Annotated in this window: 416 protein-coding genes, 3 tRNA genes, 3 rRNA genes, 1 other RNA gene, 4 pseudogenes, 5 CRISPR repeat arrays and 1 riboswitch (2 of these 433 cut by a window edge); of the genes and pseudogenes, 197 read left to right on the top strand and 230 right to left on the bottom strand. The window is 71.8% G+C overall.

Annotation, left to right across the window (positions count from 1 at the left end; all coding sequences use genetic code 11):
• Positions 1–558, top strand: the 3' portion of a protein-coding gene (locus tag ACVGV0_RS07255) for a hypothetical protein (RefSeq protein ID WP_459159091.1). It extends 126 nt beyond the left edge of the window; 558 of the gene's 684 nt are visible here — the last part of the coding sequence; the start codon falls outside the window, past its left edge; its stop codon occupies positions 556–558.
• Positions 559–1,399: 841 nt separating this feature from the next.
• Positions 1,400–1,741: a hypothetical protein gene (locus tag ACVGV0_RS07250; protein WP_459159090.1), complete on the top strand. Its 342-nt coding sequence runs from the start codon at positions 1,400–1,402 to the stop codon at positions 1,739–1,741.
• 73 nt (positions 1,742–1,814) lie between these two features.
• Here the strand turns inward: ACVGV0_RS07250 and ACVGV0_RS07245 are convergent, their stop codons facing one another.
• From ACVGV0_RS07245 to ACVGV0_RS07230, 4 genes are all read right to left on the bottom strand, one after another.
• The gene (locus tag ACVGV0_RS07245; RefSeq protein WP_459159089.1) at positions 1,815–2,879 is read right to left on the bottom strand and encodes a Gfo/Idh/MocA family protein; all 1,065 of its coding nucleotides are present in this window, start codon (positions 2,877–2,879) and stop codon (positions 1,815–1,817) included.
• Positions 2,880–2,925: 46 nt separating this feature from the next.
• Positions 2,926–3,555, bottom strand: a complete 630-nt coding sequence (locus ACVGV0_RS07240; RefSeq protein ID WP_459159088.1) for an MBL fold metallo-hydrolase — start codon at positions 3,553–3,555, stop codon at positions 2,926–2,928.
• Positions 3,555–4,637 (bottom strand): S-(hydroxymethyl)mycothiol dehydrogenase, encoded by a 1,083-nt coding sequence (locus ACVGV0_RS07235; protein WP_459159087.1) that lies wholly within the window; start codon positions 4,635–4,637, stop codon positions 3,555–3,557. Before ACVGV0_RS07235 ends, ACVGV0_RS07240 begins: the two co-directional genes overlap by 1 nt.
• Positions 4,638–4,818: 181 nt before the next feature.
• Positions 4,819–6,000 (bottom strand): MFS transporter, encoded by a 1,182-nt coding sequence (locus ACVGV0_RS07230; RefSeq protein WP_459159086.1) that lies wholly within the window; start codon positions 5,998–6,000, stop codon positions 4,819–4,821.
• Positions 6,001–6,260: 260 nt separating this feature from the next.
• Here ACVGV0_RS07230 and ACVGV0_RS07225 point away from each other — a divergent pair, with 260 nt between their 5' ends.
• On the top strand, positions 6,261–7,715 hold the full coding sequence (locus tag ACVGV0_RS07225; RefSeq protein ID WP_459159085.1) for an amidase: 1,455 nt from the start codon (positions 6,261–6,263) through the stop codon (positions 7,713–7,715).
• A gap of 169 nt (positions 7,716–7,884) precedes the next feature.
• Here ACVGV0_RS07225 and ACVGV0_RS07220 read toward each other — a convergent pair whose 3' ends face one another.
• The 8 genes from ACVGV0_RS07220 to ACVGV0_RS07185 all read right to left on the bottom strand — a co-directional run bounded on the left by ACVGV0_RS07220 (position 7,885) and on the right by ACVGV0_RS07185 (position 17,339).
• Positions 7,885–9,078 (bottom strand): acyl-CoA dehydrogenase family protein, encoded by a 1,194-nt coding sequence (locus ACVGV0_RS07220; RefSeq protein ID WP_459159084.1) that lies wholly within the window; start codon positions 9,076–9,078, stop codon positions 7,885–7,887.
• The gene (locus ACVGV0_RS07215; protein ID WP_459159083.1) at positions 9,075–10,298 is read right to left on the bottom strand and encodes a CaiB/BaiF CoA transferase family protein; all 1,224 of its coding nucleotides are present in this window, start codon (positions 10,296–10,298) and stop codon (positions 9,075–9,077) included. The genes ACVGV0_RS07220 and ACVGV0_RS07215 overlap by 4 nt, the downstream gene beginning before the upstream one ends.
• Before the next feature lie 464 nt (positions 10,299–10,762).
• Positions 10,763–11,617 (bottom strand): 3-hydroxybutyryl-CoA dehydrogenase, encoded by an 855-nt coding sequence (locus tag ACVGV0_RS07210; RefSeq protein WP_459159082.1) that lies wholly within the window; start codon positions 11,615–11,617, stop codon positions 10,763–10,765.
• 125 nt (positions 11,618–11,742) lie between these two features.
• Positions 11,743–12,579 carry an Fpg/Nei family DNA glycosylase gene (locus ACVGV0_RS07205; RefSeq protein ID WP_459159081.1) on the bottom strand — a complete coding sequence of 279 codons (837 nt, stop codon included), beginning with the start codon at positions 12,577–12,579 and terminating at the stop codon, positions 11,743–11,745.
• A gap of 103 nt (positions 12,580–12,682) precedes the next feature.
• A complete protein-coding gene (locus ACVGV0_RS07200; protein WP_459159080.1) occupies positions 12,683–13,588 on the bottom strand; it encodes a serine hydrolase in 906 nt (301 codons plus the stop codon).
• A gap of 174 nt (positions 13,589–13,762) precedes the next feature.
• Complete coding sequence (locus ACVGV0_RS07195) at positions 13,763–14,764, bottom strand: sugar ABC transporter substrate-binding protein (protein WP_459159079.1); 1,002 nt, start codon at positions 14,762–14,764, stop codon at positions 13,763–13,765.
• A gap of 57 nt (positions 14,765–14,821) precedes the next feature.
• Complete coding sequence (locus ACVGV0_RS07190) at positions 14,822–15,823, bottom strand: ABC transporter permease (protein ID WP_459159078.1); 1,002 nt, start codon at positions 15,821–15,823, stop codon at positions 14,822–14,824.
• A complete protein-coding gene (locus tag ACVGV0_RS07185) occupies positions 15,816–17,339 on the bottom strand; it encodes a sugar ABC transporter ATP-binding protein (RefSeq protein WP_459159077.1) in 1,524 nt (507 codons plus the stop codon). Before ACVGV0_RS07185 ends, ACVGV0_RS07190 begins: the two co-directional genes overlap by 8 nt.
• A gap of 217 nt (positions 17,340–17,556) precedes the next feature.
• Here ACVGV0_RS07185 and ACVGV0_RS07180 point away from each other — a divergent pair, with 217 nt between their 5' ends.
• Positions 17,557–19,209 (top strand): serine/threonine-protein kinase, encoded by a 1,653-nt coding sequence (locus ACVGV0_RS07180; protein ID WP_459159076.1) that lies wholly within the window; start codon positions 17,557–17,559, stop codon positions 19,207–19,209.
• Between the two features lie 130 nt (positions 19,210–19,339).
• Positions 19,340–20,566 (top strand): ornithine--oxo-acid transaminase, encoded by a 1,227-nt coding sequence (rocD, locus tag ACVGV0_RS07175; protein ID WP_459159075.1) that lies wholly within the window; start codon positions 19,340–19,342, stop codon positions 20,564–20,566.
• A 40-nt stretch (positions 20,567–20,606) separates the two neighbouring features.
• On the opposite strand, the gene zapE is transcribed toward rocD, so the two are convergent.
• Positions 20,607–21,623, bottom strand: coding sequence for a cell division protein ZapE (gene zapE, locus ACVGV0_RS07170; RefSeq protein WP_459159074.1), 1,017 nt, complete (start codon positions 21,621–21,623; stop codon positions 20,607–20,609).
• 107 nt (positions 21,624–21,730) lie between these two features.
• Here zapE and ACVGV0_RS07165 point away from each other — a divergent pair, with 107 nt between their 5' ends.
• The 9 genes from ACVGV0_RS07165 to ACVGV0_RS07125 all read left to right on the top strand — a co-directional run bounded on the left by ACVGV0_RS07165 (position 21,731) and on the right by ACVGV0_RS07125 (position 26,686).
• Positions 21,731–22,495: a pyrimidine reductase family protein gene (locus tag ACVGV0_RS07165; RefSeq protein WP_459159073.1), complete on the top strand. Its 765-nt coding sequence runs from the start codon at positions 21,731–21,733 to the stop codon at positions 22,493–22,495.
• A 78-nt stretch (positions 22,496–22,573) separates the two neighbouring features.
• On the top strand, positions 22,574–23,125 hold the full coding sequence (locus ACVGV0_RS07160; protein WP_459159072.1) for an Asp23/Gls24 family envelope stress response protein: 552 nt from the start codon (positions 22,574–22,576) through the stop codon (positions 23,123–23,125).
• Between the two features lie 102 nt (positions 23,126–23,227).
• Entirely contained in the window at positions 23,228–23,578 is a 351-nt protein-coding gene (locus ACVGV0_RS07155; RefSeq protein ID WP_459159071.1) for a hypothetical protein, read from the top strand.
• Positions 23,579–23,610: 32 nt separating this feature from the next.
• A complete protein-coding gene (locus ACVGV0_RS07150) occupies positions 23,611–23,856 on the top strand; it encodes a hypothetical protein (protein ID WP_459159070.1) in 246 nt (81 codons plus the stop codon).
• Positions 23,857–23,872: 16 nt separating this feature from the next.
• Positions 23,873–24,058, top strand: a complete 186-nt coding sequence (locus ACVGV0_RS07145; RefSeq protein ID WP_459159069.1) for a hypothetical protein — start codon at positions 23,873–23,875, stop codon at positions 24,056–24,058.
• Complete coding sequence (locus ACVGV0_RS07140; protein WP_459159068.1) at positions 24,055–24,462, top strand: Asp23/Gls24 family envelope stress response protein; 408 nt, start codon at positions 24,055–24,057, stop codon at positions 24,460–24,462. The genes ACVGV0_RS07145 and ACVGV0_RS07140 overlap by 4 nt, the downstream gene beginning before the upstream one ends.
• Before the next feature lie 2 nt (positions 24,463–24,464).
• Entirely contained in the window at positions 24,465–24,998 is a 534-nt protein-coding gene (locus tag ACVGV0_RS07135) for a DUF6286 domain-containing protein (RefSeq protein ID WP_459159067.1), read from the top strand.
• Entirely contained in the window at positions 24,995–25,657 is a 663-nt protein-coding gene (locus ACVGV0_RS07130; RefSeq protein ID WP_459159066.1) for an Asp23/Gls24 family envelope stress response protein, read from the top strand. Before ACVGV0_RS07135 ends, ACVGV0_RS07130 begins: the two co-directional genes overlap by 4 nt.
• A gap of 126 nt (positions 25,658–25,783) precedes the next feature.
• Positions 25,784–26,686, top strand: a complete 903-nt coding sequence (locus ACVGV0_RS07125) for a 2-dehydropantoate 2-reductase (protein ID WP_459159065.1) — start codon at positions 25,784–25,786, stop codon at positions 26,684–26,686.
• An 18-nt stretch (positions 26,687–26,704) separates the two neighbouring features.
• Here ACVGV0_RS07125 and ACVGV0_RS07120 read toward each other — a convergent pair whose 3' ends face one another.
• Positions 26,705–27,601, bottom strand: coding sequence for an EamA family transporter (locus tag ACVGV0_RS07120; RefSeq protein ID WP_459159064.1), 897 nt, complete (start codon positions 27,599–27,601; stop codon positions 26,705–26,707).
• Between the two features lie 106 nt (positions 27,602–27,707).
• Here ACVGV0_RS07120 and ACVGV0_RS07115 point away from each other — a divergent pair, with 106 nt between their 5' ends.
• The 3 genes from ACVGV0_RS07115 (at position 27,708) to msrB (ending at position 30,824) form a co-directional block, all read left to right on the top strand.
• The gene (locus ACVGV0_RS07115; RefSeq protein ID WP_459159063.1) at positions 27,708–29,279 is read left to right on the top strand and encodes an alpha/beta hydrolase; all 1,572 of its coding nucleotides are present in this window, start codon (positions 27,708–27,710) and stop codon (positions 29,277–29,279) included.
• A 621-nt stretch (positions 29,280–29,900) separates the two neighbouring features.
• Positions 29,901–30,194 carry a hypothetical protein gene (locus ACVGV0_RS07110; RefSeq protein ID WP_459159062.1) on the top strand — a complete coding sequence of 98 codons (294 nt, stop codon included), beginning with the start codon at positions 29,901–29,903 and terminating at the stop codon, positions 30,192–30,194.
• Between the two features lie 207 nt (positions 30,195–30,401).
• Complete coding sequence (msrB, locus tag ACVGV0_RS07105; protein ID WP_459159061.1) at positions 30,402–30,824, top strand: peptide-methionine (R)-S-oxide reductase MsrB; 423 nt, start codon at positions 30,402–30,404, stop codon at positions 30,822–30,824.
• An 87-nt stretch (positions 30,825–30,911) separates the two neighbouring features.
• Here the strand turns inward: msrB and hemQ are convergent, their stop codons facing one another.
• The 3 genes from hemQ to hemE all read right to left on the bottom strand — a co-directional run bounded on the left by hemQ (position 30,912) and on the right by hemE (position 34,213).
• Positions 30,912–31,607: a hydrogen peroxide-dependent heme synthase gene (gene hemQ / locus ACVGV0_RS07100; RefSeq protein WP_459159060.1), complete on the bottom strand. Its 696-nt coding sequence runs from the start codon at positions 31,605–31,607 to the stop codon at positions 30,912–30,914.
• A gap of 108 nt (positions 31,608–31,715) precedes the next feature.
• Positions 31,716–33,134, bottom strand: a complete 1,419-nt coding sequence (hemG, locus tag ACVGV0_RS07095) for a protoporphyrinogen oxidase (protein ID WP_459159059.1) — start codon at positions 33,132–33,134, stop codon at positions 31,716–31,718.
• The gene (gene hemE / locus ACVGV0_RS07090; protein WP_459159058.1) at positions 33,131–34,213 is read right to left on the bottom strand and encodes a uroporphyrinogen decarboxylase; all 1,083 of its coding nucleotides are present in this window, start codon (positions 34,211–34,213) and stop codon (positions 33,131–33,133) included. Before hemE ends, hemG begins: the two co-directional genes overlap by 4 nt.
• Before the next feature lie 196 nt (positions 34,214–34,409).
• Between hemE and ACVGV0_RS07085 the strand changes: the two genes are divergently transcribed.
• The 8 genes from ACVGV0_RS07085 (at position 34,410) to ACVGV0_RS07050 (ending at position 43,335) form a co-directional block, all read left to right on the top strand.
• Positions 34,410–34,973 (top strand): DUF3000 domain-containing protein, encoded by a 564-nt coding sequence (locus ACVGV0_RS07085; RefSeq protein WP_459159057.1) that lies wholly within the window; start codon positions 34,410–34,412, stop codon positions 34,971–34,973.
• Positions 34,974–35,496: 523 nt separating this feature from the next.
• On the top strand, positions 35,497–36,213 hold the full coding sequence (locus ACVGV0_RS07080) for a response regulator (RefSeq protein ID WP_459159056.1): 717 nt from the start codon (positions 35,497–35,499) through the stop codon (positions 36,211–36,213).
• Positions 36,214–36,289: 76 nt separating this feature from the next.
• Positions 36,290–37,534, top strand: coding sequence for a ribonuclease D (locus tag ACVGV0_RS07075; RefSeq protein WP_459159055.1), 1,245 nt, complete (start codon positions 36,290–36,292; stop codon positions 37,532–37,534).
• A 168-nt stretch (positions 37,535–37,702) separates the two neighbouring features.
• Positions 37,703–38,950 (top strand): thiolase family protein, encoded by a 1,248-nt coding sequence (locus tag ACVGV0_RS07070; RefSeq protein WP_459159054.1) that lies wholly within the window; start codon positions 37,703–37,705, stop codon positions 38,948–38,950.
• Positions 38,947–41,079 (top strand): 3-hydroxyacyl-CoA dehydrogenase NAD-binding domain-containing protein, encoded by a 2,133-nt coding sequence (locus tag ACVGV0_RS07065; RefSeq protein WP_459159053.1) that lies wholly within the window; start codon positions 38,947–38,949, stop codon positions 41,077–41,079. Before ACVGV0_RS07070 ends, ACVGV0_RS07065 begins: the two co-directional genes overlap by 4 nt.
• A gap of 380 nt (positions 41,080–41,459) precedes the next feature.
• Positions 41,460–42,329: an SPFH domain-containing protein gene (locus ACVGV0_RS07060; RefSeq protein ID WP_459159949.1), complete on the top strand. Its 870-nt coding sequence runs from the start codon at positions 41,460–41,462 to the stop codon at positions 42,327–42,329.
• A 2-nt stretch (positions 42,330–42,331) separates the two neighbouring features.
• Positions 42,332–42,574 carry a type II toxin-antitoxin system antitoxin gene (locus ACVGV0_RS07055; protein ID WP_459159052.1) on the top strand — a complete coding sequence of 81 codons (243 nt, stop codon included), beginning with the start codon at positions 42,332–42,334 and terminating at the stop codon, positions 42,572–42,574.
• A 179-nt stretch (positions 42,575–42,753) separates the two neighbouring features.
• Complete coding sequence (locus tag ACVGV0_RS07050) at positions 42,754–43,335, top strand: Uma2 family endonuclease (protein ID WP_459159051.1); 582 nt, start codon at positions 42,754–42,756, stop codon at positions 43,333–43,335.
• 238 nt (positions 43,336–43,573) lie between these two features.
• On the opposite strand, the gene dxs is transcribed toward ACVGV0_RS07050, so the two are convergent.
• The 6 genes from dxs to dut all read right to left on the bottom strand — a co-directional run bounded on the left by dxs (position 43,574) and on the right by dut (position 50,298).
• Positions 43,574–45,520, bottom strand: coding sequence for a 1-deoxy-D-xylulose-5-phosphate synthase (gene dxs, locus ACVGV0_RS07045; RefSeq protein ID WP_459159050.1), 1,947 nt, complete (start codon positions 45,518–45,520; stop codon positions 43,574–43,576).
• A 259-nt stretch (positions 45,521–45,779) separates the two neighbouring features.
• Entirely contained in the window at positions 45,780–47,027 is a 1,248-nt protein-coding gene (locus ACVGV0_RS07040; protein ID WP_459159948.1) for a class I SAM-dependent RNA methyltransferase, read from the bottom strand.
• A gap of 290 nt (positions 47,028–47,317) precedes the next feature.
• On the bottom strand, positions 47,318–48,061 hold the full coding sequence (locus ACVGV0_RS07035; protein WP_459159947.1) for a DUF3159 domain-containing protein: 744 nt from the start codon (positions 48,059–48,061) through the stop codon (positions 47,318–47,320).
• A gap of 249 nt (positions 48,062–48,310) precedes the next feature.
• Positions 48,311–48,949 (bottom strand): LysE family translocator, encoded by a 639-nt coding sequence (locus ACVGV0_RS07030; RefSeq protein ID WP_459159049.1) that lies wholly within the window; start codon positions 48,947–48,949, stop codon positions 48,311–48,313.
• A gap of 169 nt (positions 48,950–49,118) precedes the next feature.
• Positions 49,119–49,799 (bottom strand): DUF3710 domain-containing protein, encoded by a 681-nt coding sequence (locus ACVGV0_RS07025; RefSeq protein ID WP_459159048.1) that lies wholly within the window; start codon positions 49,797–49,799, stop codon positions 49,119–49,121.
• A 1-nt stretch (position 49,800) separates the two neighbouring features.
• The gene (gene dut / locus ACVGV0_RS07020) at positions 49,801–50,298 is read right to left on the bottom strand and encodes a dUTP diphosphatase (RefSeq protein ID WP_459159047.1); all 498 of its coding nucleotides are present in this window, start codon (positions 50,296–50,298) and stop codon (positions 49,801–49,803) included.
• Positions 50,299–50,382: 84 nt separating this feature from the next.
• Here dut and ACVGV0_RS07015 point away from each other — a divergent pair, with 84 nt between their 5' ends.
• Positions 50,383–50,862 (top strand): DUF3093 domain-containing protein, encoded by a 480-nt coding sequence (locus tag ACVGV0_RS07015; RefSeq protein WP_459159046.1) that lies wholly within the window; start codon positions 50,383–50,385, stop codon positions 50,860–50,862.
• Between the two features lie 200 nt (positions 50,863–51,062).
• On the opposite strand, the gene ACVGV0_RS07010 is transcribed toward ACVGV0_RS07015, so the two are convergent.
• Complete coding sequence (locus tag ACVGV0_RS07010; RefSeq protein ID WP_459159045.1) at positions 51,063–51,362, bottom strand: DUF4193 domain-containing protein; 300 nt, start codon at positions 51,360–51,362, stop codon at positions 51,063–51,065.
• A 572-nt stretch (positions 51,363–51,934) separates the two neighbouring features.
• On the opposite strand from ACVGV0_RS07010, the gene cei reads away from it, so the two are divergent.
• Complete coding sequence (cei, locus tag ACVGV0_RS07005) at positions 51,935–52,666, top strand: envelope integrity protein Cei (protein ID WP_459159044.1); 732 nt, start codon at positions 51,935–51,937, stop codon at positions 52,664–52,666.
• Between the two features lie 118 nt (positions 52,667–52,784).
• Here cei and ACVGV0_RS07000 read toward each other — a convergent pair whose 3' ends face one another.
• Entirely contained in the window at positions 52,785–53,615 is an 831-nt protein-coding gene (locus ACVGV0_RS07000; protein WP_459159043.1) for an inositol monophosphatase family protein, read from the bottom strand.
• A gap of 64 nt (positions 53,616–53,679) precedes the next feature.
• Here ACVGV0_RS07000 and ppgK point away from each other — a divergent pair, with 64 nt between their 5' ends.
• The 3 genes from ppgK to ACVGV0_RS06985 all read left to right on the top strand — a co-directional run bounded on the left by ppgK (position 53,680) and on the right by ACVGV0_RS06985 (position 56,967).
• Positions 53,680–54,435 carry a polyphosphate--glucose phosphotransferase gene (gene ppgK / locus ACVGV0_RS06995; RefSeq protein WP_459159042.1) on the top strand — a complete coding sequence of 252 codons (756 nt, stop codon included), beginning with the start codon at positions 53,680–53,682 and terminating at the stop codon, positions 54,433–54,435.
• 339 nt (positions 54,436–54,774) lie between these two features.
• The gene (locus ACVGV0_RS06990) at positions 54,775–56,187 is read left to right on the top strand and encodes an RNA polymerase sigma factor (protein ID WP_459159041.1); all 1,413 of its coding nucleotides are present in this window, start codon (positions 54,775–54,777) and stop codon (positions 56,185–56,187) included.
• 588 nt (positions 56,188–56,775) lie between these two features.
• Entirely contained in the window at positions 56,776–56,967 is a 192-nt protein-coding gene (locus ACVGV0_RS06985) for a DUF7455 domain-containing protein (RefSeq protein ID WP_459159040.1), read from the top strand.
• A 184-nt stretch (positions 56,968–57,151) separates the two neighbouring features.
• On the opposite strand, the gene ACVGV0_RS06980 is transcribed toward ACVGV0_RS06985, so the two are convergent.
• Positions 57,152–58,936, bottom strand: a complete 1,785-nt coding sequence (locus ACVGV0_RS06980; protein ID WP_459159039.1) for a DEAD/DEAH box helicase — start codon at positions 58,934–58,936, stop codon at positions 57,152–57,154.
• Between the two features lie 210 nt (positions 58,937–59,146).
• Here ACVGV0_RS06980 and ACVGV0_RS06975 point away from each other — a divergent pair, with 210 nt between their 5' ends.
• Complete coding sequence (locus tag ACVGV0_RS06975) at positions 59,147–60,433, top strand: YihY/virulence factor BrkB family protein (RefSeq protein ID WP_459159038.1); 1,287 nt, start codon at positions 59,147–59,149, stop codon at positions 60,431–60,433.
• Positions 60,434–60,520: 87 nt separating this feature from the next.
• Here ACVGV0_RS06975 and ACVGV0_RS06970 read toward each other — a convergent pair whose 3' ends face one another.
• Together ACVGV0_RS06970 and ACVGV0_RS06965 are read right to left on the bottom strand one after the other, a co-directional pair.
• On the bottom strand, positions 60,521–60,772 hold the full coding sequence (locus tag ACVGV0_RS06970) for a DUF3039 domain-containing protein (protein WP_459159037.1): 252 nt from the start codon (positions 60,770–60,772) through the stop codon (positions 60,521–60,523).
• 87 nt (positions 60,773–60,859) lie between these two features.
• Positions 60,860–61,186: a DUF3099 domain-containing protein gene (locus ACVGV0_RS06965; RefSeq protein ID WP_459159036.1), complete on the bottom strand. Its 327-nt coding sequence runs from the start codon at positions 61,184–61,186 to the stop codon at positions 60,860–60,862.
• 230 nt (positions 61,187–61,416) lie between these two features.
• Here ACVGV0_RS06965 and ACVGV0_RS06960 point away from each other — a divergent pair, with 230 nt between their 5' ends.
• Entirely contained in the window at positions 61,417–62,088 is a 672-nt protein-coding gene (locus tag ACVGV0_RS06960) for a lysophospholipid acyltransferase family protein (protein WP_459159035.1), read from the top strand.
• Positions 62,089–62,146: 58 nt separating this feature from the next.
• Here ACVGV0_RS06960 and ACVGV0_RS06955 read toward each other — a convergent pair whose 3' ends face one another.
• Positions 62,147–62,731 carry an HhH-GPD-type base excision DNA repair protein gene (locus tag ACVGV0_RS06955; RefSeq protein WP_459159034.1) on the bottom strand — a complete coding sequence of 195 codons (585 nt, stop codon included), beginning with the start codon at positions 62,729–62,731 and terminating at the stop codon, positions 62,147–62,149.
• Between the two features lie 164 nt (positions 62,732–62,895).
• On the opposite strand from ACVGV0_RS06955, the gene ACVGV0_RS06950 reads away from it, so the two are divergent.
• From ACVGV0_RS06950 to ACVGV0_RS06940, 3 genes are all read left to right on the top strand, one after another.
• Complete coding sequence (locus ACVGV0_RS06950; protein WP_459159033.1) at positions 62,896–64,413, top strand: DUF7782 domain-containing protein; 1,518 nt, start codon at positions 62,896–62,898, stop codon at positions 64,411–64,413.
• Positions 64,410–64,835 (top strand): D-aminoacyl-tRNA deacylase, encoded by a 426-nt coding sequence (gene dtd / locus ACVGV0_RS06945; protein WP_459159032.1) that lies wholly within the window; start codon positions 64,410–64,412, stop codon positions 64,833–64,835. The genes ACVGV0_RS06950 and dtd overlap by 4 nt, the downstream gene beginning before the upstream one ends.
• A gap of 293 nt (positions 64,836–65,128) precedes the next feature.
• Positions 65,129–66,106 carry a sigma-70 family RNA polymerase sigma factor gene (locus ACVGV0_RS06940; protein ID WP_459159031.1) on the top strand — a complete coding sequence of 326 codons (978 nt, stop codon included), beginning with the start codon at positions 65,129–65,131 and terminating at the stop codon, positions 66,104–66,106.
• A 145-nt stretch (positions 66,107–66,251) separates the two neighbouring features.
• Here the strand turns inward: ACVGV0_RS06940 and ACVGV0_RS06935 are convergent, their stop codons facing one another.
• Together ACVGV0_RS06935 and ACVGV0_RS06930 are read right to left on the bottom strand one after the other, a co-directional pair.
• Positions 66,252–66,992, bottom strand: a complete 741-nt coding sequence (locus ACVGV0_RS06935; RefSeq protein ID WP_459159030.1) for a tyrosine-protein phosphatase — start codon at positions 66,990–66,992, stop codon at positions 66,252–66,254.
• A gap of 207 nt (positions 66,993–67,199) precedes the next feature.
• Positions 67,200–67,670: a hypothetical protein gene (locus ACVGV0_RS06930; RefSeq protein ID WP_459159029.1), complete on the bottom strand. Its 471-nt coding sequence runs from the start codon at positions 67,668–67,670 to the stop codon at positions 67,200–67,202.
• A 135-nt stretch (positions 67,671–67,805) separates the two neighbouring features.
• Between ACVGV0_RS06930 and ACVGV0_RS06925 the strand changes: the two genes are divergently transcribed.
• Positions 67,806–69,062 carry a YeeE/YedE family protein gene (locus tag ACVGV0_RS06925; RefSeq protein ID WP_459159028.1) on the top strand — a complete coding sequence of 419 codons (1,257 nt, stop codon included), beginning with the start codon at positions 67,806–67,808 and terminating at the stop codon, positions 69,060–69,062.
• Here ACVGV0_RS06925 and ACVGV0_RS06920 read toward each other — a convergent pair.
• The 4 genes from ACVGV0_RS06920 to ACVGV0_RS06905 form a co-directional block, all read right to left on the bottom strand.
• Positions 69,051–69,944 carry an alpha/beta hydrolase family protein gene (locus tag ACVGV0_RS06920; RefSeq protein ID WP_459159027.1) on the bottom strand — a complete coding sequence of 298 codons (894 nt, stop codon included), beginning with the start codon at positions 69,942–69,944 and terminating at the stop codon, positions 69,051–69,053. The genes ACVGV0_RS06925 and ACVGV0_RS06920 overlap by 12 nt on opposite strands.
• A gap of 59 nt (positions 69,945–70,003) precedes the next feature.
• Positions 70,004–72,703, bottom strand: a complete 2,700-nt coding sequence (locus ACVGV0_RS06915) for a bifunctional acetate--CoA ligase family protein/GNAT family N-acetyltransferase (protein ID WP_459159026.1) — start codon at positions 72,701–72,703, stop codon at positions 70,004–70,006.
• Between the two features lie 11 nt (positions 72,704–72,714).
• A complete protein-coding gene (locus ACVGV0_RS06910) occupies positions 72,715–73,890 on the bottom strand; it encodes an acetoin utilization protein AcuC (RefSeq protein WP_459159025.1) in 1,176 nt (391 codons plus the stop codon).
• Positions 73,891–74,154: 264 nt separating this feature from the next.
• Positions 74,155–75,012, bottom strand: coding sequence for a sulfurtransferase (locus tag ACVGV0_RS06905; protein WP_459159024.1), 858 nt, complete (start codon positions 75,010–75,012; stop codon positions 74,155–74,157).
• Positions 75,013–75,129: 117 nt separating this feature from the next.
• Here ACVGV0_RS06905 and ACVGV0_RS06900 point away from each other — a divergent pair, with 117 nt between their 5' ends.
• From ACVGV0_RS06900 to galE, 3 genes are read left to right on the top strand one after another with little or no spacing between them, the layout of a single operon-like run.
• The gene (locus ACVGV0_RS06900; RefSeq protein ID WP_459159023.1) at positions 75,130–75,825 is read left to right on the top strand and encodes a metal-dependent transcriptional regulator; all 696 of its coding nucleotides are present in this window, start codon (positions 75,130–75,132) and stop codon (positions 75,823–75,825) included.
• Complete coding sequence (gene galK / locus ACVGV0_RS06895; protein ID WP_459159022.1) at positions 75,822–77,024, top strand: galactokinase; 1,203 nt, start codon at positions 75,822–75,824, stop codon at positions 77,022–77,024. Before ACVGV0_RS06900 ends, galK begins: the two co-directional genes overlap by 4 nt.
• Positions 77,025–77,081: 57 nt before the next feature.
• Complete coding sequence (galE, locus tag ACVGV0_RS06890) at positions 77,082–78,044, top strand: UDP-glucose 4-epimerase GalE (RefSeq protein ID WP_459159021.1); 963 nt, start codon at positions 77,082–77,084, stop codon at positions 78,042–78,044.
• A 41-nt stretch (positions 78,045–78,085) separates the two neighbouring features.
• Here the strand turns inward: galE and ACVGV0_RS06885 are convergent, their stop codons facing one another.
• Complete coding sequence (locus ACVGV0_RS06885) at positions 78,086–79,213, bottom strand: DUF4192 domain-containing protein (protein WP_459159020.1); 1,128 nt, start codon at positions 79,211–79,213, stop codon at positions 78,086–78,088.
• A 308-nt stretch (positions 79,214–79,521) separates the two neighbouring features.
• On the opposite strand from ACVGV0_RS06885, the gene ACVGV0_RS06880 reads away from it, so the two are divergent.
• Together ACVGV0_RS06880 and ACVGV0_RS06875 are read left to right on the top strand one after the other, a co-directional pair.
• A complete protein-coding gene (locus ACVGV0_RS06880; RefSeq protein ID WP_459159019.1) occupies positions 79,522–79,821 on the top strand; it encodes a hypothetical protein in 300 nt (99 codons plus the stop codon).
• A 146-nt stretch (positions 79,822–79,967) separates the two neighbouring features.
• On the top strand, positions 79,968–80,981 hold the full coding sequence (locus ACVGV0_RS06875) for an NAD-dependent epimerase/dehydratase family protein (protein ID WP_459159018.1): 1,014 nt from the start codon (positions 79,968–79,970) through the stop codon (positions 80,979–80,981).
• A 505-nt stretch (positions 80,982–81,486) separates the two neighbouring features.
• On the opposite strand, the gene ACVGV0_RS06870 is transcribed toward ACVGV0_RS06875, so the two are convergent.
• Positions 81,487–84,348 (bottom strand): vitamin B12-dependent ribonucleotide reductase, encoded by a 2,862-nt coding sequence (locus ACVGV0_RS06870; RefSeq protein ID WP_459159017.1) that lies wholly within the window; start codon positions 84,346–84,348, stop codon positions 81,487–81,489.
• A gap of 122 nt (positions 84,349–84,470) precedes the next feature.
• Entirely contained in the window at positions 84,471–84,962 is a 492-nt protein-coding gene (nrdR, locus tag ACVGV0_RS06865; protein ID WP_459159016.1) for a transcriptional regulator NrdR, read from the bottom strand.
• A gap of 972 nt (positions 84,963–85,934) precedes the next feature.
• Here nrdR and lexA point away from each other — a divergent pair.
• Positions 85,935–86,648 carry a transcriptional repressor LexA gene (gene lexA / locus ACVGV0_RS06860; protein WP_459159946.1) on the top strand — a complete coding sequence of 238 codons (714 nt, stop codon included), beginning with the start codon at positions 85,935–85,937 and terminating at the stop codon, positions 86,646–86,648.
• A 30-nt stretch (positions 86,649–86,678) separates the two neighbouring features.
• Here the strand turns inward: lexA and hflX are convergent, their stop codons facing one another.
• From hflX to ACVGV0_RS06840, 4 genes are all read right to left on the bottom strand, one after another.
• Positions 86,679–88,169: a GTPase HflX gene (gene hflX, locus ACVGV0_RS06855; protein ID WP_459159015.1), complete on the bottom strand. Its 1,491-nt coding sequence runs from the start codon at positions 88,167–88,169 to the stop codon at positions 86,679–86,681.
• A 36-nt stretch (positions 88,170–88,205) separates the two neighbouring features.
• Complete coding sequence (dapF, locus tag ACVGV0_RS06850) at positions 88,206–89,057, bottom strand: diaminopimelate epimerase (protein ID WP_459159014.1); 852 nt, start codon at positions 89,055–89,057, stop codon at positions 88,206–88,208.
• Positions 89,058–89,066: 9 nt separating this feature from the next.
• A complete protein-coding gene (miaA, locus tag ACVGV0_RS06845; protein ID WP_459159013.1) occupies positions 89,067–89,984 on the bottom strand; it encodes a tRNA (adenosine(37)-N6)-dimethylallyltransferase MiaA in 918 nt (305 codons plus the stop codon).
• Positions 89,985–90,106: 122 nt separating this feature from the next.
• The gene (locus ACVGV0_RS06840; protein ID WP_459159012.1) at positions 90,107–90,832 is read right to left on the bottom strand and encodes a class III extradiol ring-cleavage dioxygenase family protein; all 726 of its coding nucleotides are present in this window, start codon (positions 90,830–90,832) and stop codon (positions 90,107–90,109) included.
• 355 nt (positions 90,833–91,187) lie between these two features.
• Between ACVGV0_RS06840 and ACVGV0_RS06835 the strand changes: the two genes are divergently transcribed.
• Entirely contained in the window at positions 91,188–92,495 is a 1,308-nt protein-coding gene (locus ACVGV0_RS06835; RefSeq protein ID WP_459159011.1) for a DUF349 domain-containing protein, read from the top strand.
• A 168-nt stretch (positions 92,496–92,663) separates the two neighbouring features.
• Here the strand turns inward: ACVGV0_RS06835 and ACVGV0_RS06830 are convergent, their stop codons facing one another.
• Together ACVGV0_RS06830 and miaB are read right to left on the bottom strand one after the other, a co-directional pair.
• Complete coding sequence (locus tag ACVGV0_RS06830) at positions 92,664–93,176, bottom strand: Rv2732c family membrane protein (RefSeq protein WP_459159010.1); 513 nt, start codon at positions 93,174–93,176, stop codon at positions 92,664–92,666.
• A complete protein-coding gene (miaB, locus tag ACVGV0_RS06825; protein WP_459159009.1) occupies positions 93,173–94,663 on the bottom strand; it encodes a tRNA (N6-isopentenyl adenosine(37)-C2)-methylthiotransferase MiaB in 1,491 nt (496 codons plus the stop codon). The genes ACVGV0_RS06830 and miaB overlap by 4 nt, the downstream gene beginning before the upstream one ends.
• Positions 94,664–94,913: 250 nt before the next feature.
• On the opposite strand from miaB, the gene ACVGV0_RS06820 reads away from it, so the two are divergent.
• From ACVGV0_RS06820 to ACVGV0_RS06805, 4 genes are all read left to right on the top strand, one after another.
• A complete protein-coding gene (locus ACVGV0_RS06820; RefSeq protein ID WP_459159008.1) occupies positions 94,914–95,669 on the top strand; it encodes an amino acid ABC transporter ATP-binding protein in 756 nt (251 codons plus the stop codon).
• A gap of 17 nt (positions 95,670–95,686) precedes the next feature.
• Positions 95,687–96,625, top strand: coding sequence for a glutamate ABC transporter substrate-binding protein (locus tag ACVGV0_RS06815; RefSeq protein WP_459159007.1), 939 nt, complete (start codon positions 95,687–95,689; stop codon positions 96,623–96,625).
• A 67-nt stretch (positions 96,626–96,692) separates the two neighbouring features.
• Complete coding sequence (locus ACVGV0_RS06810) at positions 96,693–97,343, top strand: amino acid ABC transporter permease (RefSeq protein ID WP_459159006.1); 651 nt, start codon at positions 96,693–96,695, stop codon at positions 97,341–97,343.
• Entirely contained in the window at positions 97,340–98,203 is an 864-nt protein-coding gene (locus ACVGV0_RS06805) for an amino acid ABC transporter permease (protein ID WP_459159005.1), read from the top strand. Before ACVGV0_RS06810 ends, ACVGV0_RS06805 begins: the two co-directional genes overlap by 4 nt.
• A gap of 15 nt (positions 98,204–98,218) precedes the next feature.
• Here ACVGV0_RS06805 and ACVGV0_RS06800 read toward each other — a convergent pair whose 3' ends face one another.
• On the bottom strand, positions 98,219–98,857 hold the full coding sequence (locus tag ACVGV0_RS06800) for a transporter substrate-binding domain-containing protein (RefSeq protein WP_459159004.1): 639 nt from the start codon (positions 98,855–98,857) through the stop codon (positions 98,219–98,221).
• A gap of 293 nt (positions 98,858–99,150) precedes the next feature.
• Here ACVGV0_RS06800 and edd point away from each other — a divergent pair, with 293 nt between their 5' ends.
• Complete coding sequence (gene edd, locus ACVGV0_RS06795) at positions 99,151–100,989, top strand: phosphogluconate dehydratase (protein ID WP_459159003.1); 1,839 nt, start codon at positions 99,151–99,153, stop codon at positions 100,987–100,989.
• 23 nt (positions 100,990–101,012) lie between these two features.
• On the top strand, positions 101,013–101,633 hold the full coding sequence (gene eda, locus ACVGV0_RS06790; protein ID WP_459159002.1) for a bifunctional 4-hydroxy-2-oxoglutarate aldolase/2-dehydro-3-deoxy-phosphogluconate aldolase: 621 nt from the start codon (positions 101,013–101,015) through the stop codon (positions 101,631–101,633).
• Between the two features lie 318 nt (positions 101,634–101,951).
• Here the strand turns inward: eda and ACVGV0_RS06785 are convergent, their stop codons facing one another.
• The 6 genes and pseudogenes from ACVGV0_RS06785 to recA form a co-directional block, all read right to left on the bottom strand.
• Entirely contained in the window at positions 101,952–102,644 is a 693-nt protein-coding gene (locus ACVGV0_RS06785; RefSeq protein ID WP_459159001.1) for an HAD family hydrolase, read from the bottom strand.
• 46 nt (positions 102,645–102,690) lie between these two features.
• Entirely contained in the window at positions 102,691–103,308 is a 618-nt protein-coding gene (locus ACVGV0_RS06780) for a regulatory protein RecX (RefSeq protein ID WP_459159000.1), read from the bottom strand.
• Positions 103,309–103,479: 171 nt separating this feature from the next.
• Complete coding sequence (locus tag ACVGV0_RS06775; protein WP_459159945.1) at positions 103,480–105,111, bottom strand: LAGLIDADG family homing endonuclease; 1,632 nt, start codon at positions 105,109–105,111, stop codon at positions 103,480–103,482.
• A pseudogene (locus ACVGV0_RS06770) lies at positions 105,100–105,306 on the bottom strand (hypothetical protein); the annotation flags it as partial. The pseudogene ACVGV0_RS06770 and the gene ACVGV0_RS06775, both read right to left, overlap by 12 nt.
• Before the next feature lie 177 nt (positions 105,307–105,483).
• Positions 105,484–106,338, bottom strand: a pseudogene (locus ACVGV0_RS06765) (LAGLIDADG endonuclease); the annotation flags it as partial.
• Positions 106,330–106,959, bottom strand: a pseudogene (gene recA / locus ACVGV0_RS06760) (recombinase RecA); the annotation flags it as partial. The pseudogenes ACVGV0_RS06765 and recA, both read right to left, overlap by 9 nt.
• A 353-nt stretch (positions 106,960–107,312) precedes the next feature.
• Here recA and ACVGV0_RS06755 point away from each other — a divergent pair.
• The gene (locus tag ACVGV0_RS06755) at positions 107,313–108,017 is read left to right on the top strand and encodes a DUF4383 domain-containing protein (protein ID WP_459158999.1); all 705 of its coding nucleotides are present in this window, start codon (positions 107,313–107,315) and stop codon (positions 108,015–108,017) included.
• Between the two features lie 35 nt (positions 108,018–108,052).
• On the opposite strand, the gene ACVGV0_RS06750 is transcribed toward ACVGV0_RS06755, so the two are convergent.
• Positions 108,053–108,247, bottom strand: a complete 195-nt coding sequence (locus ACVGV0_RS06750) for a DUF3046 domain-containing protein (protein ID WP_459158998.1) — start codon at positions 108,245–108,247, stop codon at positions 108,053–108,055.
• Between the two features lie 37 nt (positions 108,248–108,284).
• Between ACVGV0_RS06750 and ACVGV0_RS06745 the strand changes: the two genes are divergently transcribed.
• Complete coding sequence (locus ACVGV0_RS06745; RefSeq protein WP_459158997.1) at positions 108,285–108,416, top strand: hypothetical protein; 132 nt, start codon at positions 108,285–108,287, stop codon at positions 108,414–108,416.
• A gap of 69 nt (positions 108,417–108,485) precedes the next feature.
• Complete coding sequence (locus tag ACVGV0_RS06740; RefSeq protein ID WP_459158996.1) at positions 108,486–113,090, top strand: ATP-dependent helicase; 4,605 nt, start codon at positions 108,486–108,488, stop codon at positions 113,088–113,090.
• Positions 113,091–113,187: 97 nt separating this feature from the next.
• On the opposite strand, the gene ACVGV0_RS06735 is transcribed toward ACVGV0_RS06740, so the two are convergent.
• Both ACVGV0_RS06735 and ACVGV0_RS06730 read right to left on the bottom strand, forming a co-directional pair.
• Positions 113,188–114,099, bottom strand: coding sequence for a maleylpyruvate isomerase N-terminal domain-containing protein (locus ACVGV0_RS06735; RefSeq protein WP_459158995.1), 912 nt, complete (start codon positions 114,097–114,099; stop codon positions 113,188–113,190).
• Complete coding sequence (locus tag ACVGV0_RS06730) at positions 114,096–114,554, bottom strand: SAV_6107 family HEPN domain-containing protein (RefSeq protein WP_459158994.1); 459 nt, start codon at positions 114,552–114,554, stop codon at positions 114,096–114,098. The genes ACVGV0_RS06735 and ACVGV0_RS06730 overlap by 4 nt, the downstream gene beginning before the upstream one ends.
• Before the next feature lie 300 nt (positions 114,555–114,854).
• Between ACVGV0_RS06730 and ACVGV0_RS06725 the strand changes: the two genes are divergently transcribed.
• A complete protein-coding gene (locus ACVGV0_RS06725) occupies positions 114,855–115,430 on the top strand; it encodes a GNAT family N-acetyltransferase (protein WP_459158993.1) in 576 nt (191 codons plus the stop codon).
• 165 nt (positions 115,431–115,595) lie between these two features.
• Here ACVGV0_RS06725 and ACVGV0_RS06720 read toward each other — a convergent pair whose 3' ends face one another.
• Positions 115,596–117,278, bottom strand: coding sequence for a DUF885 domain-containing protein (locus ACVGV0_RS06720; protein WP_459158992.1), 1,683 nt, complete (start codon positions 117,276–117,278; stop codon positions 115,596–115,598).
• A gap of 154 nt (positions 117,279–117,432) precedes the next feature.
• Here ACVGV0_RS06720 and ACVGV0_RS06715 point away from each other — a divergent pair, with 154 nt between their 5' ends.
• The 3 genes from ACVGV0_RS06715 to crtI all read left to right on the top strand — a co-directional run bounded on the left by ACVGV0_RS06715 (position 117,433) and on the right by crtI (position 120,848).
• Positions 117,433–118,146: a DUF3153 domain-containing protein gene (locus ACVGV0_RS06715; RefSeq protein WP_459158991.1), complete on the top strand. Its 714-nt coding sequence runs from the start codon at positions 117,433–117,435 to the stop codon at positions 118,144–118,146.
• 90 nt (positions 118,147–118,236) lie between these two features.
• Entirely contained in the window at positions 118,237–119,367 is a 1,131-nt protein-coding gene (locus ACVGV0_RS06710) for a polyprenyl synthetase family protein (RefSeq protein WP_459158990.1), read from the top strand.
• Positions 119,368–119,372: 5 nt separating this feature from the next.
• Positions 119,373–120,848, top strand: a complete 1,476-nt coding sequence (gene crtI / locus ACVGV0_RS06705; protein WP_459159944.1) for a phytoene desaturase family protein — start codon at positions 119,373–119,375, stop codon at positions 120,846–120,848.
• 150 nt (positions 120,849–120,998) lie between these two features.
• On the opposite strand, the gene ACVGV0_RS06700 is transcribed toward crtI, so the two are convergent.
• The gene (locus ACVGV0_RS06700) at positions 120,999–121,364 is read right to left on the bottom strand and encodes an Rv2175c family DNA-binding protein (RefSeq protein ID WP_459158989.1); all 366 of its coding nucleotides are present in this window, start codon (positions 121,362–121,364) and stop codon (positions 120,999–121,001) included.
• 237 nt (positions 121,365–121,601) lie between these two features.
• Between ACVGV0_RS06700 and pknB the strand changes: the two genes are divergently transcribed.
• A complete protein-coding gene (gene pknB, locus ACVGV0_RS06695; RefSeq protein WP_459158988.1) occupies positions 121,602–123,575 on the top strand; it encodes a Stk1 family PASTA domain-containing Ser/Thr kinase in 1,974 nt (657 codons plus the stop codon).
• Between the two features lie 187 nt (positions 123,576–123,762).
• Positions 123,763–125,388 carry a polyprenol phosphomannose-dependent alpha 1,6 mannosyltransferase MptB gene (mptB, locus tag ACVGV0_RS06690; protein WP_459158987.1) on the top strand — a complete coding sequence of 542 codons (1,626 nt, stop codon included), beginning with the start codon at positions 123,763–123,765 and terminating at the stop codon, positions 125,386–125,388.
• Between the two features lie 148 nt (positions 125,389–125,536).
• Here mptB and ACVGV0_RS06685 read toward each other — a convergent pair whose 3' ends face one another.
• The 4 genes from ACVGV0_RS06685 to ACVGV0_RS06670 all read right to left on the bottom strand — a co-directional run bounded on the left by ACVGV0_RS06685 (position 125,537) and on the right by ACVGV0_RS06670 (position 129,680).
• The gene (locus ACVGV0_RS06685) at positions 125,537–126,937 is read right to left on the bottom strand and encodes a class II 3-deoxy-7-phosphoheptulonate synthase (RefSeq protein ID WP_459159943.1); all 1,401 of its coding nucleotides are present in this window, start codon (positions 126,935–126,937) and stop codon (positions 125,537–125,539) included.
• Positions 126,938–126,991: 54 nt separating this feature from the next.
• Positions 126,992–128,017, bottom strand: a complete 1,026-nt coding sequence (locus tag ACVGV0_RS06680) for a 6-phosphofructokinase (RefSeq protein WP_459159942.1) — start codon at positions 128,015–128,017, stop codon at positions 126,992–126,994.
• Positions 128,018–128,133: 116 nt separating this feature from the next.
• Complete coding sequence (locus tag ACVGV0_RS06675; RefSeq protein WP_459158986.1) at positions 128,134–128,643, bottom strand: polyadenylate-specific 3'-exoribonuclease AS; 510 nt, start codon at positions 128,641–128,643, stop codon at positions 128,134–128,136.
• Positions 128,644–128,951: 308 nt separating this feature from the next.
• On the bottom strand, positions 128,952–129,680 hold the full coding sequence (locus ACVGV0_RS06670; RefSeq protein ID WP_459158985.1) for a lysophospholipid acyltransferase family protein: 729 nt from the start codon (positions 129,678–129,680) through the stop codon (positions 128,952–128,954).
• Between the two features lie 160 nt (positions 129,681–129,840).
• On the opposite strand from ACVGV0_RS06670, the gene ACVGV0_RS06665 reads away from it, so the two are divergent.
• On the top strand, positions 129,841–130,632 hold the full coding sequence (locus ACVGV0_RS06665; protein WP_459158984.1) for an alpha/beta hydrolase: 792 nt from the start codon (positions 129,841–129,843) through the stop codon (positions 130,630–130,632).
• A complete protein-coding gene (locus tag ACVGV0_RS06660) occupies positions 130,629–131,132 on the top strand; it encodes a DUF308 domain-containing protein (RefSeq protein ID WP_459158983.1) in 504 nt (167 codons plus the stop codon). The genes ACVGV0_RS06665 and ACVGV0_RS06660 overlap by 4 nt, the downstream gene beginning before the upstream one ends.
• A gap of 65 nt (positions 131,133–131,197) precedes the next feature.
• Here ACVGV0_RS06660 and ACVGV0_RS06655 read toward each other — a convergent pair whose 3' ends face one another.
• From ACVGV0_RS06655 to ACVGV0_RS06635, 5 genes are all read right to left on the bottom strand, one after another.
• A complete protein-coding gene (locus tag ACVGV0_RS06655) occupies positions 131,198–132,172 on the bottom strand; it encodes an ROK family protein (RefSeq protein ID WP_459158982.1) in 975 nt (324 codons plus the stop codon).
• Positions 132,153–132,704 (bottom strand): hypothetical protein, encoded by a 552-nt coding sequence (locus tag ACVGV0_RS06650; RefSeq protein WP_459158981.1) that lies wholly within the window; start codon positions 132,702–132,704, stop codon positions 132,153–132,155. Before ACVGV0_RS06650 ends, ACVGV0_RS06655 begins: the two co-directional genes overlap by 20 nt.
• A gap of 4 nt (positions 132,705–132,708) precedes the next feature.
• A complete protein-coding gene (locus ACVGV0_RS06645; protein ID WP_459158980.1) occupies positions 132,709–133,938 on the bottom strand; it encodes an ArsA family ATPase in 1,230 nt (409 codons plus the stop codon).
• A 52-nt stretch (positions 133,939–133,990) separates the two neighbouring features.
• Positions 133,991–134,431, bottom strand: coding sequence for an SRPBCC family protein (locus tag ACVGV0_RS06640; RefSeq protein WP_459158979.1), 441 nt, complete (start codon positions 134,429–134,431; stop codon positions 133,991–133,993).
• 101 nt (positions 134,432–134,532) lie between these two features.
• Positions 134,533–135,321, bottom strand: coding sequence for a metallophosphoesterase family protein (locus tag ACVGV0_RS06635; protein WP_459158978.1), 789 nt, complete (start codon positions 135,319–135,321; stop codon positions 134,533–134,535).
• A 357-nt stretch (positions 135,322–135,678) separates the two neighbouring features.
• On the opposite strand from ACVGV0_RS06635, the gene ACVGV0_RS06630 reads away from it, so the two are divergent.
• Positions 135,679–137,481: an AMP-dependent synthetase/ligase gene (locus tag ACVGV0_RS06630; RefSeq protein ID WP_459158977.1), complete on the top strand. Its 1,803-nt coding sequence runs from the start codon at positions 135,679–135,681 to the stop codon at positions 137,479–137,481.
• A 132-nt stretch (positions 137,482–137,613) separates the two neighbouring features.
• Here the strand turns inward: ACVGV0_RS06630 and ACVGV0_RS06625 are convergent, their stop codons facing one another.
• Positions 137,614–138,585 (bottom strand): C40 family peptidase, encoded by a 972-nt coding sequence (locus ACVGV0_RS06625; RefSeq protein WP_459158976.1) that lies wholly within the window; start codon positions 138,583–138,585, stop codon positions 137,614–137,616.
• 480 nt (positions 138,586–139,065) lie between these two features.
• On the bottom strand, positions 139,066–140,493 hold the full coding sequence (locus tag ACVGV0_RS06620; RefSeq protein WP_459158975.1) for an NYN domain-containing protein: 1,428 nt from the start codon (positions 140,491–140,493) through the stop codon (positions 139,066–139,068).
• 109 nt (positions 140,494–140,602) lie between these two features.
• Here ACVGV0_RS06620 and ACVGV0_RS06615 point away from each other — a divergent pair, with 109 nt between their 5' ends.
• Entirely contained in the window at positions 140,603–142,327 is a 1,725-nt protein-coding gene (locus tag ACVGV0_RS06615) for a DEDD exonuclease domain-containing protein (protein WP_459158974.1), read from the top strand.
• Positions 142,328–142,349: 22 nt separating this feature from the next.
• On the opposite strand, the gene ACVGV0_RS06610 is transcribed toward ACVGV0_RS06615, so the two are convergent.
• From ACVGV0_RS06610 to ctaE, 5 genes are all read right to left on the bottom strand, one after another.
• Positions 142,350–142,775, bottom strand: coding sequence for a PPOX class F420-dependent oxidoreductase (locus ACVGV0_RS06610; RefSeq protein WP_459158973.1), 426 nt, complete (start codon positions 142,773–142,775; stop codon positions 142,350–142,352).
• A 177-nt stretch (positions 142,776–142,952) separates the two neighbouring features.
• Entirely contained in the window at positions 142,953–144,626 is a 1,674-nt protein-coding gene (gene qcrB / locus ACVGV0_RS06605) for a cytochrome bc1 complex cytochrome b subunit (RefSeq protein WP_459158972.1), read from the bottom strand.
• Positions 144,623–145,750: a cytochrome bc1 complex Rieske iron-sulfur subunit gene (gene qcrA, locus ACVGV0_RS06600; RefSeq protein WP_459158971.1), complete on the bottom strand. Its 1,128-nt coding sequence runs from the start codon at positions 145,748–145,750 to the stop codon at positions 144,623–144,625. The genes qcrB and qcrA overlap by 4 nt, the downstream gene beginning before the upstream one ends.
• Positions 145,747–146,553, bottom strand: a complete 807-nt coding sequence (qcrC, locus tag ACVGV0_RS06595; RefSeq protein WP_459158970.1) for a cytochrome bc1 complex diheme cytochrome c subunit — start codon at positions 146,551–146,553, stop codon at positions 145,747–145,749. The genes qcrA and qcrC overlap by 4 nt, the downstream gene beginning before the upstream one ends.
• Positions 146,554–146,605: 52 nt before the next feature.
• Positions 146,606–147,217 carry an aa3-type cytochrome oxidase subunit III gene (ctaE, locus tag ACVGV0_RS06590; protein ID WP_459158969.1) on the bottom strand — a complete coding sequence of 204 codons (612 nt, stop codon included), beginning with the start codon at positions 147,215–147,217 and terminating at the stop codon, positions 146,606–146,608.
• A 373-nt stretch (positions 147,218–147,590) separates the two neighbouring features.
• Between ctaE and ACVGV0_RS06585 the strand changes: the two genes are divergently transcribed.
• The gene (locus ACVGV0_RS06585; protein WP_459158968.1) at positions 147,591–147,995 is read left to right on the top strand and encodes a hypothetical protein; all 405 of its coding nucleotides are present in this window, start codon (positions 147,591–147,593) and stop codon (positions 147,993–147,995) included.
• A 261-nt stretch (positions 147,996–148,256) separates the two neighbouring features.
• The gene (trpD, locus tag ACVGV0_RS06580; protein ID WP_459158967.1) at positions 148,257–149,318 is read left to right on the top strand and encodes an anthranilate phosphoribosyltransferase; all 1,062 of its coding nucleotides are present in this window, start codon (positions 148,257–148,259) and stop codon (positions 149,316–149,318) included.
• A gap of 133 nt (positions 149,319–149,451) precedes the next feature.
• Here the strand turns inward: trpD and ACVGV0_RS06575 are convergent, their stop codons facing one another.
• The 3 genes from ACVGV0_RS06575 to ctaC form a co-directional block, all read right to left on the bottom strand.
• Entirely contained in the window at positions 149,452–149,736 is a 285-nt protein-coding gene (locus tag ACVGV0_RS06575; protein WP_459158966.1) for an Lrp/AsnC family transcriptional regulator, read from the bottom strand.
• Between the two features lie 162 nt (positions 149,737–149,898).
• On the bottom strand, positions 149,899–150,297 hold the full coding sequence (locus ACVGV0_RS06570) for a cytochrome c oxidase subunit 4 (RefSeq protein ID WP_459158965.1): 399 nt from the start codon (positions 150,295–150,297) through the stop codon (positions 149,899–149,901).
• 51 nt (positions 150,298–150,348) lie between these two features.
• Positions 150,349–151,269, bottom strand: a complete 921-nt coding sequence (gene ctaC, locus ACVGV0_RS06565; protein WP_459158964.1) for an aa3-type cytochrome oxidase subunit II — start codon at positions 151,267–151,269, stop codon at positions 150,349–150,351.
• A 470-nt stretch (positions 151,270–151,739) separates the two neighbouring features.
• On the opposite strand from ctaC, the gene asnB reads away from it, so the two are divergent.
• From asnB to ACVGV0_RS06545, 4 genes are all read left to right on the top strand, one after another.
• Positions 151,740–153,668 carry an asparagine synthase (glutamine-hydrolyzing) gene (gene asnB, locus ACVGV0_RS06560; protein ID WP_459158963.1) on the top strand — a complete coding sequence of 643 codons (1,929 nt, stop codon included), beginning with the start codon at positions 151,740–151,742 and terminating at the stop codon, positions 153,666–153,668.
• A 145-nt stretch (positions 153,669–153,813) separates the two neighbouring features.
• Positions 153,814–154,749 carry a homocysteine S-methyltransferase gene (gene mmuM / locus ACVGV0_RS06555; RefSeq protein WP_459158962.1) on the top strand — a complete coding sequence of 312 codons (936 nt, stop codon included), beginning with the start codon at positions 153,814–153,816 and terminating at the stop codon, positions 154,747–154,749.
• 32 nt (positions 154,750–154,781) lie between these two features.
• Positions 154,782–155,522: a class I SAM-dependent methyltransferase gene (locus ACVGV0_RS06550; protein WP_459158961.1), complete on the top strand. Its 741-nt coding sequence runs from the start codon at positions 154,782–154,784 to the stop codon at positions 155,520–155,522.
• A gap of 155 nt (positions 155,523–155,677) precedes the next feature.
• A complete protein-coding gene (locus tag ACVGV0_RS06545) occupies positions 155,678–155,893 on the top strand; it encodes an RNA-binding S4 domain-containing protein (RefSeq protein ID WP_459158960.1) in 216 nt (71 codons plus the stop codon).
• A gap of 116 nt (positions 155,894–156,009) precedes the next feature.
• Here ACVGV0_RS06545 and ACVGV0_RS06540 read toward each other — a convergent pair whose 3' ends face one another.
• Complete coding sequence (locus ACVGV0_RS06540) at positions 156,010–156,369, bottom strand: HesB/IscA family protein (RefSeq protein WP_459158959.1); 360 nt, start codon at positions 156,367–156,369, stop codon at positions 156,010–156,012.
• A gap of 310 nt (positions 156,370–156,679) precedes the next feature.
• Between ACVGV0_RS06540 and ACVGV0_RS06535 the strand changes: the two genes are divergently transcribed.
• From ACVGV0_RS06535 to ACVGV0_RS06520, 4 genes are all read left to right on the top strand, one after another.
• Complete coding sequence (locus ACVGV0_RS06535; RefSeq protein WP_459158958.1) at positions 156,680–157,330, top strand: DUF3043 domain-containing protein; 651 nt, start codon at positions 156,680–156,682, stop codon at positions 157,328–157,330.
• 120 nt (positions 157,331–157,450) lie between these two features.
• Complete coding sequence (cobU, locus tag ACVGV0_RS06530; protein ID WP_459158957.1) at positions 157,451–157,996, top strand: bifunctional adenosylcobinamide kinase/adenosylcobinamide-phosphate guanylyltransferase; 546 nt, start codon at positions 157,451–157,453, stop codon at positions 157,994–157,996.
• Between the two features lie 35 nt (positions 157,997–158,031).
• A complete protein-coding gene (gene cobT / locus ACVGV0_RS06525; protein ID WP_459158956.1) occupies positions 158,032–159,147 on the top strand; it encodes a nicotinate-nucleotide--dimethylbenzimidazole phosphoribosyltransferase in 1,116 nt (371 codons plus the stop codon).
• Positions 159,144–159,893, top strand: a complete 750-nt coding sequence (locus tag ACVGV0_RS06520) for an adenosylcobinamide-GDP ribazoletransferase (RefSeq protein WP_459158955.1) — start codon at positions 159,144–159,146, stop codon at positions 159,891–159,893. Before cobT ends, ACVGV0_RS06520 begins: the two co-directional genes overlap by 4 nt.
• A gap of 606 nt (positions 159,894–160,499) precedes the next feature.
• Here the strand turns inward: ACVGV0_RS06520 and ACVGV0_RS06515 are convergent.
• The 3 genes from ACVGV0_RS06515 to ACVGV0_RS06505 all read right to left on the bottom strand — a co-directional run bounded on the left by ACVGV0_RS06515 (position 160,500) and on the right by ACVGV0_RS06505 (position 163,586).
• Positions 160,500–161,603 (bottom strand): branched-chain amino acid aminotransferase, encoded by a 1,104-nt coding sequence (locus ACVGV0_RS06515; RefSeq protein WP_459158954.1) that lies wholly within the window; start codon positions 161,601–161,603, stop codon positions 160,500–160,502.
• 136 nt (positions 161,604–161,739) lie between these two features.
• Positions 161,740–162,408: a DUF402 domain-containing protein gene (locus tag ACVGV0_RS06510; RefSeq protein ID WP_459158953.1), complete on the bottom strand. Its 669-nt coding sequence runs from the start codon at positions 162,406–162,408 to the stop codon at positions 161,740–161,742.
• Between the two features lie 5 nt (positions 162,409–162,413).
• The gene (locus ACVGV0_RS06505) at positions 162,414–163,586 is read right to left on the bottom strand and encodes an amino acid permease (RefSeq protein ID WP_459158952.1); all 1,173 of its coding nucleotides are present in this window, start codon (positions 163,584–163,586) and stop codon (positions 162,414–162,416) included.
• Positions 163,587–163,955: 369 nt separating this feature from the next.
• Between ACVGV0_RS06505 and ACVGV0_RS06500 the strand changes: the two genes are divergently transcribed.
• On the top strand, positions 163,956–165,443 hold the full coding sequence (locus tag ACVGV0_RS06500) for a leucyl aminopeptidase (protein ID WP_459158951.1): 1,488 nt from the start codon (positions 163,956–163,958) through the stop codon (positions 165,441–165,443).
• Between the two features lie 80 nt (positions 165,444–165,523).
• Here the strand turns inward: ACVGV0_RS06500 and ACVGV0_RS06495 are convergent, their stop codons facing one another.
• Positions 165,524–165,868, bottom strand: a complete 345-nt coding sequence (locus tag ACVGV0_RS06495; RefSeq protein ID WP_459158950.1) for an oxidoreductase — start codon at positions 165,866–165,868, stop codon at positions 165,524–165,526.
• A 389-nt stretch (positions 165,869–166,257) separates the two neighbouring features.
• On the opposite strand from ACVGV0_RS06495, the gene lpdA reads away from it, so the two are divergent.
• From lpdA to lipB, 4 genes are all read left to right on the top strand, one after another.
• Positions 166,258–167,628 carry a dihydrolipoyl dehydrogenase gene (gene lpdA, locus ACVGV0_RS06490; protein ID WP_459158949.1) on the top strand — a complete coding sequence of 457 codons (1,371 nt, stop codon included), beginning with the start codon at positions 166,258–166,260 and terminating at the stop codon, positions 167,626–167,628.
• Between the two features lie 54 nt (positions 167,629–167,682).
• Positions 167,683–169,539: a 2-oxoglutarate dehydrogenase, E2 component, dihydrolipoamide succinyltransferase gene (gene sucB / locus ACVGV0_RS06485; protein WP_459158948.1), complete on the top strand. Its 1,857-nt coding sequence runs from the start codon at positions 167,683–167,685 to the stop codon at positions 169,537–169,539.
• A gap of 115 nt (positions 169,540–169,654) precedes the next feature.
• Positions 169,655–170,566, top strand: a complete 912-nt coding sequence (locus ACVGV0_RS06480) for a TIGR01777 family oxidoreductase (protein WP_459158947.1) — start codon at positions 169,655–169,657, stop codon at positions 170,564–170,566.
• 58 nt (positions 170,567–170,624) lie between these two features.
• Entirely contained in the window at positions 170,625–171,371 is a 747-nt protein-coding gene (gene lipB / locus ACVGV0_RS06475; protein WP_459158946.1) for a lipoyl(octanoyl) transferase LipB, read from the top strand.
• Positions 171,372–171,542: 171 nt separating this feature from the next.
• Here the strand turns inward: lipB and ACVGV0_RS06470 are convergent, their stop codons facing one another.
• Together ACVGV0_RS06470 and ACVGV0_RS06465 are read right to left on the bottom strand one after the other, a co-directional pair.
• A complete protein-coding gene (locus ACVGV0_RS06470; RefSeq protein ID WP_459158945.1) occupies positions 171,543–174,380 on the bottom strand; it encodes an FAD-binding and (Fe-S)-binding domain-containing protein in 2,838 nt (945 codons plus the stop codon).
• Between the two features lie 37 nt (positions 174,381–174,417).
• Positions 174,418–175,362 carry an LLM class F420-dependent oxidoreductase gene (locus tag ACVGV0_RS06465; RefSeq protein ID WP_459158944.1) on the bottom strand — a complete coding sequence of 315 codons (945 nt, stop codon included), beginning with the start codon at positions 175,360–175,362 and terminating at the stop codon, positions 174,418–174,420.
• Between the two features lie 127 nt (positions 175,363–175,489).
• On the opposite strand from ACVGV0_RS06465, the gene ACVGV0_RS06460 reads away from it, so the two are divergent.
• The 3 genes from ACVGV0_RS06460 (at position 175,490) to ACVGV0_RS06450 (ending at position 178,396) form a co-directional block, all read left to right on the top strand.
• On the top strand, positions 175,490–176,419 hold the full coding sequence (locus tag ACVGV0_RS06460) for an oxidoreductase (RefSeq protein WP_459158943.1): 930 nt from the start codon (positions 175,490–175,492) through the stop codon (positions 176,417–176,419).
• A gap of 50 nt (positions 176,420–176,469) precedes the next feature.
• Positions 176,470–177,468 (top strand): lipoyl synthase, encoded by a 999-nt coding sequence (gene lipA, locus ACVGV0_RS06455; RefSeq protein WP_459158942.1) that lies wholly within the window; start codon positions 176,470–176,472, stop codon positions 177,466–177,468.
• A gap of 208 nt (positions 177,469–177,676) precedes the next feature.
• Positions 177,677–178,396 (top strand): DUF4191 domain-containing protein, encoded by a 720-nt coding sequence (locus ACVGV0_RS06450; protein WP_459158941.1) that lies wholly within the window; start codon positions 177,677–177,679, stop codon positions 178,394–178,396.
• 134 nt (positions 178,397–178,530) lie between these two features.
• Here ACVGV0_RS06450 and ACVGV0_RS06445 read toward each other — a convergent pair whose 3' ends face one another.
• Positions 178,531–179,001, bottom strand: a complete 471-nt coding sequence (locus ACVGV0_RS06445) for an RDD family protein (protein ID WP_459158940.1) — start codon at positions 178,999–179,001, stop codon at positions 178,531–178,533.
• Between the two features lie 360 nt (positions 179,002–179,361).
• On the opposite strand from ACVGV0_RS06445, the gene glnA (ACVGV0_RS06440) reads away from it, so the two are divergent.
• Complete coding sequence (glnA, locus tag ACVGV0_RS06440) at positions 179,362–180,786, top strand: type I glutamate--ammonia ligase (protein ID WP_459158939.1); 1,425 nt, start codon at positions 179,362–179,364, stop codon at positions 180,784–180,786.
• A 71-nt stretch (positions 180,787–180,857) separates the two neighbouring features.
• On the opposite strand, the gene ACVGV0_RS06435 is transcribed toward glnA (ACVGV0_RS06440), so the two are convergent.
• From ACVGV0_RS06435 to ACVGV0_RS06395, 9 genes are all read right to left on the bottom strand, one after another.
• On the bottom strand, positions 180,858–181,781 hold the full coding sequence (locus tag ACVGV0_RS06435; RefSeq protein ID WP_459158938.1) for an NADP-dependent oxidoreductase: 924 nt from the start codon (positions 181,779–181,781) through the stop codon (positions 180,858–180,860).
• 77 nt (positions 181,782–181,858) lie between these two features.
• Positions 181,859–184,876 (bottom strand): bifunctional [glutamine synthetase] adenylyltransferase/[glutamine synthetase]-adenylyl-L-tyrosine phosphorylase, encoded by a 3,018-nt coding sequence (locus tag ACVGV0_RS06430; RefSeq protein WP_459158937.1) that lies wholly within the window; start codon positions 184,874–184,876, stop codon positions 181,859–181,861.
• Positions 184,877–184,928: 52 nt separating this feature from the next.
• Complete coding sequence (locus tag ACVGV0_RS06425; RefSeq protein WP_459158936.1) at positions 184,929–185,678, bottom strand: type 1 glutamine amidotransferase; 750 nt, start codon at positions 185,676–185,678, stop codon at positions 184,929–184,931.
• Between the two features lie 274 nt (positions 185,679–185,952).
• Positions 185,953–186,069, bottom strand: a 5S ribosomal RNA gene (gene rrf / locus ACVGV0_RS06420).
• 106 nt (positions 186,070–186,175) lie between these two features.
• Positions 186,176–189,271: ribosomal RNA gene (locus ACVGV0_RS06415) — 23S ribosomal RNA — on the bottom strand.
• A gap of 250 nt (positions 189,272–189,521) precedes the next feature.
• Positions 189,522–191,062, bottom strand: a 16S ribosomal RNA gene (locus tag ACVGV0_RS06410).
• Together the 16S, 23S and 5S rRNA genes form the textbook arrangement of a ribosomal RNA operon.
• 532 nt (positions 191,063–191,594) lie before the next feature.
• Entirely contained in the window at positions 191,595–195,290 is a 3,696-nt protein-coding gene (locus tag ACVGV0_RS06405; protein WP_459158935.1) for an FkbM family methyltransferase, read from the bottom strand.
• 91 nt (positions 195,291–195,381) lie between these two features.
• On the bottom strand, positions 195,382–196,725 hold the full coding sequence (gene glnA / locus ACVGV0_RS06400) for a type I glutamate--ammonia ligase (protein WP_459158934.1): 1,344 nt from the start codon (positions 196,723–196,725) through the stop codon (positions 195,382–195,384).
• 144 nt (positions 196,726–196,869) lie between these two features.
• Positions 196,870–198,438: an alpha/beta hydrolase gene (locus ACVGV0_RS06395; protein WP_459158933.1), complete on the bottom strand. Its 1,569-nt coding sequence runs from the start codon at positions 198,436–198,438 to the stop codon at positions 196,870–196,872.
• Positions 198,439–198,532: 94 nt separating this feature from the next.
• Between ACVGV0_RS06395 and ACVGV0_RS06390 the strand changes: the two genes are divergently transcribed.
• Together ACVGV0_RS06390 and panB are read left to right on the top strand one after the other, a co-directional pair.
• A complete protein-coding gene (locus ACVGV0_RS06390; RefSeq protein ID WP_459158932.1) occupies positions 198,533–200,305 on the top strand; it encodes an NAD+ synthase in 1,773 nt (590 codons plus the stop codon).
• Between the two features lie 266 nt (positions 200,306–200,571).
• Positions 200,572–201,447 (top strand): 3-methyl-2-oxobutanoate hydroxymethyltransferase, encoded by an 876-nt coding sequence (gene panB, locus ACVGV0_RS06385; protein ID WP_459158931.1) that lies wholly within the window; start codon positions 200,572–200,574, stop codon positions 201,445–201,447.
• A gap of 121 nt (positions 201,448–201,568) precedes the next feature.
• Here the strand turns inward: panB and ACVGV0_RS06380 are convergent, their stop codons facing one another.
• Positions 201,569–202,564 carry a glutathione S-transferase family protein gene (locus tag ACVGV0_RS06380; protein ID WP_459158930.1) on the bottom strand — a complete coding sequence of 332 codons (996 nt, stop codon included), beginning with the start codon at positions 202,562–202,564 and terminating at the stop codon, positions 201,569–201,571.
• A 107-nt stretch (positions 202,565–202,671) separates the two neighbouring features.
• Here ACVGV0_RS06380 and ACVGV0_RS06375 point away from each other — a divergent pair, with 107 nt between their 5' ends.
• Positions 202,672–203,418 carry an SDR family oxidoreductase gene (locus tag ACVGV0_RS06375; protein ID WP_459158929.1) on the top strand — a complete coding sequence of 249 codons (747 nt, stop codon included), beginning with the start codon at positions 202,672–202,674 and terminating at the stop codon, positions 203,416–203,418.
• A gap of 4 nt (positions 203,419–203,422) precedes the next feature.
• Here the strand turns inward: ACVGV0_RS06375 and npdG are convergent, their stop codons facing one another.
• The 15 genes and pseudogenes from npdG to cobC all read right to left on the bottom strand — a co-directional run bounded on the left by npdG (position 203,423) and on the right by cobC (position 218,664).
• Positions 203,423–204,088 carry an NADPH-dependent F420 reductase gene (gene npdG / locus ACVGV0_RS06370; RefSeq protein ID WP_459158928.1) on the bottom strand — a complete coding sequence of 222 codons (666 nt, stop codon included), beginning with the start codon at positions 204,086–204,088 and terminating at the stop codon, positions 203,423–203,425.
• 163 nt (positions 204,089–204,251) lie between these two features.
• Entirely contained in the window at positions 204,252–205,739 is a 1,488-nt protein-coding gene (locus tag ACVGV0_RS06365) for an RNB domain-containing ribonuclease (RefSeq protein WP_459158927.1), read from the bottom strand.
• Between the two features lie 6 nt (positions 205,740–205,745).
• Positions 205,746–205,931, bottom strand: a complete 186-nt coding sequence (locus tag ACVGV0_RS06360; RefSeq protein WP_459158926.1) for a hypothetical protein — start codon at positions 205,929–205,931, stop codon at positions 205,746–205,748.
• A 72-nt stretch (positions 205,932–206,003) separates the two neighbouring features.
• On the bottom strand, positions 206,004–206,453 hold the full coding sequence (locus ACVGV0_RS06355) for a hypothetical protein (protein WP_459158925.1): 450 nt from the start codon (positions 206,451–206,453) through the stop codon (positions 206,004–206,006).
• A 60-nt stretch (positions 206,454–206,513) separates the two neighbouring features.
• A complete protein-coding gene (locus ACVGV0_RS06350; protein ID WP_459158924.1) occupies positions 206,514–207,539 on the bottom strand; it encodes a C40 family peptidase in 1,026 nt (341 codons plus the stop codon).
• Between the two features lies 1 nt (position 207,540).
• The gene (locus ACVGV0_RS06345; protein WP_459158923.1) at positions 207,541–208,125 is read right to left on the bottom strand and encodes a hypothetical protein; all 585 of its coding nucleotides are present in this window, start codon (positions 208,123–208,125) and stop codon (positions 207,541–207,543) included.
• The gene (locus ACVGV0_RS06340) at positions 208,125–210,050 is read right to left on the bottom strand and encodes a hypothetical protein (RefSeq protein WP_459158922.1); all 1,926 of its coding nucleotides are present in this window, start codon (positions 210,048–210,050) and stop codon (positions 208,125–208,127) included. Before ACVGV0_RS06340 ends, ACVGV0_RS06345 begins: the two co-directional genes overlap by 1 nt.
• A complete protein-coding gene (locus ACVGV0_RS06335) occupies positions 210,047–213,022 on the bottom strand; it encodes an ATP-binding protein (RefSeq protein WP_459158921.1) in 2,976 nt (991 codons plus the stop codon). The genes ACVGV0_RS06340 and ACVGV0_RS06335 overlap by 4 nt, the downstream gene beginning before the upstream one ends.
• Positions 213,023–213,232: 210 nt before the next feature.
• Positions 213,233–213,593 (bottom strand): annotated as a pseudogene (locus ACVGV0_RS06330) (hypothetical protein); the annotation flags it as partial.
• Between the two features lie 6 nt (positions 213,594–213,599).
• Entirely contained in the window at positions 213,600–213,884 is a 285-nt protein-coding gene (locus tag ACVGV0_RS06325) for a hypothetical protein (protein WP_459158920.1), read from the bottom strand.
• Between the two features lie 489 nt (positions 213,885–214,373).
• An RNA gene (gene rnpB, locus ACVGV0_RS06320) (RNase P RNA component class A) lies at positions 214,374–214,780 on the bottom strand.
• 62 nt (positions 214,781–214,842) lie between these two features.
• On the bottom strand, positions 214,843–216,012 hold the full coding sequence (locus ACVGV0_RS06315; RefSeq protein ID WP_459158919.1) for a bifunctional RNase H/acid phosphatase: 1,170 nt from the start codon (positions 216,010–216,012) through the stop codon (positions 214,843–214,845).
• Positions 216,012–216,740 carry a zinc ribbon domain-containing protein gene (locus ACVGV0_RS06310; RefSeq protein WP_459158918.1) on the bottom strand — a complete coding sequence of 243 codons (729 nt, stop codon included), beginning with the start codon at positions 216,738–216,740 and terminating at the stop codon, positions 216,012–216,014. The genes ACVGV0_RS06315 and ACVGV0_RS06310 overlap by 1 nt, the downstream gene beginning before the upstream one ends.
• A complete protein-coding gene (locus ACVGV0_RS06305; RefSeq protein WP_459158917.1) occupies positions 216,737–217,606 on the bottom strand; it encodes a Nif3-like dinuclear metal center hexameric protein in 870 nt (289 codons plus the stop codon). Before ACVGV0_RS06305 ends, ACVGV0_RS06310 begins: the two co-directional genes overlap by 4 nt.
• 11 nt (positions 217,607–217,617) lie before the next feature.
• Positions 217,618–218,664 carry an Rv2231c family pyridoxal phosphate-dependent protein CobC gene (gene cobC, locus ACVGV0_RS06300; RefSeq protein WP_459158916.1) on the bottom strand — a complete coding sequence of 349 codons (1,047 nt, stop codon included), beginning with the start codon at positions 218,662–218,664 and terminating at the stop codon, positions 217,618–217,620.
• A gap of 133 nt (positions 218,665–218,797) precedes the next feature.
• Between cobC and ACVGV0_RS06295 the strand changes: the two genes are divergently transcribed.
• The 3 genes from ACVGV0_RS06295 to ACVGV0_RS06285 are packed head-to-tail and all read left to right on the top strand — an operon-like array spanning position 218,798 to position 221,118.
• Complete coding sequence (locus ACVGV0_RS06295) at positions 218,798–219,205, top strand: low molecular weight protein-tyrosine-phosphatase (protein WP_459159941.1); 408 nt, start codon at positions 218,798–218,800, stop codon at positions 219,203–219,205.
• A 52-nt stretch (positions 219,206–219,257) separates the two neighbouring features.
• Entirely contained in the window at positions 219,258–220,121 is an 864-nt protein-coding gene (locus ACVGV0_RS06290; RefSeq protein WP_459158915.1) for a fructosamine kinase family protein, read from the top strand.
• A 49-nt stretch (positions 220,122–220,170) separates the two neighbouring features.
• Positions 220,171–221,118 carry an SURF1 family cytochrome oxidase biogenesis protein gene (locus ACVGV0_RS06285; protein ID WP_459158914.1) on the top strand — a complete coding sequence of 316 codons (948 nt, stop codon included), beginning with the start codon at positions 220,171–220,173 and terminating at the stop codon, positions 221,116–221,118.
• 168 nt (positions 221,119–221,286) lie between these two features.
• Here the strand turns inward: ACVGV0_RS06285 and ACVGV0_RS06280 are convergent, their stop codons facing one another.
• Complete coding sequence (locus ACVGV0_RS06280) at positions 221,287–221,946, bottom strand: TetR/AcrR family transcriptional regulator (RefSeq protein ID WP_459158913.1); 660 nt, start codon at positions 221,944–221,946, stop codon at positions 221,287–221,289.
• Positions 221,947–222,000: 54 nt separating this feature from the next.
• Here ACVGV0_RS06280 and ACVGV0_RS06275 point away from each other — a divergent pair, with 54 nt between their 5' ends.
• Together ACVGV0_RS06275 and ACVGV0_RS06270 are read left to right on the top strand one after the other, a co-directional pair.
• Entirely contained in the window at positions 222,001–222,534 is a 534-nt protein-coding gene (locus tag ACVGV0_RS06275) for a GNAT family N-acetyltransferase (RefSeq protein WP_459158912.1), read from the top strand.
• Positions 222,535–222,843: 309 nt separating this feature from the next.
• Complete coding sequence (locus ACVGV0_RS06270; protein WP_459158911.1) at positions 222,844–222,972, top strand: hypothetical protein; 129 nt, start codon at positions 222,844–222,846, stop codon at positions 222,970–222,972.
• A gap of 223 nt (positions 222,973–223,195) precedes the next feature.
• On the opposite strand, the gene ACVGV0_RS06265 is transcribed toward ACVGV0_RS06270, so the two are convergent.
• Positions 223,196–223,948, bottom strand: coding sequence for an erythromycin esterase family protein (locus ACVGV0_RS06265; RefSeq protein WP_459159940.1), 753 nt, complete (start codon positions 223,946–223,948; stop codon positions 223,196–223,198).
• 341 nt (positions 223,949–224,289) lie between these two features.
• Complete coding sequence (locus ACVGV0_RS06260; RefSeq protein ID WP_459158910.1) at positions 224,290–225,369, bottom strand: cobalamin biosynthesis protein; 1,080 nt, start codon at positions 225,367–225,369, stop codon at positions 224,290–224,292.
• A 141-nt stretch (positions 225,370–225,510) separates the two neighbouring features.
• Between ACVGV0_RS06260 and ACVGV0_RS06255 the strand changes: the two genes are divergently transcribed.
• The 4 genes from ACVGV0_RS06255 (at position 225,511) to ACVGV0_RS06240 (ending at position 233,941) form a co-directional block, all read left to right on the top strand.
• Complete coding sequence (locus ACVGV0_RS06255) at positions 225,511–227,166, top strand: TIGR02677 family protein (protein WP_459158909.1); 1,656 nt, start codon at positions 225,511–225,513, stop codon at positions 227,164–227,166.
• The gene (locus ACVGV0_RS06250; RefSeq protein WP_459158908.1) at positions 227,163–228,401 is read left to right on the top strand and encodes a TIGR02678 family protein; all 1,239 of its coding nucleotides are present in this window, start codon (positions 227,163–227,165) and stop codon (positions 228,399–228,401) included. Before ACVGV0_RS06255 ends, ACVGV0_RS06250 begins: the two co-directional genes overlap by 4 nt.
• Positions 228,398–232,588 (top strand): TIGR02680 family protein, encoded by a 4,191-nt coding sequence (locus tag ACVGV0_RS06245; protein ID WP_459158907.1) that lies wholly within the window; start codon positions 228,398–228,400, stop codon positions 232,586–232,588. The genes ACVGV0_RS06250 and ACVGV0_RS06245 overlap by 4 nt, the downstream gene beginning before the upstream one ends.
• A 105-nt stretch (positions 232,589–232,693) precedes the next feature.
• A complete protein-coding gene (locus ACVGV0_RS06240; protein WP_459158906.1) occupies positions 232,694–233,941 on the top strand; it encodes a DUF2399 domain-containing protein in 1,248 nt (415 codons plus the stop codon).
• A gap of 4 nt (positions 233,942–233,945) precedes the next feature.
• Here the strand turns inward: ACVGV0_RS06240 and ACVGV0_RS06235 are convergent, their stop codons facing one another.
• The 11 genes from ACVGV0_RS06235 to ACVGV0_RS06185 form a co-directional block, all read right to left on the bottom strand.
• A complete protein-coding gene (locus tag ACVGV0_RS06235; protein WP_459158905.1) occupies positions 233,946–234,182 on the bottom strand; it encodes a hypothetical protein in 237 nt (78 codons plus the stop codon).
• Positions 234,183–234,350: 168 nt separating this feature from the next.
• On the bottom strand, positions 234,351–235,412 hold the full coding sequence (locus tag ACVGV0_RS06230; protein ID WP_459158904.1) for a saccharopine dehydrogenase family protein: 1,062 nt from the start codon (positions 235,410–235,412) through the stop codon (positions 234,351–234,353).
• 86 nt (positions 235,413–235,498) lie between these two features.
• Positions 235,499–236,644, bottom strand: coding sequence for a galactonate dehydratase (dgoD, locus tag ACVGV0_RS06225; protein WP_459158903.1), 1,146 nt, complete (start codon positions 236,642–236,644; stop codon positions 235,499–235,501).
• Positions 236,645–236,694: 50 nt separating this feature from the next.
• Positions 236,695–237,441, bottom strand: a complete 747-nt coding sequence (locus ACVGV0_RS06220; RefSeq protein WP_459158902.1) for an IclR family transcriptional regulator — start codon at positions 237,439–237,441, stop codon at positions 236,695–236,697.
• Between the two features lie 142 nt (positions 237,442–237,583).
• Complete coding sequence (locus ACVGV0_RS06215) at positions 237,584–238,168, bottom strand: TMEM165/GDT1 family protein (protein ID WP_459158901.1); 585 nt, start codon at positions 238,166–238,168, stop codon at positions 237,584–237,586.
• A gap of 923 nt (positions 238,169–239,091) precedes the next feature.
• Complete coding sequence (locus ACVGV0_RS06210) at positions 239,092–240,708, bottom strand: alpha/beta hydrolase (protein WP_459158900.1); 1,617 nt, start codon at positions 240,706–240,708, stop codon at positions 239,092–239,094.
• A gap of 106 nt (positions 240,709–240,814) precedes the next feature.
• Complete coding sequence (locus ACVGV0_RS06205; protein ID WP_459159939.1) at positions 240,815–241,579, bottom strand: putative hydro-lyase; 765 nt, start codon at positions 241,577–241,579, stop codon at positions 240,815–240,817.
• Between the two features lie 14 nt (positions 241,580–241,593).
• The gene (locus ACVGV0_RS06200) at positions 241,594–242,496 is read right to left on the bottom strand and encodes a 5-oxoprolinase subunit C family protein (RefSeq protein WP_459158899.1); all 903 of its coding nucleotides are present in this window, start codon (positions 242,494–242,496) and stop codon (positions 241,594–241,596) included.
• Complete coding sequence (locus tag ACVGV0_RS06195) at positions 242,493–243,104, bottom strand: 5-oxoprolinase subunit B family protein (RefSeq protein WP_459158898.1); 612 nt, start codon at positions 243,102–243,104, stop codon at positions 242,493–242,495. Before ACVGV0_RS06195 ends, ACVGV0_RS06200 begins: the two co-directional genes overlap by 4 nt.
• A gap of 8 nt (positions 243,105–243,112) precedes the next feature.
• Positions 243,113–243,874, bottom strand: coding sequence for a LamB/YcsF family protein (locus ACVGV0_RS06190; protein ID WP_459158897.1), 762 nt, complete (start codon positions 243,872–243,874; stop codon positions 243,113–243,115).
• Position 243,875: 1 nt separating this feature from the next.
• Positions 243,876–245,096, bottom strand: a complete 1,221-nt coding sequence (locus ACVGV0_RS06185; protein WP_459158896.1) for an NRAMP family divalent metal transporter — start codon at positions 245,094–245,096, stop codon at positions 243,876–243,878.
• Between the two features lie 165 nt (positions 245,097–245,261).
• On the opposite strand from ACVGV0_RS06185, the gene ACVGV0_RS06180 reads away from it, so the two are divergent.
• Together ACVGV0_RS06180 and ACVGV0_RS06175 are read left to right on the top strand one after the other, a co-directional pair.
• The gene (locus ACVGV0_RS06180; protein ID WP_459158895.1) at positions 245,262–245,966 is read left to right on the top strand and encodes a GntR family transcriptional regulator; all 705 of its coding nucleotides are present in this window, start codon (positions 245,262–245,264) and stop codon (positions 245,964–245,966) included.
• A gap of 343 nt (positions 245,967–246,309) precedes the next feature.
• On the top strand, positions 246,310–247,854 hold the full coding sequence (locus ACVGV0_RS06175) for a UxaA family hydrolase (RefSeq protein WP_459158894.1): 1,545 nt from the start codon (positions 246,310–246,312) through the stop codon (positions 247,852–247,854).
• Between the two features lie 250 nt (positions 247,855–248,104).
• Here ACVGV0_RS06175 and ACVGV0_RS06170 read toward each other — a convergent pair whose 3' ends face one another.
• Together ACVGV0_RS06170 and ACVGV0_RS06165 are read right to left on the bottom strand one after the other, a co-directional pair.
• Entirely contained in the window at positions 248,105–248,293 is a 189-nt protein-coding gene (locus tag ACVGV0_RS06170; protein ID WP_459158893.1) for a DUF397 domain-containing protein, read from the bottom strand.
• Between the two features lies 1 nt (position 248,294).
• On the bottom strand, positions 248,295–249,137 hold the full coding sequence (locus ACVGV0_RS06165; protein WP_459158892.1) for a helix-turn-helix domain-containing protein: 843 nt from the start codon (positions 249,135–249,137) through the stop codon (positions 248,295–248,297).
• A gap of 245 nt (positions 249,138–249,382) precedes the next feature.
• Here ACVGV0_RS06165 and ACVGV0_RS06160 point away from each other — a divergent pair, with 245 nt between their 5' ends.
• The 3 genes from ACVGV0_RS06160 to ACVGV0_RS06150 all read left to right on the top strand — a co-directional run bounded on the left by ACVGV0_RS06160 (position 249,383) and on the right by ACVGV0_RS06150 (position 251,084).
• Complete coding sequence (locus ACVGV0_RS06160) at positions 249,383–249,613, top strand: hypothetical protein (protein ID WP_459158891.1); 231 nt, start codon at positions 249,383–249,385, stop codon at positions 249,611–249,613.
• A complete protein-coding gene (locus ACVGV0_RS06155; RefSeq protein WP_459158890.1) occupies positions 249,610–249,756 on the top strand; it encodes a hypothetical protein in 147 nt (48 codons plus the stop codon). The genes ACVGV0_RS06160 and ACVGV0_RS06155 overlap by 4 nt, the downstream gene beginning before the upstream one ends.
• A gap of 869 nt (positions 249,757–250,625) precedes the next feature.
• Positions 250,626–251,084 carry an Imm1 family immunity protein gene (locus tag ACVGV0_RS06150; RefSeq protein WP_459158889.1) on the top strand — a complete coding sequence of 153 codons (459 nt, stop codon included), beginning with the start codon at positions 250,626–250,628 and terminating at the stop codon, positions 251,082–251,084.
• A 148-nt stretch (positions 251,085–251,232) separates the two neighbouring features.
• On the opposite strand, the gene ACVGV0_RS06145 is transcribed toward ACVGV0_RS06150, so the two are convergent.
• Positions 251,233–252,360, bottom strand: a complete 1,128-nt coding sequence (locus ACVGV0_RS06145) for a PLP-dependent cysteine synthase family protein (protein WP_459158888.1) — start codon at positions 252,358–252,360, stop codon at positions 251,233–251,235.
• A 353-nt stretch (positions 252,361–252,713) separates the two neighbouring features.
• Between ACVGV0_RS06145 and ACVGV0_RS06140 the strand changes: the two genes are divergently transcribed.
• The 8 genes from ACVGV0_RS06140 to ACVGV0_RS06105 all read left to right on the top strand — a co-directional run bounded on the left by ACVGV0_RS06140 (position 252,714) and on the right by ACVGV0_RS06105 (position 264,246).
• Positions 252,714–254,753: an arabinofuranosyltransferase gene (locus ACVGV0_RS06140; protein WP_459158887.1), complete on the top strand. Its 2,040-nt coding sequence runs from the start codon at positions 252,714–252,716 to the stop codon at positions 254,751–254,753.
• 375 nt (positions 254,754–255,128) lie between these two features.
• Positions 255,129–256,457, top strand: coding sequence for an SLC13 family permease (locus ACVGV0_RS06135; protein ID WP_459158886.1), 1,329 nt, complete (start codon positions 255,129–255,131; stop codon positions 256,455–256,457).
• A 339-nt stretch (positions 256,458–256,796) separates the two neighbouring features.
• Positions 256,797–257,855 carry a fatty acid desaturase family protein gene (locus ACVGV0_RS06130; protein WP_459159938.1) on the top strand — a complete coding sequence of 353 codons (1,059 nt, stop codon included), beginning with the start codon at positions 256,797–256,799 and terminating at the stop codon, positions 257,853–257,855.
• A gap of 214 nt (positions 257,856–258,069) precedes the next feature.
• Complete coding sequence (locus tag ACVGV0_RS06125; RefSeq protein ID WP_459158885.1) at positions 258,070–260,133, top strand: putative bifunctional diguanylate cyclase/phosphodiesterase; 2,064 nt, start codon at positions 258,070–258,072, stop codon at positions 260,131–260,133.
• A gap of 97 nt (positions 260,134–260,230) precedes the next feature.
• The gene (locus ACVGV0_RS06120; RefSeq protein ID WP_459158884.1) at positions 260,231–260,905 is read left to right on the top strand and encodes a GAF domain-containing protein; all 675 of its coding nucleotides are present in this window, start codon (positions 260,231–260,233) and stop codon (positions 260,903–260,905) included.
• A 37-nt stretch (positions 260,906–260,942) separates the two neighbouring features.
• Positions 260,943–261,701: a GAF and ANTAR domain-containing protein gene (locus ACVGV0_RS06115; protein ID WP_459158883.1), complete on the top strand. Its 759-nt coding sequence runs from the start codon at positions 260,943–260,945 to the stop codon at positions 261,699–261,701.
• Positions 261,702–262,168: 467 nt separating this feature from the next.
• Complete coding sequence (locus ACVGV0_RS06110) at positions 262,169–263,008, top strand: SAM-dependent methyltransferase (protein WP_459158882.1); 840 nt, start codon at positions 262,169–262,171, stop codon at positions 263,006–263,008.
• 767 nt (positions 263,009–263,775) lie between these two features.
• On the top strand, positions 263,776–264,246 hold the full coding sequence (locus tag ACVGV0_RS06105) for a DUF6973 domain-containing protein (protein ID WP_459158881.1): 471 nt from the start codon (positions 263,776–263,778) through the stop codon (positions 264,244–264,246).
• Between the two features lie 619 nt (positions 264,247–264,865).
• Here the strand turns inward: ACVGV0_RS06105 and ACVGV0_RS06100 are convergent.
• Genes ACVGV0_RS06100 through ACVGV0_RS06090 form a run of 3 tightly spaced genes read right to left on the bottom strand, consistent with a single transcriptional unit; the run spans position 264,866 to position 268,709 of the window.
• Positions 264,866–266,839, bottom strand: coding sequence for a hypothetical protein (locus tag ACVGV0_RS06100; RefSeq protein ID WP_459158880.1), 1,974 nt, complete (start codon positions 266,837–266,839; stop codon positions 264,866–264,868).
• Positions 266,836–267,984, bottom strand: a complete 1,149-nt coding sequence (locus tag ACVGV0_RS06095) for a 5'-methylthioadenosine/S-adenosylhomocysteine nucleosidase family protein (RefSeq protein ID WP_459158879.1) — start codon at positions 267,982–267,984, stop codon at positions 266,836–266,838. The genes ACVGV0_RS06100 and ACVGV0_RS06095 overlap by 4 nt, the downstream gene beginning before the upstream one ends.
• On the bottom strand, positions 267,984–268,709 hold the full coding sequence (locus tag ACVGV0_RS06090; RefSeq protein WP_459158878.1) for an NUDIX hydrolase: 726 nt from the start codon (positions 268,707–268,709) through the stop codon (positions 267,984–267,986). The genes ACVGV0_RS06095 and ACVGV0_RS06090 overlap by 1 nt, the downstream gene beginning before the upstream one ends.
• Positions 268,710–269,270: 561 nt before the next feature.
• Between ACVGV0_RS06090 and ACVGV0_RS06085 the strand changes: the two genes are divergently transcribed.
• Both ACVGV0_RS06085 and ACVGV0_RS06080 read left to right on the top strand, forming a co-directional pair.
• Positions 269,271–269,693, top strand: a complete 423-nt coding sequence (locus ACVGV0_RS06085; RefSeq protein WP_459158877.1) for a hypothetical protein — start codon at positions 269,271–269,273, stop codon at positions 269,691–269,693.
• Positions 269,686–270,072 carry a hypothetical protein gene (locus ACVGV0_RS06080; protein ID WP_459158876.1) on the top strand — a complete coding sequence of 129 codons (387 nt, stop codon included), beginning with the start codon at positions 269,686–269,688 and terminating at the stop codon, positions 270,070–270,072. The genes ACVGV0_RS06085 and ACVGV0_RS06080 overlap by 8 nt, the downstream gene beginning before the upstream one ends.
• A gap of 287 nt (positions 270,073–270,359) precedes the next feature.
• Here the strand turns inward: ACVGV0_RS06080 and ACVGV0_RS06075 are convergent, their stop codons facing one another.
• On the bottom strand, positions 270,360–270,689 hold the full coding sequence (locus ACVGV0_RS06075; RefSeq protein ID WP_459158875.1) for a tyrosine-type recombinase/integrase: 330 nt from the start codon (positions 270,687–270,689) through the stop codon (positions 270,360–270,362).
• A gap of 69 nt (positions 270,690–270,758) precedes the next feature.
• Positions 270,759–271,658, bottom strand: a complete 900-nt coding sequence (locus tag ACVGV0_RS06070) for a tyrosine-type recombinase/integrase (protein ID WP_459158874.1) — start codon at positions 271,656–271,658, stop codon at positions 270,759–270,761.
• 658 nt (positions 271,659–272,316) lie between these two features.
• A CRISPR array of direct repeats spans positions 272,317–272,771; the repeat unit is 28 nt.
• 645 nt (positions 272,772–273,416) lie between these two features.
• Positions 273,417–273,872: a CRISPR direct-repeat array (repeat unit 28 nt; unit sequence GGATCACCCCCGCGTGCGCGGGGAGCAC).
• A gap of 295 nt (positions 273,873–274,167) precedes the next feature.
• Here ACVGV0_RS06070 and ACVGV0_RS06065 point away from each other — a divergent pair.
• The 5 genes from ACVGV0_RS06065 (at position 274,168) to ACVGV0_RS06045 (ending at position 277,812) form a co-directional block, all read left to right on the top strand.
• Positions 274,168–274,701, top strand: coding sequence for a hypothetical protein (locus ACVGV0_RS06065; protein WP_459158873.1), 534 nt, complete (start codon positions 274,168–274,170; stop codon positions 274,699–274,701).
• Entirely contained in the window at positions 274,671–275,774 is a 1,104-nt protein-coding gene (locus ACVGV0_RS06060) for a hypothetical protein (RefSeq protein WP_459158872.1), read from the top strand. Before ACVGV0_RS06065 ends, ACVGV0_RS06060 begins: the two co-directional genes overlap by 31 nt.
• 163 nt (positions 275,775–275,937) lie before the next feature.
• A CRISPR array of direct repeats spans positions 275,938–276,208; the repeat unit is 27 nt; unit sequence GCTCTCCACGCACGTGGAGGTGATCCG.
• A 324-nt stretch (positions 276,209–276,532) separates the two neighbouring features.
• On the top strand, positions 276,533–277,354 hold the full coding sequence (locus ACVGV0_RS06055) for an SAM-dependent methyltransferase (RefSeq protein WP_459158871.1): 822 nt from the start codon (positions 276,533–276,535) through the stop codon (positions 277,352–277,354).
• A 14-nt stretch (positions 277,355–277,368) separates the two neighbouring features.
• On the top strand, positions 277,369–277,632 hold the full coding sequence (locus ACVGV0_RS06050; RefSeq protein WP_459158870.1) for a hypothetical protein: 264 nt from the start codon (positions 277,369–277,371) through the stop codon (positions 277,630–277,632).
• 42 nt (positions 277,633–277,674) lie between these two features.
• Positions 277,675–277,812 (top strand): hypothetical protein, encoded by a 138-nt coding sequence (locus ACVGV0_RS06045; RefSeq protein WP_459158869.1) that lies wholly within the window; start codon positions 277,675–277,677, stop codon positions 277,810–277,812.
• A 66-nt stretch (positions 277,813–277,878) separates the two neighbouring features.
• Here the strand turns inward: ACVGV0_RS06045 and ACVGV0_RS06040 are convergent, their stop codons facing one another.
• A complete protein-coding gene (locus ACVGV0_RS06040) occupies positions 277,879–278,382 on the bottom strand; it encodes a P-loop NTPase family protein (protein ID WP_459158868.1) in 504 nt (167 codons plus the stop codon).
• 36 nt (positions 278,383–278,418) lie between these two features.
• Positions 278,419–278,790 carry a hypothetical protein gene (locus tag ACVGV0_RS06035; RefSeq protein WP_459158867.1) on the bottom strand — a complete coding sequence of 124 codons (372 nt, stop codon included), beginning with the start codon at positions 278,788–278,790 and terminating at the stop codon, positions 278,419–278,421.
• Positions 278,791–278,905: 115 nt separating this feature from the next.
• On the opposite strand from ACVGV0_RS06035, the gene ACVGV0_RS06030 reads away from it, so the two are divergent.
• Together ACVGV0_RS06030 and ACVGV0_RS06025 are read left to right on the top strand one after the other, a co-directional pair.
• A complete protein-coding gene (locus ACVGV0_RS06030; RefSeq protein WP_459158866.1) occupies positions 278,906–279,361 on the top strand; it encodes a phosphotransferase family protein in 456 nt (151 codons plus the stop codon).
• A 543-nt stretch (positions 279,362–279,904) separates the two neighbouring features.
• Positions 279,905–281,113 (top strand): YcaO-like family protein, encoded by a 1,209-nt coding sequence (locus ACVGV0_RS06025; protein WP_459158865.1) that lies wholly within the window; start codon positions 279,905–279,907, stop codon positions 281,111–281,113.
• 47 nt (positions 281,114–281,160) lie between these two features.
• On the opposite strand, the gene ACVGV0_RS06020 is transcribed toward ACVGV0_RS06025, so the two are convergent.
• Positions 281,161–281,301, bottom strand: coding sequence for a hypothetical protein (locus ACVGV0_RS06020; protein ID WP_459158864.1), 141 nt, complete (start codon positions 281,299–281,301; stop codon positions 281,161–281,163).
• A gap of 484 nt (positions 281,302–281,785) precedes the next feature.
• Between ACVGV0_RS06020 and ACVGV0_RS06015 the strand changes: the two genes are divergently transcribed.
• The 3 genes from ACVGV0_RS06015 to ACVGV0_RS06005 all read left to right on the top strand — a co-directional run bounded on the left by ACVGV0_RS06015 (position 281,786) and on the right by ACVGV0_RS06005 (position 283,857).
• A complete protein-coding gene (locus ACVGV0_RS06015) occupies positions 281,786–282,724 on the top strand; it encodes a tyrosine-type recombinase/integrase (protein WP_459158863.1) in 939 nt (312 codons plus the stop codon).
• Positions 282,725–282,827: 103 nt separating this feature from the next.
• Entirely contained in the window at positions 282,828–282,980 is a 153-nt protein-coding gene (locus ACVGV0_RS06010; protein WP_459158862.1) for a hypothetical protein, read from the top strand.
• A 601-nt stretch (positions 282,981–283,581) separates the two neighbouring features.
• Positions 283,582–283,857 carry a chorismate mutase gene (locus ACVGV0_RS06005; protein ID WP_459158861.1) on the top strand — a complete coding sequence of 92 codons (276 nt, stop codon included), beginning with the start codon at positions 283,582–283,584 and terminating at the stop codon, positions 283,855–283,857.
• A gap of 147 nt (positions 283,858–284,004) precedes the next feature.
• Here ACVGV0_RS06005 and ACVGV0_RS06000 read toward each other — a convergent pair whose 3' ends face one another.
• The 5 genes from ACVGV0_RS06000 to ACVGV0_RS05980 form a co-directional block, all read right to left on the bottom strand.
• Entirely contained in the window at positions 284,005–284,604 is a 600-nt protein-coding gene (locus ACVGV0_RS06000; RefSeq protein ID WP_459158860.1) for a hypothetical protein, read from the bottom strand.
• 212 nt (positions 284,605–284,816) lie between these two features.
• Positions 284,817–285,266, bottom strand: coding sequence for a hypothetical protein (locus ACVGV0_RS05995; protein ID WP_459158859.1), 450 nt, complete (start codon positions 285,264–285,266; stop codon positions 284,817–284,819).
• Positions 285,260–285,778, bottom strand: coding sequence for a hypothetical protein (locus tag ACVGV0_RS05990; RefSeq protein ID WP_459158858.1), 519 nt, complete (start codon positions 285,776–285,778; stop codon positions 285,260–285,262). Before ACVGV0_RS05990 ends, ACVGV0_RS05995 begins: the two co-directional genes overlap by 7 nt.
• Positions 285,779–285,967: 189 nt before the next feature.
• Entirely contained in the window at positions 285,968–286,273 is a 306-nt protein-coding gene (locus tag ACVGV0_RS05985; protein ID WP_459158857.1) for a hypothetical protein, read from the bottom strand.
• The gene (locus ACVGV0_RS05980) at positions 286,274–286,657 is read right to left on the bottom strand and encodes an SAV_915 family protein (RefSeq protein WP_459158856.1); all 384 of its coding nucleotides are present in this window, start codon (positions 286,655–286,657) and stop codon (positions 286,274–286,276) included. It abuts the gene before it with no gap.
• A 131-nt stretch (positions 286,658–286,788) separates the two neighbouring features.
• Here ACVGV0_RS05980 and ACVGV0_RS05975 point away from each other — a divergent pair, with 131 nt between their 5' ends.
• The 10 genes from ACVGV0_RS05975 (at position 286,789) to ACVGV0_RS05930 (ending at position 297,542) form a co-directional block, all read left to right on the top strand.
• On the top strand, positions 286,789–286,923 hold the full coding sequence (locus ACVGV0_RS05975; RefSeq protein ID WP_459158855.1) for a hypothetical protein: 135 nt from the start codon (positions 286,789–286,791) through the stop codon (positions 286,921–286,923).
• A gap of 826 nt (positions 286,924–287,749) precedes the next feature.
• The gene (locus tag ACVGV0_RS05970) at positions 287,750–288,046 is read left to right on the top strand and encodes a tyrosine-type recombinase/integrase (RefSeq protein WP_459158854.1); all 297 of its coding nucleotides are present in this window, start codon (positions 287,750–287,752) and stop codon (positions 288,044–288,046) included.
• Positions 288,047–288,218: 172 nt separating this feature from the next.
• Positions 288,219–288,612: direct repeats of the CRISPR family, unit length 28 nt; unit sequence GGATCACCCCCGCGTGCGCGGGGAGCAC.
• A 309-nt stretch (positions 288,613–288,921) separates the two neighbouring features.
• The gene (gene cas3 / locus ACVGV0_RS05965) at positions 288,922–291,417 is read left to right on the top strand and encodes a CRISPR-associated helicase Cas3' (RefSeq protein ID WP_459158853.1); all 2,496 of its coding nucleotides are present in this window, start codon (positions 288,922–288,924) and stop codon (positions 291,415–291,417) included.
• Positions 291,414–291,797 (top strand): hypothetical protein, encoded by a 384-nt coding sequence (locus ACVGV0_RS05960; RefSeq protein ID WP_459158852.1) that lies wholly within the window; start codon positions 291,414–291,416, stop codon positions 291,795–291,797. Before cas3 ends, ACVGV0_RS05960 begins: the two co-directional genes overlap by 4 nt.
• Positions 291,798–291,868: 71 nt before the next feature.
• Positions 291,869–293,530, top strand: a complete 1,662-nt coding sequence (gene casA, locus ACVGV0_RS05955) for a type I-E CRISPR-associated protein Cse1/CasA (RefSeq protein WP_459158851.1) — start codon at positions 291,869–291,871, stop codon at positions 293,528–293,530.
• On the top strand, positions 293,523–294,113 hold the full coding sequence (casB, locus tag ACVGV0_RS05950; protein ID WP_459158850.1) for a type I-E CRISPR-associated protein Cse2/CasB: 591 nt from the start codon (positions 293,523–293,525) through the stop codon (positions 294,111–294,113). The genes casA and casB overlap by 8 nt, the downstream gene beginning before the upstream one ends.
• Positions 294,110–295,249 (top strand): type I-E CRISPR-associated protein Cas7/Cse4/CasC, encoded by a 1,140-nt coding sequence (gene cas7e / locus ACVGV0_RS05945; protein WP_459158849.1) that lies wholly within the window; start codon positions 294,110–294,112, stop codon positions 295,247–295,249. Before casB ends, cas7e begins: the two co-directional genes overlap by 4 nt.
• 5 nt (positions 295,250–295,254) lie before the next feature.
• Complete coding sequence (cas5e, locus tag ACVGV0_RS05940; RefSeq protein WP_459158848.1) at positions 295,255–295,992, top strand: type I-E CRISPR-associated protein Cas5/CasD; 738 nt, start codon at positions 295,255–295,257, stop codon at positions 295,990–295,992.
• The gene (gene cas6e / locus ACVGV0_RS05935) at positions 295,979–296,713 is read left to right on the top strand and encodes a type I-E CRISPR-associated protein Cas6/Cse3/CasE (RefSeq protein ID WP_459158847.1); all 735 of its coding nucleotides are present in this window, start codon (positions 295,979–295,981) and stop codon (positions 296,711–296,713) included. Before cas5e ends, cas6e begins: the two co-directional genes overlap by 14 nt.
• Before the next feature lie 622 nt (positions 296,714–297,335).
• Positions 297,336–297,542, top strand: coding sequence for a hypothetical protein (locus ACVGV0_RS05930; protein WP_459158846.1), 207 nt, complete (start codon positions 297,336–297,338; stop codon positions 297,540–297,542).
• 313 nt (positions 297,543–297,855) lie between these two features.
• Positions 297,856–298,185: direct repeats of the CRISPR family, unit length 24 nt; unit sequence CACCCCCGCGTGCGCGGGGAGCAC.
• 471 nt (positions 298,186–298,656) lie between these two features.
• On the opposite strand, the gene ACVGV0_RS05925 is transcribed toward ACVGV0_RS05930, so the two are convergent.
• The 3 genes from ACVGV0_RS05925 to ACVGV0_RS05915 all read right to left on the bottom strand — a co-directional run bounded on the left by ACVGV0_RS05925 (position 298,657) and on the right by ACVGV0_RS05915 (position 299,845).
• Positions 298,657–298,728, bottom strand: a tRNA-Val gene (locus ACVGV0_RS05925).
• Positions 298,729–298,801: 73 nt separating this feature from the next.
• Complete coding sequence (locus ACVGV0_RS05920) at positions 298,802–299,266, bottom strand: peroxiredoxin (protein ID WP_459158845.1); 465 nt, start codon at positions 299,264–299,266, stop codon at positions 298,802–298,804.
• Positions 299,267–299,407: 141 nt separating this feature from the next.
• Positions 299,408–299,845 (bottom strand): DUF3052 domain-containing protein, encoded by a 438-nt coding sequence (locus ACVGV0_RS05915; protein WP_459158844.1) that lies wholly within the window; start codon positions 299,843–299,845, stop codon positions 299,408–299,410.
• Between the two features lie 342 nt (positions 299,846–300,187).
• Here ACVGV0_RS05915 and aceE point away from each other — a divergent pair, with 342 nt between their 5' ends.
• A complete protein-coding gene (gene aceE, locus ACVGV0_RS05910) occupies positions 300,188–302,959 on the top strand; it encodes a pyruvate dehydrogenase (acetyl-transferring), homodimeric type (protein ID WP_459158843.1) in 2,772 nt (923 codons plus the stop codon).
• A 4-nt stretch (positions 302,960–302,963) separates the two neighbouring features.
• Here the strand turns inward: aceE and ACVGV0_RS05905 are convergent, their stop codons facing one another.
• On the bottom strand, positions 302,964–304,244 hold the full coding sequence (locus ACVGV0_RS05905) for a M14 family zinc carboxypeptidase (RefSeq protein WP_459158842.1): 1,281 nt from the start codon (positions 304,242–304,244) through the stop codon (positions 302,964–302,966).
• Between the two features lie 173 nt (positions 304,245–304,417).
• Here ACVGV0_RS05905 and ACVGV0_RS05900 point away from each other — a divergent pair, with 173 nt between their 5' ends.
• The 7 genes from ACVGV0_RS05900 (at position 304,418) to ACVGV0_RS05870 (ending at position 311,338) form a co-directional block, all read left to right on the top strand.
• Positions 304,418–304,639, top strand: coding sequence for a DUF3263 domain-containing protein (locus ACVGV0_RS05900; protein ID WP_459158841.1), 222 nt, complete (start codon positions 304,418–304,420; stop codon positions 304,637–304,639).
• 62 nt (positions 304,640–304,701) lie between these two features.
• Positions 304,702–305,916: a PucR family transcriptional regulator gene (locus ACVGV0_RS05895; protein WP_459158840.1), complete on the top strand. Its 1,215-nt coding sequence runs from the start codon at positions 304,702–304,704 to the stop codon at positions 305,914–305,916.
• A gap of 409 nt (positions 305,917–306,325) precedes the next feature.
• A complete protein-coding gene (locus ACVGV0_RS05890) occupies positions 306,326–307,246 on the top strand; it encodes an ACP S-malonyltransferase (protein WP_459158839.1) in 921 nt (306 codons plus the stop codon).
• Complete coding sequence (locus tag ACVGV0_RS05885) at positions 307,243–308,226, top strand: beta-ketoacyl-ACP synthase III (RefSeq protein ID WP_459158838.1); 984 nt, start codon at positions 307,243–307,245, stop codon at positions 308,224–308,226. The genes ACVGV0_RS05890 and ACVGV0_RS05885 overlap by 4 nt, the downstream gene beginning before the upstream one ends.
• 64 nt (positions 308,227–308,290) lie before the next feature.
• On the top strand, positions 308,291–308,530 hold the full coding sequence (locus tag ACVGV0_RS05880; protein WP_459158837.1) for an acyl carrier protein: 240 nt from the start codon (positions 308,291–308,293) through the stop codon (positions 308,528–308,530).
• Positions 308,527–309,771, top strand: coding sequence for a beta-ketoacyl-[acyl-carrier-protein] synthase family protein (locus ACVGV0_RS05875; RefSeq protein ID WP_459158836.1), 1,245 nt, complete (start codon positions 308,527–308,529; stop codon positions 309,769–309,771). Before ACVGV0_RS05880 ends, ACVGV0_RS05875 begins: the two co-directional genes overlap by 4 nt.
• Before the next feature lie 130 nt (positions 309,772–309,901).
• Entirely contained in the window at positions 309,902–311,338 is a 1,437-nt protein-coding gene (locus ACVGV0_RS05870; protein WP_459158835.1) for an acyl-CoA carboxylase subunit beta, read from the top strand.
• A gap of 323 nt (positions 311,339–311,661) precedes the next feature.
• On the opposite strand, the gene ACVGV0_RS05865 is transcribed toward ACVGV0_RS05870, so the two are convergent.
• The 5 genes from ACVGV0_RS05865 to ACVGV0_RS05845 all read right to left on the bottom strand — a co-directional run bounded on the left by ACVGV0_RS05865 (position 311,662) and on the right by ACVGV0_RS05845 (position 315,606).
• Positions 311,662–312,165: a hypothetical protein gene (locus ACVGV0_RS05865; protein ID WP_459158834.1), complete on the bottom strand. Its 504-nt coding sequence runs from the start codon at positions 312,163–312,165 to the stop codon at positions 311,662–311,664.
• 172 nt (positions 312,166–312,337) lie between these two features.
• A complete protein-coding gene (locus tag ACVGV0_RS05860; RefSeq protein ID WP_459159937.1) occupies positions 312,338–312,814 on the bottom strand; it encodes a DUF3145 domain-containing protein in 477 nt (158 codons plus the stop codon).
• 409 nt (positions 312,815–313,223) lie between these two features.
• Positions 313,224–313,934: a hypothetical protein gene (locus tag ACVGV0_RS05855; protein WP_459158833.1), complete on the bottom strand. Its 711-nt coding sequence runs from the start codon at positions 313,932–313,934 to the stop codon at positions 313,224–313,226.
• A 98-nt stretch (positions 313,935–314,032) separates the two neighbouring features.
• Positions 314,033–315,067, bottom strand: coding sequence for a hypothetical protein (locus ACVGV0_RS05850; protein ID WP_459158832.1), 1,035 nt, complete (start codon positions 315,065–315,067; stop codon positions 314,033–314,035).
• Positions 315,064–315,606 (bottom strand): SigE family RNA polymerase sigma factor, encoded by a 543-nt coding sequence (locus ACVGV0_RS05845; RefSeq protein WP_459158831.1) that lies wholly within the window; start codon positions 315,604–315,606, stop codon positions 315,064–315,066. Before ACVGV0_RS05845 ends, ACVGV0_RS05850 begins: the two co-directional genes overlap by 4 nt.
• Before the next feature lie 161 nt (positions 315,607–315,767).
• Here ACVGV0_RS05845 and ACVGV0_RS05840 point away from each other — a divergent pair, with 161 nt between their 5' ends.
• Positions 315,768–316,601, top strand: coding sequence for an LLM class F420-dependent oxidoreductase (locus tag ACVGV0_RS05840; RefSeq protein WP_459158830.1), 834 nt, complete (start codon positions 315,768–315,770; stop codon positions 316,599–316,601).
• 92 nt (positions 316,602–316,693) lie between these two features.
• Here ACVGV0_RS05840 and ACVGV0_RS05835 read toward each other — a convergent pair whose 3' ends face one another.
• Complete coding sequence (locus tag ACVGV0_RS05835; protein ID WP_459158829.1) at positions 316,694–316,885, bottom strand: DUF397 domain-containing protein; 192 nt, start codon at positions 316,883–316,885, stop codon at positions 316,694–316,696.
• Positions 316,882–317,724 (bottom strand): helix-turn-helix domain-containing protein, encoded by an 843-nt coding sequence (locus tag ACVGV0_RS05830; RefSeq protein WP_459158828.1) that lies wholly within the window; start codon positions 317,722–317,724, stop codon positions 316,882–316,884. The genes ACVGV0_RS05835 and ACVGV0_RS05830 overlap by 4 nt, the downstream gene beginning before the upstream one ends.
• Positions 317,725–317,846: 122 nt before the next feature.
• Between ACVGV0_RS05830 and ACVGV0_RS05825 the strand changes: the two genes are divergently transcribed.
• Positions 317,847–318,203 carry a zinc finger protein gene (locus tag ACVGV0_RS05825; protein WP_459158827.1) on the top strand — a complete coding sequence of 119 codons (357 nt, stop codon included), beginning with the start codon at positions 317,847–317,849 and terminating at the stop codon, positions 318,201–318,203.
• Complete coding sequence (locus tag ACVGV0_RS05820; protein ID WP_459158826.1) at positions 318,200–318,370, top strand: hypothetical protein; 171 nt, start codon at positions 318,200–318,202, stop codon at positions 318,368–318,370. The genes ACVGV0_RS05825 and ACVGV0_RS05820 overlap by 4 nt, the downstream gene beginning before the upstream one ends.
• Positions 318,371–318,717: 347 nt before the next feature.
• Here the strand turns inward: ACVGV0_RS05820 and pobA are convergent, their stop codons facing one another.
• Complete coding sequence (gene pobA / locus ACVGV0_RS05815) at positions 318,718–319,890, bottom strand: 4-hydroxybenzoate 3-monooxygenase (RefSeq protein ID WP_459158825.1); 1,173 nt, start codon at positions 319,888–319,890, stop codon at positions 318,718–318,720.
• Positions 319,891–320,099: 209 nt separating this feature from the next.
• On the opposite strand from pobA, the gene ACVGV0_RS05810 reads away from it, so the two are divergent.
• From ACVGV0_RS05810 to ACVGV0_RS05800, 3 genes are all read left to right on the top strand, one after another.
• Positions 320,100–320,903, top strand: coding sequence for an SAM-dependent methyltransferase (locus tag ACVGV0_RS05810; RefSeq protein WP_459158824.1), 804 nt, complete (start codon positions 320,100–320,102; stop codon positions 320,901–320,903).
• A gap of 81 nt (positions 320,904–320,984) precedes the next feature.
• Positions 320,985–321,443 carry an RrF2 family transcriptional regulator gene (locus ACVGV0_RS05805; protein ID WP_459158823.1) on the top strand — a complete coding sequence of 153 codons (459 nt, stop codon included), beginning with the start codon at positions 320,985–320,987 and terminating at the stop codon, positions 321,441–321,443.
• A gap of 359 nt (positions 321,444–321,802) precedes the next feature.
• Positions 321,803–322,789, top strand: coding sequence for a sulfite exporter TauE/SafE family protein (locus ACVGV0_RS05800; RefSeq protein WP_459158822.1), 987 nt, complete (start codon positions 321,803–321,805; stop codon positions 322,787–322,789).
• A gap of 198 nt (positions 322,790–322,987) precedes the next feature.
• On the opposite strand, the gene ACVGV0_RS05795 is transcribed toward ACVGV0_RS05800, so the two are convergent.
• Positions 322,988–324,220, bottom strand: coding sequence for an NAD(P)/FAD-dependent oxidoreductase (locus tag ACVGV0_RS05795; RefSeq protein ID WP_459158821.1), 1,233 nt, complete (start codon positions 324,218–324,220; stop codon positions 322,988–322,990).
• A 226-nt stretch (positions 324,221–324,446) separates the two neighbouring features.
• On the opposite strand from ACVGV0_RS05795, the gene ACVGV0_RS05790 reads away from it, so the two are divergent.
• Positions 324,447–324,962 (top strand): hypothetical protein, encoded by a 516-nt coding sequence (locus tag ACVGV0_RS05790; RefSeq protein WP_459158820.1) that lies wholly within the window; start codon positions 324,447–324,449, stop codon positions 324,960–324,962.
• A 56-nt stretch (positions 324,963–325,018) separates the two neighbouring features.
• Here the strand turns inward: ACVGV0_RS05790 and ACVGV0_RS05785 are convergent, their stop codons facing one another.
• Both ACVGV0_RS05785 and ACVGV0_RS05780 read right to left on the bottom strand, forming a co-directional pair.
• Positions 325,019–325,975 carry a threonine/serine dehydratase gene (locus tag ACVGV0_RS05785; RefSeq protein ID WP_459158819.1) on the bottom strand — a complete coding sequence of 319 codons (957 nt, stop codon included), beginning with the start codon at positions 325,973–325,975 and terminating at the stop codon, positions 325,019–325,021.
• Between the two features lie 102 nt (positions 325,976–326,077).
• Positions 326,078–326,725 carry a cyclase family protein gene (locus ACVGV0_RS05780; RefSeq protein ID WP_459158818.1) on the bottom strand — a complete coding sequence of 216 codons (648 nt, stop codon included), beginning with the start codon at positions 326,723–326,725 and terminating at the stop codon, positions 326,078–326,080.
• Between the two features lie 151 nt (positions 326,726–326,876).
• Between ACVGV0_RS05780 and ACVGV0_RS05775 the strand changes: the two genes are divergently transcribed.
• Positions 326,877–327,302 (top strand): YciI family protein, encoded by a 426-nt coding sequence (locus ACVGV0_RS05775; RefSeq protein WP_459158817.1) that lies wholly within the window; start codon positions 326,877–326,879, stop codon positions 327,300–327,302.
• Positions 327,303–327,335: 33 nt separating this feature from the next.
• Entirely contained in the window at positions 327,336–328,622 is a 1,287-nt protein-coding gene (locus ACVGV0_RS05770) for an RNA polymerase sigma factor (RefSeq protein ID WP_459159936.1), read from the top strand.
• Between the two features lie 636 nt (positions 328,623–329,258).
• On the opposite strand, the gene ACVGV0_RS05765 is transcribed toward ACVGV0_RS05770, so the two are convergent.
• The 6 genes from ACVGV0_RS05765 to ACVGV0_RS05740 all read right to left on the bottom strand — a co-directional run bounded on the left by ACVGV0_RS05765 (position 329,259) and on the right by ACVGV0_RS05740 (position 335,469).
• Complete coding sequence (locus ACVGV0_RS05765; RefSeq protein ID WP_459158816.1) at positions 329,259–330,320, bottom strand: FUSC family protein; 1,062 nt, start codon at positions 330,318–330,320, stop codon at positions 329,259–329,261.
• A 324-nt stretch (positions 330,321–330,644) separates the two neighbouring features.
• Positions 330,645–330,956, bottom strand: a complete 312-nt coding sequence (locus ACVGV0_RS05760; protein ID WP_459158815.1) for a YrhK family protein — start codon at positions 330,954–330,956, stop codon at positions 330,645–330,647.
• A gap of 240 nt (positions 330,957–331,196) precedes the next feature.
• Entirely contained in the window at positions 331,197–332,471 is a 1,275-nt protein-coding gene (locus tag ACVGV0_RS05755; RefSeq protein WP_459158814.1) for an ATP-binding protein, read from the bottom strand.
• A gap of 181 nt (positions 332,472–332,652) precedes the next feature.
• Positions 332,653–332,865: a hypothetical protein gene (locus ACVGV0_RS05750; RefSeq protein WP_459158813.1), complete on the bottom strand. Its 213-nt coding sequence runs from the start codon at positions 332,863–332,865 to the stop codon at positions 332,653–332,655.
• A gap of 286 nt (positions 332,866–333,151) precedes the next feature.
• Positions 333,152–334,339: an NAD-dependent formate dehydrogenase gene (locus ACVGV0_RS05745; protein ID WP_459158812.1), complete on the bottom strand. Its 1,188-nt coding sequence runs from the start codon at positions 334,337–334,339 to the stop codon at positions 333,152–333,154.
• 119 nt (positions 334,340–334,458) lie between these two features.
• A complete protein-coding gene (locus ACVGV0_RS05740) occupies positions 334,459–335,469 on the bottom strand; it encodes a LysR family transcriptional regulator (protein ID WP_459158811.1) in 1,011 nt (336 codons plus the stop codon).
• A gap of 110 nt (positions 335,470–335,579) precedes the next feature.
• Between ACVGV0_RS05740 and ACVGV0_RS05735 the strand changes: the two genes are divergently transcribed.
• The 9 genes from ACVGV0_RS05735 (at position 335,580) to ACVGV0_RS05695 (ending at position 344,813) form a co-directional block, all read left to right on the top strand.
• Positions 335,580–335,981 carry a hypothetical protein gene (locus ACVGV0_RS05735; protein ID WP_459158810.1) on the top strand — a complete coding sequence of 134 codons (402 nt, stop codon included), beginning with the start codon at positions 335,580–335,582 and terminating at the stop codon, positions 335,979–335,981.
• An 813-nt stretch (positions 335,982–336,794) separates the two neighbouring features.
• Positions 336,795–337,415, top strand: a complete 621-nt coding sequence (locus ACVGV0_RS05730; protein WP_459158809.1) for a LysE family translocator — start codon at positions 336,795–336,797, stop codon at positions 337,413–337,415.
• A 442-nt stretch (positions 337,416–337,857) separates the two neighbouring features.
• On the top strand, positions 337,858–338,148 hold the full coding sequence (locus ACVGV0_RS05725) for a hypothetical protein (RefSeq protein WP_459158808.1): 291 nt from the start codon (positions 337,858–337,860) through the stop codon (positions 338,146–338,148).
• 34 nt (positions 338,149–338,182) lie between these two features.
• Positions 338,183–338,407 (top strand): hypothetical protein, encoded by a 225-nt coding sequence (locus ACVGV0_RS05720; protein WP_459158807.1) that lies wholly within the window; start codon positions 338,183–338,185, stop codon positions 338,405–338,407.
• Between the two features lie 274 nt (positions 338,408–338,681).
• Positions 338,682–338,840 (top strand): hypothetical protein, encoded by a 159-nt coding sequence (locus ACVGV0_RS05715; RefSeq protein ID WP_459158806.1) that lies wholly within the window; start codon positions 338,682–338,684, stop codon positions 338,838–338,840.
• A 1,585-nt stretch (positions 338,841–340,425) separates the two neighbouring features.
• Positions 340,426–341,058 carry a hypothetical protein gene (locus ACVGV0_RS05710; protein ID WP_459158805.1) on the top strand — a complete coding sequence of 211 codons (633 nt, stop codon included), beginning with the start codon at positions 340,426–340,428 and terminating at the stop codon, positions 341,056–341,058.
• Positions 341,058–341,654, top strand: coding sequence for a hypothetical protein (locus tag ACVGV0_RS05705; protein WP_459158804.1), 597 nt, complete (start codon positions 341,058–341,060; stop codon positions 341,652–341,654). The genes ACVGV0_RS05710 and ACVGV0_RS05705 overlap by 1 nt, the downstream gene beginning before the upstream one ends.
• A 164-nt stretch (positions 341,655–341,818) precedes the next feature.
• The gene (locus ACVGV0_RS05700; protein WP_459158803.1) at positions 341,819–343,438 is read left to right on the top strand and encodes a DUF6531 domain-containing protein; all 1,620 of its coding nucleotides are present in this window, start codon (positions 341,819–341,821) and stop codon (positions 343,436–343,438) included.
• The gene (locus ACVGV0_RS05695; protein WP_459158802.1) at positions 343,374–344,813 is read left to right on the top strand and encodes an RHS repeat-associated core domain-containing protein; all 1,440 of its coding nucleotides are present in this window, start codon (positions 343,374–343,376) and stop codon (positions 344,811–344,813) included. Before ACVGV0_RS05700 ends, ACVGV0_RS05695 begins: the two co-directional genes overlap by 65 nt.
• 503 nt (positions 344,814–345,316) lie before the next feature.
• Here ACVGV0_RS05695 and ACVGV0_RS05690 read toward each other — a convergent pair.
• Complete coding sequence (locus tag ACVGV0_RS05690; RefSeq protein WP_459158801.1) at positions 345,317–345,922, bottom strand: hypothetical protein; 606 nt, start codon at positions 345,920–345,922, stop codon at positions 345,317–345,319.
• 143 nt (positions 345,923–346,065) lie between these two features.
• Positions 346,066–346,266 carry a helix-turn-helix domain-containing protein gene (locus ACVGV0_RS05685; protein ID WP_459158800.1) on the bottom strand — a complete coding sequence of 67 codons (201 nt, stop codon included), beginning with the start codon at positions 346,264–346,266 and terminating at the stop codon, positions 346,066–346,068.
• A gap of 169 nt (positions 346,267–346,435) precedes the next feature.
• On the opposite strand from ACVGV0_RS05685, the gene ACVGV0_RS05680 reads away from it, so the two are divergent.
• Complete coding sequence (locus ACVGV0_RS05680; RefSeq protein ID WP_459158799.1) at positions 346,436–346,609, top strand: hypothetical protein; 174 nt, start codon at positions 346,436–346,438, stop codon at positions 346,607–346,609.
• A gap of 87 nt (positions 346,610–346,696) precedes the next feature.
• Positions 346,697–346,867, top strand: a complete 171-nt coding sequence (locus ACVGV0_RS05675; protein WP_459158798.1) for a hypothetical protein — start codon at positions 346,697–346,699, stop codon at positions 346,865–346,867.
• A 17-nt stretch (positions 346,868–346,884) separates the two neighbouring features.
• On the opposite strand, the gene ACVGV0_RS05670 is transcribed toward ACVGV0_RS05675, so the two are convergent.
• A complete protein-coding gene (locus tag ACVGV0_RS05670; RefSeq protein WP_459158797.1) occupies positions 346,885–347,502 on the bottom strand; it encodes a formylglycine-generating enzyme family protein in 618 nt (205 codons plus the stop codon).
• A 267-nt stretch (positions 347,503–347,769) separates the two neighbouring features.
• Between ACVGV0_RS05670 and ACVGV0_RS05665 the strand changes: the two genes are divergently transcribed.
• The gene (locus ACVGV0_RS05665; protein ID WP_459158796.1) at positions 347,770–348,822 is read left to right on the top strand and encodes a site-specific integrase; all 1,053 of its coding nucleotides are present in this window, start codon (positions 347,770–347,772) and stop codon (positions 348,820–348,822) included.
• Between the two features lie 66 nt (positions 348,823–348,888).
• On the opposite strand, the gene ACVGV0_RS05660 is transcribed toward ACVGV0_RS05665, so the two are convergent.
• The 8 genes from ACVGV0_RS05660 to dnaG form a co-directional block, all read right to left on the bottom strand.
• Positions 348,889–348,963, bottom strand: a tRNA-Ile gene (locus ACVGV0_RS05660).
• Positions 348,964–349,232: 269 nt separating this feature from the next.
• Positions 349,233–349,439, bottom strand: a complete 207-nt coding sequence (locus ACVGV0_RS05655; protein WP_459158795.1) for a hypothetical protein — start codon at positions 349,437–349,439, stop codon at positions 349,233–349,235.
• Positions 349,440–350,017: 578 nt separating this feature from the next.
• Positions 350,018–351,523, bottom strand: a complete 1,506-nt coding sequence (locus tag ACVGV0_RS05650) for a sodium:solute symporter family protein (RefSeq protein ID WP_459158794.1) — start codon at positions 351,521–351,523, stop codon at positions 350,018–350,020.
• On the bottom strand, positions 351,520–351,771 hold the full coding sequence (locus ACVGV0_RS05645; RefSeq protein WP_459158793.1) for a hypothetical protein: 252 nt from the start codon (positions 351,769–351,771) through the stop codon (positions 351,520–351,522). Before ACVGV0_RS05645 ends, ACVGV0_RS05650 begins: the two co-directional genes overlap by 4 nt.
• Before the next feature lie 184 nt (positions 351,772–351,955).
• Positions 351,956–352,027, bottom strand: a tRNA-Asn gene (locus ACVGV0_RS05640).
• 124 nt (positions 352,028–352,151) lie between these two features.
• On the bottom strand, positions 352,152–352,913 hold the full coding sequence (locus tag ACVGV0_RS05635) for a trans-aconitate 2-methyltransferase (RefSeq protein WP_459159935.1): 762 nt from the start codon (positions 352,911–352,913) through the stop codon (positions 352,152–352,154).
• A 66-nt stretch (positions 352,914–352,979) separates the two neighbouring features.
• A complete protein-coding gene (locus ACVGV0_RS05630; protein ID WP_459158792.1) occupies positions 352,980–353,567 on the bottom strand; it encodes a hypothetical protein in 588 nt (195 codons plus the stop codon).
• Complete coding sequence (dnaG, locus tag ACVGV0_RS05625) at positions 353,567–355,486, bottom strand: DNA primase (RefSeq protein WP_459158791.1); 1,920 nt, start codon at positions 355,484–355,486, stop codon at positions 353,567–353,569. Before dnaG ends, ACVGV0_RS05630 begins: the two co-directional genes overlap by 1 nt.
• A gap of 65 nt (positions 355,487–355,551) precedes the next feature.
• On the opposite strand from dnaG, the gene ACVGV0_RS05620 reads away from it, so the two are divergent.
• On the top strand, positions 355,552–356,436 hold the full coding sequence (locus ACVGV0_RS05620) for a sigma-70 family RNA polymerase sigma factor (protein ID WP_459158790.1): 885 nt from the start codon (positions 355,552–355,554) through the stop codon (positions 356,434–356,436).
• 100 nt (positions 356,437–356,536) lie between these two features.
• Here ACVGV0_RS05620 and ACVGV0_RS05615 read toward each other — a convergent pair whose 3' ends face one another.
• From ACVGV0_RS05615 to ACVGV0_RS05590, 6 genes are all read right to left on the bottom strand, one after another.
• Positions 356,537–357,145: a carboxymuconolactone decarboxylase family protein gene (locus ACVGV0_RS05615; RefSeq protein ID WP_459158789.1), complete on the bottom strand. Its 609-nt coding sequence runs from the start codon at positions 357,143–357,145 to the stop codon at positions 356,537–356,539.
• Positions 357,146–357,250: 105 nt separating this feature from the next.
• Positions 357,251–358,375, bottom strand: a complete 1,125-nt coding sequence (locus ACVGV0_RS05610; RefSeq protein ID WP_459158788.1) for a serpin family protein — start codon at positions 358,373–358,375, stop codon at positions 357,251–357,253.
• Positions 358,376–358,456: 81 nt separating this feature from the next.
• On the bottom strand, positions 358,457–358,642 hold the full coding sequence (locus tag ACVGV0_RS05605; RefSeq protein ID WP_459158787.1) for a hypothetical protein: 186 nt from the start codon (positions 358,640–358,642) through the stop codon (positions 358,457–358,459).
• 265 nt (positions 358,643–358,907) lie between these two features.
• On the bottom strand, positions 358,908–360,218 hold the full coding sequence (locus ACVGV0_RS05600; protein ID WP_459158786.1) for a deoxyguanosinetriphosphate triphosphohydrolase: 1,311 nt from the start codon (positions 360,216–360,218) through the stop codon (positions 358,908–358,910).
• Positions 360,219–360,328: 110 nt separating this feature from the next.
• Positions 360,329–360,994, bottom strand: coding sequence for a YdcF family protein (locus tag ACVGV0_RS05595; protein ID WP_459158785.1), 666 nt, complete (start codon positions 360,992–360,994; stop codon positions 360,329–360,331).
• Positions 360,995–361,063: 69 nt separating this feature from the next.
• Positions 361,064–362,449, bottom strand: coding sequence for a glycine--tRNA ligase (locus ACVGV0_RS05590; RefSeq protein ID WP_459158784.1), 1,386 nt, complete (start codon positions 362,447–362,449; stop codon positions 361,064–361,066).
• Between the two features lie 481 nt (positions 362,450–362,930).
• Between ACVGV0_RS05590 and ACVGV0_RS05585 the strand changes: the two genes are divergently transcribed.
• Both ACVGV0_RS05585 and ACVGV0_RS05580 read left to right on the top strand, forming a co-directional pair.
• Positions 362,931–363,365, top strand: a complete 435-nt coding sequence (locus tag ACVGV0_RS05585) for an ArsR/SmtB family transcription factor (protein ID WP_459159934.1) — start codon at positions 362,931–362,933, stop codon at positions 363,363–363,365.
• Positions 363,362–363,781 (top strand): Fur family transcriptional regulator, encoded by a 420-nt coding sequence (locus ACVGV0_RS05580; RefSeq protein WP_459158783.1) that lies wholly within the window; start codon positions 363,362–363,364, stop codon positions 363,779–363,781. The genes ACVGV0_RS05585 and ACVGV0_RS05580 overlap by 4 nt, the downstream gene beginning before the upstream one ends.
• A 137-nt stretch (positions 363,782–363,918) precedes the next feature.
• Here the strand turns inward: ACVGV0_RS05580 and ACVGV0_RS05575 are convergent, their stop codons facing one another.
• From ACVGV0_RS05575 to hemW, 18 genes are all read right to left on the bottom strand, one after another.
• Positions 363,919–364,344 (bottom strand): YbjN domain-containing protein, encoded by a 426-nt coding sequence (locus ACVGV0_RS05575; protein ID WP_459159933.1) that lies wholly within the window; start codon positions 364,342–364,344, stop codon positions 363,919–363,921.
• A 5-nt stretch (positions 364,345–364,349) separates the two neighbouring features.
• Positions 364,350–365,231: an isoprenyl transferase gene (locus ACVGV0_RS05570; RefSeq protein WP_459158782.1), complete on the bottom strand. Its 882-nt coding sequence runs from the start codon at positions 365,229–365,231 to the stop codon at positions 364,350–364,352.
• A 34-nt stretch (positions 365,232–365,265) separates the two neighbouring features.
• Positions 365,266–366,099, bottom strand: a complete 834-nt coding sequence (recO, locus tag ACVGV0_RS05565; RefSeq protein ID WP_459158781.1) for a DNA repair protein RecO — start codon at positions 366,097–366,099, stop codon at positions 365,266–365,268.
• A gap of 113 nt (positions 366,100–366,212) precedes the next feature.
• Complete coding sequence (locus tag ACVGV0_RS05560; RefSeq protein ID WP_459158780.1) at positions 366,213–366,623, bottom strand: DUF4190 domain-containing protein; 411 nt, start codon at positions 366,621–366,623, stop codon at positions 366,213–366,215.
• A 254-nt stretch (positions 366,624–366,877) separates the two neighbouring features.
• Complete coding sequence (locus ACVGV0_RS05555) at positions 366,878–367,333, bottom strand: DUF4190 domain-containing protein (protein ID WP_459158779.1); 456 nt, start codon at positions 367,331–367,333, stop codon at positions 366,878–366,880.
• A 129-nt stretch (positions 367,334–367,462) separates the two neighbouring features.
• Positions 367,463–367,876 (bottom strand): DUF2752 domain-containing protein, encoded by a 414-nt coding sequence (locus ACVGV0_RS05550; RefSeq protein ID WP_459158778.1) that lies wholly within the window; start codon positions 367,874–367,876, stop codon positions 367,463–367,465.
• Entirely contained in the window at positions 367,873–368,274 is a 402-nt protein-coding gene (locus ACVGV0_RS05545) for a DUF4190 domain-containing protein (protein ID WP_459158777.1), read from the bottom strand. The genes ACVGV0_RS05550 and ACVGV0_RS05545 overlap by 4 nt, the downstream gene beginning before the upstream one ends.
• Before the next feature lie 31 nt (positions 368,275–368,305).
• Positions 368,306–369,151, bottom strand: coding sequence for an RDD family protein (locus ACVGV0_RS05540; RefSeq protein WP_459158776.1), 846 nt, complete (start codon positions 369,149–369,151; stop codon positions 368,306–368,308).
• A gap of 185 nt (positions 369,152–369,336) precedes the next feature.
• Positions 369,337–370,266: a GTPase Era gene (gene era / locus ACVGV0_RS05535; protein WP_459158775.1), complete on the bottom strand. Its 930-nt coding sequence runs from the start codon at positions 370,264–370,266 to the stop codon at positions 369,337–369,339.
• 100 nt (positions 370,267–370,366) lie between these two features.
• On the bottom strand, positions 370,367–370,732 hold the full coding sequence (locus ACVGV0_RS05530; protein ID WP_459158774.1) for a cytidine deaminase: 366 nt from the start codon (positions 370,730–370,732) through the stop codon (positions 370,367–370,369).
• Positions 370,725–372,080 carry a hemolysin family protein gene (locus tag ACVGV0_RS05525; protein WP_459158773.1) on the bottom strand — a complete coding sequence of 452 codons (1,356 nt, stop codon included), beginning with the start codon at positions 372,078–372,080 and terminating at the stop codon, positions 370,725–370,727. Before ACVGV0_RS05525 ends, ACVGV0_RS05530 begins: the two co-directional genes overlap by 8 nt.
• 68 nt (positions 372,081–372,148) lie before the next feature.
• Positions 372,149–372,703 carry an rRNA maturation RNase YbeY gene (ybeY, locus tag ACVGV0_RS05520; protein ID WP_459158772.1) on the bottom strand — a complete coding sequence of 185 codons (555 nt, stop codon included), beginning with the start codon at positions 372,701–372,703 and terminating at the stop codon, positions 372,149–372,151.
• 5 nt (positions 372,704–372,708) lie between these two features.
• Positions 372,709–373,773, bottom strand: a complete 1,065-nt coding sequence (locus tag ACVGV0_RS05515) for a PhoH family protein (RefSeq protein WP_459158771.1) — start codon at positions 373,771–373,773, stop codon at positions 372,709–372,711.
• Positions 373,774–374,019: 246 nt separating this feature from the next.
• Complete coding sequence (locus ACVGV0_RS05510) at positions 374,020–374,385, bottom strand: histidine triad nucleotide-binding protein (protein WP_459158770.1); 366 nt, start codon at positions 374,383–374,385, stop codon at positions 374,020–374,022.
• A 515-nt stretch (positions 374,386–374,900) separates the two neighbouring features.
• Positions 374,901–375,641, bottom strand: coding sequence for a 16S rRNA (uracil(1498)-N(3))-methyltransferase (locus ACVGV0_RS05505; protein WP_459158769.1), 741 nt, complete (start codon positions 375,639–375,641; stop codon positions 374,901–374,903).
• A 3-nt stretch (positions 375,642–375,644) separates the two neighbouring features.
• On the bottom strand, positions 375,645–376,817 hold the full coding sequence (gene dnaJ / locus ACVGV0_RS05500) for a molecular chaperone DnaJ (protein ID WP_459158768.1): 1,173 nt from the start codon (positions 376,815–376,817) through the stop codon (positions 375,645–375,647).
• Positions 376,818–376,924: 107 nt separating this feature from the next.
• Complete coding sequence (gene hrcA / locus ACVGV0_RS05495; protein ID WP_459158767.1) at positions 376,925–377,947, bottom strand: heat-inducible transcriptional repressor HrcA; 1,023 nt, start codon at positions 377,945–377,947, stop codon at positions 376,925–376,927.
• Positions 377,948–378,319: 372 nt separating this feature from the next.
• Positions 378,320–379,549, bottom strand: coding sequence for a radical SAM family heme chaperone HemW (hemW, locus tag ACVGV0_RS05490; protein WP_459158766.1), 1,230 nt, complete (start codon positions 379,547–379,549; stop codon positions 378,320–378,322).
• A 66-nt stretch (positions 379,550–379,615) separates the two neighbouring features.
• On the opposite strand from hemW, the gene ACVGV0_RS05485 reads away from it, so the two are divergent.
• The 11 genes from ACVGV0_RS05485 (at position 379,616) to ACVGV0_RS05435 (ending at position 394,842) form a co-directional block, all read left to right on the top strand.
• On the top strand, positions 379,616–379,714 hold the full coding sequence (locus ACVGV0_RS05485; RefSeq protein WP_459158765.1) for a putative leader peptide: 99 nt from the start codon (positions 379,616–379,618) through the stop codon (positions 379,712–379,714).
• Between the two features lie 189 nt (positions 379,715–379,903).
• Positions 379,904–381,601: a nitrite/sulfite reductase gene (locus ACVGV0_RS05480; protein WP_459158764.1), complete on the top strand. Its 1,698-nt coding sequence runs from the start codon at positions 379,904–379,906 to the stop codon at positions 381,599–381,601.
• Positions 381,598–381,789 carry a hypothetical protein gene (locus ACVGV0_RS05475; protein WP_459158763.1) on the top strand — a complete coding sequence of 64 codons (192 nt, stop codon included), beginning with the start codon at positions 381,598–381,600 and terminating at the stop codon, positions 381,787–381,789. Before ACVGV0_RS05480 ends, ACVGV0_RS05475 begins: the two co-directional genes overlap by 4 nt.
• Complete coding sequence (locus tag ACVGV0_RS05470) at positions 381,786–382,517, top strand: phosphoadenylyl-sulfate reductase (protein WP_459158762.1); 732 nt, start codon at positions 381,786–381,788, stop codon at positions 382,515–382,517. The genes ACVGV0_RS05475 and ACVGV0_RS05470 overlap by 4 nt, the downstream gene beginning before the upstream one ends.
• A 41-nt stretch (positions 382,518–382,558) precedes the next feature.
• Positions 382,559–383,509, top strand: a complete 951-nt coding sequence (gene cysD, locus ACVGV0_RS05465) for a sulfate adenylyltransferase subunit CysD (protein ID WP_459158761.1) — start codon at positions 382,559–382,561, stop codon at positions 383,507–383,509.
• A gap of 37 nt (positions 383,510–383,546) precedes the next feature.
• Positions 383,547–384,932, top strand: a complete 1,386-nt coding sequence (locus ACVGV0_RS05460; protein ID WP_459158760.1) for a sulfate adenylyltransferase subunit 1 — start codon at positions 383,547–383,549, stop codon at positions 384,930–384,932.
• A 5-nt stretch (positions 384,933–384,937) separates the two neighbouring features.
• Entirely contained in the window at positions 384,938–385,708 is a 771-nt protein-coding gene (locus ACVGV0_RS05455; protein ID WP_459158759.1) for a sirohydrochlorin chelatase, read from the top strand.
• 213 nt (positions 385,709–385,921) lie between these two features.
• Positions 385,922–391,162 carry a type VII secretion system-associated protein gene (locus tag ACVGV0_RS05450; protein ID WP_459158758.1) on the top strand — a complete coding sequence of 1,747 codons (5,241 nt, stop codon included), beginning with the start codon at positions 385,922–385,924 and terminating at the stop codon, positions 391,160–391,162.
• A gap of 22 nt (positions 391,163–391,184) precedes the next feature.
• Positions 391,185–393,623, top strand: coding sequence for an ADP-ribosylglycohydrolase family protein (locus tag ACVGV0_RS05445; protein WP_459158757.1), 2,439 nt, complete (start codon positions 391,185–391,187; stop codon positions 393,621–393,623).
• Positions 393,624–393,715: 92 nt separating this feature from the next.
• On the top strand, positions 393,716–394,495 hold the full coding sequence (locus tag ACVGV0_RS05440) for an enoyl-CoA hydratase-related protein (RefSeq protein WP_459158756.1): 780 nt from the start codon (positions 393,716–393,718) through the stop codon (positions 394,493–394,495).
• Between the two features lie 161 nt (positions 394,496–394,656).
• Complete coding sequence (locus ACVGV0_RS05435) at positions 394,657–394,842, top strand: hypothetical protein (protein ID WP_459158755.1); 186 nt, start codon at positions 394,657–394,659, stop codon at positions 394,840–394,842.
• A gap of 51 nt (positions 394,843–394,893) precedes the next feature.
• Here ACVGV0_RS05435 and ACVGV0_RS05430 read toward each other — a convergent pair whose 3' ends face one another.
• From ACVGV0_RS05430 to ACVGV0_RS05400, 7 genes are all read right to left on the bottom strand, one after another.
• Entirely contained in the window at positions 394,894–395,256 is a 363-nt protein-coding gene (locus ACVGV0_RS05430; RefSeq protein ID WP_459158754.1) for a barstar family protein, read from the bottom strand.
• Between the two features lie 44 nt (positions 395,257–395,300).
• A complete protein-coding gene (locus tag ACVGV0_RS05425; RefSeq protein ID WP_459158753.1) occupies positions 395,301–395,549 on the bottom strand; it encodes a hypothetical protein in 249 nt (82 codons plus the stop codon).
• Positions 395,546–395,764 carry a hypothetical protein gene (locus ACVGV0_RS05420; RefSeq protein ID WP_459159932.1) on the bottom strand — a complete coding sequence of 73 codons (219 nt, stop codon included), beginning with the start codon at positions 395,762–395,764 and terminating at the stop codon, positions 395,546–395,548. The genes ACVGV0_RS05425 and ACVGV0_RS05420 overlap by 4 nt, the downstream gene beginning before the upstream one ends.
• 73 nt (positions 395,765–395,837) lie before the next feature.
• Complete coding sequence (gene mmsB, locus ACVGV0_RS05415; protein ID WP_459158752.1) at positions 395,838–396,725, bottom strand: 3-hydroxyisobutyrate dehydrogenase; 888 nt, start codon at positions 396,723–396,725, stop codon at positions 395,838–395,840.
• Positions 396,726–396,943: 218 nt separating this feature from the next.
• A complete protein-coding gene (locus ACVGV0_RS05410; protein ID WP_459158751.1) occupies positions 396,944–397,975 on the bottom strand; it encodes an enoyl-CoA hydratase/isomerase family protein in 1,032 nt (343 codons plus the stop codon).
• Positions 397,972–399,144: an acyl-CoA dehydrogenase family protein gene (locus tag ACVGV0_RS05405; protein ID WP_459158750.1), complete on the bottom strand. Its 1,173-nt coding sequence runs from the start codon at positions 399,142–399,144 to the stop codon at positions 397,972–397,974. Before ACVGV0_RS05405 ends, ACVGV0_RS05410 begins: the two co-directional genes overlap by 4 nt.
• A gap of 544 nt (positions 399,145–399,688) precedes the next feature.
• Entirely contained in the window at positions 399,689–401,182 is a 1,494-nt protein-coding gene (locus tag ACVGV0_RS05400; RefSeq protein WP_459158749.1) for a CoA-acylating methylmalonate-semialdehyde dehydrogenase, read from the bottom strand.
• A gap of 202 nt (positions 401,183–401,384) precedes the next feature.
• On the opposite strand from ACVGV0_RS05400, the gene ACVGV0_RS05395 reads away from it, so the two are divergent.
• On the top strand, positions 401,385–402,431 hold the full coding sequence (locus ACVGV0_RS05395) for a methyltransferase (protein ID WP_459158748.1): 1,047 nt from the start codon (positions 401,385–401,387) through the stop codon (positions 402,429–402,431).
• Between the two features lie 375 nt (positions 402,432–402,806).
• On the opposite strand, the gene ACVGV0_RS05390 is transcribed toward ACVGV0_RS05395, so the two are convergent.
• From ACVGV0_RS05390 to ACVGV0_RS05370, 5 genes are all read right to left on the bottom strand, one after another.
• On the bottom strand, positions 402,807–403,826 hold the full coding sequence (locus ACVGV0_RS05390; protein ID WP_459158747.1) for a glycoside hydrolase family 5 protein: 1,020 nt from the start codon (positions 403,824–403,826) through the stop codon (positions 402,807–402,809).
• Between the two features lie 215 nt (positions 403,827–404,041).
• Positions 404,042–405,355, bottom strand: coding sequence for an MFS transporter (locus ACVGV0_RS05385; protein ID WP_459158746.1), 1,314 nt, complete (start codon positions 405,353–405,355; stop codon positions 404,042–404,044).
• Between the two features lie 618 nt (positions 405,356–405,973).
• The gene (locus ACVGV0_RS05380; protein ID WP_459158745.1) at positions 405,974–406,999 is read right to left on the bottom strand and encodes a LacI family DNA-binding transcriptional regulator; all 1,026 of its coding nucleotides are present in this window, start codon (positions 406,997–406,999) and stop codon (positions 405,974–405,976) included.
• A gap of 122 nt (positions 407,000–407,121) precedes the next feature.
• Complete coding sequence (locus tag ACVGV0_RS05375; protein ID WP_459159931.1) at positions 407,122–408,075, bottom strand: carbohydrate kinase family protein; 954 nt, start codon at positions 408,073–408,075, stop codon at positions 407,122–407,124.
• 134 nt (positions 408,076–408,209) lie between these two features.
• Positions 408,210–410,135 (bottom strand): cellulase family glycosylhydrolase, encoded by a 1,926-nt coding sequence (locus ACVGV0_RS05370; RefSeq protein WP_459158744.1) that lies wholly within the window; start codon positions 410,133–410,135, stop codon positions 408,210–408,212.
• Between the two features lie 610 nt (positions 410,136–410,745).
• On the opposite strand from ACVGV0_RS05370, the gene ACVGV0_RS05365 reads away from it, so the two are divergent.
• Together ACVGV0_RS05365 and ACVGV0_RS05360 are read left to right on the top strand one after the other, a co-directional pair.
• Positions 410,746–410,979 carry a lysozyme family protein gene (locus tag ACVGV0_RS05365; RefSeq protein ID WP_459158743.1) on the top strand — a complete coding sequence of 78 codons (234 nt, stop codon included), beginning with the start codon at positions 410,746–410,748 and terminating at the stop codon, positions 410,977–410,979.
• Positions 410,980–411,214: 235 nt separating this feature from the next.
• Positions 411,215–411,877, top strand: a complete 663-nt coding sequence (locus ACVGV0_RS05360; RefSeq protein ID WP_459158742.1) for a GGDEF domain-containing protein — start codon at positions 411,215–411,217, stop codon at positions 411,875–411,877.
• A gap of 299 nt (positions 411,878–412,176) precedes the next feature.
• Here ACVGV0_RS05360 and aceA read toward each other — a convergent pair whose 3' ends face one another.
• A complete protein-coding gene (gene aceA, locus ACVGV0_RS05355) occupies positions 412,177–413,493 on the bottom strand; it encodes an isocitrate lyase (RefSeq protein ID WP_459158741.1) in 1,317 nt (438 codons plus the stop codon).
• A 117-nt stretch (positions 413,494–413,610) separates the two neighbouring features.
• On the opposite strand from aceA, the gene ACVGV0_RS05350 reads away from it, so the two are divergent.
• Complete coding sequence (locus ACVGV0_RS05350; RefSeq protein ID WP_459158740.1) at positions 413,611–415,077, top strand: helix-turn-helix domain-containing protein; 1,467 nt, start codon at positions 413,611–413,613, stop codon at positions 415,075–415,077.
• Positions 415,078–415,117: 40 nt separating this feature from the next.
• Here ACVGV0_RS05350 and ACVGV0_RS05345 read toward each other — a convergent pair whose 3' ends face one another.
• From ACVGV0_RS05345 to ACVGV0_RS05330, 4 genes are all read right to left on the bottom strand, one after another.
• The gene (locus ACVGV0_RS05345; RefSeq protein ID WP_459158739.1) at positions 415,118–415,333 is read right to left on the bottom strand and encodes a hypothetical protein; all 216 of its coding nucleotides are present in this window, start codon (positions 415,331–415,333) and stop codon (positions 415,118–415,120) included.
• Between the two features lie 27 nt (positions 415,334–415,360).
• Positions 415,361–417,223 (bottom strand): translation elongation factor 4, encoded by a 1,863-nt coding sequence (gene lepA, locus ACVGV0_RS05340; protein ID WP_459158738.1) that lies wholly within the window; start codon positions 417,221–417,223, stop codon positions 415,361–415,363.
• Between the two features lie 270 nt (positions 417,224–417,493).
• On the bottom strand, positions 417,494–417,883 hold the full coding sequence (locus ACVGV0_RS05335; RefSeq protein ID WP_459158737.1) for a VOC family protein: 390 nt from the start codon (positions 417,881–417,883) through the stop codon (positions 417,494–417,496).
• A gap of 27 nt (positions 417,884–417,910) precedes the next feature.
• A complete protein-coding gene (locus ACVGV0_RS05330; protein WP_459158736.1) occupies positions 417,911–418,771 on the bottom strand; it encodes an EamA family transporter in 861 nt (286 codons plus the stop codon).
• Between the two features lie 381 nt (positions 418,772–419,152).
• Here ACVGV0_RS05330 and rpsT point away from each other — a divergent pair, with 381 nt between their 5' ends.
• On the top strand, positions 419,153–419,413 hold the full coding sequence (rpsT, locus tag ACVGV0_RS05325; RefSeq protein ID WP_459159930.1) for a 30S ribosomal protein S20: 261 nt from the start codon (positions 419,153–419,155) through the stop codon (positions 419,411–419,413).
• Between the two features lie 105 nt (positions 419,414–419,518).
• Here rpsT and holA read toward each other — a convergent pair whose 3' ends face one another.
• The gene (gene holA / locus ACVGV0_RS05320) at positions 419,519–420,502 is read right to left on the bottom strand and encodes a DNA polymerase III subunit delta (RefSeq protein WP_459158735.1); all 984 of its coding nucleotides are present in this window, start codon (positions 420,500–420,502) and stop codon (positions 419,519–419,521) included.
• Positions 420,503–420,603: 101 nt separating this feature from the next.
• A riboswitch (SAM riboswitch) is annotated at positions 420,604–420,729 on the top strand.
• Between the two features lie 12 nt (positions 420,730–420,741).
• Between holA and thrC the strand changes: the two genes are divergently transcribed.
• The gene (thrC, locus tag ACVGV0_RS05315) at positions 420,742–422,010 is read left to right on the top strand and encodes a threonine synthase (protein ID WP_459158734.1); all 1,269 of its coding nucleotides are present in this window, start codon (positions 420,742–420,744) and stop codon (positions 422,008–422,010) included.
• A 46-nt stretch (positions 422,011–422,056) separates the two neighbouring features.
• Here thrC and ACVGV0_RS05310 read toward each other — a convergent pair whose 3' ends face one another.
• The 5 genes from ACVGV0_RS05310 to rsfS form a co-directional block, all read right to left on the bottom strand.
• Positions 422,057–424,471 (bottom strand): ComEC/Rec2 family competence protein, encoded by a 2,415-nt coding sequence (locus ACVGV0_RS05310; RefSeq protein WP_459158733.1) that lies wholly within the window; start codon positions 424,469–424,471, stop codon positions 422,057–422,059.
• Entirely contained in the window at positions 424,468–425,457 is a 990-nt protein-coding gene (locus ACVGV0_RS05305; protein ID WP_459158732.1) for a helix-hairpin-helix domain-containing protein, read from the bottom strand. The genes ACVGV0_RS05310 and ACVGV0_RS05305 overlap by 4 nt, the downstream gene beginning before the upstream one ends.
• 116 nt (positions 425,458–425,573) lie before the next feature.
• Positions 425,574–426,476, bottom strand: a complete 903-nt coding sequence (locus tag ACVGV0_RS05300) for a DegV family protein (protein ID WP_459158731.1) — start codon at positions 426,474–426,476, stop codon at positions 425,574–425,576.
• A gap of 49 nt (positions 426,477–426,525) precedes the next feature.
• A complete protein-coding gene (locus ACVGV0_RS05295; RefSeq protein WP_459158730.1) occupies positions 426,526–427,143 on the bottom strand; it encodes a histidine phosphatase family protein in 618 nt (205 codons plus the stop codon).
• A complete protein-coding gene (gene rsfS, locus ACVGV0_RS05290; protein ID WP_459158729.1) occupies positions 427,140–427,541 on the bottom strand; it encodes a ribosome silencing factor in 402 nt (133 codons plus the stop codon). Before rsfS ends, ACVGV0_RS05295 begins: the two co-directional genes overlap by 4 nt.
• Positions 427,542–427,813: 272 nt before the next feature.
• On the opposite strand from rsfS, the gene ACVGV0_RS05285 reads away from it, so the two are divergent.
• The 8 genes from ACVGV0_RS05285 to ACVGV0_RS05250 all read left to right on the top strand — a co-directional run bounded on the left by ACVGV0_RS05285 (position 427,814) and on the right by ACVGV0_RS05250 (position 436,102).
• Positions 427,814–428,335, top strand: a complete 522-nt coding sequence (locus tag ACVGV0_RS05285) for a GNAT family N-acetyltransferase (protein ID WP_459158728.1) — start codon at positions 427,814–427,816, stop codon at positions 428,333–428,335.
• A gap of 134 nt (positions 428,336–428,469) precedes the next feature.
• Complete coding sequence (locus ACVGV0_RS05280; protein WP_459158727.1) at positions 428,470–428,937, top strand: cupin domain-containing protein; 468 nt, start codon at positions 428,470–428,472, stop codon at positions 428,935–428,937.
• A 224-nt stretch (positions 428,938–429,161) separates the two neighbouring features.
• Positions 429,162–429,464: a YrhK family protein gene (locus ACVGV0_RS05275; RefSeq protein WP_459158726.1), complete on the top strand. Its 303-nt coding sequence runs from the start codon at positions 429,162–429,164 to the stop codon at positions 429,462–429,464.
• Positions 429,465–429,623: 159 nt separating this feature from the next.
• Complete coding sequence (locus tag ACVGV0_RS05270; protein WP_459158725.1) at positions 429,624–432,449, top strand: TIR domain-containing protein; 2,826 nt, start codon at positions 429,624–429,626, stop codon at positions 432,447–432,449.
• 254 nt (positions 432,450–432,703) lie between these two features.
• Positions 432,704–433,603: a DUF4231 domain-containing protein gene (locus ACVGV0_RS05265; protein ID WP_459158724.1), complete on the top strand. Its 900-nt coding sequence runs from the start codon at positions 432,704–432,706 to the stop codon at positions 433,601–433,603.
• A gap of 359 nt (positions 433,604–433,962) precedes the next feature.
• A complete protein-coding gene (locus ACVGV0_RS05260) occupies positions 433,963–435,321 on the top strand; it encodes a S8 family serine peptidase (RefSeq protein WP_459158723.1) in 1,359 nt (452 codons plus the stop codon).
• Positions 435,322–435,345: 24 nt separating this feature from the next.
• A complete protein-coding gene (locus tag ACVGV0_RS05255) occupies positions 435,346–435,582 on the top strand; it encodes a hypothetical protein (RefSeq protein WP_459158722.1) in 237 nt (78 codons plus the stop codon).
• An 85-nt stretch (positions 435,583–435,667) separates the two neighbouring features.
• Complete coding sequence (locus tag ACVGV0_RS05250) at positions 435,668–436,102, top strand: cytidine deaminase (RefSeq protein ID WP_459158721.1); 435 nt, start codon at positions 435,668–435,670, stop codon at positions 436,100–436,102.
• A 420-nt stretch (positions 436,103–436,522) separates the two neighbouring features.
• Here the strand turns inward: ACVGV0_RS05250 and ACVGV0_RS05245 are convergent, their stop codons facing one another.
• Positions 436,523–436,819, bottom strand: a complete 297-nt coding sequence (locus ACVGV0_RS05245) for a hypothetical protein (protein ID WP_459158720.1) — start codon at positions 436,817–436,819, stop codon at positions 436,523–436,525.
• 91 nt (positions 436,820–436,910) lie between these two features.
• Positions 436,911–437,441 carry a DUF1648 domain-containing protein gene (locus ACVGV0_RS05240; RefSeq protein ID WP_459158719.1) on the bottom strand — a complete coding sequence of 177 codons (531 nt, stop codon included), beginning with the start codon at positions 437,439–437,441 and terminating at the stop codon, positions 436,911–436,913.
• A gap of 619 nt (positions 437,442–438,060) precedes the next feature.
• Between ACVGV0_RS05240 and ACVGV0_RS05235 the strand changes: the two genes are divergently transcribed.
• The 5 genes from ACVGV0_RS05235 to ACVGV0_RS05215 all read left to right on the top strand — a co-directional run bounded on the left by ACVGV0_RS05235 (position 438,061) and on the right by ACVGV0_RS05215 (position 441,201).
• Complete coding sequence (locus ACVGV0_RS05235) at positions 438,061–438,498, top strand: hypothetical protein (RefSeq protein ID WP_459158718.1); 438 nt, start codon at positions 438,061–438,063, stop codon at positions 438,496–438,498.
• A 200-nt stretch (positions 438,499–438,698) separates the two neighbouring features.
• A complete protein-coding gene (locus tag ACVGV0_RS05230) occupies positions 438,699–439,025 on the top strand; it encodes an SAV_915 family protein (RefSeq protein WP_459158717.1) in 327 nt (108 codons plus the stop codon).
• A gap of 13 nt (positions 439,026–439,038) precedes the next feature.
• Positions 439,039–439,317, top strand: a complete 279-nt coding sequence (locus tag ACVGV0_RS05225) for a hypothetical protein (RefSeq protein WP_459158716.1) — start codon at positions 439,039–439,041, stop codon at positions 439,315–439,317.
• Between the two features lie 20 nt (positions 439,318–439,337).
• A complete protein-coding gene (locus tag ACVGV0_RS05220; protein ID WP_459158715.1) occupies positions 439,338–440,579 on the top strand; it encodes a hypothetical protein in 1,242 nt (413 codons plus the stop codon).
• Entirely contained in the window at positions 440,569–441,201 is a 633-nt protein-coding gene (locus ACVGV0_RS05215; RefSeq protein WP_459158714.1) for a hypothetical protein, read from the top strand. Before ACVGV0_RS05220 ends, ACVGV0_RS05215 begins: the two co-directional genes overlap by 11 nt.
• 72 nt (positions 441,202–441,273) lie before the next feature.
• On the opposite strand, the gene ACVGV0_RS05210 is transcribed toward ACVGV0_RS05215, so the two are convergent.
• Genes ACVGV0_RS05210 through ACVGV0_RS05190 form a run of 5 tightly spaced genes read right to left on the bottom strand, consistent with a single transcriptional unit; the run spans position 441,274 to position 444,370 of the window.
• Positions 441,274–441,486 (bottom strand): hypothetical protein, encoded by a 213-nt coding sequence (locus ACVGV0_RS05210; RefSeq protein WP_459158713.1) that lies wholly within the window; start codon positions 441,484–441,486, stop codon positions 441,274–441,276.
• Between the two features lie 14 nt (positions 441,487–441,500).
• Positions 441,501–442,142 (bottom strand): hypothetical protein, encoded by a 642-nt coding sequence (locus ACVGV0_RS05205; RefSeq protein WP_459158712.1) that lies wholly within the window; start codon positions 442,140–442,142, stop codon positions 441,501–441,503.
• Between the two features lie 10 nt (positions 442,143–442,152).
• Positions 442,153–443,277 (bottom strand): hypothetical protein, encoded by a 1,125-nt coding sequence (locus tag ACVGV0_RS05200; protein WP_459158711.1) that lies wholly within the window; start codon positions 443,275–443,277, stop codon positions 442,153–442,155.
• 13 nt (positions 443,278–443,290) lie between these two features.
• On the bottom strand, positions 443,291–443,602 hold the full coding sequence (locus ACVGV0_RS05195; RefSeq protein ID WP_459158710.1) for a hypothetical protein: 312 nt from the start codon (positions 443,600–443,602) through the stop codon (positions 443,291–443,293).
• Between the two features lie 3 nt (positions 443,603–443,605).
• Complete coding sequence (locus tag ACVGV0_RS05190; protein ID WP_459158709.1) at positions 443,606–444,370, bottom strand: SAV_915 family protein; 765 nt, start codon at positions 444,368–444,370, stop codon at positions 443,606–443,608.
• Between the two features lie 877 nt (positions 444,371–445,247).
• Here ACVGV0_RS05190 and ACVGV0_RS05185 point away from each other — a divergent pair.
• The 4 genes from ACVGV0_RS05185 (at position 445,248) to ACVGV0_RS05170 (ending at position 449,405) form a co-directional block, all read left to right on the top strand.
• Complete coding sequence (locus ACVGV0_RS05185) at positions 445,248–445,658, top strand: hypothetical protein (protein WP_459158708.1); 411 nt, start codon at positions 445,248–445,250, stop codon at positions 445,656–445,658.
• 214 nt (positions 445,659–445,872) lie between these two features.
• A complete protein-coding gene (locus ACVGV0_RS05180; protein WP_459158114.1) occupies positions 445,873–446,970 on the top strand; it encodes an IS630 family transposase in 1,098 nt (365 codons plus the stop codon).
• A gap of 54 nt (positions 446,971–447,024) precedes the next feature.
• Positions 447,025–448,284, top strand: a complete 1,260-nt coding sequence (locus ACVGV0_RS05175; protein WP_459158707.1) for an IS701 family transposase — start codon at positions 447,025–447,027, stop codon at positions 448,282–448,284.
• A gap of 512 nt (positions 448,285–448,796) precedes the next feature.
• Positions 448,797–449,405 (top strand): site-specific integrase, encoded by a 609-nt coding sequence (locus tag ACVGV0_RS05170; RefSeq protein WP_459159929.1) that lies wholly within the window; start codon positions 448,797–448,799, stop codon positions 449,403–449,405.
• A 46-nt stretch (positions 449,406–449,451) separates the two neighbouring features.
• On the opposite strand, the gene nadD is transcribed toward ACVGV0_RS05170, so the two are convergent.
• Both nadD and ACVGV0_RS05160 read right to left on the bottom strand, forming a co-directional pair.
• Entirely contained in the window at positions 449,452–450,084 is a 633-nt protein-coding gene (gene nadD / locus ACVGV0_RS05165; RefSeq protein ID WP_459158706.1) for a nicotinate-nucleotide adenylyltransferase, read from the bottom strand.
• A gap of 566 nt (positions 450,085–450,650) precedes the next feature.
• Entirely contained in the window at positions 450,651–451,964 is a 1,314-nt protein-coding gene (locus tag ACVGV0_RS05160; protein WP_459158705.1) for a glutamate-5-semialdehyde dehydrogenase, read from the bottom strand.
• A gap of 199 nt (positions 451,965–452,163) precedes the next feature.
• Between ACVGV0_RS05160 and ACVGV0_RS05155 the strand changes: the two genes are divergently transcribed.
• Together ACVGV0_RS05155 and ACVGV0_RS05150 are read left to right on the top strand one after the other, a co-directional pair.
• Positions 452,164–454,287, top strand: coding sequence for a RecQ family ATP-dependent DNA helicase (locus tag ACVGV0_RS05155; RefSeq protein ID WP_459158704.1), 2,124 nt, complete (start codon positions 452,164–452,166; stop codon positions 454,285–454,287).
• A 324-nt stretch (positions 454,288–454,611) separates the two neighbouring features.
• Positions 454,612–454,842 carry a zinc finger protein gene (locus ACVGV0_RS05150; RefSeq protein ID WP_459158703.1) on the top strand — a complete coding sequence of 77 codons (231 nt, stop codon included), beginning with the start codon at positions 454,612–454,614 and terminating at the stop codon, positions 454,840–454,842.
• A gap of 76 nt (positions 454,843–454,918) precedes the next feature.
• On the opposite strand, the gene proB is transcribed toward ACVGV0_RS05150, so the two are convergent.
• From proB to rplU, 4 genes are all read right to left on the bottom strand, one after another.
• On the bottom strand, positions 454,919–456,040 hold the full coding sequence (gene proB, locus ACVGV0_RS05145; RefSeq protein ID WP_459158702.1) for a glutamate 5-kinase: 1,122 nt from the start codon (positions 456,038–456,040) through the stop codon (positions 454,919–454,921).
• Positions 456,037–457,602, bottom strand: a complete 1,566-nt coding sequence (gene obgE / locus ACVGV0_RS05140; RefSeq protein ID WP_459159928.1) for a GTPase ObgE — start codon at positions 457,600–457,602, stop codon at positions 456,037–456,039. The genes proB and obgE overlap by 4 nt, the downstream gene beginning before the upstream one ends.
• Before the next feature lie 94 nt (positions 457,603–457,696).
• On the bottom strand, positions 457,697–457,957 hold the full coding sequence (gene rpmA, locus ACVGV0_RS05135; RefSeq protein WP_459158701.1) for a 50S ribosomal protein L27: 261 nt from the start codon (positions 457,955–457,957) through the stop codon (positions 457,697–457,699).
• An 11-nt stretch (positions 457,958–457,968) separates the two neighbouring features.
• Positions 457,969–458,277: a 50S ribosomal protein L21 gene (gene rplU, locus ACVGV0_RS05130; protein ID WP_459158700.1), complete on the bottom strand. Its 309-nt coding sequence runs from the start codon at positions 458,275–458,277 to the stop codon at positions 457,969–457,971.
• Positions 458,278–458,869: 592 nt separating this feature from the next.
• Between rplU and ACVGV0_RS05125 the strand changes: the two genes are divergently transcribed.
• Positions 458,870–459,735, top strand: the beginning of a protein-coding gene (locus ACVGV0_RS05125; RefSeq protein ID WP_459158699.1) for an arabinosyltransferase domain-containing protein. The gene runs 2,320 nt beyond the window's last position; the window shows 866 of its 3,186 coding nt (coding positions 1–866); the start codon lies at positions 458,870–458,872; its stop codon lies beyond the right edge, outside the window.

Here is a 459,735-nt window from a genome sequence, read left to right as displayed (position 1 = left end):
GCCCCCGCCCCGGCCGAGACGGCCGCGGTCACCCCGCCGCCGCAGTGCGGCCCGGACTGCGAGCGCGCCGTGGACCTGGACCTGCCGAACAGCGCCCGCCTGGTCGGCTGGCGTTCGGAGGACTCGCTGAGCAGCCACCTGGTCTACTACGCGAACGGCGCGCGACAGGACGCGACGACGCTGGAGCACGAGGTGCTCACCGACGCCGCCTGCGGCTGGGAGAACGACGCGCAGCGCTGCGCGATCACCTACAGCACCGGAGCGCACTCCAGCGGAGCGAAGTCGTTGCTGCTCACCGGCAACGGGGGCATCGAAGTCACCGACGAGATCACCGGGGCCGCGGGCGGTGCGGCGCTGGTGTCGCTGGACCGCAACGACCGGCCGGACGTGGCGCTGCGGCAGAGCACGATGGAGCCGAACTTCGCGGAGGCCCCGCAGTACTGGGAGACCTACCTCGAGGTCGGCGGCACGTTCGCCCGCACCGGCTGCACCGCACCCGAGCAGGAGCCCACCGCGGCGCCGAACCGGCCCGCCTACGGGGTGTGCGCCCTGATGTGAGTCCGCACCGGTTCCGCGGTGCGTGCGGTGGCACGCACCGCGGAGCGCCCGGTCGGGCGGGGCGTCGCGCTGCCCCACCCGAACGGGTGCGCGCCGCCGGGCGGCGCGGTCACCAGCTGCCGGCGCTGCGGCGAGCAGCTGCGCGGCGCGACGAGCCCGCACCTCCAGGAGGAGGTGAGTCGTATCACCCCTGAGGGGTGAAACCGGGGTGCGCACCCGCTCCGAGGAGCGCGCTCACCACCGCGCGGCGCGCCCCGCGTTCACGAGGCACCGGCCGGCAGTTCGCCGCGCGTTCACCGGGCGAAACCGCGCACCGCGGAGCGGAGGGGACGTCCCGGACGTCGCCCGCCGGCGCCGACAGGACGAAAGTCCTTGCCAAAAAGCACTATTCGCGAAACGGAAATCCGCGAAAAGCGGCGCACCACCGCACTCGCGCCTCCCGGGGAGCCACGGAGCGCGACAAATCGAATGCAGTGCGCATAGGGGCGAATGCGGCGCACTGACCACCGCAAACGGACGAACCCGCTGGTGGCGCAGCACATTGCTGTATGGCACAGTGGGAACTGTTCCGGCCTTCGCCGAACCGTTCCAACGGATATCACTTTCACATTTCACGGAGCTCGGTGTGTGCTGCGGCGGTCGACCACCGCCCCGCAACATCGAGGCGAGCCGTGCTGTCCGGAGAACGCCTCGACGGTGAATCCGCGTGCGGGCCAACGAAGTTCGGTAACACTCCCCCTCCCCGTTGCGATAGACGAGCGTGGTCGCGAATGGATGATCACGTCATCGCGTCGGGTTTCCCGTGAACACGACGACTGGTCGAAGTGAGGTGAAAGGCGAAGTGGCTGCGGTGGATATCGTGATCGTCATCCTGGCCGGGCTCATCCCGATCACGGCGGCAAGCCTGTATTCCCTGATCGACCGCACCACGAGCGCCGTCGACACCTCGCAACCGGTCGGAGAACCACCCGAAGCGGAGGACGGCGCGATCCCCGAGCAGGGCGCTGCGGCGGCGGAGGAGTCGCCGCGGGACGCGGAGGGAGGTGCCCCGGAGGACGAGCACCCGGCCGAGCAGGAGCAGTCCTCGGACGAGTGCGACTCCGGTCGCGACGCGCTGACCGCGGTGACCGTCCACCACTCCCCCGCCCCGGCAGCGGCCGGCGAACCGGAAGCGGCGCGGTGAACGCGGAACCCGCCCCCCGGGGCGGTGATCCGCTCGCTCCGCGGCTTCCGGTCCCGCACGGGGGCTTCCGGTCTCACACGAGGCGCTCCACCGTCGTCTCCGCCGCGGCGCGGCGCGCGGCGGAGACGACGTCCAGGCCGGCCACCGCGTCGGCCGGATCGACCGGTGGGGCTCCGCCGGTGCGGACCGCGTGGGCGACGGCGCTGTAGAACGCCGGGTAGTCGCCCCGCAGCGTGTGCACCGGGCGCCGGTCGTGGTCCGTGCCGAGCACGCCCCACGACTCGGTCGGTTCCGCGCCCCAGTCGTCCGCCCCGTCGGGGCGGTGCCCGGCGCGCAGCGCGTCCTCCTGCGGGTCGAAACCGCTCTTGACGTAGCCCGCCTCGGAGCCGAGCACGCGGAACCGCGGACCGGACTGCGCGGTCGTCTTGCTCATCCACAGGTGGGACCGCACGCCGCTGGTGTGCGTCAGCGCGAGGAACGCGTCGTCGTCGACCTCGACGTCCGGGCGGCGGTAGTCGATCTCGGCGTACACGGCGGCGACCGGTCCGAACAGGGTCAGCGCCTGGTCGATGAGGTGGCTGCCGAGGTCGTAGAGCACGCCGCCGGCCTCCTCGGCGCCCCCGGACTCCCGCCAGCCGGGTTTGGGCGTGGGCACCCAGCGCTCGAACCGGGATTCGAACCGTTGCACCTCGCCGAGCGCGTTCTCCTCCACCAGGGACCGCACCGTGCGCATGTCGTTGTCCCACCGGCGGTTCTGGAACACGGTCAGCAGCAGGTCGCGCTGGCCGGCCAGGTCGATGAGATCGCGCCCCTCGGCGGCGGTGGGCACGAAGGGCTTGTCCACCACGGCGGGCAGGCCCGCTTCGAGCACCGCCCGGGTGTGGGCGCAGTGCGCGCGGTTGGGGCTGGCGACCACGACGAGGTCGAGCCGCTCACCGCGCGCCAGCAGCTCGTCCACGTCGCCGACGACCTCGGCATCCGGGTGCCGGGTCCGCACCTGCTCGGCGCGTTCTGCGTTGGCGGTGACCACGACGTCGAGGCGCAGGTCGGGATCGGCGGCGATCAGGGGGGCGTGGAAGCCCCCGCCGGCCACGCCGAAGCCGATCAGTCCCACCCGCAGCGGTTCCTGTGCGCTCATGCTCCCATTACACCGCACGGGCCCGCCGGGCCGGGCAGCGCATCGTCTACCAGCCGCGGGCGGCCCAGTCGGCGATGTTCTCCCGCGCGTGGCCGATCGTGCCGTTCTCGCCGTGGCCGGGACGCACGACGGTGCTGCCGGGCAGGGACAGCAACCGGTCGCGGATGGAGCCGATCAGCACGTCGAAGTCCGAATAGGACCGACCGGTCGCGCCCGGACCGCCCGCGAAGAGCGTGTCGCCGGTGAAGACGGTCCCCAGCTCGGGCGCGGAGAAGCACACCGCACCGGGCGCGTGCCCCGGGGTGTGCACCACCTCGATCGTCGAGCCGGCGAGTTCGAGCCGCTGCCCGTCGGCCAGTTCCCGGTCGGGTTCGCGGTCCGGGTGGGTCATCCGCCAGAGCACGAGGTCGTCCGGGTGCAGGTGCAGCGGCGCGCCGACCGCGTCGGCCAGCTCGGGCGCGGCGCGGACGTGGTCGTCGTGCGCGTGGGTGCACAGCACGGCGCGCACGGTGCGCTCGCCGACGAGACCGCGGACGGCCTGCGCGTCGTGCGGCACGTCGATGACGACGCACTCCCGCTCGTCGCCGAGCACCCAGGCGTTGTTGTCCACGTCGAACGACTGGCCGTCGAGGGAGAAGACACCTGAGGTCGTGGTGTGGTCGATGCGCGGGGCCATCACAGCACCACCACCGAGCGCAGGACCTCCCCGCGTTCCATCTTGGCGAAGGCGTCCTCCACCCCGTCCAGCGCGATGCGTTCGCTGACGAATTCCTGCAACGGCAGCCGTCCTTGTTCGTGGAGTTCGGTCAACATCGGGAAGTCGCGTTCCGGCAGGCAGTCGCCGTACCAGCTCGGCTTGACCGCACCGCCGCGGGCGAACACGTCGAGGAAATCCAGGTCCAGGCGCGTGTCCTGGTGCGGAACCCCGACGAGCACGAGGGTGCCCGCGAAGTCGCGCGCGTAGAACGCCTGGGTGAACGTCTGCGGTGTTCCGACCGCGTCGATGACCACGTCCGCGCCGAACCCGCCGGTCAGTTCCCGGACCGCCGCGGGGGTGTCCTGCCGGCCGGCGTCGACCGCGTGGGTGGCGCCGAACGCGCGCGCCCAGTCGAGCTTGCGCGGGTCCTTGTCGACGGCGATGATCCGCCGCGCACCGGCGATGTCCGCCCCGGCGATGGCACCGTCCCCGACGCCGCCGCAGCCGATGACGGCGACCGTGTCCGACGGGCCGACCCGGCCGGTGTTCATCGCCGAGCCGATCCCGGCCATCACGCCGCAACCGAGCAGGCAGACCACCGCGGGGTCGGCCTGCGGGTCGACCTTGGTGCACTGCCCGGCGTGGACCAGGGTCTTCTCCGCGAACGCTCCGATGCCCAGCGCCGGGGACAGCGGGGTGCCGTCCTCGAGCGTCATCGACTGGTGCGCGTTGCGGGTGTCGAAGCACAGCTGCGGACGACCGCGCTTGCAGGCGCGGCAGACGCCGCACACGGCCCGCCAGTTGAGCACCGCGAAGTCCCCGGGCGCGAGCTGGGTGACGCCCTCGCCGACGGCCTCGACCACGCCGGCCGCCTCGTGCCCCAGCAGGAACGGGTACTCGTCGCTGACTCCGCCGTCGCGGTAGCTCAGGTCCGTGTGGCACACCCCGCAGGCCTGCACGCGGACGAGGGCCTCTCCCGGACCGGGGTCGGGTACCTCGATCGGCACGATCTGCGCCGGTTGCTGCTCGCCCGTGGCCACGACACCGCGCACTCTCGTCACGCGTCCTCCTCGTCCGCTCGGGCGGCCTCGTCCGCCCGGGAAACCCCGCTCACCGGGCCGGTTCGTTCCCCAGCAGCGGCGCAGTGCGCTCCCGAGCCCTCCCCGGACGGCAGACCGGCTCCATCCTGGTACGCGCGCACGAGCAACGGCAACGCCGCGGGCCGGACCCCACCCGGCCGGGTCAACCGCGCGAGCGCGGGACGAACAGCAGCAGCCCGGCGGCGAGGAGCGCGGCGGCACCGGCGGCGCACCACGCCCAGGAGGTCCCGCCGTGCTGGGCCAGCACGCCGAACAGCAGCGGGCCGAGGCTGCCGCCGAGGTAGATCCCGGTCTGGGTGAACGAGGTGGCGCTGGCGACGCGGCCCGGGGCGATCGTGGCCACGGCGAAGTTCAGCAGGCCCGGCCAGGCCCACCCGGCGCCGAACGCCACGGCCACGCCCACGAGGAACACCGCGGGGACGGGCACCGCCATGCAGCCGTACCCGATCGAGCCGCCGACGAGCATCACCGTGATCACCCGCACCAGGTCCGGTGCGGTGCGGTCGGCCGCGATCCCGGCGAGCAGGCGCACGGACAGGCCCACCAGCGAACCGAGGGACAGCACCAGCCCGGCCGCGGCTGGGGCGAAGCCGACGTCCACCGCCGTGGTCGTCACGAACGCGCCGAGCGCGTTGGCGGCCGCCGAGGCGAGCCCGCCCGCGATCGCCAGCAGCAGCAGCGGGCGCAGCAGCCCCGCGGGACGTCCCCGCCGAGCTCCGCCCCCGGTGGCGGAGCGCTCGGCCCGCGGCCCCCCGGGAACGACCGCGGCGGCGAGCAGGGCCAGCACTCCGGCCGAGACGAAGACCCAGCGCCACCCGATGGTCAGCGCGATCGCGGGCACGGCGATGCCGGCGAGCAGCGTGGCCGCCGGGATGGAGGACTGCTTGACCCCGAATCCCGTGCCGCGCCGGTGCTGCGGGACACCCTGCGCGATGAGCAGGTTCGACGCGGGTTGGCCCAGCGCGTTCGGCAGCCCGGAGAGCCACAGCACCGCCAGCAGCCAGACCTCGTTGGTGGCGGGCGCCAGCGCGAGCAGGCACGCGCCGCTTCCCAGCGCGGCCAGGCGCATGCCGCGCCGCGCCCCGATGCGTTCGACGAACCACCCCATGCCGCGCGAGGCCGCCGCGGCCACGCCGAAGAAACCGGCGGTGGCGATGCCGAGCAGCGCCGCGCCGAAGCCGAGGTCGTGCTGGAGCTGGACGGCGAGGCCGCCGACGAGGAACACGGGGAGCACGCCGGCGGTGACGACACCGGCCACCGCGGAGAGCACGCGCGCCGGACCGACGGGGAACGACCGCCGCCGGTCGAGGATCGCGGTCGACATGCGCCTCCTCCCGCGGTCTCGGCGGCGTCCGCCGGCCGCACCGGTGCACGCCCGCGGAGGTCACCTTGCTGGCCACAGTGGACAGACAGGGGCGGGCGCCACGCCCGCTCCGCTCCAGCCTGCGCCCGCCCGACTGCGTTTAGCAACGCTAACGTGATGCAGGCCTCCTCGGGCACAGTGATGCGCGTCACGCCGATTGACTCGGCCGCACCGGGCGGGTCAAGGTCGACTCCGACAGTGCCGAGCTGTGGAGGTCAGCGGTGGACGTCGATCCGGGATCCGGCATCCCCTCGTCCCTCGTCCCCGAACCGGTCCTGCTCGACGCGGTGGAGCTGTCCTGGTCGATCCGGCGGCGGGACATCTCCTGCGCGGAGGTCATGCGCGCCCACCTGGAGCAGATCGACGCGCTGAACCCGCACCTCGGCGCGATCGTCAGCAGGGCGGACACCGAGTCCCTGCTGCACGAGGCGCGCCGCTGCGACGAGGAACTCGCCCGCGGTGAGCACCGCGGCTGGCTGCACGGCCTCCCGATGGCGATCAAGGACCTCTCCCACGCCGAGGGGTTCCCCACCACCGGGGGATTCCCCGCCTTCCTCGGCGAGACCGCCAAGGCGGACGACCCGTTCGTCCGGCGCATCCGGGCCGCCGGCGGCATCATCATCGGCAAGACGAACGTCCCCGAGGCCGGGCTCGGCTCGCACACGTTCAACAGCGCCTTCGGCACCACCACCAACCCCTACGACCGCACCCGCGCGGCCGGCGGCAGCAGCGGAGGCGCCGCGGCGGCGCTGGCCGCGCGGATGCTGCCCGTGGCCGACGGCAGCGACTTCATGGGGTCGCTGCGCAATCCGGCGGCCTACTGCAACGTGGTCTCGCTGCGCCCCGGTTTCGGGCGCGTGCCCGCCCCGGGGTTCGTCAGCAACCCGGCGGTGACCGGACCGATGGGGCGGACGGTGCGCGACATCGCCATGCTCCTGTCCACGATGGCCGGTCCGGACCGGGGTGCGCCGATGAGCCTGCGCGACGACCCGGCCGCGTTCGCCGCACCCCTGCACTCCGAACCCGGCGGCACGCGCATCGGGTGGATCGGCGATTTCGGCGGGAAGATCCCGACCGAACCGGGCGTGCTCGAGGTGTGCCGGGACAGCTTCGCCACCTTCCGCGAGATCGGCTGCACCGTCGAACCGGTGACCGACCCCCCGCCGCCCGAGCAGGCCTGGGAGACCTTCCTGCTGTGGCGGCACTGGATGCTCGGCATGCAGTGGGCGGGCGTGGACACCACCGCGCTGGAGGTCACCAAGCCCGAGCTGCGCTACGAGCTCGCCGGGTACGAGCGGCTGAGCACCGCCGACGTCGCGCGGGCCCTGCAGGGGCGCAGCGACTGGCACGCCGCGGTCGACGCGCTGTTCGACCACTACGACTTCCTGCTCGCGCCGAGCGCGCAAGTGTTCCCGTTCGACGCCGCGCAGCGGTATCCGGAGGAGATCGCCGGCGTGCCGATGGACACCTACCACCGGTGGATGGAGATCGTCGCCCCCTGGACGCTGTCCGGGCACCCCGTGCTGAACCTGCCCGCGGGTTTCCGGAACGGCCTGCCGATGGGCGTGCAGGTCATCGGACCGGACCACGACGAGTGGTCGCTGCTGCGGCTCGGCCACGCCTACGAGCAGGCCAGCGACTGGGTGCACCGCGCGCTGCCACCGGTGCTGCGCTAGGAACTCCGCGCGCGGATCGGTGGCCGCGCGCCCGGCCGCCCCTGCCCGTCGGGCAAGCGGCGAAGCCGCTTCTTTCCCGCGCACGCAGGCCGACCCGACGGGGGTTCTCCGGCATCGCCCCGCCGGAGGCCCCGCCCGAGCCACGACGCCGGCCGTTCCGCGGACCCCCTCAACCGCGGAACGCGGACTCGCCGGTGAGCGCCTGCCCGATCGTCAACGTGTGCATCTCGGGGGTTCCCTCGTAGGTGAGCACCGACTCGAGGTTGGTCATGTGCCGGATCACGGGGTACTCCAGGGAGATCCCGTTGGCCCCGAGGATCGTGCGGGCGGTGCGGGCCACCTCGACGGCCCCGCGCACGTTGTCCAGCTTGCCGAAGCTGATCTGCTGCGGCAGCAACGTACCGGCGTCCTTGCGCTTGCCGAGGTGCAGCGCCAGCAGCCGCCCGTTCTGCACGCGCACCGCCATGTCGGCCAGCTTCTGCTGCGTCAGCTGGAACCCCGCGATGGGGCGGCCGAACTGCTCGCGCTGCGCGGCGTAGTCGCGCGCGGCGCGCAGGCAGGCCTCGCCCGCGCCCGTCGAGCCCCAGACGATGCCGTAGCGCGCCTCGTTCAGGCAGCTCAGCGGACCACCGAGCCCGGTGGCCTCCGGCAGCATCGCCGCATCCGGCACGCGGACGTCGTCCAGCACGAGCTCGCTGGTCACCGAGGCGCGCAGGGAGAGCTTGTGCTTGATCTCCGGCGCGGAGAACCCCGGGGTGTCCGTCGGCACGACGAACCCGCGCACACCGTCCTCCGTGGCGGCCCACACCACCGCGACGTCCGCGACGCTGCCGTTGGTGATCCACATCTTGCGGCCGTTGATCACCCACTCGCCGCCGTCGCGGCGCGCCGCGGTGCGCATCGCCCCCGGGTCGGAACCGTGGTCCGGTTCGGTCAGCCCGAAGCAGCCGAGCGCTTCGCCGGAGGCCATCGCCGGCAGCCACTGCTGCTTGTGTTCCTCGGAGCCCCAGCGCCAGATCGCGTACATCGCCAGCGAGCCCTGCACCGACACGAGCGAGCGCAGCCCCGAATCGCACGCCTCGAGCTCGGCGCAGACCACGCCGTAGTCCACTGCGGACATCCCGGCGCAGCCGTAGCCGTCCAGGTGCATGCCGAGCACGCCGAGCTTGCCGAGTTCCCGGGCGATCTCGCGCACGCGCGGGAACTCGCCGCTCTCGAACCACTCGCCGATGTGCTCGTCGACGTAGTCGCGGCACAGCGCGCGGACCGAGGAGCGCATCGCGAGCTGCTCGGTGCTGAGCTCGGCGTCGACGCCCAGCGGGTCGTCGGGGTCGAAGGGGGGCTTCTTGCCGCTGCCGCTCATGATCGGTGCCTCCTCGTCGTGGTCCCCGCGAACGGTTCCCCGAGACCCGCCGCGGGCCCGGAGCCGTTCCCGGGGACCTCCTGCGCAAGCCAGGACCGGATGTCGTCATTGTGCTCACCGAGCCGCGGCGGTGCGAGGGTCTCGTCGAGCCGCGCGTCGTACTCGGAGAAGTCGATGGGCATGCGCGCCTGCGGGCTCGCGCCCTCCTGGCGCACGGTGGGCCGAAGCCCCAGGGTTTCGGCGTGGTCGACAGCGCCGGCGAGATCGTTGACCGTCCCGCAGGCCACGCCCACCAGGCTCAGCCGCTGCTGCCAGTCCGCGGCCGCGCGGGCGCCGAGCACGTTCTCCAGCTCCGCCACGAGCTCCTCGCGGTTGGCCACGCGCTGCGCGTTCGAGCAGAACCGCGGGTCGTCGGCCATCCACACCAGCCCCAGGGTGTCGGTCAGGCGGCGGAACTGCGCGTCGTTGCCCACGGCCACGGCCAGGTGGGCGTCCGCGCAGCGCAGCGTTTCGTACGGCGCGACGCTGGGGTGGCGGTTGCCCATCCGATCCGGGCTCTCGCCCGTGGCCAGGTACCCGCTGAGCTGGTTGACCAGCCCGCCCAGCAGGCTGGACAGCAGGTTGACCTCGATGTGCTGGCCGCGACCGGTGCTCTCCCGCTGGCGCAGCGCGGCCATGATGCCCAGCGCAGCATCCTTGCCGGTGAGCACGTCGACCAGCGCCACGCCGACCTTCGTCGGCGGGCCCTCCGGAGCGCCGGTGATGCTCATCAGGCCTCCCACGGCCTGCACGACGAAGTCGTAGCCGGGCAGGTCCGCCCCCTCGGTGCTGCCGAAGCCCGAGATGGAGGTGTAGAGCAGTCCCGGGTTGAGCTCGCTCGCGCTGCCGTAGTCCAGGCCGTACCGCTGCAGCGAACCGGGGCGGAAGTTCTCCACGAGGACGTCGGCGCGCCGGACGAGCTCGCGGGCGAGCGCCCGGTCGCCCGGATCCTCGAAGTCGAGGGTGACGCTGCGCTTGCCGCGGTTGAGCGCCTCGAAGTAGGACGACTCGCGCTCCGTCCACGGTGGGCCCCAGCTGCGGGTGTCGTCACCGGTCCCCGGCCGCTCCACCTTGATCACCGTGGCGCCGAGGTCGGCCAGCAGCATCGTCGCGTAGGGCCCCGCGAGGACCCTGCTGAAGTCCGCGACCACGAGGCCTGCCATGGGCTGCGCTGCGGGCACGGTGACTCACCTCCCCGGTGCCGGTGCACCCGGCGCTGCGGCTCCGGCGCACGAGCGCCCTCGGCCGTTCGTCCTCGCCGAAAGTTGGATCCAATATACAGTTCGTGGCCCCGCGGTCAACATCGCGCGAAACGCGGAACCGGGCCCGCCCCGCGGGACGGGCCCCGGAAGCGCCACTGCGGTTTCAGGAGTGCTTTGTCAAGTCGCTGTCAGTCGCCGTCTCAGGTGACCTGAGCTTCCTCATTTCGGCGCGGCAGCGCCGAAGGGCCGCATCGCAGCCGGGCCCACCGCGGGTTCTCCTGTGCGGCTCCTCGCGAGGACGGCGAGACGTGGTGTAGGTCGCTACTCGATGTCCGCTGTCCGGGGCGGGCGGTCGGGGGTAGCTGGGAGTGCAGGAGGTTCCTCCCTAACTACCCCCAGCCACCCGCCCTCAACGGCACCCAAAACGACATAACAAAGTCCTGTCAGTACTCGTAGAAGCCCCGCCCGGACTTCTTGCCGGTGAGCCCGGCCTCGACCATCCGCCGCAGCAGCGGCGGGGCGGCGTACTGCGGCTCGCCGAACTCCTCGTGCAGGCAGTCCGCGATCGCCTTGAGCGTGTCGAGCCCGACCATGTCGGCCAGCGTCAACGGACCCATGGGGTGGGCGCAGCCGTGGACCATGCCCGCGTCGATGTCCTCGGCGGTGGCCATGCCGTTCTCGTACATCCGGATCGCCGAGAGCAGGTACGGCGTGAGCAGCGCGTTGACGATGAACCCGGCGCGGTCCCGGGCCTGGATGACCCGCTTGCCCAGCTGCTCGGTGGCGAACGCCCGGGCCGCGTCGATCGTGCCGGCCCCGGTCAGCGCGCTCGGCACGAGTTCGACGAGGTGCAGCACGGGCACCGGGTTGAAGAAGTGGACACCGAGAACCTGCTCCGGACGCCCCGTCGCGCCCGCCAGCTTCGAGATCGGGATCGACGAGGTGTTCGACGCCAGGATCGCCTCGCCGGCGACCACCGAGTCCAGCTCGCGGAACAGGTCGAGCTTGACGGACTCGTCCTCCGAGGCGGCCTCGATCACCAGCTGCCGGTCCGCCAACTCGGACGTGCCGGTGACGAACCGCAGCCGGCCGAGCGCCGCGTCCCGGCCCCCCTCGGCGAGCTTGCCCGCCTTGACCGCCTTGTCCAGCGACTTCGCGATCCGCTCCGCGGCGGCCTCCGCGGCTTCGTCGTTGATCTCGCGGACGACGACGTCCGCGCCCGAGCGGGCCCCCACCTCGGCGATGCCCGCACCCATCTGTCCGCCGCCGACAACTCCCAGGCGTGCGATCTCACTCACCAGTGCATCCCCTTCCGTACGCGCCTGCGGCGTGCTGCGCCGCAGATCATGGCAAACCATGCGGTTACTCACGGGTAAACCACGCGCGAGCACACCACATCCGAGCGCATCGCGGCCACCCCGGTCTACTCGTCCGGCTGGCAGCGGGGGCACCACACGGTGCTGCGCCCGCCCACCCGGGCGCGCGACAGGCCGTTCCCGCACCGGGGGCAGACCGCGTCCGCCTCGTCGCGCTGGCCGGTCAGCCAGGAGCCCCCGGCGGGAACCCGGCCCGCGCGCACCGCGGGACCGAGCACCCCGGCGATCGCCCGGTGCAGCTGGCCGATCTGCGCCTGGGACAGCCGTCCGGCCGCGCGGTGCGGCGGGGTGCGCGCCCGCCAGAGGATCTCGTCGACGGTGAGGTTGCCCAGCCCGGCCAGCACCGCCTGATCCATCAGCACGGGTTTGATCTGCTTGCGCGATCCCCGCAACCGCTCGGCGAGCTCGCCGCGCGTGATCGTGCGCGCGTCCGGGCCGAGCTCGCCGAGCAGCGCGTCGACCCCGGCCTGCTCGCGCACCAGGTGCAGGCCGGCGAGCTTGCGCATGTCCCGGTAGCGCAGCTCGGCGGTGCGCTGCTCCTCGGCGGTGCGCTGCTCCTCGGCGGCGAGCGCGAACACCACGCGCTCGTGCGGGTGTTCGGCCTCATCGGCAGCGCGCCACTCGAAACTGCCGGTCATGCCGAAGTGCGCCATGATCCAGGGGAAGTCGTTGTGCCCCTGCGGGCCCGAGCGGGTCGGCAGCATGAGCCACTTGCCGTGCCGCGCGGGATCGCCGAAGCACCTGCCGGTGACCGCATCGCGGAACTCCTCGGCGGAGGCACCGTGCACCACCGCGGAGTCGTGCAACCGGACCGACCGGATGCGCGACCTGGTCGCACGCGCCGCAACGCGGCGGAACCCCTCCACGTCCGGCAGCTCCGGCATGTCCGGGGCGTACCCCGACGCGGCACCGCGTACTCCCGGTGGGCGGCCGGGCGCGAGCAGGAGGTCCCTCCCGGACGGGCGCAGCGGGCGAACCGCGGACCCGCTACGGCAGCGCGGCGTCGACGCGCTCGGCGACCCGGTCGAGGCGCTGCCGGGCGGCGTCGTATCCGTCCGAACTGGGCTGCCGCGACAGCAGGGTCACCGCGAACCGGCCGCGCTGCTCGAGCATCCCGGAACTGTGCACTTCGATCGCGCCGTCGACGCAGCACATCCACCCCTGCTTGACCGCTGCCCCGCGCACGCGGGCCAGCCCGAACCCCTGGTCGAACCCGCTGGCCGCGATGCCCGGCCGCGCGGCGACCGACCGCAGCACGAACTCCCGGTCCGCGCTCGGCAGCGCGCGCACGACGTAGCGGTACAGCCGGGTCATGTCCCGGGCGGAGACGAGCGTCTCGCCCCACTGCGCCGGATCGGCCGGCGGACGGGTGTCGGTCAGGTGCGCCGCCCGCGTCACGCGCCGCACGGCGCCGCGGCCGTCGTAGCGGCTCCACAGCGCGTTCATCGCCTCGTCGTCGCTGGCGGCGAGCGCCCGGCGCATCCACCGCCTCTCGTGCTCGGAGACCGCCAGCCCGTCGTGCGAGCGGCGCAGCACGTCGACCACGACGAAGAGCTTGACCAGCGAGGCCGAGTGCACCGGCCGATCAGCACCGCGCCCGGCGGCGAACTCCCCGGTCTCGCCGTCCCACACCGCGGCGTGCACCTCCCGCCCGGGGTGCTCGGCGTTCCACGCCTCCACCGCGCGCACCGCCTGCCTGGCCTGCCCCGTCGCCCGGGCCGTCTCCACCGCGGCCGACCGCGTCGCCCCCGCCGGTCCGGTGCGCCCCGTCGTGCTGTCCGCCCCGGGCAGCACCAGGGCCGGCAGCAGCAGCGCGAGGACCCCCAGCACCGCGGGCAGGGCGGACCGCCCACCCCGGCGGGCGGAGCGCTGTTCCGATCCCGTTAATCGCATCCTCAGCTCCGCGAGGTCGTCCGGGTGCCCACCGGGCACCGGTCCTCCGCCGAGCTACCCGCGGCCGTGCGGCCACAAACGGGCGCGCCGAGGTCGACTTCCCCAGCGCACCGGTCTCGCTCTCACGGGTGACGCGCTGCTCGTCCACGCGCCGGGTCGCGCGTGGACGGCGGATCACTCCGGGGGTTTCGCGCAGGCGGGGTGCAGCAACCGCTGCACCTCCGGGGCGTCGACGTTGCCGCGCGTGATCACAGTGGACCCCGTGTCCGTGTCCCGGCTGGGCGTTCGACCGTGCGCCTTGTCCACCGCCGCGCGCACGGCCGAACGCCCCATCTCGAAGGGGTTCTGCGCTATCAGACCGCTGATCACGCCCTCGCGCAGCGAAGCGATCTGCTCCTGCGAGGTGTCCCAGCCGATGATCTCGATGTCCCCGGCCCGGCCCGCCTGGCGGACGGCCTCGGCCGCGCCGAGCACGCTGGGCTCGTTGCCGGCGTAGATCCCGTCCAGCTCCGGGTGGGCGGTCAGGATGTCCTGCGTGACCTGCAGCGCCGTGTTGTAGCTGCTCTCGCTGGACTGGCGCGCGACGAGTTCGAGGCCGGGATGCTTGCGCAGGCCGCGCTGGAAGCCCTCCACCCGGGTGTCGTTGGTGTTCGTGCCGGGTTGGAACTCGACCAGCGCGATCTTGCCCCGCCCGCCGAGCTGCTGCGCCAGCAGGTCGGTTCCCCGCTCGGCCGCGGCGACGTTGTTCGTGGCGTACACGGGCACGTCCGCGGGCTGCGGCGTGGTGCCCGAGTCCATGTTCACCACCTGCGTGCCCTGCTCCTCGGCCGTGGCGGTGACCTGCGCCATGGCGCGCGCGTCGGTGGCGGCGTAGACGAGTCCGTCCAGGTCGCCCTGCACGAGCAGGTCCTGCAGCAGGCTCTGCTGCCCGCTCACGTCGGTCTCCTCGGTCACGCCGTCCCAGTGCACGTCCACGCCGGGGCCGCGTGCGGCGCACTCGGCGCCGACGCGGACCTTCTCCCAGAAGCTGAAGCCGATGGCCTTCGGCACGACCGCGACCTTCACCGGGCCGCTGCCGGGCTCGACCGCGCCGGATCGCTCGTGGATCTTCACCTGGCAGCCGGCGACGAGCAGCACCGCCGCCAGCACGCAGGCCAGGGTCTGCCACTTGCGCATCTGCTCGCCTCCCGTCTCACCGAGCCGTGCGTTCCCGCGACCGGACGCGGCCGGCGGTCATCCGGGCTCGCGCCCCAACTTGCGGCGCTGGTAGATGTCCCACCACACGGCGATCCAGATGATCACGCCGATGAGCACGTTCTGGTAGAAGGTCCCGATGTCGAGCTGGACGGCGCCGTTGCGGATGACGGCGACGAGGAAGGCTCCGATCAACGAGCCGAGCACGGTGCCGCGTCCGCCCATGAGGCTGGCACCGCCGATGACGACCGCGGCGATGACGTCGAGCTCGAGGCCCTCGCCGAAGTTCGGCTGCCCCGAGTTGATCCGCGAGGCCGCGATCATGCCGCCCAGGCCGGCCAGCGCGCCGGAGAGGACGTAGACGTAGGTGGTGTACAGCCGCACCGGAACACCGGACAGCCGCGCCGCCTCCATGTTCGACCCCATGACGTAGGCGTGGCGGCCCAGGCGCGTGCGCGTGAGCACCAGGTGACCCGCGACGGCCACGAGCGCGATCACCAGGATCGGGATCGGCAGCACGCCGATGACGCCCTGCCCGAGCAGCCGGAACGAGTCGGGCGCACCGAAGACCGCCACCGCACCCGTCATGATCAGCACGACCCCGCGGGCGACGCTGAGCATGCCGAGCGTGGCGATGAACGGCGGCAGCCCGACCACGGACACGAGCACTCCGTTGACGAGCCCGGCGAACGCGCCGATCGCGATGCCGCCGAGGACGCCCAGCAACGGGTGCATGCCGAGCTGGGACATGATCAGCACCCCGGTCACGCCGGAGAGCGCGGCCACGGACCCGACGGACAGGTCGATGCCGGCGGTGATGATCACCAGCGTGACGCCGATGGCCATCACGGCGTTGACGGAGGTCTGCGAGCCCAGGTTGAACAGGTTGTCCGCGGTGAGGAACGACGGCGCCACGATCGACAGCACGACGAAGATGACGATCAGCGCGCCGGCGGCGGCCACCTGGGACACGGCGCCGGAGACCCGGTCGGGCAGCGCGCGGAGGAAGCTCTCGGATCGTTCCGGTGTCTGCTCAGTCATGGTTGTCCTTCGCTCCCGTGGCGAGTGCGATGACGCGTTCCTCGGAGAACTCCTGGCGAGCGACTTCTCCGGTGATGCGCCCGCCGCGCATCACCAGGAGGCGGTCGCACATGTTGAGCAGTTCGGGGAGGTAGCTGGAGATGAACACGACCGCTTTGCCGCGGCGCGCGAGTTCGTCCATCTGGCCGAACATCTCGGCTTTCGCACCGACGTCCATGCCCCGCCCGGGTTCGTCGAAGAACAGCACCTCCGCCCCGGTCTCCAGCCACCGCGCGAGCACGACCTTCTGCTGGTTGCCACCGGAGAGCGTGCTCACGGGACGGCCGAGCCACGGTGCGCGGATCCGCAGCGCGTCGCGGTACCGCTGCCCCGCGCGGCGCTCCGCCCCGAGGTTGATCAGGCCGTGCCACATCGGCAGGTTCGCCAGGGTGATGTTCTTGTCCACACCGAGCTGCAGCGCGAGCCCGTCGTGCTTGCGGCTCTCGGTCAGGTAGCCGATCCCGGCGTCGATCGCGTCGGCGGGGCGGCGGATGCGCAGCCGTCGACCGTCCAATGTGATCTCACCGGTGTCGGGGAGCTCGGCGCCGAAGACGGCGCGGGCGAGCTCGGTGCGCCCGGCGCCGACGAGACCCGCGAGCCCGAGGATCTCCCCGGAGCGCACCTCGAAGGAGACGTCGTGGACGTGCGGCTCGCGCGAGAGCCCGGAGACCCGCAGCCGCACCTCGCCGGTCCGGCGCTGCGAACGCGGGTACAGGTTCTCCACGTCGCGGCCGACCATCGAGCGCACCAGCAGCGCTTCGTCCATTTCGGACACCGGCTGCGTGGCGACGACCGCCCCGTCGCGCATGATCGTCACCCGGTCGCCGATGCGGAAGATCTCGTCGAGCCGGTGCGAGATGTACAGCACGGCGATGCCCCGGTCGGTGAGTTCGCCGACGAGCTCGAACAGCTCCTCGGCCTCCTGCTCGGTGAGCGTGGCCGTCGGCTCGTCGAGGATGAGCACGCTCGCGTCCACCGCCAGGGCCTTCGCGAGTTCGACGCGCTGCTGCTGCGCCGTGGACAGGCTGCGGACGCGCCGCTGCGGGGAGACCTCCAGCCCCACGCGGCGCAGCAGCTCGCGGGCGGCGCGCCGCTCCTCCGCGCGCGAGATCCAGCCCGCGCGCCCGGGTTCCCGCCCGATGAACAGGTTCTCGGCCACCGAGAGGTCGCCGGCCAGGGCGAACTCCTGGTGCACCATCGAGACGCCCAGCCCCCGCGCCGCCGCCGGGCCGCGGTAGTGCACCGGGGTACCGCCGATCGCGATGCTGCCGCTGGTGGGCTGCTCGGTCTGGGCGATGAGCTTCATCAGCGTGGACTTGCCAGCCCCGTTCTCGCCGGCGAAGACGTGGACCTCCCCGGGCGGGACCTCGAGCGTCACGTCGGAGACGGCGACCACTCCGGGGAACCGCTTGCCCACCCCGCGCAGCGCCACAGCGGGGACGGGCTCGGAGGACGGGGGCCGCACCTGGTCGCTCACCGCGAGCCTCCCCTCAGACACCGTCGCCATCCGCTCGCAGTGGTGTGGATCATACTCATCCGTGCCACTCCGGGAAAGGGAACGAGCACGTGCAGTATTCACCCGGCTCCGCCGCCCCGCACGCCGGCGGTCCCGCGGTCGGGGTGCGGACGCGGAGTGCGCGGAACCGTAAGCTCGAAACCGGACGAGTACCGCTGAACGGGAGGGACGGACCATCGTGCAGCCGCTGCTGACAGGCGACCCGCAACGTGCCGGGGACTACCGGCTCGTCGCCCGGCTCGGCCGCGGCGCCATGGGCGGCGTGTACCTGGGCCGCTCCAAGGGCGGGCGCATGGTGGCGGTCAAGGTGGTGCGCCCCGACCTCGCCGAGGACCCCGAGTTCCGGGAGCGCTTCCGCCGCGAAGTGGACATGGCCCGTTCGGTCGGCGGGTTCTGGACGGCGGCCGTCGTCGACGCCGACCCGGACGCCGAAACACCGTGGCTGGCCACCGAGTACGTCGCCGGCCCCACGCTGCACGGCGCCGTGGCCGAGCACGGCCCGCTGCCCGAACCCACGGTCCGCGCACTGGGGGCCGGCCTCGCCGAGGCGCTGACCGCGATCCACCGGCGCGGCCTGGTCCACCGCGACCTCAAACCGGGCAACGTCCTGCTGGCCCAGGACGGCCCGCGCGTCATCGACTTCGGCATCTCCCGCGCGATGACCGGCAGCACGCTCACCGCCACGGGCATGTTCCTCGGCACACCGGGGTTCTTCTCCCCCGAGCAGACCACGGGCGAGAAGGTCGGCCCGGCCAGCGACGTGTTCTCCCTGGGGACGGTCCTGGTCTTCGCCGCCGCCGGTCACGGCCCGTTCGAGGCGGACAACACCGCCGCCCTGCTGTACCACCTGGCGCACGGCGAACCGGACCTCGCCGGCGTTCCGGACGACCTGCGGCCGCTGCTGGCCGCGTGCCTGAGCAAGGATCCGCACGTGCGGCCCTCCCCCGAAGCGATCGTGGCCCAGCTGGGTGATCTGCACAGCGGGCAGGACTGGTTGCCGGCCGCGCTGACCGCCGCGGTCGCCGATCACGCCACCCGTTCGCGGCAGGTGGCGGCCGCCGGCTCGGACGCGCAGGCGGCGAACCCGCACGCCGCCGTCGCCTCCAGCCCTGCTGGCGCGGCCGGGGCTGCTGGCGCGGCCGGGGCCGGGAGCGCGGCCGGGGGCGAGGGCGCCGCGCCGTCCCCCGAGGCCGCCCGCGGCGACTGGCAGGCCGCGCCCGCCCGTCCCGCGACGAAGCGCCAGCCGGTGCCGGAGCGGAAGGCGCCCGAACCGGCCGAGCGGAGCCACCCGCCCGCCCCGGCGGTGCGCGCGCACGAGCCCGGCCCGGTGTTCCGCACCGCCGGACGCGCCTCGTCGCTGCTGACCGCGCTGCTGTGCGGCCTGTGCCTGTACGTGGTGCTCTGGTCCGCGCGGCACAACGGCGTGCTCCCCGAGGTGCGCCCGCTGCTCACCGCGGGCGTGGCCCTGCTCGCCCTCGCCGCGGTCGTCTCGGCGCTGAGCGTGTTCGTGCCGCGGCTGCGCATGAAGATCAACGCCGACGGCGTGGTGCTCTCGCGCGGCGGGCTGCGCCGGTGCATCCCCTGGGCGCAAGTGCGCCACGTGGCGATCGTGGGCCGCGGCAAGCAGCAGGCGGTGGCGGTGTGGTTCGCCGACGGGGTCGCGCTGCCGCGCACGCGCCTGTGGCACCGGGTACGGCCCTACCAGGGCGGGGCGCGCGTGTTCCCGCTCGGAGCCACCGGCTGGTGGTGGGCCCGGCGGCAGCAGGCCAAGCGCATGCGCAGCGCGCTGCACCAGTACGCGCCCGGGCGCTACGACGCGCGCCTGCGCTGACCGCGCCGCACCCGCCTGCCGGGGCGCGCAACGAAATCGGCGCTCGGCGGCGGCAGGATGCAAGGAAGCGGCGACACGCACAACGCGCCGCTGCTGAAACCGGCGCCGCCTCCGACCTAGCCTGGGGCCCATGACGGCCGCCGAACTCCACACCGGTCACACCGCGGGCTACCTGCGTCTGGACGAGCGCTACAGCGCGCACAACTACCACCCGCTGCCGGTCGTGCTGCACTCCGGCAGCGGCGCACGGGTGACCGATGTGGACGGCCACGCGTACCTGGACTTCCTGGCGGGCTACTCCGCGCTCAACTTCGGCCACCGCCACCCGGAGCTGGTCGCGGCTGCGGCTGAGCAGCTCGACCGGATCACGCTGACCAGCCGCGCGTTCGGCCACGACCAGTTCGGCCCGTTCTGCCGCGAACTGGCCGAGCTGACCGGCACCGACCGGGTGCTGCCGATGAACTCCGGGGCCGAGGCCGTGGAGACCGCGCTGAAGGTCGCCCGAAAATGGGCCTACCGGCGCAAGGGCGTGCCCGACGGGCAGGCCGAGATCATCGTCGCCGCGGGGAACTTCCACGGACGCACGACCACGATTGTGTCGTTCTCCAGCGATCCGAGCGCCCGCGCGGACTACGGACCGTTCACCCCCGGGTTCGTGAGCACGCCCTACGGTGATGCCGACGCGGTCGCCGCCGCGATCACCGAGCGCACCGCGGCCGTCCTCGTCGAACCCGTGCAGGGCGAGGGCGGCGTGCTCGTGCCGCCGGAGGACTACCTGCCGCGGCTGCGCGCGCTCTGCGACGAGCACGACGTGCTGCTCGTCGCCGACGAGATCCAGTCCGGCCTGGGCCGCTGCGGCGACACGCTGGCCAGCGACGCCGCCGGGATCCGCGCCGACCTGTACACCCTCGGCAAGGCCCTCGGCGGCGGCATCCTGCCGGTCTCGGCGGTGGTCGGCCGCGACGAGGTGCTCGGGGTGCTGCGCCCCGGCGAGCACGGCTCCACGTTCGGCGGCAACCCGCTGGCCTGCGCCGTCGGGCGCGCCGTGGTCCGCATGCTGCGCACCGGCGAGTACCAGCGGCGCTCGCGGGAGCTCGGCGAGCACCTGCACGCGCGGCTGGCCGAGCTGGTCGGCGACGGCGCCGCGGCGGTCCGCGGACGGGGCCTGTGGGCCGGCATCGACCTGGACGTGGAGCGCACCACCGGGCGCGCCACCAGCGAAGCGCTGCTGCGGCGCGGCGTGCTGTGCAAGGAGACGCAGGACAGCACGCTGCGGCTGGCCCCACCACTGGTCATCGATCCCACCGACCTGGACGCGGGGCTGGACGCCGTGGCCGCGGTGCTGCGCGGCGGATAACAAGCCGCGCCGCGGCACCGAAGGGCGCCCGCAGCCGGCCTCAGTCCCGGGCGAGGGAGGTGAGCCGGCTCAGCGCCCGCAGGTACTTCTTCCGGTACCCGCCGCGCAGCATCTCCTCGGTGAACAGCGAGGACAGCGGCTGCCCGGACACGCGCACGGGGATCGCCCGGTCGTAGAGGCGGTCGGCGAAGGCCACCAGCCGCAGCGCCACGTCCTGGTCCGGCGCGGAGCGGACGTTGCGCAGGTGCACGGCCGTCGCGCCGTCGACGAGCACGCCGTACTTCGACGGGTGCAGACCGGCGAGGTAGTCGCACAGCTCGCCGAACTCGTCGAGGGTGGACCCGTCGGTGGCCTCGGCCAGGCCGAGCAGCTCGTCATCGCTCATCGGATCGGGCGCCGAGGGCATGCCGCGGTGCCGGTAGTCGGGCCCGTCGACGCGCACGACCTGGAAGCGCTCGGCCATCGCGTGGATCTCGCGGAGGAAGTCCTGCGCGGCGAACCGGCCCTCGCCGAGCTTGTCCGGCAGGGTGTTGGACGTGGCGGCGACGTGCACACCGGCCTCGGTGAGCTTGGCGATCAGCTGGGTGACCATCATCGTGTCACCGGGGTCGTCGAGCTCGAACTCGTCGATCGCCAGCAGCCGGTGCCCGGACAACCGCTGAACCGCTTCGGCGAACCCGAGAGCACCGACGAGGTTGGTCACCTCCACGAAGGTGCCGTAGGACTTCGCCCCGCTCACCTCGTGCCACAGCGATGCCAGCAGGTGCGTCTTGCCGACCCCGAACCCGCCGTCGAGGTAGAGCCCCGGCTTGCGGTCCGGCGCGGACTTGGCGCGGCCGAACATCCCCCGCAGCCACGAGCTCCGCCTGGCCGGGGCGCTGCACTGCTCGGCGAACGCGCGGCAGCGGTCCACGGCCTCGGCCTGGCTCGGTTCCTCCGGGTTCGGCACGTAGTTGTCGAAGCGCACCGCGTCGAACCGCGGGGGCGGGGTCATTGCCTGGACCAACTCGTCCGGTGTGATCTCGGGCCGACGGTCGACCAGGCGGGGGATGCTCATATCCGTCGACTGTATCGCCACCTCCCGGGGTTCCGAAGACGACCGCGCGTGCTCCACGTCACCCGACCTGCCGCGACGTTGCACGTCACACGTGGTGGGATGGCGGAATGCACGAACTCGGTGTGGACCAGCTGTGGCCGACCGGCGAGGCGGGCCTCCCGGTGGACCGCCTCGAGCGGTTCTACGCCTACCCGGAGGAGCTGACGCGGCCGTGGGTGCGGGTGAACTTCGTGTCCAGTCTGGACGGGGCGGTCAGCGTGCAGTCGACCTCGCGCGGGTTGTCCGCTCCGATCGACCAGCGGGTGCTGGTGCTCATCCGCGACCTCTCCGACGTCGTGCTCGTCGGCGCGGGCACCGCGCTGGCCGAGGGCTACCGCGGGGTGCGGCGCACCGAGGTGCGCGCCCAGCGGCGGCAGCACCGCGGACTGGCGCCGGTGCCGCCGATCGCGGTGGTGAGCGCCCGGTGCTCGGTCTCGCCGGAGGACCCGCTCATCACCGACGCGCTGGTGCCGACCATCGTGCTGACCACCGCGGCCGTGCCGCGGCAGCGGCGCGCGGACCTCGCCGCCGCGGGCGCGGACGTGGTCATCGCGGGCGAACAGCAGGTCGACCCGGGGCGCGTGCTGGAGGCGCTGGCCGAACGCGGCCTCCACCGGGTGGGCTGCGAGGGCGGACCGCAGTGGTTCGGCACGCTCGCGGAAGCCGGTCTCGTCGACGAGCTGTGCCTGACGCTGTCACCCGTGCTGGTCAGCGGTGGAGCCGGGCGCATCGCCCAGGGCCCGGCCGTGCAGCCCCCCACGCGGATGAAGCTGGCCTCCGCGCTGCATTCGGAATCGCTGCTGCTGCTGCGTTACCTGAGAATGGCGGAGTGAGGCGGGGCTGCGCCCGGCGAGCGCGCTGCCGGGCCCTCCTCGCCCCGATCAGCACAGCGCATCGGCTTGGAGACCGCCATGGCACAGACCAGCAGCACGCAGTCGAGCGAACAGCAGCAGCAGCACAGCACCACCGGTTCCTCCTCGGGGGAAGCGGAGCAGCGCATTCCGCAGACCCGCGCCGGTGACTCCCCCGCTCGGCTCGCCGACGAGACCTCCCAGGGCAAGACCGCCATCGCCAGCTCCGTGGTGCAGAAGGTCGCGGGCATCGCCGCGCGCGAGATCGCCGGAGTGCACGCCATGGGCGGCGGTGTGTCCCGCGCCTTCGGCGCGCTGCGCGAGCGCATGCCGGGGGGCAGCAGCGGCACCCCCACCTCCGGAGTGCAGGTGGAGGTCGGCGAGAAGCAGGCGGCGATCGACCTCGACGTCATCGTCGAGTACGGCGCGTCGATCGTGGACCTCGCCCGCGCCGTGCGGCGCAATGTCATCACTTCGGTGGAACGGATGTGCGGACTGGAGGTCACCGAGGTCAACATCTCCGTCAACGACATCCACCTGCCGGAGGAGGACGAGGGAGGCGAACCGGGCAGCAGCGGCGGCGGGACCTCCGCGTCCTCCCGCGTGGAGTGACGCGCAGGACTCCGGCGGACCGCTGCCCGTCCACAGCGCTCTCCCCGGCCCCGCCGCGCGGCCGGATTCCACCGCGGTCGCGCGGGCGGAAACGGAGGACCCATGGCGACTTCACCGTCGACCCCCGTCGAACCGGGTGCCGCGCGCGGAGCTCCGGACGAGGAGGAGGTCGTCGACCGCATCCGCGCCCTGCTCGACGAGCACCCGGACGTCGCCGGAGCGCACGGCGGCCGGCTCGGCGACATCGCCGCGCACCTGCCGGGGCGCCGCGTGGCCGGGGTGCGCTTCTCGGACGAGCGCGTCGAGATCGGCGTGGCAGCACGCTGGTCCCGACCGCTGCCCGCGCTCGTCGAGGAGCTGCGCGCGGCGGTGCTCGACGTGCTCACCCGGGCCGGTTCGAACGTGCGCACCGTGGACGTGACCGTGGCCGACATCGAACCCCCGGACGGCTGACCCGCTTCCGGACCACCGCAGCAGGAGCCCCCATGACCCGCGCACCCGAGGACCCGGCCGCGCGCCGCGCGGTGCGGGAGTTCGCCCGCCGGCACCACCCCGACGCCGGCGGGGACCCGGCGGTGTTCGCCGCCGGGATCGAACGGCTCCGCCGCGGGGCCGCGGCGGAGCGGCCGGGCGCGTCCAACGGCTCGGTCCACTTCGTCCGCAGGCCTCCCGGCCTGATCACGCGCCTGCGCCGGTGGTGGGCGCGGCGCAACCGCACCCGCGTGAACTGATCCCAGGAGGGCAGCCTTGAACAGCACCCAGATCGGCCTCCTCGCCGGGCTCGTGCTCGGCACGGCCGCCGTGGCAGGCGGGTTCGTCGGCTTCCTCGTCGCGCTCATCATCGGCCTGGTCGGTCTGATCATCGGCCGGATGGTGGACGGCGAGGTGGAGTTCGGTGACCTGTGGAACCGCGTGCGGGGGCGCAGCCGATGACCGCCACACCAGCCGAGGCCGCGGGCACCGCGGTCTCCCCGCCCGCGCCGCGCGCCCCCGTCGAGGACGGGGCCGAACGCGGCCACCTGCGCATCGACCGGTCGGTGCTGCGGAAGCTGGCCGAGTACGCCGCCGACCAGGCCTGCGGAGGCGTGCGCCCGCGTTCGCGGGTACCCGGGCGCAGCGGCCGCGGACCCCGCGCGCAGCTGTCCGGACCGGACTACGCGCTGCGCGTGCGGGTGCAGGTGGCGGTGCGCTACGCCGAACCGGCCCCGGAGGCGGTCGCCCGGGTGCGCGAGCGGATCCGCACCGAACTGCGGCGCCACGCCCAGGCTGAGGTGCGCAGCGTCGACGTCACGATCACCGATCTGGTGCCCGCCGCCGAAGCCCCGCGCGTGAGGTGAGCATGCGTTCGCTGACCCGGACCCTCGCCGCCGTGGCGGCGCTCGCCGTGGCCGCGCTCGGGCTGCTCGCGGTGGTGGAGACCGCGGCGGCCCTGCTGCGACCGGCCGCGGACGGACTGCTCGTGCCGTGGCGGCCGCTGGCCGCGCAGCTCGGCGCGATCCCCTGGTCGGCCCCGGTGGTGCGCGGGGCCGGGGCGGGGGTCGCGGTGCTGGGCCTGCTGCTGCTCGTGCTCGCCACGGCCGCGCGGCGCAGGCACATCCCGCTGCACGACCCGGCCCCCGGCGTCACCGTGGTGACCGACCGGCGCTCCCTCGCCCGCCTCGTGGCGCACGAGGTGCGCGAACAGCCCGACGTCGAGTCCACCGCGGTGACGGCGCGCAGCGGGCGCGTGCGCATCAAGGCCCGCACGATCGGGGACCCGCAGCGCACGCGGCAGCAGGTCACCGAGAGCGCGCAGCAGGCGCTGTCCGAACTGCCGCTGCCCCGCCGGCCGCACGTGTCCGTGTCGGTGTCCGAAGTCAAGGAGCCGCAGTGACCACCACGCCCGAACACCCCACCGCGTCGGCTCCCGCCGCACCGCAGGCCGCCACGGGCAGGCGGGTCGCCGCGCGCCCGGCCCCCCTGTCGCGGACGCTCGGCTTCGAACGCGCACTGGTCGGCTTCTTCGGCATCCTCGCCCTGGCGGCCGGTGCGGCGGTCGTCGCCGTGGGCCAGGGCTGGTTCGGCGCGGGGCGGGCCCAGCGCCCGGTGGCCGATCCGCTCGTGGTCGGCTGGATCGGCGGCAACACCGCCTGGGCCGCCGTGGCGGTCATCGCCGGCGGGCTCGTGCTGCTCGCCGTCGGCCTGTGGTGGCTGGTCCGCAGCCTGAGCCCGGAGCGCAGACCCGACGTGCGGCTCGACCGGAGCCCGGCGGGCCAGTCCCGGATCACCACCGAAGCGCTCACCCGGGCGGTGCGCGCGGACGCGGCGGACGTGACCGGGGTCACTCGGGCGCACGCGCGCACGGCCGGCAGCCCGCGCGATCCGGGCCTGCGGGTGCGGCTCGCGCTGGAGGAGGGCACCGACGTGCGCCGCGTGTGGGAGGAGCTCGACGCGAAGGTCCTCTCCCCCGCGCGGCAGACGCTCGGCAGCGACCCGCTGCCCACGGCGGTGCGGCTGGACCTGGACCGCGCACCGCGGCAGCGGGCGCGGTGAGGCGACCGACGACCGCCCCGCCGCGCGGACGCAGCCCCGCCGCGGTGCCGGTTCGGCGCAGCCGTGCCGCGGGTGCTGGTCCCCGCGAGCTCCAGCGGGGAGCGCCCGACGGGTAGCCTGCCCGCCGTGAGCACTCGACGCATCGCGATCATCGGATCCGGCGCCGTGGGCGGGGTGTTCGCCCTCGCCGCGCGCCGCGCGGGCCACGCCGTCACGCTGTGCGTGCGCACCCCGTTCGACCGGTTCGACGTGGACACGCCCGGGGGAACCGAAACCGTGCACGCGGACGTGGTCACCGATCCCGCTCGGGTCGGCCCGGTCGACTGGGTCGTGCTCACCACGAAGGTGCAGGACGTGGCCCGCACCGAACCGTGGCTGCGCGCCCTGGACTCCGCTGACGTTCCGGTGGCGGTGGTGCAGAACGGGGTCGAGCACCGCGCCTCGGTCGAACCGCTCGGGCTGCGGGCGCCGGTGCTGCCGACGCTGATCTACGTGGCCGCCGAGCGCCGCAGCCCGGGCCGCGTGCAGTGCCGCTCGGTCCCGTCGGTGATCGTGCCGGACGGGGAACCGGGCGCGGGGTTGCAGCGGCTGCTGGAGGGCTCGGGCATGCGGATCCGCGCCACGGAGGACTTCCGCACGGAGGCGTGGCGCAAGATGCTCACGAACCTGGCGGCCAACCCGATCACCGCGCTGACGCTGCGCCGCCTCGACGTCTTCGACTCGCCGGACGCCCGGCAGCTGGCCTCGAACGTGCTCACCGAGGCGGTGCAGGTGGCCCGCGCCGAAGGCGCCGCGCTCGACAGCGGCGACGTCGAGGCGGTGGTCGCCAACTACGGCCGGGACTACTCCACGGAGAACGGCACCTCGATGCTCTACGACCGGCTCGCCGGGCTGCCGACCGAGCACGAGCACATCACCGCACCGCTGGTGGAGGCCGCCCGGCGGCACGGCATCCCGGTCCCGCACAACGAGACGCTGCTCACCCTGCTGCGAGCGGTCCGCCCCGCACCGGTGCCGGCACCCGAGTGACACCGGCCCGCCCGCGGGTCACATCCGCCGCGTGCGGGTCGACCCGACCGAGGCGATGACGACGCAGGCGACCGCGACCCACTGCCACGGGCCGAGCCATTCGCCGAGCACGGCCAGCCCGGCCAGCGCGGCCACGGCCGGTTCCAGGCTCATCAGCACCCCGAACACGCTCGCGGGCATGCGCCGCAGCGCCTCCAGCTCGAGCGAGTAGGGGATCACCGAGGACAGCAGCGCGACCGCCGCCCCGGCCAGCAGCACCTCGGGCCGCGCGATCTCCGCACCGGCCTGACTGGTCCCGAGCGGCGTCGCCACGAGCGCTCCGAAGGCCATGCCCAGCGCGAGCCCCGCACCACCCCGGGTGTGCTCGCCGAGCTTGCCGCCCACGAGGATGTAGCCGCCCCAGCACACGGCGGCCAGCAGGGCGAGCAGCACGCCGACCACGTCGAGGCCGCCGTCGCCGCGCGCCAGCAGCAGCACGCCCACCGCGGCGAACGCGGCCCACACCAGGTCCAGCTTCCGCCGCGAGCCGAGCACGGCCACGGCCAGCGGGCCGAGGAACTCGATGGTGACGGCCACGCCGAGCGGGATGCGTTCGATGGAGTGGTAGATCGCGATGTTCATGCCCGCCAGCACGGCTCCGTAGCCGGCGATCACCAGCCACGTGCGCAGGCTCCGCCCGCGCAGCGCGGGACGCCACACCGCGAGCAGGACGAGCGCGGCGAACAGCAGCCGCAACCACACCATGCCGCCCGCGCCGACGACGGCGAACAGGTGCTTGGCGAACGCGGCGCCGACCTGGAGGCTGATGACCCCGCAGAGCACGAGCATCGGCGGCGGGATCGCCCCGAACGCCCGGCCGAATCCGGCCAGCGGACGGTGCTCCGACTGTCCTCGGGGTGCCTGCGCGGCTCGCACGGTGCGGTGTCCTCCTGTTCGCTCGACTCGTACCGCTCCAACATCTCACCCCGGGCGTGCGATGCTGGGCGCACACCCGGTTCCGCCGCATCGCTGAGGAGTCGTCGTGCCGCGCTGCCCCCGACGGGTTCTGGCCGTGCTGTCGCTGCTCGCGCTGCTGGCCGTGACCGGGTGTTCCGCTGGGCCGTCGCAGCGTCCCGCGGTGGCCGTGCGCGGCGACGGCGGCGAGCAGCAGGTCCCTCCGCAGCCGCAGGCGCCGGAACCCCCGCCCGTTCCGCCGCTGGGACCGCCGGCGCAGGGCGTGCTGCACTGGGACGACTGCACCGACCGCACGCTCGCGGAGATCGGCCGCGCCGAGCCCTCCCCGCTGCGGTTCTCCTGCGCGCGCATGCTCAGCCCGTTGGACGCGCCGGAGCAGCCCGTGCGGGGGATCACCCAGACCGCGCTGGTCAGGACCGGCAGCGGGGACATCCCCCTGGTCCTGCTGAGCGGAGTGCGCGGTGAACCCGGCACGGCAGCGGCCGCGCGGCTCGCCCACGAACTGCCGCGGGAACTGCTGGAGACCTACACGCTCATCGGCGTGGACCGGCGCGGCACCGGCGAGTCCGACGCGGCCGAGTGCATCCCGCCGCACCAGCGCGAGACGATCGTCGGCTTCGACCCGAAGGCCGCGGAGCGCGCCCGGTTGGACGAGCTGCTGGCCTCGGTGCGCAACGCGAGCCAGCAGTGCCTGCTCAGCCTCGACGAACGGCTCCAGGCCTACGACACGCAGCGCACCGCAGCGGATCTGGAGTCGCTGCGCCGCGAGCTCGGCGTCCCGCGGCTGCACATGCTCGCCCGGGGCGAGGCCTCCCGGCTGGCGCTGACCTACGCCGAGCAGCACCCGCGCACGACCGGGCGGATGGTGCTGGACGGGGCGCTCGACCCGCAGCGCGACGCCGTCGGCCGCGCCGAGGACGAAGCCCGGGCGAGCGAGGCGGCGTTCGACGCGTTCGCCGAGGACTGCGCCTCCTCGGGGAGCTGCGCCCTCGGCCCGGACCCGCGGGCGGTGGTCAGCGGGCTGGTGGAACGCACCCGGCAGCGGCCGCTGCCGGCCGGGGGCACCGAGGTCTCCGCCGGGGACGTGGTCCGGGCGATCCAGCTCGAGCTCACCGACCGCGCGGCGTGGCCGCGGCTGGCGGAGGCGTTGAGCGCGGCCGTGCGCGGCGACGGCCGCGGTATCGCGGAGATCCTCGCACCGCTGGTGCGGGGGCGGGGCGAGTCCCCGCCGCGCCTGGACGGCGAGTTGATCACCACGTGCAACGACACGACCCAGCGGGTGCCGCCGGAGCGCGTGGCCCACCACGCCGCCGACTGGGTGAACCGCTTCCCCCTGTTCGGCGGGATCGCGGCGCAGCAGCTGGCGTGGTGCTCGCAGTGGCCGGTTCCGCAGCAGCCGCTGCCGGAACCGGAGGGGCGCGGGATCGGGCCCGTACCGGTGGTGAGCACCGCCGTGGACCCGTACCTGCGGCAGGTGGGCAGTGAGCACATGGCGCGGCGGTTGCCCAGCGGCGTCCTCCTCCGCTGGCAGGGGGCCGGGCACGGTGCCCTCGCCGGTTCCCCCTGCATCGCCCGGGCGGTGACGCGGTTCCTCGTGTCGGGCACTCCCCCACCCGACGACATGGTCTGCCCCGAGTGAGCCGGGCGGGCGCCGGCGCGCGGAGCAGCACGGACAGCGGCGTACGACCCCACCCCGCGCAGGAGGGCCCCGCGCAGGAGGGCCCGCGCAGGAGGCTCGCCGTGCGGGAGGCCAGCGGCGGGGAGGGACCAGCGCCCGGTCCGGCCTCCCCGGCGCGAGCGCTGAACGCCGCCCGGCACGCGTTCGGCGTGCGGTGCGAGCCGGCAACCGGCTCCCACCGCACGCCGATCGTTCAGCGTGCGGACAGTCCACTAGCAGCTGCCGCAGCAGCCGCATCCGGGTCCGGTGCAATCCCCGCAGCAGTTGCAGCCGCCGAGGTGGACGTCGTGGGTTTCGGTCTCGGTGCGGACCATGGGGACCTCCCGGGTCACGGGTGTTTCCGGCGCCGTCGATCGTGGTCCCCGCGGTACCGCACCGCTACCGCCGCTCGGGGGACAGCTGGAGCACACCCGGTCGGCGCGTTGACGGCTGCGGTGCTGCGCACCACCTCGTCCCGGCCGTGCGCAGGTGATCCCGACCACGCGGAGGGGAGGGCACGCGGCGGTCCGGTCCGCGGCGGTGCGACCCGCGGTCAGCGCTGCGGCATCCCGCCCGGACACCACCCTGCGTTACTGTGAGGCGATGGGACGGCGTTGGCAGGATCCCGCCGAGCAGTTCGCCACCGAGCTGGAAGGGCTGGACCACGACGACCCCGAGGTGCGCGCGTTCGCCGCGCACCTGCAACGCATGCACCACACGTACTCGCGCGCCACCGTCGAGGACATGCTGCGGGGCGTGGACGATTTCGCCGACCACGCCAACCGGGCCCAGGGGCACCGCCGCGTGGTGGTCGTGCTCGTCGTCGGGTTGATCCTGCTCGCGGTGGCGGTGACCGTGTGGAACGCGCTCGTGTACATGGCCCAGACGTTCCTGTGACCCCGCGCCTGGTGACCCGCGCTGCGGCACACGACCTTGCCTCGCGCGCCTGCGGCACCGCGTTCCGCGGCTCGCGGCCACCGCTCCGCCGGCGGTGGCTCCCCGGCGAGCGCCGGCTTCCGCGGAACCTCCCCGGCGCCCGCTCGGCGGGCGGTCGTGCACCGCCGGCCGCGGCGCGCGGGGAGTCGCTCCTATTAACGTGGGGGCATGGATTCGGAGACCCGCAACGCCGCCACGAGCAAGTCCGAGCAGGAGTGGCAGCAGCAGCTGTCCCCCGACGAGTACGCGGTGCTGCGCAACGCGCACACCGAACCGCCGTTCTCCGGCGAGTACGTCGACACCGAGACCGAGGGCGTGTACAGCTGCCGCGCCTGCGGCGCGGAGCTGTTCCGCAGCGAGACCAAGTTCGAGTCGCACTGCGGCTGGCCGTCGTTCTACGATCCCGCGCGCACGGACGCCGTGATCCTGCGCCAGGACCGCTCGATGGGCATGGTGCGCACCGAGGTGCTGTGCACGAGCTGCCACAGCCACCTGGGGCACGTCTTCGAGGGCGAGGGCTTTCCCACGCCCACCGACCAGCGGTACTGCATCAACTCGGTGGCGCTGAGCCTCGAACCGGCGCAGCGGTGAGGCAGCTGTGGACGCGGCGCCTCCGCCGCGTTCACCGGCCAGTCGCGCGCACCGGCCACCGCCGCCGAGCCGGGACCGGGGGTTCCCTCAGGCCAGGCGCTGGACGAGGTCCCCGATCGCCACGCGGCGACCGGTGTAGAACGGGACCTCCTCGCGCACGTGGCGTCGCGCCTCGGTGTAGCGCATCCGCCACATCAGGTCGACCACGCGGTGCGCCTCGTCCGCCTCGAACGCCAGCACCCACTCGTAGTCGCAGAGCCCGAAGGCCGGCACCGTGTTCGCCCGCACGTCCGGGAAGTCCCGCGCCTCCTTGCCGTGGTTGGCGAGCATCGTGCGCCGCTCGTCGTCCGGCAGCAGGTACCACTCGTGGGAACGCACGAACGGGTAGACGCACACGTAGTCGCGCGGTTCCTCGCCCGCGAGGAAGGCCGGGACGTGGCTCTTGTTGAACTCGGCGGGGCGGTGCAGCGCCGTCACGCTCCACACCGGTTCGGAGCACCCGCCCAGCGCGGTGCGGCGCCGCAGACCCGTGTAGGCGTCCTGCAGGGCGTCGAGTTCACCGGAGTGCCACCAGACCATGAAGTCCGCGTCCGCGCGCAGACCGGAGAGATCGTAGACGCCGCGCACGGTCACGTCCGACTCCGCCAGGGAGTCCAGGTAGTCCTGCGCGTCCTTCGCCGCCTGCTCCCGGTTCTCCGGCAGCGTTCCCTGCTCCACCCGGAACACCGACCACATGGTGTAGCGGATCGTGCTGTTGAGCTCCTCGTAGTTCAGCCGCGCCATGCGACCATCATCCCACCGCGCGCGCAGCGGGCGTCGCGGCCCCGGCGCGATCCCCGCCGAGATCACAGCCCGGGCCGGGTCACGGCAAGGGGACACCCGGCGCGCGGGTCAGCCCGCGACGCGGTCGCGCACGAGCGCCCGGGCCGCGCGCTCCCCCGCGGACACGCACGCGGGCACGCCCACACCGTCGAGCCAGGAGCCGGCGATTTCGAGCCCGTCGAGCTCCGCCACCCGGTGCCGCACCGCGGCCACGAGGTCGGCGTGCCCCGCGCCGTACTGCGGCAGCCCGCCGCCCCAGCGCACGACCGCGGTCTCAACCGGCTCGGCGTGCACACCGGCGACCTCGGCCAGGTCACCGCGGACGCGGCGCACGAGCTCGGCGTCGGTGAACCGCAGCTCCGGATCGCTCTCGGTGCGACCGATCGACGCCCGCAGCAGCGGTTCCCCGCGCGCGCCGCGCAGGTGCGGCCACTTCACGCTGGAGAAGGTGAACGCCTTCGCGGTGAACGGCGTCCCGTCGGCGTGCCGCTCCCCGCGGGCGATGAGCACCCCGGAGCGCTCCGGCAGGACCGCGCCGGGCGGCAGGGCGAGGCCCACGAGCACCATCGACGCCAGGGCGATGCCGCTCAGCTGCCGGGCCGCCTCCTCGGCGACCCCCTGCAGCAGCCGCGCGGCCGCCGGTGCGGGGACGGCGAGCACGACGCCGTCCACGTCCACGTGCTCGCCCCGCGGCGCGGGGCCGGTCTCCAACTGCCACCCGGTCCCGGTTCGCCGCAGGCCGCGCACCGCGGTGCCGAGCTGCGCGGTCGCCGCGGAGGCGGTGCTCAGCCGCTCGAGCAGCTGCTGGTAACCGGTGCGCAGCGCACCGAACACGGGGCCGGGGCGCGGTTGGCCGCCCGCGGTGCTCGACCCGGCCGCGCGCGCCGCGGCCTCGGTGATCGTCCGAGCTCCGGCGTCGAGGGCGCCGGCCAGGGCGGGCATGGTCGCGCGCAGGCCGAGCCCGTCGGCCCCGCCGCCGTAGACCCCGCCGAGCAGCGGGTCGACGAGCCGGTCGACGACCTCGTCGCCGAGGCGCTCGCGCAGCAGCGCGCCCGCCGGGACGTCGGAACCGTCCCAGGGCACCGGCGGCAGTTCGGACTCGGCCCGCACCGCCGCCGCCCCGGCTTCCGAGAGCACGTCGCCGACCGCGTCCGCGGAGGTCGGCACACCCATGAACGTGCCCCCGGGGATCGCGCGGGTGGCGCCGTCGGCGCGGATGAGCGAGGAGGCCCCGCTGGGGTGCACGACCTCCTCGCGGATGCCGAGCTCCGCGGCGAGGTCGAGCACTTCGGGGCGGCGCGCGAGGAACGCCTCCGCGCCCAGGTCGAGGTGGCCGCCGGCCAGCGGCACGGTGCGCAGCTCGCCGCCGATCCGATCCGCCTGGTCGAACAGCAGCAGCTCGGCGCGGGGCCCCAGTTCGGCCCGCAGCCGGTGGGCCGCGGTGAGCCCGCTGATCCCGCCGCCGATGATCGCGATGCGCGGTGTCACCGGGCCGTCTCCGCGTGCACGAACTCGACGATCCTGCTCAGCACGTCCGGATCGGTGTCCGGCAGGACGCCGTGGCCGAGGTTGAGCACGTGCCCGCCGGCGGCCGCGCCCTCGGCCAGCACGCGGCGGACCTCCTCGCGCACCACGTCCCACCCGGCGAAGAGCACCGCCGGGTCGAGGTTGCCCTGCACCACGGGCGCGCGCCAGGTCGGTTCCGCTTCCTGCAGGCGGCGCGCCGCCTCGTCCAGCGGGACGCGCCAGTCCACGCCGACCACGTCGGCGCCGGCCGAGCGCATCGCGCCCAGCAGCTCACCGGTGCCGACGCCGAAGTGGATCTTCGGGATGTCGGTGACGTCGGCGAGCTCGGCGAAGATGCGCCGCGAGTGCGGCAGCACGTACTCGCGGTAGTCCCGCAGGGACAGCGCCCCCACCCAGGAGTCGAACACCTGCAGCGCGTCGATTCCGGCGTCGACCTGCACGCGCAGGAAGGCGAGGGTGCTGTCGACGAGCCTGGTCATGAGTTGGTGCCACACCTGGGGCTGGCCGTGCATGAGCGCCTTGGTGCGTTCGTGGTTGCGGCTCGGCCCGCCCTCGACGAGGTAGGAGGCCAGGGTGAACGGTGCGCCCGCGAACCCGATGAGCGGCGTGGTGCCGAGCTCGCCGAGCAGCGCGGTCACCGCGTCCCGCACGGGGGTCACCTGCTCCTCGGCCAGCACGGGCAGCCGGGCGACGTCCTCGCCGGTGCGCACCGGCGACTCCACGACCGGCCCGGTGCCGGGGACGATGTCGAGCTCGACGCCGGCGGCGTACAGCGGCAGGACGATGTCGCTGAACAGGATGGCCGCGTCGACGCCGTGGCGGCGCACCGGCTGGGCGGTCACCTCGCAGACCAGTTCCGGGGTGAGGCACGCCTGCAGCATCGGCACGCCCTGGCGCACGCGCCGGTACTCGGGCAGCGAGCGGCCGGCCTGGCGCATGAACCACACGGGGGTGCGGCTGGTGCGCTCACCGCGCGCGGCGGCCAGCAGCGGGGCATCGGCGAGGTCCCGGCGAGCGGAGGCCGGAGCGGGATTCGTCATCGGGGACACGTCCGTAGTCGATGTCGGGGCGGCAGCGCCGTCGGAGGCGGCGGAGCACCGTTCTTCCGACCATCGTCGCACGCCGGAGATCGAGATCGTCGGCGCGGCCGGGGCCCGCCGGGGTGGCGACGAAGATCAGCACCGACTCGGCGTGGCGGCGACAGCGCGCACGGTGCATCCCCGTAGAGTCCCCGGAGTGACGGAGATGTCGGAGGCTGAGGAGTACTTTCGGCAGGCGGTGACCGCGTTGTTGTCGCCGCCGGTGCGCGCCGAAGTCGCGTGGACCGAGATCACGCCCCCGAAACGCCTGGCCCCGTGGAGCTACGCCCTGCGCGCCGAGGCCACCGGACCGGCCGAGGAGCAGGCGACCGCGCGGCTGGTGCTGCTCTACGACCCGGAGGGGCAGCAGGGCTGGGACGGTCATCTCCGCCTCGCGTTGTACCTGCTGGCCGAGCTGGACCCGGAGCTGGCGGCGGACCCGCTGCTGCCGACGGTCGGGTGGTCGTGGCTGACCGATGCGCTGGAGGAGGCGCAGGCGTCCCACCGCGCGCTGGGCGGGACGGTGACGCTGACGTCGTCCTCCCGCTTCGGCGCGATCACCGGCCCGGCGCGCAGTCACGACCTGGAGCTGCGCGCGTCGTGGACGGCTCCGGACGCGCACCTCGAGCCGCACGCGCGGGCTTTCCACGCGCTGCTGGGGTACGCCAGCGGTCTTCCGCCGGAGGGCGTGGTCATGCTCGGCCGCCACACCGACGGGTGACGGCGGCACCGGCCCGGCGGAGGCGGAACTCCCAGCACCGCAGCAGGGCCCGGCACCGCAGCAGGGCCCGCCGCCCCAGCAGTACCGAGGAGCACCGCGGCGCGGCGGACGCCCGCGGGAAGTGACCGCTCGTGCTCCGGGGGCGACCGGTCGGGCTCCGGGATCGAGACGCGGCGCGTCACGAACCGCGGTGGGGCGCGTCCCCTCCGCGGGAGCTGCCGCTCCGCCGAATGCCCGGGAATCTCGTTGTGCGCGCAAGATCCTGTGATGAGCGTATTGTTGTATGTCGATCGGCCACGAAACGGCGTTAACAAAACACCGGGAGATCACCTGAAAGTGCGAACTCGTGCCGATCTCGTCACAACTCGATCGGGATACATACCCGATTGATCGTCCCACTGACCCGCTTGGGCGGTTACGCTTCCCCCGACGACACCACTTTCGGTCGATCAGTGGCGCGGCTGATTGGTCGAGAGTCCCGGTGCCGGTCGGGGGGCACGACCGACTCCAGGGAGGTAGTGACGTGGCTGCCGTCGGCTTAGGTCAGGCCGCTCGTTCCACGCCGGCCGGCGCGTTGCCGGCCAACATGGTCCCGCACCCGCGGGAAGAGCTGTTCACGGTGCTCGTGGTGGACGACCACCCACTGCTCCGGGAGGCCATATCCTCCCGGCTGTTACAGATGGGTGCCGGCACGGTGCACGAGGCCGCATCGATGGCCGAGGCGAGAGCGCGAGCTCTGGCCACCGGTCCGTGCGACCTCGCGATCCTCGATCTCGGACTCCCGGACGGGACCGGTATCGAACTGGTCACCGAGCTCCGCGGCCAGGGATGGCCGCGGATCGTGGTGCTCGCCTCCTCCGACGACCCCTACGCGGTGCGGGCCGCGTTCCAGGCAGGCGCTCAGGCCTACCTGCTCAAGTCCGCCTCGCCGATGGTCGTCACCGACGGGGTGCGGCGGGTGCTCGACGGGGGTGTGTACGCCGATCCCAGCGTGGCTCCGGTGCTCGCCGCCGGCACGCGCGTCCCCGGGACGGACAACACACCGCGGGAGCTGTCCGCCCGCGAGGTCGAGGTCCTCCAACTCGTGGCCGACGGCCGGTCGAACAAGGAGATCGGCGAAGCGCTCAACCTGTCCGCGCTCACGGTGAAGAGCCACCTGTCGCGGATCGGGCGCAAGCTGGGAACCGGGGACCGGGCGCAGATGGTCGCGTTGGCCATGCGAGCCGGCGTCATCCGCTGACTCGTGGCACATCGAACCCGACGGACCGAGGGCACGGCCCCACGGGAGCCGACCGAACACGTAAAGTCTGGTCACCGTGGAAGCTGCTTGCCCCGAGTCCGTCGGGTCCGGCCCCGCCGAACCCACTGAACCCGAACCGCTGCTCGAACCGGCCGGCGGGGTCCCACCGGTGACCGACACCGTGGAGGCCCTGCACACGGCCGCGCACGCACTCGCCTCCGGCACGGGACCGGTCGCGGTCGACACCGAACGGGCCTCCGGATACCGGTACTCGCAGCGCGCCTACCTCGTGCAGCTCCGCCGCGCGGGAACGGGCACGCTGCTGGTCGACCCCGTCGCCCTGGCAGGTGAGTTGCACCCGCTCGTCTCGGCCCTGCGCGGAACCGAGTGGATCCTGCACGCCGCTTCGCAGGACCTCCCCTGCCTGGCGGAGCTCGACCTGCACCCGCAGCGGCTGTTCGACACCGAGCTCGCCGGGCGCCTGGCCGGCTACGAGCGCGTCTCGCTCGGCGCGCTGGTCGAGCGCGTCCTGGGCCACCGCATGGAGAAGGGCCACGGCGCGGCGGACTGGTCCCGCCGCCCCCTGCCCCGCGACTGGCTCGTGTACGCGGCGCTCGACGTGGAGATGCTCGTCGAGCTGCGGGCGGCGATGCGCGCCGAGCTGGAGCGCCAGGACAAGCTCGCCTGGGCCGAGCAGGAGTTCGAAGCGGTCCGCACCGCCGAGCCCGCGCCGCCGCGCGCGGAGCCGTGGCGGCGCACCTCCGGCATCCACAAGGTGCGCGGCCGGCGGGAGCTCGCCGCGGTCCGCGCGCTGTGGCAGGCGCGCGACGAGTACGCGCAGCAGCGCGACATCGCTCCCGGCCGGGTGTTGCCGGACTCCTCGATCGTGCGGGCGGCCCGGGCGAACCCCGCGACGGAGGCGGAGCTCACCGCGCTGCCGGTCTTCGGCGGCCGGCAGCAGCGGCGTCGCGCGTCGCTGTGGCTGCGCGCGCTGCGCAGCGCGCAGCGGCTCGGCGAGGAGGAACTGCCCGCTCCGGCGAGCGGCGGTGACGGACCGCCGCCGGCGAACCGCTGGTCGGACCGCGACCCGGAGGCCGCGGCGCGGTTGACGGCGGCCCGGTCAGCGCTCAACGACATCGCCGAGCGCTTCGCACTACCGGTGGAGAACCTGCTGCTGCCGGAGTCGGTGCGCCGGCTGTGCTGGCAGCCGCCGCAGCAGCGGGACGCGGCCGGGATCGCCGAGTGGCTGCGCGCGAGCGGCGCCCGCGAGTGGCAGGTCGAACTCACCTCGGAGGCGCTGGCGCGGGCGTTGGGCGAGTAGTGCTCCGGGCGGGTGTGCGAAACCCCACGCCCCAGGTGGTTACCAATGAGTAATCAGCGCTAGAGTGCGGTTACCGGCTGGTAGCTCAGGATCGCCACCGCGGCCCCCGCGGCGTCGACGCTCCGGCCGGCTCGCCAATGTTCACCCACATCGAGTGAGGAGCACGCCGTGGCCGCACCAGCGTCGGCGAACGCCGACAGCCGCAGCCGCCCGAACCGGGCCGCGGCACGGGATGTGGTCTTCGTCGACGGTGTCCGCACACCGTTCGGCAAGGCCGGCGACAAGGGCATGTACGCCCAGACCCGTGCCGATGACCTCGTGGTCAAGGTGATCCGCGAACTTCTGCGACGCCATCCGGACATCCCGCCGGAACGCGTCGACGAGGTGGCCGTCGCCGCCACCACGCAGATCGGTGACCAGGGGCTGACGATCGGACGCAGCGCGGCCCTGCTGGCCGGGCTGCCGAAGTCCGTGCCGGGCTTCGCCATCGACCGCATGTGCGCCGGTGCCATGACCGCTGTGACCGCGGTGTCCAGCGGCATCTCCTTCGGCGCCTACGACGTCGCGATCGCGGGCGGCGTCGAGCACATGGGCAACCACCCCATGGGCGAAGGCGTCGACCCCAACCCGCGCTTCGTCTCCGACGACCTCGTCGACACCTCCGCCCTGGTGATGGGGTCCACGGCCGAGAACCTGCACGACCGGTTCCCCGGCATCACCAAGGAGCGCACCGACGCCTACTCCGTGCTCAGCCAGCAGCGCTACGCGGAAGCGGCGCAGGCGGGCAGGTTCGAGCAGGACTTCGTGCCGGTCGCCACCCGCTCGGACAGCGGCTGGGGCCTGGCGACCGCGGACGAGCAGCCGCGGCCGGGCACCGACCTGGACTCGCTGTCCGGCCTGAAGACCCCGTTCCGCCCGCACGGGCACGTGACCCCGGGCAACGCCGCCGGGCTCAACGACGGCGCCACCGGTTGCGTGCTCACCGGTGCCGACACTGCCGAAGAGCTGGGGCTGCCGGTCGGCATGTACCTGGTCGGCTACTCCTTCGCCGGCGTCGAACCGGAGGTCATGGGCGTCGGCCCGGTCCCGGCCACCGAGAAGGCCCTGCAGCGCGCCGGGCTGAGCATCGACGACATCGGCCTGTTCGAGATCAACGAGGCCTTCGCCGTGCAGGTCCTGGCCTTCCTGGACCACTTCGGCATCGACCAGGACGACCCGCGGGTGAACCCGTGGGGCGGCGCGATCGCCTGCGGCCACCCGCTGGCCTCGTCCGGTGTCCGCCTCATGACGCAGCTGTCCCGGCACTTCGCCGAGCACCCGGAGGTCCGCTACGGCCTGACCACCATGTGCATCGGCTTCGGCATGGGCGGAACCGTCATCTGGGAGAACCCGAACTACCGCGGAGGTGACCGGTGACCGTCACCAACGACAACGCGACGAGCCGCACCAGCGGCGACTTCGCCGCGCTCTTCCCGAACGAGGTCGTCACGCACGCCTGCACCCGCCTGGTCGACGCGCCGGGCCTGGACCGCCCGCTGGCGCTGGTCACGGTGGACAACGGCCACGACCACAAGCGCCCGTCCACCTTCGGACCCGGCGGCCTGGCCAGCCTCGACGCGGCCCTCGACGAGGCCTTCGCCGCCGAACCGGCCGCGATCGCCGTCACCGGCAAGCCGTTCGTCTTCGCCGTGGGCGCCGACCTCGACGGCATCGCGGAGATCACCGAGCGCGAGCACGCCCACGCGGTGGCCCAGGGCGGGCACGACGTCTTCCGCCGGCTGACCGAGTCGTCGGTGCCGACGTTCGCCTTCGTCAACGGCGCGGCGCTCGGTGGCGGACTGGAGCTCGCCCTGTCCTGCCACTACCGCACCGTCTCGGCCGCGGCGGGCACGATCGCCTTCCCCGAGTGCTTCCTCGGGCTCTTCCCCGGCTGGGGCGGCACCCAGCTGCTGCCGAACCTGATCGGCGCGGACAACGCGGTCACGGTCATCGTCGAGAACGCGCTGAACCAGAACCGCATGCTCGACCCGAAGAAGGCCCGCGACCTGGGCGTCTTCGACGAGCTGCTGGACAGCGCCGACTTCCTCGAGCAGTCGGTGCGCTGGGCCGCGCGGGTGGTCACCGGGGAGCACGCGGTGCAGCGCCCCGAGATCGACCGCGGCCAGGCCTGGGACGACGCCGTGGCCCGCGCCCGCGAGATCGTGCGGAGCAAGACCTCCGGCGCCGCGCCCGGGGTGAACGAGGCCGTCGAGCTCATCGAGCAGGCCCGGCACAACGACCTCGACGCCGGCTACGCCGCCGAGACCGAGGGCCTGGCCGACGCGCTGATGACCGATGAGCTCCGGTCCGGCCTGTACTCGTTCGACCTGACGCAGAAGCGCGCCAAGAAACCGGCCGGCGCGCCGGACAAGTCCCTGGTGCGCAAGGTGACCAAGGTCGGCGTCGTCGGTGCCGGGCTCATGGCGGGGCAGCTGGCGCTGCTGTTCGCGCGCCGCCTGCAGGTGCCGGTGGTCCTCACCGATGTCGACCAGGCGCGCATCGACAAGGGCGTGGCCTACGTCCACGGCGAGATCGACAAGCTCGCCGAGAAGGGCCGCGTGTCGCCGGAGCAGCGCAACCGGCTCAAGGGCCTGGTCCAGGGCTCGCTGGACAAGGCAGCCTTCGCCGACGCCGACTTCGTCATCGAGGCCGTGTTCGAGGAGATGTCGGTCAAGCGGACCGTCTTCGCCGAGCTCGAGCAGCACGTCGGCCCGGAGGCGGTGCTGGCGACGAACACCTCCTCGCTGTCGGTGACCGAGATGGCCGCCGAGCTCGCCCACCCGGAGCGCGTCGTCGGCTTCCACTTCTTCAACCCGGTGGCCGTGCTTCCGCTGCTCGAGGTCGTCCGCGCCGAGCGCACCGACGACGCGGCGCTGGCGACGGCGTTCGACGTGGGCAAGAAGCTGAAGAAGTCCTGCGTGCTCACCGCCGACGCACCGGCCTTCGTCGTCAACCGGGTGCTCACCCGGTTCCTCGGCGAGGTCATCGCCGCGGTGGACGAGGGCACCCCGTTCGAGGAGGCCGACGCGGCGCTGACGCCGCTGGGCCTGCCGATGACGCCGATGGAGCTGCTCGAGCTCGTCGGCCCGGCCGTGGCGCACCACGTGGCCGGGACGATGCACGCGGCCTACCCGGACCGGTTCGGCCTGTCCGAGAACCTGCGCCGCTTCGTCGAGGGCGGGCACACCGGCGTGTGGAGCACCGACGAGTCCGGCAACCGCGTGCTCGACCCGGCCGTGGCCGAGCTGTGGAAGCAGGGCGAGACCCCGTCGACGGCGGAGCAGGTGCGCGAGCGCGCGCTGCGCGCCGTGGCCGAGGAGGCCCGGATCATGCTCGACGAGGGCGTGGTGACCGGGCCCCAGGACCTCGACCTGTGCATGCTGCTCGGCGCCGGCTGGCCGTTCTGGCTGGGCGGCATCACGCCCTACCTGGACCGCTCGGGCATCGCCGAGACCGTCACCGGCAGGCGGTTCCTCAGCGCGGGGGAGGCGTCCGTGCCGCGGTGACCGCACTGCGCTGAGCACCGGGCCGGGGCGGCGCGGCGCCCCGGCCCGGTGCCGTTCGCGGACCGGTGCCGTTCGGCCCGGTGGTGCGGCCCGGGGCCGCGCGCGACCCGCATCCGGTTCGGATGCTCGCACCCCTCCCGAAAAGTGATATCACTGCGCTATCCTTCGGGTGGTTGCTCGGGAGGGACCTCCCGAGATCGGACAGCGCGGCGTGCTCCCGGCGGAGCGCAGCCCGCACCCGCGGGGCCGGCACGCGGCAGAACGGAGCGAACATGACGACCGGGACTGAGACCGGAACCACGGGCGAGGCCGGGGTCACAGGCGAGGCCGGCACCACGGGCGAGGCCGGGCCCCCGAGCCACGAGCGCCGCACCCGCGCGATGGGCGGGTGGGGCGTGCTCGGCGCCGTGCTGCTGCTCGTGGTCGCCGCGGCCGCGATGTACGTGCTCGGCGGCCTGAGCCTCGCCGCGTCCGGCGGCTCCGCCGCGGGCGTCGTCCTGCTCGTGGCCGCCAGCGCCGCGCTCGTGCTGGGAGTGGTCCTGCTCGCCGGGCTGACCGCCGTCGCACCGGGCGAGGCGCGCGTGCTGCAGCTGCTCGGCCGCTACGTCGGCACGCTGCGCACCGACGGCCTCCAGTGGGTCAACCCGCTGACCACGCGGACGAAGATCTCCACCCGCGTGCGCAACCACGAGACCGGCACCAGCAAGGTCAACGACGCGGACGGCAACCCGATCGAGATCGCCGCCGTCGTCGTGTGGAAGGTCGCCGACACCGCGCAGGCGATGTTCGACGTGGACGACTTCGAGGAGTTCGTCGGCACCCAGACCGAAACGGCCGTGCGGCACATCGCCAACAGCTACCCCTACGACGCGCAGGGCCGCGACCGGTTGTCCCTGCGGGACAACGCCGACGAGATCACCTCCCGCCTGTCGGGCGAGGTGGCCGAACGCGTGGAGCAGGCGGGCGTGCGCATCATCGAATCCCGCATCACCCACCTCGCCTACGCCCCGGAGATCGCCTCGGCGATGCTGCGCCGGCAGCAGGCCGATGCCGTGGTGGCGGCGCGGCAGCGCATCGTCGAGGGCGCCGTCGACATGGTGGACTCGGCGCTGACCCGCCTCACCCGCGACGGGGTCGTCGAACTGGACGAGGAGCGCAAGGCCGCGATGATCAGCAACATGCTCGTGGTGCTCGTCGGCGACCACGACACCCAACCGGTCGTGAACACCGGTTCGCTCTACACCGGGTGACCGTGGCCTCCGAGCGGAAGAAGGTCCTGCTGCGGCTGGACCCGGCCGTCCACGACGCGCTGGCCCGCTGGGCGGCCGACGAGCTGCGCAGCACCAACGCCCAGATCGAGTTCCTGCTGCGCAAGGCGTTGAGCGATGCGGGACGCCTGCCCGCGGGAACCGGGGCGATGCGCCGGCGGGGCCGGCCATCCAAGTCGGAGGCGGACGGCGGGACCGCCGCCGAGGAGTCGGCCGAACCCGATTGAGCGAACGGTACCGGGTCGCGGACACAGCGAGCGCGGCGACGGCCCGGTTCCGCTCACCGCAGCACCGGTGCCGGTCGCGGTGGACGTCGGCCGCCCCGGACAGACCGACGAGCTGCGCAGCACCAGCGCCCGATCGGACTTCTGGCATTCTGTTCGGTGAAGGAACGAGGTGATGCCCGGTGACCGCACTGATCCAGCACGAGCTGGGACCGTTCACCATCGCCGACTGGCACGCGCTGGCCGCCAGGGAGGACGGCTCGCGCCTGGAGCTGATCGAGGGGTACTGGCTCGTGACACCACCACCGACGGGTCAGCACCAGTGGGCCGCGGACGAGCTGGTGCACGCGTGCAAAACCGCGTTCCGCGCAGCGCAGCACAGCGATCTGCACCCGGTGAGCGGTATCGGCGTCGAGTTCGCGGTACCGGGGCGGACCGCGCTCGTCCCCGACCTGGCCGTGCTGAACACGCGGCCGATCGGTCCGTCGTTCGCTCCCCGCGCGGTGCTGCTCTTCGGCGAGATCTGGTCACCGGCGAACACGGCGAGCGAACAACGCGACAAGTTCACCACCTGCGAAAGCGCCGGGATTCCGTACTTCTGGAGCCTGACGCAGGACTCGGGCGGAGTCACCGAACTCACCACCTACCGGCTGGACGGCGGGCGGTACCGGGCCGCGGACACCGCGAGCCGCGGCGACGGCCCGGTTCCGCTCACCGCAGCACCGGTGCCGGTCGCGGTGGACGTCGCCGCACTGCGCCCCTGAGAGCCAGCCCTGGAACTGGATCGGGTGGTGGGCCGCGTGCGCGGGCGGGTCAGGCGTCGGTCCACCGTGCTGGCTGATCTTCGGCAGCGCACGCCGCTCGACGCCGGTGCCGGGGACGTAGCGGAGCGCCTCCACGAGGGCGCCGGTGGTGCTTCCCCGGGCGACCGCCCGCTGGCCCCGGCAGCCCGGAGGACCGGCTGCCGGGACGTGCGGTCGGGACGTGCGGTCGGTACGCCGGTCAGCCCGCGGCCGTGCCCGACTGCTCGCCCTCCACGGCCACCGGCAGCGTCACCTCGTCCTGGGCCTCCACCCGGTCGGCCACCCACTCGGTGATGCGCCGCGCCACGTCCTGCTCGGTCAGGCCGAAGTCCGCCAGCACCTCGTCGCGGGAGCCCAGCTGCGGGAACGCGCTGGGCACGGCGAGATCCCGCATCGGCACCTCGAGGTCAGCGTCGCGCAGGGCCGTCGCCAGCGCCGAGCCGAACCCGCCGTGCCGGCCGCTGTCCTCGAGGCTGACCACGAGGTGGTGCCGCGCGGCCTGCTCGACGAGCGCCTGCGGCACCGGGTAGATCCACCGCGGGTCGACCACGGTCACGCCGATGCCCTGCGCGGCCAGCCGGGAGGCGGCCGCCGCGGCGAGCCCGCCGAAGGCCCCGACCGCCACGAGCAGCACGTCCCGCCGGTCGCCGTCGTCGTCGCGGTGCAGCACGTCGACGCCGCCGGCCCGCTCGAGCGCCGGGACCTCGTCGATGACCGGTCCCTTGGGGAACCGCAGCACGGTCGGGCCGTCGTCGACCTCCACGGCTTCGCCGAGCTCCTCGCGCAGCCTCCCCGCGTCCCGCGGCGCCGCCACGCGCAACCCGGGCACGATCCCGAGGATCGACAGGTCCCACATGCCGTTGTGGCTGGGCCCGTCGTCCCCGGTGATACCGGAGCGGTCGAGGGTGATCGTCACCGGCTGCCGGTGCAGGGCCACGTCCAGCAGCAGCTGGTCGAAAGCGCGGTTGAGGAACGTGGAGTAGACGGCGAACACCGGGTGCATGCCGCCCATGGCCAGGCCCGCCGCCGAGGTCATCGCGTGCTGCTCGGCGATGCCCACGTCGATGCAGCGGTCCGGGTAGGCGTCCTGGAACTTCGTCAGCCCCGTCGGACCGAGCATCGCCGCGGTCATCGCGACCAGGTCCGCGCGCTGCCCGCCGAGGCGCACGAGCTCGTCCGAGTACACGTCCGTCCAGGAGGTGCCCGCGGGCTTCGTCGGCGCACCGGTCTCCGGGTTGATCGTCTTGACCTGGTGCATCTGCTCGGCCTCGTCGTTCTCGGCCGGGGCGAAGCCGTTGCCCTTGCGCGTGACCGCGTGCACGATCACCGGCCCGCCGTACGAGCGGGCCATGCCCAGGGCGTGCTCCAGCGCCCGCAGGTCGTGGCCGTCAACCGGGCCGAGGTACTTGATGCCCAGGTCGGAGAACATCACCTGCGGGCTGAGGGCGTCCTTCAACCCGCTCTTGGCCGCGTGCAGCCCGGTGTACAGCGACCGGCCCACCACCGGGAGGTTGCGCAGCGTGCGGCGCCCGCTCTGCAGCGCCCGCTCGTAGCTGGGGTTCAGCCGCAGCGCGGCCAGGTGCTCGGCCAGACCGCCGATCGTCGGCGCGTAGGAGCGGCCGTTGTCGTTGACGATGATCACGACCGGGCGTTCCGGGTCGGCGGCGATGTTGTTCAGCGCCTCCCAGCACATGCCGCCGGTCAGCGCGCCGTCGCCGACGATCGCGCACACGTGCTGCTGCTCGCCGTTGAGCTGGATCGCGCGGGCGAGCCCGTCGGCGTAGGACAGCGCGGTGGAGGCGTGGCTGTTCTGCACGAAGTCGTGCTCGCTCTCCGCGCGCTCCGGGTAGCCCGCCAGGCCTCCCCGCTTGCGCAGGCGGTCGAAGCCCTCCTGCCGGCCGGTCAGCATCTTGTGCACGTACGACTGGTGCCCGGTGTCGAACACGACGCGGTCGCTGGGCGACTCGAACACGCGGTGCACGGCCAGCGTCAGCTCGATCGCGCCGAGGTTCGGACCGAGGTGCCCTCCGGTGCGCGACACCTTCTCGATCAGGAACGAGCGGATCTCGTCCACCAGCTGCGCCAGTTCGTCCTGCTGAAGTTTCTTGAGATCAGCCGGACTGTGTACGGACCCCAGCAGTGTCACCGCGCCACCTCGCTTGTCTCGTTCCGGGTCGTACCGGGTCGGGGTTCGTCCTGCTGCGCGGACCGTCTTCCGCGCGCCGGGCAGCCGGTCCTCGCAGTCCCCCTCCGGCTCTCGGCGGAGCCCAGTCTACGGACGGTCCGGGAGTTCTCGGATCCGCCGTGTGTGGACTGCCGCCATGGTGCGGCGACCACCGGGGCAACGCACTGGGATGCCGCGCGCGACCGGCCGACGGCACTGCGCCGCACCGGTTCGCCGCAGGTCAGCGCTGCAGCAACGCGATGCACTCGATGTGGTGAGTCATGGGGAAGGCGTCGAAGACCTCCAGCTCGGCCAGCCGGTAGCCGTGCTCGGCGAACAGGCTCACATCGCGCGCCAGCGCCGCCGGATCGCACGCGACGTGCACCACCCGCGCGGGTCCGCGCGCCGCGACCGCGGTGACGACGTCCTTGCCCGCGCCCTTGCGCGGGGGATCGAGCACGACCACCTCGGGCTCGGGGAGGTCCTCGTCGCGCAGCACGCGCTCGACCGTGCCGGTGCGGCACCCCACCTGCGGCAGATCGGCCAGGTTGGCCGTCGCGTCCGCCACGGCCCGCCGGGACGACTCGACCAGCAGCACCTGCCCGTCCGACCCGGCCTGCTCGGCGAGCCCGGCGGTGAACAGGCCCGCTCCGCCGTAGAGGTCCCAGGCGCTCGCCCCGGGCGAGACCCGGGCGAACCGGCGCACGGTGGCCGCGAACGTCTCGGCCGCGGAGACGTGCACCTGCCAGAAGCCGTCGGCCTGCACGTGGAACGTGCGCCCCTCGGCGTACTCGCGGGCGATGCCGCTGCCGCGCACCTGGCGAACGACGGGGTCCGCGCGCCGACCGCGCTGCCGCCGGGGCTTGCTGTCGGTCGCGCTCACGTGCACCTCCCCGCTCCCGTCCCGCGTCACGCCCAGCTCGGCACCCGGGCGCCAGCGGCGGCTCGTCACCGCGGACACGGCGTCCTCGGTGGTGATCGGGCAGTCCTCGATCGGGATGATGCGATGGCTGCGGTGCGCCCGGAAGCCGGCGTTGCCCGCCTGGTCGACCGCCAGCCGTGTGCGGTTGCGCCACCGCAGCGGCCCCCCGGGCAGCTGCTGGACCTCCACCGGCCAGTCCAGCCCGGCGATGCGTTCGAGCTGCTCGCGGACGACGACGGCCTTCAGCTCGCGCTGGGTGTCCGGCGCGGCGTGCTGCCAGTCGCAACCACCGCAGCGGTCCTGCCCGCGGGAGATGTCGGCCAACGGGCAGGGCGGCGTCACCCTCCCCGCGGCGGCGGCGTGCACCTCGACGGCGTCGGCGCGGCAGAAGGAACCGCCGTGGTCCTCGGTCACCTCCACGAGGACGGTCTCCCCGGGCAGGGTGTGGCGCACGAACACCACGCGCCCCTCGTGCCGGGCGACGCAGTGCCCGCCGTGGGCCACCTGCCCCACGTCCACGACGAACCGCTGACCGGTCCAGTTCGGCCGGGTGCGGTCCGCTGCCACTCGTTCGCTCAACCTGCTGTTCCTCCACTCGCCGCATGCCGCGCAGCGCCGCGCTGCCCGGCCAGATCACCAGCCCGCACGCCTCTCCCCGGTGGATTCCGGATCGGGAGGCGGCTGCGGCACCGGGCGTCGCGCAGGCGTGCGCGTGGCGCGGCCGGTACCGCCCGCGCGCCGAGCGGACCCGGCGCCGCGGGGCTTCGCCGCGGGTTCCGCCGCGGGCTGCGTCCAGCGTACGGGCCGGCCCCGGCGGAGCGCGCAGCACACCGGCCCGCCCCACCGGCGAGCGGCAGTCAGCGCGCTGGGCCGCTCACCGGGCTGCCCCCCGCGGCGCCGGAGGCGGCCTCCAGCTCCTTGCCCGCGCGGCGGATCGCCCACACCGTCACGATCAGGGCCAGACCGGTGAGCGGGTAGCCCATCGCGATCCGGGCGAACGCGAGCCACCCGGTCTGGCCGGTGTCGTAGAGCCACTCCTGCACGACGTACTTCGCGGCGAACACGGCGGTCCAGGCCAGCGTGGCGATGTCGTAGCCGCGCATCGCCGATCGGTGGTGCCGCCAGGTGTTGCGCTGGCCGTTGAGCAGCGACCACGCCACACCGACCAGCGGCCACCGCACCACCACCGAGGCGAGGAACACCGCGCCGTAGATGAGGCTCGTCCAGATCCCGAGGAGGAAGAAGCCCTTGGCATCGCCCGAGCGGTAGGCGATGAACGAGCACACGGCCACACCCAGCACACCGGAGATCGCCGGCTGCACCGGTTCCCGGCGGACCAGGCGGACCACGGCGATGAGCACCGCGATGCCGATCGCGCCCCAGATCGCCGGCATCAGCCCGGCGATCGAGTTGATCCCCACGAACGCGACGATGGGCACGGCCGAGTAGGCGAGCCCGGACACGCCGCCCATCTGCTCGAGCAGGGTCTGCTCCGGATCGCGCCGCTCGGATCCGGCACCGCTCTGCGCCGCGGACGAGCGCGCGGCGGGACCGCTGCCGTCCTCCGGCTCGTGCGCCGCGTGCGGGTGGTCTGATTCCACGTCGTTGCCCTCCGGCGGAACGTGTCCGGCCTGCGCCGCCTCGCGCGGAGGATCAGCACCGGCCACTGCGGTGTCCTGCCACGAGCCCGGGTCTCCGCAGAGCTCGTGCTCCCCAGCGTAAACGGCCCACGAGGGGTAGCCGCACCCCCGAGCGGCCCGAGCACGTCGATCACCCGGCCGAGGGGGGCGGGCGCTCCCGCGATCACGCGCCGCGGCGGCCGGCGCGCGGCGCCGCCGGTGCGGCCGCGCTCACGCCACGGCGCGCTGGGTCACCGCGAGCGCCCCGCCCAGTCCGATCAGGGTGAGGCCGCTGGCCACCTGCTGCCGCCGCCACCAGCGCGGGTGGCGCGCGATCCACCCCGCCACCGGGCCCGCGACCAGCGCCAGCACGACGTCGGCGAGCGAAGCGCACACCACGAACACCGCGCCCAGCGCGAAGAACGCCAGCACCGTCGAACCGCGCTCGGAGTGGACGAACTGCGGGATGAACGCGAGGAAGAACATCGCCGTCTTCGGGTTGAGCACCTCGACGACGAAGCCCTGCAGCACGGCCGAACGGTCCGCCCGCTGCCCCGCCAGCTCCGGTTGCGCGCCCGAGCGGCGCAACTCCCACAGCGCCCGCGCGCCGAGCCAGACGAGGTAGGCCGCGCCCGCGAACTTCACGAGGGTGAACGCCACGGCCGAGGTGGCCAGCACCGCGGAGAGGCCGAGCGCGGCGGCGACCACGTGCACCGAAGCCCCGCAGCCGTTGCCCAGCGCCGAGCGGATCCCCTCGCGGCGCCCGCCGCGCACGCTGCGCGCGAGCACGTACAGCAGTCCCGGTCCGGGCGCGACGGCGATCAGCACCACCGCCCCGAGGTACACCCACCACTCCGTCACCGTCGGCACGACCCGCACTTTAGGGAGTCCGCGGAGCGGCTGGCGCAGCGGGTGGGCGGGGCCTCCGGTGCTGTCGCTGCGGGATCCTCGGAACCGGGCGACCACGTGCGGCCGGGCGTGGGAGTGCCCGGCGGCGGACCGCGACCCGGTCGCCCGCCGTCGCTCCCGCGGGCGGGTCTCAGCCCTGCGGCGCCGCGGGGCCGCCCGCGGCGGTGGGAGCTTGCTGCCCCGGCTGCTGGGACTGGTCCTGCGCCTGCTCGATGTGCTGCCGGATCGACTCCGGCAGCTCGATGGGCAGCGGCGTGCGCACCGGGAGCGGGTCCTCGCCCCGCACGACGACGGTGTCGTCGAGCACCGCGTAGAGCTGCTTGGTGCACTCGTCGGCCTGCTCGGCCGGACCTGCCGCGACCCCGCGCACCAGCCAGCGCGGACCGTCGACCCCGACGAACCGCAGGGTCGCCTTCGGCGTGTCGGCGGAGAGCTCCAGCCCCCAGTCGCCGCGCTCGGTGCGCACCGTCGCCCCGTCGGAGCGCAACTGGTCGGCGAGCTCGGAGCTCACGTCCGGCCAGAGCCCGCCGCTGCGCGGCGCGGCGAAGGCGCTGACGGTCAGCCGCCCCGCCGGGGTGAGCATGTGCACCGCGCGCACCGGACCGGCCGGATCGACCTCGACCTGGAGCTGGCCGCCCTCCGGCACGGGCAGGCGCACCGACCCGAGGTCCAGCCGCTCGACGTCGTCCTCCGGGGCCTCCTCGACGTCGAAGGGCCCGCCCTCGGCGAGCTCCTCCGAGTCCTCCGCCGGCGCACCGGCCTCCGCCGCGGCCTCGTCGTCCTGCTGACGTCGACGGCCAAAACCGAACATCTCAGACCTCCGTCCTGTGCCGCGCCTCGGCTTCCCCTCCGGACGCCGCCAGCGCCGCGTGCCCGCCGGTCGAACCGTAGCCGCCAGCTCCGCGCTGCGACTCCGGCAACTCGGCGACTTCCTCGAACACGGCGTGCTCGACCCGTTGCACCACCAGTTGTGCGATGCGTTCACCGCGCGCGATCGTGATCGGTTCCGCGGGGTCGTGGTTGATCAAGCACACCTGCACCTCACCGCGGTAACCGGCATCCACCGTGCCAGGCGCGTTGACGATTCCCAAACCAGCGCGCGCGGCCAGTCCGGAGCGGGGGTGCACGAAACCCGCGTACCCTTCCGGCAGGGCCAGCGCGACGCCGGTGCCGACCACGGCGCGCTCCCCCGGCTGCAGCACCACGTCCCGCGTGGTGGTCAGGTCGGCGCCCGCATCACCGGGTCGAGCATAGCTCGGTGCGGGGACGTCGGGGTCGAGTCTCGTCAGCAGGACCTTCACATCGAACACGGTCGGCGAGACTACCCTGAACACGTGCCGGAAAGCGCAGACGCAGGTCCCCCCATCGCGGACTCACCCGATCAGGGACAGAAAGTGACATCGAGTAACGAGCCCGTGGCGCGCACCTCCTACAGCGAACGCCTGTACGCCTCCTGGTGGACGTGGCCGCTGCCGCTGCTCATGGCTGTGCTGCTGGCCGCGGAAGTGCACATGGGCTACCCGGGCGTGCGCGCCTGGCTGCCCTACCTCGTCCTCGTGCCCTGCGCCGCGGGCCTCCTGCTGTGGCTCGGCCGCACGCGGGTCGCGCTGCGCGACGGGGAGCTCCGGGTCGGCGACGCGCACCTGCCGCTGCGCTACGTCGAAGACGTGGAACCCGTCCCGCCCGCGGAGAAGCGCCGCTCGCTCGGACCCGATCTCGACCCGGCCGCCTTCGTCGTGCACCGCCCCTGGGTGCGCACGATGGTCCGCGTGTGGCTGGACGACCCCGAGGACCCGACCCCGTACTGGGTCATCAGCACGCGCCGCCCCGAGCAGCTCGCCGAAGCCGTCCGCGCGGCGTCCGCGCGCGGGTGACCTCCCGACGCACGCCCGGCTCCCGGTGCACGACCGGGGCCCGACGCACGACCGGGGCCCGACGCACGACTGGGCACACGTTCGCCACGTGTGCCCAGCCCGAGGCGGGCGCCATCCGCGCCCGCGGTGGTCGTATCCGGCGCGTCCCCGCACAACCATTCCCCGCTGCACCTGAATCCGCTCAGGGCCGCGACGAACGATCAGGCGGCGCAATCCCGGCAGACGAGCTGCCCGTTGCGCTCCTCCGCCAGTCGACTGCGGTGGTGCACGAGGAAGCAGCGCGTGCACGTGAACTCATCGGCCTGCTTCGGCAGGACCTTGACGGTCATCTCCTCACCGGAGAGATCCGCACCCGGCAGTTCGAAGTTCTCCGCGATCGCGCCCTCGTCCTCGTCAACGACGCCGGATTGCGCATCGTTGCGCCGCCCCTTGAGTTCCTCCAACGAGTCCTCTGCGAGGTCGTCGGACTCGCGGCGCGGAGCGTCGTAGTCGGTCGCCATCGTGATTCACCCCTGCGTTCAGTGAAGATTGCAATGGTGTGCCGCCGGTCAACGTTCCGGAGTCCGAATTTGTGCCCGGCGATCGCGTGATCGTGGTCTCTCCGGCACCAGCGTCGGACGTCCCGGACCAACGTGTTCCCAGGCGGCACGCCCCTCCAGGCGCGGCGAGGGTAGCTCATCGACCTCCCGGGCACGTGGCTGGTCACCGAAGCGTGTGATGCCAGCGCCGGTGCACTGAGCTGCGCGCCGCGCGGGATCTCACCGCGCCCTCCGGGCCCGGTCGCGACACGCCGGAGGGCGCATGTCACGTCCGTGATCGTGCCCACTTCCCGCCGACCGCTGCCGAACGGGACGTTGTCCCCAGGTGAACGCACGCCGGGCACCGATGATTCCGACGAGGCGCGCGAACTTCCGACGCCGCGCTCGCGCGCCGGCGACACCTCGGCATCGGTCCGGCCACGACTCGCTCGCCCACTCCGCACGCACGCCTCCGACCACCTAGGCTGAGACGTGCGGATGGCGCATCCGCTGACGGGTTGCCAGGCGACAGGGAGGGGCGGGACGTGTCTGCCGTGAGCTCGAAATGGGGTCAGCGCGGCCCCCGCTACCGGCGCCGCCGTCCACTGCCCGGACTGGTGCTGCTCGCCGTGCTCGCGGTGCTGGCCGGGTTCGTGTGGACCAGGGTGTTCGAATCGGTGGAGAACGTCGAGCAGGCCACGCAGTGCAATCCCCCCGGTCCGTCCGGCACCTCCCCGTCCGCCCAGCAGGCCGGAGGCGGGGTGCGGACCGGTGAACTCGCGCACGACGCGGAAGCGGGCGAGGCGCAGCAGGCCCCGGGGCTCGGCACGATGATGCCGCGGGAGGCCCTCGACCGCACCGCCCCGCTGCCACCGGGGCAGGCCCAGATCCGCGTGCTCAACGGCAACGGGGAGAGCCAGCAGGCCTCGCTGGTCACCGACCAGCTCACCACGCTCGGTTTCGACACGTGGGGCCAGCCCGATGACGACCCCGTCTACCCGGAGTACGACCTCACGTGCCACGGGCAGATCCGCTACGGCGCGGACGGGGAGCGGGCCGCCCGCACGTTGAGCCTGATCGTGCCCTGCGCCCAGCTGGTGCGCACCGAGCGGCCCGACGGACGCATCGACCTCGCCCTGGGCTCGGAGTTCGACGAGGTGCAGACGACCCAGCAGGGCAAGCAGGTCCTGCAGGAGCTGCAGAACTGGGTGCCGAGCGAGCACGGCGGCGACCCGCCCCGCATCGACCCCGAACTGCTCGAGAAGGCGCGCGACGTGCACTGCTGAGCGGCCCGCCGCGCTGCGCAGCACCGCGCCCGCGGCCCCGGGCAGCGCGGTCGAGCCGCGCAGGAGCTGCTGCGCGGGCGCGCCCGCCCCGCGAGGAGCGCGAGCGGGCGCGCAGCGGTCACACCCGCGCCGCGTCGAGGCGCACGAGCGCGTCGGTCAGTTGCCCGGCGATACCCGGGCAGGCGCACACGACCGCCTCCGGGCCGAGCCCGTCGTCCCGGTCCTGACCGGGCAGGCGCACCTGCGCGCCCGCCTCGGCGGCGATGAGCGCGCCCGCCGCCCAGTCCCACCGGTTCAGCCCGACCTCGTAGTAGGCGTCCACCCACCCCGCCGCGACGGCGCACAGGTCGAGCGAGGCCGCCCCGTTGCGACGGATGTCGCGCACCTGCGGCAGCAGGCGGCCGACCACCCCGGCCTGGGCGGAACGGCGCTGCTGCACGTAGGCGAAACCGGTGCCCACCAGCGCCAGGTCGAGCCGCTCGGTCGCGGCGGCCCGCAGCGGTCGGTCGCCCAGGAACGCGCCCCGCCCGAGCCCGGCGCTCCAGACCCGGCCGCTGACGGGTTCCACCACGGCTCCCGCCACCGAGACGCCGTCCTGCTGGGCCGCCAGCGAGACCGCGTACCACGGGTAGCCGTACAGGTAGTTCACCGTGCCGTCGATCGGGTCGACCACCCAGCGCAGCCCGTCGAGGGAGCGCTCGCCCCCCTCCTCCTCGCCGAGCACCGACTCGCCGGGGCGCAGCTCCCCCACGCGCTCCCGCACGAGCCGCTCCACCGCGCGGTCACCTGCGGTGACGACATCGGTTTCGGTGCTCTTGGTGTCCACGGCACCATCGGAAACGGCCTCCTCCCGCACCGCGCGCGCCAAGTCCCCCGCTTCCCGGGCGATCCGGACCGCTGCGGTGCGCAATGCTTCCACGTCGCTCTCGTTCGGCAATCCCACGTACACATCGCACCACAGGGCGGTTAAAGTCTGCACAGCTCTGTCTGAATCGAATTGGAAAGGATCGGCCATGGGCACTGCTCGCGGTTTCGGCGTCGACATCGGCGGGTCGGGCATCAAGGGGTGCCCAGTGGACATCGACGGGGGAGAGCTCGCCGAGGAGCGCATGCGCGTCCCCACGCCCCAGCCGTCGACTCCGGAGGCCGTCGCGGACGCGGTCGCGGAGATCGTCGACAAGTTCGGCTGGCAGGACCGGATCGGCATCACCCTGCCCTGCGTGGTCAAGGAGGGCACCGCCCTCACCGCGGCCAACGTCGACCAGGCCTGGATCGGCACGGACGCGCAGGGGCTGTTCGCCGAGCGCCTCGACAAGCCCCGCGAGGACGTCGTCGTCCTCAACGACGCCGACGCCGCCGGCATGGCGGAGATGCGCTCCGGCGCCGCCGCGGGACACCGCGGGCTCGTGCTCGTGCTGACGTTCGGAACCGGCATCGGCAGCGCCCTGTTCATGGACGGGCACCTGATCCCCAACACCGAGTTCGGGCACACCGAGCTGGACGGCGAGGACGCCGAGGACGTCGCCGCCGCCTCCGTGAAGGAGAACCTCGACCTCAGCTACCAGGAGTGGGCCCCGCACGTGGACCGCTACCTGCAGAGCCTGGAGCGGTTCGTGTGGCCGGACCTCATCGTCGCCGGCGGCGGCGTGAGCAAGAAGGCGCACAAGTGGGTGCCGCTGCTGCAGAACCGCACGCCGGTCGTGGCCGCGGGGCTGCGCAACGACGCGGGCATCATCGGCGCCGCGACCGCGGCCGTGGCGGGGACCTGAGACCCGGCGGGCCGGCAAGATCGACACCGGTTCCCGGCCGAATCGGTCCGCGGCGGAATGACCGCAGGGCACGAGGCGTTGTGCGCGGTGTCGTGCACGGCGATCGCGACGCGCTCCGCCTCGCGGCGGAACGACGCTCACGCGATGTCGTTACAATGGAACACGGATCGCTTGGACCGATGTTCTCCGCCGAGGGCCGCATCGCTTTCCCGACCAGGAAAAACCCGATGCGGTTCTCCGTGGGTGACGCGGGCCGGGCGGACCTGGAGTCCCCGACCTTGGCGGCCGAGGTGACGCGCCCTCAGGCCAGCCCCGATCGACCGTCGCGAAAGGGCGTACGTGGCAGCCGCAGAAACCGCAACCCGACGCTCCGGCTCCGCCGAACAGACCGAAGGCGGCGCCCCAGCTGAGTCGGCTCACACAGAATCGGCCCCTTCCGGAACCGCCACCACGGCGGAGACCGGTGCGGAAGGGTCGAAGAAGTCGTCGACGCGGAAGAGCACGACGAAGAGTTCGAGCAGCGCGAAGTCGTCTTCGGGCCGCAAGAGCACCTCCGGCAAGTCGACGTCCCAGAAGGGCGCGAAGTCGACGCAGAAGTCCGCCCAGGACACCGACGCCAACGGTGACGGCCTCGGCATCGACGAGCCGATCGAGGCCGACCTGACGTCACCGGACGTGGGCGACTTGGCCGACGAAGTGCCGGACGTGGAGATCCCCGAAGAACCGGTCCCGGAAGAGGACGAGGAAGGCGAGACCAAGGACGCCGACTTCGTCTGGGACGAGGAGGAGTCGGAGGCCCTCCGCCAGGCGCGCAAGGACGCCGAGCTGACGGCCTCCGCCGACTCGGTGCGGGCGTACCTCAAGCAGATCGGCAAGGTGGCCCTGCTCAACGCCGAGGAGGAGGTCGAGCTCGCCAAGCGCATCGAGGCCGGCCTCTACGGCGCCGAGCGGCTCCGCCAGGCGCAGGAGAGCGGCGAGCAGCTGGCCACGCAGTTCCGCCGCGACCTGCGGTGGATCGTCCGGGACGGCGAGCGCGCGAAGAACCACCTGCTGGAGGCCAACCTCCGCCTCGTGGTGAGCCTGGCCAAGCGCTACACCGGCCGCGGCATGGCGTTCCTGGACCTGATCCAGGAGGGCAACCTCGGCCTGATCCGCGCGGTGGAGAAGTTCGACTACACCAAGGGCTACAAGTTCTCCACCTACGCCACCTGGTGGATCCGGCAGGCCATCACCCGCGCCATGGCCGACCAGGCCCGCACCATCCGCATCCCGGTGCACATGGTGGAGGTCATCAACAAGCTCGGCCGCATCCAGCGCGAGCTGCTGCAGGACCTGGGCCGCGAGCCCACTCCGGAGGAGCTCGCCAAGGAGATGGACATCAGCCCGGAGAAGGTGCTGGAGATCCAGCAGTACGCCCGGGAGCCCATCTCGCTGGACCAGACCATCGGCGACGAGGGCGACAGCCAGCTCGGCGACTTCATCGAAGACTCCGAGGCCGTCGTGGCGGTGGACGCGGTCTCCTTCACCCTCCTGCAGGACCAGCTGCAGTCGGTGCTGCAGACCCTGTCCGAGCGCGAAGCCGGCGTGGTGCGCCTCCGCTTCGGGCTGACCGACGGCCAGCCGCGCACGCTGGACGAGATCGGGCAGGTCTACGGCGTGACGCGGGAGCGCATCCGGCAGATCGAGTCCAAGACGATGTCGAAGCTGCGGCACCCGTCGAGGTCCCAGGTCCTGCGCGACTACCTGGACTGAGGCGCGAACGCGGCGCGCAGCACTTCTCGCGGAGCCGCCGCCCCGGCCGGGGCGGCGGCTCCGCTGCGTGCGCTCCCCGCCGCACCCGCACCGTCCGGGCGCGCTCGGCAGCGCCCCGCCGCCGTGCGCGCCTCCTGCACCGCCGCGCCCCCCGCGACGGGAGGTTCCGGCCTCGCTCGGCGACGCCCCGGGACCCCGTCCCGCCGCGTCCCGCGTGGTGGACGCGGGCGGTCGGCGGTGTTCGCCTGCAGCGGAACGGCGCGCCACCCGCGCTGTGGCGATTCGCACCTTTCGTCCCTTTCGGCCGAACATCCCGCGCGTCGCGGTCACGCGACCGGAACCGCGAAATCCCTGGTCAGGCGACATTTCGCGAAAATCTCCCGGGGCGCGACCGCGCTGCGTAATCAGTTCTACCGGGTCGAACGCACGACGTGACGACCGTCGCGTCCCCGTTCAGGAAGACTGACGCGCGGCTGTGCGTCTGCAAGAGTGGACACCGACGACACCGACCCGGCAGCCAGCGGGCCACCGGTGGTCGTAGCAATCGAGGCGTCGGAGCCCCCGACGCCGGGACGGAGGGAGACCACGATGACCCAAACGCTCACCCGCCCCGAGCTGACCGCCGCCGACCGCTGCGACCGCTGCGGCGCCGCTGCCAAGCTCCGCGCCGTGCTGCCCTCCGGTGGTGAGCTGCTGTTCTGCGGCCACCACGCCCGTGAGTACGAGGACGGGCTGCGCCAGGCCGAGGCCGACATCGCCCAGGACGAGCGCGCGGTCTGACACTGACGAACGACCGGCCGAGTGGCACGTGCCCCGCGGGATCCGCTCCCGCGGGGCACGTGCACGTCGCGGGCCCGTCCTTCGCGGCTCCGCCGAGCGGCTCCGCCGGCTGGGCCAGCACGAGGGCGCGCCGGCGCCCCGGCAGGCCCGGCGGGCTCCCCCGGTGAGCTCATCGGAAGCGGGCTCACCAGGACCGCAGCGTGGCGATGCGCTCCTCCAGCTGCTCCACCGTGGCCATCGCCGTGGGCGGACCGCCGCAGACGCGCTGCAGCTCGTTGTAGATCGCCCCGTGCGGCTTCTTGGTGCGCTGGTGGTGCAGTGACACGAGCGTGTTGAGCTCCTTGCGCAGGGTCCGCTGCCGCTCCTGCACGCCCTGCGGGCGCTGCTGCTTCTGCTCTTCCCGCTGCTGCTCCTGCTGGCGCTGCTCCTCGGCCCTGGCCTGCTGCTCGCGCTGCCCCACCTCCTGCAACTGCTCCTGCTGGCGCTTGCGCAGCAGGGCGCGCATCTGGTCCGGCTCCAGCAACCCCGGCAGCCCCAGGTACTCCTGCTCCTCCTCGGTCGTGGAGAAGGCCGCGGTGCCGAAGGAGGAGCCGTCGTAGATGACCTGGTCCAGCTCCGCGTCGGCTCCGAGCGCGGTGTAGGTCTTCTCCTCCTCGCCCGGTTCGTCGCGGGTCCGGTTCGCCTCGGCGACGAGTTCGTCGTCCCAGCCCTCCTTCTCCCGGTGCGGCTTGCCGAGCACGTGGTCCCGCTCCGCCTCCAGCTGGCTGGCCAGCTCCAGCAGCACCGGAACGCTCGGCAGGAAGATGCTCGCGGTCTCCCCCGGCCGCCGGGACCGCACGAACCTGCCGACGACCTGGGCGAAGAACAGCGGTGTCGAGGCGCTCGTGGCGTACACCCCCACCGCCAGGCGCGGCACGTCGACGCCCTCGCTGACCATCCGCACCGCGACCATCCAGCGCTCGTCGGACTCCGCGAACTGGGCGATGCGATCCGAGGCGCGCGGATCATCGGAGAGCACCAGCACCGGGTCGTGACCGGTGAGCTGCTTGAGCATGCGCGCGTAGGCCCGCGCGTGCTCGTGGTCGGAAGCGACGACCAGCCCCCCGGCATCGGACATGCCGTCCTTGCGCAGCTGCGTCAGCCGCGTGTCCGCCGCCTTGAGCACGGACGGGATCCACTCCCCCGACGGGTCCAGCGCGGTGCGCCAGGCGCGGGTGGTCTGCTCCGCGGTGAGCGGTTCGCCCAGGCGCGCGGTGAACTCGTCCCCCGCGTTGGTGCGCCAGCGGGCCTCGCCCGAGTAGGCCAGGAACACCACCGGCCGCACGACCCCGTCCTTGAGGGCGTCGGAATAGCCGTAGACGTGGTCGGCCTTGCTGCGCTCGGCCCCGTCGCCGTCGGGCTCGTAGGTGACGAACGGGATCGGGTTGTCGTCGCTGCGGAAGGGCGTGCCGGTGAGCGCGAGGCGCCGCACGGCGGGGGTGAACGCCTCGCGGATCGCGTCGCCCCACGACTTGGCGTCGCCGCCGTGGTGCACCTCGTCGAGGATCACCAGCGTCTTGCGCCGCTCGGTGCGCACGCGGTGCAGGGTGGGGTGGGTGGCCACCTGGGCGTAGGTGACCGCAACCCCGCGGTAGTCGCCGGAGGTCACACCGTCGGTGTTGCGGAACTCGGGGTCGATGGGAATGCCCGCACCCGCCGCGGCCATCGCCCACTGGTGCTTGAGGTGCTCGGTGGGGGTCACCACGGTGACCGCCTCGATCGTGCGGTCGGCGAGCAGTTCGGAAGCCACGCGCAGGCCGAAGGCGGTCTTGCCCGCACCGGGCGTGGCCACCGCCAGGAAGTCGCGCGGCCGCTTCGCCAGGTACCGGGTCAGGGCCCGCCGCTGCCAGTCGCGCAGCGGCCGGGACGACACCTGCGACGGGTCGCTGAGCACGGACCGGACTTCCTGATCCTGCTGCGTTTCGGACACGCTGGCTCGCCACTCCTTTCGCCATCGCATTTCCCACCGGAAGCGAGGAGCCCCCACGGCCACCACCAACACCGCCGCACCGTCGCGCGCCGCGCGCGGGCCGCCGTGCAGCCTACCTCCGAGCCGCGCGTCGCCCCGGTCACACCCGACGGCGACACGGCCCGTGCCGTTGCCCACCCGAGCTCGCCATGCACCATGCTGAACACTGCCATGACTGAACCGAGTCGCTCTGCCCGGCAGAGTCGCACCCCGGGGCCGCCGCACTCCCGGCGGCGGGGACCGTTGCGGCTCGTCACGCGCACCGCGTCGAACGCGTGGTGGGACAACATCTTCTCCGAATCGGCCGCCGCGGCGTTCTGGCAGGCGCTGTCACTGCCGCCGCTGCTGCTCGGGCTGCTGGGAAGTCTCGGGTTCCTCAGCGGTTGGTTCGGCCACGACTTCGTCACCGACGTGCAGGGCGAGATCATCGGTCTGTCGGGGACCGTGTTCAGCCCGCAGGTGGTCGAGCAGATCATCGGCCCGACCGTGCTCGACATCCTCACCGAGGGGCGCGGCGGCATCGTCTCGCTCGGGTTCGTGCTGTCGCTGTTCGCGGGATCGTCCGCGCTGGCCTCGCTCGTCGACTCGATCACCCTGGCGCACCGCCAGGAGCTGGTGCGCAACGCGCTGTGGCAGCGGGTGTTCACGCTGCTGCTCTACCTGGCGTCACTGGCGGCGGCCGTCGTCGGCCTGCCGGTGCTCACCCTCGGTCCGGGCCTGCTGCCCACGCTGTTCCCCTGGCGGGTGCAGGACGACATCGCGTGGCTGATCCAGCTGCTGTACTACCCGGCCACCGGGATCGCGCTGGTGCTCGTGCTCGCCACGCTGTACAAGGTCGCGCTACCGCGGAAACTGCCCTGGCACCGGGGCGTGCCGGGCGCGCTGCTGGCGATGCTGGTGTTCCTGTGCTCCAGCGCGGGACTGCGGCTGTACATCGCGTGGGTGACGAGCACGGGCTACACCTACGGCGCGCTGGCCGCGCCCATCGCGTTCCTGCTGTTCGCGTTCTTCCTCGGGTTCGCGATCATCCTCGGCGCCCAGTTCAACAACGCGCTGCAGGAGATGTGGCCGGCGCGGATGACCCGGCGAGAACGCCGGCGGTGGCGGCGGCTGGAGATGAAGCGCCTCGCGCAGCGGATCCACACCGAGCAGGGTTACCAGTCCTGGCGGCGCACCCCGGAGGACGGGAGCGGGCAGGACGAGACGGCTCCGGAGAGCGGGACCGCACCGGGAAGCGGGAGCGGACTGGACGGCGAGGCGGTGCAGGAGGGGGGAACCGAGCGGGAGCACGGGGCGGAGGCGGATTCGCAGGAGCGGCCGGGCGACGACGCGTCGGAACCGCCCGGGCAGCACGGCGCTGCCCGCGGCGGCTGCGCGGGGCCCGACCACGGCGGCCCCCGCCCCGAGCAGGACGCGTCGGCGCCGCGGCTGGTGCGGCGCGGCGGCGCGGACGGGTGACCGCGCCGACCGCGAGCGCGCTCGGGCTGCCCGCCCGCGGCCCGGCACCAGCGCGCACGGACGCGGCGCACCGCGCCCGGCTTCCGGTCACTCGTCGTCGTCCCCCGGCGGGAGCCCGTCGAAGACCTTCTTGCACTTCGGGCACACCGGCGAGTTCGGCTTCGGCGACTTGGTCACCGGGAAGACCTCCCCGCAGAGCGCGACCACGTAGTTCCCCGTGACCGCGCTCTCGGTGATCTTGTCCTTGCGCACGTAGTGGAAGACTTCCGGCCGATCGTCACTGGTCTGGTCGGTGGTGTCGGGCCGGACATCGGTATCGGGCGTCGTCGTCGTGGTCATGCGACCATGATGCCCTACTCCCGGCCCCGAGCGGTGGCGGTGTGACTCGGCGGTGACCGGGTGGTGCCCGCCGCGGGCCGGGAATGCTCAGGTGCTTTCCACCACGCGGTGCTCGGTCGAGTCGATCGCGCGGTGCGAGCGCCGGAACCGGTGCACGTGCTCCTTCTTCCGGGCGGGCCGGTCGTTGGCGATGAGCACCGCCATCCACGGCAGCGGAATGGAAATCGCGATGATGATCAGCGCCAGCCACCACAGCTGGGTGAAGTGGAACACGAGCACCGCCCCGACGAGGCACGGGAAGCGCGAGGCCATCATCAGCCCGTACCTGCGGCGCCGCGACGCCTGCTGGTCGTCGTAGGACGGCTGCGCCTCGGTGATCAGCACCGGGGTGTCGTCTCTGCGCACGTTGGTCACGACACTACCTCCGGTTGCGATGCTGCCACTTCGCCGCACCGCGCTGCAGATCGGGTGGGCTGCGGATCGGGTGGACGGCACCGGACGGGGACGGGATCCGCATCCATGATGTGCCTCCAGCTCCCTGAACGCGACCCCCGGGCGGGGTTCCCCGCGGCGTGACCCGCCGAGCACCGCGCCGAAACCTCCGCGGGTTAGATTCCGGACGGACCACAGCTGGGAGGCGAGGCATGTTCTACACGGCGAGCAAGCAGGTCGTCGGCTCGATCGCACGCAGCGTGTACCGGCCGACGGTGATCGACGCGGAGAAGGTTCCGATGGACGGGCCGGTGATCCTCGCGCCGAACCACATCGCCGTGCTCGACAGTTTCATCGTGCCGCTCGTGGTGGCGCGGCCGGTGGCCTTCCTCGCCAAGGCCGAGTACTTCCAGGGAACCGGCGCCCTCGGGCGGGTGCGGAGCTGGTTCTTCAACGCGATCGGAGCGATCCCCGTCGAGCGCGGGCGCGGCCGCGCCGCGCAGGCCGCCATCTCCGAGGCCGAGCGAGTGCTCCGCGACGGAGGGGCGTTCGGCATCCACCCCGAGGGCACGCGCTCCCCGGACGGGCGCCTCTACCGCGGCCGCACCGGCGTGGCCCGGTTGACCCTGAGCACCGGCGCTCCCGTCGTGCCGGTGGCGCTCAGCGGCACCGACAAGCTCCAGCCCCGCGGGGTGAAGATCCCGCGCCCGCGGCCGGTGACCGTCCGCTTCGGCGACCCGCTGGACTTCTCCCGGTACCACGGCATGGACGGTTCGCTGCCGGTGCTGCGCGCGATCACCGACGAGATCATGTACGCGATCTCCGAGCTGTCCGAGCAGGAGTACGTCGACAAGTACCAGAAGCCCGGATCAGCGGCCGCCTGACGACGGCGCGGAAACCGCGGCGGACCGGCCGGGCGCGACGCAACGGCAGGCCCCGCGGTTACTGCCCGCCCCGGTCCTTGGCCGCAGCCTTCCGCTGCTTCTTGGCGGCCCGCACCTCGGCGAGCGTCTGCTGGTCGACGACATCGGCGATCGAGCGGCGCGCGCCCTCCTCGCCGTAGGCCCCCGCGGCTTCGCGCCAGCCGTCCGGCCGAACGTCGAGCTGCTTGCCGAGCAGCGCGAGGAAGATCTTCGCCTTCTGCTCACCGTAGCCGGGCAGGGCCTCGAGCCGCTTGCGGACCTCCGCGCCGTCCGGGTCCCCCTCGGTCCAGATCCGCTCGGCGTCGCCGTCGTAGTGCTCGAGGACGTGTCCGGCGAGGGTGTGGATGCGGCGCGCCATCGACCCGGCGTAGCGGTGCACGGCGGGCTTCTGCGCGCAGAGGTCGGCGAACTCCTCCGGATCGGACTCGGCGATCCGCTCCACGTCGAAGCCGCCCATGCGCTCGGCGATCTTCTCCGGTCCGGTGAAGGCCAGTTCCATGGCGACCTGCTGGTCCAGCAGCGCGCCGGTGAGCAGCGCGAACGGGTCCCGGCTGAGCAGGGCGTCGGCCTCGTCGTCACCGGTCAGGCTGAGCATGTGCGACATGCCCTCATCCTGGCAGCCACCCCCTCGGACCGGACAGCTCGCTCGTGCGCACCGCCGCGGTGCTCCGGGATCGGAGCACACCCGCTCCGCGCCGACGTGATGCGCAGCACACCGCAGCGCGCCTCGGTGCCCCGGCGGGACGCGCACCGTGTGACTATCAACCGGTGACTGTTGAACTGACCAACGACCGCATCGATCGCCTCCGGGAGGCGCTGCAGCAGGCCCGGTACGACACCGACGGAGTGCTGGAGCTGGTCGGTCCGCACGCGCAGGCGGCCCTGGGTCGCGGGGAGCCGGCTCCCGCGCTGCGCGCGAGCGCCGACGGCGGCGCCCTCGGCACGCTCGTCCGGCTGTTCCTGCTGGGCGAGACCGAGCCGCGCGCCGCGGTCGAGGCGGCGCTGCACCCGCTGCCGCTGGCGGAGGCCCTGGCCGGCGGGATCGTGCACACCGACGGCGACGGGGTCCGCGCTGCGCTGGACATCCGCCCGCACGGGCTCGGCGACCGGTCCTGGTGGATCGTCTCGGACCTGGATTCGGACGTGCGCGGGTGGGGCGTACCCGCCCACCGCGAGCACGTCCTCGGCGTGGGGCACGCCTCGTTGAGCCTGGTGCGGGCCACCCCGCGCCGCCCCGTCGACTCGGTGCTCGACGTGGGCACCGGCTGCGGCGTGCAGGCGCTGCACGCCAGCACGCACGCGCGCCGCGTCACCGCAACGGACGTCTCCGAGCGGGCCGTGCAGCTGGCCGCGGCGACCTTCCGCCTCAACGAGGTGGAGGTGGACCTGCGGCGGGGCGAGTGGTTCGACCCGGTGCGGGGCGGGCGCTTCGACCAGGTCGTGTGCAACCCGCCGTTCGTCGTGGGAGCCGCGCGCAGCGAGTTCGTCTACCGCGACTCGGGGCTGTCCGGCGACGACGCGAGCGCGCTCATGATCCGGCAGCTGCCGGCGCTGCTGACCGAGGGCGGAACGGGCCACGTGCTGGCCTCGTGGCTGCACCGCACCGGTGAGCACTGGGGCGACCGCGTCTCGTCCTGGCTGCCGGGTGGTGGTGTGGACGCGTGGTTCGTGCAGCGCGACGTGGCCGACCCGGCGCTGTACGTGGGCACGTGGCTGCGCGATGCCGGTTACGACCCGCGTTCCGCCGCGGGGCGCCGCGCGGGCGAGGAGTGGCTGCGGTGGTTCGAGGACAACGGGGTCGAGGCCGTGGGCTTCGGCTTCGTCACGCTGCGCCGCGCGGACGGGCGCACCGGGGAGGTCGTCTGCGAGGACCTGCGCCAGGCCTACGACGACCCGCTCGGCCCGGAGTCCGACGAGTGGCTGCGCCGCGTGCAGTGGCTGGCCGAGCACGGCGGTGACGAGGCCTTGCTGCGCAGCCGCCTGGCCACGGCTCCGAGCACGGTGCTCGAGGAGGTCTCCGAGCACGGCGAGGAGGGCTGGGAGCCGGTGTCCCGGCGCCTGCACCGCACCGACGGCCCGGGGTGGCAGCACGAGGTCGACGAGCTCGGCTCGCTGCTGCTGGCGGGGTGCGGGGGCGGGCTCCCCCTGGAGGAGGTCCTGGAACTGCTGGCGCTCGGGCACGGACGCGATTCGGAGGAACTGACGCGTTCCGCACTGCCGGTTCTCCGGGAACTGATCCGGCACGGAATGGTCGTTCCGGCGGAATGGTTGGAGGAAACGGATTGAGGGCGGTGGTCAGCCGCGTCACCCGCGCCTCGGTGGCGGTCGGCGGCGACGTCGTCGGCAAGATCGACGAACCGGGACTGTTAGTGCTTTTGGCCGCGACGCATTCCGACGGCCCGGAACAGGTGGGCACGATGTCCCGGAAGCTGCACGAAATTCGGGCGCTGCGCGAGGAGGAGTCCTGCGCTTCCACGGGGGCGCCGCTGCTCGTGGTCAGCCAGTTCACGCTGTACGGATCCACCCGCAAGGGGCGGCGCCCCTCGTGGAGCTCCGCAGCGCCGCCGGATCAGGCCGAGCCGCTGGTGCGTGCGGTCGTCGACGCGCTGCGCGAGCGGGGTGCGCGGGTGGAGACCGGCAGCTTCGGGGCCGCGATGGAGGTCGAGAGCGTCAACGACGGACCATTCACACTTTTGGTTGAGGTGTGAATCAGTAACGGGGGTTCTCAGCGAATCCTCAGGAATCCCGCGCAACGGATGTGACGGGGATGACGTCCACGGGGCGGAAACATCGGGAACGAATTCGAGCCCGCACACGTTTTCCGGGTACGAAGCTTCGGCGGCGGGCCGCACGAGGGGGACGTACGAGGAATGCCTCGCGCGGCCCGCCACCCGATGACGCGTCATCGGTCCCAGTACCGACCGTACGCGTCTTGCACAGGATGTAATGGCCCGTCGGTGTGACGTGCGCCCTTCAGTAAGCCCGTCAGGGAGGAAGCTCCATGACCGTCCCGCAGACCGCCAACCCGGATGTCGCCATCACCGAGGCGGACCTGGACAACCAGGGGCCGTCCGCGGACCTGGTGCGGGTCTACCTCAACGGCATCGGGCGCACGGCTCTGCTCTCCGCGCAAGACGAGGTCGACCTGGCCAAGCGCATCGAGGCCGGTGTGTACGCCAAGCACCTGCTGGACACCGAGCAGGACTCCATGAGCCGTGAGCGGCGCAGCGACCTGAACGCCGTGGTGCGCGACGGACGTCGCGCCAAGAACCACCTCATGGAGGCCAACCTCCGCCTCGTGGTGAGCCTGGCCAAGCGCTACACCGGCCGCGGCATGCCGCTGCTCGACCTGATCCAGGAGGGCAACCTCGGCCTGATCCGCGCGGTGGAGAAGTTCGACTACACCAAGGGCTTCAAGTTCTCCACCTACGCCACCTGGTGGATCCGGCAGGCCATCACCCGCGGCATGGCCGACCAGAGCCGCACGATCCGGCTGCCCGTGCACCTGGTCGAACAGGTCAACAAGCTGGCCCGGATCAAGCGCGACCTGCACCAGAAGTACGGCCGGGAAGCCACCGAGGAGGAGATGGCCAAGGAAGCGGACATGTCCGTGAACAAGGTCACCGACCTGCTCGACCACTCCCGCGACCCGGTGAGCCTGGACATGCCGGTCGGCAGCGAGGAGGACGCCCCCCTCGGCGACTTCATCGAGGACGGGGAGAGCGCCAACGCCGAGAACACGGTGATCTCCGGCTTCCTGCAGGACGACCTGCGCAGGGTCCTGAGCACCCTGGAGGAGCGGGAGCAGGCCGTGATCCGCATGCGGTACGGCCTCGACGACGGCCAGCCGCACACCCTCGACCAGATCGGCCGGGCCTTCGGGCTCTCCCGCGAACGGGTCCGCCAGATCGAACGCGAGGTCATGGCGAAGCTGCGCCAGGGCGACCGGGCGGACCGGCTGCGCTCCTACGCCAGCTGACAGCTCGCGACGTTCGCGGTGGCCGGCGGCCACCGCCCGCTCCGGAGGGCCGGACTCGCTGCGCGCGGGTCCGGCCCTCCGCCTGCCGGCCGCCGGAGTGCGGTCCGGTCGCCGGAGTCGACCTCCGGGCCGCGGGGAAGCGCCGTCACTCCCAGCTCGCCTCCTGGTCGGTCGCTTCGGTGGTGAAGCGTTCCTGCCACCGGCTCAGCTCCGCGTCGGTGACACCGTGCTCGCGCAGCCACCCCGCCGCGCCGTCCGGGTAGGCCTCGAAGTGCTCCAGCACCGCCTCGATCGCTTCGGTCGGCGTGGAGATCAGCTCGAGCACCGCCTCCTCGTCCACACCGGGCGGCAGCTCCGGAGCCGCGTCCAGCCGCTGCAGCACGCGGAACATGTTCCGGTCGGTGCGCGCGTAGTCGGCGACGATCGCGTCGGAGCGCGCGCCCGCCGCGCTGAGCAGCATCGCCGTGCTCACGCCCGTGCGGTCCTTGCCCGCGGCGCAGTGGATCAGCCCCGGACCGTCGGCCTCCAGCACCAGGCGGAAGACCTCGACGAGCTTCTTCGGCGCGTCGTTGAGCATCCCCTCGTACAGCACGGTCAGCTCGTGCCGCGTGCCGTCGTCCTCGGCGACGGTGGGGCCCTCGTGCACGTCCTCGATCAGCGGAACGGAGTGCACGGCGCAGCTCTCGGCCAGCGGATGCGGCTTGCCGTTGAGCTCCGCGGGCTGGCGCAGGTCCACCACCACCGACGGCGGCCACTCCTCGACCTCGTCCGGGGCCTCATCGGCCTCGTAAGGAGCATCCGCGCGGTAGAGCACGCCGTGGCGGGTCACCGCCCCGGCCCCGGTGGGGATCCCGCCGACGTCCCGCAGGTTGACCAGACGGTTCACCTTTTCCCCGGTGTGTGACAACTCGCCTCCCTCGCCTGGATCCAGGCGTCGGACCCCAGTTCGCTCGACATGGCCGGGGGCGGGGCACGACGGAGGTGTGCCCGCCCCGCCTCGAGCGTCCCAGCCGCACCGCTCCGCCCGCCACTGCTGCGGGCGCACGGGTCGCCGCGGCCGAGCGCACTGCCGGATCCCGGGGGGTCGGCGCCGTCACTGGGGCACGTGCACCTCCTCCTGCTGCAGCACGACGGTGCGCTGGCCCAGCGGTTCGGTCAGCGGCACCGCGACCGGCGGGTAGCGCAGATCCATCGTGCAGTACGCCGGCGGTTCGGGTGTCTCCTCCACGAGCTTGACGGTCACGTGCTCCTCGGTCTGCTCGACCAGCCGGGCGCGCACCTCGCCGCATCCGCCTTCCTGCCCGGTCGCCACGAGGACGCGCCCCCCGTCCTGCGTCCACACCTGGACCGGATACCCCTCGGGCAGCTGCGCATCGATGCGCGCAGGTCCCACCGGGGTGCGCTGTTCGACCGGTTTCGGTTCCGGGTTCGCCGGCGGGCGCGAGCTCGGAGGCGGCTCCGGGGAAGGCGGAGGACCTCCGAAGCCGACGTCGTCGGACTGTCCGCAGGCGGCCGTCGCGAGCAGTGCCGCGGCGACCGCGGCGATCAAACCGTGTCGTCTCATACCCCCAGGACGGAGTCGGGGACCGCTGCGGTTGCCCGCTGCACCGCCCCCTTCCCAGTGCGCGGGAAACGTGGCTCCGGTCGTGCACGAATGGTTTCCTCGACGACCAGGAGAGCGCGAAAGGAAGGAACGCCCATGTCCACGACCGCCACGCCCGAGCTGCGGTCAGCACCACGGCACGCCCCGGAACCGGAACCGCAGGGCCGCCCCCGGTGGCTCCCCCTCGTCATCGGAGCTCTGGCCGCCGTCGCGCTGATCACCGCCGCAGGCGCGGTGGCCGATGCCGAGTCGGCCGCGCTGGCGGCCCTGGGGCTGGCACTGGGACTGGCGCTGTTCCACTCCCGGTTCGGCTTCACCTCGGCCTGGCGCCGGCTGGTCTCCGTCGGCCAGTCCTCCGGACTGCGGGCGCACCTGCTCATGCTCGGCGCGGCCTCGCTCCTGTTCGCGCCGGTTCTCGCCGGGGGCATCGGTTTCTTCGGCAACACGCCGGAGGCCAGCGTCCAGCCCCTCGGCTGGGGCCTCGTCGTCGGCGCCGTGCTGTTCGGCCTGGGCATGCAGCTCGGGGGCGCGTGCGCCTCCGGCACCCTGTTCACCGTCGGCGGCGGCAACACCCTGATCGTGGTGACCCTGCTGTTCTTCATCTCCGGGTCGGTGCTCGGCGCCCTGCACATGCCCTGGTGGAGCGCCGACGCCCGCACGCTCGGCTCGTTCTCCCTGGCCGAGGACACCGGTCTGGGCTACGGCGGGGCGGCGGTGCTGCAGGTGCTCGCGCTCGCCGCGATCGGCTACGCCGCGTGGCGCTGGACCCGGCGCCGCGGCTCGCCCCCGGCCGACCGCCCCGCCAGCGCCCGCGGCTGGTGGCGCGCCGTCCGCGGCTCGTGGCCGATGTGGGTGGGCGCGCTGCTCCTGGCCGCGCTCAACGCGGCGGTCCTGCTCACCCGCGGCAGCGGGTGGGGGATCACCTCGGCGTTCGTCCTCTGGGGGTCCAAAGCCCTGCAGGCGCTCGGCGTGGACGTGTCCAGCTGGGGCTACTGGCAGGGCGAGAAGGCCGCGGCGCTGAGCGAGCCGGTGCTGGCCGACTCCACCTCGGTGCTCAACTTCGGCATCATCATCGGCGCCCTGATCGCCTCGGCCGCCTCCGGTGCGTTCGTCCTCGTCAAACGACTGCCGATGAAGGCGGTCGCCGCCGCCGCGCTGGGCGGGCTGCTCATGGGCTACGGCGCCCGGCTGGCCTACGGCTGCAACATCGGCGCCTACTTCACCGGCATCGCCTCGTTCTCGCTGCACGGCTGGGCCTGGGCCCTGCTGGCGCTGGCGGGCACCTGGGTCGGCCTGAAACTGCGGCCGCTGTTCGGTCTCGGCGTGCCCAACCCGGGGGACTCAGCCTGCTGACGCGACCCGGGTGCCGGCCCACTCGCCCACCCACCGGGCGAGTTCGGCGCCCCCGCGGCGCGCCCACCTGAAGTGGCCGAGCTCGGAGGCCCCGGCGTCCGCGGTCGAGTAGTGCGCCAGGGTGCGCGGCGCGTCGACGGCCCGGTGCGCCAGCGCGGAGACGGACCCGGGCGGAGCGAACCGGTCCCCGTCGATGCTGACGGCCAGGATCGGCTTGGCCAGCACCCGCATCGCGCTGTCGTCGTCCTCGGCCGCACCGGTGAGCCGGTACCGGCCCGTGCGCGCCTGGCGCGCCCAGTCGCGCATGACCGGCTCGGGTTGCCGGCCGCCGAAGCCGAACCGGTGGCCGGGCCAGTACCCGGCCGCCCGGGAGACGCCGGCCACGAGCTGGCTGCCGAGCAGCAGCGGCAGTTGCTGCCCCCGCGGGAAGCTGCGGAACCACACCGTGCCGGCGGCGATCAGCGCCACGCCCGCCACGTGGTCGGGCCGGCGTCCGGCGTGCAACATGGCGAGGTGGCCGCCCAGGCTGTGGCCGAGGTCGAACACCGGCCTGCCCGGGAAGTGCTCGGCCACCAGTTCGTGGACCGCTGCCACGTCGTTGACCAGCTCCTCGTAGCCGAACCGGAGACCGCGCCGCGGAGCGGGCGCGGCCTCCCCCTGGCCGCGCAGGTCGAACGTCACCACGGACACGCCGCACGCGCGCAGCTCGGCGAGGAACGGAGCGTAGTAGCCGGCGGGCACGCCCATCGCCGGCAGCAGCACGGCCACCGGCCCCGCGGTCACCGCACCGGGGTCCCCAGCGGGCTCCGCCCGCACGGTCAGGGTGTGCTGACCGGCCTGCAGCGTGCCGAGCACCTGCTGATCGCCGCCGCGTGCGTCCATGCGCACAAGACTAACGAAACCGTTCGGTTCCGCCCCGGTGCGGTGAGCACGCCCACAGCTCAGCGCAGGCGGCGCGGCCCCGAATCCGGTTTCGCCACCGAGGCCCCCAGGCCGACCCGGGCCCCGAGGAGCGCCACCCCCGCCGATGAGGCCAGCACCGGTTGCAGCACGAGTTCGCGCACCTCCGGCAAGTCCTCCGCCAGCGTGGCCACCCGGGTGACCAGGTCCTCCAACGCGTCCGCGTCCGCCGGTGCCTCACCGTGGTAGCCGGTCAGCAGCGGCGCGGCGCGCGGCGCCCGGAGCAGTTCGGAGACGTCCCGGTCGGACAGCGGAACGGCCCGGTAGGCGGTGTCCCCCAGCAGCTCGCTGGCCACACCGGACAGCCCGAACGAGACCAGCGTGCCGAACGAGGGGTCGTCCGAGAGGCCGACCACGCAGGACGTCGCCCGCTCAGCCATCCGCTGGACGTACACCTCCTCCCCCTCGGAAACCCCCTGCACCTCGGCGCAGGCGCGGCGCACCATCTCCGGATCGCTCACGTCGAGCCGCACGCCGACGAGGTCCGAGCGGTGCCGCCCCCCTCCCCGCACCGCTTTGACCGCCACCGGGAACCCCAGCTCCTCCGCGGCCTCCACCGCGGCCGCGGTGGAGGCGACGCGCCGGAACGGCACCATGCGGATGCCGTAGCAGTCCAGCAGCTCCACAGCCCGCTCGTCGGTCAGCTGGTGGGAAGCGCCCCCTGCCGCGCGCACCCACTGCTCGACCAGCTCGCGCGCCCGTTCCCGGTCCGTGCCGGCGGGCCGCACGAAATGCCCCTGCGGTTTCGCCCGCCACTGCGCGTACCGGTTGACCCGGGCCAGCGCCGCCACCGCCCGCTCCGGGCTCGGGTACGAGGGGACCGAGCCGCGGCCGAACGTGCCCTCGCTGCCGGGAACCGCCAGCTCGTCCGGCACGCCCTCACCCGCTAGGAACGTCGTCACCACCGGTTTGGCCCCCAGGGCCCCGGTGTCGTCGAGCACGCGCCGCATCGCGCGGGCGTACTCCGCACCGGGCACCGCCACGGGCGGGGAGAACACGACCACCAGCGCGTCGACGTCCTCGCGCAGCGCGGCGTCGCGCACCGCGGCGGCGAACTCCTCCGGCCCCGCCGAGGCCCCCACGTCCACCGGTTCGCTCGCCAGGTGCAGGTCCTGGGCCCGCACCATGTCCGCCGCCAGCATGCCCAGCGCCGAGGAGTTGCCCACGACCGCCACCCGGTCGGAGCGCGGCAGCGGCTGGTGCTCCAGCAGCAGCGCCACGTCGAACATCTCCGGCAGCGTCTCCACCCGGATCACGCCGGAGTGCTCGAACAACGCCTGCACCCCCGGCTCGTCGATGCGCGCCGAGGTGGCCGCCAGACCGGCGCGCACCGCGTTGCGCCCGGACTTGACCGCCACCACGGGCTTGCTGCGCGCCAGCCTGCGCGCCAGCCGAGCGAACTTGCGCGGATTGCCGAACGACTCCAGGTACAGCAGCACCACGTCGGTGTCCGGGTCGGTCTGCCAGTACTGCAGCAGATCGTTGCCGGACACGTCGGCCCGGTTGCCCGCGGAGACGAACGTCGACACCCCCAGGCCGCGCTCGGTGGCCGCGTCGAGGATCGCCACGCCCAGCGCACCCGACTGGCAGAAGAAACCGGTGCGTCCCCGACCCGGCAGCCGCGGCGCGAGGCTCGCGTTGAGCCGCTGCGAGGGCTCCGTGTTGACCACGCCGAGCGCGTTCGGCCCCACCACGCGCATGCCGTGCACCCGGGCGGCGCGCACCATCTCGCGCTCCACCTCGCGGCCCTCCGCCCCGCGCTCGCCGAAGCCCGCGCTGAGGATGACCAGCGCTTTCACACCTTTGGCCAGGCAGGCGTCCAACACCTCGGTGACCCCGGCAGCGGGGATGGCGACCACCGCCAGGTCGACGTCGTCGGGAATGTCGAGCACCGAGGCGTAGGCGCGCACGCCGGAGACCGCCCGGTGCTCGGGGTGCACCGGGTAGACCGGCCCGGTGAACTCGGCCATGAGCAGGTTCGACAGCACCGCGTGGCCGATCTTGTCCGTTTCGGCGGAGGCGCCGATCACCGCCACCGAGCGCGGGTGCAGCATGTTGTGCACGCTGCGGGCCTCCGCCGCCTGCTCGCGCTCGCGGGCAACGGCGACGGACTCCTCGGTCGGATCGATGTCGAACTCCAGGTGGACGACGCCCTCCTCGATCTCCCGGCTGATCTGGTAGCCGGCGTCGCGGAAGACCCGCACCATCCCGCTGTTCTCGGCGAGCACTTCCGCGACGAACCGGCGCAGGCCGCTCTCGCGCGCGGCGGCCGCGAGGTGCTCCAGCAGGATCGACCCGATCCCCCGCCCCTGGTGGTCGTCGCGGACGACGAACGCGGCCTCGGCCGAGTGCTCCTGCGCCAACTGGTCGTAGCGCCCCACGGCGACGATCTCCTCGCCGAGCACCACGACCAGGGCGACTCGCCGGCTGTAATCCACCCGGGTGAACCGGTCGACGTCCCGCCGCGGCATCCGCGGGTACGGGCCGAAGTAGCGGTAGTAGCGGGTCCGTTCGCTCAGCTTCCCGTGCAGGTCCAGGATCCGGTCGGCGTCAGCGGGAGTGATCGGGCGCAGGTGCACCGTCCCCCCGTCGCTGAGGACGACGTCCGCCTCCCAGCGCCGCGGGTAGTCCTCCGGCAGCTCCTCCTGCTCATCCCCCACTTGCTGCGCGGGTTCTTCCACCTCGAACTCCTTCAGTCACGGCCGTCCGCCGGATCCAGACCGTGCAGCGGGAACACCGCGTGGCGGGTGTCGCGGATCACCGTGTCCACCGGTCGCTCCGTCACCCCGGACCACCGGTCGAACCGCGGGTCGGCGTGGTCGGTCAGGCTCGTGGGCACGGCGCCGTCGGGCAGGGCCCGCGTGACGTGGGCGATCCAATCCGCCGGGATCGTGGTGTTCGGTGCCAGGTCCCTGTCCAACACTGTGGCCAACAGATGGGTCCAGGCGCGGGGAACGACACGCACCAGTGAGTACCCCCCGCCGCCGAGCACGAGCCATTTGCCGCCCGCGTACCGCTGGGCCCAGTCCCGCAGCGCCTGGTAGCAGGCTCGCTGACCGTCCACCGAGAGCGCCAGGTCGGCGAGCGGATCGTCCTCGTGGGCGTCCGCGCCGCACTGGGTCACCAGCACCTGCGGGCCGAACGAGGCCAGCAGCGAAGGCACCACCGCCGAGCAGGCGCGCAGCCAGTCGGCATCCCGCGTGCCCGGCGGCAGCGGCAGGTTCACCGCCGAACCGTCGGCCGGCGGCTCCCCGATCTCGTGGGAGTAGCCCGTGTGCGGCCACAGCGACGCCGGGTGCTGGTGCAGCGAGATCGTCAGCACGCGCGGGTCGCCGCGGAAGGCTTCCTGCACCCCGTCGCCGTGGTGCACGTCGACATCGAGGTAGGCGATCCGCTCGACCCCTCGCTCGAGCATCCGCGCGATCGCCGCGGCGCAGTCGTTGTACACGCAGAACCCTGCGGCCCGGTCCCGCATCGCGTGGTGCAGCCCGCCCGCCAGGTTGACGGCGCGGTCGGCCTGGCCCGACGCGATGAGGTCCGCGGCCAGCGTCGAACCTCCCACCACCCGCGCGGAAGCCTCGTGCATCCGCTCGAAGATCGGGTTGTCCTCCGTGCCGAGACCGTGCCCCACCGCGGAGCCCACCTCCGGGGCCGCACGCACCGCCCGCAGGTACTCGGCGCTGTGCACCCGCAACAGCTCCTCGTCGCCGGCGACGCCGGGACGGTGCGGGACGACCCCGTCGAGTAGGCCGAGCCCCCGGGCGAGCCGCATCGTCAGGTCGAGCCGCACCGGGTGCAGCGGGTGGTTCCCGCCCAGGTCGTACTCGAGGAGCTCGTCGTCCCACACCACCGCTGATCGGATACCCATGGCGGCACGCTACCGCCCGAGCAGGACGTGCCAAAGGGATGCGCGCCGCGGGGCCGGCTGCTCCTCCCCGCCTCCCGCGCGCAGCCGGGACGGTGCACCCGAGCGCGAGCGGCACGCGCACCCGCACGGCACGGCCCTCGAGGCCCACGGGGGCGGAGACGGGGCACGGCCGCGCCGCCCGCCAGCCGGGCGGCCCCGGCCGCCGACTGCACCACCCACCGGCCGGGCCCCGCCGGATGGCCCCAGCGACACCGGCGAGCGTGGTCAGCGCGGTGGCTCGGCGCCCGTGGCCACCGGGCGCTGCGGGTCGGTGACCCATTCCGACCACGAGCCGGGGAACAGCGCCGCCGGCCGGTCCGGGGAGGTCACCCCCGCCTGTTCGAGCGCCAGCACCAGCGAGCACGCGGTCACCCCCGACCCGCAGTAGGCACCGGGCGCCTGCCCGCTGCGCACGCCGCGCTCGGCGAACCAGCCGGCCAGCGACTCCGCATCGCGCCAGCGTCCGGCCGCATCGGTGAGCTCGCCGAACGGCGCGTTGACCGCACCCGGGACGTGCCCCGCCCGCTGCTCCACCGGGTCGGTCTCACCCCGGTAGCGCTCCGAGGCGCGCGCGTCGAGCAACGTGCCCTCCCGGGCGAGGCGCGCCGCCTCGTCGGCGTCGAGCACCGGCATGCCACCGGGGCGAACGGTGACATCCCCGGGCTCGGGCTCCGGGATCGCCGTGGTGGTCGGCATCCCCGCGGCCCGCCAGGCAGCGCAACCGCCGTCGAGGACCCGCACCGCGGGGTGCCCCGCCCACCGCAGCAGCCACCACGCGCGGGCGGCGGCCGAGCCGTTGTCGGCGTCGTAGACGACCACCGGCCGGGAGGCGCGCACACCGGCCCGCCGCAACGCGGCTTGCAGGTCCTCCGGGTCGGGAAGCGGGTGCCGGCCGGTCCCCGGCCCGGGCGTTCCGGACAGCTCCGTGTCCAGATCCACGAACACCGCGCCCGGCAGGTGCCCCGCCGCGTAGACTTCCCTGCCGGGCGGCCCGAACAGCGACCAGCTCACGTCGAGCAGAGCCGGGCGCGGCTCGTGGTCGAGCTCGGACATGAGATCATCGGGACTGATGAGCGGATGCATGACGGCCTTTCGTGACTGACGAGGTCTGTCGGAATCCTGTAAGTCCACTGCCCAGCCACTGACGGCTTGTCGCGGAACCGGGCTAGCATCGGGGTTGGGACTGAATGGGGAGCCGACGTGAACGATCTCATCGATACCACTGAGATGTACCTGCGCACCATCTACGACCTCGAGGAGGAAGGGGTCGTCCCGCTGCGGGCGCGCATCGCCGAGCGCCTCGAGCAGAGCGGCCCGACGGTGAGCCAGACGGTGGCCAGGATGGAGCGGGACGGCCTGCTCGCCGTGGCCGAGGACCGCCATCTCGAGCTCACCGAGGAGGGACGGGCGCGCGCGGTCAGCGTGATGCGCAAGCACCGTCTCGCCGAACGCCTCCTCATCGACGTCATCGGCCTCGAGTGGGAGGAGGTCCACAACGAGGCCTGCCGGTGGGAACACGTGATGAGCGAGGCGGTGGAGCGCAAGCTCGTGAAGCTCCTCGGGCATCCGGACACCTCGCCGTACGGGAACCCGATCCCGGGACTGCAGGACCTCGGCATCGAACACGTGGCCAACGCCGCCGAGCGCGAACTGCAGCGCGTCGACGAATTCGCCCGCGCCGGTGGCGGCAAGGCAACGGTCCGCCGCATCGCCGAGCACGTCCAGCTCGAGCCGGAGATCATGAGCCAGATCAAGCGGATCGGCGTCGTCCCGGGCAACGAGGTGGAGGTCATGCCGGCCGTCGGTGCGACGAAACCGATCGAGGTGCACGGCAACAACGGCTCCACCCAACTGCCCGCCGGGATCGCGCACGCGGTGATGGTGCTGCCGAAGTGAGCGCGCTCGACTCCACCGCACCCGCGGGCACGACCCCTGCGGCACGCGCGTCCCGCGTCTTCACCGAACACCACGGCGGCTCGCCGGAGACGGTCTGGTCCGCGCCGGGCCGCGTGAACCTCATCGGGGAGCACACCGACTACAACGACGGGTTCGTCCTCCCCTGCGCGCTGCCCCACCGCACCGCGGTCGCCGCACGCGGACGCACCGACGGCGGCTTCAGCCTGGGCACGCTCGACACCGACGGGCGCCTGCACACCGCCTCCACATTGTCGCTCGACACCGCTCCGCCCGGGGACTGGACGGCCTACCCGCTCGGTGTCGCCTGGGCGCTGCGCGCCGCGGGCTACCCGAGCACGGGTGCCGACCTGATCATCGCCGGTGACGTGCCCCACGGGGCCGGCCTGTCCTCCTCGCACGCGCTGGAGTGCGCGACCGCGCTGGCGCTGCTGGACCTGCTCGAGCTCGCCCCTGGAGAACCGGGCGCCCCGGGGCTGGGCGAGGTCGCCGTCCTCGTCCAGCGCGCCGAGAACGACTACGCGGGTGCACCCACCGGGCTGCTCGACCAGACGGCGTCCCTGCGCTGCACCGCGGACAACGCCCTGTTCTACGACGTGCGCACCGGCACGCGGGAGCACGTCCCGTTCGCCCCGCACGCGGCCGAGCTGGAGCTGCTCATCATCGACACCCGGGTGAGCCACTCGCACAGCGGATCCGCCTACGGGCAGCGCCGCGCGGGGTGCGAGCGGGCGGCGGAGCTGCTGGGCGTGCCCGCACTGCGCGATGTCGCGCCCGCCTCGCTGGAGGACGCGCTCGCGGACCTGCCCGACGAGCTGCGGCCGCTGGTGCGCCACGTGGTCACCGAGAACGAACGCGTCCGCCGGGCGGCCGAGCACCTGCGCGCCGGCGAGTACGCCGCCCTCGGCCCCCTGCTCAACGCTTCGCACGAGAGCCTGCGCGTGGACTACCGGGTGTCGTGCCCGGAGCTCGACCAGGCCGTGGCCGCCGCCCTCGAGGCCGGCGCGATCGGCGCCAGGATGACCGGCGGCGGATTCGGCGGCTCCGCGCTCGCGCTCGTGCCCGCGGGCGCGCGCACCGACATCGCGCGAGCGGTGACGGACCGTTTCGACCAGCACGAATGGCGTCGGCCCCGGTTGTTCACCGCCGTGCCCGCCGCCGGGGCGGGCAAGGACGGCTGACCGCGCGGGCGGCGTGCCGGTTGCCGACAACGTCCACCCAGGAAAGGGAGAACACAGGTGAAGCTGCTCGTCACCGGCGGTGCCGGCTACATCGGGAGCGTGTGCGCCGCCCGCCTGCTCGAAGCGGGGCACGAGGTCGTCGTCGTCGACGACCTCTCCACCGGGCACGCCGACGCCGTCCCGGCCGGCTGCCGGTTCGTGCGCGGCGACATCGCCGAATGCGCCGACGAGGTCCTCGCCGAGGGCTTCGACGGGGTGCTGCACTTCGCCGCCAAGTCGCTCGTCGGCGAGTCCATGCAGGAACCGCACAAGTACTGGCAGGGCAACGTGGTGACCTCGCTGCGCCTGCTGGAAGCGATCCGCGCGCGCGGTGTGCCGCGTCTGGTGTTCTCCTCCACGGCGGCGACCTACGGCGAGCCCACCGAGGTGCCCATCACCGAGGGCGCGGCGACGCGGCCCACCAACACCTACGGGGCGACGAAGCTCGCGATCGACCACGCGATCACCTCCTACGCCACCGCGCACGAACTCGGCGCGGTGAGCCTGCGCTACTTCAACGTGGCCGGCGCCCACGGCGGGTTCGGGGAGCGGCACACGGTCGAGACGCACCTGATCCCGCTGGTCCTGCAGGTCCCGCTGGGGCAGCGCGAACACGTGCAGATCTTCGGCGAGGACTGGCCGACCGCCGACGGCACGTGCGTGCGCGACTACATCCACGTCGTGGACCTCGCGGACGCGCACCTGCTGGCGCTGCAACAGGCGGCTCCGGGTACCCACCGCATCTACAATCTGGGCAACGGGACCGGGTTCTCGGTGCGCCAAGTCCTCGACACGTGCCGGGCGGTCACCGGACACGACATCCCCGCGCACGTGGCCCCGCGTCGCGCCGGCGACCCGGCGACCCTCGTGGCCGCCAGCGACGCCGCACGGAACGAGCTCGGCTGGCGCCCCCGACGGGCCGATCTGGACGTGATCGTTCGGGACGCCTGGCAGTTCGCCCAGCGAGGCCTGCCGACCTGAGGGCCCGCCCCGGTGCACTGCGCGGCGCTCGCCAGTGGGGCTCATTCGGCGCCGTCCTCGTCGAGGCCGATCTGCGCATCGGTCGCGGCGTCCTCGGCGATGCGGCGCAGCTTGTCCGGCGGCAGACCCGCGTTGACCGCTCTCCGCAGCAGCAGTCCCAGCGTGTGCTCCGGTCGGCAGTGCTCGATGCGCTCGAGGGCCACGCTCGCCAACGCGCCGTCGCCGCGCAAGTAGGCCGAGAAGGCCAGCAGCGCGGCCACGTCGGCCACTTCCGGGTCGGGAGCCTTGCGCACGAGCGTGAGCCACAGCTGCTCGGCCGCCGCGGCCTTCGGGCCGAGCGCTGTTCCCAGCACGAGGTCCCGGACCTGCGTCTGCGACACGGCCAGGAGCACCCGCAACAGGTCGTCTTCGGTGAGCGCGCCGCCCTGGCCGGTGCGTTCGATGGCCCCGAAGACCGTGCGGATCTCGTCGCGCACCGGGCGCTCCCCCGCGCCTTCGCGTTCGCTCAACATCGTGTCCAGGCGGTCCGAACGCCACTGCCGGGTCGCCGTGGACTCGGGAGCGACCAACTCGGTCAGCTCGTCGCGGTCCCGGAAGGCCACGACGCCGGCGGCGGTCATGGCGGCCGCGACAGAGGAGCTGCGCACGTCCGGCAGCTGACCGTGGCAGTCGTTTTCCCGGAAACAACGCCACGGGGCGCCCGTGCTGATCTCCGGGGCCCACAGGGCGTGCACGAACCCCATCCCGGCCTGGCGCGCGGCCTGCTCGAGGTGGTCGACGAGTTCCGCGTGCGGCAGCTCCGCGTGCTCGTCCCGCACCGCCTCCGCGGAGCGGTGCTCGTTCACCTCCGCGGCGGCAGCGCACCCGGGCGGGCAGTGCGCACGGCAGCGGTGGGGCCGGCGCGCTCCGATGACGATCGCGAACAGCGCGTCCACGCGCTGCGCGGCCAGCGGCCCGTCGAGCAGGTACCGCACCGCCTCGGCGTGGCGAGTCGCGCACGGCAGGTCCATGCGCAGAGCCGAACCGAGCGAGCTGTCCCCTTCCTCCCCGCGGAGGGTGAGCACGACCAGCGAGTCCGCGGGCGTGAACCCGACCAGGTGCGGTAGCGCGGCGAGCAGCTCTTCCGGGCGGGATACGGATACCGAAATGTTCAGCGGTGTCGTCGTCATGCCTCCACGATGGAAACCCCTGCGACTGGGCGAAAGAACGAAACGAAAAACTGTGGACAGATCAAGCCCTTGTGGACAGATCTGCTGGAATGGGAAGCATCTTCGCCCGATGGTGCGTCACCCGATCAAGAGTCCGCACTGCCTTCCCCGAGATCTGCGCTGATCAGCAGCGTGCACGGAGACCCGCCGCGCGCCGTTCGGGGCAAGACGCCGTTCCGCTGCGAAGGCGGCGATGGCCGACACGCCGAGGTACCGGCTGCAGCCCCCGCGGGATAAAGTCGCCGCAGAACCCGAGCAAGGAGCGAACGATGCCCCACCCCGCCGCACTGACATCGACCGGCCTCGTCGGCGGTTTCCTCGTGGCGCGGAACACCGGCCACCGCTACGCGGCCGGGACCGTCGCTGGCGCCGCCGGACTGGGCGCGATGGAACTGTGCCGCCGCCGGCGCGGAATCGCCCCCGCCCTGGCGCTCGGCGCGATCTACGCCGCCGCCCTCGCCGGTTCGCACCCGCTGGCGAAGAAGCTCGGCGCGTGGCCCTCGGTGGGCACCGCGACCGCGGCGACCGCGGTGGCGGGCCACGTCCTGTCCCGGCCACGTCGCACGTGACGGGCCATGCGGCCGGGAGGACGCCGCACCGGTGCGGGCCCGAGCTCCGCGGCGAGCGCCGGTGGCGGCGCGACCACCGGCGCTGAGGTGTTCGCCGGTAGCGATCCCTCGCTCGCCGCACCACCGAAACGGGCACGATGGCGGACATGCGACTTCTCGTCCTCGGTGGAACGTCCTTCCTCTCCCAGCAGGTCGCCCGCGATGCGGTCGCACGCGGCCACGAGGTGGTGTGCGCAGCACGGAGCCGGTCCGGCTCGGTTCCCGCCGGTGCCGAGCTCGTCACTGTCGACCGCGACCGGCCCGATGCGATCCGCTCGCTGACGGGCGAGCGGTTCGACGCCGTGGTGGACGTGGCGACCGGCTCGCTGGGATGGGTGCACGATGCGCTCGAGGTGCTGGCCGCGCACGTGGCGCACTGGACCTTCGTCTCCAGCATCAACGCCTACGCCGACACGAGCACCCTGGGGCAGACCACCGACGCACCGCTGTGCGAGCCGGTCGCGGATACCCGGCACTACGCGTTCACCGAGCTGACCATCGAGTTGTACGGCGGGATCAAGGTCGCCAGCGAGAACGCCGTGCGGGAGCGGATGGGCAGCGACCGCAGCTTCATCGTGCGGCCGGGAATCATCAGCGGTCCCGGAGATCAGATGGACCGCTTCGGATACTGGACCGCACGATTCGCCCGGGGCGGTCAGGCCGTCATCCCCGATACTCCCGAGCAACCCATCCAGCACATCGATGTCCGGGACCTCGCGGCGTGGATCGTTATCGCGGGGGAGCAGCGCCTCGCCGGCACCTTCGACGCGGTCGGTCCGGTCACCGAACTCGGAACGGTGTTCCGGGAGACGGCAGAGCTCGTCGGATCCGCCGATCTCGAACTCGTGCCCGTGGCAGCGAGCACGCTGACCGAAGCCGGGGTCAACCCGTGGGGCGGTCCGAGGTCGCTGCCGCTGTGGTTGCCGGAAGACTGGCGCGGGCTCGTCGCACACGACGCCGCCCCGGCACTCGCGGCCGGATTGCAGTCGCGAAGTCTCGCCGAAACCGTGCGCACGGCGCTCGCCGACGAGCGGGCGCGCGGTCTCGACCGCACCCGTGCGGCCGGGCTGTCCCGCGACGAGGAGCAGAACCTCCTCGACCACCTCGGCACATCACCGTGATACCGGAACCACGGGTGTGCGACATGGACGAAACCCCAACATCCGCGCCGCGCGGTGCTCTTCCGCCGACCGCCCTCGCGAACGCACGCGCCACCGATTCCCCGGTACCTGTTCGACGGTGTTGCAAACCGCTGATCGCGAGCGGCCGTGGGGACCACTTGTCCAACCACGCCACGCAGTCCTTGCTGCTTTCAGCGAACTGGCGGCCCGCGGGGATCGTCTACGGTCTGGACGAAGACGATCCGGAGCTGTTTTTCATGGCACCGTGCTCTGACTGAACTAGCACTCGTCGACGTTTGGTCGCCTCCGGCTTGAGAAACCGGACCGCCACTTCCACGCCGGCCCTCCAGGCATCGAATGCAACATCGTTGATCCCGGTCCAGTCCGCGCAGGCCGAGGCACCTGGAAGGGGAGCCGACCAGTGCGGTCGACTCCCCTTCCACCAGCACCTGCACGGCTCCGCGTCAGGTGCTCAATGCTGCACGAGAGGCAACGAATCCCGGTTTCAGCTGCAGCCGGAGGTCGAACCGCAGCCCTCGCAGACGTAGCAGGAGCCGGACGGACGCATCTTCGTACCGCACGTCATGCACAGCGGGGCGTCCGCGGCCTTGCCGAGCTGCAACTCCAGCAGGTCCGTGGAACTGCCGACCGCGCGGTCATCAGAATCCTGCGAGTCCCGCTCCGCGGACTCCCGGGAACTCCGGTCGGAGCCCTGCTTGTCGTAGTCGACGGTGGAGCGCAGGGTGTCCAGGTCGACCTCCCCCTGCGGGGACTCCGCCGAGTCCTCGCCGTTCACCTGCGCTTCGCGCTCGGCGATCGTGAAAATCCCGAGCTGCGCCCGCTTCTCGTACGACAGGTAGTCCAGCGCCAGCCGCCGGAACAGGTAGTCGAGCACGCTGCTGGCCATGCGCACATCGGGATCGTCGGTCATCCCCGCTGGCTCGAAGCGCAGGTTCTGGAACTTCGAAACGTAGAACTCCAGCGGAATGCCGTACTGCAACCCGACGGAGATGGACATCGAGAAGGCGTCCATGACACCGGCCAGCGTGGAGCCCTGCTTGCCGAGCTTGACGAAGATCTCCCCGAGCCCGTCGTCCGGGTACTCACCGGCGTGCAGGTACCCCTCGGCGCCGCCGACGGTGAACGACACCGTCTGGCTCGGCCGCTTCTTCGGCAGCCGCTTGCGGACCGGGCGGTACTCGATCTGCTTCTCGACGGTCTTCTCCTCGGAGCCCTTCTCGCTCTTGCCGGCCGAGAGGGGCTGGCCCACCTTGCAGTTGTCCCGGTAGATCGCGAGCGCCTTGAGGCCGAGCTTCCAACCCTCGAAGTACAACTGCTCCACGTCCTCGACGGTGGCCTCCTCGGGCATGTTCACCGTCTTGGAGATGGCTCCGGACAGGAACGGCTGCACCGCGGCCATCATGCGCACGTGTCCCATCGGGGCGATCGAGCGCTTGCCCATGGCGCAGTCGAACACCTCGTAGTGCTCCGGCTTCAGCCCGGGGGCGTCCACGACGTGACCGTGCTCGGCGATGTACTCGACGATCGCTTCGGTCTGCTCCTCCTGGTAGCCGAGCGCGCGCAGCGCCCGCGGAACAGTCTGGTTGACGATCTGCATCGAGCCGCCACCGACGAGCTTCTTGAACTTCACCAGCGCGAGGTCCGGCTCCACCCCGGTGGTGTCGCAGTCCATCATCAGCCCGATCGTCCCGGTGGGTGCGAGCACGGAGGCCTGGGCGTTGCGCCACCCGTTGCGGGCGCCGATCTCGAGCCCGTCCTGCCACACCCTCGTCGCGAGCTTGTGCACCGAGGCGTCGTTGTGGTGGTAGGTGCGCACCAGGTCGTTGGCGGCGGCGTGCTTGCGCATCACCCGCTGGTGCGCCTCGGCGTTGCGGTTGTAGCCCTCGAACGGGCCCACCGCGCCCGCCAGCTCCGCGGAGCGCTTGTAGGCCGTACCCGTCATCAACGAGGTGACGGACGCCGCGAGCGCCCGGCCGCCGTCGGAGTCGTAGGCGTGGCCGGTGGCCATCAGCAGGGCGCCGAGGTTGGCGTAGCCGATGCCCAGCTGCCGGAACTTCCGCGTGGTATCGCCGATGGCCTCGGTCGGGAAGTCAGCGAAGCAGATCGAGATGTCCATCGCGGTGACGACGAGCTCGACGGTCTTCTGGAACAGCTCCGCGTCGAACGTCAGGTCCTCGCGCAGGAACTTCATCAGGTTCAGCGACGCGAGGTTGCAGCTGGAGTTGTCCAGGTGCATGTACTCCGAGCACGGGTTGGATGCGGTGATCCGCCCCGTCTCGGGAGCCGTGTGCCAGTCGTTGATCGTGTCGTCGTACTGCAGGCCGGGATCGGCGCACTCCCAGGCGGAGTTCGCCATCGTGCGGAACAGGTCCCGCGCCCGGACCGACTCGACGACCTCACCGGTGGTGCGGGCGCGCAGCCCGAACTGGCCATCGCTCTCCACCGCGCGCATGAACTCGTCGGACACGCGGACGGAGTTGTTGGCGTTCTGGTACTGCACCGACCACGAGTCGTCCCCGCCGAGGTCCATGTCGAACCCGGAGTCGCGCAGGGCCCGGATCTTGTGCTCCTCGCGGGACTTCGTCTCGACGAACTCGGCGACGTCGGGGTGGTCGACGTCCAGCACGACCATCTTGGCCGCACGGCGGGTGGCCCCGCCGGACTTGATGGTGCCCGCCGAGGCGTCCGCGCCGCGCATGAACGACACCGGGCCGGAGGCCGTGCCGCCGGAGGAGAGCAGTTCCCGCGACGAGCGGATGCGGGACAGGTTCAGGCCGGCGCCGGAACCGCCCTTGAAGATCAGGCCCTCTTCCTTGTACCAGTCGAGGATCGACTCCATCGTGTCGTCGACCGACAGGATGAAGCACGCCGAGACCTGCTGCTTCGACGAGGTTCCGACGTTGAACCACACCGGGGAGTTGAAGCTGAACACCTGGTTCAGCAGCATCCAGGTCAGCTCGTGCTCGAAGACCTCGGCGTCCTCGTCGGTGGCGAAGTACCCGTGCTCCATGCCGGAGGCCACGTAGGTCTTGACCACCCGGTCGATGAGCTGCTTGAGGCTGTTCTCCCGCTCGTCCGAACCGGCGGCCCCGCGGAAGTACTTGCTGGTGACGATGTTGACCGCGTTCACCGACCAGAAGTCGGGGAACTCCACACCCCGTTGCTCGAAGTTGACCGAACCGTCCCGCCAGTTGGTCATCACCACGTCACGGCGCTCCCAGGTCACCTCGTCGTAGGGATGCACCCCCTCCGTGGTGTAGACGCGCTGCACCCGGATGCCCCTGTCCCGGGCATCTGCGTCCGGTTCCCCCGTTGCACCGGCCGGGCTACCAACGGTCTCCGTCATGACCTGACCCTCTTCCTTGTCGCTCGCTCGTCGTGCATTTCCCCGTCCGGTCGCGCCGTCCGGTTCGGTCGTGTCGCGCGCGGCGCCGCCGCGCACCGCCCGCTCGGCAGTCCGCTGCCGGGCTACCCGTCGCCGCGCTGCGCCCCACCAGCTTCGGCGGGCGCATCACTGCGCACGGCCCGCAGGTCCGCGATCTCCTCGTCGAAGTCCTCGACGGAGGAGAAGTTGCGGTAGACGCTGGCGAACCGGAGGTAGGCGACCTCGTCGAGATCGCGCAGCGGCCCCAGGATCGCCAAACCGATCTCGTGGCTGGGCAGCTCGGCCACGCCCAGCGACCGCACCTGCTCCTCCACCTGGTGGGCCAACTGCTGCAGGGCGTCCTCGGCGACCGGACGTCCCTGGCAGGCGCGGCGCACGCCGCGGACCACCTTCTCCCGGCTGAAGGGCTCGGTGACACCGGAACGCTTCACCACCGAGAGGACGGGTTCCTCGATGGTGGTGAAGCGGCGACCGCACGTCGAGCACGAACGCCGACGGCGGGTCGCCTGCCCTTCGTCGACCTCGCGCGAGTCGACCACTCGCGAGTCCTCGCAACGACAGAACGGACACCGCACCGGTATGCACCCCCTGCCCAGCACCAACCGCGCGGACCGCGTGGGACGCGCTCCGCACCGCTGGACCGGGAAAACGTAAAGAGCCCAAGCTGTGGAGTAACTACAAGGGCGTAACTACTAGATGTTGTGGTCGACTCTAGACAGGTTCCCGAGCGGACGCAAACCGACACGCGCGATCCGCGCCGCCGGCCGAACCGACCTCCGCTCCCGCTGCACCCCGGCACTCCGACGGGCCGCGAAGCCCGAGTCGCCCTCGCCTCCCCGCGCACGGGAGAACCCGAGTGCGACCCGCTTCAGCGCGCCGAGACGACTTCCGGTCGCCCCTCGGCGTCCAGCACCCCGACGCCCCCGAAGAACCCCAGCAGGGCGGTGGCGAGGGCGACGAACAGCAGCACCGCGCCCAGCACCGACCACTCACCCCAGTCGCTCCGGCCGCCCGCGGGGCGCCGGGACGACCCCCCGGTGCACGGATACCGCGCCGGTCCGGAGCAGCCGCGCGCTCCCCGGCCGCCTACTTTCTCATCCGGACCTGCAGCACCGGCCACGCCGTGCCCGCGCCCGCAGCGCCCCGCGAATCCCGTGCACACCCGGGTGAAGACCACACCCGAAGGCCGCTCGTGCACACCATCGCCCCCTTCCCGCGCCACACCGTCGGACCAACCCCACATCGGGTGAACCACAGCACCGCCGAGCACTGCACCGGGCGGACAGCTCGATCGAAAGGGTGTTCGATCGAACCTGCGTGCGATTGTGCACCACGGTGCCGCGGAACGCGAGCGCCGGGCGTCGAAATTAGCTCGAACAGGTGTTTTGATGTGCCGCGGGCATGCGTCTACTGTGGAAACCGCAGAACATGGGAATGTGGAACCGCAGGAAACGCTCGACCAACGGGCGCGGCTGCCCCACGTGACCGGGCTGCAACCGGTGACCGGACTGCAACAGCGCGAACAGGAGGCAGTGGTGACAAGCGACATGGTGAGCGCTCTTCCCGACAGCGCGGGGAGCACGCCCGAGGAGGCCGCCGCGCAGGTCGACCTGCCGACCGTCCCGGAGCAGGGCGAATCCGGGGAGGATCTCAGCGAACGGCAGCGCAAGGTGCTGGAGGCCATCCGTGACTGGATGCGCGACCACGGCTACCCACCGAGCGTGCGCGAGATCGGCACGGCGGTGGGCCTGACCTCCACCTCCTCGGTCGCCTACCAGCTCCGCGTCCTGGAGCGGAAGGGCTACCTGCGCAAGGACCCCCACCGCCCGCGCACCGTGGGTGTGCTCGTCGGCGGCGACACCGAATCCGCGTGGGCCGCGCAGGCCAACCCGGCGTACGTGCCGCTCGTCGGCCGCATCGCCGCCGGTGGGCCGATCCTGGCGGAAGAGGCCATCGAGGACGTATACCCGATGCCGAAGGAGATCGTCGGCGACGGGACGCTGTTCCTCCTGCGCGTCGTCGGGGACTCGATGGTCGACCTGGCCATCACCGATGGCGACTGGGTGGCCGTGCGCCAGCAGCCGGAGGCCGAGAACGGCGACGTCGTGGCCGCGATGATCGAGGGCGAGGCCACGGTGAAGACCTTCAAGCGGACCGAGGAGCACGTCTGGCTCGTGCCGCACAACTCGGCCTACGAACCGATCCTCGGCGACGAGGCGAGCGTCCTCGGCAAGGTCGTCGCGGTCATGCGCCGGCTCTGAGCAACGGCCCGCACGACGCAGCCGGGTCCCTCACGAGGAGGCGTGCGCGAACTCGCGCAGCGCATTGGCCAGTTCCGGCCGTGCCTTCACGCGCATCCGCGTTCCGTCCGGCGTGTGCTCCTCATCGATGACCGAGCCTTCCGAGTAGGCGCGGGAGACGAGCTCCCCCCGGTGGTACGGCACGAGCGCGTCCACGAACACCTCGGGGCGCGGCAGCCGCGAGGCGATCTCCTCGCGCACCTCGGCGATGCCGGAGCCGCCCTGCGCGGAGACGAACATCGCCTCCGGCAGCAGCTGGCGCAGCTCCACGACGCGCGTGTCGTCGACCGCGTCGATCTTGTTGACCACCAGCAGCTCGGGCGGCATCCGCACACCCTGCTCCTGGGCGATGCCGCTGATGACCTCGCGCACCGCCGCGACCTGCGCTCCCGGCTCCGCCTCGGCCCCGTCGACGACGTGCACCAGCAGGTCGGCACCGGTGACCTCCTCCAGGGTCGAGCGGAACGCCTCGACCAGCTGGTGCGGCAAGTGCCGCACGAAGCCCACGGTGTCGGTCAGCGTGTACGGGTAACCATCCGGGGTCACCGCGCGCCGCACCGTCGTGTCCAGCGTCGCGAACAGCTCGTCCTCGACGAGCAGGCCCGCCCCGGTCAACGCGTTCAACAAGCTCGACTTGCCCGCGTTGGTGTAGCCCGCCACGGCCACGCTCGGCACGGCGTTGGCGTTGCGCCGGCTGCGCTTGGTCTCGCGGACCTTGCGCATCTCCTCCAGCTCCTTGCGGAGCTTGGTCATGCGCTTGTGCACGCGCCGCCGGTCCGTTTCGAGCTTCGTCTCACCAGGGCCGCGGGTGCCCACGCCCCCGTTGCCGCCGCCGGCGCGGCCACCGGCCTGGCGCGACATCTTGTCGCCCCAACCCCGCAGCCGGGGCAGGAAGTACTGCAGCTGGGCCAGCTCGACCTGCGCCTTGCCCTCCCGGGAACGGGCGTGCTGGGCGAAGATGTCCAGGATCAGCGCAGTCCGGTCGATGACCTTGACCTTGAGCTTCTCCTCGAGCTGGCGCAACTGCCCCGGGGCGAGCTCGCCGTCGCAGATCACCGTGTCCGCGCCGGTGGCGAGGACGGCGTCGCGGAGCTCGTGGACCTTGCCCGCACCGATGAACGTGCCGGGATCGGGCCGGTTGCGCCGCTGGACGAACCCCTCGAGCACTTCCGACCCGGCCGTGCCGGCCAAGCGGGAGAGCTCGTTCAGCGAAGCCTCGGCGTGGACCGCGTCCCCGTCGGTCCACACCCCGACGAGCACCACGCGCTCCATGCGCAGGCGCCGGTACTCGGCCTCGCTGACGTCGCTCAGCTCGGTGGACAACCCGGTCACGCGCGTGAACGAAGCACGCTCCGCCCGGTCCAGCTCGCCCGCGGACGGGGTGTCCGCGGGAAGAAGTCCTTCGTACCCGTCGGCTTCGGCCACGGAGCCGGGGGAACCGGTGTGGTCGACGTCGGCGGACCAGGTCGCAGAATTCCTCATATCACCGACCATTGTTCCACGCCTGGCCACCGAATTTCACCGTTGCGGCTCGGCGGACCACAGCGCGGGTGTGACGCGCCCCTCGGCGACGAGCACCGCGGGCCCCGTGAGCACGGCTGTCTCGGCGGTGACGGTGACGCGCACCGTGCCGCCGGGCACGTGGACGGTCCGTTCGCCGACCCCCGCCCCGTCCGCGTGCAGCGCGGCGACGGTCGCGGCGACCGTGCCGGTGCCGCAGGACCGGGTCTCGCCCACGCCCCGCTCGTACACGCGCATCCGGATCTCCTCGTCGCTGAGGCGGTCCACGAACTCCACGTTGACACCGCGCGGGAAGACCGCGGGGTCGTAGTCCGGACCGGTGCTCAGGTCGAGGGTGCTCACCCAGTCGTCCAGCACGCAGGCCAGGTGCGGGTTCCCGACGTCGATGGCCAGGCCGGGGCAGGTGACAGCGCCGAGCGTGGCCGCCGACCGGTCGAAGACCTTGGCCAACCCCATGTCGACCGACACCCGGCCGTCCTCGTGCACGATCACCGGGCGCACGCCCGCGCGGGTCCCCACGCGGAGCTCACCGGGGGCGGCGTAGCCGGCGGTGGCGAGGTAGTGCGCGAACACCCGCACGCCGTTGCCGCACATCTCCGCCAGCGACCCGTCGGCGTTGCGGTAGTCCATGAACCACACGTCGCCGGGAACGTCCTGCGGGGCGTCGGCGACCTCGCTCGCCCGGACCACGCGGAGCACGCCGTCCGCACCGATCCCGGAGCGGCGGTCGCACAGCGCGCGGACGCGCTGCTCGGTCAGTTCCAGATCACCGTCCGGATCCGGCAGCAGCACGAAGTCGTTCTCCGTGCCGTGCCCCTTCACGAACGCGGGCCCCTGCTGCGACTGCACACCGCCAGTCTACGGCGTGAGCAGCTCCCGGATCGGGCCCACCAGGTCCTCCCCCGCGGGGAACCAGTGGATCCGCCGGTCACGGCGGAACCACGAGCGCTGCCGCCGCACGAACCGGCGGGTGAGCTTCGCCGTCTCCGCTGCGGCCGCGGCCATGTCGCCCTCACCGGCGAGCTCGGCGAGCACCTGCTGGTACCCCAGGGCGCGGCTCGCGGTGCGCCCCGAGCGCAGCCCCCGCGCCTCCAACCGGCGCACCTCCTCGACCAGCCCCTTGTCGAACATGTCCGCCACCCGCCGGTCGACGCGCTCGTCGAGCTCCGCGTTGGGGCGGTCCAGCCCGACCAGCACCGCGCCGTACCGCCCCGGTCCCGGTTCGGGCAGGTTCGCCGAGAAGGGGCGACCGGTGATGTCGATGACCTCGAGCGCGCGGACGATGCGCCGGCCGTTCGTCGGCAGGATCGACTCGGCCGCGAGCGGGTCCCGCTCGCGCAGCAGCTCGTGCAGCCGCTGCGCGCCGGCGGCGGAGAGCTCCCGCTCCCACCCGGCCCGCACGTCCGGATCGGTGCCGGGGAAGGACAGCTCGTCGACCACCGCCTGCACGTACAACCCCGAACCACCGACGAGCACCGGGGTGCGGCCGCGGGAGCGGGCGCCCTCCACCGCGGTCCGCGCCTGCGGCTGGTACGCAGCGACCGAGGCCGTTTCGGTGATGTCGAGGACGTCGAGCTGGTGGTGCGGGATCCCCCGCCGGTGCTCCACGGGCAGCTTCGCGGTGCCGATGTCCATGCCCCGGTAGAGCTGCATCGCGTCCGCGTTGACCACCTCACCGCCGAGCTGTTCGGCGAGGGCCACGGCGAGGTCGGACTTGCCGGTCGCGGTGGGGCCGACGATCACGAGCAGCGGTGGCGCATCGGAATTCGCGGACACCCCTCGACGGTACTGCTCGCGGACCGCACGACCGCGCCGCGGTCAGCGGCCGGCACGTGCTCACCCGCCGCCGGCGCTGCACCCACCGCACCGGCGCGGCACCGCCCGGTGCCTGCGCGGCTTCACACGGCGAGAGCGCGGCGCCACACGGCGACGTGGTAGGTGACCCCGAACGGGGCGGCCGAGTACTCCACCTGCGAGTCCCACTCCCCTCCTGCCCGCTCGGCGGCAGCAGCGGCGGCCCACAGCGCGGGCACGCCGGGAACGCCCAGCTCCCCTCCCGCCCCGGCGTCGAGCTCGCGCAGACCGGCGATGTCGGTGGTGGCCAGCAGTGAACGCACGTGCTCGTCGAACGCGGGCGCCCGCGGGTCCGGGGCGTACGGGGAGCGCTCGTCGCAGCGGTTGGAGCCGTCGGCGAACACGAGCAGGGCGCGGGCACCCGAGCCGTCCGCGAGGGCGGTCCCGGCACGCCGCGCCCGATCGGCCGAGGTGTCCGGACCGAGCAGCTGCACCTCGACCGAGCGGTGCCCGGCCTGTTCCCGCAGCAGTCCCGCCACCAGCACCGGCAGCGGCAGCGTCCGGTCGGCCCGCCCGGCGGAGCGCTCGCGGGAGAGGGTCACCACCCGGTCCACGCCGAAACCGGCGAAGCTGCCGGTGGTCCCCGCCGCACATCGACGTTCACCGGACTGATCCACCCCGAGAGCCACCCACTCGGTGGCCTCGTCAGTCAGACTGGACACAGCCCGCGAACACGCGTCCCGGAGCTGCTGGACCTCCGGGGTGGACCGGACGGTCAACTCGGGAACCAGCAGCGGTGGGCACGGCAGCACGACGATGTGGGAGAGCACGACGCGCACCGTAACGGCCGGCACGACGCACGTGCGCACCGCGCGTCCGCTCCCGCTCGCCGTCCGCCGCGTGGTCCGGGTTACCTTGCCCGAACAACTCGCCCGAACAGCTGGCCGAGCGAACGCGGCAGGGCAGCGCGGGCGAGCACAACCGAAAACCAACGCGGGTTTCGCCACCGCCGCGGTCGACGGCTCACCGACCGTGGAGTACCGATTCCCGAGCCGACCTGTTTGAATGCGCCAGCGGACACCGGACACCGCCGCTGCGGTCCCGGCGCCGCTTGCTGGGCCCCGCGACAACCACCGCGGGGCGCCCGTTGCACCCACGAGCGGGCACGCGAGGAGGAAGCCGGCCATGACCAACCAGGACACCAACCCCGAGGCCGCCGGGCACCCCACGGACCCGGAGGAGCCGTCCCGCACGCCGCCAGCCGTGCCGAGCGCGGCAGCCGACCCGGCCCGTTGGGGACGCGTCGACGACGCGGGAACGGTGTACGTGCGCACCGACGACGGTGAGCGCTCCGTCGGTTCCTGGCAGGCCGGCGATGCCGCCGAAGGCCTGGAGCACTTCGCGCGGAAGTTCGACGACCTGCGCACGGAGGCCGAACTGCTGGAGTCCCGGCTGAGCACGCAGGCGGGCGACCCGAAGCAGACGCTCACCAGCGCCCGCCACCTGCGCGACCGGGCCACCGGCGCGGACGTGGTCGGCGACCTCGACGCGCTGCACCGGAGGATCGAGCACGTCATCGCCCGGGCCGAGCACGCCGTGGAGCAGGCCAAGCAGGCGCGGGAGCAGGCCCGCGCGGAGGCGACGGCGCGGAAGGAAGCGCTCGTGGCCGAGGCCGAGCAGATCGCCGCCGAGTCGACCAACTGGAAGTCCGCCGGCGACCGGCTGCGGCAGATGCTCGACGAGTGGAAGAGCATCCGCGGCGTCGACCGCAAGACCGACGAGCAGCTGTGGCGGCGGTTCTCCAAAGCGCGGGACGCCTTCAGCCGGCGGCGCGGTTCGCACTTCGCCGAACTGGACCGGCAGCGCGCCGCGGCCAAGTCGCGCAAGCAGGAGCTCGTCGCCGAGGCCGAGTCGCTGACCGAATCGACCGACTGGGTCGAGACCGCGCAGCGCTACAAGAACCTCATGTCCGAGTGGAAAGCCGCCGGACGCGCGCCCAAGGACAGCGAGGAGGCCCTCTGGAAGCGGTTCCGCGCCGCGCAGGACCGGTTCTTCAGCCGCCGGTCGGAGGCCTACGCCGCCCGCGACGCGGAGTTCCAGGAGAACGCGCGGCAGAAGGAGGCGCTGCTGGCCGAGGCCGAGCAGATCGACCCGTCGGCCGGTCTGGAGGCGGCGCAGCAGCAGCTGCAGCGGGTCCAGCAGCAGTGGGACGGGATCGGCAAGGTGCCGCGGGACCGGATGCGGGAGCTCGAGGGGCGCCTGCGGACCGTGGTGGACCGGGTCCGCTCGGCGGCCGACGCCCGGTGGCGCCGCACCGATCCGGAGGCGCAGGCACGGGTGGCGCAGTTCCGCGAACGCGTCGAGCAGTTCGAGTCGCAGGCCGCCAAAGCGCGAGCGGCCGGCGACGAGAAGCGCGCGCAGCAGGCCGAGCAGCAGGCGCAGCAGTGGCGGGAATGGCTCACCGCCGCGGAGCAGGCGCTGGCCGACCGCTGATCACCCGCCGGGGCGGCGCCTGCGCACCGCCCCGCTCCGGCGGCCGGTGGAGCGCGTTCGCAGCGGCCCGTGCACCGAGCGAGCGCACCCGCGCCCGCAGCCCGCCACCGGCTGCCGCCGTCCCACCAGGAGCGTTGCGACGGTCGGTGGCGCCCGCACGCACCGGGCTCAGTCGCGGCTCCACATGATGCGCACCCACTGCACGGCCAGCACGATCATGCACAGCGCGGCGAGCACGAGGCCCAGCCCCGGCCCCTCCTGCGGATTCGTCTGCCGCGACCAGATCGCGATCACGCCCTCCAGGCTCACCACGGCGCCGAGCGCGCCGGTGAGGAACGACAGCGCCCAGCGGCGCGTGATCAGGGTCAGCGCGCTCAGCCCGAGACCGACGATCGTCGAATTGATCGCGAACATGTGCGGCAGCAGCCCCACGTCCAGCGACTCCGCGGTCCGCCCGACGAGCACCTGCCACCCGGTGGCGCTGCCGACCCAGGGCAGCACCCACGACAGCACGAGCACCAGCATGACCGCAGCGATGGTCACCGCGCGCCTGCCCGGGTCGATGCGCCGCAGCACCTCCTTCTCGGCGCGGGAGAGCTCCCGGGTCACCTGGCGCTCGGTATCGTCCGGACCGGCCGCCCGCGAGGTGTTCGGCTCGTCCCCGGATCCGTGCTCGCTCAACACCCACACCCCTGCTGGCTGCTCGTCGCCTCGGCCGGCGCACCGACCGCGGGCAGGCCCAGGCTGACCCCCGAGGTCTTCGGGCGGACGCCTTCCTCCCAGTGGTCCCCGGCGCGGGTGCGGCGGTGCGTCAGCACATCGGTGTCCGCGACCAGGTGGTGCGGGGCCGCACGTGTGACGGTGGTGTGCACGACATCGCCCGGGCGGACCTGCCCGTCGACGTGCCCGGTCGGCGTGAAGTGCACGAGCCGCCCGTCGCGAGCGCGCCCGGTCAACCGGTGCGTCTCGCTGTCCTTGCGGCCCTGCCCCTCGGCCACGAGCAGTTCGACGGTGCCGCCGACGAGCTTCTCGTTCTCCTCGGCGGAGATCCGGTTCTGCAGCTCGATCAGCCGGTCGTAGCGCTCCTGCACGACCTCCTTCGGCAGGTGGCCGGGCAGCTCCGCCGCGGGCGTGCCGGGGCGCGGGGAGTACTGGAACGTGAAGGCGCTGGCGAACCGCGCCTGCCGCACGACCTCCAGCGTGGCCTCGAAGTCCTCCTCGGTCTCCCCGGGGAAGCCGACGATGATGTCGGTGGTGATGGCCGCGTGCGGCATCGCTTCGCGCACGTTGCGCACGATGTTGAGGAAGCGCTCCGAGCGGTAGGAGCGGCGCATGGCCTTGAGCACCCGGTCGGAACCGGACTGCAGCGGCATGTGCAGCTGCGGGCAGACGTTGCCCGTCTCAGCCATCGCCGCGATCACGTCGTCGGTGAAGTCCCGCGGGTGCGGGGAGGTGAACCGGACGCGTTCCAGGCCGTCGACCTCGCCGCACGAGCGCAGCAGCTTGCCGAACGCCCGGCGGTCACCGAACTCGACGCCGTAGGCGTTGACGTTCTGCCCGAGCAGCGTCACCTCGAGCACGCCCTCGGAGACCAGCGCGTCGACCTCGGAGAGGATCTCGCCCGGCCGGCGGTCCTTCTCCTTGCCGCGCAACGAGGGAACGATGCAGAAGGTGCACGTGTTGTTGCACCCGACAGAGATCGACACCCAACCGGAGTAGGCCGACTCGCGGCGCGCGGGCAGGGTGGACGGGAACGTCTCGAGCGCTTCGCGGATCTCCACCTGGGCCTCGTCGTTGTGCCGCGCCCGGTCGAGCAGGGTGGGCAGCGCGTCGAGGTTGTGCGTGCCGAAGACCACGTCGACCCACGGGGCGCGACGCGTGATCGCGTCCCGGTCCTTCTGCGCCAGGCACCCGCCGACGGCGATCTGCATGTCGGGGTTGCGCTGCTTGGCCGGGCGCAGGTGGCCGAGGGTGCCGTAGAGCCGGTTGTCGGCGTTCTCCCGCACCGCGCACGTGTTGAACACGATGATGTCGGCCTCCGACTCCGGCTCGGCTCTGACGTAGCCCGCGTCCTCGAGCATGCCGGCGAGGCGTTCGGAGTCGTGCACGTTCATCTGACATCCGAACGTGCGAACCTCATACGATCGTGGAACGGTGCGCTCGGGCATGCTCCCACCGTATCCCCTGGTGACACGGGCACACGACGCGGCCCGTGCCCAGCGGGACCGCCGTCCCCGCAGCCGCGACGCCCGCGGACCCGCGCCGCACGGCCCGCGGTTGCGACCCCGCACCGAACGCGTCACCGGAACGCGTAACCGATCCGCAACTTCTCGTCACCGCGCAGGTATGGACGTGCCCCGGCTGCGCGCCTAGATTTCGGTGATCACCAGCACCGGTCACCACGTCGCGGGAGCGCGGATGAGCACGAACGCACCGGACACGCCCATGATCAGCATGTCCGGCGTGGACAAGCACTTCGGTTCCGCGCACGTGCTGCGCGGCATCGACCTGGACATCCCGGCCGGGCAGGTCGCCGTCGTCCTCGGCCCCTCCGGTTCCGGCAAGTCCACGCTGTGCCGCGTGGTCAACCGGCTCGAACCGGTCGACGCGGGAACGGTGGCGATCGACGGCACCCCGCTGCCGGCCGAGGGGCGCGAACTCGCCCGCCTGCGGGCCGATGTCGGCATGGTCTTCCAGCAGTTCAACCTGTTCGCGCACAAGACCGTGCTGGACAACGTGACGCTCGGCCCTATCAAGGTGCGCGGCCGGGACCGCGCCACCGCCCGCGACGAGGCCGTGCAGCTGCTGGAGCGCGTCGGCATCGCCGACCAGGCCGACAAGCACCCGGCGCAGCTGTCCGGCGGACAGCAGCAGCGCGCCGCGATCGCCCGCGCCCTGGCGATGCGGCCGAAGGTGATGCTCTTCGACGAACCGACCTCCGCGCTCGACCCGGAGATGGTCACCGAGGTGCTCGACGTGATGACCGGGCTCGCCGAGGAGGGCATGACGATGCTCGTGGTCACCCACGAGATGGGGTTCGCGCGCCGGGCCGCTCACCGCGTGCTGTTCATGTCCGGCGGCGAGGTCGCCGAGGACTCCACCCCCGAGGAGTTCTTCACCGCTCCCGCGAGCGCACGCGCCCGGGACTTCCTCGACAAGATCCTCGTCCACTGAAGCGAGCGGTGACCGACGTGCTGACTCAGCTGAACCGCACCCCCCGAGGCAGCGGCAGCGCGCGCCGCTTCCGGTGCGCCGCCGCGTTCGCGACCGTCCTCGCCCTCGCCCTCACCGCCTGCGGCAACCCGGAGAACCGGCTGGCCCAGGGCACGGAGAACCGCCCCGACGTGCAGGTGGTGCACGACCCGGGCTTCGCACCGGGCACGACGATGGCGCGGCTGCACGACCAGGGCAGCATCCGCGTCGGCGTCAAGTTCGACCAGCCGCTGTTCGGGCTGCAGACCGCGGAGGGCGCGATCGGGTTCGACGTCGAGATCGCCCGCATCATCGCCGGTCGGCTCGGCATCTCCCCGGACGACATCACGTGGGTCGAAGCACCGAGCAAGACCCGCGAGGAGATCATCGAGCAGGGCAAGGTCGACATGGTCGTGGCGACCTACACGATCAACGACGAGCGCCGCGAGCGCATCAGCTTCGCCGGGCCGTACTACGAGGCGGGCCAGGACCTCATGGTCCGCGCCGGCAACACGAGCATCACCGGACCGGAATCGCTGCGCGAGACGGGCGCGAAGGTGTGCTCGGTGACCGGCTCGACTCCCTCGGAGGAGATCCGCGAGTACGTCGACGACGACCAGCTCGTGCTGTTCGACGTCTACTCCAAGTGCGCCGACGCGCTGCGCACCGGTCAGGTGCAGGCAGTGACCACCGACAACGTCATCCTCATGGGGCTCGTCGCCGAGAGCGGCGGGAAGTTCGAGCTCGTTCGCAACACCTTCACCTCCGAGCCCTACGGCATCGGCATCCACCGCGGCGACCGGCGGTTCTGCGAGTTCATCAACCGCAGCCTCGCCGACGCCGCGCGGGACGGCACCTACCGGCAGGCCTGGGCAGCCACGGCCGGGGCGGTCGCACCGGAGACACCGCGACTGCCCGAGCCCGACCCCTGCACCTGAACGACCGCCGACCCCGCTCGCCGGCGGCCCGCCGGGCTGCGCGCGAGCCGCACGCTCCGGAGCGCCCATGCACGTGATCGTCGACAACCTCCCCGAATACGCCAGCGGCCTGGTGCGGACCCTGCGCATCTGCCTGTACTCGGGCGTTCTGGCGCTGCTGCTCGGCGTGGCCGCCGCCGCGTGCCGCGTGTCCCCGCTGCCGCCGCTGCGCGCCGTGGGCACCGCGTGGGTGACGGTCCTGCGCAACTGCCCGCTGACGGTCGTGCTGTTCTTCATGGCCTTCGGCCTGCCGGAACTGGGCGTCAACGGGTCGTACTTCTGGTTCGGCACCGCCGGGCTCGCGCTGTACACCTCGGCGTTCGTGTGCGAAGCGGTGCGCAGCGGCATCAACTCGGTACCGCCGGGGCAGGCGGAAGCGGCGCGGGCAATCGGGCTGCGCTTCGACCAGGCCCTGTCGCTGGTGGTGCTGCCGCAGGCGGTGCGCACCGTCATCCCGCCGCTGGGCAACGTGCTCATCGCGATGATCAAGAACTCGGCGATCGCCGGTGCCTTCGGCGTCGGCGGTGACCTCTTCGCCGTCGGCGAGTCGCTGACCTCGGCGCAGGGCTACGCCGCGCTGCCGGTGCTGGCCGGCGTCGTCCTCGGCTATCTCATCCTCACGATCCCGGCGGGGCTGCTGCTCGGCGTCGTGGAACGAAAGGTGGCGCTCGCCCGATGACCGACTCGGTGCTGTACGAAACCCCCGGCCCCCGCGCGCAGCGGCGCTCCCGGCTGTGGAGCATCGCCGTCAGCGCCGTGCTGGCCCTCGTGCTGGCCTGGGTCGTCGCCCGGCTCGCCCTGGCCGACCAGTTCACCGTGGCCAAGTGGGGTCCGATCATCGATCCCACCGACGGCACGTTCCTGCCGCTGTGGCGGCTGATGGGGCTGGCGCTGGTCAACACGCTCGCCGCGGCCGCCCTGGCCATGGCCCTCTCGCTGCTCGTGGGCACCGCGCTGGCGCTGACGCGGATCACCGGCGCCGCCTGGTACCGCTGGATCATCGTCGGCACCGTCGAGCTGCTCCGCGGCGTGCCCGTGGTCATCGCGATCTTCTTCGCCTACCGGGTGCTGCCCGAGCTCGGCCTGGACCTCTCGGCGCTGTGGTTCCTGGTCATCGGACTGACCGCGTACAACTCGGTGATCATCGCGGAGATCATCCGCGCCGGGGTGCTCGCGGTGCCGCGCGGGCAGGGCGAAGCGGCCTCCGCGCTCGGCATGCGGCGCGGCCAGGTGCTGCGGAGCATCCTGCTGCCGCAGGCCTTCCGCGCGATGCTGCCGGCCCTGATCAGCCAGCTCGTCGTCATCGTCAAGGACACGTCGCTGGCGTTCATCATCTCCTACCCGGAGACGCTGCGGCAGGCGCAGATCATCATCCAGAGCCTGCACAACCCCATCCCGATGTACCTCACCGTGGCCGCGCTGTTCATCGCGATCAACTACGCGCTCACGCGGCTGGCCGTCCACGTCGAACGGCGCCTGGGCCGCTCCCGGAGCACCCGCACCGCCGAACGCGAACTCGCACCGACGACGGGCAGCTGAGCGGCGCTGCCGGCCTCACCGGGGCTCGGCGGGAACGCCCCGCTCACCCAGCGTCGCGTCGTAGGCGCGCTGCCACGCGCCGCCGGCGATCGCCTCGTCGAGGTAGCCGCGCAGCTCCTCCCGGAAACGCCGGTCCCCGGGCGGCACGGTGACCACCCGCGACCCGCCGTCGACCACGGCGTAGGTGCCCGCCGCGGGCAGACCGCCCTGCGGCGGCCCCAGCAGCAGGTCGACGTTCCCGCCGGCGACGCCGTCGCGGAGCATGCTCCCGGGCAGCCGGCGGAACGCCACCTGCGTCTCCGGATCGAGACCGAGCCGCTCGGCGAGGACCTTCGCGATCTCCACGTCGAACCCGCTGTACTCGCCGGCGCCTTCGCGCGTGACGAACTCGGGCGCGTCGGCGCTGACCCCCACCAGCAGCTTGCCCCGCTGCCGGATCTCCGCCAGCCGCGGCGAGGAGGACAGCCCGACATCGGTGTCCGGCGCCGCGGAGGACGTCCCCGGAGCAGCGGGACCTGCCGAGGCGGACGGAGCCGACGGCTCCGGAGGCGGGCCCTGCGCCGCGTTCTCGGGCGCGCCGCACGCCGCCGCCCCGCAAACCACCACCGCCGCGACGGCGGTGCTCACCGCCGCCCGTGCCGTCAGAGTGCGCATCCCGTCCCAGCCTCGCCGGATCCTCGCCGTTGCCGATCGCTCACGCGACCCGATCAAGCCTGGCACACCGTCCCCGCGAGCACCACGATCCTGCCCGGTGCCCAGGCCCGGGCACCGCGGAGCTGCCGGTAGCTCCGGCGCGGCCGGCCGCGCCGGAGCGCGCGTCCAGGAACCCGTGATGACGGCTTTGTCCCACTGGATCGTTTGGGAAAACGGGACCTCACCCACTAGTGTGTTCGCTGTCATAGGCGCCAACGACGTCGCCACGCATCCACCACGAACGGAGGCGATCTATGTCGTCGCATGGCAGCCCGCACCGCGTCGTCGCGGAAGTGACCCAGCGGATCGCCGAGCGCAGCGAGCCGAGCCGCCGTGCCTACCTCGACAGGATGCGCGCCGCCGCGTCCACCGAACCCGTCCGCGCCGACATGCCGTGCAGCAACCTCGCCCACGGCTTCGCCGCCTGCAGCGGCACCGACCGGCTCAGCATCCGCGGCGCGCGGAAACCGGGCGTGGCGATCGTGTCCGCCTACAACGACATGCTCTCCGCTCACCAGCCCTTCGCCGACTTCCCCGCGTGGATCAAGGACGCCGTGCGCGAAGCCGGCGGTGTCGCCCAGTTCGCCGGTGGCGTTCCCGCCATGTGCGACGGCATCACGCAGGCGCGCACCGGGATGGAACTGTCGCTGTTCTCCCGCGAAGTGATCGCCATGGCCACCGGGGTGGCGCTGTCCCACGAGATGTTCGACAGCGCACTGCTGCTCGGCGTGTGCGACAAGATCGTGCCCGGCCTGCTCATCGGCGGGCTGTCGTTCGGCCACCTGCCGATGCAGCTCGTGCCCGCCGGACCCATGCCGTCCGGCATGCCGAACAGCGAGAAGAGCCGCATCCGCCAGCAGTTCGCCGAGGGCAAGGCCACCCGCGAGGACCTCCTCGACGCCGAAGCGGCCTCCTACCACTCCCCCGGCACCTGCACCTTCTACGGCACCGCGAACTCCAACCAGCTCGTCGTGGAGGTCATGGGCCTGCAGCTGCCCGGGACGAGCTTCGTGCCGCCGAACACCCCGCTGCGCCAGGCGCTCACCGAGCACGCCGGCAGGCGCGCCGTCGAGCTCGACACCCCGCTCGGGGAGGTGGTCAACGAGCGGTCGCTGGTCAACGGCGTCGTCGGGCTGCTGTCCACCGGCGGATCGACCAACCACACGCTGCACCTCGTGGCCATCGCCAAAGCCGCCGGCATCGAACTGACCTGGGACGACTTCAACGACCTCTCCGCGGTGGTGCCCACGCTGGCGCACGTCTACCCCAACGGCAAGGCCGACATCAACCACTTCGCCGCCGCCGGCGGCGTGCAGACCCTCGTCGGCCAGCTGCTCGACGCCGGCCTGCTGCACGCCGACGTGCCCACCGTCGCCGGGCGCGGACTCGACCACTACCGCAGGCAGCCGTTCCTCGAGGACGGGCAGCTCGTCTGGCACGAGGGCCCGCGCACGAGCCAGGACACCGCGGTGCTGCGCAACATCGACGAGCCTTTCGCCTCCGACGGCGGGCTGCGCGTGCTCACCGGCAACCTCGGCCGCGGCGTGACCAAGATCTCCGCTGTCAGCCCGGAGCACCAGACGGTCACCGCGCCCGCGCGGATCTTCGACGACCAGCAGTCGTTCACCACGGCCTTCCAGCAGGACGAGCTCACCGAGGACGTCGTCGTCGTGATCCGCAACCAGGGCCCCAAGGCCAACGGGATGCCCGAACTGCACGGGCTCACCCCTGCGCTCGGCGTGCTGCAGGACCGCGGGCAGCAGGTCGCGCTGCTCACCGACGGGCGCATGTCCGGCGCGTCCGGCAAGATTCCCACGGCGATGCACGTCACGCCGGAAGCGAGCGCCGGCGGTGCGCTGGCGAAGCTGCGCGACGGCGACGTGGTGCGCTTCGACGCCACCCGCGGAACGCTGGAGGTGCTCGTCGGCGACGAGGAGCTCGCCGCGCGCGAACTCGCCCCGGCCGCACCCAGCGTCCAGCACGGCACCGGCAGGGAGCTGTTCGCCGCCTTCCGCGACGTCGTGGGACGCGCCGACCACGGCGCCAGCGTGTTCACCGCGTTCCAGCAGCACACCAGCGACCAGCCCGCATGAGCGACCCCACAGGACGGAGGATCATGGACAGCACCGACCTGCTCGAGCTGAGCCCGGTCGTGCCCGTCGTCGCCCTCGACGACGCCGCGGCCGCCGCGCCGCTGGCCAACGCGCTCCTGCGCGGCGGCATCACCACGATCGAGGTCACCCTGCGCACCCCGGCCGGGCTGCCCGCGATCGAACGGATCGCCCGCGAGGTCCCGGACATCGTCGTCGGCGCCGGAACGGTCACCGAACCCGGGCAGGCCAAGCGGGCCGCGGATGCCGGAGCGCGCTACATCGTCACCCCGGCGGCCACCGACCGGCTGCTCGACGACGTCGCGGGCACGGGCCTGCCCTACCTGGCAGGCGTGAGCACCGCCTCCGAAGCGATGCATGTGGCCGAACGCGGGGTCACCGCGATGAAGTTCTTCCCCGCCGGTCCCAGCGGGGGCGTGCCCTACCTCAAGGCGCTGGCCGGACCGCTGCCGCACCTGCGGTTCTGCCCCACCGGCGGGGTCACCCCGGACAACGCGCAGGACTACCTGGCGCTGCCGAACGTGGGGTGCGTAGGCGGAACCTGGCTGACCCCGAAGGAATCGCTGCTCTCCGGCGACTGGGCCACCGTGGAATCCCTCGCCGCGCAGGCCGCTGCGCTGCGGTAGGACCGTCCGCGTCAGCGGTGCGGCACGGCTGCGGGCCGGCTGCGGGAGGCGCACCCCGCATCCGGCCCGGCACCCGCATCGGTCCGGCAGGGCGTCGGCCGCCCGCTCGCGGTGCCGTGCGAGCCGCATCTACCGGCGCTCGGGGCGTACCGGGCTCGGGGAGCGTGCTGCGGCCCGGGACGCGCTGCGACGCGCTCGCGAACCCAGCGGCACCGCGCACACCCCAGCGGCCCAGCTGCACCGCTGCGGCCGGAGAGGTGCGCGACCGGAAGTGCCTGCTGACCAGGTGGGAATCGCGCGCACCCGAAGGACGGGCGTTCAGCCGGTGGGGGCGGCGATGCGCGCCACCGCCTCCTCCACCGAGTCGCACACCGGCACGCCGGTCTCCACCAGCGAGGCCCGGCTCATCACTCCGGTGCTCACCAGCACGCAGTGCGCACCCACCTGCGCCGCGGCCTCGGCGTCGTCGACGACGTCACCGATGAGCACCGCCTCGTGCGGCCGCCGACCGAGACGTTCCAGGTGGCGCTGCAGGTAGGCCGCCTTGGAACCGCCGCCGACCTGCTCGCGGATCCCGTCGACCCGGTCGAACAGCTCGGCCAGGCCGAGCTTCTCCACCAGCGGAACGAGCTCCTCGTGGAACCACATGGACAGCAGCGACTGGCTGCCGCCCGCCTCGGCCCAGACGTGCAACCGCTCCGGCACCCCGTCGGCGAGCCCGCAGGTGTGCAGCAGCTCGCGGTAGGCGTCGTGGTACAGCGCATCGATCCGCGCCCAGTCCGCCGCATCGAGGGAGCGGTCGAGCAGCCGCTCGTAGCAGGCCTGCAACGGGCGGCTGAAGATCGCCCGCCAGTGCTCCAGATCGATCGGGGCACGTTCGAACTCCTCGCACACCGCGTTCACCGCGGCGAGAACGGCGTGGTTGTCGGCCAGGAGCGTGCCGTTCCAGTCCCAGACGATGTGCTCCGGACGCGGACGGGACGGGGCTTCTCGGTCAGCCAAAGCAGTCACGTGCGCCCACTCTAGCGGCCGGAAGTCGATCGCGGTGCGGACGTCGTCACGGAATCTCCTCGTCCAGCTCCGACCCGTCCGCACCGGAGGACTCGAGCTCTTCGCGCACCACGCGGAAGGCGAGCCCCTCCGCGTAGCCCCGCCGCGCGAGCATGCCCACCAGCCGCCGGGTCACCGCGGCCGCATCACCACCGCGCGAGGCGGCCAGCTTGCGGCGCACGAGTTCCCGCGCCCGCTCCTCCTCGTCCTCGTTGTCCGCAGTGGCCAGAACGGAGGCGATGATCTCCTCGTCGATGCCCTTCTTGCGCAGCTCGTACCCCAGAGCGCGACGCCCCAGCCCGCGCGAGCGCCTGCGGGAGGCCACCCACTCCTCGGCGAAGGCCGCGTCGTCGATCAGCCCGGCGGCGGCGAACTTGCCCAGCACGCTGTCGATGACCTCGGCGTCGACCTCCTTGCGCGCCAACGCCTCGCGCAGCTCCGCACGACTGCGGGCCCTGCTGGTCAACAGCCGGTAGACCGCTTCCCGCGCGTACTGCTCCGGATCCTCCGCGGCCTCCGCACCTCGCCCGGAACCGCGCCTCCGAGATCCACCGCCGCGCTCCGCCTCGTCCGGAGTCGCGGCGGAGTCCGCCGAGGTGCCCACCGAACCGCTCGGGACGTCCACCGAAGAGACCGGGTCGTCCGTCGAAGGGACCGGGGCGTCCTCGGTCCCGGCGCGCCCTGCTGCGCGCTCGGTGGAGGCTTCCTCCGAGCACTGCCGCTCTGCTGTGCCGCGGCGGCGGGGAGGCCGCGTTCCTCCTCCGCCGCCGCGCTGCTCACCACCTGCCATGACGGATCAGAAGTCCACCGGAGCGGCCTCGTCGTCACCGCCGTCCTCGGCGGCCTCGGCGGAGGTTCCCGCGTTGGCGCCGAGCCCGATCTTCTCCTTGATCTTCTTCTCGATCTCGTTGGCGGTGTCCGGGTTCTCCCGCAGGTACTTGCGAGCGTTCTCCTTGCCCTGGCCCAGCTGGTCGCCCTCGTAGGTGTACCAGGCCCCGGACTTGCGGATGATGCCGTGCTCGACGCCCATGTCGATGAGCGAGCCCTCGCGGCTGATCCCGACGCCGTAGATGATGTCGAACTCCGCCTGTTTGAAGGGAGGTGCGCAGTTGTGCACCACGACATCGTCGGCGACGAAGTTGTGCAGCTCGTCCACCTCGATGTCGAAGGTGCGGCGGGACTCGAGCGGCAGCACCTCGGCCACCTTGGAGTACCAGAGCTGGTCGCTGAGCACGTCCAGCAGGAACGGATCCTCCAACGCCGCGGCCAGAGCCTCCAGACGGTCGCGGCGCATCCGCGGTGAGCCGAGAACCGATCGCATCCCCAGCTTTGGGGCACCAGCCCTGTCACCGATCAGCTCCGCAGCCCGGTGCGGGCTCACCTCCAGATCGCGCAAACGCCCCAGCACCGGCTCGACCACCTCGTCCGGCACGTAGTTGCGCTGTGACGCGCGGTACTGGCCGGAGAACTCCGCGAGGTACCGCGTCAATGCACTCCCGCGCGGCCCCCACATCGGGACGAGCTCGGCGAACCGCTGGACGTTGTCGATCCCGGAGACGCGGACTTCCCAGACGTCGTTCTTGCCGACGATGGTGCGTCCGTCGATCGTCCCCCCGCTACGTCCGGCTGCACGCTTGCGGACGACGCTGCCGATCTCCCACCGCAGCAGCAGCCAGTGCAGCTGGTGCGCGAGCTGCTCGGACACGGTGGTGAACCCGATCCGCAGACCACCGGTCGCCTCCTGCGAGACGTGGCCATCGGATTCGAAGATCCCGAAGACCAGGTTTCCGAGCACGTCGCTGTCGATGTCCTCGTCGAAGAACGTCGACGGGATCGTCTTCTCCTGTGCCGTGGTGCCCCAGATCCCGTGCTCCCGGCACAGCTCGAGCAGGCGGTTCTTCGCGCCCGGTTCGTGCGAGAACGCCGCGGACAGCGAACCTTCCCGGAAGCGGGCGCGGCAACCCAGGCTTTCCGCGATCCGCGCGGCATCCGCCCGCAAGGGCTCCTCGGCATTGGTGAACTCGATCGGGGTCTTGCCGCCGACGTAGCCGTCGCCGATGAGGTAGCCGAGCATCCGGGCGTGCTCGGCCGGCATCGGAGCGAAGGAACCGCACTGGCCGAACCGACGCGGACGAGCCACCCGGTCACCGGGTTCGAGGTCCTGCGCCAAGCGCCACCCCAGGTCGGTCAGCACCGGGTGATCGGGCGTGACCCGCAACTCGCCACCGTCCCGGAGGCGAAGTCCCAGAGTGTCCTGAACGCCCTGGTCGAACCAGGACACGACCGGCTGCGCCGACAGCTCGCCCTTCTTGTTCGTGGCAACGACGTGCACGGGCAGCTGGTTGTCGACGATGTCCTCGACGCGGTGCGTCACACCGGTAACCGGATCGTGCACCCGCGTGCCTTCAGCGACGCACTTGTTCTTCACGACCTTCACACGCGTGCGGTTGCCGACCGCGTCGGAGCCGTCCTTGAGCGTTTCGATCCGGCGCACGTCCAGCCGCACCGAGGAGTAGAACTTCAGCGCCTTTCCGCCGGTGGTGGTCTCAGGCGAGTTGTGCACCATCACGCCGTCCACGAAGTAGTTGTGGTTGCCCTCCACCTCGATGTCGAAGCGGTGCATGCTGCGGGTCTCCGGCTTGACGTGCACATCGAGGATCCGCGAGGGCACCAACCGCTGCTGCGGCTCGGAGTAGCGCGGCTCGACGGCGAACTGCTCCTGGAACCGCGGCAGGAGCTTGTACTGCATCGACGGGTGCACGTACGGCGCGATGAGCTCGTGGAACGCCCTCGTTCCCGCAGCGGAGAACTCCAGCCGCGCGATGTTGCGCTCGCCCCGCACGGCCAGGGAGACGTCGAGAGCGTAGGTGTCGCGCAGGTACTCGACGAGGCGTTGCCTGCTGCCCTCGCTCATCGCCTCGACGCAGATCTGGCTGCGCCCGCTGCCGCCCCGGGCGCGCTCATGCGCCCCGTCCGACCGCAGTTGGAACGTGCCGTCGTCCATGTACCACACGGCCAGCGCCAATGGTCCGAGCGTTTTCAGGTAGTCCCACGAGAGGTGCTTCTTGCCGTCGCCGAAGGAGACGGCCTCGTGGATCTCGTGCAGCTCGGGAAGCGGGGTGAAGTCGGCGAAGGCAGCCCCTTGCTCGTTGCTCGTGCGTGCACAGGAGACGTTGCCGAGCAGCTCGCACTTCCAGTCGAGGTAGTCGTGCTGCTGGCCCCCGTGGCCCATCCGGAAGCGGACCCCGTCCCGGTCGCGCCGGTTCGGCGACAGGTTCCCATCCCCCATGAGGGCGCCGAGCACGACCTGCCACTGCTGCTCGTTGAGCAGGTGCTCCTCCGCGGTCAGCACGCGGTCACCGGCGCCGAGTTCACCGGCGTGTCGCCACCCGCCCGGAGTGCGGATGAGGTGGTTCTCGGTCGCGGCGAACTGCGAGCGCCCGTTGCCACCGGAGCGCGCGACGGTGAACTGGAGGAACTCGTCGGCCGGACCGTTGTCGAACCAGTTCACGACCTTGCGCGGGACGATCCGGTCCGCCTCGGGGTCGTAGGACAGGACCTCGACGTCCCTCTTCTGGTCAACGATCTTGCCGATCTCCTCCTGCGAGCCGTCTGCGAGCGTGACGCGGGTGGAGTAGTTGAAGCACCCGAACATCACGCCGACCTTCTCGCGCAGCTGGTTGATGAAGATCGCCGTGGTCTTGGCGCTGTACAGCGCCGAGGTGAGCTTGCGCAGCGCCTGGCTCATCAGCCGCGCCTGCAGGCCCACGTGGCTGTCGCCCATCTCGCCCTCGATCTCGGCCTTGGGCACGAGCGCGGCCACCGAGTCGATGACGATGGCGTCCAGCGCGCCGGAGCGGATCAGCATGTCCGCGATCTCCAGCGCCTGCTCGCCGGTGTCGGGCTGGGCCACCAGCAGCGAGTCGGTGTCCACGCCGATGGCCTTGGCGTAGTCCGGGTCGAGCGCGTGCTCGGCGTCGATGAAGGCCGCGGTGCCCCCCTGCTGCTGGGCCCCGGCCACCGCGTGCAGCGCCACCGAGGTCTTCCCGCTGCTCTCCGGGCCGAAGACCTCCACGATCCGCCCCCGCGGCAGCCCGCCGGTGCCCAGAGCCACGTCCAGCGAGATCGAGCCGGTGGGGATGACCTCGACGGGAGCCCGCGTCCCCTCGCCGAGGCGCATCACCGAGCCCTTGCCGTACTGCTTGTCGATCTGCGCGAGAGCCAGCTCCAGCGCCTTGTTCTTGTCCTGGTTCTTGTCCGCCTTGTCGGCTGCCATCGGGGTCCACCTCGGGGTACGTCAGGTCCGTTCGTCGCCACGCTAAGCGGAGGGACCGACACCGCAGTCCGTCGGGCGCTACCGGCGCGGTTGTCCCACACCCCCATCGTAGGCGAAACTCTGTTCGATCACCTGGCCGACACACCCTCGCTGTCACCTGTTCGTGCCACAGTGGCGATCACCCCCGTCAGCGCGGACACTCAGCAGTGTCGCGCCCGCCTTCGGCGTCCCGCGCTGAACGTCCCGCACTGGGGCGGGCGCGCAGCCTGGGCGCGGGCGCGCAGCGAACCCACCGCGCACCCGAGGAGGTGCCGACCATGCGGATGGATCGTTATCTGCCAGCAGACCACCCGTTGAGCCGAATCTACCGGGTCGGTTCCGCGATCTTCGGAGCCGGACTGGCGATCTTCGGAGCGCTCGGGCTGTCGAACAGCGTCCCGCTGTTCACCACCCGCGGCATCGACGTCCTCGGCCTGTCCAGCAACGGGCTCCTGGCGCTGATCTCCGTGGTGGTCGGCGTCGTCCTGGTGGGCGCCGCGGCCTGGGGCGGTCTCGTGGCCTCCACCACCACGACGACCATCGGGGGGCTGTTCTTCCTGTCCGGGCTGGTCAACCTCGGCCTGATCAACACCCCGTGGAACGTGCTGGCGTTCCGCTTCGAGAACGTGGTGTTCAGCTTCGTCGCCGGGTTGCTGCTGGTCTTCCTCGGCTCCTACGGGCGGATCAGCGGCGGGCTGCCGGAGGACAACCCGTTCGTGCGCTACCGCCACCACGAACCGCCCACGGACGAGGTGCCGGAGCAGCGCGCCGCGGACGAACGACGCGTCGAGGAGCTCGCCCCGCTGGCGCGCGCCGAGATCGCCTTCGCCGAGGGGCACCCCACGCCGGAGCAGGACCGGCTCGTGCGCGCCCGGGCGCGGGAGCACCAGCGCGCGGAGCGGCAGCGGGCCTACGCGCACCACGCCTCGCACGGGCGCAGCCCGGAGCGGCAGATCAGCGCGCAGAACCCGTGGGCCGACTACTCCGAACCGGAGCACCCGGAGGTTCCGCCGCGGTGACCTGACCGCACCGCCGGTAACCGCCGGTCCAGCGGCTACCGGCGGGCCGCGGGCACGCCGAACTCCTCGCACACCGCGTTCCAGACCTCCTTCGGCGGCGTCCCGGCCTCGATCGCCTCGTCGACGGTGCGCCCCCCGAGCGAGGTCAGCACGTGGTCGCGCACGAGCATGTCGGCGCGGAGCTCGCCGAACTCGGCGGTCATCCGCTCGCGGAACAAGGTGTGACGCATCGCCGACCAGCTTACGGGTGCTTCGTACGCTGGAGGCATGGTGCTGCTGCTCGCCCAGGCCGATCCCACCGGCCTGACCACGCCGCTCGGCAAGCTCGTCATCGGGGCGGGCCTGCTCGTCGTCGTGGTGCTCGCCGTGAAGTTCCTGTGGGATCAGCGCAACCGCTGACGCCCGACACGCCGCGCACCGCACGCGCGTCCCCGGTGCGGTGTCGGTCCCGTGCGCCAGCATGGGGGCATGGACGACGTGCTGGAGGCGTTCTCCCCCGCCACGCAGGAGTGGTTCCGCGGAGCGTTCGCCGCTCCCACGCGCGCCCAGCACGGCGCGTGGAGCACCATCGCGGCCGGCGAGCACACCCTGGTCGTCGCCCCGACCGGTTCGGGCAAGACGCTGGCGGCGTTCCTGTCGAGCCTGGACCGGCTCGCGGCCACCGGCCCGCCGCAGGACCCGCAGCACCGCTGCCGCGTGCTCTACGTGTCACCGATGAAGGCGCTCGCGGCGGACATCGAGCGGAACCTGCGCTCGCCGCTGGCGGGGATGCGCCAGGCCGCGCAGCGCCGCGGGGAGGAGCCCCCGGACATCACCGTGGGGGTGCGCACCGGGGACACGCCCTCCGAGGCCCGCCGCTCGTTCGCCCGCAAACCGCAGGACGTGCTGGTGACGACCCCCGAATCGCTGTTCCTGCTGCTGACTTCCGCGGCGCGGGAGGCGCTGCGCGGTGTGCAGACGGTGATCCTCGACGAGGTGCACGCCGTCGCGGGCACGAAGCGCGGGGCGCACCTGGCGCTGTCGCTGGAGCGGCTGGACGCGCTGCTGCCGCGACCGGCGCAGCGGATCGGCCTGTCGGCGACGGTCCGCCCGGTCGACGAGGTCCGCACGTACCTGGCAGGCGGGCGCCCGGTGCGCCTGGTGCAGCCGGAGCACCCCAAGCAGGTCGAGGTGCGGGTGGAGGTGCCGGTTCCGGACATGGCCGAGCTGAGCGGCGCGGAGGGGCCCACCGGGGCGGGGCGGCCTGCTGCGGCCTCGGCGGCGGGGGCGGACCGGCACGCCTCGATCTGGCCGTCGGTGCGGGAGCGCGTGCTCGAGCTCGTGCGGCAGCACCGGTCGACGATCGTGTTCGCCAACTCGCGCCGGCTGGCCGAACGCCTCACCGCGGGGCTCAACGAGCTCGCAGCCGAGCAGGAGGGGGACGAGCCCGCGGTGGCCGAGTTCCCGGCCGCGGCTCCGGGCGCGTCCGGGGTGACCGCGGGCAGCGACCGCGCTGTGGCGCGGGCGCACCACGGGTCGATGTCCCGGGAGCAGCGCTCGCAGGTGGAGGACGAGCTCAAGTCCGGCTCGCTGGCCTGCGTGGTGGCCACCTCCTCGCTGGAGCTGGGCATCGACATGGGCGCGGTCGACCTGGTGATCCAGGTGGAGACGCCGCCGAGCGTGGCCTCCGGGTTGCAGCGCATCGGGCGGGCGGGGCACCACGTGGACGCGGCTTCGCACGGGGTGGTGTTCCCCAAGTTCCGCGGGGACCTCATCGGCTGCGCGGTGGTCGGCGAGCGGATGGCCGAGGGGCTCATCGAGGAGCTCTCCTACCCGCGCAACCCGCTGGACGTGCTGGCCCAGCAGGTCGTGGCGATGGTGGCGATGGCGGACTGGGGGCTCGCCGAGCTGGCCGGTGTGGTGCGCAGGGCCGCGCCGTTCGCGGGGTTGCCGGATTCCGCGCTGCGCGCGGTGCTGGACATGCTCGCGGGCCGCTATCCGAGCGAGGAGTTCGGCGATCTGCGGGCGCGTCTGGTGTGGGACCGGGTCGACGAGGAGCTGCGGGCCCGCCCCGGGGCGCAGCGGCTGGCCGTCACCTCCGGGGGCACGATCCCGGACCGGGGGCTGTTCCTCGTGACGACACCGGGTGAGGGGGACGGTCGCGGCGGCACGCGCGTGGGCGAGCTCGACGAGGAGATGGTCTACGAGTCGCGCGTCGGGGACACGTTCCTGTTGGGGACCTCGGCGTGGCGGGTGGAGGACATCACCCACGACCGGGTCGTGGTCGTGCCCGCCCCCGGGCAGGCGGCGCGGATGCCGTTCTGGCGCGGGGACTCGCCGGGGCGCCCGCTGGAGCTGGGGCGCGCGCTGGGGGCCTTCGTCCGGGAGCTGGCTTCCGCGGAGGAGGACGCGGCGCGCGAGCGCATCGCCGCGGCCGGGCTGGACAAGTGGGCGCAGGACAACCTGCTCTCCTACGTGGCCGATCAGCGGCAGGCGACGCGGCACGTGCCGGACGACCGCACCGTGGTGGTCGAGCGGTTCCGCGATGAGCTGGGCGACTGGCGGCTGGTGGTGCACTCGCCGTTCGGCGCGCCGGTGAACGATCCGTGGGCGCTGCTCATCGGCGCGCGGCTGCGCGAGCGCCGCGGGGTCGACGCCCAGGTGGTCGCCTCCGACGACGGCATCGTGCTGCGGATGGCCGACGCGTGGGACGAGTCCGGCGGCGAGGTGGTGCCCACCGCCGAGGACGTGCTGTTCGATCCGGACGAGGTGCGGCAGGCCGTCACCGACGAGGTCGGCGGTTCGGCGCTGTTCGCCGCGCGGTTCCGGGAGTGCGCCGCGCGCGCGTTGCTGCTGCCGCGGCGCGATCCCGGGCGGCGAACCCCGCTGTGGCAGCAGCGCCAGCGGGCGGCGCAGCTGCTGTCCGTGGCCTCGCGGTACGAGGAGTTCCCGATCGTGCTGGAGGCGATGCGGGAGTGCTTGCAGGACGTCTACGACGTGCCCGGGCTGAGCGAGGTCATGCGGGACGTGGCGGCGCGGCGGACCCGGGCGGTCGAGGTGGAGACGCCGAGCCCGTCACCGTTCGCGCGGAACCTGCTGTTCGGCTACGTGGGGATGTTCCTGTACGAGTCGGACGCGCCGCTGGCGGAACGCCGGTCGGCCGCGTTGAGCCTGGACTCCACACTGCTGAGCGAGCTCCTGGGGTCCGAGGCGCTGCGCGAGCTGCTCGATCCGGACGTGGTCGTCGAGGTGGAGCAGCGGCTGCAGCGGCTCAGCGAGGAGCGTCGCGCCTTCGACGTCGAGTCCACGATGGACGTGCTGGCCTCGCTCGGTGATCTGTCCACGCGGGAGGCCGAGCAGCGGGGCGTCCGGGCGGAGTGGTTGGAACAGCTGCAGGCGCAGCACCGGGTGCTGCACGTGCGCATCGCCGGAGAACCGCGGTGGATCCCCATCGAGGACGCGGGCAGGGTGCGCGACGCCCTCGGGGTGGCGCTGCCCGTGGGAGTGCCGGAGGCGTTCACCGAACCGTCCGCGCACCCGCTCGCTGAGCTGCTGATCCGCCACGCCCGGTGCCGCGGGCCGTTCACCGCCGAGTCCGCGGCTCAGCGCTTCGGCCTCGGCGTCAGCGTGGTGCACAGCGTGCTCGACCAGTTGACGGCCGGCGGCCGACTCGTCAACGGCGAACTGCGCCCCCTGCAGGCGGGTGGTGGGGGCACGCTCGAGTACTGCGACAGCGAGGTGCTGCGGCGGCTGCGACGAGCCTCGCTGGCGCGTCTGCGGGCCGAGGTCGAACCCGTCGACCAGCGCGCCCTGGTCCGGTTCCTGCCGTCGTGGCACGGCATCGGCGCGCAGCAGCGGCACGCGCCGACCGCCGAGGACACCTACGCGGTCGTCGAACAGCTCGCCGGTGTTCCGGTCCCCGCCAGCGCCCTGGAGTCGTTGCTCCTGCCGGCCCGGCTGCCCGGGTACCGGCCGGCGCTGTTGGACGAGCTGACCTCGACCGGCGAAGTGACCTGGGTCGGATCCGGGGCGCTGTCCGGCGGGGACGGCTGGATCGCGGTGGCGCCGACGGATGTGGCGGACCTGCTGCTGCCGGACCTGCCGGAGGAGCCGCTCGACGCACCGCTGCAGCAGGCGGTGCAGACGGCGTTGGCGGGAGGTGCGTTGTTCTTCCGGCAGCTGGCCGACCGCGTCGGGCAGGAGCAGGTGGCCCGTGGGGAACCTGCGCCCTCTGACGAGGAGGTCACCACGGCGCTGTGGGACCTGGTGTGGGCGGGGCGGATCACCAATGACACCCTCTCTCCGCTGCGGGCGAGCCTCGGCGGCGGGACGGCGAAGCACCGCCCCCGGCGTTCCGCTCCGCGCGGGCGGTACGCGGGCCTGCGGGCGGGGCGCCCGAACATGCCGAGTCGGACCGGTCCGCCCACAGTGTCCGGACGGTGGTCTCTCGCGCCACTGCCCAGCGAGGACGCCACGCGGCGGGCACATGCGCGCACCGAGTCGTTCCTCGAGCGGCACGGGGTGCTCACGCGGGGCGCGCTGGACATCGAGCGCCACACCGGCGGGTTCTCCGCCGTGTACAAAGTGCTGCGCACGATGGAGGAGTCGGGCCACTGCCGGCGCGGTTACGTCGTCGAGGGACTCGGTGCCGCGCAGTTCGCCGTGCCGGGGGCGATCGACCGCCTGCGTTCCTTCTCCACCTCCGAGGACTCCGCGGAGAGCGAGGACGCGGCCCTCGTGCTCGCCGCGGCCGACCCGGCGCAGCCGTTCGGTGCTGCGCTGGACTGGCCCGAACCGCGAAGCGAGACGCGGCACCGCCCGGGTCGCAAAGCCGGCGCACTCGTGGTGCTGGTCGCGGGGCAGGCCGTGTTCTACCTGGAACGTGGTGGGCGGTCGCTGCTGTCGTTCACCACGGACGAGTCGCTCCTGCGCGCGGGGGCGACCGGCCTGGCGAAGGCGGTCCAGCACGGGTGGTTGGAGCAGGTGACGGTGCGCCGCACCGATGGCGAGGGGGTTTGGGGAACGCGGTTGGCCGAGCTGCTCACCGAGGCCGGGTTCCGCGTCACGCCGAAGGGGTTGCGGTTGCGCTCCTGACGTCGAACTGCTCTCGGCTCCGGGATTCCGGAGAGCGCCCCGGATCGGACCCGTGACCGGCACAGCGCACCGGCGCGGCGTTCAGGAGCGGTCCTGGTCAGGACACGCCGTGCGTGGACAGCCGGAGAAGCCCCCACAGCTGAGCCGTGGCCCGCACGTCCCCGGCGATGGTCACCGCCCGGTCCGGCAGGCGTCCCCACAACCACAGGTAGACACGATCCGGATCACCCGTGACCACCGCATCCGCACCACGTGGGCACTCCCGTGGTGGCCACAGCGCGACACCGCGCTCATCCGCGCAGGCCATCCAACTGTTGCCCGGGGTGCGCACGTGCACCGCGCAGGGGTGCGTACCGGCCATGCCGAGCACGGGCAGCCGGTGGGCGAACCACAGCCGCAGCACCTCGTCGATGCCGTCCTCGGCGATCGCGGTGGGCACGGGACCGTGTCCTTCACCGGTGGCCGACTCCACGTCGACGCGCCCGAGGAGCGTGGCATGGGTCAGCCGCCGCAGCCAGAAGCGGACCGTGCCGTCCGCGGGCCACCAGGTGGAGCACGATTCCCACGGCGAGCGGGTCCCGAATTCGGCCAGCAGCGCCGCCAAGCGGTCGACGAACCGCTCCACCGGGGCGGCCACGTCCGTGCGCCCAGGGGTGACCTGCTCCGGGGTGGCCTGCGCTGATGCGGTCCGCTGCCGCGTGTCCAACCGGCCCAGTGCTGCGTCGTACTCGCCGACCAGGTGCCGGACCGTCTCACCGGCCGTTCTCCCGGAAGCCCCGGAGACCGGTGCCTCCTCCCGGCACCGCCGCGCGCTGTCGGCGAAGGCGCGCCCCTCCTTGCCGAGGGTTTCACGCAGCCCCTCGGGGGTGGGAGCGCGCGCCGCGCACGACAGCGGGCCCAGCCGGTCCGTGCTCTCAGCGCGCCGTGCGGACCCGGTGCATCCGTCCCCGCCCCGCCCGGGCGGTAGAAGGCCCTCCTTCGCCCCCGCGTGCGCGTGCCCCGGGCTCACGACAGCACCTCCAGCAGGCTGCGCTCGGCGACGGCGAGGAACTCACCCGAGCGGAGCTGCAGCTCCTCGGCTTCCTCCCCGGAGATGCGGGCCCCCGCTTCCACCGCGGCCCTGCGCTCCGAGCGCGCGGCGAAGTAGCCGGCCCACTCGCGCAGCTCGGGGACCGCCTCGGTCAGCAGCGACCACACGCTGGCGGGTTTCGCGCTCGTGCGGTACCGGGAGCGCGCCAGGACCAGCGCCGTCGCCGCGCGGAACGCAGCGATGTGCGCCTCCACGTACCGCTGCTCGGCGGTCTCGGCGTCCTGGGCGAGTTCGCAGCAGCTGCGCGCTTGGGCGAGCAGGGACAGCGGCCCCGAGGGGCACGCGGCGTGCCGCGGTGCGCCCACCGGCCGTTCGGAATTCCGCTGCACGGGGATCAGCGGCGGTTGGGTGGCGGATTCGAGCGATGACGCCATGACAGACCTCCAGACGGATACTCCTGCTCACGGACTTCGACTCGCGAAGGAGGCGCCGGCTCACGAAGGAAGCACCGACTCGCGAAGAAAGCCGTTCGAATGTCCGTTCGACATGTTCGACTGTAGATCTCCGCCGACCGCGGTTCAAGGCGTTTTCGATCGCCAGTTCGAGTGAGTGTTCGACTGCCCGTTCGAACGGCACCCGGTTCGAGCTGACGCGGGCGGAAGCGCACCGCGCCCCGGTTCTCCCCACCCGGCGGCGCTCCCCACGCGGCGGCGAGAAGCGCTAGTGTGCGGGCCGTGACCGCCGCACCATCCCCACGCTGCGCCAGGCTCGCGGAGTTCTCCGCGCACGACCTCCGCGCCCGGCTGGCCGAAGCGCTGTCGCTGTACATCGCCGCGATGAACTACCCCGAGGCCACGGCCCAGCAGCGCGCCCCGATGTGGACCGCGCACATGCTGCGCCCCGGCTGGCGCTGCATCGGTGCGGTCAGCGACGAGGACGAGCTCGTCGGCATCGGCTACGGCTACCTCGGCACCCCCGGCCAGTGGTGGCACGAGCAGGTGCGCCGGGGGATGGTGCACGCGGGGCTCTCCCCGGAGGGGTGGCTCGACGACTACTTCGAGCTCACCGAGCTGCACGTGCGCCCGGACTGGCAGGGCTCCGGACTCGGCGAGGACGTCGCCCGCCGGCTGCTGTCCCCCGCGCCCGCGGCGGCGGTGCTGCTGTCCACCCCGGAGGGACCGACGCGCGCGTGGCGGCTGTACCGGCGCATGGGGTTCCAGGACGTGCTGCGCCAGCACCGGTTCGCCGGGGACCCGCGGCCCTTCGCCGTGCTCGGCCGCTCGCTGCCGTGCGAGGACGCCGAGCAGTAGCACCGCACCCGCCGGTGCGCCCAGGCGAGCTGGCGGAGCACCAGCGGTGGGCCAGCGGGTGGTCCGCGGCCCCGCCCGCGGCGGGAGCCCGCACCGGACGGCGCTCGCGCGAGTCCCGCCGCGGTGGCCCGGCGCGCGGTGTCCCCGCCGCCCGGTGGCGCCGGATCAGATCCGCGCGAGCTGCTCGCGCAACGTGTCCAGCCCCATCGGCCCGAGCTCGAGCGCCCGGCGGTGGAACTCCTTGCGGCTGAAGGACGCCCCGTGGCGCTGGTGCGCCTCGTCCCGGGCGGCGCGCCACAACCGCTCCCCGAGCTTGTACGAGGGGGCCTGCCCCGGCCAACCCAAGTAGCGGTCGACCTCGTCGCGGACGTGCTCCGGATCGGCCACGGTGCGCTGCAGCAGGAACTCCCGACCGAGCTCGGGCGTCCAGTGCTCCCCCTCGTGGAACCCGGTCCCGCGGGGGATCTCCAGCTCCAGGTGCATGCCGATGTCCACGACCACCCGGGCGGCGCGGAACAGCTGCTCGTTGAGCATGCCCAGCAGGTACGCCGGGTCCTGCAGGTAACCGAGCTCGCGCATGAGCCGCTCGGCGTACAGCGCCCACCCCTCGCCGTGGGCCGAGACGAAGCACGCCAGCCGCTGGAACCTGTTGAGCCGCTGCGCCTCGTGCACCGCCGTGCCCACCTGCAGGTGGTGCCCCGGAACGCCTTCGTGGTAGACGACCGGGACTTCGCGCCACACCGGGAACTCGGTGCGGTCCTGCGGGAGCGACCACCACATCCGCCCGGGGCGCTGGAAGTCCTCGGTGGGGCCGGTGTAGTACGCCCCGACCCCGCCGCCCGGCGGCGCGATGCGGCACTCGAGGGTGCGCAGCGGTTCCGGGATGTCGAACTCCACGCCGGCCAGCTCGCCGATCGCCGTGTCGGCGAGCTGCTGCATCCAGTCCCGCAGCGCGTCCTGCCCGCGGATCCGGTAGCGCTCGTCCTCGTCGAGCGCACGCGCGACCTCGGCGACCGAGGAGCCGCTGCTGATGCCGTCGACCAGCTCGCGCATCTCCCGCTCGAGCGCGGTGAACTCGGCCCAACCCCACTCGTAGGCCTCGCGCAGGTCGAGGCGCGCCCCGAGGAAGTACCGCGACCACAACCGGTAGCGCTGCTCGCCGACCGCGTCCTTGGCCGGCGCCTGCGGCAGCAGCTCGGTGCGGAGGAACTCGGCCAGGTCCCCGTAGGCGCCGGCGGCGAGCTCCGCGCCGCGCTCGAGTTCCCGGTGCAGCGCGGGCTCCTGCTGCCCGGCGCGGTTGATCATCGCGGCGAAGAAGGACTCCGAACCGTCCTTGCCGGACCAGGTGTCGCACTGCTCGGCGACCCGGCGGACCTGGCGCGCCGCGGCCACGTCACCCCCGCGGGCCGCCTCGCGCAGGCTCGCGCACAACCCTCCGACGGCCTCGGGCATCGCCGCGAGCCGCCGCGCGATGGTGCGCCACTGCTCCGGGGTGTCCCCGGGCATGAGGTCGAAGACCTGGCGCAGGTCCTGCACGGGGCTGGCGATCACGTTCAGCGCGGACATGTCCGCGCCGGACTCGTGCAGTTCGACGTCCAGGCCGACGCGCTCCCGGAACACGGCCTGCGCCACGCGTTCGCCCTCCTCGCGCGGTTCGGCGCCGCTGACGCGGGCGAGCGCGCGCTTGGCGAGGTCGGCGCGGGCGCGGTGGCCGTCCGGGGAGTAGTCGGTGAGCCTGTCCTCGCCACCGGAGATGCCGAGCGCGGTGCCCGCGATCGGGTCGAGCGCCACCAGATCCGCCACGTACTGGTCACTCTCGGCATGGATGCCGTCACGATCAACTGCCATGCGGACACGCTACCGCGCGGCGGCGCCGCGAGCCCGGTCTTCTCCGCCGCGGGTGCGAGCGCTTCGCCGGAATGCTCCCGCGCTGGGCACCGGGGTTCACCGGCGCGTGGCGAGCACCCGGCGAAGCCGGCGGCCTCGTGCCACTCTCAGTTCCGTGGACACCACGAACCGCCGCCGGCGTCCGCGGGGTGCGCGCACCGCGCTGCTCGTGGCGCTGCTCGTCGCGGCGACCGTCGCGCTCACCGGCTGCCTGCACCTGAGCGCGTCGATCAACATCACCGACGACGACCGCGTTTCCGGCGAACTGCGCGTTTCCACGCGAACGGCCGCCGGGCAGGAACCGTTCCGGGTGGAGCCGCCGCCGCACCTGGCCGACCGGGTGACCGTCGAGCCCTACACCACCGAGGGGCGGCAGGGATCGCACCTGTCCTTCCACGACCTGACCTTCCACGAGGTCGAGACCCTCGCCAAGGAGCTGAGCCCGAGCGAATCGCGCTACGAGGTCACGCTGCGGCGGAACGGCACGCTCGTCGACGCCAACGCGCGGGTGGACCTGACCCCGCTGGCCAACACCAACTCCTCGGTGCTCGTGCGGATCAGCGCGCCGGGGCAGATCACCAACAGCAACGGGCAGGAGAGCGCGGGAACGGTGACCTGGAACCTCGAGCCCGGCGAGGTCACGCACATGGCGGTGACCTACCAGTACTCGAGCTCGGCCGTCGGGCCGTGGACGTTCTGGGCCGCGGCCGTGGGGCTGGGCACGCTGGGCGTGGCGGTGCTCGTCGGACTGCTGGCGCTGCGGACGCACCTGCACACCCGCGTCTCCCCGGAGGGAGCCGCTGGTGCGGTACCGGAATCGCGGTCGTGACTCCGAGCGGTCGCGCAGCGCAGCGGGTTCGGCGCTGCTCCGGACCGCCCCCGCCGACCGCGTGACGCGCGTATCGCGGAGGATGGAACCGTGTCCGTCCCCCGCACCGAACCCGTCCCCGACGGCCCGCCGCGCGGCGTCGGCTACGACGACGACCTGCCCGAGCACGTGCACCGCGCGCTGACCGACTACCTGCAGCGGCGCGTGCGCGAGGTGGCCGAGTTCAGCGAGGCCTTCCGGGACGCCGCCGCCGAGCTGGACGGCTTCGTCCTCGGCGGTGGGAAGCGCCTGCGGCCCACGTTCGCCTGGTGGGGGTGGCGCGCCGTCGGCGGTGCGGCGCGCGGACCCGCCGCTGCGGCGATGCTGCGGGCCGCCAGCTCCCTCGAACTGCTGCAGGCGTGCGCGCTCGTGCACGACGACCTCATCGACGACTCCGACACGCGGCGCGGCAACCCGACGGTGCACCGGGCGTTCGCGCGCCACCACCGGGAGGCTGAGCACGCCGGGCGGCCCGAGCAGTTCGGGATGACCGCCGCGGTGCTGCTCGGTGACCTGGCGCTGACCTGGTCCGACGACATGTTCTTCGACGCCGGCCTGGAGACCGGTGCGCTGCGCCGCGGCATGCGCCCGTGGCAGGCGATGCGCACGGAGGTGCTCGGCGGGCAGTACCTGGACGTGCTGGGCCAGGCCGGCGAGGACGAGTCCGCCGCGGCCGCGCTGCGCGTGTGCGCGCTCAAGTCGGCCTCGTACACGGTGCAGCGGCCGCTGGAGCTGGGCGCGGAGATCGCCGGCGGCACCCCGGAGGCGGTGGCGGCGCTGCGCCGCTTCGGTTCCGACATCGGCGTGGCCTTCCAACTGCGCGACGACCTGCTCGGGGTCTTCGGCGACCCCGCGGTGACCGGCAAACCCGCCGGGGACGACCTCCGCGAGGGCAAGCGGACCGTGCTCGTGGCCGAAGCGTTCGACCAGGCGCGGCAGCGCGGTGACACCGCCGCTGCGGAGGAGCTGCGCTCCGCGCTCGGCGACCCGGAGCTGACCGGGGCCGGCGTGCGGCGCGTGCGGGAGCTGCTGCACCGCGTCGGAGCCGACGCGGCGGTGGAGCGGCGGATCAGCGAGCTCACGGGTTCGGCGATGCACGCCCTGCGCAGCGCCGACCTGGCTGAGCCCGCCGCGACCCGGTTGGCGGAACTGGCGGTGACGGTCACCGATCGGGCCCGGTGACGCGCGTGCGCGCGGTGGCCGGTCCGACCGACCGGGTGGTGGTCATCGGCGCCGGGCTCGCCGGCCTGGCGGCGGCGCTGCACCTGGCCGGGGCCGGCCGGGAGGTCACCGTGGTGGAGCGCGCCGCGGTCCCCGGCGGCCGGGCCGGGCGGGAGGAGCGCGGCGGTTACCGCATCGACACCGGACCGACCGTGGTGACGATGCCGGAGCTGCTCGACGAAGCGCTGGCCGCGGTGGGCGACTCGCTGCGCGAGCGGGTGGAGCTGGTGCCGCTGCACCCCGCCTACCGGGCGCGGTTCGCCGACGGCAGCGCCCTCGACGTGCACAGCGACGCCGAAGCGATGGAGGAGGAGGTGCGGCGGTTCGCCGGACCTCGCGAGGCGCGCGGGTACCGGCGGCTGCGCCGCTGGCTGACCGCGATGTACCGGGCGGAGCGGGACCGGTTCATCGACGCGAACTTCGACTCGGCGGCCGACCTGCTGCGGCCGGAGCTGGCCCGCGTCGCCTGGCTGGGCGGGTTCGGACGGCTCGAGCGCGCCGTGCGGCGCTTCCTGTCCGATCCGCGCGTGGTGCGCGTGTTCTCGTTCCAGGCGCTCTACGCGGGGTTGAGCCCGCAGCGGGCGCTGGCGCTGTACTCGGCGATCCCCTACATGGACACGGTGGGCGGCGTGTGGTTCCCCCGCGGCGGGACACACGCCCTGCCGCGGGCCCTGGCCGAGGCGGCTGCCGGAGCGGGGGTGCGGTTCCGGTTCGGCGAGGAGGTCACCGGGCTGGAGCGCCGGGGCGCTCGGGTCGCGGCGCTGCGCACCACGACCGGCCGCCTGCCCGCCGACGCCGTGGTCAGCACCGCCGACCTGCCGGAGACGTGGCGGCTGCTGGGAGGGGCGCCGCGGCGCGAGCCCACCTGGGCGCACTCGGCCGTGGTGTGGCACGTGGGCAGCGGCGCCCCGCTGACGGACGCGCACCACACGATCTCGTTCGGCGCGGCGTGGTCGGGCACGTTCGCGGAGCTGAGCCGCGGGCGGCTCATGAGCGATCCCTCGCTGCTGGTGACGCGGCCGACGGCCACCGATGCGGCGCTCGCCCCCGCAGGCCGCGAGCTGCAGTACGTGCTCGCGCCGTGCCCGAACCTGCGGAGCGGTGCGATCGACTGGGACCGCGTCGGCCCCGCCTACCGGGACGAGCTGGCGGGAGCGCTGCGGCGCCGCGGGTTCCTCGCGGACGGCGACGAACCCGAGACCCTGTCGCTGGTGACCCCGGCGGACTGGGCCGCGCGGGGGTTCGCGGCGGGCACCCCGTTCTCCGCGGCGCACACGTTCGCGCAGACCGGTCCGTTCCGGCAGCGCAACCTGGCGCACGGGTGGGACAACGTCGTGCTCGCCGGTTCCGGCACGACGCCCGGCGTCGGCGTGCCCCCTGTGCTGCTGTCCGGCAAGCACGCGGCGCAGCGGATCACCGGGCAGAGCAGCACCGGCGGCTGACCGGCGCGGCCGGCACCCGGGCTGCGGTGCAGCCGCGGTGGTGCTCCCCCGCGCGGGAGCGGGCACGTCGCCCACACCCGCGCGGGGCTGTTCCGACTTCACCGCAGCGCCACCGGCCCGCACCACCGGGGCGGAGCCGGGGCGGAGCGCTCAGAAGCCCATGGCCTGGGCCCGCCTCTTGACCTCGCGTCCCCGGTTCTCGCACAGCGCCTGGATGGGGCTGCCGGGGAGGGTGTCGTCCTCGGTGAACAGCCACCGCAAGATCTCGTCGGGGTGGTACCCGGCGTCGCTGAGCAACGTGATCGTGCCGGGGAGCCCCTTGACGATGCCGTCCTCGGTGAGGAAAGCGGCCGGGACGCTCAGCTCGCCGTCGCGGCGCATGGCGAGCAGCTGACCCTCGCGGATCAACTGGTGCACCCGGGTGACCGGTCGGTTGAATCGCTTCGCCACTTCGGGGATCGGGATGAGCTCCACCTCGGGAGCGAGTACATCCGGAGCTGCAGGAATCGCACTCACGTGAACCACGATGCCACACCGCCCCCGAACCTGCGTTGCACCGGACGGGCTACACCGCGGGCCACCCCTCCTGGATCGTGGCACCGGACACGGACCGGTGAACCGCGCCGCCTACGATCGATCCCGTGATCGGAGAGCAGACCGGTTCCGCGTGCCGCGGCGCAGGTGCACAGCGTCCGTCGTGCCCTGGCTCACCTGCCACAATCGGCCGGACACGACGACTCGGGTTGGCGACACATGGCTTCTGAAGCAGATTCCGGCCGCAACGGGTCCGCGTCGTTGCTCGGCTCCCTGCTGGAAGGCCGGTACCGGGTGGACGAGGTGCTCGCGCGCGGCGGCATGTCCACCGTCTACACCGGTGTGGACACGCGCCTGGACCGCCCCGTGGCGATCAAGGTGATGGACTCCCAGCACTCCGGGGACCGCTCCTTCGTGGAACGCTTCGAGCGGGAAGCGCGCACCGCGGCCCGGCTCGACCACCCGAACATCGTCGCCGTCTACGACCAGGGCGTGGACCGCAGCCCCGCGGGCGACCACGTGTTCCTGGTGATGCAGCTGGTGCGCGGCTGCACCCTGCGCGACCTCATCCAGCAGCACGGCCGCCTGTCGCTGCCGGTGGCGCTGAGCGTGCTGGAACCGGTGCTGTCCGCCCTGGGCGCGGCGCACCAGGCGGGCATGGTGCACCGCGACGTGAAGCCGGAGAACGTGCTGATCGGCACGGACGGGACCGTGCACGTGGCCGACTTCGGCCTGGTGCGGGCCGCCGCCTCCGCGGGCACCACCAGCGGCGGCGTCATCCTCGGCACGGTCGCCTACCTCTCGCCCGAGCAGGTCACCACCGGCGACGCGGACCCGCGCAGCGACGTGTACGCGGCCGGGGTGGTGCTCCACGAGATGCTCACCGGCCAGCCGCCGTACGTCGCCGACAACGCGCTGTCGGTCGCCTACCGGCACGTCAACGAGGACATGCCCCCGCCGGGGGAACAACTGCCCGACCTGCCACCGGCGGTGGACGCGCTGGCCGTGCGCGCCACCCGGCGCGATGCCGCGGAGCGGCCGGCCGACGCGGAGGCCTTCCGCACCGAGCTGGTCCGGCTGCGCCAGGACCTGGGCATCGCCCCGGTGCCCGTGCCGGTGCCCACCGATGCCGAGCGCACCGAGCGGATGGCCCCGGCCGGACCGCCGCTGCGGGAGACGCGCGCCTACCACCCGGGGGCGGCGGACTCCCCCGGCCCGCGCGGGACGCGGGCGCTGTCCCGCCCGGCGCAGGAGGTGGGCGCGGACGCCGCGGACACGCGGGAGATCGCCGCGGTGGAGACCGGCCGCCGGCGCTGGCGCCGCAGCGGACTGCTGTGGGCCCTCGGGGTGCTGGTGCTGGTCGGCCTGCTCGGCGCCGGCGCGTTCTACCTCGGGGCGCGGCAACAGGTCGACGTGCCGCACGTGGCCGGCCAGCCGGAGCAGCAGGCCACCACCACCCTCCGCGAGGCGGGGCTGCAGCCGGAGGTCACGCGGGAGCACAACGACGACACAGCGGAAGGCCTCGTGCTGCGCACCTCGCCGGAAGCCGGCTCGCGGGCCTCCGAGGGCGGTTCGGTGCGGGTCGTGGTCTCGCTGGGCAAACCGCAGGTACCGGAGATCGCACCGGGAACGAGCGTGACCGACGCGGAAAGCGCGCTGCGCGACGCGCAGCTGCGTCCGCAGCGGGCCGGCGAGGAGTACCACCGCACGGTTCCCGAGGGGCACGTCATCCGCGTGGATCCGCAGCCCGGCACGCGGCTGCCCTCCAGTTCCCAGGTGCAGCTCGTGGTCAGCAGGGGTCCGCGCCCGGTGCCGGTCCCGGACGTGTCGGGGGCCGCCCAGCAGGAGGCCTTCCAGGCGCTGCAGCAGGCCGGGTTCACGCCGTACGTGGCGGGCGAGGAGTTCAACGGCGACGTGGCGGGCGGTCACGTCATCCGCACCGACCCCGAGGGCGGCACGACCGCGCAGCAGTCGGGCGAGGCGCGCGTCGGCGTGGTGGTGTCCAACGCCGTGTCGGTGCCGAACTTCAACGGCAAGTCGGTGCAGCAGGCACAGCAGATGGCGGCCGAGGCGGGTCTGCAGCTGAAGGTGCGCAGCCTCTTCGACCGCGAGGGCGGGCTCGTGCTGGGACAGCTGCCCATGGCCGGGCAGCGCGTGGAACCCGGCTCGACCGTCTCGGTCAACGCGTTCTGACCGTCCGCGGAGCGCTCGCGGCGGCCACCGGTGTGTGACGTTGCTCGCGTCCCGGTGGTCGCCCGCGCCTGCGCGTCTCGCTGACCAGGCCGAACCCGATCTCGGCACGAACCGGGGCCACGCGGGCGTACCGCCGATGCCCCCATGATCGGGACGATATGGAACTATGGGGCACGCCATGGCCCCGATGAACTCCCCGACGCCGTTCCCCGAAGCCGCCGAGCCCCCGCCCCGCACCTCCCCGCTGCGGTGGCACGACCTGCTCCGCGGCCCCCTTCCGCTGCGCACGATCGCCCTGGGCGCGGCGGGCTCGCTGCTGGTGCTGCTGGGCTCGCTCGGAGCAGGTGGCACGCTCATGCGCGATCCGGTCCTCGGCGACGGGCCGCTGTCGCTGATCCGGTACGGGCACGGCCGGGAGCTCGCCCTCGCGGTCACCTACCTCGGTTTCGCGGTGCTGCTGTGGGCGTGGATCCGCCTCGGACGCGGGGTGCTGGCACACCTGGTGCCGGCCCGCGGCGTGCTGCTCGCCGGGGCCGCGTGGATGGCTCCGCTGCTCATCGCCCCGCCCCTGTTCACCCGGGACGTGTACAGCTACCTCGGCCAGGGGCTGCTGGTCGTGCACGGCCTCGATCCGTACGCCCTCGGTCCCGCCGTGCTCAACGGGCCGATCCCGGAGAACGTGCACCCCACCTGGCACACGACGCCCGCGCCGTACGGGCCGCTGTTCATCGCGATCTCCACGGTCATGGCCTGGGCCGTCGGCGAGCACGTGCTCGTGGGCGTGATCGCGTTCCGGTTGCTGGTGCTGCTCGGGCTGGTGCTGTTCGCGGCCGTGCTGCCGGGGCTGGTGCGCCACCTCGGCGGACGCCTGCCCGTGGCGCTGTGGATCGCGGTGGCCAGCCCGCTGACCGTCACGCAGCTCGTCGGGGGGCCGCACAACGACCTGCTCGTGGTCGGACTGCTCGCCGCGGGAGCACTGCTGGCGCTGCGCGGCTTCCACGTCAGCGCGGTGGCGGTGGTGACGGTGGCCATGGCGATCAAGGCGACCGCCGGGGTGCTGCTGCCGTTCCTCGTGTGGATCTGGGCCAGCAACCGCGAAGGCCCCCTGGGGTGGCGGTTCCTGCGCTCGGTGGTGCCGGCGCTGGGCGTCTTCGGAGCCGTGTTCGGCGCGTGCATGGCCGTCGCCGGTGTCGGGTTCGGCTGGCTGCCCGCCCTGTCCGCGCCCAGCATCATCGTCAACTACCTGTCGGTGCCCACCGGAGTCGGCCAGGCCGTGCACGGTCTCGTCTCGCTGTTCGCCGACGTCCCCGGCGCCGTGTTCATCGAAACCGGTCGCGCCCTCGGCATGCTCGCCCTGGCCGGAGTCCTCGTGCACCAGTGGTGGCAGGCCCGCAACGGCGGTGCCGAGGCGATCCGCCGCGCGGCGATCGCCCTGTGCGCGGCGGCGCTGCTCGGCCCGACCGTGCTGCCGTGGTACCTCAGCTGGTCGATGGCCCTGGCCTGCGCGCTGCCGTGGTCCAAGCGGGCGCTGACGGTCCTCGTGGGCGGGCAGGTGGTGCTCGTCCTCGCCTACTACCCCGATGGCGAGCAGGGGATGTTCAACTGGCCGTACATGGCCGGAGTGGTCGCGCTGGCGCTGCTGGCGGCCGCCTCCCTCCTCCGGTTCGACCCGCTGAACCTGCACGGGCCGCGTCCGGCGCGCGGCGACGCGAGCGCACCGGACGACGCGCACCCGGAGGCCGGCATCGCGCTCGACGAACCGGCCACCGCGGGGGCGGGCGAGCACACCGACCGGAGCTCACGGCGCGGCTGAGGCGCCGCGGCCGGGCCGGAGCCGCCCCCGCCCGGGAACGGAGCCGCCCGAGAACTCGCGGCGTGCTGCCGGCCGCGCAGGGAACACGCACGCGCGACGACCGCGCCCCGCAGGGGACGCGGTCCTCGCGCGCCGCTGCTCGGTCGGATCAGTTCCGCAGCATCTCCGCCACGAGGAACGCCAGCTCCAGCGACTGCTGGGTGTTCAGCCGCGGGTCGCAGGCGGTCTCGTACCGACCGCCGAGGTCGGTGTCGGAGATGTCCTGCGCCCCGCCGAGGCACTCGGTGACGTCCTCGCCGGTCAGCTCGATGTGCACGCCACCGGGATGGGTGCCCAGCTTGTGGTGCACCTCGAAGAAGCCCTGCACCTCGTCGACGACCCGGTCGAAGTGCCGCGTCTTGTAGCCGGTGCTGGACTCGTGGGTGTTGCCGTGCATCGGGTCGCACTGCCAGATCACGTCGTGCCCGGAGGCGCTGACCTTCTCCACGATGGCCGGGAGCACGTCGCGGACCTTGTCGTTGCCCATGCGGGTGACCAGCGTCAGCCGGCCCGCCTCGTGGTGCGGGTCGAGCCGCTCGACGTACTCCACGGCCTGCTCGGGCGTCGTGTCCGGGCCGATCTTCACGCCGATCGGGTTGGCCAGCAGCTCGGCGAAGGCGATGTGCGCGCCGTCGAGCTGCCGCGTCCGCTCCCCGACCCACAGGAAGTGGCCGGACAGGTCGTACAGCCGGGGCGTGCCGTCGCGGTTCTCCAGCCGCAGCATCGCCCGCTCGTAGTCGAGGACGAGCGCCTCGTGGCTGGCGTAGAACTCGACGGAGTGCAGGCTCGAGTCGTCGACGCCGCAAGCGGACATGAACCGCAGGGCGCGGTCGATCTCGGCGGCCACCGACTCGTAGCGCTCCCCCGCCGGGGAGTTGAGCACGAAGTCCTTGTTCCAGTCGTGCACCTTGGCCAGCGCGGCCATCCCGGCCCCGGTCAGCGCGCGGGAGAGGTTCATCGTCGCGCTCGCGTTGGCGTAGGCGCGGATGAGCCGGGACGGGTCGTGCTCGCGCGCCTTCTCGTCCGCGGCGAGCGAGTTGACCATGTCGCCGCGGTAGGCGGGCAGGCCGAGGGCGTCGGTGTCCTTAGACCGCGGCTTGGCGTACTGCCCGGCGAGCCGGCCGACCTTGACCACGGGCATGCTCGCGCCGTAGGTCAGCACCACGGCCATCTGCAGCAGCGTGCGAATGTTGCCGCGGATGTGCGGCTCCGTGTTGTCGGCGAAGGTCTCGGCGCAGTCACCCCCCTGCAGCAGGAACGCCTCACCGCGGGCCACGGCGGCGAGGTTGTCGCGCAGGCGGTCGACCTCGGATGCCACGGTGACCGGCGGTACGCTCTCCAACACCCGCCGGACCTGCTGGGCCTGCTCCGGGTCCGGCCATCGCGGCTGCTGCGCTGCGGGCCGGGCGAGCGCGTCGTCGAGACGCGCCCGCAGCTCCGGCGGCAGCGGCGGGAGGTCGGGGAGCTCGTCAACGGGTACGTCTACGGTCCAGTTCACGCACCCCAGAATAGGCGGCTCCGCCACGGATTTTTCACCCGGGAGAAGCGCGTCACACGTGGTGCGCTAACCGAACAGCACTTCGGCCTCGGCGTAGCGCTCCAGCGGCACGGTCTTGAGCGCAGCAGTCGCCTCGCGCAACGGGACGCGCACGACATCGGTGCCGCGCAGCGCGACCATGCTGCCGAACTCGCCGGCGGTGACCGCTTCGATCGCGTGCAGCCCGAACCGGGTGGCCAGCACGCGGTCGTAGGCCGTGGGCGGTCCGCCGCGCTGGGTGTGCCCGAGCACCACCGCGCGGGACTCGTGCCCGGTGGCCTCGGCGATCTCGTCGGCCAGCCACGTGCCCACGCCGCCGAGGCGGACGTGCCCGAACGCGTCCCGCTCGCCGGTCGCGAGCAGCTCCGCACCGCCTTCGGGGACCGCTCCCTCGGCCACGACGATGATCGGCGCGTACTCGCGCTCGAACCGCATCCGCACCCAGTCGCAGACCTTGGGCACGCTGAACGGCTGCTCGGGCACGAGGATCACGTTCGCACCGCCGGCGAGCCCGGAGTGCAGCGCGATCCAACCGGCGTGGCGGCCCATGACCTCGACGACGAGCGCGCGGTGGTGCGATTCGGCCGTGGTGCGCAGCCGGTCGATGGATTCGGTGGCGATGTGCACCGCCGTGTCGAAGCCGAAGGTGTAGTCGGTGGCGGCGAGGTCGTTGTCGATCGTCTTCGGCACGCCGACCACGGGCACTCCCTCGCGGCCGAGCCGCTCGGCCACGCCCAGCGTGTCCTCGCCGCCGATCGCCACCAGCGCGTCGATGCGTTCCCGCTCGAGCGTGCGCTGGAGGCGGGCGACCCCGTCGTCGAGCGCGTACGGGTTCGTGCGCGAGGAACCGAGGACGGTGCCGCCGCGGTCGAGGATGTGCTCGACGTCGTCGAGACCGAGGGGCTGCACCGCCCCCTCGAGCGTGCCCTGCCACCCGTTGCGGAATCCCACGATTTCGTGGCCGTACTCGGACACGCCGCGCCGCGTGACCGCGCGCAGCACGGCGTTCAACCCCGGGCAGTCACCGCCACCGGTGAGCACGCCCACCCGCATCCCAGTCGGCATCCGCGCCACCTCCTCCTGTCGAGCGATCCGAAAGCGGTGATGCAGATCTCACCGCGGAGGCGCCAGAGTGGCACGGCCTGGATCGGTGCAGCAAGCACTGTCGATCACTTGGGGTACCCGAGGAGCCGCCCCGTCTCCTCGATCACCTTCCAGCGGCGCAGGTTGTGCCGCGCGTCGGCCAGGGCGTCGTGCGCGTTGTCCGGCGGAGCGGGCAGCCGCGGCTTGCCGACGTCCTCCCAGCGCTGCCGCAGGTCGCGGGTGAACTTCGGGATCTGGGCCGGCAGCGCGGGCATCGGCCCCCACAACTGGGCCAGCGCGACGTGGTCGTAGGCGGCGTACCAGGCCCACAGCTCGACGTCGCCGGAACCGCCCCCGGTCACGAACCGGAAGAGGTCCTCGCGGATGCGGGCCCGCGAACACCACGCGGAGTCCGAGGGCGGCGGCAGCTGCGGCAGCACGTACCGCCGCACCCACGGGCCCGCGCGCCCCTCGTCGAACTCGGTGGACACCGCGTAGAACTCGCGTCCGGACTCGTCGACCACGCCGATCGACACCAGGTCGATGGTGTTCCCGTCCTCGATGAACTCGCAGTCGTAGAAAAACCTTCTAGCCAACGCTGATGGCCTGCACTTTCTCTCCGCTCCTCCCGGGAGTCGCCGGTGCGGCAGCACCGCTGCGGTGCCCGTCCCGGTCCTTCATGGTGAACCAGGCGCTCGGCGGACTGCGCAGCGCGTCCCGTCCAGCCCCCGCGGGACCCGAACCGCAGCGGCACCGGGGCGCACGCCCGGCCCGCTCCACCGGAGGACCCGACCGCCAGCAGACCCGGGCCACCCGGCGGCCCGGACCACCGAGCTCCGGACCACCGAGCTCCGGAACAGCAGCAGCCCCGGACAGCAGCCCCCGGAGCGCGGCGGCGTGCCGCTCAGCCGGCCTTGCGCTCCGGTCCGCTCCAGCCGGCGACCTCGCGCCCGCTGGCGGCCATCTCGTCCTTGACCTTGGCGGCGTAGACGTCGACGTAGCGCTGCCCGGACAGCTCCATCAGCGCGTACATGAGCTCATCGGTGATCGCCCGCTCGACGAAGCGGTCGCCGGCCATCCCGGCGTAGCGGGAGAAGTCCAGCGGCTCTCCCACGTGCACCCGCACCTTGCGCGGGTGCCACATCCGCGATCCCGGCGGGTTCACCCGGTCCGTGCCGTCCATGGCGACCGGGACGACCGGCACACCTGCTTCCAGCGCCATCCGGGCCACACCGGTCTTGCCCTTGTACAACCGGCCGTCCGGGGAGCGCGTGCCCTCCGGGTACACCCCGAGCAGGTGCCCCTCGCGCAGCAGCCGCACCCCGGTGTCCAGGGCGGCGCGCGCGGCTGCCCCGCTGGTCCGGTCGATGGGGACCTGGCCGACACCGGCGAAGAAGAACTTCTGCAGCTTGCCCTTCAGACCGCTTCCCGTGAAGTACTCGCGCTTGGCCAGGAACGTCACGCGCCGCGGCATCATCAGCGGCATGAAGAACGAGTCGGCGACCGCGAGGTGGTTGCTGACGAGGATCGCACCCCCCTGGGAGGGCACGTTCTCCGCACCTTCGACCGAAGGGCGGAACACGGTTCTGAGCAACGGACCCAGCAGGACGTGCTTCATCAACCAGTACAGCACCGTGCTGCCTTTCTAGCGCCGACGTACCCGGATCGTACCCGACGAAGCCCGCTGCACAGGAACGACGACGGGCCTCGGCCCGGAACCGACCGCTCCGCGCGCGACGGGACACGTGCGACCATTGCGGCGTGTCCGGCACGCCCGTGGAGGTGGTGATCCCGTGTCCGAGTCGATCCCCGGCGCGCACACCTTACTTCCCGGAGCCGATCCGTTCACATGGGACGGCGCGCGGGAGATCGGCGTCGTGCTCTGCCACGGCTTCACCAGCACGCCGCAGAGCATGCGGCCGTGGGGCGAGCACCTGCACGCCGCGGGATACACCGTCACCTGCCCGCTGCTGCCGGGCCACGGCACGCGGTGGCAGGAGCTCAACCGCACGCGCTGGACGGACTGGTACGGCGCCGTGGAGGACGCGCTGCTGCAGTTGCGCACGCGGTGCTCCGCGGTCGCCGTCGCGGGGCAGTCGATGGGCGGTGCCCTCGCCCTCCGGCTGGCCCAGCAGCACCCCGACGTCGCAGGAGTGCTCCTGGTGAACCCGTCGGTGGCCACGTGGCAGCGGGGGAACCGGCTGCTCCCCGTCGTCTCGCGCGTCGTACCGGCGCTGCGGGGGATCAGCGGGGACATCGCGAAACCGGGCGCGCACGAGATCGCCTACGACCGGCTGCCGCTGCGGGCGGCGAACAGCCTGCGCGGCCTGTGGCGGCAGGTGCGCGCGGATCTGCCCACCGTCCACCAGCCGGTGGTCGTGTACCGCTCGACGATCGACCACGTCGTGGAGCCGGCCAACGCCCGGATTGTGCTGAACGGCGTGGGCAGTCAGGATCGCAGCGAAGCCGTGCTGCCGAACAGCCACCACGTCGCCACCCTGGACCACGACGCACCGACGGTGTTCAGCGGTAGCGTCGAATTCCTGCACCGCATCCACCGCGACCGCGCCGAGGAATCCTCATGAGCACGCGCCAGAACGATCCCGACGGACCGGAAGACATCGACGCGGCGTTCGCGGAGATCGTCGCCGGGCTGGAAGACGACCCCCAGTTCGACCGCTGGTCCTCCCCACCGTCCGGGGACGCGAGCGGTGGGGACGCGAGCGGTGGGGACGCGAGCGGTGCGGAGGACTCCACCGCGGGGTCCGCGGACGCGCCGCCGAGCGCGGAGACCGCGTCTCCCGGTAGCGGGCCGCGCGACTGGACTCCCGCCGAGGACCCGGAGGACGAGCACTTCGTCCCGCCGGAGCCGCCCCCGCTGAAAGCTCCCAGCGGCGGCGCGATCGGCGGGGTCGCCGTCATCGCCTTCGGGGTGCTGATGCTGCTCGTGCCCGGGCTGGCCGGACTGGCCTCGCCGGTCACGATGCCGCTGGGGCTGGTGCTCGTCAGCGCCGGGATCGGCTGGCTGCTGTTCCGGCTGCGCCGCGGCCCCTCCGATCACGACGACGACGGCGCGCGGGTGTGAGGGCCACCCGGCTGCAGGCGCGGGGCCCCGCCGGGAACGGTCACCGGGAAGGTCGTGAGGGGAGGTCACGAGCAGGCGCGGGTGGTGGCCGGCTCCCCCAACCGGGACGGCTCCCCCCACCGGGACGGCGCGCGGGAGCGGGCGAGCGCGGCGGCGCCGATCAGCGCCGCCCGGTCGCCGCAGCGGGCCACCCGGAGGTCCGCCAGCGGCCGGTGCCCCGCACCGGTGACCACGTCGGCGTAGTGCTGGCGGGCGGTCTCCAGGAACAGCGGCGCCGAGTCCGAGACCCCGCCGGTGATCACCACGACCTCGGGGTCGTACACGTCGGCGACGAGGGCGAGCCCCTCGCCGAGCCAGCGCCCCAGCTCGTCCGCGGCGCGGCGCGCGGCCGGGTCGCCCGCCTCCGCCGCGCGCGCGACGGACACTCCGGTGAGCTCCTCCCCGGAGGCACCGCCCGCCGCGGGCACGCCGAGTTCGACCGCGGTGTCCACCAGCGCCGTGCCGCTGCAGTACCGCTCCCAGCAGCCCTGCTTGCCGCACGAGCACGGGCGGCCGTTCGGCACGAGGCGCAGGTGCCCGAACTCCGGGGCCACCCCGTGGGCCCCCCGGAAGAGCTCGCCGTCGACGACCAGCGCGCCGCCGATGCCCGTGCCCAGCGCGATGAGCACGCTCACCCGGGAGTCCGTGGCGGCCCCGAAGCGCTGTTCCGCCACGGCGGCCGCGTTCGCGTCGTGCTCGAGAACCACCGGCAGGCCCAGCCGCTCGTGCAACTCGTCGGCCACCGCCACCTGCCGCCAGGGCAGGTGCGGGGCGAAGCGCACGACGCGCTGGTCCGCGCTCACGAAACCCGCCACGGCGAGCCCCACGGCGGAGACCGGGTGCTCCGCGGCGAGCGCCCCCACCGTCTCCGCGAGGCCCGTGGTGAGCCCTTCGTGGGTGTCCGCGGTGGGCACGCGCCGCGTCGCGTGGATCGCGCCGTCCGCGTCGACGACGCTCGCGCGCAGGCTCGTGCCTCCGATGTCAACGCCGATGGTCAGCAACGGAACTCGTCCCCCCTCCGGGTGCCGAGCCCTCCGCCGCGGTGACCGGCCCGTCGACCCGTCGCACGGTGATCCGCTCGGCCTTGCTCGTGGGTTCCGCACCGGCGGGGTCCGCCCGGTGCGCATCGGCGGCCTCGGCGGTGGCCGCCTCGGTCGCGCTCGTCGCGCCCGCGTCCTCCGGGAACCGGGCGGCCACCGCGGTCCGCAGCGCGCGCAGCGCCTCGGCGAGCTGGGTCAGCAGCTCCGGGTGCCGCTGCCGCACCAGTCCCGCGAGCGCGCACAGCGGGCACCAGCTGCACTCCCCGGGGCGGTCGTGCCCGCCGTCGCCCTGCGCCTCCCGGGGGCCGGTCCAGGCGCCGAGGTCCTCGAGCAGCGCGCGCAGCTCGGCGGACAGCTGCTCCCCGCCCACGGGGCCACCGGAATGGACGCGCCCTCCGGAGGCCGTGTCGTGATCGTGCGGGGTGCCGGGATCGTGCGGGGTGCCGTGCGGGGCTTCGCCGCGCGGGTTCCCGCTCTCCGGACCGTGCGTCATGTTCTCACCGCATCCACAGGTTCGGGTCGGGGTGGAAGTCCACGACCAGCCCGTCGTCGCCGGCCACGGCCGCGCCGACCGTGCACCGGCGCAGCACCGAGGGCAGCGCGATCAGGCGGCGCCGCCCGTCGATCGTCACCGCCAGTTCGTCCCCGATCCGCGCGAGCTCCACCTCGGCCCGCGCGGGCAGCGGCAAGGGCAGGCACAGCGCGTAGCGGGCGTCGAGCCCGGTCCCCGAGCGCTCGACGCGCATCCCCGGTGCGCTCGCCTCGACGTGCAGCGGGTCGCCCGCCCAGACGGAGTCGGCGGTGTAGAGCTGCTCGCCGAGCTCGCCGAGCGGGTCGGCCCCCACTGGGCCGTCCGGGTGGTGCGGCACGGTCACCACGGGCACGTCGGTGCCGGCGCGCAGCTCGGCGACGACGCGCTCCTGCTCGCGGCGCCGCGCCCGCAGCCACGCCGCCGCTTCGCCGCGCGCGGAGCCCGGGTCGGGCACCACGCGGTTGACCAGCACCGCGTCCACGCGCAACCGGTGCAGCGCCAGCGCCGTGAGGGTGCGGCGGGTTTCGGCGGCGACGACGGGTTCGGCTGTGGCGACCACGCGCACGCCGGTGCCGGGCGCGGTGAGCATCCCGCGCAGCTCGGTGAGGCGCTCGGCGAGGCGGCCCACCGCGTCGGCCACCTCGTTCCAGCGCTGCACCTGGTCGCTGCCCGCGATGCCGGCGAGCACTCCGCGCACCGCCCGGCGGTGCTCGGGGAACAGGCGCGCCAAGTAGCCGTGCAGCGCTTCGGGCAGGCTGAGCAGGCGCAGCGTCTCGGCGGTCGGTCCGCAGTCGACGACGACCGCGTCCCACACGTCGCCCGCGGCGAACCGGTGCACTTCGGCGAGCGCGAGCAGGTCCTCCACACCGGGCAGCGCGCTCAGTTCGGCCGCCTCGATCTCGTCGACCCCGGCTCCCCGCAGCACGGTGCGCAGGTGGTGGCGCAGGTCCTCCCAGGACTCGTCCACCAGGCGGCGCCCGTCGATCTCCGCCGCCCAGACCGCGGCGCCGCTGCGCAGGGGAACTTCCGCGGGGTCCGCGGAGAGCTCGGTGCCGAGCGCGTCGCCGAGGGAGTGGGCCTGGTCGGTCGACACGACGAGGACTTTGCCGCCGTCGTCGGCCGCCTTCGCGGCGCTCGCGGCGGCCAGGGTGGTCTTGCCGACTCCCCCCTTGCCGGTGAACAGCAGGATTCGCAACGGCGGCCTTTCGTGGACGACTGCAGGATCACGCACGTCCCGGCCGGGACGGTCACGCGTCTTCGACGCGCCGCTTGAGCTCCTTCAGGGCCGTGTCCATGATCATCTTCTCGGCTTTGCGCTTGAACAGGCCGATCATGGGCACGGACAGGTCCACGGCGAGGCTGTAGGTCACCTCGGTGCGGTCGTCGTCGAGCGGTCGGAGCCGGTAGGTGCCGTGCTGCGCCTTCTGCACCTGGCCCTCGACGAGGGTCCAGCTCACCGACAGCCCGTCCGCGGCCCACTCGTAGGAGTTGACGTAGGTGTCGCGCACCACGCCCGCGTCCAGGACGAAGCGGACCTGCTCGGCGGCGCCGTCCCCGGTCCGGGACAGCACCTCGGTCTCCTTCACCGCCTCGGCCCACTCGGGATAGGCCGGGAAATCCGCGATGACCGCCATGATCCGCGACGCCGATGCCTCGATCACGATGGACTGGGTGGACTGATCGACCATAGTCGCAGGCTACCGGGTCGCGTCGTGCCGCCGGTCCGCGCCCGAGGTGTGTCCTGCGGCCGGTTCGGAGCTCGCGCCGGGAACCACCGCTCGGTCCCGGATCACCACTCGAGCACGTACGGCCGCTCGCTCTGCTTGAAGTGGCCGACGTTGACGCACTCGGTGCGGCCGACGCGCATGCGCTGCGCCAGCGGCTGGTGCACGTGGCCGAACAGCGACCACCGCGGGCTGTCGCCGCGGATGCGGTCGACGAGCGCGGACGAGCCGACCTCCAGCCGGCGGGCGTAGACGTCGTAGGTGAGCTCCGGCAGCGCGGGCGGGACGTGGGTGCACAGCACGTCGGTCTCCGGCAACTGCGCCAGCGCCGCGTCGTACTCCTCCCGGGGGCGGATGTAGGGCACCCAGGCGGCGTGGCGCCGCAGCGTCGCCCCGGGCGGCAGCACGGTGCCACCCACGAACCCGAAGCGCAGCCCGCCGATCACGGCGCTGTCGCCGTCGAGCACGTGCACCCCCTCGCCCGCGAACTCGGGCCACAGGCGGGGCGCGTCCACGTTGCCCGGCGTGGCGTACGTGGGCGCCGGCAGCGCGGCGAACAGCTCGCCGTACTGCTCGCGGACCGCTTCGTCGACGACGCGGGCGGGGTCGGACAGGCTCTCCCACAGCGAGCGCGCGTAGGCGCCGAGCTCGGAGCCGCGCCGGTTGCGCCGCAGTTCGGCGAAGCGCGCCACCTTCTCCGGGCCGAAGATCCGGCCGAGGATCCCCCCGCGGTGGTCGTGGTAGTCCACGAAGTCGATGAGATCGCCGAGCACGACGAGGACGTCCGCCCCGTCCCCGGCCCTCTTGAGCGCCTCGACGTTGCCGTGCACGTCGGACACGACGTGGACCCGCACCGCACAAACCCCTTCCGGACTCCTCGCGTACCGTGCGGTCCACCGTATCCGTCCCGGAGCCGTCGACCGAGCCAGCGACCCGGAACGGCGGCATCCGCGCAGTGATCGTCACGGTGCGAACAGGCGGGACTACCCTGAAGGCGGGTTCCGCGGCGGGCGGCGCCTCGACGACGGGACGGAACCCGCCCAACTCTCCGGGCCCAACTCGCCGGGGGCGCCAGTCCTCCGGGGGCGGTGTCACTCCGAGCGACATCGCTCGTTCGGTTGTTGACCAGTGGAGGCAAATCTGGGACTACCGCTGAGTAACTATCAGCGTTAGGTTTGTGCGCACGACGGCGTGTTTTCGGAGGTTTCGAGGTGCGAGAGTTCAACGCCCCCGCCACGGTCACAGTGGCCGATGACGAGAACCTCACCGGGATGGTGTGGGACAACGCGGAGCAGCACGGCGACAACGTGAGCTTCCGTCGCCAGGTCGACGGCACGTGGATCGACGTCACCGCCGCCGAGTTCGCCGAGCAGGTCCTCGCCGTCGCCAAGGGGTTCATCGCCGCCGGGCTGAACCCGGGGGACCGCATCGGGCTGATGGCCCGGACCCGGTACGAGTGGAGCCTGTTCGACTTCGCCATCTGGACCAGCGGGTGCGTCACCGTCCCCATCTACGAGACCTCGGCCGCCGACCAGGCCGAGTGGATCATGAGCGACTCCGGGGCGCGCGCGGTGGTCGTGGAAAGCCAGCAGCACCGCGCCGAACTCGCCAGCGTGTGGGACTCGCTGCCCGAGGCCGCCCACCTGTGGCAGATCGACCCCGGTGAGGGCGGCTCCGGCGCCGTCGCCGAGCTCACCGCCCTCGGCGCCGACATCGCCGACGAGGACGTGCACCAGCGCCGCCGCGCCGTGGCAGCGGACGACCCGGCCACGCTGATCTACACCTCCGGCACCACCGGCCGCCCCAAGGGGTGCGTGCTCACGCACCGCAACCTGCTGGCCGAGATCCGCGCGGACTCCACGGCGTTCCCGCAGCTGATGCAGCCGGGCAACTCGATGCTGATGTTCCTGCCCATGGCGCACGTGCTCGCCCGCGCGATCACGATCACCTGCGTGTACACGCGGATCACCCTCGGCCACACCGGCGACATCAAGAACCTCGTCGAGGACCTCGGATCCTTCCGCCCCACCTTCGTGCTGGCGGTTCCGCGGGTGTTCGAGAAGGTCTACAACTCCGCCAAGCAGAAGGCGCACTCCGAGGGCAAGGGGCGCGTGTTCGACACCGCCGAGGCCACCGCCGTCGAGTACAGCAAGGCCAAGGTGCAGGGGCGCATCGGCCTGGGCCTGCGCCTCAAGCACGCCGTCTTCGACAAGCTCGTCTACACCAAGCTCCGCGCGGCCCTCGGCGGCAACTGCATCGCCGCCGTCTCCGGCGGAGCTCCGCTCGGGGAGCGCCTCACCCACTTCTTCCACGGCGTCGGCGTTCCGGTGCTCGAGGGCTACGGGCTCACCGAGACCACGGCCGCGGCCACGGTCAACGTCGAAGACGCCTACCGCATCGGCAGCGTCGGCCGGCCGATCCCCGGCACGTCGGTGCGCATCGCCGAGGACGGCGAGGTGCTCATCAAGGGCGACATCGTCTTCGACCGCTACTGGAACAACTCCGCCGCCACCGCGGAGTCCCTCGAGGACGGCTGGTTCCACACCGGCGACCTCGGCAGCCTCGACGAGGACGGCTTCCTGCACATCACCGGCCGCAAGAAGGAGATCATCGTGACCGCGGGCGGCAAGAACGTCGCCCCCACCACGCTGGAGGACCGGATGCGGGCGCACCCGCTGATCAGCCAGTGCATGGTCGTCGGTGACCAGCGGCCGTTCATCGGCGCGCTCATCACGCTCGACCCCGAGTTCCTGCCCACCTGGCTGACCAACCACGGCCGCTCCGCGGACACGCCCGCCGAGCAGATCGCCGAGGACCCGGATCTGCGGGTCGAGGTGCAGAAGGCCGTCGACGACGCCAACCAGCTCGTCTCGCACGCCGAGCAGATCAAGCAGTTCCGCATCCTCCCGCAGGACTTCACCGAGTCCACCGGGGAGCTCACGCCGAGCTTGAAGGTCAAGCGCGGCAAGGTCGCCGAGAACCGCGCAACCGAGATCGAAGCCCTGTACTCCTGAGCTGCTGGGCTCCTGAGCTGCGCTGCGCGCGACTGCGGGCCGCCTCCTCGGAGGAGGCGGCCCGCAGTGCGTTCCGCGCCCCGCCCCACCGGAGTCGGCCCCGATCGGGACCGACCGGTGTGCCGGGCGGGATCAGCCCGCGATGCGCCGCATCTCCGTCACCGGGCCGATGTCGTCGTAGTCGTCGACCTTGACCACGTCGCCCTGGGTGGGCGCGTGCACGGCCTTGCCGTTGCCGATGTACATGGACACGTGGCTGACCGGGCTGTAGTAGAAGATGAGGTCGCCCGGCTTGAGCTCGCTGGAGCTGACGCTCTCGCCGTCGGAGATCTGCGTCTTCGTCGAACCCCCGATGCTCACTCCGGCCTGCTCGTAGGCCCAGTAGGTCAGGCCCGAGCAGTCGAAGCTGTCCGGCCCCTTCGCGCCCCAGACGTAGGGCGAACCCTGCTTGCCGAGCGCGGCGTTGACGGCCGTCACCGCCGCACCGGAGCCGGCGACCGCACCCACGTCCGTGGAGCCATCGGTGACCAGCGACTCCTGCTCCTGCTGGCTGAGCTCGTCGTAGCGCTGCTGGACCTCGGCGACGCGCTGCTCCATCTCGGCGCGCTTGCGCTCCATGTCCTGGGCGATCCGCGCGGCCTCGCGTTCGGCCTTCGCCGCGCGGTCCCGCGCCTGCTGCGAGCGCGTCTCGGCCTTCTCCGCGCGGTCGGTCGCCGCGGCGAGCCTGTGGATGACCTCATTGTTGTCCTGGGCGAGCACGTCCAGAGTGGCGGCCCGGTCCAGGAAATCGTTCGGGGACTCGCTGGCCAGCAGCGCGGAGAGCTTGTTCAGCCGCGCACCCTGGTAGGACGCGCTCGTGAGCTCGTCGACCCTGCCGCGGAACCGCTGCTCCTCGGTCCGCGCCTGGTCGGCGACCCGCTCGGCCCGCGCCGCCTCGGCACTGGCCCGGTCGAGCTCCTCCTCCTTCGCTCGGTGATCGTCCGCCGCCTTCTTCGCCTCTTCGGTGACCTGCTCGGTCTTGTGCGACAGCTCGCGGACTTCGCGGGCGGCGTCCGTCGCATTGTCGGGAAGGGGCGGATCCGCCAGCGCGGGCGCTGAACTCATCCCCACGGCGGTGACCACCGCCGTCGCTGCGAGAGCACCCCGCATGGAACGCTTCGATCGGTGCGACGCCACGTCGCGCACTGCTCCTTCGCTCTCCTCGAACCACTGCGCGGGCGCGGACGAGGGCACGTCCTCGCCCGACCGGATCGGCGCACCTGCCCGGGACCGTCCGGTCCGGCTCCCCGACCAGCCGGTTCAGCGGCGACGCGCGGGCCGTCCCAGGTGGACGACGATCGCCGCGCGGTCTCGCGCAAGGTTACGAAAAGTGAACGTAGGCGTCCATACGTGGGGCGCAAAATGTGGGCACACCGGCACAGTTTCACAAAAAGAGCAGATCTGAACACTGATCGTGATGAAGCATCCGGGAAAACCGCTGATGCGGTGACAGTGCCGCGGCTTGCTCCCACCCGCCGCCACGCAGGGCGAGGAGCACGTCGCACGCGCCACCCCACCCGGTGATCCCGCTGCGCGCGGGGCCGCTCAGATGCGCCCGATGTGCTCCAGCAGAGCCGTCGAGGACACCACGTAGGAGCGGTGCCCCACGACCGAGTCGACGATCTCGCGATCCGAGGTGGCCACCACCACCTGACGCCCCCACGGCTCCGCCGCGACGACCTCCCTGATCACGTCATCGGCCTGCACACCGGGGTCGCTGAACAGCACGCGCACCCCGCGCGGCGCGGCCGTCGGCACCGCGAGGACATCGGCCCCGTCGAAGACCGCCGTCACCTCCGCGCCCGTGCGCGCAGCAAGCGCCGCCAGCTGGTGCGTCAGCCGTTCGCGCTGATCGGCCAGCGGAAGCTCGGGATAGCCCGTCTTGGTCACGTTGTAGCCGTCCACGACCAGGTGCACCTCGGGCAACCGCAGGATGCGGTCGAGCATCGGCCCTTCGGACAGCGCCATCGAACCGCCGGCGGTGCGGTGGGTGCGCTCCACCAGGTCCGCCGGGCGCGGCCCCGTGCCACCCGGCGCCAACTCCCGCCGCAGCCCCGCGGTCACACCGTCCAACGTGTCCAGCAGCAGAGCGAGCCGCATCTCGTCGCCCTGGCGCGCCTCCCGCGCGGACTGGCGCGCCACCTCGGTCTCGGCGGCGGCGTGCTCGGCGCGCCGGCGCTGCTCCTGCTCGCGCGAGCGCGCGCGTTCCACTTCGGCGTGCAGCCGCTCCTGCTCGTCCTGCTGCTCCTGCCGGAGCTGCTCGAGCTCCTGCCGCGCACGCGCCGCGTCGTCCTTCGCCTCCTTGAGCCGCACCCCCTGCTCGCGCAGGCGCTTGCGCATGCGCTGCGCCTCACCCCCGTCGTTCTTGGCCCGCTCGGCCTCCTGCCGCGCCCGATCGAGCTCGGCACGCAGCTCGTGGGCCTCCGTCTCCAGGCGTTCGCAGCGGCGGCGTTCGGTGTCCAGCTCGTGCCGCAGCCGCCCCTGCTCGGTGCGGAAGGAGACGAGCTCGACGCAGCGGTCCGCCGCCGGGGAATCGCGCAGCAGCCCCGCTGCCGCGGCCACGACCGGATCGGGGTCCTCGAGGCTCACCGCCTCCGGGCGGTTCCGGCGGCACCACTCCACCACGGCGGCGCGGAACACCGCGGAATCGCGCAGACCCGCCAGCAGCGCCTCCTCGCCGAGACGCGCGCGTTTGGCCGGGGCGAAGCGCATCACCGGCCGCAGCGGGACGGGCACGTCCGCCGGACGCATCGCGTCCAGGGCAGCGGCGGCGAGCTCGGCGAGCCGACGGCGGATCGGTGTGGGCGCCGCCGACCAGTCGACATCCGCACCTGCGGCCCGCCCCTCCGCGGAGGCGGACTCGTCCGGAGCGGGCGCCTCGTCCGCTGCACCTCCCCCCGGGCCGCCGTCCTCCGGGCCGCCGTCCTCCGGGCCGCCCGCTGAACTGCTGCCCCGTGCGCTCGAGCCTTCCACTCCCACAGGCTAAACCGTCCCCGCGCACCTCATGAGGACCGCCACCAGCCCTTCCGCTGCCCCTGCCGCGCCCCGGGAACGTCGGAGCCCCGCAGTACCGTGTCCACCGATGCCCACCCGTCCTCCCGCCCCGACCCAGCTGCGGATCGACGACCCCGCTGACGCGGACACCCCGCTGCACGCGACCACGTTCGTCGTCGTCGACCTGGAAACGACCGGAGCCGACCGCGAGGACGACCGCATCACCGAGATCGGCGCGGTGAAGACCCGGGGCGGCCGCACCCTCGGCGAGTTCAGCACGCTCGTCGACCCGGAACGCCCGATCCCTCCTGCGGTCACCTCCATCACCGGCATCACCGACGCGCTCGTCGCGGACGCTCCGCGCATCGACACCGCGCTGCCCGCCTTCCTCGAGTTCTGCCGCGGCTGCGTGCTCGTCGCGCACAACGCACCATTCGACGTCGGCTTCCTGAAAGCCCAGTGCGCGCGGCTGAACATCACCTGGCCGAAACCCGTGTCGATCTGCACCCTCCGGCTCTCCCGGCGCGCCCTCCTGCGCGAGGAGGCCCCGAACCACAAGCTGGCCACCCTGGCACGCGTGCTGCGCGCGGAGAACCAGCCGAGCCACCGCGCCCTCGACGACGCCCGCACCACCGTCGACGTGCTGCACGCCCTGCTCGAACGCGTCGGCACGCGCGGGGTGGGCACGCTGGAGGAGCTGCGCTCGTTCCTGCCCTCAGTCACCCCGCAGCAGCGGCGGCAGCGCACGCTCGCCGACGAGCTGCCGCACGCCCCCGGCGTGTACCTGTTCCGCGGCCCCAACGACGAGGTGCTCTACATCGGCACCGCGAGCGACCTGAAAAAACGCGTGCGGCAGTACTTCACCGCAGCCGAACGTCGCTCCCGCGTCCGGGAGATGGTCGGGCTCGCCCACCGCGTCGAACACGTCCGCTGCGCCCACCCGCTGGAAGCGGAAGTGCGCGAACTCCGGCTGCTGGCCGCGCACCAGCCCCGCTACAACCGCCGCTCGCGGTTCCCGGAGCGGGCCTGGTGGGTGGTGCTCACCGAGGAGCCGTTCCCGCGGTTGTCCGTGGTGCGCAAACCCCGCGCGGAGGCGCTCGGCCCCTTCTCCTCGCGCGGTCGCGCGCAGGAGGCCGCCGACACGCTGCACGACGGCACGATGCTGCGACGCTGCACCCAGCGCATCCCGCGCACCCCGACGGGCTCGCCGTGCGCGCTGCACGAGCTCGGCCGCTGCCGCGCTCCGTGCGCCGGGTTGCAGAGCACCGCTGACTACGGGGCCGACGTCGCGGCGGTGCGCGCACTCATGCGCGGTACCGGCGACGCGCCGCTGCACCGGCTGCACGACGAACTCCTCCGCCTCGGCCAGGAGCAGCGCTTCGAGGACGCCGCCGCGCACCGCGACCGGATGGCCGCGCTCATCCGCGCACTCGACCAGGGACACCGGCACGCGAACCTGTGCGCCGTCCCGGAACTCGTCGCCGCCCACCCCGACGGCACGGGCGGCTGGCAGCTCGCCGTCGTCCGCCACGGGCTGCTCGCCGCCGCCGGACACGCGCGGCGCGGTGTGCCGCCGATGCCCGTCGTCGATCAACTGCAGGCGGCGGCGCAGACCGTGCGGCCCGAAACCGGCCCGCTCCGCGGCGCCCCCGCCGACGAGGTGCGCATCGTCCACCGGTGGCTCATCGCGGACGGGACCCGGCTGGTGCGCTGCGCGGTGCCGTGGAGCGAACCGGTGCGCGCCGCGGGAACCTGGCGGCACTGGGCCGAGCGGGCCGACGCCGGCCGCACGCCCTACGGCGCGGCCGACTGAGCGCTTCCGGAGCACGGCTTCCTCAGGCGACCATGTCGAACACAGCGTTGATCTTGCTCGGGGTCAACCGCACCACGAGCTCACCGGGAACCCCGTTGCGCCGCCCGAACTCCTCCGCGCGCTCGTCGCCGACGTAGCGGCGGGCGATCTCCGTCGCGGTGCGCAGCAGCTCCGCCGGGTCCTCCGACGTGCGCACCCGCCCCTGCACCTGCACGAACGCGTACGGCCACCGCGCGTCGTCCACGCACAGGGTCACGCGCGGATCCCGGGCGATCGACCTCCCCTTGGCCGTGTCCGCGCCGGTGTTGAACACGAGCTCGGAGCCGTCCACGAGGAACCACACCGGGGCGACGAGAGGACGTCCGTCGGAGGCGGTGAATCCGAGCATCGCCGTCCGGGTCCCGGCGCCGAGGAACTCCCGCACCTGCTCGTCCTGGAGAGAAGGCATGGCACCACGGTAGGTCGGCGCTCGCGCGGACGGTCCCGCCGACACGCCCACCGCACCCGGACGAACCGCGCAGCACCGTCCGACCGCGCGCAGCGAGGCCCGGCCCCTTCCGGGGACCGGGCCTCGCTGCTGACCGGCCTCGCTGCTGACCGGGCGGCCTCGCGCGTGCGAGGGCCCTTACTCGTGCGAGCTCGACGAGCCCCGGGAGGTCACCTCGCGCTCGGTGCCTTCTGCGCGCTCGGCGCCTTCGGGCTGCTCGTGCTGCTCCGCGTGCGCGCGCTCCAGCGCTTCGGTCTCCTCCGGCGGGTCCGGCCGCAGCAGACTGCCCGGCCGCGGCTTGCCCGCGGCGCCGAGCTTGTTCATGCGCTTGGGCACCGGAGCGCCCTGGTACGGCAGCGGCTCGGGGTGACCGTGCTCGTCGGTCGGCCCCAGCGGCTGGTGCACCTCGATGAACTCGCCGTGCGGCAGCCGCTTGATGATGCCGGTCTCGATGCCGTGCTCGAGGACCTCGCGGTCGGACCGCTGCAGGCCCAGGCAGATCCGGTAGGTGACGTAGTAGGCGATCGGGGGCACGATGAGCACCCCGATGCGGCCGGCCCACGTCGTCGCGTTCAACGAGATGTCCAGCTGGAACGCGATGATGTCGTTGATACCGGACAGCAGCAGCAGGACGAAGAACGAGACCGCCATCGCGCCCAGGCTCGTCCGCACCGGAGCATCGCGCGGGCGCTGCAGCAGGTTGTGGTGCGCGTCGTCCTTGGTCAGCTTCCGCTCGAGGGCCGGGTAGGCCGCGGCGACCCCGAAGATCAGCCCCATGAACAGCGCGGTCGGGAAGAACGCCGCCGGGATGGTGAACGGACCGAGGTAGACCTCCCAGGCGGGCCACAACCGGCTCGAGCCCTCCGTCCAGAGGATGTACCAGTCGGGCTGGGAAGCGGCCGAGACCTGCGAGGCGAGGTACGGCCCGAGGTTCCACACGCCGTTGATCTGGAAGACGCCGGCCATGATGGCGCAGACACCGGTCACGATCGCGAAGAAACCGCCGGCCTTGACCGCGAACACCGGCATGATCCGCACGCCGACCACGTTGCTCTCGGTCCGCCGCACGCCCGGGAACTGGGTGTGCTTCTGGTACCACACCAGCGCCAGGTGCACCGCGATCAGCAGCAGGATGATGCCGGGCAGCACGAACACGTGTATCAGGTAGAACCGCGGGACGAACTCGGTTCCGGGGAACTCCGAGCCGAAGAGGATCCAGTGCATCCAGGTACCGACCACCGGCACCGACATCGTGATGCCCGAGGCGATCCGGACACCGGTGCCGGAGAGCAGGTCGTCCGGCAGCGAGTAGCCGGTGAAGCCCTCGAACATGCTGGTGATGAACAGCAGGATGCCGATGATCCAGTTCGTCTCGCGCGGGCGGCGGAACGCTCCGGTGAAGAAGATCCGGAACATGTGCACCACCATCGACGCGAGGAACAGCAGCGCCGCCCAGTGGTGCAGCTGCCGCGCGAAGAGCCCGCCGCGCACCTCGAAGGAGATGTCCAACGTGCTCTCGAACGCCCGGGACATCTCCACGCCGCGCAGGTTCGTGAACACGCCCTGGTACTCCACTTCGGCCATCGACGGGTCGAAGAAGAACGCCAGGTAGGTGCCCGTGATCAGCAGCAGGATGAAGGTGTAGAGGGCGATCTCGCCGAGCAGGAACGACCAGTGGTTCGGAAAGACCTTGTTGAGCTGCCTGCGCATACCGGGCGCGAGCTGGAACCGGCTGTCCAGCTCGTCGGAGGCCTGGGCGGCTTTCCGGTAGGCAGCGCTCTCCGGCTTCGTGGGCGTGGTGATCGAACTCATGAATTGCGCTCCCAATATGCCGGACCCACGGGCTCGGTGAAGTCGCCCCGCGCCACGAAGTACCCGTCCTCGTCGACCGTGATCGGCAACTGCGGCAGCGCGCGCGTCGCCGGTCCGAACACGGGCTTGGCGTAGGTGTGCACCACGTCGAACTGCGACTGGTGGCACGGGCACAGCAGGCGCCCGGACTGCTGCTCGAACAACGAGGTCGGGCAGCCCAGGTGGGTGCAGATCTTCGAGTAGGCGTAGTAGTCGCCGTAGTTGAAGTCCTCGTGGCCCTTGCGCTTGACCGGTGCCGACCCGGGGCGCAGCCGGATCAGCATGACCGGCGCGTCACCCTTGTGCATCGCCTCGGCGAGCTCTTCCTCGTTGTGCCGCATCGACTCGCGGAACGGGAAGACCGTCTCGAAACCGCCCGCGTCGATGTCCTCGGGGCGGACCAGCGAGATCTCGTGCGAATCACCGGTGTCGCGCCGCAGGTAGGTCTTCTCGCCGTGCGGCGAGGCCCAGCCGGTGTGCTCCAGCGTGCCGGCCGCTTCCCCGCTCCACGGGTTGCGGACGAGACCGCCGAGGGCGTAGACGCCGGCGCCGATGCCGAAGGCGCCGACGCCGAAGCCGGCGGAGCGCTTGATCATCGACCGGCGGGCGATCCCGCTGCGGCTGCCGGCGTCGGCGAGCAGCGCCGCGGTGGTCTGCCGGTCCGTCTCGCTGGAAGCGTGGCCGTCGTGCCGCTGCTGCACCGCCGTCTCGTGCGGGATGAACTTCTTCTGGTACAGCACCACGCCGATGCCGACCGCCAGGATCGACAGCCCGAGGAAGAAGCCGATCAGCGGGTTGTACATCGAGTAGATGAAGTGCCCGCGCTCGTCCTCCAGCGGATTGACGTACTCCCACGGCCAGAACAGGAACACCGCGATGAACGCCAGGGCGGACAGGCCCGCGATGGAGAACCACAGCGCGACCCACCGCTCGGCCCGCCGTTCGGCGCGGGTCCCCTGCACCGGCCAGGGGTCCGGGTAGTCCACGAGCTCGACGTCGTCGAGCGCCAAACCGAGCCGCACCTTCTCGTCGCGGCTCATCTCGGCCAGCTCGGCCTCGGTGTATTCCCTCTTCTGCTCACTCATGCCCTGGCTCCGATCCACAGGGTGATGCCGATCAGCGCGCCGAGGCCGACGACCCACGCCACGATCATCTCCGGGCCGGGGCCGTAGCCGCCGAGGCTGTTACCACCCGGGTTGTTCGGGCCGTTGGTGACCGACTTCACGTAGGCGATGATGTCCTGCTTCTCCTCCGGGGTCAGCTGCCGGTCGGAGAACTTCGGCATGTTCTGCGGACCGGTCTTCATCGCCTCGTAGATCTCGCGTTCGCTGGCCTCGTCGAGGCTCGGGGCGTACTTGCCTTCGGACATGGCGATGCCCCGGCCCGTGAAGTTGTGACACGACGCGCAGTTCAACCGGAACAGCTCGCCACCGCGGGCGGGGTCGTCACCGCGCAGGGCCTCGCCGCTCTCCTCCGGGGACTTCGGTCCGCCGCCGTGCCGCTGCACGTAGGCGGCGATGGCGTCGATCTCCTCCGGCGAGAACTTCGGCGGCTTGCGGCTGGCCTGCGCTTCCTGGCGCACCATCGGCATCCGGCCGGTGGCCACCTGGAAGTGCACGGCGGCCTCGCCGACCCCGACGAGGCTCGGGCCGCGGTCCTCGACACCTTCCAGGTTCGAGCCGTGGCACGTGATGCACGCGTTGTTGTAGAGCTGCTCCCCCTCGCGCACCAGAGCCGGCTCCGCCTGGGCATGGGCGGTCTCCGGCTCGGGAGTCACGACGGTGTAGAGCCCACCGGCGCCCACCAGGGCGATGCCCAACGCCAGTACACCGGAAAGCCGCCGCCGGAGCTTTGAGCCCGTGCGGTTCCGTTTCTTCTTGGTGGTCATGAGTGCGGCAACCCTTGCTGTCCGGTTCGGGTGGTTCGAGTACTTCCGCTGCCTACGGCACGAGGTAGATCACGGCGAACAGGCCGATCCACACGATGTCGACGAAGTGCCAGTAGTACGACACCACGATCGCGGAGATCGCCTGGGCCGGCGTGAACTTGCTGAGCTTCGTCCGGATGATCAGGAAGACGAACGCGAGCAAACCACCGATCACGTGGAGACCGTGGAAGCCGGTCGTCATGTAGAAGACCGTGCCGTAGGCCGACGAGGCGATCGTCGTGTGGTGCTCCGCGATCAGCGTGTAGTACTCACCGGCCTGGCCGAGCACGAAGATCGTTCCCATGATCAACGTGATCACGTACCAGCGGCGAAGGCCGTAGACGTCGCCGCGCTCCGCCGCGAACACACCCCACTGGCAGGTCAGCGACGACGCCACCAGGATGATCGTGAACGGGAGGGCGTAGGCGAGGTTCAGTTCCGCGGGCGGTGGGGGCCACTCGCCCTCGTTCTGCGCCTTCACCGTGAAGAACATGGCGAAGAGCCCAGCGAAGAACATCAACTCGCTCGCCAGCCACACGATGGTCCCGACGCTGACCATGTTCGGCCGGTTCAGCGAGTGCACGCGTTGACTGATTGAGGGCGCTGCCGTTGTCACGCGACGCATTATGTCTTGCACGTTTTCCGCGCGCGCTCTCGGGTCCACCCAGTGGCCGCAGCGTGATCGGGCAGCACCGTCGAGGTGACGCACGGTGCACACGGCCGCGCACGAACCCCTTGCCTGCGCAACACCGGGCGCCATGACGATCACCGCACGTGACGGCGGCGGGGGCGCGCACCACCGCCGCGGACATCCGGGGGCTCCGACCGGGTGCGCGCCCCGCCGCTGCGCCGGCCGATCCCGCCCGGAGTGTGATCTTTTGCGGATGTGATCTGCGCCGCCGCTATGATCTGGACAACCGGTCGGCTACTGTCGGTACGCAGCCGGCCACTCCCGACCCGCGTGGTGCCGAGCAGAGCGTCGAGCAGAGGAGCGCCCGATGAGCACCCCGACCACCGTTGTCGTGTTCAGCCACCGTCCCGAGGTCCGCGAGGCGATCATCTCGGCGATCGGCCGCCGCCCCGCTCCCGACCTGGCGCGCCTGACCTACGTGGAGGCCTCGGGCGTGGCCGACGTGGTCGCCGAGGCCGACGCCGGGCGGGCGGACCTGCTCGTCCTCGACGGGGAGGCGCAGCCCACCGGCGGCATGGGGGTGGCGCGCCAGTTGAAGAACGAGCTGACCCGCTGCCCCCCGATGCTGGTCACGGTGCGGCGCAGGGACGACCGCTGGCTGGCCACGTGGTCGCAGGCGGACGCCGTGCTGGTGCACCCGCTCGACCCGCTGTCGGCGGCGGAGACGGTCGCCGACGTGCTCCGCGGGCACACCGCCGCGGCCCGCACCTGACGGCACCGCGGCGAGCAGGACGGGGCTCCGCCCGCGGGCAGCACACCGCGGCAGCTGCAGGATCGGGCTCCGCCCGGACGCTGCGCCCCTACCGCTGCCAGCCCGCGGGCAGCCGCGATCGGTCACCCGCCCGTCCCGGCCGGGGCGTGTTCCCGCAGGTCCGCGGGCGCGAGCGCGCCCGCCGGGCAGCAGTGCTCCCGCCGCGTTCCGGTACCGTTCGGGTATACGCGACCCCGGAAGGAAGCGACGGCTGTGGCGACGATGGCGGGAAGTTGGGCGGAGCTGCTGAACAGCCTGGTCTCGGGCCGTGATCTGTCCGTCGAGGACACCGCCTGGGCGATGGACCTGATCATGTCCGGGGAGGCCTCACCGGAGCGGATCGCCGCCTTCGCCGTCGCGCTGCGCGCCAAGGGGGAGACGGCAGCGGAGATCCGCGGGATGGCCGATGCGATGCTCGACCACGCCCGCCCCCTGCCGATCGAGCGGGAAGCGGTCGACATCGTCGGCACCGGCGGCGACCGCAGCGGCAGCGTGAACATCTCCACCATGGCCGCGCTCGTCGCCTCCGCGACGGGAACACCGGTGGTCAAGCACGGCAACCGCGCCGCCTCCTCCAGCTGCGGCACCGCCGACGTGCTGGAAGAGCTCGGGGTGGACATCGAGCTGCCGCCGGAGGCCGTCCGGCGGTGCATCGACGAGCTGGGGATCGGCTTCTGCTTCGCACCCGTGTTCCACCCGGCGATGAAGCACGCGGCCGGCCCCCGCCGGGAGCTCGGCATCCCGACCGCGTTCAACGCGCTCGGACCGCTGACCAATCCCGCACGTCCCTCCGCCGGGCTGATCGGGTGCGCGGACGTTCGGCTCGCTCCCGTGCTGGCGGACGTGTTCGCCGCGCGGAACAACTCGGTGCTGCTCGTGCGCGGCGACGACGGCATGGACGAGATCACCACCACCGCCCCCAGCACGATCTGGGTGGTCCGCGACGCCGCCGTGCGGCAGCACCGCCTCGATCCGCGCGAGCTGGACGTGCCGCTGACCGGATCGGAGCAGCTCCGCGGTGGTACCCCCGCGGTGAACGCGGAATCGGTCCGCGCGCTCCTCGCGGGCCGCACGGGCTCCGTGCGCGACGCGGTGCTGCTCAACGCCGCCGGGGCCGTGGTGGCCCGCGAAGGCCCGGGCGAGGACCTGCACGCCCAGCTGCGCGCGGCCCTGGAACGAGCAGCAGCCGCGGTCGACTCGGGAGCCGCGGGGGAACTGCTGGAGCGCTGGGTGGCGCGCACGGCGCAGCTGCGCGCGGAGCAGGGGCAGCGCAGCTCGCCCTGACCGCCCCCGACGCTTCCGAGCCGCTCCCCGCACGCGCGGGAAGGCCCGACCCGGGCGTGGCGGGACCTGCACTCACCTGGCGCGACCAGGCCGGCGCCCCGCTACGACCCGCCCCGGCAGCGGTGCGGAGCGCTCACCCCTCCTCCATGCCGAGGGAGAACGTCGCCTCGGTGTCGCGGCGGGAGTACGAGCGGAACGCGATGTGCGTCGTCGTGTACCGCACGCCCGGGACCTTGTTGATCCGCCCGGGGACGATCTCGGCCAGGTCCTCGTGCTGCGGGACCCGCAGGAGCGCGATGAGGTCCACGTCCCCCGCGCAGGAGTAGACCTCGTTGACCGCGTCCAGGTCCGCGATGGCCTCCGCGGCCTCGCTCACCTGGTCCGCTGCCGTGTGAATCAGCACGATCGCGGTGATCATGGCAACCCTCCTGTCTCGTCCGCCGCACGGGGCTCTCGTCCGCCGCGCGAGCGTGTCACCTCGCGCGCGGCGGTGCGGGTGGTCCGCACCCATGGTCCGCGTCCCATACGAACGCGCGGTCCCGAACCCCCGGTTCGGGACCGCGCGCCATCGGAGCAGACGTCAGTCGTGGCTCGGGCCGGCGTGGTACTCGAAGACGAGCCCCGCGACCGTGATCAGCACGAACGCCGTGGCGAACACGATCATCCACACGTGGAAGAACGCGATGGCCACACCGACGAACGCGCAGGACAGACCCAGCGCGAAGGGCCAGTAGCTGCCCGGGCTGAAAAAGCCCAGCTCGCCGGAGCCGTCGCTGATCTCGGCTTCGGGGTCGTCCTCGGGACGCGCCGCGATGCGCCGGGCGACGAACTGGAAGTAGGTCCCGATGAGCAGCGCCAAGCAGCCCACCAGGATCAACGCCACGGTCCCGACCGGTTCCCTCGACCAGAAGCCGTAGACGATCGCCGACAGGAAGAAGAAAGCCGTGATGTAGTTGAAGATCTTCGCTTCGACCTTCATGGAGTCCTCGCTCTCACGCCGTCCGCCCTACCGGGCGCCCTCGATAGCCGTTCAGCTCGCCGCGCCGGAAGCGCTCGCCTCGTTGAACGGGACACCGGTGGTCGCCTGCGGACTGCACAGCTCACCGCAGTTCATCTCATCCAGCGCTTCCGCAGCGGTGTAGGGCTCGTCGGTCTGCGGGTTGACCCGGGTCCGCAGCTGCATGTACTGGTCGAACTTGTCCGGCGACAGCGCGCGGACCTCGAAGTTCATCATCGCGTGGTACGTGCCGCACAGCTCGGCACAGCGACCGACGAAGGCGCCTTCCCGGTCGATGGTGTTCTGGAAGACGTTGTCCTGGTTGTTCTTCTCCGGGTGCGGGAAGGTGTCCCGCTTGAAGTGGAACTCCGGAACGAAGAACGAGTGGATGACGTCGGTGGACCGCAGGCGGTACTCGATGTTCTGCCCCGTCGGCAGCACCAGCAGCGGGATCTCGTCACTGCTGCCCACGGTGCGCACCGGCTCGCCGTTCGGGGTCCGGTAGCCCGGGTACTCGAACTCCCAGTTCCACTGGAAGCTGGTCACGTTCACCGTCTGGTCCGGTTCCTGCTCCTCGGCCAGGACGTAGTTCTGGTTGACCGCGGTGAAGTAGAACAGCACCACGATGGCCACGAACGGGAGCGCGGTGTAGATCATCTCCAGCGGGACGTTGTACTGGAACTGGCGCGGCAGCTCCTCGTCCGTGCTCTTCTTCCGGTGGAAGGCCACCGACCAGAAGATCAAGCCCCAGACGATCACGCCCACCGCGAGTGCCGCGATCACCGACCAGGTCCACAACTGGCGCATCGCCTCGGCCTGCGGGGTGACTGCCTGGGGCCAACCGAACCGCAGGACCTCGTCGGTCGTGCAGCCCGTTGCCGCGACACCTACCAGGCCGATCAGCCCAGCGACCTTGACCAGCCGTGGCACTCGGGTCCCCTCCTTCAGGCCCACTGCGCGACGCCTCCTCAGTGTGAAACTCACCGGTGCAGCCGTGACCGCCCCGCTCGGGCGGGCCGATCGCCGCCGGAATTCTGCGCCAGAGCGTAGCCCAGGTGTAGTCGCCATACTGCTTCGGGGGCCGCCACGCGCGGACGCTTTTCGTCTCCGAAGTCCCCGACGTCGGATCCCCTTCGGGGGATTCTGCGGCGCTGCCCAGCGCCCTTGGGCGCGCACGCACGCGCCGGCGCGGGAGGCGCCTGCGCGCGGGCGCAGGAGGAAACGCGCGCGCACCGCGCTGATCGAGACCGAGATCACTCCTGCGGGTGAGCGCTTCCCGCGCACGGGGACCCCGTCGGTCGGCTCGCCGGTTCCGGAGCGGGCATACTGGCGTGCAGGACGCGCGCCGGGTGGGGGTTCGGCGCACACCCGTCCCGACTCGAGCAAGCTGAACGACACCGCCGACACGAGAGGTGCGCAGACGCGTGTGCGGCCTACTTGGACTGATCTGCCCCAGCGAGCAACACGCTCGGAGCGCGACCGACGCCGTGGCCAGGGCCCTGCCCTGCCAGCGCCACCGGGGACCCGACGAGAGCGACACGTGGCAGGGCGGCGAAGCCGTCTTCGGGTTCAACCGGTTGTCGATCATCGACCTGGAACACTCCCACCAGCCCCTGCACTGGGGCCCGCCGGAGAACCCCGGCCGCTACACGATCCTGTTCAACGGTGAGATCTACAACTACCTCGAGCTGCGGTCCGAGCTCGGCGAGCAGCACGGCGCGCAGTTCAACACCGACGGCGACACCGAGGTCGTCGTGGCCGGCTACCACTACCTCGGCTCCGCGGCGCTGGAGCGCCTGCGCGGGATGTTCGCCTTCCTGATCTGGGACAACGAGCGCCGCGAGATCTTCGGCGCACGGGACCCGTTCGGGATCAAGCCGCTGTTCTACGCCGCCGGTCCGGGCGGGGCGGCCTTCGCCAGCGAGAAGAAGAGCCTGCTGACGCTGACCGGCGCGCTGGGGCTCGACCAGAGCGTGGACCACCGCGCGTTCCAGCACTACCTGCTGCTGCAGTACGTGCCCGAACCGGAGTCGCTGCACCGCTCCGTCCGCCGCATCGAGTCGGGCACCTCCTTCACCGTCACCCCTGGTGGCGAGGTGCGCACGGAGCGCTACTTCCACCCGGCGTTCCAGGCGCGCACCATCAACAGCGAGGTCGAGGAGCGCCGGCTGCACGACGAGATCGTCGACGTGATGCGCGATTCCGTGTCCAAGCACATGCGCGCGGACGTGACCGTCGGCGCCTTCCTCTCCGGCGGGATCGATTCCACCGCGATCGCCGCGCTGGCCAAGGAGCACAACCCGAACCTCGTCACGTTCACCACCGGGTTCGAGCGGCAGGGATACTCCGAAGTGGACGTCGCCGCCGAGTCCGCCGCGGCGATCGGGGTCAAGCACGTGGTGCGCACGGTCTCGGCCGAGGAGATGATGCGCACGCTGCCGCTGATCGTGTGGTACCTGGACGACCCGGTCGCCGATCCGGCGCTGGTGCCGCTGTGGTTCATCGCGAACGAGGCGCGCCAGCACGTGAAGGTCGTGCTCTCCGGGGAGGGCGCGGACGAGCTCTTCGGCGGTTACTCGATCTACCGGGAACCGCTGTCGCTGGCCCCGTTCGAGCGGGTGCCGGGAACGTTGCGCAAGGCGATGGGCAAGGTCTCCACGGCCATTCCGGAGGGCGTGCGCGGCAAGGACCTGCTGCGGCGCGGATCGCTGAACCTGGAGGACCGCTACTACGGCAACGCGCGGATCTTCCGCGACGACCAGCTGCGCGGGCTGATGCGTGCCTTCGACCCGGGGGTGGCCCACCAGGACGTCACCCGCGAGCCCTACCGGCGTTCGGAGGGCTGGGACCCGGTGACCCGCATGCAGCACGTCGACCTGTTCACCTGGCTGCGCGGCGACATCCTGGTCAAGGCCGACAAGATCACCATGTCGAACTCGTTGGAGCTGCGCGTTCCGTTCCTGGACAACGAGGTGTTCCGCGTCGCGCGCACCATCCCGCTGGAGCAGAAGGTCACCAACGAGACGACGAAGTACGCGCTGCGGCAGGCACTGAGCAAGGTCGTCCCGTCGCACGTGCTCAACCGGCGCAAGCTCGGCTTCCCGGTGCCGATCCGGCACTGGCTCAAGGACGAGATGCACGACTGGGCCCGCGACATCGTCCAGCAGTCGCAGACCGACCACCTGCTCGACCGCACGGCCGTGCTGAGCCTGCTGGAGGAGCACCGGTCCGGCGTGCTCGACCACAGCCGCCGGTTGTGGGCGCTGCTGGTGTTCATGATCTGGCACGGGATCTTCGTGGAGGGGCGGATCCGCCCGGCGATCCCGGAGCCGCAGTACCCGGTCCGCCTCTGAGGCGCACCACTCCGGCAGCACCGCCCGGCCCCGCAGCACCCGACCCCGCAGCACCTGAGGCGGTTCGGGACAGCACCGGAGGCGGTGCTGCCGGAGTGTTCCGAACAACTGCTCCGGCCGGGGGGCGTGCGGTACGTTCACGCAGGTGAACGCCGTTTCGCTGGACTCCGACCCCGTCGTGCTCGACGACCCCGTCGTGCTCGACGGCGGGTTGGCCACGGAGCTGGAAACCCGGGGGCACGATCTGCGCGACCCCCTCTGGTCGGCGCGGCTGCTGGCCGACGCCCCCGATGAGATCCACGCCGCCCACCGGGCCTTCTTCGCGGCCGGTGCGCGGGTCGCCACCACCGCCAGTTACCAGGCGAGCTTCGACGGCTTCGCCGAGCGGGGCGTGGGCCGCCGCCAGACGCGTGCCCTGCTGCACCGCAGCGTCGAGCTGGCCGCGAAGGCGGCGGAGGCGGTGGCCGAGCCGTGCTGGGTGGCCGCCTCGGTCGGTCCGTACGGCGCCGTCCTCGCCGACGGATCCGAGTACCGGGGCCGCTACGGACTGACCGTGCGCCAGCTCCGGGACTTCCACCGCCCCCGGGTGGAAGCGCTCGCGGAAGCCGGACCGGATCTGCTCGCGCTGGAGACCGTTCCCGACGTGGACGAGGCCGAGGCGCTGCTCGACGCGGTCGCCGACATCGGCCTGCCGGTGTGGTTGTCCTTCAGCATCGCGGGCGAGCGCACGCGGGCCGGTCAGCCGCTGCACGACGCCTTCTCCGTGGCACGGGGCAACGACACCGTGCTGGCCGCGGGGGTGAACTGCTCGAGCCCTGCCGACGTGACCGGTGCCGTGGCCCTGGCGCACCGAGTCAGCGGCAAACCCGTCATCGCCTACCCCAACAGCGGCGAGGGCTGGGACGCGATGCGCGGGCAGTGGACCGGCCCCGCGCGGTGGGACCCCTCGACGGCCCGGGACTGGTGCGCGGAGGGCGCCCGCCTCATCGGTGGTTGCTGCCGGGTCGGCACCGCCGAGATCGCCGCGCTCAGCCGGGTGCTGCACCCCGGCACGAGCGGCGCGTGGGGTGATCCACACTGAGTGGGCCGAGGACGCGACCCGCGGAGGTCCCCATGACCGAGTCCGAGTTCACCGCCTCCGAGGTGTTCGACGCCGACTACCTCTACTTCTACGAACCGGAGCTGTCGGCGCAGCGCAGCGACCGTGAGGCGGTACTGGTGGAACGGCTGCTGCACATCGACCGCGGCACTCGGGTGCTCGACCTGGCCTGCGGGCACGGGCGCTTGGCGAACCGGATCGCGGAGCGCGGCGCGCACGTGACGGGAGTGGACACCGCGGAGGAGTTCCTCGACCTGGCCCGCGGGGACGCGGCCGAGCGCGGTGTTACCACCGCCTACGTCCGGGGCGACATGCGCAGCCTGCCCTTCCAGCAGGGGTTCGACGCCGTGCTCAGCTGGTTCACCTCGTTCGGCTACTTCTCCGACGAGGAGAACCGCCGCGTCCTCGACGAAGTGGCCCGGGTGCTGCGCCCCGGCGGGCGCTTCGCGCTGGAGCTGATGAACCCGCTCGGCATGATGGGTGCGTTCAGCACGTCCGTGGTGCGCGAGCGCGACGGGGACCTGCTCGTCGACCAGCCGCGGCTCGACCCGCTGACGCAGCAGATCCGCACCGAGAGGACCGTCGTCCGCGACGGCCGGGCGCGGCGCACCGCGTTCACCGTGCGCCTGCTCGGCTTCCCCGAGCTGCGGGACTGGCTGACGGGCGCCGGCTTCCGCGAGGTCCACGGCTGCGGCCCGGACGGTGCAGCGCTGACGGAGCACCACGCGCGCATGGTCGTCGTCGCCGTCCGCTGACCGCGGTTCCAGCCGGCGGCGGGGCCGCGTCAGCACCCGCCCGGGGCTGCAGATCCCACCGGGCCGGCCCTCGTCCGATCGGCGCTGCGGTGACCGCGCGCACGGACCGCTCACCCGCGTCCGCGGGACGTCCGCGCCTGAGGAGAATGGACCTCATGCGGGAGATTCCCATTCGCGACGAGGAGATCCGGTTGGGTCAGCTGCTCAAGCTCGCCGGACTGGTCGAGCACGGCGGCGAGGCGAAGGTGGTGATCGGTGACGGGCTCGTCGCGGTCAACGGGGAGACGGAGACCCGGCGCGGCCGCCCGCTGCGGATCGGCGACGAGGTCACCGTGCACGGCGAGACGGTGCGAGTCGCCGCGGGCTCGTGAGGAGAGGCCCGGCACGTCGGACCACAGGTACGCCCAGGGCCACGAGGTACCAGGCCCCGAGATGCGTCGAGGGCCGGTGACCGGCACCGGCCCTCGTGCTCGGGGAACCGACCTCGTCAGTGGAACGAGTCACCGCAGGCGCAGGAACCGCCCGCGTTGGGGTTGTCGATCGTGAAGCCCTGCTTCTCGATGCTGTCCACGAAGTCGATCACCGCACCCTGCAGGTACGGGGTGCTCATCCGGTCGACGACGACGCCGAGGCCGGCGAAGTCCACGCGCGCGTCCCCGTCCAGCGAGCGCTCGTCGAAGAACAGCTGGTACCGCAGGCCGGCACAACCACCGGGCTGGACCGCGATGCGCAGGTGCATGTCGTCGCGACCCTCTTGCTCCAACAGCGCCTTGGCCTTCTGGGCGGCCGAGTCGGTCAGCGTAACCCCGTGCGCCGGCGCCTCCGTCATGGTGTCCTGGGCGGTCATGGACTCTCCCTAGCGGTCTCGTTCAATCCGAATCCGGCGGCTGCTGCAACCATATCGCCGATCCGGATATTCCCGGGCCCATGGTGACACAGATGCCCGGGCCGCGGCTGCGGTGAACCTGCTGAATCACCCGCAGCAGACCGGCCGCGGCATCAGCACCGGCCGGTGATCGCCCGCTGCGCCCCAGCCGGGCGAGCAGTCGGGCAGCGCGGAACGCGTCCCACGCTACCACCACCGGCCCGATGCCCTGGGGACTTGCTGCTGCCCGAGCTGCTGACGAAGGGGCGGACCGGTCGAATACCCTGGTGGTGTGAGGTTCCTCCGCCGTAACAACACTGCGCAGACCACGCCCGCCACCACCGCGAACGGACGTTCCGACGCCGAGGCTGCCCAGTCCGCCCCGGAGGGCAGCGGCGGGCACACCCCGAAGAAGGGCCGCCCGACGCCGAAGCGTCGCGACTCCCAGGGGCGACGCGGCCCCGTGTCCCCGCCGCCGAAGAACCAGCGGGAAGCGATCAAACGCTCCCGCGGAACGAAGCAGGAGCGCAAAAAGGCAGCGGCCGAACGCCGGGAACGCATGATGCAGGGCGACGACCGCTACCTCATGCCGCGGGACAAGGGCCCGGTCCGGGCGTACGTGCGCGACGTCGTGGACACGCGGCGGCACCTCATGGGCCTGTTCATGCCCCTGGTGCTCGTGGTGTTCGCCATCACCCTCACCCAGAACGTGCTGATCCAGCAGTACGCCACCCTGCTGTGCCTGATCCTGCTGCTGACGATGGTCGTCGAGGGCACGCTGCTCGCGCGGCACGTGAACAAGCGGGTGCGCGCGAAGTACCCCGACTCGAAGGACCGCCCGTTCTCCCTGGGCTGGTACGCGTTCACGCGGGCGATGCAGATCCGGAAGCTGCGCGTGCCGCGGCCGCGGCTCACCCCGAAGGACGCCCACCAGCTCCGGTGAGCCCGCGGTAGCGCTCCTCCGCCCCGGTGCGGCGAACCGGATCACACCGCGGGCCGGGTGCTGCGCTCCCGCCTCCCGGCCCGGGTAGCGTTGCGGGGCACTCGAGACAGGAGGTCTGTGGTGGCGGAACACGCCTTGGTCCTGGGCGGTGCCCGCTCGGGCAAGTCCGCGCACGCCGAGGGCCTGGTCTCCGCCGCCGACCGGGTGGATTACGTCGCGACAGCGCGCCAGGACCCCGCGGACGGCGAGTGGACAGCGCGCATCGAGCAGCACCGCGCCCGCCGCCCGGAGCACTGGCGCACCGTGGAGGCGCCCGACTCCGACGCCCTCGCCCGGGCCCTGCGCACGAGCGCTGCCGACCGGACCGTGCTCGTCGACGACATGGCGACGTGGTTGACCGGGGTGCTGGACGACACCGGGGCGTGGGACCGGGAGGACGCGGCTCTGCGCCGGGTCGAGCGGCACCGCGCTGCGGTGCTCGAAGCGGCCCGGGCGAGCCCGTCGAACCTGGTGTTCGTCTCCGCCGAGGTCGGCCTCGGAGTCGTGCCCGGAACACGTGCGGGCAGGCTGTTCCGCGACGAGCTCGGCGCGTCCAACGCGCAGCTGGCCGAGCTGTGCGCGCGAGTCGAGCTGCTCGTGGCCGGAGTTCCGCTGCGGCTGCGCTGACCACTTCCCCGCACCCGACCCCCGGAGGTATGCCGGTGTCCCCCGAACCCACCGGCGGCGTTGCGCCGCCCGCCTCGTTCCCCGCCGTTCCCGAGCCCGATGAGCAGGCGCGCCGCCAGGCCGTGGCCCGCCAGGAGCAGCTGACGAAACCAGCTGGTGCCCTCGGCCGGCTGGAGGAGCTCGGCGTGTGGGTCAGCGCGCGGCAGGGCGTGTGCCCGCCGCGTCCGTTCTCCCGGCCGCGCGTCGTCGTGTTCGCCGGGGACCACGGCGTGTCCACCGGCGGGGTCTCCGCCTACCCGCGGGACGTCACCGCCCAGATGGTGCACAACATCCTCGCCGGCGGCGCGGCGGTCAACGTGCTCGCGGCGAACGCGGGGGCGAGCGTGCGCGTGGTGGACATGGCGGTGGACGCCGAGACCCCCGCGGCGATCAGCACGCACAAGGTCCGGCGCGGCTCGGGGGAGATCGACCGCGCGGACGCGCTGACCCCCGAGGAGGCCGAAGCGGCCGTGCGGGCGGGGCGCGCGATCGCCGACGAGGAGGTCGACTCCGGTGCGGACCTCCTCGTCGGAGGGGACATGGGCATCGGCAACACGACTCCCGCCTCGGTGCTGATCGCCGCGCTGACCGGCCGCGAACCGGTGGCGGTCGTGGGCCGCGGCACCGGCATCGACGACCGTGCGTGGATGCGCAAGACGGCGACGATCCGGGACGCGTTGCGGCGGGCCCGACCGGTGCTCACCGATCCCCTCGCCCTGCTGCGCACCTCCGCCGGGGCGGACATCGCCGGGCTCGCCGGCTTCCTCGCGCAGGCGGCCGTGCGCCGCACCCCGGTGGTGCTCGACGGCTTCGTCCTCGGAGCAGCGGCGCTCGTCGCCGAGGAGTTCGCGCCGGGCGCGCACCGGTGGTGGCTGGCCGGGCACCGCTCGGCCGAGCCGGGCTCGGCCGCGGTGCTCGAGCACCTCGACCTCGAGCCGCTCGTGGACGCGCGGATGCGGCTCGGCGAGGGCTCCGGGGCCGTCACGGCGCTGCCGGTGCTCACCGCCGCCGTCCGGGTGCTGCGCGAGATGGCGACCTTCGCCGAGGCCGGGGTCGGCGGCCCCGGCGCTGCGGAGGCGTCGGGGCCGAGCCCGCAGGACCAGCAGCTGTGACGTCCGCGGGTGACGGGTTCCGGCTGTCGGTCTCCTGGCTGAGCGTCCTGCCGCTCGGCACCGATCGCGTGGACGCGCGCACCACGCATCAGGCCATCTCCTTCGCCCCCGTGGTGGGTGGGCTGCTGGGCGGGATCACCGCGCTCGCCCTGGCGGTGCTCGGCCTGCTGGGGGCCCCGGGGCTGCTCGCGGGGTTGCTCGGCGTGGCCCTGCTGGCACTGCTGACGCGGGGCATGCACCTCGACGGGCTCGCCGACGCTGTGGACGGGCTCGGCTGCTACGGGCCGCCGGAACGCGCGCTGGACGTGATGCGCGACGGCAGCACCGGCCCGTTCGCGGTGGTGGCGCTGGTGCTGACCGCGGGGATCCAGGCGGTGTCCCTGGCCGCGCTGGCCGGTGCCGGGCAGTGGCTGTTCATCGTCGTCGCCTGCGCTGTCGGGCGCGCCGGGTGCACGCTGTGCTGCCGGCGGGGTGTGCCGGCGGCCCGCCAGGAGGGCATGGGGGCGCTGGTCGCGGGCACGCAGCCGAACTGGGCCGTCGCCGCCTGGTGGGTCGTGCTGACGGGGATCGGCGCGCTGGGCGGATCCCTGTCCGGTGCGCTCGCCGTGGTCCTCGCGGGCGCGGCCCTGTGGGCGTTCGTGCACCACGTGCGCACCCGCTTCGGCGGGATCACAGGGGACATCCTCGGTGCCGCCAGCGAATTGGGCGTCACGATCGCGCTGGCGGTCGGCTCGCTCCCCTTCTGAGGTGAACCCCGGCCGAAGCGGCGAACGCTCGGCCGCTCCCCCGGCAAGGCTGGGGCTCGAGACCTGCGGGGCTCGATGACCTGCACCGAAGCGGCAGGCCCGCCCGAGGCGAGGACCACCTGATGCAGTCGAACACGAGTTTCACACGATGAGATGGCGAGACGCGTTTCCGGTGGCACGCTCCCGAACGCCCGCGGCATGGTGGGCACATGCGTTCGACGAGGAACCTCCGCACGAAGCCGCCTCAACCGTCCACAACGCACGCGGATGCCCCGGCTACGTCGCGCCGTCCCGAGGTCGCGCGCTCGTGCTCCGACTCGCGGCGCACCTCCCGGCCTCTCGGCAGGTGGTGCGGTTCCGCCCACTCGACTCGCTCCGATGAGGACGGAGGCCTGCGGCAGCGACCGCCACCCGTGCGCTGATGCGCGGTGCAGCGCAGCACGTGCTCGCCCCTCCGCACGCCCACGGATCCTTGACAAGTCCACAGTGGATAAACCGCCTTCCCGGCGGAGGCGCCGCACTGCGGTGCCTCGGACGGGTGGGCAGGACCGCACCGCTCCCCTCCCCGGATCCGGTCCTGCCCACCTGCCACCGATCAGGCGGTGATCAGGCCAGCCGGGTCATCCATCCGTGCGCGTCCGCGGTCGCCCCGTGCTGGATCCCGGTCAGGTGCTCCCGCAGCTTCATGGAGATCTCACCCGGGCTGCCGTCGCCGATCGTGAACGCCCCGTCGCGGTGCTTGACGTGCCCGACGGGCGTGATCACGGCGGCGGTCCCGCAGGCGAACACCTCGCTCAGTTCGCCGCTGTTGGCCTTCTTCTCCCACTCGTCCGTGGTGATGCGGCGCTCCTCCACCGGCATTCCCAGGTCCCTGCCCAACTGCAGCAGGGACTCGCGCGTGATGCCGGGCAGCAGGCTCCCGCTCAGCTCCGGCGTCACGAGACGCGCCTCGGAGCCCGAACCGAGCACGAAGAACAGGTTCATGCCGCCCATTTCCTCGACCACCCGCCGCTCGGCAGCGTCGAGCCAGACGACCTGGTCGCAGCCCTGCTCAACGGCGGCCTGCTGCGCCGCGAACGACGCGGCGTAGTTCCCGGCGAACTTCGCGGCGCCCGTTCCACCCGGTGCGGCGCGCACGTACTCGTGGCTGAGCCACACGGTGACCGGCTTGACGCCACCGGCGAAGTACGAGCCTGCCGGGGACGCCAGCAGCACGTAGAGGTAGCTGTTCGACGGGCGGTTGACGCCGAGGCTGACCTCCGTGGAGATCATGAACGGCCGCAGGTAGAGAGCGCTCTCCCCCTCCTCGGGAACCCACTCGCCGTCCACGGCGAGCAGCTCCTGCAGCGAGGCGAGGAACAGTTCCTCCGGCATCTCCGGCATCGCCAGGCGTCGCGCCGAGGACTGGAAACGGCGAGCGTTGGCCTCCGGACGGAACGCCGCGACGGAGCGGTCGGGCTGCCGGTAGGCCTTCAGCCCCTCGAAAATCGCCTGGCCGTAGTGCAGGACCGTCGTCGCCGGATCGAAGGTCAGCGACCCGTACGGCTCGACGCGCGCATCGTGCCAGCCCTTCTCCTGGGACCAGCGGATCGTCACCATGTGGTCGGTGAAGAACTGCCCGAATCCCGGATTCTCGAGTACCTCCGAGCGCCGCTCCGGCGAGGTCGGTTGATCGTTCTGAATCCGGGTAAAAGGCAGTGCTCCACTCATGTGCGTACCGTATCGCGCCCGCTCGTCGCCTGAAAAGCGCAGTACCGGGGCACACGGGCAGGACTGCGCGCTGTGCGCACCGCCGGTGCGCGGTGGCCACGTCCCGGTTCGACCCCGGAGCGCTCCCCTCCCGCGCTCAGGACAGCAGTTCGGCGGGGAGTTCGGCGAGCGGCCAGTCGGGATCGGGGCACTCCGTGCAGTACGTGCCGTCGAACGGGAACTGGCCGGCCTCGGCCAGAGCGATCATCCGGTCGGCTTCGAGGCGGAGCCGATCGAGGTGCGCCCGCCCGAGCCGCCCGGCCGCCAGCGCGGGCGCGAGCTCGTCCTCGTCCTTCCACCGCCAGCTGCGGTCCGGGAAGACCTCGACGTCGAGCACACCGTCGGTCCGATCGACCCCGGCCGCGTCGCGCCCGAGCGGCACCTCGAGGTTGACGTACCAGTTGCGGAAGGACCCGTCCGCGTCGAAGAACCACCACACCGAGGCCCACCGGTGGCTGTAGACGAGCCGCAGCGTCGACGTGCCGGACCACGTCGAGCGCGCGGGAACGCGGGACACGCGGAACCGTTCGTCCACGGGAAGCTGCCGCGGGGTGCGCCCGTCGGGCGAGGTGGTGATGCGGATCGGGGTGCCGGCCACGACCCAGCAGAGCATCCGGTCACCGTCGTCGTCGAGCACGCGCGCCGGGTGCACGGTTCCGAGCGAGCCGTCCAGACGGCGGAACCGGTAGAAGATCTGGCTGCCGTAGTGCCAGGTGACGGTCGCCGCCGTTGCGGCGGTTCCGGCCGGGTGAGCGTTGTCGAGCATGGACCTCAACTCCAGCGGCGTGTGTAGACTCCGGCAACGATCGGCCCCGCCGCCGCGGTCCCCGCCGTCGCCAGCAGCGCGTGCACCGGCATGCTCATGAACAGGACCACCGACAGCCCCATCCCCGCGCAGGTGGTGCGGGCCGCCCACACGCGCGGCGCCGTGCGGTCGTGCAGGCTCAAGCGTGCACTGGCGTTCGTCAGGGCGCAGTGCACGAGCAGGCAGCACGCCGCGAACACCATCGCGCTCACGGGTCCCAGGAGTGCTGCGAGGCACGCCGCGAGCACCCCGCCGGAGAGGTCGAGCAGGTAGGGCCTTCCCGACCCCCCGGTGCGGCCCAGCACACCGGGCAGATCGCGCTCCTCGAGCACCGCCCGCGCGGTACCGCGCACCCCGTCCAGGGCCGCGAGCAACGCGGGCAGGAGTCCCACCGCGGCCAGCGAGCTGACCAGCGGGACGAGATCGGACGCGGCGGCTGCGGTGAGCACGTCGCGCAGCGGATTCTCCGAGAGGGCCAACCGAGCCGACCCGAGCTGGTGCACGCACGCGGCGAGGAAAAGCACGAGCGCGCCCGTCGTCCCCAGCAGCGACAGGGCGGCGACACGACCCCCGACGCCGCCCCCGCCGGCTGCATCCGGCGTGGACGCTCTTCCGCCTGCGAAGAACGCGAAGCAGAGCACCCCGGCTGCTCCGGTGACCCCGAGAGCTCCGGCGGAGCTCGGCGTGGCCGCAGGCGCCTCCGGCGGTGCGATCGCGAATCCGGTGGCCGCTACCAGCACGGGAGTCGCGAGGGTCACCGCGAGCCAGGCCCACGCCACCCCGCCGCGAATGCGCGCTCCGGCCACGGTGGCGACGACGCTTCCGAGGATCACCATCGGCGCCATCGCCGCGGGTGCGGCCGGGAACAGCAGCTCGGCGACGAGCCGACCGAGCACAGCCGTGGCCGCGATCTGCCCCACCAGCGAGGTGCTCGCGCTGATGCGCCCCGGTACCACGCCCAGGCGGGCACGGGTGCAGGCGTAGGACGGTGCCGGCGAGCGGTAGATCGCCCCCTGGTGCGTCGCGGCCACCGCCGTGCAGGCTGCGGTGGCCACCGCGAGCAGCACGCTCAGCGGCAACCACCTCCCCGCCGCCGCCATCGCGGGTGCGGGAGCGAGCAGCACCCCGGCCCCGAGCATCGCGCCGAGCGTGCACGGAAGGGCCCGCGTGGTGCTCGACCGGCCACGGGGAGTCTCAACGGCGCCGGCACAAGGGGACACGCGACCACCCTCGCAGAGCACATCGGGTCTGACAGCCATCCGTCGGTTGATTCTGCACCCGCTGCGCGGCCCCGCGCCGCAGCCGCTCGTTCAGCCTACCGAGCGCCCTTCGGACGGTGGGTCGGCGCGACCGGCGAGGCCGCCGCCCGCACTCGTTCTACAGTGCGGGTGAACACCCGATGCCTCGATGGCGGGAACGCGGCTCACCGCAGCGCTGCGCCTGCGCGGGACCGCGCTCCCCCGACACGCGGGCCGGGAACAGCGCATCTCGTGATCCGGAGGAGCCACGTGAACAACCCGAACCTCACCCTGAGCGACGCACCGCTGGGCAAGCTGGCCGCCGACGTGATCGTGTTCGGCCTCGTCAACGGCGCGGACGGCCCGGAACCGGCGCCCGGAAGCGAGTCCGTCGCGGACTGCTTCCCGGGCTCGCTGGCCGATGTGCTCAGCACCATGGGAGCCACCGGCAACGCCGAGGAGGTCACCCGTCTGCCCGCCAGCTCCCGCTGCCAGGCCGACGTGCTGCTCGGAGTGGGGCTCGGCAAGCCCGGCGAGGACGGTGTGAGCACCGAGACCGTGCGACGCGCCTCCGGTGCCGCCGCACGCGCGCTGGCGGGCACGGAACGCGCGGCCACCACCCTGTCCGCCCTGGACCTGTCGGCGGCGGTGCAGGGAACCGTGATGGGGGCCTACTCGTACCGGGAGTACAAGTCGACCTCCGACGAGGCGCCGGTCGGCTCCGTGGAGTTCGTCGTGCCGGACGTCCAGGAGCAGGAGCGGTCCACGCTCAAGGGCGCCGGCGCGATCGCCGAAGCGGTCAACCTCGCGCGGGACCTGGTCAACACGCCGCCGAACGACCTCTACCCGGCCGCGTTCGCTGAACGCACCGGCGATCTCGCCAAGAGCGCCGGGCTCGAGGTGGACGTGCTGGACGAAGACGACCTCCGCAAGCACGGTTACGGAGGCGTGCTCGGAGTCGGCGCGGGTTCCGTCCGCCCGCCGCGCGTGGTGCGGCTGCGGTACTCGGGGCCGAAGGCCGCCTCGAAGGTCGCGCTCATCGGCAAGGGGATCACGTTCGACACGGGCGGGATCTCGCTCAAGCCCGGCCCCGGCATGCCCGACATGACCTCCGACATGGCGGGCGCGGCGGCCGTGGTGGCGACGATGGTCCTCGCGGCCAAGCTGCACTACCCGCTGGAGATCACCGCCACGGTACCGATGGCGGAGAACATGCCCTCCGGCAGCGCTTACCGTCCGGGCGATGTGCTGCGCATGTACAACGGCACAACGGTCGAGGTGCTCAACACCGACGCCGAGGGACGCCTGATCCTCGCCGACGCGATCAGCCGTGCCTGCGAGGACAGTCCCGACTACCTCGTGGAGACCTCCACCCTCACCGGGGCCCAGGTGGTCTCGCTGGGCAACCGAACTCCGGGAATCATGGGCAGCGAGGAGTTCCGGGACCGGGTGGCCCAGAAGTCGCGCGCCGTCGGGGAGAACGGTTGGCCGATGCCGTTGCCGGAGGAGCTGCGCGGAGAGCTGGACTCGAAGCTGGCGGACATGACGAACGTGACGGGGCAGCGCTGGGGCGGCATGCTCGTGGCCGGTCACTTCCTCGAGGAGTTCGTCGCCGACGGGGTCTCGTGGGCGCACATCGACGTGGCGGGCCCGGCCTACAACACGAACTCGGTGTGGGGCTACACCCCGAAGGGCGGGACGGGTGTGCCGGTGCGCACGCTGGCCGCCGTGCTCGCCGACATCGCCGAGCGGGGCTGAGCCCGGCGGCGGGTCGCTGTCCGGAGCGTGCACCGCGGTCCCGGCGGGAACCACCTGCGCCGGGGCCGCGGGGCGGCGGATCAGTTCCCGGACTGCATCCCGCGTTTGCGCAGGATGCGCTGCCGCGCCTGGTAGTCGCGCATCCGCTGGGGATATCCGACCTTGGTCACTTCGTAGCAGGGCACACCGATCTTGCGGGTAAGTTTGAACCCCGCGCCGGGCCCGTCGACACGCCGACGCGTCCACTCTCCGTCATGGGCTATCAGCATGAGGGTCGTCTCGGTGACCGCGGTGCGCGGCTCGAGGTAGCCCTCGACGCCGTGCCGCTGTCCGGCCCAGGCAACGAGGTGGTCAACGTCCTGCGAGTCCGCCGACCGAACTCCCCTGGACCGGCGTTTCCTCCGCAGGCGATCGAACAGACCCACGCTTACCTCCTGCCCGCACTGCCCTGCCCGCACCGGGCGCGCGTCCGCGTACCCACCGCCACGCAACAGGACACCGCCTCCGCACCGCCAACTGCTGTGCGGCTCGCCACTCCGAGGTGGATGTTCCGGAACAATCCACCGGTCCCGTACGTTGATGATGCCATCGGCGATAGGGCGCTCGAACAGGGTTGTACCCGGGTTTGACCAGATCACCCGATGGCCCGGCCATTGCAAGCGACCACTGGGCATGAGCACCGAGCCCACATCGCACGTCGTTCCGCCGTGGTGACAAGATGTCGTATGGGCCGGTGACCTTCAGGGTCCGGTGGTTGACCCGTGGTCCGCCGGACACCAACAGCGAGTCAACGATGCCTGTCGAGGAGAGCAAAGTGACCGACACGTCCGCCGATCTGGTCATTCTCGGCGGCGGTTCGGGGGGCTACGCCTGCGCGTTCCGCGCGGCCGAGCTCGGCCTGTCCGTCGTCCTCATTGAAAAGGACAAGCTCGGTGGGACTTGTTTGCACCGCGGGTGCATCCCCACCAAAGCACTGCTGCACGCCGCGGAGATCGCGGATTCGTCCCGCGAAGCCGATCAGTTCGGCGTCAAGGCCTCCCTCGAGGGCATCGACATGGCCGGTGTCAACTCCTACAAGGACGGGGTCGTCGGAGGCCTCCACAAGGGCCTGCACGGGTTGGCGAAGGCGCACAACCTGACCTACGTCGAGGGTGAAGGCCGTCTGGTGGACAGCCACACCGTCGAGGTCGGCGGCGAGCGCTACACCGGCAAGAACATCGTTCTCGCCACCGGTTCCTACTCCAAGACGCTGCCGGGCCTGGAGCTGGACGGACGCATCATCGCCAGCGAGCAGGCGCTGAACCTCGACCACGTCCCGAACAAGGTCGTTGTGCTGGGCGGTGGCGTGATCGGCGTGGAGTTCGCCAGCGTCTGGCGTTCCTTCGGCGCCGAGGTCACCGTGGTCGAGGCGCTGCCGAACCTGGTGCCGAACGAGGACGAGTTCCTCTCCAAGCGCCTGGAGCGTTCTTTCCGCAAACGGGGCATCAAGTTCAAGACCGGCGTGAAGTTCACCGGCGCCGAGCAGACCTCCGACGGCGTCACCGTCAGCCTGGAAAACGGTGAGCAGCACGAGGCCGATCTCATGCTCGTGGCGGTCGGCCGCGGGCCGAGCACCACCGGGGTCGGCTTCGAGGAGGCAGGCATCCAGATGGAGCGCGGGTTCGTTCGCACCGACGAACGACTGCGCACGAACGTCTCCGGGGTGTACGCCGTGGGCGACATCGTTCCGGGGCTGCAGCTGGCGCACCGCGGTTTCCAGCAGGGCGTGTTCATCGCCGAGGACATCGCCGGACTCACCCCGCCCGCGATCGACGAGGCCGGGATCCCGCGCGTGACGTACTGCCGGCCCGAGGTCGCCTCGGTGGGCCTGACCGAAGCCGAGGCCCAGGAAAAGCACGGCTCGGTGGAAGCGTTCACCTACGACCTGGCCGGCAACGGCAAGAGCCAGATCCTCAAGACGACGGGTGCGGCCAAGGTGGTGCGGGTCACCGACGGACCGGTGGTCGGCCTGCACCTCATCGGCGACCGCGTGGGCGAACTGATCGGCGAGGGCCAGCTCATCTACAACTGGGAAGCGCTCCCGGAGGACGTTGCTCCGCTGGTGCACGCGCACCCCACCCAGTCCGAAGCTCTGGGTGAGGCGCATCTCGCCCTGGCCGGCAAGCCGCTGCACGTGCACGGCTGACCTCGGCACCGGATTCAGCCCGCACCCCGCCACACCACGAGGAGTCAACAGACGATGGCCTTCTCAATCCAGATGCCCGCGCTCGGTGAGAGCGTCGCCGAGGGCACGATCACGCGGTGGCTCAAGCAGGTCGGCGACACCGTCGAAGTCGACGAACCGCTGCTCGAGGTCTCGACGGACAAGGTCGACACCGAGGTTCCTTCCCCTGCGGCTGGTGTGCTCCAGCAGATCATCGCCCAGGAGGACGACACCGTCGAGGTCGGCGCGGAACTCGCAGTCCTCGCGGACAGCTCGGAAACCGCCGGAGCACAGGCCGAGGCTCCTGCCCAGCAGGAGCAGCCGGCAGCCGAACCGCAGCCCGCCGCCCAGGAACAGCCCCAGCAGCAGGAGCAGCCGGCAGCGCCGGCCCCGGCACCCGCCACGGCCGAAAGCGGTGCGGCCGAAGGAGGTGCGGCCGAAGGCGGTGGGGCCGGAGGTACCGACGTGACCATGCCGGCGCTCGGTGAGAGCGTCGCCGAAGGCACGATCACGCGGTGGCTCAAGCAGGTCGGCGACACCATCGAAGTCGACGAACCGCTGCTCGAGGTCTCGACGGACAAGGTCGACACCGAGGTTCCCTCCCCCGTCGGCGGCACGATCCTGGAGATCGTGGCCGGTGAGGACGACACCGTCGAGGTCGGCTCGAAGCTCGCGGTGGTCGGCACGGGAGCACCCGCGCCGAGCGCTCCGGCCGCTCCGGAACAGCCGTCGCAGCCGGAGCAGCCGCCCGCCCAACCTGAACCTGCAGCACCTGTCCAGCAACAGCAGGCACCGCAGGAGCAGCAACCGGCTCCGCAGGCGGAGCAGCCTGCCCCAGCTCAGCCGGCTCCGACTCCGCCGGCCCCGGCTCCCGCGGAGTCCTCCGCAGCGCCGGCCACCCCTGCGGCCCCCGCTCAGCAGGAGGCCGCTGCGGCCGCGCCCGCCGGCAGCACCCCGTACGTCACACCGCTGGTTCGCAAGCTCGCCAACGAGCACGGCATCGACCTGTCCGCGATCAGCGGCAGCGGTGTTGGCGGCCGCATCCGCAAGCAGGACGTGCAGGCCGCGATCGATGCGAAGCAGCAAGCCCCAGCCGCGGCTGCTCCGGCGAGCACTACATCCGCCCCCGCCGCGCCGAGCGCCGCCGAGCCGTCACCGGAGGACCAGGCGCTGCGCGGCACCACGCAGAACATGTCCCGCCTGCGGCAGCTGCTGGCGCGACGCATGGTCGAGTCGCTGCAGACGGCGGCGCAGTTGACCACGGTGATCGAGGTGGACGTCACCCGGATCGCTTCGCTGCGCGAGCGGGCGAAGGACGGTTTCGCCACCGCCGAAGGGGTGAAGCTCAGCTTCCTGCCGTTCTTCGAGAAGGCCACGGTCGAGGCGCTCAAGCTGCACCCGAAGCTCAACGCCTCGATCGACGAGGAGAACAAGCAGATCACCTACCACGGTGCGGAGCACCTGTCGGTGGCGGTGGACACGGACCGTGGTCTGGTCTCCCCCGTGATCCACGACGCCGGTGACCTCAACCTCGGCGGCCTCGCGCGCAAGACCGCCGACCTGGCGGAGCGGACCCGGAACAACAAGATCAAACCGGACGAGCTCGCCGGGGGGACGTTCACCATCACGAACACCGGCAGTCGCGGCGCGCTGTTCGACACGCCCATCCTCAACCCTCCGCAGGTGGGCATGCTCGGCACCGGTTCCGTGGTCAAGCGTCCGGTCGTCGTCTCCGACGAGACCGGCGGGGACACCATCGCGATCCGCTCCATGGCCTACCTGGCGCTGTCCTACGACCACCGCCTGGTCGACGGTGCGGACGCGGCCCGCTTCCTCAACACGGTGAAGCACCGCTTGGAGGAGGGGGCGTTCGAGGCCGACCTCGGTCTGTGAGCGGTACTCCCTTCCCAGCACCGCTTCCGGTGCTCAGCCCGCGGCCCGCGGAACGACCGATTCCGCGGGCCGCTCGCTATCGCACGAACGGACGCAGTACGGGACGATTCGAAGCATGCGCGTGGTTGTCGCCGGATCCTCCGGACTGATCGGGACGCGTCTGGTCCCCGCCCTGCGGAGCGGTGGGCACGACGTCCTCCGCCTCGTCCGCCGCACCGCCCACGCCCCGGACGAGCGGGAGTGGGACCCGAACAGGGGCGACGTTCCCTCGGATGCGCTGGACGAGGCGGACGCGGTGGTGAACCTCTGCGGCGCCGGCATCGCAGAACGCCGCTGGAACGCGGCCCGCAAGCGCACCCTGCTGCACTCCCGGCTGCGCCCCACGACGGTGCTGGCCCGCGCGGTGTCGCGCCACGGCGTCCCCGTCCTGGTCAACGCCTCGGCGGTGGGGTTCTACGGCGACACGGGCGCACACCCGGTCACGGAGACGAGCCCGGCCGGGACGGGCTTCATCCCCGACCTCTGCCAGCGGTGGGAGCGGGCGGCCGGGGAAGCCGAGGCCCGCGTGGTCGTGCTGCGCACCGGTCTCGTCCTCGTCGCGGGCGGTGGCCTGCTCGGAAGGCTGCGCCCGCTGTTCGCCTGCGGGCTCGGCGCCCGCTTGGGGGCGGGGACGCAGTTCATGCCGTGGATCTCCCTCGAGGACGAGGTCGCGGCGATCCGGTTCGTGCTGGAGCGACCTGAGATCTCCGGCCCGGTCAACCTGACGGGCCCAGCACCGGTCACCAACGCCGAGTTCACCCGGAACCTCGCCGAGCACATGCACCGGCCCGCCCCGTGGGTGATTCCCGGTTTCGCCCTGCGGGCCGCGCTGGGGGAGCTCTCCGGTGAGCTGCTCGGCGGGCAGCGGGCCTTGCCCACCGAGTTGGAAGGCCGCGGGTTCACCTTCACGCACCCCACGCTCTCCGCCGCGCTGGCCGCGGCACTGGGGGCGCGTTCCACCGCTCAGGCACCGGACTCGGACGGCTAGGTGCTCTGCTTCGCGAGGCCGGCCTGCCGCGTTGCGGTGCGGGCGTAAGCTGACGCCCGTGAGCAACACGGCGAAAACCTGTCGCGCCTCGCAGGAGCCCGTCGAGGTGCGCGAACTCGGCATGATCGACTACCAGTCCGCGTGGGACCTCCAGCGCGAGCTGGTGCGGGGACGCGGGGACGGCGAAACACCGGACACGCTACTACTGCTGGAACACCCCTCGGTGTACACGGCGGGCAAGCGCACCGGGCCCGAGGACCGCCCGGACGACGGCACCCCGGTGATCGACGTCGATCGTGGCGGGAAGATCACCTGGCACGGACCGGGGCAACTGGTGGGCTATCCGATCATCGCGCTGACCGATCCGATCGATGTGGTCGACTACGTCCGCCGCCTGGAGCAGGCGCTGATCTCGGTGTGCGATCAGTACGACCTGCCCTCCGGGCGAGTGGAGGGTCGCAGCGGCGTGTGGCTGCCCGCGGACGGCGCGCGGCCGGAGCGCAAGATCGCGGCGATCGGCATCCGGGTCCAGCAGGGCGTGACGATGCACGGCATCGAACTGAACTGCAACGCGGACCTGAGCGAGTTCGACCGGATCGTCCCGTGCGGCATCAAGGACGCGGGCGTGACGTCCCTGTCCGCGGAGGTGGGCCGCGAGGTGACCACCGAGGAGATCGCTCCGCTGGCGCAGCAGGCCATGCTGGACGCGTTCGACGGCATGTTGCCGGTCACCGATCGGGACATCCAGCGGATCGAGCCGAGCGCAGCCGGCGTGACCCTGAACCTCGATCCACGTCTGCAGTGACGCGCCCACGACCCGTGCGTCCTCTCCCCTGCCCGGCGGTGAGCGGCCGCCGTACTCCTGCGCCGGCTGCCCGCCCACCGCAGGCGCGGGTGCCGACCCGGTGCGGGCACGCCCATCGCCACCCGCGTCGATGGGTCGCCCGCAAGGCGGTGGCCGGGCGGTGGGGCGGGTTCACTGCCGCGGGAGGGCGCGCTGCAGCACCTCGGCGAGGTGCATCCCGCGCCGCTGCGTTCCCTGCGCGATCTGCGTCCGGCAGGAGAACCCGTCGGCGAGCACGAGGTCGCCCGCACCGGCAGCGCGGACCTTGGGGTACAGCTCGAGCTCGGCGCAGCCCTGGGACACCTCCCAGTGCCCCCGCTCGAAACCGAAGTTGCCCGCCAGTCCGCAGCAGCCGGCGGACACGACGTCCGGGTCGATGCCGAGCGCGCTGAGCACCTCCCGATCCGGCCCGTGCGATCCCTTGGCCTCCTGGTGGCAGTGCACCTGGCAGATCGCGTCCGCGTCGATCCGTCCGAACGGCCACGGACCGTCGTGCTCGGCGACGAGCTCGGCGAGGGTCACGGTGTGCTCGGCCAGCTTCCGCGCCCGGGGGTCGTGCGGGAGCAGCTCCTCGGCTTCGGCGCGGAGCGTGATCGTGCAGGAGGGTTCCAGTCCCACCACCGGCCGGCCGACGGCCAGGTGCGGCGCGAGCGCATCCAGCGATCGTTTCAGCACGCGGCGCGCGACGTCGAGCTGTCCGGTGGAGTGCCAGGTCAGCCCGCAGCAGACCTCCCGCTGCGGAAGCACGACGCGGTGGCCGAGCGCCTCGAGCACTTCCACCGCTGCTCGTCCCACGTGCGGTTCGTGGAAGTTGGTGAACGTGTCGGGCCACAGCACGACGCTGCTGCGGCCCCGGGAACCGCGGCGCCGGAGCCACCGCGTGAGCGGCTGGGGGGCGAAGCGGATCATCTCGCGGCGCGATTCGATGCCGCCGAGCTCCTTCACGCGGTTCGCGAGCTGCGGTCGGGACAGCAGCGCGTTGACCAGCCGCGCCGCCCCGGGAACCGCGGTGACCAGCCGCGACCACAGCGGGAGCCAGCCCATGGAGTAGTGCGCCCGCGGGCGCAGGCGCCCGGCGTAGTGGTGGTGCAGGAACTCGGCCTTGTACGTGGCCATGTCCACGTTCACCGGGCAGTCGTTGGCGCAGGCCTTGCACGACAGGCACAGGTCGAGGGCTTCGCGGACCTCCTCCGAGCGCCACCCGTCCTGGATGGTTTCGCCGCGGAGCATCTCGGCGAGCACGCGCGCCCGCCCGCGGGTGGAGTGCACCTCGTCGCGGGTGACCTTGTACGAGGGGCACATGCTGCCGCCGCGCATCGACCGGCACGCACCCACACCGACGCAGCGGTGCACCGCCTCGGGGAACGAGCCGTTGTCGGCCGACAGCGCGTGCACCGGGGTGAGGTCGAAGGTGCGGTCACCGGGGCCGGGACGCACGTCCGCGTCCAGCGGCGCCGGGTCGACGAGCACTCCCGGGTTGAGCAGTCCGGCGGGGTCGAACTGGTGCTTGAACCCGGCGAAGCACGTGAGCATGGCCGGGGAGTACATGGTGCTGAGCAGTTCGGACCGGGCGCGGCCGTCCCCGTGCTCACCGGAGACCGATCCGCCGTAACCGACGAGCACCTCTGCGGCCTCGTTGAGGAAGGAGCGGTAGCGCGCCAGTCCCCCGGCGGTGCCCAGTTCGAAGTCGACGCGCAGGTGCAGGCACCCCTCCCCGAAGTGCCCGTAGGGCACTCCGCGCAGCCCGTGCTCGCCGAGGAGTCGGTACAGGTCGTGCAGGTACTCGGCCAGGTGCTCCGGCGGCACGGCCGAGTCCTCCCAGCCGGGCCAGGCCGCTCCCCCGTCCGGCAGCCGGGTCACGATACCCGCACCCGCCTCGCGGATGTGCCACAGCGCGCGCATCGCCGCCGGGTCGGTGACCACGGTGCTGGTCACCGACCCCGAATGCCCGCGCGCTCGCCGCTGCAGTTGCCGGGCGCGCTGGTGGGCCTCGTCGCGGGTGGCACCTCCGGTTTCGCAGTACAGCCAGGCACCGCCGTCCGGGAGCTCCGCGCCGGCTCCGGCTTTGCCCGGCCGGGTGCGCAGCGCGGCGAGCAGGTCCGCTGCCATGCCTTCGACGGTGCGGGCTCCCGCAGCGGCCAGCTCCGGGGCGGCGGCAGCCGCGGCGTAGACGTCGGGGAAGCCGAGCACGAGCAGGGCACGCGCGGCGGGTACGTCCACGAGCTGCACGGTGGCTTCGGTGAGCAGGCCGCAGGTGCCTTCGCTGCCGACGAGGGCTTTGGCCACGTCGCCGCCGTTCTCCTCGAGCAGGTGGCCCAGTCCGTATCCGGAGACCTGGCGGTTGAACCGGCCCAGTTCGGTGCGCAGCAGCGCGCGGTTGCTGTCGCGGAGCGCGCGCAGGCCTTGGTCGGTGCGCTCGTCACCGGTGCTGCTGCCGCGCACGTCGAGCTGCGAACCATCGGGGCGCAGCATGGTCAGCGCGAGCGTGTTGTCGGCGGTGGTGCCGGTGAGCACCGAGCGCGCACCGCAGGCGTTGTTGCCGATCATGCCGCCGAGGGTGCAGCGCGAGTGGGTCGACGGGTCGGGGCCGAAGGCCAGGCCGTGCCGGCCGGCGGCGGCCTGCAGGTCGTCGAGCACGACTCCCGGTTGCACTCGGGCTGTGCGGGCCTCCGGGTCGATGCCGAGGATCCGGTCGCTGTTGCGGGAGAAGTCGACGACGATACCGGGACCGAGCGCATTGCCCGCGATGGAAGTCCCCCCGCCGCGCGCGGTGACGGGGACCCCGCCCTCGGTCGCCAGGCGCAGCGCCACCCGGGCGTCCTCGCCGTCGCGCGGGTGCACGACGGCGAGGGGGACCTGCCGGTAGACGGACGCGTCCGAGGTGTACGCCGCACGCGTGGTCAGGTCCGTGCTCACCAGGCCCGGCAGCGCGGTGGTCAGCTCCTCCTGCAGCGCCGCGGTCGTTGCCATGCTCGCCGGTTCCCCTCCTCGGATCGCAGCTGGGCGCTCACAGTTGAGGCGCCACCCGCTCGGCCACCAGGTCGAGGTGGTCGAGATCGGTCAGGTCGAGCACCTGCAGGTACAGGCGGGAGAGGCCGGTGCGTTCGCGCCAGGTGCCGATGCGGTCGACGACTTCGTCCGGGGTGCCGCACAGCCCGTTCTGCCGCAGCTCGTCCACGTCGCGCCCGATCGCGTCGGCGCGCCGCGCGATCTCCTCCTCGTCCTGCCCCACGCACAGCACGAGGGCCGCGGAGCGGGTGATCTCGTTCGGATCGCGTCCGAGTTCGGCGCACGCGGCGGCCACCCGCGCGTACTGCGCGGCGGCGGTGTCCACGTCCACGAACGGCAGGTTGAACTCGTCGGCGTGGCGCGCGGCCAGCAGCGGGGTGCGCTTCTTGCCGGTCCCTCCGATGAGCACGGGGGGGCGGGGACGCTGCACCGGTTTCGGCAACGCCGGCGAGTCGGAGATCTGGTAGTAGTCGCCGGTGTACGAGTACGGTCGGTCCGGGTCGGCCTCCCAGAGACCGGTGATGATCTCGAGCTGCTCGGCGTAGCGGTCGAACCGCTCCTGCAAGCTCGGGAAGGGGATGCCGTAGGCCGCGTGCTCCTGCTCGTACCACCCGCTGCCGAGGCCGAGCTCGACGCGGCCCCCGGACATCTGGTCGACCTGAGCCGCGGAGATCGCCAACGGTCCGGGCAGGCGGAACGTCGCGGCGGTCATGAGCGTGCCCAGACGGATGCGTTCGGTTTCGCGGGCGATCCCAGCGAGCGTCAACCAGGCGTCGGTGGGTCCGGGCAGACCGCTGACGTCACCCATCTTCAGGTAGTGGTCGGAGCGGAAGAACGCTCCGTAACCAGCTGCTTCGGCGGTTTTCGCGACCCGCAGCAAGTCGTCGTAGGTCGCGCCTTGCTGCGGCTCGGTGAAGATCCTGAGTTCGACGTTGCCATGCACGGCTCACGAGACTACGTCCGTGGGCGGCGCGCTCGCGATCCGCTCGTGCGGGGCGCGTCGTCCCGGTTCGGGGCCGGGAGGTGCTGTCCCTACCGGCACGCTCCCTACTCTCGGTAGGCTCCGGAGGATGGCGCACTGGACGGAACTCAGCATGCCCGCTCAGCACGGGCGCACCGTGCTCATCACCGGCGCGAACTCCGGGCTCGGCCTGCACAGCGCTCGTGTCCTCGCCAGCGCCGGAGCGCGAGTGCTCATGGCGTGCCGGGACCGCGAACGCGGGCGAAGCGCCCGGGACCAGGTCGCGTGCACCGCGTCCGTGGAGCCCGAACTCGTCGAACTCGACCTCGCCGACCTCACCAACGTGCGCGAGGCCGCCGCCGAGGTGCGGGAACGCACCGGGGACGGTGTGGACGTGCTGCTCAACAACGCCGGGGTGATGGCCACACCCCGGCGGAGCACCGGGGACGGTTTCGAGCTGCAGCTGGGGACGAACCACCTCGGGCACGCGCTGTTGACGTGGCTGCTGCTGCCCGCGTTGCGCCGGAACGCCCGAGTGGTCACCGTGTCGAGCCTGGCGCACCACCGCGGCGGACTCGACCTGAGCGACCCGAACTTCGAGCGGCGCTCCTACTCGCCGGTGCGTGCCTACGGGCAGTCGAAGCTGGCGAACCTGCTGTTCATGCTGGAGCTGTCCCGCCGGGCCGAGCTCGCGGGCCGCGGGCTCACCAGCGCCGCCGCGCATCCGGGGATGAGCGCCACCGAACTCGTGGCGAACACGGCGCGCATGCGCAGACTGCCCGGCCGACTGGACCGCGCGATCGACGCGGGCACGCGCGTGCTCACCCAGCCGGTGGAACTGGGCGTACTGCCCCAGCTGTTCGCCGCGACCGCCCCGAACGTGCAGGGCGGCGACTTCTTCGGCCCGAGCGGGCTCGCGGAGCTCCGCGGGTACCCGAGCCGGGTCCGGATGAGCCGCCGGGCCCGGGACCCGCGGACCGCGCAGCGGCTGTGGGAGCTGACCGCGGAGCTGGTGCAGCACGATCCCGAGGTTCGGTGACGGCTCTCACGGTTTCACGCGGGCGGGGGCGAACGCGTAGCCTGTGCACCGTGAGTGTGGCGCCAGAGGGGCGGAAGCTGCTGCGGCTCGAGGTCCGCAACAGCCAGACGCCTATCGAGAAGAAGCCGTCGTGGATCAAGACGCGCGCGCGGATGGGCCCGGAGTACAAGGAGCTCAAGAGCCTCGTCCAGCGCGAAGGGCTGAACACCGTCTGCGAGGAAGCGGGCTGCCCGAACATCTTCGAGTGCTGGGAGGATCGGGAAGCGACGTTCCTCATCGGCGGGGATCAGTGCACGCGCCGCTGCGACTTCTGCCAGATCGACACCGGAAAACCGGCTGAGCTCGATGTCGAGGAGCCGCGCCGCGTGGCCGAGTCGGTGCAGGCCATGGGGTTGCGTTACTCGACTGTGACGGGTGTGGCGCGGGACGACCTGCCGGACGGCGGCGCCTGGTTGTACGCGGAAACCGTGCGCCGCATCCACGAGTTGAACCCCGGCACCGGGGTGGAGCTGCTCATCCCGGACTTCAACGCGGAGCCGGACCAGCTCGCCGAGGTCTTCGGCTCGCGCCCGGAGGTGCTCGCGCACAACGTGGAGACGGTGCCGCGGGTGTTCAAGCGCATGCGCCCGGCGTTCACCTACGACCGGTCGCTGCACGTGATCACCCAGGCCCGGGAGGCCGGCCTGGTCACCAAGTCGAACCTCATCCTGGGGATGGGTGAAACCCCGGACGAGGTCGGTCCGGCGTTGCGCGACCTCCACGACGCCGGGTGCGACATCATCACGATCACCCAGTACCTGCGGCCGAGCCAGCGCCACCACCCGGTGGACCGGTGGGTGAAGCCGGAGGAGTTCGTCGAGCACACCAAGACCGCCGAGGAGATCGGCTTCCCCGGTGTCATGGCCGGGCCACTGGTGCGTTCCAGTTACCGCGCCGGGCGGCTGTACGCGAAGGCCACGGTGCACCGCGGCATGCCGCTGCCGGAGAACCTGCAGCACCTGGCTCAGGCCGGGTCGGCTGCGCAGGAAGCCTCGCAGCTGGTTCAGTGATCCCCCGTTCCACTACGGGGACTCCGTTCCACCACGGGGACTCCGTTCCGCCGCGGACGGGCGCGCTCGGGTCGCTGCGGCGTGTCGCGGGCGCGTCCGCCCGGGCCGCCCCTCGCCCCCGCCCGCGGCACGCGGGCGGGGGCGCCCCGTGGAATCCACCGGAACTCCCGCCTGCCCGTTTCCGGATCGCATCCGTATCCTGGGGTGTATGGCCAAGCAGGAGAAGGCCGCGAAGGACGCGGCCAAGAAGAAGCGCGGGTCGGGCCGGTTCAGCCAGATCATCCAGGCGTTCAACATGCAGCGCCGGGAGGACAAGCTCCTCGTCCCGCTGATGCTGGCGGTGCTCGTCGGCGTCACCGTCGTGGTCTTCCTGCTGGGCATGATCTGGGGACTGCACTGGGTCTTCCTGCCCATGGGTGTTGCACTGGGGATTCTCGGCGCCGTCGTCCTCTTCGGGCGCCGAGTGCAGGCCACCGTGTACCGCAAGGCCGAGGGTCAGCGCGGCGCCGCGGCCTGGGCGTTGGACAACCTCCGCGGCCAGTGGGTGGTCACGCAGGCGGTCGCGGGGACTTCCCAGTTGGACGCGGTGCACCGGGTGCTCGGCCGTCCCGGCGTGGTGCTGGTCGGTGAAGGCACGCCGCACCGGGTCAGGACGCTGATGAACCAGGAGAAGAAGCGCGTCTCCCGCGTGGTCGGCGACACCCCCATCTACGAGATCGTCGTGGGCGACGAGGAGGACCAGATTCCGCTGCGGAAGCTGCAGCAGCGGATGATGAAGTTGCCGCGCAACATCAACAAGGGACAGGTCGACCAGCTGGAGAACCGCCTTTCGGCGTTGGCCAGCCGTTCCAACGGCGGTCCGAAGGGTCCGATGCCGCAGGGCTCGCGGATGAAGAGCGTGCAGCGCGCCGCCCGCCGGGCGAAGTGAGCGCAGGCCGGCCGTCGCGGACGTCGCTCCCGCCGGAAGCACCTTCGGGCGGCCGGCCGGCTTCACCAGCTCGCCCCGCGACGACTCCCCTCGCGGTTTTCCGAGCTTCTCCGGACCTTCCGGGGCGCTCCGGATCAGCGTTGCAGCACCACGGTGCCGGACAGGCGGTCGTGCCAGGAGCGGTTGTCGTAGTTCCAGATCACCGCGGGAACGATGAGCGCGGTGAGCGCGCAGCGCAACACCGCCCGCAGCGGCCCCACGACGCGGGATCCGTCCACGCGGGCGACCCAGATGCGCAGCACCGTCATTCCCGGTGTCGCCCCGGCGAAGCTCACCGGGACAACGGTGATCAACGCCCAGGCGAGCAGGCTCCAGTCCCGCGGCAGGTCCGGCGCGGTGAAGAGTCCGGCGATCAACGCCGCGAACACGATGTCCAGCAGGAAGGCGAGCGCGCGCCGCCCCGTTCCTGCTGCGGCCCCCGTCCCGCTTTCCGGGAGGCCGAGACGCTGCCCGCGCCATTCGGGCCGTTCGCTCGCTCCCCGCTCACGCGCGTGGGTCAACGCCGCGCGGGGGCCGTCCAGCCATGAACCGAGGATTTCGCGCACGTCACCAGCATACGTGCCCACCGGCGTCGCCCCGGTTCCACCTCGTTCCGCGTATGCTGGGCGAGGAGCCTCCGTTGCGGCCAGCTGCACTGCAGCCCCACCAGCCGGCAACATCCCGCCCTGGAGTTCCGGAACCCCTCGGAGACGTGTTAACGAGCGTGAAACACACGGGTGACGAGTGGGCAACAGCGCCGCACTAGGCTCGTGGTCGAGCCGGCGGACCAGGCCGCGCCATTCCCCGATGGGCGTGCCCGTGCTCCTGGGCAATCCTGCCGCTTCGCAGCGCACGCACGGAGTCAGCGGCAGCGGTGTCCGGTGCTGGCGTCGGTGAGCTGAACGATTCAGAAGGAGCCACCGAAGGTGTTCAAGAATCCAGACGAGGTCCTGCGCTACATCGCAGAGGAGAACGTGCGCTTCATCGACGTCCGCTTCTGCGACCTGCCGGGCGTGATGCAGCACTTCACCATCCCCGCCGACACGTTCGACCAGGACACCTTCACCGAGGGCCTGGCTTTCGACGGTTCTTCGGTCCGCGGCTTCCAGTCGATCCACGAGTCGGACATGCTGCTGCTGCCCGACCCCGTCACCGCACGCATCGACCCGTTCCGCGTGGAGAAGACCCTCATCCTGAACTTCTTCGTCCACGACCCGTTCACGCGCGAGCCCTACAGCCGCGATCCGCGCAACATCGCCCGGAAGGCCGAGCAGTACCTGGGCGAGTCGGGCATCGCTGACACCGCCTTCTTCGGCGCCGAGGCCGAGTTCTACATCTTCGACTCGGTCCGCTTCGGCGAGGACGCGAACAAGAGCTTCGTCGAGGTCGACTCCGTGGAGGGCTGGTGGAACACCGGCCGCGAGGAGAACGGCGCGAACCTCGGTTACAAGAACCGCTACAAGGGCGGCTACTTCCCCGTCCCGCCGTACGATCACTACGCCGACCTGCGCGACGAGATGAGCCGGCGGCTCATGGACGCGGGTTTCAGCATCGAGCGCGCCCACCACGAGGTCGGCACCGGCGGCCAGGCGGAGATCAACTACAAGTTCAACACGATGCTGCACGCCGCTGACGACGTGCAGCTGTTCAAGTACATCGTGAAGAACACCGCCTGGCAGAACGGCAAGAGCGTCACCTTCATGCCGAAGCCGCTGCTCGGCGACAACGGCTCCGGCATGCACAGCCACATGTCGCTGTGGAAGGACGGCTCGCCGCTGTTCCACGACGAGGCCGGCTACGGCGGCCTGTCGGACACCGCCCGGCACTACATCGGCGGCGTCCTGCACCACGCGCCGTCCGTGCTGGCGTTCACCAACCCGACGGTGAACTCGTACCACCGGCTCGTCCCCGGCTTCGAAGCCCCGGTGAACCTCGTGTACTCGCAGCGCAACCGCTCCGCCTGCATGCGCATCCCGATCACCGGCACGAACCCGAAGGCCAAGCGGGTCGAGTTCCGCTGCCCGGACCCCTCCGGCAACCCGTACCTGGGTTTCGCAGCCATGCTGATGGCCGGTCTCGACGGGATCCGGAACAAGATCGAACCGGACGAGCCGATCGACAAGGACCTCTACGAGCTCCCGCCGGAGGAGGCCAAGAACGTTCCGCAGGTGCCGAGCAGCCTCGACAGCGCGGTGAACAGCCTGGAGGAGAACCACGAATTCCTGCTCGAGGGTGGTGTGTTCACCGAGGACCTGATCGAGAACTGGATCACGTTCAAGCGCGAGAACGAGATCGACCCGATCCGGCTGCGCCCGCACCCGTACGAGTTCGCCATGTACTACGACGTGTGATGCTCCTCGGGCGATGAGCCCTCCCGGTGGCGGCCCCCGGTGCTCGCCGCGGAGCACCGGGGGCCGCCACCTCAGGACACGTCCAGCACGAGCTTGCCGCGCACGTGGCCGTCCTCGAGGACGCGGTGCGCCTCGGCGGCCTGCGTCAGCGGGCAGGTCTGCTGCACCTCGACGCGCAGCCGACCGTTCGCCGCCAGTTCGGCCAGCCACGCCAGCTGTTCCGCGTCCGGCCGCACGAACACGTACTGGCCGCCCAGCTGCAGCACGTTGTCCGGCTCGTCGGCCGCGGACGCGAACCGGTGCGGCTCGTGGAGCATCCGCGGCGCGTCCGCCAACGCCTGCCCGCCGACCACGTCGACCACGGCGTCCACCTTGCCGTCATCGCCGGCGAATTCGGCCACGCGTTCCGGCAGCCGCTCGCCGTAGGTGATCGGTTCGGCGCCGAGCTCGGCCAGGAAGTCGTGGTTGGTCTCCGACGCGGTGCCGATGACGCGGGCCGCTCCGAGCTCCTTGGCCAGCTGCACCGCGAAGTGACCGACACCGCCGGCGGCGGCGTGCACGAGCACGGTGTCGCCCTTCCCCGCACCGCAGGCCTGCAGCAGTTGCAGCGCGGTCAACCCGGCCAGCGGGAGCGCCCCGGCGCGGGTGAAGTCGAGGCCTGCGGGTTTGTGCGCGACCCCGCGCAGCGGGGCGCTCACGAGCTCGGCGTAGGCACCGTTCTGCACGTGGTCCTCGCGAACGTAGCCGAGCACCTCGTCACCCGCGCGGAACTCCGTCACCGCCGGGCCGACCGCGCGAACCACACCGGAGACGTCCCAGCCGGGGATCAGCGGCATGTGGTGCGGGATCATGCCGCTGAGGTAGCCCCGGCGGATCTTCCAGTCCACCGGGTTCACCCCAGCCCCGCGCACTTCCACGAGCACCACGTCCGGACCGACCAGCGGTTCCGGCACATCCCGGCTCGCCAGCACGTCCGGTTCGCCGAATTCTGTCAACGCAATCGCCTGCATACCCGCATTCAAACATCGGGAAGTGCTGCGCGCGCGGCTCGGCTGCTGCGGTGCCGCACCGATCACGACTCGTAGAAGACCCGCTCCACCACGGCCCGGGCGCGCCGCGTCACGCGCAGGTAGTCGTCGACCACGGTGCCCAGGTCCGTTCCGGCCGAGTACCCGAGCGCGACGGCGACCATGGACAGCTCCCGCCCCTGCTTCGGGAGCTGATCACCGGGTTTGCCCCGCACCAGGGTCACCGCGTTGCGCACCCGCATCGCCCACGACCACGCGTCCACCAAGCGCTCGGCGTCCGTTTCGGACAGCACTCCCGCCTCGGCCGCGGAGCGCAATCCCGCCACGGTGGAGGGTGTTTGCAGTTCGGGGTGGCGGTGCGCGTGCTGCAGCTGCAACAGCTGCAGGGCCCATTCCACATCGGCCAGTCCCCCGCGGCCGAGCTTGGTGTGCATCGCCGGGTCCGCACCACGCGGCAGGCGTTCCGCGTCGACCCTGGCCTTGATCCGGCGGATCTCGCGGGATTTCGCCGCATCCAACCCGCCTTCCGGGTAGCGGATCGGATCGATCATCGCGCGGAAACGTTCACCGAGTTCACCGTCGCCCGCGATGGGACGGGCGCGCAGCAGCGCCTGCGCCTCCCACACGTGGGCCCACCGCTCGTAGTAGCTGCGGTAGGACTCCACCGTGCGCACCAGCGCTCCCTGCTTGCCCTCGGGGCGCAGGTCGATGTCCACCTCCAGCGCCGGGTCCTGACTGGGAGCTCCGAGCAGCGAGCGGACCCGCTCCACGACCGCGGTCGCGTACCGCACGGCAACGCTCTCGGACGCACCACCGCTCGGTTCGCAGACGAACATCACGTCGGCATCGGAACCGTAGCCCAGCTCCGCACCGCCGAGCCGGCCCATGCCGATGACGGCGATGCGTGCCGGGCGTTCCCCGGTGCGTTCCGCAACGGAGTCGGCAGCCACGGTCAGCGCGGCCTCCAGCACCGCCACCCAGATCGACGACAGCGCCATGCGGACCGATCCCGGCGGCATGAGACCGAGCAGGTCACCGCAGGCGATGCGCAGCAGCTCGTGGCGGCGCAGTGAGCGCGCAGCCGTCACGGCCCTCTCCGGTTCCTGGTGCCGGCCGACCGTGGCGTGCAGCGACTCCGCGATCTCGGCGGGGTCCCGTTCGGTGAAACCCCGGGTGTCGACCAGCAGGCGCAGGACCTCCGGGGCCCGCACGAGCAGTTCCGGCACGAACCGGGAGGTGCCGAGCAGGTAGGCCAGCCGCTGCCCCACCACGCCCTCGTCCCGCAGCAGGCGCAGGTACCACGGGGTTTCGGCCAGGGCCTCGGACACTTTCCGGTATTCGAGCAGCGCGCCGTCCGGGTCCGGGGTGCGTGCGAACAGGTCCAGCAGCATCGGCAGCAACGTGCCCTGGATGCTGGCGCGCCGCGACACCCCCGTGGTGAGCGCGGCGATGTGCCGCAGCGCCCCTTCCGGGGAGGTGTAGCCGAGCGCCGCGAGCCGCTCGCTCGCGGCGCCGGTGGCCAAGCGCAGCGCTTCCGTCGGCACTTGGGCGACCGATTCCAGCAGCGGCCGGTAGAAGATCTTCTCGTGCAGGCGGCGAACCCGCGTGCGGTGCCTGCGGAACTCGGTGACGAGGTCCTCGCTGGCGGTGCTGCGGCGTCCGGACCGCATCCCCGCGGAACGGGCGAGCACGTCGAGCGCGGCTTCGTCGTCGAACGGCGGGAAGACGTGGGTGCGACGCAGCCGGCGCAGCTGCAGCCGGTGCTCGACCACCCGCAGGAACCGGTACGACTCGACGAGATCGGCGACGTCCGCCCGCGCCACGTAGCCGCCCTCCCCGAGCGCGCGCAGCGCGTTCAACGTGGACTTGTCACGCAGCGACTCGTCGGTGCGCCCGTGCACCAGCTGCAGCAGTTGCACGGCGAACTCGACGTCGCGCAGGCCACCGCGACCGACTTTCAGCTCGCGGTCGGCGACGTCCTCGGGAACGTGGTCTTCGACGCGGCGCCGCATCGAACGCACATCGCTGACGAACCCTTCGCGTTCCGCGCTGGTCCACACGAACGGCAGCACCGCGTCCGCGTACTCCTGGCCGAGCTGTTCGTCACCAGCCACTGGCCGCGCTTTCAGCAGTGCTTGGAACTCCCAGGTGCGGGCCCAGCGGCGGTAGTAGGCGACGTGGCCGTCCAGACTCCGCACGAGCGCGCCGTTCTTGCCCTCCGGACGCAACGCGGCGTCGACTTCGAAGCACGCGGCGCCGACCACGCGCATCAGCGTGGTGGCCATCCGCGTCGCTCCGGCCACCTCGGATTCGCTCCCGGCGACGAAGACCACGTCCACATCGCTGACGTAGTTGAGCTCCCGGCCGCCGCACTTGCCCATCGCTATGACGGCCAGGCGCGGTGTCTCCGCGCCTTCGGGGGCGGTCGACCACCACTCGGTTTCGGCCACTGCCCACGCGGCGCGCAGCGCGGCGACGGCGGCGTCGGACAGCAGGGTGACGACGTCCTCGTACTCCACGACCGGCAGCTCCGGTTCAGCCGTGTGGGCGAGGTCCCAGCTCGCGATGTCCAGCAGCACCGCGCGGTACGCCCCGCGCAGCGCGCTGATCGCCTGCTCCGCCGCCAACGTGGCGTTCCCGGCGGTTCCCCGGCGCACCGCGGCGAGCAGTTCGGCCGTGTAAGTCGCCGTGAGCTCGTCCGACGTTTCCCAGGCGCGCAGGCGCCGCCAGTCCTTGGGGTGGGCGACCATGTGGTCGCCGAAGGCGGAGGAGGTGCCGAGCACTCCGATCAGGCGCCCGCGCAGGCACGCACTGTCCGCGAGTTCCGCGGCCAGATCAGCCCATTCCTCCTCGGAGGTGTCGCGCAGGCGATCGAGGGCGTGCAGCGCCAGGTCGGGGTCGGGAGCTCGGGAGAGCGCCGCGACGATGGGTTCGGCCTCACCAGGACCCGTGTCGGTCCACCACCCCGCGGCCCTGAGCCGTTCTTCGGCCCAGTCGGTGTTGCTGAACCCGTACCGGGCGGACGAGACGATGGCAGGACGGCCCGAACCACTGGAGACCATGCCCGAACGGTAATCCTCAGCGCAGCTGAAAACCCATGCGCATCGCTGCGACTCACACGACTGGCAGCAAGCGGTGCTCGCTGCGTTCCTCAGGAGGCAGTGAGGCGATGTGGGCGAAGCGTTCCGCCACAGGGCGCCAGGTTTCGGCGGCGTCCTCGTGGAACCGGTCGAGGACTTCGCGGCTGAGCGGTTGCCCTCGAGTTTCGGCCAGTTCGGGGGAGTCGCCGAGCCACCTCAGGACCGTGTCGGTGGTGGTCCCGATGTGGAACTGCAGGCCGTACGCGAACGGTCCGATGCGGAACAGTTGGTGGTCGCACCCGGGCGAGGAAGCGAGCAGCACAGCACTCGGCGGGAGCGTCGCCACCTCCTCGGTGTGGAAGCACAGCACGTCCGGAGTGAGCGGTACGGAGCCGAACAGCGGATCGTCCGCGGCCGAGTCGCGCTTCGCGATCAGCCCGGGACCGATCTGCGGTCCGTGCGGGACGGTGCGGGTTCTGCCGCCGGTGACGCTGGCGAGGAGGTGTGCGCCCAGGCCCAGCGCCAGCACCGGTGCCTGCTGCGTCACCGCGCTGCTGAGCAGCGCCCGCACGTGGGGGAGCCACGGATGCTCGTCATCGTCGTAGGAACCCATCGGACCGTCGAGCACGACCAGCGCGTCGTGGTCACCGAGCTCCGCAGGAATCGGCGCGGACTCGCAGGTGAGCGTGTCGACCACGGCACCCGCTTCGACCAACCAGTCACCCAGCACTTCGGGCGGATTGTCGGGTCCGGGTTGCACGGCCAGGATGCGCGGACTTCCCATGACCCCGAGCGTACGTCGGAGCACGGTTCGCGCCCAGCGGGCACCCGGGCCGGAACAGGCGGAAAAAAGGGGGGAAGGGTCCCGCCAGGCACGTTGGGGGCGACCCACCCCGCACGGCCCAACACCGGCCCACACACAACGGAAAAAGGGGGCCAGCACACACACATAAAAAGAGGGGTGGAGTCGGAGCCCCCACCCCCGCCCGGGAAAACCCCCTGGTCCTCCCGGCGGGGACGGGCTCAACAACCCCACCCCTCTTTTTCTTTTCGTGTTGTGTCGGCGGCGCCTTACTCTCCCACACCCCACCGAGTGCAGTACCATCAGCGCAGGGAGACTTCGCTACCGGGTTCGGAATGGGACCGGGCCTACCCCTCCCGCCATAGCCACCGACAACCCCACACCCCACCACCACCGTGGTGGGGACGATGCTTGAGAAGCCGATCAGCAGGTGTGAACACCCCACGCATCACCCCACCCAACAGCCCACAAACAGGGGAGTTGGTAAGTCACTCGGCTGATTAGTACTCGTCCACTCACAAACACATTACTGCGCTTCCATGCCAAGCCTATCCACCCAGTCATCTCCTGGGAGCCTTAACCCACATGGGGAGGGAGACCTCATCTTGAAACAGGCTTCCCGCTTAGATGCTTTCAGCGGTTATCCCTTCCGAACATAGCCAACCAGCCCTGCCCCTGGCGGGACAACTGGCACACCAGAGGTCCGTCCGTCCCGGTCCTCTCGTACTAGGGACAGCCTTCCGCAAGTCTCCTCCGCGCGCGGCGGATAGGGACCGAACTGTCTCACGACGTTCTAAACCCAGCTCGCGTGCCGCTTTAATGGGCGAACAGCCCAACCCTTGGGACCAACTCCAGCCCCAGGACGCGACGAGCCGACATCGAGGTGCCAAACCCTGCCGTCGATACGGACTCTCGGGCAAGATCAGCCTGTTATCCCCGGGGTACCTTTTATCCGTTGAGCGACACCCCACCCACACAGAAGTGCCGGATCACTAGTCCCTGCTTTCGCACCTGCTCGACCCGTCAGTCTCACAGTCAAGCCCCCTTCTGCACTTACACGCACCGCCTGATTCCCAACCAAGCTGAGGGGACCTTTGGACGCCTCCGTTACCCTTTAGGAGGCAACCGCCCCAGTTAAACTACCCACCAAGCACTGTCCCCAATCCGGATCACGGACCAAGGTTAGATGCCCAGAACGACCAGAGTGGTATTTCACCAACAACTCCACGAACACTGGCGTGCCCGCATCACAGTCTCCCACCTATCCTACACAAGCCGCACCAAACACCAATACCAAGCTGTAGTAAAGGTCCCGGGGTCTTTCCGTCCTGCCGCGCGAAACGAGCATCTTAACTCGTCATGCAATTTCACCGGGCCTGTGGTCGAGACAGCGGAGAAGTCGTTACGCCATTCGTGCAGGTCGGAACTTACCCGACAAGGAATTTCGCTACCTTAGGATGGTTATAGTTACCACCGCCGTTTACTGGCGCTTCAATTCAACGCCTCACCCCCACCGGGGGTTCACGTCTCCTCTTAACGTTCCAGCACCGGGCAGGCGTCAGTCCACATACCTCGCAACAACGCTTCGCGTGGACCTGTGTTTTTAGTAAACAGTCGCTTCTCCCCAGCCTCTGCGACCACCACCAGCTCCCACCGCACGGGCGTTCACCAGCAGTGGCCCCCCTTCTCCCAAAGTTACGGGGGCAATTTGCCGAATTCCTTAACCACAGTTCACCCGACCGCCTCGGTATCCTCTACCTGACCACCAGTGTCGGTTTCGGGTACGGGCCGTGCACACACATCGCTAGAGGCTTTTCTCGACAGTCCAGGCACACCCACTACACCACACAGGCTCCGCATCACCCCTCACCCACAACATGGCTCGGATTTCCCTGAACCACGGGCTACAGGCTTGCCCCGGGACAACCACCGCCCGGGCTGGGCTACCTCCCTGCGTCACCCCCTCGCTTGCCTACTCCCCCCTCAGGCCCCACGCACCCCACACCCACACTGTTCCAAGAACACTGCAAGGCGGGTGGGTGGTTAGTCTCAGAGGTTTCACCACGGGCGCGCATACACGGGTACGGGAATATCAACCCGTTCTCCATCGACTACGCCTGACGGCCTCGCCTTAGGCCCCGACTCACCCTGGGCGGACGAACCTTCCCCAGGAACCCTTAGTCAATCGGCGGCAGAGATTCTCACTCTGCACTCGCTACTCATGCCTGCATTCTCACTCCCACACCCTCCACAGCCCCTTCCGAGACTGCTTCACCGGCATGCAGGACGCTCCCCTACCCAACCAAGCCCCACAGGACTCAATTGGCATGGCTTCGGCGGTGTGCTTACAAGCCCCGCTACATTATCGGCGCAGAACAACTCGACCAGTGAGCTATTACGCACTCTTTCAAGGATGGCTGCTTCTAAGCCAACCTCCTGGCTGTCACAGCCGTCCCACATCCTTACCCACTCAGCACACACTTCGGGACCTTAGCCGATGCTCAGGGCTGTTTCCCTCTCGACGACGGAGCTTCTCCCCCGCCGACTCACTGCCACGCTGCCACCCAGGCGTATTCACCGTTTAGCTGATCTCAGTACCCCACAGGGCCATCGACCAACCAGCGCACTACCCCACCCAGGAACCACGCGACGCTGCACCTAAATGCATTTCGGGGAGAACCAGCTATCACAGGGTTTGATTGGCCTTTCACCCCTACCCACAACTCATCCCCCCGGTTTTCAACCCAGGTGGGTTCGGGCCTCCACACGGTCTTACCCGCGCTTCACCCTGGCCATGGGTAGCTCACCCCGCTTCGGGCCTACACCACGCGACTCTCCGCCCACTTTCAGACTCGCTTTCGCTCCGGCTCCCCCACACACGGGTTAACCTCGCCACGCAGCGTAACTCGCAGGCTCATTCTTCAAAAGGCACGCCATCACACCCCACAGGTGCTCTGACGGATTATAGGCACACGGTTTCAGGAACTCTTTCACTCCCCTCCCGGGGTACTTTTCACCATTCCCTCACGGTACTGATCCACTATCGGTCACCGAGCGTCGTTCAGGCTTAGCGAGTGGTCCCGCCAGATTCACACGGAGCTCCACGAACACCGCACTACTCGGGGCAACCATCCAAACCCACCATGGCGCCTTCACCTACGGGACTCTCACCCACTCCGGTCGACCCTCCCAGGCCGTTCAGCTAACACCACACCAGGCTCGACAGGCCGGCAGACCCATCCAACAGCACCCCACAACCCCGCACACGCAACCCCTACCGAGTCTCCCACGCATGCGGTTTAGCCAACCTCCGCTTTCGCTCGCCACTACTCACGGAATCACACCAGTGTTTTCTCCGCTACGGGTACTAAGATGTTTCACTTCCCCGCACAACCCCAATCACCCTATACATTCAGATGATGGTGACCCGCCATCACGCGAGCCAGGTTACCCCATTCGGACACCCTCGGATCACAGTTCGGTCGACAACTCCCCGAGGCTTATCGCAGTCACCCACGTCCTTCCTCGCACACTCAGTGCCCAGGCATCCACCGTGCGCCCTTCACAACTTACCAACACCACAACCGTGGTCACATCAGGCCAGGCAACACAACAAGATGCTCACACCCACTATCCACTTCTCAAACACCCACAGAAACACCCAGCCACACCAGCGTGTTCCCTCACAACCCGACAGCGAATGCCTGCCCGCCACCCCCACACAGGAGGCCACGCACGCGTATGCCCAGCTCACACGAAACAACGAAACCCACAACAACCAGCCACAACACCCTGCCGTGGCCCTATTCTCGGGTTTCTCCTTAGAAAGGAGGTGATCCAGCCGCACCTTCCGGTACGGCTACCTTGTTACGACTTCGTCCCAATCGCCAGTCCCACCTTCGACCACTCCCCCCGGACAAACCGGTTGGGCCATGGGCTTCGGGTGTTACCGACTTTCATGACGTGACGGGCGGTGTGTACAAGGCCCGGGAACGTATTCACCGCAGCACTGCTGATCTGCGATTACTAGCGACTCCGCCTTCACGAGGTCGAGTTGCAGACCCCGATCCGAACTACGACCAACTTTCGGGATTCGCTCACCCTCACAGGCTCGCCACCCTCTGTACCGGCCATTGTAGCATGTGTGAAGCCCTGGGCATGAGGGGCATGATGACTTGACGTCGTCCCCACCTTCCTCCGAGTTCACCCCGGCAGTCTCCCGTGAGTCCCCACCCACAGTGCTGGTAACACGGGACAAGGGTTCCGCTCGTTGCGGGACTTAACCCAACATCTCACGACACGAGCTGACGACAGCCATGCACCACCTGTCCACCAACCACAAAGGGAAACCCCATCTCTGAGGCAATCTGATGGATGTCAAACCCAGGTAAGGTTCTTCGCGTTGCATCGAATTAATCCACATGCTCCGCCGCTTGTGCGGGCCCCCGTCAATTCCTTTGAGTTTTAGCCTTGCGGCCGTACTCCCCAGGCGGGGCGCTTAATGCGTTAGCTACGGCACGGACACCACGACAGTCCCCACACCTAGCGCCCAACGTTTACAGCGTGGACTACCAGGGTATCTAATCCTGTTCGCTCCCCACGCTTTCGCTCCTCAGCGTCAGTATCGGCCCAGAGACCCGCCTTCGCCACCGGTGTTCCTCCTGATATCTGCGCATTTCACCGCTACACCAGGAATTCCAGTCTCCCCTACCGAACTCAAGTGTGCCCGTATCGACCGCACGCCCACCGTTAAGCGGCAGGATTTCACGGCCGACGCGACACACCGCCTACGAGCCCTTTACGCCCAATAAATCCGGACAACGCTCGCACCCTACGTATTACCGCGGCTGCTGGCACGTAGTTAGCCGGTGCTTCTTCTGCCCCTACCGTCACCCCACGAACACGCAGAGCTTCGTCAAGGCCGAAAGAGGTTTACAACCCGAAGGCCGTCCTCCCCCACGCGGCGTTGCTGCGTCAGGCTTCCGCCCATTGCGCAAAATTCCCCACTGCTGCCTCCCGTAGGAGTCTGGGCCGTGTCTCAGTCCCAGTGTGGCCGATCACCCTCTCAGGCCGGCTACCCGTCGTCGCCTTGGCAGGCCCTTACCCCACCAACAAGCTGATAGGCCGCGGACTCACCCTGCACCACCGTAAACGCTTTCCACACACCCCCATGCGGAGGCCGTGTGCCCATCCGGTATTAGCCCCGGTTTCCCAAGGTTATCCCCGAGTGCAGGACAGATTACCCACGTGTTACTCACCCGTACGCCACTCATCCACCGGACCGAAGCCCGGCTTCAGCGTTCGACTTGCATGTGTTAAGCACGCCGCCAGCGTTCGTCCTGAGCCAGGATCAAACTCTCCAACAACAAATCCCAGCAAACAAAAAACAAGAACCACGCACACGCGTCATTCAACAAGCATCCGCTGTCGAGTTCTCAAAGAACACACCACCGAACCGGCGGCATTTCGGAACAACCCTAGCACCGCTCAATTCTGCCCGATCACCGGGGTCGGCCACCGGGCGGCACCCAGAAGAATGCCGAAGAGCTGCTTCAGGTTGTCAATATTGCTGCAACCCGGAGGCTGCAACATCGCTCTACCTTACTCGGTGCGTCTCGCGGTGTCAACTCAGTGTTCACCCGCACGCCCCGACTCGGTGTGCGCTCCATCCAGCCTACCGAACCCCACCTCGCCGGTTGCGAAGGGGGTCGCTCAACCGCGGGCGCTCCCGATGTCGTCCGGACCGGGGAAAGTCCCCTCGGCCGACTGCGCAAAGCGACAGCGACCAACATAGCACACCGCGGGTAGTTGTCAAAGCCCCTGATCAGCGGCTTGCTCACCCGAGCGGCGCACCACCCGAGCGGCGCACCACTCGGGGCCGCATCACTCGGGGCCGCATCACTCGGGGCGCAGCCACAGCTTCACCGTGTGCGCTCCCGAACTGCGCACCGCTGCGAGCAGGTCATCGGCGCCCACAGCCACCTCGCGCCCCACGGGCACGAGCTCGTAGCCGTGCTCGGCGATCCCGTGCAACACCGCGACCGGATCGGCGCCATCCCGCGCGACCCCGTCGGGTGCGAAAGAACACACCACCGAGGGACGGTGCTCGGTCAGCAGCTCTGCCATGCCCGCCAGAACCCGGTGCAGTTGCGCGGCCACGTCCACGTGCACCGCGGAGATCCGCAGGTCCCGCGCACCGGCCAGCTCCGGACGCGCCGCCCACGCCGCGTCCAGCGGCAGCGCCCGCACCTGCTCCGCGACGTCGGCCGGGGCCCCGTCCGCTTCCTGCCGCACGTCGAGACCGCCCACGGCCCCCGGCCACCCGATGAGCTCGGCGGGCCCGTCCCAGGCCGCGCCCGCGAGCAGCGCGAACCGCTCCCGCATCCGCTTCGGCACGTTCTCGGCGACGTTGCGGTGCGCCAGATCCGCGGCGCGGGCGCTCGGCTCCACCGCCACAGCGGCGCCGAGCTCGTGCGCGTTGAGCATCCGCACCGTCTGGTAGCCGACGTAGGCCCCGACGTCGAGGAACGCGCTCCCCGGCTCGACCAGCGCGTCGAGCAGCCCCGACACCTCGGTGTCCCAGGTCGCGTGCTGGGACAGCCACGGCAGCAGGAACGTGTCGTCCGCGGGCAGGCGCAGCACACCGGCATCGCACAGCACCGGGGTCGTCCCCGCGCCGTTCGCGGCCTCGTCCTCGGCGGCCCGCTCGTGGTCCCGCAGCACGACGCGCTGCACCATCTCCGCCCGCCGCAGCGCGTTCGCCGCGTCCAGCGAGGCCGCGCGCACCCCCGGTTCCCACTCCTGCTCGCGGGTCTGCCGCTGTTCGAGGGCGTCCACCCGGTCCACCACGCGTTCGAGGGCGCCGGTGAGCCCGTCCAGGCGCTGCGCCACGGCGTCCCACCGCTCGTCCTCGGTGCCCTGCTGCTCCACCGCGCGCAACCGGCGCTGCTGCTCGGCGAGTTCGGTGCGGGTGCGCACCGCCGCGTCGTCGGCGTGCAGCACCTGCTCGGCGAGCTGCTCCTGCTGCCGCGCCAACCGCGCGAGCTCCACCCGCAGGACCTCCGGGTCGGTGCCGTCCGCCCGCTCCTGCCTGCGCAGCAGCTCCGCCGCGGTCCCCTCGACCCCGTCGACGAGGGAGCGCAGCACGTCCCGCAGGTGCTCGTCGTAGTGGCCGAGCACCTTCAGCACCGCTTTCCGCAGCGCCGGTGTCATCGCACCGCGCGCGCCCTCGGCGACGTCCGGTGCGCGGTGCAGCGCGTGGCGCGCGACCAGCAGCGGCCGCAGCGGGTCCTGAGCGGTGCGCTCGCCCGAGCTCCCCTCCGACCACGTGCTGCGCCAGCTGCGGTAGGCCTGCTCCACGCGTTCCCGCAGGCGCGCGCCCACGTCGGCGGGGGCGTGCTGCGAGCGCGCGTGCTCGCGCGCCCGCAGGCCGGACTCGGCGAGCTCCTCCCGGTCCGCTGCCGCGGCGCGCAGCAGCTCAACCACCCGCTCCGGCTCGGGGGCACCGCCCGCCGAGCACGGCACGAGCCAGGCCCCCGCGGAACCGAGCACCGCCCCGAGGCCTCCGGCGTCCGCGGCGATCACCGGAACGCCACGCGCGACGAGGCGCACCAGACCGGGCACGTGCCGGTCCGCTTCGGCCCGCGGCAGGGCGAGGACGCAGTCGGCCGCGGCGAGCGTGGTCTCCGCCTCGTACGGCACCGCGTCCGCCTCGGGGTGTTCGGTGAGCAGCACCCGCGGTTCGGACGCCGTGGCCAGCCGCAGGCGCTCCGCGGCCTCCGGATGGCGGGCGGCGCCGGCGACGAGCAGCAGCAGGCGCGCGTCCGGCTCGTCGTCGAAGGCGGACAGGAACGCGTTCACCAGGCCGAGCGCGTTGTCCGCGTGCTCGGTGGCGTGGTCGACCGCCGCGGCGACGACGAACTCGTCGGAGAGCTCCCACCGCGCGCGCTCGCCCTTGCGCGCGGCCAGGCCGATCGGCTCGCGCAGCGGAACCGGGACCGGCAGCACGCGCGAGGCCGGTCCGCTGGTGCCGCGCGCGGTGATCCGCGCCTGCTCGGAGAGGTACCAGGCCTCGGCGGCTCCGGCGGTCGGGTGCTCGGAGGCCAGCGCCACGTCGACGACGTGCCGGCCGGCGGGCACCGGCGCGTCGGCGCGGCAGCGCAGCACGACCGGGTAGCAGGGCGTGTCGGACGTGGGCAGTCCGGAGGCCCGCGCGGTCTCGGCCAGCAACTCGGCGAGCGGTCCCGCGCCGAGCACGGACACGCCGAGCTGGTCGAGCAGCGTGGCCTGCCGCCCGGCCGGGGCGCGGACGGTCCCGCCGGGCACGCGGCCGGTGGCGCGCCCGGTGCCGAGGCACCACTCGTGGAACGCGGCGGCGTCGGCGCCGAACGGGTCGGGGAAGTCGCGCCGCAGCACCGGGTCCGCCGCCCACACGGCGGCGGTCCAGCGCGAGCCGCCCGCGTCGCGCTGCCGGTCGTCGGCGGGTTCGGCGGCCCAGCGCAGGAATTCCGCGGCGGGCTCCTCCTCCCCGGACGCCGGGGCGAACGGGCTCGGCGGCGGATCGCCCTGCCCGCGCCAGGCGTGCAGGTAGTCGCGCCGCAGCGGTTCCGGCAGCGGGGTGCCGTCCGGCAGGTGGTCGTAGGGGTGCGGGGCGGCGGCGGTGTAACCGTGGCGGACGAGCGCGTTGCGGTAGTGCGCGCACAGCTCCGCCAGCAGCGGGTGCTCGGACAGCAGCACGCGCGGGTTGTCGGCGAACGCCGCGGACAGCAGCCACGGCCGTTCCGGCTGGAACCCGGTGAAGTGCACGCTGCGCAGCGGTGCGCCGTCGACCGTGCAGTTCTCCTCCCCGCGGGCGAGCTGCCGCTGCGCGGCGTTGAAGGCGGACAGCCCGAGCCCGGGGTCGCGGAGCACGGCGTGGTCGGCGAGCACCGCGAGCCCGTCCACGCGGGGCGCGGCGCCCGCCGGATCGCTGTCGAGCTGCGCCTGCCACTCCTCGAGCGCGCGCTCGGCACCCGGGGCGGCGACGAGCAGGTGCGGATCGAACATCCCGGCCTCGGCGAGGTCGTCGGGCCCGGGGCGCAGGCCGTCGGCGACCAGGGGGCGCAGCACTCGCGGCACGAGGCGCACCGGGCGGTCCTCGGCCGCGAGCACGTCGTCGAACGGGTGCAGCACCCGCACCTCGGGTTCGCAGCACACCACGGTCGCGGCCGCGCCGAGCAGCCGGCGCAGCAGGCGGGGGCGCAGCACGGCGCGCAGCTGCTCCGCGGTGCAGGCCGTCGCCAAGCGGGCGAACTCCACCGCCGAGAGGCCCAGCTCGGTCACGTCGACGGCATCCGGTTCGTCCGGGTCGACGAGGTCCGGGCGGTCGACGACCAGCAGCGCGAAGCGCGCTGCCGGGTGGTGCTGCAGGAACGACTCGCGCAGCACGCGGGCGGCCGGCAGCTGGTCGCGGCGGGCGAGGGTGCAGCCGATGAGCTCCCGGGAGGCGCCGCCGGTGTTCCCGCGCGGCGCGCTGCGGTGATCGGGTTGCCCCGCGCCCGGCGCGGACCCGCTCGCGTCGACGGTGGATTCGGCGGCGTGGTCGGCATCGCTCACGCACGCAACGTACCGCCGCCGAGACCGCGTGATCCGCGCGCCCCGCCCCGGAGCACCCCCGCCCCGGAGCGCCCGCGGCACGCGCGGCGGTTCAGAGCACGGGCATGAGCGTCCGCAGCTCGTACGGGGTGACGTGGCTGCGGTAGGCGTCCCACTCCTCGCGCTTGTTCCGCAGGAAGAAGTCGAACACGTGCTCACCGAGGGTCTCGGCGACCAGTTCGGAGGACTCCATGTCGCGCAGCGCCTCGTTGAGGTTCTGCGGCAGGTTGTCGTACCCGGCGGCCTTGCGTTCGCCCTCCGTCAGCGCCCACACGTCGTCCTCGGTGGCCGGGGGGAGCTCGTAGCCCTTCTCCACCCCGTTGAGCCCGGCGGCCAGGGTGACCGCGTAGGCCAGGTAGGGGTTGCAGGCGGAGTCGACGTTGCGGACCTCGACGCGCCGCGAGGAGGACTTGCCGGGCGAGTACATCGGCACCCGCACCAGCGCGGAGCGGTTGGCGTGGCCCCAGCACACGGCGGTGGGTGCTTCGCCTCCGACGACGAGCCGCTTGTACGAGTTCACCCACTGGTTGGTCACGGCGCTGATCTCGCGCGCGTGGTGCAGGATGCCGGCGACGAAGGCGCGGCCCGTGTCGGACAGCTCGTAGGGGTCCTCCGGGTGGTAGAAGGCGTTGCGGTCGCCCTCGAACAGGCTGACGTGCGTGTGCATCCCGGAGCCGGGGCGCTCGCTGAACGGCTTCGGCATGAAGGACGCCCGCACCCCCTGGGTCATGGCGACCTCCTTGACCACGTACCGGAACGTCATCACGTTGTCGGCCATGGTCAGCGCATCGGCGTAGCGCAGGTCGATCTCCTGCTGCCCCGCGGCGGCCTCGTGGTGGCTGAACTCCACGGAGATGCCCATCGCCTCGAGCGTCTCGATGGCGTTGCGGCGGAAGTGCGGCGCCGCGTCGTGGCTGGCCTGCTCGAAGTAGCCGCCGGAGTCGGCCGGGGTGGGTTCGCTGCCGTCCGAGGGCAGGTCCTTGAGCAGGAAGAACTCGATCTCCGGGTGGACGTAGCAGGTGAACCCGGACTCGGTGGCCCGGGCGAGGGTGCGGCGCAGCACGTGCCGCGGGTCCGCCCAGCACGGCGATCCGTCCGGCATGTGGATGTCGCAGAACATCCGGGCCGAGTAGTGCTCCCCCTCCGGGGTCTCCCAGGGCAGCACCTGGAAGGTCGTGGGGTCCGGCTTTGCGACCATGTCCGACTCGAAGATCCGCGCGAACCCTTCGATGGCCGAGCCGTCGAATCCGATGCCCTCGGCGAAGGCGCCCTCGAGCTCGGCCGGCGAGATCGCCACCGACTTGAGGATGCCGAGGACGTCGGTAAACCACAGGCGCACGAAGCGGATGTCGCGTTCCTCCAAGGTGCGGAGCACGAACTCCTGCTGGCGGTTCATGCCCGGCAGCCTACGAGTTCACCGGGGCTGATGCGTAACCGGCGGGTCACCACCGCGCACCGTCCGGTGACCGCGGCGGTGCTTCCGCCCGCTCCGGTGCTCCGCCCGGTCGCGGACGTGCCGGCCGCAGTCGCCCGGCCGCGGTCAGCCGCAGCGCGCGCCTTCCTCCGGCAGTTCGCGGTCGACGAGGTAGCGGACGCCGGCCTCGTCGACGCAGGAATCGCCCTGCAGGAAGGCGGTGTGCTGGGTCCCCTCGTAGGTCAGCAGCCGCCCGTGCAACGCCCGGGCGAGCCGGACGCCGGCCTGGTAGGGCGTGGCCGGGTCGCCGGTGGTGGACACGACCAGCGTCGGCGGCAGGCCGCGCACCTGCGGCTGCTCGGTGTCGCCGCTCGGCGGGACGGGCCAGAACGAGCACATGTCGCGCGCGGGGTTCGCCCCGCGCCCGTCGTCGAGGAACGGCGCGACCTCGCGGTAGCGCCGGTCCGCTTCGCGCGCTTGCTGCCTGGTGCGGAGCCGTTCGTCGTCGACGCAGTGCACCGCGTCGAACGCGTCGATGGTGTTCGAGTAGGACCCGTCCGGGGCACGGCCGTAGTACATGTCCGCCAGCGCCAGCAGCACGCGGCCCTGGCCCCGGCGCAGCTGCGCCAGGCCCTCGTTGAGCCGCTCCCACATGTCCGGCGCGTACAGCGCCTGGATCACCGCGGTGGTCGCGTCGTCGTAGGACAGCGCGCGGTCGCCGACCGGCACCGGCCGGTCCACCAGCGGGCGGGTGAGGCGCTGGAACTCCTCCACGGCCCGGGAGGGGTCGTCACCGAGGGCGCACTCGCCCCGCTCGGCGCACCAGCGCGCGAAGTCCTCGAAGGCGCGCTGGAACCCGTCGCCCTGCCCCACCAGCGACTCGGTGGTGGACTGCTCCGGGTCGATCGCGCCGTCGAGCAGCATCGTGCGCACGTTGCCGGGGAACTGCTCGGCGTACTCGGAGCCGATGCGCGTGCCGTAGGAGAAGCCGAGGTAGTTGAGCTTCTCGTCGCCGAGCGCGGAGCGCAGCACGTCGAGGTCCTTGGCCACGTCGGACGAGCCGATGTTGGCCAGCAGGTCGCGGCCGCTGCGCTCGGCGCACTTGCGGGCGTAGGCGCGCTCCTCCTGCTCGGTCCGGGCCACGCCCCGCGGTGAGGAGTCGGCGTCGGAGTCGAGCCGTTCGGCGTCGCGCTCCTCGTCGGTCAGGCACTGCACCGCGGGCCGGGACGCGCCCACCCCGCGCGGGTCGAACCCGACGAAGTCGAAGCGCTCCCCCAGCTCGGAACCGGACACCGCGCCGGCCATGCCGGCCGTCGCGCTCATCCCGGAAGCCCCGGGACCGCCCGGGTTCATCACGAGCGAGCCGATGCGCTCGTCCTGCCCGCCGGTGGCGGGGCTCCGCAGCAGTCCGAGCTGGACGGTTTCGCCGTCCGGACGGGAGTAGTCGAGCGGGACGGTCAGGCGGGCGCACTCCAGACCCGGCTCGGCGTAGGCCCGCCGGTCCTGGGCCGTGCCGGCGTACTGCGGGCAGGCCTCCCACCGCAGCGACTGGCCGTAGAACCGCTCCAGGCCCTGCGGCACGGGTCCGACCGGACCGTTGCGCTCGGTGCGCGGCAGGTCCGGTTGCCGCGGCGCGCACGCCGCCGTGGTGACCGTGAGCAGCGCCGTCGCGAGAACCGTGAGTACGCGGAGCACCACCGGATCCTGACATGCCGGTGCGGGTGCTCCCACCCCGGGAGTCCGCCCGGCCGCCGGGACGGCGGAGCGCCCGGTGCGCGATGATGTGCCCATGCCGCAGTTGCGTCTCGGACTCGCCCAGATCAACACCACCGTCGGCGACATCGCGGGCAACAGCGCGTCCGTCGTGGACTGGACCCGCAAGGCCGCCGAGGACGGAGCGCACGTCGTCGCCTTCCCGGAGATGACGCTGTGCGGCTACCCGGTGGAGGACCTCGCGCTGCGCCGGTCGTTCGCCGCCGCCAACCTGGCCGAGCTGGAGCACCTGGCCGAGCGGCTGCGCACCGCCGGATGCGGCGACGTGCTCGTCGTGGTGGGGCACCTGGGGCGCGACGACGAAGGGCTGCGGAACTCGGCGTCGTTCCTGCACGGCGGCGAGGTGGTGGCCACCTACAACAAGCACCACTTGCCGAACTACGGGGTGTTCGACGAGGCCCGGTACTTCGCGCCCGGCCTGGACCTGCCGATCGTGCGCGCGCACGGCCTGGACGTCGGGGTCGTGATCTGCGAGGACATCTGGCAGAACAGCGGCCCGGTCAGCGCCCTGGGGCACGTGGGCGCGGACCTCGTGCTGTGCCTGAACGGCTCGCCGTACGAGCGCTCCAAGGACGACCGGCGCGCGCCGCTGGTGCAGGCGCGCTCCGCGGAGGCGGGCGCGCCGATGGCCTACGTCAACATGGTCGGCGCGCAGGACGAGCTCGTGTTCGACGGGGATTCGATGATCGCCGCACCGGACGGGGAGGTGCTCGCCCGCGGTCCGCGGTTCACCGAGGCGCTGCTCGTGGCCGATCTCGACCTGCCGGCCGGGGGGAACACCGCCACGACCGTGCCCGAGGAGGTCCGGACCGAGTCGCGGGGCCTGGCGTTCACCACCCGGCCGCCGGCCTTCGACGTCCAGCGCTACACGCTCGAGCCCGCTCCGGTGCCGCGGTACGAACCGCGGCGGCTGCCGGAGGCGCCCGAACCGCTCGACTTCGCGGAGGAGGTGTGGTCCGCGCTCGTGACCGGGCTGCGCGACTACGTGCACAAGAACGGTTTCCGGTCGGTGGTGTTCGGCTTCTCCGGCGGTATCGACTCGGCGACGAGCGCGGCGCTGGCCGTCGACGCGCTGGGCCCGCACGCGGTGCACGGGGTGTCGATGCCCGCGCACTACTCCTCCGAGCACTCCCGCTCGGACGCTGCCGAGCTGGCGCGGAGGCTGGGCTGCTCGTTCGAGGTGCGCGCGGTGGCCGACGTGGTCGACGCGTACGTGCAGAAGCTGGGGCTGACGGGGCTGGCCGAGGAGAACGTCCAGGCGCGGTGCCGCGGGATGCTGCTCATGGCGCTGTCCAACCAGCACGGCCACCTCGTGCTGGCGCCGGGCAACAAGACGGAGCTGGCCGTGGGCTACTCGACGCTCTACGGCGACGCGGTCGGCGGGTTCGCGCCGATCAAGGACGTGCCGAAGACGCTGGTGTGGCAGCTGGCGCGGTGGCGCAACGCGCAGGCGGAGAAGCACGGCCAGGTGCCGCCGATCCCGGAGAGCTCGATCACCAAGGAACCCTCGGCCGAGCTGCGGCCGGGGCAGACCGACCAGGACTCGCTGCCGCCCTACGACGTGCTCGACGCGGTGCTGGACGGCTACGTGGAGGGCGACCGCGGTTACGCCGACCTCATCGCGGAGGGATTCGACGCGGACCTGGTGGAGCGGGTGCTGCGGATGGTCGACGGGGCCGAGTTCAAGCGGCGCCAGTACCCGCCGGGCACGAAGATCACGTTCAAGGCCTTCGGCCGCGACCGGCGGCTGCCGCTGACGAACCGGTGGCGGGAGGTCCGGCCCGGGTGACCCGTCCCGTGCAGGTCCCGCTCGCGCCGGGACCGGTGTGCGGCTCTCCGGCACCCCGGATGGGCGGAGCACCGCGGCGCCGCGGTGCGGGTGCGCTCACCGGCCCGCGCACCGCGACGCCGTCCTTGTCGCGCGGGCAGCGCTGCTCGGTGTGATGTTGCCCGGAGCCGTGCCCACCGGGGCCCTCGTCGTGCCACGCTGGGGCCGTACCAGACGTCGCATGACCCGGGGACCCGTGCAGGGCCTCGAGGACGAGGGCGGTTCACATGACTGATACAGCGGCTCACGCGGCTCCGACCGGGAACCCGGCGGAAACCGCTCCGCACGGCACCACCCGGACACCGGCGCGGGTGCGCGTGCACCACCTGCAGCAGTTCAAGGAGCGCGGCCAGCCGTGGCCGATGCTCACCTCCTACGACATGTACACCGCGCGGATCTTCGACGAGGCGGGGATCCCCGTGCTGCTCGTGGGCGATTCGGCGGCGAACAACGTCTACGGCTACGAGTCCTCGCTGCCGGTGGACGTGGACGAGATGCTGCCGCTCACGCGCGCGGTCACCCGCTCGGTCGAACGCGCGCTCGTGGTGGCGGACCTGCCGTTCGGCTCCTACCAGGCCTCGCCGGAGCAGGCGCTGCACACGGCCGTGCGGTTCATGAAGGAGGGCCGGGCGCACGCCGTCAAGCTCGAGGGCGGGCAGCGCTACGCCCCGCAGATCGAAGCGCTGACGGCGGCCGGCATCCCGGTGATGGCGCACCTCGGGTTCACCCCGCAGAGCGAGCACGGACTCGGCGGCTACCGGGTGCAGGGACGCGGGGAGGCCGCGGAGGCGCTGCTCGCCGACGCGCGGGCGGTGCAGGAGGCCGGTGCTTTCGCCGTGGTGCTGGAGATGGTTCCCGCGGACACGGCCAAGCGGGTGACCGCCGAGCTGCACGTGCCGACCGTGGGCATCGGCGCCGGTCCGCACTGCGACGGGCAGGTGCTGGTGTGGACCGACATGGCGGGGATGAACACCGGGCGCACGGCGCGGTTCGTCAAGCGCTACGCCGAGCTGGGCCAGGAGCTCTCCCGCGCCGCGCAGGAGTTCGCCTCCGAGGTGCGCGGCCAGGAGTTCCCGGCCGAGGAGCACAGCTTCACCGGCTGAGCGCCCCGCCCCAGCCAGCGGGTACTGCCCTGACCAAGCCCGTGCGCTGGGGTTTGAACATTGCGCGCGCAATGTTCAAACCCCTCGTTCGGGTGAGGCGCTCGGCAGGGCGCGCAGGGCCTCACCCGGCCAGCGGGGTCGTCGGGGCGGGCGGGGTGCCGTCACCGAACGGTCGCCCGCCGAGGCGCTCCCGCCCGTGCTCGGCGTGCCAACCGGACTCCTCCGGTCCGACCGGGACGATGCCGCTCGGGTTCAGCCCCGGGTGGGTGCGGTAGTAGTGCTGCTTGATGTGCGCGAAGTCGACGGTGTCACCGAAACCGGGGGTCTGGAACAGGTCCCGCGCGTACTCCCGCAGCACCGGTATCTCGCTGAGCTTGCTGCGGTTGCACTTGAAGTGGCCGTGGTAGACGGCGTCGAACCGGACGAGCGTGGTGAACAGGCGGACGTCGGCCTCGGTGATCGTGTCCCCGACCAGGTAGCGGCGGTCCCGCAGCCGCTGCGCCAACGCGTCCAGGCGGGTGAACAGGCGCTCGTGGGCGCGTTCGTACGCGCGCTGCGACGTGGCGAACCCGCACCGGTACACCCCGTTGTTGACGTCGGCGTAGACCACGTCGTTGATCGCGTCGATCTCCTCGCGCAGCGCGGCCGGGTACAGCTCCGGCGCGCCCGGCCGGTGGTGCGCGCGCCACTGGGTGCTCAGATCCAACGTCAGCTGCGGGAAGTCGTTGGTGACCACGCGCCCCGAGGCGGTGTCCACCACGGCCGGGACGGTCACGCGCCCCGCGTACTCGGGATCGCCGGCCAGGTACGCCTCGGACAGGAACGCCATCCCCGTCACCGGGTCGCGCCCCTCCGGGTCGAGGGTGAACCGCCAGCCGCGCTCGTCCCGCAGCGGGTCGACGACGCCCAGCGAGAGCACCGGTTCCAACCCGAGCAGGCGGCGCACGATGAGCGAGCGGTGCGCCCACGGGCAGGCCAGGCTCACCACGAGGTGGTAGCGCCCGGGCCGTACCGGCCACCCGGAGGAACCGTCGGCGGTGATGCGGGCGGTGAACCGGTTGCCCTGGCGCACCCACTCGCCACCGGGGGAGATCTCGCGAGCGGATCGCGCACTCATGCGGCCAGGGTAGACCGCGCGGACACCGCGCTGCCCGCGCTCGACCGCCGCTGCGCCCGGTACCCGCGGGCGATGCCGCCGGCACGACCGGTTTAGGCTCGCCGACCATGGATCTCGAACTCGCCGGACGCTGCTACATCGTCACCGGCGCCAGCAAGGGCCTCGGCTTCGCCGCGGCCCGCAGCCTGGTGCGGGAAGGCGCCAACGTCGTCCTCTCCGCCTCCTCGCAGGAGAACACCGATGCCGCCGCGGACCGGCTCGGCGACCGGGCGGCGGGTGTGGCCGCGGACCTCACCGCGGCCGGCACGCCCCGGGAACTGATCGCTGCCGCGCGCGAGCGCTTCGGCCGGCTCGACGGGCTGTTCGTCAGCCACGGCGGCCCCCCGCCGGGCACGCCGAGCGCGCTGGACGACGAGACCCTGCGCGCCGGGCTGGAGATCGCCGCGATCGCACCGATCCGCGCCGCCCGCGCGGTGGCGGCCGAACTCGGCGAGGGCGGCGCGATCGTCGTGCTGACCTCCACCTCCGGCGCGGAACCGCTGCCGGGTCTGGCCAGCTCCAACGTGGCCCGCCCCGCCGCGCAGGGCTTCGTCAAGGACCTCGCCGAGGAGGTGGGCCCGCGCGGGGTGCGGGTGAACGCGGTGCTTCCCGGCCGGTTCGACACCGAGCGGGCCCGCTCGCTGGCCGCGGCCAACCCCCGGTCGCAGACCGACGCGGAGCAGGCCACACCGCTGCGCCGCTCGGGCGCGCCCGAGGAGCTCGGCGACGTCGCAGCGTTCCTGCTCTCGCCGAGGGCGGCGTTCGTGACCGGTGCCGCCTGGACCGTCGACGGGGGTCGCCGCGCCGAGATGTAGCGGTTCAGACGTCGGTGACGCGCACCCCGGCGTGCGCCTTGTAGCGGCGGTTGATCGCGATGATGTTCGCCGTGAACGCCTCCACCTGGTGGGCGTTGCGCAAGCGACCGCCGTAGATGCCGCGCACGCCGGGGATGACGGCGGCGAGTTCGCGGACCACGTCGGTGGCCTCCCGGTCGTCGCCGAGCACGAGCACGTCCAGGTCCACGTGCGGCACGTCCAGGTCCGCCAGCGTCACCGCGGAGACGTGGTGGAACGCGGCGGTCACGCGCGAGTCCGGCAGGAGCTGCTCCGCCTGCTGCGCGGCGCTGCCCTCCGCCACCTCGAGGGCGTACGGGCCCTTCTCGTCGAAGCCGAGCGGGTTGACGCAGTCGACGACGATCTTGCCGGCCAGCTGCGACGCCAGCGCGCTCAGGGTGTCCCGGTGCGCCTCCCACGGCAGCGCGGCCACGACGAGGTCGGACTCCGCGGCGCAGGCAGCGTTGTCCCGGCCGGCGACGCCGTCACCGCTCTGCTCGGCGATGCCCTCGGCGACCTCGGCCGCCCGCTCGGCCTTGCGGGAGCCGATGAGCACCCGCATCCCCGCCTGCGCCCACCGGGTGGCGAGTCCCTTGCCCTGGGGCCCCGTTCCTCCAAGCACCCCGATGGTCATGTCCCGCACGCCAGCCACGCGAACCCCTTTCGACCGGAAGACGACGTCGTTCCCCAACGATCACCGGCCGCTAGGCGTGGCGCCACCGGCACGGGACGTGCCGGTCATCACACGTTCAGCTGACCGGGCGCGGCAGCTGACCGGGCGCACCAGCTGACCGGGGGCGCAGGCGGTGGCCGGCTCAGGCCAGTTCGAAGGCGACGTCGCGCTCCGCGGGGTCCGCCGCCGCCAACCGCACCCGCACGTGCTGCCCCTCGGACAGCCCCGAGCCGGTGCAGCGGGCGATGACCGGCGGATCGGTGACGAACACCTCCCCCGCCTCGCCGTTCGGCACGCGCAGCACCGTCGCCGGGAAGGCGTCGCCCACGCGTCCCGCCAGCGACCAGGCCTGCGCCTGGGCGATGCACGCCCGCTCCACCCGGGTGGCCACGCGGTCCGAACTGCCCATCGCCGAGGGAAGGTCGCCGAGCGCCTCCCGGGCCCACGACGGCACGGGCCTGCCCGCGAGCACCGCCAGGCACACCTCCGCGCTGTAGCGGTCCACGAGGCGCCGCAGCGGGGCGGTGACGTGCGCGTAGGCCGCGCCGATGCCCGCGTGCGTGGCCTTGCGCGGCAGTTCCTCGTCGAACGCGGTGTAACCGGCGCCGCGCAGCAGGCGCGTGGCGGCCACGTGCACGGCCAGCGCTTCGGGCCGCGCGGTGTCCAGTTCGGCCAGTGCGGTCGCCACCGGCACGTGCTCCGGCCAGTCGACGCCGAGCTCCCAGGCCGACCGGCGCAGCGCGGCGACCGTGTCCGCATCGGGCTCCGGCACGGTCCGCAGCACCCCCACCTCGGCGGAGAGCATGAGCTCGGCCGCGCACATCCCGGTGAGCAGGGAGATCTCCGCGTTCCACTCCTCGACCTCGGTGCGCGGCCGCAGCGCCGGGCGCCACCCGCCCGTGCCGTCCGGCTCCACCTGCTGCTCCGGTAGCCCGAGCTCGATGGCCCCGCGCAGCATCGCCTGCCGCCGCCGCAACCGCCCCACCTCGGGCAGCAGCGCCACCGCGGGGTGCGGGCGACCGGCCCGCAGGGAGCGCTGCACACCCCGGTAGTCCAGCATCGCGGTGGAGCGCACCAGGGCGCGCCGCGCGTCGAAGTCCTCGACCGCGCCGTCCTCGGCCAGGTCGATGCGCCACAGCACGGCCGGGCGCACGCGGTTCGGCAGCAGGCTGCCCGCGTCCTCGGACAGCACCCGCGGGTGCAGCGGGATGTTGCCGTCGGGCAGGTACAGCGTCTGCCCGCGGCGGCGCGTCTCCCGGTCGAGCGCGCCGCCGGGACGCACGAACGCGGCCACGTCGGCGATCGCGTAGTGCACGCGGAAACCGCCCCGGCCGCGGCGTTCGAGCAGCACCGCCTGGTCGAGGTCCCGGGCGCCGGGCGGGTCCACGGTGACGAGCGGGAGGTCGGTGGCGTCGCAGCGCCGAGCGCCGCCCGGGGAGGACGCGGCGGCCCGTTCGGCCTCGCCCAGCGCCGGCGCGGGGAACTCCGCGCTCAGTCCGAGTTCGCCGCGGACCGCGGAGAAGTCCCGCGGTGCGCGGGCGCGCGGCGGCACGTACTCCGCCGCGAAGCGCGCGCCCGGCGCGTCAGCAGCGACCCCGGTCCCGTCGAAAGGTCCCCGCGCCGCTGCCACGGGAGCTCACTCCTCCTCGTTCCAGCGCTGGTCGGCCTGGTCGGCGGCTTGCGTCCGCTCCCGGGCGATCTCCAGCGCGCGCGAGGCCGTGTCCGGGTCGGGGTACGGGCCGAGTCTGTCGGATGCGCGACAGCCGGCCTTCGGCTCCACCTGCTCGTGCCGAAGGCAGTAGTACCAGCGCCCGTGCGGCATGGCGCCAGCCTCGCACGCGTCGGCGCACATGTCACGCTTCGGTGTGCGAATCGCTCGAACGCGTGCGCGTGCTCACCAGGCCGGTGGTGCGGCGGCCGGGGTGGGACCTTCCTCGTCCGGCCGGGCCACCGGGTCCAGGCAGGAGACGAGCACCCGGTGGGTCTCCGGGTCCTCGATGCGCTCGCCGTCGCGCATCCGGTACTCGAGCTCGCCGTCGTCGGCGACCTCCACGGTGCACCCGATCTCCGCGAGCTGGTCGTCGTCGAGATCGGCGACGCGCTCGTACCGCGACGGCACCACCCGGTACGCCGGCCACGGGACGTGCCCGTAGGCCTGGTGGAACTCGGCGAGCAGGTTGCGCATCTGCTGCTGCCACGGCAGGGGCATGGACTCCGCCAAGGAGCGGGGCAGGACGGCGTACTCGGCGTCGACGCCCTGCTCGGCCCCGGCCAGGTAGTCCCCGAGCGGTGTGCTCGAAGCGCGCGGGCCGCTGGGCCGCTGGATCGGGTCCGGCGTGAACATGATCGACCTCTCCCGGATGTGCGGCTCAGGCGCGGGTGATCAGGCGCCCCGTCGTCATTCTCACCTGCCCGCGCCCGCCGGGGGCAATCCCGCGCCCTGCTGCGGCGCGCCACCCGCGGGGCGCACCACGTGCGGCAGCAGCTCCCCGCCGTCCCACAGCTGCGTGCGCTCGACGTCCTCCCCCGGCTGCGGGGCGTGCAGCACCTCGTTGTCGCCGAGGTACAGGGCCACGTGGTGGATCCCGCTCGGGGCCCGCTCCTTGCCCCAGAACACGAGGTCGCCGGGGCGCGCCTCGGACAGCGGCACCCGCTTGCCGCCCTCGAAGTACTGCGACTGCGAGTACTTCGGGATGGTCACCCCCGCCGCGCGCCAGGCCTGCTGGGTCAGCCCGGAGCAGTCGAACGCCGCGGGCCCGGCCGCGCCCCACTCGTACGGCTTGCCGAGCTGGTCCTCGGCGTAGCTGATGACCTGCTGGACCATCGCCCCGGAATCGGGCAGGTCCTCGCAGCCGCTGACGCCCTGCACCTCGCCCTCGACGCTGACCAGGTGCGCGGCCAGCGGCTCCCACTCGTGGTAGCGCATCGGGAACGCCGAGCGCTCCACCCGCTGGGCGGCCGCGCCGGGGCGCATCTCCTGCCAGCCGGAGACCTCCTGCAGCACGTCGTAGAACTTGTTGACCTGGTACTCGACGTCGGTGACCTGCTGCACCGTCCCCCAGCCCATGGACGGGCGCATCTGGAAGATCCCCAGCGAGTCGCGGTCGCCGTAGGTCAGGTTCGCCAGGTTGGACTCGGTCTTGCCGGCCTGGATGGCGATCTGCCAGGCCCGCGGCGGGAGGTTGCGCTGCTTGCCGATCTCGATGATCCGCTGGGCGATGCCGCGGGACTCGCGGTCGAGCGCGGCTGCCTGCTGCTCACCGCTCCCGGCGCCGCTGCCCCACGGGCCGAGGGAGCTGTTGCAGCTGGACCACCGGTCCTCCCCGCGACCGCCGCCCAGCCCGCCGGCGAGCAGCGCGGTCAGCGCACCGGCTCCGACGAGCCCGCCGAACCCGACGGCGAGCACCAGGACCAGGGCGAGTTTCCGCATCTCAGCCTTCCCCGGTGTAGTTGGCGACGCGCCAGCCGTCCTGCGTGCGCACCGCGGTGACGCGCAGGACGCCCACGTCCGTGGGCAGGCGCACGACCATCGAGGTGCGCGTCGACTCCATCGGTTCCGGCGCCCCCGTGATCGCGTTGCCCGCGTTGGCCGGGTTCACCGACTCCATGACCGTGATGAACTCGTCGGTGGTGTACGGGCGCAGCCCGTCGAGCCACTGCGCCTGGTCCCCGCCGCGGTAGTCCACCCAGCGCTTCCCCCAGGAGCGCACGGCGTCCACACCCGCCGGGTCCGCCGGGGCCGGGCGCGGGGACCGGGTCGGCACGGACAGGCTCGGCGGGGACTTCGACGCGAGGTCCTCCTCCGGACTCGGCGCGGGCACCTCCGCTCGGCGCTGCGCGGAGCGCTCAGCGCTCGAGCTCGGGCTCGGCGGTGGCTCCGGCAGGAGGAGGCCGACGCCCGTGCCCACCACGGCCACCACGAGCACCGCGATCGCCAGGTGCCGGGGCGAGCGCAGCGGCCAGCCCCACAGCCTGCGGTACACGGCCGCCCGGCCCCGGTGCGTGCGGATCGGCATCACGCGCCTCCTCGAGAGCGGTGGTCGGCACCGTCGGCGACCTCCAAGCCCCGGGACGGCCGGTAGACGACGTTGACCGGGCGTCCCGCGACGACTTCGCGGTCGGCGCTGGTGCGGTCGGAACTCCCGGGTTCACGCGCCGGTGCGGGACGGGCGGTGCGCGACTCCCCGTCCACGCGCGACGGAACCAGTACGGGATCATCGTCGATGTTGTCCCACTGGGCATCCGCCACCGGGACGGTATCGACGATCCGACTGGTCGAACCGGCTTCCGGCAGCGCTCCCGCACCGGGGCGCCGCCCGCCGGCGGTGCTCGTGCCAGCGGGGCCCGTGCCGCCGGACTCGTCCGCGGCGCCCGAGCGGTCCTGGTCCAGCCGCACCGCGGTGGCCGTCACCGAGGGGTGCGAGGCCTCGGGCCGACCGGTGCGGTTGTCGCCCGCAGCGGCCGTCGACGCCCCGTCGCCGCGCAGCTGGTCCCAGAAGTCGCCGCCGCCCTCCTCGGAGCGGTCCCCGCCGCTGCCGCCGCGGCCGCGGAAGCGGGAGAACAGGCTGGGCGGCACGCGCGGCACGGCGTTGCCCATCCCGCCGACGGACAGCTCCACCATCTGGCCCATGCGGCGCACGGGCTTGCACACCATGAGGAACACGAGCGTGACCAGCCCGGCCAGCATGATCTGCGTCAGCGCCGAAAAACTGCGCACCGGCTGGAAGATCCACGTCAGGATCAGCGTGTGCAGCCCGGCCATCGCGGAGATGAGCACGACGTTGAGCACGGCCGCCCCCGCGATCTTGCCGACGCCGCGCAGCACCTGGTGGTACACGATCGACACGAGGCCGATGAGCGGACCGGCCAGGATGAGCACGCGCAGCAGCACCTGCGCGAGCAGGATCGCCGCCTTCGCCAGCAGCTGGAACGCCGCGTAGGCGAAGCTCTGCAGCATCGCCAGGGTCCCGGCGCCCACCCGGCTGCCGTCGACGCCCTGGATGTAGCCGCGCGCGCTGCCGGAGCGGTCCACGACCTGCTCGAACTGCTGCTTCTTCGACTCCGGCGAACCGGAGTCCTCCCCGGCGGCGGCCTCCTGCTTGGTCCAGGTCTGCGCGCGCAGCAGGTCGCGGCCGAGCTCTTCGGCCTGCGGGGAGTCCGGCGAGCCGAACTCCCCGCGCAGCCAGTTGGTGTAGATCACCTGGTCGTGCAGCAGCGTCGGCAGCGCGTGGGTCTGGTCCACCCCGACCTCGCGCAGGAAGCCGGCCTGCACCGTGGAGGTCCCGGTGACCACCACGTCGTCGAGCACGTGCGTGTACACCAGCGGCGTCAGGTACGTCGCCGAGGCGAACCACAGCGCGGCCAGCCCCCACATGGTGCGCCGGCCGATCGTGGCCAGGTCCCCCTGCCAGATGTAGCGGAACAGCACCACCGCCAGCACCACCGCGACGAGGCCGAACCACGGGGAGAACACGCTGTCGTACAGCGCGACGGTGCCGGTCGCGATGAGCTCGTCGAGCGGGTCGAGCAGCTCGCCGTCCAGCAGCGCGTAGTGCAGCCCGTTGGTGGCGCCGACGATGTTCTTGGCGATGTTGAACAGCTCGTTGCCCAGCCACGTGTCGACCACCGCGTGCGGGCTCGTCACGCCCTGCGGCCCGCAGCCCAGGTCGTAGGTGTGCCAGACCAGCCCGGCGTAGCCCACCTCGTCGTAGGGGCTGCCGGGCTCGCCGGTGCCGATCGGCGCGGGGTCGAGAGCACCGACCATGCCCGATCCCGGGCGTTCCGGGTTCGGCGGTTCGGAGCAGTCGAAGCCCTGCGCCGCGGCCGGCACCGCGAACAGCAGCATCCCGCCGAGCACGGCCACGAGCACGGCCAGCGCACCGCGCGGCTGCCGGCCGGCGCGGTGCTCGTGCGCGTTCCCCGTCCGTCGCCGCTGGGTCACCACGTCTCGTCCCCACCCGGCTCGCCGCCCGTCCGGCGGGTCGGGCGGTCGCCGCTGCCGTTGTCGCGGGAAGGCCGCCACGGGGACTCGGCGCCGGCGTCCTGCGCCGCCGCGGCGCCGTCCCCGCCGATCCCCACGGTCTCCAGCTCCAGCTCGTCGAAGGAGTCGAGGTCCTCCTCCGCCTCCTCCTCCGGCACGGGGGCGAGCCCGGCCGCGGGCTCGCCCCCGCCGGTGTCGGCGAGATCGGAGTTGGCCCCGTCGGCCCGGGCGGGTGAGCTCCGTTCCTGCGGCGCGTCGTCGGCGGCCGGTGTGGTGTCCAGCGCGTCGCGCATGTGCTCCAGGTGCTCACCGGAGAAGTCGATGCGGATCTTCTCCACCCCGCCGGCGCCGTCGCCGAAGATGAACTGCCGCGGCGAGCGGTCCCGCTCGGTGCTGTTGCGCGCCGGTCCGGGACGGCGTCCCAGCGCCGAGACCACCTGCTCGTAGCCGGACTCGACCGGCACCTTCAGCAACCGCAGGGCGTCGGACTGCGCCTGCTCGTCGTCGAGGCGTCCGATGAACACCGAGTCCAGCAGCGCGGCGAAACCCTGGATGCGCAGGAAGTCCGCCGGGATCTGGCTGGACAGCAGCACCCGGACGTTCCACTTGCGCGAGTCGCGGGCGAAGCGGTTCATCAGCACCCGGCCGGTGGGCACCTCCGACAGGAAGAACGCCTCGTCGATCCACACGCCCTTGCGCTCGTTCTTCGGGCGTTCGTAGAGGGTGCGCTGGGTCAACCAGGCGGCGAGGTTGAGCAGCTGCACGCCGAGCGCCTCGGCGTCGGTCCACTGGTCGCGGCCGGTGCCGTCCTTGGGCAGGGTCAGCCCCGCCATGGTGAGCACGGTGAGCCGGTCGTCGCGCCCCTCCGAGTACGGGTCCGCGTCCGACTCGGGGATGAGCAGCGACATCCGCTCGCGCATCTCGTCGAGGAAGTCGGCCACGACGACCGCGTGCTCGTGGTGCTCGCTGGCGTCGCGCCGCAGCGCCTCGAACACCATGCCCGGGTGGGCGTCCGCGTGCCCGCCCACCGCGCGCACCGCGCGCAGCAGCACGATCCGCGTCTGCGGCAGGCGTGCGACCTCGTACGGCAGCAGCCCGGTGAGCACGTCGAGCACCAGCCGGCGCCGGGTCGCCGCCGCCAGCGCCCGCTCGCGCCGCCAGCTGCGCTCCGGGTCCTCCTCGTCGACGAAGTGCTCCAGCTCCGGTTCGGCCACCACCCGGTACGGGTTGAGGATGCCGGGCTGGGCGTTGAGCAGGTGGATCGGCCGGGCGTAGGGGCGCAGCTCGGGCAGCGTGCACAGCTCGGCCAGCGGCCCCGACGGGTCGAGCAGCGTCCAGTGCGCCCCCGCCCGCAGCGTCTTGTACACCAGGCCGCCGCCGAGGAAACTTTTGCCCCCGCCCAAACCGGCCACCATGGCCGTCAGGCCGGAGGCGTCGCGGACCTCCTGGGACATCCACGGGTCCCAGGCGACGGGGCGCCGGGTCGCGGTGCACGTCTCGCCGAGCAGGACGCCGCGCCGGTCACCGACCTCGGCGGTGGCCTGCGGAACGGCCGAGGCCGCCCACACGACCGAGCCGCGCCGCAGGTAGGCGCCGTTGGCCAGCGGCTCGCCGGGGACGAACTCCCGGGCCATCGAGTACTGCGCCTCCGGGTGCTCGATGGCGATCTTCGGCTTGTACAGGTCGAGCAGCTGCTGGGCCAGGCGCAGCGCGTCGCGCTCGGTCGGGCCGGACACGGCCATGCGCCACCACGACTTCACCCGCGTGGCCAGCGCGGTGAACCCGGAGGTCATCTCGTCGTCGATCTCGAGCACGCGGCTGGCCTGGCGGGCCAGCGAGGTCGGCGGCTCCAGCCCGTGTTCCTCGGTGTAGTGCCGCACCTGGGAGCGGACCTTGTTCATCTGCCGCTGCAGCTCGCCGGAGACGTCCTCGGGGCGGCGCACGTAGATCCGCGCGGACCACTCGACCGGGGCGGACAACCGGTCGGAGTGCTGCATCCACGGGTCGTCGATCTCCGGGATCTGCAGCCCGTGCGACTGGCCGAGGGTGAGCACGGCGACGTTGCGGGAGACCCCGGCGTTGGAGCCGGTCCGGCCGCGCACGGTCACCGTCGGCGCGTACGGCTCCTGGTGCATGTCGGAGGCGTCGGTGAACGACGCGAGGTCCTCCGGCTCCCACGGAGCGCCGGGCACGGCCGGGAGGTTCCGCGGCGCGGGCAGGCCGAGCGAGCAGGACCGGTGCATCAGCCAGGAGATCTCCTCCGCGGTGACCGGCCGCCCGTCCAGGCCGGCCGAGCCGATGACCTGGTCGAGGTGCTCGATCTCGCTGTCGAGCGCGACGAGCTCGGCGTCGACGGCCTCGGGGAAGACCCTGCGCACCAGCGGCGCCGCGCGCTCCACCGCGCGGTCGACCACGTTGCGGGTCTGCACCTGCACGCCGAGGTAGACCTCCTTCTCGGCCATGGACCGGCCCATGAGCTGCTGCTGCTCGCCGACCATGTAGTCGTCGAAGGAGAGCGCGCCGGACACGTCCGGCGGCGCGTTGCGCGCGTTGTGCACGTGCGCCTCGGCCCACATCCGGATGGGGTACGGCCGGGTGGTCACGCGCAGGTGCATCCACCGCCCCTGCAGCTCGGCGTACTGCCCCGCGATCGCGGCGATGAGGTCCTGGCGCTGCCCGTCGGAGCGGAACGACCACCGCTGCGGCGAGAGCCGGTACCAGGCGAAGACGTCCTGGTTGGTGCGCAGGATGTGCCCGTCGATGGAGCGCGCGGCGATCGAGGGCGTGTAGGTCGGGACGGACTGCTCGCCCCCACCGCTCCCGCCCCGCCGGCGCTTGCTCTTGGGCTTGCGGGCGGATGGACCACGCTGCGCCCCCGGGGCCTGCCCGGGGGCCTGTTGCGCGGCGCGCTCACGGTCTCGCCGACCGAACACCGCGAACCTCCTTGCTACGCGCGCGTCTGCTGCGGGTGGCGTTCCGGGTGCGCGACGAGGCGGGCTGCCGCCGGGCGCGCTGCGCGCGCCCGCTCTGCTGCGCCCGCTCGGCCGGCTGCCTGCGCTGCGCGCGCTGGGCCGATTGGCGCTGGACCTGCTGCCGCTGGGCACGCGCAGCGCGGGAACGCCTCCGCGAGGACTGTTTGGACTGGGGGCGGTGCGAGTTCACCCGGATGCGTGCAGCACTGGCCGCTCCTCCCTGTCCCGACGTCTTCTCCCCGGGGGCGGTGAGCTCGCGCAGCCACATCGTCATCACCGCGCCGAGCGGGCGCTCGTGGCTGATCCGCGAGCAGATCACCCGCGTGAGCAGGATGGTGATGACCACCGCCCAGGCGGTGGAGAAGAAACCGAACCCGATGTTCATCCGACGCTCGATGGCGAGCACCAGCAGAAAGATGACGATGCCCACGCCCCAGGCCACGTACCGGGCCCGCCAGGGGAACGTGGCCTTCGGCGGGCCGAGCCAGACGGCGTCGACGCGGTAGATCTCGTCGTCGGTGCGCACCCGCACTGCCGGTCACCCGCTCGTGCTGAACAGCCCGGCGATGAACGTGCCGAGGTCCACGCCGGCGCCGGTGACCGCCAACCCGATGATCGCCAGGGCGACGAAAACACCGCCGACACGCCGCATGACGCCCGCGTTGTCGCCCTTGCCGCCGCCGAGCCACAGCAGCAGCAGCGCCACGGCCAGCAGCAGCAGGGGAAGCAGGTTGTCCAGGATCCAGCTGCGCAACCCACCCGTGTCGAGCTGCGTCTGCTGGGCGACTATGTCCAGTTGTGCGGCGAGCGACATGGCGGTCATCGGTTACCCCTGCGTGCGCACGACGTCATCGGACCTCCTCCACCGGCCGGAGGTGATCCGGCGGCGACACGAGTAGAACATGACATCGTGATCGGAAATAGTGGTCTGCAGTTCCGGATGTCGGGTGATCCCGGTGATCTTGACACTGATCCAAGAGTAGCGTTCGCCGCGGCCTCCCACCCAGAGGGGCGCGGGGCGATGTGACCCGATCTGCCGCGAGCGAACGGGGATTTCGCCCGAAACGACGCATCGTTCCCGACATCGCACGCTCGGCACCCCGGTTCGGAACCGTTTTCACATTCCCGCTGCGTCATTCGTGCGAGACCAACACCATTCCGCCGGGAGCTCGGCGTGCACCACCCGATGCACCGGGGGTCCGGGGGAGGAACACCGACCGCACCGAGCGGGGTCGGGGACGGGCACCGACACGCCGGAGCGGCGGCCCGGGGGAACGGGCCCGGCCGCGGAGCGCACCGGCAGTGGGGGAACGGGATGAGTCGGCCTGTAAGCCGGATTCTGTGCCCGGTCCGCGCCGCGCGCGAGGACCGGGCGGTGGCCATCCATCTCGGCCTGCCGTTGCCGGCAGGCTCCAGCGGCCTACCCGCGGACATCGGGCGGGCAGCCCTCGAGCGTCCGCGCAGGTGCCTGCGGCACCCTCTTGGCCTTGCTCCGGGTGGGGTTTACCGAGCCACCCCGGTCACCCGGGGTGCTGGTGGTCTCTTACACCACCGTTTCACCCTTACCCGGTCCACGACCGGGCGGTCTGTTTTCTGTGGCACTTTCCCGCGGGTCGCCCCGGGTCGCTGTTGGCGACCACCCTGCCCTGCGGAGTCCGGACTTTCCTCGACGGGTCCGCGTCCGCGGACGCGGCCCGACGCGGCCACCCGGCCGGCTCATCCCGTCCGCCCAGTCTAGCCCGCCCGCCCCGGCCCGCGCCGCGGGCCGGGGCGGGCCCCGCTCAGGACCAGTGCGAGATGTCGTTGACCAACCGCACCGACGCGTTGCCGTCCGGGTAGTGCTCCACGACCGACAGCGAGGCCAGGTCCAGGTGCAGCCGGTAGAACACGCCGGGACCGACGTCCAGCGCCCGGCGCAGCAGGGCCTTGATCGGCGTGACGTGGCTGACCACGACGACCGTGCGGCCCGCGTAGCGCTGCAGCAGGTCGTCGCAGGCGGCCGAGACCCGCTCCGCGACGTGCTCCAGGCTCTCCCCGCCCGGCGGGGCCACCGTCGGGTCGCCGAGCCACCGGCCGTGCAGCTCGGGGTAGCGCTCGCTCGTCTCGGCGAAGGTGAGGCCTTCCCACTCGCCGAAGTCGGTCTCGACCAACCCGTCGCGGAGCTCGCAGGTGCCGCCCGTCGCGGCGGCCACCTCGTCGGCGGTCTGCCGCGTGCGCACCAGCGGCGAGGCCACGATCGGCGCGGGGTCCCCGTCCGGCCCGGCCACCCCGGTCATCTTCGCCAGCCGCTCGGCCGCGGCCCGCGCCTGGCTCCGCCCCAGCTCCGTCAACTCGACGTCCCCGCGCCCCGAGTAGCGCTTGTCCACCGACATCGACGTCTGCCCGTGCCGCAGCAGCAGCAACCGGGTCGGCGCACCGACGGCCCCGAGCCAGTCGCCCGCCCGCTGCTCCGGGGCGGACCGGGCCGCCGCGCCCTCGGAGGCGGGCGCAGCGGTGGCCGGTGCCGCGGGCACCTCCGGGAGCACCGCCTCCCGCTCGGTGATGTCCTCGCCGTCCATGGCGGCGTTGGCCAGCCGGTCGGCGTGCTTGTTCTGCTCCCGCGGCACCCAGACGAACTCCGGCCCCGGCAGTTCGGCGACGAGCTGCTTGGCCTGGGCGGCCAGCGGCTGCAGGTTCTCGTGCTTGACCCGCCAGCGGCCCGCCATCTGCTCGACGACGAGCTTGGAGTCCATGCGCACGGTCAACGACTCCGGATCGCAGTCGCGGGCCGCGCGCAGGCCCTCGATGAGCCCCTGGTACTCGGCCACGTTGTTCGTGGCCACGCCGAGCTGCTCCGCGCGCTCGGCGAGCACCTCACCGGTGTCGGCGTCGCGCACCACGGCCCCGCAGCCGGCCAGCCCCGGGTTGCCGCGCGAACCGCCGTCGGCCTCGACGATCAGCCGCCGCCCCATCAGTCCCCCTTGGCCCGCACCAGGATGGCGCCGCAGTCCTCGTGCCGCACCACGTCGTCGGCCGCGGCCTCGCGCACCTCGGAGAGGGCGGCGCGGTCGAGCTCCAGCCGGCAGGCGCCGCAGCGGCTGCCCTCCAGCCGGCCCACTCCGACACCGCGCTGGCCGCGGATCCGCTCGTAGAGGTTGAGCAGCTGCTCGGGCACCTGCTGGACGATCGACTGGCGCTCCGCGGTGCGCTTGGCCTCCGCGCTGTCCAAATCGGCCACTTCCTCGTCGCGGCGCCGCTGGGCGTCCGCCAGGCGCTCCTCGGCGGCCCGCACCGCTTCGTCCGCTTTGGACACGTTGGTCTCCAGCGCCTCGCGGCGCTCCATCACCTCGAGCAGTTCGTCCTCGAGCACGCCCTGCCGCCGCGCGAGCGACTGCAGTTCGCTCTCCAGGTCCTCGGCCTGCTTGGCCGACGTGCTGGACTCCAGGACCTGGCGGTCCCGGCTCTCCCGGGAGCGGACCTGCTCCACCTCGCTCTCCAACCGCTTGACCTCGCGGTCGATGTCTCCGTGCGAGGTCTGCGCCACGACGAGGTCGTCGCGCTTGGCGCGCAGGTCCCCTTCTGCTTCGCCGATCTCCTCGAGCTCGGGAAGTGTTCGGCGCCGATGGGTGATCCGGTTGAGTTCGGCGTCCACCCCGGCGAGGTCGAGCAGCCGGCGCTGAACGGCGGGATCGGCTTTCACGCGGACGTCCTTCCTGTACTCGCTGTATCGGCGGCGACCGCACCGGCGTGCACCGTCCACGGATCGGTGCGGCGAGCGGAAACCCGGACCTCGACACTATCGGCCAGGGCCGCGCGCAGGTCGTCGGCGGCCCGGCCGCACCAGGGCCACTCGCTTGCCCAGTGGGCCACGTCCACCAGGGCGGGCACCTCGGTGCCCGGGACCTCGGCCTGCGCCAGGTGCTCGGCGGCGGGGTGGTGCCGCAGGTCCGCGGTCACGTACGCGTCCACGCCCGCGCGGTGGGCCGCGGCCAGGTGCGCATCGCCCGAGCCCCCGCAGACGGCCACGGTGCTGATGACGCGCTCGGGGTCACCGCCCCCGCGCACCCCCCACGCGGTCGCCGGCAGGCGCTCGGCGACCCGCTCGACGAACGCGGCGAACGGTTCCGGTTCGGGCAGATGTCCGATGCGGCCGAGCCCCGTCCCGGAGTCCTCGGCGTGCGGCGCCAGCGGCGCGCTCGGCACGACCCCGAGCGCCTCGGCCAGCGCGTCCGACACGCCGCGGCGCGCCGTGTCGGCGTTGGTGTGCGCGCAGTACAGACCCGCGCCCCGGCGGATCAGCCGGTGGACGAGGCGCCCCTTGTGGTCGTCGGCGGGCACGCCGTGCACCCCGCGCAGCAGCAGCGGGTGGTGCGCCACGAGCAGATCGGCGCCGGACTCGACCGCTTCGGCCACCGTGGCCTCGACCGGGTCCACGCAGAACAGCACGCGCCGCACCGGCGCGTCGGGATCGCCGCACACCAGGCCCACGGCGTCCCAGTCCTCCGCCAGGCGCGGCGGGTAGGCGGTCTCCAGCGCCGCCACCACGTCCCGCATCCGTACCGCCATCCGATGTCCTTTCACCGCCCGAGGATGTCCCGCAGCGCGGAGGTCAACAACGCGTTGTCCGCCGCGCCGCGCACCGCGACCCGGAAGTGGTCCTCGTCCAGGCCGGGGAAGGTGTCGGCGCGCCGCACGGCGATGCCGCGCTCGCGCAGCGCCGCCCGCACCTTGGCACCATTCTCCGCCCGGACCAGCAGGAACGACGAGGTGGCCGGTCCGACCACGGAGACACCCGCGATGCCGGCGAGTTCGGCCCGCAGCTGCTCCCGCGCGCCGGCGATCTCCCGCGCGGCCCGGTCGGCCTCGGCGACCGCCCCGCCGGTGCAGCAGGCCTGCACCGCCTCGAGCACGAGCGTGCTGACCGGCCAATGTGGACGGGCGGTGTGCATGCGGGCGAGCACCTCCGGCGCGCCCAGCGCGTAGCCGGCGCGCAACCCCGGGATGCCCCACATCTTGGTGAGGCTGCGCAGCACGAGCAGACCGGAGTCCGCGCAGCCCGCCACCGACTCCGGTTCGCCCGGTACGGTGTCGGCGAACGCCTCGTCGACCACCACGGTCCGCCCCGGCCGCAGCAGGCGGCGGACCTCCTCGGCGGGGTGCAGCACCGAGGTGGGGTTGGTGGGGTTGCCGAGGACGACGAGGTCGGCCTCCTCCGGCACGTGCTCGGCGCGCAGCCGGTAGCCGTCGGCGGCGTCCAGCACCGCGCGGGTGACCGGCACGCCCGCGGTGCGCAGCGCCACCTCGGGCTCGGTGAACGAGGGGTGGACCACCGCGGCCAGCCGCGGCCGCAGCGCCGCCAGCAGGGTGAACCCCTCGGCCGCACCGGCCAGCACGAGCGCCTCGTCCGGGTCCCGGCCGTGCCGGTGCGCCAGGGCCTCGCGCGCCGCGCGGTCCGCGGCGGCGGAGGGGTACTCGCCCAGCCGGCCGATCGCCGCGGCGAGCCGGGTGCGCAGCCACTCGGGCGGCTGCGGCACGCGCACGTTCACCGCGAAGTCGACGAGTCCCGCCGCGGCGTCGACGTCACCGTGGTGCCGCAACAGGTCCAAGTCGTCTCCGCTGGTCATCCACGGCAGTCTACCGGCCGCGCGGGACCACCGGCCCCTCCGGCGGCACCGCGCGGACCGGGCGGGGCGGCTGCGTATCCTCGGCGCCGTGCACATCTCGTTCATCTGCTCGGGCAACATCTGCCGCTCCCCGATGGCCGCCGCGGTGTTCCGCCAGCACCTGCGCGAGGCGGGCCTGGACGGCCTCGTCGAGGTGACCAGCGCGGGCGTCGGACCCTGGCACGCCGGCGAACCCGCCGACCCGCGCGCGGAGGAGGTGCTCGCCGAGCACGGTTACCCGGTGGAGCACACGGCCGCGCAGATGGACGAGCGGCACCTGTCGGCGGACCTGCTGCTGGCCATGGACCACGGCCACCTGCGCGCGGTGCGGCGCGCGGTCGGCGACCCCTCCCGGGTGCACCTGCTGCGCTCGTTCGACCCGGACGCCGGGGAGGACGCCGAGGTGCCCGACCCCTACTACGGTGGCCCGCGCGGTTTCGAGGACGTGCTGAAGATGGTGGAGGCGGCCATGCCCGGCCTGCTCGACCGGGTCCGCGCCTGAGGCGCGGCAGCGCTCGCGGACCCGCGACCACCTGCGGCGCGGAAGGGGGAGCATGCGGCCCGAGGAGACGATCGCCGAACTCACCGGCGTCCCCGCGCGCTCGGCGCGCCCGGTCGGCGGCGGGGACACGGCCGCGGCGTTCACCGCCGAGCTCGACGACGGGCGGACCGTCTTCGCCAAGCACGTGCCGCAGTCGATGCCGAACGCGGCCGCGGCCGAGGCCGCCTCGCTGCGCTGGCTCGCCGAGCCCGGCGCGGTGCCGGTGCCCGGGGTGCTCGGTGCGGACGACGAGTGGCTCGTGCTCGAGCACGTCCCCGCCGAATCCGCCTCGCCGGAGGCCGCCGAGGAGCTCGGCCGGGGGCTCGCCCGGCTGCACGCCGCCGGAGCGCCGGCGCACGGGGCTCCGCCCGCGGGCGGGCCCGCCGACGCGTGGATCGGGCTGGCGCCGATGCGCAACGAGCCGTGCGCCGACTGGCCCACCTTCTACGCCCAGTTCCGCGTCGAGCCCTACCTGCGCCGCGCGGTGGACACGGGTGCGCTCAGCCGCTCCGACGGCGAGACGGTCGAGCGGGTGTGCGCGCAGCTGCCGGAGCTGGCCGGACCGCCCGAACCGCCGTCCCGGCTGCACGGCGACCTGTGGAGCGGCAACGTGCACTGGTCGCGGCAGGCCTGGATCATCGACCCGGCCGCGCACGGCGGGCACCGCGAGACGGACCTGGCGATGCTGCACCTGTTCGGTTGCCCACACCTGGAGCGGATCATCGCCGGCTACGAGCAGGTGAGCCCGCTCGCCGACGGCTGGCGCGAGCGCATCGGCCTGCACCAGCTGTTCCCGTTGCTGGTGCACACGGTCCTCTTCGGCGCCGGCTTCGGCCGGCAGACCGTCGCCGCCGCGCGGTCGGCGCTGCGCAGCTGAACGATCCCCCTTCGCCCGGGTGCGCGGCCGCCGACCGTACTGTGGGGACGTGCGCCTGAAGTTTCTGCTGCGGCCGGGGTGGCTCGGCACGATCGCGCTGGTCGTGGTGTTCGCGACGCTGTGCTTCACGGTCCTCGCCCCCTGGCAGTTCAGCCGCAACGACGAGCGGCAGCAGCGCAACGACGCGATCTCCGAATCGTTCCACTCCCCGCCGGAACCGCTGCGCGAGGTCCTCGCCCCCGGCGAGCGGCCGAGCGCGCGGACCGAGTGGCAGCAGGTCACCGTCCGCGGCCGGTACCTGCCGGAGCACGAGCACCTCGGCTGGCAGCGCACCGTCCACGGGGAGCCGGCGTTCGAAGTGCTCACCCCCTTCCGCACCACCGGCGGAACGGTGCTGCTGATCGACCGCGGCTTCGTGCGCCCCATCAACGGCACGCGCGCGCCGGACTACGCCGCACCCCCGCGGGGCGAGGTCGCGCTGACCGCGCGGGTCCGCGCGAACGAGCACGACAGCGAGAACCGGCCCGCGTTCGAGCACGACGGGCAGCGCTGGGTGTACGCGATCAACTCCGGCACGGTGGCCGCGGACACCGGCCTGCCGCTGCGGCCGGGCTACTTCGTGCTCGGCGAGGGGCAGCCGGGCGTGCTGTCGCCGCTGCCACTGCCGCGCCTGGAGTCCGGGCCGTTCTTCTCCTACGCGCTGCAGTGGATCGCCTTCGGCGCCATGGCGGTCATCGCCATCGGCTACCTCGTCTACACCGAATCGCGCGCCGGTCCGACCGGGGCGTTCGGTTCCAGCGCGCGCGGTGGCGAGCGGAGCGGCTCGGGCGCGGGCGGTTCCCGCGGAGCACCCGCCGGTGCGGGCGGCCGCAAGCGCCCGCGCGGCAAGAAGCACGCCGTGGCCCAGGCCATCGCCGAGGAGGAGAGACGGGAAGCCGAGCAGGTCGAAGCCGAGCGCGGTCGCGGAGGGGTGAACGCCCACCGCGCCGAGCGGTGACGGGCGAAGGCGGCCAGGGCTTGGTCGAGGCCGGGTCGGGATCGCCGGCTACCGGCCAGCCACCCCTCACTGAGATTTTCACCGCACGAGGCATGTGAGACAGCCCTGGTCAGCGCTGCACCAGCACACAGTCGCAGGTCCAGCCCACCCCGGCCGGGTGGGACTGCCTCAGTGAGAGGGCACGTCGCGAGTGCTGTAGCGGTATTGTGGGCAGTTCCCTGCAAGGCGCTCGAGTCCGCGTCGGATGACTGCTTGCCAGCTTGGCTGGTGTGCGGACACGGCACGGCGCAGGTGGGGATGGTTGTTGTTGACCATTGATGCTGGCCACTGCTGGCTCGCCCTTTCCGCGTGGCGTTGCGCTATGACGCACCCGAGCACGAAATCGCTCATTGCATACGAGGTGCTCAGCAACTCCTCGTCGGGCACGCCGCGCTCGGACAGCAGCGCGCACAATCGGTCGGACAGGGCGAGGTAGCCAGGTCCGAGCGGGGGACGTCGCATCACGTGGGTGGTTGCCCAGGGGAACCGGAGCAGATGGGATCGCCAGGCCAGCAACAGCCCGACGAGATCTCCACTGGTGACCCCCTCCGCGACCTCCTGGTCGGAGACGAGTGCTGCATCCAGCGCCAGATCCAGGATGTCGTCGCGGTTGCGGACATGGCGATACAGGCTCGAGGGCACAACCCCCAGCCGTTGCGCGAGCGTGCGCACGCTCAAATGGTCTTCGCCTTCGGAATTCAAGACCACCAGCGCGGCCTCCGCGATCGTCTGCGGGGACAGCGCGCGGTTGCGCTGCGGCATCTGCCGCTGCTGCAGCCAGTACGACATCACTACCTCACCTGCTAGCCTACTAAGTGAACAGTAAACACTTTAGGAGGCTGGGTGGACATCCGGGTTCTGCTGCCCGTCACTCAGGCAGGCGTGAGGATCAGACCGTTAACTCACAACGACGCCGCCGCGTATGCCGCTGGTACGCGGGACACAGACGTGCGTCGGTTCGCCCATCTTCCCGAACCGCACTACACCCCGGACCTGGTCAGCGAGCAGATCGACTCGATCATCACGCCCGGGCTCATCGCGGGCAACCTGGCTGTACTGGCCATCGCCGACAGCACCTCGGACGAGTTCCTCGGCAGCGTCGTGCTCTTCGACATCACCGACGACCGCGCCGAGATCGGGTTCTGGCTCACCGCAGCGGCACGTGGCCGCGGAGCTGCGCACCAGGCTGTGGAGTGCGCGGGCGAACTCGGGACCCGCATGGGACTTCGCGAGCTGCATGCCCGCACCGTCAACGACAACACGACCTCTGTGCGCACGCTGACCAGTGCAGGCTTCACTCCTCACGGGAACGCGGAATTGGGAACCGCACCTTCAGGCGAGCAAGCCCTCCTGCAGCGCTACATGCGCAACCTCTGAGCACACCGACCAGCCAGACTGGCTGATCGTCCCTGCCGTCGGCCATGTCGCTCGACGATCCGCTTGGATACGGCAGAGGTTCGCTTCCGGACGGAGGATCAGCTGTCAGCTGCTTCGGCGATGCGATCGGCCAGTTTCCGTGAGTAGCTGATGAGTTCGGGCGGGGCTTCGATGGTGTAAGGGACACCGACCGGGGCGTTCGGTTCCAGCGCGCGCGGTGGCGAGCGGAGAGGCTCGGGCGCGGGCGGTTCCCGCGGAGCACCCGCCGGTGCGGGCGGCCGCAAGCGCCCGCGCGGCAAGAAGCACGCCGTGGCCCAGGCCATCGCCGAGGAGGAGAGACGGGAAGCCGAGCAGGTCGAAGCCGAGCGGGACGGGTCCGAGCGCGGTGGCGAGGGCGCGGACATCGGCAGCGCCCCGTCCGGCCGCACAGAGCGGTGAGCGGCAGGACCCGGATCGCACCGCGAGCGCACCGCGGCGCTGCAGGACTGGGCCTGGCCAGCGCGGTCTGCACCCGCATTCGACGGGCGCGGGTAGCCGACCATGACGATGACCGATGACGGGTGAGCGGCTGCAGCGGGCGTACGAGTCGATCGTTCCGAGTCGCTACCTCGACAAGGCCCACTGGGCCTGCACGGGCTCGGGCCACAACATCAACGCAGCTTCAAGCAATGCTCCGAAGTGGGCGCATTGGCTCGCTGCGTCGGACGTACAGGAAGCCGTCGATGGCCTCGCGCACCGACGGGCCGGTCACGTAGTGCACCGCATCGGCAGCGGGGTCGTAGTGCGGGCCGACGAGTCGGGTCTGCAGGGGGCCATCGAGCCAGCCCTGGACCGCCTGTGGGCCCTTGACTCCGCGGACCGGGAGCCATCCGGCGTCGATCACCGACAACGGTGCCTCGGTGAACTGCCGAGGAGTCGGAGGGACCGACCCGTCGTCGACTTCCCCGACGGTGGCCGCGACCGCGACGTAGCCGTCGCCGAGCTCGGTGCGGAGGTGCCCGCCGGAACTGCGGTGCGTGCCGCCACTCGGTGCGAGCCCGCGGTACTCCCCGGCGGCGACGTGCGCGATCCCGGCCCAGTGCACGATCCGGTGGCCGGTGTCGCGGTGCCAGGCCAGCGTCCGCTCGGCCATCTCCCGCTCGACCGTCTCGAGCGAGGTCGCCGACGACACCGGACCGTGCACGATCCGGACCGGATCGCTGGGATGCTCGGCGTTGCGGGCGCGCAGCGCGTGCAGCAGGTCGAGGATCTCAGCGGTGCGCAGGAACCCCTGGCTCGCGGCCAGCAGCGCGACCGGGTCACCGACGCCTGTGGTCACGTACTCGTCCAGCGCGGCAGCGGTGGCAAACGGCGGGTCGGTCCCATCCAGCACAACGGCGCGGAAGCCGTGGCGGCCGATCGCGTCGCACAGCATCACCCGCATCAACGTAGCCGTGCCCGCCGCATGCCGAACGGCTGCCCCGAGCCCGAGGACGGTCGTGCCCGTTGTCCACGCAGGCAGGGCCGGCACCACCGCAGCGGTGCGGGCAATCCAGGATCGAATCTCAGAAATGTCCACGACCGCGGACGCTAGGACTTCGACCGCGGTTCAACTCAAGACTGCCTTACCGGCACCCCGACTCCGTGCTCGGCTCGTCAGCCCAGTGCCCGCCCCGGCCGGCCGTGCTGGTGGTGTTTGCGACACCCTGTCGTTGAAGCACTCACCACCGCCTGCGAACCCCCGCGGTCAGCACGTGCCGCGTCGGCGCGCTCCCGTCAGCGCCCGCGGCGGTGTGCTCCTGCCGCCAGCGCCACCCCTGCGGCCAGCGCCGCCGAGGCCGCGCCGACGGCGCGGGAGAGCCGCACCGCGCGGGGGACGTCCGCGGCGCCCGCGGCGCGCCCCTGCCCCATGACCGGCCGCTGCTCGGCCCGCTCGGCCGCTTCGCCGGAGGCTTTGCCGGCCGCTTCCGCAGCACCACCGGCAGCAGCACCGCCGGCAACCCCGCCGTCGGCAGCGCCGCCGGCAGCCGCACCCTCGGCAGCCGGCCCTCCGGCCGGGGCGTCGCGGTAGACGGTGCGCCCGCCGAGGCGCACGCCGAGCGCCCCGGCGAACGAGGCTTCCAGCTGCCCCGCGTTCGGGCTCGGGTGCGCGGCCGCGTCGCGGCGCCGCGTCCGCCGCGCCTCCGCCGCCGACCCGCCGACGAGCGGGGCGCAGGCCGCGGTGAGCACCGCGCCGGCCCGGGAGGGCACCGCGTTCACCGCGTCGTCCAGGCGCGCAGCGGCCCAGCCGAAGTTGCGGTAGTGCGGTGAGACGTGCCCCACCATCGCGTCCAGCGTGTTCACCGCCCGGTAGCCGATCAGCCCGGGCACGCCGGCGACCGCGCCCCACAGCAGCGGGGAGACGACCGCGTCGCCGGTGTTCTCCGCGAGCGATTCGACCGTGGCCCGCGCCAGGCCCTCCTCGTCGAGCAGGGCCGCGTCGCGTCCGCACAGGTGCGCCAGCCGCTCCCGCGCGCCGGGGACGTCCCCGGCGGTGAGCAGGCGCGCCATCGCCGCTCCCTCACCGGCCAGCGAGGAACCGCCGAGCACGGCCCAGGTGGTCGCGGCGGTCAGCGCGGTCTCCGCCACCGCCCGCCGGCGGACCCAGTGCTGCGCCGCGGCGCCGGCTGCGGCACCGCCGCCGGCGAGCACGGCGACGTACCCGGCTCCGACCGCCCGGTGGTCGCGGTGGACGCGCCGCTCCAGCGCGTGCGCCGCGCGTCCGAACAGCGCGACCGGGTGCCCCCGCCGCGGATCCCCGAAGGTGGCGTCGGCCGCTGCCCCCAGCAGCAGCCCGACGGCACGTGCCGTGCTCACCGTGCTGTCCTTCCGTCGGTGGGATCGCCGGCCACCGGGCGCGGTGACCGGCCGCCCACGCTACCCGGCCGGGGGATCGCTCGTGCGCACGCCTGGGCAGGTGCGCAGCGGTGCACCCGGCACCCGTTATCGTGGCGGACCGTGACGGTCCCGGATCACGAAGCGGACGTGCTCCGCGCGGGCGTGGCGGGCACGACCGCACCGGACACCTTCGGCGCCTCCACCGCGCACGCCCCGGAACAGGACGCCGACGGCGCGCGTCGGTTGCACCTGTTCGCCTACCTGCAGGCCCCGGAGCACCGCACGTACCTGGCGATCATGCGGCTGTTCACCTCGACGCTGCTGGCGGACCTCTCGGCCGGTGAAGTGGCCGCGGCGCTGGCGGCGGCCGAGCGGGAGGGGCGCATCGCCCCCGGCGAATCGGGCACCGACACGGTGCTCGACCGCCTGCGGCAGCTCGTGCGCTGGGGCAATCTCGTCGTGGGGCGCCGCGAGACGATCGCGTCGAGCATCTCCGAGTTCCAGCACGGCAGCGTGCGCTACCAGGTGAGCAAGCTGGCCGTGCGGGTGCAGCGCGACGTGGACGCGCTGCTGCGCGTGCCTGAGGGCGCCCGCGAGATCTCCCGCGAGCTGCTGCCCGCGATCGACCGCGGGCTGGGCGCGATCCGCGCGACGCTGGACGAGGCGCTGGACGCCGAGCAGCGCGGGCCGGCGGACGCGGAGCAGGCCACCGAGCGGCTGGCCGAGCAGGTCACCACGGTGTTCCTGCAGCACGCGGAGCTGGCCGCGACCGTCCGGGACTTCTACGCCTACCTCGGGCAGGTGGTCACCCGGCACCAGCTCGCCCCCGAGGAGATCTCCGGGTTCCGCAACCTGCTCGTGGACTACATCCACCGCGTGGTGGAGGACGTGCTGCGGCACACCGAGACGATCGCCGGGGCGCTGACCGCGCTGGCGGACCGGCGCGGCGAGCTGCTGCGGCTGCTGGGCCCGGCGGAGGGGTTCGGCGCCGACACCGAGCGGGCGCGCGGGCGCACCGCGGCCGACTGGCAGGAGCTGACCGACTGGTTCGTCGACGCGCCCGGACGGCCCAGCCAGGTCGCCGCGCTGCGGGAGGCGACCGCCCGGGCCATCGGATCGCTGCTGGCGACGGTCAAGCGCGCCACCTCCGGCGGCGGGATCGTGCCGGGGCGGCGCGCGGAGCTGCTCACCCTGGCGCGGTGGTTCGCCGACTCCGGCACCGAGCAGGCGCACCAGCTGGCCTCCGCGGCGTTCGGCCTGCACTCGGCGCGGCACCTGCTGCCCGCGCCGGACTACGACAGCGACAACGAGTCGGTGCCGTGGCGGGACGGCCCGGTGCTGGACGTGACGGTCAGCGTGCGCGGCCGCGGCGACCGGGGCGCGCGGGGGCGCACCTCGCGGGTGCTGGACGACCCGATGACCGAGCACACCCTGCTGGCCGAGGCTCGCGAGGCCGACCAGCGGCGCGGTGCCGCGGCGGCGGAGCTGGCCGCGGCGGGGCAGGACCTGCAGGCGCACGCGCTGTCGTCCGAGGCGCTGGGCATGCTGTGCGAGCTGCTCACCCTGGCCATGGCCCAGCGGGAGACTCCGGAGGAGACGGGCACCGCCGTCGACCCGGTGCACCGGCTGCGCGTGGTGGTGCGGCCGCGGCCCGGGGCGCGGACGCGGGTCCGCAGCGGGGCGGGCACGCTGACGCTGGCGGACACGGAACTGGACGTGCTCGGCGGGACCGCTGCGGGCGGCGGAACCGGGGGGCAGCAGGAGGCGGTGTCATGAGCGCGGGCGAGACCGACCCGGTGCCCGGCTTCGCCGAGCTGTCCGACATCGACGCGGCGAACGTGGTGCGCTGCGCGCGCGTGCTGCTGCGCCGCCCGCTGGTGCGCTCGGGCGGAGCGGACGGCGAGCTGCTGCCGCTGATGTATCACCACCGGTCGGTGCTGCAGGAGCTCTTCGGCGCGCTGCTCGGCTACCGGCTGGTGGTGGAGCGCCGGTTCGCGCGGCTGGTCAAGGCGGGCGCGGGCGCCGACGGCACCCGCGGCGATCCGTCGCTGACCCCGCGCGGCTACGCCTACGTCGCCCTGGCCCTGGCCGCGCTGACCGGCATCGGCCGCCAGGTGCTGCTGTCGCGGCTGGTCAGCGACATCCGCGCGGCGGCGGCCGAGGCGGGCGTGCCGATCACCGACGACCAGGCCGACCGCCGGGTGCTCACCGCGGCGCTGCGCCACCTCGTCGCGCTGGGCGTGATCACCGAGACCGAGGGGACGGTCTCGGCCGAGTCCTCCTCGGAAGCGCTCATCACGATCGACACGGACCTGCTGGGCCAGATCGCGGTCGGCCCGATCGGCGCGGCCTCCTCGCCGGAGGAGCTGATCGAGACCGCGGCCGCGCCGCCGGCGGACTCCCCGGAGCACGCGGTGCGCCGGCGGCTGGTGGAAGACCCCGCGGTGCTTTACTCCGACCTGCCCGCCGAGCAGGCGCGGTGGCTGCGCAACCGGTTGGGCCGGGAGTCGCACCTGCTGGAGCGGTTCTTCGGGCTCGTCGCCGAGTCCCGCTGGGAAGGCGTCGTGGTCACCGACCCGGAGGACTACCTCACCGACGTCGTCTTCCCCGGCCCGAGCACGGTCGCCCGCATCGCGCTGCTGGCGCTGCCGCGGCTGCTGTCCGGCGAGCCCCGCGGGGACGGCCGCCACCCGGTCACCCGGCGGGAGCTGTCCGAGACCTGCCGCGAACTCGTCGAGGAGCACCCGTCGGCGTGGTCGCGGCAGGCGACGGAGGACCACGAGCGGCTGGTCGACAGCGTGCTGTCCCTGCTGCGGCGCCTCGGCCTGATCACCGCGGGCGGGCAGGACTGGCTGCTGAGCCCCGCCGCGCACCGGTGGCTGCCGCGGGCGGACGCCTCGCCGACCGGGCGCGAGTCCGAACCGCCGCCCGGGCCGGAGCCGGAACCGGCCGATCTTCCCCTGTTCGACGCCACGGAATTGGCCGCGACGAAAGAGGACGCGCAACGTTGAGCCCAGATCCGGTGTCGATCACCCACGAGCGCCCCGACGCGGGGGCACCGGCCGCCGGGGAGGCCGCGCGCGCCCCGGCGGACCGGTGGCGCCTGCACCGGGGCGGGATCGTGAACATCTGGCAGTACGCCGAGACGACGTTCGACCTCTCCGGCGGCCGCGGGGTCTTCCAGGGCACGAACGGCTCGGGCAAGTCGCGCACGCTCGAGCTGCTGCTGCCGCTGTGCCTCGACGGGGACCTGCGCCAGCTCGGGTCGAAGGGCTTCGACACGGTGAGCGTGCGGCGGCTCATGCTCGACGAGTACCCCGGCGGTCCGAACCGGGTCGGCTACGCCTGGGTCGAGCTGCGCCGCGTCACCGAGACCGGCGCGGAGGAGTTCCTCACCTGCGGCGTCGGGGTGAAGGCCTCGAAGACCTCGCAGGCGGTCAGCGATTCGTGGCGGTTCATCACGCCCCTCCGCGTGGGATCGGACCTGCAACTGGTCACCGCCGACCGGGTGCCGTTGAGCGCGGCCCAGCTGCGCGAGGTGATCGGCGCGGACTGCGTGCTCGACGAGCAGGCGTTCCGCGCCCGCGTGGCGGCCGCCGTCTACGGCATGCCCGCCGCCCGCTACGGCGACCTGCTGCACCTGCAGCGCACGCTGCGCAACCCCGACGTGGGGCTGAAGGTGCTGGAGGGCCAGCTGGAGAACATCCTCTCCGACGCCCTGCCGCCGCTGGACCCGGCGCTGGTGGAGCGGCTGGCCACCTCGTTCGACGACCTCGAGTCGATCCGGGAGAACATCCTCGGGCTGACCGAGTCGGACCGGGCGCTGCGCGCGTTCCTGACGACCTACTCCTCCTACGCCCTCGGCGTGCTGCAGGACCGCGCGCAGGGGGTGCGCGACACCCGGGAGAAGCTGCGCAGGCTGCGCGGCGAGATCGCCGAGCTGGAGCGGACGTGCGCCGAGCAGCGCCGCGAGCGGACCGCGGCCGAGGGGACCGTCGCCGAGCTCGAGCAGCGCGACGGCGAGCTGGAGTCGAGCATCGACGCGCTGCAGGCGCACCCCGCCTACCGGGAACTGCAGGGCGTCCGCGACCGGGAGCGCCTCGTCGGCAGCGCGCGGGCGGCGGCGATCACCGCGCTGGACACGGCGAGCAAGCACCGCGCCCAGGAGAACCGGTCGGCCGAGTCGGTGGTGGGCATGCTGCGGCGGCTGGCCACCGACGCCGAGGCCGCGGGTGAGCGCGCCGAGCACGCCGCGCACTGCCTGCGGGCGGCCGGGCTGGGCGGTGAGCTGGTCCCGCGTCCGCCGGCGGTGGCCGCAGCGGAGGCGGAGACCGAACGCGTGGCTGCGCGCACCGCGGTCGAGGCCGAGAGCGAACTGCTGGAGGTGGACCGGCTCCACCCGCCGCGGCCGGACGCGGACGCGCTGGCCGCCTCCTTCCGCACCGTCACCGGTGGCACGCAGCAGGCCGCCGAGGCCGCGCGGGAGCGCGCCGCGCTGGCGCTGAGCCTGCACGAGCGCGCCCGGCGGTTGGACGGCGAGCGGGACGAGGTCGTCGAGCTGCAGCGGCGGGCCCGGCAGGCGCAGCTGACCGCGACGGACGCGGTGGGGCGGCGCAACCAGGTCGAGCAGGACCTGGCCACGGCGGCGGCCGTGTGGGTCGAGCAGGTCCGCAAGTGGATCGCCGAGTGGCCCGACGGCGGGGCCGAGGACGCGCCGGAACCGCCCGCGGTGGACGACGTGCTGGGCGACCGCGCGGTGGCGCGGCAGGCGCGCGACCGCGCCCGCGAGTGGTCCCGCCCGCGGGTGAACCGGCAGCGGCAGCATGTGTCGGGGTTGGAGCAGCACATCGCCGAGCTGTACGTGCAGGCCCGCACGTGGGAGGACGAGCTGGCCGAACTGCGCTCCGGCTCCGAGCGCGTGCCGGAGCGCCCGCGGTGGGCCACGGCCGAGCGGGACCCGCGCGCGGGCAGGGCCTTCTACGAGCTGGTCGATTTCCGCGCGGACCTCGACGCGGCGGCCCGCGCCGGGTTGGAGGGCGCGCTGACCGGCAGCGGGCTGCTGACCGCGTGGGTGACCGCGGACGGCGCCCTGCACGGCGGGCCGGACCTGGTCGCCACCGAGCGGGGCGAGCGCAGCTGGACGGGGCTGGACACCGCGCTCGCACCGGTGTCCGGAGGGGACGGTCCCGTGCCGGCGGAGCGGGTCGCGGAGCTGCTCGCCCGCGTGGGCGTGGCCTCCTCGGCCGGGGACGCCGCGGCGGGCCTCGTGCTCGGCACCGACGGCAGCTGGCGCGCCGGGGTGCTCTCCGGCGCCTGCCCGAAGGGGGCGGCGGAGTTCGTCGGTGCCGGCGCCCGGCAGGACGCGCGCACGCGGCGCATCGCGCAGCTCGAGGAGGACCTGGCCCGGCTGCGCGAGGACATCGGCGCGGCGGAGCGGCAGCACCGCGAGGTCAGCGAGCACGTGACCCGCCTGGAGCAGCACGTCGAGTCCTTCCCGGACGACGACGAGCTGCTGACGGCGCACGCCAAGCTGGACGGAGCGCGGGAGGCGGTGGAGTCGACCGGGACGGCGGCGACCGATCTGCGCCAGGAGCACGAGCAGGCCGAGCGGCGGTGGCAGGCCGAGCACGCCGAGCTGGTGCAGGAGGCCTCGCGGGCGGACCTGCCCTCCGAGACGGGCGCGTTGGAGCAGGCGCACCGCGCGGCCACCGAAGCGGTGTCCGTGATCGAGTCGCTGCGCACCACGGTCGATTCGCGCTGCCTGCACACCGCGGCCGAGCTGCGCGACCTGCTGCTGCGGCACGACGCCGCGGTGGCCGACCGGATGGAGGCCGAGACCCAGGCCGAGCAGCGCTGCGCCGAGCACGCCGAGCAGGAGTCCGGGCTGGCCGAGCTCACCACCGCGCTGGCCGACGAGACGCAGGACATCGGCGGCAAGCTCGCCGAGCTGGAGGCCGAGCGCGGCGAGCTGCGGCGGCGCCTGCCCGAGCAGCGGGAGAAGGTCAGCGCGCTGCGCGAGTCGGCGGCGCGCTGGGAGACCGAGTTGCAGCACAAGCACTCCCAGCTCGAGGGCCGCGAGGAGGCGGCGGAGGAGGCGCTCGAGTCGCTGCGCGCCGCCCTGCGCACCCCGGGGCTGTGGACGGCGGCGTTCACCCCGCAGGACGAGGCGGGGACCGCCGAGCCGCAGGCCGCACCGGAGCCGGAGCAGGCCGTCGAGGCGCTGCTGGCGGCCTCGCGGCGCTCGGCCTCCGAGGCGACGGTGCTCAACCGGGTGCAGGCGCTGCAGCAGTCGCTGAGCGGGGGCTATGACATCGCCGCCGGTGAGCGGGGTGGGGTGCTCACGGTGACGATCACCGGCGACGAGGGGCCGCAGCCGGTGGCGGAGGCGGCGCTGCGCATCGCCGAGCGCCTCGCCGAGCAGCGCGGTTACCTCAACGAGCGCTACCAGTCGATCTTCGCCGACTACCTCATCCGCGATCTCGCCGACCGGCTGCGCGGCCAGATCTCCACGGCGGAGCGGCTGTGCCACCGGATGAACGAGGTCCTGGAGGGCGCCCGCTCCAGCCAGGGCGTGCACGTGCAGCTGGACTGGCGCCCGTCGACGGCGCTGGACGACGATCTCCGCCGGGCCATCGACGCGGTCCGCACCCCGGCCGCGGAGCGCGGGCAGGACGAGGACGCCCTGCTGCGCCGTGTGTTCACCAAGCTCATCGAGTCCGAACGGGACAGTGCCGCGGGCGGCTACGCGGAGGTCCTGGGGCGGGCGCTGGACTACCGGTCGTGGTTCACCTTCACCGTGCGGGTGCGCGACACCGCCCCGGACGGCTCGGCCCGGGTGCGGCGGCTGCGGCAGCTGTCCTCCGGGGAGACGCGGCTGATCTCCTACGTGACGCTGTTCGCCGCGGCGGCCGCGTTCTACGACGCGGTGAGCGTCTCGGCGGCGGACCTGCGGCCGCTGCGGCTGGTGCTGCTGGACGAGGCCTTCGAGCGGCTCGACGAGCCGACCGTGGCGCGGATGCTGGAACTGCTCGTGGACCTGGACATGGACTGGCTGATCACCTGGCCGAGCGGGTGGGGCGTGTCGCCGAAGATCCCGCGGATGCACATCTACGACGTGCTGCGCCCGCGCAGCGGGCACGGCATCGCCTGCACGCACACCACGTGGGACGGGCGGGCGATCGAGCGCTCCGACTGGTGAACGGCTCCTCCCGGGGCAGAAGGCGGGCCCGTCCCGCGCAGACCGGGAGCACGGGCGGGCGATCGAGCGCTCCGACTGGTGAGGCGGGCCCGTACCCTGGGGGCGATGGGCATCGAACAGGACCTGCGGGCCGAATGGGACATCGCACCGCTGCGCGGGTTGTGGCAGCGCGCCCGCGAGGCGCTGGAATCACCCTCCGCACCACCGACGTTCCGGCTGGAGCTGCCGGACGACGAGACGCGCCGAGCGGTGGGCGAGCTCTACGGCCGCCCGCTGTGGGGGGACGGCACCCGCATCAACGTGTCCAAGTTGGACGCAGCGGTGCGGGCGAGCAGGTTCGGCCTGGGGCTGCGCGAGGTCGTGGAGATCCTGCACGACTCGCCGGTGCAGCGGGCCGACTCCGCCGAGGCCCTGGCCGAGAAGCGCCACGCCGCCCAGTACGAGGCGTTCCGCCGGGCCCTGGCCGCGCACGGGCTCGAGCGCACCGCATGGGCCGCGACCTGGTGCACCTGGGTGTGCCAGTTCGGCCGCGTCGCCGAGGACGACCAGGAGGCCGTGGCCCGGCAGGCCGCCGCGGTGCTCGCCGAGACCGCGGGCGATCCGGCGCGGCGGGGCTGGACCTGGCGCGCCGAGCTCGCCGCGCGCGCCGGGGCGGCCGACCTGCTCGACGAGGGAACCACGCTGAGCCGCGTGGTGCTGCGCGGCCTGGCCGAGGCCCACGGGTTGGCGGCACCGTCGAGCGAGCGGGAGCGCCGGGCGGTCTGGGGGCACGCCCGCGTCGCCTCCGACGGGGTGAGCGACACGGTGCTGTGCTGGGCGCTGCCGTGGGAGTCCGCCGAGATGGCGGCGCCGCGCGCCCGCGCAGGCGCGCCGTCGCACGTGACGCTGGCGGACCTGCGGGCCGCGCCGGACCCCCTCGTGGCCCCCGGGACGCCGGTGGCGGTGTGCGAGAACCCGCGGGTGCTCGAAGCCGCGCTCGCCGCCGGGGTGCACCACCCGCTCGTGGCCGTGGACGACGGCAGCTCGCCCGCCGCGCAGGAGCTGCTGCGCCGCCTGTTCACCGCGGGCGCCCGGGTGCGGGTGCACGCCGACTTCGACTGGGCCGGCCTGCGCGTCGCCGCCGCGCTGCACGCCGAGGGGGCGCAGCCGTGGCGGCTCGGGTCCGCCGACTACCGCGCCGCGCTCGACCGGGCCGCGGCCGAGCGCCGCGACCTCGGCGTGCTGTCCGGGCAGCCGGTGGCGACCCCGTGGGATCCGCAGCTGTCCGAGCTGCTGGGCACCGCGGGGCGCACCGCGGCGGAGGAGGCGGTGCTGCCGGAGCTGCTGGAGGACCTGCGCACCGGGCTGGAGTAGAAGATCAGCCGGTGAGGTTCTGCATGAACGTGATCACGGACTCGGCCGAGCCCTGCAGCCACCCGCCGACGCCGCCGACCATGTCCGCGGACCCGACGGGGTTGGTGAACACCGCGTAGCCCACCAGCACGAGCACCACGATTCCTGCGACCTTCTTCGGTTTCACACCGTCCTCCGTGTCCGAGCTGCCGGTTGCCTGCTCCACCGCTGCGGGGTCGGCGCGCGCGTGGCCGCGCATCACCCGCGGGGAGGGTACCTGCCCGCGGAGCGGCGCGGTCCGGCCGCGACGGAGATCACAACTGCCCGGCTCGCGAATCCCGGCGGGTGCCGGGCGCGGTGCGGCGCCGGAGCGGCCGGCGGCCACCGGCCCGGTGCAGCGGCTCGGCCGCGCGGAGCCGGGACCGGGAGCTCAGGTGCGCGGCGCGGGCACGGGCGCGGGGTCGGAGACGGTGACCCCGTCCAGCTCGCGGACGAAGCCGTGCCCGAACGCCGTGGCCGGGGTGTGCGCCCCGGCGGGCGCTGCGCCGGCCAGCAGCCGTTGCAGCAGCCGCACCAGCGAGTCCGCGGTGAAGTCGTACGGATCGGGCCCGCGCAGGGTGGCGGCCACCGCCGTTCCGTCCGCGGCGCTGGCCTCCGCGTAGACCTCGAGGTGGCTGCGGGCCCGGGCCGCGGCGTCCGGGCCGCGCACCAGCGCGCCGAGGGCCGCGCGGCCGAGCCGCTGCACCGGGCCGGTGGCCGCCAGCCGCTGCAGCAGGGCCGCACCGCGCCCGCCGGCACCGGGCAAGCGCGTGTAGGTGGTGATCTCGCCGATGCCCGTACTGCGGTAGGCGGAGCTGACATCGCCCCAGGGCAGCGAGGCCACGCGCACCCTCCCGGAGGGGAAGTCCACGTCGCGCCGCCGCCAGCCCACCGGCACGGTGCGCAGCTCGCCGCCGAGGCGGGCGCGTCCGCCGAGGGCCACGCCCTCCCACGCGCTCTTCAGCGTGCCGGGGCTGAGCCTGCCGCTCGTGCGGATGGCCAGATCCAGCCGGCGCGCCCCGGGCACCTGCTCGGCCACGAGCGCGCCGAGGCAGTCGGTGGGCACCACGTCCATGCCCGCACCGGGCAGCAGCACCACCCCGGCGCGCCGCGCCTCCTCGTCGCGGGCGTAGACCGCTTCGAACACGTCGATCTCACCGGTGATGTCCAGGTAGTGCGCACCCGCCCGCAGGCACCCCCGCACCATCGGCTCGGCGGTGGCCGAGAACGGACCCGCGCAGTGGGCGACCGCGTCCACACCGGACAGCTGCGCGGCGACCGCGTCGGGGTCGCGCAGGTCGAACACCCGGTAGTCGAGCCCGCGCGGCGCGGCCAGCGCGGCGACCGCGGCCGCGTCCCGCCCCGCCAGCACGGGCCGGTGCCCGCGGGCGAGCGCCGCCTCGAGCACGAGCCGGCCGGTGTAGCCGGTCACGCCGTACAGCATCCACGTCATGGCCACCTCCGGGTCGGCAACGAGCGGCGAGCGGTGCCGTTACGCGCCCGCGGCACGCCGCGCTCCGCGGCCGGTGCCGCACCTGCTCACCACTCGGCGAACGAGCCGTCCTCGTGGCGCCACACGGGGTTGCGCCAGCGCGGCGCGCGCTTCTCCGCCTCGGCCACGGCCTCCTCGTCGACCTCGATGCCCAGTCCCGGCCCGGTCGGGCGCGCGACGTGTCCCGCGGAGTAGTCGAACACCGCGGTGTCCACCAGGTAGTCGAGCACGTCCGAACCCTGGTTGTAGTGGATGCCCAGGCTCGTCTCCTGGATCAGCGCGTTCGGGCTGGCGAAGTCCACCTGCAGGCTGGCGGCCAGGGCGATCGGGCCGAGCGGGCAGTGCGGGGCGAGGCCGACGCCGTGGACCTCGGCCTGCGCGGCGATGCGGCGGCACTCGGAGACGCCGCCGGCGTGCGACAGGTCCGGCTGCGCCACGGCGATGCCGGAACGCAGCACGTCGGCGAAGTCCCACCGGGAGTAGAGCCGCTCGCCGGTGGCGATCGGCACGGTGGTGCTGTCGACGACGCGGGGCAGTTCGCCGGACAGCTCGGGCAGCACGGGCTCCTCGACGAACAGCGGCTGCACCGGTTCGAGCTCGCGGCACAGCCGCCGCGCCAGCGGCGGTGAGACGCGGCCGTGGAAGTCGATGGCCACGTCGCCGTGCGGGCCGAGCTCGTCCTTGACGGCGCGGGCGCGTTCCACGGCCGCGCGGATCTCCGCCGTCGTCTCCAGCTGCCGCATCCGCCCGGCGACGTTCATCTTCACCGCGGAGAAGCCCTCGGCCACGCGCTGCGCGGCGTGTTCGACCGCCGCGGAGGGCTCGTCGCCCGCGACCCAGGAGTACACGCGCATCCGGTCGCGCACCGGACCGCCCAGCAGCTCGTGCACGGGCACGCCGAGCGCCTTGCCCTTGATGTCCCACAACGCCTGGTCGATCCCGGCGACCGCGCTGGACAGCACCGGACCGCCGCGGTAGAAACCGCCCTTGGTCAGCACCTGCCAGTGGTCCTCGACGCGTCCCGGGTCGGCGCCGACGAGGTAGTCGGACAGCTCGTCGACGGCCGCCCGGACCGTCCCGGCCCGGCCCTCCACGACGGGCTCGCCCCATCCGACGATCCCCTCGTCCGTGTCGATGCGCAGGAACAGCCAACGCGGCGGCACCTGGTACGTGCGCAGCTGGGTGATCTTCACGGTCTCCTCCTCAGTTCCGGCGGCCGTCGTGCCCGGAGGGGCGGGTTCCCCTAGCGCGGGGACGTGCCGAGCTCGGCGCCGAGCGCCGCCGCGGTCTCGCGCAGCTTGGTGACCAGCGCGTGCTGCTCGGCGGGGTCCGGGCGGGCGCGCACGGTGGTCACGGACACGGCAGCGGCCACCTGACCCGAGTTGGCGGGCACCGCCACGCCGACGCAGTGCACCAGCGGTTCGAACTCGGCGTCGTCGGTGGCGTAGCCGCGTTCCACGACCCCGCGCAGGTGTCCGCGCAGCGCCGCGGCGTCGGCGAGGGTGTTCTCGGTGTGGCGGGTGAAGCTGTGCGCGGCGAGCAGCTCCTCCCGGCGCCGCTCCGGCAGGCGCGCCAGGATGGCCTTGCTGGCCGCGGCGGTGTGCAGCGGCACCGGCCGGCCGATGCGCGACCAGGTGCGGATCGACGCGGAGCTCTCGATCTTGTCCACGTAGACGATCTGCTCGTCGATGAGCTGCGCCAGGTGCACCGTGGCGCGCACGTCCTCGGCGAGGGCCACGAGCCGCGGCCGGGCGGTCGCGCGCAGGTCCATGTCCTCGAGCACCTGCTGGCCCAGGTCGGCCAGGCGCAGCCCCAGCCGGTAGCGGCCGTCGGGCCCGCGCGCGAGCATCCCGGAGTCGACGAGGGGCTGCAGCATGCGCAGCGCGGTGGAGCTGTGCACGTCCAGTTCGCGAGCGAGCTCGGAGATCTTCTTCGGCCCTCCGGCCAGGACCTCCAGCGCGCGCACCGCTTTGTCGACGGTTTTCGACATCGTGCCCCTCACCGCGAACGACCGCTCGTGCAACATAAACATACTCGTTGCAGATGTTGCAGGTCCCGCGGTGCGCCCGGGGAACATCTCTCGGGAAATGTTCCCCGGGGCGGGTGGGCGGGGCGGCTGCGGTGGGCGGGGCTCAGGCGGCGGCCAGGCCGGTGATGCCGCTGACCAGCAACCACGCCCCGGCGAGGACGAACAGCGCGGCGGCGCCGTAGCGCACGGCGCGCTCCGGCAGCTTCCTGCCGAGCACGAGACCGACGCCGACCGCCAGCGCGTCGGCGAGCACCATGCCCGCTGTCGAGCCGAGCCACGTGCCGAACCAGTCGTGCTGCGTGGCCAGCGTGACCGTGGCCAGCATCGTCTTGTCGCCCAGCTCGGCCAGCAGGAACACGGTGGTCACCAGCAGCAGCGCCGACACCGCGGGGCGGTGGGCGCGGCGCTGGTCCTCCGCGGTGAGGTGGTCCCCCCGCAGCGTCCACAGCGCGAAACCGAGGAACGCCACCCCGGCCAGCACCGTCACCCAGTCCCCCGGCACGAGCTGGCCGACGCCGAACCCGAGCACCACCGACAGCGCGTGCACCACCGCGGTGGCCAGCGTGATCCCGAGCAGCACGTGCCACACGCGGTAGCGGGTCGCGAACGTCATCGCCATCAACTGCGACTTGTCGCCGAGTTCTGCGACGAAAATCGCGCCGGCGCTGAGCGCGAAGCTGGCCAACATCGCCCGTGTTTCCCCTCACTCGGACCGCGGCGGAATTCTGCGTTCGCATTCGCGCCCGGCCCTCCGCCGCCGCTGCTCGCAGTTGGCTCGCGGAAATCCGAACCAACTGCGGCGCAGCAGGTTTCCCGAACGGCGAGCGCGGCACCGCCCCTTTCACGAACGAACCGTACAGACAATTGCGAGGAATGCAAAACATCGCACGGCAGCACCCGGAGAAAATGCTTTCCGGGGGCGGCAAAACATTCCTTTCGGGGCGCCGAGAAAAACGCTGCGCCGCGGCCGGAACAGCATTTTCGGAAGAGCTCCGGGAAGGATTTCGGCGGGCCGGCCGCCCCGCGGGGACGCGCCCGCACCGCAGCGGCTCACCGGCAGGGGCGCCCTCCCGCCGCAAACCCGCCCGCCGAACCGGAGCGGCACCCCGGTCCACCCCCCGGGCGGCGAGGGGCTCGCGGAACCGGACGGAGGCGGTCGCCCGGAGCACTGCCGAACGTGGGCGGTGTCACGTGCGCACCGGGATGCCGCGTCCGCCGGCTCCGTGTTGCACTGACTGGCCGGTGCGCCCGTGTCCCCCGGGCCTCACCCATCGCCTTCGCGGAATACCGTTCGGCTGGAGCGGCGTCGCGCCACAACGCCGAGAGGCGACCGGCGCACCGGTCCTTCCCACGTGACGCGGTCCCCCGCTCTTTCTCCTCGGGCAGGGGACCGCGTGCGGGTTCACCCACCTCCCCGGCACTACCGGTGTCCGAGCACTCCGGCGGCCCGGCATGCCGGCGGCCGGGCGCGGCGACGGCGAGCGAAGCCGCGGTCCGACGAGACGTGCCCGAAGCCCCGCGCCAGCGGGCACCCGGTCCGCTCCTCGCCCCGTCCGGTTCCGGCTCCGCACGCCGTCCGCGCTCCTCGCCCCGGCGGGCCTCCCGCACCGCTCACGCCGTGCCGAAGGGCTGCTCGTCGGAGGAGCACGTCTGCCCCGGAGCAGGCCGCCGCAGCTCGATCAGGTAGTCGGCGGCGATCCGGTCGGCGCACGCGCTCTGCCCGAGGATGCAGTGCCCGAAGCTGTTCACGGTGACCAGGTCGGCGTGCCCGAGCTGGTGGGCCATGCGCTCGGCGAACGCGTGCTGCGTGGCGGGGTCGTAGCGGTTGCCGAACACCAGCGCCGGGTTCTCCGCGCTGTTGTGCCACGGCCCCCGGTGGGCGTCGTCGGCGGTGCGCGGCCAGTTCGAGCAGGCGGCCACGTCGCTGAACGCCTGGTAGCGGCCGAACGTCGGCGACTCGTGCTCCCACGCCGCGGCGATGCCGGGCACGAGCTCGGGGATCCGCGGGATCGGTTTGTCCGTGCAGTTCACCCCGAAGTAGGCGTCGTCGACGTAGTCCTCCTCCCGCTGCGGGACGGCGGGCCCGCCGTCGTACGGCGCCCGGTGCGGTGTGCGGTCGAGCACCCGCAGCTGCTGCGCTTGGCCGACCGCGGCGCCGGTGAGGTGCTCGTGCACCAGCTGCAGGTCCGCGGCCAGCGGCGCCAGGTCGCCGATGTCGTACAGCGCGCTGCCGACGCCCGCCGTGAACGTGCTCAGCGTGAGCGTCACCCCGTTCGGCAGGGTGACCGGGCCGGACCGCAGCTCCTCGCGGATGGCGTCGAACTTCGCCCGCGGATCACCCGCGGAGAAGGCGCAGCCCCGCCCGGAGCTGTCGCACTCGCGCAGGAAGGCCTGCAGCGCGATCTCGAACCCGCGCGCCCGCTGCCGGTCGTACTCCACGCCGTTGGTGGTGCGCAGCTGCGGGTCCACGTTGCCGTCGAGCACGACCGCGCGGCTGCGCTCGCCGAACAGCGACAGGTAGGTCGCGCCGAGCAGCGTCCCGTAGGAGAAGCCGACGTAGGTCAGCTTCCGGTCCCCCACCGCGGCCCGCAGCAGGTCGAGGTCGCGCGCCACGTCGGCGGTGCTCATGTGGTCCAGCAGCGCGCCCGCGTTGCGCTCGCAGTGCCGCCCCTGGTCGCGGTAGGCCCCGAGCGTTTCGGCGATGCGCTCGTCCGAGACCGGCACCGGCGTGATCCGCTCGGCGACCTCGCGCGCCTGCTCGGCCGAGGTGAAGCAGCGCAGCCGGGTGCTGCGGTCGATGCCGCGCGGGTCGAAGCCGACGACGTCGAAGCGTTCGAGCACCCGGTCGTCGAGCCACTTCCCCGCCTGGGTGGGCATGGTGTAGCCGGAACCGCCCGGGCCTCCGGGGTTGACGAACAGCGAACCGATCCGGCGCTCGGGGTCGGCGGCCTTCCGCCGCATGAGCGCGAGGTCGACGCTGCCGCGCTCCGGGGCGCTGTGGTCCAGCGGCACCGGGTACCGCGCGCACTCGTACCGGTCGCGCTCGTCCGGCGGCACCGGTTCCAGCTCCTCCGGGGCGCAGGTGTCCCACTGCACCTCGGGCACCGCGCCGGGCTGCGGTGCGGGACCCTCCCGGGCGCCGGCCGAGGCCGTCGCCAGCGTCGTGCCCACCAGTACCGCGCTCGCCGCCGCCACCGCCCGGCGCCACCGCTCCGCTCGCGTGCTCACGCGCACCTCCGCCACTCCTCGTGCTGATCTCGGGGCAGTCAACACGGGACGGAGCGGGCGCACACCACAGATCGGGCGATTCACCCGATCACGGGCACGCGCGGGCTCAGGGCACGAGGAACGCGCTGTCGGCCTCGTCGGTGATCGCCATGTGCCCGGGCGCGTGCGCGATCGCGAAGGACGGCCGCGAGTCCATCACCGCCGCCTGCGGGGTGACGCCGCAGCCCCAGAACACCGGGATCTCGCCCGGGCGCACCTCCACCGGATCACCGAAGTCGGGCCGGTCCAGGTCGGTGATGCCCAGCTGCTGCGGGTCGCCGACGTGTAGCGGGGCGCCGTGCACCGCCGGGTAGCGGGCCGTGACCCGCACCGCGGTGGCCACCTGCTCGGCCGGGACCGGCCGCATCGACATCACCACGGGCCCGGCGAGGCCGCCGGCGGGCCGGCAGCGGCGGTTCGTGCGGTACATCGGCACGTTGCACCCGGCCCGCAGGTGCCGCACCTCGACGCCGGCGGCGAGCAGCGCGGACTCGAAGGTGAAGCTGCACCCGACGAGGAAGGCGACGAGGTCGTCCCGCCACAGCTCGACCACCTCGCCGCGCTCCTCGACCAGCTGCCCGTCGGAGTACACGCGGTAGGCGGGCAGGTCCGTGCGCAGGTCCCCGGCGAAGGACTCCGCCCGGACCGCGCCCGGTTCGGTGACGTCGATGATCGGGCACGACCGCGGGTTGCGCTGCCCGAACAGCAGGAAGTCGTAGGCGTGCTCGCGCGGCACGGCCAGCAGGTTCGCCTGCGCCCGGCCGGCGCTGTAGCCGGCCGTGGGCGCGCGCAGGCCCGCGCGGAACGCCTCCCGCGCCTCCTGCGGTGTCATCGCCTCCGGCGCCGTCATCGCTCCTCCTTCCCCACCGGGGCCGGCCCCGGTGCTCCTCCACCGGCGCGGCGGAACCGCACCGCCTGGCCCGGCCGGGCCTGCGCCGCCCGGTCGACGTCGGCCGCGGGCACGACGGCGATGACCGGGTATCCGCCCGTGACCGGGTGGTCGGCCAGGAACAGCGTGGGCGTGCCGGACGGCGGCACCTGCAGCGCACCGGCGACCATGCCTTCGCTGGGCAGCTCCCCGCCGCAGCTGCGGGTCAGCTGCGGCCCGGACAACCGCATGCCGATCCGGTCGCTGTCGGCGGTGACCGCGTACTCCGCGCCGAACAGCGCGCGCAGCGCGTCCGCGGTGAACCAGTCGGCTCGCGGGCCGGGCACCGCGCGCAGCTCGAGCACCCCGTCCGCGGGTCCGGGCACCGGCGCCTGCTCCACGCACGGGAACGCGGCCGGGGCCGGCCCGACCGGCAGCAGCGCGCCCGCGGCGAGCCGTTCCGGCCCGAGCCCGGCGAGCACGTCGGTGGAGCGCGAGCCGAGCACCGGCTCGACCGCGATCCCGCCGCGCACGGCCAGGTAGGTGCGCAGGCCGCGCTCGGGCCGGCCGAGCCGCAGGGTGCTGCCGGCGTCGAGCCGCAGCACCGCGTGCATCGCGGCGCCGCGCCCGTCGACGCCGAGCGGGCAGGGCGCACCGGTCAGCGCCACCGTGACCGGGCCGCGGGCCAGCAGTTCCAGGCCGCCGAGGGTGACCTCGACGGCCGCCGCGCCCTCCGGGTTCGCCAGCAGCCGGTTGGCCAGGCGCAACGCGCCGCGGTCGGCGGCGCCGGAGGTGCCGACGCCGATGTGGCCCAGCCCGGGCCGTCCGAGGTCCTGCACCGTGGCCAGCGGACCGGTCGAGAGCACTTCCAGCTCGCTCATCGGACCTCCTGGAACCGCACGCGCACGCCCGGCCGCAGCAGCGCGGGCGGGTCCCGGTCGACGCACCAGACCTGGAGGTCGGTGCGGCCGATGAGCTGCCAGCCGCCGGGGGATTCGCGCGGGTAGATGCCGCTGAACTCCCCGGCGAGGCCGACCGCGCCCGCGGGCACGCGGGTGCGGGACTCGGTGCGGCGCGGCACCGCCAGCTGCCAGTCCTGCCCGGCGAGGTAGCCGAACCCGGGGGCGAAGCCGCCGAAGGCGACGGTCCACTCGGTGGCGGTGTGCCGGTCGACGACGTCGCGCTCGGCCAGCCCGGTCAGCCGGGCGACTTCGGCGAGGTCCGCGCCGTCGTAGACCACGGGCACCTGCAGCACGTCCGCGGTGCGCTGCCACCCGCCTGCGGGCCGGGTGGCGCGCACGGCGCGCTCGACGGCGGCCGCGTCCGCGGTGCGCGGGTCGAGGTGCAGCAGCAGCGTGCGCGCGGCGGGCACCAGGTCGGTCACTCCGGCGGGCGGGTCGGCTGCGAGCGCGGTGTAGAGCGCGTGCACCTGGTCGAGGTCGTCGAGCTCCACGAGCAGCCCGGAGTCGGCGCAGGGCAGGAAACGCATCGGCGGCCTCACCGGGATTCCGGTGCGAACGGGCGCAGCGGCACCCCCGCCGCGGCGAGGCGGTCCCGCACCGCGCGGGCGATGGCCACCGCGTCGGGGCTGTCGCCGTGCACGCAGATCGAGTCGGGCTGCGCGGTGATCTCCGTGCCGTCGACGGCTTCGATGGGCTCGCCGCGGGCGAGGCGGACGCACCGGTCGGCGATGCGTCCGGGGTCGTGCAGCACCGCCCCCTCCTCGCGCCGGGGCACCAGCGTGCCTTCGGGGGTGTAGGCGCGGTCGGCGAAGGCCTCGCGGTGCACCCGCAGGCCCGCGCGTTCGGCCTGGTCGAGCCATTCGGACCCGGGCAGGCCGAGCACCGCCAGGCCGGGGTCGAACGCGCGCACGGCGTCGACGAGCGCGGCGGCCTGCTCGGCGTGCCGCACGATCGCGTTGTACAGCGCCCCGTGCGGTTTGACGTAGCGCAGCTCGGTTCCGGCCACGCGGGCGAAGCCGGCGACCGCGCCGAGCTGGTAGAGCACGTCGTCGGTGAGCTCGGCCGGGGGCATGTCGATGAAGCGGCGGCCGAAGCCGGCGAGGTCGCGGTAGCTGACCTGCGCGCCGACGGCGACGCCCCCGGCGGCGGCGCGCTCGACCGCGCGGCGGATGACCGACGGGTCCCCGGCGTGGAAGCCGCAGGCCACGTTGGCGCTGGTGACGATGCCCAGCAGGGCGTCGTCATCGCCCAGTTCCCAGCGGCCGAAGCCTTCGGCGAGATCGGCGTTGAGGTCCATGTCAGCTCCACAGCTCCGCGATTCCGGACAACGAGTTCGCCCCCAGGTACACCGTCAGCAGCCAGGCCAGCACGCCGATCACGAGCAGCCACCGCGGGTAGCGGTAACCGCCGAGCAGGTCGGTGCGCCGCAGCGCGATCCACATGAGCACGCCGAACCCGACGGGCAGGATGAGGCCGTTGACCGCCCCGGCCAGCACGAGCAGCGTTTTCGGGGCCTGGTCGAGCAGCAGGAACACCGCCGCGGACACGGCGATGAACGCGCCGATGAGCCAGTTCCGCGCGGCGGAGAGCTTCGGCGAGAACGTCACGAGGAACGACACGGAGGTGTAGGAGGCGCCGACGACGGAGGTGAGGCTGGCGGCCCAGAGGATGACGCCGAACAGCCGCGCGCCGACCTCGCCCGCGGCGTGCCCGAAGGCCGCGGCGGTGGGGTTTCCGCCGGTCAGCGTGGCCCCGCCGGCGACGACGCCGAGGATGGCGAGGAACAGCACGATCCGCATCACGCCGGTGACCAGCAGCGACACCACGGAGCTGCGGCTGACCTCGGTGACCCGGTCGGGGCCGGTCAGACCGGCGTCGACGATGCGGTGCGCGCCGGCGTAGGTGATGTAGCCGCCGACGGTGCCACCGATGAGCGTGGTGATGGCGAGGAAGTCGACCTGCTCGGGCAGCACCGACTGGTGCAGCGCCTCGCCGACCGGCGGGGCGGAGGAGGCGGTGACGTACAGGGTCAGCAGGATCATCGCGCCGCCGAGGGCCACGACGATGCGGTCCATGGCCACCCCGGCGCGGCGGCTGAGGAAGATGCCGATGGCGATCAGCGCGGAGACCGCGCCGCCGATCTTGACGTTGAGGCCGAACAGCGCGTCGAGCCCGAGGGCGGTGCCGGAGACGTTGCCGATGTTGAACACGAGGCCGCCGAAGACGACGAGCGCGGCCATCGCGTAACCCAGCCCCGGAAGCACCCGGTTGCCGAGGTCCTGCGCGCGCAGTCCCGAGACGCCGATGACGCGCCAGACGTTCAGCTGCACCGCGATGTCGACGAGGATGGACACGAGGACGGCGAAGGCGAACGCCGCGCCGAGCTGCACGGTGAACTCGGTCGTCTGCGTCAGGAATCCGGGGCCGATGGCGCTGGTGGCCATGAGGAAGACCGCGCCGAGCATCGCCCCGCGGCCGCCTGCCCGCCGGGCTGCGCGCGTGGAGAGGTTCTGGCCCATGCCGCTCCGATCACACGGTCCCCACCTGCGGTGGTGAGGAGGTTCGATGGCGTCACCCAGTGCGACGTTGGGCGGCAACCTAATGGATTGTTCAACAATCCTGCAATAGGTCGCAGTGGATAGACTGCACGGGACGAAGATCGCGGAGCGACACGGGGGTCGGCCATGACCGGGAGCGAGACCCGAGACTGGGGCGAGGTGCTCGCCGCCGATCGCGCCCTGCTCGATCGGACGAGCACCGCCGAGCGCGTGGCCGACGTCCTGCGGCAGCGGATCATCGAAGGGGCGCTCGCCCCCGGCACGCGCCTGTCCGAGGAAACCGCCGGGCGGGCGCTGGCCGTCTCCCGCAACACGCTGCGCGAGGCGTTCCGACTGCTGGTGCACGAACGGCTGCTCGTGCACGAGTTCCACCGCGGGGTGTTCGTCCGCGTGCTCAGCGCCGCCGACGTCATCGACCTCTACCGGATGCGGCGCATGCTGGAGACGAGCGCCCTGCGCGCGGCCGACCCCGCGGCCGAGGGGGCGGCCGCGGTGGACGCGGCGGTCTCCGAGGGGCAGCGCGCCGCGTCCGAGCAGCGCTGGTGGGACGTGGGCACGGCGAACATGCGGTTCCACCAAGCCGTCGCCGCGCTCGCCGGCAGCGAGCGCGTGGACGAGACGATGCGGCAGCTGCTGGCGGAACTGCGCCTGGCCTTCCACGTGATGTCCCGGCCGCGGGAGTTCCACGAGCCCTTCCTGGAGCGCAACCGCGCCATCGCCGATCTGCTGCTGGCCGGGCGCCCCGCCGAGGCGACCCGGGCCCTGGAGGAGTACTTCGACCTCGCCGAGGACCAGCTCGTCGCGGCCTACCGCGACGTCGCCCCGTCCTGACGCATCCTCCCCCCTTCGGGTGGTTTGAACCCCCACGAGAAATGTTTCCTCCCAGCGCAGCAGGGCCCTCGCCGCCCCCTTCCTCCCATCGGACTCGCGCGCATCCGCTTCCACCGCACCCCGCCGGCGCTCGGTGACCGCGCGACGACACCGCGTTGACACGGCCTCGGCCCGGACCTACCGTGCTCACGATGCCAACAATCGTCCGATATTTCGGACACCCGCGGGTGCCCGCACGAGCACCGGTGCCGGTGCCTGTGCAGGCACCGGGAGCCCGCTGTCGGACCGCGTGGCATCGCGCAGCACCCGGCCCGCAGTGACCAGCACATCCCACGGGAGCGCCATGTCGACCGCCGCGAGCACGCCCAGCCTCATCCACCTCCGGGACGTCGACGACGTCGCCATCGCGGCCGAGGACCTCTCCCCCGGCGCGCCCGCCGCTGTCGGCCAGGACGTCCTCACCGCGCGCGGCGAGGTCGGCCGCGGCCACAAGATCGCCGTCCGGGACCTGCGGGCCGGCGACCCGGTCCGCCGCTACGGGCAGATCATCGGATTCGCCAGCACCGACATCGCCAGCGGCGAGCACGTCCACGAGCACAACCTCGAATACCGGGAGTTCCGCCGCGACTACGAGTTCGCCGTCGAAGCGCAGCCGGAGCAGCTGCTGCCCGAGGCGCAGCGCGCCACCTTCCAGGGCTACCGCCGCAGCGACGGCACGGTCGGCACGCGCAACTTCCTCGGCGTGCTCACCAGCGTGAACTGCTCCGCCACCGCGGCCAAGAACATCGCCCAGCGCATGCGCTTCTCCGGCGCGCTCGACGACTTCGACGACGTCGACGGCATCGTGGCCCTCACCCACGGGACCGGCTGCGGCATGGCCCCGGACGGCGAGGGCATCGAGGTGCTGCGCCGCGTCTTGCGCGGCTACCTCACGCACCCGAACTTCGCCGGGTTCCTCGTGCTCGGGCTGGGCTGCGAGGACAACCAGATCGTCCGGCTCACCCAGGACGTGCCGATGCGCAGCGACGTGCCCGTGGTGACCAGCACGATCCAGGAGCTCGGCGGTACCGCGAAAACGGTGCGCGAAGGCGTGGCCCGGATGACCGAGATGCTGCCGGAAGCCGACAAGGCCCGGCGCGAGACCGTGCCCGCCTCGGAACTCGTCCTCGGCGCCGAGTGCGGCGGCTCCGACGCGTACTCGGGCATCACCGCCAACCCGGCCCTCGGCTCGGCGGTCGACCGGATCGTCGCCCACGGCGGCACCGGCATCGTCGGGGAAACACCGGAGATCTACGGCGCCGAGCACATGCTGCTGCGCCGCGCCGCCTCCTCCGCCGTGGCGCAGAAACTCGTCGACCGCATCGCCTGGTGGCAGGACTACACCGCGAAGAACGGCGGGTCGATGGACAACAACCCCTCCCCCGGCAACAAGGCGGGCGGGCTGACCACGATCCTGGAGAAATCGCTGGGTGCGGCGGCGAAGGCCGGCACGACCACCATGCGCGACGTCGTCGAGTACGGCGAACCCGTCACCGAGCGGGGTTTCGTGTTCATGGACACCCCGGGCTACGACCCGGTGTCGGTGACCGGCATGGTCGCCGGCGGCGCCAACCTCGTCTGCTTCACCACCGGCCGCGGCTCGGCGTTCGGCTGCGCACCGGTGCCGAGCCTGAAGCTGGCCACGAACACCCCGATGTACGAGCACATGCACGAGGACATGGACGTCAACTGCGGGCGGATCACCGACGGCGCGGCCACCGTCGACGAGGTCGGCGAGGAGCTGTTCGACCACGTGCTGCGCGTGGCCTCCGGTGAGCGGACCAAGAGCGAGGAGCTCGGCTACGGCGAGGAGGAGTTCGTCCCCTGGCACATCGGCACGGTGATGTGACCGCGACCGACGTCGGCCTCAGCCCCGGTTCCCAGGAACGCCCCACGCGCTGCAACCGCGGTTCGACCTCGATGCCCTGCTCGGCGGGTCACCGGCGGGCCGGGTGGTGCCTGGTCCGCGTCCGCGCGAACGGCGAGGCGGTGACGCCGGGCTTCGGCGCGGCCTCGAGGGCGGCTTCTGCGCGGGTCATCCCCGGCCGCGCGAAGCGGCACCCCGAGAAGCCCGGGGTGCCGCCTGGTACGCGCGCGGTTCACGCGAACCGGTCGCTCTTGACCGCCGCGATGAACGCCTGCCACTGGGTACGGTCAGCGGTGAAGTAGCCGAGGCTGCGGTCCTTGGTGTCGCGCACGGCCGCACCGTGGTCAGTACGGCCGACCTCCACGCAGCTGCTGTTGACGCCGGAACGGCTGGACTTCCTCCAGTTGCTCGGGGAAGGCACGTCAGCTCCTCTCAAGTTCCTCTGCGATCTCCGCCATGAGGTCGGCAGACTCATCCGGGCTCATAGCTACCTGCGGGAGGCTATCCGCCGCTTCGCGGTACGCCTGCACGTCCCGATCGTCGTAGAGGAACGCAGGGCCGCGGTAGTGTTCGAGGTGCACGATCGGCGACGCCTTCGGGAACTCGTAGAGCACGAACGCGCCTTCATGCGCCAAAGTCCAGTGCTTCAGCGAAGGAAGCACCCGGATCGTGATGTTCGACTCCTGGGTCAGGCTGTGCAAGTGCCGTACTTGCTCCGCCATGACCTTCTCACCACCGAGCGGTTCCCGGAGGGCTCGTTCGGCGATCGTCACGTCCACCTGCGACGGAATCGTGAGCGCGATGGAGCGAGCCATGCGCAGCTCGACGCGCACATCCCGCTGATCCGGAGGAAGGCTCGACATCATCTCGGCGGCGTAGGCGCGTGTCTGCATCGGGCCGGGAACGAGGATCGGGGCCACGTGCAGCACCCGTTCAGCTGACCGGTCGAACTCAGAGAGCTCGATGAGGTGGCGATGGAGTCCCTTGGACCCGTCGGCGATCATGTTCGGCTCGGTGGCCGTCTCTGCAAAATGAATGATCTCGTCGTACCTGTCTCCGGTGACTCCGAGCGTCCCCAGAACCCTGGCCACGTATTCGGGCTTTGGTGCACGTTCACCGCGTTCGTAGCGGGACACGGTTCCCGGCGCGACGTCCAGCTGAGCAGCCAGGTCGCGCACGGTCATGTCAGCGTCCTCGCGCAACTCTCGCAGCTCAGCGCCGAGAAGGCGTGCTTTGGGCGTCTGCCCGTCGTTGGCTCCGGCCATGAGTCAACCGTAATCGACCCACTCGGATGTGATCGACACTCGATCGAAGTATTGATCATTCGTCTCCGGAGTCAGATGGTTGTTCACGGAAACAACAGATGATCCAGCGTCACGTTCCTGGCACTGGATCCTACGAAGGAGATGATCATGCGGAAACGCTGGGAAGAGTGGCGTCAGCGGAGGCAGCGCGAGCGCCGCCGCAAGCGGGTCAAGCTCGACAAGCACCCCGTTCCGGGGGTGGTCCGGTGACGTCCCGACGGACACGACTCGCCGGGCTCCTGCGCGGGGCCCAATGGGCGCTCGACGACGTCGCGTTCCGGACCCCGCGGGGAGAGGTCGGCGAATCCGAGTGCTCCGAGTTGGCCCAGCAGCTGGAAGAAGTCGCCCGGCAGCTTCGCCTGCACGTGATCCACGAGATCAGGACGACCCGCGAGATCAAGGCCACCGGCGAGATCGAGATGGGAGACCGCACGTGATCGACCGCGCATGCCACAAGACCCCTGGGATGCGGGGTGAGCTCTCCCCCGCCATCGCGTCGGGAAGTCCGCACCCACCGGCGAAGCCGTTCCAGGACCTCGCCCTGCTGCACCGCGCCCTCGACGGTCTGCGGGCCCGCTGATGGCGGCGGGCGGGATCGAATGGTGGGCCTGCGCCGAGGCTTTCGAGCCGGACGACCTCGACGCGAGCACGCGTGACCGGCGCCTGAGCCGCACCCCGGACGCGGTGCGCCGAGTGCGGGCAACCCTGCTGGAAGCACCGGCCCCGGAGGGCGCCGGGACCGGTGCCGCGGTACCAAGTAGCCACTCGTACCGCCGAACAGCATAAATCCCCGCACCGGAGGTGATCGGAGGCGACCGCGGCAGCGGCGGCGCTGCCGCGGTCATCTCGTGCCTCAGCGAAACCACCGGTGTCGGGGAGGGCGGGCACGATCACCGGGGCGAGGACGTGACCGATCGGTTCCGGGGGTGTCGGTGTCCGCAGTCGAGGAGTTGGACGCCGAACTGGCGCGGATCGCCTCCTTGCTCGCTGACGCGCAATCCGCCGTGGTTGGGGCGCAGTCGCAGTGGGAGGGCCGGGAACAAGCTCTTGCCGTGGTGCAAAGCACCTCCGATCCTGAAGTTGCGCCGCTCCTCGCGGAACACCAGCAGGTAGCAGACGCTCTCGTCGCCGCGTGGCAGCGCGTTGCCCAGGCACAGCAGAGCGTCGAAGGTTACCGGAGGCTCGTCGGGGTGGCAGACGCCATCGCCACGAGCGGTCCGAACATCCCGCATCCCTCAACCCGCGGGCGGGTTCCGACGGACGCCGCGTGGGATCGCACCTGGGTGGATCGCGTCCGCGATCGGCTGCCCGAATGGACGGGCGGCCGGACAACCGGGCTCGGGGTCGACCAAGATGGCAATGAAATCGAGGTCACCAGCGGCCGTGATGCGAACGGACTGTCCGACGAAGCACTGCCGAGCCGGTGGAGATTCATGGAAGGGCCAGGCCATGGCAACGATCGAGACCGCCACCGTCGTCACCGCGGTGTTCCACCACGTGTTCCGCTACGCCCGCGGCTCCGACGAGGCCGCCGATCTGGCACGCGCTGTGGTGGAAGACCCGCCGGACCCGGTGTGCGAGCTGTACGTGCGGGATCGCCCGTGCTTGCCGTTCACGGACCCCGAGGGTCCGCTGTTCCCCGGATGCGGACGTCTTCGCGTGTCCTCGTGGCCAAGCCTCGGCTGGGGTGCGCTGAACTACGTCGGCCCGTCGGAGAACGTGCTGGTTGACTCCTTCAACCCGGAGGCCTTCGAGGCCCGGGCAGTGCTGTTCGATCCCGAGGGAGACCTTTGGTTCCCCGCCTCGGCGTCGCTGCCCCCGGCCCGGGTGCGCGATGCGGTCGAGGAGTACGCACGTACCGGACAGCGGCCGACGTGCGTGCAGTGGCAAGAGGGCCACTGGTACTGAGTGGTGCTCGGCGAGCCCTCAGCCTCGCGGCCCCGGTGTCTGAAGGGACGAGCACGACAACGGCGCCCTGGTCATCACCGCCCTGTCCGTTGCGGGAGGACGCCGCAGCACGCCACGCCACCCGCGCGCCACGCCCGCGGCGGGCGGTTCAGTCGAGGACCCCGGTGCTCAGGAACGAGTGCAGGCGCCGCAGCGGCGGTTCGATGTCGATGCCCTCCGCGGCGAGCCATTCGTCCGAGTAGTACTTGTCGAAGTAGCGGTCGCCCGGATCGCAGAGGAACGTGACCACGCTGCCGGTGCGCCCCGCGGCGAGCATCTCAGCCACGATGCGGAACGCCGCCCACAGCCCGGTGCCGGTGGAGGCGCCGGCGCGGCGGCCGAGCATCTCCTGCAACCGGCGGATCGCCGCGATCGCGGCGGCGTCCGGCACGCGCATCATGCGGTCGATCGCGGTGCCGAGGAAGCTCGGCTCCACCCGCTGGCGGCCGATGCCCTCGATGCGCGAACCCACCTCGGTGGTCACCAGCGGATCGGCCGACTCCCACGCCGGCAGGAACGCCGAGTTCTCCGGATCGGCCACGCAGAGGCCGGTGTGCCGCCCGGTGTAGGTGACGTAGCGGGCCAGGGTGGCCGAGGTTCCGCCGGTGCCCGCGGTGGCCACGATCCAGTCCGGTTCCGGGTGGCGCTCGGCCGACATCTGCGCGAACAGCGACTCGGCGATGTTGTTGTTGCCGCGCCAGTCCGTGGCGCGCTCGGCGTAGGTGAACTGGTCCATGTAGTGGCCGCCGGTTTCGGCGGCCAGCCGCACCGCCGCGTCGTAGACCTCGCTCGCGCGGTCGGTGAAGTGGCACTTCCCGCCGTAGAGCTCGATCAGCTCGATCTTGTTGCGGCTGGTGCCCTTGGCCATGACGGCGATGAACGGCACGCCGATGAGCTGCGCGAAGTACGCCTCGGAGACCGCGGTCGACCCGCTGGAGGCCTCGATGACCGGGCGACCGCGGCGGATCCACCCGTTGCACAGCCCGTACAGGTACAGCGAGCGGGCCAGGCGGTGCTTCAGCGAACCGGTCGGGTGCGTCGACTCGTCCTTGAGGTAGAGGTCCACGCCCCACTCGGCCGGCAGCGGCACGGACAGCAGGTGCGTGTCGGAGGAGCGGTTCTCCTCAGCCTTGATCCTGGCCACCGCGTCGACGACCCACCGCCGGTGCTCGGGGTCCGCGCGGTTGATGTCGACCTCGGCCCCACCGCGATGTCCCCCGATCGTGCCCTCCGCCATGCGTCCTCCAAGGCCGGCTGCGCAACCCCGCCGCCGGCCGGTTCTGCGCGGCGCCCGGAACCGTTCCCGCCGGCGGCAGCCGGACACCGCGGAATTCGCGTCCCGCCCAGTGTCGCAGCCCCGCGGGCGGCACCTGGCCCGGCGGTTCGCCGAACGGCGCTCGAGCGGTGGATGAACTCCCGGCGAACACCGGGCGTACCCGGAGGGGACGCGGACCGCGGCGACCGCGGCATCCGAGGAGCGCACGATCGCACCGCAGCCCCCCGATCACCCCCGTGCACGGCGTCTAGGAGCATCTGCCCGAGACGCACCAGCCGAGGTCGCCACCCCCGACGTGATCAGCGAGGTCGCCCGTGACCGAAACCGTGCCGCGCCCGGCGACGGTCGATCCGAGTTCGCGGGAGCAGCCGCACCGCTCCTCGTCGACGCGCCCGCGGGTGCTCAACACCGTGCTCGAGCTCGGGGCGGGCTCCGTGCTCGCGGTCGTGGTGAGCATGCTGCTGCAGTTCGCCATCGCGCACCTGGGCTTCAGCGAGCCCGGTTACGCACCGGAGGGATTGACGGTGACGGGAGTCGCCGCTGCCCTGGGAGTGCTGGCGCTGCTGGCGGTGTACGGCTACCGGCGTCGACCGCGGTGGTTGCTGCTGGGCGGCACCTGGACCGCTCTGTCCGCTTTCACCACGGTGGCGCTGGCGACACCGCTGCAGAGCACGCGCTACTTCTTCGGCGGTTCGGGAGGCGACAACGCCTTCCGGATGCAGTACATGACCCGGATGGCCGAGACGCTGGGCCTGGCCGACATGAACTACGCCGACGCCGCGCCGTACTACCCGGCCGGCTGGTTCTGGTTGGGCGGTCGTTTCGCCAACCTCCTGGGCTGGCCGGGCTGGGCCGCGTACAAGCCCTACTCCATCGTGTGGATCGCGGTGGCGGCGGTCGTGGCGTTCACGCTGTGGAGCCTGCTGGTGAACCGCCGCCTCGCCCTGCTCGCGGCGTCGGCGACCACGCTGATCGGGATGGCGACCGGCGGGTTCGTGTGGACCCCGATCGGCGTCGGGGAGCCCTACGCCTGGCCGTCGGCGGCCTGGCTGCCCCCGATCGCGGTGCTGACCTGGCGCGCGCTGGGGCACGCCTCCCGCCCGTCGTACTGGACGCTGGTCGGCATCGGGGCCTACCTCGGCTTCGCCGCGGCCACCTACACCCTCTACTTCGGATTCGCCGTGCTGCTCACGGTGACCATGGCCGTCGTGCTCGCGGTGCTGCGGGTGCGCGGCGGCGAGCGGGCGGTGCCCGTGGCGCGCGACCAGTTCCTGCGGCTCGTGCCGATCGGAGCTGTGAGCCTCGCGATCGCGCTGCTGGTGTGGGTCCCGTACCTGCTGGCCACGGACTTCCTGCTGAACGCCCCCTCGAGCGCCGCACCGCGCTACCTGGCCTCGGGGAGCGCGTACCTGCCGGTGCCGATGACGGAGGCCGGTGCCTTCGGGGCGATCTGCCTGGCCGGGCTGGCCTGGCTGGTCCTGCGGTGCCGCCGCCACGACACCGCGGCCGCGCTGCTGTGCGTGGCCATCGCGGTGTACGGGTGGTTCGGCCTGTCCACGCTGGCCCTGTTCGCCGACACCTCGCTGCTGGCCTTCCGGATGCACCCGGTGTTCGAGCTGGTGCTGGCCACGGCCGGGATCTTCGGTGCCGCGGAGCTGCTCGCCCACCTGCGGCGCACGAACGCGGTCCGGAACTCGGCCCTGCCCCTCACCGCCTTCGCCGCCGTCCTCGGCCTGCTGGGTGCGATCAGCCTGGAGCACGAGGCGCTCAAGGGGAACCTGGCCGGGGGCCTGCAGCTCGCCTACGAGGACCACTACCCGTCCGGCGTCAACGCGCAGGGCGCGAGCGATCCCACCACCGACGGCGCGCACAACGACGAGCTCATCGCCGCGATCGACGAGCTCTCCGGGCGGCAACCCGAGGACAACGTCGTGCTCACCACCCACTTCGAGCCGCTGGTGTTCCGGCCGTACTGGGGCTTCCAGCACAAGACCCCGCACTACGCCAGCCCGGTCGCCCACTACGACCAGCGCAACGACGTGATCACCAGGTGGTCGCACGCGCAGGACAGCCGGCAGCTGCTGACCATGCTCGACCGCAGCGACTTCGCCGCGCCGAACGTGTTCGTCCTGCGCAACCCCTCCGCGCAAGGTGGCGCGAACATCGACCCGGCCACCAAGGAGCGGGCCACCCCGCGCACCTCCGACGACTTCACCATGACCATCAGGGAGGACGCCTTCCCCCGCATGCCCGGGCACTACGAGTACCAGGTGCACTTCGACCCCGCGGTGTTCCACTCGCCGGAGTTCAGCCACCGCCAGGCCGGACCGTTCACCGTCATCGCCCGCCGCTGACCCTCCCCGGCGCGGCGCCGCGCGGGCCGCTCCCGCCACTCGTGCTTCCGGGAGCCCGCCGCGGCGGCGCGCCGGGCGCTGCGCCCCCCACCCTCGGCGCACGCCCCGCCACGAGCGGTGTCCGCTGTGGCCGGACACCGCGAGGGCGGGAGCACTCGTTGCGGAAAGCGCTCCTCCGGAAAACGCACCACCGGGGAGAAAACGGAAACCCCGCCCGCAGAATTGTTCCGAACAGCATGAGTGCGCGTTTTCTAGCGATTTTGTTGCGGATGTTGGCCCTGTGTACGCTGCCGCCCCCGAATCGGTCCGCGCGTTCTCGCCCGGACAGCACCCGCACCAGCCACCGGCGTCTCGAGGCCTGCCATGACCTTGCACGTGATCGCACTGCTCCTGCTGGCGCTGATGTTCGCGGCCGCCTCCCTGTGGTCGGTCAACCTGGGCGTCCTCGCGCTGGTCGGCGCGTTCGTCATCGGAGTCGGCGCCGCCGGACTCGACCCGGACGCGGTCCTGGACGGGTTCCCGGGCGACCTGTTCGTCATGCTCGTGGGCGTGACCTACCTGTTCAGCATCGCCCAGCAGAACGGGTCGCTGCAGCGCATCGTGGAGAGCGGGATGCGGGTGGTGGGCAACCGCACCGTCGCGATCCCGTGGCTGATGTTCGCGGTCACCACGGCCGTCGCCGCCGCCGGCGCGCTGAGCGCGGCGGCGGTGGCGATCGTGTCACCTCTGGCGATGCGCATCGCCGAACAGCACCGGTTGAACCCGCTGCTGATGGGCCTGATGGTGGTCCAGGGCGCCACCGCCGGTTCCTTCTCGCCGCTCAGCCCGTTCGGGGCCATCACCAACGACCTGCTCAAGTCGAGTTCCCTGCCGTCCCAGCAGGGCTCGCTGTTCCTCCACTCCTTCCTGTTCAACCTCGCCCTGGCCGTGGTGGTCTTCGTCGTCTTCGGCGGGCTCAAGCTCATCCGCGATCGCGTGCGCACGGCGAACTCGGCAGCGCAGCAACGCGTTCTGGTCGGCGCCGCACCCGGGGGATCGACCACGACCGGCGGATCGGCCGACTCGGCCGACGAGCCGGCCGACGAGGAGGGGACCCCCGAGGCGCCCGCGGGGCGGCTGAACACCGAGCAGGTCATCACCCTGCTCGGCATCGCCTCGTTGATCGTCGGCGCGACCGCGTTCCAGCTCGACGTGGGATTCACCGCGTTGACGATCGGGCTGCTGCTGACCGCGTTCGGGCCGAACCGCTACTCCCAGACCCTCACCAGCCTGCCGTGGTCGGCGATCGTGCTGGTGTGCGGCGTGCTGACCTACGTCACCGCGCTCGAGGAAATCGGGACGATCGAGTTCCTCCAGAAGTCCATCACCGTGTCCGGCAACCCGCTGCTCACCGCGCTGGCCGCCGCCTACATCGGCGGCCTCGTCTCCGCGTTCGCCTCCACCGCCGGGATCCTCGGGGCCTCGATCCCGCTGACCATCCCGCTGCTGGAGGACGGTCTGCTGCCGATCACCGGCACGATCACCGCCGTGGCCATCGCCTCCAGCGTGGTCGACGTCAGTCCCATGTCGACGAACGGAGCGCTGCTGGTGGCCAACCAGCGCGGCATGGAAGCGAAGCTGTTCTTCCGGAAGCTCCTGTCCTGGGCCGTTCCCGTCATCGCGCTGGCGCCCGCCGCGTGCTGGCTCATCTTCGTCGCCATCTGACCGGCGCCGCGCACGGGGAAGCCCCGCCGGCCGGCGGGGCTTCCCCGTGCGCGGCCTGTGTCCGTGCCCGCCCTCGAGCGCGGCGACGCTCCGCTGCCGAGCCCCTGTTGATCACGGAACTCCGCGCAGAGCCGTTTCCCCGGCAGTCCCCCGGCCCTCTTCACTCGATCGAAGAGCCGCGTGCGGAGGTCCCGAGGCGGGAATAGGGTGCTGCGCGCGAAGCTCGGTGGGGCGTGGTTGAACAGGGGCGAACCTAGCAGGAGGCCGATCATGACTTCCGGTGCAGAGCACGCGGATGGCCGACGGGGCTCTCGACGCTCCCGGGCGGACTCCGGGGAGATGCCGGAGAAGCCGGAGGAAGGTCCGGCCGGTGAGGGCGCAGGACGGGGCAGCGACTTCGCAGACCTCGTTCGAACGGTCAAACAACGCGGCTTGCTGGGGCGCCGCCGCCGCTATTACGCGTGGAAGATGGGTCTCAACGGTGCGACGTTGGCGATCGTCGCGTGGGGGTTCGCGTCGCTCGGGGATTCCTGGTGGCAGCTCATCACGGCGGTCGTCCTGGGCGGCGTGTTCACTCAGCTGGCCTTCATCGGACACGACGCCGGGCACCGCCAGATCTTTCGCACTCGTCGGGCGAACGATGTGGTGGGTCATGTCCACGGGTGCCTCACGGGGATCAGCTACGGCTGGTGGGTCGGCAAGCACCGGCGCCACCATGCCAATCCGAACCACGAGGATGCGGACCCGGATATCGACATCCAGGCCCTGGCCTTCACCTCCGAGCAATCCCGGACCAAGCGCGGAGTGCACCGGTGGATGGCGAAGTACCAGGCGTTCCTGTTCCTTCCGCTGCTGACCTTGGAGGGGATCGCCCTCCACGTGCGCAGCGCCCGGGCCGTGCTGGGCCAGCAGGTGAAGGCGCACCGCGTGGAAACCGCTCTGCTCACTGGTCATGTCGCGGGGTACTTGGCGTCGGTGCTCCTCGTGCTGTCACCGATCAAAGCGGTGGCGTTCATCGCGCTGCACCAAGCGGTGTGGGGCGTGTACATGGGGTGTGCATTCGCGCCCAACCACAAGGGAATGCCGGTCCTCTCCCGGACCGAGCAGATGGACTTCCTGCGCAAGCAGGTGCTCACCTCCCGGAACATCCGCGGGAGCCGCTTCGTGGACTTCCTGCTCGGCGGTCTGAACTACCAGATCGAGCACCACCTCTTCCCCAGCATGCCGCGACCGAACCTGCGTCACGCGCAGCGCATCGTGCGCGAACACTGCGCCAGCCGAGGAGTGCTGTACAGCCAGTGCGGCCTGTTCCACTCCTACGCACTGGTCTTGCGGCACCTGCACGCGGTCGGTGAGCCACTGCGGAACCCCTCGCGCGCATGCGCTCCACCGGCATGACGCCTCGCGTGCGCCGGCGTCGTCGACGTGGAACGCGAGTGCGGCGGAGGCGCTCACTCGGGGGCCGGCCACGCCGACGGCCCGCAGAGCAGGCGATGAGCACGTCTCGAAGGATGCGGCGTAACGTTGCGAAGCACTTCCTCCTTCACGGACGGTGTGGACATGACTACGCTGCTGCTTTCGGGTGTTCCGTCGTTGAGCTCGAGGTGAGACGGTGCGCACTCCTCTGCCCGGTGATCAGCTGGCCTGGACCGCCATAGCCCGCAAGTTGTGGCTGCCGGAGGCGGCTGTGCTGGTCAGCGCCCCGGACGGGACGGTGGTGCGTGCCAGCGAGCAGGCAGCTGAGCTCGCCGGGGAGGCCTCACCCGACGGTTTGGTGGGCCGCAGGGTGACCGAGCTGTTGGTGCCTGACGGTGCGGTGTTGCGGCTGCGCGGGCGCGGTCCGGGCCTGAGCCTGGTGCGCACGGTGACCTGGCTGCACGGCGACGACGACCGGTTGCGGGTGACAGCCTTGGTCGACATCTCGGACCTGGCAGAAGTGTCGAGCCGAGTTCCGGTGCATCGGGGGGTCGGACGGGTCGAGCCCACCGCGGGCCTGGCAGGCCCTGCCCTGCGGGACCTGCAACGCGCGGCCCGGATCGGGATGTGGGAATGGGACGCGGTGCACGAGGTCATCCGTCCGTCAGGTGTTCTGCGCGAGCTCACCGGCCGGCAGCGTGACGTCGGAGTGCCCTTCGGGGAATACCTGGCCGCCGTGCACCCCGACGATCAGGCGCGGGTGCGCGAGGCCTGGTCGGTCCTGGTGAACCACCAGCACCCCGTCGAAGTCGAGCATCGCTACGTGCGGCCGGATGCCACGGTGCGGATGTTCCGCGTACGCGGCACGGCGACCCGGGACGACGAGGGCCGCGTGCACCTGAGCGGAACGGTCCAGGACATCACCGACCAGCGGGAAACGGCTCCCGCGACGTTTCCCGGCGCCGGCCGCGATGCCATAACCGGGTTGCCCAACCGCGCAGCTGCCCATGAACTGCTCACCGGTCTGCTCGGTCAGACCGGCGCCGGGAACGTGGCGGTGTTGACCTGCCGGATCGACAACTTCAAGCGGATCGTCACCTCGCTGGGGCACGACGCCGGGGACGAACTGCTCGTCGTCCTGGCTCGCCGCTTGACCGACGGGCTGGGGCAGGAGTGCATCCCCGCGCGCGTCACCGGCGAGGACGAGTTCGCGATCATCTGCTCCGGTCTCGCGACCTCAGGCGAGCTGGATGCGCTGACAGTTCAGGTATCCGGGCTGATGCAAACCCCGGCGCCGATACGAGGCCAGCTGCTGCAGGTTTCGACCTCCATCGGCGCCGCAGTTCACGACGGCCAAGCGGGCGTCGAGGATCTCCTGCGCTTCGCCACCGCGGCGATGGGCGAGGCCAGAGAGCAGGGTCTCGGCCAAGTGCACCAAGCCGGCCCGGCGCTGATGACCTCCGCGGACCAGCAGGTACGCATCGAAGGAGAACTGCGGGAGGCCGTGCACCGCGGCGAACTGGAGGTGCACTACCAGCCGATCGTCGGCGCCGACGGAACCATCCTCGCTGCGGAAGCGCTGGTGCGCTGGTCACACCCGGCCCGCGGACTGCTCACCCCGGGAGCGTTCCTACCGGTGGCCGAACGGGGCGGGCTGTTGCGCGAGCTCGACCACTGGGTCCTGCGCACCGCGCTGCACCACGCGGCTCGCTGGCACCAGCCGCACGGCAGGCACGTCGGTATCGCCGTGAACCTCTCCGGGCTCGTGCCCGCTGACCCGGGGTTCGACGATCTCGTCGAAGCGGCCGTGGTCGATTCCGGTCTCGACTGGCAGCGCCTGATCCTGGAACTGGTGGAGACCGAGCTGGGCAAGCCGCGCGTCCAGACCCGCCAAGGCATGCTGGGCGTCACGCGGCGCGGGGCCCGCTTCGCCATCGACGACTTCGGCACCGGCTACTCGTCCCTGGCGCGGTTCAAGCACTTGCCCACCGCTCTGATCAAGATCGACCGCCAGTTCACCGCCGGCGTCGAAGACGACCCCGCGGACCGGGCCCTGGTCCAGTCGATCATCGACATGACGCATGCCCTGGAACGACGCTGCATCGTCGAGGGCGTGGAAACGGCCGGGCAATTCCATGCGCTCGTCGAGCTCGGCGCGGACGCCTACCAGGGCTGGCTGTTCACCCAGGCGATGCCCGAAGCTGACTTCAGCGCCCTGCTGACCCGCTCACCTCTGTACGTCCCCCCGCGCGAGGCGTGATCGCCTTCAGAAACCCGGGGCAGACAGTCCACGGCAGAAGGGGGAACATGAACCTATGAGCACCCACGGGCGCACGCGGCTGCAAATGCTGCTCGCCTTGACCGATGAGGACCGCACCAGGTCGATGCTGGAGCTCATCGCCGCGCGCACGGTGTCCGCGCTGACCGTGTCCGGCGCGGGAATCACCGTGCTGTCCAGCAACGGGAACGGGTCCCTACCGCGACGTGGGCTGGTGTACGCCACAGACGCGATCAGTCACCAACTCGATCAACTGCAGGTGACCGTCGGCGAAGGCCCGTGCCTCGACGCGTTCGAGTCCGTGGCGCCGGTCCTGATCGAGGACCTGGTCTCCGACGGGGACAGGTGGCCCGGTTTCGCCCCGAGCGCCCACGAACTCGGGGTGGCCGCGGTGTTCTCCTTCCCCTTGCTGGTGGGGGTGGTGCAGCTGGGGTCGCTCGATGCCTACCGCGACGCCACCGGCCCGCTGAACGAGCAGGAATACAGCGACGCCCTCCTGCTCGCCCAGGCCGCCACCCAGGCCCTGCTGGAGGAGATCGGAGGACGCACCGCCGATGACGCGACGTGGCTGACCGACACCCACACACCCGTTCACGAAGCCACGGGCATGGTTGCTGCTCAGCTCGGCGTCACCATGGACGTAGCCCTGCTGCGCCTGCGCGCACATGCCTACACCCACGCTCTGCTGGTCACCGAGGTGGCCAGCCAGGTCACCACCAGGACCCTGCGCTTCAGCCCCGAAGCAACCGAATGAAGCCACCGCGTGGCACCGGTGAGGAAGAGACACAGTGATGAGCGACGAGCGCGAACAACACGTGGCCGAGGCCTTTGTCACCCTGGCCGACACACTCGTCGACGAGTTCGACGTACTCGACTTCCTGAACGCGCTGGCCGAACAGGCCACCGAACTGCTCAACATCTCGGCAGCCGGGGTCGTGCTGTCCGACCAGCGGGGCGGGCTCGCCACCACCGCCGCCTCGTCGCCGCAGGCGCGCGTGCTCGAACTCGTCGCCGTTCAAACCGACGACGGCCCCTGCAGGGACTGCCTCCACACCGGCACCATCGTGACCAGTTCGGAACTGGCCACCGAGACCGACCGCTGGCCCCGGTTCGCCCCCACCGCCGAACAACACGGCTACCGAGCGGCCTCGGCGGTACCGATGCGGCTGCGCGGCCAGATCATCGGAGCACTGACGCTGCTCAACGAGCGCCCCGGGCACGTCGACGAGAACAGCACTCGCCTCGGCCAGGCACTGGCCGACGTGGCCACCATCAGCATCCTGCAACAGCGCGCCATCGACCGCAGCGAAATCCTGTCCGAACAGCTCCAAGCCACCCTCAACAACAACGTCACCCTCGCCCAAGCCCGTGGAGTTCTCGCCGAACACGGCGACTTGTCCCTGCCGCAAGCCCACGCCCTGCTCCGCGCCCACGCGCGCCGAAGCAACCAGCGCCTTTCCGCGCTCGCCCGCAGCATCGCCGACGGAAGCCTCGAGCCGCACGCACTGCTCGACCACGGCGTCCCGGCGACGGACCGGGCATCCGATTAGGGCAGGCTCGGGGACGATCGGCTCGGTTGTGCGATTGGCCGTGGTGCTCATGGTTCAGGGGCGCGCGGTTGCCTACGTGGGCGGCGAACGCCTTGAGAACGACGGCGAAGCCGTCAACGCGAGGGGTCCGGCCCGTCATCGCGGATGAACGTAGCCGTGCGCCGGGTGATCGCGGTGCGAAACCGCGAGTCGTAGTCACCCAGGTAGTGACCCAGGAGCTCAGCGGGGTGCCGCCCGCCGAGAGAGATGCCCCGCTGACCTGGGAAAAGAGGGTGGGCGCAGCTGGGCTCGAACCAGCTGCCCCTTGCTTGCAAGTCAACGCGCCACGCGGGCGACCTCGGGCTGCGCACTCCGTGACCTGCGAGGAGGCCGCACGAGCCCGCAGACGTCCGCGACCCTGGCCACTGGCCACCCGATCGTGTATCCAGTACCGAGTGCGATCAGGAGAGGCTGCGCAGGGGGTACCGATGGACCGCGAGGACGTCCCGAGCACGCACGCGCACCCGGATCACGGCGATCCGGACGGTGCGGCGACCGCACCCGCGGTGGATACCGCCACCCCGAACGTCGCCCGGATGTACGACTACTACCTCGGCGGATCAGCCAACTTCGCCGCCGACCGCGACGCCGCCGAACGGGCCTTGGCCATCACCCCGGAAATCGGACGGTTCGCCCGAACGAACCGCTCCTTCCTCCACCGCGCCGTGACGCACCTGTGCGAGCAGGGCATCGACCAGTTCCTCGACCTCGGCTCCGGGATCCCCACCGCCGGCAACGTCCACGAGATCGCCCACCAGCACGACCCGCACGCCCGCGTGGCCTACGTCGACCACGAAGTCATCGCCGTGACCTACGCCCGGAGGCTGCTGGCAGGTGATCCGCGCGTGAGCGTCACGCACGCCGACGTCCGCGAGCCCGAACAGGTCCTGTCCGCCCCGGGCGTTGCCGAGCTGCTGGACTTCACCCGCCCCGTGGCCGTGCTCGCCGTGGCCATCCTGCACTTCGTGCCCGACAGCGACGACCCCTCAGGCATCCTGCGGTCCTACCGCGCCGCCTGCGCCCCGGGCAGCTACGTGGCGCTGACCCACACCGCCACCACCACCATGGCCGAGCAGGAAGTCGACAACGGCCAACGGGTCTACAGCAGCACCACCACCCCGCTGATCATCCGCGACCGCACCGAAATCGCCGCGTTCCTCGAAGACCGCACACCGGTCGAACCCGGCCTCGTACCCGTGAACCACTGGCCCACCACCGGCGACGAGACCCCCGCCAACGGCTACGCCGCCATCATCCACTTGCCGTGAGCACCTCGAAGAACGCGCTGCGCGCAGCGCCATGACCACGCCAGTCCGGGGGCCTCCCGACGGGGCCGCGTTGACGCACCTCGGCGCCGAGGGGCTCCGCGTGCGGGCGGTCGGGGCCGGGGAGGGGAAGACCCGGCCCGACCGCGTCGGTGATGCCGCTGCGGCCGGCCCGTCGTCGAGCCGCAGAACGGTTCCGGGAACGCAGAGGCCTGCACTCCCCCGCGGACGCACCGCACAGCCCGAACCGCGGTCGATCTCGGCCTGAGGGGCGAGATCGACCCGGGAATTTCCGAATCGACCCGGGATTTTCCGATCGTGGCGACGAGTTGAAGCGAATTCCTGCGGCGCATGCGGGAGAGCTGCCAGCATGGCGGCGAGTTGATCACAATTCAGCACCAGGTCGGCAGCGGGCGTCGGGGGCGTTGAAATGCGAGCAGATGCCGGTACGAACCAAGGGGGAAGCACCCGGAGCCGCGGAACCCCCGCTCTCGGTGCGCTGTGGACGCTGGCTCTGTTCGGTTGGATCGTCCTGCTGGGGATCGAGTGGTACCTCACCGGCTCGACGGCGTGCCCGTTGACTCCCACCTCGTCCGTCTACGGGACTGCCGAGTGGTCGTGGCTCCCACCGGGACGTACGTGCACGTGGCAGCTGCCTGGGGGACGCACACCGATGCGCCGTCACTGGCGCGCGTGGGCATCGCACTGCTCTTCATCTTGTGGGGCGGCAGCCTGCTGGTGCTTCGCCGCAACCGAAAAGGAGCGTAGGCATGGCGGACAACGGAGACCTGGGGGCCGAGAAGCTCCGGGACGCGACCTTACGCGAACGGGATCAAGCAGGAATTCGAGCAAGCGCCCACTACTGCCCGCCGGGGCGGGGCGAGGCGCTGGACTGCGTGTGGGCCGTCGGTCCGTTCGACTGCAACACCGCGCGTGCCGATTCCGAGACCGCTCTGGCCAGTGCGCAGACCGAGTTCCCGAACCTCGCAGGGCACAACGACAAAGCTGACGCGTACCGGCACTGCTACTGGAACGCGCTGATGACCGCGCACATCGGCGCGGACCAGGCCGAGGAAGTCGCTGACCTGCACGAGGACAACAACCCCAACCCGCCCGGCGAACGGACCATGGACCTGCACAACAACGCGGTCGGCCGCAACCTCGGCGCTGCCAACGAGGCCCAGGCCAAATCGATGTCCTTGGCCGCGGCCAACGACGGCCGCTTGCGGCTGGCACCCTGATGCAGTAGCGCTCCTGAGGCCCCAAATGAGTCCCAGGAGCGCTCATCGCTCGTCGTAATCGTGCGCTCGCAAGCTAGCGCACCCCGCGGACGACCTCGGGATTCATACGCCCTGACCTGCGAAGGTAGTTCGTTCGAGTCCGGGGACGTCCGCGGCCCTCTGGCCGCGCTGTCACCCGATGTGTTCCCCGGAGACCGACTGCTGCGCGGGATGGATCGGAGCCGGCGAGGTGATCACCCGAGGTCGTTCCCTCCGAGGTCGTTCCCTCGTGCGCGAGGAGCACCACAGTGACGCTGCTGCGCTGATCTGCACCCGCGGATCACCCCCGCGTGCGCGGGGAACACCCTTGATGACCAGGGACGTCAGCAGACGGAACCCCGCTGCAGGTTCAGTCCGCGCAAGGAGCACGCAGAGCCGAGCGGACTCGGAAGACCGGCCTGCTCGCCGCCCAGCAATTCCGCGCTACCCGGAGGTACAAGCTCAGCTACACGAACCCCCGCGCCCGGCACGGGCGGTTGCGGCACCTCTGCCGCCTGACGACGCGACATCCGAACGCGCCAGCATGCTCACTCCACGCCCAGCAGACACACTGGACCCTGGTGACAGCATCGGCTCTCGATCAGTAGGAAGCGGCGTCGGCTTGATGTGTTGTGGTGGTGTCGCGCCGGATCCATGCTTTGCCTTCGGCGGAGATGCCTTCCAGGACGTGCAGGGCGTGGGTGAAGCCGGTGGAGTCGAGGCTCATTTGGGACAGCCTGGGCTCATCAGGGCCGTCCTGTTCGAAGTTCCGCTTAGGCTCGGTGACGTCGATGGTCCGGGTAGGTCCGTTAGTGAGCGTCAGCTCCAGGGTGTAGTCGTAGCCGCCAGACTCGATCACACGGAGCGATGAGACGGCATCGAAGCGGAAGTGACCGCGTTCGTTCCCGTGAAAGGAGCCGGTTTCGACCTGGAGCTGCTTGGCCAGTTCCCGAACACCTTCTTCCGTGAGTAAGAAGAGGCGTAGCTCGTATTTCGAGTAGCGCCACGGACCACCATCGACGCGTGCTCTCTTGCAGCTCTTCGCGGGGGTTTGCACGATCGTGTGGGCGGTAATGTCGCGCCATGCGAGGTGGTAGTGCCGCAGCGCTTCGTCGATGAGCAGGACCCTGTCGCATCGCAGCCAGCTTTCCATCTCGTCCTCGGTGGGGCAGGTGGATTCCAGCTTGTGTGTCCATCGTCGGTACTCTGCTTCGCGGGCTTCCAGCTCGCGTGCGCGTTCCTGTGTCTCTTCGGCGACTCGCCGGCGTTCGTAGAGGATGCGCCACCACCGGATCGTGGCGACTCGTCCACTTGCCGCTGCGGCGAGCACGCTGGCCAGTGTCAGCAGCGGGGCTGCTCGTACGGTCACATCGACGACGGCACAGGCCGCCAGAGCACTCATCGTGAGCGCCGACAGGCACCAAGCCTGTGTGGACGCCGGCGTCCGGTACTGCTGGCGATATGCGAACAGGCGTTCCTCGCGCCACCGTTGTCGGACATCGCGGATCAGGTGTCGGATCAGCCATCTGACACGGCCGGCCTGGATTCTGCTTTCGCGATAGAGCTCAACGACTTCGTCGCGCAGCGCGGCGCGGGGCCCCTGGGTGTCGCGCAGCCAGACCGAACGGTCCACGTCCTTGGGAGCGTACTTGTGGGCATAGTGCTGGAAATCGCGGTCGACCTGTCTGGCGAATCCGCCTTCGGGGGCCTCGCGGCCGCGGAAGCGGACGGCGTACTCGCGCTCCTTGGTGCGGAGGCGTTGTGTCCGGTACCGCCACTCGAATGCCGATCGGGACGCGACCGCTGCGCCTGCCACCATCACCAGGTAAGCGATTACTGCTAAGGGTGTCGGATGTTGTAGGAGGATCCATCCAAAGACTCCGAGAGTCCCAGTGAGTCCTCCGGTCGCCAAGGCGGCGTACAGGCGGTCTTCGGGGGTGGTTGCGTTCGGCTCAGGGCGTCGGACTCGAGGCTGGATCGGATCGGGCTGGAAGTAGGCCCATACCCGGTTGCCTCGGTCGCCCGCGAGTTGTCCGTGTTTGGCAGTGCGCCGCGTCTCCGCCCAGAGGCTGTCCTTCATCCCGCCGGTCAGCACGAGGTCGCAGTGACGCACGATCTTCTCGCGTTGCAGTGCTGGAAGATCCTGCAGCTTCTTCATTGCCGGCGCGGGATCGCGGTCAGGACTGTCGAGATGCTCGAGCAGCTCGCATAACACTTCGAGTGCCCGCGCCCACTCGCTGTCCGCATACGTGGCGAGGTGGTCAGGCAGCTGTCCGAACTGCCCTCTCTCGTCGGCGGTCAGCTCGCGGTACGAGCGTTTACTCAACAGAGCCAGCGCCAAGTGGAAGCGCACTTCCGCGCCATCATAGTCGCGGGCGATGGCTTCGTGGATCCACTCGCGGGCCCGAAGTGGTACCCCGTTGTCCAGATAGTTGACACCGACCTGGTACTTCACTTCGGGCGGATCGTCGGGGGAGGCCATGTAGACGTTGGAGTTGTGCACCCGTTCGGCCTGGATACCTACGGTGGAACCGGATTCGGCGGTGTTGCTCGTCGTGCTCTCGCTCTCGCTCATGACAGGCCGTTCACCGCCGTGATTAACGTCGCGACCTTGGCAGCCACCTCGGTGGCCTCGTCGATCAGTCCGCGCAGGCGCTTAAGCGCGACCACGAACCTGCTCTTGCCCTCGGGCGTGTTCTCTTCCAGCGCCTCGTCCGCGAGGTTGAGCTCATCCTGCGCCGCCTCGTAGGTGGGGGAATCGAGCTTCCCGGCCGCACGTGCACGTGCGAGTTCGTCACGGACTGAGGCGAGCTCGGCAGCAAGATCAGTAGTCGTCTCGGTCGGTCGTGCCGCACCGATCGTGATGGTGCTGTTGGTGACGTCTCTGGCCTGGATTCCGACTGTGCTTCCGTGCGCGATGTTGGAGACCTCGCCGCTGCTGGACTTGTTCCGAGGCTGCATCAAGCTGCTCTCCTGTTCAGTGATGAGTTCGCCGGCGAGACGCGTGGCGAATGCTGCGGCGTTGTCGGCCGCCCGCGGCTGCCAGGCACCGTCACCGTCGCTGTTCTTGGTTCCATCGGCCTTGTCGCTGATTCCGCGCACGATCGCCACCGGGGAGCCGTTGAGGTGCCCGGCCTGTGCCACACCAGCGGATTCCATCTCAATGGCCAGAGCATCGTTGTAGTGCTGGCGGAGCCACTCCGCTTCGTAGGAGATTCGCGAGTTGTGCACGACCTCCCCGGCAGCGATGGCACCGAAATGGACCCTCGGACGACGATTACCGGTCCTGGATTCGTCCGTCCAGTCATCAATGCGGGCCACGTGCGAGGCGAGCTGGCTGAGCCCGTGTTCGGCCTCCCACACACGGGGTCTGGCCTTGAGCCCGTCGTCCTCGCTGGTGCCGCCGTGGTAGGCGTAGACGTGCGTGGCCACCACGACATCGCCCAGTGGGGTTGCATCCCACATCGCCCCGGCCACGCCGACGAACAGGACGGCCGCCGGCTCGAACTCCTGGATGGCCCGCTCAGCCAGGACAGCCGCCGACTGGTTTCCCTTGTTCGTCAGCGCAAGCGCGATCTGGCAACTCGTACCGCGCAGGGCACCGACCTCGAACCGAGTACCCCGCTCATGCAGCTGTAGCTGCGGATTCACCAGCCTGCGCCGCACGGCGTCGTACTCGAGATTCAGGGCGGTGAGCACCACCACCATGTTTTCCGTCATCACGCTCCCTCACCGTCGAGCGATTGCGGTCTCACCAACGGCGGGTACAACACCGTCGTCGGCCCGGCCCGGAACAGTCGCGCCGGGCGCCCCTTCGTTGCCCTGCGCTCCTGCCCGACAGGCTCGAGAAACCCGGCAATCTTCTGCACCTTCCGGTAGAAGTTCCGCGGATCCAGTCCCACTCCCCACACGACTTCGTAGACCTGCTGCAGCTCCGCAATCGTGAACTCCTCCCGGCAAAACGCGGTCGCCAGCGCCGAATGCTCGAGCTTGCCCCGGGCACGCTCGACACCGTCGGTCACGATCCGGCGATGGTCGAAAGCCAACTCAACCCGGCCGGACAACACGTCCACGGCCGACTCCCACCTGGCATCGACAGCATCTGTCCCTGCCACCGGATCCGGGAGCCCAGGTGCGATCGCCAGGTATGCCACCGAAATGACTCGACCCCGAGGATCCCGATCCGGTGCCCCGTAAGTGCCCAGCTGCTCCAGATGCAACAGAGCTGCGTCCAGGTTTGCCTCTTCCTGAAGCTCCCGGCAGGCGGCATCGAGGATGTCCTCACCAGGGTGGTTCAAAAAGCCACCGGGCAGAGCGCGCGCACCCCGGTACGGGTCGACACCACGCTCGACCAGCAGCACGCGAAGCTCCTGCTCCCGCAGCGTGAGGATCACCAGGTCCACCGTGACGAGAACTTCCGGCGGCGACCACGACTCATCGATCACGACGACGAGAGTATCTTACTGTCACTTAGACAGGAAGGCCGATTTGGCCGCCAGGCCCACTTCGACGATGGTCACCAGGCCACGAGTTGGTACCGGTCAGACCAGCGAGCGCAGGCAAGAGCCGAGCTTCAGCGAGCCAACGAGGCTCTCAAACGGGCCGCAACGCTCATCGGCGATAGAGCCCGATCCACCACTGCGAGCGTCCGCCGAACAGCCCCTCGTGTGCGGCCGAACTCCGTAGATTTCCGGCGATGTTGTCAAAGCAGGGTTGCGAGCCACGCTTCTTCGCTAGCCTGAGCGCGCTTGATCAAACAGGGGGTGTCGGTGCTGATCGCACCGACAGAAGGAGGGAACAACCCCGTGCGAAGTGTTCGCAGGGCACTCGTGACCTTTGTAGTAGCGGCAGTCGGGTTAGGGCTCACTGCTCCGTCCGCTACGGCAACTGGCCTTGACACGCCCGCGCCACCGGGCGCGGCTGGGTCGGATGAGTTCGCCGCTGGCATCGCGGCCGCGCAGGCGGGAACGTCGCCATACGTGAAGGCATCATCGCCCGCGCAAGCCATGAAGATCCTGAACGCATTGGAGTCACCACAGACGGCGAGCCCCTCGGCGAAAGCGGCCGCGGCCAATGTCCGGTACGGCCCGTGCACGCTCAAGCCGGATGTCATTCACCTACGCACGTCACGAGGGAAGAAAGCGGTGGGCATGAAGCCGCTGACGCAATGCAGTGTTCCCGTGACCTCCATCCGCCACGACACCGATCTGCGCTACAAATGGTGGTTGTGGTGGTGGCTGGCCGACAGCTACCCCGGCCCCGGCAACCGCGGCGCGAAGAGGTACGAGCAGAAGAACGTCGAGTACCCGTGCGACGGCACGGACTCGACGACATGGGCCGGTACCACGCTCGGCACCATCGTCTACGGTGGTGACACCTACTACGCTCGGGTTTATCAAACCCCCCAGGACTTGGAGTGCGGTGCGTGAGCCGATCGTGCGGTTGGTGTACGAGCGCACCAGCCCACCAGGAGTCGACGCTGGCATCGAGCCGCTGATCGCGGTGTGTGCCACCGAGGACGAGGCCGAAAGCCTCGAGCAGGTCAGTGCCGCCCGCGGTCGGTATGCTTCCTGGGAACACCACACCCTGCAGGACGCCGCCGGCCGTACCGCCCCGCTGGTCGACGGCGAGATGGTGCACGTGGTGCTGCTCGGCGAGGTGAACGCCGAGCCCCGCGATCCTACCGGCATCGCTGTCTACACCGACCGCACCGCCGCGGAACAGCGCGCCGACGACGAGCTCCAACGCACCGGAGACTCTGACTACCACACCGTGTCGCTACCGATCGGGTGGCGCGCCACCACCTGACCGCGCGGCGTTCCGTGCCAAGACCGTGTCTCACGTGGGGAGTTTCTTGTAGCAGGTAAGGGCGGCTGCGAGGGCGAGGAGTGGTAAGCGTGCTTGTCGGTGTACGTGGCGTGGTCGGCGGGTTCGAGGAGGTCCTCGAGCGTGGCCGCACCTGCGGAGGCGATGCCGGTGCCGACGCTGGCGGTGACGACCAGCTCCCGTTCGGCAAGGTGCATGGGTTCGGCGATGCTGGACGCGACGTCACGGGCGGTCTCGGGGATCTGCTCCCGAAACCGCGCAGCGAGCTTCTAGTACGGGCTCGTCTTGGCCCTCTCCGTGGGGCTGAGCTGCTGCGGACGTTCCGGCACCCGGTTCGCCAAGGCAGCCGATGCTCGCTGGTCGACCTCCGAGACCCACGCCGAGTACACCCGCGAGGTCGTCATGCCGCCGCTACCGTGACCGAGCCGGCCAGCCACCGTGCGCACGTCGACGCCTGAGGAGATGAGCTCGGTGGCCGAGTAGTGCCGCAACTTGTGCAGCGTCGCGTCGATCCCCAGGCGAGTTGCCATGCGCTCGTACCGCTGCGTCACCGAGCTCGGCACCAGCCCCGTCGAGGCATCCGGATTGAGGCTGAGCACGAAGCCATCATCGGATGAGCGGATCACCGAGCGTCTCAGCACGAACCCGACACCGGTCGCGATGCTCGGTCAGGATTTCGACGCTGACCTCGTCGAGGGCCACGCGGCGATGCTGGTGGGTCTTGGTGCCCTTCTCGAACCACCTTCTGCTCGGGGTCGACGGCGATCGCACGCTCCAGCGAGAGCACGGCCGTCCCGAAATCCACGTCGCGCCACCGAAGCGCGCACAGCTCTCCGCGGCGAGCACCGGTGGTCATCGCAATCCACAGCAAGGTGCCCCAGTCCGGGTCCTGCCAGGCCTCGTGCAACAGCTGGACCGCTTCCTCTGCACTCGGCGGCTTCGGACGAGCCGGCGGCGACGCGGGCGGTTCGGCTTGCGGGACCGGGTTCACCGCGACCCACTTCCACCGCACGGCGCGCTTGAACGCCCCGGACAGCAGGTAGTGAATGTGGCGGATCGCTGTCGCACCGAGCGGCGTGCACTCGTGCGAGCCGCACCGGTGGTCGCACTCGTGCTTGCCCCTCGTGCGGTGATCCCTCCGCCGCTTGCCGGTGCAGGTCTCGGCAGCGCCGCAGCTCGGCATGCAGCGAGTCCAACGCATCGACGTCCAGCGAGCCGACCTTGACCTCGCCGATGAACGGAGCGATGTGGTGCTTCAAGTACGAGCGGTACTGCTGTCGCGTGCTCGGCTCTTCGTCGAAGTACTGGTCCAGGTACCGGGTCACGAGCTGATTGACCGTGGCAGCCGTCCGCGGGTTCCGCTGCTCGTCGACCTGGTTCAGCAGACGGGTCTGCACCTTCTCGGCTTCGCGGTGCGCTTGAGGCCCCGCGGGCACCGTCTCCTGCAAGTAGTGCCGGCGCTTGGTCACGGGGTCGAAGCCCGCGTAGACCTTCACTCGCAGGGCCCCACTCGGCAGCTCCTCGACAGTGCCCCGCGGACGTTTGCGGCGTGCTTTGGACCTCGTCATGGATCAAGGACAAGGCCCGTTCGCACCACGTTTGGGGCCACGAACTCCCGATCCGGTTCAAGCGACGCGGCGTTCTCGCAGGTCAAAGGTGGTGGGCGCAGCTGGGCTCGAACCAGCGACCCCTTGCTTGTAAGCTAACGCACCCCGCGGGCAACCTCGGAGCGCATACTCGGTGACCTGCGAAGAGAGGTCGTACGAGTCCGCAGACGTCCGCGGCCTTCTGGCCGCGTTGTCACCCAAGTTGTCACCCAGAAGTCGATTGCGACGAGGGGTGGAGCACAGCCGGCGAGGGTGATCATCCGATGTCGCTCCCTCGTGCGCGAGGAGCACCACCACATCGGCCGGCTCGACCCCGCCCTGCCGGAATCACCTCGCCTGCGGGTCACCCCGTGCACGCGCTCAACGCACCGCTGGAGAGGGCCACCCCGCATGTGACGGGAACTACCGACCGCAAGCAGCGATGCAGCACATCGCCAACGGACCCCCACGTGCGCGGCGAGTGCTCCGGGACGCTGCCGTAGCGTCCGGCCAACCGGGACCACCCCCGCGTGCGCGGGGAGCACTCGGCATTGACCCGGTCGACGACCTCTTCCTGGGGACCACCCCCCGCGTGCGCGGGGACCACCATCGCAGACGGGATTCCCATCGCAGTCCGTCCGGACCACCCCCGCGTGCGCGGGGACTACCACCCCACAAGGAGCAACGCCATGTCGGTGACCGGACCACCCCCGCGTGCGCGGGGACTACCTCAAAGCCGATAACGCCCGCGCGGTCAAAGCCGGACCACCCCCGCGTGCGCGGGGACTACGCAGGCATCATGGTCTCGGACATCGGGAATCCCGGACCACCCCCGCGTGCGCGGGGACTACGGAACCCCCCGCCACCTGCAACCAATCGGCCACGGACCACCCCCGCGTGCGCGGGGACTACTGACTGCTGGACACGATCACCCGACTGTTGGCCGGACCACCCCCGCGTGCGCGGGGACTACCCGAGGGCGACACGTTGATGCACGGTCGGGGCCGGACCACCCCCGCGTGCGCGGGGACTACTCGGCGTTGCGGTTGCGGGACATGTTGGGGGCCGGACCACCCCCGCGTGCGCGGGGACTACCCTTTTTGACCTGGAACGATAGCAGGCCGACACTCGCTGTCGATTCAGTCCGTTCGCAGCGCCCCAGGGGGCGGGACACCGGGAAGTCCGGCAACCCCCGGAACCACTCGGGCGACGAGGATGCCGAGCCCGGCGAGGAGCAACACCACGAGGACGACGCCGCCGAGGCATTCAGCGCCGGCCGGTGCGCGTGCGAACGCCACGCCAGGTGCGCTTACCCGTACGGCTCTACGAAACCCGAATGCGGCGCGTCCCTCCTGTCACGAGCGCCGAGCGCAGTCCGAAGCACGTCCATCAGCGACCAGACCAACTCCCCCGCCCGGCGTCCGAGAGGGCTCGCGGCCGCGTACCGGGCGTCAGCACATCGGCTCGGGCGCTCTCGAACGACTTGAGCCGAGGAAGCCCTGGCGCGGCTGCGGGAGACCCGGTCTGGTGCGAACTTCGCGCGGACCGACCAGTCGGCCGGGCAGCCGTACCTGGACGCAGAACCCGGAGTATCCGGGGGCTCAACACACGAACCGAAACGTAGGGGCACCGGCAGAATCAGCGAGCAGGCGGTCACGCATTGCTGAGCGCCTCCCGCCGGAGCACACCCACGTGCGCACGGGACTACTCCCACTGCACGTTGCCGACTGCTTCCAGGACCGGACCACCCCCGCCTGAGCGGGGACCACTTCGCGCCTGCCACGTCCATCCCGTGCGCGTAGGGATCACCCCCGCGTGCGCGGGGAGCACACGTCGGCCGACGTTGTTGCGGACCAGTCCGACGGATCACCCCCGCGTGCGCGGGGAGCACTGCAATTCCTCGGAGGGCAAATCGGGGTAGAGGGGATCACCCCCGCGTGCGCGGGGAGCACACTGCCTACGGCCTAGTGATCATGGCCGCATCCGGATCACCCCCGCGTGCGCGGGGAGCACGCGCCCTCGTGGATGAGGTGCGCCCCGGTGCTGGGATCACCCCCGCGTGCGCGGGGAGCACTTTCCGGGCCCGTTCTGGCTGCGGGACTGTTCCGGATCACCCCCGCGTGCGCGGGGAGCACGCCCTTCACGTTGTTGGCCGCGTCGATCGCTGCGGATCACCCCCGCGTGCGCGGGGAGCACCCTTTTTGACCAGGAACGATAGCAGACCGAGACCCGCTGTACATTCAGTCCGCTTGGCGGTGCCGCTCGGCCGACGAGATCGATACCGCCCTCCTCCGCAACAACCTCCCCAACCGCACTTCCCGCAACTGCACAGCCCCGCCTGCTCGGCGCACGGACAGCACGCTGCTGGGGAGCCGAGAGTGTCGGACGCTCCTCGTACGCTGCCCCCATGCAGCGAGCGTCGAAAGGCCGAGTGTCGAAAAGCACTGCGCGCCCTCCGATCGGGGATCCCGTTCTGCGTGCTCGGCTGTTCGTGACCTCCTACGCACCCCTGTTCGCGATCTTCGCGGCGCGGTCCACCCCGGAACACTGGTGGCCGTTCAACGGAGGATGGTGGCCCTTCCTCATCTGGACGGTGTTGGCCGTCGTCGGGATCCTCGACGGGTTCCGCCTGGTGCGCGGCACCACGCGCAAGAGCGCGATCCCGGTCACCCTCGTCGAGGTCAAGGAGCACAGTACGGTGGTCGCCGGCTACCTCGCGACGTACCTGCTGCCGTTCGTCGCAGCGCCACCGAAGAACGCCGGGGACTGGGTGGGCTATGCGATCTACTTCCTCGTGCTCCTCACGGTGTTCGTGCGCTCCGATTTCGCCGTCATCAACCCCACCCTCTACCTGGCGGGCCGGCAGGTCGTCAGCGCAACGCGGACTCTCCCGTCCCGTGACGAGCCAGGGCACTCGGCCACCGAAGAAGTGCTCGTCATCTGCCGGCATCCGCCACGTCCAGGCGCTACCGTCCCGCTGGTTCATTTCGTAGGATGCTGGGTGACCAAGATCGACAAGAGATGATTGCCAGCATGACCGGAGACGATGCGCCCGCTTGGGGAGATCTCCCCCTCGACGGTGATCCTCGACTCATCCTGGGGTGGAGGCCGAAGCAGCGCCGCCTGGAGGGCCAACGCCTCAACATCCACGAAGACGCGTTCGCCGACCTGCGGGAGATCGCACGGGGCGCCCTCGATGACCTCGCCGAGCGCACCGCACGTCCTTACGAGCCACACGCCAATTTGGACGGACAGGACGAGTACTTCGCGCTCACCCTGGATGAAATACCCGGGGCGGACCTGAACGAGGTCCTCTCGAGGGATGCGTCCGCGGGAGCCACTGCGGACCGGACCGCCGGCGGCGGAAAGGCGGCTTCCAGCACGCCATCCGAGCCCACGCCCGATGAGGAAGGCAACGCGGCCGACCTGCTGCGCCTGCTGCGCACCGCCGACCAGAACGAGCCGATGCACCCCAAGGCCATCGGGCAGCAGCGCTACCACTTCTACGCGATCTGCTTCGGCACCGGCGACTCCGTCACGGCATTCGTCCAGAAGACCGATCCCCGGCGCTCGCTCAAACGTGGACGCCGGTTCTTCCAGTACCACGACACCCTCCGATCCGCGAAGGCACCGGACCTGGTCCTCGACGAGAAGGTCAGCTTCGTCATCCACGACCGGCAGGTCGCCATCACCCATTCACAGGACTTCACCGACCTCCTCGCCGATGTCGGCATCGCCCTGCGCGACGTCCCCACCAACGTCGACAGGATCGCGACGACGCTGGAGCCCGTCGCGCCCCTCAACGACGACTCCCGAGACGCGCTGCGCACCCTCGCGGGCACCCGGACGTCCTTGGCGGGCAGGCTGCACCGATTGCAGCGCCGCCTGGGGGAACTCGCGCTCGACACGGACCAGGTACTCGCCGCTGCCAAGCGGCACATGGACGACCCGAGCAAGATCATCGAAGACGACGGGACTTTCACCTTCAACGACCTGCCAGGGGTGCACACGTTCCTGGACCTCGCCGAAGGCCGCCTGTTCGAAGACGACTTCACCGGTGAACGGCGTCGCGCCGACCGCTGGTCAACGCGCTCCTAACCACCTCGTCGCCAACGAACAGGACCACACCATCGCCATCACCGGAGATGAGCGTCGTCGCGTCCTCGACGTCGACGGCCTCAACGTCATGAGTTTCCAAGCCGTGCCCGCCCCCTCTTCGAAATGAACAACTGCCCTTCTCAAAGCGCAGGTCATGAAGGGTGCTCTCCACGCACGTGGAGGTGATCCGCCATGGGTGGTTCTCCTGCCCTCGTTGTGTTCGTGCTCTCCACGCACGTGGAGGTGATCCGTCACCGCGGCGATGAACTTCCGCCCGAGGCGGGCGCTCTCCACGCACGTGGAGGTGATCCGCCGAGCGGGACCAGTGGTTGGCCGGTCCGTTCGCGCTCTCCACGCACGTGGAGGTGATCCGGGGCCGATCAGGGCGCCGAGGAGATGACTGGGGTGCTCTCCACGCACGTGGAGGTGTCGGCCGCCTTTCGATGCAAACCAAGGAGTTTCGACGGCTCCATCGGCCCGCGTTCGTACGCCCACACAGCGGCGATCGATCCGGTGCGCGCAACGCCAGCCCCGGGGCTCGCTGCTGAACGGTCGCCATAGACGCTTCACTCGCCTTGACCACGCGTGGTGACCGACCGTATCGACGGGACGCGTCCCTGTGGAGGCGATCCGGAACAATCACCACCAACCCACCGCGGACGACGGTCGAGGACCGGCGTCCGTGCGGATGCCATCACAGGTAGGTCACTCGGTCGGCGCATCAAGGACGTGCCCGGGATTTGGCACGATCGCCGTCGATGGATGCTGAGACGCTGCCACCCGCTGTCGACCCGTCCGTGCCGAGCCCGGCGCGCGTGTACGACTACGCCCTCGGCGGTGCGCAGAACTTCGCCGCCGACCGCGCCGTTCTCGACCAGATCACCGAGATCTTCCCCGCGACCCCGCAACCCGCGCGCGACAACCGGGACTTCCTGCGACGGGCGGTGCGCTTCTGCAGCGAGCACGGCATCCGCCGGTTCCTCGACCTGGGCTCGGGCGTGCCGACCGTCGGCAACGTCCACGAGATCGCCCAGCAGCACGATCCCGACGCCCGCATCGTCTACGTCGACAACGATCCGGTCGCCGCCGCCCACGCCCACCGACTCCTCGACGGAGTGGCCGGCGTGACCATGCTGCAGCAGGACATGCGCGACACCGAGCACCTCCTCCACCAGCCCGAGGTGCAGGCCCTGTTCGACGACCAGGAGCCCGTCGCGGTGCTCATGGTGGCCATGGCCCACTACCTCAAACCCGCCGACGACCCGGTCGGCATCCTGCGCGCCTACCGCGAGGCGATGCCACCCGGCTCGTACCTGGTGTTCTCGCACATGACCGGAGACGACTTCCCCGACCAGCTCGCCCAAACCATCGCCGTCTTCAACGCCGACGTCGCCGAAGACGACCAGATGCTCCTGCGCAGCCACGCGGAACAGCACCAGCTGCTCGAGGCCAGCGGGTTCACCCTCGTCGACCCCGGCCTGACCTACCCGGCGTGCTGGCGACCGGAAACCACCCTCACCCCCGACAACGACCCCCGCAACGCCACCTTCTACGCCGCCGTCGCCCACCCGCGCCGGTAAGCAGGGGCGGCGACGTGACCAGCAGTGAACTACGCAAAGCGTTCGTCCAGCTGGACCAGGCGACAACGCCGACGGACCTCGTGGCGGCAGCGAGGTACGCCCAGCTCCTCGTGCAGCCGTACCGACGACGCGACGCGCCGAGCCTGCAGGCAGCGATCCAGCAGCACGATGTCGCTCTGGATCGCGACGGCGGGATCGAGGATGCCTGGGGCGATCTCGTGGCCGTGCACGCAAACGCCGCCCATGCGCTCGCCGAGGAGCTCCTGAACGATCCTTAGGGGCAGAACTGCCAGGCACACCTGGCAGAGCTGGTGCAGGTCTTGGCCGACTCCGTCGCGGACATCGACGACCGGCTCGGTGAGACCGAGGACGCCGTGCTCAGCGGCATCGTGGAACAACTGCTCGCCGAGCTCTTCCCGGACGATGGGTCCCGGGGAACCGGGAGGAGCCCCCGTTGATCCCCTCTGGGCGCGGTGGGGCGAGCCGGGACCTTCGCTCCCGGGGCCGGAAAAACCAACGGTGAGCTACCGAGGGGACGCCGCGGCGAGGAACGCGTCGATGTCGTGCTGCGACCGTAGGTGCGCGAAGCGCTCCGGCGGGGCCTCGGCGAGCGCGGCGAGTACCCGTGGACGGTGCCGGCGGGGGAACGTCCACACGTAGTGCAGGAACTGCCAGGAGATCCGTTCCGGGCATCCGGGGGCCTGCACCGCCCGGCCACGGTGGCGCAGCGTCCGCTGCAGCACTCGGGCGGTACATACCCACCGCGGCAGGTCGAGCAGCACCACGGTGTCAGCCCGCTGCAGCCGCACCTCGAGCGTGGACCAGTAGTTGCCATCGGCCACCCACGCCGGCCCGGCCAACAACCGCTGCTGCTGCGCGCGCCACCAGTCACGATCCGGCCGCTGCCACCCCGGTTGCCAGTAGTGCGCATCGAGGCTGACCAGCGGAACCTCGAGACGCTGCGCGAGGTCGCGGGCGAACGTGGACTTGCCCGCCCCACCGCTTCCCAACACCGCGACCCGCCGCATCCCGGCCGACGCTACCGTGCAGCCGTGCTCACGCACTCAATCCGAGCACCGCTGCCTGCCACCAGGCAAGATGAGACAGATGCCGTTGCGGAGCGGTTCGTTGCCGAGCCGGAGCTGACCCGTTCCGACAAGGCCCTCGTCACGGCCGGCCACCTCGACGGGCATCCGGTGGTGGCCAAGCAGCTGACCAGCCTCGATGCGTACTGGCGTGGCCGGTTCGCCCACGAGATCGCGGTGCACCGCGCCGTCGCGCAGCCACCCGCGCCCGCGGGCCCGCCGCAGCTGCGCGACACCGACGGGCAGCGCGTGCTCGTCGTCGACGACCTCGGCGGAGCTGCGCTGCATCCGCAGCGCTACCCGCAGCACGTGTGCCTGCCGCAGCTGCGCGCCGCGCTGGCCACCCTGCACCGGCTGCACACCTGGACCCCGCCGGCCGATTCCGAGGTGTGGCGGCCGGCCCGGGACGAGGCTGCCGACCTGGCCCGCGCCGAGGCGCTGGGGAGAACCGCGCGACTGGGCGCGGTTGCAGCACCTGCTCGCCACCACCGTCCCGGCCGAGCCGGCCCACGGCGATGGCGTGCCGCCGAACATCCTGCTGACCGGCGAGGGCATCGCGCGGCTGGTCGATTGGGAGTTCGCCGGGCTGCGCCGAGCGGGGTGGGACCTGGCGCTGCTGCACACCCTGCTCACACGCACCCCGGTGGCCCAACACCTGCTGGCCGAACACGCCACCACGAGCGGGGTGTGGGACGGGTTCCCGCTGCAGCGGTCCCTGGCCATCGCCCGCGAAGTCCGCATCCACACCGCCCTGCCCGACGGTCCACTGAGGAACCAGCGGCTGGCGTTGCTGAGCACCGCCTGGCGGCTGCTGACCGCAGACCTACACCGGGAAGCCACACCCGTGAACGGCGGCAGCGCGAAACCGCGCGCGCACCCCCGGAAAATCGGTCCGCTGAGAGCGTCACAGCGCCTGGGGTGATCGCCCTCGACTTGAGGGGACCTCGAAAGTCGAATCAGCCCATAGTGCCGCCTGTTTGCTTCATACAGGAGAACTACCAGCGCACAGTGCCTACGTCGCTCACTGGGAACGGCCGCACCGTGGCGAACCGCTACACCAACTCCCCGCCCGCCACGCCGCATCGGCATCCGAATCCGGCGGGCCGGCAAGCTCGACGACTGCGACCAGGGCTTCGGTGAGTGCGGCCCTGCTCCGATCAGGTGCGTCTGGGTGCCAGGTGTAGTGCGCTGGTGGATCTTGCCCATACCGTCGCCGGACAGCGCATCCACGGCCACGTTTGGATGCTTAACGAGATCTTGGAGGGATTCTCTATGGGTGCTGCTCAAGGCGATATGAAGGTAGCGGAACAGCCGGAAGGCACGCGACTGACGGCCACCGAGGAGACGCTGGCCGCCGAGTCGGCGACGGCCACGACGAACTCGGCACCCGGGGACGCGTAAACGCGTGCCATCCGAAGGTGAGCTCGACAGCGCTCACCGGTGCGGGTCGGTTGGGGAAACCTCGGTGTTCTCCCCGCCGACCCTCGGTGGTGCTGGCCCGGCGACCACGACTATCGAGCAGGTTGCCCTGAGCGTGGGCCTGCGGCCGCGCTGGCGCTCACGGACCGGTGTGGTGTCTCTGTCGGAATGTGAGCTGATCGATGATGCTGGTGCGCCCGCACCGGGTGCTCACGGTCTCGGCAAGGGGAACAACCCGGCCGAAGCGCGTCTTTATGCGCTGAGCGAGGCACTGGAGCGTTTCCTGACAGGCCCGGCGAGCCTGGACAGTGCGGCCGTGCGTTTCATCCCCGCCGAGGAGCTCGCCGACGGCATACTGGCCGACGAAGCGAGCGGCCCACTGCTCAGGCAACTCACCGGAAGCGAAATCGCGTGCTACCCCTACCAGGCACTTCATGCTGGCCGCGACGACGCGACGCTCCCGCTGTACCTGGGTGCCCCGTGGTACGCGGGTCACGACGGACACGTCTACCGGGATCGCGTCGGCGACCGCGCCGATTACCAGGGGCTTTCCCGGTACTCCGTCCAGTCCGGTTATGGCCTCGCACCTACCCAGGATGAGGCCGCTGTCCATGCCTTGCTGGAGACAGTGGAACGTGACGCGTGCTCACTTCTGACGATTCGCGCCTTCATGTCGGGTCGGGTGCCCACAATCATCGACCCGCGGACCCTGCCGGAAGAGCTCGCCCTGCTCCACGACCAGGCCCAGCGTGAAGTCAGCGCCACGATCTATCTTGTCGACGCCACAACCGACCTGGGCATCCCAACCGTTCTCGCCTACTGCACACCCAGCGATGGACCCCTTTATCGCCGAGGCCAAGCTGCCGCGCTCGCCACACGCGACGCCGTCAGCGGCGCGATCACCGAGCTCCTTCAATCCCAAATGCCTCGTACCGCGCCGCCGCCCGTTGCCCTGACCCTGCTGAAGCCCTATCCAGCACTGCACCGCTGCGCCCGCTTCGACCTCACCGACGCTTTGCAACGGGCGCACACCACAGCGTTCCTCGACCAACCTTCGCCCGAAACCCCTCGTGCACAACTGCGCGAGGTTCTCGCCCGTCTGGACGCAGCCGGGTTCACCGCCTACCAACGGCACTTAGCCGTACTACCGGACGACGTGAGCGCTGTGCACACCCTGGTACCAGGCCTGGAACGCTTTTTTGCCATCGTCAACGGGGCGCTCGTTGTTCCCGGTCCCCGCGGCCGAACGTGCTGACGCTCGGGCGATGACTCGGTTGGACCCGGCCGCACCATCTGCGCAAGTCAGGTACTGCTGGCCGCGTCGTGCTCGACCAGCAGCCGCGCCCGCCTCGGCGAGCGCGTTTCCGGCACCCTCCGCTTGCACACGCTCGGTTGTGCCGACCAGCACGCGCCAGCCGCGATCGCCTCGAAGTCGTTCGACATGTGCTCTTCCATTCGGCCGAGCGGGCAGGGCAGCGCCGCTAGCGGTACGGAGCGGAACCCACTCTTCGATTCCAGTGCCATGCGTCGACGTCGCGGAACCGGCTGGGATACAGGTCGGCCTCGTCAACGTCGGGACGACGGGCAGCATCTACCTGCGCGGCACTGCACAGGTCCTCCTCGTGGGTTCGTGACTGCCGCGCACCTGGAGCAACGGTTCGGGCGCCCAGACATTGCGGCGTACCCCCACGGCCCGGCCCGGGTGACGAACGCCAACACCGCAACCTCATCCTCGCCACGCAGCAGCAACGCGCCGGAAACCTGTGCACGCCGACCACGACAACATCGGTGTGCCAGCTCGCCTCAGCGATCTTCACTTTGTTCCAGATAATGGCGTATTATCTTGATCAGTGTGCTCGGCGAGCAGGGACGACATCCTGCTTCGGCGCCGTCGAGCGCGACGCGTTATCTGGAACAGGAGGGGATCGTGGGCACCGTGATCGCCCTGCACGCCGAGCCGCCGCGCGGCGCACCGTCCACTCAGGAGGTGCTGGCCGCGTTCGCCGAGCACCTGCGGACCACGCGCCAAGCCGGCGGCACGAGCACCGCGGAGCAGACGATCCGCTCCTACACCACCGCGCTCGGCCGGCTCGTCGACGAGCAGGAACCGGTAGACCGGCTCGACGCGCAGGTTGTGCAGCACCGGTTCCGGCAGCAGTGGGGCCAGGCCAGCGCCTCGACGTGGAACGCCCGCCGTGCTGCGCTGCGCGCGTTCTCGGACTTCCTGCGCGAGCAGGGTTGGAGCGCCCGCGATCTGGCCGCGGGGCTCGACCGCGCCAGCCTGCCGCGTGCGCAGGACCGGTCGCGCCGTCGCGGCGACATCGAGCGGCTGCTGTCCGACCAGCGCCACGCACTCCGCGACCGGGTGCTGTGGCGCCTGCTGTATGACACCGCCGCGCGCGCCGAGGAGATCCTGGCGCTGAACGTCGACGACCTCGACCTGCGCAACCGGCAGGCCACGATCACCCGCAAGAGCGACATGATCGACCGCGTGACCTGGTCGCCGAGCACCGCCCGCGCCCTGGCGCGGCTACTCGGCACCCGCCGCCGCGGACCGGTGTTCCTCACCCACCGACGCGCGAAAGGCGCCGCCCACGGCGCCGTCGCCGACCGCGACCTCGACCCGGACACCGAGCGCGGCCGACTCGGCTACGACGCCGCGTTGAAGACCTTCAAAACCGCCACCGGCGGGTGGACGCTGCACGACCTGCGCCACTCCGCACTGACCCACGGCGCCGAAGACGGCCTCGCCGTCACCACCCTCATGGTCAAATCCGGCCACCAGGACGTACGCACCCTCGCCCGCTACGCCCGCCCCTCGACCGAACGGGCCCAACGCCAGTGGGAACACGCCCGCGGCGAGTGAGCACGTGGGGCTACGGAAGATCCAGTCGGGGTTCGGGAACCGGGGAACCCCCGGCGGACGTGCAAGATTCTGCCCAGGAGCAACAACGTCCCTGGAGTTCATCATGATCAGTCCCGAACCTCAGAAGCAGAGGCGACGCTTCCGGAAGAACCGTCTGCATGCCTTCCTGCAGCACTACGTGCAACCGATTCTCATCGGTGTGACCACGATACTGATCAGCACGCCGCTCAGTATCTGGCTCACCAATGGGCACTGACCAGCAGCGCATCAGGAAGCGCACGTCTCGGCTGGCGTAGCACGCGTGCCGCTTCGAGGTACCAACTATTTCGGTACCGTGTATTTCCTCAGGGGCGAAATCACCGTCTTCACACCGCGCGTCGACGTTGTGTGCCGAGACGGGGTCGACGCACGCGCTCCGCGTGATGCCGCCTACCGCCCGCACACCTGTCCGTTCACGGAGAGGTGTGCGGGTTTTCTCAAGTGTTCTCGTGCTCCGCCCGCAGGCGCGCGATGATCGCCTCGACTTCGGGGCGGTGGCCACGGGCGCGCCAGCCCGGTGGTGGGTCGACCGCCGCCCCAGCGAGGTGCTGCTCGCCGGCGGGCTGCGCGACACCGCGGCGCTGGCCGGCCGTGGCAGCCCACCACCGGGCACCACGCACAGGACCCCATGCCGCCCGGCGCAGTCGACGGGCACCGCATCACCCCCGGCCTGGCCGGCACGCTGCACGACCACGTGGTCGTCGACACCGCCGCGGCCCGAGCCGCCTCAGGGTCTGAGTAGCAGAGGTACAGGATCCTCCGCTAAGCGTTGAGGGTGTTGATCGTAGGGCACCTCCGTGCTGGGATACTGATCGGCGATGTCTCTTGACGACGTGCGTGCAACGATCGACCAGCTCGACGACCGCATCGTGGCACTGCTGGCCCAACGGCAAACGCAGGTCCGCGCCGCGGCCGCCTACAAGACCGACGAGGACGCCGTCCGCGCCCCGGACCGGCGGACCCGGATGATGGAACGCCTGCGCACCCGCGCGCTGGAAGAAGGAGTCGACCCCACCCTCATCGAACAGGTGTATACCACAATGATCGACTCATTCATCGAACTCGAACTCCGCGAACACCGCACCACCCAGTAAGCACCACCATAAGCCAACCCCTTGCGTACATTTTGATCTTGACCCGCTGGCGAGCAGTGATCAGGAGAAACGCTGACCAGGAACGTCTCAGATACCTAGTACGGTGAAAATCTCACTGAGTTCGTTCAATCGATCCGGCAACTCTCGCTACTCGCCGCGGCGGTCCTTGCGGCGGACAGCAGCGATGGCCAGCCCCATCACGAGCAGCACGACCAGGACGAGGCCGGCGAAGACCGCCAGCGCGGGACCGAGCAGGCCCGGCTCGAGCAGGTAGATCGCCGCGAACACGACCGCCACGACCAGCAGCAACGTCCACACGGTCCGACGCGGGACCATCGGGCGATCGGCCTGCAGACGCATCGCCTCGAAACCCGGGCGCAACTGCAAGACCCCGGCGGCCACGTTGTTCACCTTCGCCCCGTGAAACGCCGAGTGCAGCATGCCGTTGTACACCAGCGCCCAGAGTTGCCGATTCGCTTCGATATCCGGCATGTAGGTACGTACGCGTCGACCTTCGGAATCGCGCAACCGCAGCATCCACCCGAACCACACGCCACGCAGCTCGATGTTCGTCAGCGAGTACGTATCCACCCACTTGCGGTTGACCCGCAACCAGTCAGAGCCAGCGACGAGCTTGAGCCCCCACTCCCGAAGGAGGGTGAAGAGGAAGAGCCCACCGACCAGGCTCCACCCGAACGGATCCGTAACCCAGTCGCTGTCCTCGAGCGACATGATCACCGCGAGCATGACCGTCAGGAGGGTCGCGGCAAACGGCGCAGACCACCACTCCTTGCCGTGAACAACCAGTGCGGGTCCACGGCCCTCTGGTGGTTGCCCAGCGGACGCGGTCGTCTTGGCCGACTCGCGCTGAACGGCAATGACTCGCGGCGGGTCCGGCGGCCACGGTTCCCCGGTCTGCTGATCCGGACGTGGCGGCAGTTCAGTCTCAGCGCTACTCATCAGTCGGTGAACCAGTTCTTGACGTCGTCGTAGTAGTTGTCCACAGCCCATCCCACGCCGGCCGCCACTGCCGTGCCGACCAGCAACGTGCCGCCGGTAGCTGCCACGCCGCCGATGTATCCGGCCCCCGCGAGAGCGGTCATCCCTGCACCCACGCCAGCGCTCGCAGCCGTGCTGGCCGCTCCCTTGGTGACGGCCTTATCCGCAGGTACGCCACTGTCTATCTCGCTCTTGACGCTCCAGGCTGTAGCGAACGCACCGACAGCACCGACACCCTTGATGGACGTGTTCAGCCCTTCTTTGAGAGCAGGACTTCCCGGGATCTTGCTATCAAGGTGCTGAGCCTGTTGCGCCGCAGTCGACGCGGGCCTGGCTTTGGCTTCCCAGTCCAGGTGGTTTCGCAGGACCTGCTGCCGATCCGCATCCGTGAGCGTCGGATCGTTCAGCACAGCCCTGGCACCCTCCGCGTTCTGCTGCGCGGTCTGAGCGATGCCGTTGAGCTTCTTGGCCATCCCGTAAGCGCCGGAGTACGCACCGTGACGACCGGCGCCCACGCCCAACCCTGCGGGACGAGGGCTTCCGGCAGGCTCTTGGTCATCTTCAGCGCCTTCTGCAGCGCGTCGTGCGCCGAGTCCTCCTTGCGCCGAGCCGCTTGCACGGTGGCGTGCGCTTCGTTGAACGCGCGGATCTTGGCCTGGTAGTCGGCGATGGCCTGCTGTTCGGCCGGAGTGCGCTCGGTGGTGTCCGGGCCCGGAGCCGTGGACGGCATCTTCGGCGGCGCCTGCCCGGGGTGCTCGATCGTGGTGGCGGTGACGTTCAAGCCGTGCTGAGCGGCGACCTCGCGCGCTTGGTTCATCTTGGCCCGGACCGTGTCCAGATCATCCGCGAACGCATCCAGCGCGATCTTGCCCCGGTTGAAGTACTCCGTCAGCTCGTCGGCATCCGTGCCGTTGCCCCGCATCTCCTCGCGGAACGACTCGCCCGCCTCGCCCCGCCAGATGGTCTCCGACTCCGAACGCGCGATGCAGCGCCGTGCCGATCTCGTGGCACCCCGCGCTCATCTTGCCCAGCCACTTCGCCGTCTCGCGGCACGAGCCCGAGTCGCCTTCGACGAACGTGTTGATGGCACCGCCGCCGTCGCCCCCAGACATCAGCGTCCTCCCCCGTGCTCACCTGCGTTCGGCAGGCGGTCTTTGCCGTCCTCGTCCGACTGCCGGTACGTGTCCCCGCTCCGCGCCACGTCGTCCGCGGCCTGCGCCACACCACCGCGCAGTCCCGCAGCAGCTTTGGCGAACTGGCTGATCATCTCCTGGACCTTCGCCGTGGAACGGCCCGCGTCGGCTGCAGGAGGAGAAGCCTCCGTGGCCTCATCGATCGTCTGGGTGGACGACCGCAACGTGCTGGCCAACCGCTGCAGCTCGCCGCTGTCGGTGTGAAAACCGCCACCGGACCCCAACTAGCTTCCCTCCTCCTCGGAACTCGTGTGCTGCATCTGCGCCGGCAGCTCCACGTCCCACAGCACCACCTCGGCCCCGCAGTCCTGCTGCACCTGCGAGACCCGATCAGCCGGCACCGCGATCCACGGCTGCGCCTCACCGGCACCCGTGACGAGCCGCTCGTGGCTGGAGTAGGCCAGCATCACCCACTGGCCGGACTCGTTCTCCCGCAGCTCGACCCGGGCCTCGGCATCCTGCGGACCGACCCGCTGCGTGGCGATGAACGCGGTGGAATCGCCGTCGCCCTCCTCCGCGCCGGCGTACTCGGCGCCGGACCGTCCAGGTCGTCTCCGAACACGTCCGCTCCTGATCGTCGCTGTGGCAGTGCCACCGTAGTGGCGCACGAGCCCGCTGTGAGCCGTTCGCCGAACTCACCCCGTGCCCTTCGGCTCAACCTCGGCTGGACCGTACCGAACGCCGAGAGCCGATCAGAGGGTGTTTTTACTTACGCCCAGCCGCGGATAAGGACGGTTATGTGCGAAATCAGAAAGATCGCTCGATCGGAACCGCGATCTGCCCCGGCGTCGGCACCGTCATCGGCGGTGTCGTCGGCGGCATCGCAGGCGGCATGCTCGCCAGCTCGGGCGCCGATGCTGTCACCGGGGACTGAACCCTGCTCCGCACGGACCCGTCGATGATCTCCAGGAGGAGGTTGGCATGAAGGACGGACTGTTCATGACCACGTCCGAGCTGCCGCCCAAGCCCGACCCGGTCTCGGGCGAACCCCGCCCCCCGCGCGCCCCGGGGTTCAACAAGGGGGACAAACCACCCAAGGACCAGGACCGGGACCGCGACCAGAGCATCCGCCGCATGCCGACCCCGCCGGACGGCGAAGGACGCATGCTGGAGTGGTACCGCCACAGCCAGCGCAACGCCATCCTCGCTGGGCTTGGGTCGTACGTCTTCATCGTCATCGGAGTCACCCTCATGCAGGGCTTCGACCTCACCTGGATGACCTTCTGGTGGATGTGGCCCCTGATCGCCCTATTCGCCCTCGGCGTGTACTCCTCGTTCCGGTCGGTCGAATGCGCGGCCGGGGCCGAGTGGCTCAAAGTCGGCAAGAGCTGGGTCCGGCTGTACGAGCTCACCGAGATCAAGGCACGACACCGCAGCCACTCGATCCACCTGGACTTCAAAGACAGCGCCGGACGTGAGCTCATGGTCAAGTCCGACGACATCCAAGAGGACCGCGACATGTGGGACCTCGTCTACAACGGCATCCTGCACTCCGTCATCGCCACGGCACGGTCCACAGCGCCTTCAAAGTGCCCCGCCCCGAAGGCTGGCAAGGATGACATGACGACGGGCCGACTCTCCGCCCGTCCCGGATGGACGCTCGCCCTGTCGATGCGGTGCGTGGTCGCGCTCCGCGCACAACGCATCCGGCAAAAGCAGGAAAAACGGCGACGCGGGAAGGAACGGTCCGAGACCGGCTCGTGTTCCCATCAGCAGCCGGCACCCGGCTCGACTCGCACAACGTCCGCCGAGCCTTCCGCAAGATGGTCCGCGATGCCGGGCTACCGCCGAAGGAGCGGGCACCCCGCGAGATGCGGCACAGCTTCGCCTCGCTGCTCTCCGACTCCGGGGTTCCGCTCGAGGACATCGCCCGACTGGTCGGCCACAGCGGAACCGGCGCGACCGAAACCGTCTACCGCAAGCAGATCCGCCCCGTCATCACCGAGGGAGCCGTCGCCATGGACCAGATCTTCACGATGCGAAACCGGGAGCAGTAGCCGTGTCGGCAGCCCAGGTGGGTGGGCGCCCGGCGGGCCTGCCCACCGGGCTTGCCGCCCCCGCGTGCGCGGGGAGTACAACCGTGCCGACGCGGACCGCGCCATCCGCCACGGATCACCCCGCGTGCGCGAGGAGCACCACGTCGTCCACTGCAGCCGATCGTGGGTCATCGGATCACCCCCGCGTGCGCGGGGAGCACATCGAACGGCGTGCGTGGCAACGCCTGGCGGTGGGATCACCCCCGCGTGCGCGGGGAGCACCGTCGTAATCGGGTGAGCATCTGGGCAGTGGTCGGATCACCCCCGCGTGCGCGGGGAGCACGGCGTCTCCATGGGCGTCATCACAAGTGGTCCCGGATCACCCCCGCGTGCGCGGGGAGCACGGCGCGCCGGTGCCGTCGGGCAGTATCGGCAGGGGATCACCCCCGCGTGCGCGGGGAGCACGTACACGACCACATGGGAGGCGTTGTAGGTGTCGGATCACCCCCGCGTGCGCGGGGAGCACGCCGGTGACGATGAGCGCGGTCGTCCCGGCCCCGGATCACCCCCGCGTGCGCGGGGAGAACCCTTTTTGACCAGGAACGATATCAGCCTGTATGGCGCATTTGCTTCAGGTCGTCAGCAGCCGGGATTCAGGAAGAGGGCACCGAACTGAGGCACGAGCCCGGGGCCGAAGCGCCGTCCGGTGCCGGCGCCACGGCTGCGTCCTCGGAGCTCCCGGAGCCGCCACGTCACTTCTCCGCTGCGCACGAACGAATTCTGCCGTTCCGGCCCACCACTGTCGGAGGCTCGTGGCACGATCGCGAGTGTTGATCATGAACACGGGCAGTGGTCCACCCGCTGCCGAACGTGCCACAGGTTGCGGAGGACATCGGATGGCTGCTGGGGGAACCGGCCTGCCCGTCACGGCTGCGTGGGCCAAGGCCGGACAGGCCGCCGAACCCGTTCCGCACCCCCTGGTCTGCCACCTCATCGACACCGCGGCCGTCGCGGACGAGCTCTACGACGTGCTGCTCGGTCCGAGCGTGCGGACGGAGCTGGAAGCGTGCCTGCACCCGTTGGGACCGCCCCGCTCCGTCGTCGCGGTGCTGTGCGGGCTGCACGACCTCGGCAAGCTGTCGCCCGCTTTCCAAACCCTCCGACCCGACGTGGCCCATGCGCGCCTGCCCGCGAAGAAGTGGGTGTCACGCCCCCTGCAACTCGCCGAACGAGCGCACCGGGCGATATCCGAGCGCACGGACCTCCCGCACGGAGTCGCGACGGCAGCGCACATGGCCGAGCGCCTGCGGCGGATGGGAGTGGCCACCACGACGGCGAACGAGATCGCTTCGGTGATCGGGGGCCACCACGGCACGCTGCCCGCTGCCGACGAAATCGCCTCCGCGCAACGCAAGGCGCGCGACCTCGGCACCGGCCCGTGGACCGCAGCGCGCGACGAGCTGATCGACGCGCTCGCGGACCTGTGGGACTGCCCGTGGCCCGAAAGCGGATGCACCGACGTCGCCCTGCCGCACCCCGCGGCAATCGGGTTGGCGGGGCTGACGACGATGAGCGACTGGATCGCCTCCAACAGCAACTGGTTCGAGCCCCGCCCCGAGGTGGCGGACCTGGCCGCCTACCGCTCGCACGCGGTGTCCAGCGCCCGGCGGGCCATCGCCGATCTGGGCTGGCAACCCTGGCGCCCCGGCGAAACCTCGTGCTCCGAGCTGTTCCCCGACAAGCCGAACGAGCTGCAGCACACCGTCGAGGACCTCGTCGCGGACCGGAACCAGCCGGGCGTGCTCACCGTGGAAGCCCCGACCGGCGAAGGCAAGACCCGCGCCGCCCTGCAGGCGGCCGCCGCGGTGGTGCAGCGCCAGGGCCTGTCGGGCATCTACGTGGGGATGCCGACGAAGGCCACCAGCCGGCAGGTGCGCAGCGAGGTCGACGGGCTGCTCGAGCGGCAGGGCTCCCCGCTGCGGGCGAACGTCGTGTACTCCGGCACAGCGGCCGAACGCAACCCGAAGCTCCCCGTCCGCTACGACGGAGACGTCGGTCGCGACGAGCCGGCACCCGGAGACGACGACGAATCCCCGGGGGCCAGCGAGGAGCCGCAGGAGGAACGCGGAACCAACGAGGCGCGCGAGTGGTTCACCAAGAAGCGCGGGCTCGCCGCGCCGATCGGCGTGGGCACGATCGACCAGGCGTTGCAGGCGGTGATCCGCTCGCGGCACAACTTCCTCCGACTGGCGTGCCTGAGCGGCAAGGTCCTCATCCTCGACGAGGTGCACTCCTACGAGACGTACACCTCGACCCTGCTGGACCGCCTGCTGTGGTGGTGCGGACGATTGGGGATCACGGTGATCCTCATGTCCGCGACGCTGGCCGCCACGCGTCGCGAAGAGCTGATCGGCCAGTGGCGATCCGGCCGCTGCAACCCCGCCTCGGAACCCGAAGAACCCGCCGTGGCGCAGCCCGGCGGCTGGCGTGCCACGTGGTGCGACGGCGTCGACCGGCCGGCGAAAGCGGAATTCGCGGTCAGCGCCCAGAACCCACTCGTCCTGCACTGGGTGCGCGAGCGCTCGCAGCCCGCCCGCGAGGACGCCGCGGACTTCCTCGCGTGGCTCCACGAACACATCGGCGAGCACGGGTGCGCTGCGATCATCCACAACACGGTGAAACGCGCGAAGGCAACCTTCGAACTGCTGAAAGCCGAACGCGCGCAGTGGCAACACCCGCCCGAGCTGTTCTTCCTGACCGGGCAGCTCGACGCCGGGGAGCGAGTCCGGTGTGAGCGCGAGCTGCAGGAGAAGTTCGGCGCGCACGGCGCCGAGCGCCGCGGAATCGTGGTGGGCACGCAGGTGCTGGAACAGAGCCTGGACCTGGACTTCGACGTCATGCTCACCGATCCGTGCCCGGTGGACCTGATCGTGCAGCGCGCCGGCCGCCTGCACCGGCACCACGGGCGGGACCGCCCCGTCACCGAACGCGTGCTGGGGGTCTTCGACCCCCGTCCCGAGGAGGGGGCGCGGCGCAAGGACAAGCGCAGATATCGGTTCGAGTCCAACGTGTACCGGCAGTACCTCAGCATCTCCACGGTGGAGCTCCTGCGCGCCGAACGCACCTGGAACATGCCGGCGGCGGTGCCGAAGCTCGTGCACAGCGTGTACGTCGACGAACTCCGCCCCGAGGACGAGGCGCAGCACGAGCAGTGGGCGCAGTCCCGGTGGCGGTTCGCACGCACCGACCACGTGGACGCCTTCAACGGCGAGGACGCCGCGCTGCGCACCTCGATCCCGAGCCGGAGCCTCAGCGAGTTCACCGCGCGCACGACCAGTCCCAGCCGCACGCGCAAAGACCGCGGCGACCGGGCGCGACAGGAGCAGCGATGAACCAGGACGAGGACGACGAGGTGCGGGAGCCGCTCGTGCAAGCGGCGGTCACAGTGGTGCCCGCGTGGTCCGGCGAATCTGGCGAGCTCCGCAGTCGCGGCGGCCGCCCGGTGGACCCCGCGGCAGCGGAACTGGACGACGAGCTGGCGGAGCACCTGGCGGAGTCGGCGATCACCCTGTCCGCGCCGGTGGACCTCTCCCCCGGCGCCGTGGCGGCGCTGCGCGAATCCCTGCCGAGACCGCCGGCGTTCGACCGCTCGGGCTTGCTGCGCGGACACCACCTGCTTGAACTGGACGCGCACGGCCGCGCGGTGGTGGACGACGTGACCGTCCACCACGACGCGACGTTCGGCCTGCTCGTCCAGGAGCGGTCGACATGAGCGCGGCGCATCCCGCCGCGTCGACGGGAGGACGCACCGCACTGCACCTGTCTCCAACGCACGAGGAAGGCATGTCGACGTTCGATCTGCTCACCGAGCCGTGGCTGCCGGTCGTCACGTGCGACGGCAAGACCGACGAGGTCAGCCTCCGCGAGGCGTTCACGCGGGCGCACGAGCTGCGTTGGCTGGAAGGCGAGTCCCCGGTGGTGACCGCGGCGCTGCACCGGATGCTGCTGGCCTTCGCGCACCGCTGCTACGGGCCCAAGGACGACGCTGCGTGGGAACGGTTGTGGAAGGCGTCTTCGCTGCACGAAAACGAGCAGGACGAGCAGGCTTTCGAGGAGTACGTGGAACGGTTCTCCGACCGGTTCGACCTGTTCCACCCGGAGCGGCCGTTCATGCAGGCGCCCGGCCTGCGGGAGAAGGCGCCGGGCAGTGTCAGCCAGCTGTTACCGCACCGCGCCACGGGGAACAACGCGACGCTGTTCGACCACACCACCTCCGACGAGCATGTGGCGATCTCGCCCGCCCAAGCCGCGCGGTGGCTGGTGACCCTGCAGGCGTTCGACGCCGGCGGCATGAAAACGCCCTACCGCACCGACAAGTCGTCCGAAGCCGGGCTGGCCAACCGGTTCGCGACGACGCTGGTGGAAGGCTCGACGCTGCACGAGACGCTCGTGCTGAACATGCCCCTCTACCATCCGGACGCGGGGTACCCCGAACCGAGCTTCCCGGAGGACTGCCCGGTGTGGGAGCTCGACGACCCGCCAGGACCGGAGCCGGACCAGCAGGGGCGCGCCCCCTACGGCTGGACGGACGTGCTCACCTGGCCCTCCCGACGCGTGCTGCTGCACCCGACGCGCACCGAGCAGGGCCTGCGAGTCGACGGCGCGGTCATCACCCCGGGGACGCGCCTGCGCACCGAGCTGCCGAAGAGCGAACTCATGGCCGCCTTCCGGTACCGGACCAAGAAGCGCGGCAAGAACATCGTCAAAGAAGGCCCGGCGCAACCCGTGGTTCTCGAGGAGCTGCGCGGGGTGTGGCGCCACGCGCGAGAACTGCTCCTCGGCGACGGGGAGGACGCGCACCGCGAACGCCCGCGCACCCTCGCCCACCTCGCGGAGCGGGCCGGTGATGAGCTCCTCTCCCGGGAAAGCGTGTACACGCTGCGCGTGTTCGGCCAGCAGCTCAACTCGCAGGGCGGGGCGGTGCACGCGTGGCAGCAGGAGACGCTGCCCGCGCCGGTGGCGCTGCTGCGTGCCGATCCCCGCAACGACGCCGTGGGGGAGCTGCTCGGCCTCGCCGTCGGCCTGGCCGATGACGTCGGCGATGCGCTGAAGAGGCTGGAACGCGACTGCACCGCCGCTCTCTCCGGCGAGAACCCCTCGCAGCGCCGGTTGCTGGCGCAGTGGTACTGGCCCCGCCTGTCCGAACCGTTCGCCGATCTCCTCAGGGCCTCGGGGCGCGCGTTGAACCTCGACGACCGCGGCCAGCGGCAACGAGCGCTGTTCGACGCCCTCGACCAGTGGCGGGAGGACGTCCGGCGAACGGCGAAGAAGGCCGCGGACCGGTGGGCCGGGAACGTGCCGCGCGGCGACGCCCGCCACCTGCAGGCCCTGGCGCAGTCGATGAACGACTTCGAGGGCCTGCTCATCTGGCTGTGCAAGCAGTTCGACGCACGCACGGGGCAGTACTACGACCCGAACGACGAGGACGAGGACGAGGATGGCTGAGCAGAGCCACGAGGAGCGGCAGCAGCAGTTCGTCGACGACCTGCAGCGGATGGCCGCGAACCTGGCCTCCCAGGAGAACCACCGCGTCCGCGAGGCGCGGCAACGACTGGCGGAACTGCGCAGGGGCGTGGGCAGACCCTACCCGGCGCCGGCCGCCTACGACCTGGTGATGCAGCACGACCCGCCGCACTGGCAGGAGCACGCGTGGCTGCTGACCGCGGGGCTCTTCGCGCTGCACCCGAGCACCGGCTCCGACGGCGGGTCGCTGGGCACCTCCCTGGGATGGCTCAGCCGCCCGGACTCCACCGAGCAGTCCCCGGCACCGTCCGTGGAAGCACGGCTGCGGCAACTCGTCACCGTCGGGCCGGACCGGCTGCCGCACCACCTGCGGCAGGCCGTGCAGCTCCTGCGCGCGCACGCGATCGAGCTCGACTACCTGCGACTGCTGCGCGATCTCTGCGTCCTCGCGTCGCAGGAGGCGACAGCGCACCAGCACGACGTGCGGCTGCGCTGGACGCGCGAGTACTACCGCACCGTGCACGCCAGCAACGGCAAGTCCTCGACGAAAGGGAGGAACACGTGATCCTCGAACTGCACCTGCTGCAGTCCTTCCCGACGAGCAACCTCAACCGGGACGACGTCGGCCAGCCCAAGTCCGTGACGTTCGGTGGAGCCGTGCGGGGGCGCATCTCCAGCCAAGCGATGAAGCGCTCCGCGCGCGGTCTGTTCCAGCACCACGGCTTGGACGTCGAGGAGACCGGCCTGCGCACCAAGCGGCTCGTCGCCGGCGCCGCAGCCCTCATCGACGGCGCGGAGGAGTCCAGTGCGGACACCCGCTCCGTGGTGCGCGAGGGCATCCGCAAGCTGGGCTTCGACGTCGACAAGAACGACCTGACGCAGTACCTGCTGTTCGTGGGACGCACTGCGCAGCAGGAACTCGCCGACTACTGCCGGCGCAACTGGGACGACCTGGCCAAGGCGGCGGCCGCCCGGGGCGGCTCCGACCAGAAGGGCAAGAACAGCAAGAACGACAAGACCAAACCGACGAAGGACGACCTCGCCGAAGGCCGCCGCATCCTCAACGCCGAGCGCGTCGCCGACGTCGCCCTGTTCGGCAGGATGGTCGCCGACAACACCGACTTCAACGTCGACGCCGCGAGCCAGGTGGCGCACGCGATCTCCACCCACGCCGTGGCCAGCGAGTTCGACTTCTACACCGCCGTCGATGACCTCAAACCGGACGGCGAGGCCGGCGCGGACATGATCGGCACCGTGGACTTCAACGCCGCCTGCTACTACCGCTACGCCAACCTCGACACCGCGCAGCTGACGAGCAACCTCGGCGGCGACGGCGAACTGGCCGCGCGCGCCGCGCGAGCCTGGCTGCGCTCGTTCTTCGCGGCACGCCCCAGCGGCAAGCAGAACTCGATGGCCGCACACACCATGCCGGAAACGCTGCTGACCGTCGTGCGCGAGCACGGCAGCTGGAACCTCGCCAACGCCTTCCTCGAACCCGTGGGCGGCACCGACCTGATGACCGATTCGACCCGGAGGATGCTCGACCACTTCAACACGCTGCGCGGCTTCTACGGCGAGGACGGGATCCGCAGCGTCACGGGCGCGGCGCTGTCCTGCGAGCTGCCGGTGCTGGACGCGGCCGACCAGGCCTGGTCCGTCGAGGACCTCACCGAACGCACCCTCGCCGCGACGACGTTCTGAGCACCATGACGACACGCACGATGGCACTGCGCATCGACGCACCGATGCAGTCCTGGGGCAGCCGCTCGAAGTTCATCATCCGCGACACGGAACGCGAGCCCACCAAGTCGGGCATCGTCGGCCTCCTGGCTGCGGCCCGGGGGATCGCCCGCGACGACGAGGCCATCTCGAAACTCGCCGCCCTGCGGATGGGGGTGCGCGTGGACCGCGAGGGGCTGGTCGAACGCGACTTCCACACGGCGCAGGACGTTCCCAACACCGACGGGAAGGGCCACCGCACGGTGGTCAGCCACCGCTACTACCTCGCCGACGCGCTGTTCCTCGTCGCCCTTGAAGGCGAGGAGGACATGCTCGCCGAGCTCGAACGGGCCGTGCGGGCACCGCGCTGGCCGCTGTTCTTCGGCCGCAAGGCGTTCGTCCCGGCCCGCCCGCTCGTCGCCGCTGCCGACCGGCGGTCGACCGAGGGCACGGGGTGCTTCGCCCGCCCGCTCGAGGACGTGCTGCGGGCGCACCCGTGGTTGGAAACGCGCGCGGACCAGAGGCGGGAAGCCGCCGACGACCCCGACGCGCACCTGCGCACCGTGGTCGACACCGCGGTCACCGACCCCGCGGCCGAACCGCGGCACGACCACCCGGAATCGTTCGACCGCCGCGACCGCCGCTACGCCACGCGGGCCGTGCGCACCGGGGAGGTGCCCGTGCCTTCGGATTCCACGATGGAGCTTGTCGATGTTCCTGAGTAAGCTGCCGGTCAACACCCTCTCCCGGCACTTCCGCCGCGACGTCGCGAACGTGCACGACATGCACCGGACCGTGATGCGGGCGTTCCCGGACACCGAGCAGACCCCCGCGCGCCGCGAGCACGGCGTGCTCTGGCGGCTCGACCGCGCGGCGGAGGGGTACGTGCTGTACGTGCAGAGCCGCACCCGGCCGGATTGGGACGGGCTGCCGGAGAACTACCTCTGCGAACGGGGGAAGGTGCGCGGCCTGCAACCCGTGCTGCAGGCCGTCCGGCCCGGTGCCGCGTTCCGGTTCCGGATCGTCGCGAACCCGACGCGGCGGCTGCACCCGAACAACGACCAGCGCAACGACGGGACCCGCCGGCACAACCGCCGGGTCCCCCTGCAGCGGCCGGAGGAGCAGCTCTCCTGGCTGGCCCGGCAGGCGGAACAGCGCGGGTTCGTCCTCCCTGCGGGCAGGACCGGTGAGCCGGACGTGGCGGCGACCCCGCTGCCCGACCTCAGCGGGCGGCAGCAGGACGACACCGGCGAGGCGAAGGCCCGGCGCAACAAGATCACCGTGGCACCAGTGCGCTTCGACGGGCGCCTGGTCGTGACCGATCCGGACCAGCTCGTCCAGGCGATCATCGACGGGGTCGGGCCGGCGAAGGCCTACGGCTGCGGGCTCCTGAGCCTCGCGCCGGAGGGCAACGGGGCGGCTAGCTGCGGACCGGAGAGCGGCTGAACGAGCAGCGCCCGCCGAGGCCGGCGGGCGCACCCCCGCGTGCGCGGGGAACACGATCTCCTCAGCGATCTGTTCGAAGCGGTCCTGGGATCACCCCCACGTACGCGAGGAACACCTCGACATCGTCGAGCGACCGGACGTCTGCGGCGGATCACCCCCGCGTGCGCGGGGAACACACGCCACCAAGGCCGACGAGCCGATGGCAGTCAGGATCACCCCCGCGTGCGCGGGGAACACCCTTGATGACCAGGGACGTTAGCAGACGGAACCCCGCTGCAGGGTCACTCCGCACCAGAAGCATCCAGCGCCAAGTGGACTCGGAAGACCGGCCTGCTCGCCGCCCAGCAATTCCGCGCTTCCCGGAGGCACCAGTTCCGCTACACGAACCCCCGCGCCCGGCGCGGGGGTCGGTTGCGGCACCTCTGACACCCGACCACCGAGCATCCGCACGCGCCAGCATGCTCACTCCACGCCCAGCAGGCACACGCCCCCGAGCGAGCTCGGGATCCACGTGCCGTAGCTGCGGTGGAAGATCGCACGGATCCGTTGCCGTTCCTGCGACGAGCGGCCAACCGCAGTCCCTCAGCAGGCCCCACCACACCCGCGCGAGACACGAGCGCAGGTGCTGATGAAGCGCACACCGCTCTGGTTTCTGGTGACCGAGTCGATCATCATGGCCCTGGTCTTGACGTCCCTGCTGTCCACGGTCACGTCTGATCGCTCATCGCTGCTACCCGATGCGGTCACGTGGGTGGTCATCGTGCTCACGGCACTCGCGCTGCTGGTGATTCTGGCCGAGATCGGACGGCGGAAGTTCCGCGGTTCCTGATCGCGACAACCACCGGCCGCCCGAACCCCGTGGTGACAGCGCAGGCTGCGAACGCGCCAGTGCTGGCTACGCGTTCACCAGCGACCGCAACAGCTCCTTCGAGCTCGTTGCCTCGCAGGCACGTACGCCGCACACGGTTCGGCCGACCGACGAGCTCCGCGGGTGCGGAATTGCGCCCTCCCCAAGGTCGTTCGCAGCATCGCCCCGTCATCACCGAGCCCGGGCCGTAGACCGGATCTTCACGATGCGAAACCGGGAGCAGGAGTCGGCTCAGCAGTTCGATGAAGCGACCGGTGAGCGGCGCCCCACCGATTTGGCCCCGCGTGCGCGGGGAGCACTTCGCCGGGTCCACCACGAAATGATGGTTGCGGGGATCACCCCCGCCTGCGCGGGGAGCACAGCTGGCGTCGGCGCACGCTCGGGCCTGGTTCCGGAACACCCCCGCGTGCGCGGGGAGCACGACGTGGCCTCATCCGCCCAATCTTCTGCCTGGGGATCACCCCCGCGTGCGCGGGGAGCACCGGACCTCGTCGTAGAAGTTCCACTCGTGCTGCGGATCACCCCCGCGTGCGCGGGGAGCACCATCTCGTCCGGGGTGACTACCGGGGTGCCGTCGGATCACCCCCGCGTGCGCGGGGAGCACCCTTTTTGACCAGGAACGATAGCAGAGGCGATCCCGCTGTTGATTCAGTCCGCACGCGCGGAGCAGCGCGGGTCGAGAGGCCCCGGAAGACTCGCCTTCTTCGGCCTTGCATATTCGCGCCGCGCGGAAATCAGCTCCGCACCGCGAACAGCCGCTCGGCTCCGCACTCGGCCGGGGAGCTGAAGCGACATCCTTGCCACCGACGACCGGGCATCCGAGCTCCGCGCAGGTGGACGCACGACGCGCCGCCCCAGCTCCGAGCAGAGCCGCGGCGGACGCTCGGGCACGACAGCAGCCGGAGCCCCGACCCGTTCAGAACCGGTAGGCCCGATCCGCCTCCGCCGAGCCGACCGCGACGCCGGCTCGGCTCCTCGGCGGGGACCGCGATCCGCAATCACCCAGGTAGTCACCCAGCGCTTCAGCGAACGACATCCCGCGGGAAGAACGACCCGCTGAACTGGGAAAGGAGGGTGGGCGCAGCTGGGCTCGAACCAGCGACCCCTTGCTTGTAAGGCAAGTGCTCTTCCGCTGAGCTATGCGCCCCGGACGTGGCCGACCGGCAGGTCGAACCGTTGATCCCACTCTACCGGTGGGCCACGCGCGGTACTCAGGTGGTTCAGGCCGCCAGCTCCGCCAGGGCCTTCTTCCACCCTTCCTGGTCGCGCGGGTCACCGGGCTGGTTCACCTCGGCGAAGCGCACGACGCCCTCCTTGTCGACCAGGAAGGTCCCGCGCAGCGCCATGCCCGCGTCGGCGTTGAACACGCCGTAGGCCTGCGCGGTCTCACCGTGCGGCCAGAAGTCCGACAGCAGCGGGAAGGTGAAGCCCTCCTGGTCGGACCAGGCCTTCAGCGAGAACGGCGTGTCCACGGAAACACCGAGGATCTGCACGTTCTCGTTCTGGAACGAGCTCAGGTCGTCCCGCACCTGGCACAGCTCGCCCTGGCAGACACCGCTGAACGCGAACGGGTAGAAAACCACGAGCACGTTCTTCTGACCGCGGTAGTCGGACAGCGAGACCTGCTGCTTGTTGTAGTCCGGCAGTGTGAAGTCCGGCGCCTGCGCACCGACCTCAACCGTCATGAGTGCACCCTTCGTTCGACATGAGATTTCCCGATCGAACCTACACCGCGCAGCCCGGTGCAGGCATGACCATCGGACCGGGCGACGGCCCGGTGCGGGGCCGGGGGTGGGCGCCTCGCGCGGAGCGCCCACCGCCGAGCTTCAGCGCTTCCCGGCCTTGGCCCGGCGCCCGCCGAGGCGCGTTCCCAGCCAGTTCTCGCCGATGTTGACGTTGGCCGTCTGCGCCAGGTTCGCGGTGTCGGCGGCCTCGGCGATATCGCTCGGCTCGACGTACCCCTCCCGGCCCGTCTTGGGGGTCAGCACCCAGATGACCCCCTCGTCCGACAGCGGAGTCATCGCATCGAGAAGAGTGTCCGTCAGGTCGCCATCGTCATCACGCCACCACAGCAGCACGACGTCGACCACCTCGTCGGCATCTTCCTCGAGCAGGTCACTCCCGCAACGCTCTTCGATCGCGGCCCGGACGTCGTCATCGACATCCTCGTCCCAGCCGAGTTCCTGGACGATCAGGTCCGGCTCGATCGCAAGCCGGTCGGCGACGTCGACTTCGCCTTTGCCGGCGTCTCCCGCGGCGACCACGGTGCTCTCACTCCTCCAATGCTGTGGTGCGGTTGCCACCGCACGTGGATCTTTCCGATGCGGTCGTCAGCGAACACTGCCAAGTGCCCCCGGCGCAACCGCTCGCGTGCCCGACACGCCGACGGCGTCTCGTGTGATCCGACTCTAGCCCCCGCGCGCCAGCGGGGACACCCGGAGGAGGGCCAAACTCCGCATCCGCTCCCCCTCCCGATCGCGCCGCGAAATGCGACCATGGGCAGTGTCCGACGTCACGCGGACGTCCGCCCCGGCGGCCGTCCGCGCCGCGGCCGCCCTGGACGGCCGCTCCCCGCCACAGTCCACGACGCAGTGGAGGATGTTCCGTTGTCCTCGCCGAACGACAACCCCAACACCGCCCGCACCGAGCGCGTGCGCATCATCCGCGACGGGCAGGCCGCCCACCTGCCGGACATCGACCCGGACGAGACCGCCGAGTGGATGGAGTCGTTCGACGCCGTGCTGGGCAACGCGGGCCAGCAGCGCGCCCGCTACCTCATGCTGCGGCTGCTCGAGCGGGCCCGCGAGGGCGGCGTCGGTGTTCCCTCGCTGACCAGCACCGACTACGTCAACTCGATCCCGACCGAGCAGGAACCGTGGTTCCCCGGCGACGAGGAGACCGAACGCCGGTTCCGCGCGTGGATGCGCTGGAACGCCGCGGTGATGGTGCACCGCGCGCAGCACCCGGACATCGGCGTCGGCGGGCACATCTCCTCGTTCGCCTCCTCCGCCAGCCTGTACGAGATCGGGTTCAACTGGTTCTTCCGCGGCAAGGACCACCCCGGCGGGGGCGACCAGCTCTACATCCAGGGGCACGCCTCCCCCGGCGTGTACGCGCGGGCGTTCCTGGAGGGGCGGTTGGGCACGGAGCAGCTCGACGGGTTCCGCCAGGAGTACTCGCACCGCGGTCCCGGCGGCGGGCTGCCGTCCTACCCGCACCCGCGGCTGATGCCCGACTTCTGGGAGTTCCCCACCGTGTCCATGGGCCTGGGGCCGATGAACGCGATCATGCAGGCGCGGTTCAACCGCTACCTGCACGACCGGGGCATCTCCGACACCAGCCGGCAGCACGTGTGGGCGTTCCTCGGCGACGGCGAGATGAACGAGCCCGAGTCCCGCGGCCTGCTGCAGATCGCGGGCAACGAGGGCCTGGACAACCTGACCTTCGTGATCAACTGCAACCTGCAGCAGCTCGACGGCCCGGTGCGCGGCAACGGCAAGATCATCCAGGAGCTGGAGTCGTTCTTCCGCGGGGCCGGGTGGAACGTCATCAAGGTCATCTGGGGCCGCGAGTGGGACGCGCTGCTGCACGCCGACCGGGACGGCGCGCTGATCAACCTGATGAACACGACCCCGGACGGCGACTACCAGACCTACAAGGCCAACGACGGCGCGTTCGTCCGCGAGCACTTCTTCGGCCGCGACCCCCGCACCAAGGAGCTCGTCAAGAACCTCAGCGACGAGGAGATCTGGGGCCTGCGGCGCGGCGGGCACGACTACCGCAAGGTCTACGCGGCCTACAAGGCGGCGCTGGAGCACCACGGCCAGCCCACGGTCATCCTGGCCAAGACGATCAAGGGCTACGGGCTCGGGCCGAGCTTCGAGGGGCGCAACGCCACGCACCAGATGAAGAAGCTCACCCTCGACGACCTCAAGCTCTTCCGGGACAGCCTGCGCATCCCGGTCACCGACGAGCAGCTGGAGCAGGACCCGTACCGGCCGCCGTACTACCACCCCGGTCAGGACGCCCCGGAGATCCAGTACCTGCTGGACCGCCGCAAGCAGCTCGGCGGGTTCGTCCCGGAGCGCCGGGTGCGCGCCAAACCGCTCGCCCTGCCCGGCGACCAGGTCTACGACGTGGTGCGCCAGGGCTCGGGCAAGCACCAGGTGGCCACCACCATGGCGTTCGTGCGCCTGATCAAGGAGCTGGCCAAGGACGAGGAGGTCGGGCCGCGGCTGGTGCCGATCATCCCGGACGAGGCGCGCACGTTCGGGATGGACTCGATGTTCCCCTCGCAGAAGATCTACAACCCGCTCGGCCAGCACTACACGCCGGTGGACGACCAGCTGATGCTCGCCTACCGGGAGAGCGAGCAGGGCCAGATCATGCACGAGGGCATCAACGAGGCCGGCTCGGTGGGGTCGTTCACCGCCGCGGGCACCAGCTACGCCACGCACGGCGAACCGATGATCCCGGTGTACATCTTCTACTCGATGTTCGGCTTCCAGCGCACCGGCGACTCGCTGTGGGCGATGGCCGACCAGATGTCGCGCGGGTTCCTGCTCGGCGCCACGGCGGGGCGGACCACGCTCACCGGTGAGGGGTTGCAGCACGCCGACGGGCACTCGCAGCTGCTGGCCGCCACCAACCCGGCGGTGGTCTCCTACGACCCGGCGTGGGCGTTCGAGATCGCCCACATCGTGCGGAACGGGCTGCGGCGGATGTACGGCGAGAACGCGGAGAACGTCTGCTACTACCTCACGGTCTACAACGACCCGTACCACCAGCCGCCGGAGCCGGAGGGGCTGGACGTGCCGGGCCTGCTGCAGGGCCTGTACCGCTACCGGCCGGGCGAGCAGGAGCCCGGCCCCCGGGTGCAGCTGCTGACCTCCGGCGTGGCCATGCCGGAGGCGCTGCGGGCGCAGGAGCTGCTCGCCGACGAGTGGGACGTCTACGCCGACGTGTGGTCGGTGACCTCGTGGACGGAGCTGCGCCGCGAGGCCGAGGCCGCGGACCGGCACAACCTGCTGCACCCGGAGGACGAGCAGGTGCCCTACGTGACGCGCGCGCTGGCCGACGCGCAGGGCCCGCTCGTGGCCGCCTCGGACTGGATGCGCGCGGTGCCGGACCTCATCCGCCCCTGGGTCGGGCGACCGATGTACAGCCTCGGCGCGGACGGGTTCGGCTTCTCCGACACCCGGCCGGCGGCGCGCCGCGTGTTCCTCGTGGACGCCGAGTCCATGGTGGTGGCCGCGCTGTCCGCGCTGGTCGGCGAGGGTCGGATGGACCGCTCGCAGGTGGCGGAGGCGAGCCGCCGCTACCGGATCGACGATCCGCAGGCGGCCGGCCCGCAGACCTCCGATCCGGGGGCGGCGTGACCGCTCACCGCACGCCGTGCTCGGCGCGCGGATCGAGCAGCAGCGCCACGAGAGCGCGCTGCTGCTGCCGCAGCGGGACGAACCGACCGCCGTCCGGTGCGGCGACGCTGCGCACGCCGTGCAGCCGCAGCGTCGGCGCGAGCGCCGCGTACTCGCCCGCGGAGAGGTGGTAGCCGACCGGCGGGTCGGTGTCCACCTCCTCCGGGGCGGGCCGCTCGTTGTCCGCGCCGCCGAAGTAGACCGGACCCGCGTCGCGCAGGCCGGCGGCGCGGGCCTGCTGCGTCGCGCGGTCGATGTCCGCGCCGCGTTCGCGCAGCATCCGCAGGGTGGCCGTGATCCCGGTCTGCTGGGAGTGCACGCGGCGCCGGTTGTTCACCGCGGGATCGGCCTTCTCCTCCTCGGTCATCGGGTCCTGGCGGGCCTCGACGAGCAGTCCGAGGGCGTGCTTGACCCCGGCGGTGTTGCGCAGGATCCGCTCCTGCCCGTCGCCGGCGACCTGCTTGACGGGTTCGCCCGTCGCCGGGTCGGTCCACATGCCGTAGACGCCGGTGCTGTACCCGGCAGCGGCGGCCTCGGGGAGCACGTGGTCGCGGGCGAGGCCGCGGGCGAGCTCGTGCACCCCGGGGCGGGTGTTCAGGTTGCGCGGCCACAGCGCCAGCAGGTCCGCGGTGTAGTACGGCGGTTCGGCGCCGTACTCGTGCAGGTCGTGCACCACGTCCGGCTGGCGGTCGCGGATCACCCGGGCGAGGGCGCGCGCTTCCGGCGAGGCCAGTTCGAGGTGGTCGCGGTTGATGTCCGTGCCCCGGGCGTTCTCGCGGGTGCGGGCGACGTGGCCGTCCGGGTTGGCGTTGGGCACGAACAGCAGCCGCGTGCTGCGCAGCAGGGCGCGCACGGCCGGGTCCTCGCTGGTGGCGAGGTCGCGGATGCGGCTCAGGCAGGCTTCGCGCCCGGAGGGCTCGTCGCCGTGCTGCGAGCACACGAACAGCGCCGTGGTGCCGGCCGGGTTGCCGAGGCCGACGAGCCGCAGCGGCCGGTTCTGCACGGTGGTGCCGATGCGCCGCACCGACACGTCCGCGTGCTGCCGGTCGACGGCGCGCAGGAAGTCGGCCCCCTCGGCGGGGGTGGTCCAGCGGGCGCCGCCGCTGTCCTCGAAGCCCGTGCGCGGCTGCTCGGGCGCGGCCGGTGCCACCGGCGCCGCCCCGGCCAGTCCGGGCGCGAGCACCGCGCACGCCGCGGCGGCGGCGAGCGCTCTGCGCCGGAGCGCGTTTCGCAGGAAGCGGCCCATCGTCCCGCCCTTCGCTCAGGTGTTGATCACCGGACGAATCCACCACGCGCGCAGCGGCCCCGCAAGGCCGTTGGCGGGAATTCGAACCACCGGGGCCGGACCGCGGGTCCGTCGAACAGGCGTGCGCAAGCGCGGGCGTTCCCTGGTAGAGTGACCCTGCGGAGGGCGGAGCCATGAGCGATTCCATGAACGACACCGACCGCGCCATCCTGGCGTTCGAGAACGAGTGGTGGCAGCGCGCGGGCAACAAGGAACGCGTGATCCAGGAACGCTTCGGCCTCTCGGCGATGCAGTACTACCGGCGGCTGAACCGGCTGCTCGACGAGCCGGAGGCCGTGGCGCACCAGCCCGCGCTCGTGAAGCGGCTGCAGCGGTTACGCGACGCGCCCCGGTGACGCACCGCTCGCCGGCGCGAGGGCGCCATCCCCGCGGAGCACCCGCGTGGGACTCTGGCGGTATGAGCTACGAAACGGCAGGTGAGCGGGCCGGCGCCACGCGCTCGGACCTGAGCGCGGCCACCCTGCACCGCCTGGAGCACGCCTCCGGGGAACTGGCCAGCGCCAGCGTGGCCGAGATGGAGCAGCGCCTGCCCTGGTTCCAGCGGCTCCCCGCGGATCAGCGGGCGAGCGTGCTGCTGGTGACCCAGACCGGCGTGTCCAACTTCGTCGCGTGGCTGCAGGACTCCACCGAGGCGATCCGGCTCACCGCCGAGGCCTTCCGCACGGCGCCGCGGGACCTGTCCCGGTGGGTGAGCCTGCGGCAGACGCTGGAGCTGGTGCGGGTGGCCATCGACGTGTTCGAGCAGCGGCTGCCGGGACTGGCCGCCGACGACACCGAGCACCGGTGGCTGACCGAGTCGATCCTGCGCTACACCCGCGAGATCGCGTTCGCCGCGGCCACCTCGTACGCGGCCGCTGCCGAGTCGCGCGGCGCGTGGGACGCGCGGCTGGAGGCGCTCGTGGTGGACGGCATCGTCCGCGGGGACGCCGAGGAGTCGCTGCTCTCGCGCGCCTCCGCGCTCGGCTGGAACCAGTCCTCCGAGGCCACGGTCCTCGTGGGCACCGCCCCCGAGGACGACCCGCCGTCGATCGTGTACCAGGTGCGCAGCCGGGCCGCTCGGATCGGCTGCCCGGTGCTGCTCGGGGTGCAGGGCAGCCGACTGGTGGTGGTCCACGGCAGCACCCGCGAGGAGCGGGCCGGCCGGGAGGCCGCCGGCAGGCTGGCCGAGGCGTTCGCCGAGGGCCCGGTCGTGGTGGGGCCGACCGTGCCGAGCCTGGCCGAGGCGCACCGCTCGGCCAGCGACGCGATGTCCGGGCTGCGGGCCGTGGCCGGCTGGCCGTCGGCACCGCGCCCGGTGCCGTCGAACGAGCTGCTGCCGGAACGCGCGCTCGCGGGCGATCCCGAGGCCGAGCGGCAGCTGGTCGAAGAGGTGATGATCCCGCTGACGGACGCGGGCAGCGCCCTGCTGGAGACGGTGGACGCCTACCTCGAGGTGGGCGGCGTGCTGGAGAGCTGCGCCCGCCAGCTGTACGTGCACCCGAACACGGTGCGGTACCGGTTGCGCCGGATCGGCGAGCTCACCGGGCACACCCCGTCGAACGCGCGGGACGCGCACGTGCTCCGGGTCGCGCTCGCCGTGGGGCGGCTGGCGAAGTCCCGCGGGCTGTGGTGAGCCTCCGCGCCGGCGCGGGAGCGGTCCTCCACCGGCACCTCCCGAGCAGCGGGCGCGGCGGCGACCGGGCGTGCGCGGCCGCGCAGCTCCGCGGAGGCCCGGATCTGCGGAAGTCCAGCCCCGCGGCCGCGCAGCTTTGTGGAGGCGCACCAGTGGTTGCCGGCGCGCCCCCTCCCCGTGCGCGCGGGGCAGCCGATCACCTCTGCGGCCGCGGTGCGCGGCGCGTTCCGCTCGAGCTGCGGTGACGGCGCGTCCAAGCAAGATCACGCGCAGCAGGCACCGCAGCCCGCATTCTGCGCGGCGCGGCACCGCTCCGCAGGGGATTTGTGGACACTCCACAACAATGCGCCTGCGACTTCGTTCCTGCCGTCATCCCGATCGCCCGGCCGCGAGGTGTTCAGTGGCAGGCGTGATCGCACTGTTGGCACCCGGGCAGGGTGCCCAGACCCCCGGCATGCTCAGCCCGTGGTTGGAGCTCGACGGCGTGACCGAGCAGATCGGCGCCTGGAGCGAGCGCACCGGACTGGACCTGCTGCGCCTGGGCACCACCGCGGACGCGGAGGAAATCAAGGACACCGCCGTCACCCAGCCGCTCGTCGTCGCGGCCACCCTCGTCGCGGCCGACCAGCTGCGCGAGCGGTTCACGCTGCCGGAGACGACCCCGATCGCGGGGCACTCCATCGGTGAACTCGCCGCCGCCGCGCTGGCCGGTGCGCTGACGCCGGACGATGCCGTCGACCTCGCGGCCGTGCGCGGCCGCGAGATGGCCTCGGCCTGCGCGCTGGAACCCACCGGCATGGCAGCGGTGCTCGGCGGGGACGAGGAGGCGGTGCTGTCGCACCTGGACCAGCTCGGCCTCGACCCGGCCAACCGCAACGGCAGCGGGCAGATCGTGGCCGCGGGTCGGACGAGCGCGCTGGAGCAGCTCTCGGAGCAGCCACCGGAGGGGGCGCGGGTGCGCCCGCTGGCGGTGGCCGGGGCCTTCCACACCCGGTTCATGGAACCGGCGCGGGAGAGCCTGGCCCAGCACGCCGACAAGCTCACCGCGGCCGACGCCCGCATGCCGCTGCTGTCGAACGCCGACGGCGCGGTGGTCACCGACGGCTCCGAGGTGCTCCAGCGCCTCGTGTCGCAGGTGACCAACCCGGTGCGCTGGGACCGCTGCATGGCCGCGCTCGGCGAGCAGGGGGTGGACGCCGTGGTGGAGTTCCCGCCGGCGGGCACGCTGTCCGGGCTGGTACGCCGCGACCTGAAAGGCACCACGACCGTGGCCCTGAAGAACCCCGCCGACCTGGACAAGGTCGCCGATCTCCTGGAGGGCGCCGCGTGAGCGCTCGACCGACCATCAACCAGCCCGCCCCCGCTGCCGGTGCGCGCCTGCTCGGTTTCGGCTCCGCCCAGGGCAACCGGGTGGTGACCAACCACGACCTCGCCGAGATCGTCGACACCAACGACGAGTGGATCCAGCAGCGCGTCGGCATCGTGCACCGCCGCCTGGCCGAGGAGCACCAGACCGTGGTGAGCATGGCCGTCGAATCCGGCGCGAAGGCGATCGCGGACGCGGGGTTGAGCCCCTCCGACGTGGACCAGGTGCTCGTCGCCACCTGCACCATGCCGGGGCAGATCCCGAACGCGGCAGCGCAGGTGTCCGAGCAGATCGGCGTCGGCGCCAAGGGCGCCTCCGACGTCAACGCCGCCTGCGCGGGCTTCGTCTACGCGCTCGACGCGGCCACCAACGCGATCCGCGCCGGCACGGCGCGCAACGTGCTCGTCATCGGTTCGGAGCGGTTCCAGGAGTGGCTCGACTGGACCGACCGCGCCAACTGCATCATCTTCGCCGACGGCGCGGGCGCCGCCGTGGTGGGCCCGGCCGAGGAGCCGGGGCTGGCCCCGGGCGTGCTGGGCAGTGCCGGCGACCTGGTGGACACCATCTACCTGCGCGAGGGCAAGTACATCTACCAGGAGGGCCAGTCGGTCTTCCGCTGGGCGAGCACGCAGATCGCTCCGGTGGCCGAGCAGGCCGTGCAGCGCGCGGGGCTCTCGCTGCCCGACGTGGACGTGCTGGTGCCGCACCAGGCGAATCTGCGCATCGTCGAGGCGATCGCCCGCAAGCTGCAGAGCCAGGGTGCGCGTGACGACCTCGTCGTGGCACGTGACATCGTTTACTCGGGCAACACGTCCTCCGCATCGATCCCGCTGTCCATCGACCACATGCGCGCTGCGGGGGAGATCTCCAGCGGGGACGTGATGCTGCTCGTGGGCTTCGGTGCCGGGCTGTCCTACGCCGCGCAGGTCGCCGTGTGCCCGTGAGCCGCCGCGCGTCCCGCGTGGCGGTCCTGCCGTGCTCCAACATCGAACGAGGAAGGGAAAACCCGTGAGCGAGAACGAGATCGTCGACGGCCTGGCTTCGATCGTCGAAGAGGTCGCCGGTGTGGACGCCGCCGACGTCAGCATCGAGAAGTCCTTCGTGGACGACCTGGACATCGACTCCCTGTCCATGGTGGAGATCGCCGTGCAGGCCGAGGACAAGTTCGGCGTGAAGATCCCGGACGACGAACTGGCCAACCTCAAGACCGTGGGTGATGCGGTGAACTACATCACCAAGAACGCATGACCACAGACGTAGCGATCACCGGGTTGGGCGCGACGACGCCGCTGGGCGGCGACGTCGCGTCCACATGGGACGGAGTGCTCAACGCCCGTTCGGGGGTCCGCCGGCTCGAGGCCGACTGGGTGGACACCTACGAGCTGCCCGCCAAGCTCGGCGCTCCGCTGGCGACCGAGCCCGGCGAGGTGCTCCCCCGCGTCCAGCTGCGGCGGATGGACCGGTGCGAGTCCATCGCGCTGATCGCCGCCCGGCAGGCGTGGGAGGACGCCGGCTACGCCCTGCCCACCGACGAGGCCGAGTCGGTCGAGCCGGAGCGGCTGGGCGTGTCGATCGGGACCGGGATCGGCGGCCCGGTCACGCTGCTGCAGCAGGACGACGTCCTGAAGAGCGACGGGCTGCGCAAGGTCTCCCCGCTGACGGTGCCGATGCTCATGCCGAACGGTCCGGCGGCGCACGTCAGCCTCGACCTGCGGGCGCGCGCGGGGGTGCACTCCCCCGCCTCGGCCTGCGCGTCCGGTGCGGAGGGGCTCGCCAAGGGCATGGACCTGATCCGCTCCGGCGCGGCCGACGTGGTCGTCGCCGGCGGGGCGGAGGCCTGCATCGCGCCGATCACGATCGCCGGGTTCGCGCAGGCTCGCACCCTGAGCACGCGCAACGACGACCCGGAGCACGCCTCGCGGCCGTTCGACGCGAACCGCGACGGCTTCGTGATGGGTGAGGCCGCCGGCGTGGTCGTCCTGGAGAGCGCCGAGCACGCCCGGGCGCGCGGCGCGCGGGTGTACGGCTACCTCGCCGGGTACGGCATCACCTCGGACGCCTACCACATCACGGGCAGCCACCCGGACGGCCTGGGCCAGGTCAACGCGATGCAGAAGGCCCTGCGCAGCGGCGACCTCTCGCCCGCGGACATCGGGCACGTCAACGCGCACGCCACCTCCACACCGGTGGGGGACGTGGGCGAGGCCCACTCGGTGCACCAGGCGCTCGGCTCGGACGCGGTGGTCACCGCGCCGAAGGGCGCGCTGGGCCACCTCGTCGGCGGCGCCGGGGCGGTGGAGAGCATCGTGACCGTCCTGTCGCTGCACAGCGGCGTCATCCCCGCGACGGCGAACCTGGAGACCATCGACCCGAAGGTCGAAGTGGACGTGGTCGCGGACAAGCCGCGCGAAGTCGCCCAGACCGCGGCGCTGAACAACGCGTTCGGTTTCGGCGGGCACAACGTGGCGCTCGCCTTCACCCGGGCCTGATCCGCCCGTTCACCCGGAACCCCCGTGCGGCACCGCCCGGTGCCGCACGGGGTCGCTCCCCCGCGTGCGCGGCCGCTGCCGCGCACCGCGACACCCGTCCTTCCCGGTTCTCCCTGTCGGAGGCATTTCGATGACCGCACTGGCCACCCGGCCGGAACACGCACCGGACCAGCGGGATCCCCGCGACCCGGAGCAGCGCCTGGAACAACTGCTGGACGAGGGCTCCATCGAACCGCTGCACCCGCGCGACGACAGCGGGATGTTCGCCGTGCGCGGCCGCATCGGCGGCGCCAGGGTCATCGCCTACTGCAGCGACGCCACGGCCAAGGGCGGTGCGCTGGGTTCGGCGGGCTGCGGTCACATCGTCGACGCCATCGACCAGGCGGTGCGGGAGCGCTGCCCGGTGATCGGCGTGTGGCACTCCGGCGGTGCCCGCATCCCGGAGGGGGTGGAGTCGCTGGACGGCATGGGGCAGATGTTCGCGGCGATGATCCGCGCCTCCGGCCGCGTGCCGCAGATCTCCGTGGTGGTCGGCCCGGCAGCGGGCGGCGCGGCGTACGGGCCGGCGCTGACCGACGTCGTCGTCATGGCCCCGGACGGGCGCGTGTTCGTCACCGGTCCGGACGTGGTCCGCAGCGTCACCGGCGAGGAGATCGACCAGGAGGGGCTCGGCGGCGCCGAGGCGCACGGTTCGAAGTCCGGCGTGGTGCACGTGGTCGCCGACGACGAGCCCGACGCCTACGCGCGGGCCCGCGAGATCACGGGCCTGTTCGCCACTCCCGGCATGTTCGACCTGCCGTCGGTGCAGGCCCCGCGCGACCTCGGCAAGCACCTGCCGGACCGCCCGCAGCGCGCCTACGACGTCAAGCCGCTGGTGCACGACCTGCTGGACTCGCGCGCGGACGGCTCGGCGGAGTTCGCCGAGCTGCAGGCGCGGTGGGCGCCGAACATGGTGACCGGTCTCGGCAGGCTCGGCGGCCGCACCGTGGGCGTGCTGGCGAACAACCCGCTGCGCAAGGGCGGTTGCCTCGACTCGCTGTCAGCGGAGAAGGCCGCGCGGTTCGTGCGGATGTGCGACTCGTTCGGCGTGCCGCTCGTGGTGCTCGTGGACGTGCCCGGCTACCTGCCGGGGGTGGACCAGGAGTGGGGCGGCGTCGTGCGGCGCGGGGCGAAGCTGCTGCACGCGTTCGGCGAGTCGGTCGTGCCGCGGGTGACGCTGGTGACGCGCAAGTCCTACGGCGGTGCCTACATCGCGATGAACGCGGCGGCGCTGGGGGCGACGAACGTGTTCGCCTGGCCGAACGCCGAGGTCGCGGTGATGGGCGCCAAGGCGGCGGTCGACATCGTGCACCGCAAGAAGCTGGCCGCCGCTCCGGAGGAGGAGCGCGAGGCGCTGCGCGAGCAGCTCACCGAGGAGCACCAGCGCGTGGCCGGGGGTGTCGACCGGGCGATGTCGATCGGTGTGGTCGACGAGGTCCTCGAGACCGACGACACGCGCAGGTGCCTCGCCGAGGCGCTGGCCGCCGCCCCCGCCGGCCGCGGTGCGCACGGCAACATCCCCCTCTGAGCCTCGGAGGCCGGGCCGCGGGCCTCGGGCGGACACGTGCCCGGCCAGCCGGCTGGACGTCCGGGTTGACCCCGGGTGCCCAGGAGTGGCGGGGAGGAACCTCGGCACGGCCTGGTCGCTCCCGAGCCGGATACACCTCCCCTCTCCTCCGATCGCGTGGGGACGGATTGTCCTGCACACGTGTGGGGACAACTCACAATTTTCATGAAAATTGTGCTCTCTGGAACGGTTCCAGTGTGGTCCGGTGCGGCGCCACGCCCTCCCCGGAGGGCCCGGCCCCTCTCCTGCCCGGGGGTGTCTCACCCGCCTGGGCAGGAGGGATCTCAGCAGCGGCCGACGAGGGCGCTGCCGGGCAGTCCGGAGGTGGCCAGCCGCGGCCCGTCGTCGCCCACCTCGAGCGGGTAGACGACGCGCCAGCGCACGCAGGGGCGCGGCAGCTGCGGCGGCGCGTCGCCGGGATCCTGGTGGCTGGTGAAGCTCAGGTGCACGCGCAGGTCGCGGCGGGAACCGGACTCGATGCGGTGCACGAGCACGTCGCTGTCGCGCGTGGAGGCGTACTCCTCGTGCCACTTCCCCGGCGGCATCTCGGCCTGCTTCGCCGGGGTGACGGTGGACTGCCACGCGGCGTAGTCCCGCTCGTTGATCGCGCTGAAGTGCGTGCGCAGCAGCTCGCCGACCACGTCCCGGTCGGGGTGCACGTCGGATCCCGGGGTGAACCGCAGCAACCCGCCCGGTTCGGCGACGGGCGGCTGCTGCGCCGACGCGGCGGGCCGGTACAGCTGGCGCGCCACCGCTCCCCCGGCGAGGGACCCCAGCAGCACGACCACCGCGAGGGGAAGGCTCCATTTCCACCAGGCACCCGATCGCACTGCTCCAGCTTCGCACACCGCGGTGCGCGCCCACTCCACCACGGCGGTGATCGGCGACCGCTCCCGGTGACCTGCGAGCGCGGTCGCCGGGCGCGGCACCCGCGGCCGGCGACCACGCCCGGGCCGCAGTTCAGCCGACGCGGTGCAGCGTCGTGACGGGGTCGCCTTCGGCGGCGTGCCGGAACGGTTCCAACTCCGCGTCCCAGGCGGCACCCAGCAGCTGCTGCACGCGGTGGTGCACGGACTCCGGCGCGCCCGGCTCGGCGGTCAGCGCGCGCAGCTGGTCCTCGCCCACGACGATGTCGCCGTTGGCGCTGGTGCACGCGCGCCACAGCCCGAGGCTCGGAACGTGGCAGAAGCGCTGCCCGTCCATGCCCGGACTGGGGTCCTCGGTGACCTCGAACCGCAACATCGGCCACGCGCGCAGCGCCGCGACGAGGCGCGCGCCGGTGCCCGGTTCTCCGGACCACGTGCAGTCGGCGCGGAGCTGACCGGGGGCTGCCGGTTGCGCCGTCCAGCGCAGTTCGGTGCGGACCCCGAGAGCTCCGGACACGGCCCACTCGACGTGCGGACAGACCGCAGACGGCGATGAGTGGACGTAGACCACGCCGCTCGTGGGGCCACGCGTGCTGCCACGGGTGCTCACTGCTGACCTCCGCTTCGACGAGGGACGTCTTCCCCTACGACCTCGACGACGTCGATCAGTCGGCCCCCGGGTGGCTGACCGGGCCGATGACGATCACCTTTCGACGCGTCATTCTGCACAGGGGTTGCGATCACGCGCCACAGCGCAGCACCGGGCCCGCCCCCGGCCGCGGGCGGACACAGCTGGCGAGGGAGTCGAGCACCGCGCGTGATCATCGCAGCTGACAACCGTTCCGACGAAGATCACCCCGAAAGCAGCACGAGCCCGGCCACTGCCCCGCTCTCCGCGAATATCACTCTCCCGAGTGACACAGCTACCGCTGTCGGGTCTTGCGGCCCGGCCGTGCAGCACGCCGCACCCGCGGCTCCGGTCACTCCTCGGACCGCTCCGACCGGGGCTGCGCCGACCGCTCCGAGCGGGGCTCGGGAACCGCTCCGCCCTCCTGCGCCGCCCCCGCGCACCCGCCGCGCGCGGACCGCCCGGGCCGCGGCAGCCGCCGCGGCGGAAGCGTCACGTAGGCCCGGGTCAGCCAGGCTCCGAGCTGCAGCGGCAGCAGCAGCGGCACGACCGCGGTCAGCGCCGCGGCGACCACCCCGGCGCGCAACACGTCGACCGGCACCAGCACCGGACTGCGGTCGACGAAGTTTTCGGTGAGCATCGCGCACCCGCACAGCAGGGCGATCACAGCGGCCAGCGCGACGGCCCCGAGCACGAACGCGGGCCGGTAACCGAGGTGCTCCGAGCCGAGCATCACCGCCACCCACCCGAACAGCGCCGGGCTCTGGTGCCGCTCGGTGGTGGCGGCCCAGAGCAGCCCTCCCACCACGGGCAGCGCCGCGGCACCGGTGGACCACGCCGTGGCGAGCTGCGCGCTCCACGTCTCACCGCCCAGCCCGAGCCGCGCGAGCATCGCCCCGAGCACGTCGAACGCGCTCGGTTCCGCACCGGCCGGCAGCTGCCCGCCGATCCACCCGAACGTCCAGGCCGACACCGCGAGGGCGGCGAGGAGCTGCCCGCGCGGGCGGTCCAGCGCCGTCCGCGCGAGCCGGAGCAGTTCCCCGCGACGATTCCGCGCATCCACCGCGGGGGATTCTCCCCGATGATCGACACCGACCGGGCGTTTCGCGCCGGCCCGGGCATGTCCCGCCGCCCGGCCGGTGCGGGTCGCCGCCTCCCGGTCTAGCCCCACAGCGTCGCGGGCCGCCCGGCGCAGTCCGCGGCGCACTGCGCGGGGACGTCGCGGACCACGGCGCCGTCCACGAGCCACTGCCGCTGCCCCGCGGAGACGAGCACCCGCCCCAACCGGTCGGTGGACAGCTGCGGCCGGCCCGGGCGCAGCTCCCCCGCGGTGAACGGGACGCCGGCGCCGGTGACCGCGCCGGAAGCACCGTCCACTTTCGTCACGCGCACCTCGCCGCTGCCGCACGCGGCGGGCCGCAGCACCGCCACACCGCTCTCGCTGCCGGTCACCGCCAGCGGTCCGCACTCCCCGCTGTCCAGACCGGACACCGCCGGGCCCTCGACCGCGCCCGCGGACGGATCCACCACGCGGAGCTCGGTCGAGCGCCCCTCGCCGAGCAGCACGCCCACGCGTCCGCCCCCGGTCAGCGCCACGTCGCGCACGCTCGAACCCGCGGGCACGTCGAGTTCCCGCCGCCGATCGCCGGCCACGAGCACCACCGCCTCGCCGGCGGCGCGCCGGTCGACGTAGGCGACGCGACCGGAGCGGGCCGCGAGGATCGACGGATCAGCCGTGTCCGGCACGCGCGCCACCGGGCGGCGCTGCCCGTCGGGCGAGACGGCGAAGATTTCCCGCTGCGTCCCGGCGACCAGCACGTACACGTTCTCGGCTGTGCCGGCGAGCGCTTCGGGGCGGCTCCGGTCGAACCGCGCCAGGTCCGGACCGCGCCCCCCGCCGGCGATGTCGTACAGCGCCAGCACACCGGGTTCCGCGGTGGCGACGTAGCTGTTCGGGCGCACGCTCACCGGGTGCGGCTCGCCCTCGGGCTGCGACCCGGCGAGGACGTAGACGAGCAGGCCGCAGGCCGCGGCGACGGTCACCGCGGCCGACAGCACCGGAACCCGGCGGTGGCGGCGCCTGCGCGTGCGGGCGAGCACGCGGGCGAACGCGCCCGGTTCCGGTTCCACGTCCTCGACGGCGCGCTGCAGGTGGGCGCGCAGCCGTTCCGCTGTGGACTCCCGCTCACCGCTCACGCCCGCTCCCCCAGCAACTCGACCAGCCGCGCGGCACCCCGCGAGCAGTACGCCTTCACCGCTCCCGGGCTGCATCCCATCACGCTGGCGGTCCGCGCTTCGCTGAGGTCGGCGTAGTAGCGCAGCACGATGGCCTCCCGCTGCCGCCGCGGCAGCTGCGCCAGCGCAGCGCTGAGCACCGCGCGGTCCACGCCGCGGCCCGTGTCGTCCGGTTGCGCGTCGCGCGTGGCCAGGCGAGGCTGGTACCGCCGGGCGACGCGCCGGCGCCGCAGCACCGAACGGGCCCGGTTCAGCACGGCCTGCCGCAGGAACGCCAGCGCCTTGTCCGGATCGCGCAACCGCGCCCGCGAGTCGTACACCCGCACGAACGCGTCCTGCACGATGTCCTCCGCGCTGCCGCGGTCGTCCACCAGCAGCACGGCGATGCGCAGGAGTTGCCGGTAGTTCTCCTGGTAGAGGTCGGTCAGCTTGTCCGTCAGTTCATCCATGGCCGCCAGCCCGTCGCCCGGCCAGGCGGTCACGGGCACTGCGATCGACACCGTCACATCCCTGCACGACGCCCGAACCCCCCTCTACGGTTGTGGCCGGAATCGGTTGACCCTCGTCCGCGCCGGCGAGCCGCACGCTTCCATGATCATCTCATGTCGGCGCGCCCGTCCGGCGAGGTCTCCGAACACCCCGACCCCGACAGGAGGATCCGATGCGGTTCGGCATCCAGACGTTCATCACCGACGAAGGAATCCCACCGGCCCCGCTCGCCCAGGCCTCGGAGCAGCGCGGTTTCGACTCGCTGTTCATCGCCGAGCACACGCACATCCCCGCCAGCCGGGAGACCCCCTACCCCGGTGGCGGCGATCTGCCCCGGATCTACTACCGCACGTTGGACCCGTTCGTCGCGCTCACCGCAGCGGCGGCGGTCACCGAGCGGCTCGTCGTCGGCACCGGGATCGCACTGATCATCGAACGCGATCCGATCACCACCGCCAAGGAGGTCGCCAGCCTCGACGTGGTCTCGGGCGGGCGGTTCGTGCTCGGCGTCGGTGCGGGCTGGAACCGCGAGGAGATGCGCAACCACGGCACGGACCCGTCCCGCCGGGGCGCTCTCATGGACGAGCGGATCCGCGCCATGCGCGCCGTCTGGACCGAGGAGCGGGCCGAGTTCCACGGCGAGCACGTGGATTTCGACCCGATCTACGCCTGGCCCAAGCCGGTGCAGACCCCGCACCCGCCGATCTACGTGGGCGGGGAGAGCGAGCGCTCGGTGGAGCGGGTGGCCGAGTACGGCGGCGGCTGGCTGCCCCGCGGTGGCACCGAGAACCTCGGGGAGCGGATCGAGAAGGTCCGCGACCGCGCCGGCTGGCGCGTTCCCGTGTCGGTGTACGCCGCACCGGCCGACCGCGCCACGCTCGAGGAGTACGCCGAGTCCGGGGTGGACGAGGCGCTGCTCGCCCTGCCGACCGAACCGCAGGACGCGTCCTTGCGGCGGCTCGACGAGCTCGCGGAGCTGACGAGCGGACTCGCCGACCGGACGTGAGCGGACGGCCGCGGTCGGCGCCGCGTTGACCGGCGTCGGCCGCGACGACCGCCGCACCTCACGCGAGGCAGCACCTCACGGGAAACAGCACCTCACGCGAAGCGGTCCGACTTGACCGCCGCGAGGAACACCTGCCACTGCCGCCGATCAGCGGTGAAGTAACCCGCGGCGCGGTCCTTCGTGTCCCGGACAGCAGCGCCACCGGCGATGCGCCCCACCTCGACGCAGCTGCTGTTCGGGCCGGACCAGCTGGACTTGCGCCAGTTCTGCGGGGATGCCGTCATGTCGTCCCTTCCAGTTTCTCCGCCATCCTGGCCATGAGTTCCTTCGACTGCTCCGCGCTCATGGCCACCTCCGGCAGCGTATCGACAGCGCGTTCGTAACTCGCCACGTCGTCGCGGTCATACAGGAAGGCCGGACCGCGGTAGTGTTCCAGGTGGACGATCGGTGCTGCCTTCGGGAACTTGTACAGCACGAACGCGCCGTCGTGGGCGAGCGTCCACCGCTGCAGACCGTCCGGTATCACCCGGAGGTCGATGTTCGGCCGCGACGCGACCTCGATCAGATGCCGGACCTGTTCGGCCATCACCTCCCGCCCACCGAGGGCATCGCGCAACACGTGCTCGGTCACGTACGCGGTGATCCGCCGGGGCTCGGACAACGCTTCGCGCCGCGCCATACGCAGTTCGATGCGCACATCGCGCTCGTCCGGCGTGAGGCTGGCCATAACTGCGGCCGCGTAATCGCGGGTTTGCAGCGGGCCGGGAACGACGAGCGGCGCGACGTGCACGATGTCGCTCGCATCGCGGTCGAACTCGCTGATTTCGAGCAGGTGGCGGTGGATCCCTGATCTCGTGATCAGGTTCGGCTCGGAGGCCGAGTGCGCGAACTCGATGAGCTCGTCGTAGCGCTGCCCGGTAATGCCGAACAGTCCGAGAACACGCGCTACGTAGTCCACAGGGGCAGTGCGGGCACCTCTCTCATACCGGGACACCGTGGTCTGCGTGATCCCGAGTTCCTCGGCGAGCTGACGACCGTTCAAGCCAGCCTGCTTGCGCAGGTCGCGAAGTTCCGCGCCCAGCAGACGCGCCTTGGGTGTATGCGTCTCGTTGAGTCCGGCCATGACTCAGAACGCTAATCGAAACCGAGAAGCGATCAGTACACCTGATCGAGGCATTGCCCATTTGAAACCGGTTAGCGACAGTGAAACCGGTAATTCGATGATCGACACCAGGAGCCAACGACATGCCTCATCCGTTCTCGTGGGTGCCGGGCCAGGGCGCCCGGCACGCCACGACAGATCCGCGTCCACCGCACAGCGGCCTGGTCTACCCGCCCGATGTGCCCGTGTCCGCGCTGTGCGGACGGGCGGTGACCACGGCCGGCGGAGTGACCGCGTGGCTGTGGGAGACGTGCCCGGAGTGCGACGAGCGCGCCCGCGCGCTGGTGGGCGCCCCGTCGCGGGCGGAAATCCGCGCGCACCAGAACACCGGACCCGAGACCACCGGGCACCGGAGCACTCGGCATCGGGACACCGCGCACCCGGGCACCGCGCACCCGGGCACCGGCGGGCACCGGAACACCGCGGGGAACGCGCGATGAGCCCGGAGTTCCGCCCCCACATGCGCAAGCGCCCCGGGGAGACCCAGCGGCAGTACCGCGAGCGGCTTTCCCGCTCGTGCTACCGGTGCGGCTGGTACTGCACCGACCTGCGCGTGCTGGACGCCCACGAGCAGCGGTGCACCGCCGGAGGCGGTGGTGCTCCGTGACGCCGTTCGCAGTGGTCCTCGGCGTGATCCTGACCGTGGACGCCGCGGGACTGATCGGAGCGTGGTGGTCGCTGCAACGGCCCGCCCGCGCCGGTGGGCGCTCACCCGCGCGCGCAACGCACCGCACGCACGTCACGACGCCATCTGTCCGGTCCTCCGCCCGCGCGTCCGACCCCGCGATCCCCTGGCCCACGGAGGACCCCGACCAGCGCCCGCACCCGCGGGCGGGCCGCTCCCACCCGCGTGCCCGGCGGCCCCACCAGCGCGCAGATGGTCAGGTGACCGGCGCCCGCCCTGCCCCCGGACCCGCGGCGCCCCGCTCGGGGACACCGCCGCCGCGGGCCGGATCAGACCAGCGGCATGCCCACGTAGTTCTCCGCCAGCGTGGTCGCCGCGGCGGTCGAGTTGCGCAGGTAGTCGAACTGCGAGCGCTGCAGCCGCCGGTCGAACGCCGCGTCCGGCCCGTCGAAGCGGTGCGTCAGCGAGGTCATCCACCAGGAGAAGTGCTGCACGCGCCAGACCCGCAGCAGGCAGTCCTGCGAGTACGTGTCCAGCCCGGTGGTGCTGCCGCTGCCGTAGTAGTCGTCCAGCGCCTCGCACAGCCGGTACACGTCGGCGACGGCCAGGTTGAGCCCCTTCGCCCCGGTGGGCGGCACGATGTGCGCCGAGTCGCCGGCGAGGAACAGCGATCCGTAGCGCATCGGCTCGGAGACGAAGCTGCGCATCGCCGTGACGCTCTTGTCGATGATCGGCCCCTGGCGCAGGCTCCAGCCCTCGCTGCCGAGGCGGACGGCGAGCTCGTCCCAGATCTGCTGGTCCGACCAGTCCGCGGCCGACTCCTCCGGCGAGCACTGCAGGTACAGCCGGCTGAGCTCGGCCGAGCGCATGCTGTGCAGCGCGAAGCCGTTGCGGTGGTTGGAGTAGATGAGCTCGTCGGTGGACGGGGGGACCTCGGCGAGGACGCCGAGCCAGCCGAAGGGGTAGACCCGCTCGTAGACGGTGCGCACGTCCTCGGGGATGCTGTCCCGGCACACGCCGTGGAAGCCGTCGCAGCCGACGACGAAGTCGGCCTCCAGCTCGTGCTGCGCGCCCTCGTGGGTGAACCGCACGAACGGGCGGTCGGTGGTCACGTCGTGCACGGAGACGTCGGAGACCCCGTGGTGGATCCGACCGCCGTCGGCGGCGCGGCGCTCGGCGAGGTCGCGCACCACGTTGGCCTGGCCGTAGACGGTGATGGCCCGGCCGGTGAGCTCGGTGAACGGGATGTGCACGTGCTCGCCGTCGAACTGCACGTAGACCCCGCGGTGCACGTCGCCCTCGGCGGCCAGCCGCTCGCCCACGCCGACCGAGTGCAGCAGGTCGACGGTGCCCTGCTCGAGGACGCCCGCGCGCACCCGCTGCTGGACGTGTTCCTGGCTGCGCCGTTCCAGCACCACGGAGTCGACGCCCCGCAGGTGCAGCATGTGCGAGAGCAGCAGCCCCGCCGGTCCCCCGCCGATGATGGCGACCTGAGTTCGCATTGTTCGCATTCCTCCCGTGACTCGGACCACCCCAGGGTTTCAGCCGCCTCGTCGGCAGCAGCGACACCGGACTCCCGCTGAGCGGAAAGGTGCCGATCCGTCCGGGTGCGCTCGCGGAAGGCCGCGCGGTTGCCGCGCCGCAGCGGACGACCCGCGGGGCGGTGTCGCCTAGGGTGGCGATCACCGAACCGCGCGAAACGAGGAGCACCGTGCCCGAGGCCGACGAACCGCAGCACGTTGACACCACCCGGCCGAACGCGGCCCGGATGTACGACTACTACCTGGGCGGTTCCGCGAACTTCGCGGTCGACCGGGAAGCCGCCGAGGCCGGTGCGCGCGTCCTCCCGGACGCGGTGCGCTACGCGCGGGCGAACCGGGCGTTCCTCGGCCGCGCCGTGCACCACCTGTGCGAGCGGGGCGTCGACCAGTTCCTCGACCTCGGATCGGGCATCCCGACCAAGGGCAACGTGCACGAGCTGGCGCGGCAGCACTCCGCCGCGGCGCGCATCGCCTACGTCGACATCGAACCGGTGGCCGTCGCGCACGCCCGACGCCTGCTGCACGGCGTGGACGGCGTCACGGTCACGCAGGCCGACGTGCGCGATCCGCAGGCCGTGCTGGCGGATCCGGGCGTGGCCGAGCTGCTCGACTTCACCCGGCCGGTGGCGGTGCTGGCGGTGGCGATCCTGCCGTTCGTGCCCGACGACGCCGAGGCGGTCGCGATGTTCGCCGGTTACCGCGCCGCCTGCGCCGCGGGCAGCTACCTGGCCGTCTCGCACATCTCGCAGCTCGGCGCCAGCGCAGAAGAGGTGGCCAACGCCGAGGAGGTCATGGCGCGCACGCCCACCCCGGTGTCCTGGCGCACCGCCGACCGCATCATGCCGCTGCTGCAGGGCTGCGAACTGGTGCGGCCGGGGCTGGTACCGGTGGCGCAGTGGCGGCCCGACACGCCGCCCTCCCCGGAGGAGGTCGCGCGGGCCAACTCGTTCGGCGCCGTCGGCTACCTGCCCTGACGGAGCCCCTGCGGGAGCGCGCTCGCCCCGCCGCCCACCCGGCACCCCCTTCACTCGGCGGAGTTACGGGACAATAGCCCCATGCGGATCTCGGCCAAGGTGGACTACGCGGTGCGGGCGCTCATCGAGATCGGCCGGTTGCAGCCGGGCGAGGTGGCCCGGGCCGAGGACCTCGCCGCCGCGCAGGGCATCCCCCGCACGTTCCTGCTGAACGTGCTCGCGGACCTGCGCAAAGCCGGCATGGTGGCCAGCAGGCGCGGGCAGACGGGCGGCTGGGTGCTGGCCCGCTCCCCCGGGTTGATCTCCGTCGCCGACGTCATCCGCGCCACCGACGGCCCGCTGGTCAGCATCGCCGGCTCGCGCCCGGAGGACGCCACCTACCAGCCGTCCGAGGCCGTGCTGCAGCGCGTGTGGATCGCGCTGCGCAGCAGCCTGCGCGAGGTCCTGGAGCACGTCACCCTGGCGGACCTGCTGGAGAGCTCGCTGCCGCCGGAGATCGACGCGCGCACGGCCAGCGAGGAGGTCTGGCGCAGCCGGTAACTCCTGCCAGGGCGGCCCCTCAGCGCGCCGCGCCCGGCACGCGCAGCCCCGGGGGCGATTCCCGTCGCGCACCCGGCGTGCGCACCTGCTCCGCCCGACTCCTCCGATTCCTCCGCGCAAGGCGCTGTGACTCTCCGCACAGCCGCAGAGCGTGGGCGGCGTACCCCCGCAGGGACGCAATCGCGCCCCACCCACCACGTGCGCTGCACGTCCACCACCAGCGCCCGGTTCGGCCCCGCCGGAAACACCCGATCCTACTTCGTGGAACGGCTGTAGCTCGGCGGCGAGAAACTGTACCTTTCTTGTCGACTTAGTTGTGAAAACGCGCCGACGGGTGCGGACAACGCGGGAGCATTCGCATGGTGACTTTGGTGCTCGTGGCCCTGGCCGGGTTCGCAGCACAGCTGGTGGACGGATCGCTGGGCATGGCCTTCGGGGTGACTGCCACGACCGGGCTGCTGGCCGTGGGCACGGCACCCGCCGTGGCGTCGGCCTCGGTGCACCTCGCCCAGATCGGCACGGCCGCCGCCTCCGGTGTCTCGCACTGGCGGTTCGGCAACGTGGACTGGCCGGTCATGCTCTGGCTGTCCCTGCCCGGAGCCGCCGGCGGGTTCCTCGGAGCCACCGTGCTCACCAGCCTCTCCACCGAGGCGAGCGAGCCGTGGATGGCCACGCTGCTGCTCCTGCTCGGCTGCTACGTGATCATCCGGTTCGCCCTCGGCACCCGACCGGTCGTCCGCTCCGGCCTCACGGTGCAGAACCGGCGCTGGCTCGCGCCGCTGGGCCTGGCCGCCGGCTTCCTCGACGCCACCGGCGGAGGCGGCTGGGGACCGATCTCCACGTCGACGCTGCTGAGCAGCGGACGCCTCGCCCCGCGCCGCGTCATCGGCTCGGTCGACACCGGTGAGGTCCCGGTGTCCCTGGCCGCCAGCGCCGGCTTCCTGCTGTCCCTCGGCACCAGCGGGCTGTCGCCGGTGATCATCGGCGGGCTGCTCATCGGCGGCGTCGCCGCCGCCCCGTTCGCCGCCTACCTCGTGCGGATCCTGCCGACCCGCATCATCGGCGTCGGCGCGGGCGGCATGATCGTGCTGACGAACCTGCAGCTGCTCCTGTCCCCCATCGGCGTCGAGGGCACCTCGCTCGTGGCGGTCAACGCGGTGCTCCTGGTGCTCTGGATCGGCGCGATCACCTGGGCGGTGCGGCGGACGCTGGCCGAGCGCCGCGCGGCGGCCCCCACCGGAGCGGCGCGGGCGCACGGCCCCGCGGAACCCGCCGAGGACTCCGCGGAACCCGCCGCGGCACCGGAGGCGGCGCGCACCGGGGACCACTACGAGCCCGTGAGCTGACCACGCCGGTCCCGCGAGCACCGACCCGAGGCGGTCACCGGCGGGGGTCGAACGCCGCCAGATCCACCTCGGCGTGCCCGTCGACGAGCAGCTGCGCCACGAGTCGCCCGGTCAGCGGACCGGAGGCGGCGCGCACCGGGGACCACTACGAGCCCGTGAGCTGACCACGCCGGTCCCGCGAGCACCGACCCGAGGCGGTCACCGGCGGGGGTCGAACGCCGCCAGATCCACCTCGGCGTGCCCGTCGACGAGCAGCTGCGCCACGAGTCGCCCGGTCAGCGGGCCGAGCGTGACACCCCACATGCCGTGCCCGCCGGCGGCGTAGACGCCGGGTGTGCGGGTCGGCCCGATCAGCGGCAACCCGTCCCCGGTCAGCGGCCGCGGGCCGACCCACATGTCGGTGGCCGTGCTCCAGTCCGCCTCCGGGAGCACGCGCTCGGCCTGCCGCCGGAACCGCTCGGCGTGCGCGGAGATCACCCCGGCGTCGGGTTTCTCCAGTTCCATCAGGCTGGAGACCCGCACGCCGTCGCGGAACGGCGTGCAGGCGATGCGCGGCCCCGCGAAGTGCACCATCCCGTTCGGCCGGGTGGGCACCTGCACCTGGAAGCTGTAACCGCGGCCGGCGTGCATCGGCATCCGCACACCGTGCTCCCGGCCCAGCGGGGACAGCCACGCCCCGTTGGCCAGCACGACCGCATCGACCTCGGCGGTGTCGTCCGCGGAGTCCACGCGCACCCGCCCGCCGCGTTCGGCCACCCGCTGCACCTGCTGCCCCTCGCGGACCTCCCCGCCGGCGGAGCGGACGCCGTCGGCCAGCACCTCCAGGGTGCGCGGCGGGTCGAGGAAGCGCTGCCCGTTGATGCGCACGCCCACCGCGGCCCGCGAGCCCGCGGTGATCGGTTCCGCCGCGTGCAGCTCGTCCGCGGTGAGCACGTCGTGGTCCACCCGGTAGCCGCCGGCGGCGAGCGCGCTGAGCTCGTGCAGCAGGCCATCGGCCTCGGCCGCGTCCGCCGCCACCGAGGTGAACGGGGCGCGGGTGAACGACACCGGCACGCCCGCGTCCACGAGCTCGTCGTAGGCCGACAGCGCCCGCGCGTTCAGCGGTGCCTGCGCCCGCACCGCGCGCCGCCACGTGCGCGCCGTGGAGCGGGTGAGGAACGTGCGCAGGAAGGCGGCGAGCTCGCGGTCGACGCGGCGCGGCAGCAGCACCGCCGAGTCGCGGTCGACCAGGCTGCGCAGCGCTGCGCGGACGTTGGACGGCTCGGGCAGCGGCACCGCGAGCGAGGGCTCGAGCTGCCCGGCGTTGCCCCACGACGCCCCGGCGCCGACGTGCTGGCGCTCCCACACGGTCACGCCGACACCGCGCTGCAGGAGGTGCCAGGCGCAGGACAGGCCGATGATCCCACCTCCGACGACAGCGACCTCGCGCACCGACTCCTCCCTTCTCCGCGATGGCACAGCTCGTGGTCGAGCGCCCCGGCGACGTGCGGTGCCGGGGCGTCCCGGACGAGTCGGCGAGCATACGTCCGCGCCGCTGCGGCCTCAAGATCGCCGCGGCGAGTCGCGGTGGGCACGAAGACCCTTGCCGCAGGTCTGCGCCCGAGGCCCACTGGTGGGCGCGGTGAAGCGGGGAGGACCGAGGACGGGGGCGAGGGCCGTGGCACACCACCCGATGCGCATCGCTGCCCTGCTCGCGGGATTCGCGCTCGTGCTGGGGGGCTGCTTCGACGAGAGCGGGACTGGAACGGCGCCACCGCCGGAACCGCAACCAGCCCCTCCCGGGCCGGTGCACCGGGCGCCGCCCGCCGAAACCCCGCCCCCGGACAACTGCGGGCTCGACCCCGCGGACATGGACGAGGCCACCAAGGCCCAGTGCGGTCTGACCGGCGCCCCGGAGGGCACCGGTCCTGGCGAGGAGACCGCCCCCGGCGGTTCCGGGAGCCCCTCCGGGGACGAGGAGGGCCGCGTCGACGACGGGGCGGACGAGGTGCCCGCGCCGGAGCAGTACCAGCGGTACCGGGAGGAAACCGGCTACCCGTACGACTACGAGCAGTACGACCAGCTGCCGGGATACCAGCAGTGCGGGACCGCCTGCGGTCAGGAACCGACCAGCGGTGAAGTCCAGCAGCAGTACGGCTGCGAGCAGGGCTGGATACCGGCCGAGCAGTGCTGACCCGCACGACGACCGCGACTCGCCGCGGCGAGTCGCGGTGGGCGGCACCAGCGCCCCTACGCCAGGTCCGCGACGTCCGTGTTCGCCCCGCACAGGACCACGGCGAGCCGTTCGCCCTCCGCCGGCCGGTACGCGCCGGAGAGCAGCGCCGCGAGGGCGGCGGCCGTGCCGTGCTCGACGACGAGGCGGTACTGCTGCCACAGCAGGTCGCGGGCCGCGGTGATGTCCGCGTCGTCGACGAGCACCGGGGCGACACCGGTGCGCGCGGCCACCTCGTGGGCGATCCCTCCCAGGCGGGTGGCGCCGAGCGAGTCGGCCGCGATGCCGGAGACGTCGACGTCGACGGGCTCACCGGCGTCGAGGGCCGCGTGCAGCGTGGGGATGCCGCGCGGTTCCACCCCGACCACGCGGGCCCGCCCCTCGGTGGCGGCGGCGACGCCGGCCATGAGGCCACCGCCGCCGACGGCGAGCAGGATCGTGTCCAGCTCTCCCCCTGTCTGCTCGAGCAGCTCACGACCGAGGGTCCCCTGCCCCGCGCAAATCTCCGGCTGGTCGTAGGCGTGGCAGAACAGCGCGCCCGTCTCGGCGACGTGCTCGACGGCGGCGGCGTGGGCATCGGCGTACTTCGCGCCGGTCCGCACGACGGTGGCGCCGAGCTTCTCCAGCTTCGCCACCTTCACCGCCGGCGCGGTCTCCGGCACGTACACCCGGACCGGCACGCGCTGCTGCGCGGCGGCGTGGGCCGCGGCGAGCCCCGCGTTGCCGCCGGAAGCGGCCACCACCCCGGCGTCGGTGAGCTGCCCGTGCTCGGCGGCGGTGCGGATCCTGTTGAACGCGCCGCGCGCCTTGAACGAGCCGGTGTGCTGGAGCTGCTCGAGCTTGCACCACACCTCCGCCGCGGGGGCGAGCTCCGCGGCGTCGAACGCGGCGGCGTCGAACTGGACGAGCGGCGTGGTGCGGACGTCGCGGCGGATGCGTGCGGCGGCTTCCGCCACCCGGGAGCGAGTGATCATGCCGCCCATCATGACCACCGGGCGGCACCAGCACCACCGATCCCGGCGCCGGGTTCGGTGCTCGCGCTCGCCCGGACGCCGGCGGTTCCCGCTGCCCACGGCTCACGGGACGACCGCGAAGGCCCGCACCGGGAACGTGCCCAACCCCCGCACCGCCGGGGGCACCGCGGTGAACCTGGCTCCGGTCCCCGGCAGCGCGTCCAGGCCGGTGAGGTGCTCGACGACCGGTGCGCCGGCGGCCAGCAGGGCGGTGTGCGCCGGCCGATCGCCGGTGCGGGTGTCGTCGATGTTGACCGAGTCGATCCCGACGAGCGCGGCGCCGCGGTCCACCAGGTGCCGGGCGCCCGCTCCGGTGAGGTGCGGGTGGTCCGGATCGCCGTACCGCTCGGTGCCCCAGTGGCGGTCCCAGCCCGTCCGCAGCAGGACGGCGCACCCCTCGACCTCGACCCCCTCGAGCGCTTCGGGGCCGATGGCGCCGTCGCCGTCGAGCACGACCGCGGGCAGCGCGGCGCAGCGCTCCAGCAGCAGCCGGTGCAGGTCCGCGCCGTCGCGGAAGCGGTGCGCGGGCGTGTCGAGGTACGTGCCGGTGTTGGTGACCATGTCGATGCGCCCGATGGTGAACTCCGTGCCCGCCGAGTAGTGCGCGCGCGAGTCCTCGAAGCTCAGGTGGCTGGAGATGTCCGGGCCCGGCAGCCCCGGGTAGGTGACCGTGCCGGGTTCGATGACGTGGCTGAGGTCGACGAAGCCCATCGCCCCATCCTGCCGCCGCCGCGTAACCGGTCGAACGCGCCCCGGGAAAAATCTCGGGAACGGCCGCCGCCGGGTGTCGATTCCGGCCCCGCCCGTTCGACGCGCACGTGAGGGGCACGGCAACGGCCGCGACGCACCACGGGAGAACGCGATGAAGTACATGATGATCGTCAAGGCCAGCGACGAGTCGGAGGCGGGCGTGCTGCCCACCGAGCGGGAGCTGGCGGACATGACGGCGTACAACGAGGAACTCGTCAAGGCGGGGGTGATGCTCGACGGGAACGGCTTGCAGGAGAGCCGGACCGGCGCGCGGGTGAAGTTCTCCGGCGGGGGCGCCACCGAGGTCGTCGACGGCCCGTTCACCGAGGCCAAGGAGCTCGTGGCCGGGTACTGGATCCTCGACGTGAAGTCCCGCGACGAAGCCGTCGCGTGGGCCAGGCGCCTCCCGTTCGAGAGCGGCGAGGTGGAGATCCGCAAGGTCTTCGAGGAGGACGACTTCGGGGAGAACTTCACCCCCGAGCTGCGCGACTCCGAGCAGCGCATGCGGGAGCGGATCGCCGAGCAGCGCCAGCGGTAGTCCGCCTTGCCGCGCGGCCCGGCGAGTGCTCCCCTGTCCGTTGTGACGGCAGCGGGGGACGCCCACCGCGCGGTCGAGGCGGTTTGGCGGATCGAATCGGCGCGGTTGATCGCGGGTCTCGCGCGGATGACGCGCGATGTCGGCAGCGCCGAGGAGCTCGCGCAGGAAGCCCTGGTCGCCGCGCTCGAGCAGTGGCCCGAGTCGGGTGTGCCGGACAACCCGGGCGCGTGGCTCATGGCGATCGCCAAGCGGCGCGCGGTCGACCAGTTCCGCAGGCAGGAGCGCTTCGAGCGCAAGGTCGCCGAGATCGCCCGCGAGCTCGGGTCAGGGGACGAACCCGGAACCGAGCCCGCCGATCTCGGCGACGACCTGCTGCGCTTGCTGTTCACCGCCTGCCACCCGGTGCTGTCCACCGAGGCCAGGGTCGCGCTCACCCTGCGGCTGCTGGGCGGGCTCACCACCGCCGAAATCGCCCGCGCGTTCCTCGTCGCCGAACCGACCGTCGCCCAGCGGATCGTGCGCGCCAAGAAGGCGCTCGCGAAGAAGCGGGTGCCGTTCGCGGTGCCGCAGGGGGCCGAACTGACCGAACGGTTGTCCTCGGTGCTCCAGGTCGTCTACCTGATCTTCAACGAGGGCTACTCCGCCACGGCGGGCGAGGACTGGGTGCGCCCCGAGCTGTGCGCGGAGGCCCTGCGGCTCGGGCGGGTGCTGGTGCAGCTGATGCCCGAGGAGGCCGAGGCGCACGGCCTCGTGGCGCTCATGGAGATCCAGCAGTCCCGCACGAGGGCGCGCACGACCCCCTCGGGCGAGCCCGTGCTGCTGCTCGACCAGGACCGCGGCCGGTGGGACCAGCTGCTCATCCGGCGCGGGCTGGCCGCGCTCGCGCGCGCCGAGCGGCTGGCCGCCGCACCGGGGCCGTACGCGCTGCAGGCGGCGATCGCCGCCTGCCACGCGCGCGCCCGCACGCCCGGCGAGACCGACTGGAAGCGCATCAGCGAACTCTACGAGCAGCTCGCCGGGATCACCCCCTCGCCGGTGGTCGAGCTCAACCGCGCGGTCGCCGTGGGCATGGCCGACGGCCCGCGGGCCGGTCTGGAGCTGGTCGACGCGCTCACCGACGTGCCCGCGCTGGCGAGCTACCACCACCTGCCCAGCGTGCGCGGCGACCTGCTCGCCAAGCTCGGCAGGCACGCCGAGGCGCGGGAGGAGTTCACCCGCGCGGCCCGGCAGACCGGGAACGAGCGCGAGCGCGCCCTGCTGCTCGACCGGGCGGCGGCCCAGCAGGCCCGCGAGGACGACGACATCACGGCCGACCGTTGATCCGTGCGCTGGTGTGGAGCGAAGAGCGTTCCGGACGCCGGAGCGGCCCGTCGACGCTGAGCAACCCGCTTCTTCGGAGACATCTCGACCAAGGTGCCACGGGACGCCGTCCACCGGGCACGTCCCCGGCAAGCCCGTGCACCCGGAGTCGACGCCCCGGTCCCGCTCGCGGATGCGCGCTCAGGTCCGTTCGCGCACATCGCCCCACGACCACTTCCGCGCGTGCCAGACTGCGATGCCGCGCGGGTAGTCGTAGTCCCCGCGGTCGAAGTCGACGACGGCGCGCTGCAGGGCATTGCAGCTTCGCCGCGCAGCGGCAGCCAGTCCGTCGCTGATCTCGGGGGTTCTGCACCCGCAGCGCCCGACGCCGGCGCGGCGAGCGGGCCGTTGGGACCAGTTGCTCAGCCACTTCGTGGTTCAGGCGGGTGACTCGCAACTGGTGTCGCTGCTGCCGCGGATGCTGTCGAGGACAGCGGCGGGACCTACGCGAGCACCGACGACGAGAGCAGTCAGCGCTTCCAGCGCCTCAACCCACCCGGTGCGTCCGCCCGACCACTCTGCCCAGCGCTCCCGGCTTCGCGCCGAAGAGCCGGTTTCGACCGCACCGACCGGATGCGCAAGAGCGGACCACCGCGCTCATCCCGTGTCGCGGTTTCCCGCGGGCAGACGGCGGGTGCTCGCAGCCACGCCGATGCCCGCGGCAACTCCGATCAGAGTGTCAACGATGCGGTCGGCGAGGAGCGTCACGGGATCGACGGGATCAGCCAGCTGGGTCATCAACATGATCAGCGGGGTGAAGAACCCCAGCGCGATCCCGTAGTGGCGTGCCATGAACAGTTCTGTTGGAAACAGCAGCCCTATGACGAGAGCAGCGAGCACGCTGCTGCTGAAGCCGGGCCAGAGCAGCAGGGCGGTGACGGCGAGCCCCGCCAGCGTACCGAACACACGATGCATCCCGCGGTGGACCACACCGCGGACCTCGCACTGGGTCCGATCACGACCGTCAAGCGCAGCCAACGGCACCGCGGCGGAAATCATGGCCCAGTGGGCGTGGTCGTTCCCCAGAAACAGGCCGCACGTACCGGCAGCCCCGATGGCGAGCGAGTAACGGGCCGCGTGCACCAGCGCGGCGCGCGACCACAGCGTTCGCGATGGCCCGGTGCTGCTGGCGATGACCGTTGAGCAGGAACGGCACCCCAGGGCGCCGGTGAGACTGACGAGGATGCTGAACACCGCCGTCCCGGCGCAGATCACCAGCGCCAACCAGGCGGTGACTCGAACGGCGGGGACCGCTGCTGCGGCACCGAGCGCGAAAATTCCGAGGAAAGGACCCGCCGGTTTCAGTCCGAGCCTGCCCGTCACCAGTGAACCCGCAGCAGCGCACGCGCTCTCAACGGCCAGAAGGATCCACGGACGAGCGTGGATGGTGGACAGGAGTACGCCGATGGCTGCGCACGTCAGCAGGAGGGGGGCTGCTTGCGCTTGCTGCCTGAGACGAAGCGCGTGGGATTCGTCTCGTCCGTACATGCCGGTGAACGAGCCGAATGCAGCGTAGATGATGAGATCGGGTCGGCCTGCTACGAGCAGAGCGATCCCGGGGAAGAACAGCCCGACGGCAACCCGGCGGGCGTGCAGGTGGTCGTTCTCAGCGGGGCCGAGACTGACGAAACGGCGCACCTCCGCCAGTACCACGTGCACGGAGCCTCCGATCCTCGTGCGGACAGCAGTTCGCTGTTGCCCGCACTGGCTCGACGGCCGGCAACAGCGGGGGAACTACGGGCGTCCGCGAGACCGATCAGAACGGCTGCGCACCCGAACAACAGCTCGGCCTCGACAGGCGAAGTTTCGCCCCTGGCAACGTCGCGCCTCGTTCCTTCGGGAATTGCGACCAGTCTGTCCAACGCAAGCGCGAACGGCCAAGCGGAGTCGTCGACGAATCGATGGGGCGCGGCTATCACTCACCTGCGCCCGCCGTTCGAACGAGCGGCTCGCGCCGCAGACGCCCGCGGCCGCGCCGTCCTGCTAGAAGTCGTGGGCGGCGTCGGCGGTTCCGCGCGTCCGCGGGTGGAACCGCGCCAGGTGCACCCGGCGGACGAAGCGGATCGTGGGCCGGATCAGCATCTCGATGCTGCCGAGCACGAACAGCCAGGTTCCGGCGGTCATCAGCGCTTCGGAGAAGAAGAACAAGCTGCCGATGAGAAACCACGTTCCGATCAGCAGATCGTTGGCGATGCTGACGACTTCGTAGCGCTGGCGGACCACCAGCTCGTCGTGGCCGATGTGCAACACCGTGGTGCCGGCTCCGCCCTCGCCGGATGAGGATGGGGTGGACACAGGTATCCCTCCTTTCGCGCAGGCCTGGCAGTCGTCCCCTCCTGCGCTTCGCCGCCCCCGCTGTTCCCTTCCCGGAGCACCTCCGAATCGGGAGCTGCCCCTCCCGGCCGCGGCGTCGCTGCCGACGGTGTCACCGACGGCGTCTGAACGCAGCCCTCGGAACTCGGAGCGACTCGGGTTCCGACGGCGCGGGCGGACCAGTCCGCGAGCGCACTGCGCCGCCCGCGGGCGGCCGGCACGTCACAGCCGGGTGTAGGTGTCGATGTCCTGCTCGAACTCGGCGATGGCCTGCGCGGTCAGCGTCGGGCGGGTACCGGCGATCGCCTGCAAGTAGTCCTCCGTCGTGGCGAGTTCGCCGTCCGCTTCCAGCACGTCGCGCTCGAACGCGCTCTGGGCTCCCTGGCGGGCGGCGAACTCGATGTCCGCGGGCGTGAACATCTCCGTTCGCTCCACCAGCACGTCCAGGTCGACGTTGTCGCGGGCGGGGCCGAGGTAGCGCGACCAGATCGCCCGCCGCGCAGGCGGGTCCGGAGGTCCTACGGGGATGATGTAGTCGAACCGGCCCGGCCGCAGAAACGCCGGATCCAACGAGCGCACGGAGTTGGTGGCGCAGACCAGCAGCCGGTGGTCGTGCTCGCGGAAACCCGGGATCAGCTTGAGCAGCTCGTTGGTGACCCCGTGCTCGGGCCCCACCGCCGGCGTGGAGCGGACTCCGGCGATCTCCTCGACCTCGTCGATGAACAGCACCAGGTCGTCCAGCTCCTCCAGCTCCCCGAAGATCCCGCGCAACGAGGCCGCCAGACCGCCTTCGGAGGAAGCCGCCAACCGCGAGGGGAACAGCTCCACGAACGGCCACCCCAACCAGGAGGCGACCGCCTTGGCGAAGCTGGTCTTGCCGGTGCCGGGCGGGCCGAACAGGATGATGGCCTTCGGCGGCAGCACCCCGTGGCGTTCGGCCTGCTCGGGATGCGAGATCGGCAGCACGACACGACGTTCGATGACGTCCTTCTCCCGCTTCATGCCCGCGAGCGCGTCCCACCGCCCCGGGGGCAGCAGACCCCCGCCGAGACGTTCGAGCACGTCGAAGTCGGCCGGGTCGAGTTCCTCCACCTTCTCGAAATAGGTCAGGTCGGTGCGCGGCCTGTAACCGGAGTTCACCATCGCCCGGAACCCCGCCGCCCCTTCGGGCACGAGGCTGGCGATGCGGTGCACCCCCGAAGCGCGCAGCTTCTTCTCCAGCTCGGCCAGCAGTGCGCTGCCGATCCCCCGGTTGCGCCAGCGGGCGTCGAGGGCGAACAGCGCGAGCCACGCCCGCTCGCCCTCGATCTTGGCCGCCGCCATGCCGACGACTTCCTGCTCCACCACCGCGACCATGGCCGGATGCCCGGCCTGCGCCATCGACACGACCTCCGCGGCGGAGAAGACCGGCTCCGCCCCCTCCCTGCTCTGGTCCCAGACGTGGATCACCTGGTCCAGGTCGTCACCGTGGAAATCACGCACCCGCCACGCCGGCATTCCACAACCCTCCCCGTCTGTGCTGCACGGCCGAACGAACACCGGCCTCGCACCGGTCGCCCGAGGATCCTCCGACGACTGCCCGTCCGGAAGACCGCCGAGCGTTTCACCACAAGTTGTTGCGACGCACCCGCCGCACCCGGGTGCGTGCTCAGCACGCTCCCCGCTCCAGGAGGTTCGGTCAGTCCGGAGAAGGAGCGGTCAACGCCACGCCGGCCTCGGCCCCGTGCACTCGGAACACGGAACTTTCCTCGATGTACAGGTCGATCGACTCCGCGTCGTGGGCACCCCGTTCCACGGCATCAACAGCCTCGCGCGCGACGCGGACCTGGTCTTCCAGAACCCGCCAGGCCACCTCCGAGATCGGGGCCAGATCACGGTGCGAGTTGTTCATGACAGCGATTTCCTTGGACCTCCTCCCGGGGAATCGCATTCGTCACCACCACACCAGCCCCATGAGGTCGCCGCAACGCACTTCGGACATTCGCGGTTCGACAAACTCATCGGAACCGCGGCCACGGCAACGGGATTCGCACCGCACCGAACCGACCAACCGGTTTCACCGGGAACGGTGAAGCAGATCAGAAAATCGCGCCGACGGTGCTCGACCGCGACGCCCCACCCGCCCAGCACGAGACCACGAGGGGTCGGCGCAGCGCTGCGCGGACCGTTTTGGGGAACTACCCGCGACCACTGCCCGGGCTCGCGACATCATCGGCGGTGTAGGACTTCGCTCCGGTACCGGCCAGTTCACCTCCCTCGACGATCAGGTACACCTCGCGAATATCGCGGCCGGCGAAGAAGTCCTCGAGGATTTCCCGAGTGCCTGCGGCGTACCGGGCTTGCGCCGACAGGGTGGTGCCCGACACGTGCGGCGTCATCGCTTCGTGCGGCATGCTCCGCCACGGGTGGTCCGCGCTTGGTGGCTGCGGGTACCACACGTCGCCCGCGTAGCCGGCGAGTTGGCCCGACTCCAAGGCCTTGACCACCTCGTCGCGCACCACGATCTCGGCGCGCGCGGTGTTGACGATGTAGGCCCCTCTCCGCATCGAGCCGATGACCTCGGCGTCGAACAGGTGATAGGTCTGCGGATGCAGCGGGGCGTGGATCGAGACGACGTCGACGGACCTGGCCAGGGAACGCGCATCGGGGTGGTAAGTCAACCCGAGTTCGCGCTCTTGTTCGGCTGGCAAACGCTCCGGTGAGAAGTAGTGCAATCGTACGTCGAAGGGTGCCAGGCGCTGCATCACCGCGCGGCCGATCCGGCCTGCTGCGAGCACACCGACGTCCATGCCTTCCAGATCGTAGGCCCGCGCGACGGCGTCGGCGATGTTCCACCCTCCGTTGGCGACCCATTCGTGCGCTGGTAGGAAGTTGCGCACGAGCGCGAGGATCTGCATGACCGCGTGCTCGGCGACGCTGATGCTGTTGCTCCAGGTCACCTCGGCCACTGTGACGCCGGCCTTGATCGCGGCTTCCAGATCCACGTGATCCGAGCCGATACCGGCCGTCAGGGCCAGTTTGAGCTTCGGTGCTTTGGCGATGCGCTCGGCCGTCAAGTACGCGGGCCAGAACGGCTGGGAGATGACGACGTCCGCCTCGGGCAGCTCCTGCTCGAACACCGAATCCGGGCCGTCCTTGTCCGAGGTCACGACCAGCTCGTGGCCCTGGGATTCGAGGAACTCACGCAGTCCAAGCTCGCCGGAGACGCATCCGAGCAGCTGCCCGGGGGTGAACCCCAGCGCCGCCGGCGTCGGCAGCGGCTGCCCATCCGGGTAATCTCGCACAGTGGGCAGGGAATCCCGCGCGTACGCGGGCGGGTACCCGGTGACCGGGTCGGGGTACAGAACACACAGGATCTTGGACATGTGATCGTTCCTAGCGCAGAGCAGCCTCGAAAGCTTCCGTTGTCCGGAAGCAACTCGCAGTCTGGCGGACCGCGACTCGATGCGTCCAAGACGCAGTTCCGACGATGTGATAAGCAATGTCAATCGAGTCCGGAGCGACCGCCGTCATCTGCCTGCGAGCGTGGCCGGGCGGCGAGCGCATCACCGAAGGAAGCTCGCCGCGCGGTCTGCACCAGCGCGCGCGTCAGCACCGATCCAGGCTCCACGGCACTCGTGACGAGCGCGATCGGAGCGGTGATGGACGGATCGTCCAACTGCAGCTCGCATGCTCCCGCCGGGGAGCACAGCGTTCGCAACCAGGATTGCGGGACGATGCTGGCCCAGCGGCCCGTACCGACGTGCGCGAGCAACGCCACGACGGAGTCGGCCTCCAACTGAGGTGTCAGCGCGAGTCCCCGAGCGGTCAGCGCGTCATCGACGAGCTGGCGTCCGCGCATACCGCCATTCAGCAGGCAGATCGGCAGTTCCAGCGCATCTGACCAGCTGATGGAGTCCGTTCGTCCCGCGAGCAGTGCGCCGCTGGCGATGAGCACGTGCTGTTCTTCGTACAACGGCGTCACCAGGAGATCGCTCGTGCTGTGCCCATCCAGGTAGATGACGCCGGCATCCAGCTCGAACCGATGGATTCGTCCGATGATTTCGTCCGACCGCAGACTCGTCTCAAGCTGCACGTGCACCAGCGGATGCTCGGCGCAGAAGGGGTCGGTGAGCAGGGCTACGGTGCTGGCAGCAGCCGGGATCACCCCGAGGTGGAGCTCGCCGGTGAGGCCTGTCCGCAGCGCTGCTACCTCCTGTCTGAGGGCATTGTGGTCAGCGAGGATGCGCCGCGCCCACAACACGAGCCGTTCGCCTTCCGGAGTGAGGCCTTCGAAGCTGCGTCCTCGCCGGATCAACGGGACCTTCAGCTCGTGCTCCAGCTTGCGGATCGCCTCGGACAGCGCTGGTTGGGACACGTAGCAGGCGCTCGCAGCGCGGGCGAAGTGGCGCTCCCGAGCGAGCGCCACGAAGTACTCCAGCTGACGGAATAGCATGCCCCATTTGAGCACGTTACGGCTTGCTGGGAGCCAGGACGGTCGCAGCCCGACCGGCACTCGAACGAGCCTGGGCCCCGCTGGATTCCAGGCCGAGCCGCGCCCCGAAAGCCCAGATCGCAGAGCTTTCCCGGGCAACCCAGTTGAGACGCTCGCTGCATACTGGCTCCATGATGTTCCGTCGCTACAACTGGTGGTTGGCAAAGGACGTGTGGGACGTGGTGCGCGCGGTGAGCCCGACGCACTTGCACCTGCGGAACCGTCTGGGAAAGGCCCTCCTGGCCACGCTGATCGTGGATATCGCCGGCAGCGGAGCCATGCTCCTCGCGGAAGGCGACGCACCGTCAACGGCGTTGCACAGCTTCGGCGACGCCCTGTACTGGACAACCTCGCAATTGACGACGCTCTCGTCGACGATGCCGAATCCGATCACCGGAGCGGGGCAAGTCATCTGCGTGATCATCAACGTGTACGCGATCACCGTGGTCTCGACGCTGGCCGGCATGTTCGGCGCGTTTTTCCACCGGCGCGGAGAGGAACGCGATCCCCTCCGCGGTCATACTTCCAACTGATCGTTGTGGAATTCCGAGATCGATGCCCTCCGATACCGCAACTGCGCTCAGAGCGAGTAACCTGCAGGCGAACCGGGCTACTCGTTCGTGGAAGCCGATCGCCATCGGCCGCGGCATCGGTGGTCAGCTCTGGAGCCACATGTGCGACACCGCCCGCGGACAGGGTTTCCCCCAGAGCAACATCGAGGCCGACCGCGACGCCGCTCCCTTCTACCGGTCGCGCGGAGCCGAGCTCGTCGGCGCTGTCGCTTTCGGCTCGACACCTGGTCGAAAAATGCCCTGCTCAGGTACTTCCCGCCCGAGCACCCGCAGGGGCCTTGTCAGGTCGTTTACGCAGGAACTTCCGTGGCGGAACCTCCTGCACGGCCCTCGCTCCGGGTGCTCGACCTCGAGCAGCGACGCGGCGAAGTGCAGGACGCTCGGCACCAACAGCGTCCACAGTGGCTGCTCCTCGGCACCGGCGTCCCGGGGGGAGACCGTGCCACCGTCGGTGACCACCACGAGCACCGCACTCGCGGCGAGTGCACCCGCCCCCGACGGGGGCGGCGGTGTCCATGTGGGATGGGACGGGTGCCCCCGCCCGCCGCTGTCCCGCACGTGCTGAACCACCCGAGGAACAGCAGCCGGCTGAGCCGCAGGAGCGTCCGGGACGGGTGCCGAACGCCTGCCAGAGCTGCTGGCCGTGCTGGGCGTGGTTCTCACCGGGAGCTCGTTGAGGATCTCGGGGAGCCCTGCGCTCGGAGGCCCTTCCGCGGGGGTCGTAAGCCCGGTCGGCCCGCTCCTCGCGGAGGTGCGGCTGCGAGACTGAGTCCCGTGCTCGTGCAGTTCCTCGCGGCGGTCGGCGTGCTGGCCGTGCTGACCGTGGTGCCCGGTCCGGACATGGCCCTGGTGACGAAGCGGGCCGTCGGCTCCAGCTGGCAGGACGGCTTGCGGACGGTCGGCGGTATCACCGCCGGGTTGCTGGGCTGGGGAGTGCTGTCCGTGGTGGGGCTGGCCGCGGTCCTGGCCGCGTCCGCGGCGGCCTTCACCGTGGTCAAGGTGGCCGGGGCCGCCTACCTGGTCTTCCTCGGGGTCCAAGCGCTGGTGCACAGCCGCCACGGCCACTCAGCGGCTCCGGCACCGGCCGAGTCCTCCCCGGAGGGCAACCCGTGGCGGACCGGCCTGGTCTGCAATCTCCTCAACCCCAAGATCGCCGTTTTCTACACCGGTCTGCTGCCCACGCTCGCGCCGTCCGGGCTGTCCCCGCACGTCGGGATGTCGGTGCTGGTGCTGCTGCACGCAGCACTCACCCTGGTCTGGCTCAGCGGATACGTGCTGCTGCTGGCCAGGGCCCGCGCGTTCTTCGAACGGCCCGCCGTCCGCAGGGCCATGAACCGGGTCACCGGGGTCGTGCTGATCAGCTTCGGCGTGCAGGTCGCCACCTCCCAGCACTGACGCCCTCCGCGCTCCCCGAGCGGAGCGCTGCGCCCGGTCTCCGGCTCCGAGGCGGATCCGCTGGAAGCCGACCTCCGGGACCGGGGGAGCGAGCTGTCGGAGTTCGCCGACCAGCTCGGCCACTCGAAGGTGTCGACCCCCAGGACGTCCGCACGGGCCGCCGGGGCCGCAGCCACCGGGCGGGCAAAGCGCTGAGCCTCGTGGAGTGCTTCGAGGGGTGATCTCAGGAAAGACCTGGTGGTGATCGTGCCGCTCCCGCTCGGCAATCCTCTCACCTGGATGAGTGGTGGGGCAGGTCGGATTTGAACCGACGACCTGACGGATCGTGCGACATGTTTGCCGCCGTGTGGGGGTCCGCACTCGGCGCCACGTTCGTTTCGGCGTCGCAGATATCGAGGAGTCCTGATTCTGGCGCTGATCGACCTCGAAAGCGGTGTATTTGGTGCTCGCTGACTGGCTGACGGAGTGGATGGACCGGACCGCGGGCTTGCTCTTGATCGCGAGTCTTGCTGCGCTGACCATCGCTGTTGTTCTGGGAGCAACGCACCGGACAGGACCGCGGTCGGTCGTGCGGCGACTCGCAGCAGCGCTGACGTCGACGAACTGGTGGCGGCTCGTCGCGGTCATGCTCTTGAGCGTTTACATGTTCGTGCTGCCGCCCAGCAGCGTGTGGTCGGTGATTGTGCTGTTCGCAAGCGCGCTGGTGCTCATGGGAGCGGGGTTGGTCAGCTGATCATTTCCATGTCAACCAGGACTAACATGGTGCTATGGTGATGTCCGCTCTCTCGATGTATAATTCATTGGACATTTATACCGAAAATGACGCTGGTTTCTCGGATGAAGCTCATCCGCTTCCTTGTGTTTATGTTTATTGCAACCCTAGCGATGAATATCTTGAGGTGGTGGCTAGGGCGGCCCTTTGGGTTAGCGGCTGGTGTTACTTTGATCGCGGTCGCGCTAATTTTTATGACAACTCCATGGCGCAAAATTAGAAAAGCAGGCGCCGAGGAAGGCGAATAAGAAGGATTGCGGTTTCGAGTTTTGCTTTTTCGGTGAGCAGTACATAGTTGGTCATGCTGAATATCCGGGCGAGCCGTAGAAGCAAGCGCGACCGCACCGCCTCCTAGACGCGCTTCGGTGGTCGTACTCCCATGCCGATCATGGCCGTGGTGTCCTAGCGTGACGGGTATGGCCGGGCGTGCGAGGAGCGGACAGTTCCCGAGGGGTCGAGTCTGGGGTGGCGTGCTCGGTGGTGGAGCGGCCTTCGTGCTGTACTTCCTCACCATCCTGCTGCAGGCCCTGGGAGCGGACCGTCCGATGCGCCTCTTTGCGGGTTTGGTGGCGATGGCGCTGCTGAGCCCGATGCTCTTCTACCTGAATCGACGCCTCCGAGCACACAGCGATCAGCCGCAGGCTGAGTCGTAGGAGCCTCGGCATGAATGCCAGACGCCGGGCGGAACTATTGTCTGCACTGGGCATGGCGCTCACCGGTAGCGGGTTGATCATCCCCGCTCTCCCCGTGTTGGGAGGCCCCTCCGAGGGAGCTGTGAGTCCGTTCGTGCGGCTGGTCGTGGGCAGTTTGAGCCTCGTGTGTGCGTTGGGCATCATCCTCTGGAACCTCAAGAAACGGGACTAGGTCCTGCGTTTCCTGCTGCGACGCATCCACAAGCAGGTGAGCCAGCGCTACCCGGAACTCAGACGCCTGGGGCCAGACGTGTTGGACCGGGCCTCGCCAACGTTGACGTCCAGTGACCGCGCTCCCATTCCGATCACGGTTGTGAGGTCCCTAGTCTGCGGGAGTGGTGGCCTGGCAGAGGAGAACGATCAGGAGGTGGCACGCTGCTGCCTGCGGGGTTTTCGGTGGGGCTGTCGTCCTCGTTCAGATTTCCTTCGATCTCCACGGTTTCATCGGAGCATGTGCCCTGGTATGGGTCTTCGCGCTACTGCGTGTCGCCGAGGAGTACGTGCAGCGAAGGTACGGCGAGCGTGACGAGCCGTTGGAGACTGACTAGTACTGGCCTGTGAGCTCGTCTCGCTCTCTGCGCCACGCATCCACAAGCGGGCGAGCCAGCACGCCCGGGACAGCATGGTCGCCCGTCGGTTGTGGCCCTGGGGGACCCAGCTGCGCAGCGCAACCACACGTTCCTTGGACGGCGCGCCCCGGCGGCCACCCGAGCCACGTACGGATCCGGCCGCCCGCCGGGCCACCTACGAGGCTCGACGGCGACCCAGCTGCCAGCCGCAAGCGAGCGTAGTTCAGCTGCACCCAACGGCGGCCTCGGGAGATGCTTGACACCCCGGTCTCACCTGATGCTTGACAGGTGCCTGATCGGTTGGCTGCTGCGTGGCGCCGCTGAGCGCCGCGTAGTGAGAGCTCGGGGTGGCACCGGTCCTCTCGCCCGTAGCCGACCAGGGTTCCTGTCGGTCGCTCACATTATCAGGCGATGGAGCCGACGGTGGCGAGACGCGGAGCAACCGTGCGCGTCCCCTGGTCAGCTCGTACACGGACCGGACGGGTCGTTACGTGCCAGCGGTCGGATCGTTCGGTGCACTTCCGGACTTTCCACGGCGAACCTCTACCCGAGCGATGATTGACTCCTCTGTCGTAGCTGGGTATCGGGGCCGTGCTGCTCCATGCGGTTGATTTTCTTCCGCATCGCCAGGCGTTTGTGGCGCCGGTGTCGGGGGTGGGTTTCGGCTGGCCAGGCCGGTTGGAGTGTCGTGTGTGGACTGATCAGGTCCGTGGGGCACTCGCGGCCGGGTGGCGTTGACGTTTCCGCGGGCAGGACTACGGTCGGTCGTGGGTTCGATGAGCTGCGCAACCGCTCCTCGCTAGGGTGCTGTCACGGTTTTGTGCTGGTGGGAGGCCAGGCACTGCGGTGTCTGACCGGGTGTGTGACAGCCCGCGCTGATCGAACTCTGACGACACTGCGTGTTGCCACGTTCTCGTCGCCACGGGGATACGTGTGTCCTGTGTGCAGCGAGGCCGTGGCCTTGCTGAGGAGGCGACATGACCACGACGACATGTCCGACGGGTGATTCCAGTGCGCAGCGGGCGACCGCGCTGGAGCGCGACCTCGAAAACTTGCGCAGCGAGTGGCAGGCCTGGCAGGCCCAGTTGGGCGAGTGGCAGAGCTACACGCCGCCGTTGGACAGCCTGGGCCAGTCCGGCGACCAGCGCATCCCGGTCAATCTGGGTACCGGCGGCAGTCGGAACGGTTGGTATATCCGGGTGGGTGAGCGGTTGCACCTGCGGGTGGCGTTCGGGTGGGGCCAGCCGCCGTTCGATGCCGGGCCGGGCCGGGTGATCACGGAGTTGCCGCCGGGGCTGAGCACACCCGCCTCTGGTGGGAATCATTACCTGCACACGCACCTGTGGACCACCAGTGGCACCGAGGGGTTCATGGACTGGGCCGGTTCGGCGTTGATCCACCCCGGCGCGCCGACGTGGCTGCAGCCGATGTTTCCGTTCAACAAGGTTGATGCGCGGTTGGGTTTTTACACCATCGCCGGGCCGACGGCCGGCGACAACGCCAACAGCGTGCCCTACATCGCCAGCGGCTTTCCCGAGGGCGGCACCCTGGTCATCCAGGGCACGGTGCAGCTCGAGCCGGAAGCGGCGCAGTCGGCGGGGTGGGTGTGATGAGCCCTGCCACGACCTGCTCCTCCGGCGAGCCCACGAGCCAGCGGCTGACCGCCCTGCGGCGCGAGTACGAGCAGCTGCGGGCCGACTTCGCCGCCTGGCAAGCCCAGCTCGGCCAGTGGCAGACCTACACCCCGCCGCTGTACAGCCTCGGAGCTTCCGGCACCCAGCAGATCCCGGTCAACCTTGGATCCGGTGGGCAACGCCGCGGCTGGTTCCTGCGCATCGGCCAGCGGCTGCACCTGCACTGCGAGTTCCGGTGGGGCAGCCCGCCGTTCGATGCCGGCCCGGGCCAGGTCGTGTCCGAACTCCCGCCGGGGCTGCGCACCCCGCCGGAGCGCAACCACTACCTGCACAACCACCTGTGGACCACCAGCGGTGGCAACGCCGACTGGTGGGGCTCGACCCTGCTGCACCCGGATGCGGTGCGACTGCAACCGATGTTCTCGCTGGCCCGCGGGGATGTGCGGCTGGGCCGCTACACCATCGCCGGGCCCAACGCCGGTGACCGCGCCTGGAGCGTGCCGGCCATCCCCGGCGGCTGGCCCGAAGGCGGGCTGCTGGAACTGTCCGGCACCATCTCCGTCCTCGATTGACGGTGCCGGGAGGCACGGCAACACCGGTGTGACGTCCATCCGCGCACCGCGGTGAGCAGGAAGTGCCCGATTCGAAGCGGCTCCCACAGCATCCGGTACGCGGTCCCGCTTTCCCGACTTTCCGTTGTTACGCGTTGTTTCGCACCTGGGAGGTGTGTGTCGCCATGTCCGCTCCGATCCACACGCAGCAGGCCAGTGGTGGTGAGTTCCTCGGCGTGCGCCCGTGGTATCCGCTGGAGCGCCATCCGATCTCGGATCGCATCGAAGTGCTGGTGCACCTGTCCACGGGCAACCTCGTGGTGCACGTGCGGGACCTGACCATCGAGGGGCGCTGCGATTTCGCGTTGAACCTGAACCACACGTTCAACGCCCAGGCCCCGGCGGTGTTACCGCCGGGGGCGATCGAGCCGAGTTTCGGCACCCATTGGGCCAGCCTGCTCGACACGCATCTGTATGCCGATACTGGCGGGGCGCGCACCCTGGTCGATCCCACCGGCTGGTATGCCTCGTTCTTGCCGGACGGTAGTGGTGGGTGGATCAGCCCGGCCGGCATCAACGCCACCCTGCACACCGAACCCGACACCACGTTCCGCCTGGTCTTCCACGCCAACGACGAAGTCTGGCGTTTCGACAGCTCCGGGTTGTTGACGAGCCAGGCCTGCCGCAACGGGCAGACCATCACCATCGCCCACCGCGGTGACGGGCGGGTGGAGACGATCACCGACACCCGCGGGCGGGTCACCACGCTGCACTACGACGCCCAGGCCCAGCTGCAGGCGATCGAAGACCCCACCGGGCACGTCTTCGGCGCCTATGTGCACGACACCGACGGGCGGCTGCTGCGGTTCGACGACCGCGGTGGCAACACCACGTTCCTCACCTACGACGCCGACGGCAACCTGACCGAGCTCATCGATCCGAACGGGCACACTTGGGCCGCCGAGTACGACACCAGCAACCGGGTCACCGCGTTGCACGAACCCCTGCCCGGCGGGGCCGCGGTGGCCACCTGGGCTTATGTCTACGGCACCGACACCACCGCGGTGACCGACCCGAACAGCAACACCTCGACGTTCACCTTCGACGCGCTGCACCGGCAGATCGCGGCCACCGATGCGCTCGGGCACGCCCGTGGCACGACGTGGACAGCCAACCACGACGTCAACACCACCACCGACCCCACCGGGGCCTCGGTCACGTACGACTACGACGCGACGACGAACAACCTCATCGGCACCGAGTTGCCCACCGGCGCAGCCACGGCCATCGACTACACCGACACGAACCACCCCTACCAGCCCACGTCCGTGATCGACCCGCAGGGCATGCAGGTCGACTTGGACTACGACGATGCGGGCAACCTGCTGTCGGCCTACAACGCCAACCTCGGCATCACCGTCGTGGCCTACACCTACAACCCGGACGGCACGGTGGCCACCCGCACCGACGGCAAAGGCGCGGTGACCAGCTACGACTACGACGCCCTGGGCCAGCTCACCGCGGTGCACCCGCCGGACCCGCGCGGGGTGGAGCACTACACCTACGACGTGCTCTCGCGTCCGGAGACCGTTACTGACGGCACCGGCACCGTCCTCGAGTACTCCTACGACCTGCTCGACCGGCTCATCGAGATTGCCGATGTGACCGGCGGGATCCGGGACGTGCGTGAGGCCCGCAGTTACGACCGCAACGGCAACCTCACCGCCACCCAATCACCGAGTGCGCGGGTCGACTACACCTACACCCCGCGGCGGGGTGCAGTCGCAGCGCAGCACCACCGGTGACGTGCTCGAGACCGTCGGCTACGGCTACGACCCGGCCGGCAACCTCACCTGGCTGCAACAGCCCTGCGCCACCGTGCGCTACGGCTACGACGCGGCGCATCGGTGCACGACGCTGACCCTTCCCGACGGAGCCGTGGTCACCTTCGACTACGACACCGCCAACCGCCGCACCGACGCCCACCACCCCGGCGGATTCCATCAGCACACCGACTACGACGCCGCCGGCCGTGTCACCGCCGTCGAAGCCCGCGATGCCGCCAACGTGCTCCTCGACCGCAGCACCTACCGCTACGCCACCGACACCGGCGACGACTCCACCCTCATCCGCGAGATCACCGGCTGGTTCAGCCCCCATCCCACGGGCCAGCCCACGCTGTGCAGCTACGACGGGCTCAACCGGCTGGCCCAAGCCGGGCCCTATGCCTACACCTTCGACGCGGCCACGAACCTGACCAGCACGAACGAGCACACCTTCACCATCAACGCCGCCGACGAATACACCCACATCGATGCCACCCGCCTCGGCTTCGACCGGGCAGGGCAGCTCACCGCCGACGAGCAGCAGGTCGTCTCCGAGTACAGCCCGACGCACCAGCTCACCGGCACCGCCGGCCCCGAAGGGCGGCTGGCCGAACTGGCCTACGCCACCGCCGATGCCACCCAACTGCTGGAAGGGCTCTACGGCACCGCCAACGGCACGATCCACGACACCTACACCCACACCGCCCTGGGCCTGGGTGCCTACACCCGCGACGGGGTGCGCACCACCATCGTCCGCGACCCCGAGGGCCGGCTCATCACCGTCGACACCCTCGCAGGGGCCCGCCACATCCCCCACACCGACCCGCAAGGCACCGTCCACGCCCTGCTCACCCCCGAGGGCCAAGTCGCCGGCACCTACACTTACACCCCCTACGGCGAGCCCACCCCCACCGGCCAAGCCGCCCTCGACAACCCCCTGCGCTGGCTCGGCATGCTCCAGGACCCCCACGGGCGCTACCACCTCGGCCACCGCTACTACCACCCGCACCACGCCCGCTTCACCCAACCCGACCCCAGCGGGCAAGAACTCAACCCCTACACCTACGCCTTCGGCGACCCCATCAACCGCAGCGATCCGACGGGGTTGGCTCCTCCGATACCCTTCATTGCGGGTTTCGCAGTGGGCACTCTTATCGCTCTAGGTGCATATTGCACTATCGGTGCGGTCGAAAATATAGCTGTAACTTTGGCTGACAAGTTAGCCTTCGAGCAAAGGATCCCAACTCAGGATGAAGTCATATCGGCCGCTAGAAGCGGGTGCATTTTTGCCGGACCGGTTAATTTCCTGTTGAGAAGGGCGCTCGTAGGAATAGGGATTGGCGCAGGGTCATGATTCATGACACCTAGCGGACAAGGGCCCCGATGATGCCGGCAAACTTTACAGGGACGCCTGTTCAAACAGGCGTCCCTGTATTTTGTCTTGTGATCATGTAATCGTGTACGGTAAAGTGTTAAGCTGTTGCGTTGCATAAGTAGCGATGCACCTAAAAAGCACTCAAGGAGTGATCCTATGGCTAGAGGGGGTCGGTTGCTATTTCAGCAAGGAATAACTTCTGCGGTCCACACACTGAAGCCCTCTGTGCATCAGGGTAGCCGAAACATTTCAAGAAAAACTGCGATAGCACTGCAGGTGATAGTACCCTTAGTAGCGCTATTTATTTTCAATCATTTTGGCTATTTCTGGGGAATTCTTTCAGCGGTTGCGATGATACTCTTGGTGACGTTGGCCTGTCGGTTGATCCAGGACACCGAGTACGATGACGAAAAAAATTCATGAGCATGCTCAGCGTGTGCGATGTGTATAGCAATTCCGCGGAGCGCATTTGTCAGAGGCCCTTACCGCACGGCCTCCCGTAGCTGCGCGATGGCGGCGCAGACTTCGCGCACGGTCTCGGGCAGGTGCGAGCCGACCTCGGCGCGCAGGGCCGCGGCGGCCAGACCCAGCACGACCAGGGCTTGTCGGGAGCAATCCTGCTCGCGATGATCGCGGTCGACCTCGGCGAGCCAGTCGCGCACGTCTGCCGAAACTCCGGTGATCTCGCCGGCCGCGGCGAGAAGCCGGCCGCGCAGGGCGTGCAGGTGCTCGGCGGCTGCGGCCAGGCGCTGCTCTTCGGTGGCGACCTGGTGTGCGCGTGCGCGGTCGGCCGCGCGGGCTGCGCGGGTGTCGTGTTCGGTACCCCAGCCCTGGCGCAGGAGAGCCTGATTGCGGTCGCGGCGGTCGCGGACGCTCTGGCGGTGCATCCCGCCACGGCTGAGCAGCGCGCCGACCTCGGCGTTGCTCGGTCGGACGTCGGTGGGCAGATCATCCAGGCGCATCAGCTGCGCCTGTTCGTGTTCCAGCAGTTGCCAGCGCAGCTCGGCGAGCAGCAGCAGCGCCGCGCGCCCCTCGGCAGCAGCGTCCTCGGGCCGGCGTGCCGGGTGGCGGCGCAGGTAGGCCAGCACCTCCCACGGTTCGCTGCCCAGCAGTTCGCGACGCTTATCGCCAGTGCGGCGATGGCGCCGCCCGACCGAACCACGCTGACTGCATCGAGTGGCCTTGAGCCCTCAGGTGGACGGGCTTGCCGGCACCGGTGTGCAGGCTTGGGCTACTTCTCGCGGTCTTCGCGGCGCTTTTGCGCGAGCCGGCGCAGCTCTTCGGAGACCACGTCGAGATCGAAGCGGTAGCGGCCGCCCGGGGTGACGAGTGCGATGGAGATGAGTCCTTCATCGGCGTAGCGGCTGATGGAACGACGCGAGAGGCCGAGTTCGTCGGCGAGCTCTCCGGAGGACATCAGCCGCTTGCTCATAGCCGCAGCGTAGGGCGGCATTTGGCCTCGGCAGCCTGCATGACCTGCTATCCCTCTTCGGCCTGTATGTCCAGTTTGTTCTCAACGTCGAGCACGCGCCACTCTCCACGTGTCCTTTCTGTGCTAAGTGTCCGTATCGAGGGGGTGTGGCGAGCGGAGGGAGCTGCACGTGTTCGCGTGGCCGCAGGGGGCGTTCGTGCAGATCTACGGCCTGCCGCACTGGCAACGGCGGCTGGCCGGTGAGACGCGGGACGCGCACCCGGATCGGGTCGTGGCGGTGGCCGGGTGCGCCACCTACGCGGAGTTCTGCGCGTGGTGCCGGAACACGAACCCGTGGTGGTGAGGAATCGCGTATCGCGCACCGCCTGCGCTGGGAACCTCACACCGCTTGAGCAAGGACGACGGCACCGATGCCACGTAGTCTGCGCGAGTGATGGACCGTGGCCGCTTGCAGGGAGAGGCGCTCATCGGCTCTGCCGCCGTGGCGAGCCTGATCGCCGCGCTGCTCCCCTCCAGCTACGTGTGGCTATCGATCTTGTGCTTGGTCGCCGCTGGTGGCCTGCTCGTGGCCGGCGTGGTGCGGTACGTGCGCTCGCGGTAGCGCCGGGGCCGTCGCGCCTACCGGCTGAGCAGGCGCTCCATCTCCTCGGCGGTCACGACGCAACGGAACCCGGTGTCGTCGTCGCACATCGTCTCGGCGGCGTCGTTGAACGAGGACGGCGTGGCCCGCTCGAACGGGCTCGTCCACGCCCCACCGCGCAGCTCCCGCCGGCCCGGGCGCGAGGCGGTGGAAAACCACTCCCACACGTTGCCGCACAGGTCGTAGACCCCGTACGGACTCGCCCCGCTCTGATACCGGTCCACCGGCGTGCTCGCCCCGATGCCGCTCTCGCGCATGTTGCACTTGGCCGGCGTGGGCTGATCACCCCACGGATAGACCGTGCCGCGGGTACCGCGGGCGGCCTTCTCCCACTGCTGCGCACTCGGCAACTCCTTGCCGGCCCACTGGGCATAGGCGGCGGCGTCCTTCCACGTCACGAACACCACCGGGTGCTCGGCCAGCTCGGCCGAATACGTGCCGCCGGTCCAGTGCTGCGGCGAGCTGTGACCGGTCGCGGCGACGAACCGCGCGTACTCGACGTTGCTCACCGGATGCACGTCGATGTAGTACGCCGGCACCCACACCGGCTCATTGCTCGGCCCGGACAGGAATACGCTCGCATCGACCTTGACCATGAGACTGCCATCAGCGGGGTGGCGCACCTGGGTGCTGCCGATGAGCTCGGTCTCCTCGGTCGCGCACCCTCAAGCCGGGGTTGGTGAGCCTGGATTTCCAGCGGTTCGAGCCCTTCGACGCCATCAACCTCGCCGAGCAGTTGCACCTCCTCTTCGCCGGAGCCACCGGCGACGACACCCGCGACATCGACACCGAGCAGGAGATTCCCGAGGACATCGAGGACGGGGACGTGCTGCTCGATCTGGCCGACCTCGAACACATCGAAGTTGACGACGGCGACGACGAAGGCGGAGCGGCAGCTCAAGCAGGATCTTCGGGACCGCCTCACCCCTGTCCAGGCATCGGGTCTTTCGCCTGGCTCCAAGTTCGAGGAAGCGGCAGAGCTGTGGATCTCGGACGTCGAGGCCGGGGTCACCGAGGGCACCCGATCACCGACCACGCTCGACACCTACCGCGGGCGCCTGCGGACGATCGTTCTGCCCGCCATGGCCGAGCTGCGGCTCCGCGAAGTCACGGTGTACCGCGTCGAGCAGGTCTGCCAGACCGTTCGGACGAACTGGAGCGTCGACTCCACCCGGACCGTTCGCAACATCATCTCCGGGATCTGCGCGCTGGCCGTCCGGTACCGGGCGTTGGAGCTCAACCCGGTCCGGCACATGAGCTCGCTCGAAGGCAAGAAGAAGGCAGCGCGGTCGATGACCGCTGAGGAGATGAAGGACCTGCTCCAGAAGCTGGGCAGCAGCGACTTCGCGGCCAAGCACGACCTCCCCGACCTCGTCCGGTGGTACGCGGGCACCGGCTACCGCACCGGCGAGGCCCTGGCGGTGCACTGGCACCACCTCGACCTCGACGGCGGCACGGCCCAGTGGCCCGGCAACGTGATCAGGGCCAAGGGCACCGGACTCATCATCAACGAGGGCAAGACCGAGGTCTCCGAGCGGATCCTGGCACTGCCCTCGTGGCTGGTGACCATGCTCCGGCGGCGCCGCGAACGCCTCGCCGACGAGCTCGGGATCTTGCCCGAACGGGTCGTCGGTCCGGTCTTCCCCAACACCGCCGGCGGGCTCCGCGACAAGGCCAACACCCTCGCCCGATGGCGCGACTTCCGCGCCACGGCCGGCTATCCCTGGGTGACCTTCCGGACCTTCCGCCGCTCGGTGGCCACCGTCCTCGACGAGGCCGGCCTCTCGGCCCGCGAGATCGCTGACCAGCTCGGCCACTCGAAGGTGTCGACCACCCAGGACGTCCGCACGGGCCGCCGGGTCCGCAGCCACCGGGCGGGCGACGCGCTGAGCCGCGTGGAGCGCTTCGAGGGGTAAAGTATGGGAAAAGTGTGGTGATGATCTTGCCGTGCTTTTCCCATGCTTCTGTTCCCTGGGGAAACGTGGGGCAGGTCGGATTTGAACCGACGACCTGACGGGTTATGAGTCCGCTGCTCTGACCTGCTGAGCTACTGCCCCGGCAGGGCCGATCGTAGCGAGATCACCGGGGAAGACGACCGCGGGGTCCGGGCGCACGGGGGCACCGCGGAGACCGCACATCCGGCGCGCACGACCGCCCCCTTTGTCAAGGACCTCACCTGACCGAGGTCGGGAACCCCCCACGAGAAATGTTCGAACCCCTGGGCGCGGACCCGCCGAAGCGCAGCGCGGGATCCGCCGAGGGATGCAACACGCACGGAGCCGGCGCGCCGTGGTGCACGACGCGCCGGCTCCGCTCGGATCGATCCTCAGGCCACGAAGCTCAACACGCTGAACGCACCCGTCAGCTGGCCGATGATGGCGATCGTGGTCAGCAGCGCCCCGATGGCGACCACGGTGCCGACCGACAGCAGCAGCACGTACACGAGTGCCTTGACCGGTTTCGGCAGGTTCTCCACCGTTGACCAGTCCGGCAGGGAAATGTGCGGGTGCTTCCCGATTCCTGGTGCCGACATCTGACTACCCCCGTCCTTCGTCAGTCCCCGAACCCGAATACCGCTGTGCCGGACGAGACGACCCAGCGGCGGTGTGCCGTTGCGCGCAACGCATAACGAATCAGTTTCATTCGCTGATCCGAACGACCGATTCCCGGCGCCCGGTGCCCGAGCACCGGGAGCCGGAGTGCGTGGAACCGGCGCCGACGGCACCGCCCATCTTCCGCCGCGACCCCCGGGGTGCGCGACCCCGTTCACCCGAAACGCGCCTCGTGCGCAGGCGTTCCGGTATGACCGCGAAGACGCGGAGCATCCCCGGCGCCCTGCGCGCGGAAGCGATCTTCGGCGACCCGACCGCCCCGTCTCCGGGTGGTCGACCGGCCACGACCCGGCCGGTTCAGGATGAGCGGAGTTCAGGCTCGGACATTCGGACCTTGCACCGTTGCTGCTCGTGATCTTAGCAGGCGAGCGGCTCCGTCCCGCATGACACCGCGCACTCGGCGTGTTCCCGCAGGCCGCGCGGCGGCGCGGAACGAAAGGGCCCGCGCAATTCGATCATTTCCGCGCAAGTGCGAATTGCCGGCCGAGCGGAATGGAGATCATCTTTCCGCCGAACGCTCATCCGCCGCCCGCGGAGCGGCCGGTGGCGCGGACGCGGCCGCCACCGCGCTGCGGGTGCGGTCGCCCGTCCGCGGGCGCCGCGCCCGCGCTGTCAGCGCGACCGCGGTCAGCACGAGCAGGTTGGCCGCGAGGCCGAGCACCCCGGCGTTGATGCCGAGCGGGGTGATCCCCGCCGCGGTCAGCACGAGCACGACCACTTCCCCGACCGCGATCCCGGCGATGACCGCGGCCGCCCCGACCGGACCGCCGCGCTCCGGAGCACCGCGGCGCAGCCCCAGCAGGTTGGCAGGGGCCAGCTGGGCCAGACCGCCGTAGGTGAGCAGGTACAGGTTCGCCATGAGGTCGGGGCGGCCCAGCGTCAGGGCCAGCACGAGCACCGCGACCACGGCGGCCGCCGCGCGGCTGATCCGCAGCCGCGCCTGCGCCGGGGTCGCCTGCGGCACGAGGTTGCTGGACACGAGCGTGGAGATGGCGATCAGCCCGCCGGCCGCGGGCACCATGGCGCAGGCCGCGCCGCCGATGAGGACCACGGCCAGCAGCCACGGCGGCAGGCTCCGCTGCGCCAGGGCGAGCAGGGCGGCGTCCTCCTGCCCCTCGCCCAGGTTCAGGTGCGCCACGGCGTAGAAGCCGAGCAGCACGGGGATCGCCACGGCCACGGTGTACAGCGGCAGGTAGACGTGGTTCGTGGCCACGGCCCTCGCCGACCTGCCGGACAGCACCGCGGGCCAGCTCACCGGCAGCGTCATGCTGCCGAAGCCGATCGCGCTGATGAGGATGCTCGAGGTGTACCAGAGCCGGCCGTACTCGCCGGTCGGGTGGATCGTGAGCAGGTCGGCACCTCCGGCGAGCACCGCCCCGCGCAGCCCGCCCTCCGGCAGGAAGTGCAGGAACACGCCGACGCCGATGACGACCAGCGCCACCACCATGAGCACGTCCTTGAGGTAGGAGGTGGTGGCCACCCCGTGCAACCCGGCCCAGGCGACGAACAGCAGCACCAGGGCCATCGCGATGACGATGCTGAGCGTGCCCGCCGATCCGTCGCCGGTCATGAACGACACGATGGTTCCCAGCCCGATCAGCTGGACCTGGATGACCGGCAGGAAGAACACGACCGCGAGCACCGCCGTGATCCTGCCGAGCAGCGGGCTGGCGAACCGGTGCCGCAGGTAGTCGGAGTTCGTCGCGTACCCGTGCTCCTTGCCGAGCCGCCACACCACCGGCGCGACGAGGAACATGCCGATGTAGCCGAGCACGAGGTACGACGGCATGTACATCGCGGCGACACCACCGCCGAGCACGAGCCCCGACATGCCGAGGAACGTGAAGGTCGTGAAGATCTCGCCGGCCTGCAGCAGGAACGTGGCGGCCCTGCCGAACCGGCGTCCGCCGACGGTCCACGCGGCGAGGTCGAAACCGCCGCTGCGCCTCCCCAGCAGTCCGACGACGCCGATGAGCAGCACACCGGCCACGGCCGTGGTGATCACCGCGCCTCGCCCCCGTTCGCGCCCGCGTCGGCCGGGGCGGCGTTCTCGGCCGGGGGTGCGTCGCCGCTGCCGTGCTCGCGGCGCAGGACCCACGCCAGCAGGCCGCTGGTGAGCACGCACCACAGGCACACCCACACCACCACGGACGGCAGGCCGAACCACAGCGCGGGCGCGTTCACGAACGGCAGGAAGGGTGTGCCGAGCAGTGCCACGGCCGGGCACACCAACAACAGGTAGAACGGCTGCATGGCTTCATCCCCGGGGTCGCCGCACACGTGCCGGGGAGACGTTAGTACCCGCGGCGCGCGCGCCGAAGGCGCGGCGTGCGCTCTGCGAGATGCATGACGCCAGGGGTGGCGACGGTCACGCGAGCACCGGACCGCGGGGCGAACGCGAAGAAGCCCGGGCCGTGCGGCCCGGGCTCCACCAGAGCTCCTCCGGTTGGATTCGAACCAACAACCTTTCGGTTAACAGCCGAATGCTCTGCCCTTGAGCTACGGAGGAATGCTGTTCTGCTCTTCGTCGCCAGCTCCGTTCCCCGTCGCTGACGTCGTCCACCTTAGCGCACCCGCACCGGAGGATCTCACCCACCCCCTCCCCTCCCGCTACGCACCTGCGAAATCGCAGGTCACATCCGATGAAGCAGGGCGAAGACGCGGCGGAACGGAAACCACGTCACCCCGTCGTCCCGCCGCGGGTACGCCGCCCGCAGGCGCGGGGCGAGCTCCGCGGTGAACCGCGCCCACTCGTCCTCGCCCAGCACCGCCCGCACGGGTCGCAGCCCGGCGCCGCTGATCCAGCGCAGCACGGGGTCGTCCCCGCGCAGCGCGTGCACGTAGGTGGTCTCCCACGCGTCGACCGCGGTGCTCCCGCTCGTGAGCCGGTCGGCGTAGTCGACGGCATCGGAGACGACGTCCTCGCCGGGCACCGCTCCGGCCAGGCGCTCGCGCCACCGCTCCTGCGCCGCCAGCTCGCGGGCGAGCGCGTGCGACGGGGCGCCGAAGTTGCCCGGCACCTGGAAGGCGAAGCAGGACCCGCTCGGCATCCGGTCCAGCCACGTGCGCAGCAGCTCCACGTGCCCGGGAACCCAGTGCAGCACGGCGTTGCAGAACACCACGTCGGTGTCCGGCCCGGGTTCCCACGCGCGCACGTCGCCGACGTGCGCGTCGATCCCGCGCGAGCGCGCCTCGGCCACCATCTCCGGCGAGGAGTCGAACGCCTCGACCGCGGCGTCAGGCCAGCGCCGCGCCAGCTCCCCGGTGAGCGTGCCGGCGCCGCAGCCCAGGTCGACGACCCGCCGCGGCCGCTCCGCCGGCACGCGGGCCAGCAGCTCGCGCGCCGGCCGGTCCCGCTCGTCCTGGAAGGAGAGGTACGTCCCCGGATCCCACATCGCCACCTCGCACTCGAACCGTACGGATGTACGGTATCTGGTGGCGCGGGCCCCGTCGACGCCCGCTCACTCGGCCGCGGTCCCGCCCCGCTCGGGATCGCCCCGCTCGGCGCCCTCCTGCTCGGCGCCCTCCTGCTCGGCACTGCGCACCCGGGTGCTGACCTCGCGCGCCAGCGCGGTCACCAGCTGCTCGTCGGTGCCCGGATCACCGCGGACCTGCAGCACGACGCCGTCCTGGCCGGGCACCCTGCGCTGCACGACCCACGCCCCGCCGCCGGGCAGGTCGCGGCGGTGGCGCGAGCGGATCGAACCGGTGACCCGCTCGTGCACCACCTGCGGCACCCGCCCGGGGGCGGACAGCCGCAGCCGCCGCGGCGGGTGGTCGCGCAGCACCACGGCCTGGTCGGCGGTGGCGATCTCCTCGGCCTCGACGAGGCTGAGGCTGCCCGCGTCCCACGTGGCCTTGCTGATCAGGTGCCAGCCCACGCGCCGCCGCTCCGGTAGCCACAACCCGCGCTGCGTCGCCACGGCCGCGCCCTCCGGGCTCTCGGCCGCGGCGAGCACGCGCTCGTCGTGCTCCAGCGCGCGGCGGACCTCGTCCGGCACGCGCGGACCACCGGTCAACCGGGTCAGCAGCCGCCGCAGGCGGGACATCACACTCCGCCACCCATCGCCTGGTCCAACAACGACTTGCGGTACCCCTCGAGCGCGATGAGATCGCCGAAGAGCTGGTTGTACTCCTCGGGCTCGTCCACGGGGGACATCCGCTGCACCTTCGACTTGATGTCCGCGATCTGCCTGCTCACCAGGGTTTCCTGCAACCTCGCGACGAGCGCGTGCACGTACCGCGGGTCCTCCACCGAGTTGATCTCCAGCGTCTCCACCGCGAGCTCGGTCAGCAGCGACCGGGCCACCTGCGACTCGCAGTGCTGGGACACCGCCTCCACCAGCGCCGAACCGCCCAGCCCGGAACCGCAGCCGCCGGCGGCGAGCATCGCCCGGTGCAGTTCGGCGTAGGCGGGTTCGGTGAACGCCTCGGCCGGCAGCGCGTCGTACGGCGGGCCGGCCAGCGCCGGCACCTGCAGCGCGGCCTTCACCGTCTCCCGCTGCGTCCACCGCGGGTCGTGCCGCGGCGGCTTCGGCGGCAGGTCCGCCTCGAGGCCGAGGCTCTGCTGGTTCTGCTCCCGCTGCCGCCGCCGCGGGGGGCTCTGCTTCTTCGCGGGCGCGCCGGCCTCCTCCCGGACGCGGCGCACCACCTGGTTCTCGTCGCTCCAGCCGGCCCACCAAGCCAGGTTCACCGCGTAGCCGTCGCGGCTGGCCGGGTCCTTGATCCGGGCGACCAGCGGCACGGTGCGGCGCAGCGCCTCCACCCGACCGTCCACCGAGTCGAGGTCGTAGCTGCCGAGCAGGCTGCGGATGGCGAACTCGAACAGCGGCCGGCGGCGCGCCACCAGATCCCGCACGGCGCTGTCGCCCTTGGACTCGCGCAGCTCGCACGGGTCCATCCCGTCCGGGCCGATCGCGATGTAGGTGTGGCTGGCGAGCTCCTGCTCGCCCTCGAACGCCCCCAGCGCGGCCTTCTGCCCGGCCTCGTCGCCGTCGAAGGTGAAGATGACCTCGCCGCGGAAGCTGCGCTCCTTGCCGTAGTCGACGTCCATCATCAGCCGCCGCAGCACCGCGACGTGCTCATCGCCGAACGCCGTGCCGCAGGAGGCGATGGCCGTGGGCACACCGGCCATGTGCATGGCCATCACGTCGGTGTAGCCCTCGACGACCACGACCTGGCGCCGCTTGGCGATCTCCCGCTTGGCCAGGTCGATGCCGAACAGCACCTGCGACTTGTTGAAGATCGGCGTGGCCGAGGTGTTGACGTACTTGGCCTCGATCGGGTCGTCGTCGAAGATGCGGCGCGCGCCGAAGCCGACCACGTCGCCGGAGAGGTCCTTCAGCGGCCACACCAGCCGCCGGTGGAACCGGTCGATCGGACCGCGCCGGCCCTCCCGGCTCAGCCCGCACTTGATCAGCTCCTCGAGCTCGAAGCCCTTGCCCAGCAGCACCTTCGTCAGCCGGTCCCAGCCACTCGGCGCGAAACCGCAGCCGAACTTCGCCGCGGCGGCCTCGTCGAAGCCGCGCTGGGCCAGGTACTCGCGGGCGGGCCGGGCCTCCTTCTCCGAACGCAGCTGCTCGGCGTAGAACTCGGCGGCCAGCCGGTGCGCCTCGACCATGCGGGCGCGGGTGCCGCGGTCGCGCTGGCTCGGCGGCGCCCCGCCCTCGTAGCGCAGCTGCACCCCGGAGCGGTCGGCCAGCCGCTCGACCGACTCGACGAAGCCGAGGTGCTCGATCTTCATGAGGAAGGCGATGACGTCACCGCCCTCGCCGCAGCCGAAGCAGTGGAACGTGCCGTGGCTGGGGCGCACGTTGAACGAGGGGGTCTTCTCGTCGTGGAACGGGCACAGCCCCTTCTGCGCACCACCACCGGCGTTGCGCAGGGCGACGTACTCCGAGACGAGATCGTCGATCCGGTTGCGATCGCGGACCTCGGCGATGTCGCTCTCCCGGATTCGTCCTGCCACGGCTCCAGTCTAGGGAAACGACCAGCGGCCCGCGCGGACCCGGGTCGGTGCGGCAGAATCGTCCCATGACAACCGCTCTGGCCACCGAGTTCGAGCAGCACCGCGCACGGCTGACCGGCGTGGCCTACCGCCTGCTCGGCACGCTCGCCGACGCCGAGGACGCCGTGCAGGAGGCCTGGCTGCGGCTCGCCGGGGCCGACCACGACCGCATCGACGACCTCGGCGCGTGGCTGACCACCGTGGTCAGCCGGCTGTGCCTGGACCGGATGCGCTCGGCCGCGGCGCGCCGGGAGCAGTACCCCGGGTCGTGGCTGCCGGAGCCGGTCGTCACCGACGAGCAGCACCCGGACGCGGTGGTCGGGGAGCGCGACGACCTGCGCATGGCCGCGCTGCGGATCCTGCACGAGCTCAGCGCCGACCAGCGGCTGGCGCTGGTGCTGCACGACGGCTTCGACGTGCCGTTCGGCGAGATCGCCGCGCTGCTCGGGTGCAGCGCGGCCGCGGCCCGCCAGCACGCCTCGCGGGCGCGGCGCGCGATGGCCGAGGGGGACCCGGCTCCGCGGGCGACGCTGTCCGAGCAGCGCGCCGTGCTGGAGCGCTTCCTCGTCGCGGTGAACACCGGGGACGTGGCCGAGATCGCGCGCACCCTGCATCCGCGGGCGGTCGTGCACGGCGACGGCGGCGGCCGGGCGCGCACCGCGCGGCACCCGGTCCGCGGGGCCGACAACGTGGCCCGCTTCACCGCCGGCCTGGTGGCCAAGTACGGCGCCGACATGATCGCCGGGGCCCGGCCGGTGCTGGTCAACGGGGACGCGGGCCTGCTGCTGCCCGGTTCGCCGGAGGGGTCTCCGGTGGCGCCGCGGGTGATGACCCTGAGCGTGCGCGAGGGGCGGGTGGACGAACTGTTCGACGTGGTCAACCCGGACAAGCTCACCCGCGTGCCGTGGTGAGGGCCGGCGAGCTCCCGCAGCGGCGGCCGGCACCGCCGAGGCGGTGGAACGGGCTCCGCGGCCGGGCGAGCCGGCCGGGCAGCCCCGGCCGGCGGCGGTGTCACGGCATCGGTGCGCGGCAGGCCTCGCCCGAGGTGAAGCCCTGCTCGGTGATCCCCAGCGCGTGGTTGAACCGGGCTCGCTGGTTCTCCACCGCGATCGCGTGGGTGAGTTCGACGAGGCCGGCGTGCCCGAGGCGGCGGTCGAGCTCGGCGACCTGCTCGTCGGAAACCCGCATCGGCTGGTCGCACATCGCCTCGGCGTAGGCGATCACGAGCCGTTCGAGCTCGGTGAACTTCCCCGACGTGGCGCTGTCGTCGACCTCCCGCAGCCGGTCGATGTCGAGGCCCTGGTTGCGCTGCAACATCGTGCCGAAGTCGACGCACCACGAGCAGCCGATGCGGGTGGCCGCGCGGTACACCGCGAGCTCGCGCAGACCCGCGGGCAGCACGTGGGCGCCCTTCTCCGCCGCGAGCTCGCTGATGCTGAACGCGAACATCAGCCTGCGGTGGTGCGCCAGCACGCCGAGCGGTTCCGGAACTGCGCCGTACCAGCGCTTGGTCAACCGGTAGGTGAGCCGCGTCAGCCATCCGGCGCGCGCCGCGGGCACCTGCGGGACGCGTGCGGTGGATCCCTGCGGGGTGGATCCCTGCGAGGAACGTGCCATCATCACTCCTTCGCGCGGTGCCCCGCCGTTCGGGGCCGTGCGATGGGAGGACGAGACGGTGCACGCGGATGTGACAGCCCGCGCGGCGAAAGCCCCGGTGAAGCCCCGCTAGGACGCCGGGTCGGTCACCCGGGCCAGGAAGTACGGCACACCGCTGGCGCGGTGGCGCACGAGGAACCAGAACGGGCGGTCCACGGTCACGCGGATCGGCCGGGGGCGGCGCACCGCGGAGGTCAGGCGCATCACCGCAGCCGTGGCCGCGGCGCCTTCCAGCCCGTTCTCGTCGACGCGCAGCACCGACTCGTGCACGGCGGTGGACACGCGCATCGGCCGGTCGGTGAGCGGGGTGAAGTCGGCCGCGGAGGTGAACACGGTGTCCACCCCCAGGGCGCCGAGCGGCCCGCGCAGCTCGGCGTTGCCGCGCACCTCGAACCGGGGCAGCGCCAGTTCCACCCGCTGGGTGCCCGTGCCGCCGAGCAGGTCGGCGAGGGTCTCGGGCGTCAGCGCGCCCTCGGCGGTCTCCAGCGCCTCCACCGGGTCGCGGGCGGCGTCGGGCAGCAGCACGACCGCCTCGACCCCGCCGAGCGCTGGCAGGCCGACGGCCTGCCAGCCGTGCGCGGCGGCGTACGGCAGGTCCCGGCTGACGTGCATCATCGGCACCGACCGATCCCGCCCGGGCGCGTGGAAGACGCGGTCGCGCGTGTCGTTGCCGTCGAAGGCCTCCTGCCACGAGGTCTTCAGGTACAGGGCGTTGATGAGGGCCGCGACCGTGTCGGGGTCGACGGTGCCGGGCTGCAGCAGTTCGGGGATGAGCCCGCGGGTGGTGTCGGCGACGTCGCTGTTGATCTCCTGCCGGGCTCGTTCCGGATCGGCGCGGAACCGGGTGCTGCGCACCGCACCGCCGGGCCACGCGGCGAGTTCGGCCAGGTACGCCTGCTTCGGCGCCAGGTCCCCGTCGGCCCACAGGGTGTTCGACGCGGCGAACTCCGGCTGCTCGCGCGCCCCGCCCGGATCCTCGAGCGCGGAGGCCGCGGCGGCCGCCGCGCGCAGGTTCGCCGGGTCGTCGCCCAGCGCCGCGCGCAGCTGCTCGTGCGCGGGTCCGGTGGTGGCTTCGGCGACGAGCCCGAGGGCGCTGAGCACGGAGCAGGGCGACCAGCAGAACGAGGTCTCCACCGGCGGGGCGAGGGCGCGGTGCAGGCTGCGGCTGAACGCGAGCGGAGCTGGGGCGGGCACGGCGCCTCCCGGTAGCGGGGGTGGGGACCGGCACCGAGTCTGCCAGCTCCGCGGGGCCCGCGGGGCGGCTCCGCGGACTCCTTACTTCAGCGATTCCTCGGCGTCGGCCAGGCCCATCAGCCGCAGCTCCTGGGCGATGTACTGGGCGGCCCGCTTGGCCGCGGAGTCCTGCCAGTCGAGGTCGCCTATCCAGTCGGCGAGGTCGTCGCTGTTGACGTAGGGCTCACCGGCGACGACGAGCTTCTGGATGTAGTGCCGCTGGGGCATCGGGGTCTCCTTGCGGCGTTCGACGCGGACGAGCCGGGGCGGTTCCGGGGACCCCGGCTCGCGGCGTTGTCGGGGAACTCTTCCTCAGGGGGAGCGCGGCCGCGGTGCGCGTGCACCACTGCGCAACACGCTGCGTAACAGCATGCAATACACAGAAGATCAATTCACCCGGTTACGCGAAAAATCACAGAAAACCAACTACTCCAAGTAGTTGCACTTGTGCGCGGGGGAACTCCGGCCCCGCAGGATGCGGCGCACGCGCGGCTCAGGCCGAATCCGCCGCCTCCCCGACCAACTGCCGGTGCCACCGCGCGGCCTGCGCATCGGTCAACGAGGCCACCTGGTCGGCCACCACGCGCCAGCACTCCGCGTCGTCGCGCGCGGCGTCCCACACGTCGCGCAGCACCGGGTCGAGATCGCGCGGCGCGCGGCGCGCCACCTCCCGCGCCAGCTCCGCGAGGAGCTGCCGCTGCTCGGCCTGCATGCGGGCCCGCTCCTGCGTGCGCAGCACGTACCGGAAGGCGAAGGCCTTGAGCACCGCGACCTCGGCCACCACCGGTGCGGGCACCACCAGCTCGGCGGCGTACCGGGTCAACCGCCGCTCGGCGAACCGCTCCCGCGTCGAGCGCACGGCAGCACCCACGAACCGCCCCACGAGCTCGCTGGTGAGCCGCTTCAACGCGGTGTGCTCGGCGAACGCGTCGGAACAGCCGGTGACCGCCCGCACCGCGGGCAGCGCGGCCAGCCGCTCCACCGCCGCGGTCAACGTCCCCTCCCCCACCTGCCCGGACGAGCCCGCGTCGAGGTCGGCGGCGATGCGCACGATCTCCGCGCGCTCCACCGGGCTGCTCAGCGAGCGCAGCGAGATCCGCCCGGCCAGCACGCCGTCCTCGAGGTCGTGCACCGAGTAGGCCACGTCATCGGCCCAGTCCATGATCTGGGCCTCGAGGCAGCGCCTCCCCGGCGGCGCGGGCGCGCGCACCCAGTCGAACACCGCCCGGTCCGCGGTGTACACGCCGAACTTGGCGCGCCGGCGCGCCCCGTCCGGCCGCGGCCAGGGGTACTTCAGCACGGCGTCCAGGCACGCGCGGGTGAGGTTGAGCCCGCTGCCGCCCCGCTCGGAGCCGGCGGCCGACCACTTGGGCTCCAACCGCGCGAGGATCCGCAGCGTCTGCGCGTTGCCCTCGAACCCGTCGGGAACGGGCAGCAGCTCGTCGAGGGCGCGCTCGCCGTTGTGCCCGAACGGCGGGTGCCCGATGTCGTGCGCCAGCCCCGCCATGTCCACCACGTCGGGGTCGGCGCCGAGCGCGTCGGCGATGCCCCGACCGATCTGCGCGACCTCGAGCGAGTGGGTCAGCCGGGTGCGCGGTACGTCGTCCTCCTCCGGGCCCACCACCTGCGTCTTGCCCGCCAGGCGCCGCAGCGCGGCCGAGTGCAGCACGCGCGCGCGATCCCGGGCGAACGGCGTCCGCGCGTCCACCCCGCTGCGGTCCTCGGCCGCGAACCACGCGGCCTTCGGCTCCTCGGAGCCCAGGCGGGCGACGTCGTCGGAGGAGTAGCCGTCAGGGGCGGTCATCGCCACCACGCTACGACGCACCACCGACACCGGCGGCACGACAGGATGACCGCGCGGTGAACACCGCACCGGCGGGCCCGGCCGAGCGGGCCCGCCTCAGCAGCCCCCGCTCAACCCAGCGTGATGCCGAGCGACTTGCCCTCCACCACCGCCGGGGCGTGGGTGAGGCGGTAGTAGATCATCGCCGCGGTCTCCCGGGCGACGTAGCTGGTCCGCGCCTCGGCCGTCTGCCCGGTCGGCCCGCCGCGGGTGGGCGAGGACCAGGCGCGCAGCCCGAAGTCCCGGGCCATCGTCTGCGCCCGCAGCGAGTGCCACGGATCGCTGACGATGAGGCCCGTGCGCCACCCGCGCTCCTCGGCCAGGTCGGTGACCGCGTCCATGCTGCCGAGCGTGTCGCTGCCCTCGTCGACCTCGACGATCCGGTCGGCGGGCACCCCCCGTTCGACGAGCCAGCGCTTGCTCGCCTGGGCCTCGGTGTACTCGTCCCCGGTCTGCCGCCCGCCGACGGTGACCACGTGCCCCGCCAGGCCCTGCCGGTACAGCTCCAGCACCTGGTCAAGCCGGGACTCCAGCACGTCCGAGGGCACGCCGTGGTACTGGGCCGCGCCGAGGACCACGAGGATGTCCACCGGCCGGCGGTCGTCGGCGCGCGCGACGTGCCACACGTGGTAGGCCGTCCCGCCGACGAGCAGCAGCCCGACGAGCACGCTGCCGACCACGGCGCGGCGGACGACGCGCCACAACCGCCCGCGGCCGGCGCCACCTGAGGTCTTCACGCTGGCAACCTCACAGATTCACGTCGCGCGCCTCCGCGGCCCGCCGCACGGCGGATCGCGGCGCGCTCCTCAGCAACCGACGAGGCGGGCCGCCAGGTACTCCTCCAGCTTGTCCATGGCGACCCGCTCCTGCTGCATGGTGTCGCGCTCCCGCACGGTCACGGCGTGGTCGGACAGCGAGTCGAAGTCCACGGTCACGCAGAAGGGGGTGCCCACCTCGTCGTGCCGACGGTACCGGCGCCCGATCGCCCCGGCATCGTCGAAGTCGATGTTCCAGTTCCGGCGCAGCTGGTTGGCCAGGTCGCGGGCCTTCGGCGAGAGGTCGGCGTTGCGGGACAGCGGCAGCACGGCCGCCTTGACCGGGGCCAGGCGGCGGTCCAGCTTGAGCACGACGCGCCGGTCCACACCGCCCTTGGCGTTCAGCGCCTCGTCCTCGCGGTAGGCGTCGGTCAGGAACGCCATCATCGGGCGGCCCACGCCGGCCGCGGGTTCGATCACGTACGGCCGGTAGCGCGAGTCGGTCGCCTGATCGTAGTAGGACAGGTCCACGCCCGAGTGGTTCGAGTGCGTGCCCAGGTCGAAGTCCGTGCGGTTGGCGATGCCCTCGAGCTCGCCCCACTCGTTGCCGGCGAAGGCGAACCGGTACTCGATGTCGACGGTGCGCTTGGCGTAGTGCGAGAGCTTGTCCTGCGGGTGCTCGTAGTGGCGCAGGTTGTCCGGGTCGATGCCCAGGTCCGTGTACCACCGGGTGCGCTCGTCGATCCAGTACTGGTGCCAGTCGGCGTCCTCGCCCGGCTCGACGAAGAACTCCATCTCCATCTGCTCGAACTCGCGGGTGCGGAAGATGAAGTTGCCCGGGGTGATCTCGTTGCGGAAGGACTTCCCGATCTGGCCGATGCCGAACGGCGGCTTCTTCCGCGCGGTGGTCATCACGTTGGCGAAGTTGATGAAGATGCCCTGCGCGGTCTCCGGGCGCAGGTAGTGCAGCCCTTCCTCGCTCTCCACCGGACCGAGGTAGGTCTTGAGCATCATGTTGAACTCGCGCGGCTCGGTGTACTGGCCGCGGTTCCCGCAGTCCGGGCAGGGAACCTGCGAGAGGTCCTCCTCGCTGGCCTCCTTGCCGGTGCGCTCGACGTACTCCTCGGCGAGCTGGTCGGCGCGGAACCGGTGGTGGCAGTTCTGGCACTCCACCAGCGGGTCGTGGAACGCGCCGACGTGGCCGGAGGCCTCCCAGACCTTGCGCGGCAGGATCACCGAGGAGTCCAGGCCGACGACGTCCTCGCGGCCCTGCACCATCGCCTTCCACCACTGCCGCTTGATGTTGTCCTTGAGCTCGACGCCGAGCGGACCGTAGTCCCAGGCCGACCTGGTACCGCCGTAGATCTCGCCAGACGGGTAGACGAATCCGCGGCGCTTGCAAAGATTGACGATCGTGTCGATCTGATCGGCGGGCACGTTCACTCCGGAAATCTCGGCTGACTACGACGGTTCCATTGTTCCAGGTCCGCCCGGGCAGCGGACGGGCCGGTGGCCGCGGCGGCCCGGTGCGCGCGAACCGGGCCCGCGGATCCGCGGGCCGGGGTGGCCGGGCGGGCGCCGCGCGGCCACCCGCCGCCTCCGCCGCGGGCCTTTACGGTGTTGTGCACGTGCCGCACGGTGTTCGTGATGCGCTCCGGCAGCAGCCGGCCGGTCCGTACCATGGACACCGCGGCGCGCACCCGCGTTGCCGCGGCGCGCGGCACGTCTCGGAAAGGATGCCATGCCCGCCCTGAACTCGAACTCCCCGGCGGAACCGCACCACCCGGCCGATGCGGCCCGGTCGACGGCGCCGCGCGGAACGGGTCCGCTGCGGGACGACTCCGTCTGCCAGCACACCGCCTCCGGGGCGTCCCTGGAGAGCGCGGACCTGGACACCGCCGCCCTGGGCGCGGCGGCGGTGGACGCGGCGGCGCAGCACGACGACTACCACCCGGATTCGGAGCGCCCGGCGCCCGCCCCCCGCTGGTCGCCGGACACGCTGACCGAGGCGGGGGACCTGCTGCGCGCGCTGGCCGCACCGGTGCGGATCGCGATCGTGCTGCAGCTGCGCCACGCGGAGAGCTGCGTGCACGACCTCGTCGACGCGCTCGGCGTGGCGCAACCGCTGATCAGCCAGCACCTGCGCGTGCTGAAGTCGGCGGGGGTCGTGCGCGGGGAGCGGCACGGCCGCGAGGTGGTATACCGGCTGGTGGACGAGCACCTGGCGCACATCGTCGTCGACGCCGCCACGCACGCCGAGGAGGTCGCCGGCGCCCGGGGCGAGCGGCGCGCGGCCGAGGCGCGCACGGACATCGCAGACCCCAGCAGCGGACGGGAGACGGAGACGGGTTGACCATCGACGAGCGTTCCACGGCCGGAGTCCCCGGCCTGCGGGCCACCAGGCAGCGCGCGGCGGTGTCGAAGCTGCTCGACGAGGTCGACGAGTTCCGCTCGGCGCAGGAGCTGCACGAACAGCTGCGCAACCGCGGCGAGGGCATCGGCCTGACCACGGTGTACCGCACGCTGCAGAGCCTGGCCGACGCCGGCGAGATCGACGTGCTGCGCGCGGCCAGCGGCGAGGCGGTGTACCGCCGCTGCTCCAACCAGCACCACCACCACCTGGTGTGCCGGCACTGCGGCCGCACCATCGAGGTCTCCGACCCGCCGGTGGAGAACTGGGCCGAGCGGATCGGCCAGGAGCACGGGTTCACCGACGTCAGCCACACCGTGGAGATCATCGGCACCTGCTCGAGCTGCGCGCAGTCCTGATCGGGCTTCGCCGGAGCACCGCGCGCACGGACTTCCGCAGCAGGACCTCCGGCACGAGCTCCCGCTCCGGCTGCTCGACCGCTCCGGCTGCTCGACGTCGAGCAGCCGCGCGGGCGCGGCACCGGCGGGCCCGCGCCCTACCGCAGGAGCTCGTCCCGCACCTGCGAGGCCGTGGACACCACGAGCATGAGCAGCGTGCCCAGCGCGGACGGGTCCATCCCCGCGGCCGGGAACGCGTAGCGCAGGGTCACGTCCACGCCCCGCTCGTTCGGCACGGTGCCGAGGGTGCCGAACAGGCCGCGGCCGGCGCGCTCGGCCACCGCGCGGCCGAGTTCCTCCCCACCGGGCACGTCCCAGGCGACGACGCAGGTCAGGCTCAGCACGGTCAGCCCCTCGGTCAGCCGCATCGCCTGCACCACGCAGGGCACGTCGGCATGCTGGAAGGTCAGCGTGCCGTCGTCGTCGACGTGCACCTCGACGAAGGCCTCCAGGGCCTCGCGCGCCGACGCGAGCAGCCGCGCGGTCACCGCCGCGTCCGCGGCGCTCGCCACGTCCTCGGGCATGCCGGTCACGACGGGACCTCCTGCTGGCCGTCCCCGGTGGAGGGGTCCTGCTCGGCGGCGTCCTGATCACCGGCGTCCTGCTCGGCGGACTGGTCGATCGCCCCGCCGAAGCGCCGGTCCCGGCGCGCGTACTGCTCGCAGGCGCGCCACAGGTGCCTGCGGTCGACGTCGGGGAACAGCGTGTCCTGGAAGACGAACTCGGAGTAGGCCGACTCCCACAGCAGGAAGTTCGAGAGGCGCTGCTCCCCCGAGGGGCGGATGAACAGGTCCACGTCCGGCATCCGCGGCTGGTACAGGTGCTTGGCCAGGGTGCGCTCGTCCACCCGGTTCGGGTTGATCCTGCCCTCGGCCGCCAGCTGCGCGATCTGCCGGGCGGCGTCACCGATCTCGGCGCGGCCGCCGTAGTTGACGCACATCGTCAGGTTGAGCCGGTCGTTGCCCTTCGTGCGCTCCTCGGCCGACTGCAGCTCGTTGATGACGCTGCGCCACAGCTTGGGCTTGCGCCCGGACCAGCGGACCCGCACGCCCAGCTCGTCGAGCTCGTCCACGCGGCGGCGGATCACGTCGCGGTTGAACCCGAGCAGGAACCGCACCTCCTCGGGGCTGCGCTTCCAGTTCTCGGTGGAGAAGGCGTACAGCGACAGCCACTTCACGCCGAGTTCGAGCGCGCCCTTGGCCAGTTCGAGCACCACGGCCTCGCCGCGCTTGTGCCCTTCGACACGCGGCAGCCCGCGCAAGTTGGCCCAGCGCCCGTTGCCATCCATGACCACGGCGACGTGGTTGGGGACGAGCTCCTGCGGCAGTTCCGGCGGCCGGGCGCCGCTCTCATGGGGTTCGGGGGGACGCACCTGCGCCTCGTCCCTGCCCTGCCCACGGCGTCGCAGCATGGATGTGCTCCTTCGACCTGCTGAGGGGACCGCCTCATTGTCCCGAGGGCGCTCGACCGGGTGCCCACCGGTCCGCTCCGGCGCTCTCGGCGGGCTCCTCGTCGAACGGGGTCGCCCGCTGGCGGATGTACTCGGGCGCGGTGCGCTCCACCAGCGGCAGCGAGCGCAGCTGCCGCTCCATGTGCCACTGCAGGTGCGCGGCGACGAGGCCGCTGGCCTCCCGGCGCACGGGCGGGGCCGCCGCCTCGGCGGTGTCCCAGTCGCCGTGCAGCAGTGCCGCCATGAGCGGTGCGGTGCGCTCGGACGGGTGCACCGACCCCGCGGGGCGGCAGGTGGGGCAGACCGTGCCTCCCGCGGCCACGTGGAACGCGGCGTGCGGCCCGGGCAGACCGCAGCGGGCGCACTCGTCCACCGCCGGGGCCCACCCGGCGAAGGCCATGGCGCGCAGCACGAACGCGTCCAGCACCAGCGACGGGTCGCGCCGGCTCTCGGCGAGGGCGCGCAGCGCGCCGACGGCCAGCAGGTACAGCCGCAGCACGGGTTCGCCCTCCTCCGCCGCCAACCTGTCCACGGTCTCCAGCACCGCGCAGCCCGTGGTGTAGCGCTGGTAGTCGGACACGATGCGCACGCCGAACGCGTCGAGGGTCTGCACCTGCGTGATGACGTCGAGGGTGCGCCCCGTGTGGAACTGCACGTCGACGTGGCCGAACGGTTCCACCCGGGCTCCGAAGCGCGAGTTCGTGCGGCGCACGCCCTTGGCCACCGCGCGCACCTTGCCGTGGCGGCGGGTGAGCAGGGTGACGATGCGGTCGGCCTCGCCGAGCTTCTGCACGCGCAGCACGACCCCGGTGTCCCGGTAGAAACTCACACCGCCATCATCGCACCCGCCGCGGGCGGCCCGGTGGCCGCGGCGCCCGGCGTGAACCCGACCGCGCCGCCCCGCGGCAGTGGTGCGCGCGGCGGGTGGTGCGCGCCCGGTGGTCAGGCGACGAGGGAGCCCGCGCGCGCCAGCAGATCGAGCAGATCGCCGCTCTGCAGCCCGTGCGAGAGCGCCAGCACAGCGGTGATCCACCCGAGGGCGATGCCGGCGATCGCCACGCCCCGGTGCTCGTGGGCGCTGTTCCCGCGGCCACCGCGGTGGTGCTTGTCCCGCCGCAGTCCCACGTGGCCGAGGATCGCGCCGACCGGGCCGAGCACGACCGCGCCGTACAGCGAGAGGGCGCCGAGCACGGCCACCGCGAGGCTCGCGGTGGCCAGCCGGTTCGCCTTCCGCCTGTCCTGGCGCACGACGGACGACCGCCCCGGAGAGCGCGCCGCGGAGGGCCGGTAGGCCGAGTCCGGGTGCAGCTGCTGCGAGGCGAAGCGGTGGTTCGCGTGGTACGGAGAGGTCATCGGGCGTCCTTCGACGCTCGCCCGCCGAGCTGCGCACCGGCGGAAGCGGCACGATCAGGCCTCGGGGGCGGGCACGGTGAACGGTGCGGACGGCAGGTTCCGCACCACTGTCCAAAGCAGAACGGCTGCGAGCAACCCCGGGGGCGTCACGATGTGGCCGCGCTCCCACCCCCGTTCGTCCTCCGCGGGCGGAGGGAGCGCGGATCGCCCGCGCTCAGCAGCGTTTCGGGACGAGCGGAGACCGCGAGCACGGGTCAGTACGCCGAACCGCTCGCGCCGAGCCCCAGCCCCAGGAAGGCCAGGACGATGGAGCCGATCGTGAGCAACCACCCGCCGCAGGTGATCCACCCGATGATGATCCCCGTCAACGCCATGCCCTGGCCCTCGTAGAACTGCGGCTGGTTGTTGATCTGCCGCCGGGCGGCGTGCCCGAGGATCGCCCCGACGAGCCCGATGAGCACCGCGCCGTACAACGTCACGATGCTGACGAGGGAGACCACCATGCTGGCGACCGCCAACCCGTTGGTCTTGCGCATGCCGTAACCACCGGGTCCGGGCTGCCCGCCCGGGTACGGCAGGGGCTGGCCCGGCACCGGCGCGCCGTAGCCCGGTTGCTGGGGCGGCATCTCCGGCGTCCCGTACCAGCCGGGCTGCTGACCGCGGGGCTGCTGCGGCTGCGGACCGGACGGCGGCCCGTAAGGATTCGTCACGACACGTCCCCGAATGAGTCGAACTGCACGATCGCGTCCTCGGCCCCGAAGCGCCGCTCAGGGCCGAGGACGGAACATATCAACCACTTGATCGCGGCGGGCGCGTTCCGCGGATCCGCCGCGTCACGTTCAGCCGCCCGAGGAGAGCGCGGTGAACGGTGCGAAGGGCAGGTTGCGCGCCAGCGTCCACAGGAGGAGCGCGACGAGCAGGCCCCGCCCGATCCCCCGACCGAGCCGTCCCGCCGGCCAGGCGCGCACGGCTCGTCCCGACTCGACCCGGGCGAGCCCGACCAGCACCGCAATCGCCGCGGGCGCGCCCACGAGCAAGAGGAAGGCGTTGTGCTGCAGCGCGGCTGCCACATCGCCGCGCAGCAGGGATTCGAGCATCCGCGTGCCACCACAGCCGGGGCAGTCGAATCCGGTGAGCAGGCGGAACGGGCAGGGCCACGTGATGGGACCGCTGACGAGCTGGGCGGCACCCGCCCCGCCCAGCCCCACGAGCGCGCCCGTGCGGCGGAAACGCGCAGCGGCGAGCGCGGTCACCCGGCCGCGCCGTTCGCGTGCACCAACCACGCGATCGCACTGATACCGAGGCCCACCAGCAGCACCCACACCGCGAAGCTGGCCCATCCGATGATGATTCCGGTCAGCGCGATCGCCCCGCCGTCGTGCGCGTCCGGCCGACGTTTGACCTGACGCAGCCCCGCGTGCGCGAGGATCGCCCCCGCGGGGCCGATCAGGAGCGCGCCGCACATCGTCATGAGACCAGCCGGGGAGACGACCAACCCGGCGACGGCCAACCCGTTGTTCCGGCGCACGCAGTGGGGCGGAGGCGGCGCTCCCGGGGGCGTGCCCACGCCCGGGGGCGGTGGTGCCGGGTTCGCCGGCGGCGGGTGCTCGGACGACGCGTACGGCTGGTGCGGATCGCGCGGAGACGTCATCGGGCTCCCCCCGCTGCGCTGTTCACCGGCTTCACCACTGCGGCGGCATGCCCTGCTGCGGTCCGGGCTGGCCCGGCATCTGGCCCGGCACGCCCGGTTGAGGACCCGGCTGGCCCGGCATCGGGCCGTGCTGACCGGGCTGGCCCGGCATCGGGCCGTGCTGACCGGGCTGCCCCGGCATCTGACCGGGCTGGCCCGGCATCTGACCGGGCTGGCCCGGCATCGGGGGGACCTGCGGCCCCTGCGGCGCGTGCACGACGACGGTGCTGACGATCTTGTCCGCCCAGGTCTGGTTCTTGTCGTCCCAGAGGGGCGACAACCACCCGATCGGCAGACCGCAGATCGCCGAGTCCAGGATGTGGCAGAACTGCCGTCCGAGCGCACGACCGAAGCCCAGGTGGGTTCCCGTGGCCTCGTTCACCGTTTTGATCTTGACGACCTGCTGCCCCACGGTCTGGCCCCGCGTCCCGCGCCGGTAGGCCAGGTTCCAGAGGCTGAAGCCGATGAGAGCGGCGTACATGACGATCCCCCCGATGATCGACACGGCCACCACGCCGCTCTGGGACATCGCGCTGCTCGCCCCCATCACGGCCAGGAACTGCAGCAGGAGCAGAACGAGGTACGCGCCGAGAACCATCGCGCCGTCCACGAGGTAGCCGAGCGCGCGCGTTCCCCATTCCACGAGTTGTCCGGCGGGGTGCATGCCGCCCGGGTGCTGGCCGCCCGGGGGCGGGGCGGGCTGGCCCGGCATCGGCGCACCGTAGCCCGGTTGCGGCTGAGCAGGCATTCCCGGCGGTGGCGTGCCGTACCCGCCCGGCTGCTGGCCGTGCGGCTGTTGCGGTTGCGGACCGGACGGCGGCCCGTAGGGATATGTCACGACGAGTCCTCGAATGGGTCGAACTGCAGGATTTCACCATCGGCCCCGATTCGCTGATCGAGCCGACCGCAGAACCTATCAACACCGCTGGCCCGCGAGGGGCCGTTCCACCGAGGAATGCCTTCCACCGCAGCGACGGCGCCGCGCGCGATCACCGGAGAAGCGGGCATCCGCCGCGGGGTCGGTCAAAAGCCCAGCCGGTTCAGCTGCTTGGGGTCGCGCTGCCACTCCTTGGCCACCTTGACGTGCAGGTCCAGGTAGATCTTGCTGCCGAGCAGCCGGCGGATGTGCCGGCGCGCCTGGGAACCGACCTCGCGCAGGCGCTGGCCGCCGCGGCCGATGACGATGGCCTTCTGGCTCTGCCGCTCCACGTAGATCGTGGCGTACACGTCGAGCATGTCGTCCCGGTCCTCGCGCGGCTGCATCTCCTCGATGGTCACCGCCAGCGAGTGCGGCAACTCGTCGCGCACGCCCTCGAGGGCGGCCTCCCGGATCAGCTCGGCCATGACCGTGGTTTCCGGCTCGTCGGTGAGCTCGCCGTCCGGGTACAGCTGCGGCCCCTCCGGCAGCTGCTGCACGAGCAGGTCCGACAGCAGGTCCACCTGCACCGACTGCTGCGCCGACACCGGGACGATCTCGGCGAAGTCCATCAGCTCCTGCACCGCCAGCAGCTGGTCGGCGACCTGCTTGCGGGTCGCCGCGTCGGTCTTGGTGACGATGCCCACCACGGGGGTCTCCGCGGCGACCTTGCGCAGCTGCTCGGCGATGTAGCGGTCGCCCGGTCCGATGGCCTGGTCGGCCGGCATGCAGAACCCGATCACGTCGACCTCGGGCCAGGTCTCGTGGACGAGGTCGTTGAGCCGCTGCCCCAGCAGCGTGCGCGGGCGGTGCAGCCCGGGGGTGTCGACGATGATCAACTGCGCGTCGGGCCGGTGCACGATGCCGCGGATCGCGTGCCGCGTGGTCTGCGGCTTGCTGGAGGTGATGGCCACCTTCGTGCCCACGAGCGCGTTCATCAGCGTGGACTTGCCCGCGTTGGGGCGGCCGACGAAGCACGCGAAGCCGGAGCGGTGTTCGGCGGCGGGCTGGGGCGTCTCGGACTCGTTGCTGCTCACCGCCCCATTGTGCCCAGCGGCCGCGCCCGCCACCACGCCCGGTCCCGGCCGCCGCGGAGGGGCGCGCCGAGCACCGGCACGCCCCTCGCGCGGGAACGCCTCAGGAGCGCACGACGCCCAGCACCTCGCCGCGGGAGTCGGCGCGCAGCACGGGCGCCTCGGCCGAGAGGTCGCGGACCGCGGCGAGGGACTCCGCGGCCACCTCGGTGGCGTCGGTCACCACGGCCGCCGCCTCCAGCCCCGGGGCACCGCTGGAGACGGCGGCGGCCACGGCCGCCTGCAGCGCCGACAGCCGCAGCGAGTCCAGCTCGACCGCGCACGCCGCGTAGGTGCGCCCGTCGAGGTCGCGGACGGCCGCGCCCTCCGCGGATCCGGTCCGGGCCCGCGCCGAGCGGGCCAGGGTCACGATCTTGGCGTCCTCGCCGTCCAGCTCGGCCGGCGCAGCGGTTTCCACCCGTTCAGCCACGTGTATCGCTTCCTTCCTGTTGTGCGTCGGCTCCGTCCCCGGGCCGCTCGGCACCCGCCCGCCCGGAGTCCTCGACCGGTTCGACGCGCCGCACCAGCAGCGCGTTGATCCGGATCCTGCCGCGGTGGTCCTTGCCGCCTTCGGCGCGCAGCCGCAGCCCGGCCACCTCGGTTTCCGCACCGGGCAGCGGCACGCGGCCGAGCCGCTGCGCCAGCAGCCCGCCAACCGTTTCGACGTCGCCGTCGTCGAGTTCCACCCCGAACAGCTCGGCCAGGTCCTGCACGGGCAGGCGGGAACTGACGCGCACGGTGCCGTCGGGGAACTCCTCGACGGGGCGGTGCTCCTCGCGGTCCGACTCGTCGGTGATCTCACCGACGATCTCCTCGAGGATGTCCTCGATCGTCAGCAGCCCCGCCGTGCCCCCGTACTCGTCGACGGCGATGGCGAGGTGGCTGCGCGAGCGCTGCATCTCGTGCAGCAGCCCGTCCAGCCGCTTGGTGTCGGGGACGAAGCTGGCGGGGCGCATGAGCTCGCCCGCCGACGGGGTGCGGTCGCGGTCGGAACGCTCCATCACCGCGCGAGTGAGGTCCTTGAGCGTGACCACGCCGATGACGTCGTCGACGCTGCTGCCGATCACGGGCAGCCGGGAGAACCCGGACCGCAGGCACAGCGCGAGCGCCTGCCGCGCGGACTTGCCGCGCTCGATCCAGACGATCTCGGTGCGCGGGACCATGACCTCCCGGGCGAGCGTGTCGCCGAGGTCGAACACCGAGTGGATCATCTTCCGCTCACCGGCGGCGACGACACCGCTCTCCCCGGCGATGTCGACGAGCTCGCGCAGCTCCACCTCGGTGGAGAACGGCCCTTCGCGGAACCCGCGGCCGGGGGTGATGAGGTTGCCGATGAGGATGAGCAGCCGGGTGAGCGGGTTGAGCACGCGCGCCACGGCGCGCACGGGACCGGCGACCTTCGCGCCCACGCCGTAGGGGTGCTGGCGGCCGATCGTGCGCGGGCCCACGCCGACGAGCACGTACGAGGCCAGCAGCATGATCAGCGCGGCGGCGACGACCGCCCAGGCGTCCGAGTCGGCCAGCCGCAGCGCGAGCACGGTGACGAGCACGGTGGCGCCGAGCTCGCAGGCCAGGCGCAGCAGCAGCAGCAGGTTGACGTGCCGCGGGCGGTCGGCGAGCACGGCGGAGAGCTGCCGCGCCCCGCTGCGTCCCTCGCGCACGAGCTCGTCCACCCGCGCTCGGGAGGCGGCGGTGATCGCCGCTTCCGAGGCCGCGAACAGGCCGGCGGCGAGCACCAGCAGCACCGCCCACCCGAGAAACGCGGTATTACCGGACATCGCCGCCGTTCCCTGGAGGTCGCAACACCACTGCCCTCATCGCACCGCTGCCGGCCGCCCTCCTCCGCTCACCCCTGGGGGCGCTCGTCCTGCCCGCCGTCCAGGCCGACGGTCCCCAGCAGGCGCTCGTCGGCGCTGCGCTGCTGCTCCTGCTGCCGCGCGGTCTCCTGCTCCTCGCGGTAGTCGGCGAGGATGCAGTTCTGCAGGCCGAACATCTCCCGCTCCTCGTCCGGTTCGGCGTGATCGTAGCCGAGCAGGTGCAGCACGCCGTGCACGGTGAGCAGGTGCAGTTCGTCGAACAGCCCGTGCCCGGCCTTGCTCGCCTGGTCCTCGGCGAAGGCGGGGCAGAGCACGATGTCGCCGAGCAGCGCGGGGCCGGAACCGGTCGCGTCCGGGCGGCGCGTCGTGTCGTACTCGTCCATGGGGAACGCCATGACGTCGGTGGGGCCGGGAAGGTCCATCCACCGCTCGTGCAGGTCCGCCATCACGTCCTGCTCGACCATGACGATGGACAGCTCGGCGAGCTGGCTGACGCTCATCTTGTCCAGCGCGAACCGGGCCACGGAGACGATCGAGTCCCCGGGCAGGTCCGCACTCGTCTCGTTGGCGAATTCGATGCTCATCCGCGTCACCGCCGGCCCCGGCCGTTGCCGGAGCGACCGTTCTCCTCGTTGTCCCGCTGCACTTCTTCCGCTGCCTGCCACCGGTCGTAGGCGTCGACGATGTCGGTCACCAGCTGGTGGCGCACCACGTCCTGGCTGTCGAGGTGGGAGAAGTGCACGTCGGAGAGATCGCCGAGGATGTCCTGCACCACCTTCAGGCCGCTGCGCTGGCCGCCCGGCAGGTCGATCTGCGTGATGTCGCCGGTGACCACGATCTGCGAACCGAACCCGAGGCGGGTGAGGAACATCTTCATCTGTTCCAGCGTGGTGTTCTGCGCCTCGTCGAGGATGATGAACGCGTCGTTGAGCGTGCGCCCGCGCATGTAGGCCAGCGGGGCGATCTCGATGGTTCCGGACTGGGTCAGGCGCGGCACCGACTCCGGGTCGATCATGTCGTGCAGCGCGTCGTACAGCGGACGCAGGTACGGGTCGATCTTCTCGTACAGCGAACCGGGCAGGTAGCCCAACCGCTCGCCCGCTTCCACCGCGGGGCGCGTGAGGATGATCCGGTTGACCTCCTTCGCGCGCAGCGCCTGCACCGCCTTGGCCATGGCCATGTAGGTCTTGCCGGTACCGGCCGGGCCGATGCCGAACACGACGGTGTGCTGGTCGATCGCCTCGACGTAGCGCTTCTGGTTGAGCGTCTTCGGGCGGATCGTCCGGCCGCGCCGCGAGAGGATGTCCAGGCTGAGCACTTCGGCCGGCGACTCGTTGTTGCCCTCGGAGAGCATCGACACGCTGCGGCGGACGGCGTCGGGGGTGACGGTGCCCTTGCTCGCCAGGGTGATGAGTTCCGCGATGACGCGTTCGGCGAAGGCCACCTCCGCCGACTCACCCGAAAGAGTGACTTCGTTTCCGCGGACGTGCACGTCCGCCGTGAGGAGCTCCTCCGCGGCGCGGAGGTTCTCGTCCCGCGAACCGAGCAAGGTCAGCACGACCTCGTCCGGGATGGTCACTGTCGACTGCGCGGAGAAGTTCCGCGGCTGTTCTCCGGACTGGGCGGCGGCGCCGCCGGTGGGGATTCCGGCCACGTGGTTTCGGGTCCTGCTTTCTGCGCTCGCTGCGCTGCTCGACGGACAGTTCCTGCGCACCCCGCGAGCGGACCCGCCGCCCGGTGGGGCTTGCACCACCGATGGTAGAACACTCGACAATTCGCGCCCGGGCGCGCGTGCCCCGCGGAGGCGGGCGCGGGCCGCCGCGCGGCCCCGGGCACGCGCTCACCGAACCGCGCAGCGGCCGGACGGCTCGAAGCCGCGGCACTCGCGCGGCCGGCCGCGTCAGCCCTTGATCGGCCCGCCGGTCATCCCGCCGAGGTCCTCCCCGCCGAGCAGGTGCAGGTGCACGTGGAAGATGGTCTGGCCCGCGTCGGCGTTGGTGTTGAACAGCAGCCGGTAGCCGGACTCGGCGATGCCGTCCTCCTCGGCGATGGCGTGGGCGGTGCTGATCAGCTCGGCCAGCAGACCGGGATCGGCGGCCGCGAGCTCGGCGGCGTTGCGGTGGTGGCGCTTGGGGATGACCAGCACGTGGGTCGGCGCCTGCGGGTTGATGTCCCGGATGGCGATGAACCGGTCGTTCTCCCGCACGATGTCGGCCGGGATTTCGCGGTCGATGATCCGCTGGAACAGCGAGTCCGTGTCACTCATGCCCGCAGGCTATCGCCGGCCCCCACCACCCCCGCGCGCCACCACCACCCGTGATCCGCGGGGGTCGTCAAAGCCAGAGCGCACTGCCGGACACGACAAGCCGCGGCCCGCAGCCACCATTTCGACGCGAAGCGTCGAGCACCCAGCAAGCAACGCACCAGCCGCAGGTTCTCCAGTGCGTCTCTCGTGAGGAAGGTCCGACGCTGCGTAGGCGGACTACTCAAGGAGGGCACCCGGAACGAGAGACGTGCTGGAGGTTCTGCCACAGGGGCCTTGCGCAACGGAACCCACCACTGTTTTCGACGCCGTGCCGCAGGAATGGATCTGGGGGTCATCCACCTGCGGCACGGCTCCCGCCGGACCGAGGGGGAGGCGTCCGGCGGGTGGAAGGGTCCGATCGGCAACCCGTTCGGCCCCGACGCTATCGCCCCTCGTACGGGTGACGCCACGGCCGCGGCCGAAACTTGATCTCGATCCCATTCCGCCGCGCGGGCACAACCGATCGGGCGGTGTGATCAGCACCACCGCTCGGTGAGCGCGCCGAGCGCTCCCAGGGCCACGGCCGGCGCGGTGGAGGCGCGCAGCACGCTCGGCCCGAGCCGGACCGAGCGCGCTCCGGCCGCGGTCAGCTGCTCGACCTCCTCGGGGGCGATCCCGCCCTCCGGGCCGACGATCAGCAGCACTTCCCCGGAGCCGGGCAGCTCCACCGAGCGCAGCGCCGTGCTGCCGGTCTCGTGCAGCACGAGCGCGGCGTCGGCTCCGCCGACGAGCCGCGTCAGCTCCCGCGTGCTCACCGGTTCCGCGACCTCGGGCGTCCACGCGCGCCGCGCCTGCTTGGCCGACTCGCGCACCGTTTCCCGCCACTTGGCCAGCGCCTTCGCACCGCGCGGTCCGTCGTCCCACTTCGCCACGCACCGCGCGGCCCGCCACGGCACGACGGCGTCCGCACCCGCTTCGGTGGCGACCTCGACGGGCAGCTGGCTGCGGTCGCCCTTGACGAGGGCCTGGGCCAGCCGCACCCGCAGCCGCGGCCGCGGCACGTGCCAGCTGCCGGTCACCTCGAGCGCGAGCTCGTCCTTGCCGACTTCGGTGACCGCGCACCGCGCCATTCCGCCGCGCCCGTCGGTGAGCAGGAGGTGCTCCCCCGCGCGCAGGCGCCGGACGGTCGCGGCGTGCTTGCCCTCCGGACCGTCCAGCGTGGTGCGCGCGCCGCCGGGGAGCTCGTCGACGTGGAAGACCGGCAGCCCCTCCGGCACGGCTCAGCGGTTCCCGAACGACTTGAACCGGGAGAAGATCCCGTTGCGGTGCCCGTTGCCGTTGGCCGAGACGGTCGGTTCCGGCTGCTCCTCCCCCCGCAGCGCGGCGAGCTGGCGCAGCAGCTCGGCCTGCTGCTCGTCGACCTTCATGGGCACTTCGACGTTGAGGTGCACGTGCAGGTTGCCGTGGCCGCTGACCTTGCCGTTGGAGCGCAGCTTCGGCAGTCCGCGGCCGGTGAACACCTGCTCGGTCCCGGGCTGGGTGCCGGCCTCGACGGCGATCTCCTCTTCCTCACCGTCGAGGGTGCGCAGCGTGAGCACGGTGCCCAGCGCCGCTGCGGTCATGGGCACGTCGACCGTGCAGTGCAGGTCGGCGCCGTCGCGGGTGAACCGCTCGTGCGGCTGCTCCTCGACCTCGACGAACAGGTCGCCCGCCGGACCGCCGCCGGGGCCGACCTCGCCCTCGCCGGCCAACCGCACGCGCATCCCGTCGCCGACGCCGCCGGGGATCTTGACCGTGATCGTGCGCCGCGCGCGGATCCGGCCCTCACCGCCGCACTGCTGGCACGGTTCGGGGATGACCTCGCCGAAGCCGTGGCAGACGGGGCACGGCCGCGAGGTCATGACCTGCCCCAGGAACGAGCGCTGCACCGACTGGATCTCGCCGCGCCCACCGCAGTTGTCGCAGGTGGAGGGGGCCGTTCCGGCCTTGCACCCGCCGCCGTCGCAGGTGTCGCACAGCACCGCGGTGTCCACGGTGATGTCCCGGTCGATGCCGCTGGCGCACTCCTCGAGGGTCATCTCCAAGCGCAGCAGCGCGTCGGAACCGGGCTGCGCCCGGCTCTTGGGCCCGCGGCTGCCACCGCCCATGCCGCCGCCGAAGAAGGCGTCCATGATGTCGCCGAGGCCGCCGAAGCCGGCGAACGGATCGCCGCCTCCGCCCCCGGCACCACCGCCGCTGTCCATGGGGTCGCCGCCCATGTCCACGACCTGGCGCTTCTGCGGGTCGGACAGCACCTCGTAAGCGGTGGTCACTTCCCGGAACCGCTCCTGCGCGTCCTCCTCCGGGTTGACATCCGGGTGCAGCTCCCGCGCGAGCTTGCGGTACGCACGTTTGATCTGCTCCGCGGTCGCGTCCTTGGACACTCCGAGGGTCGCGTAGTAGTCCCTGGCCACCTTGTCCGTACTTCCTCTGGTCGATCAACAGGTTCACGTATCGGTCGCACCGACGCCGCGGCTGTCGCCGACGGCTCGTGCGCAGGCGGGCACGTCGCGCCGGAACGTCACCGGCCCCGCAGGATCTCACCCACGTACGTGGCGACCGCACGCACCGCCGCCATCGTCCCGGGGTAGTCCATGCGCGTGGGGCCGACCACGCCCAGGCCACCGAGCACCGTCCCATCCGCGCCGTACCCGGTGGACACCACCGAGGTGGTCTGCATCTCCTCCGCTTCGTTCTCCGCCCCGATCCGCACGTGCACCGTACGCGAGTCGCGCGCGGCGGCGAGCAGTTTGAGCACCACGACCTGCTCCTCCAGCGCTTCGAGCACCTGGCGCAGCGAGTCGGAGAAGTCCGCGACGTTGCGCGTGAGGTTGGAGGTCCCGCCCAGGACCATACGCTCGTCGGGGTGCTCGACCAGCGATTCGATGAGCACGCTGCTCACGCGCACGAGGATCGGGCGCAGCTCGTCCGGGCCCTTCTCGGGGAGGTCGGCGACCGCCGCGGAGGCGTCGGCGAGCCGCTTCTCGGACATCGCGTTGTTCAGCACGGTGCGCAGCCGCGCCACGTCGTCCTCGGAGACGACGTCGCCGAGGTCCACCATGCGCTGGTCGACCCGGCCGGTGTTGGTGATGAGCACGAGCATCAGCCGGGCGGGGCTGATGGTGACGACCTCGACGTGCCGCACCGTGGAGCGCGTCAACGTGGGGTACTGCACCACGGCGACCTGCTGGGTCAGCTGCGCCAGCAGGCGCACGCTGCGCCGCATGACGTCGTCGAGGTCCACCGCGCCTTCCAGGAAGGTGTAGATCGCGCGGCGCTCGGCGGCGGTCAGAGGCTTCACCTCGTGCAGCCGGTCGACGAACATGCGGTAGCCCTTGTCGGTGGGCACCCGTCCGGCGCTGGTGTGCGGCTGGGCGATGTAGCCGTCCTCCTCGAGGGAGGCCATGTCGTTGCGGACGGTGGCGCTGGACACGCCGAGGCTGTGGCGATCGACGAGCGCCTTCGAACCGATGGGCTCCTGGCTGGAGACGTAGTCGGCGACGATGGCCCGCAGCACCTCGAAGCGGCGGTCGTCGGTGTTCATGCGCCACCTCCCTGGCATCGACCTCCGCGCCCCGGCATCGCCGGGGCGCACGCCCACGGCCTCTCCCCCGGGGCTCCGGGAGCGCGGCCCGTGGACCACGACGGCGCGCCCGCGCGCCGCACCGCGGCGGGTCAGCACGCGGCGCAGTGCCGGGCAGTGCCGGACGCACGTGCAGTACCGGTCACAGGTGCAGGCTCGGCGCCGCTGCTGCCTCCCTCCCAGTTTACTGGTGCAACACCACGGCCGGGCACGTGCGAACGACGATCACCGGTGCGCCCCGCCGCGGGCAATCCCCGCTTCAGCGCGGTGTGGCGCGGAACACCGCAGAACCGGGACGCCTCCGCCCCGGAAGAGGACCGGAGCGGGGACGCCTCACCCGAGCAGCCGGGTCACCACCCCGTCGGCCAGCAGCCGCCCGCGGTCGGTGAGCACGGCGCGCCCCTCCTGCCAGCGGTCGCGCCGCAGCAAGCCGTCCGCGACGGCCCCCTCGGCCTCCCGCAGCCCCTCGTCGTCGAGCACCTCGGGGTCCAGCCCGTCGCTGGTGCGCAGCGCGAGCATGACGCGCTCGATGCGGCGGTCCTCCCCGGTGAGCACCTCGCGCCCGGAGGCGGGCGAGAACCCCTGGGACAAGCTGCGCGCGTACCGGGCCGGGTGCTTGACGTTCCACCAGCGCACGCCGCCGATGTGGCTGTGCGCGCCGGGGCCGGCGCCCCACCAGTCGCCGCCGTGCCAGTAGCCGAGGTTGTGCCGGCAGCGCGCGGCCCCGTCCGCGGCCCAGTTGGACACCTCGTACCAGCCCAGCCCGGCCTCGGACAGCCGCGCGTCGATGAGCTCGTAGCGGTCGGCCAGCACGTCCTCGTCGGGCGCGGGCAGTTCGCCGCGGCGCACCCGGCGGGCCAGGGCGGTGCCGTCCTCGACGATGAGCGAGTACGCCGAGACGTGGTCCACCCCGGCCGACAGCACCGCTTCGAGGGTGGCGCGCAGGTCGTCGTCGCCCTCCCCCGGCGTGCCGTAGATCAGGTCGAGGCTGACGTGGTCGAACCCGGCGGCGCGCGCCTCGCGCGCGGCCTGCACGGCCCGCCCGGGCGTGTGCCTGCGGTCGAGCACGCGCAGGACGTGCTCGGCGGCGGACTGCATGCCGAGCGACACGCGCGTGTAGCCGCGCTCGCGGATGCCGGCGAAGAACTCCGGCGAGGTCGACTCCGGGTTGGACTCGGTGGTGACCTCCGCCTCCTCGGCCAGCCCGAAGGTGCCGCGCACCGCGGCGAGGACGTCGCCGAGGCGCTCGGCCCCGAGCAGCGAGGGGGTGCCGCCGCCGACGAAGACCGTCTCCGCGCGCGGCACCGGCCGCCCCGCGCTCGCGGCCACCCGCGCGCCCAGCTCGAGCTCGGCGCGCAGGGCCTCGAGCCAGCTGTCGAACCCGGCTCCGTCGCCGAGCTCCTCGGCGGTGTAGGTGTTGAAGTCGCAGTAGCCGCAGCGGGTGGCGCAGAACGGCACGTGCACGTACACCCCGAACGGGTGCTCGCCCAGCTCGGCGAGCGCCGCTTCGGGGAGGGCACCGTCCTCGGGGGCCGGTTCGGCGTTCGGCGGTTCCTTGGCCACGCCCCCACTGTCTCACCATGCGGATGCCGCTAGACCGGCAGGTGAGCGGATGGCAGGGTGATCGGCATGGGTATGACCGGGACCGGAACGCTGCTGGTCACCCGCCGCTACGTCGACTTGCGCCGGGTCTCCAGCGCACTGTGCCCCTCGCAGCAGGGGCGGTGAACCGCGTCGCAGGCGCGCAGTCGCGCCGCCCTCGTTCACCACGTGCCGGGACCACCCCGCGCGTGTGATCGCCCACGTCTTTTTCGTCCCTGTCCACGAGGCGTCGGGCGCTCGTGAGCCCGCGGCTCCACTTCGTGTGAGCGCACTCACGTGCCACCGTCGCGTCTCCTCGAACCCGGAGGTCGGACCATGGTCCCCCCGACGGAAACAGCCGGTCGCCCCGCTCGGAAAAGCAAAGCCCGCGGTCAGGGCCAGTGGGCGCTCGGTCACCGCGAACCGCTGAACGGCAACGAACGCACCAAGAAGGAAGACAACCCGCTCAACGTCCGCGAGCGCATCGAGCGCGTCTACGCCTACCGCGGCTACGACTCGATCGACCCGCAGGACCTGCGCGGCCGGTTCCGCTGGCTGGGGCTGTACACGCAGCGCGCCCCGGGGATCCCGGGCGGGCGCACGGCCGCGCTGGAGCCGGAGGAGCTCGACGACGACCACTTCATGCTGCGGGTCCGCGTCGACGGCGGCGCGATGACCACCGAGCAGCTGCGCACCGTCGGTGAGATCGCCCGGACCTACGCCCGCGACACGGCCGACATCACCGACCGGCAGAACATCCAGCTGCACTGGATCCGCATCGAGGACATGCCGACGATCTGGGAGCGGTTGGAGTCGGTCGGCCTGTCCACCACCGAGGCCTGCGGCGACTGCCCGCGCGTGGTGCTGGGCTCGCCGGTGGCGGGCATCGCCGAGGACGAGATCATCGACGGCACCCCGGCGGTGCGGGAGATCACCGAGCGCTACATCGGCGACCAGTCGCTGGCGAACCTGCCGCGCAAGTACAAAACGGCGATCACCGGTTCGCCCCGGTGGGACGCCGTCCCGGAGATCAACGACGTCTCGTTCGTCGGGGTCGAGCACCCCGAGCACGGCCCGGGCTTCGACGTGTGGGTCGGCGGCGGCCTGTCCACCAACCCGAAGTTCGCCCAGCGGCTGGGCGCCTGGGTCCCGCTCTCCGAGGTGGCCGAGGTCTGGCACGCGGTCACCCGCCTGTTCCGCGACTACGGCTACCGGCGGCTGCGGAACCGCGCCCGGATGAAGTTCCTCGTGGACGACTGGGGCGCCGAGGCCGTCCGCAAGGTCGTCGAGGACGAGTACCTGGACCGCCGGCTCCTCGACGGGCCGGCGCCGGAGACCCCGAGCGAGGACCGCGACCACCTGGGCGTGCACCGGCAGCAGGACGGCAACCACTACGTCGGCTTCAAGTCCCCCGCGGGGCGCGTGAGCGGGTCGAAGCTGCTGGAGGCCGCCGCGGCCGCCGAGCGGGCCGGCTCCCACCGGGTGCGCACCACGGTCGAGCAGAACCTCCTCGTGCTGGACGTCCCGGAATCCGAAGTGGACGCCCTGATTTCGGACATGTCCGCGCTCGACCTGCACGCGCACCCCTCGCCGTGGCGGCGCGGAGTCATGGCCTGCACCGGTCTCGAGTTCTGCAAGCTGGCGATCGTGGAGACCAAGCAGCGGGCGATCGACCTCATCGGCGACCTCGACAAGCGCCTGGAGGACGTCCAGAGCGGCCTGGAGAACCAGGTCTCGATCACCCTCAACGGCTGCCCCAACGCCTGCGCCCGCACGCAGGTCGCCGACATCGGGCTGAAGGGCCAGATGGTCACCGACGCCGACGGCAACCAGGTCGAGGGCTTCCAGGTGCACCTGGGCGGCGGCCTGGCGGTGGACACCGGAACCGGCCGCAAGATCCGCGGCCACAAGGTGACCTCGGCCGAGCTGGGGGATTATGTGGAGCGGCTCGTGCGACGCTACATTGCGCAACGCGAGCAGGGCGAGCGGTTCGCCCAGTGGGCGGCTCGTGCCACCGACGAGGAGCTCTCATGACCTCGGCCGGTAACCGCATGGCGCCGCTGCACTGCCCGTACTGTGGCGACGAGGAGCTCGTGCCCCGGGAGGAACCGGCCGGTGCGTGGAAGTGCGCCGCGTGCCTGCGCGTGTTCACCGTGCAGCTGGTCGGGCTGGCGCTGCCCGAGCACGAGCACTTCCGGCAGGAAGGAGCGCAAGGCCCATGAGCCCGACGGAGGAGCAGGCCGTGGACATCGGACACCGACGTGCGGAGGAGGAGCTGCGGGCCCTCGCCGAGCAGGCCTCGGCCGAGCTCGCCGACGCCACCGCCGAGGAGGCGCTGGCGTGGGCGGCCGAGACGTTCGGCCGCAACCTGATCGTCGCGTCGAACATGCAGGACGCCTCGCTGGTCGATCTGGCCGCTCGTGTCCAACCCGGGGTGGATGTCCTCTTCCTGGAGACCGGGTACCACTTCGCTGAGACGATCGGCACACGTGACGCCGTGGCGGCCACCTATGATGTGAACATCGTGGACGCCATGCCCGAGCAGACCGTGGCCGAGCAGGACGAGAGCGAAGGTCCGCGGCTGTACGAGCGTGATCCGAACCGCTGCTGCTTCCTGCGCAAGGTCCTGCCGCTGCGGAACACGCTGGCCCCCTACGAGGCGTGGGTGACCGGCGTGCGCCGCGTGGACGCGCCCACGCGCGCCGACACGCCCATCGTGACCTGGGACGACCGCAACGGGTTGGTGAAGGTCAACCCGATGGCGGCCTGGACGGACGAGGAACTGCAGTCCTACATCGACAGCCGCAACGTGCTGGTGAACCCGCTGGTGCACGCCGGGTACCCGTCGATCGGGTGCGCGCCGTGCACCAGCAAGCCCGCCCCGGGCGCCGATCCGCGCAGCGGCCGCTGGGCGGGCTCGTCCAAGACCGAGTGCGGACTGCACGGTTGACGGCCGCGCTGGACCGCTAGAACACGGAGGACACCGGAGACATGACCACGACCGATCCCGGCATCGACACGGTGGCGGAGTCGACCAACGAGGCGCCCCCGCAGGTGAACAATCTGGACGCCCTGGAATCGGAAGCGATCCACATCTTCCGAGAAGTGGCCGGCGAGTTCGACCGTCCGGTGATCCTCTTCTCCGGCGGGAAGGATTCCACTCTCCTGCTGCACCTGGCGCTGAAGGCCTTCCGACCCGCACCGGTTCCGTTCGGCCTGCTGCACGTGGACACCGGGCACAACTTCCCCGAGGTCATCGACTTCCGCGACCAGTTGTGCGAAAAGCACGGTTTGCGCCTGCACGTCGCCTCCGTGCAGGACTACATCGACGACGGGCGCCTCGAGGAGCGCCCCGACGGCACGCGCAACCCGTTGCAGACGACGCCGCTGCTGGACGCGATCCGCGACAACAAGTTCGACGCGGTGTTCGGCGGCGGGCGGCGCGACGAGGAGCGCTCGCGCGCCAAGGAGCGGATCTTCAGCCTGCGCAACGCGTTCGGCCAGTGGGACCCGCGGCGCCAGCGCCCGGAGCTGTGGAACCTGTACAACGGGCGGCACCGCGCCGGTGAGCACGTCCGCGTCTTCCCGCTGTCCAACTGGACGGAGCTGGACGTGTGGCGCTACATCCAGCGGGAGAAGATCGAGCTGCCCGCGATCTACTACGCCCACCAGCGCGAGGTGTTCCAGCGCGACGGGATGTGGCTGACCTCCGGGCCTTGGGGCGGTCCCCGCGAGGGCGAGGAAGTCCAGCTCAAGACGGTGCGCTACCGCACGGTCGGGGACGGTTCGTGCACCGGCGCGGTGGAATCCGAGGCCTACACGCTCGACGAGGTCATCGCCGAGGTCGGCGCCAGCCACCTGACCGAGCGCGGCGCCACCCGGGCCGACGACCGGATGTCCGAAGCGGCCATGGAGGACCGCAAGCGCGAGGGCTACTTCTAGTCACCTTCCGCCCGGCAACACGAGAATGGGTTGACGCATGACCGAGACCACCCCCGCAACGGCACCGGAGAACGCCGTGCCCCGCGACGTCGCGCCCGAGAACGGTGCGCCCGAGAACGGCGTGCCCGAAAACGGTGTCCTGTCAGATAGTACCGATCTGCTCCGCTTGGCGACAGCGGGGTCGGTGGACGACGGCAAGAGCACGCTCGTCGGCCGGCTGCTGCACGACACCAAGTCCGTGCTGGCCGACCAGCTCGACGCGGTGTACCGGGCCAGCGAGGAGCGCGGACTGTCCAGTCCGGACCTGTCGCTGCTCGTCGACGGGCTGCGCGCCGAGCGCGAGCAGGGCATCACCATCGACGTGGCCTACCGCTACTTCGCCACGCCGCGCCGCAGCTTCGTGCTCGCCGACACCCCGGGGCACGTGCAGTACACCCGGAACACGGTCACCGGCGCCTCCACCGCGCAGCTGGCGGTGCTGCTGGTGGACGCGCGCAAGGGCGTGCTCGAGCAGACGCGGCGGCACGCGGCCGTGCTGGCGCTGCTGGGCGTGCCGCGGCTCGTGCTGGCCGTGAACAAGATCGACATGGTCGACTTCGACGAGGGCACGCACACCCGCATCGCCGAGGAGTTCACCGAGCACGCCGAGGCGCTCGGCTACACCGACGACGCCGTCGTGACGATCCCGGTCTCCGCGCTGCACGGGGACAACGTGGTGGAGCGCTCCGCGCGCACCCCGTGGTACACCGGCCCGGCGCTGCTGGAGCACCTGGAAACCGCGCCGGTGGCGCCGGACCCGCACGACGCGCCGTTCCGGATGGCGGTGCAGTACGTGGTCCGCCCGCGCACCGAGGAGTTCCCCGACTACCGCGGCTACGCCGGCCAGTCCGCCAGCGGCGTGGTCCGCGCGGGCGACGAGGTCGTCGTGCTGCCCGCCGGGCGGCGCACGCGGGTGTCCCAAGTGGACACGCCGGACGGGGAGGTCGCCAGCGCCGCGGCGGGCCGCCCGATCACGCTGCTGCTGGAGGACGACGTCGACATCGCGCGCGGCGACCTGGTGGCACACGCCGACCACCCCCCGCGACTGAGCGACGAGTTGGACGCCACGGTGTGCTGGTTGGCCGAGAAGCCGCTGCGCGGCGGCGACCGCGTGCTGGTCAAGCACGGCGCCCGCACGGTGCAGGCGATGGCCACCGAGCTCACCGGCCGCTTCGACGAGCAGGAGCTGACCACAGTGGACACTCCGGATGCGTTGGAGCTCAACGAGATCGGCCGGGTGCAGCTGCGCACCTCCGAGCAGCTGGCCATCGACGAGTACGCGGAGAACCGCCGCACCGGCGCGTTCCTCATCATCGACCCGACCGACGGCAGCACGCTCGGCGCGGGTCTCGTCGGACACCCCTTGGCCGCCGCGACGGCGTGAGTGGCATGACGGCAGGCGACGTTCCGCTGGTCGCGGTCGCGCACGGCAGCCGGGACCCCCGGTCGGCCGCGACGATCCACGCGCTGATGGACGAGGTCCGCAGGCAGAGCCCGGACCTCGACGTCCGCACCGCGTTCCTGGACCTGTCCGCCCCGCGGGTGGGCGACGTGCTGGCGGGAGTGCACGGCGACGGCCACGAGGAGGCCGTCGTCGTGCCGCTGCTGCTGGGCCACGCCTTCCACGCGCGGGTGGACGTGCCGGGCGCGGTGGCCGACGCGGAACACCGCCACCCCCGCTTCCGGGCGCGGATCGCCGAGGTGCTCGGCCCCGACCCGCGCCTGGAGCGGGCGGCGTGGCGCCGCCTCGCCGCGGCGGGGGCCGAGGCCGGCGACCCGGAGCTGGGGGTGGTGCTGGCCGGCGCCGGCTCCTCGCACCCGCCGGCCAACCGGATCGTCGAGGAGGTGACCGAGCGGTGGTGCACCACCTCGGCGTGGCCGGATGCGGCCGCGGCGTTCGCCGCTGCCGCCGAGCCCACCGTCCCGCAGGCGATCGCCCGGCTGCGGGCCGCGGGCGCGCGGCGCATCGCGGTGGGCGCCTGGTTCCTCGCTCCCGGACTGCTGCCGGACCGCATCCTCGAGCAGGCGCGGGCCGAGGACCCCGAGGCCCTGCTGGCCGCGCCGATGGCCGATGACGCCGAGGTCGCCGCGCTCGTGCTCGCGCGCTACCGCGCCGCGCTCGCCGCGCCGGAGGAGCACGAGTCCGTCCACTTCGCCTGAATGGCCTGGAATCCACCCGTACCGACCGGCAGTGTCTGCGCCGCACCGAAAGCTTCACTCCACGTGGGCATGAGAGAGTGCGGAACGGCAGCGAACCCTGGGAACTGACTGCGCTACGCGTTCGTCCAACAGTCGGAACCACACTGTCAAGCGAACGGGGGTTTGGGGCGTTCCATGCAAGGCCGGCGGAAAAATCGGGGGCGAGGACGCGCGATGGACACTCAGCAGGCCAACCATCCGGTGATCACACCCGCGATGCGGGAGCAGGCCCGCAAGCAGCCGAACACCTGGCTGTACGTCGTCGACCCGATCTTCACCGACCCGAGCGCCGAAGTGCCGCCCTGGGGGTTCATCGGCGGTTACCGCGTCGATGAGCGGGGCGAGATCACCGACGACTTCTCGTCGAACCCGAACTACCGCCCCTCCCCCGTCGCGCTGCGCCTGCCGGCGCCGAGCAACGACGCCGAACGCGCGTGGCAGCTGACCAGCACCGGCTACGCCCCCGGTCAGACGCTGCTGACGGCGCTGCTCGAGGCCTCCCTCGTCCTCTTCGCCCAACCGCAGGGCACCGGCCTGGTCGTGGCCGAGCCCGACACCACCGGCCGGCGGCAGCTGCAGGTGTTCACCTCCGAGCAGTACCTGCCGCGCACCCCGGCGGCCTGGCAGCACCTGACCGGACGGCAGCTCGCCGCGCACCCCCTGGTCGGGGTGGATCTGCACATCAATCCGACGAGCCCGGCCAAGGCCCGCGTGCCGGCCGAGGAGCTCCTCCGCACCGCCGGGACGCACGCCGGTGCTCCCGCCCTCGCCGCGGGAGCACCGCCCCAGCAGGCGCCCGGCGGACCGCAGAGCCCCGCCCGCGGCACGCCGACGGCGGACAGCAGCGGCACGAGCGCGCACCCCGGAGGCGGGAGCGCCGGCCCCGAAGCCACCACCGGCGGGGCCGCGGCGGGCGCCGCGAGCGCGACCCCGGAGCCGGCCAGCACGGCGAGCCCCGCCGGGAACCCCGCCACCGCCTCCGGGGAGGCCGCCGGGAGCCCCGCTGCGGGCGCGCCCGCGCAGCAGGCGGAGCAGGCCCCGGGCCAGGTGGATCCCACCGCCGGGGACTTCGGTCGGCGCGTGCTCGGAGCGCTGCTGGGCGGTGCGATCGGCGACGCGCTCGGCGCGCCCGTCGAGTTCTACCCGGTCGACCAGATCCGCAGCCGGTTCGGACCCGAGGGCGTCACCGACTACGACCGCGACTCCGAGCACCCGGGCGCGTTCACCGACGACACCCAGCTGACCCTGTTCACCCTGGAAGGGCTCGTCCGCGCCCGCGCCGGCCGGCGCAGCGGGCTGGCCGCGGAGCCGCTTCCCGCCGTGCAGCTGGCCTACCAGCGGTGGCTGCACACCCAGGGGTACGGCTGGGCCCGCGCCGCTGGGCCGTTCGCCGACAACCAGCCCGAGCCGACCGGGTGGCTCATCGGCCACCGGGAGCTGTTCTCCGTGCGCGCTCCCAGCAGCACGTGCATCACCGCGCTGCGCGAGTTCGCCGCCGTCGGCGCTCCCGGGACGTTCGACCGGAGCATCAACGAGTCGGAGGACTGCGGCGGCGTGGTCCGCGCTGCGCCGGTGGCCCTGTGGTCGGACGACCCCCGCGAGGTGTTCGAGCTCGCGGCGGCCACCGCGGCGCTGACGTACTCGCACCCGAACGCCTACCTCCCCGCGGCCGTGCACGCCGTGCTGGTGCACCGCCTGGTGCGCGGTGCGGAGCTCGGCACGGCGCTGGTCGAGGCCCGCGCGCTGCTGGCCGACTACCGCGACCACGCCGACACCGAGCGGGCGCTGCGGGCGGCGGTCGAGCTCAGCGAGCAGGCCCCCACCCCGGAGCGGGTCCGCGACGCCCTCGGCTCCGGGTGGGCCGGCCACGAGGCCCTGGCCATCGCGGTGTGCGCGGCGCTGGCCACGGAGACCGTGGCGCAGGCGGTGATGACGGCCGTCAACCACTCCGGGGCGAGCGACACCACCGGTGCGCTGTGCGGCGCGCTCGTCGGCGCCCGCTACGGCTCCACCGCCCTGCCCGGGGTGTGGCTGCGCGACCTGCGCCAGCGCGAGCTCGTCGAGCAGTTGACCGCGGACGCGCTGCGGGAGTTCGGCCCGACTCCGCCCGAGGACGCGGATTGGCGCGAGCGCTACCCCGCCCAACTGGACGCAGTGGACATCGCGTTCACCTCGGAACTGCCCCGCGCGGAGGAGGCGCCGGACGCTGCGGAGGGCACCGCGGAGGACGCGGCGGCCGGCGGCGCGGCGGAAGGAGCTCCGGGCGGCGTCGACGAAGCCCTGCCCGCCACTGCGGACGCGGCTGCGGAACCCGCCGTCCCCGGGGCGGCGGTGAGCACCGCGCTCACCGCCGCTCGCGGCGGTGAGCGGCCGGCCGCGCCGGAGCTGGTCGAGTCCCGCGTGCTCGGCTTCCTGCTCGGCGGCGCGGTCGGCGATGCGCTCGGCTACCCGGTCGAGGACGACGAGCTGGCCGCCATCCGCCGCAAGCACGGCGAGCCCGGGGTCACCGACTTCACCGAGGCGCACCGCGGTGCGATCAGCGACGAGACCCAGCTGACCGTGTTCACCCTCGAAGGGCTCATCCGGGCGAGCATCCGCCGCCGCCTGTTCGGCGAGGCCGAACCGGGCACCCAGGTGCAGCACGCCTACCAGCGGTGGCTGCACACGCAGGGTTTCGACTGGCGCGACGCCCGCGGTCCGCTCGCGGCCGACGCCCCGGACGGCTGGTTGATCCAGCGCCGGGACCTGTTCATGCGGCGCGCGCCCAAGACCACGTGCGTGCAGGCGCTGCACGGCTACGCCAGCGGCATCCCGCGCGGCACGTTCTCCCACCGGGTCAACGACTCGAAGGGCAGCGGTGGCGTCATGCGCGCGGCCCCCGCGGGACTGTGGTCTGCGGACTCCGGCGAGGTCTGCCAGGTCGGAGCGCTCACCGCCGTGCTCACGCACGGCCACCCGAGCGGCTACTTGCCCGCCGGTGCGCTGGCCGTCGTCGTGCAGCAGCTGCTGGCGGGCCGCTCCCTGCCGGAAGCGGTGGACGGGGCGCTGACCGAACTGTCCACGTGGGACGGGCACGAGGAGACGACGGCGGCGCTGCGGCAGGCCATCGAACTCGCCGCGTCGAACTCCGCCACCCCCGAGCTGATCGAGAAGCAGCTCGGCAGCGGTGAGTACGGGCAGGAAGCGCTGGCCATCGGTGTCTGCGCCGCGCTGAGCCGCCCCGAGTCGTTCTCCGAGGCCGTGCTGCTGGCCGCCAACCACTCCGGTGCCAGCGACTCCACCGCGGCGATCTGCGGCAACATCATGGGTGCGGCGCGCACGGTCTCGGCGATCCCGCAGGAGTGGCGCGAGGCCGTGGAGCTGCGGGACGTGATCGAGGAGATCGCCAGCGACGCGATCCGCGAGTTCGGTGAGGACCCGCCGCAGGACGAGGAGTGGCTGCACCGCTACCCGGTCGGCAGCGGCGCGCCCGCTGGGCCCGCCGCGCAGCAGGCGCCGGCGGAGCCCGCCGCCGCTGCGGAGGCGCCCGCGGAGGAAGCACCCGCGGAGGAGGCACCCGCGGAGGGGGCTGCCGAAACCGCGGCCGCGGAGGACTTGCTCGAAACTCCGGACGAAACACCGGGTGGATCCCCGGACGGGGCCGCGGACGCGCTCCCGGCCGCGGAGGGCACCACCGCGGACGCGGGCGGTGCCGAACCCGGCGCGGAGCCGTCCCCGAACGCGGGAACCACGACGGCGGCTGCGCTTCCCGTGCGCGTTCCGGGCGAGAGCACGCCCGCCCGCAACGGCGAGGACATCGACGTCCCGGACTCCGCCCCCGGAACCGGGACGGCCGGGGACACCGAACCCCCGGCGGAGGACGTCCCGACCGGCGGCGCACCGACCGACGACGTGCCGGCGGACCCCGCGGACGACCCGGCGGACGGATCCTCGGAGGACGCACCGGTCCCCACCGCCTCCGAGGCGCGGGCTCCCGCGGACACCGCGGTGCCCTCGGACCCCGCCGAACAGGCCAGCGCCGAACAGGCCAGCGCCGCCGAGGAGGACGGCGCTCGCCCCGAGACCCCCGAGCGGGCGACGGCCGCTTCCCCGCAGGGCGCGCCCGCACCGCCCGGTGCGGCGGAGCAGCCGGACTCCGCCGAGGACGACCTGCTCTCCGAGGAGGAGCTGCGCCTGCTCGTGGCGTGGCGGAAGTTCCGGGAGACCGGATCCGGCGAATCCGTGGAGCTCACGCACGGGCTGCGCAAACTCCTCGTCGAGGCCTTCGGGCAGGACCGGGCCACCCAGCTGCTCGGCGAGCAGGAATCCCGGGAGGTGCAGGTGCGCCCGAGCGCCCCGGTGGCGCTCGACCGGGACGAGCGGTTGCGCGGCTGCGTGCTCGGGCAGGCCGCGGGCGATGCGCTCGGCGCCCCGTGGATGTTCACCGAGCTGCGCGCGCTGCTGCGGGAGAACCCGGACGGCGTGCGGGAGATGTCCGAGTTCGCCGGGCTCCGCGGGGCGGCGAGCCGGTACGGCCAGCAGGCGGTGTTCCTGCTGGACGGCCTGGTCCGGGCGGAGCTGCACTCCGCCCTGCGCGGGGTCAACACGCACTGGCCGAGCATGGTTCGCCGCACGCTGCAGCACTGGTTGCACACCCAGGGCGTGCGGAGCACGCCGGAGCTGCCGCCGGGCGAACTGGCCAGCACAGGTCTGCTGCACGCGCAGCGGTTCCCGGACGACGCCTCGCTGACCGCGTTGGCCGAGACCGCCGGCGAGGCGGCGCTGCCCAGCCCGGCGAACCCGCCGAACGACGCGCGGACGGGCGCCGCGACCGCCCGGGGCGCGGTGGTGGGGCTCATCGCCCCGACGCCGCGTCAGGCGATCGCGCTGGGCATCGACATCGCGGTGCTCACCCACGGGCACCCGGACGGGTTCCTGCCCGCCGGTGCCGCAGCGGGGCTGGTGCACGCCCTGCACGAGGGCCGCGACCCGCTGGAGGCCGTCGAGGTCGTGCTCGCCGAGCTGGACCAGCGCGAGGGGGCGGAGCGCACCGCGGCGGCGCTGCGCTCGGCCGTGGACCTGGCGCGGCGCGGTGCTGCCACCCCGAGCGGGCTGGCCGAGCTCGGCGGGGGCCGGCAGGCCCCGGAGGCGCTGGCGATCGCGGTGGCCGCGGTGCTGACCCACGCCGACTCGTTCGCCGAGGCGACGTCGCTGGCCGCCACGCACGGCGGCGACAGCGCGGCGTCCGCGGCGATCTGCGGGAGCCTGCTCGGGGCCGCGCGCGGCGCCGCGGACATCCCCGCCGAGTGGTTGTCCACTGTGGAGCTGCACGGTCCGCTGGACCAGCTGGCCACCGATTTCTCCCGCGTGGCGGGCGAAATCCACCCCGAGCGCGACCTTCCCGAGTGGGCGCACCGCTACCCGTCGGTCGACTGACTCCGCTCGGAGAACGAGCACAGTGGACGCATCGGCCCACCCGCTGGACGACACCGAGCGGGCGCTGCTCGCCGCGCGGCGCGGCCGCGGCCACCGCGATCCGGTCGAGCGCGGGCTGCTCGACCGGTGGCGCCGGTGGCGCGAGCACCCCTCCGAACTCCCGCCGTGGGGCGCGGCCCTGCGCCACCGGATCGCCGCCGACGAAACCGCTGCCCTGCCGCCGAGCGGTCTGAGCGGACGCGCGGGCCTGCTGCCGGAGGTGCCCAGCCGCCTGATGGGCATGCTGCTCGGCGGGCTCGTCGGCGAGCAGGTCGCGCTGCGCGGACCACCCGCCGAGGACGCCCCGGCCGCGGACCGGGGCGCTGCCCCCGCGCTCGGCCAGCGCGGCAGCGCGCTCCTGTTCGCGTTGGAAGGGCTCATCCGCGCCCGCACCGCCCAGCGCGGCGAGGACGGCGCCGAGCCGTTCGGCGAAGTCCTCGAAGGACTGCGCCGGTGGATGCGCTCCCGCGGGGTCGCCTGGGCCGACTGCGGCTCCGCCCACCCCGCTCCGGTCGGCTGGCTCATCCGGCACGACGCGCTGTGGTCGCGCTCCGTCGACGAGCCCGGCCTGCTGACCGCGGTCAGCCGCATCGCCGCGGGCAGCGCGCCCGGAACGCCGCAGCACCGGCTGACCGGATCGGACGGCGCGACCGCGGTCCCGCTCGGTGCGCTCGCCCCGCTGTGGTCGGCCGACGCGGGACGCGTGCGCGTGCTCGGCGGCGAGCTCGCCGCGCTCACCCCCGGGCACCCGCGCGGCCACGGGCCGGCCGCGGTGCTGGCGGTCGCGATGGCCCGCCTGCTGCGCGGGCAGGGGTTGGACACCGCGATCGAGCGCGGACTGACCACGTGGGAGGCCGGGCGTGCGCAACTGTCCCGCGCGGTGGAGCTCGGCCGGGCCAGCCCGGCGGGACTGCGGCCGGGCCGGGTGCAGTGGGCCGCGCTCGGACCCGGCCGGGACGGGCTCAGCACCCTGGCCGCGGCCGTGCGCACGGCGCTGGCCTGCCGCCGCGAGGCGGGCACGCCCGCGGGCTTCGCCGCTGCGCTGACCGCGGCGTGCGAGCACGACGGCGACGGGCCCGCGGCAGCCGCGCTGTGCGGGCAGCTGCTCGGCGCGCTGCACGGGCCGACGGCCGTGCCGTGGCGCACCCTCGCCCCGGTGGAGCTCGTGGAGCGGATCGCGACCGACGCGGTCACCGAGTTCGGACCGCACCCGGACGGTTCGGCGGACTGGACCCGCCGCTACGGCACCGCCGCGCCCGCCCCCGCGGAGGGCTCCGCACGACCGCGCGGCGACCGGCCGGCGGGAACGAGCGGCGCGGAGCGCTGCGCCGGGGCGCGCGACCGGTTCCGCGCCGCGGTGGTGGGCTGCGGCGTCGGCGAGGCGCTCGGCCTGCCCGTGGCCCCGGCCACCGCGGAGGACATCCGCGCCCGGCACGGCGAGGACGGCCTGACCGAGTACCTCCCGGCGGGGCACCCGGCCGGTCGCATCGGCAGCGAGACCCAGCTGCTGCTGTTCTCCGTGGAGGGGATGATCCGGGCCGGCGTGGCCCGCCGCCGCGGAGCGGTCACCACGCCGTTCGAGCACGTGCAGCACGCGTACCAGCGCTGGCTGCACACCCAGCACCTCAGCTGGCCGCGGGCGGCCGGGCGCTTCCGCACGACCGCCGCGCAGCCGGACGGCCCGCTGGTGCAGCACCGGGCGCTGTTCCGGACGCGCAACCCGGGGCGGACGATGATGCGGACGCTGATCGCCGTCGCCAAGGGGCAGCGGGAACCGGGCACGCCGGAGGATCCGGTCAACGACTCGCAGGGGCCGAGCGCGGTGGTGCGCGCGGTGCCCGCGGCGCTGTGGTCCGACGATCCGGCGCGCGTGTTCGACACGGCGGTGCGCCTGGCCGCGCTCACGCACGGCCACCCGAGCGCGCACCTGTCCGCGGGCGCGCTCGGGGTGGTCGTGCTCCACCTGCTGGGGGGCGCGGAGCTGCCCGACGCGGTGGCGCGGGCCCGGGAGGAGCTCGCCGGGCACCCGGAGCACGAACCGGTCGCGCGCCGGCTGGACGCGGCGGTGCGCCTGGCCGCCTCCGGTTCGGCGTCCCCGGAGGAGCGCAACCACCACCTCGGCACCGGTTGGCAGGCCGCGGAAGCCCTCGCCCTGGGGGTGCACGCGGCGCTGGCCGCGGTGGAGCGGGAGAGCCCGTTCGAGGCGGGTCTGGCGGTCGCGGTCAACCAGACGGGCAACAGCGCCGCGGTCGGGGCGGTCTGCGGCAGCCTGCTCGGCGCGCTCCTCGGCACCGGCGGGATCGCCGAGCGGTGGACCGACGAACTGGAGCTGCACGCGGTGCTGGAGGGCCTCGGCACCGACGCCGCCACCGAGTTTGGCCCCGCACCACCGGAGTGGGGCGAGCGCTACCCGGCCACCTGAGGTGCCCGGCCACCTGCATCGCGTCCGGAGGAGTCCGGCGATCGTGGCCGCAACGGTTGGACGCGCCTGCGCGAGCCGCTAACGTGCCGCGCATGGCAGAAGAACTCGTGCACCGCGCCGACTCCGGCGGCACCGCGACGATCACGCTGGACTCCCCGCACAACCGCAACGCCCTGTCCGCGCAGCTGCGGCGCGAGCTGCACGGGCACGTGGCGGACGCGTTCGCCGACGAGAGCGTCCGGGTGCTCGTGCTGGACCACACCGGTCCGGTCTTCTGCGCCGGGATGGACCTGAAGGAGTCGCAGTCCGCCTCCGCCGACGACCAGGGCGTGCGGGCGTTTCCGGCGCTGCTGGAGCAGCTGTGGACGAGCCCGAAGCCGGTGATCGCGAAGCTGGCCGGACCGGCCCGCGCGGGCGGTGTGGGACTCGTCGCGGCGGCGGACATCGCCGTGGCCGCCGACGAGGCGACGTTCGCGTTCTCCGAGGTGCGCATCGGGGTGGTGCCGGCTGTCATCTCGATGACCGTGCTGCCCAGGCTCGCGCCGCGGCAGGCGCACGAGCTGTTCCTCACCGGGGAGCGCTTCGACGCGCGCCGGGCGGTGGAGGTCGGCCTGCTCAACAGCGCCGTGCCCGCCGGGGAGCTGGACGCCGAGGTGCGGCGCTACGCCGGGATGCTCGCCCGCGGCGCCCCCGGCGCGCTGGCGGCGGTGAAGCGGCTGCTGCTCGACCCGCCGTCGGCGACGGCGGACCGGGAAGCCTCCTACGAGAAGCTGCTGGCGCTGTCGGCCGAGCACTTCGCCGGTGAGGAGGGCCAGGAGGGGATGCGCGCGTTCGCGGAGAAGCGCGACCCGTCCTGGGTCCCCGGTGACTGAAACACCCGGTCGCGCCTCATGCCTGCGGGCACCGCGGGAACGCATCACTGGGCTGGTGCAGATCAGTGATGCGTGCTGCGCGGTGTGCCTGCTGACCCAACTGCGCGGCGCGAGACCCCCGCGCGCTCACCGAGGCGGACGTCCGGCTCGTCGACAGGCTCATGGACCGGAGCAGTTTCCAGCGCTGGGCGCTGGAATCGCTGGCCGAGGTGGAGCCGGGTTCGTCGAAGTCGGCTGTGCTGCGCGCGGCCTCCGAGGAGGCCGAGCGACCCGCAGCCACGCCGGCGCACCGAGCATCATCCCGGGGTCGCGCCGACGCGGCCCTGCGCGCCGCCCTGACCCTGTGAACAGCAGAAACAAGGTGAACAGCAGAAACAACCCGCCGGGCTGCGCCCCGCCTACTCGCTGGCGAGCACGGGCTGGAAGCGGCGCCCGCACATCGAGTTCTCCGCGGCGTCGCGCAGCACGTCGAGGATGCGCTCGTAGGCGCGCGGGTCGTGCTCGGCCAGCGCCTGGTGCCCGGACCAGACGAGCACGTGCTCACCCTCCGGCAGCCAGGACAGGTCGGTGAGGCAGTCGTAGAGGGCGTCGAGGTTGCGGCCCGCCCACTCGGGGAAGTTCAGCACGGCCGCGATGCCGTCGAGCGTCGTCCGCTTGCTCGTCAAGTCCGCCCCGTCCAGGACGTGGACCTCGGCGCCGCGGCGCTCCGCCTCCTCCACGGCCCGGTGGGCCTCCACGCGGGGCAGCTGCACCTCGCTCACCCCCGTCCTCCCAGCACGCACCCGTGCTCGCTTCAGCACCTTCATCAGCATCCACCGTCGGCGTCGGCACCCGCGCCCCGCGCACCGCGGGCCGCCCCGGCGTGTCCGCGGTGCTCACGAGCGCCGGTGAACTCCGATGGCACTTCGTGCAACGTCCGGTCCGCGCGGACGGATTCCGCCGCGCCGAGCGCGTCGTGCCCGGCCGATCCGTTCCCGCCGCTGACGAACCATCCGACCACGACGAGGAGGATCAGCGCGACCAACGCGAGGGTGATCCGTTTCCGCGGGCTCACGTCGAGGTTCCCCCCGCGTTCCGGCGCGCCGAGCGGCCTCCGGCGCGCAGCCGGGACCACCGGTCTTCGACCAGGTCGGCGACCCGGTCCACCACGCGCGTGGCCGCCCAGCACAGCGGGAGGAGAACGCCCACGACGAGGACGACCTGCACCGGGTAGGGAAGCTGCACGAGCCACAGCTCGATCGCGTCCCACCAGTCGAGGAGCCATGCCATCACGAGCGGACAGCGTACGCCGGTGCCCGGTGATCGCCCCGCCGGGGATTGCGCCGTTCGCGGGAGCGCGTCGTCACTGCTCGGAGCGCTCGCGGATCCACTTGATGATGGCGCCGAAGTCCTGGTCGCCCCCGCCGGTGTCGTTGAACCGCTCGTACAGGTCGAGGGCGAGCTGCCCGATCTCCGCTTCGGTACCGCTCTGCGCGGCGGCGGACTTCGCCAGCTTCAGGTCCTTGGCCATCAGCGAGGCGGCGAATCCCGGTTCGTAGTCGTGCTCGGCGCGGCTGGTGGAGACCATGCCCGGTTCGGGGCAGTTCGTGGTCAGCGCCCAGCACTGGCCGGTGGAGACCGACGCCACGTCGTAGAGCGCCCGCGGCGGCAGGCCGAGCCGCTCGCCCAGCACGAACGCCTCGCTCACGGCGATCATCGACGCGCCGAGGATGAGGTTGTTGCACATCTTCACGACCTGGCCGTTGCCGGACCCGCCGCAGTGGATGAGCTTGCGCGCGATCGGCTGCAGCAGCTGCTCGGCGCGGTGGAAGTCGCTCTCGGAGCCGCCGACCATGAACGTCAGCGTGCCCGCCTCCGCGCCCGCCGTGCCGCCGGACACCGGCGCGTCGAGCGCGCCGAAGCCGGCCTGCTCGGCCCACTCGTGGGTCTGGCGCGCTTCGGCGACGTCGACGGTGGAGGAGTCGACGAGCAGCGTGCCCGGCTGCGCCGCGGCGAGGATCTCCGGGTAGCAGGCGTGCACCTGCTTGCCGCCCGGCAGCATGGTGATCACCGCGTCGGCGCCGGTCGCGGCGGCGGTGACCGAGTCGGCCGGTGTGACGCCGTTCGCCCGGGCCGCCTCCAGGACCTGCGGGTCCAGGTCGAAGCCCTGCACCGCGTTGCCGGCCCCGACGAGGTTGGCCGCCATGGGACCGCCCATGTGGCCCAGTCCGATGAAACCGATGACTGCCATAGTCTCCGTCCCCTTTCGAGTGGTGGGTTGTCGCGGACCGGGCGGGCCGGCCGCCGGGAGGCGGCGGAGCCGGGCGTGGGGAGTCCGCGGATTGGCCGGCGTGCGGGTCGGGGGAACCCCCGGTGGTTCGGTCTGCGTACGTGGAGGAGGAAGCGGCTGCGCCGCTTGCCCGCCGGACCGGTGCGGCCGAGCGAACATCCGCCAATCCGCGGATTCCCTTACAGTTCGAGCTCCCCGTCCGGGTCGGGCTCGAAGAACGACGCGATCCGGTCCTCGCCGACCTCGGCCAGCGCGGGCGGGTTCCACTTCGGGTCGCGGTCCTTGTCCACGAGGGTCGCGCGCACGCCCTCGACGAACTCGCCGCTGCGCACGGCCGACATCGCCACCCGGTACTCCTGGCGCAGGGCCTCCTCGAGCGAGCCGTACCGCTGGCGCACCGCGCGCAGGGTCACGCTGAGGCTGGTGGGCGACTTCTCGGCGATGGCCGCGGCGGCCTCGGCGGCGCGCTGCTCCGGCCGCGCGTGCAGGCGCTCGAGGATCTCGGGCACGGTCGGTGCCGCGTAGGCCTCGTCGATCCACTCCCGGTCGGCCTCGGCCTGCGCAGCCGGCGGTTGCTCGGCGAACTTGCGCAGCGCCTCATCGGCGGGGGCCTCGGCCAGCGCGTCGGCGAGCTCCGGCAGCGCCGAGCGCGGTACGTGGTGGTCGGCGAAGCCGGCGTGGATCGCGTCCGCACCGCTGAACGGCGCCCCGGTGAGCCCGAAGTGCTCCCCCAGGTGCCCCGGGGTGCGCGAGAGCAGGTAGGTCCCGCCGACGTCGGGGACGAAGCCGATCCCGACTTCCGGCATGCCCACCTTGGAGCGCTCGGTGACCACCCGGTGCGAACCGTGCGCGGTGATGCCGACGCCGCCGCCCATGCAGATGCCGTCCATGAACCCGACGACCGGCTTCGGGTAGTTCCCGATCAGCGCGTTCATCCGGTACTCCTCGGCCCAGAAGGTCGCGGCGGCGCTGTAGTCGCCGTCGCGGGCCGCGTCGTGGATGGCGCGCACGTCGCCCCCGGCGCACAGGCCCTTCTCCCCGGCGCCGTCGATGAGCACCGTGCGGATGTGGTCGGCGGACTGCCACCGGCGCAGGGCGGCGGCGATCTCGCGCACCATGTTCAGCGTGAGCGAGTTGATCGCCTTCGGCCGGTTCAGCGTGATCCGCCCCAGGCCGCCCTGCTCGGCGAGCACGATCTCCTGCTCGCTCATGAGACGTTCTCCAGCAGGTCGCGGGCGATGATGAGTCGCATGATCTCGTTGGTCCCTTCCAGGATCTGGTGCACTCGCAGGTCGCGGACGAGTTTCTCCACGCCGTACTCGGCAAGGTATCCGTATCCACCGTGGATCTGAAGGGCCTCGTTGGCCACGGCGAATCCCGCGTCCGTGGCGAAGCGCTTGGCCATCGCGCACCAGCGGGTCGACCTCGGGTCGCCCGCGTCGAGGGCGCTGGCGGCGCGCCACAGCATCAGCCGCGCCGCTTCGAGGTCGGTGGCCATGTCGGCCAGCTTGAAGCGCAGCGCTTGGAACTCGGCCAGGTGCGAGCCGAAAGCAGTGCGCTGCCCGGCGTATTCGAGGCTGCGGCGCAGCGCGCTGTCCGCGCCGCCGACCGAGCAGGAGGAGATGCCCAGCCTGCCCGCGTCGAGCCCGGCCATGGCGATCTTGAAGCCCTCGCCCTCCGCGCCGAGCAGGCGTTCGGCCGGCACGCGGACGCCGTCGAGGACGACCTGGCACGTCGGCTGGGCGTGCCAGCCCATCTTCGCCTCGTTCGGGCCGAACGACAGCCCGGGCGCGTCGCCGTCGACGAGGAACGCGGAGATCCCGCCCGCGCCCGGGTCGCCGGTGCGGGCCATGACCAGGTACAGCTCGGCGGACCCGCTGCCGGAGATGAACTGCTTGACCCCGGTGAGCACGTACTCGTCGCCCTCGCGCACGGCGCGCGTGCTCAGCGCGGCCGCGTCGGACCCCGCGCCCGGTTCGGTCAGGCAGTAGCTGGCGAGCCGCCGCAGGGAGCACAGCTCGGGCAGCCACTCCTGCCGCTGCTGCGCGGTGCCGAACCGGTCGACCACCCCGGCGACCATGTTGTGGATGGACAGGTACGCGGTGACGCAGGGATCGCCGGTGGCCAGCGCCTCGTAGATGACGACCGAGTCGAAGCGGCTCAGCCCGCTGCCGCCGACGTCCTCGGCCACGCAGATCCCGCCCATCCCGAGCGGGCCGGCCGAGCGCAGCGTGTCCACCGGGAAGGTCGTGCTCTGGTCCCACTCCAGGGCGTGCGGGGCGAGCCGTTCGTCGGCGAACTCCTGCGCCGTGTCGCGCAGGGCGCGCTGGTCCGCCGACAGGTCGAAGCGGGAGGTCGGTTCTGCGGTCGGAGCGGACACGGCTCCTCCTTTCGTGGTCATCTCGCCGGTCTGGTCAGACCTGGCGGGAACCGCGCGGCTCCGGGTGCGGTCCGCGTCGGCTCCGGCCGGGCCGGACGGCCCGGCCACCCGCATCCGGCGGATCACCGCCGCGGTGCGGGGTGCTGGAGTTGCCAGCAGCTCTCACTGGTTCCTCGAGGGTCTGCACCCGAGCGGTGCAGAACCGAACGTCCGCTCCAGCCGGTCCTGAGGTTCGGAGCGGTCGGGCTGTTCGGGCGAACAAGCCGAAGGCCGAACGCGAGCAGTGCGAACTGCGCGGGTCACCGCTCGGTGCGGAGCTCCCAACCACCCGGCCCGACGCACCACAACGCAACCGGGGCCTGGATTCAGGTGCAGCTCCTGATGCCTCGCAACCGCACCCACCGCGGGTTCTCCCGTGCTCCTCTCGCGAGGAAAGCGAGACGTTGTGTAGGTCGCTACTCGATGTCGAAGCTCCCGGAGCGAGAGGAGTGCGAGAGTTCCGCTACTGAAGCTACTGCGCAGCGAAAGTCATCACCCATCATCACTACGTCGGGATGGTGAAGCTGGCCCCGTCCTTGATCCCCGACGGCCACCGCTGGGTGACGGTCTTGGTCCGCGTGTAGAAGCGGACGGAGTCGGTACCGTGCTGGTTGAGGTCGCCGAAGCCGGAGCGCTTCCAGCCGCCGAAGCCGTGGTAGGCGATGGGCACCGGGATGGGGACGTTGACGCCGACCATGCCGGTGTCGACGCGGGTGGTGAAGTCGCGTGCGGCATCGCCGTCGCGGGTGAAGATCGCCACGCCGTTGCCGTACTCGTTCTCGCTGGGCAGGCGGGCCGCTTCGGCGTAGTCGCGGGCGCGGACGACCGAGAGCACGGGGCCGAAGATCTCCTCGTGGTAGATCCGCATCTCCGGGGTGACGCGGTCGAACAGGGTCGGGCCGAGGAAGAAGCCGCTCTCGTGGCCGGCCACCGTCTGCCCGCGCCCGTCGACGAGGAGTTCGGCGCCCTCCCGCTCGCCGACGCCGATGAGGTCGGTGACGCGGTCGCGCGCCTGCGGGGTGATCAGCGGGCCGAAGTCGGCGCTCTCGTCGAAGCTGGTGCCGACCCGCAGGTCGCGGACGCGTTCGGTGAGGCGTTCGACGAGGGTGTCGGCGGTGCGCTCCCCGACGGGGACGGCCACGGACACGGCCATGCAGCGCTCCCCTGCGGAGCCGTAGCCGGCGCCGACGAGGGCGTCGACGGCCTGGTCCATGTCGGCGTCGGGCATGACGACGAGGTGGTTCTTCGCCCCGCCGAAGCACTGGGCGCGCTTGCCGTGGGCGGCGGCGGTCGCGTAGACGTGCTGGGCGATCGGCGTGGATCCGACGAAGCCGACGGCTTCGACGGTGTCGTCGGTGAGCAGCGCGTCGACGGCGGTGGCGTCGCCGTGCACGACGTTGCACACCCCCGGTGGCAGGCCGGCTTCGACGAGGAGCTCGGCCAGCCGCACCGGCACGGAGGGGTCGCGCTCGGAGGGCTTGAGGACGAAGGAGTTGCCGCAGGCGATGGCGGGTCCCATCTTCCACAGCGGGATCATCGCGGGGAAGTTGAACGGGGTGATGCCGGCGACGACGCCGAGCGGCTGCCGCATCGAGTAGACGTCGATGCCGGTGCCGACGCCGTCGCTGTACTCGCCCTTGAGCAGGTGCGGGATGCCGGTGGCGAACTCGACGACCTCGAGGCCGCGCTGGATGTCGCCGTGGGCGTCGGGGACGGTCTTGCCGTGCTCGGAGGAGAGCAGCCGGGCCAGTTCGTCCTTCTCCTCCTCGACGAGCCGGAGGAAGCGCATCAGCACGCGGGCGCGCTGCTGCGGGTTGTACTTCGCCCACTCCTGCTGCGCCGCGGCCGCGTCGCGCACGGCGGAGCGGACCTCGTCCGCCGTCGCGAACGGGACGCGGGCCTGCACGGCTCCGGTGTTCGGGTCGAACACCTCGCCCGCGGATCCGGACCGCCCCGCGACCCGCTTGCCGCCGATGAAGTGCTCCAGTTCACGGCTCATGCGCCACCACCGATCCCACGCGATTACTCAAACTTCAAACCATCGGTCTTCCAATATTTCTGGCGGGAGGCGCGAACGCAAGAGCGCGCACCGAACTCGCCCGGAACGAGCAGCACCCGGTCGGGCCACCCCGCCTCGTGCGTGCGCACTCGTCCGCACGCACGCCCGCGCTGATCGCCCGCAGCACGCTTACCCTGCCCGCATGGCACGCGATCCGCAGGACATCCGGGCGATGGCCGACATCATCACGCCGTTCGCCATCCGCACGATCGCGACGCTCGGTGTCCCGGACGTCGTGCGGGACGGCCCGGTGCCGCTGGAGTCGATCGCGCGGCAGTGCCGCGCGCTGCCCGACCCGCTGGGGCGCGTGCTCCGCTACCTCGTGCACCACGGGATGTTCACCGAACCGGAGCCGGACGTCTTCGGCCCGAACGAGACCTCGCACGCGCTGCGCAGCGACCGGCCGGGCAGCCAGCGCGCGTGGCTGGACATGGACGGCGCCGTGGGACGCGCGGACCTCGCCTTCGTCGAGCTGCTCACCCACGTGCGCGGGCAGGAAACGGCCTACACGGCGGTGTTCGGGCGCGGGTTCTGGCAGGAGCTCGCCGACGACGAGCAGCTGTCGGACTCCTTCGACGCCCTCATGGAGAGCAAGACGCACGGGCTGGCGCCGCTGGTGGCGCAGGCCCGCTCGTGGGACGCGTTCAGCAGCATCGCCGACATCGGCGGCGGCAAGGGCCTGCTGCTGGCCGAGATCCTCGCCGAACACCCGGACGTGTCCGGGGTCCTGGTGGAGCTGCCCGGACCGAGCGGCAACGCGGCGGACTACCTGCGGCAGCGCGACGTGGCCGGGCGGGTGGAGATCGTCACCGCCGACTTCCTCGAACCGCTGCCCCGCACGGCGCACGCCCTGCTGCTGTGCGACGTGCTGGGCGACTGGGACGACGCGGAGGCGACCCGGCTCCTGCGCAACTGCGCCGCGGCCGCCGAGGAGGGCGGCCGCGTGTTCGTCGTGGAGGTGCTGCCCGAGCACGACATCGCCGAGCACCCGAGCGCGGCCGACGCGACCACGATGGACGTGTTCACCGAGCTCGACCTGCGCATGATGGTCTACGTGGGCGGGCGGATGCGGGACCTCGCGGCCGTGCGCGGCCTCGCCGACGCCGCGGGGCTCGACCTGGTCGGGGTCACCACGCTGGACAACGGCTACGCGCTCATCGAGTGCCTGCCGCGCGAGCAGCCCGACTGAGGCAGGTGGCTCCTGGCGGCGCTCCGCGGCGGCGGGACATCACGGTACCCCTACCGCGGCGCTCGCGGCCCCCGTTCCGCTTCCGCACCGGAATGTCCGCGTTCCGGCACGGACACGTGTGACGGCCCGGTTCGGCCCCCGTCGTCACAGGCGGTGCAGACCGACGAGGCCGCGTTCCAGCAGCTCGATGCCGAACGGCATCGCGGGGTGCTGTCATGCGGCGATGCGTGCCGCGGACGCTCCCACCAGCGCACCGAACGCGAACGCTTCGACGCACTCCGCAGGTGGTGGGCGCCGGGCGTTCGTCCCCGGCGCCCACCACGGGCAAGAGGGTGCGGAGCGGGTTCCGCGGACTCCACTCCGCACCCGTGCCGATCAGGAGAAGGTGGACGCCTTCTTCGCGGTCTCCTTGATCCCGCCGGGACCGTTGAAGATCCGGTCGCCCCACTCGGTCAGCTGGGCCGGGTCGAAGTCCTGGACCATGTCCAGGTACTCCACGCCGCCGGTGTTGCCGCTCCACGACCACCCGAGGTAGCCGAGCCCGAGGGAGTTCGTCGCCTCGATGATCGCATCCTCGTCCGGGTTGCCGTCGGAGTGCTGGTGCCCGAATTCACCGACCATGATCGGCAACCCGGCATCGACGAACGAGTTCAGGTAGTTGTTGATCTTCTCCGGCGTTTCGTAGACGCCGTACATGTGCACGGAGAACATCGTGTTGCTCGCTGGGTCGCTTTCCAACACCTCAGCGGCGTTGTCCCGCATGGTGGAGGTGTGGTCCTGGCCCCAGTTCGGCGCGTCGGCCACGATGGTGTGCTCGTAACCGGCCTCCCGGAGGGCGTTGATCGCGTTCGAGGTGTCCGTCGCCCACGATTCGTAGCCCTCGTTGCCGAACGGCTCGTTGCCGATGTTCACCAACACGTCGTCCTCGTGCCCGGCCAGCGCTTCCTGGATACCGGTCCAGTACTCGACCGCCTCCGACATCGGGACGGCCGCGTCGTCCTCTCCGTAGCCGGTGGTGTCATGGACTTCCAGCACGCAGACCAGCTGGTTCTCCTCGCACGACTGGACGATCTGAGCGACTTCCTCCTGCGGGGTTTCCCGGAAGGCGTCACCGGTGCCCAGCGCCACGCGCACCGTGTTCGCTCCCATCTCGCTGATGTCCGCGAGCGAACCGAGCTGTTCGGGGTACCACGCGTGCGCGTGGTTGACACCGCGCATGACGAACTCGTTGCCGTTGGCGTCCAGCAACTTCCCGTTCTCCACGTGCATGCCGGCTGCCTCCGGGGCCGCAGCGGTCCCGGACGACCCGGCTGCGGTCGACGGGACCGCGCCGACGAAGGACGCGGTGACCACGGCAACTGCCGTGGATAACGCGACGCTCAATTTCCTGTTCATCAGTTTCCTTCCAACGCGCGAACGGTGATTCGCGTTCCTGATGGGACGATGAAATCCACAGTGTTCATCCTGCGGATGTTGCGCACACCTCCTTTTCCTGCTTGCGCCCGGGCCGCCGGGCACGAGCGGCTCCGCCGCGGATACCTCCCTGAACGGGGCCGCGGGATTCGAACGGGACGTCGGCGGAACCGGCCAGCTGGCTGACCGCCGTTCGGCTAGGGAGAGCTGCGGATGAATCGGATGATGATGGCGGCCATCGCGGCGAAACCAGCGGCACCGAGGTACAGCGCGGCGTAGTTCTCGCCCCCGCCGATCGCCAGCAGGAACGGCGCCATCATCGGCCCCGTCGTCTGCGGGAGGGAGTTGGCGATGTTGAACACGCCCATCCCCTTGGCGGCCTCGGACTCACCGTCGGGAAGGACGTTCGCCATCAACGCGTAGTCCACACCGGCGTAGGCGCCCGCTCCGAGGCCGGCGATCCCGACGCCGACGGCGAATCCCCAGAGCGAGAAGGAACCGGCGAGCACTGTCATCCCGATGCCGAAGACGAACGCCGCACCACCGACGAAAATCCTCCTCCGGCCTATCCGGTCAGACCACCAGCCGCAGATCACACTACCGATGATCGTCCCGGTCGCGTTGATGATCATCGACCAGGCCACGATTCCGGCGGCCTCGGCGTCCGTGTATCCCAGCCGGTCGATCAGGAAGTACACCTTGTACGTGGTCAGCAGGGCTGTCGCCGTGTACATCAAGAACCGGCTGAGAAAGGCCCAACCGAAATCGGCGTGCTTGATGGGGTTGATCCAGAAGCTGTAGAAGAGGTCCGTCCAGGACTTGGCTGGCAGCTCTTCCCGCGACTTCGGCACTTCCCGCAGGAAGAGGACGAAGATCAACACCAGGACGATCGAGACCGCCGCGGGGACGAGGAACATGGCCAGGCCGGCCGTACCGGTGAAAACGACGAGATAGCTCCCGATCGTGTTCGCCACCTGGTTGGTGATGCCCATCAGGCCGGAAGTGGTGCCGCGGCGGTCCTCAGGGATGCGCTCGGGGAGCAAGGAGATCATCGCCGCCAGCGCGGCGTTGAAACAAATCTGGGTCAGGCTCCACCCGATGACTACGACGAGGATGTTCGGCGCCAGTCCGACGATCACGAGCGAGGCGATGCCGAACGCGGTTCCGCCGAGTATGTAGGGGCGTCGCTGACCCCACCGGGACGTGGACAGATCGCTGAAATGCCCGAAGACCGGATTGGCGATGAGCGCGAACACAGCGCCGGTTCCCGTGACCACTGCCAGCGAACTGGCCTTGCCCTCGGGGTCGAGCGCGGCAACGCGCAACGCCAGAGTGATCGACGACGGGGTCAGCAAAGCGACCCACAATCCGATCATGGCGATGATGTAGAGGGCGACGAAACCGGTTCCCACTCGCTGCCCGGTCAGCCGGGCCATCCGTTCGGGCTGGGTTTCTGACATGGCCGAGGCCGGATCGGTCCCCGACGGTTGCGCTGGAGGCGTCGTGGTCACTTCGGATCCTTGTCAACGGGTTCGATCAGCAGTCAATGCCAGCGGCAGGTGCGCAACGCTCATGACGCTTCCGAGTGGACGTGCTGCGCGCCGGCGGCCTTCGGAACGCCGTGCAGCGATGAGATTTCGCTGCGGAAGCGCTCCGGTTCGGACTTCACTGCCCCTCCCCTCGAGCAGTAGTACTTACTCGGTTTTTCTTCTTCCGCTCAAGAGAGAGCACTTACTTCACGTGCGCACAACCTTGGCGGATCGCCCCCGGAGGAGTGGATGCAGTAGATCACTGAAGCGCTTAAGTGTCAAGGGTCACGTCCCCCTGCGAACTGCTCGCACGCCTGGTGGTTCCCGAAAGTCCTGCGCGCCCGAGTGCGCCTCGCGGAGCACGTGCACGCGCGAACGCCGCTTCGGAGCCGTTCGTCGAGCAGCCGCGACGCAGACGCGGCCTGGTGGGCGCGACGCGCAGCTGGGACCGTCGCAGCGAACCGCGCCTACTCGGCGGTGGGGAGCGCGGTCGGTGGATGCAGCGGTAGTGGCGAGGACGCCCGTGCGGTGCAGCCGCGTAGGGTTCGCGGGCCCCGGCGCGTCGGTGAGATCAGCGCGAGAACAGCAGGAGTCGCCAGGTCACCGGTGAGATGCGGGACCCGTCGTCGACCTCGGTACCAGTTCTGGATCTGAGGTCTTCACTTCCCCGGCCGTACCGCCAGCAATGCTCTCCAGCAACAGGTTCACCGCCGCGGCCCCGCGCTCGAGGATCGGTCGGCTGATCGCCGACAGCGCGGGCCTGACCAGCTTGCACAACGCCGAATCGTCCCAGGCGACAACGGACAGCTCCGCGGGCACCGCGATTCCCAGTTCCTGGGCCACGCCCAGTGCCGAAACCGCCATCACGTCGTTGTCGAACACCAGGGCGGTCGGTCGACTACTGCCGGTCAGCACACGCCTGGTCACCCGTGCGGCAGCCTCGTCGGAGTAGTCCGCAGACACGATGCGGGCTTCCTCCAGCCCCAGCTGTCCGGCCACGGACGTGAACGCCTCCGAGCGCACTTGCGTGTGCACGAACTCTTCCGGTCCCGCTACTCGCACGATTCTCCGATGGCCGAGCGCGACGAGGTACTCCAGCACCTCCACGATCGCCACGTGGTCATCGGTCCACACGCAGGGCAGCCCGCCCCCGGAGGAAGGCTCCCCCATGGCCACCGCGGGCATGCCGAGCTCGCGCACGAGGGAAACGCGAGGATCGTTCCTGCGCAGGTCCACCATGAGCACCCCGTCGACCCTGCCTTCGGCCCACCAGCGTCGATACGCGCTCAGTTCGGCATCGCTGTTGTCGGTTACTTGCAGCAGCAGCGCGGTCGGCCCGTCAGCGAGCGCATCCTGGATTCCGGAGATCAATTGCATGAAGTAGGGTTCGATCCCCAGCTCCCGCGCTGGCCGGTCCACCACCATCCCGATGGCATTCGCTCGGCCACCGGTCAACGAGCGCGCGGCGCTGCTGGGAGCCCATCCGAGCCGCTCGGCGATCTCCAAGACCCGTTTGCGGGTCGGGTCCGAGACACCCGGGCGGTTGTTCAGCGCATACGACGCAGCGCCCGTCGACACACCGGCCGCCCGCGCGATGTCCGCAATCGTCGGACGCTTGCCTGCCATCAACAACTTCCCGATCGCTGAAACGTTTCCGACTCCCAGGTTAAGGGGTGGAGCCTTCCCCTCGTGCCCAGGGTCGATGAGGAATCGTTGATCAGGGCGGAGTCAGCGATGTCGGAGGCTCGCTAACGGTCACGGACGGGTGTCGAGACGAGATCATCCAGGTAGGGCGGTTCGGCCCCGGTGCGCGAACAGGTCACCGCAGCAGCCTGTGCGGCGAACATCAACGCTGCACGCCACTGGCCCTCGTCCATCGCTGCCACTGCTGCACGCGACAACGCCCTGTTCCGCTCGAGCCAGGCCACGACCGCTGCCTGGACCGTGTCCCCGGCTCCGATCGTATCCACGACTCCGGAGGTCTGCACCGGCACGTCCACCTGGGTGCCGGTGTTGAGCACGACGGACATACCGGCGGATCCATCCGTCACCAGCACCGCCGAAGGCCCCCTCGCTGCCCACAACCGAGCCGACTTCCACGGGTCGCTGCCGCCGGCCAGCCAGCGGGCGTCTTCGGCGGAGAGTTTCAACAGGTCGATCTCCGGCAGCCAGCGCTCGAAACGGCCTCGGTACGCCTCGGGATCGTCGACCACTGCGCTGCGTATGTTCGGATCGAGTGCGATGAACGTTCCGCGCTGCGACTCCCGGCGCATCACGGTCTCGTACACACCGGCCCCGGGGTCGAGCACGAGCGACAGGGCACCCAGCACCACCGCACGTGTCGACGCCGGCAGCGGCCCCGGATCGACGAGGAACCGGTCCGCGGCACCGTGGGCGTAGAAGGTGTAGGCGACTTCGCGATCACCGGTGGGTTCGGTGACCGCAAGGGCGGTCCGCTCGGCACCGCGCTGCACCAGCGAGGTGTCCACCCCGGACGAAACCAGGTGCTGGAACAGGGCACGGCCGAACGTGTCCGTGGAAATCCGCGACAGCAGACAGGTCCGCACACCAAGACGTCCCAGCGCGACAGCGGTGTTGTACGGGCCACCGCCCAATTTTGGCTGCAGCGCGCAGAGCTCGGATCCCCCGCTCACGCTGTCAGGAACGAGGTCGACCAGCGCCTCGCCTCCTACGACGATCATCTCGTCCCTTTCTTCCGTCGCTGTGGTAGTTCTTCGCGGACGACAGCGGTTTCGGCACCGACGCGCGGAAGGTGCGCGTTGCGCGACGATCATCGAGCGGACCGGCCGGGAACCGTTCCGCCGCCGAGGACCGGTCACTCCTCCAGCACGAACATCCGGATGTCCTGCGGTGCGAGTTCAACGGATTCGACTTCCACCGTTGTCCCGGGGTCGACGAGCCGTCCTTTCGAGGTCCTCGGCGCGACTTCGAGCGGCTGGTCGGTGTGGCTGGACAGGAAGACGAATCGCCGCCCATCACGGTGTCCGAGGACGTCCGTGCTGACCGCCGGATCGTCGACCACCACGGGTCGGCGCACCCCGGCCATTTCAGCGAGGGCTCCGTAGAGGTGAACCGTGTCCTCGGGGTTGGCACCAGGAACGAGGTCGGCCATGTGTTCCAGGGGGTACGTGCACAGCACGATCCACCCCTCGCCGACTCGCCGCCGCAACAGGGCGGGACGGCCGCTCTGGTCGACGGCCACCACCTCGGCGCCGGCTGGTCGGACCGGCAGGTAGGAACGGCTGTGCTCGTTGCCGGCCACCGCGAAACGCAACGTCGCCCCTGCGGGCAGATCGCCGAACTCCGCGGTGAAGGTCATCTCGACTTCGCCGTGCTCGATCGGATCGACGAGACCGTAACGCAACTGGTGTTCGACGCCGAACATCCGGTTCAGGTGAGCAAACCAGGGGCCGCGCTGGAACGAGCTCGTGCCGTGGCAGTACGAGACGTACACGACGGCACCGGACTGCGCCAGCCGTTCCAGCTGGTAGCAGGTGGGGGCGGTGAGCTGCTTGGTGGAAGGCACCAAGTACAGCGAGCAATCCTCGCTGATGCCGTCACGCTCCCGGCTCAGGCCGACGGGCACGTCGGCCAGTTTCGCGCTGACGTAGGCCTGCCTGAGCACGGAGAAGGCGAACTGGTTGTCCTCTCCGTCAGTGATCGGGACCTCGCCTTCGAGGTATTCCGGCACCAAGAACGCGGCCTGCGCGTCCTCGCGCTGGCAGCGGGAAACTTCGATCTCGGAGAGCACGCGCGCGAACCGGGACATCTCTTCCAGCTGCGGTTTCGGTGCTCCGTCCACCGTGGTGAGCCCGAAGTGCAGCTCAAAAGGATGGTGACGATAGGGGTCTTGCTCGAACAAGTTGTCGAAATCGGTGTTGTTCCAGGCGAGCCATCCGGTCGCGCCCCCGAACAGGCTGGCGTGCAGCACGTGGCGGTAGTAGTGGGCCGAGTGCTCGGCGGAGGCGAAGTCCGAGGACAGGCCGAACTCCTCGAGCACAACGGGGTTGCCCAACGTGCTCACCAATTCGCAGATGAACGCGGCCCCGTAGTGCTGGCGGATCTGATCGTTCTCCATCCGGTACACGTGCGGACCGAGGAAGTCGGTCAGTTCCCCGAGATCGCGCACCGAGAAGCCGTTTTCCACACCGGTGACCTCGGCTCCCCACGCGCCATCACCGATGGAGACAGGCTGCCGGGCACCGCCTGCCCGGACCGCCTGCACCATCACGGTCGCCCAGCTCGACACCACCTCGCGGGACGCGGGCTCTCCGTAGACCGGCATCTCGTTGCTGATCAACCACCCGGCCACGGCTGGGTGCTCGGCGAACTTCCGGGTCATCTGCTCCACGAACCACGCCTGGCGCCCCACCATCCACACGTCGGCGTACAGATCCCGCCCGCCTCGCCACGGGGGGTCGAAGTTCTCCCCGGACATGTGCCCGACGAGGAATGTGGGGATGGTGGTCATGCCGACTTCCTCGTGAGCCGCCAAGAAGTCAGCGTAGTTGGCGACGCAGTTCTCGTCGATCCGGTGCGGTTCGGGCATGAAGTCCGGCCAGAAAAAGAACGAACGAGTCACGGTCAGCCCGTGCTCCCGCAACGTCCGCAGCTCAGCACGGACCAGCTCGGCGTCGTACTGGCTCCACATGCGGGGGCCGCCACCCCGCGACCAGAAGTTGGCCCCGAGCCAATTCACCGGCTGGCCGGCCGTGTTGACCATGGCGAAAGAACGGTGCATGAGATCCTCTCCTCGTGGACGAGCCCAGTCCGCTGAGCCGGGGGTAGCGAGCAGGTTCCGCACTGGGCACCCGCACCAGACGGACCGCTACTCCGTCGAACTCCACCATTGAAGCGCTTAAGTGTCAAGCTCGGCCTATCCGGGATGCAGCTTCCGATTGAAGCCGAAGTGCCGACACGGCCACCGAGCCAGCTTTGATGTCCTCACCACTTCAGAGCAGCGAACACGAGCCTCGCGAAACCCGGGGCGGGGCACCCCGGAGGGCTTCCAACGAAGGGGCGCGCAGCGAACGTTGACTATGAAGCGCTTAAGTGCTCTCCTGTAACTGGATGTGGCAGTGGTCACAAACCGTGATCCGCATCGCGGAGCGCGGCTGCCCACCGACGTGGTCGGGCATCTGCCGCATCCACGCCTCGAAGCGAGTCCCGGCTACGTGCCCGGGGAGCCGTCCCGCGCGAGATCGGAGGAGCACTCATGAAACGGAAAACCATCACAGGCGGACTCGCAGCGACCGCCGCGGCGGCAGCTCTCACCCCTGTGCTGATGACGGCACCGGCGACCAGCGGAGCCCGAAGCACCGGAATGCCCCACGGCGGCTGACGGCAGCGTCATGGACTGCGGAACCGAAACGGTCGCCGCGTGCCTCAACCGGAGCCAGGAGCACTACGGCATGGACACGTGGTTCGCCGGGCACCGCAACGGCGAGAGCGGGCTGGAAAACCCCGACACCGCGGACATCCAAAACTTCCGGACCGCCCACGAATGGATACAGCAGCAGCTCGAGTCCCATTCCGACGACCTCAGCAATGACACCCGCTTCTGGGTGGACGTCCCGGCGATCTGACCGGCGAACCCTCCTCAGGGCCGGGCAGGAAACCCCAGGACCTGGCCCCGGGTTCCCGCGGCGGGCCGGGCGACTTCCGGAGACGATCCGGCCGTGCCAGCACCCCGAACGGCGCGCCGGGCGCGAGCGGCGGTGGTCCTGTCATCGCCCCCGACCTCCGACAGGGCCACCGCCTTCCGGCCGCGAGCAAGCGCAATCGTCGGTACTACCGATCAGCGAGGAAGGAGGCCGCGGCATGAACACCCGCATCCTCGCTCTCACCACCGCTGCTGCGACAGCAACAGCAGCGATCACCACCGCCGGCTGGATCGGTGCCTCCCGACGCCTGCGCACCTGCGCGCGGTGCCTCCGAGAAGCTCTTCGCGATCCTGTGACCGGCCTGCTCACCCGCCACGGCTGGGAGCAGGTCGCACGAGACGAACTCCCGCAGGCCACCGCAGTGGCCGTGGTCGATCTGGACGGGTTCAAACAGATCAACGACCGCTACGGCCACGCCGCCGGTGACCGCGTGCTGCTCGTCGTGGCGCAGCGCCTCGTCGCGGGACTCGGAACCACCGCCGTGGTCGGCCGACTCGGCGGGGACGAACTGGGGATCGTCACCCGGGGCCATTGCGGCGCGCGCCTCAACGGGCTCATCGTCGCCGCGACACGGCCGATCCCCCTGAAGGCGATCGGCACGCTGCCGATCAGCGCTTCCCTGGGGGTGGCGCACCTGAGCCGATTCTCCCCGCCGCCCTCCCTGCCGGAAGCGCTGGCAGCTGCTGATGCGGCCATGTACGAGGCCAAAGAGCGCGGCGCCACGTGGCGACTCCACGAACCGAGCCCGCCCCGTACGAGGACACCTGCGCATCTCCCGCAGCCCACGACTGCACGCGGGAGTGCGAGTGGTCACCAATGAGCCTTTTCCGGGCGGGTACAGGGGGTAACCAGTGCAGCCCCGAGGCGGCGTTCGGGACCGCCCCCGAGACGTGAAGAGGCGGGCGGGAATCCGACGCCAGGATTCCCGCCCGCCTGCGCACCACCGCTGTCGACACCCCGCCACAGGGTTACTTTGCTGGTGCGTTCACTCCGGTGCGTTCCCACGGCGCACCGGACCCCCTCCCCCGACCGAGCCGGGTACGGCCGGAGGCGGGATTCGCGCACCGGTCCACCTCGGCGCCCCGCAGCGTCCTGGCGGACCGGTGCCGAAAACCGGGATCAGAACTGGGCCGACTCGGTGGACTCGGCCAGCGCCGTGGTGGACGCGTCCGGGCTCACGGCGGTGCTGATCAGGTCGAAGTAGCCGGTGCCGGCCTCCCGCTGGTGCCGGGTCGCGGTGTAGCCCTCGGCCTCGGCCGCGAACTCCCGCTGCTGCAGGTCGACGTAGGAGACCATGCCGTCGTTGGCGTAGCCCTTGGCCAGGTCGAACATGCTGTAGTTCAGCGCGTGGAAGCCCGCCAGCGTGATGAACTGGAACTTGTAGCCCATCTGGCCGAGCTCGTTCTGGAACTTCGCGATGGTCGCGTCGTCCAGGTTGCGCTTCCAGTTGAACGACGGCGAGCAGTTGTAGGCCAGCATCTGGTCCGGGTACTGCTGCTTGACCGCCTCGGCGAACCGGCGCGCCTCGTCGAGGTCCGGCGTGGAGGTCTCCATCCAGATCAGGTCGGCGTGCGGCGCGAAGGCCAGCGCCCGGGTGATGCACGGCTCGATGCCGTTGCGCACCTTGTAGAAGCCCTCCGAGGTGCGCTCACCGGTCAGGTACTGGGTGTCGCGCTCGTCGACGTCGTTGGTGAGCAGCGTGGCGGCCTGGGCGTCGGTCCGGGCGATGACCAGGCTGGGCACGTCGGCGACGTCGGCGGCCAGCCGGGCCGCGTTCAGCGTCTTGACGTGCTGGCTGGTGGGGATGAGCACCTTGCCGCCGAGGTGGCCGCACTTCTTCTCGGAGGCCAGCTGGTCCTCCCAGTGCACACCGGCCGCGCCCGCGGAGATCATGCCCTTCATCAGCTCGTAGGCGTTGAGCACGCCGCCGAAGCCGGCCTCGGCGTCGGCCACGATCGGCGCCATCCAGTCGACCTGCTCGCCGTTGTCGCTGGTGTCCGGGTCCAGCGCCTCGGAGTAGTTGACCTGGTCCTGGCGCAGCAGGGCGTTGTTGATGCGCCGCACGACCTGCGGGACCGAGTTCGCCGGGTACAGGCTCTGGTCCGGGTAGGTCTCGCCGGCGAGGTTCGCGTCCGCGGCGACCTGCCAGCCGGACAGGTAGATGGCCTTCAGGCCCGCGCGGACCTGCTGCACCGCCTGGTTGCCGGTCAGCGCGCCGAGAGCGTTGATGTAGTCGTGCTCGTGGAGCTGCTTCCACAGGCGCTCGGCGCCGTGACGAGCGAGGGTGTGCTCCTCGGTCACCGAACCGCGCAGCCGGACGACGTCCTCCGCGGAGTAGGTGCGCTCGATCCCCTCCCAGCGGGGGTCGGTGTCCCACTCGTGCTGGAGCTGCTCGGCCGCACGCTTGGCCTGGGCGCGGATCCCTTCCTCGTTCATCCGTTTCACCTTCCGGATCGGTCGCTGCCTGGTGACACCCAGTCTTGGTGCTCGCAAGCGAAAAGACGAGGAGATTTCCCTAGAAACTTTGGCTGATTTTCTGCTAGGGTCAACGCCATGTCGGCATTCGCGTCGGAAGAACACGGGAATTTTTCAACCGAGCACGACCTCCTGGTGTTCGGTCAGCGGTTGCGGCACTTGCGCCGAGCGGCCGGGCTCACCCTGTCCGACCTCGGCGACAAGGTGGGGCGGGCGCCCTCGCAGCTGTCCCTGCTCGAGAACGGCCACCGCGAACCCAAGCTGTCGCTGCTGCGCGCGCTGGCCGACGCGCTCGGCACCACCACCGACGAACTGCTGTCCAACAAGGCCCCCAACCGCCGGGCCGAGCTGGAGATCGCGGTGGAGAAGGCCCAGCAGGACCCGCTGTACCAGCAGCTGAGCGTGCCGCCGCTGAAGGTGAGCAAACGCGTGCCCACCGAAGCGCTCGAACACGTGCTCGCGCTGTACGAGGAGCTCAAGCGGCGGGAGACCAAGCAGGTCGCCACCCCGGAGGAGGCCCGCAAGGCCAACGCCGAGCTGCGCGCCATGATGCGCGAGCACGGCAACTACTTCGCCGGGATCGAGAAGCAGGCCGCGGAGCTGCTCGACGGCGTCGGCTACCACGGCGGCGCGCTGTCCGAGGGGCTCATCCAGTCCATCGCCGCGAACACCGGCTACGGGCTGCGGTTCGTCACCGACCTCCCCCGATCGGTGCGCTCGGTCACCGACCTCAAGCACAACCGCATCTTCCTGCGCCGCGAGTCCCTGGGCATGCACAGCCCCCGCACGATCCTGCTGCAGACGCTCGGCCACCTCACGCTCGGCCACAAGCAACCGCGCGACTTCGCCGACTTCCTGCGCCAGCGCGTCGAGGCCAACTACTTCGCCGCAGCCGTGCTCGTGCCGGAGCAGACCGCCGTGCCCTTCCTGCGCCAGGCCAAGGCCGACCGCGACCTCGCCGTCGAGGACCTGCGCGACGTGTTCTCCGTGTCCTACGAGATGGCCGCGCACCGGTTCACCAACCTCGCCACCCAGTACCTGGACCTGCGCTGCCACTTCGTCCGCAACGACGAGACCGGCATCATCTACAAGGCCTACGAGAACGACGGCCTGGTCTTCCCCTCCGACCCCACCGGCGCGATCGAGGGACAGCGCATGTGCCGCCACTGGGCCGGCCGGCAGGTGTTCAACGCGCCCGATCGGTACTCGACGTACTACCAGTACACCGACAAACCGGGCGCGACCCACTGGTGCGTCGCGCACGTCGACCCCAGCCGGGGGCGGGACTTCGCGATCACCCTCGGCGTGCCGTACGCGGAGTCGCGCTGGTTCCGCGGCCGGGACACCACCAACCACGAGAAGTCCGGCTGCCCCAACGGCGAGTGCTGCCAGCGCCCGCCGGCGGAACTCGCCAACCGGTGGGAGGGCATGGTCTGGCCCTCGGCGCGGGCGCACTCGCACGTGCTCACCGCACTGCCCTCGGACACCTTCCCCGGCGTGGACGAGGCCGACGTCTACGCCTTCGTCGAGTCGCACCAGTACTGAGGCGTCCGAACGAGCTGAGCGGGCCGGCTTCCCCGGCCCGTCAGCCACCACCCGACTCGGCGTGCGCGGTGAGCTTGCCCAGCACCGCGGCGATGTGTTCCAGGCCGATCTGGTTCTGCGCGGCCGCGCAGACCATCTCCTCGGCCACCTCGACGTCCTCGCTCTTGAGCGGGTCGATGAGGGGATGGCCGTTGAGCTCGAGGAAGACCAGCGAGCAGTTCCACGCGGCGCGTTCGGTACCTGTCGTGCGCTGCAAAAACGATTCGACGCAGCCGGCGACGGCCTACTTCTTGCCCTTCTTGTCCTTCTCCTCCTTGCCGCCGTCACCGCCGTCGGTGGACAGCGCGGCCACGAACGCCTCCTGCGGCACCTCGACGCGGCCGATGTTCTTCATCTTCTTCTTGCCTTCCTTCTGCTTCTCCAGCAGCTTGCGCTTCCGGCTGATGTCACCGCCGTAGCACTTGGAAAGCACGTCCTTGCGCAGCGCGCGGATCGTTTCGCGCGCGATGATGCGCGAGCCCACGGCCGCCTGGATCGGCACCTCGAACTGCTGCCGCGGGATGAGCTCCCGCAGCTTGTTCGTCATCTTCGTGCCGTAGGAGTAGGCGAAGTCCTTGTGCACGATCGCGCTGAACGCGTCGACCATCTCGCCCTGCAGCAGGATGTCCACCTTCACCAGGTCCGCGGCCTGCATCCCCGCCTCCTCGTAGTCCATCGAGGCGTAGCCGCGGGTGCGCGACTTGAGCTGGTCGAAGAAGTCGAACACGATCTCGCCCAGCGGCATCGTGTAGCGCAGCTCCACCCGGGTCTCGGACAGGTAGTCCATCCCGTTCATCGTGCCGCGCCGCCCCTGGCACAGCTCCATCACCGCACCGACGTACTCCGAGGGCACGATGATCGTGCACTTGGCGATCGGTTCGCGCACCTCCTGCGGCTTGCCGCCCGGCCAGTCCGAGGGGTTGGTGACCTCGGCCTCGGCGCCGTCCTCGCAGGTCACCTCGTAGACCACGTTCGGCGCGGTGGAGATCAGGTTGAGGTTGAACTCCCGCTCCAGGCGCGCCCGCGTGATCTCCAGGTGCAGCAGGCCGAGGAACCCGCAGCGGAAGCCGAAGCCCAGCGCGCCCGAGGTCTCCGGCTCGTACGTCAGGGCCGCGTCGTTGAGCAGCAGCTTGTCCAGCGCCTCGCGCAGCAGCGGGTAGTCCGAACCGTCGATCGGGTACAGCCCCGAGTAGACCATCGGCTGCGGTTCGCGGTAACCGGGCAGCGGTTCCGCGGCCCCGTCCTTCACCGCGGTGACGGTGTCGCCGACCTTGGACTGGCGGACGTCCTTCACCCCGGTGATCAGGTAGCCGACCTCGCCGACGCCGAGGCCCTCGCTGGCCTTCGGGTCCGGCGAGATGATGCCGACCTCCAGCAGCTCGTGGTTCGCGCCGGTGTACATCATGCGGATGCGCTGCCGCGGCGTGATCTTGCCGTCGACGACGCGGATGTAGGTCACCACGCCGCGGTAGGTGTCGTAGACCGAGTCGAAGATCATCGCCCGCGGCGGCGCGTCGACCTCGCCCTCCGGCGCCGGCATCCGGCCGACCACCGCGTCGAGCACCGAGTCCACGCCGTCGCCGGTCTTGGCCGACACGTGCAGCACGTCCCCCGGGTCGCAGCCGATGATGTGCGCGAGCTCGTTGGCGTACTTCTCCGGTTCGGCGGCCGGCAGGTCGATCTTGTTCAGCACCGGCACGATCTCGAGGTCGTGCTCCATCGCGAGGTACAGGTTCGCCAGCGTCTGCGCCTCGATGCCCTGGGAGGCGTCCACCAGCAGGATCGCGCCCTCGCAGGCGGCCAACGAGCGGCTGACCTCGTAGCTGAAGTCCACGTGCCCCGGGGTGTCGATCAGGTGCAGCACGTGGTCGCGGCCCTGCACGCTCCACGGCAGGCGCACGTTCTGCGCCTTGATGGTGATGCCGCGCTCCCGCTCGAGGTCCATCCGGTCCAGGTACTGGTCCCGGTAGGCGCGCTCCTCCAGCACTCCGGTCAGCTGCAGCATCCGGTCGGCCAGCGTGGACTTGCCGTGGTCGATGTGCGCGATGATGCAGAAGTTCCGGATGCGCTCCGGACTCGTGAACGTCGTGTCTGCGAAGCTGCTCACTCGTGGTTCCTCGCGTGTCGATACCGGGTTGGCCCCATCGTCCCATGCCGGGGGCCGCCTCCGGAGCCCAACTCCGGAAAGCGCGCGAGCTCCCCGGCCCTGCACAGCGACAGTGTTGCTGAGCAGGGAAGACGAGCTCGCAGGGCGCTGCGCGCGGCCAGGGTCACCACCGGGCCGCGGCACCACCGCTCGGAGGCGAGCGCGCGGGCCCGCCGGAGCCGGATCCGGCAATCGGATTCCGCGGCGGACGCTGGCGCCAACCGCGCGCGCTCAGTCTCCGCTCGGCGGGTTCCGCACGTCCACGCGCAGCGGGTGGTCGGCGGGGATCTCGACGAGCACGATCGGCAGCCCGTCCGGATCGGCGATCCACCCCTCGTCCAGGCCCCAGGGCTTGCGCTCGGCCTCGGACAGCACGGTCACCTGCGGGCGCAACCTGCTCATCTCGGCTTCGAGGTCGCGCACCTGCAGCCACAGCGACTGGTCCCCGCTCGGCGGCTGCTCCCCCCGACCGGAGACCTCCAGGTAGCCCTGCCCGAGGAAGAACACCGTGCCGCCCGGGAACTCGCGGGCGATCGCGAGCCCGAGCACGTCGCGGTAGAAGCGGACGGAGCGCTCCGGGTCGAGCGGTCGGAGGAGCATCCGGCTGCTGAGAATCTCCATGCCGCGTTTCTACCGCGCAGCCCGCCGCTATGCGACGCCGAGCAGCACCGCGCCGACCAGCACGACCGCTGCGCCGGTCAACCGCCGGGCCGGCCGGGGCTCGCCGAGCACGCGCCAGGCCAGCAGCCCGGCGATGACGATGCTGAGCTCGCGTCCCGGTGCCACCAGGCTCACCGGTGCCAGCCGCATCGCGAACAGGGCCAGCACGTAGGCCAGCGGCGAGAGCACCGCCACCGCGAGCACCTCGCGCCGGTGCTCGCGCCAGATGGCGCGCACCCGCGCCCGCTGCGTCCCCGCGTACGGACCGAGCAGCGCGGCGCGCACCACCGAGGAGGACCAGTCGAACAGCAGCGGCGACAGCGCCAGACCGGTCACCGCGTGCGCGTCCCACACCGTGTAGGAAGCGATCAGGGCCCCGGTGAGCAGGCCGAACGCCACACCGCCGACGCGGGCTCCCGACCGCGCGGCCCCGCCGGCGAAGCCGATGACGAACACTCCCGCCACGACGAGCAGCCCGCCGAGAACGCCCTGCGCACCGGGTCGCTCCCCGAGCAGCAGCACGGCGGCGAGCACCGCCAGCAGCGGTCCGGTGCCGCGCGCCAGCGGGTAGACCACGGACATGTCGGCCACCCCGTAGCCGTGCTGCAGCAGCAGGTAGTAGCCGAGGTGGAGCACCGCGCTGACGCCGACGCCGAGCGCCCACGCCTCTCCGGCGGGTGCGCCTTCCCGCCACAGCACGAGCAGGCCGAGCGGCAGGTACAGCACCGCGGAACAGGCGGCGGCGAGCCAGACGAACGCCGCGCCGCCGCCGGCGCGCTTGGCGAAGAGGTTCCACCCCGCGTGCGCGAAGGCAGCGGCGAGCAGCAGCAGGCTGGCGGCAAGACCCACGGGCGGGCACCCTCCGACACCTCGTCGACGGATGCCTCCAGGCTTTTGTCCCTTCAGCTGTGCGACCGCCGTACGGCGGTCGTCGGTACCGCTCGGACCGGTCCCCGGCGCTGGCACCCGCGGCCGGGCGGAACCCTAGGCACACCCGGGGGCGCACGGTACCGCGCCGCCACCGCGAGAACCAGGGCATCACCCGCACGCCGCGCACCCGCCCGCCGATCTCGCAGGTCAGCCTTGGTATCGTGATTGCTCGCGCCGTGCGGCGTTCCGCAGGGGAGGAAACCCGCTCCGCGCACCGCCGACCGCGGTGTCGGCGAGCGCGCCGGGGCGGTGCCGTACACAGCGCGGCGCGAGCAGTCGAGCGACGAGGAAGGCGTACCAGTGGCCAACATCAAGTCCCAGGTCAAGCGGATTCGCACCAACGAGCAGAACCGCCGCCGCAACCAGGCAGTGAAGTCCTACGTGAAGACGGCCATCCGCAAGTTCCGGGAGGCCGCTGCCGCCGGCGACAAGAACCGCGCCATCGAGCTGCAGCGCGCCGCCGGGAGTGCGCTGGACCGCGCTGTCACCAAGGGCGTCCTGCACAAGAACCAGGCCTCCAACAAGAAGTCCTCGATGGCCCGGCAGATCAACAAGCTCTGACTTCCGGCCCTCCGGGACCGCCGAGGCCGCCCCTCGCCGCGCACCGCGCGGTGGCGGGCGGCCTTTCGCGTGTCGCGCCGCCCTCCCGCGCTGCGCGGGCGCCGCTCAGCGCCGTCCGTGCAGGGCGACGACGTCGAGCACGGCCCGCTCCAGGGCGTAGTTCGCGTCCGCGGCGCTGCCCTTGACGTCGGCGTTGAGCGCCGCGACCACGCCGAGCGCGTCGGTGATCCCGGTGCTGTTCCACCCGCGCGACTGCGCCAGGGCCTTCTTCACCTTCCACGGCGGCATGCCCAGCTCGCTGGCCAGCCGGAACGGGTCGCCGCCCTTGCCGGCGGAGGCGACCTTGCCGATCGTGCGCACCGCGTCGGCGAGCGCGTCGGCGATGAGCACGTGCGGCACGCCGAGCTGCAGCGCCCACCGCAGCGCCTCGACCGCGCCGCCGCGGTCCCCGGTGACGGCCTTCTCCGCCACGGCGAACCCGGTCACCTCGGCGCGCCCCTGGTGGTAGCGGCGCACGGCCTCGGCGTCGACCGTGCCGCCGGTGTCCGACACGAGCTGGGTGGCGGCGTTGGACAGCTCGCGCAGGTCGGATCCGACGGCCTCGATGAGCGCGCGGACCCCGTCGGCGTCGATCTTGCCGCCGCTGCGGCGGACCTCCTCGCGGACGAACGCCTCGCGGTCGGCGGGTTTGGTGATGCGGGGGCACTCGGTGACCGCCGCGCCGAGCTTCTTCAGCTGGTTGGGCAGGTCCTTGGCGTGCTTGGCGCGGCCACCGCCGCTGTGCACGATCACCAGCACCACGCCGTCGGCGGGTTCGCGGGCGTGGGTCAGCAACGCTTCGGCGATCTCCTTGCCGGCGTCCTGGCAGTCCTCGACGGCGAGGATGCGCCCGTCGGCGAACAGCGACGGGCTGAGCATCTCGTCGAGCTCGCTGGCGGTGAGTTCGGTCACCTTCGCCCGGCGCAGCTCCGCCTCCGGGTCGGCCGCGCGCGCCGCGGCGACCGCCGCGCGCACCGCTCGCTCAACCAGGAGTTCCTCCTCGCCCACCACGAGGTGCAGCGGGGCGGCGACCGTGTTCGGCGAGGTCATACCGCACATCTTCGCACGACCCCGGTGATCTTCCGCACCGTGGACAGCTGTGGCGAGATGCCGGGACGGTCCATTAGCGTGTCCGCCACAACCGGATAGCTAGCTCATCCAGAGGGGCAGAGGGACCGGCCCGACGAAGCCCCGGCAACCGGTGTCGGCATTCCTGTGACGCGGGGCCGCCGACGACAAAGGTGCCAACTCCGACCCGCCCGCGGGAGAGATGAGGAAAGGACCTCGCCATGACCGCTGCCGCCCAGGCACAGACCCCCTCGCGTTCCGCCCTCGACCTCGGACAGGCCGCTGAGCTCGTGTCCAAGGAGGAGGGGCACCGCCAGCCGCTGGCGCCGGAGTTCGTCAGCCTCGAGGACTTCTCCCCGCTCGAAGTCGCCTACGACTTCGGCCGCATCACGCGCGAGGAGATCGAAGCCGGACCGCGCTCGATCTGGCGCTACAAGAAACTCCTGCCGGTCCCGTCCACCGTGGATCAGATCGCGAACACGGAACCCGGCTGTACGAGGCTGCTTCGCGCCGACAACCTGGCGAAGGCCCTGGGCGTGAAGCAGATCTGGATCAAGGACGACACCGGCAACCCGACGCACTCGTTCAAGGACCGCGTGGTCGCGGTCGCGCTGGCCGCCGCCCGCGAGTTCGGGTTCAACGTGCTCGCCTGCCCCTCCACCGGCAACCTCGCGAACGCGGTCGCCGCGGCGGCCTCCCGCGCGGGCTGGGACTCGGTCGTGCTCGTCCCGAAGACCTTGGAACAGGCCAAGATCATGATGAGCGCGGTCTACGACGGCTCGCTGCTGGCCGTGGACGGCAACTACGACGACGTGAACCGCTTGGCGACCGAGCTGGCCGGGGAGCACGAGGACTGGGCGTTCGTCAACGTCAACGTGCGGCCGTACTACTCGGAGGGCTCGAAGACCCTGGCCTTCGAGGTCGCCGAGCAGCTGGGCTGGCGGCTGCCGGAGCAGATCGTCGTGCCGATCGCCTCCGGCTCGCAGCTGACGAAGGTGTACAAGGGCTTCAACGAGCTCGGCGAGGTGGGCCTGGTCGAGCCGAGCCCGGTGCGCATCTTCGGTGCGCAGGCCGCGGGCTGCTCGCCCGTGTCCACCGCGTTCAAGGAGGGCACCGACGTGGTGCAGCCGCAGCGGCCGGAGACGATCGCCCGGTCGCTGGCCATCGGCGCGCCGGCCGACGGCCCGTACGTGCTGGACACGGTGCACAAGACCGGCGGGGCGATCGAGGACGTCACCGACGAGGAGGTCGTCGAGGGCATCCGCCTGCTCGCGCGGACCGAGGGCATCTTCGCCGAGACCGCGGGCGGTGTGACCGTCGCCAACGCCAAGAAGATGTTCGACAGCGGCCAGCTCGACCCGGACCAGGAGACGGTGCTGCTCATCACTGGTGACGGGCTGAAGACCATGGACGCGGTCACCGAGCACGTGGGGCCGAAGGCGACGGTGGCGCCGAACACCGAGGCGGTGGACCAGGCCCTCGGCCTGTGACGCCCGGGTGACCAGCACCGGCTGACTTCCCGGGGCGGGGCGCCGGTCACGGGACCGGCAGCAGCGCGTCCCCGCGCGCCGCGGCGCGCGGGCCGTGCCGGCCGGGCAGCACGGCGACGTCGCCGCTCTCGTCGGTGCGCAGCACCTCCGGCACGCGCGCGAGCATGCCCAGCAGGCGTCCGTGCGGATGCCCGTAGTCGTTGTCCGCGCCGACGCTGATGACCGCCACCCGCGGGTCGACCGCTGCGACGAACCGCGGCAGGGTGGTCCGCGAGCCGTGGTGCGGCACCTTGAGCACGTCGGCCCGCAGGTCCGCGCCCGACCACAGCAGCTGCTGCTGACCGCGGATCTCCACGTCCCCCGTCAGCAGCACGCTGCCCGCCTGGGTGCGTGCGCGGAGCACCACGGAGGCGTCGTTGGCCGCTTCCTCATCGGAGGTCCGCGCGAGCGAGCCGGCCGGCCCGAGCACGTCGAGGGCCACCCCCGGCCACCGCAGCGAGCGCCCCGCCTCCGCGCCGAGCACGGGTGCGCCGTGCCGCCGCGCGTGCCCGCGCACTTCCCGCATCGCCCAGGCCGGTTCGCGCACGGGGCCGACGGCGACGCCACCGACGGGGAATTCCGCCAGCACCCCGCCGACGCCGCCCACGTGGTCGGCGTGCAGGTGGCTGAGCACGAGCAGCGGCACGCGCTCCACCCCGAGACGCCGCAGGCAACCGGTCACCGCGCCCGCGTCCGGCCCCGCGTCCACGAGCACCGCCTCCCCGGGGCGTCCGGTGGCCAGCACGACCGCATCCCCCTGGCCCACGTCGCACACGACGGCGCTCCACCCGCCGACCGGCCACGGCGACACCGCGGCCCGCACCGGGACGAGGCAGGCCGCGAGCACCGCGACCGCGAGGGCGATCCGCCGGAACCGGCGGAAACGCAGCGCGAGCAGCGCCACCAGCGCGGCACCGGCGAGCAGGACCCCGCCGAACACCCCGTCCGGCCAGGGCAGCAGCGCCCCCGGGACTCCTGCCGCGTGCCCGGCCACCCCGATGATCCACTCGAGGGCCGGAGCGGCGAGTCGCACGCACAGCTCAGCTCCTGGCCGCACGGCCGGTGCGGTGACCGTGGCGAGCACGCCGAGCACGGTGGCCGGGGCCACCGCGGGGCCGGCCAGCAAGTTGGCGAGCACCCCGACGAGGCTGATCCCGCCGGAGACGGCGGCGATGAGCGGAGCCGTGGCCAGCTGGGCCGCCGCCGGGACGGTGATCGCCTCGGCCAGGCCCACCGGAACACCGCGGTCGTGCAGCCGGGCCGACCAGGCCGGTGCGAGCACCACCAGCGCGGCCGTGGCCGCCACCGACAGGGCGAACCCGACCTCGCCGGCCAGGCGCGGAACGAGCAGCAGCAGCCCCAGCACGCTCGCCGCGAGCACCGGCAGGGTGGAGCGCTCCCGCCCGAGCGCCAGCGCGAGCAGCGTGATCGCCCCCATCGCGGCGGCCCGCAGCACGCTCGGTTCGGGCCCGCACAGCACCACGAACCCGCACAGCGCCAGCGCGGCGACGCCCGCGCACACCACAGGTCCGCACCCGACCAGGCGTGCCAGCAGCAGCACCGCGCCGCAGACGATGGCGACGTTCGAACCGGACACGGCGACGAGGTGGGTCAGGCCCGCGGTCTCGAAGTCCTGTTCCACCTCCTCGGGCAGTCCTCCGACGTCACCGATCACCAGCCCCGGCAGCAACCCCGCCGCTGCCGGCCCGAGCACCTCCTCCGAGGTGTCACGCAGGCCCTGCCGCAGGTGTTCGGCCACCCGCTGCACCGCGGGAACCGGGCCGGTGCCCCGTGGTGCGGAGTGCGTGCTCACCGCGGCCGCGGTGAGCTCCCCGGGGCGCGGCGGGAGGAGCTCACCGCGCAGCACGACCCGCTGGCCCGCCACGAGGTGGCTCCACTCCGCGGTGGGCACGAGCAGCACGACCCGGCCCCGCACCTCCCGCAACCGCCCGTCCACTGCGGCCGCCCGCAGCCGGGCCGGCGCCAGGGCGCGCTCCCCTCGGCGGTGGTTGCCGTAGGAGTCGCCGCGCAGCGCACGGGGAGCGTCGGTGAGGGTGACGTGCAGCTCCGCGCTCGTGCCGAGCTCGGCCTGCAGCGGGTGGTGCTCGACCGCGCTGGCGCGCACGCCGATCGACGCTCCCGCCGCCACCACCAGCAGCGCGGCGGCGAGCACCGCCCTGGCGCCCGGGTGGGCGCGCCGCCGCCACGCGAGGGCGAGCACGGCCACCGCGCAGGCGGTCACCACCGCCGCCGCCACCCAGCCGCCGTGCAACCCGAGCAGGGTCACCGCCCACACGCCGCACGCCGCGGGCACGAGACGCAGGTCGAGGACCTCCCCGATCCCCACCGACCGGCCGTTCCCCGCGGTCCGGTCGGGGTCCGGCACGGCACCTGCCGCGGTCGCGGTCTCCGGGGCGCTCACACCTCGGCCATCTCCCGCAGCCGCTGCACGGTCTTCTCCCCGATGCCGTCGATGTCCTGCAACTGCTCGACGGAGCTGAACTCGCCGTGCTCGCTCCGCCAGCGCACGATCTGCTGCGCGGTCACCTCCCCCACGCCGGGCAGCTGCTGCAGTTCCTCCTCGTCCGCGCTGTTCAGGTTCACCACCGGGTCCTCCTCCGCGGCGGACCCGCCCGGTGGCGGCTCCGGTTCGGGGATGCCGACGTGGAGCTGCTCGCCGTCGTCGAGCTGGCGGGCGAGGTTGAGCGCGGTGACGTCGGTGTCCGGCAGCGGCCCACCCGCCGCGGCCAACGCGTCGGCGACCCGGTCGCCGGGGGCGATGGTGACCAGGCCGGGGTCGTGCACGCGTCCGACGACGCTGACGACGAGTGCCTCCGGCGTCGGCTCGGTGGAAGCGGGGGCGCTCGTCGCCGGGGGAAGCGGTGGGGCGGAGGACGCGGCGCGCTGCTCCCCCGCGGCCTGCTGCCGCCACAGCGCGCTCGCGGCCACGACGAGGCTGACGAGCGTGAGCGCCGCGAGCACGAGCACGCCGCCGCGCCCGGGGTCGAAACGCGCCGCGAGCAGTGTTTCCGGCACCCACCGGCGCAGCCGCTCGTGCCACCGCCCGCGCGGCGCGGAACCCCCTGCCCCGCTCGCGCTCATCCCGGGGACGGCAGGCGGGCCCGCCTCCACCGTCCGTCCACTCCCGGCAGAACTGCTCGCGGGGAACGGGTCACCACCGGAGTCCGGCGGGGGCAGCGCTTCGGAGGTGGCCTCCAGCACCGGGTCCGGCTCATCCGGTGAGGACCCACCTGCCGGAGCGATCGCGTCCGCGGTGCGAGGAGCCGCGGGTCCCGTTGCGGACCGCGCGGCGGAGCCGCCCTGCGCGCCGCGGCCGCGCAGCGCCAGCAACCGCTCCTGCGGGACCGGTTCGGCGCGGCGCGCTCGGAACAGCCGGAAGTCGTCCATGCGGCGAAAATAGAGCGCTGCTGCGGAGTTCCGCCGCCCTGGCAGCAGAATCTGTGGAGAACTCGATCCCCTGTGGACAGCTCACCACGAATGCTCGCCCGCTCGGGCGATGTGGTTCACCCGCCCCAGTGCCCACCTTCCGCGGGAGCGAAGTCCTCCGCGAGTTCGGCCTCCTGGCACCGCACGACGACGCCCAACGCGCCCGGGCCGATGTGCGCGCCGATCACAGCTCCCACCTCGGTGACCGCGCAGTCGACCACCCCCGGGAGCGCCTCCCGCAAGCGCTCCGCCAGCCCCGCGGCCCGCTCCGGTGCCGCCAAGTGGTGCACCGCCACCCGCACGGGCGCGTCGCCGCCGCGCGCGGCCTGCTCGGCGCGCTCCACGAGCCGGGTCACCGCCCGCGACATCGTGCGCACCTTCTCCAGCGGGGCGATCCGGCCGGCCTCGACGTGCAGCACGGGCTTGATGGACAGCGCCGTGCCGAACACCGCGGCGGCGGTGCCGATGCGCCCGCCGCGCCGCAGGTGCTCCAACGTGGGCACGGTGAACAGCGTCGTGGTCCGCGCGGCCGCCAGCGAGGCGGACCGCTCCACCTCGTCCGCGGGCGCGCCGCGCGCCGCCGCCTCGGCGGCCGCCAGCGCGGAAAACCCCACGCCCATCCCCGCCGAAGCCGAGTCGACCACGCGCACGCGATCCGCGCCGACGCGCTCGGCGGCCACGCGCGCCGCGTCCCACGTGCCGGAGAGGTGGCGGGACAGGTGCACTGCCACGACCGCGTCCGCTCCGCCCTCCAGCGCCGCCGCGTAGGCCGCCGCCAGCTCGTCCGGGGTGGCCCCGGAGGTGGTCACCCGCTGGTGCCTGCCCATGGCGCGGGCCAAGTCCGCCGGCACCACCTCCGACTCGGCGATCGGATCGGCACCGGCGATGGACACGTGCAGCGGAACCACGCCGATGCCGAAGCGGGAGGCGGGCTCCGCGGGGAGATACGCCGTCGAATCGGTGACCACCGCGACCGTCACGCGTTCACCCTACGCCGAACGGTGCAGCGCACGTCACCCGTCGGGGTGGTCACTGGGGCAGCGCGCCCGTGTTGTACGCGGCCAGCCGCCACCGCCGCTCCTGACGGCCGATCCGCACGAGCACGGCCCAGTGGCAGTTGGCGATGCCGCCGAGCCCGGGCCACAGGTGCACGGGCAGCTCCAGCAGCTGCGACGTCAGCGCGCCGATCACCCCGCCGTGCGCGCACAGCAGCGCCGTGCCCGAGTGCGCCCGGTCCAGCTCCTGCACCACCCGAGCCGCCCGTTCGGCGACGTGCACCCGCGCCTCCCCGCCGGGCGGCGCCCACCGCGGATCGGTGCGCCAGGTCAGCATCGCTCCTGGCCAGTGGTGCTCCACCTCGGCACCGCTGAGGCCCTGCCACTGCCCGATGTCGGTCTCGCGGAGGCGCTGGTCGATGCTCGCCTCGACCCCGGAGACCTCGGCCAGCGCGGCAGCGGTGACCCGCGCCCTGCGCAGGTCGGAGCTGACGACGACGTCCGGGCAGTACTCGGCGACCACGGTGGCCGCGCGCTTCGCCTGCTCGAGCCCGGTTTCGGTGAGCTCGCTGTCCAGATGTCCCTGAAGCCGGCCGGCACGGTTGTAGTCGGTCTCACCGTGCCGCCACAGCACGAGGCGTTCCAGGCTCACGCGTCGGCGTCCCCGGTCTCACCGTTCTCCACCGTGGCGACGACTCCTTCGAGCTCCACCCGCGGGCAGTCCTTCCACAGGCGTTCCAGCTCGTAGAAGGCGCGCTCCTCGCTGTGCTGGATGTGCACCACGACGTCGTTGAAGTCGAGCAGGACCCAGCGGCCCTCCCGCTCGCCCTCGCGCCGCACCGGCTTGGTGCCCGCGGCGCGCATCTTCTCCTCGACCGCGTCGACGATCGCGCCGACCTGCCGCTCGTTGGACGCGGAGGCGATGAGGAAGCAGTCGGTGATGATCAGCTGCTCGGACACGTCCAACACGACGACGTCGATGGCCTTCTTGTCCGCGGCGGCCTGCGCGGCCACCCTGGCCAGCTCGCGGGACTGTTCGGTCGCTGCCACGTGACTCCTCTCGACGGGGTACCCAGCCCACCAGGGTAGCCCGTTCCGGCACCTCGGCGGGGCGGCGTCCGGTGCGGCGCGCTCCTCCGGCGGGGCCGCACGCGCCCGCACGCCCGGGCGCGTGCTCCGCGCTCGACCCGCGGGCGCGACGCGTGCACCCCCCGGACGCGTGCGGTGCGCGCGACTGCCGTGCAACCACCGCGCACCCGCCCCGGCACCGCCGAGGTGCCGAGCTGGCGCGCAGCAGCGCACCTCGCCTAAGGTGCACGTCCGTGCGCACCGGAGAGCCACTGCCGATGGAGCGGGCCCGGCCGGCCGACGCCCCGCGGCTGCACCGCCTGCGCCGGGACGTCGAGGACTGGCTGGCCGAACGCGGCATCGCCCAGTGGGCGCCCGGCGAGATCAGCGAGCGGACCATCGCCGAGCAGATCGAGCTCGGCCTGTGGCACGTGCTCCGCGAGGACGGGACCGGAGAAGACGATCGGGGCGTCACCGCCGCGCTGCGACTGCTGTGGTCCGACCCCGAGTTCTGGGGAGCGGACCGGACTCCCGCCGCGTACGTGCACGGGCTCATGGTCGACCGCAGCGCGGCCGGCCGCGGCCTGGGCGAAGCCCTGCTGCGCTGGGCCGCCGAGCAGGGCCGGGCCGCGGGGGTCGGACTGCTGCGGCTCGACTGCGTGGAATCGAACACCGCGCTGCTCGCCTACTACCGGCGGCTGGGATTCACCGAGGTCGGACGCCGGGAGTTCGAGCGGTTCCACAGCGTCACCCTGCTGCAGCAGCGGCTCGGCTGAGACCCGCCGGCGCGCACCTCCCGCGAGCCGGGAGCCCCGGGCACTGCTGCCCGCGCGGGACCTCCGCGGCTATGGTCGCCCCGAGGGGCGCCCGACCGGAGCCCCGCGATGCTCCGATCAATGCGAGGTGAGCGATGGCAGAGGGTTTCCACCCCGCCCTCCCCGGAGCCGGCCAGGGCGCCGCGGGACCCGACCGCACCCGGGTGCACCGCGTGCGCAGCGCCGAACTGTCCGCCGACACGGCGCAGTCGACCGGGATGAACCGCATCGAGGCGATCAGCGGCAAAACGGTGGGCTCCGAGCACCTCTGGACGGGGCAAACGCACGTGGCACCGGCCACCGCGTCGTCGAACCACCACCACGGCGAGTCGGAGACCTCGATCTACGTGGTGGCCGGGCACCCGCGCTTCGTCTACCACGACGGTGGCGGGGAGGTCTCGCTGGACACCGAACCCGGCGACTACATCTACGTGCCGCCGTTCGTCCCGCACCGCGAGGAGAACCCCGATCCGGACGACGAGGCCGTGGTCGTCATCTCGCGGACGACGCAGGAGGCGATCGTGGTGAACCTGCCCGCGCTGCACCCGCTCGACGAGGGGTGAGGGGAACGCCCGGCGAGATCAACCGCGACCACGGCGGCCGCGGTCCGCACTTCGACGCTCCCGCGGGACACCACCTCGAGGTCCGCACGCACCGCTACAACTGAAGTCTGCTGAGCAGCGCGGCGCGTCGCGGAACGGACCCGCACCTCCGGCGAACTCCGCCAGCGTGCGCCCGTCGAGCAGACCGATCCCGGACTCGCGGGGCGCGGTGCGAGGATGCGGCCATGAGCGAGCACTCGGACTCGTCGTCCACACCGCTGGCGATCCGCCTCGGCCGCGAAGAGCTGCTGATCCGCAAGCGCTACGAGACGCTCAGCATCGTCAACGACGTCCTCATCGCGCTGTGGTTCCTCATCGGCAGCGTGCTGTTCTTCTGGGACTCCACGAACACAGCGGGGACCTGGCTGTTCGTACTCGGCAGCGCGGAACTCGGCATCCGCCCGCTCATCCGGTTGCGACGGCACGTGCACCTGAAGAGGATCCACGAAACCCCGCACCCGGCCGCCGAATCCGACCAGGACTTCTGACGTCCAACCGCACGTCCACCGCCCCGCTGCGGGCGCAGTGGTCGAGCGCTGCGGGCCCCGTTCGGCAGAACCACCGGCTCGTGCGGTGCCACCGAAAGGTAGCGCAAATGCGAACTTCGGGGCATTGATCGTGCCGCGTCCCGCTCTACCATCGGCGCGATGGGATCACGGGACGGCCGCGGGGCGAAGCCGGTGCGACGACCGGGGTTTGACGCGTTCATCTCCTACAGCCACGCGGTCGACGGCAAGCTCGCCCCCGCTCTGCAACGCGAGGTGGAGCGGTTCGCCACGCCTTGGCACCGGGCGCGTTCCCTGCGGGTTTTCCGCGATGACGCCAACCTGACCGCGAGCCCGGAACTCTGGTCCTCGATCGAGCGCGCCCTGCACTCCTCCCGGTGGTTCGTGCTCATGGCTTCCCCGCAGGCGGCACGATCGCCGTGGGTGGACGCGGAGGTCGCCTGGTGGCTGGCGAACCGCTCCGCGCAGCGGTTGCTGATCGTGCTCACCGACGGCGAGTTCGCCTGGGACGAACGCGCCGGCGGCGTCGACTGGTCGACCACCACCGCGTTGCCTCCCGCGCTGCACGGGGCGTTGCGCGAGGAGCCGCGGTGGGTGGACCTGCGGTGGTTGCGCTCGGCCGAGCAGGTCGATCGGAGCAACCCCAGGATGCGGGACAACATCGCGGACATCGCCGCCGCGATCCGCGAGATGCCGAAGGATTCCCTGGTCGGCGCGCACATCCGGCACCAGCGCCGAACCGTGCGGCTGGCGACCGCGGCCGTGAGCACGCTGTCGTTGTTGCTGGTGGCGACGTTGATCGCTTCGGCGGTGGCGGTCGTGCAGCGCAACGCCGCCGTCGAGGAGGCCGAGACCGCCCGTGCGCGCCAGCTGGCGGGACTCGCCGTGGCGAACCTGGACAGCGACCTCGAAGCGGCGCAGTTGCTGGCCGCCGAGGCGTACCGCACCCGGGCGGACGCGCAGACGCGTTCGGCGCTGTTCCGGTCCGCGGCGGCGAATCCGGAGCTGACCCGGTTCCTGCCCGCCGGGGCCGAGGTCACCACGGCCACCGGGGCGACCGACGCCGGGGTCGTCGTGGCGGGCACCGCCGACGGACGCGTGCTGCGCTGGGACCTCACCCGCGGGAGCCGCGCCACCGGCCGGATCGGCAACGCGCCCATCACGGACCTCGCCACGGACTCCACCGGCGAGGCGGTCCTGGCCACCGACGGCTCCGCGGTGCGGACGTGGAATGCGTCGATGGACCGGGACCGGACCGTCCACTCCGGACCTTCAACGGCCGTGACCGTCACGCCATCGGGACGCCACCTCGCCGTGCTCACGCGCGCCCCGAACGGGCAGGAGGCGGAGTTGATCGCCTACGCCACTTCCTCCCGCCGAGCCGGCTCCGCCTCGGCGCGAGCGGCGGTGCCGGCGACCTTCTCCGAACTCGACGCGCCGGAGGACGACGCGCTCGTCCTGAGCACGAAGTCAGGACAGTGGCAGCGGCGCACGCTCCCGGAACTCGGCGAGGAGGCGACCTCGCGGCAGCCGCTCACTCCCGCGAGCGCGGGGACCACCGGATCTTCGGCCGACGGCACGTACTTCGGCGTGGACATCTACGGGCGCGCCTCGATCTGGGACAGGGAAGATTCCCCGGAGAACCCGCCCTGGAAGCACCCCGATCTGACGACCACCACCGGCACCACGCGAGGGGACAGAGCGGACGACTTCACGATCAGCCACGACGGCAGCCGCACCGCGACGGCGGTCGGCGGGGCGGTCTACGTCTCCTCCACCGCACCGGACGAGCAGAAGTTCGTCCCGGAAGCGCTGACCGGCACGGACACCACCACGCGCGGAACCCTCTCGTTCGTCGGCGAGCACCGGCTGGTCTCGGCCTCCGGCAGCACGCTCGCCGTCCGGAACCTCAACGCACCCGGCCGGATCGGGTCGGACGCCGGGATTCAACTGGACCACGGAGTATCCGCCAACTCCCCGCGCCTGGCCGCAGCCCCCGGCGAGGACGTCGCCGCGTACAGCAGCAGCGACGAGATCATCACCTACCGCACCCGCGGCGCGCCCGAAACCCGGAAGCTGTTCGGCGAGAACGACCTGGCCGGCAGCGACATAATGCTGCCGGTGTGGAGCCCCGACGGCCGACGTCTGGCGCTGCTCGGTGCGGACCACGCAGCACTGGTCGTGCATCCCGACGCACCGGAAAGCACCGGCCGGAACTGGAGTCCGGTGCGCCCCGCACCGGGCAGCACCCCCGTCGCCGCGCGGATCTCCGCGGACGGCGGCACGATCGCCGCACTGGGCTCCAGGGGCGACGGGGTGGTGCGCAGCTTCCCGGACGGGGAGGTCCAACGGACCTTCCCCGGCAACGTTCCGCCGTACGCGTCCCCGAGAATCCTCTCCCCGGAAGAAGCCGCGATCAGCCACGACCTCGCGCGCGCTGCGGTCGCCGAGGAGTCCAACGCCGCAGTCATCGACCTGCGCACGGGGCAGCGGCGGCAACTGCCCGGCGGCCCGGCCGAGGCCGTGACCTTCACCGCGGACCGGTTGCTCGTCCTCCGCGGCGACGGGGCGGTGGAGGTCTGGAACAACGCGGGGACGCAACGCCTCCAGTCGATCCCGGGGACGGAGGGGGACTTCCTGCCAGTCCTCGCGGCCCAGCCGAACGGCAACCTGATCGCGCGGTTGCGCACGGACAACACCATCGTCCTCACCCAGCTCGACTCCGGTGCGCCGCTGGGCTCGTTCACCATGTGGCGCCCCGCTGACACGAACTCCGCCATGACCTTCACCGCGGACGGCGACCATCTCCTGGTGGCCACCCCGAACGCCCGCCTGACCCGGTGGCAGATGACCGAGGGGTCCTGGCTCCGCGAGGTGTGCGCGCGTGCCGGGCGGGACCTGACCGCGGCCGAATGGCACAACTACGTCGGCACGGAACCACCGGAGGACCTCCGGTGCGCGCGCTGATCCCGAGCTCCCGACGACGCCTCGGCGGGGACTCCGCGGAAGGATCCGCGACCCGCAGGCCGGGAAACTGCTCGGGACCGACGTCCGCGGGGATCCGCGCCGCCCTGTTCTGCCCGCGCGCGTTGCGGCACAAGCACCGGCAAGAGGGTTGCCACGGCGCCGCCCGTCGCTGATGATCTCGCGGTGACCGGTGGTGCCGGCCGACTTCGGCATCGTGGACCTCGACTCGTGGAAGAGGGGGCTGCGGGCGAGACATGACCACGTCCGATCCGCACGTCGCGCCGACGCTGCGCCCGGAAGACCACCCGGGTCTGTTCCAAGCCGCTGACCAGGCGTCGCAGACGGGGCAACGCCGCTACCTCCGCGCCGTCCGCACCCGGTTGATCCTCTCGGTCCTGGCGGCGGTGTCAGCGGCGTTCACCATCGAGGCCGATGCGGTGGACTGGGCCGCGGTGGCCACCGCGTTGTGCTTCATCGGCACCCTCGGCGTCGAGGTGCTCGTGCTGCGCGGTCGACCGAGCCAGACCTGGTACCAAGGACGTGCGCTTGCGGAGTCGACGAAATCGCTGACCTGGCGCTACGCCGTCGGCGGCGAGCCGTTCCCGCCGGAGCTCCCCCCGGCCGAGGCCGATCAGCGGTTCACCCGGCGCTTGGAGGCCCTGCGAGGTGATCTGGCCGCCGTGCGGCTGCTGCCCACCCGAGCCCCGGCCATCAGCGATGCGATGCGCGCCCTGCGCAGATCCCCCTTGCCCGACCGGCGAGACGCGTACCTGATCAGTCGGATCGACGACCAGCGGACCTGGTACGCGGGCAAAGCGCTCTTCCACGAAAAACGCGCGAGCAGGTACCAAACGCTCACGATCGCCTGCGAGATCACCGGCATCGCGGGCGCGCTGGCCCGCGCGTTCGGAGTGGTCCCCTTCGACCTCGCCGGCATCGTGGCCGCCGTGGTCGCCGCACTCGCCGCCTGGTCCACCACCCGCCAGCACACCACCACCGCAGAAGCCTACGTCGTCGCCAACCACGAACTCGGGCTGATCCGCGAACGCCTGAACCACCACACCACCGACGACACCTGGGCCGAGGCCGTCACCGACGCGGAAGCCGCCATCAGCCGCGAGCACAGCACTTGGCGCTCTTCCCACAGCGAATAGGCGCCGCGGTGGCGCCGCACGGGCTGCAGCGCACCACGGGGCGCCCCGCCGGGCGGTGGACGGCGCGCGGATACCGGTGCGGGCTCCGGGCGCTCTCCGGTCCACGGTGGACTGCCCGGCGCCGCCGAGTGCCGGAAATGCGCTGAACAGCAGCTCCGCACGATCCGTTTTCGCTCGGATGCGGTAGTGACAGGACCATCTCCGCGGAAGGATGGTGGACGGGAACGCGCTGCGGCGGTGAACAGGTGAAGCGCACGTGAACTCGACCCGGTGTCGCCGAAGCCGTCCCCCGCACGCCCCGTGAACACCGAGGGGAGGCCGCATTCCGGCGTCCCCGAGCGCAGAGTGGGAGTTGCTTGGTGATCAATTCGATGCCGTTCGGCGGGGACGGGGAGCCCGACCGGGGTGGTACCGGGGAACCGGGCGCCCCGACCGGGCGCTACGTGGTGGTGCTCAGCGACGACGTGCAAGGGGACTGGTCGGCGACGAACGACGTGTTCCGCTCGGTGGCCGGGGCGTCCAACATCGCGAGCACGAACGACTTCCCGGACGGCGCGCTGGACGTCGAACAAGCGGCCTCGGCGGACGCGACGGTGTTCGCCGAACTCGGCGTCGGCGTGATCGCGGCGGATCCCGAGCGGGTGGGATCGATCATCGCGGCCGCTGGCGAGGACTCCCGGGTGCTCGCGGTCGAGCCGGAACAGACCATGCACGCGCTGGCGCAGCCGCGGTCGCTGCCGGCGGAGTACCTGCAGGGGTTCCGGGACGCCGCGGTGAACCTGTACGAGCACGTCAACGGAGGAGCGCCACAAGCTCCGGCGCCGCCGGGGGCAGCGGCCGGGCCAGGGGCGGAATTCGCGGACACGCCGGAATTCACGTGGGGACTGCAGGCCACCGAGGTCGCCCGCTCCCAGCAGAGCGGATCGGGCGTGCCGATCACCGTTCTGGACACGGGTTTCGACCTCGAGCACCCGGACTTCAAGAACCGCTCGGTCACCGCGCGATCGTTCGTGTCCGGTCAGCAGCCCCAGGACGGCCACGGCCACGGCACGCACTGCACGGGCACGGCAGCCGGGCCCGAGCAGCCGCCGAACCCGCCCGGCAGCCGCCGGTACGGGGCCGCCCACGCGGCCGACATCCAGATCGGCAAGGTGCTGAGCGACGAGGGCAGCGGCACCGACAGCAACATCCTCGCCGGCATCAACTGGGCGATCGCCACCGGCAGTCGGGTGATCTCGATGTCCCTCGGCGCGAACATCCGCGAGGTGTCGCAGCGCTACGAGCAGGTCGGGCGTCGCGCACTCGAGCGGGGCTCGCTGATCGTGGCCGCGGCCGGGAACAACGCCGACCGGGCCCAGAACGACGTCGGCTTCGTCGGCGTGCCGGCCAACAGCCGCTCGGTCATGGCGGTCGGTGCGGTGGACGACCAGCTGCGCATCGCGAACTTCTCCGCCCGCACCAATCCGGTGCAGGGCGGGCAGGTCGACATCGCGGCGCCCGGTGTTGCGGTGTACTCGTCCTGGATCATGGACCAGCGCTACAACACGATCAGCGGCACGAGCATGGCCACGCCCCACGTGGCCGGCATCGCGGCCATGTGGTCGCAGCACAGCGGTGCGACCGGGACTTCGCTCTGGGCCCTGCTGATGCGCACCGCTCGACGGCTCGAGCTGCCCTCGCTCGACGCGGGCGCGGGTCTGGTGCAGGCACCGCGGTGACCGACCGGTTGCCAGGGGGTCCCGATGCCGGACAGGGTGACCGTGATCGTCGACGAGGACCAGGGGGTCGGGATCGACGAGCTCGCCGACCGGTTGCGCAGCGCGGGCATGCAGGTCGAGCAGGTGCTCGGTGAAATCGGGATGATCACTGGCTCCGTCCCGCGGGAGCATCGCGAGGGGGTGCGGACCACGCCCGGCGTGGCCGGCGTCGAGGACGAGACGACGTTCCACGCCCCTCCGCCGGACGACGACACCCGGTGATCTCCACGGATCACCGCGTTGCGGTTCGGTCTCGAAGAGACCCTCCCGCGGGACCGACCGGTCCGCGAACCGCCAGACTGCTCGGATGGAGCTGGATCAGCGACTCGTGGACGCGGCGGTCGACCAGGCGGAGCGCCGCGGTCGCGCGGCGGCCGCGGCCGTGTACCTGCGCGACGGTCGAATCCTCACCAGCGTGTGCCTCGACAACCTGAATGCCGCGGCCACGTTGTGCGCGGAAACCGGGGCGATCTGCCAGGCCTACACGCTCGGCGTCCCGGTCACCGCTTCGGTGTTCGTCAGCAAGTGGGAAGGCGCCAGCAGTTTCTCGGTCCTCGCGCCCTGCGGGATGTGCCGAGAACGCCTCGCGCTGTGGGGACCGGACGTTCAGGTGGGCGTGGCGGATCCGGAATCCGCGTCCGGCTGGAGCGCACGGACCCTCCAGGAGCTCAACCCGTTCTACTGGGGCGAGCACTTCGCCGACGGCGACGCCTGGCCCTCCTCCGCCGCGCACGCGTCCTGAGCGCCGGGGACCCCGCGGCACGGGAGATCCGGCCGCGGCGGCAACTGATCCGGCACCACCACATGCTCGTCGGACGTACTTCGTCCCGTTCTACTCGCCCGTCAGGAAATTCTCCGCTTCGGTCGCGAGGAAGTCCCCGCCATGCTCCCGACAGCTCCGCCGACCACGGTGCCGACGCCCGGGCAGATCGCGGAGCCGACCGCAGCACCGGCCGCGCCACCGACCGCTGCTCCACCGAGGCTGGCACCGGCATCCATCGCGGCCTCCCCGGCCGTGTCGGTCCCGGTCCCGCAATCAATCGCTTCCGAGGTCAGCGTCATCGCTGTCCCCGCACGAGGCACTCCACGCAGAACAGAGCTCGCCCCTTCGGCGACTTTCGAACCGCCTTTCACGTACTTGCTCGCGTCCGCAGCGGCGATATCACTTCCCCGACCCGGCTTCTCGGCGAGCCGCCCCGTCCTTTTCTCCTCGCGCATCCGCGACTTTGCTCTGGGCACGGGTCTGCACGGCCGCGACCTTGGCCTCGGCGGCGTCACTGCTGTGGTCCGCCGCCTTGGCCATCCTGTCCATCTCCTCGGTCCGGCCGTCCAAAGCGTCAGCCCTCTCGAAGAGCACGGAGGCGCTGTCGCTGGTGGTCTTGATCGCGGTCAACCCACCGGTCACCGCTCGCATCACGTGGGTCTTGACGGTGTTGACGGTCTCGTCGGGATCCTTCAACTGGCCTTCGGGCTTGCGGTGCGCTTCCTCCTGCTTGCTCCGCGCGTCCGCGACCGTGTCGCCGGCGGCCTCGAACGCCTTCTGCTTCTCCTCAGCGAGTTGTTCGGCGCTTCTCCGCCTGATCGCGCTGGGCGGCGATGAACAGCGGCACCAGTCCGGCGAGGACGAGCACGAGGGCCAGGGGAAGGAGCCACCAGGCAACATCGGGTGTCTGTGGGGTGCGCCACTGGATCGCGCACAGCGGGAGGAGCGCCAAGCCCAACGCGGTGTTCAGCGCCAGGACCGCCTTGGCGCACCGCGCTGCCGAAGCCCAGGTGGCGGTGCGTTTGACCATGCCGGGTGGACGATCGCGTGGTAGTTCGCTTTCCGGAGTGGTGCGTGCGATGCCGAAGGCGGTGCCGGTGAACAGCACCGTGGTCGCGAGGTAGAGGAATACCGGGAGGAAGGCGGAACCGACGGTCTTGGCCGTCCACGCATCGACCCCGCTCGGTCCGATGTGCTGGGGAACCTGCTCAGGCAGGTCGGGGTACACCGTCGCTGCCCACGCGGTCATGGTGATCAGGAGCGCGAGGCTCGGCATCAACCACAGCCGTGGAAACCCTGGCCGGGGATCGGTGGACATCGCGCCTCCCGCTGGACGTCTGCCGCGGCATATGCACCCTATCCGGCAGCATCCGCACAGACGGCCCTCACCGGACGCGCAGGCGAGCGAGCAGAGGTGCCCGGCCGGACCTGTCCTCGGTCAAGACCGTGCAGCTGGCGCTCGGACACTCCTCCCCCACGACGACGCTCGAGACCTGCACCCACGAGTGGCCCGAAGCGATCGAGCGCACCCGGTCGTTGGCCGGCGAGTCACCGGAGCCGATGTAGCGGCGTCATCTCGCACGCGAGGTGCTCCCCGCGCTGGAGCCGTCGCTCACTCAGCGCCCGGCCCCCACTCCGGCGCAGGTGAGAGGCCGTCCCCGCGATAGAGCCCGCGCTTGCCGATGTAGCGCACCCCGGGGAGCTATGACCAGCTGAACACCCTGCGAATCGCCTGTGACCAGGAACGATAGTTCTCGTGGCTTGTCCCCGTTGGTGGGGCTTGCTCGCGCTCGTTTGTACCGGATTTGTACCGGGCCCCGGGTGCGAGCACGCCGCGCAGAAGCGCACGTACGCGCACAGCATCTCGCACGCATTCGTCTTGACAGCTTCCCAGCACCTCCGCCGTACGTACCCGCGATGGTTGGATACCGCCAACGGTGACCCGTTTGGCCGATTTTGCCATGATCATCGGGCAGCTACGTTGTTGCCCCGTGAAACAAATGGGGAAGTACTGGGGATTCATCGCAGTCGCCGTCGCGGCCTATGGCTGGTTCAGCGGCTCGCTCGCGCCAGGTGCGCTGCTCATACTGTCCCTTCTCGCGTTCTTCTACTGCTTGTTCCAGGCCCCAGTGTGGTGCTGCGCCGCGACCCGCGAAGGGGGTTTCTGCAGGAGAAATGCGTCCGGAATACTCATGGGGTGCAGCTACCGGCAGCATCGATGGCAAAAGCTCAAGATGTTCATACGCACATCGGCGTGGGGCGCACTCGGCAAGCGATTAATCACAGGATTCCACGGGGCCGCAACGAGTTTGAGCGCCCTGGGAACACTCATTTCTGCCGTGGTTGCGACGGCCGCGCTCTTCGTTGGAAAATAGCTCCCGGAACGAAGCGGTGATCCAGCGCTTCGCGACACGTTGACGTCCCATCCGTGCGACCCGTCCGCAATACCAATTATGTCGTATTCAGCTGCTCCATTTCGGTGAGAGCTGCTGTAGGTGAGTAGGACTTCGCATCCCGCCGGCGCCCGCATTGGATACGGTGCGCGTGATCAACGATGTGAGGAAGCGAGGTCTGCATGCTGTCGGAGGGGTCCGACAACGGCGAGGGCGTGGTGGCACCCGCTGTCCTCGGCGAGCAGCGGGTGCCGGTGTACGTTCCGTCGCAGCCGATGGCGGCCGAGGACCACGAGGCGCAGCTGGAGCTTCGCCGCACCAGCGAAGGCGCGCTGGCTCTGGTGACCTACACCAGCCTGGAGCGGCTGGTGGAAGGTTGCGGAAACCAGCAGGCCTGGATCAGCGTGCCGGAATCGGAACTGCGCCAGCTCGCCGAGCAAGTGGATGCGCAGGTCATCCTGCAGGACGTGCCGCTGCCGGACGAGCAGCATCAGGACGAGGCCGAGTAGCTGGGGGACTGCGGTGGACAGCTTCAAGTGCATCCCGGAAGAACTGGAGACGCTGGCCCGCGGACTTGACGACGCGGCTGACACGCTCGACGAGATGGGGCAGGCTCCGGTGGCCAACGCCGGCGAGTCGATCGCGCTGGTCGCGCAAGCGGTGGCTCGGCTCTCGCAGGCCAGCGTGGGGGTGAGTGGCGGGCTGCACCAGGCGGCCGAAGACCTGCGCGCCACCCGGTACGAGTACCGCCGCATCGACCAGGACGCAGCTGACGGCATGCCCGCTCCGCCGGACCAGTAAAGCGCATCGAAGGAGACACCGTGAGCAGCGTCGATGTTCATGTGAAATCAGAGCCCTCCTCGTGCCGCGAGCTCGCCTCCTGGTTGCGCATGCTCGCGGCCAACGACCGCGCTGCCGCCGACGCGGCGTTCAAGAGTTCCTCGTCCTCGGAAGGCATCTGGGAGGGCCAAGCCGCGGACGCCTTCCGCACGCAGCAGTACAAGGCCGGCCGCGACATCGACGAACTCGTCGAAGGCATCGAGTGGGTGGTCCGCGGCCTGGAGCAGTTCGCCGACGACATCGACACCGTGCGCGCGGGCATGCAGCAGTGCGTGCAGATGGCCCACGATGCCGGCCTCACCGTCACCGGCAGCGTGATCCACGAACCCGAAGACGGCAGCCCCACCACCGGCGCCCCGACAGGCATGGGCGGTGACATGCCCGGACTCGACCCGCACAGCGCCGAGCGCTCCGCACTTGAGGAAAAACACAAGGCCTACCAAGCGATCCTGGCCTCGGTCGACGACAAGCGACGCCTGGAACGCACCGCCCACCGCTCCCTCGCAGACGCCCTCGACGGCGGCAACAGCATCGTCGAAACAGTCACCGCCAACCCGCAAACATGGATCTCCCGCGGCCTCATCTCCGCTGGCACCTTCCGCGCAGCTGAAACCGGTCTCGCCGCGAACGCCGAAAGCATGCGCAACTTCGCCGACGAGTTCGCACGCCTGTCGGCAGACTCGACAATGCCCGCAGAAGCCCGCAACGCCCGAATGCAAACCCTGCTCACCAACACCGGCATGGAAGACCAAGCGGCCACGAGCAACAGGCGAATGCTGCTCGGCGGTTCCCGGACCAAAGCAGGTGCCTACGTGCTGGATCGACTCTCCGCCAACATGGGCGGGCAAAAGAGCACACGTCTGGCAAAAGTCGGCAAACTCTTCAACGTGACCGCCGGTTTGACCGCAGTCGGCTTCACAGCCCAGGACATCATGAATGGCGAACCGATCGGGAAGTCCGTGCGCGTCAACATGGGCGGATACGCCATAGGCACCGCCGGCGGCTCAGCAGCTACATGGGCAGCTACGAGTGGTGGAGCGCTGTCGGTCGCAAGTGCCCCGGTCACGGCACTCGGTCTGGGCGTAGGCTTCGCCACCGCAACCGCCTACACCTACTTCCAAGATCACGATCTGCGCGACCTGGGACGCGACCTCGGCGGCGACCGAGGCGACGGCCCCAACGACAACACCGACGAGTACAGGAAGGCACGGATTGGCCGTTGACGATCCCGCCGCCCACCTTCCACCGCGGCCCGACCCAAACACCGGCGAACCCGCTCCCCCAGCTGCGCCGACACAGCATCCCGGTGGCTACAACGAGAAGCGCTGGTCGAAGCCACCTGCACCACCACCCGACCAAGGTCCTACCCTCGCCTACTTCCGCGAGCGCAAGCTCGTCTCATGGTTCGGCGGACTCATACCACCCGCCGTGGCGATGACCGCCTTCGTCCTCCACGGCGGACTGTCAGCGTTCACCAAATGGCCACTCTGGGTTATCGCAGCGATTCTGTACGGCTGGAGCGTCTACGTCCAGCGCGCGAATCGCGTCGCCGCGGGTGCCGACTGGCTGTCCATCCGCCAGCACTGGGTCAAGACCTACGAACTGACCAAGATCGCGTACAACACCTACGGCACCAACCAACCATGCCTCATGCTCCAGGACGCAGACGACCGCAGCGTGGAGATCCCGATCAGCACCGTCGAAGGTGACCGCACCGTCTGGAACTACGTCTACCTCGGCATGCGCCACTCCGCTGCCAACGGCGCCAAACTCAACCGCAACGCCCGCAACGCCTACCCCGACCTTACCGACACGAACCGCAGAGCCAACTCCGAAAACCAGTGACGCACCGACAACTGCCCCAACCTGCTAATAAACTGGTGTACCCCGGGTTTGGCGGAGCCGGGTTTCTAGATTTCATGCCACGGTGAGCCTGCTGCGTTCGTACTCGACCGGCGTGTGCATGTCGAGTCGGCTGTGGCGCCGCTGGCTGCGGTCACGTTCGGAATCCTGATCCTTCGGCGGTTTCTCGCCCTTGAAGAATCCGGGCGCCCGCGGCGGCCGTGGCTGCCCCGTCCCCCGATCCGGCCGCGGCTGCAACTGATCCGGCACCACCGCGCGCTGCTCCACCGACCCCAGTGCTCTCACTCCGGATCCGGGACTTCCAGCAACGAGTGCGCGGCCCAGTTGGTCTTCGCACCGTTGACGGCCGCCGAGTGCAGCAAGCCGTTGTAGACCAGATCCCACAAATCCCGATCTTCCTGCAACTCGTCCACCCGCACCTGAAGACTGCGGTTGCCGCTGTCCTTGAGATCCAGATGCATCGACATCCCGCGATGACGCACCTTGATCTCGGTGAGCTCGTACAGCAATACCCACATGCGGCCCACCTTCAACCAGTCAGCCCCCGCTGCCGCACCGACCTTGCGGAAGATCCCGTAGAAGCCGAGCCCCCAGAAAGCGAGGATAATCCATACCCACCAAAGTCCGACCCAACTGTAGTCGAGCCCCTGCCGGAAACCGACTCCAATCGCGATGACGACCGTACCGACGGCTGCCATACCGATCGCATAGCGCTGGCTGTGCCGGTACCACTCCAGCACCGGCCCTTGCCCCTCCGGGGGAGCAGGCTTGCGCCGCTGGCTGCGATCACGCTCCGAATCCTGATCCTTCGGCGGCTTGTCCCACTTGATGAACCCCGGCGCCCGCGGCGGCCGCGGCTCACCAGTCCACCGATCCGGCCGCGGCGGCAACTGCCCCGGCATCACCGAACTCTCCTCAGACATTCCGTCCCACCTATTCGCCCGTCAGGGCATCCTCCCCCGTGGTCGCGAGGAAATCGCCGAGCATGCTGCCCGCCGCTCCTCCGATCACGGTACCGAGACCAGGGCAGATGGCCGAGCCGACCGCAGCACCGGCTGCACCACCGACCGCTGCTCCGCCAAGGCTGGCGCCGGCGTCCATCGCCGCCTCACCGGCCGTATCGGTTCCGGTCCCGTAATCAATCGCTTCCGAAGTCAGCGTCATCGCTGTGCCCGCATATGGCAGCCCGCGGAGCACGGAACGCGTTCCTTTCGCGACTTTGGAACCGCCCTCCACATATTTGCTCGCGTCCGCAGCGGCGACATCACTGAAGCGACCAGCCTTCTTCGCGAGCCGGCCCGTCCTCTCTCCTCGCGCATTAGCAACGGTGGCCTGGGCGCGGGTCTGCATGGCCGCGACCTTGGCCTTGGCGGCGTCGCTGCTGTGATCCGCCGTCTTGGCCAATTTGTCCATCTCCACCGCTTGACCTCGCAATGTCCGCGCCTCCTGGAAGAGGGCGGAGGCACTGTCGCTGGAGGTCTTGATCGCGGTCAACCCGCCGGTCACTGAACGCATCACGTGCGTTTTGACCGTGTTGAAGGTCTCGTACGGATTCTTCAACTGCCCTTCGAGCTTGCGGTGCGCTTCCTCCTGCTTGTTCCGCGCGTCCGCGACGGTTTCACCGGCTGCTTCGAATGCCTTCTGCTGCTTCTCCGCCGCCCCGCTCGGGCCGCTGGGTTGTCCGGCAGGATCGCTCGAACCTGGCTTCGGAGGCAGGATCTGCCTACCATTGATGACTAGGCCGGCGTCGCGAGCGGTACTGCGTGCGTCGGCCATGCGCCGCTTGACGGTGTCGATCTCGTCGGCGAAGACCTCCAAGGCCGTTTTGACCTTGTTGATCCCGCCTTCCAGCTCGTCAGCGTTCTTGGCGTGCTTGCCGAGCTCACCGCGCGCCGCGTCCGCTGCGGTGCCCCGCCAGAAGCCCTCGGAGCCGCTGCGCTGCTGGCTCACGGCATCGGCCACCTCGGTGACCCCACCGGCGAGCTTGCCCAACCACTCGGCGGTGCGCCGGCACGTGTCCGGCTTGTCCAGGACCTCGGTATCCAGTTCCCCAGCCACTGTTCTGCTCCCCTCAGTCCGGCCGACCGGCGTACTCGTCGCGGTACTCCTTCTGCAGCCGCTCGGCGTTGCGGTTGTCCACATCGCCGTAGCTCCCGTCGCTGGCATCGATCTTGCCCGCAACCTCGTCGACCGTGGCGAGCAGCCCGGCAGCGGCTTCCGAGAGCTCCCCCAGCGTGTTGCTCATCCACTCGGCCGAACTGCTCACCTCGGGCATGCCGGGTGAAGACTTCGCCGCGCTCTCCAGTTCGTCCGTGCTGCTGCGCAACGCGGACGCCATCTGACGCACCTGTTCATGACCGACCTGGACTTCATCGCCGGACATGCCTCACTCCTCTCCGCCGTGCCGCAGGCGTTGCGGCAGCGGTGTGTCCAGACAGATCGTGTGTGCACCGCACTGGCGCCGGACGTCGCCGAGCAACCCTGCCGGAACCGGTGCTGCGGCCTGATGAGGTCCGCACCCTTCGCGCAACGCGGTCTCCGAGGTGTAGGCCATGATGGCCAGTCGATCCCCCGGCATCGGTTGCAGTTCCAGTTCGACGTTCTCGGGCCGGCCGCTGAACGGACGGGACGCGAGGTGCACCGTCGTCCAGTCGCCGGACTCCGCCTCGTTCCAGTCGGCCTCGTCCTCGGCCCAGCCACCCGCGGTTCCCCGCAACTCAGGAGGAACCGGTGCGTCGAGAAGCACGCTGAACCGGAAGCTCGGCGGTTGCATCGCCGAGCCCTCCGCCAGGCACGCGATCTCCCGAACCTTGGTGGTGGGCAGCAGGATCCACGGCTGATCCGCACCGCATCCGGCGAGGAACCCGTCCAGCGTCGAATACCCCAGCACCACCAGTTGCCCGGAGAGCTCCCTGGTCTCCAGCATCAGCCCGCCGGTGTCCTCGTCCGGACGACAGGCCAGGTACAGCTGCGCAGGCAACAAGTCCTTCTCATCCGGGTCATAAGCCCGGGGCTTCTCGGCCAGTTCGACCATCACGACTCCAGCTCGGTGCGGGCTACGCCGCAAAGATCCTAACGGGCTCGCCTCCGCCACATCCTCGACTTCGCACAACCCGGGCGAAACAACACGAATGACCTTTTTGCCGGCCACGCCCCCATCATGGGCCGTCGACCTGGAGGCAAGCTTCGGAGAGGAGAGCCTGCAGGCCACCATCAGCCAGAGAAACCCCTTCAGATATCTGCACCTGCGAGACCCACTTGAGGAGCAGCGACTTGCTGATGAGTATCAGTGTTTGTCAGTAGCTGCTGTGAGCTGCTCTGATGCCCGCCGCGTCGTACCGGTCATTTGTCAGTAGCAGGCAGCTCTTGCAGTGGTTTTGTAGGGGTTAAGTAGGGGCGCTGGCCGCTGAAGCAAGCCTGCGTGAGCCCCTACGCCCAGAGCGACCGCCCGTTAACCTGCGACGAAGCTAAGGACGTCTCGCCTCGCTTGCCGTTGTCTCCGTTATTTGTCCTCGATTAGTAGCAACGAGGTCGCGTAACCGGCCGCATGCAACCAGATCCATCTCAAGCTCTGAAGGAGTGCACCACTCACGGCAACCCCAGATGACCAGGAAAAATGTCAGTCCTATCCATGAAATCCGTTGCCTCGCAACTAAATCCGAAAAGTGGAGATCTTTCGCATGGCGAGACCCGCTATTATTCCACCGTGTGATGATCACCTACAGCCATCAGTAGTACACTCATTGCACATGATGGCGCCCGCCACGAGCTGCCACTCGTGACGGGCGCATGGATACCTAGATGTTGTTCCTTCATCTGGGTTACCGCACCAACCCGAACTGGCATCCGACTGGTCGCGGTAGTCAGTGTAGTACAGGCCCGACCTGGAAGACTGACATTCGACCGGCGGGTTGCCTCAACACGTGGAGGTAATCGCCATGAGCCGGGCTTGTACCGAACCAGGTTGCCCCCGCACCGCGACCCAGAACAACCAGACCGAGTGTCATCAGCACGGGTCCCGCGCCGCTATGCGCCTCTACGTGGAGGGCCGGGAGCCGGATCGCATCACCTATCCCCGCACTGGGGTAACGACCTTCTACTTCGGCAAGCGTTTGGTCCAAGCACACCGCACAGTGGTCGCACGAGCTATAGGCCGCCCCCTAGAAGAAGGAGAGCAAGTATACCGTCGAGCTGGCCGCAAGGGGAGCCATGAGCTAGCTGATCTTATGCTGCTCTCCCCTGCTGATGAAGGAGTGCAATGTGTCGTCCGCTTCGAGGCCGATGGCACGCCTGCCTACAGCACCGAGAATACCGGCCCAGACCCGAAGGTCTCCAACGACAACGACGAACTCAAACCGACCGAAATGGCCCGAATCTATCTCGTAGCAAAAGAGCAGGGCATGAGTGTTCGGGACTTCCTGGCTCAACAGTTCACTTAGACAATTCAAGAACAGCTAACCCCATAACCCTTATTAGGACGCTGACCTGCGACGGAGACCCTTCGCTGGCCAGCATCCTTATTCGTCGTTGGGTGCTCTGAGCTCAGATGTCCTCACGACTACCTAGTGGGTCGTCCAAGATCGTTGGTCGGTTAATTGATCTGCGTGGTGATGAGTCAGGCTGGTTCTCACGTGTCGAGTGTGGGAGGTGGCGATGGCTCGTCGTCCGGAGGTGTTCGTCCGGTCGCTGTCGATGGCGGAAGGCCATCAGCTGCAGCGGATCAGCCGGAGGGCGAAGGATCCGGTCAAGCTGCGCAGGGCGATCGTGGTGCTGATGTCCGCCCAGGGGCAGGCGGTTGCCGACATCACCTCGTTGATGCAGGTCAGCGACGACTATGTGCGTGATGTGATCCACGCGTTCAACGAGCGGGGGTTTGATGCGTTGCACCCAAAATGGAACGGGGGACGTCCTCGCAAGATCAGTGAGCAGCTTCGTGAGCGGATCTGCTTGATCGCCCGGACGTCCCCGGCTGACTGGGGTATCACGGCGTTTTCGACCTGGTCGCTGTCCAAGCTGCGCGAGCACCTGATCCAGCGGTGCGCAATCGTGGAGCTTTCGACCGAGACGTTGCGGCAGATCTTGCGGGCCGGTGGCGTGTCGTGGCAGGCCACAACCACGTGGAAAACCTCCACTGACCCGGAGTTCCTCACCAAGATGCACCGCATCCTCGCGCTGTATGACCAGCCGCCCGCCGACGGGCGCGTGGTCTGCGTCGACGAGTTCGGGCCGCTGAACCTGCTGCCCCGCAAGGGCAAGGCTTGGCGACCGTGCCAACAACCCCGACGCCAACGCGCGACCTACCACCGCCATGACGGGGTCATGCACATGCTGGCCGCTCTCGATCTGAACAGCGGAAAGATGCACTACCGCATCCGCAACCGCAAACGCCATCGCGAATTCCTCGACCTGCTCACAAGCTTACGAGCCCGATGGCCCGGCGAGAAGCTCTACATCGTCTGCGACAACTTCTCGCCGCATCGTCACCCCGCAGTGCGGACCTGGGCCGCTGCCCACCACGTCGAGCTCGTCTTCCTGCCCACCTACGGATCCTGGCTGAACTGGATCGAGTCCGAGTTCGCAGCCCTGCGCTATTTCACGCTTGATGGCACCGATCACCGCAGTCATGCCGAACAGAACGCTGCCATTCGCGCCTATGTGCGCTGGCGCAACGCCCGCGCTCTGCCCAAGACCGGATTCGCCACCGACTCACCCATCCGCACCTGGACCCATTACCCGGCCAAGGTTGCCTGACGCGCCACTAGTAGGGCTTTGTTAGGTGTTGATCTTCTGTGTGATGATCTTGGGGTGACTCCGGAGGAGATGCGGTCGGTGGCCCCGCGTGTGGAGGCGTTCGCGGCTGAGATGCTGGCGGGGCTGTCGCGGCGGGATCAGCGGGCCAAGGGCCAGTTGTATCTGCGTGGGCTGTTGTTGGATGGCAAGCGCAAGTCGATGCAGCCGATGGCGCAGCGGCTTGAGGTGGATCATCAGCAGTTGCAGCAGTTCGTGTCCTCGTCGACGTGGGATTACGCCGGGGTGCGCCAGCGTCTGGCGGGCTGGGCCCAACGGTTTCTGCAACCGCGGGCGTGGGTGTTGGATGACACCGGCTTTCCCAAGGACGGTCTCGACTCGCCCGGGGTGGCGCGGATGTACTGCGGGGCGCTGGGCAAGACCGGTAACTGCCAGGTCGGGGTCAGCCTGCACGCGGCCACCGACTGGGCCTCGGCCGCGCTGGATTGGCGCCTGTTCCTGCCCGTCAGTTGGGACGATCACACCACCGAGGATGCCGAGGCCGCAGAGCGCATCCAGCGTCGCCGGGCTCGTGCCAAGATCGACGACGAGGTGCGGTATCGGGAGAAGTGGCGCTTGGCGCTGGACATGCTCGACGAGGCGATCAGTGACTGGGGCTTGTCGGCACGGCCGGTGGTGGCCGACGCCGGCTACGGCGGTATCACCGAGTTCCGCCGCGAGCTCGCTGCACGCGGCCTGAGCTACGTCGTGGCGGTCAAGGCCAGCACCAGTGTTCAGCCCGGCGACGCCGAGATCACCACACCACCCTGGCCCGGCACCGGGCGCCCGCCGAAACCCGGCTATCCGCACCAGCCCACTGACCTCCGCACGCTGGCGCTATCCGCCGGGAGGACAGCACTGCGGCAGGTGACCTGGCGCCACGGCACGAAGAAAACCGCCAGCAACCGCACCGGCGCGATGCGCTCGCGCTTTGTGACCCTGCGGGTACGCCCGGCCAACCGCAACAACGCCCGAGACACCAACGGAAACCTGCCCGCCTGCTGGATGATCGCCGAATGGCCCCCAGGCGAGCCCGAACCCACCGACTACTGGCTGTCCAACCTGCCCACCGACACACCGGCGCGTGAGCTGGTGCAACTCGCCAAAATGCGCTGGCGCATCGAACACGACTACCGCGAACTCAAAGACGGCCTCGGCCTCGACCACTTCGAGGGCCGCAGCATGCCCGGCTGGCACCGCCACGTCACCCTCGCCAGCCTCGCCCAAGCCATCTGCACCCAACTGCGCTATGACCCAAAAGCCCCTGCGCCGGCCTGACCCTCTACGCCGTGATCCGCGAACTCCAGACACTACTGGCCGTCTGGACCGGCGCCTGCCACACCTGCCACCAACCCCTCCGAGACAGCGCGAAACCCCCACGCCAGCAACGATTACGCACTTAACAAAGCCCTACTAGTCTATGTGTATAGCTTTCAGCTCGTTATTGAAGGTGCGCATCCACAAGCGGGCGAGCCAGCATGGTCGCCCGTCGGTTGTGGCGCTGGTGACCCAGCTGCGCAGCGCAACCACACTTTCCTTGGACGGCGCGCCCAGGCGGCCACCCGAGCCACGCAGGGAACCGGCCGCCCACCGGGCCACCTACGAGGCTCGACGGCGACCCGGCTGCCAGCCACAAGCGAGCGTGGCCAGTCGACCCGCACGGCGGCCCCTGTCGTGGATGAGTCGCCTGCCTTCCGCTCGCGGCCGGTGACGCCGCCCGCCCACCGTTACGCGCTCGGCCGCCGGGGTCCGCCAGGACCGGCGCGAGCCGCAGCCCGGCGGGCCCCGGCCTGGCCGCAGCGCACAGGCAAGCGGGCGGGCGGCTCTCGCCGGACGCACCAGGCAGCAGGCAGGCGGCCCCTGCCAGGGCCGCACTTGAGCTCGAGCACATCGACTTCGAACGGGGCGAAATGGTGGTCGAGCAGCAGCTCCTGCAGCAACCTCGTCGGGCTCCTCGCCTCGCCCCGGTCAAGACGAAGACGAGCAACCGCACCGTGGAGCTATCGAAGGTGGTCGCCGAAACCTTGCTTCGCCACCTCGAGCGCTACCCGCCTCAGCCCCTCGAGATCGACGACGCGACGAATCCCAAGTCTCCCACCCGGCGGCCGGCTCGGCTGCTGTTCACCACGGTCAGCGGGTTGCCGGTGACCCGGTCCAACTGGTCACCGGTGTGGAAGTCAGCCGTGCAGCGGGCGGGACTCCCGGCGGGGACCGGGCTGCACGCCCTGCGGCACTACTTCGCCACGTTGCTGATCCACTCGGGCGCTTCCGTCAAGACCGTTCAGCTGGCGCTCGGGCACTCCTCCCCCATGACGACGCTGGAGACCTGCGCCCACGAGTGGCCCGAAGCGATCGAGCGCACCCGGTCGTTGGCCGGCGAGTCACCGGAGCCGATGTAGCGGCGTCATCTCGCACGCGAGGTGCTCCCCGCGCTGGAGCCATCGCTCACTCAGCGCCCGGCCCCCACTCCGGTGCAGGTGAGAGGCCGTCCCCGCGATAGAGCCCGCGCTTGCCGATGTACTGCACGATCCCGTCCGGGACGAGGTACCAGACCGGCAGGCCCGCGCGCACGCGATCGCGGCAGCCGGTGGAGGAGATCGCCATGGCGGGTATCTCGACGAGCGAGACCGACCCCTCCGGCAGGTGCGCCCCGTTGAGCGAGTAGCCGGGCCGCGTCACGCCGATGAAGTGCGCCAGTTCGAAGGCTTCCTCGGCGCGGTGCCAGGACAGGATCTGCTCCAGCGCGTCCGCACCTGTGATGAAGTACAGGTCCGCGTCCGGGTACTGGTGGTGCAGGTCCTTGAGCGTGTCGACGGTGTAGGTCGGGCCGGGCCGGTCGATGTCCACCCTGCTGGTGAGGAACCGCGGGTTGGAGGCGGTGGCGATGACCGTCATCAGATAGCGGTCCTCGGCCGCGGACACGCGCTCGTGGCTCTTCTGCCAGGGCTGGCCCGTGGGGACGAACACGACCTGTTCCATCCCGAACTGGGCCTGCACTTCGCTGGCCGCGACAAGGTGACCGTGGTGGATGGGGTCGAAGGTTCCGCCCATGACACCGATGCGACGCCGCTGCGACATGGGTTCCAAGCTTAGGAAGCCGCATCAGCGGAGATCGCGCGGGGGTGCCCGCCGCGTGTTGCGGCGCACGGTCACCGCCGAGCGCGGCGCAGTCCGCGCGGCGCGGGACGCGCGCCCCGGTTGCTCCGCCCTGCCGGGGCGCGGCCGGAGCGGTGCCCCGCGCACCGGAGGTCCGGGCACGCGGGGAGCCCGGCGCCCCGGCCACCACGACATCGGTGGTCGGGGCGGGGAGTCCCGGCACGCGAGGAGCCCGGGCACGCAGGAATCCGGGCACGCGGAGCACCGCACGGCTCCGAGATGCTTCCCCTCACCCCGGAGCCGTGGCGCTTCGGCCACCACCGAGTCTGAACCGCCGGTTCCAAGATCGCCCGCCGACGCGGAACACGCGCCGAGTCAAGCCCGACACGGCCCGCGTTGTGGACAACTCGTCACCCGGTGGCGTGGGGACGGGTTCCAATTTTCATGAAAATTGCGCCAACTGGAACGATTCCAGATAAGAGGGGAGGTTCCACCGGCCCGCTCGCGGACAGACCCGGCCCGCTCGCCGGCAGGCCGGCCCACTGCGGTCAGTTGGCCGAGCGCACGTGCCCGTCGCCGTGCACGAGCCACTTCGTCGAGGTCAGCTCCGGCAGCGCCATCGGCCCGCGCGCGTGCAGCTTCTGCGTGGAGATGCCGATCTCCGCGCCCATGCCGAACTGGCCGCCGTCGGTGAACCCGGTCGAGGCGTTCACGACCACCGCTGCCGCGTCGACCCGCGCGGTGAACGCGTTCGCCGCGCGCAGGTTCTCGGTCAGGATCGCCTCCGTGTGCCCCGTGCCGTGCGCGCGGATGTGCTCCACCGCGCCCTGCAGGGAGTCGACCACGCCCGCGGTGATGTCCATCGACAGGTACTCGGTGTTCCAGTCCTCGTCGGTGGCCGGCACCACCGTCGGCCCGCCGTGGGCGGCGACGCGCTCGTCGGCGTGCACCGTCACCCCCGCCTGCCCCAGCTCGGACAGCGCGCGGGGGAGGAACTCCTCGGCGATGTCGGCGTGCACCAGCAGCGTCTCGGCCGCGTTGCACACGCTGGTGCGCCGCGTCTTCGCGTTGAGCAGCACGCGCAGCGCGGTGTCCACGTCGGCGGCGGAGTCCACGTAGACGTGCACGTTGCCCACGCCGGTCTCGATGGTGGGCACGGTCGCCTGCTGCACCACGGTGGAGATCAGCCCCGCCCCGCCGCGCGGGATGACCACGTCGACCAGGCCGCGCGCGGTGATCAACGCGTGCACCGAGGCGCGGTCGTGGCACGGCAGCAGCTGCACCGCGTCCTCCGGCAACCCGTGCTGCCGCAGCACCTCGCCGAGCACCGACACGAGCACCCGGTTGGACTCCTCCGCCGAGGACGACCCCCGCAGCAGCACGGCGTTGCCCGACTTGAGCGTGAGCCCAGCGGCGTCGACGGTGACGTTCGGTCGCCCCTCGTAGACCATGCCGACGACGCCGAGCGGCACGCGCACCTGCTGCAGCCGCAGGCCGTTCGCCAGCGTGCCGCCCTGCACCACCTCTCCCACCGGGTCCGGCAGGTCCGCGACGGTGCGCAAGCCGGCGGACATGTCCCGGATCCGCTCCGGGGTCAGGCGCAGCCGGTCCACGATGCTGTCCGGCGTGCCGGCGGCGCGGGCCGCGGCGACGTCCTTGTCGTTGGCGGCGCGGATCTCCGCTTCGCTGTCGATGAGCGCCTCGGCCATCGCCTGCAGCAACGCGTCCTTCGCGTCGCGCGTGGCCGCGGCCAGCTCGACCGACGCGGTCCGGGCGCGCTGGGCGGCGGATCGGACCTGCTCCTGCAGCTGGCCCCCGTCGGCCGCCTCCGGGCTGTCTGCGGAATTCGTCGCGGTGGTCACGGTCCCAGCCTAGAGACCGCGCGGGCGCGCGCGCCGCCCGGGTGCGGACGCGCCGTGCCCGCGCGGGCGCGCGACGTGGCCGCCACCGCGCACGGGTTGACCAGCCCCGGCCGGCCCGGCTGACCGGGCCCGACACACCGCGCGTCGTGCGGGCCCACCGCGCCCGGCCCCGCCGGAGCGGTGCGGTAGGAATCGAGGTATGGACGAACACGTCGTGCGCGAGATGGCGGAGGACCGGCTGCGCGCCCTCGCCGGGGAGGACGCGTCGCTGCGCGAGGACCAGTGGGAGGCGATCCGCGCGCTGGTGCTGCACCGCCGTCGCGCCCTGGTGGTGCAGCGCACCGGCTGGGGCAAGTCGGCCGTGTACTTCGTGGCGACGGCGCTGCTGCGCGAGCTCGGCGAGGGGCCCACGCTGATCGTCTCGCCGCTGCTGGCGCTGATGCGCAACCAGGTCGCCGCCGCTGCCGCCGCCGACGTGCACGCGGCGACGATCAACTCGGCCAACGCCGAGGACTGGGCCGGCATCGAGGAGCAGGTCGCCACCGGTGAGGTGGACGTGCTGCTGATCAGCCCGGAACGGCTCAACAGCCCCGAGTTCCGGGAGAACGTGCTGCCCTCGCTGGGTTCCGAGCTCGGCCTGCTCGTCGTCGACGAAGCGCACTGCGTGTCCGACTGGGGCCACGACTTCCGCCCGGACTACCGGCGCCTGCGCGGCCTGCTCGGCGAGCTCGCGCCCGACGTGCCGGTGTTGGCGACCACGGCCACGGCCAACGACCGCGTCGTCGAGGACGTCACCGAGCAGCTCGGCGTCGGCGCGGGCGAGCACGACGCGGGCGAGGCGGAGACCGGCGCGCTGGTGCTGCGCGGCAGCCTCGACCGGGAGAGCCTGCACCTGTCGGTGGTGCGGCTGCCGGACACGCAGACGCGGCTGGCCTGGCTCGGCGACCGGGTGTCGCGGTTCACCGGGTCCGGCATCGTCTACGCGCTGACGGTGGCCACGGCCGAGGAGGTGGCCGCCCACCTGCGCGAGCAGGGCCACGAGGTGGTGTCCTACTCCGGCCGCGACGACGCCGAACAGCGCCAGCGCGTCGAGGACGACCTGCTGAACAACCGGGTCAAGGCGGTGGTGGCGACCTCCGCGCTGGGCATGGGCTTCGACAAGCCCGACCTGGGCTTCGTGGTGCACTTCGGCGCGCCGGCCACCCCGATCGCCTACTACCAGCAGGTGGGCCGCGCCGGGCGCGGCGTGCGGCGCGCCGACGTGGTGCTGCTGCCCGGTTCGGAGGACCAGGACATCTGGCGGTACTTCGCCTCGCTGGCCTTCCCGCCCGAGCCGACCGTGCGCGCGGTGCTGGCGGCGCTGGCGGACGCGGACCAACCGCTGTCCACCGCGGCGCTGGAGCCGCACGTGGAGCTGGGGCGCGCCCGGTTGGAGATGGTGCTCAAGGTGCTCGACGTGGACGGGGCGGTGCGCCGCGTCCGCGGCGGCTGGGAAGCCACCGGGCAGGAGTGGCACTACGACGCGCAGCGCTACACGCGCATCGCCGAGCAGCGCGCCGCCGAGCAGCGGGCGATGCTGGAGTACCTGGACACCGGCGAGTGCCGGATGCGGTTCCTCCGGCGGCAGCTGGACGACCCGGGAGCGGAGGACTGCGGCCGGTGCGACAACTGCACCGGGGCGCACCCCGAGGTCGACGTGCCGGAGGAGCGGGTGCGCCGGGCGCAGGAGCGGCTGCAGCGGCCCGGCGTGGAGATCGCGCCGCGGCGGCAGTGGCCGAGCGGGTTGGACGCCTTCGACATCCCCGCCTCCGGCCGGATCGCCGCTGAGCAGCGCGCCGAACCGGGGCGCGCCATCGCCCGGTTGACCGATCTGTCCTGGGGTTCCCGGCTGCGCGGTCTGCTGGACGGTGCGCAGCCGCCCGGCGACGACCTGGTGCAGGCGTGCGTGCGGGTGCTCGCGGCCTGGGAGTGGGAGCAGCGACCGGTCGGCATCGTGGCCGTGGAGTCGCGGCAACGGCCCAACCTGGTCCGCGGACTGGCCCAGCGCATCGGCTCGATCGGGCGGCTCCCGCTGCTCGGCGAGGTCACCGCCACCACTGGGAGCACCCCGCACGGCACGAACAGCGCCCGCCGGGTGCGGGCGCTGTGGTCGCGGTTCGCGCTGCCGGACGAGCTGGCGCAGCACCTGTCCGGGCTGAGCGGACCGGTGCTGCTCGTGGACGACTACGTCGACACCGGTTGGACGGTGGCGGTGCTCAGCAGCAGGCTCCGGCAGGCCGGTGCTCCCGGGGTGCTGCCGCTGGTCCTGGCCAGCGCGAGCTGACGCGGCGCGGGACACGTTCAGTGCGGACCCTCCCTCGCCCGAGGAGGACCGTTCGTGTCATTGCACGTGCCGATCAGGGCGGAAGAATGGGTGGACCGGCGTCCCGTCCCACGACGCGGACGGCCGCACAACCCGAAAGCGTTGCGACGCACCCGGCAGCGGATCATCACCACCGGGTGCGGCCGCTAGGATGGTCGGGCTGCGGACTCGTCGCAGTCGGGAAGGACGTACTCCGGAGCGGTCCGCGGCCGGCCACGCGATCGCGGGCAGCGCGGTGGCGCGGCGGCCCGCAGCGACCCGACGCGAACAGGCGGTGATTCAGTCATGCCCCACCCGTTTCGCTGGCAACCCGGCGAGGGGAAGCGGCACGCCACGCTGACGCCACGTCCCCGCGGGGGTTTCCCGGACGGAACGGAGGTCGACGCGCTCTGCGGCGCGCGCGTGACGGCCGACAACTCGGACGTCGCCTGGTTGTGGAGCACCTGCACGGAGTGCAACGAACAGGCGCACGCGATGGCCGGAACCCCGGGAGTGCCTCCGAGCGGCCGCTCCTGAGCCGTACCGCCGCGCCGGCACCGCCGCATCGACGCCGAGGCGCGCCGTCCGCCGGGCGCGCCGGCGGTGGGCCGCGTCAGCGCAGCGGCACCAGGTCGTCGGCGTGCACGACCTCGCGGCGCTGCTCCGCGGGGAGGTCGTGGGTGGAACGACCGATCAGCGCGGGCATCTCCGCCGAGTCGTAGGCGACGACGCCGCGCGCGGCCGTCTTCCCGCGCGGCGAGACCAGGTCCACCACGTCCCCGCCGTCGAACACGCCCTCCGCGGCGGTGACGCCGGCGGCCAGCAGCGATTTGCGGCGCCGCACGACGGCGTCGACCGCTCCGGAGTCCAGCCACAGCCGTCCGGAACTCCCGGCGGCGTGCGCCAGCCAGAACCGCCGCGGCGACAGCCGGTCCGCGCTGGCCGCGAAGGCGGTGCCCACGTCGGCCGCGCGCAGCGCGCTCTCCGCCAGGTCGGACGACGTCAGCAGCACCGGGATCCCCGAGGTGCAGGCCACGCGCGCGGCCTGCACCTTCGACGCCATGCCGCCGGTGCCCACGCCGGAAGCACCGGCCTCACCGGCCTCCACGCCGTCCAGATCGGCGACCGAGGACACCTCGCGCACGACGCTGGCACCGCTGCGCCGCGGATCCCCGTCGTAGAGCGCGTCCACATCGGACAGCAGGAGCAGCGCGCCGGCGTCGACGAGGTGCGCCACGAGGGCGGCGAGCCGGTCGTTGTCGCCGAAGCGGATCTCGTGGGTGGCGACCGTGTCGTTCTCGTTGACGACCGGAGCGGCCCCGAGCGACAGCAGCTTGTGCAGCGTGCGCCGCGCGTTGCGGTAGTGCCCGCGGCGCACCACGTCCTCGGCGGTGAGCAGCACCTGGCCGACGATCATCCGGTGCCGCTCGAACGACGCCGCGTAGGCACGGGCCAGCGCTTCCTGCCCGACGCTCGCCGCGGCCTGCTGGGAGGCCAGGTCACGGGGGCGGCTGGGCAGCCCCAGCGGCGCGAGACCCGCGGCGATCGCACCGGAGGACACGACGACCACCTGGGTGCCGGCGACCGCCCGCGCGGCCACCGCGTCCACGATCTTGTCCAGCCGCGACCGGTCGAGCCCGCCCTCGGCGGTGGTCAACGACGAGGACCCGATCTTGACGACGATCCGCTGCGCGGTGGCGATCGCCTCCCGGGTGCCCACCCCCTGGCCGCTCACCGGCTGTCCCCCTCACCGTCCCATCCGTCGACGTCCGCGACGCCCTGCTCGTCATCGTCATCGTCCTCGTCGAGGAAGTCGTCGTCGACGTCGTCTTCGTCACCGATGTACGCCCCGGCCGCGTCGAGGGAGCGGCGGCGCTCCTCCTTGGCCTGCTTGCGCTCCTCGGCCGAGACGCGCTCGGTCCGCTCCAACCGCGCGTCCCCGCCGCGCTGCCCCTGCATCGCGGCCACGCCCGCGGGGGTGGACGGCTCCCAGTCGAAGGTCATGCTGCCGATGGTGACCTGGCTGCCCGATTCCGCTCCTCGGCGCGCGAGCTCCGCCTCCACGCCGAGCCGGGCCAGCCGATCGCCGAGGAAGCCGACGGCCTCGTCGTTGTCGAAGTTCGTCTGCCGCACCCACCGTTCCGGTTTGGCGCCGCGGACGACGAACGCGTCCGCCTCCTCCGGGTCGGGCTCGACGGTGAAGCTGTCGTCGTCGACCGCCTTCGGGTGCACCCGCACCCGTTCGGGCTGCGGCGTCGGCAGCTGCGCGCGGAACCGCTCGACCTCCTCGGCGAGCGCGAACGTCAGCTCCCGCAGTCCTTCGTGCGAAGCGGTGGAGATCTCGAACACGCGCCAGCCGCGCTCCTCGAGCTCCGGACGCACCAGTTCGGCCAGCTCGCGGGCCTCGGGCACGTCGACCTTGTTGAGCACGGCCACCCGTGGCCGGTCGGCCAGGTCCGGCACCCCGTCCACGTCGCTGAGCGCCGGGGTGTACTCGGCGAGCTCGTGCTCGAGCGTGTCGATGTCGGTCAGCGGGTCGCGCCCCGGTTCCAGGGTGGCGCAGTCGACCACGTGCGCCAGCACGGCGCACCGCTCGATGTGCCGCAGGAAGTCGAGCCCGAGACCGCGGCCTTCGCTCGCACCCGGGAGCAGGCCGGGCACGTCGGCAACGGTGAAGACCTTCTCGTCGGCGGTGACCACGCCGAGGTTCGGCGCGAGCGTGGTGAACGGGTACTCGGCGATCTTCGGCCGCGCCGCGGACAGCGCGGAGATCAGCGAGGACTTGCCGGCCGAGGGGAAGCCCAGCAGGCCGACGTCGGCGACGGACTTGACCTCCAGCACGAGGTCGAGCTGGTCACCGGGGTCACCGAGCAGGGCGAAGCCGGGCGCCTTGCGAGCGCGCGAGACCAGCGCCGCGTTGCCGAGGCCGCCGCGTCCACCGCTGCCCGCGGTGAACGTCGTGCCCTCGCCGACGAGGTCGGTGACGACCTCCCCCTCCGAGGTGAGCACGACCGTCCCGTCGGGCACCGGCAGGACGAGGTCCTCGCCCGCGGCGCCGTGCCGGTTGTTGCCCTTGCCGGCCTTGCCGCTGCTGGCCTCGACGTTCGGCCGGTAGTGGAAGTCCAGCAGCGTGTGCACCCCGGGGTCGACGACGAGCCGGACATCGCCACCGCGGCCGCCGTTGCCCCCGTCGGGCCCGGCCAGCGGCTTGTACTTCTCGCGACGCACCGAGGCAACGCCATTACCCCCGTCGCCCGCCTTGATGTGGATGGTCACGCGGTCGACGAACCGCGACACGGACACGGATGCCTCCTGAGCAAAAAAGCGAGGGGCGGGTACCGGGGTGTCCCGGACCCGCCCCTCGGCAGGGTTCGAATCGGCCGAGAGCGGGTCAGCTCTCGGCCGGAACCACGGATACGGCCTTGTCCCGGCCGCGGTACCGCCCGAACTGAACGGTGCCCTCGGACAGCGCGAACAGCGTGTCGTCCTTGCCGCGGCCGACGTTCGCGCCGGGGTGGAAGTGCGTTCCACGCTGCCGCACCAGGATCTCACCAGCCCTGACGACCTGACCGCCGAAGCGCTTCACACCGAGAAACTTCGGGTTCGAGTCGCGGCCGTTCCGGGAGCTCGATACACCCTTTTTCTGTGACATGACTCAGGCCCTCACTTGTTGATGCCGGTGACCTCAACACGGGTCAGCTTCTGCCGGTGACCCTGCCGCTTGTGGTAGCCGGTCTTGTTCTTGAACTTGTGGATGCGGATCTTGGGACCCTTGGTCTGCTCGACCAGACGGCCGGTCACCGACGTCTCCGCCAGCTTGCCCGGGTCAACCGTGACATCGGAGCCGTCGATGACCATCAGCGGCTGGAGGTTGACCTCGGAACCCGGCTCGCCATCGAGCTTCTCGACCTCGACGACGTCTCCGACAGCCACTTTGTACTGCTTGCCGCCGGCCTTGACGATCGCGTACATCAGTCGGAAGTCTCCTGCTGCTCGGTTTCGCTACTTCACCAGGTACTCGGCGCTACGCCCCGCTCCGGCCCGGAGGCCGGAGGTCGACACGCCGCTGGTGCAGCGTCTCGGTGGTTCCTGTCTCGACAGCCGAGCCACACGGGCGATCGCCGCCGCAACAGGCTTGAGTCTCTCCGCCCGCAATCGGCGGCGAGAAGTTCCCGCCCATCATACAGGCAACGCTCGTCCCACCAGGAGACCGGGGCGGCGACCCGCTCGTGCCGCACCGCGCCGCAGCGTTCCGCAACGACAACGCCGGCGCGCAGAGCTCCGCGGCACGATGCTCCGGATCGGAACACCGCGGCTCGGAGCACCGAGGTCACTGCCAACCCCCGGGACGCGCACCGATCGTACCGGTCACGGGCGCGCGTGTCGTGCCCGGTCATCCGCGGGGCGGACCGGGGAAGGCACTCCTCGGGAGATGTCGACGACGTCGTCGCCGGGCACGCGGGCAGCCGGCCGCCCATCCCGGCGGCGGTACCGCGCGGAGGTGCGAGCACCCCACGTGGCGACAGGACTACGCAGCGGTCCGAGCTGTCGTATGGTTCCCCACGTGCCCCGCCTACCGCACACGTCAGCGCGCCGCGCGGCCGTGCTGTTCGGCCTGCTCGGAACGGTCCTGGCGCTGCTCGTCCCGTTCCTGCCGGTGCGGCACGACACCACCGCGCTCAGCTGGCCCACCCCCGCGAACGGAACGCAGGCCGTCTCGGCCCCGCTCGTGGCCTACGCACCGCTGCGGTTCGACGCGACGATCCCCTGCAGCACCCTGCGCGACGTGGACGCGCGCCCCGACGCGGGCGTCGTGCTGACCACCACCCCGCCCGAGTCGAAGTACGGGCAGCTGACCGGCCTGGCGCTGCGGGCGCACGAGAACCGGGTGGAGCTGTTCAACACCGGCCGCAGCATCGGCTCCCGCGACCTGCCCACCGGCGACTGCACCGTCCGCGTGCACGCCGACGCCGGGGGGCTGCGCGCCGACCTGGACGGCCGGACCTGGGCTGCGGCCCCCGGCGACCAACGGCCCCAGCTCACCGGGGTGTACTCCGACGTCGACGAGGACGTCGACGACACGGCGGGCCTCGCGGTGCGCGCCCGGGTGGACGACCGGTTCGAGACCTCGGCGACCGCGCTCAAGCTCGCCGCCACCGCGCTGGCCGTGGTCTCCTTCGCCGCCGCGATGGCGGCGCTGCGCCGCATGGACGACGCCACCGGCCGGCGCCCGCCCCGGCTGACCGGACCCGGGTGGGCGCGGCTGACCACGCGCGACGCCGCCGTGTTCGCCGCCCTGCTCGCGTGGTGGCTGATCGGCGCCATGACCTCGGACGACGGCTACGTGCTCAGCATGCTCCGCGCGCGGGAGAGCGCCGGGTACGTGAGCAACTACTACCGCTGGTTCGCCAACCCGGAGTCCCCGTTCGG

Source organism: Salinifilum ghardaiensis (assembly GCF_054491345.1).
The sequence above is the reverse complement of the archived record's forward strand: the minus strand, read 5'-3'. Positions and strand labels throughout refer to the sequence as shown.

What these genes read in the sequence shown, in the direction of transcription:
- ACVGV0_RS07245 (WP_459159089.1), bottom strand. Translation starts at nt 2,879, where the DNA reads ATGAGCGCACAGGAACCGCTGCGGGTGGGACTGATCGGCTTCGGCGTG.
- ACVGV0_RS07240 (WP_459159088.1), bottom strand. Translation starts at nt 3,555, where the DNA reads ATGGCCCCGCGCATCGACCACACCACGACCTCAGGTGTCTTCTCCCTC.
- ACVGV0_RS07230 (WP_459159086.1), bottom strand. Translation starts at nt 6,000, where the DNA reads ATGTCGACCGCGATCCTCGACCGGCGGCGGTCGTTCCCCGTCGGTCCG.
- ACVGV0_RS07220 (WP_459159084.1), bottom strand. Translation starts at nt 9,078, where the DNA reads ATGAGCGGCAGCGGCAAGAAGCCCCCCTTCGACCCCGACGACCCGCTG.
- ACVGV0_RS07205 (WP_459159081.1), bottom strand. Translation starts at nt 12,579, where the DNA reads ATGCCGGAGCTGCCGGACGTGGAGGGGTTCCGCCGCGTTGCGGCGCGT.
- ACVGV0_RS07200 (WP_459159080.1), bottom strand. Translation starts at nt 13,588, where the DNA reads ATGCGATTAACGGGATCGGAACAGCGCTCCGCCCGCCGGGGTGGGCGG.
- ACVGV0_RS07195 (WP_459159079.1), bottom strand. Translation starts at nt 14,764, where the DNA reads ATGCGCAAGTGGCAGACCCTGGCCTGCGTGCTGGCGGCGGTGCTGCTC.
- ACVGV0_RS07190 (WP_459159078.1), bottom strand. Translation starts at nt 15,823, where the DNA reads ATGACTGAGCAGACACCGGAACGATCCGAGAGCTTCCTCCGCGCGCTG.
- rocD (WP_459159075.1), top strand. Translation starts at nt 19,340, where the DNA reads ATGACGGCCGCCGAACTCCACACCGGTCACACCGCGGGCTACCTGCGT.
- zapE (WP_459159074.1), bottom strand. Translation starts at nt 21,623, where the DNA reads ATGAGCATCCCCCGCCTGGTCGACCGTCGGCCCGAGATCACACCGGAC.
- ACVGV0_RS07165 (WP_459159073.1), top strand. Translation starts at nt 21,731, where the DNA reads ATGCACGAACTCGGTGTGGACCAGCTGTGGCCGACCGGCGAGGCGGGC.
- ACVGV0_RS07160 (WP_459159072.1), top strand. Translation starts at nt 22,574, where the DNA reads ATGGCACAGACCAGCAGCACGCAGTCGAGCGAACAGCAGCAGCAGCAC.
- ACVGV0_RS07155 (WP_459159071.1), top strand. Translation starts at nt 23,228, where the DNA reads ATGGCGACTTCACCGTCGACCCCCGTCGAACCGGGTGCCGCGCGCGGA.
- ACVGV0_RS07150 (WP_459159070.1), top strand. Translation starts at nt 23,611, where the DNA reads ATGACCCGCGCACCCGAGGACCCGGCCGCGCGCCGCGCGGTGCGGGAG.
- ACVGV0_RS07140 (WP_459159068.1), top strand. Translation starts at nt 24,055, where the DNA reads ATGACCGCCACACCAGCCGAGGCCGCGGGCACCGCGGTCTCCCCGCCC.
- ACVGV0_RS07135 (WP_459159067.1), top strand. Translation starts at nt 24,465, where the DNA reads ATGCGTTCGCTGACCCGGACCCTCGCCGCCGTGGCGGCGCTCGCCGTG.
- ACVGV0_RS07110 (WP_459159062.1), top strand. Translation starts at nt 29,901, where the DNA reads ATGGGACGGCGTTGGCAGGATCCCGCCGAGCAGTTCGCCACCGAGCTG.
- msrB (WP_459159061.1), top strand. Translation starts at nt 30,402, where the DNA reads ATGGATTCGGAGACCCGCAACGCCGCCACGAGCAAGTCCGAGCAGGAG.
- hemQ (WP_459159060.1), bottom strand. Translation starts at nt 31,607, where the DNA reads ATGGCGCGGCTGAACTACGAGGAGCTCAACAGCACGATCCGCTACACC.
- hemE (WP_459159058.1), bottom strand. Translation starts at nt 34,213, where the DNA reads ATGACGAATCCCGCTCCGGCCTCCGCTCGCCGGGACCTCGCCGATGCC.
- ACVGV0_RS07060 (WP_459159949.1), top strand. Translation starts at nt 41,460, where the DNA reads ATGGGCGGGTGGGGCGTGCTCGGCGCCGTGCTGCTGCTCGTGGTCGCC.
- ACVGV0_RS07025 (WP_459159048.1), bottom strand. Translation starts at nt 49,799, where the DNA reads ATGTTCGGTTTTGGCCGTCGACGTCAGCAGGACGACGAGGCCGCGGCG.
- ACVGV0_RS07010 (WP_459159045.1), bottom strand. Translation starts at nt 51,362, where the DNA reads ATGGCGACCGACTACGACGCTCCGCGCCGCGAGTCCGACGACCTCGCA.
- ppgK (WP_459159042.1), top strand. Translation starts at nt 53,680, where the DNA reads ATGGGCACTGCTCGCGGTTTCGGCGTCGACATCGGCGGGTCGGGCATC.
- ACVGV0_RS06985 (WP_459159040.1), top strand. Translation starts at nt 56,776, where the DNA reads ATGACCCAAACGCTCACCCGCCCCGAGCTGACCGCCGCCGACCGCTGC.
- ACVGV0_RS06975 (WP_459159038.1), top strand. Translation starts at nt 59,147, where the DNA reads ATGACTGAACCGAGTCGCTCTGCCCGGCAGAGTCGCACCCCGGGGCCG.
- ACVGV0_RS06970 (WP_459159037.1), bottom strand. Translation starts at nt 60,772, where the DNA reads ATGACCACGACGACGACGCCCGATACCGATGTCCGGCCCGACACCACC.
- ACVGV0_RS06960 (WP_459159035.1), top strand. Translation starts at nt 61,417, where the DNA reads ATGTTCTACACGGCGAGCAAGCAGGTCGTCGGCTCGATCGCACGCAGC.
- ACVGV0_RS06955 (WP_459159034.1), bottom strand. Translation starts at nt 62,731, where the DNA reads ATGTCGCACATGCTCAGCCTGACCGGTGACGACGAGGCCGACGCCCTG.
- ACVGV0_RS06940 (WP_459159031.1), top strand. Translation starts at nt 65,129, where the DNA reads ATGACCGTCCCGCAGACCGCCAACCCGGATGTCGCCATCACCGAGGCG.
- ACVGV0_RS06930 (WP_459159029.1), bottom strand. Translation starts at nt 67,670, where the DNA reads ATGAGACGACACGGTTTGATCGCCGCGGTCGCCGCGGCACTGCTCGCG.
- ACVGV0_RS06925 (WP_459159028.1), top strand. Translation starts at nt 67,806, where the DNA reads ATGTCCACGACCGCCACGCCCGAGCTGCGGTCAGCACCACGGCACGCC.
- ACVGV0_RS06920 (WP_459159027.1), bottom strand. Translation starts at nt 69,944, where the DNA reads ATGGACGCACGCGGCGGCGATCAGCAGGTGCTCGGCACGCTGCAGGCC.
- ACVGV0_RS06910 (WP_459159025.1), bottom strand. Translation starts at nt 73,890, where the DNA reads ATGGGTATCCGATCAGCGGTGGTGTGGGACGACGAGCTCCTCGAGTAC.
- ACVGV0_RS06905 (WP_459159024.1), bottom strand. Translation starts at nt 75,012, where the DNA reads ATGCATCCGCTCATCAGTCCCGATGATCTCATGTCCGAGCTCGACCAC.
- ACVGV0_RS06885 (WP_459159020.1), bottom strand. Translation starts at nt 79,213, where the DNA reads ATGACGACGACACCGCTGAACATTTCGGTATCCGTATCCCGCCCGGAA.
- ACVGV0_RS06880 (WP_459159019.1), top strand. Translation starts at nt 79,522, where the DNA reads ATGCCCCACCCCGCCGCACTGACATCGACCGGCCTCGTCGGCGGTTTC.
- ACVGV0_RS06875 (WP_459159018.1), top strand. Translation starts at nt 79,968, where the DNA reads ATGCGACTTCTCGTCCTCGGTGGAACGTCCTTCCTCTCCCAGCAGGTC.
- ACVGV0_RS06870 (WP_459159017.1), bottom strand. Translation starts at nt 84,348, where the DNA reads ATGACGGAGACCGTTGGTAGCCCGGCCGGTGCAACGGGGGAACCGGAC.
- lexA (WP_459159946.1), top strand. Translation starts at nt 85,935, where the DNA reads ATGGTGAGCGCTCTTCCCGACAGCGCGGGGAGCACGCCCGAGGAGGCC.
- hflX (WP_459159015.1), bottom strand. Translation starts at nt 88,169, where the DNA reads ATGAGGAATTCTGCGACCTGGTCCGCCGACGTCGACCACACCGGTTCC.
- ACVGV0_RS06835 (WP_459159011.1), top strand. Translation starts at nt 91,188, where the DNA reads ATGACCAACCAGGACACCAACCCCGAGGCCGCCGGGCACCCCACGGAC.
- miaB (WP_459159009.1), bottom strand. Translation starts at nt 94,663, where the DNA reads ATGCCCGAGCGCACCGTTCCACGATCGTATGAGGTTCGCACGTTCGGA.
- ACVGV0_RS06820 (WP_459159008.1), top strand. Translation starts at nt 94,914, where the DNA reads ATGAGCACGAACGCACCGGACACGCCCATGATCAGCATGTCCGGCGTG.
- ACVGV0_RS06810 (WP_459159006.1), top strand. Translation starts at nt 96,693, where the DNA reads ATGCACGTGATCGTCGACAACCTCCCCGAATACGCCAGCGGCCTGGTG.
- ACVGV0_RS06805 (WP_459159005.1), top strand. Translation starts at nt 97,340, where the DNA reads ATGACCGACTCGGTGCTGTACGAAACCCCCGGCCCCCGCGCGCAGCGG.
- ACVGV0_RS06800 (WP_459159004.1), bottom strand. Translation starts at nt 98,857, where the DNA reads ATGCGCACTCTGACGGCACGGGCGGCGGTGAGCACCGCCGTCGCGGCG.
- edd (WP_459159003.1), top strand. Translation starts at nt 99,151, where the DNA reads ATGTCGTCGCATGGCAGCCCGCACCGCGTCGTCGCGGAAGTGACCCAG.
- eda (WP_459159002.1), top strand. Translation starts at nt 101,013, where the DNA reads ATGGACAGCACCGACCTGCTCGAGCTGAGCCCGGTCGTGCCCGTCGTC.
- ACVGV0_RS06750 (WP_459158998.1), bottom strand. Translation starts at nt 108,247, where the DNA reads ATGCGTCACACCTTGTTCCGCGAGCGGATGACCGCCGAGTTCGGCGAG.
- ACVGV0_RS06745 (WP_459158997.1), top strand. Translation starts at nt 108,285, where the DNA reads ATGGTGCTGCTGCTCGCCCAGGCCGATCCCACCGGCCTGACCACGCCG.
- ACVGV0_RS06740 (WP_459158996.1), top strand. Translation starts at nt 108,486, where the DNA reads ATGGACGACGTGCTGGAGGCGTTCTCCCCCGCCACGCAGGAGTGGTTC.
- ACVGV0_RS06730 (WP_459158994.1), bottom strand. Translation starts at nt 114,554, where the DNA reads ATGGCGTCATCGCTCGAATCCGCCACCCAACCGCCGCTGATCCCCGTG.
- ACVGV0_RS06720 (WP_459158992.1), bottom strand. Translation starts at nt 117,278, where the DNA reads ATGGCAGTTGATCGTGACGGCATCCATGCCGAGAGTGACCAGTACGTG.
- pknB (WP_459158988.1), top strand. Translation starts at nt 121,602, where the DNA reads ATGGCTTCTGAAGCAGATTCCGGCCGCAACGGGTCCGCGTCGTTGCTC.
- mptB (WP_459158987.1), top strand. Translation starts at nt 123,763, where the DNA reads ATGAACTCCCCGACGCCGTTCCCCGAAGCCGCCGAGCCCCCGCCCCGC.
- ACVGV0_RS06680 (WP_459159942.1), bottom strand. Translation starts at nt 128,017, where the DNA reads ATGCGGGTGGGCGTGCTCACCGGTGGCGGTGACTGCCCGGGGTTGAAC.
- ACVGV0_RS06660 (WP_459158983.1), top strand. Translation starts at nt 130,629, where the DNA reads ATGAGCACGCGCCAGAACGATCCCGACGGACCGGAAGACATCGACGCG.
- ACVGV0_RS06650 (WP_459158981.1), bottom strand. Translation starts at nt 132,704, where the DNA reads ATGACGCACGGTCCGGAGAGCGGGAACCCGCGCGGCGAAGCCCCGCAC.
- ACVGV0_RS06640 (WP_459158979.1), bottom strand. Translation starts at nt 134,431, where the DNA reads ATGGTCGATCAGTCCACCCAGTCCATCGTGATCGAGGCATCGGCGTCG.
- ACVGV0_RS06625 (WP_459158976.1), bottom strand. Translation starts at nt 138,585, where the DNA reads ATGAGTTCAGCGCCCGCGCTGGCGGATCCGCCCCTTCCCGACAATGCG.
- ACVGV0_RS06615 (WP_459158974.1), top strand. Translation starts at nt 140,603, where the DNA reads ATGCCCACCCGTCCTCCCGCCCCGACCCAGCTGCGGATCGACGACCCC.
- ACVGV0_RS06610 (WP_459158973.1), bottom strand. Translation starts at nt 142,775, where the DNA reads ATGCCTTCTCTCCAGGACGAGCAGGTGCGGGAGTTCCTCGGCGCCGGG.
- qcrB (WP_459158972.1), bottom strand. Translation starts at nt 144,626, where the DNA reads ATGAGTTCGATCACCACGCCCACGAAGCCGGAGAGCGCTGCCTACCGG.
- qcrA (WP_459158971.1), bottom strand. Translation starts at nt 145,750, where the DNA reads ATGAGTGAGCAGAAGAGGGAATACACCGAGGCCGAGCTGGCCGAGATG.
- qcrC (WP_459158970.1), bottom strand. Translation starts at nt 146,553, where the DNA reads ATGACCACCAAGAAGAAACGGAACCGCACGGGCTCAAAGCTCCGGCGG.
- ctaE (WP_459158969.1), bottom strand. Translation starts at nt 147,217, where the DNA reads ATGCGTCGCGTGACAACGGCAGCGCCCTCAATCAGTCAACGCGTGCAC.
- ACVGV0_RS06585 (WP_459158968.1), top strand. Translation starts at nt 147,591, where the DNA reads ATGAGCACCCCGACCACCGTTGTCGTGTTCAGCCACCGTCCCGAGGTC.
- trpD (WP_459158967.1), top strand. Translation starts at nt 148,257, where the DNA reads ATGGCGGGAAGTTGGGCGGAGCTGCTGAACAGCCTGGTCTCGGGCCGT.
- ACVGV0_RS06575 (WP_459158966.1), bottom strand. Translation starts at nt 149,736, where the DNA reads ATGATCACCGCGATCGTGCTGATTCACACGGCAGCGGACCAGGTGAGC.
- ACVGV0_RS06570 (WP_459158965.1), bottom strand. Translation starts at nt 150,297, where the DNA reads ATGAAGGTCGAAGCGAAGATCTTCAACTACATCACGGCTTTCTTCTTC.
- ACVGV0_RS06550 (WP_459158961.1), top strand. Translation starts at nt 154,782, where the DNA reads ATGACCGAGTCCGAGTTCACCGCCTCCGAGGTGTTCGACGCCGACTAC.
- ACVGV0_RS06545 (WP_459158960.1), top strand. Translation starts at nt 155,678, where the DNA reads ATGCGGGAGATTCCCATTCGCGACGAGGAGATCCGGTTGGGTCAGCTG.
- ACVGV0_RS06540 (WP_459158959.1), bottom strand. Translation starts at nt 156,369, where the DNA reads ATGACCGCCCAGGACACCATGACGGAGGCGCCGGCGCACGGGGTTACG.
- ACVGV0_RS06515 (WP_459158954.1), bottom strand. Translation starts at nt 161,603, where the DNA reads ATGAGTGGAGCACTGCCTTTTACCCGGATTCAGAACGATCAACCGACC.
- ACVGV0_RS06510 (WP_459158953.1), bottom strand. Translation starts at nt 162,408, where the DNA reads ATGCTCGACAACGCTCACCCGGCCGGAACCGCCGCAACGGCGGCGACC.
- ACVGV0_RS06505 (WP_459158952.1), bottom strand. Translation starts at nt 163,586, where the DNA reads ATGCTCGGGGCCGGGGTGCTGCTCGCTCCCGCACCCGCGATGGCGGCG.
- sucB (WP_459158948.1), top strand. Translation starts at nt 167,683, where the DNA reads ATGGCCTTCTCAATCCAGATGCCCGCGCTCGGTGAGAGCGTCGCCGAG.
- ACVGV0_RS06480 (WP_459158947.1), top strand. Translation starts at nt 169,655, where the DNA reads ATGCGCGTGGTTGTCGCCGGATCCTCCGGACTGATCGGGACGCGTCTG.
- ACVGV0_RS06470 (WP_459158945.1), bottom strand. Translation starts at nt 174,380, where the DNA reads ATGGCAACGACCGCGGCGCTGCAGGAGGAGCTGACCACCGCGCTGCCG.
- ACVGV0_RS06460 (WP_459158943.1), top strand. Translation starts at nt 175,490, where the DNA reads ATGGCGCACTGGACGGAACTCAGCATGCCCGCTCAGCACGGGCGCACC.
- ACVGV0_RS06450 (WP_459158941.1), top strand. Translation starts at nt 177,677, where the DNA reads ATGGCCAAGCAGGAGAAGGCCGCGAAGGACGCGGCCAAGAAGAAGCGC.
- ACVGV0_RS06430 (WP_459158937.1), bottom strand. Translation starts at nt 184,876, where the DNA reads ATGGTCTCCAGTGGTTCGGGCCGTCCTGCCATCGTCTCGTCCGCCCGG.
- ACVGV0_RS06425 (WP_459158936.1), bottom strand. Translation starts at nt 185,678, where the DNA reads ATGGGAAGTCCGCGCATCCTGGCCGTGCAACCCGGACCCGACAATCCG.
- glnA (WP_459158934.1), bottom strand. Translation starts at nt 196,725, where the DNA reads ATGAACCGCCAGCAGGAGTTCGTGCTCCGCACCTTGGAGGAACGCGAC.
- ACVGV0_RS06390 (WP_459158932.1), top strand. Translation starts at nt 198,533, where the DNA reads ATGCCGCAGTTGCGTCTCGGACTCGCCCAGATCAACACCACCGTCGGC.
- panB (WP_459158931.1), top strand. Translation starts at nt 200,572, where the DNA reads ATGACTGATACAGCGGCTCACGCGGCTCCGACCGGGAACCCGGCGGAA.
- ACVGV0_RS06380 (WP_459158930.1), bottom strand. Translation starts at nt 202,564, where the DNA reads ATGAGTGCGCGATCCGCTCGCGAGATCTCCCCCGGTGGCGAGTGGGTG.
- ACVGV0_RS06375 (WP_459158929.1), top strand. Translation starts at nt 202,672, where the DNA reads ATGGATCTCGAACTCGCCGGACGCTGCTACATCGTCACCGGCGCCAGC.
- ACVGV0_RS06360 (WP_459158926.1), bottom strand. Translation starts at nt 205,931, where the DNA reads ATGCCGCACGGGCGCTGGTACTACTGCCTTCGGCACGAGCAGGTGGAG.
- ACVGV0_RS06355 (WP_459158925.1), bottom strand. Translation starts at nt 206,453, where the DNA reads ATGTTCACGCCGGACCCGATCCAGCGGCCCAGCGGCCCGCGCGCTTCG.
- ACVGV0_RS06350 (WP_459158924.1), bottom strand. Translation starts at nt 207,539, where the DNA reads ATGCGGAAACTCGCCCTGGTCCTGGTGCTCGCCGTCGGGTTCGGCGGG.
- ACVGV0_RS06345 (WP_459158923.1), bottom strand. Translation starts at nt 208,125, where the DNA reads ATGCCGATCCGCACGCACCGGGGCCGGGCGGCCGTGTACCGCAGGCTG.
- ACVGV0_RS06325 (WP_459158920.1), bottom strand. Translation starts at nt 213,884, where the DNA reads ATGACCGCCATGTCGCTCGCCGCACAACTGGACATAGTCGCCCAGCAG.
- ACVGV0_RS06315 (WP_459158919.1), bottom strand. Translation starts at nt 216,012, where the DNA reads ATGGGGCGGCGGCTGATCGTCGAGGCCGACGGCGGTTCGCGCGGCAAC.
- ACVGV0_RS06305 (WP_459158917.1), bottom strand. Translation starts at nt 217,606, where the DNA reads ATGGCGGTACGGATGCGGGACGTGGTGGCGGCGCTGGAGACCGCCTAC.
- cobC (WP_459158916.1), bottom strand. Translation starts at nt 218,664, where the DNA reads ATGACCAGCGGAGACGACTTGGACCTGTTGCGGCACCACGGTGACGTC.
- ACVGV0_RS06295 (WP_459159941.1), top strand. Translation starts at nt 218,798, where the DNA reads ATGGCCGCCGCGGTGTTCCGCCAGCACCTGCGCGAGGCGGGCCTGGAC.
- ACVGV0_RS06290 (WP_459158915.1), top strand. Translation starts at nt 219,258, where the DNA reads ATGCGGCCCGAGGAGACGATCGCCGAACTCACCGGCGTCCCCGCGCGC.
- ACVGV0_RS06280 (WP_459158913.1), bottom strand. Translation starts at nt 221,946, where the DNA reads ATGTCGTACTGGCTGCAGCAGCGGCAGATGCCGCAGCGCAACCGCGCG.
- ACVGV0_RS06265 (WP_459159940.1), bottom strand. Translation starts at nt 223,948, where the DNA reads ATGCTGTGCGACGCGATCGGCCGCCACGGCTTCCGCGCCGTTGTGCTG.
- ACVGV0_RS06250 (WP_459158908.1), top strand. Translation starts at nt 227,163, where the DNA reads ATGAGCGCGGGCGAGACCGACCCGGTGCCCGGCTTCGCCGAGCTGTCC.
- ACVGV0_RS06240 (WP_459158906.1), top strand. Translation starts at nt 232,694, where the DNA reads ATGGGCATCGAACAGGACCTGCGGGCCGAATGGGACATCGCACCGCTG.
- ACVGV0_RS06230 (WP_459158904.1), bottom strand. Translation starts at nt 235,412, where the DNA reads ATGACGTGGATGCTGTACGGCGTGACCGGCTACACCGGCCGGCTCGTG.
- ACVGV0_RS06220 (WP_459158902.1), bottom strand. Translation starts at nt 237,441, where the DNA reads ATGTCGAAAACCGTCGACAAAGCGGTGCGCGCGCTGGAGGTCCTGGCC.
- ACVGV0_RS06215 (WP_459158901.1), bottom strand. Translation starts at nt 238,168, where the DNA reads ATGTTGGCCAGCTTCGCGCTCAGCGCCGGCGCGATTTTCGTCGCAGAA.
- ACVGV0_RS06205 (WP_459159939.1), bottom strand. Translation starts at nt 241,579, where the DNA reads ATGACACCGCAGGAGGCGCGGGAGGCGTTCCGCGCGGGCCTGCGCGCG.
- ACVGV0_RS06200 (WP_459158899.1), bottom strand. Translation starts at nt 242,496, where the DNA reads ATGAGCGAGCTGGAAGTGCTCTCGACCGGTCCGCTGGCCACGGTGCAG.
- ACVGV0_RS06195 (WP_459158898.1), bottom strand. Translation starts at nt 243,104, where the DNA reads ATGCGTTTCCTGCCCTGCGCCGACTCCGGGCTGCTCGTGGAGCTCGAC.
- ACVGV0_RS06190 (WP_459158897.1), bottom strand. Translation starts at nt 243,874, where the DNA reads ATGGACCTCAACGCCGATCTCGCCGAAGGCTTCGGCCGCTGGGAACTG.
- ACVGV0_RS06185 (WP_459158896.1), bottom strand. Translation starts at nt 245,096, where the DNA reads ATGGGCCAGAACCTCTCCACGCGCGCAGCCCGGCGGGCAGGCGGCCGC.
- ACVGV0_RS06180 (WP_459158895.1), top strand. Translation starts at nt 245,262, where the DNA reads ATGACCGGGAGCGAGACCCGAGACTGGGGCGAGGTGCTCGCCGCCGAT.
- ACVGV0_RS06175 (WP_459158894.1), top strand. Translation starts at nt 246,310, where the DNA reads ATGTCGACCGCCGCGAGCACGCCCAGCCTCATCCACCTCCGGGACGTC.
- ACVGV0_RS06165 (WP_459158892.1), bottom strand. Translation starts at nt 249,137, where the DNA reads ATGGCCGGAGCCAACGACGGGCAGACGCCCAAAGCACGCCTTCTCGGC.
- ACVGV0_RS06150 (WP_459158889.1), top strand. Translation starts at nt 250,626, where the DNA reads ATGGCAACGATCGAGACCGCCACCGTCGTCACCGCGGTGTTCCACCAC.
- ACVGV0_RS06145 (WP_459158888.1), bottom strand. Translation starts at nt 252,360, where the DNA reads ATGGCGGAGGGCACGATCGGGGGACATCGCGGTGGGGCCGAGGTCGAC.
- ACVGV0_RS06130 (WP_459159938.1), top strand. Translation starts at nt 256,797, where the DNA reads ATGCCGGAGAAGCCGGAGGAAGGTCCGGCCGGTGAGGGCGCAGGACGG.
- ACVGV0_RS06115 (WP_459158883.1), top strand. Translation starts at nt 260,943, where the DNA reads ATGAGCGACGAGCGCGAACAACACGTGGCCGAGGCCTTTGTCACCCTG.
- ACVGV0_RS06110 (WP_459158882.1), top strand. Translation starts at nt 262,169, where the DNA reads ATGGACCGCGAGGACGTCCCGAGCACGCACGCGCACCCGGATCACGGC.
- ACVGV0_RS06105 (WP_459158881.1), top strand. Translation starts at nt 263,776, where the DNA reads ATGGCGGACAACGGAGACCTGGGGGCCGAGAAGCTCCGGGACGCGACC.
- ACVGV0_RS06100 (WP_459158880.1), bottom strand. Translation starts at nt 266,839, where the DNA reads ATGAGCGAGAGCGAGAGCACGACGAGCAACACCGCCGAATCCGGTTCC.
- ACVGV0_RS06095 (WP_459158879.1), bottom strand. Translation starts at nt 267,984, where the DNA reads ATGACGGAAAACATGGTGGTGGTGCTCACCGCCCTGAATCTCGAGTAC.
- ACVGV0_RS06085 (WP_459158877.1), top strand. Translation starts at nt 269,271, where the DNA reads ATGAAGATCCTGAACGCATTGGAGTCACCACAGACGGCGAGCCCCTCG.
- ACVGV0_RS06070 (WP_459158874.1), bottom strand. Translation starts at nt 271,658, where the DNA reads ATGACGAGGTCCAAAGCACGCCGCAAACGTCCGCGGGGCACTGTCGAG.
- ACVGV0_RS06060 (WP_459158872.1), top strand. Translation starts at nt 274,671, where the DNA reads ATGCTGGGTGACCAAGATCGACAAGAGATGATTGCCAGCATGACCGGA.
- ACVGV0_RS06055 (WP_459158871.1), top strand. Translation starts at nt 276,533, where the DNA reads ATGGATGCTGAGACGCTGCCACCCGCTGTCGACCCGTCCGTGCCGAGC.
- ACVGV0_RS06040 (WP_459158868.1), bottom strand. Translation starts at nt 278,382, where the DNA reads ATGCGGCGGGTCGCGGTGTTGGGAAGCGGTGGGGCGGGCAAGTCCACG.
- ACVGV0_RS06020 (WP_459158864.1), bottom strand. Translation starts at nt 281,301, where the DNA reads ATGTCGAACGACTTCGAGGCGATCGCGGCTGGCGCGTGCTGGTCGGCA.
- ACVGV0_RS06010 (WP_459158862.1), top strand. Translation starts at nt 282,828, where the DNA reads ATGATCAGTCCCGAACCTCAGAAGCAGAGGCGACGCTTCCGGAAGAAC.
- ACVGV0_RS06005 (WP_459158861.1), top strand. Translation starts at nt 283,582, where the DNA reads ATGTCTCTTGACGACGTGCGTGCAACGATCGACCAGCTCGACGACCGC.
- ACVGV0_RS06000 (WP_459158860.1), bottom strand. Translation starts at nt 284,604, where the DNA reads ATGCTCGCGGTGATCATGTCGCTCGAGGACAGCGACTGGGTTACGGAT.
- ACVGV0_RS05990 (WP_459158858.1), bottom strand. Translation starts at nt 285,778, where the DNA reads ATGCGGGGCAACGGCACGGATGCCGACGAGCTGACGGAGTACTTCAAC.
- cas3 (WP_459158853.1), top strand. Translation starts at nt 288,922, where the DNA reads ATGGCTGCTGGGGGAACCGGCCTGCCCGTCACGGCTGCGTGGGCCAAG.
- ACVGV0_RS05960 (WP_459158852.1), top strand. Translation starts at nt 291,414, where the DNA reads ATGAACCAGGACGAGGACGACGAGGTGCGGGAGCCGCTCGTGCAAGCG.
- casA (WP_459158851.1), top strand. Translation starts at nt 291,869, where the DNA reads ATGTCGACGTTCGATCTGCTCACCGAGCCGTGGCTGCCGGTCGTCACG.
- casB (WP_459158850.1), top strand. Translation starts at nt 293,523, where the DNA reads ATGGCTGAGCAGAGCCACGAGGAGCGGCAGCAGCAGTTCGTCGACGAC.
- cas5e (WP_459158848.1), top strand. Translation starts at nt 295,255, where the DNA reads ATGACGACACGCACGATGGCACTGCGCATCGACGCACCGATGCAGTCC.
- cas6e (WP_459158847.1), top strand. Translation starts at nt 295,979, where the DNA reads ATGTTCCTGAGTAAGCTGCCGGTCAACACCCTCTCCCGGCACTTCCGC.
- ACVGV0_RS05920 (WP_459158845.1), bottom strand. Translation starts at nt 299,266, where the DNA reads ATGACGGTTGAGGTCGGTGCGCAGGCGCCGGACTTCACACTGCCGGAC.
- ACVGV0_RS05905 (WP_459158842.1), bottom strand. Translation starts at nt 304,244, where the DNA reads ATGGGCCGCTTCCTGCGAAACGCGCTCCGGCGCAGAGCGCTCGCCGCC.
- ACVGV0_RS05900 (WP_459158841.1), top strand. Translation starts at nt 304,418, where the DNA reads ATGAGCGATTCCATGAACGACACCGACCGCGCCATCCTGGCGTTCGAG.
- ACVGV0_RS05895 (WP_459158840.1), top strand. Translation starts at nt 304,702, where the DNA reads ATGAGCTACGAAACGGCAGGTGAGCGGGCCGGCGCCACGCGCTCGGAC.
- ACVGV0_RS05875 (WP_459158836.1), top strand. Translation starts at nt 308,527, where the DNA reads ATGACCACAGACGTAGCGATCACCGGGTTGGGCGCGACGACGCCGCTG.
- ACVGV0_RS05870 (WP_459158835.1), top strand. Translation starts at nt 309,902, where the DNA reads ATGACCGCACTGGCCACCCGGCCGGAACACGCACCGGACCAGCGGGAT.
- ACVGV0_RS05840 (WP_459158830.1), top strand. Translation starts at nt 315,768, where the DNA reads ATGCGGTTCGGCATCCAGACGTTCATCACCGACGAAGGAATCCCACCG.
- ACVGV0_RS05835 (WP_459158829.1), bottom strand. Translation starts at nt 316,885, where the DNA reads ATGACGGCATCCCCGCAGAACTGGCGCAAGTCCAGCTGGTCCGGCCCG.
- ACVGV0_RS05830 (WP_459158828.1), bottom strand. Translation starts at nt 317,724, where the DNA reads ATGGCCGGACTCAACGAGACGCATACACCCAAGGCGCGTCTGCTGGGC.
- ACVGV0_RS05825 (WP_459158827.1), top strand. Translation starts at nt 317,847, where the DNA reads ATGCCTCATCCGTTCTCGTGGGTGCCGGGCCAGGGCGCCCGGCACGCC.
- ACVGV0_RS05820 (WP_459158826.1), top strand. Translation starts at nt 318,200, where the DNA reads ATGAGCCCGGAGTTCCGCCCCCACATGCGCAAGCGCCCCGGGGAGACC.
- pobA (WP_459158825.1), bottom strand. Translation starts at nt 319,890, where the DNA reads ATGCGAACTCAGGTCGCCATCATCGGCGGGGGACCGGCGGGGCTGCTG.
- ACVGV0_RS05805 (WP_459158823.1), top strand. Translation starts at nt 320,985, where the DNA reads ATGCGGATCTCGGCCAAGGTGGACTACGCGGTGCGGGCGCTCATCGAG.
- ACVGV0_RS05800 (WP_459158822.1), top strand. Translation starts at nt 321,803, where the DNA reads ATGGTGACTTTGGTGCTCGTGGCCCTGGCCGGGTTCGCAGCACAGCTG.
- ACVGV0_RS05785 (WP_459158819.1), bottom strand. Translation starts at nt 325,975, where the DNA reads ATGATCACTCGCTCCCGGGTGGCGGAAGCCGCCGCACGCATCCGCCGC.
- ACVGV0_RS05780 (WP_459158818.1), bottom strand. Translation starts at nt 326,725, where the DNA reads ATGGGCTTCGTCGACCTCAGCCACGTCATCGAACCCGGCACGGTCACC.
- ACVGV0_RS05775 (WP_459158817.1), top strand. Translation starts at nt 326,877, where the DNA reads ATGAAGTACATGATGATCGTCAAGGCCAGCGACGAGTCGGAGGCGGGC.
- ACVGV0_RS05755 (WP_459158814.1), bottom strand. Translation starts at nt 332,471, where the DNA reads ATGCCGGCGTGGCGGGTGCGTGATTTCCACGGTGACGACCTGGACCAG.
- ACVGV0_RS05750 (WP_459158813.1), bottom strand. Translation starts at nt 332,865, where the DNA reads ATGAACAACTCGCACCGTGATCTGGCCCCGATCTCGGAGGTGGCCTGG.
- ACVGV0_RS05745 (WP_459158812.1), bottom strand. Translation starts at nt 334,339, where the DNA reads ATGTCCAAGATCCTGTGTGTTCTGTACCCCGACCCGGTCACCGGGTAC.
- ACVGV0_RS05735 (WP_459158810.1), top strand. Translation starts at nt 335,580, where the DNA reads ATGATGTTCCGTCGCTACAACTGGTGGTTGGCAAAGGACGTGTGGGAC.
- ACVGV0_RS05720 (WP_459158807.1), top strand. Translation starts at nt 338,183, where the DNA reads ATGGTGATGTCCGCTCTCTCGATGTATAATTCATTGGACATTTATACC.
- ACVGV0_RS05710 (WP_459158805.1), top strand. Translation starts at nt 340,426, where the DNA reads ATGACCACGACGACATGTCCGACGGGTGATTCCAGTGCGCAGCGGGCG.
- ACVGV0_RS05705 (WP_459158804.1), top strand. Translation starts at nt 341,058, where the DNA reads ATGAGCCCTGCCACGACCTGCTCCTCCGGCGAGCCCACGAGCCAGCGG.
- ACVGV0_RS05700 (WP_459158803.1), top strand. Translation starts at nt 341,819, where the DNA reads ATGTCCGCTCCGATCCACACGCAGCAGGCCAGTGGTGGTGAGTTCCTC.
- ACVGV0_RS05685 (WP_459158800.1), bottom strand. Translation starts at nt 346,266, where the DNA reads ATGAGCAAGCGGCTGATGTCCTCCGGAGAGCTCGCCGACGAACTCGGC.
- ACVGV0_RS05670 (WP_459158797.1), bottom strand. Translation starts at nt 347,502, where the DNA reads ATGGTCAAGGTCGATGCGAGCGTATTCCTGTCCGGGCCGAGCAATGAG.
- ACVGV0_RS05655 (WP_459158795.1), bottom strand. Translation starts at nt 349,439, where the DNA reads ATGTCGGCACCAGGAATCGGGAAGCACCCGCACATTTCCCTGCCGGAC.
- ACVGV0_RS05645 (WP_459158793.1), bottom strand. Translation starts at nt 351,771, where the DNA reads ATGCAGCCGTTCTACCTGTTGTTGGTGTGCCCGGCCGTGGCACTGCTC.
- ACVGV0_RS05635 (WP_459159935.1), bottom strand. Translation starts at nt 352,913, where the DNA reads ATGTGGGATCCGGGGACGTACCTCTCCTTCCAGGACGAGCGGGACCGG.
- ACVGV0_RS05630 (WP_459158792.1), bottom strand. Translation starts at nt 353,567, where the DNA reads ATGTCCCGCCTGCGGCGGCTGCTGACCCGGTTGACCGGTGGTCCGCGC.
- ACVGV0_RS05620 (WP_459158790.1), top strand. Translation starts at nt 355,552, where the DNA reads ATGACAACCGCTCTGGCCACCGAGTTCGAGCAGCACCGCGCACGGCTG.
- ACVGV0_RS05615 (WP_459158789.1), bottom strand. Translation starts at nt 357,145, where the DNA reads ATGATGGCACGTTCCTCGCAGGGATCCACCCCGCAGGGATCCACCGCA.
- ACVGV0_RS05605 (WP_459158787.1), bottom strand. Translation starts at nt 358,642, where the DNA reads ATGCCCCAGCGGCACTACATCCAGAAGCTCGTCGTCGCCGGTGAGCCC.
- ACVGV0_RS05600 (WP_459158786.1), bottom strand. Translation starts at nt 360,218, where the DNA reads ATGACCGCCCCTGACGGCTACTCCTCCGACGACGTCGCCCGCCTGGGC.
- ACVGV0_RS05575 (WP_459159933.1), bottom strand. Translation starts at nt 364,344, where the DNA reads ATGCCCGAGGACGTGGCGAGCGCCGCGGACGCGGCGGTGACCGCGCGG.
- ACVGV0_RS05570 (WP_459158782.1), bottom strand. Translation starts at nt 365,231, where the DNA reads ATGCTGCGACGCCGTGGGCAGGGCAGGGACGAGGCGCAGGTGCGTCCC.
- ACVGV0_RS05560 (WP_459158780.1), bottom strand. Translation starts at nt 366,623, where the DNA reads ATGACCTCTCCGTACCACGCGAACCACCGCTTCGCCTCGCAGCAGCTG.
- ACVGV0_RS05545 (WP_459158777.1), bottom strand. Translation starts at nt 368,274, where the DNA reads ATGACGTCTCCGCGCGATCCGCACCAGCCGTACGCGTCGTCCGAGCAC.
- ACVGV0_RS05525 (WP_459158773.1), bottom strand. Translation starts at nt 372,080, where the DNA reads ATGTCCGGTAATACCGCGTTTCTCGGGTGGGCGGTGCTGCTGGTGCTC.
- ybeY (WP_459158772.1), bottom strand. Translation starts at nt 372,703, where the DNA reads ATGAGCATCGAATTCGCCAACGAGACGAGTGCGGACCTGCCCGGGGAC.
- ACVGV0_RS05510 (WP_459158770.1), bottom strand. Translation starts at nt 374,385, where the DNA reads ATGAGTGACACGGACTCGCTGTTCCAGCGGATCATCGACCGCGAAATC.
- hrcA (WP_459158767.1), bottom strand. Translation starts at nt 377,947, where the DNA reads ATGAACACCGACGACCGCCGCTTCGAGGTGCTGCGGGCCATCGTCGCC.
- ACVGV0_RS05485 (WP_459158765.1), top strand. Translation starts at nt 379,616, where the DNA reads ATGGGTATGACCGGGACCGGAACGCTGCTGGTCACCCGCCGCTACGTC.
- ACVGV0_RS05480 (WP_459158764.1), top strand. Translation starts at nt 379,904, where the DNA reads ATGGTCCCCCCGACGGAAACAGCCGGTCGCCCCGCTCGGAAAAGCAAA.
- ACVGV0_RS05475 (WP_459158763.1), top strand. Translation starts at nt 381,598, where the DNA reads ATGACCTCGGCCGGTAACCGCATGGCGCCGCTGCACTGCCCGTACTGT.
- ACVGV0_RS05470 (WP_459158762.1), top strand. Translation starts at nt 381,786, where the DNA reads ATGAGCCCGACGGAGGAGCAGGCCGTGGACATCGGACACCGACGTGCG.
- cysD (WP_459158761.1), top strand. Translation starts at nt 382,559, where the DNA reads ATGACCACGACCGATCCCGGCATCGACACGGTGGCGGAGTCGACCAAC.
- ACVGV0_RS05460 (WP_459158760.1), top strand. Translation starts at nt 383,547, where the DNA reads ATGACCGAGACCACCCCCGCAACGGCACCGGAGAACGCCGTGCCCCGC.
- ACVGV0_RS05455 (WP_459158759.1), top strand. Translation starts at nt 384,938, where the DNA reads ATGACGGCAGGCGACGTTCCGCTGGTCGCGGTCGCGCACGGCAGCCGG.
- ACVGV0_RS05450 (WP_459158758.1), top strand. Translation starts at nt 385,922, where the DNA reads ATGGACACTCAGCAGGCCAACCATCCGGTGATCACACCCGCGATGCGG.
- ACVGV0_RS05440 (WP_459158756.1), top strand. Translation starts at nt 393,716, where the DNA reads ATGGCAGAAGAACTCGTGCACCGCGCCGACTCCGGCGGCACCGCGACG.
- ACVGV0_RS05435 (WP_459158755.1), top strand. Translation starts at nt 394,657, where the DNA reads ATGGACCGGAGCAGTTTCCAGCGCTGGGCGCTGGAATCGCTGGCCGAG.
- ACVGV0_RS05420 (WP_459159932.1), bottom strand. Translation starts at nt 395,764, where the DNA reads ATGGCATGGCTCCTCGACTGGTGGGACGCGATCGAGCTGTGGCTCGTG.
- mmsB (WP_459158752.1), bottom strand. Translation starts at nt 396,725, where the DNA reads ATGGCAGTCATCGGTTTCATCGGACTGGGCCACATGGGCGGTCCCATG.
- ACVGV0_RS05410 (WP_459158751.1), bottom strand. Translation starts at nt 397,975, where the DNA reads ATGAGCGAGCAGGAGATCGTGCTCGCCGAGCAGGGCGGCCTGGGGCGG.
- ACVGV0_RS05400 (WP_459158749.1), bottom strand. Translation starts at nt 401,182, where the DNA reads ATGAGCCGTGAACTGGAGCACTTCATCGGCGGCAAGCGGGTCGCGGGG.
- ACVGV0_RS05395 (WP_459158748.1), top strand. Translation starts at nt 401,385, where the DNA reads ATGGCACGCGATCCGCAGGACATCCGGGCGATGGCCGACATCATCACG.
- ACVGV0_RS05390 (WP_459158747.1), bottom strand. Translation starts at nt 403,826, where the DNA reads ATGAACAGGAAATTGAGCGTCGCGTTATCCACGGCAGTTGCCGTGGTC.
- ACVGV0_RS05380 (WP_459158745.1), bottom strand. Translation starts at nt 406,999, where the DNA reads ATGGCAGGCAAGCGTCCGACGATTGCGGACATCGCGCGGGCGGCCGGT.
- ACVGV0_RS05375 (WP_459159931.1), bottom strand. Translation starts at nt 408,075, where the DNA reads ATGATCGTCGTAGGAGGCGAGGCGCTGGTCGACCTCGTTCCTGACAGC.
- ACVGV0_RS05370 (WP_459158744.1), bottom strand. Translation starts at nt 410,135, where the DNA reads ATGCACCGTTCTTTCGCCATGGTCAACACGGCCGGCCAGCCGGTGAAT.
- ACVGV0_RS05365 (WP_459158743.1), top strand. Translation starts at nt 410,746, where the DNA reads ATGGACTGCGGAACCGAAACGGTCGCCGCGTGCCTCAACCGGAGCCAG.
- ACVGV0_RS05360 (WP_459158742.1), top strand. Translation starts at nt 411,215, where the DNA reads ATGAACACCCGCATCCTCGCTCTCACCACCGCTGCTGCGACAGCAACA.
- aceA (WP_459158741.1), bottom strand. Translation starts at nt 413,493, where the DNA reads ATGAACGAGGAAGGGATCCGCGCCCAGGCCAAGCGTGCGGCCGAGCAG.
- ACVGV0_RS05350 (WP_459158740.1), top strand. Translation starts at nt 413,611, where the DNA reads ATGTCGGCATTCGCGTCGGAAGAACACGGGAATTTTTCAACCGAGCAC.
- ACVGV0_RS05335 (WP_459158737.1), bottom strand. Translation starts at nt 417,883, where the DNA reads ATGGAGATTCTCAGCAGCCGGATGCTCCTCCGACCGCTCGACCCGGAG.
- holA (WP_459158735.1), bottom strand. Translation starts at nt 420,502, where the DNA reads ATGACCTCGCCGAACACGGTCGCCGCCCCGCTGCACCTCGTGGTGGGC.
- thrC (WP_459158734.1), top strand. Translation starts at nt 420,742, where the DNA reads ATGACCGCTGCCGCCCAGGCACAGACCCCCTCGCGTTCCGCCCTCGAC.
- ACVGV0_RS05305 (WP_459158732.1), bottom strand. Translation starts at nt 425,457, where the DNA reads ATGGACGACTTCCGGCTGTTCCGAGCGCGCCGCGCCGAACCGGTCCCG.
- ACVGV0_RS05280 (WP_459158727.1), top strand. Translation starts at nt 428,470, where the DNA reads ATGGCAGAGGGTTTCCACCCCGCCCTCCCCGGAGCCGGCCAGGGCGCC.
- ACVGV0_RS05275 (WP_459158726.1), top strand. Translation starts at nt 429,162, where the DNA reads ATGAGCGAGCACTCGGACTCGTCGTCCACACCGCTGGCGATCCGCCTC.
- ACVGV0_RS05270 (WP_459158725.1), top strand. Translation starts at nt 429,624, where the DNA reads ATGGGATCACGGGACGGCCGCGGGGCGAAGCCGGTGCGACGACCGGGG.
- ACVGV0_RS05265 (WP_459158724.1), top strand. Translation starts at nt 432,704, where the DNA reads ATGACCACGTCCGATCCGCACGTCGCGCCGACGCTGCGCCCGGAAGAC.
- ACVGV0_RS05255 (WP_459158722.1), top strand. Translation starts at nt 435,346, where the DNA reads ATGCCGGACAGGGTGACCGTGATCGTCGACGAGGACCAGGGGGTCGGG.
- ACVGV0_RS05250 (WP_459158721.1), top strand. Translation starts at nt 435,668, where the DNA reads ATGGAGCTGGATCAGCGACTCGTGGACGCGGCGGTCGACCAGGCGGAG.
- ACVGV0_RS05240 (WP_459158719.1), bottom strand. Translation starts at nt 437,441, where the DNA reads ATGTCCACCGATCCCCGGCCAGGGTTTCCACGGCTGTGGTTGATGCCG.
- ACVGV0_RS05230 (WP_459158717.1), top strand. Translation starts at nt 438,699, where the DNA reads ATGCTGTCGGAGGGGTCCGACAACGGCGAGGGCGTGGTGGCACCCGCT.
- ACVGV0_RS05205 (WP_459158712.1), bottom strand. Translation starts at nt 442,142, where the DNA reads ATGTCTGAGGAGAGTTCGGTGATGCCGGGGCAGTTGCCGCCGCGGCCG.
- ACVGV0_RS05195 (WP_459158710.1), bottom strand. Translation starts at nt 443,602, where the DNA reads ATGTCCGGCGATGAAGTCCAGGTCGGTCATGAACAGGTGCGTCAGATG.
- ACVGV0_RS05185 (WP_459158708.1), top strand. Translation starts at nt 445,248, where the DNA reads ATGCGCCTCTACGTGGAGGGCCGGGAGCCGGATCGCATCACCTATCCC.
- ACVGV0_RS05180 (WP_459158114.1), top strand. Translation starts at nt 445,873, where the DNA reads ATGGCTCGTCGTCCGGAGGTGTTCGTCCGGTCGCTGTCGATGGCGGAA.
- nadD (WP_459158706.1), bottom strand. Translation starts at nt 450,084, where the DNA reads ATGTCGCAGCGGCGTCGCATCGGTGTCATGGGCGGAACCTTCGACCCC.
- ACVGV0_RS05155 (WP_459158704.1), top strand. Translation starts at nt 452,164, where the DNA reads ATGGACGAACACGTCGTGCGCGAGATGGCGGAGGACCGGCTGCGCGCC.
- ACVGV0_RS05150 (WP_459158703.1), top strand. Translation starts at nt 454,612, where the DNA reads ATGCCCCACCCGTTTCGCTGGCAACCCGGCGAGGGGAAGCGGCACGCC.
- rpmA (WP_459158701.1), bottom strand. Translation starts at nt 457,957, where the DNA reads ATGTCACAGAAAAAGGGTGTATCGAGCTCCCGGAACGGCCGCGACTCG.
- rplU (WP_459158700.1), bottom strand. Translation starts at nt 458,277, where the DNA reads ATGTACGCGATCGTCAAGGCCGGCGGCAAGCAGTACAAAGTGGCTGTC.